Origin of the sequence: Virgibacillus sp. LDC1, from assembly GCF_025792345.1 — a bacterium.
Lineage (GTDB): Bacteria > Bacillota > Bacilli > Paenibacillales > Paenibacillaceae > Paenibacillus_AQ > Paenibacillus_AQ lautus.
Genome location: NZ_JAOXLZ010000001.1, coordinates 1,211,102 through 1,672,474, shown reverse-complemented (window position 1 = coordinate 1,672,474; position 461,373 = coordinate 1,211,102). Strand labels below are relative to the sequence as shown.

Genomic DNA, 461,373 nt, shown 5'->3' with positions numbered 1-461,373 from the left:
ACGTTCCAACCACGCCAATGCGCACCCTGTGCAGTCCCCTCCTGATTTTACTTCAGATTTGCCGACCATTTCTCAGCACGAGCCTGCAGATCATCCAGAAACTTCTGAATATCCGGTGCATTTCCGGATGCAGCCTGGCTTATGAATCCGTTTATGGCTGGAGCGATATCGCTCATATAGAACGGATTGGCTTCATCCATAAGCTCCGAGTGGCCAACATCTGCGATTTCGAGTGCTTTTTTCACAAACTTGTCTTCCGGCGTTACGAAATCAGCGTTTTTAAGTGTCGGGGTACTGGAGAAGTTCTCATACATATATTTTTGCGTCATGTAGCTGGTTAAGAACTTTAATACTTCCCATGATGCATCCACATCTTTAGCATTCTTTGCCATGATGAACGGGTCAACCGCCACCCAGCCTTCGCCCTTAGGCCCCATGTTCAGCACAGGTTCAAAACGGTCCAGCAGTTCTTTGTTCTGCTTCGACCGGTATTCACTCATCGTTGAGCCGCCGGTGGAATCAAGGGCGATGGCGATATTGTTCTTCTCCAGACCGAAATTCTCAGCTCCTTGGGCATTTACGAAACCTGCCGGCGGCAGTTGTGCGGCTTCTTTCAGCCATTCCAGCACTTTGACCATTTCCGGAGAATTCAGGTGCCATTTGATGTTCTTGATATCCTTCAGCGATCCTTCCGCTCCTTTGGCGCCATAAGCAAGGGTTAACGCCACAAAGGTGGATCCGTTTAACGAGTTGCCGCTCCAATACAGTCCGAAATTGTCTTCACCGGTTTTCGGGTTTTTGCCGGTCATTTGTTTGGCTTTCTCCAGAATTTCATCCGGTCCCGGCTGTGCCGAGAGTGTTTCCACGCCCCAGTCTTCAAAGAGCTTCTTATCATAAATCGTCATCCGGCGGCCAAGAACGGCAGGAATGCCAAACTGCTTGCTTCCGTCGGGCGACTTGGTGCTGTAGGAGTTGTTCATAATGCCTTCCAGATAAATGCTCGGGTCAAACGAGGTATCCTTTTCGATCAAGTCGTCCAGGTCACGCAGCAGCCCTTCCTGGTACCATTGTGATGCGAAGGCTCCACCGGTATACAAGACATCCGCATCGCCGGAGAGCAGCATGGCCGTTTGTTTGGCTTTTACGTTCTCCCAAGGGATTTGATAAACCTCCAGTTTGATGTTGGGATACATTTTTTTGAACGTTTTATCCAAATATTCGTTGAGTCCGACGGTCGGGTTGCCTGTCAGCGCATCAATTCCATTATCCAGCTGCCAGCCTGCCAGTGCAACGCGGACCGTTCCTTCCATATCCGATACCTTTTCAATCGTAACGCCGCCTGTCACATCTTTTCCCGAACTGCCTGAACAAGCGGCCAATGTAAACACCAGCACGAATGACAGAATAAGCAGCACCGCTTTTTTCATCACATCAACACCCCCGCATAAATTTAACTTCAATTCTGAATTACTGCTTGATACCGGACAGCGCAATGCTTTCGATAATATAACGCTGCAGGAACATATACACGACGATAACCGGAATGAGGCTCGTAGTCGTTGCTGCCATAATGATGGATGGCTGCTGGTTAATTCCGTTGTTATACGTAAACATGGCCAATCCAATCTGGATCGTGTACTTGGCAGCCGATTTCAAGATCAGCAGCGGCCACAGCATATCGTTCCATACGCCTAAGAACAGCAGAATGACCATGGTAGCGATAATGGGCGTACACAGCGGCAGATAAACCCGGCTGAATACGGTGATTTCCTTGGCGCCATCCAGAACCGCAGCTTCCCTTAAACTGCTGGGTAATTGATCAAAGAAGGCTTTGGCTAAAAATGTACCGAACGCATAGTTCATCGCCGGCAAATAAAAAGCCAGATAGTTGTCGACCAGTCCGAGTTTACTGAACAGCAAATACTGCGGAATCATCGTCATTTCGAATGGAATCATCATTGTGCTTAGCGCTAGTAGCAGGACAAAGTTTGCTCCTTTGAAGCGGAGCTTGGATAAGGCATAACCCGATAAGAGTGCGGACAACGAGCTGATGATAATGACCCCTGCGCTTACAAGCGTGGAGTTGCCGATATATCGAAACATATTAATGTTGGTGAATGCTGCTTCATATGTTCGGATCGAAGGCTCCTCCGGCCATATTTTCGGCGGGAATGAAATATTTAATCGTGCAGCCCAATCGAAGCTCGTGACCAGCATCCATAAAAATGGCACAATCATGATGAATGATCCTACCAACAGAACCAGCGTTAGGATCAGCTGTTGAAGTGTGATTCGTTTACGGCGCACAGGCTCCTTGGGCAAGGCTGAACTGCTCATAGTTACCCTCCTGTCTTCTGGAATAAGGCTCCCCTACGGACCCGGAAATGGATAATGGCATTAGTCCAAACTGTCTTTGCGGCGGTTGAGCAGCATGAGGAACACGGTTAGGATGAGTATGATGACGAATAACAGATAAGATACGGCCGTGGCCAGCCCCATCTGTGATGAGAGGAACGCGTTTCGGTAAATATACAGCACCACGGTCATCAAGCTTCCACCAGGATTACCTGCGGTTCCACCGATTAACCATACATCCGTAAAGCGTTTCATTCCGCCGATGGTTCCCATGATAAGCATGAACACGAAGATCGGACGCAAGTATGGAATCGTAATATACCACCATTTCCGATAGGTGCCGGCCCCATCCACTTCGGCTGCCTCATAGAGATCCCGCGGGACGCTTTGCAAACCGGCCAGAAAAATAATGGTGTTATACCCAAGGGCGCCCCACAAGCTCATAAGCACGATACTGTAACGCGCCACTTCCGGGTTCGTGAACCAGCCGACAGGATCGATGCCAAACAAACCAATCACAAAGTTGATCAGCCCTTCCTTGGAAGGAAAAAACAAGAAGGAGAACAACAGGCTTGTAGCAACGCCGGATACAACATTGGGCAGAAAATATACCGCTTTGAAAAAATTGCGTCCCAGATGCCATTTCAGATTATTAATCAGGCTCGCCAAAACAAACGATAGTGCGATTCCAAGCAGTACAGACCAAATCCCCATGACAAACGTATTTGAAAGCGCTTGCCAAAATAAGGAATCTTCTAATGCGTAACGGTAGTTGCTCAGGCCCACCCAGGTGCCGGATAAATTGAGCCCGGATGTCTGATGAAAACTCATAAACAGTGCGGCGAACATGGGATAAATGGCAAATACGATGACTCCGATGATCAGAGGGGCGCTGAATAGATAACCCATCCAGTCATTACGCGTAAATCTGAACTTTCGTTTAGACCATTTTCCATGTTCCGCAGTCCATTTCCCTTCTGGGGTGGATGACAAACCGATCCTCCTCCTTTCGTTAATAGCCGGATCCCTTCCGGTAATCGGACAAGACGTTCATGTCCATTCTGTAAATGGTTATGTGGACGAATCCGGATTATGTGTTATTCTTTTTTTCACAGACATGAATGGAAGAACAACACCTTCAGTGATTCCTTTATCGGCAGTGTATGCAGCTGCCCGCATCCGGGTGTATGCCTAGTTTTGAACCCTATATCGACGCACAAATAAAAGCACAGCCTATTTAAGGCTGTGCTTTATATATGCAAAGGGGCTTATACTTCGATAATGATGGGCAGAATCATCGGCCTTCTCTTGGTCTCGCTGTATATGAATTTGCCGACATGATCTTTCAAGGTCTGCTTGATCAGATTCCATTGGGTAGACCCGGTTTCCGTTAAATCCTTCATTGAAGACGTGACGATATCGTGGATTTGACCCATGAATTCCTCCGAGTCTTTCACGAAGATGAAACCTCTGGATATGAGCTCGGGCTTGGCCACCATCTGCTTTTCCGTTTTGCTGAGCGTGGTTACGATAATGAGCATCCCGTCGGAGGACAGCTGTCTACGGTCCCGCAAAACGATATTGCCTACGTTTCCGATCATCAATCCGTCCACCAGGCTGTTGCCTGAAGGGATTTTGGGACCTAAGGATGCCATGCCCTGCTGGATTTGTATCGTGTCGCCATTCTGGATGATGAACACATTTTCATTAGGGATCCCCACGGAATCCGCCAGCTGCCGGTGCTGATACAGCATTCGGAATTCACCATGAACAGGAATCAAATAGTCCGGTTTCATCAAGGTGAGCATTAATTTCAATTCTTCTTGGCTGCCATGACCGGATACGTGCATCCCTGAAGCTGAGCCGGACCCATAGATGACCTGGGCACCCAGCACATACAAATTATCGATCACATGAGCAAGGTTCCTTTCATTTCCCGGTATAGCTCCTGCAGCAATGATGACGGTATCGCCAGGTAAAATCTCGATATGGGGATGCTTGGAGTTGGCTAATCGCGATAATGCTGCCATGGGCTCGCCTTGACTCCCCGTGCATAGCACAGCGATTTTGTCTGATGGATAGCGCTCGCTGTCGCCTGCATCAATCAGTAAGTCATCGGGGATGTTTAAATAGCCATGTTCCTTGGAAACGGTAACGACATTGACCATGCTGCGGCCGAGCAGAATTAGTTTTCGTCCTGTTTCAGCGGCGGCATCGATGATCTGCTGAACACGGTTCACGTTGGAAGCAAACGTTGAGATGAATACCTGCTGTTTGGCCTGCGCAAATGCTTCCAGGATGTGTCCGCCAACGAGACGTTCCGAAGGTGTAAATCCCGGTCTCTCGGCGTTTGTGCTTTCGGACAATAACACCTTAACCCCCTGCTTGCCGATTTCAGCCATTCGATGCAGATCCGGATAAGGCCCCTTCACAGGAGACATGTCAAATTTAAAATCCCCTGTGTGGACAACATTGCCTTCCGGGGTCTGAAAAACGATGCCCACGCAGTCCGGGATGCTGTGGCTGGTCGAAAAGAAAGAGGCATGGATGGCACCCGCTTGAATGGTGGAATTTACATCGATCGTGTGAAGCTCGGATTCACGCAGAATGCGATGCTCTTTCAGCTTGATTTTAATCAGCTCCATCGTGAGCTTCGTCCCATATACAGGGATCGGGAGCTGCTTCAGTAAATAAGGTATCCCTCCGATATGGTCCTCATGTCCATGGGTGACGATAAGAGCTCTGACTTTATCCGCATGGTCCAGCAAATAGGTAAAGTCAGGCACAATCAAATCGATGCCGGGCAGGTTTTCGTCAGGAAATTTGGAGCCGCAATCAATGACCACGATATCTTGATCGTACTGAATGAAGTACATGTTTTTTCCAATTTCATTAACGCCGCCCAGAGCTGCGACCAGCAGTTTATGTTCAGCTATATTCATAACGATGACGCCTCCTTCTCTCTATCCACGAGTCCAATTCTTAGATGCTGTCGGTTCTCCTATATTATTGAAATTGTCACAAAACTTATGCACCCAGGTAAACAATGGCTCATGCAGCGTATGTGGTACGGAATACAGCAAAAAACCCGCCATCCGAGGCGGGCTATCCTTGTAATCTCGATATGCTGGTATGAATCCGGGTTTTAGGTTAAAAACCGAGCAGATTTTTAACCGTAAGGAATACGACGGGGATCAACAGCGCCGGCGTGAGATTCATGGTTTTGAAGTTCCGTATGCCCAAAATGTTTAAGCCTGAAGCAAATATTAAAATGGCGCCAATAATGGATATTTCGGTTAACAGCTCCGTCGTGATCAAGCCAGAGGCTGCGCCGGCTATAACGTACAATAACCCTTGCCAACAAAATGTGGCCACGGCAGATAAAACGATGCCAATGCCAAAGGTTGAAGCCAGTACAATTGACGTCACGCCATCCAGGATGGCATTGGTGAACAGATAGGTATGATTATTGTTCAAAGCGCTCTCGATCGGTCCGATAATAGACAGTGTTCCTATACAGAACAACAGAATGGCCGTTGATAATCCTTCAGCCAAATTTCCCTTGGTAAACCTCGAAACCGCTTTTTTAAATCCCTGCTCCAGATTCAGCTTCTCCCCGATAAGACCACCTATGGCGAGACTTACGATGAATAAGACGGGATAATGACTATCGGGCATATACTTCACGATCGAATGCACACCGAGTGCCATAACGGCCAAACCCATCGCCTGCATCAGGATGTCCTGATAGGTCTCGCTCATTCCCTTTTTAAATACATTTCCAATCGTGCTGCCTACAACAATGGTTGTTACGTTTACAATGGTTCCTATCACAGTCGTTCTCTCCTACTAATATGTTTTGATACAAAGAATAAACCCTCCAGCAGCTGGAGGGTCAATCGTTTATTTAGCGAGCATTTGAATTTCGGTTACGAATTGTGAGGGATCACCGGTAAGCCCATAATCAATGTACGTGATCTCAAGCGCATCCTCAATCAGGCTGTATCCTTTTTCCTCGATATAATCCAGGAGCTTTCTGTAATAAGGCGCTGCATCTTCGTGTGTCCCTCCAAACCGAATCGTGATGTAGGTGCCTTCCGGCCATCTCTTCTCTTCGACTTCGGAGCTGCTGCGCGCACTTTCCTGCTCGACAATCACAAAAATAGAATCGTATTCATCAAATTTGCTTTGCATTAAACGATCGATCGAGATCGATAATCCTACTTTGCCAAGGAAAATGGTGGACTTCATCTTCGTGCTGTTCTCCAATAATCGGATCGGCATATCCAGATTGTCGCTTTTATGTATGTTCTGTTTCAGCAACACCATCACTCTCTCGGGAAGCTCTACTTCCCGAATTTTGTAGAGTTCTTCCTTATTCGAGGCATCTTCAATCTGATCGATTCGGCTTTTAATCTTCGCCTGGATTCTTTGATATTCCTCAATTTTCTCCTCAGTTCTGCGCTGCTGCTCCTTGAGCAGGGTTAATATATGTTCAATCTCCCGATCATCCAGAAAAAGCTTAATGTCTTTTAAAGGAATGCCAAGCGCTTTGAGATACAGAATGGTGTTCAGCTGCTCGAATTGATCGACCGCATAATAACGGTAACTGGTCAGATGATCCACGGATGCCGGTTTAAATAAATCAATATCGTCGTAATACCGGAGGGTGCGAATATCGATCTGAAAAAGCTTGGATATTTCACCGATCGTAAACATATCATCTCTCCTCTCCTTAATAGCCTATACGCTTCGTTCAATTTGCACAATAAAATGATGGGATATGTCAACAAAATTACAATCCAATGTTTATCAGCTAGATTACGATCATCCTTCATTATACTGCGTGTGAATAAAACAAAAAGACCGCCGAACCATCGGCAGTCTTCTGAATCGTGCGCGAGCCGCGACTTACGGATGCTTCCCCTGTTTGTTAGGGGCTTTAACCGGCTTGTCGTCAACGCTAACAAAGATCGGATTGGAGTAAAACCACAGGTCGCTGTAGTTCCGTTTATTAATTTCCGCAAACCGCTGCTCGTTGTCTTCGATGTCCGTTTTTAGATCCATCAGTGGATCGCCATTGCTGGTTTCTCCAGTAACATTCACGCTAAGGTTAGTCCCTCTTAATCGGAAATATTGATCCTTCGTTGCTGTTGTCCGATACGTAATCACATTATATCCATCCCGATCGGTTTTCCAATCCTTGCTCGTAAACCGTTTAACCACTTTGGTCGAATCGTTGGTGCTTTTGCTGTAAGCGGCCGTACCTGGTTTCGCTTTACCGGTTACGTCGCCTGAGATCAAATCGACATGATCTACGGATACAGAATCACCGTTGTTGTTTTGGTCCGGGCTTTTGAATCGGATCGTTATTTCGATGGGGTTCCCTTTTTTCACTTGCAGGTTACTTCCCATCTCGGCCTGCTTGTTCCCATGACGAACGCGAAAATCCAGCGCGTTAATTAAATCGCCGTAAACGGAGAATGATTTACCCGAACGCATACCGTCCAATACGCTTTGCATATTTTTTCCGTTCACCCAAGTGTAGTTCTTCGCATATTGTCCCGGCCAATATCCACTGGAGTATAAACGGTTTTCACTGATCTCAAAATGAGAATCCGAGTTCGCAAAGTTCCAAAATTCGCGCCCTTCGCCAAGCAGCGCATCCCAGACGCCGCCAACCTTGGCAATCATGAAATCAGCACCGCCGTAGGTTCTGTTTTCCGGTGTGGCTAAATTTAGTCCGCCACGATCCGGTTCCATCTGATTCCCGGGCATGCCTTCCATTCCAAATACGACATCCGGCGCAATATTGTTGAAATCCCGTATATCCGCGATGGTGTACACGGTTTTTCTAGAAGGATGGTTGAGCAATGCATAACTGCTGTTCCCGTAGTTTTTCTGGAGCCAAGCCAGCGCTGTTCGGGCATCTTCGGGTGTAGTATAGGCCCGGCTGTCATGTTTGTTCCATTCGGCAACATCTTTGGGATCGAACATCGCTTCCTCGCGATCGGTGAACAGATACTCGAACTGACGAACTGCCTTCAGGCTCGATTCTGAACCGAAATTGCCTGCTATAATGCCGACTCCCACATGTTCATATGTAGGCATGTCCCACTCAACACCAGAAAAGATCATTTTGTTCTTGTATTTCCCTGCTTTCTGAAGCTGCTGGATCTTGGGGATTTGGTACTGAGCCATTCCCTTAGAGAACGGAATAGCTCCGCCGGCCAGAGGATTTCCCTCGTCGTCCCGTTTAGAAACTCTAAGATGGTCGGAGACCGCGATCCAATCCAAGTGATACTTTTCGAATCCGTTGTCCAGCAATTCCTGCAGCGATTGACTGGCATCATCGGATTGATACGTATGCGCGTGATACTCACCCGTCATCCATTTGCCGTTTCCTTCCGGCTTAAACCTCGCCCCGTCTTCCTTGGCATGAACAATCATGCCTTGCGAAAGAATGGCCAAGCTGAGCGCCAAAACCATGATGGTTTTCTTCTTTAGCTGCATTTCATGGCACCTCCGAGTTGTTATCATTCATCAAACTTCTCAAGTGTAAGCCCTCATGATTAAGAGAATGTCATCGTAAATCGTTGAATTTGTAAGAATGGAGCTCCCCTACCTATGTCCGATAGAAAAAGCAACCGGCTTTGAAACTCGAAATACGCAAGTTTTTCGGTTAATAGGTTACATATCATATATTATGTAAACTAAATTAATGAAATGACTACAACCTGAACTCGCTGTAGTCATTTTCAGAAATATCTTATAAGATTATATATCTTTGGATAAGGTTCGACGAACCAACTTGACCTGTCCGTTCATCCCTGAAGGCAAAGCAGACTTTCCATACAAATTCTCCAGCGTATTGGCTGCACGGATGGTAAAGTGATTGTTCCCTTGTTCAACATATGACGTGATGTTCCAGTGATAAGGCGGCCACAACCGGATCCCTGCCTCCATATCATTCACGTATAAACAAGCCGTCTCTCTGATATCTTCTGCTTCCAGCCATAATTCCTCATCTGGAGCCAAGTTAAGTTGAGTTAGATCCACTTGCTGTGAGTACTCTCCCGCTCCCGCATAATAAGGATAGCCGGCAGATGACCAACAACCAAACACATGTTCGTAACCCGCATTTAGCCTCATCTGATCCTCTATAACAAAGGTTCCGATCAAAAATGCAGGGAATGAAATCGCCGGCATCGGCTCCAGCAATGAAACCGTCAGAATCTCAAGTTGGTTCTCGCCTGCTAACAAATGAGGGGTGACATCCACACTGGCATAGTGTTGATCCTGCCAATTTGAGGGCTGCAGCGCATTCTGCCTTACGCCATTCACGAAGATTTCAAGATTGCGCCTACGCTGCAGAAAGCCGATATGGGATGGTATTTTCTGCTCCACATCGTCCAGAATTAACTCGATCTTCGGTGATGGGTTGATATTGGATTGATCGGGAAGCCCCCTATCGCTCGGTGATTGCAATCGTTCGATCAATTTCTGCGTCATGGTAAACGTTGTACGATACGTGTTCACTTGCCCAGGCATCGTTGCGTTCATTCTGGACTTTCGGTCATTCAGCGTGACCTGCCATTGGTCCAGTAATAAAACGTTGGGTTCAAGTGTCTGAAAACGCCACATATCTTCAAGAACGATTACATCCTTGGATTTTCGATCCGAATCGAACATCTGTTCTTTTTCGCCGATTGGGCTTTCCTCCGGTACAAGCGAGAGAACTCGCAGCTCTCCGGGAGCATAGGTAAGAACGGAATCGCTGGTTAACCGGCGTATATTCCCGCTTTCCAAGTCCCATTCTTCAATACGGTGCTTCGCCTCTCTTGCATCAAGCTTCAAGGAAACAGGCTTCTCCGACCAGTTCATCAGCCACACAAATACTTGATTATCGAACACACGTTCTACACTGATCAAATCCTCATGTTGACCTTCGATCAACTTCCATCGTAAAACAGGAGATTTCCTTAATAACCCGCCTAAACGTTCACACAACGAATCCAATGAATCGCGATCCTCCAGGGAATAAAACAGACTATAACCCTTGCCAATGGATCGTAACGCATCATGCTGCGGAGTCGAACCAAATAGCTCATGCACATGCTTCGCCAGTTCTGGATCATGATGCAAGGACTCGCTATGCCGCGGGATCGCTCCTACAGCCACGAGAGTACCGCCTTGCTTCACATAAGAAACGAGCTGTGCGGCAATGTCCTTCGACATGACCTCAATCTCCGGCATAGTCAAAACCGAATATACGTTCCCACCCTCGCTAAATCGAACCCCTTCCCCATCCATAAGGGTGGCTTCGCGAAGCTGACATTCATCTACATAGTCGTAATCAATGGATCTGCGAAGCAAACGATCCGACAGGAGCGAGAACATAGCATCGGAAGAGGGATGTCTATTCGATTGACCGGATACGAACATATTTTCGTATACCGTCTGAATAGGTGACAGCAGAAGAACCTCCGGTGTACGTTTACCGCACGCGCCGAGCAGACTCAGTCGCCCGATATAATCGGCAAAAGCACGATAATGCGGCCAATGCGGCGCGTGTTTGAATTCCGTCGGCGGAAAATCGGTCTTCCGATACCCGGCAAACGAATAATAGAACGCATGCGGGATAAACAGATTAACGCCCAGGAATGCCATGAAATTCGCATCCAGTCGCCGTTGACGCATGGAATAGCCGTGACCACTTGCCCCAAACGATTCGCAGATTACCCGTTCCTTGCTGTTCAGCAGCGCGACAGAAGCTGCCGTCTTCACGGACACAATCCGATGGGGATTCTCCTTCGTACCGATTCCGGGCGTTAGATAATCCACGCCTGCGTAGTGAAACTGCTGCAGTACCCGGGTCTGATTGCCTTGCGATCTGGCCTGTCCCCAAACCGGCTCTTCAAGCGTATGTCCGATGTACAGGAGTCCATGCTCTTCACACCATGTACGAATCGCCTGATGATAACCCTCAACATACCAGCGCGTTATCGTATCATAATATTGCTGTTTCGTTGATCGGCTGCCATCAGCCATGTTGTATAACAATGCGCCTAACCGCGGGATGAGATCATACCCATTCTCTTGGCGATACCGCTGTGCCATGCCCTGTGTCCAAGCAAACACCATGCCGGGCAGGGTAGCGGTCACATCGTGAACGGTCGTACGGATCGCTTCCACGCCGAAGAAACCATCGTGAATCATGAGTCCGGGTTCGTCGGTGAAAACACCTTGAATCGTTGCGCCAAAGTATTTCTGTAAGGACTGAAACGGATCATAGGACATTCGGATAAAAGCCTGGACGGCTTCCGGATTCAACGTATCCAAGTAGTACCCTTGGGCAAACGTGATGCCTTCCGCGATCTCACAGGACCAGCAGGCCAGCACGATATAAGAATCCTCCGTTGTCGGCGTCCAATCTCCTCCCCATGCATGCGTGAGATCCTCGGGATCATCACAGAGCAGCCATTCCCCGTCCTGCTCCACAGCGCGATAAGCCAGAATGGCTATAAGCTCATTATGATCATAGCGTGCAAAGTCCAGCTTCAAGCCTTGCTGCTGTCCGTCGTGCGTATATCTTTTCTCTTCGACCCTTAAGTATCGCATGCGATATTCCGGATGCCGACGGGTCAGCTTGCCGCCCAGCGTTCCGCTTGGCCAATTGTCCTCATCGTACAGCCAGACGACCATGCTGCGCTTCTCGCACTCCAGGGTACAGAACTCCAACGCTTCCATAAATGCCGGTGACAGGTACGAGGTTTGCATCCCATGACGAGCATGCAGAACAACACCGCCGACACCCGCTTCATACATCGATTGTATCTGGCTTTCCAGCTCCGGCTTCGTGAGCTCATGATTCAGGAACCAGAACGGCTGCGGGCGATACGTGGCATCCGGATTCTCGAATTGCACCTTCAGCTGCGTTAGCTCCTGCTTTAGATCCTTATGGGCTACTTCGTCCTGAACATTAACGTTATTCACACTGCATCACCTGTCTTTTCACGAATTTAATCCAGACCGGGACATCAGCAATTGGATGAAAAACCCACCGACAACGGAGCGGTTCTGGAAATTCATTTGCTTGCCGCTCATCGTGTCATACCAATCGGTCACCGGAACGCGAGCAGAGGTTTCATTCATGAAATCCCATAAGGGCGCAATCATGGCTTCGAATTGGGATTGCGTAGCACTCATAGAGGCACACCATACCAGCCAATCCGCTTTTGTATACGTATCGCGGCTATCCAGCGGAAGACCGTATCGATTCTGTTTATGTTTATAATATTCCAGCTCTTGGGCTGCAACTTCTTTTGGAAACAGGTTTAATCCCAGCAGGCGATCCCATACCAGATTATATTTCATGCTCCAGGAATCGTTGGCACTGTCGAACGTAAGCTTATAATGGTCTCCTGCATCGGCCATGGATATCCATTCATTCGCCATGTTTCGAGCGGCTGCAAGATAAGTGGCTCCTTCCTGCAAGCCCAGTTGGTCGCACATGTACGAATACGCGGCAATGCCCAAGATCGCTTTAATGGACAAATTCGCATTATGCGCCAAATGTCCGGCGAAATCATCCGTGCACAGCTGATTATCCGGATCGAGCCCATGCTGCAGTAAATACCCCGCCCATGCGGTAAGAGGTTCCCAGTGTTCCCGGGCAAAATCCGTATCTCCTTCATACTTGCATACCGCGGCAGCCATCAAGAGCATATTCCCGCATTCCTCAATCGGCATCTGGTACTCCAGTTTATTCTCGCCATACACCTGACCGTTGGCTTTGGGGTACGTTCCCACGTCATGAGGCGCAAAATCGAACGGCCAATCAGGGCTTGTGGCATATTTATAAATCGGACGCATCATGCCCTTGACCAGTTCAGGATTGTATCTTAAGAACAATGGAATCGACGGGTAACTGACATCGACCGTAGCGATGCATCCGTTACTGAAATTCTCCTTGGAAAAAAACAACACGCGTCCCGCTTCATCGGCAACCAATTTATGCGCGGCAATTGCCTGTCGATAGGTCAACGCCAAGATATCCCGGTATTTTTCGCCGCCTGCGGCAAGACTCTCGGCCATGAGTTGACGATTGAAGCTCTCACATTGCTGCATGATGTCTTCATATTGGTCGGCAGATTGTAACAGCATGTCATGGAACGTCGTTCCGTTTCGCTTCCAGTAAGCATCCAGCGGCTGGTTAAAATACTCGATAGCATGAATATCGTCATAAGCAAGCATCAGATACTCGGATACCCATTCTTCCCGGACCGGACCCAATTCGATTTCAGCGGCCATAACGGGAACGTTATCGGATACCGGTCGCGGCTTCTGATGATCATCTTCCGACGGTAATTGACCGGTTCGTACATATGATTCACGGCTTGTCACAGCATGAATCACCGTCTGGACACGTTCCGTACGGGGGACCGCCAAAACCATGTACCCCCAATCGATCCTCGTATCGTCTCCGGCAAGCTGTAGAATGGGCTGTTCCACAGTGCCCATCGACATCATATTCAAGCGTCCATCGATTAGGCGATGCTCCCAGGTCACTTGCTGATCCGGTGTATGCACGCACCACTCGCCTGTGACATCGAAATAGATCTTAACATCATGGGCACGCCCATCCATCGAACGAACCTGTACCGTTACATACGTGACGGGCCGGGATAACAGATCAAGATGATCCAGCAACAAAGGCGTGGTGAACTCAACCTGAAGCTCAATGCCTTCCCCCTGAAACGTATAACGGGTGGTTAGTGGCTCAACTGTCAGATCGATTTGCTCAAGCGCTTCAGGCTCAAGTCGTTCTGACGCATCCTGCGTGATAACTTTTCCCATGAATCTTCGCGGGGCGCCATCAATGTTGGCTAGTCCCGTCATGCCCTGAATCTTGTTCGTCCAATGCCGGGTATGATCATCGTAGAGATGATCTGCAGCGGACCACACGCTAAAATATGGATCCACGGTGACCAGGGGTACGGATGGAGGTCTGAATTTCGTTGTCATCTGACTTCAACTCCTTTATTCTTCTTTATTCTGGATAATGCCTTTCATATCCTTGCGATTTGGAAACAAAAGTGAGAAGAGCGCAAAAGGCTTCGCCCCCTTGATTGCCAAGGTGCTGCGAAGCCTTTCGTATTACCGGGCTCCCTTGATGATGGACGTCATCAGTTCGGCATCTGAACGGTTACCACGTCTTTCCCCTTCAGATTTTCGTTCGTGAACTGCATCGCCTTATCGTATCCGGTCTTGCGGAGCTGTTCGCGCAGTTCGTTGATAATGCTCATGGCGGCTTCATCCGATTTGGCAAAAACCGCTTCCTTCCAGGCATCGCCCATCCGATCCATCGATGGCTTCAGCATTTCCCATTCCGGCGCTTTCGTGATGACATCGCCCGGGTTATAGGCGGTAATCACGTGAATGCCGTTCGGTCGGAGGATTTTGCGTGCGTTCTCCATGGCGTCCAGCCGTTCCTGTTCAGCCCAGATGTCTCCGCCAGCAACCGAATTGATCCGGTCAAGACCCGTCAGCGACTCCAGGCCAATGCTGATGCCTTCGTTCTTGCGCAGCTTCATGTTGGTGTCCGTGCTGAATTTGTCAAACCATTCTTGATTGGCAACCGGCTTGCCGTCTTTCATGTCCCAGTGAACGCCCTGCACTCCGTATCTTGCCAGCATGAACCCTTCGTCCGAGGCCATGAAATCCAGTAATTTCAGCGCTGCGTCGACGCAAGCGCCTTTACAGTTCTTCGTGATCGCCGTGACGTTGTTGCCCTGAATTCCGAGATCAACAGGCCTGTCCGGCTCGACGTCAGCGCGCTCCAATGGGCCGAGAGGAATGTAGTCGCTGCCCGGATGCGAGGAGACATACTCCTTGGAAGCATCCAGAATGGCCGGATAATGCGCGGCAAGGATAGCGATGCGGCCCTGATTGATTTTTTCCTTGGCGATCGGGTCCGTCTGGGTGAAGGTTTCCGGATCCAGCAGCCCTTCTTCAACCAGCTTCCGGTAGAACAGCGTGTACTCTTCATAACCCTTCGTGAAGAAGTTATGTTCAACCGTGCCGTCACCTTTATCTACATAACTTGCACCCGGGTAGAACATAGTGTTGCCGATGCCAACGGCCCAGCCGTTACTGAAACCGCCCAGCGGAAAGACCGGCTGGCCGTTCTCTTGCAGATTGGCATCTTTGATTTTTTTGAGGAAGTTATAGAAATCGTCCTTCGTGACAACGGATTGCGGATCGACGCCGACTTTCTCGGCAATGTCTTTGCGCACATAGAAGCCATAGAGCCAATCCATACCGTCTTCGTTCGTGGCCGGCTGATTTTGCAGCAGCAAATATTTTTTGCCGTCGTAAGCATCAATCGCTTTCTCATATAATGCCGGCGGCACATTTTCTTCCGCAATGGATTTGGACAGGTTCGGATAATCCTTCAGCTTGTCCGATATGTCCACCAATTGTCCCTCGTTGGCAGCCTTAATGATGCCATCCAGTTCCCCGCCCCAGGCAGGTCCGGTATAGATATCCGGCAAATCCTGCGTGGCGAAGATCTGGTTGACCTTCTCCGTCTCGCTGCCCTTGGTATATTCCCACTCCAGGGTAACGCCCGTCTTCTCTTTGATGACTTCCTCCACCGGTGTCATGGCATCGGAACCGTTTGAGCCATTCCAATTGTGTAATATTTTGAGTTTGTATGAATTCTCTCCTTCTGCCCCTTCTCCGTTATCTCCGTTCCCTGATGAATTCGTGCAGCTGATCAGCAAACCTCCAACCATGATGGACACGAGCAATGCGGATACGCCTTTCGACCAAACCCTCTTCAAACTAATCGCCTCCTGGAATATGGATATCAATGATCTTGGTAAAGCTTTGGACAAATTCCGGGTCAGGATGACCTAACCTTTAACCGAACCGATCATAACCCCCTTTACGAAATATCGCTGCAGGAACGGATAAATGCACAAGATCGGGAAGACCGTAATGACAAGCAAGGCCATCCGGAGCGATTCCGGAGTTGCGCCAGCACCGCTGGTTCCGCCAACCGTCTGCCCTCCCTGCTGCGCGGCCCGCTGCATGGAATTGGACAGTGCTTCAGCTTCCGTCAGCATTTCTTGCAACAGGGTCTGCACAGGTATCAAATCTTTGTTGGATACGTAGTACGCCCCCGAGAACCAATCATTCCAATGGGCCACTCCGATGAACAGGGAGATGGTGGCCAGCACCGGTCCCGAAAGCGGAAGTATGATCCGCACGAAGATTTGAAAATCGCCGTACCCGTCAATGCGGGCGGACTCTTCCAGCTCTTCAGGTATGCCTTGCAGAAAGGTCCGGATAATGACGATGTGCATGAAATTGAACAGCATCGGCAGAACATACACCCAGAAGCTGTTGATAAGATGCAGTTTTTGCAGCGTGATGAAGAACGGGATGAACCCGGCACTGAAAATCGTCGGCAAAAAGATGTAAAAGGTGAAAAAAGTGCGGCCTGGCAATGTTTTTTTGGAAAGCGCATAGGCCATGAGCGTACACAGCACAACATGAAGGAATGTACCCAGCACGGTGCGCATGAGCGTAATTTGGTACGCCTTCCAGATGCGGGCATTATCGAATACCTGGGCGTAGTTCTCCAGCGTGAATTTACGGGGCAAAAAATAGATCGCCCCCATCATGGAATCCTTCCCGTCATTAAGGGAATACGCCAAAATATAAATAAACGGATAGATCATGGAAAATCCAATGATGGCAAGAACGGTGTAATTGAACACCGAGAATAATGACCATTTACGTTTCATAACGTCACCTCCTTAGAACAGGGATACATCACTGACTTTGCGGGCGATTCGATTAACGGTCAGAACCAGAATGAGCCCGATGATGCTTTGGAACAGTCCGACCGCAGCGGCGTAACTGAGACGCCCTTCCCGGATACCGGAATTGATGGCATGCACGTCCAGCACGCTGCCCATACTGGCAGTCGCAGGACCATTCAGGAGAAGGAGCTGTTCATACCCGGCGCTCATCAGATTCCCCACGGCGAGAATGAACAATATGATGGCCACATTGCGGATACCTGGAAGTGTCACATGCCACATCTGCTTAAAACGTCCTGCGCCATCCATCTTGGCAGCTTCATAGAGCTGCTGATCGATACCCGCAATGGCGGCCATAAAGATAATGGAATTCCAGCCGATGTTCTTCCATATGTCCGACCCGACAATCATCTGGTAGAACCAGGTAGGGTTGTTCAGGAACTGGATCGATTCGGCTCCGAATGACCCCAGCAAGTCATTGACCGGACCCCCGTATGGAGTCAGTAAACGCTGCATGAGAGTAACAACCACGATCCACGATACAAAATAAGGTAAATAAGAAAGAGTCTGAATCGTCTTCTTGAATTTCATTTTCCGAACTTCATTTAACAGGAGCGCAAGCACGATCGGCATCGGAAATCCGATCAGCAGCTTCATGAGACTGATGATGACCGTGTTGCGAATGATGTCACCAGACTGATAGTAATTGAAGAATTGTTCAAAGTATTTAAATCCTGCCCAGGGACTCCCGGTGAATCCGCCAACGAAGGTATAGTCCCGGAAAGCAACTTGAATTCCGTATAAGGGCACGTAAGAGAATAGAAAAAACCAGACGATGCCTGGCAGCATGAACAAGTAAAAGAGCTTGTGCTGCCAGATTCGTTTCATGAATCGGTTGTTGGTTAATCGTGACTTGCTCACATTCCCACCTCTCCTTTCAGTGGGGCGGATGGACCGCCCCGGGTATATTAACGGAATCTCAAACGCAGCGTGATGATTTCAAACGGCGTGAAGGAAAGCGCAATGGTATTGGATATTTTGTCAATCGGCAGCGCAGTAAGGATGTTTTCCATCAGATCCGTAGTCCAGGCTTCGGCCGCTTCAAATCCGAAATGAAGTGCCGTGTTGGCATGTGTTCCCGATGTTTCGTACAGTCGAACCACGATGTCGTCGCCATCCTCGGCTTTCTTGACGGATTCCACCATAATGTTCGGATGATCCGGCCGCAGAAATGCTTGGGATGAAGGAAGCTTTCCTTCCTCTTGATCAGGCTTGGAAGGCAGGGTCATCGTACGAAGCGGGATGTTCAGCTCATTGCCTCTTCGGTAGATTTCGGCTTGGACATGGTTCCCTTGATGCGGATATAACGAATAGGTGAATCGGTGCTCCGCGCGGTCTGCTTCCGGATCCGGATAAGAGCTGCTGCGGAGCAAATGCAGATCCAGCACGTTATGGATCGCCCGATGGCCGTATTTGCAATCATTGAGCAGCGCGACACCATAATCCGGCTCCGATAAGTCAACCCATTGATGAGCGCAAATCTCGTCTTTCGCAAAATCCCACATCGTATTGCGGTGGGTCGGCCTGCTCAAGCTGCCGAACTGAATTTCGCAGTGAACCTGATCCGTGCGTATATTGACCGGGAACGAGGTTCTTAGCATCCTGCCGTTCTCTCTCCAATCAACGACCGTCTCGAAATCGATGCGCCGGCTGCCCTCCGTTAGCACAACGCTCTGAGTCAGCGTGGATTCCCCATAAGCGTAGTCGAAGACCAGCCCGATTCGCGGGCCTTCCCGCAGCTCCTGAATATGAAGGAGATTTAACGGCTTACCTGGATTCGCCGAATAATCATGACGGAAATCCCAGGCATCCCCGTCGTCATGATACACGCGCAGATCATTACCCGAGCGGCCTTGCTGAATGACTTCGCGTGCTTCCGCCTTATCCAGGATCGATACAATGCCTCCATTTTGATCAAATGTAACGATCAATTTGTCATTCTCCAGACTTCGTTCCGAGGCTGTAACGTCTATTTCCGTCTCCGGTGTTTCCAGAAGCATTTCGATCCCTGACGCTACTTCATCTTCGACTCCAGGGCCAGGATCGGCGACATCTGATATGACGGCGTAGCCCATCGATGGAACCAACACGTTATGCCATCGTCCATTTGAGCGCAGCCACTCCCGGCGTTCCCAAGGCAGCGAATTGAACACGACAGTTCCAGGAGAAGCCTCGGCATCGTGTGAAATGTGGTCTGCCAGATATCGGTAGGTTTCAGTAATCATGGCTTCCGTTTGTGAAAGGAGCTTTTCATACCGCTCTAACGACTCATCGTACACCCGCTTAATTGAGGATCCCGGAAGAATATCGTGGAATTGATACAGCAGGACTTCCTTCCAGATCGTCTCCAGCGTTTCGGATGGGTATGTCTTGCCTAACCGGGCAGCCAGCACGGAAGCAAACTCCAGCTCGCGCAGCGCTTTCTCCATCTTTCGGTTGTACCGTTTGCTTCGGGCCTGGCTGGTCAGGGTGCCTTGATGCTTCTCCAGATAAAGCTCACCGCGCCAGGTCTGGAATGACTCGCGTTCTTCATTCAATCGTTCAAAGAACTTCCATGAGGGCTCCTGCCTGACGGGGGACAGGCCGAGCAGGTTCTTCTCGCGTGTAAGCCGCTCCAAATGCTCTTCGCCCGGACCGCCTCCGCCGTCGCCAATGCCAAAGAGCATCAGGGCATGGCCGGATACACTTTTATCTAAATATTCCCGCTCCGCTTTGGCGATGGAACGCGGGGCTGCCGGGCTGTTGTACGTATCTTCAGGCGGCATATGCGTTAATACGGCGGAACCGTCAATCCCTTCCCATAGAAAGGAATGGTGAGGGTGTCGATTATACTCGCTCCAGGAGAGCTTCTGGGTCATCATATAATCCACGCCCGACTTCTTGAGCAGCTGCGGCAGGCTTGCGGAGTAACCGAATACGTCCGGCATCCAGAGCGATTTCATCTCCAAACCGAATTCCTGCTGAAAATATCGCTTGCCGTACAGGATCTGGCGTACCAGGGATTCACCGCCCGGCACATTGGTATCCGATTCCACCCACATGGCCCCCTGCGGTTCCCATCTGCCTTCACGTACCCGCTCCTTGATCTGTTCATATAGCGCGGGATAATGCAACTTCATCCAGTCGTATAGCTGGGGCTGGCTTGCGCCGAATACATACTCCGGATAGCGTTCCATCATGCGAAGTGCGGTCGAGAACGTTCGGGCACCTTTCCGGATCGTTTCGCGGATGGGCCACAACCAGGCTAAATCAATATGTGCATGACCCACCGCGCTGATCGTTAAGACCGGATCGCCCCCCTGCAAGCGTAATTGTTTATCCAATTGCCTCTTCGCTTGATTGATCGGTTCCGGCGAGAAATCCGTAAGCTGCAATGATACGTCATACAGCGCCTGATAGATTCTCTCTTTGCGTGCGGTTCCGGCAGGAAGCTGCTCCGCAGCTTCCAAGAGCACTTCGACATCGTAATAGAGACCTCGAATGTCTTCCCGGCAGATCGCAATGACAGCCTCTTTCAAGGTTCCTCCCCGATATTTGCCGAAGAGATCGTTATTGCCTGCATCTGCCCATACTTCAATGTCAGATCCGTTCATGTACATATCATGAAGCCGGACAACACGTTTGCCGGGGAGTCCTAATGAAAAATCGAATTCCGAATTCACGGTAGTCAATCCCTGAACCGGCGATCCTTCCCGGTCTACCAGACACAACTCGCCGTTGATGTCGAGTAAGAGGACGACGTTTTCCTTACGGCAATTAGCCGGAAGACTCCCGGTAAAACGGAACCAGGCACAGTCCCACAGTCTGCCCCATCGTTCTCCATGGACAAGCGTCATTGGCGTGCCTGTCATTCGATCCATGTACGATACGGGCTCGGGCGTAACCCATGCCGTCACTTCCAACTCGGCAACGGGCTCATATATAGCTTCCCGGAGATGCTTTAACATTTGTTTTAACGGTTCCAGCCTTATCGGTTCGTATGGCATGATGATTTGCTCCTCTCTATGGCATCAATCGGTTGCAGGCTCAGGTATGAATTGCGCTGTCCAATCAACCTGGATCTCTGCCAGGTTCGCGCCGCCATGTTCGTACTGCAGCAGGACGGTTAGCGACTGCGGATCCCATGCCCATCCGGCAGGTACGGCTTGATCCTGAATGATGTACTGGACAGATATCGGCTCTGTTGGGCAGTATAATCTCGCGCTTGCCTGCAGATTGGACGGCCCTCTCGCAATGAATCGGAAACCTGATTCCGTCTGGACAAGATTCTCGATCCGGGAGGAAGCGGCAATAACGGATACCTTGCCGTCCGAAGGGCGTCCGGCCTCAACATCATAGAGCAGTGCTTGTTTCCCTGGACTTAACATAACCTGAGGCAGAACGGATAGCTTTGGATCGAACAAGTCCACAACCGGGCCTGCGATGTTCAACGGCTCATCGGTGATCGATTCCTCAAGAACCGAAACGATAAGATAAGGACCTCGTTTGAGCTTGAAATAATGTTTGGGAATCACCGTTCGTTCTGTGCCTTGAAGTGCCTCCAGCGTGGCTTGGACAGCGTGCCGCAGCCGGTCTGCCCCGGCTTTGGATAGGGCAAGTTCAGTCGGATGTTGATCCAACCAGCACACGACGCCTTTTCCTGCCCGATGGATCCCTTCCGCTTTCTCCTTCAGACCAAGCTGCTCAAACAGATGCTCTCGCGGTGAGTTGTACTTCGAGCCAAACGGTTGATCCTTATGATCATGGTTCCACCATGAACGAATGCCATGATACGGGTCGCTGTCATCGCCCGCATAGATCAGCGCCCCGCCTTCGTGCACCCACTGGGCAAGCGCATTATGAATGTCCGGATACTCCGGTTTGAAGAATTCATAGCTCAGAACCAGCACTCGGTATGGAGCCAAATACCCGGGATACCGCCTTACATTATCCAGCTGAAGCGGACGAACGGGTATTCCATGCTTCAGCAGCGGCAGCGACAGACCGTAAAAAGGGGAAAAATCAAGAAGCTCCGTGTCCCCTTCCGCCTGAAATCCTTCAGGGTCGGTACCGTCGTATTTGCCGGCATCGGGCGCTTCCGGTTCCGGCTTCATCCGTTGAAACATAGCGGAGTCGGCAATAAGAACGCCAACTTGGATTTCATCTTCCGCCGATACGATCACTTCCTGGCCCATGTTGCCCAGCGTATGCATGACCTGGAGCAGCGTCGTTGCATAGTCCGACGGGATGGACTCCTTACCCGAGCCGTCATCGGATGGATAAGTTCCTTTAAAGATTCTTCGCGGCCAGGGTGAAACTTCGTAATGGGCAACCCCGGGATGCAGCAGTGAGGCGACAACGGTCTTTAAGTAGTTCTGTTTGTAATCCGCCCAAGTGTGGTTCGGGTTATCTTCGATCGGATCATGCAAGAACCACATGCGTCTGTCAGTTCCGCGAACCAGCTCCTGCATCACACCATATTCAAGGTAAGCGGTTTCAAACGTTCGTTCCTTGCGTTCCCCTTCATACACGTTTGGCGTCCTTGATGTACCCGTCCAGATCTGTGCAATGTATCCGTCAATGGATGGAAGCTCAACGAGTCCGGATTGCGGGCTGACGATTCGCCACTGCGTATAATTGATCAGACTATGGGTCGGAACGTAAAAGCGAAGGACTCGGCCGTAACGAGTTAGTGCGTAATCCTTCATTTCTGCACATAACCGGTCCAGCACGCGCGTGTATAAATGCGCTTTCAATTTGGAAGCTCGGTATTGTGCGTCAGGTGAAGTGTGCGGTGGAATCCATGGCTCTTTGTAAAACAGCAGCCATTCCCGCTTAAACGCTTCCGAATAACCGCCATTCACCCAGAATTCCGGCTCCTCCAGATGGATGGCCTCGACGCCCGCATCAACCGCGATCCGTATTCGATCCGCTAGATAGCGGCCAAAGGAAATCGTTGGCACCATGTAAGGAATAACCGGTCGTTTGCCATGCAGGATCATCTCCCCGTGACGATCGGTCTGAGCTTCATCCCAATGGGATAAGCCGTCAACCTCCCCGTCCAGATAGTTGTTGTATGTCCCCCATGCGACGCCTGTCATCAGATGGACGATATATCCCTTTTCCTTCCATTGCTGAATGCGCTCCGGCATCGATTCGTCAATTCCGTAGACCATCACAAAGTCAGTCTGAAGATCATAGTCGGGATGATACGGAGCCGATTCCTGAAACCCGGTTCGCTCTTCTCTGCGATCTTTTGGCACGTTCTCAACCTCCCTGCTCAGGTTAGATGTACTTGTGCTTCTAGGTAATCCATCATTTTCTAGAATATAATATATAATATTAATATATTCAATATGTTTTGTAGAGAGAATTAAAAAAAGCCCTCTCCGTTAGTTAACGGAAAGGGCTCTTCCTTAGCGTAATGATTAAGTTTGTGGAACATGACCCGAAGTTTGGCGGATCACAAGCTCAGGCTCAATCAGCAATTTGCTGTAGCTCTTCACTTCTCCATGACCTCGTAAAACTTCGAGCAGTTTGCCGGCAGCCTGATATCCCATATCCCATTCAAACTGCTTGACATGGGTAAATATGCTGAATTCCTCCACGATGGAAGTCGGATCGTCGAAGCTGACGATCGAAACGTCTTCCGGCACGTTAAGCCCCGCTTGCTTAGCCATCTGATAGATTTGTACGCCCAATCTCCCGTTCAGCGAAATATAGGCGGTAACCATACGATTTCGGATATACCGGTACAGTGGATGAGCTTCGGCATCCTTTAGCACGCTCAGCGGTTTGAAATCCGTAATCATATGCGCCGGATTGATTAATGCGCCTTTGTCCTTTAATGCATCAATATATCCTTCGATCCGCTCCTGAACGGTGACGGTTTGAAGGGGAGAATCGGAGCATATGGCGATGTTCCGGTGTCCCAGCTCCCATAGATGTTCAACGGCGAGTCTCGTGCCGCGCCTTCCATCGGCGGCAATATAATGCGTCTCGACCCCAGGCAAATACCGGTCAATCAGCACAAAAGGAAACCCGGACAGCTTCATACCCAGTATTTCCTCGTTGTAGTTCTCCTCGTCGACCGGGAAAATTAACAGGCCTTCGGCTCCGAGTGCCTTCAGCTCTTTGATGGCGTCCTTTTCTTTTTCCAGCTTGCCGTCAGTCAACATGATCATGCTCCGATAACCTTCGTCATTCAGTGCCTCTTGGATGCCCTCGATAAGTCTGATCGCGAAATAATCATGGATGGTGGGCATAATCACGCCAATCATGCCCGTGGCCCGTTTCCCGTCTCTTCCCTTAAGCGGCGTCGTCGATGCCTGGCCCGCAGGTAAGAAGCTGGCCTCCTCTGCTACAAAACTGCCTTTGCCCGGGACGCGGGCAATTAATTTCTCATTCGCTAATCCGGTCAGGGCGTTGGCAACCGTTATTTTACTGACATGAAACTGATCCATCAGCTCCTTCTCTGTCGGAATACGATCACCTGGCTTCATATTTTCTGTTGCTATGACGTGTCGGATATAGTCCTGGATTTGCTGATACAACGGAATTCGATCGTTTACACTCATTCTAATCACATCACCAATTCATTCATAATATTTGAAATATATAATATATCCTTACACATACAAGCGCAATAAACAAGCATGAGTCGATCAACAGCCCATGACGACAAACCCTTGCTATACCTGTGTTTAAATTGCCTAATTTTCAAGAATTATAGGAGGTTTTGTCGAACCACTTGTAAATCTATATTTGAATATATTTAATATGTGTTGATAAGCGTGTTGACCTGCTAATGGGCCGCAAAAGGAGGATAGAGGTTTACGGATGAACACACGCTTCAATTTCTGACCATAGACCATAACAAGGAGTGAATTCGCCATGGCTCGTAGATTCACGATTCTCTGTTTAGCCATCCTATGTGCTTTTTCATTAACGACCGGCGCAGCTTACGCTTCCGAAACGGATCCACAGTCAGCGCAAACTGACGGCTCCAATCATCGTGAACTGCCAAGTTTCAAGAAGCCTAAGCATTTGGACGCCGCAGATATTTATGATGCGCCAGGTGACATTAAATTGTTGTTAGGGACCTTGCAGGGAATCGTTAACAGGGAACAGCCCCGGATCTATTTGATTGAATCCCAGGAAGAAGGGAAAATGACCTGGCTTAACGATATAAACGTGCCTTACACGCTTCATGAAGATTATTGGGACGTGTTCTCCGCTTATCGCAGCGAGGCAAAAGGCATGATTGTATATGATCCGGAAGTTCCTGACACGATTAATGTCGCCACCACGCTCGCAGGTTTGAAGAAGGCGGTCGTTGCCAGCCCTGAGCTGGCCGATAAATTGTCCAAAGCTCCATACGACTTGAAGATTCTGGACGATCTTCGCGGCAAATTCGATAGCCGGCTTGAAGCATACACCTGGCAATATGAGCATCTGTGGAAGCAGACAACTCATCAGATGCTGATCGGGCTGGATCCGGATACAGCGATTCGTATTCCTTCCGGACTGCCTGAATCGTTCGTGACAATTGCAGAAGAGAAGCAGCAGGTGCGGGATGCAAGCAACCGTGATACTTATAACCTCGACCTCTCCTCCCTCTTGGGAGAATCATCGGTTTATCTGCGCTTTGATGATGCTTTCACCCAGGATGGTTGGGGACCCGCGGTACATGAAGTGACGGTTAAGGCAGACGGCAAAGAGATAGCGACCTTCGTCGCAGGAACCCCTGAAGAAGAGACTTATCTCTATGATCGGCAAAACTCCAAGTTTAGTGAAGGCTCAGGCGGGCACCGCTTTGCCGATAACGGCAGTTATTTTGTATATGAATTCACCCCTCCTGCGGGAACTGAGAAACTGACCGCTGAAGTCGATATGTGGAACCAGTACAAGGTTTCGGCGGGGAATATCCGCCCTCCTTCTGCCGAGCAGCAGGAACCCTATGGCTATTTACGAGATTACGCCGTTGCCAATAAAGCAATGGTATTCTGGCTCGATTCTAATGTGCCTGAGCAAAAAGCGCTCTTCGAGAAAATCATGTCCGATGTGGAGCCGGGTACTCCTTACCTTGGCTGGTTCAGCAATGATGTGGAGGGCGAGTTCAGCTCGGTCGAGATTGCTTCCCGTTATGGCGTCTATGTTCTGGCGGCCGATTGGTTCAGCAATCTGACCGTTTTCTCCGGAACCAAGCCGAAGTTCAAGCTCGCGAAAACACCTCCACAACCGGCACTTGAGAACAAAATCTACGTGACCTATACCTTTACGGAAGGAGACAATTTTCAATATAACCAGCATCGCATGCGCGTCATGTGGGATGACCCGGCGCGGGGCAAAGTTCCGATCAACTGGACCTCCAGCCCGCTGCTCTATGAAGGTGCTCCCGCGATTTTGAATTATTATCTCAACTCGGCTACAGAGAACGATTTGCTGATTGCCGGGCCGTCTGGTGCCGGATATTTTTACCCTAGTCCTTGGCCGGATGCAAGCTTCCAGCAGTTTTTACGGCAAACCGAGAAATATCTGAAAAAGACGGGAATGACGATCCCTTATGTTCTGAACCGAGTCGATAGCGAGAATGTGCCGTTATCTCCGTTTAAAGCAAAAGCATATGAGGAGGAATATAACGTACCCGGTTTATTTATTAGTTATGAAGACAAATACGGGGTTGAAATCGTTGGCGACAGCCTGCCCGTATCCACGATCCGCGGGATCAGCACCGTTCAAGACGGATTGCAGGTGCTCAATGAAGCCAAAGCGAATTGGGACGGTAAGTCACCGTTGTTTGTCTCACTCGGTATGCTCGCATGGAGCATGACCCCTTCCGATGCGCTGGCCCTGACCGAACAGCTCGGGGCAGATTTCAAAGTCGTTCGCGCCGATCATTATTTCTCTCTGATCCGTGAAAGCTACAACTTGCCGCCAATTAAGAAATGATGATTCCTGTTAAACAAGTGACAGATGTATAGGGGCATCGCAGGTCCGATTAGGATTGGACCTGCGATGCTTTTATGATGTAATAGATATCCTGCCCTCCCCCTTGTTTGCGGCCTTTAGAGAAAATATTTAATGTCATTAAATAAAATTAGTTAACGACATTAATTGACCACGCAATCACTATTCATTGATGGTGTTTAATGCCGTTAATTAATTTAGTTAATATCATTAATTAACATCGTTCAACCCTCCTCTCCCCCATCAATCGACCCGATTTACGATGTCAAATTAATCTGCAGCCAGATGATTTCCCCTGATTATTTCTTGGGTAATCGCAAAAACCACATCCATTCGACAGATGCTCGAACTAGTTATGAACTTGAAGGACTCTCTGCTGTACTTCCTTCTCTTATACATAAAATGCGGCAAATGGTGAATACTCACTATATCGATTAGCATGTATTCCCTTGTATGGAGATTAGTATAATGCCCACTAGCAAAAAGATATCATTGATTGAGGTCTACTTCATCATGCTGTTGTCATTGGGTATCACCAATCATGTTATCCTGATTCCGCTTATTCTGCAGTACGCGGGCCGTGACGCATGGATGGGTACCCTGCTGACGATGATCCTGCATATTGGCTGGGTCTACATTTTGTTCTTTATCATGAAACGAACGCAGCAGCAATCGATATTCACCTGGTTCAAGGATTGTTTTGGTTCGGTCGTCGGTTGGATATTTGTGAGTATCATGACGCTCTACTTTTTTTGGATGTCCATGGTCATTTTAAGAGAAACAGCGACTTGGATTCGGGTCACCTATCTGCCGCAAACGCCCAAAACGGTCGTCTCGCTGGCCATTATTCTGTTATGCGTTTATGTGGCGAATAACGGCATTCGCTCAATAGCCATTATATCCGGAATCTTACTTCCCATCGTGTGGGTATTGGGCCATTTTGTAGCTGTGTCGAATCTTCAATATAAGGACTATTCCTTGTTGACCCCCCTATTCGTAGAAGGTTACACCCCGATGCTCAAGAGCATGATGGTAGCCGGCGGCGGTTTTATGGAGATGATTGTGCTGATCTTTCTTCAGCATCATATGAAACGAAAGATGAACTACCTCTCCATTGTTATATTATCCGTCCTTCTCGGCGGGCTCACGCTTGGACCGTTGATGGGAGCGATCGCCACATTCGGTCCTGTTCCTGCGATGGAATCCCGCTATCCCGCTTACGAACAGTGGATGCTGGTCACGATTACGAAATATATAACGCATGTCGATTTTCTGGCTCTATACCAATGGATTTCAGGGACATTAATCCGTATCTCTCTTTTCCTGTTTATTATGGCGGATGGCATATCCTTTAAAAAATCCAAGCGGCGCTTTTGGTATTTGTTAGGGCTCGGGGTGGCATTGTCTGCCTTCTCTTTAATTCCGGTAATCGATAGACAAATCGAGTTATTCGTTCTGGGCAAATATTCACTTGCATTCCTTGGCTTCCTATCTGGGCTGACACTGTTCATTGCGATCGTAGTCACATTTAGACCTAAAACAAAAGGGGGCGGGTAGACGATGACACATCACAGACCTCGAAATCGAATGTTCCGTCGAAATTCAAAACAAGTACGGGGTGCTGTTGACCGTCAGCCCACTTTCGACACATTGGATGAACATACCCTGCGTTCCATGTTTGCCTCTTCCGCAGACGTTGTCATCAAATCCTTCCCGGCAAAGAATGTTAGTGCGATTCCTGCTTTGCTGATCTACAGTGAAGGTATGGTTGATGCCATGGTGATGACTCAATACGTGCTGCCGGATCTGGAAGAAAAGCTGGAGCACTTCAAAGATTGGGAACCACTTGCCAGAGAACTGGATAAATCGATGGAATGGAGTGAAGTTAACAAGCATGCCGATGTTGTAAAGCTTCTCTTTGAAGGGCGATTGATACTATTTTTTTCAACCGAAAAATGCTTTTATTCCATCGATATCGCCGCGCGTCCCAATAGACAGCCTGAGGAATCCAATACCGAGGTGGCCATCAAAGGCGCAAGAGACGCTTTTACGGAGGATATCATCACGAACGTGGCACTTGTCAGAAAAAGACTGCGCACCGCCACGCTCCATAATGAACAAATGGTTATCGGCGAACGCAGTCAGACCCGAGTTTCGCTGCTGTACATTTCCGATATCATACGCCCGGAAGTAGTCAACGAGGCTAAAGAGCGATTAAAAGGCATCCAAGTCGATGCTCTCGTAACCAGCGGTCAACTGGAAGAAGCCCTTTCCGATTCTACTCTCTCCCTGTTTCCGCTGATGGACTACATTGGCAGACCGGATTTTGTAGTGGAGTGCTTGCTTCGAGGACGTTTCGTTATTCTTGTGGATGGTTCGCCAATGGCATTAATAGCCCCATGCAATTTGATGGAATTGTTAAAAACGCCAGAAGATTCCTATTTTCCTTATTACTTTGTAATCTTTGAGCGACTTCTCAGGCTGCTGGGTCTCTTTCTCGCCATTATGCTGCCGGGATTTTGGGTAGCGCTGACAAGCTATAACATGGATCAGCTCCCCTTTCTGCTTCTAGCGACCGTTACCGTTTCCCGGTTCGGGCTTCCGCTGTCCGGGCCGATGGAGATCCTGTTGATGCTGGGTATGTTCGAACTTTTCAGAGAGGCTGGCATCAGGCTGCCCAAAGCAGTCGGTCAAACCATCGCAGTGTTAGGCGGTCTGATTATCGGTGATGCCGCCATCCGCGCGGGCCTTACATCACCAACCATGCTGGTTGTATCTGCAACGACAGCGGTCGCAACTTTTACTTTGGTTAATCAGACGCTAAGTGGGACGGTCAGCATTATCCGAGTCTATGTGTTAATCTGGTCCTCCTTGCTGGGGATGCTTGGATTCTTCATTGGAGTACTAAGCCTCATTGCATATCTCTCTGTGTTGGAATCCTTCGGTCTTCCGTATTTAGCTCCTTTGTCACCATTAACCATCAAAGATCTGATGAATTCCCTCTTGAAAAAACCTTGGGCTTTCAACAAAAAACGACCGCAAATGTATCAAACGATAGATGACACATCTGAAGAAAGGGAACCTACATGAGATGACAATTTGCGTCAGAATCCTAAAATTAATGTGGTTAATGGTCATTCTCAATATGTTAACAGGCTGCTGGGACATCAAGGAAATACAAGACATCAATTACATCACGGCCATCGGAATCGATCAAGAAGGGGATCACTTTGTTGTTTACACTCAGATGATGGATTTTACATCCGTTGCCAAAAGCGAATCCGGTAAGGCGGAAAAGCCCCCCCAAATATGGACTTCCAAAACAAAGGGCAGGACCTTGGACATGGCGATCAATGCCATCTATGATTCTTCCCAGGAACGAACGGTCTGGAGCCATATTTCCTGTATACTCATTAGTGAGAACGTATTGAAATCGAATGTCCTGACCAAATTGGATACCATCGGCCGTTATCAGGAGGTTCGAATGACCCCGTGGGTATTTGGCACAAAGGATTCGATCGAACAACTATTGAATATCCCAGCGTTTTTCAACCTTTCCCCGTTAAACACATTAGCCCATGAACCTGTTGAGGAATATAAACAGAGATCCTATATTGAACCCATTCGATATTTCGATTTCATGGCGCTGATGACAGAACCAGGCTGGACGATGCTGCTTCCAAATCTCACGATTGATAAAAAGACATGGAGCCTAAACCAAAAAGAAAATCCGAAGTTGGTGGTTAACGGAGTATTTCCTATAGCCAAAGGGGAATCGAAAGGCTTATTCACCAATGACAAGCTCACCGGTTTGCGCTGGCTAGAAGCCGATACGAAACGTTCACACATCCTGATTACAAATAAGAGTGGCAAATTAGCTGGAAACTTGGTTTTATCGAACCCCAAAATCCGCAGGAAACTAAAGATTGTCAACGGCATGCCTAAATACCACGTCAGCGTCAAATTAACTGGAAACGTGGTGGAAGCGCTCGATGATATGAACAAGACGGATATGGAACTACAGGCAGCTAAGGAAGTACGAAAGGAAATTCTAGCTACGTTTAGAAATGGGGTAACTTCAAAAACGGACCTCTTCGGTTTTGAGCATGTATTGTTCAGGAAGGACCCCCAGCTTTGGAAAAAAATCAATCAGTCCTCTGCCCAACCGATTGAAGCAGACGCTCTGGAAACCGTTCACGTCGAAGTACATCTGGAGCACGCTGGCATGAAATTGCTCCCCCATCAAAATGGTCCAATGACACCTACGACCAAAAACGAAGCAGATTCCTGACTCTTGCCATAAAAAGAAGCCATAACAAAGGCAGCCTGTTCTAATGGTCAAGAACGGCTGCCTTTGTATTGAAGCGGAATCTTCATGTGCCATATATGAAAAAGATAAATAAACGTTTTTTGGATCGGTTTGTCCCAACACGCTTTGTTATACGATAACTTCCACGTCTTCATCCTCGAACAAGTCATCGTATGCAACGTAGAGGCCTATAGCTGAGGCAATTAACACTAAGATAGCTGCAATAAACGCCAATTGTTTAATCGTAGCTTTATGCGAGGTTGTTTGCTGTCTTCGTTTTCTTTGCGTTCGTTGGCCCATGCCACATACCTCCCGCTTCCATGCCATTACAATAAAATATGATTCGGACATGAAAATGTTGTTAGGCAAAGCACGTTTGTATATTTTTCATGATATCGGACCCCAACACCTTCTATTGATGCTCTTGTTTTATACCGATTTCTCAACGTGTCTAAAGCAGCGAAGCTTGCTGAAAAATACTCTGATATCCTCAATGAGCGAATCCGGGTCTGCCATGGCAACCATATGACTACCACTCTCTCGATTTGACCAGTGCACAATGTTGTTTTTGGCCTCAGCAATACGCCGGAAGACAGAACCTCCCCCGTGTGAAACCCCTGTCGGTACTTTCATTTGATTTGCTGGCATCCCGGCTGCCCCCTCATAATAAGTCCAGGACGAGGAAGCCGCTGTCTGCGTGAACCAATATAATGTTGCGTTAGTGAGCAGCAAATCTTTATGGATCGGTTCTTGAGGAAGCTCTTCTGAGTTGTTGGGCCATCCGTCAAATTCTTTAAACCGCTCGACAAGGTAAGCAAGTCCAGCTACCGGTGAGTCAAGAAGCCCATAACTGAGTGTCTGCGGCCGATTGGACAGATAAGGTGCATAACCGCTTCCTCCTGCAAAAAGCTCGGCAAGACGGGTGAATTCGGCCATTTCCTCCTCACTGAGCCCATCCAATTCATTCGGGTCTCCCATCGGGATACCCAGCCCTCCTGTAATATGAACACCAATCGTATGCTCAGCATCAAGGATAGCCAACTCGGGGGAAACTAAAGCGCCCGCATCGTTGCCATGTGCTCCATAAGTTTCATAACCGAGTCTGCGCATCAGCTCAGCCCAAACACGGACTACGCGTTTGATGCTCCATGGTCTCTCATCTGCCGGCTCCGGAAAAGTGGAAAAGGCGAACCCTGGAAGTGAAGGTGCCACGATATGAAACGCCATGCTTGGATCTCCACCGTATGCTCTTGGATTGGATAGTGGTCCAATCATATTTATGAATTCAACAATGGAATTTGGCCAACTATGCGTCATGATCAACGGAAGGGCATTAGGCTCGGGAGATCGTACATGTAGAAAGTGAATCTGCTGACCCTCAATGTCCGTTATAAATTGCGGAAATGCATTAAGCTGCTGCTCATACTCACGCCAGTCATATTCATTCTGCCAGTATTCCGCCAGCTCTTTAAGATACGCGACAGGAATCCCCCGATTCCATCCACCTCCAGGTAATTGAGAAGGCCACCGGGTCTGAGCTAAACGAGCTCGCAGCTCGTCAATGTTCCGTTGAGGGATGTTCATATTGAAGGGTCGGATCGAGTTGTTATCTTGGTACTTGGTTTCGTGATGATCGTTAGACATGGGATAACCTCGCTTTCGAATTTTTTCTTCATTATAGAAGTGAAACACTGACGACAATATGTCAGTATTTCGTGGAAAAAGATTCCCTATATTATGAGGATGCCTCATCATTCCGAAATCAAAAAAGAACCCGTGATATACACGGGCTCTGGGAGACCATAAACGCTTTATCGATTGACCATCTAAGGGCTGTTAAAATGAAGCACCATACCTGTTTTATCATCGGATTTTTTAAATCTTGCATAGGTTAGGCATTCAGGGTCAGCCTCTTCGATCTCTAGCAATTCATGTGCATACTGCTCAACACCGATTTCGAGTATACGCTGCGCGGTATAGTCCCAATAGGATCGATCACTGGGCACATCCTTGGAAGGCCAGAATAAACCATCCGATAACAAGATCACGTGCTTCAATCGTGACCTGTTGATCTTTCCGTATTCGAGAAAATGGGCGGCGCGGGCTTCCCCGTTCAATACGCCATAGCCTCCATTCGTGTTACTCTGAAAGCGATTCTCCCTGATGATATCCATAACCGTCCCATGGAGGTCTTTTTGATTGGACAATCCCTTATTCACGCCTTCCTCCCATTTCTCGATGGCTGGAGATTCTAAATGAGCGACTTGTCTCCAGGTCAACGGGCGAACCTCTCCATCTTGGTATACGGCAAGGATCATGCAGTCGCCTGTCTGTACAAATTCCACGCGATCCTCTTGAATTCGTACAAGAGCAAGAGCAGTACCCCAAAGCCCATCTTTTTCCTCCAGGTTGATATTGGCTTGCACCATAAGCTCTCTTAGCTTTTGGTTCGCTGCCGCAGCATGCTCCGTAAGCTGTTCGACCCGGTCCAGTGATTCGAAGTAGTTTTTCACGGCTTGAGCAGCGATGTAACCTCCGGTTTCCTTCTTGGCGCTAAGGTATGGGACGATGGATGAAACCCCATCTAACACGCCATACACGGCAGCTCGCTCGTTTACGACTAGTGCATCTTCATTTAAGAAATGGATTCCCCTATGCGTGAATTGCTCAACGGTTACCATAACCATCCTCCTGTTAATTCCGATTTTGTGTACTAGTTATGCTACTTACCCCTTGCAGCCCGCCAAAAGACAAGACAAGCTACAAGTATTGCAAGTAGAAAGCTGCTGATGGCCGGAACGACAAGGTGTAATACCAACGTCATCCCATCACCATCAACAACTGTCAACATGGCCATGAGCATAACCAGAATATAAATCACCACAAATACGCCCCAAAAAGGTAAAACCGGATACGAATGCTCTCTTCGCGTTGATGCTACATACAAATGGCGATGAATCCACCATACGATCAGAATCAGCCCCAACAGACTGCTGCCGTGCTGACATAATTTATACACCTGTATTTGTACGGAGTCGATATGTATCCATTGGGTAAGTATAGGAATCTGATTCACGATCCAGGCACCTTTGTGCGTAAACTGATCCCACAGCAGGTGCGTGCCAACGCCCACCAATCCCAAGAGGGTTACGGTAAGCCAACCTTTAAGTGAGGTCGGGAGCTTCCCTTCCCGATCCCAGCGGTAGGGGAACCATGAAGGCAAATATACGAATAGAACGGGTCGTACCACGGTCTCGAATAAAACGTACAGGAGCAAGATCATGGGAAGATTAAACAGCAAGATACCAGGACCCTCATGGCTCCATATACCAGCTGCCCGAAATCGGACAAAATATTCAAAATCCGGTGCCATGCAGCCGATAATGAGGGCTGACACCGGCAGCGATTTCTTCTTCCACCAAGGCATCGTGATGACGGGGTGAGCGAATGTAAACGGCATAAGATCTCCTAACTGCTGTGTGAATGATGAAAATAGCTAATTTTTTACTATTCTAACAGATTCACTCTCGTTAGGGATCAATAAAATTTCACCTTTATAAAAAGGGACAGGCATCCGCCTATCCCTAGTCTACTTTATAGTATTACAGCAGTTCGCGTGCGAGCAAGCGGTAAACCTCCAGTCGCTTTTCCTGCGTATGCGGAATGCTGCATATCATGGCTTCCTGAAACCCGTAGTGGGCTTGCTCTTCCTGCAAGCGTGCCGCGATATCTTGAACCGCTCCCACAAGATGAATCTTGCGGCCTTCCTGGATAGCCATCCGGTCGATTTCTGTTAAGGACACATTCTGAGCTTCTTCGGGCGTCAGCACCTGCGTAATCCGACCCTTGCTCATCATCAAACGGAAAATATCCTGCGGCAGCGCTTCATACTCGGCTTCTTCCTTCGTTTCGGCCGTAGTCACCATATAGGATACGTTAATCTCCGGCTTTTCCATGAATATGGATGGCTGGTAATTATCGCGGTAATGATCCAAGATCTCATTGCTCATCGCTCCGTTAAAGAATTGCGCAAAGGAGTAGCCGACCCCCATCTGAGCCGCTTTTAACGCACTGTTGCCACTTGAGCCGAGCAGCCATACTTCCGGCAGCGCAACGCCGGTTGGAGCAGCAGCGTTTGGGGCATACAGCTCATCTCCCGGGACCTCATCACGAAGGAGCTGCATCGTAACGGCGAGTTTGTCATACATGTTATGAAGCATCAGCTGCCGCCCTTCCGACAAAGCGTACATGGCACTTGTATCGCCGCCGGGCGCTCGTCCTACACCGAAATCAATCCTTCCCGGAGTAAAAGCGCTTAGCGTCTTAAACACTTCCGCGAGTTTAAGGGGAGAATAATGCATCATCATGACGCCGCCGGTACCGATGCGAATCCGGTCGGTTTTGGCTGCAAGCCGGGCTGCCGTCACTTCGGGTGCGGAGCTGGCAAACGTATTTCCTCCATGATGCTCGGCCATCCACATTCGGCTGTATCCCAATTCATCTGCCAGGATAGCCAGTTCTTCCGCTTTTTTCAAGGCGCCTTCCGCCGTGTTCCCGCTTGTTACGGGTGCCTGATCCAATACGCTTAATCTCATGCGATTTCATCCCTTCCTCGGTTAAATGACCATTTTGTTATTGATCCATTCCTCTAAAGCCGCAACCTTGTCTTTAAAGCGTTCACCGCACATTTCCTCTGACAGTGAAGCGATGGTCTCCCGCTTTAATACGGCCTTCCAGGAAGACTCCGCTTCCTCCATTAAATCGGATAACAGACAGCAGCTTTCTTCTTTCTCCAAGTCCAGCAAATCTACTAGAATTCCGTTGGATGAATAGAGAGATTGCTGCCCTTCCACTGCGAGGTATACGTCGTATACTCGGATATCCTCCGGTTTCTTCTTTAATCTAAAACCGCCCTTGATTCCGGGCACAGACGTGATGATGTCTGCTGTTACCAGCTTTCTTAACAGTTTCTGAAAATAGGTTACCGATGTCCCCAGCTGCTGGCTAATCGCTTCCCCAGGCAGCACCGCCTTGTCCGGCAGCATATTCAATAGAACCAGGGCATACACCGACTGTTCCACGCCTGTTTTCATATGCATAAGCAGCACCTCAATTTACGAAAATATCGGTTCATTATCTTAACAACACATCCATACATCTATTCGCGATTAAAGCGGATAAACATTATCCACGTTATATCTTATATGAATTCGAAGCGAAAGTAAAATCAAAGCCGACCTGATGCAGATGAAGAATGAAACCCATCCATAACCCACGCACCATGTTATTAGTTAATATGATGAAATAAATGCCTCGAAGTCGAAGTATAATAAATAAAAAAGTCGCGCTAGGCGCGACTTTTCTGCTATTCTGTTATTCCATATCTGTTTCAATATGATAATATTATTTCTCTTACGAAACCACCTAGGCTTCGTCCCATAACCGCTTCAGATTGTCCAAGCCCAACCGGGTTCCTTCCCTGCACTCCTCCATGCCCTCAAATTCCAGCGTAATATCTCCGTCATAACCGGACTGCTTAATGAGTCGGAGAATTCGTCGCACATCAAGATCCCCTTGGCCGAAGATGGAGCCTCGAAGGTAATTGCCATGGGAGGTTCGGAACCACTTTCCCCCGCCCGGATCCTGATCATATGGACGATAATAGAAGTCTTTCACATGAATGAGCGAGGCAAACGGCAAGTTGCGTTTCACGCCGACCAGCGGCTGCTCGTCAACGCATAGAAAGTTGCCGATATCCAGGGTCGTTTTGAAGTTCGGGCGATCGACAGCCTGCAGCACGCGCTGTACCCGGTCGCTCGCCTGTACACTCACGCCGTGGTTCTCGATCGTGGTCGTAATACCGTAACGGCCAGCGTAATCTGCAATATGGCGACATCCTTCCACGATCATATCCAGGTGGGTTTCCACATAATCAATTCCCATCTTCTCCGGCGGCAGTGTGAACGCCGTTACGTCATGCCTCATATGCTTCATTCCCAGCTGGTTGACCGTATCCACGTGGCGCTTGATCCTCTCTACCTCCGCATCGAAGTCATCCCGGCTCTCCTGGACGAAATTAGCGGGCATGGAGTAGTTGGATAACGCGATGCCGACTTCCGCCGCCCGCTCACGCACCGCATCGGCAAGCCCGGGATTGTCCTCCAGCGTAAATCCGTAGGGTACAATCTCCATGTGCTGGCCGCCGTTCTCCGCGATCCAATCCACCACATCCAGCACCGTCATTTCTCCTGCGCGAATAGCCGGCAGCAAGCTGTAGGTGCTCACACCAACCTTCATCCTGCAATCCCTCCTTTATTTGCTTCTTCCATCATAAGCTTCCTGGTAGATTTCCAGGTAACGGGCTACATTCATCGCCTCCAGCTGCTTCACGTAGCTATCCCAGTCCTTATCCAGATCGGCATCGCCGATCACGAAGCGGGCCATCATTTCATCCACGTAATCGTTGATCGTCTTGGACAGATCCGCTACCTCGGACGCCTGCTCGTTGGTTAGAAATAACGGCGGCACGGTGCTGACATCGGTTGGTTTGTAAGGTTCGTATTTATTTTTCGTTTCGTTGTACAATACGACTTCCAGGTCGTCGTCTCCCTTGGCAACAGCGCTCAGGCGGAAATCATTTGTACGCAAACTCGGGCCGGTTTGAATCCAGGCAATATTTTGGACCGTACCGTATGACTTCAACTCAGACCAGACCGCAGGCTCCCCGTTAATGCCGATCTCTCCGTCCTTCGCTTCCCGCCATTCCTGGTCCGGGCGGCCATACACACTTCGCAGCGTATGCTCCCGCTCGTACAGCCCATCCGCCCACCTCAGGGCGAGCTCAGGATGCTTGGCCTTCTTCGTGATGACAAATGCACCCGGGTTCATTCCGGTGGAATCGAGAGCCGCATAGCGAACCCCATTCGGTCCCTTGAGCGGCGGCACGGTCTTATATTCCAACCATCTTCCGCTTTCGCCGAGGAGTTGGGTAAATATACCCTGATGGCCGCCGGTTGAAGCACCAAGAAGCACGGTATCGGGATTCTCCCCGATCTGGATCAGCTGATTGTCATCCTGCGTGAACGACTCCGGAGCGAGCAGCCCTTCAGCATACAGCTTATTCATATACCGCAATCCTTCCCTCCACTCCGGTTTGTTGAAGGCAACGTCAAGCTTGTCGTCTTTTATGAATATATGCTTGTAACTTGAGCCATAAACCGGATTATAGATGAAAGAGTTCAACAAGAACGCATCGATGGAGGAGCTCCAGGATTTCGGTGAAATCGACAGCGGAATTTCATCCTGGATTCCATTGCCGTTCGGGTCTTGTTCTTTGAAAGCCTTCAGCACCTCGTACAGCTCATCGGTGGTTTCGGGCATTTTGAGATTGAGTTTCTTCAGCCAAGGCTCATAAATCCACATTTTCTGGCTCATGGAGCAATGATAACATTCATTCACTTCCGGAAGCGCATAGATATTGCCGTCCAGCGCCGTAATCGTGGATTGGATCTCCGGGTTCTCCTGGAACAACTTCTTCGTGTTCGGGCCCTGCTTCTCAATCAAATCATTTAATGGAAGAAAGGCGCCCTGCGAGCCGTAAATCATCTGCTGCGCCGGCGATATGTTCAAGCCCATGATGACATCGGGATAATCCTCGCTGGCAAGAACGAGATTCAGCTTCTCCTGCATGCTCTGCTCCGGAACGACCTCCCATTCGATATGCACATTCGTTTTTTCTTCGTACCATTTGGTGAATTCATTCGTTTCGAAATTCTCGACCAGTGGATTTCCCCGCACCATTACCTTCAAGGTGGTTTTCTCTTGAACCAGCGGATAGGTTCCCGGTTCGGATAATGCGATAGGCTCGGTGCCGGCTTTCTGCTCCTCATCCGTGCCCTTCGGGCTCTGTGAACCCGTACAGCCTGCAAGAAGGATACTAAATGCGGTGAAAGCACTCATGATAACCCGTGTTCTTTTTCTCATTACGTCCCGCCCTCCTGAAATGATGGATGTATTATCCCTTTAACGAACCGATCATGACCCCTTTGACAAAAAACTTCTGCAAGAATGGATAAACAATCAACAGCGGCACTGAAGTGACCACGATCAGCGAATATTTCAGCAGCTCCCGCAGCCCTTGCCGGGCCGCAGCGGTTTTGGCGTCGCCGAGCATTTCGATATTGACCTCGTTCTGCACCAGAATATCGCGGAGCACCAGCTGCAGCGGGTACAAATCCGCGCTCTTCAAATAGATCATGGCGTTGAAATATTGGTTCCAGTGTCCAACGGCATAGAATAGGGCAATGACGGCCAGAATCGGACCCGAAAGCGGCAGCACGATGCGCCACAGAAACCGGAAATCCGTACAGCCGTCCAGCTGCGAAGCCTCCAGCAATTCCGGGGGGATTGTCGTCTGGAAGTAGGTCCGCATGATGATGACGTTCCACACCGATAGCGCCCCGGGAATCAGCATCGACCATACCGTGTCAATCATGCCGAGATCCTTCACCAGCAGGTAGGTCGGAATGAGCCCCCCATTGAACAGCATCGTGAACACGAACAGCAGCATGAACACGCTGCGGCCCCGAAAATCCTTGCGCGACAACGGGTATGCCGCCAAAACAGACAGAATGAGATTGATCGAGGTGCCTGCCAGCGTATAGAACAGCGTGTTCATGAAGCCTTTGGCGACCATCGTATTTTTGAACACCGCACGGTAACCCTCGAGCGTCGGGTCGACTGGCCACAGCCATACCTTTCCCGACAAAACCGCGCTGCTGGAACTGAATGAGGCGCTGACTACATAAATCAGCGGATATAACACAACGATTAGGAAAACGGATAATATGATGTAGTTGACCACCGTAAAAACGCGGTCCGAGCCGGATTCCTTCATGGCAGGTGATTGCATACATGTCCTCCCTTCCTTACCAAAGACTTTCCTGCTTCAGCTTTTTGGCCGTCTGATTCACGATCAGCAGCAGAACGAAACCGATAATCGCTTTAAACAACCCAATTGCCGTGGCATATGAGAAGTTCATCGCTTGAGATACCAATCCAACCTTGTACACGTACGTGTCGATGACCTCGGATGATCGCAAATTCAGCGCATTCTGCATTAACAGGATTTTCTCGAAGCCGGTCTCCAGCATTTGACCCGTATTCAAAATGAGCAGAATGATGGCGATGGGCATAATGCCCGGGAGGTCAATATGGCGCATCCGCTGCATCTTCGTGGCTCCATCCATGACAGCTGCTTCATGGAGAGCCGGATCAATGCCTGAAAGCGTTGCCAAAAAAATGATGCAGGAAAACCCGACATTCTGCCAAATATGGGACCACACATAGATCGACTGAAACCAGGAAGCCTCCGCCATGAAATGAAACGGACCTATGCCGATCCAGCCGAGCATCGTATTGATGAGTCCCGTTCTTGGATCCATAAACTGCAGCATCAAGCCCACCAGTACGACCAGAGAGATGAAATAAGGCGCGTATGTAACCATCTGGACGGTATTCTTGAATCGCCGGTTCCTTACATAATTCAGTCCAAGCGCAAGCATAATGGGAAACGGAAAACTGGCTATCAGCGTGTACAAGCTGATGGAGAATGTGTTCTTCAGCAGTCGCCAGAATTCATGCGATTGAAAGAAGCGTTCGAACTGGGCAAAGCCTACCCATGGACTTCCGTTGATTCCCTTCGTGACGTTGAACTCTTTAAACGCAATCTGCGCGCCGTACATCGGTACATACTTAAATATGATGATGTACAACAACGGGAGCAAAAAAAAAGCGTACAGTTGCCAGCTACGGATGATACTCTTCCAGCCACTCAGCAGTTACCACTCCAATCGTTAATGAATTCGTCCCAATCCGGTCCGTGATTGGAGTATATACAGCCGGATTGATCGGCGTAAATCTTCATGTTTCCGGTCGCTATTCAGAATTTTAGAATGGGCTGTTATTCACCAATCCGGCATTACGCATTTCTTTAGATTAAGCATGTTCTCCGGCCCGGTGAAGGCGTCTATACTCGGTAGCGCTAATGCCATTTACCCGTTTAAACGCCCGACTGAAGGTGTTGAGCGACAGATAACCACAAGCTGCAGCGATGTAACTTACCGGCTTGTCGCTCGCCGCCAACTCCCGCTTTGCCTCATCCATTCGGAGCTTCTCGAGATACTCCGAGAAATTCAAACCCGTCTGCTCCTTGAAGAAGTAAGATACGTAAGCTTCGGAGGTGCGGGTTTCCCGGGCGAGCGTGGATAAACTCAGATCGCTCTCTCCATAGTGGTTCTCGATATGGGTAAGCAGCCGGTTCGTTAAATGATCATTGTGGCTCTTCTTCCTCTCCTCGTTCTTCAGGCAGAGCCGAGTGAATGCGGTGTAGAGAATATTCATAGCTTCGGCAGGCGGCATGACCGGATTTAACGCTCGGATGACGGCGTCCATTTCCTCCGTTCTGCCGCTTCCATCATTTCCTGTCTGTTCGCAGCATTTCATCAAGGTACCGCTAAGCTCCTGGGCAAGGAGCTTCTCCACGGCCATCGGCAATTGCCGCTCCGATCTATTCTTCTCCTTGATCTGCAGCAGAAGCTGCTGCGTCTCATCCAGATTGCCTGCCTTCACAAGCTGTATCAGCCTCATCTCTTCATCGGCCGGGTAATAATAGGAGAAGGCCGGCATTTCCATTTCAGCATGATATAAGATGGGAATCTTCTCGCTCCATCCTGCGTGATGAAGCACAAACCTGGCCTCCCCGTAGGAACGGTACAGCTCAGCAACGCTGGACTGGCATTCTCCTACAGCCAGATACAAACCCGTATCTGAGATTCCGCTCAAATGCTCATAAATTACCTGTACATTCGCTCGCATCTGTGTCGTAAAATCCGCGTTGTCTGCTGCTGTTCCCGACAGGATCAGGACCAATTGGTTTTCACCAAAATCATGCAGCAACACCCTCTCCCCGCATAACGCTTGAATCCGGTCACGGATGTTGATTTTTACAATATCGAGTTCCATCAGCATCTCTTCCATAAACGGCTCCTGGTATCCCCGAATATGAAGAAGAGCTACCGCATGGTGAGATCCCCGAAGTTGGACTTGTGCGTGCTCCATGGCAGCATCTATCTCCTGCATCGATGTGAAGCTTCCTTTCAGAAGCCTGTCAACCACGACATTTCGCAGCATCGGAATCTGTTCTTCTAACCGTTCCTTCAGCGTATCATGGCTTTCAATCAGCTCGGATACGGAATGTCCAATATAGTCAACGGCGTTACGAGAGACAGCATACCTTACATCCCGACGCGAAGAGGGTAGAAGCTGGAGGATCTTAAGGAATGGCCTGCTGCTTCGATAAGCGAAATAGCCGGCCATGCCAAGCCCCAACAGAAGAGCCGTGATAAAAATCGTCAATGTCAGCTGTTTGATATAATTTACCTTTTGGAGCACCACGGATTTCGGTTGAGCGGATACATAGCTCCAGCCATTGTATTTGGACGTGGATTGCGTCACCAGCATTTCCTGACCGCTCCTTCGGATATGGGAGTAGCCCCCTTGTTTGGGAAGCGCTTTCAAAATGTCCGGTTCTTTCAAACCAATAGAACTGATAAGGTTGCCGTTCTGATCCGCGATGTAGGCAAAGCCCTCTTGTTCCGGATCGACTTTGCGAAGCATGTCCTGGATCTGCCTGTTGTTAATCAGAATCGTGACCACCCCGCTGCTGCTTTTATTCCCGAAGGATTGCATATAACTCACGACCGAGTAAGGTTTACCTTCATAAACAACCGAATGCCCCGGCGCATACGTTTTATAATGGTACTGCCCAAACAGAGCTTGCTTCCACTCGCTTAATGATTGACCTTCATAGCGCAGCAGCGAACGATAATACTGATCTGCCGTATACACCTTGCGGGGAGAGATGATCATACTGCTGTTCTTGTACGCGATGTAATAATCCACGATGAAATGATTAAACAATTTGTAGTTAAACAAACTCTTTTCTAAATCCCATAGACGGTACGGACCTGTCCCGGCAAATGGTTCTTTCTCGAATTGAAAGGATTGAATCTTCGATTCGCTCGACATCTGCCTTGCAATGTTTTCGATTTCGGCAAATCTCTGATCGAGCGCTTCCTGAATTTGCTGCAGTGCCGCGGAGGTGCTCCTCACCGTCTCGTTTTCAATCAGATTCGAGGTTTTCCCATATGCAAACCAACCAACCAATAGCGAGCCTACCAGAATGACGGCATATGGTATAAAAAATCGAAACAACAGCCCAGCCTTCTCCCCCGAAACGGATTTCACCGGCATATTCCCCCTTTCTTCCTTTCAGATATGATCCAATATAACAAAGAACTGTGCGCATAGTCAGTAGACCAAAAGGCACTGATTTCTCCCTCCAGAATCGTAACGCAAACAGACCTGCTGGTGCAGGTCTCTGATACGCCCATTCGGTTTAATCGTTATTTCATCGTTGCGTCATATCCCTATGCCCGGCACCTGAACAAAGGAAAAAGGGCATCCCGCCGCTGCTTTGATCACAGTGGCAGGATGCCCCTCTAGCTACTCCCCATGAACCCAAAATTCGATGATGCTGTTCCAGGTATTGAGCTCATTCCCTTGTCCGACATAACGAATGTATTTCGCCTGAACCGGCGTAAAGGCAAAGGTTTCGAATGCTGCCTGTTTCTTGCTGGAAACGCTGCTGAGCACCTTCTGGTAGTTGACTCCGTCGGTTGAAACTTCAAGATCAAAAGCATTCGTTCGCGTATGCCCGTTGTAGAACAGGATGCTGACTTGATCCACCAGCGTCGGCCGCTCCAGCTCCAGCTGCAAATATTGCCCTTTGCCATCCGCGGACCACCTGGAATCCGGATCGCGGTCCAGCGTGTGAATCGGCAGGTTGCCGTCGTCAGCGCTTGCAGTAACCTTGGATACAGCGGCCAAAGGCCCGTCCGGCTCCGCCATCGGTTCTTTGACTTCGAATCTTTCGCGTGCTTCAACGGTCACTCCCTGAAACACGCACCTTGCAATGATGTCGACAATGCCTGCTTTCGTTGCATGGAATGTATTCCCTTCCGTATATCCGATTGTCTCGTCGCTTGATGTATACGTTACAGGAATGTTCAAATCCGAGATTTGGACCACTTCACCGTTATCTAACGTTAGATAGGATGCCAGTTCCCCGCTCCGACCGGCACTGATTGCATTTCCGGCGACTCTCCACCCTGGAACGGTTTTATTCGGTGTAATCGAGATATTCTCCGGCAAGACCGGCGTCGCCGCTACATTAAAATTCACCTTTACTTTCCGGGTATGCCCGCGATACGTTATGATAATCTCGCCTGTGCCGTCAGCTCCGCGCGGCTGCCTAATGCTGATTTTAGCATCCTTGGAAAAAGGCGTTGCAGCGATGACCGGAGGCTCCGATGTTCCATATGGCAGCGTATGGGCATACTCCGTTCTTAAAAACTGCATGCCTGCTATAGGCTCGCCATCAATCAGCAGGGATTGCAAGCCCAGGTTGATCTGATCCATTCGGTTCTTTGTCTGGTCTTGATATAAGCTCTGTGGTGACAGTCGCGTTCCTTCACCGATTCCCTCCGCCATATCAAACGGCTGGGTATTCGCATCCGGAATGGAGCCGACAATATGGACGTTCACGCCGGTGACGCTGCCTTTCGTTCCGATCACGTAGCCGTTGCCGAATTGTTCCGATTCCACGATGACTCCGGGTTTGCTGCGATGTGCTGCCTGTCCGGTTGTATTCCAGAATACACTCTCCGTGGTAACGACACCGTGGCGGTTCGTCTCCGATGAACCGTAGTCTCGCGTAATCGCCGATATCGCATCGCCGTTAACGACCAGATTATCAATGAGATTCGCCATGCTGAGATACATGTGGAAATCGGTCAGCAGCGAAGGATTTTCGGAGTACGCACCCTGCAGCACATTCCCGTTCGCGGAGAAGTTGGCATACGTGAAGCTGTGTCTGGCTCCAACCGCTTTGCTGTTTTTGATGAGATTATCATTGCCGATGAATTGATATAAATAACCGTTCCCGTTCGCTCCCCGGTATTGCGGGTACTGCATCGTCACATTATCGACGGTGACATTTTTGGTTCGGTCCAGTATGATCCCTTTGGACAGAATATGATAGTCTTCATTGCCAGACGGCTTATAGGTGTTAACATTCCGGATCCAGCTGTTGGCCGCAGCCACGACATTAATTGCTTTGGCATTATCGCTTTCATATCCGGCCGTTCCGATGACCTTGAAATCATCCTCGCCAAGCCCCGGCTTGGAATTCTGAACGTTGGCCAACGAGAAATCCTCCAAACCGATTTCAGCGATCGGATCTTCCGTCTGGCTAATGGTGATATTGTCTCGAAGTTTCATCGGATACCGGGTTGGAATATCCAAGGTAAGCGTCTTGTTCTCAGGATCCACGGCAACGATTTGCCTGTAGAATAACGGCTCTACCTTACCAAGACGGGAAGACCATTTGTTCTGCATGCCGAGTTCGCTCAAGAAGCCCGGGGTCGTTTCGAATGTGATCACCACGTAATCGTTCACCGCGAACCCGCTGGTATCCTCAACGGGCAAGAGCGCGGTTGGATCGGTAAGGGATTTCCGAAGCTTCGTGGAAATCCCGGTTTTCTTCCAATCTCCGCTGCTGACCCGGATGATATCCTTATTCTTCATGTTTTCCTGCGCATTATAGATATGGGTCTTGTTCATGCCGTCGCCTTTCAGGACAACATGGCTTGCCGATATGTTCAAGGAATAATCCCTGCCGGGCTGTGGAGCGACTTGATAGGTGCCTTTTGGAAGATACACTACGCCTCCACCAAGTGCTGATGCGTCATCGATCGCTTTTTGAATAGCCGCCGTCGCATCGCTGCCGCCGGACGAATCCGCATGATACGGCGCTTTTGTCACATCGATCCGCTTATTCTTTTTCGTTCTCGGAATCTCTTCTTCCCCGCGCCGATAACCGGCATAGGAGAAATCGTGCAAAAATCTTCCCTGCTCATCACGATATCCCGGATACCAGTTCTTAGGATAGAGTCGGCTTCTGCCATCCTTGTTCAATGACATACCCTCACTTGCGCTCCCTTGCGATGGTTGTTGATCCTTCACCGATGCCTGAACCTCATTCGTTGCCGGTACGGATATTCCAACAGCTAAAGTCAGCGCCAACACTAGGAAGGGCCATTTTCTTTTCATTGCCTCATTCTCCTCCTTGATTACGATTTATTCGGATGTGAACGGTTACAACAAGCTGTGTTTTGCACCTCCCATCGCTGCTCGGCAAGATTCACGGCAAAGCCATGTCGGCATTTCACCTTGATTGTAGGGCATGAACGAATGGAGTCCTATGATCAAAAACTACATTTCGATGCCCATTTCCTCCACTGACGGACTTTACCTGACAGAAACGGCCTGATTATAGCGATCTAAAGCCTGCTGCTGGATCTGTAGGGCGCGATCGATTTGGAGCGACTTCATCTGCTCCACGTACATATCAAAGGACTCGACCGGTTCGGTGCCAAAAATAATCTTAAGCGACATCTCATCGACAACCTTGTTCACTTCCTGCATGATGACCGACATCTCCGTGTTTTCCTTCTCCGTTTTGGGCAGCGTTGGCAAGCTATGCAGCGCCGCATCCGTGCTGGACCATAATCGAACCGCCTCCTTCTGCTCCGGCAAATTATAGTACTGTTCCATGTACCGCGTATCTTGCACAAACGGGCCGAAGTAGCTGGCTCTGGTATACATTGCGAGAGCTTGGGCAGGTGCCAGCTTGTCAGGATTCTTCAGGATGGTGTCGGTATACGTGGGATAGCCGTCCTTCATCACATAACTGACTCCCTCGATGCCGAAATTAAACAGCAAATGACCCTCCGGCCCATAACCATAATCCAGCATGCGAGCCGCCTCCTCGACGTGCTGGCTGTTGCTGGAGATTGCGACTCCGCCGCTGGAGCCTATGGCTGGGGCGAGCTGGCCGAATTTCGGTCGGTCACCTTTATTCAGGACAGGATAAGGCGCCGCAACGAGCTCCGCCGATGGATCGTTTCCTTGCAGAATAGGCAGCCAGGTGCCGATGCCTGCGCCTGCATTCCAAATGCTTGCACCGCTGCGGCCGATGATCATGCTCATATCCTGCGTTTCGGAATCGACCGCAGCCCAATTTTTATCGATGAGGCCTTCGGCATACCAATCGCGGAACAACGTTAAAAATTCCTTGTATTCCGGCTCTTGGGCTCCGAATTTAATCTTGCCGTCCTCCTGGTAAAACCCCTTCTTAATGCCATAAGCTCCAATAAAGCCGCCGCCTTCGATGCCGAACAGCGGATTCGGTACGCCCAGGAAGGTCAGCGGTGCTTCAGCACCCTTCCGTTCCTTGAAAGCGGTCAAGACATTATGCCATTCGTCGATCGTCGTTGGCACTTCCAGTCCAAGCTCGTCCAGCCAATCCTTACGGATGATCGGACCTTGGTAGGTACGCAGCTTGTCGTCTCCTTGAATGAACGGAAAAGCGTAATAACTCCCGTTGGCCGTCCGGATCTGCATGTCGATATCCGGATGCTCGTTCAGGTACTGCTTCAGATGGGGCGCGTATTGATCGATAATGTCGTTCAGCCGCAAAATATAGCCGTCATTGATCGCTTTCTCCGGTCCGCCCGGATAGTTGATCCATTCGTATTCGATCATGTCCGGCAGCTCTCCGGAGGTAAGCAGGACATTGATCGCTTCCTTTGCTTGGTTGGTCGGCGGCTGGATGAATTGAAGCTTGACCCCTGTTCTGTGCTGCCACTCCTGAAAGAAAGGCACTTCGTAGAAGCTGGACTTGACGCTTGCGGCATTGCCGTTCAGCTCAGCCCAGTACGTTAAAGTCAGCTGTTCGTCCGAAGCAGGAGTGTGGGGCCCTTGCTGTTTAGAAGGAGACGATCGGTCACTGGTCTTAACGGCCGAATCGGTCCCAGGGTGTTCGCAAGCTGTCAACAGGCAGGTGAGCGCAATGAAGACAACCATCAACGCCATCCGCGTGCATTCGCTCTGCAGCTTCATACGCATGCCTACTCCCTTCATCAATAGATTTCTTTGTATTTGCCGGGCGTAATGCCCTCGTATTTCTTGAATACCCGAATAAAAGTCGCCGCATCGTTATAACCGACCAATCGGGATATTTCGTTGATCGATTCCTGCTTGTGCCGGATCATTTCTTTGGCTTGTTGGATTCGATATTTATGAATGCAGTCGAGCAGGCCTTCGCCTGTTTGATTCTTAAAGAGCTTGGACAAATAACTGCCCTTCAGTTCAAAATGCTCGCCGATCGCATTGACGTTCAAATTCGCATCATGATAATTGTGCTCAATGTATGACGTAACCTGCGCGACGAGATGGCGGATGGCGTCCTCCCGCTCTTGGGATACGTTGTTTACGCGCTTCTCGGCGGCGTAAGCGCAAACTTCCTCAAGCAGAGTCTGCAAGGCTGTCTGCATCTCCTGAATGGTATCACATGCTATGATGTCGTCCATTCGCTGCGAATAGTTGGCCAATGTGCTGTTCTCGCTGTCGCCCAGCTCATTCATGGCCTTGATCATCGTGCCGACGAGATTAAATATTAGACATCTTGCCAACGTGAGCGACATCATCGGCTTATCGAAATTTCGCTGCGTGATCTCTTGCATGTAGGCGCTGGCCTGACCGATGTCACCGGCCTTAATGAAGTTAATTAACTGCTGCTCCACCTGAAGCGGATAATCGTACCCGAACGAATCTTCTTCCAATGCATCGCTTCGGACTTCTTCATAGGTAATGATGCCTTTCTTGCCGAGCACCATTTTATATTCCATCGCGTCGACGGCTTCTTGATAGGCCTCTGCAATACCGATCCACGACGAATGTATTCCGCTGATGGAGACCGTCAACTCCATGTCATACCGGTCCAGAAAGCGCTGGGCTTCCGCCGCAATGGTATGCAAATCGTGATGCTTGTCGGAAGAATCCGCTTTCAAATTCACGAGGCAAACCATCATATCGTCTACTTCGGCTACGTACCCCGCATGGCCCTGCTGAAGGGATAACTCCTCCACAACGTTGGAGATGATGAGGTGGATCAATTTGTTTCTTTCATTAATATCAATGCCCGGCAGCTTCGCATACAGATTCTCCTCGTTTTCGATCACGAACAGAATGACGGCGAATTCACTGGAATAAAGCGGCATTTGGAAGGAGCGGAAGGCTTCTTCGTAAGGAACCAGCGTGTCCTGCTTTCCTTTTAACAGCCGGTTGATCATATTGGACCGAAGCACATGCTGATGCTTCTGCAGCTGCTGGGCAATTTCGTTCTTCTCCGATCTCGTGTTCATGATGACCTTCTGAATAAACCGAAGCTCGTTGCGTTCAGCGGGCAAGCTCTGCGTGCCTTTGTCCTTCAACGATTCCACGAGCTGCTGGATCGGCGAGTAATTCCGACGCATGAAGAACCAGGTCAGCACGCCGGCGCCGATCAGGCTTACCAATATGCTGATATAGGTGAAATTCCGGACATAGACGGCTTTTTCCCAATACAATCCGCTGGGGATGATTAAGGCATACTTCAAATCCGACACCGAGGAGTCCATGTAGAACAGCTCCGATTCGCCGGCCCTCGATTGATCCAGCATAACCCGGCTTCCGTCCATGAAGGGCTTCAGCTCCTCCGATCCTGGTCGATTGCTCATTAGAATCTCGTTGTGCTGATTCAGGATCATCAGCGTCCCGCCGCTAAAACCCGATATGCTCTCGATCGCTTCCTGAAACCTGCCGGTATCCGCCATAACCACGACCGTACCGGTCTCCTGTCCATTCAGATCGTTCGGCAGTTGAGTAACGTAAGCGATGGATGATTCGGCCGGAGCCGCATTCAGATGCGGCAGAAGCATGAATTGATTCGTACCCGCGCCTAGGATCCGTTCCCTCCATGCGTCATAAGCTAGCGCTCCCGTATTATGTATCGTATGGAATGCCGTTTTCATATCCCGGATATTGCCGGAACGTAGAACGGAGTTGTCTTTTTTCCACACCACATAGAATTCGTCGATGGATGCGTAAGACGTTTTATATAAGCGGAACTCCTTGACCAATTGGTAAGCGGTATAGGGCGCTTCCTTAGCCGGTTGATTGGAATACATCAGCGTTTGGAGTGTCGGGCTCCACGTCATCTCCATGTTGAGCCGCTTCATGAGATCGATCTGCGTATCGATGGTGTAGCGCATCTGCTTCAGCAAGGAATCGTTTGCCCGGTGAATTTCGCTCTTCAGCGTATCGTTTGCCTGCGCGTAAATGACCAGGCTGATCAGAATCGGCACAAACAGAACGGCACTGTACGATACGAGCCAGGTCACGATAATGCTCTCCCGTTTCTGCCATAAATATTGAATGTTCAGCAATAGCTCATCACCCATATCCTCGTAAATTGTCTATGTGTAGATCAGGAGTTTATTATACGGCAAGAGCTTGCATTGGCATATAGATAAAAAGTTCAATTCGATTGACAAAAAGACGATCCGATAATTCGATGCGCCCACAGCCACAGCACAAATAGCCCGGATAGACAGCTTTCGTCTATCGGGCTTCCTATGCTCAGCAGCAGGAATCATTCCATCCCGGCACCATTTCATTATTAGAAAATACGATGCTGCCAGCCGTTTATTTTCGCTATGGCCTCCACGTAAAAATAGTCTCCGTAAATGAGGGACACGTTCACGTTTTGCCCTGCCGGTTTGTGGCCGGTGCCTTCGAGTAGAATGCCTTCATGCTCTGGTTCGTTCCAGGTTCCGTAATGTTCGTGCAGCGACGATAAGATGCGTCTTGCGGCCGCGCTATACCCCCCGCCTTCCGGTTCATGCAGCGCGTCGGCAAGTTCCAGCAGCCCCGAGGCGGCGATTGAACCAGCCGAACTGTCCCGAGGAATGTCCTCTGCTCCTTCTCGCTCTGCCCGAAAATCCCAAGAAGGCACATGATGGTCGGGCAGGCTGGCAATGAAGAAGTTGGCTACGCGCTGCGCGGCTCCCAGATATGCCGGGTTTCCCGTATATCTATACGTATTCGTTAAACCGTATAGGGCCCATGCCGCCCCCCGACTCCAAGCGGAATCCGGCGCTGCTCCCTGTCCGCCCATAGCTTCTGCCCGTTCACCGGTCACCGGGTCAAACCGGATGATATGATGGACGGATCCGTCTTCCCTTATGAACTGTTTCATCACCATGTCTGCATGGGCTCTTGCGATATGGGCGAATCGGGGATCGCCGCTTTCCTCCGATGCCCAGAACAGCAAGGACAGGTTCATCATGGTATCGATGATCGACCAGCCGTGCTTATCACCATTCCACGCCCGAATGAAGCTGCCTTGGGCATTGAACCGGCCCGCTAGAAAATTGGCTGCGAACAAAGCGCGCCGGGCTGCATCCGCATCTCCCGTCAGCTTGTATTTGATTGCTGCGGTCGGCAGGAATTGAAAGCCTACATCATGGTCGAAATAGTGATTCTCAAGGAATCGCTCCGACAGTCGTTCATCCCAATCCCAAGCTGCATTCTTGTATCTCTCATCACCGGTCATATCATAGACGATCCATAGAATTCCCGGCCAAAAGCCCGATGTCCACCAATCGAGCCTCATGTCGTCATACCTACCGTCCGCGCCGGCAACGTGCGGAGATTTGTCCCCGATTGCCTCCAGCATCCGATCCGTTTTGCTCTTGATTTGGTTCCAAACCTCTTGCTTGTTCTCAATCATGCTGTTCATTAAAGCCAGACCTCCTTACCCTTTATGCGATTGCTATGATTCATGGGATTAACCTTTCAACGATCCAACCATGACGCCTTTAACGAAATAACGCTGCAAGAATGGATAAATGCACAGGATCGGTATCGTAGCCACCATAATGGTTGCATACTTAATGGTTTCTCCAATCTGGAACCGATCCCCCGCCGATGCGCCGGCCGACATGCTCTCCGTGGAATTGGCAATCAGGATTTCGCGCAGCACCAATTGCAGCGGAAACAACTCGCGGCTCTTGATAAACACCGACGCGTAGAACCAGCCATTCCACTTATCTACCGCATAATACAGAATCATTACAGCAATGACAGGCATGGATAACGGAATAATGATCCGGAACAGAATCGTGAAGTGATTGGCTCCGTCAATCTTGGCCGACTCCTCCAAGCTGTCCGGGATGCCCATAAAGGACGTTCGCATGATGATCAGATTGAACGTGCTGATGGCGAATGGCAGAATCGTTGACCACAAGGAATCCAGCAGGCCGACTCCTTTTACGATTAAATACAACGGAATCAGCCCGCCGCCGAAAAACATCGTGAATACGATAAAGAACATGAACACTTTGTTCCACATCACGTTTTTGCGGGACAGCACATATGCTCCCAGCGCCGTCATGAAGAGGTTGACGATCACGCCGAACACCACAATGAATAACGTGTTCCGAAAGCCGATGCCGATACCGGGATTCGCAAGGACGCTCTTGTAGGCATCCAGACTGAAGCCGACCGGCTTCCATAACAAACCCTTGTTGGCCAACAGCTGCGACGAATCGCTGAATGACGCAAACAATACGTAGAGCAGCGGATACAACGTGGCAATGACGAGCAGTACCAGAAATGTATAATTAATGACATTAAATATCCGGTCAAACCAACCGCTTTCCTTCTTCAAAAATACCACCTCACCATAAGCTGTTTTGACTCACCCTGCGGCTGATGTAATTCGCCGAAATCAGGAGCACCAGATTGATAACGGAGTTGAACAAACCGACCGCGGAGCTGTAACTCCAACCGAATTCCAGCAATCCCTTCCGGTACACGAAGGAAGAGATGACATCGGCCGTTTCGTACGTGACCGGATTATAGAGGAGAATGATTTTCTCAAACCCGACGTTCAGCATATTGCCCATGCGCAGAATGAACATGATGGTAATGACGGGCAACAGCCCCGGAAGCGTAATGTAAAACATCTGCTTGATACGGCTCGCTCCATCCATGCGAGCGGCTTCATACTGCTCCAAGTCGATGCTCATCAACGCGGCGATATAGATGATGGATTCCCAACCGATTCGCTGCCATATTTCGGACAGGACGTAGATGGGCCTGAACAGCTCCGGCTTTTGCAGCATGGCTTGACCGTCATATCCCAGCAACATGAACAGTCGGTTGATTAATCCGTCGGCGTTCGTGAAGTCCGTAATAATGCCGCAGATTACGACCAGTGATATGAAATAAGGCATATAGGTTATCGTCTGGACGACCCGTTTGAACTTCTTCTTGCGCACTTCATTGATCAACAGCGCCAGAATGATCGGTGCCGGAAATTCAAAGATCAGCGTATACAAGCTGATGAGAATGGTGTTCTTTAAAACGCGTAGGAAATAATAGCTGTTGAAGAATTCCTCAAAGTGCTTGAGTCCGACCCAATCGCTTTCCAGAATGCCCTTCATCGGAGAATAGTCTTTGAAGGCAATGATCGCGCCGTACATCGGACCGTAATGGAAAATAAGGTAATAGCCGATGACGGGAATCATCATGATGTACAAATACTTGTTCATCACGAAGTCCCGGATGAACCGGCTCTTGAAGGACAGACGATCGTTCATGATGTAGGGTTTCACCTCGTTTCAAATGGGGAGGGCAGGAGCGCCCTCCCCTTGTATTGTTTACCGGTTGTTGTAACGCTCCAGCGCTGCGGCCTGAATCTCGATGGCACGATCGAGATTCAGCGACTTCATTTTGGCCACATAGCCTTCGAATTCATCCACCGATTCGTTCCCCAGAATGATCTTGATGGTCATCTCATCCACAAGCGTGTTGATGTCGTTCATAATCGTTGCGTATTCAGAACTCTCTTCCGGCGTTGGTGTAATCGGAGGCAGGCTGTATTTGGCTGCATCCGTATTCTTCCACACTTCAATCGCGTCCCGCTGGGTTTGCAAGGCAAAGAACTGCTCCGCGTAACGCTTGTCCTGGACGAACGGTCCGTTATAGCTGCTGCGGGCATACAGCGATATCGCCTGCGCCGGAGCCAGTTTATCCGGGTTCTTCATTAACAGATCCGTGAATTTCGGATAGTCGCCTTCCAGATTGTAGCTGACGCCCTCCTCACCGAAGTTGAAGAACATATGCCCTTCCTCACTGTAGCCGTAATCCAGCATGCGAACGGCAAGCTCCGGATCCTCCGCCGCAGTCGTGATGGCGACCGTCCCCTCCGAGGCATAGCCTTGGTTGCGTTGGCCGAATTTCGGCACGTCGCCCTTATTCAGCACCGGGTACGGGGCTGCTACTAGGACCGCATCCGGATCGTTTGCCTCTACCAGCGGCTGCCACTTCCCGATACCTCCCCCGGCGTTCCCGACGGTAGCCCCGGTAGCGCCGGACGCCATGTTTCCATCAACGGCTTTGGTATCAGCTGTTGCGATGTTTTTATCAATGAGTCCTTCCTTGTACCAATCCTGGAACAGTTTCAAATACTCTTTGAACCCGGCCTCCGAAGGGCCGAATTTGATCTGCCCGTCTTCCTGGTAGAAACCGCGATTCACGCCGAACGCTCCAATAAAAGCGCCATTCCCGGAATCGTTGAAAAATCTTGGCTTGCTCACTACCGAGAACGGAGCGGCTGCCCCTTTCTTCTCTTTGAACGCCCGTAAGGTTGTCGTCCACTCATCTATCGTTTCCGGAACCGGAAGTCCCAGCTCGTCAAGCCAATCCTTACGGATGATCGGTCCCTGGAAGACGCGAAGGTACTCATCCCCGCGGATGAACGGGAATACATAGTAGCTGCCGCTGTCGGTTTTGACCATTTTGTCGATATCCGGATTCTCCTCCAGGTACTTTTTCAAGTTGGGCGCATATTGGTCGATCAAATCGTTCAGCTTGAGGATGTAACCGTCATTAATTGCTTTTTCCGGCCCCCCCGGAAAGTCTCCTATGAAGTTGTACTCAATCATGTCCGGCAAATCCCCGGAAGCGAGCATGACGTTCAGGGATTCCCGGACCTGACCCGTAGGCGGAGCTGTGAATTCCAGCGGAACCCCGGTTTTCTCCTGCCATTTTTGAAAAAACGGAATTTCGCTGTGCGAATTTTTGACTCCGATCAGATTGCCGTTAATCTCGCCCCAATACGTAAGCTTCTTATCTGTTTGGATCGGATAAGTCGTTGCTCCCGCTTCGGTTGTACTGCTGGGGTCCGTACCTCCCTCCCCCGTATTCGTTTCGCCCGTTTTGCCTCCTCCTGACGAACAAGCCATGAGTATCGTGCCTAATAACAAGATGATCAAACTCGTGGACAGTGCTTTTCTTCTCATTGACCTAACCCTCCAACGTTTCGAATGTTTGTGTCTATCCCAGATTAATGGAGGGTCCGCCGGGGCGATATTCGCAAAACATACAACGGCATGTTGATTTCATCTTAAGCAAATGACGATTTATACAATTCGATTGGCATATTGCAAAAAGTCTTGAGCTAAAAAACTCAATGATTCATTAACAGGAGACATGAAGGAACTGGAGACTGGCGTCATTTCAACCGTAAATTGGTTATCCTTTTCGCCATCCCTTATACTGGATATGAAACTATCATTTTCGAGAGGAGACCATACCGATGAATGTGAACGAATCTCTGAAAAATGCGTTGTTTACCCAAGAATTTACCCATAACCCTTATCCTGTGTACGAGAAATTGAGGCAAAGCGATCCCATACTGAATCTGCAATTTCCGGATGGACGTTTCGGATGGCTGATCAGCAGTTACGCTGAAGCCGTTGAAGCACTGAAGGATGGCCGGTTCAGCAAAGACATCGCGAAAGCAATGGGTGGGGAACAGGCCAGCGTGTTCAGCACCAACATGCTGTTCTCCGATCCGCCGGATCACAAACGGCTTCGAGGATTGGTCCAGAAAGGCTTCACGCCGCAGAGGATCTCGGATATGCGAAGCCATATTCAAGAGATCGCGGACGGCCTGCTGGATGCTGTCTCCTCCAAAGACACCATGAATCTCATTGACGAGTACGCGTTCAAACTTCCCATTATTGTAATAAGTGAAATCCTTGGCGTTCCTACCGAGGATCAGGACAAGTTCCGGGTATGGTCCAATTCCATCATCGGCGCTTCCAACCAGGAAATGAACGAGCAAGTAAGTCAGCATATGAACGAGTTTATCGCTTATTTGAAGGACTGGTTTGCCAAGGTTCGCAAAAATCCCGGCGATGATATGATTAGTCAATTGGTCATTGCCGAGAATCAAGGTGAGCGCTTATCGGAACAAGAGCTGTATGGCGTCGTTACCTTAATGATTATTGCCATCCATGAAACAACGGTGAACCTCATCGGAAATGGCGTGCTTGCGCTACTGGAGCATCCGGAGCAGCGCCGGCTTCTGCAGGCGCAGCCCGAACTCATTCATGGCGCTATTGAAGAAATGCTGCGCTACAACGGCCCCGTTGAATTCAGCACCTCCCGCTGGGCGGCGGAGGATATGGATTTTCATGGCGTTCACATGAAGAAAGGCGACTTGGTTGTCATTGCTTTGAATTCCGCAAATCGGGATGCCTCCCAATTTGCCGACCCGGATATCTTTGATATCACCCGGGAGAAGAGTCAGCATTTAGCCTTTGGCAAAGGGATTCATCTCTGTCTGGGAGCCCCCCTCGCCAGACTGGAGGGTGAAATCGCAATCAACACGCTGCTCCGCCGCTACCCCCATTTTGAGCTTCAACGGGACATCGATGAGCTTGAATGGAGACCAGGTATGATTGTCCGCGGTGTAAAGGAGATTCCGATATCGCTTCATGGCTAATGCTCAACATGATGAATTTTGCTGCTACCATGAAAAAGGCGAATCCCGTTAGGGATTCGCCTTTTGACTATGTTATTTATTAAGACAAACAAAGTGTATTGAATAGGGCCTTTTAGAACATAAGTCTACCGGACAGCTTCGTCAAAGGTGCGTTCAATGAGGTCCGCTTCAGCTGAAACCGCGAATAAAAGGAATCTGTCCTTGGCTTTTAATACATGGTTTTTTACCAATTTATATTCATCCGGACGATAGTCCCTGAATTTTGCCTCCTGTTCTTTGATTCTTTCGTTTAGTTTGGCTATGGCAGCGTCCGCATCCGCCGCATCGCTGAATTGCATGACTGTCCATTCCTCTGCTTTCACATTCGACGAGGACGTATACAGTACAAAATCTTCAACTTGTTCGGCAGGGATACGGTATAACTTCTGGAGTTTTGCCAGATCCCCTTCCTTCATATGATCGAACGCTATTGTTTCCTGAATGCGCCGACCGACTTCGGTCGCAGACCAATTCCCGGTTCTGTCATTCATGTTTGAGCATCCGGTAAATATGCCGGCCATGGATAACATGATGCAGCAGCAGATGATGAACCATGGCATACGGCCTAGTTTAAGCAATTCAACCATATTTCTCACCTTCTCTATTTTCTTATTCTGCCAGTTTCTTAACGAACGGATCTTCAAAAAAAGTTACAGCATTATACAGCAGCAGCATGTCCTGAATTCGGTGCCGTTTCACCAATGATGTCAGCTCTTCATCATAATATCTAAGGTCTACGACATAGATTTCGCCATAGTGAGGTGTTAGAAACGGAATCATGCTGTTGGCATAGGAATCTTTGACCACAAGCAGCTTCTTGTTTACCTGATGCTCGGTCGTTATTTTGATTAAAGAATGATTTCCGCCGAGAAAAAGCGCGTATTTGTCTTTCTTATTGAGATGACTCAGCTCATAAAAAGATTCTGCGGTTGTATGTTCATCAACATACTCGATGCGGTACTTCTCCTCTTTCTTCAGTTCATAAATTTCGATCGAGTCCGGACTGGAATGTCTATAGCCGCTCTTCGAATACAGAGAACCGTAGAAATCCTCCGTCACCGTTCGCACGTTGAAATCCGCTTTTTGTTTTGGCGTCCATCCCATCGCTTGGCTTAACTCCTGGTAGGCATAAAATGCACCTTTAGTTGTCCAATGATGATCGGTTCGATAATAAATGTATTCTTCCTGTTTAGCGAAGAGTGCCGGATACACATCAATCATCGTGATTGCAGGTGAAATCCTTGTGCTTAATTGGTCTATATGCGCTAACTCATCGTCATTATCGACAAAGTCCGGCAATTGATTGGAAAGCACGCTCACAGCGGTGGGTATAAGCATGGCATATTTACGAAGTTGAGGCGTATCCTCTGCAAACGCAAGAAGGGCAGCCGCCTTCTCTTCAAGCTCTTCGTTCGTTGGGGGATTAAATTTTTGGATCAGGTAGCCCTGTTTACCCAAATAGATCCCGTTGCTCTCCTTCTTGCCAATCCCCCGTTCAATCCCGGACTTCCATTCAATCCATCTATCCCGCAGAACAAATTGGTCAGAAACATATCGCTCATATTGAGATGTGAAATGGCCTGTCATCATATGCTGGAACGTTAAGGTTGGCCGCTGCTCCAGCACCCGATTCTCCGACTCCGAGAAAGATCTTACCGGTGACCACATTTGCAGAGCCAGGATTGCTCCCAGAAATAACATAAAGGCGATAGCCATTATGCCGTAATAGAATGGGTCATGCTTACTCAGAAAGATCACCTCCCTTCAAAACCGGAAGTACAGGAAGGGGTTATAGGTTTCATTGACTAAGAAGGCGGTCGACATGAAGAACATCACAATATAAAGGCCGCATACAACGATGGCCCCTCCCATCCCCGACTTTTGCCTGAATAATAATAAAGCCTTCTTGGGATACGGTGTTGCGCACAGGGACAAAACAAGCAACATTACAACATTCGTAGACAGATCATACAGGGTGTCGGCATTGTAGAACCCTTGTCCTCCAAAACCGAACATCACGCCCCAATATGCAGCCGCTGCTGATATTTGCTCAAACTCAAACAGTACCCATCCGATAATCACGGCGAAAAGTGTATATATATGACCAATGAAGCTTGGCAGCCTGCTGAGCCATCCGAGAACGAACCATTTCTCCATCCAGATCAAGAAGCCGAAATATAACCCCCACAAGATGAAGTTCCAGCTCGCTCCATGCCAAAAGCCGGTTAAAAACCAGACAAACAGTAAGTTTCGAGTCTGATTCCGTATACCAGCCCGATTACCGCCAAGCGGAATATAAACATATTCCCGGAACCAGGTGCCCAGGGAAATATGCCACCTCCGCCAAAATTCCGTAATGCTCACAGACATGTAGGGATAATTGAAGTTTTTCAGAAAATCGAAGCCTAGCATTTTACCAAGTCCGCGCGCCATATCGGAATATCCGCTAAAATCGAAATATATTTGGAAGGTGAATGCGATAATGCCGAGCCAGGCGGAAGCGATCGTCAACTCTCCTGCAGGCACAGCCTTCACGCTGGTCCAAAGTAGTCCGATATTATTGGCAAGCAGCACCTTTTTGGCCAGCCCTCTAAGGAAGAGCTCCGCCCCTTCGCCGAAGCGGGCCAGTGTTACCGTACGACAGGCTAGTTGCTTGGCAATATCACCATATTTAACGATAGGACCCGCTACAAGCTGAGGAAACATCGTGACGTAAGCACCGAAGGATATAAGGTTTTTCTGCACAGGTACTTTGTCACGATAGATATCGATCACATAAGACATCGTTTGAAACGTGTAGAAAGAGATTCCTATCGGAAGCGGAAGCTCTGAAGCCTCGAGCTGGAAACCAAACAGCAGGTTCAGGTTGTCGACCAGGAATCCAATATATTTAAAGAAACCAAGAACGCCTAGGTTTACGAAAATAGAGCCGATAAAAATCGTGCGGGCTAATCCTTTTCGTCCCCTGAAGTGATGAATGAGCAGCCCATTCGCATAATCGAAGACGGTGGAAAAGACCATGATCCCGATATACAATGGCTCACCCCAGGCGTAAAACACCAAGCTCGCAAGAAGCAGGACGGCATTACGAATTCGGCGTGGAGCCATATAATAGAGGACAAGGGTAACCGGCAGAAAGACGAACAGGAAGGTTAGACTGCTAAAGACCAAATCCCCTCACCTCCCGGACAACCAGCAATACATGCCGCCATTAAGTTAACTGATCCTTGAGAAAATCCAGCAAAAGCGTATAGAATTGAGCTTTAAAATGGATCCCGTCCGTATCGTGCAGTCCCTGCGTGTTATTGAATATCGGAGACAGATCGACGAATCCTACCTGTTCGCTAAGAGCAAGCTCTTGCAGTTCTTGATTGTAATCCCCAATTTGTTTATAACGAGGCTCCTTCTTCTCCGCCTCCGGCGTAACCGGGGTTACGGACAGCAGGGTAATCGAGGCATTAGGAAGTTCATCCTTGATGCTGCGGATTAATTTCGCATAATGGGACAACGAATAGGGTATGGGCTCATCCGTCGGCCATAGAATGTCATCCGACCCCAATTGAATAAACACCCGCTTCGGATTTCTGCTTGCGATGTCTTTGACATCCTTCATGGCCATCGAGATTTCGGCTGTTTTCCCGGCACCCGCTATGACATTGGCTTCATCCAATACATCATGAAACGAGAGTCCTTCCGTTATAGAATCTCCAAGAAATACACTGTCTTGGAAGATGGATTGATAGGATTCCTCCTCCATCACTTGTTTTTGATTGCCGCAAGCCATCAACGTTAGGCTGATTATTCCCGTAACTAGAATGGCCATCATCATCTTTCGCATTGCAATACTCCTCTCAGGTTGTGTAAATCTTCTACACGTCAGAGTTTAATGCGGCTCGATAAAGATTAAATGCAGATTATATTGATATCGTTTAAAAATGGGTGCGCGACATCGACTTCATGATGGACGGTCACAGGTATGGCATGAACATCAAAAAACACAGAACCGAAGTTCTGCGCCCTTTACGTGAACATTATGTTTTAAATGCATTTCATGTGAAAAACACGCCATCGCGGCATCAACCTGTAGTTAATTAAAAAGGGTTAAAATAACGATACCCAGCTTCCTCGAATGTTTCCTCAAGGGCATCCCTCAAATTTATATCCCGAACGAACGACGGTTACGATATGAACAGCGCTGGAACCTAATTTCGTGCGCAGATTTCGAATATGACTATTAATCGTCCGTTCATCCCCGATATAATCATAACCCCAGATTCTAGTTATCAATTGCTCTCTCGTAATAATAACGCCTGTATTCTTCATTAAATACGCAAGTATCTCAAATTCCGTATAGGTTAAATGAATGTTTACCCCTTGTGCCGTAACCGTACGGGAAGGAAAATCCACCTTGATTCCGCCGCTTGTCAGCGTATTTCCTTGATTTCCTTGATTTTGCTTACGCTCCAATAGCCGTTTTACCCTTGCCAACAATATGGGAGGGCTGTATGGCTTGGTTACATAATCATCCGCTCCTAACTCAAAACCGAGTAATGTATCGTCTTCATCGACACGGGCGGTCAGCATAATGATCGGGACGTTCGATATTTTGCGAATACGCTGACAGACGGACCAGCCGTCCAGTTCAGGCAGCATGATATCGAGAATAATCAAATTTACTTCATGCTCTTCAAATAATGTCATTGCTCTTTTCCCGTCAACAGCTTCCAGAACTTCAAACCCTTCATGAAGCAAATAGTCTTTCATGACTTCTCTTAGAATGTGTTCATCTTCAACGATAAGAATTGTTTTCTGCACCGTTCGATCTCCCGTTCATAAAATAGATGATTCTGATCTTAATAGAATACCATGAGCAGATGCAGATAAGATGCAGATATCTCATGAGTAATCTCTAAGAACACCCTATATGGTTACATATTAATTATTATGTAAACTAAATCTCATAATTGACATTTCTCCTTTAGTTCAAATGCAGGAGTGAATAATAGTTAATTCCACCCTTTTTATCCAAACGGCATCACTGTATTCTAATTAAAAGCCATTTTCAAGGAGGACTTATGTAATGAGACGTATTGGTATCATCGGCTGCGGTACCGCCGGAATCCAGCTTGCCTATTCTCTGAAAAATGATTTTGATGTCACGTTGCATCATTATGAAGAGCCGCAGAACATCCTTGATGGGAGAATTCGATCCACACAGGTTCATTTTCATCCCACACTGGAACGCGAACGGCGTTTTAGCATGCCTGACGAGGATAACGCGCCTCACATCCGCACGATTCACTTTCAGTTAGGTCAACAAAAACTGTTCACGGGCAATCTTTCCGGAATCGCAGCATCCATGGACCAGCGCTTACGCTTCGCCGAATCGATGAATGATTTAGCTGCTCAGGGCGTGAAGTTAATTCACGGGCGTTTGAAGCCGGAAGATCTTCTGGACCTGATTCCATCCTACAATCTCATCATCGACGCAACGGGAAAGACCGGGCCGCTGGCACCATTTCCTGTAGAAACGGGACTCACTCCTTACCAAGCGCCTCAACGGAAATGCATTGTTGGTTATTTTACCGGAGTACGACCCGTGGAGCCTGAGGGTATTTCCATTACGGTTCTTCCGGGGAACGGTGAAATGTTCGAGATTCCCGCTATGACCGATTCAGGGCGTGCCACCATCTTATTCATTGAAGCTGTGCCTGAAGGTATGTTGGATGTTTTTAAAGGGATTAAGAACACTTCCGAATTTGTAGCACGTATGGCGAATGTAATTGAAGAGCACTTTCATCCTATATATGAACGAATCGAATTGGATCAATTTGCACTCATCGATGAGAACGCCTTTCTACAAACCGCGATTACGCCTGTCATTCACAGGCCATATGCAATAATGGACGGAACGCTGATACTTGGGTGCGGTGATAGCGTCTTTCTCAGTGACCCGATAACAGGCCAAGGCTGTAATACCGCTTCTTATGCCGCTGAACAGTTATATGAAACCCTCATAACACATAAGGAATCGACTTGGGATGAAGCTGTTGGTATAGACTACTGGAACCGTACCAAGCAATATATTACTGCTGTTACGGAATGGACCAACGCGATGACGGAGCCGCTTCCTGAGCCTATCGCTGGACTGCTGATGCAAGCTGCCTCCGATCAAATGACGGCGGACGGAATTGCCGCCTGGTTCGAAAATCCCATCAAAGCTTATGAAGCATTTCATAAACATCCAATAAACCAACCGTTTCCCCGTTAATCGGGGAAACGGTTGGTACTGTTCATGGGACACAGCCGTGTCAAGCAGCCGAACTGACGTTCATTGTGGATGACAGCCTATCTGCATCCTCCTTTTTAACTTTACCCCGCCTCAGAAACACCGTAACGTTCATGGAATCGCCGCAATCGAGGAGGTTCCCACCCGTTTGCACTTCCGGCAAATTTCATGAAGAATTGGCATAAGTACCCATCTAATCGAGGTGACATCGATAAGAACATACCGCTCTACCTCTTCTGGTTATTGATATGGTAAAAATGGGTAAACTTAGATAGTAGCACCCTTTTAAACCGATACACCTCGAATTTTTATAAACTGGAAGAGGATGAACCGAATGAAATCAACAACAGCCAAAGGAAACCAATTACAGCGCATAAGATACTCCGCGCGTAATGTATGGGCCGGAATCTTATTCGGATTAGGTCTGGTCGGCTTTATCGATGAGGTTGTGTTCCACCAGCTGCTGCACTGGCATCATTTCTACGATAAGTCTACAACCGAGATTGGACTTGTATCTGATGGATTATTTCATGCGTTCAGCTGGTTTGCTACCATCGGGTCCTCATTCATGCTTGCCGATCTGCATCGCCGGAATGCATTCTGGCTTAAACGGTGGATTGGAGGCATTCTGTTTGGAGGCGGCGCCTTCCAGCTGTATGACGGCATCATTCAGCATAAATGGATGCGGCTGCACCAGATTCGGTATAACGTCGATATCCGTCCCTACGATTGGGTCTGGAACCTGATTGCAGCGGCCATGATCATAGTTGGTATGATACTCATCGTGCGAACTCAAAATCGTGACCGTTCCAGGGAGGCCTGATCCTATGATGAGTAACCATTCGCTTGATCATGGGGCTGGAATGTCCGTGGCCTCTGCTTCATGGACCTTCTGGGAATGGATCATGGGTGGCTTAATCTTTGCGTTTCTCATTCTTCTATATATCATTGCTGCTGCGGTCTCCAATCGCAACTACCGAATGTGGCCGATCCATCGTTATGTTTGCTGGGTTGCGGGTATGCTTTGCATGGTTTTGCCGCTGATCGGTCCGCTAGCGCGACTCGCCCCTGCGAACTTCACGATCCATATGCTCGGACATCTGCTGCTCGGTATGCTGGGACCGCTGCTGATTGCATTCTCCGCGCCGATGACGCTGCTGCTCAGGTCTACACCCGTTCCAATCGCCAGACAAATCACTCGTTTGCTGAAGAGCAAACCGGCCCAAATCATTGTTCATCCGGCGGTAGCGACCTTGTTGAATATCGGTGGATTATGGATCCTGTACACAACCGGCTTATTCATGGCCATGCATAATAACCTTTTGCTGCATATCGTCGTGCATGTTCATGTTTTTGCAGCCGGGTATTTATTTACAGTATCATTGATTTACGTGGATGTGGCTCCGCACCGTCGCAGCTTTCAGGCTCGTGCGATCATCCTGATGATCGCCATTGCCGGACATGGAATACTCTCCAAATACCTATATGCCCATCCACCCGATGGCGTATCTTCGGAACAGGCCCAGCTCGGCGGAATGCTGATGTATTACGGTGGCGACGCGGTTGATCTTATTCTAGTGTTTTGGTTGTGTATGCAATGGTATAGGTCAGCGAGCCCGCGACCTGCTGCATCCATCCAACCCTTGGATTAATCACCATTAACCGGATTGTGCTTGTTGTCACTCGTCTCCTCCGGCAGCATGTTGGAGATGCTCGGTACGTTACGTGGCTTATATTCAATGAGTTCAGAAGAGTATATCGCAACGGTCATTCTTCCCCCATTACCGAATGCCCGGATGAGGATAGGCTGATTATAGGCGTTCTCAAAAACAAAATCAGGTCCTCCCCAGCTCACCGTAGCATCGCGCCCGGGCAGCACATACGGGACGTTCCGGCTGTGAGAGTAGCGCTTTACAATCTGTAAGCCTGCACGGTCAATGGCATTATACAGTGTGGAGGAGACCTGACAAATCCCTCCTCCGACTCCCTCTGATAATTCGCCCCTGACGATAACGCCGGCACGCTTGTAACCTCTGTCCACTGTTCTCATGCCAACCACCTGATTAAACGAGAAGGTTTCTCCGGGGAATACAACTGCACTGTCTATCGCCTGAGCAGCTAACGCGATATTGTGGGAACGATTTTTGTTGTTGGAATTAAAATAGGTGACATAGTAACCTATCGGTTTAACCCGAATGGAGGCCAGAAGCTCGGTATCCACCTTCGGATAAATCGGATACCTCGGTGCTTCGACGGAAGCACCCCCAGTGCCGTACCAATATGAATAATATTGTTCCAGCAGCTTGCGTCGATCCAGTCTATGACCATTCTGCCCCGGAATGATTTGGCCACTGCTGCCAATCCGGGCGTTCCGGGCTTCCAGATAGGTTTTCCGATCAAGCGCATCCACCCATTGATCGTATTTATCCATATCCAGCAGCGGGAAAACATCAAGCGCATGTTCGCTTCGGTTCACGCTTGCCATGACTTTGCCTTCTTGCGTTATCATTAAATTGTTGTTTTCCGGTTCATCCCCTTGCATGAGCATAAACAATAGACCAAGGACTGACATCCATTTCAAGCTGGTTCACCTGCTTTATCTTTGTGTTTTTCTCTATTTTTCGCGTTTTTGTACATATCCAGTTTCGTTCACTCTCTGGTATTATGATTGCATTACAGGTAATTCATTCAGATTGTTTTATAAACAAAAGAACCCGCACCATGAATGTGCGGGTTCTCTATATGTCATGACTTTCATTTACAAGGAGACAGGAGTCTCTTTCCTATGACTAAAGGGCAAAACAAGGAACAGAAACGAGCTTACGGCCAGCAATTCTGCAATCCCGATGACCGTTCCCATGGGGGCCGCGGTTGTTCCGTCTCCCAGGCCCACGAGTGGACTTGCGGCTGCACCTAATAACAATGGCAGTAATCCAAGAAGTGCAGACGCACTGCCTGATGTGTGGGCTGCTTGCTTCTGCATCGCCAGGGATGTAGTCGTTGCACTGACCATGCCGACAGCAGAAACAATCAGGAACAACATGGGTGCAATCAGCAGCAATCCGCCGCCGAGCCATGTGATCGCGAACAGCGACGTGCCGCCAAAGGCCGCAATGACCAGACCCGTTGTCAACAATTTGGTTTCCCCTGTGCGGGAAGCTAATCTGCCCGTAATTTGAGAGAACAGGACAATACCGACCCCATTTACGGCAAAGAACAGGCTGTACATTTGAGGGGATACGCCAAAGATATCCTGCAATACAAATGGTGACCCTGAGATATAAGCAAACATCGCGGCTGATACGAACGCTTGGGAAAGCGCATAGCCGACAAATACGCGGTCCCGAACCAGCGTACCGAAGGTACGGAAGGTTTGCTTGATCCCGCCGTTGGCCCTTTTCTCCCGATTGAGCGTTTCCGGAAGACCAAACCATACAGCGAGCAGCATAAGCAATCCAATCAGGAAGAGGACGACAAAAACTCCGCGCCAAGAGACGAAATTAAGGATAAACGCTCCGAATACGGGAGCGATAATGGGTGCTAAACCATTGATCAGCATCAGCAAGGTAAAAAATTTGGTCAGCTCCGAACCGGTGTATAAATCCCGGACGACAGCCCTGGATATGACGATACCGGCTGCTCCGCTTGCTCCCTGTACAAGCCGAAGCACAACCAGAACCCATATCGTTGGGGCAAACGCACACAGCAAGGAGGTAATCGAATACATAATCAAGGATATGATGAGCGGTGCTTTTCTCCCCCGGATATCGCTGAGCGGGCCTGCCACAAGCTGTCCCAGAGCAAGACCAAGCAAAAACGCCGTCAGGCTTAATTGGGCCAACGATGCTGGCGACCCCAAACTCTCGGAGAGTTTAGGCAGTGCAGGTAAATACATATCAACGGAAAGCGGCCCGAAAGCCGAAAGAGATCCGAGAATCAAGGCAAACTGAAGCCTCTTCCTGCGAGTTAGAACCATGGCTGAACCGGCTTCATTCGTGGTCATCGACATACGTTTTGTTACTTCCTTTCCTGCAACACATTGATGCATAAGTATAAAATTTCAGCAAACCTTCTTAGGTTGCTAAATAACTATCCTATCATAGGATATATTACGATAGATTGCCATCCATTTTTTCTAAGCCAGTGGAATCCGCAAGGTAAATGTTGTGCCAATACCCAGCTCGCTTTGCACTGTTATTCTGCCGCCATGATCCTCTACAATTTTTTGACACAGGGATAACCCAAGGCCGGTCCCTTCTTCTTTGGTTGTATAGAACGGATCAAAAATCTTGGCCAAATTTTCATCGGCAATGCCTTTACCGGTATCCTCAACTTCGACGACAGCCATTCGTTCTTCCGCCCTGAGCGAGATTCGGACGGAGCCGGTGTGCTCCATCGCTTGAAAGGAATTACGAATCAGGTTGATTAGCACCTGGATGATCTTATCACGGTCCATGACGATCTGGATCGGTTCATCGCTTATGTCCAGCATAAATAAATGTCCATGCGAGGCTGCTTCGGATTCACACAATGAATAGACTCGAGTCATGCAGTCCGTAAGTGATTCTACCCTCATATTGCTGGCATGGGGCTTGGAGAAGTGCAAAAATTCTGCCGTCAGCTCCCCTACCCGCGTAATCTCCCCCATAATGACTTCATACCAGGGCTGAATGTTATAACTTTGATTTTTGGAGAGTTGAATAAACCCTTTAATGGAGGTAAGAGGATTCCGAATCTCATGGGCCATCCCGGCAGCCAATTCCCCCACCATTTTCATCTTTTCCGTTCGGATCATTTCCTCCTGGCTTCTCATCCAGGAATTGCGCCGCATTTGAAAGATCCGGTCCTCTGCCGTGCTGATCATCTCTTGATAATTTATAGCTTCATGCGGGTAACAAGTGATGCTATAGGTCACCTGTACACCGATATGTTCAAAATGGAACATGCTGCTGTCGATGTTGACGTGCTCGGGTAGCAGTATAGCAAAGCGGTCTCCCGCATAACGGGAAGCTGCCAGCATATCGTTCAGGAACAGTTTGCGCACGGCCCGTGAGAAACTGATCAGAATCTCATTGGCTGTTGAGATATCCTTGGCATTTAACGATTTGAAGTTGTTGATGTCCAGTAACACCAACTGAAAGGGCTTGTTCACCTCAATGAGATGCTGAACTTTATGCAAATATCCATCATAATTCAGAAGTCCCGTCAAGGGATCGTGATAGGTCAGGTAATCGTTTTGCTTATATAATTTCTTCTTCTCCGATTCGAGAAAGTTAACAAAATGAAAGGAAATGACGACGACAAAGGATGCTAAGCAATCAAACACGGAAACCAGAATATGGTATTTTGTAAAAGGTACATACGTCAGACGAATGATGGAATATTGAAGGACCATAAGAAGGCACAGCGGCATTGTTTCTATGAAACGCTCTTTTTTATGAATGAGATTGATGATTAGTATGTAATACAGCAAGATACACCAATTCAATTGGCTGACATAATGAAACGCCCCGAGAAAGAGAAATTGTATACTGCGAAGCCATTCGTACTTTCGATCGAAAAAAACGGATGCATACAGTAACGATGCCGTGACCAGCATCAAAGGGATTGACGTTTGATATCCAAGATAAACTGACGACACCATGATAAAAACCGATATCATTGGTACAAATAGGAGCTTGAGTACTGTAAACGACAAAGCGAATCACTCCTAAATCACTATTACTGGCGCAAAATGTAGAACGGAGGCAAGTTTCACCAAATATGGTACACCATATGCATGCTTCTGAACAGCAGGAAAACACGACTTTCAAAATAGCAAACGTGAATCTCTATCTGAAAATCTTGTGTATTCCTGCTAACCAGCTCGAATTCCAGCTACATTTCTTCGTACCGAATCGATATGAACTGATGAGTTGTCGGATGAAACGAAACGGTTACGTATACACCGAATTCACGAGCCCCTTTCTTCAGCCATAGCTTAAATTTCTCCTCCGCCATTTCACTGGATATCGTGGTTCTTCCCATATAGAGGTAGTCGACGACATCCATATTGTATTTACGCTTCGTTTCCGTCACCGCGAGAGTTCCCCATGTGGCGGAAGCAGGGTCTTTACTGTTCACGGCATGGATCAGGGACTCTGCAATTTCCGTCAATTCCTGCTGCCTGATTTTTGATGAAGTGCGATTTGCAGCAGTTAGAAGGTATTGCCAGTTTCCCTTTTCGAGTACGAACAGCTGAAGCGTATTGATCGGTCCCTTGTAGAACTTTGCGGTTGTATGATCTGCCAGCTCCGATTCTTGAAAGGATAGATGGTTCAGCTGCTGTTTATTTTCCAGGGGATATAACTCGATTTTGTAGTCATGTTCAGGTTTATATCGGTTTTGGTAATGAACCTCCAAATGCTCGTCCAATCCGCCCTTCATGTCATAACAGCGGCCATACTGATGCGTGAAAGCTACGGGCGGCAACTGCGGCGGTAAGAAGATGGCTGTACCGAAATGTTTCTCACAGGTCCTCACAGCCTCCTCCACAAGCTCACCGCGAGATTCAAAGATAGCCTGCTGAAACTGATTTTTCGAAGACTCTTTTATTCCTTGATCATCGCCAGGACTTATCCCAAGCGATAAAACAACGGCTAATAAGATGCTGCCCAGCATAGTAAACCTCCTCTTTACACCTCTAGATAAATCTGGCGCTTGTCTCTCATGCCTAAGATTCCCGCTTATGTTCATCCTAATTCGACATGGGATTCGTTGGATAAATTGAGGGAAAAGTACACACACTGTGACAGACTATGCAGGAATCCGAGGTGAAAAGGCGTGAGGATGAAACAGAAGTTAAAATCCATGTTTCTGGTTAGCCATGAACATTCTGAAGAAGGCCATACTCACGAAAATCAACAGGACCCTAACCCCCAAGAAGAAGTTGCACTAACGCTGCAGCATATCATGGATCAATTTGATAATGCCGCCGATTTTGTCCATAAAACCTATCATAAGGAACGTTTGCATGTACTGTATTTCAGCCATTTGGTCAATGAGGATCGGCTGGAGCGTGACCTGCTCCCTCCATTATTGAAATCTGAGATGCCGTTGGAGCTGTTAACAGAGCAATCCCAATTTAAACAAGTAACGGAAACCAAAAAATGCGTGGAAGGCATTCTTAGCGGTATGGCGGCTATCTTTTACGAAGAAAATGCATACCTGATCGATGTTATTTTCCCGGTATCACGTACGGTTGCCGAATCCGAAACGGAGTCCATCATTATTGGTCCGCACGAGGCGTTTACGGAACAAGCTTATACCAATCTTTCGTTGATCCGGAAGCGAGTGCAGAGTTCTCATCTCAAAGTCATTAAATTGTCCGTTGGTGAAGTGACCAAATCTGATGTCTATGTTCTTTACATCCAAGACATCGCCAATGAGATCTATGTAAAAGAAGTGATAAAGCGAATTAAGGATATCGAAATCGATGCTATCCATGATGCGAACATGCTGATTCAGTGCATTGATGATGATCCGTATTCGATCTTTACACAATTTCTGACCACCGAGCGGCCGGATACGATCGCATCCAAGCTGGTATCGGGTCGTATCGTCGGGATTATGGACGGGAGCCCCACCGCCTTCAGCGCCCCGGTCAACTTTTTTGAATTTTTCTCGTCTTCCGACGATTATTACCAAAGGTGGAGCATAGGCACGGCAACCTTGTTCCTGAGGTTTGCAGCGCTCATGATCACGGTGACGTTGACGGCCCTTTACGTCTCGGTAACCTCCTTCCACTATGAGATGATTCCGGAGAATCTAATCCTGACACTGACAGAGTCCAGAAGTAAAGTGCCCTTCCCCCCGATTTTTGAAGCGCTCCTGATGGAGACTACCATTGAGCTGCTGCGGGAAGCCGGTGCCAGACTACCTACCAAAATTGGACAGACCATCGGCATCGTAGGCGGTATCGTGATAGGTCAGGCTGCCGTGCAAGCGGGATTAACCAGTAACATACTGATCATTGCTGTTGCCTCTTCTGCTATCGCTTCCTTTGTTATACCCAATTATGTCATGAGCGCATCCTTTCGCCTCTTCCGTTTTGGGCTTATTGTAATGGCTGGATTATGGGGGAATATGGGGTTGGCTCTTGGCTTGGCCTATATCGTCATTCACTTAAGTGGTTTGACGAGTGTCGGCTCCTCCTATTTGTCACCCATTGCTCCTTTTGAGCCCTATGACTGGAAAGATGTATTCTTGAGACTGCCTTTTTCCACTTTGGCCAAGCGGCCAACCCAAGTCAAAGCAAGAAATAAAGTGAAGTTAAAAATGAAGAGGTGAGGACAATTGAAAGAAAAACTATCCCAATTCCATACCGCGATCCTCATCTACATGATTCAAACGGGTGTCTATGTATTCAGCATTACCCAGGTAGAAGCCCATTATTTCGGAACAAATGGTTGGCTAATCACCATCCCGGTGTCCCTTATGGTCTGTCTGAATATCTACATGATGTATTGGGTGTATCGGCTGGGCCAAGGACAGTCCATTTTCGAAATATTAGAAAAAAGTATTCCCAAGTTCATTCTGGTCCCCTTCTATCTGGCGATTAGTACGGTATGGGCACTTATTGGCTGTCTCGTTGCCAAGGAGTATGTACTGATCTTTCAGATGTTCGCGTTCCCAACAACCAACCCCATGGTGTTCAAGATTGCGATCGATGTTCTTGCATTTATACTGCTGACCAAAGGGCTCTATAACATTTCCAAGGCTTCGACCGTTTTCTTCTGGACCACCATCTGGATGAGCTTGCTTATGCTATATTACGTTGGGGAATTCAAAATCGAGAGATTATCCCCCTATATTTTTAAAGACGGTTACAGCATGACCGAGGGTCTTTTTCAAATTTATTTGGCGTACTTGGGTTATGAGCTGTGCTTACTTTTGTTTCCCTATACCGATAAGAAGACCAAACTGTTCAGAGCGGTATTTTATGGAAATTTAATTCGTACGGTATCCTATACGCTCTTGGGTTTTGTTTCGTTTGGCGTAATTGGCTCGGATATGCTTAAAGTCATGTTATTCCCGTTACTGGACTTGCTGGCTTATATCAAGCTTCCATTCGTTGAGCGAATCGAGAATCTTTTCTACGGCTTTTTCTTGTTTACCACCCTCATTACCCTGGTCCTTTACTTCTGGGCGGCTGGCGAAAGCACCCAAAGAGTTTTTCCAAAGGTCAAAATCCATGTCCACTATTTTTTTATCATTCTGGCAGCTTTGCTCATTTCCTACATTCCAACGGTATTGAACACAATCCGGGAGTGGCTTTTGTTTCTGGGTTATATCCAGATTGGATTCGCCTACATAATGCCGTTGATATTAATACTTCTGCTGTTATGGCAGCGGCGCAAAAAGGCAGCGTGATGTGATATGTTAAAAAAATGTACGTGCTTACTCCTACTGCTGTGTATCATCCCTGTATCCGGCTGCGGGGATCAACGCATTTTGGAAGATCTAGGATTCATCCAAACGACAAGCTATGATTTGCTCCCGAATGGCGAGTTAAGCTTCTCAGTCTCGATACCCCAAGCCGATCCAGAGACATCCGCTAAGCGTGAAGTGCTGACGGCAACAGCCAAGAGCAGCAAGGAAGCGAGAATGATCATGTCCAGACAAACGGGGATGCTGCTGGTGAGTGGACAATTGCGTAATGTGCTGTTTGGTACTTCGTTGGCGGAAAGCGGATTGCACGGTCATCTGGATACCTTGTTTCGGGATCCCTCCATCTCTTCGCAGGTAAAAATCAGCGTGGTTGAAGGCAGTGCAGGTGAATTGCTCATTGACGATTACAAACAGCACCCGCGAACCGGCAGATATATCGATATGCTGCTTGAGAAGGAAGCACTCGGGCAGACTATTCCCAAGGTCACGTTATTTAATTTCGCCAGGGATTTTTTTGATCAGGGCGTAGACCCTGTTGCACCGATTCTTAAGAAGCATGAGAACAATTACATTACAACGGATGGTATCGCCTTATTTAGAGATGATCGTTATGTTACGAAGATTGAACCTCAGGACGCATTGGTCTTCGCTTTTCTGAAAGACAAATTCCGAGAAGGCCAAATTAATATTGATCTGACGGAGATTAACGGCAAGCAGGAAAACGTCATGTTCAGTTCATTGATCAGCACGCGAAAAGTCAAGATCACCCGCGGAGTACAAGGCGTTGAGAAGGTTACGTTTCATGTCAAGGTTACCGGCTCTGTTCTGGAATACATCGGTGATGCCAGGTTAAACAACGAGCGGGAACGGCGTGAGCTGGAGCAGCGAATCAGTCAATATATTTCAAAAAAAAGCGATGCCATGATTGCGTTGATGAAAAAACATCAGGTGGATAATCTCGGAATCGGCAGTCATGTTCGAAATCGGGTTGGCTATGAACAATGGAAAAAAATGAACTGGCGGCAGGAGCTTCAAAAGATTCCGGTGGAATGCACGTTTGATGTGCATATTAAAGATTACGGGAAGTTTCGATAAATAGTAAAAGGCCCTTACTAAGGTCTTTTTCGTATTTTTAGGTCAGCCAGAGATTTCTGGTTGGCCTTTTTGTGCCTAACAAAATCCTCTATCACGCTTGGAGATCATCAGAAAACGAAGTGAATTCAATGTTATATAATATGACATTAATGTTGACTATTTTTTTGTATAGTGCTACATTTATCCAAAATAAATGTCTTATCGCTTCAAACAGTCTCTATTCACCTCATTTAATGTTATGTATTGTAACGCAAATAATGCAAAAGGAGTGGCTAGGATGCACCTCACTTACCAAGAAAGAGACAAATTATTGCTTTTTCTCGCGTCGGAATTAGCGCAGAAACGTTTAGCACGCGGGTTGAAATTGAACTATCCGGAAGCGGCGGCACTCATTTCAGGTTTTGTTGTTGAAGGAGCTCGTGATGGTAAGTCTGTAGCCGAATTAATGGAGGAAGCGCGTCATGTGCTGTCAGCCGATCAAGTGATGGACGGGGTGGCCCACTTGCTTAGAGAAGTTCAGGTCGAAGCCACCTTTGTGGACGGTACCAAGCTGGTCAGCGTTCATGACCCGATTCAAGGCGCTAACGTTTCATCCGGCATTATTGCAGGCGAATACGACCTGCGAGATGCGCCGATCGAGCTGGTACCCGGCCGCCCTCGCATTACGCGCGAAGTTACGAACAGCGGAGACCGCCCGATCCAGGTAGGTTCGCACTTCCATTTTTACGAATGCAATCCGGCCCTGCAATTCGATCGAAACGGCACGCAAGGTTATCGACTCGATATCGCTTCCGGATTATCGACCAGGTTCGAACCCGGGGAAACCTTGGAGGTCACTCTTGTTCAAATTGGCGGCAGCCAGGAGATTCACGGTTTTGCAGGTTTAACGAACGGAAAAACCAATGGGGTGGTGAGCTTATGACAACAATCGATCGTGCTACCTATGCCAGCATGTACGGGCCTACGACAGGGGATCAGGTTAGACTCGCCGACACCTCCCTCTGGCTTGAGATTGAGAAGGATTATACCGTCTATGGAGATGAATGCGTGTTTGGCGGCGGTAAAGTGATACGTGACGGCATGGGCCAGCATCCTCTCGCGACCCGCGCGGAAGGCGTCCTGGATCTGGTCATTACGAATGCCATCATTATCGATACTTGGGGGATTGTTAAAGCGGATATCGGGATCAAGGACGGGTTCATCAGCGGTATCGGAAAAGCGGGGAATCCACTCATGATGGATGGCGTCACCGACGGGATGATTATCGGTGTAGGCACGGAAGTCATCTCCGGCGAGAACTTGATCGTAACAGCCGGCGGCGTGGATTCGCATGTGCACTTTATCAGTCCACAGCAAGTCGAAATCGCGCTTCAAAGCGGTGTCACTACATTTGTTGGTGGAGGTACCGGGCCTGCTACGGGAACACTGGCAACCAATTGTACTTCTGGGGTATGGAACCTGCAGCGAATGCTGCAAGCAACGGATGCCCTTCCCATTAATATGGTTTTTCTGGGCCGCGGGAATAGCAGTCGTCCGGAAGCGCTGGCCGAACAAGTCCATGCCGGTGCGGCTGGACTCAAAATCCACGAAGACTGGGGCAGCACGCCCTACGTAATCGACAAGTGCCTGAACGTCGCCGAGGAACTGGATGTGCAGGTTAACATCCATACCGATACGTTGAATGAAGCGGGTTTTGTTGAAGACAGCTTGCGCTCCTTTAACGGCCGGGCGATTCATACCTACCATACCGAAGGTGCAGGAGGCGGTCACGCCCCGGATCTGCTGCGAGTAGCTTCCATGCCGAATGTCCTCCCCTCCTCGACCAGTCCGACCATGCCCTATACGGTGAATACGATTGACGAACATCTGGATATGCTGATGATTTGCCATCATCTCGATCCGCGTATTCCCGAGGATGTTGCCTTCGCCTCCTCCCGGATTCGGGCAGAGACGATCGGAGCTGAGGATATTCTGCATGATATAGGAGCGATTAGCATGACCAGCTCCGATTCGCAAGCGATGGGCCGTGTTGGCGAAGTCGCTATCCGCACATGGCAAACGGCGGACAAAATGAAACAACAGCGCGGCCCGCTAGGATCGGATACGAAATCGGACAATTTCCGAATCAAGCGCTATATTGCCAAATACACCATTAACCCTGCCAAGACCCACGGCATATCCGATTACGTCGGCTCCATCGAAGTCGGAAAAATGGCCGATCTCGTACTCTGGAAACCCGCCTTCTTCGGAGCCAAGCCGGAGATCGTGCTGAAGAGCGGCATGATTGTCCATGCCGTCATGGGCGACCCCAACGCGTCGATCGCCACACCGCAGCCTTATATGTATCGGCCGATGTTCGGCAGTTATGGCGGAGCCCAGGCTGCGCTAAGCGCTACTTTCGTATCCCAATCCTCCCTTCAGTTGGGTACGCTTGATCCACTGGGATTGCGGAAGCAGCTCCTGCCTGTCCGGAACTGCCGAACTGTGAGAAAAACGGATCTTATTCACAATGGAGAGACGCCGGAAATTATGGTGGATCCGGTGACCTATGCGGTAAGCGTTAACGGCGAAAGGCTGACAAGCGCCCCATCTTCCCACCTGCCGTTATCGCAGCGTTATTTCCTGGTTTGACGACCTGGTTTGTAAGTCCTATCAAATGAAGCGAATGAAGACATCTCTGTCAAAGCCAAAAACATAAAAACCATGAGCTGCCTGGTATGCAGCCCATGGTTTTACTTCGAAATGGCTTTAGTTCTCAATCAGAAGCTTCTTAGCAGCGCATGCGAGCATGCCGTCTGAAGGTCCCTCCAGCAGCGATTGATTTCGGCGTCTTCCATCGCAGCCGATAAACCCAGCAGCGGGAACACCTGCTGGCCGCAGGATAACGCGGTTTGGGCTGCTGTTATGCTTCGGGCGGTTACCTCTGCTTCTGTTGCATTTGATAATTCACCGTTACGCAGCAGCTCCTCCCATGAGCCTTCCACCGACTCATAAAAATCCGAAACAGATTGCTCCAACGCAGCTTTACGCTCCTCCAGCTTGCCGACCACATGAGAAGAGCCTCCCCTCTGTGTCGCAAGTGATTCTGCAGCCTCAAGGAAATGCTCAGCGATGCCGGCGGCGACTCCGGCAAAAGATACTTGAGCAAACGGAAGGAAGGGATATTGATAGATCGTTTCGTTCTCATACCCTTGGGTTTCCGTAAGTGAGAACGTCATCTCAAACGGCACGAAAGCATTCACAGCGGAAATCGTATGACTGGCCGTTGCCCGCAGCCCAAAGGCATTCCAATCCTCCAGAATCTCGATTTGACCAGGATTCAGGATAAAGGATCGAATTAGGGACTGATTCTGATCTGCAGTCAGTTCGCCAGTCGCGTCTTGTACCGTGAAACCCGGTTCAATTACTGCATTGGCTGTAAAGGTCGTAGCATAGGTAGAACCGCTGCAATACTTCCAGCTGCCGTTCACAATAAATCCGCCGTCCACTTGTCTTGCCGTACCTGTCGGCATCCCGCTGCCCGCAATCACCGCTTCTCGGTGTGCGAATACGCGGCGGCTCACCTCCCGGCTCATCAGTGAAGCGAAGAATCCTCCACCTGCCCCAATCGTAACCAACCATCCCAGGTTACCGTCGATCCTCGCACTCTCCTGAAAAATGCGCGCAGCCTCCGGCAGCGAGGTCATTCGTCCCTCAAGCTCATCGGGCACAAACAAGTGAAACAATCGATGATCATATATCGTTGCCAGCACTTCGGGTGTTACTTGTCTATGCTTGTCCATCCCAAGCGCTTGTTCTCTTATGGTTTGAATCTGATGTGCTGTAAATAGCATAACTCCACCGCTTTCCACTATCATTTCTCTGTCTAAATAATATAACGATTCCGACCTTGTACGAATGTCCTTAATCTATTCTTTCGGAGCCGTTTCATCGATCTGGATTAACACCTTCTCCAGGGAACCCATGAAGGACACGCGTTGTTCTTGATGATGTTGATACACGACCAACAGGCTGTCGATTTGAGATTGCAAGCTGCTCTTTAAGGCTTCCGGCTTGGAGGATACAGATAATCCCAGATCATCTGCATCCAGCTGCCGGATTTCTTCCATCAGAGCTCTCTCTGCATGGTTGATCTCCACCATCTCAAGCAGCAGTGACTTCAGCTTCACGACCTTCGCCAGGCGCTGTTCATTACTCCACTGCTCCTCGGGGGTCGAAACATCCACAAGCGATACGCTGTAGTGTCGCATGGCATCCAGCTCGCCAGAGTAGGTTAAAGCTCCTTTCTGTATCAGGTGGCGAACCCGATACTCGATAAAGGAGTCGGATACGGTTAAAATACCCATTCCGATCACCTCGCCAATGATGCGGGCTGATTTCTTGAAGAACCCGTGTCTAGCCTCAAGACGATAAGCGGCTTGCAGTATATCTGCATCATAGTAAGATTCAGGAACAGTGTACAACCGCTCGCCTTGAAGGACGCGCAGGAACCCATCGTCGTTTACGAGACGCTGCCAATCCGCACGATAGCCAGCCTGATCCTGCGGCGACAATGGAACATGCTCGGCTGTGTCCAGCACGTTTTGAAGTTTATCCATAGCTAACTCAAACGTACCTCGATACGAAATGTTCGGGTTTTGCTTGTGAAGAAAACTTGTCGCATTCACCAACCTAACATCGAGATGGCCCGGAATCAGTGATAACAGTCTGCGCAGACCAAGTTGTTCCGAGGCGGAATCCCCTGCCCAAACCAAGCACGGCACCTCCCTCAGCTGCTCGGGCCAAGTAAGCCAAGCGAAGGCTGCTTGCAGCATCCCTAACTTCCTGTCATCCGCATGCCCAATGCTATACCGCTCCATAAACCATTCATTTCGGATGGCAAACGAACGGGAGAAATCCTCATCTTTCGGAAGCGGCCCAACCATGAGATCATCGCCCAATGTAACTACGATTTCTCCTGGTTTCGATCGCAGCATCATCTTTAACGACCCTGCGGTTGAATCGTCGAAGGCAATATGGACACGCGAAACATTCCCGCGATGCATCGGGGATTCGTGCAGGTAGGCTTCATTCCCCATCGCCCACTCTTTATCGAATAACTGGAGAAAGAGTTCGAGACTCTGATGCTTGCCTTCTGCCAGCAGTCTTGCTGATTCCGTATTCATCTTGTCCTTCAGCTTCAGAAGCTTTTCATAGAAATGGTTCATGGCTGTGCTTTTGCCCTTTCGATATTCCTCTCGTGTCATATGCTCCCGAAGGGGAATGAATGGATCATACATGCTTTGCCCCTTCCATCCGGAATAAGCAAATGTTCGGGCAATCCCAATAGCGCCTATCGCATCCAGACGATCTGCATCCTGTACAATTTGGCCTTCCAATGAACGCATTGTACTTCCTGTTCCGCCCGAAAATGACATCGTACTGATAATCTCCAACACGTTCTCCTGGTCGGAAGCTTCCACACCGGCTTGTTGCAACCAATGCTGAACCCGTTCGTAACCCGCTTCCTTCGATTCATTCAGCTTCTCGTCGGCTACATCATGGAGCCAAGCTGACAATTCACATATGTATGCATTCGCACCTTCAAGATATGCCAGGATCCGCGCGATTCGGGTGACACGCTGAACATGCCACCAATCGTGACCGCTTGAATCCTGTTCGAGAACAGAACGCGCAAATTGTTGTGCTTGCTGAATGATTTGACTATATGTCGATTTCATCTGAATCATTATCCCCCATCCCTGGCTGTCGAACTCTAAACTCTATTATTCCCGATTTACCAGAACGTCGCAACAAAGAGTCGGTTTCAGGCAATAGTTTGTATCCCGCGCGTGCATATGGGCATATGATAAACAGATTGTGCTATCCATTCGTTTAAATCCGTATACAAGCCGTTTCCATAAGGATCGAGAAAGGAACGATAACGACCATGCTCGTGTTTATTCTTCCAGGTTTAAATCCGCATCTAAGCGAGTATACATTATCCACGGTTAAGCGATTTATTTCTAATGCGCGTCCTATCGTGGTTCAAATCGAAGAACAATCTGCAGCTATAATGAATGAAGCCCTATCCCGGGAAATGGATCCGTGGTTTATGACACTCTATGCCGGAGATGCTGTACAACCTCATGCCGAGAAAGAAATCGAACGGTGGCTGCAAACCTGCACTGACCGCTCACCTGGCTTTAGTGTGAATCCCGTTACGATCATAGATCAACCGGCCGCTAGTTACAGACCTGTTCCATCCTTCCGTTTTCCCCGCGGTCCCCTGTTATGGCGCACGAAGATTGTAATGAAGGAACAGACACCGGGTTTTACGACGAGGGATCTGCTGCCATTCCAAAAATACGTGTTGATCGATAAACAACTCCAGTTATCAACCCGATATGAGTGGACGGAAATGGTTTCCGATGGAATCTTATATCCTCATCGCATCGCCCCTGCCTGGATGAAAGAACCGGAAGAATGGAACGCAGTATCACCAATTCTTCAAGCTGCAGCCCAAGGACATACACCAACATTAAGAGCCGCCACTCCTCCAAAGGTGACGATTGCTCTGTGCACCTATAATGATGGCGAATATCTTCCTTGGGCTGTCCGATCCGTATTGGCACAGACCTGTGGGGCTTGGGAGCTTGTCATTCTGGATGACGGTTCATCCGATGAAGAGACGACAGCTTATTTGCAGAGACTGCCTGTGGATCCCCGAATGAAGTTGGTCCGTTTGGAGGAAAATTCAGGGAAGTCCCGAGCACTGAATCAAATTCTGAATATGGCGACAGCCCCCTGGTTATTGGAGCTTGATGCCGATGATTGGCTGCCCCCCCATGCACTGGAAATTCTCTTACGGGAAGCAGAGAGTGTGCAGAACGCTGCCGTCATCTATGGTGACCATATGGAATGGCTTGAACGCTCAAATAAAGAACTGGTATATCAAGGAGTTAAGGCTGCGCCTTTTCCCCTGTCTTCCCTATTGCTGCTGAACGATGCCCCGGCTGTTGCCCCGCGCATGTTCAATGTCTCTATAATCAAGCAGCAGAAAGGCTGGGACCATAATACCCTCTATGAAGGAAGACTGTATGAAGATATTGGGCTTTTATTCAAGCTATCCAAAACCAGCAAGCTTCACCATGTCCCGGAGGCGCTTTACCACCGAAGACTAAGAAAAGCCAGCATGACCCATCGCTATCCCCACCGCTATCTGGCATGGAAGAGCTCTTTAATAGACAAGTTAAATGAATCGGAATTGGCAAATCACTCAGAGGGGCAGAATGCGCACATATGAGATCGTATCATTAAATACGGTGACCACTTGTGAGGTAGGGATATAATTCGAGCTCACAACCTCCACCGTAATTAATCCGTTTGCCGAGGAACGCAACTGCCCCTGCAGAAATTGATTGGTCTGAATAACCTCTACCGTCCTGCCCACGAATGTAGCCAGAATTTCTGAAAAATCCATTCTGTTCTCCCTCCTCTCTTTTATCTAAGCGATAGACAACAGACTGCGGAACGGAATGATGTCTATGCTGCCGTTCGGCTCGGCAATCTGTATATAATCCTCACCGATGGCTATGAGCGTTCCGAATACGGAACCTGCCGTGGTTACAATAGTAATCCGAGTATTCAGCCTTCCTCTTAATAAAGCAAGGACACCGCTGCTTTGTCCTACTTCTAAACCATTCACCTGCTCCTGCAGCGCATTGATGCGTGCACTCACCTGCTCCTGCTGCGCGATGATGCGTGCATTCAACTGAGCAATCTGTAATCGGATCTGTACAATGCTGCGTATGAGTTTGCGACGTAGAATCAGGATTTTCCTCCACACCGAATGAGAAGGTTTCGCCTGCTTTTTCTTTCTTCGGCCAGTGATTTCCTTGCACTCACAATCATGACCAAGGTTCCAATATCTCCTCACAAGAGCTTCCTCCCTTTTTGTAGTTCATTGGTACCTTATGTTAGCGTCGGGACAGTGGTAACTCGGAATGTACAAAGATAAGAAAATGGCCTAAAGCTATAGGCTTCAGCTGTCCATGGCTCGAGGAATGCTTCCTGATCATTAAAGGATTTTCCGCTGCACCTGGTGTTCTACCCATACAGATGTTTGGGATGATACATATTTTGTTAAATAGACCATTGCACCAGTGAGGAGGCTAATCTTGAATAAAATCAAGCAGCACCGCCGACGCAAGTCTACAACCCATCGAGCCGCATCACGTCGCGGGAAACATCGCCGCCTGAACCTGAAGTACAACCGCAAGAAGCCAACGGCTTCCCCGCTCGCTCCCGCGGTCTCATTCCCAACGACGTACTCGCGGTCCGTACAACACATGGAGCCTGTCTCTGTTCAGTCAGCCACAGCGGCGGCTACGCTGACTGCCGAGAAGATCGGGCCAAAGACCAAGGCCCTATACGATGTTATACGTTTTCCCGTTATCGATTGGCAGTTTCGATGGCAGCGGCCCCAACAACTGTCTGAGCAGTTTGCGCAGCAGGGGCACCGGGTGTTCTATGTAACTCCGGAGATGATTAGCATAGGTAAAGAAGATACATCCAGAGAAGAAATCAGTCGCCAGGTAAAGGTCAAAAATATTGATCGGAATATATGGCTTGTCACCTTATGCGCGAATCGACCGTTAAATCTATACCAAGATGAAATGGATCGTTGGGATATTCAGTATTTAAAATGGTCGGTTGAATATGTTCGGGATAAATTCGGACTATCCCAACTGGTCTCGATTGTGGATCTCCCGTTCTGGACTCCGCTTGTTACCGCGATGGATCAGCATCATATCGTCTACGACTGCATGGACCATCATGGCGGCTTCTCAACGAACGACAAATCCATGCTCCTGCTGGAAGAACAGCTGCTTCGGGAAGCAGAGCTTGTGGTGACAACCTCTCAGCATCTGTATGATTGGGCCGCCCATTACAATCCGGCCACTGTACTTATCCGCAATGCAGTAGATTCCGATTACTTCTCGAAGCCTCCGGATGAGGTTCTGCCCGAACTTGAATCCATCCATCAGCCCATCATCGGTTACTACGGGGCTATCTCGGACTGGTTTGATATTCAACTGGTGGAATCACTGGCCCGAAGCCGGCCGGAATGGACGTTTGTCCTCATTGGACACACCTTTGGCTGCGACACCTCGGGGATCGAGGAGCTGAGTAACGTATTATTGCTGGGAGAAAAACCGTATCATGAACTTCCGGCGTACCTGCATCGGTTCCAGGTTGCTTTAATTCCGTTCAAGAAGAACGAACTGACGTTAGCGACCAATCCCGTCAAGCTGTATGAATATTTGGCAGCCGGTAAACCCGTCATTTCTACGGAACTTCCTGAAGTAAGGACGGTTGCAGGTAACATCGTCACGATTGCCGATACGGAAGTGCAATTTGAAGAGGCGATTGAAGCAGCTCTGCTTGAGTCCGAGAACAGCGCAATTGAACAGCGGCGGCAATTTGCCGAATGCAACAATTGGTCTCAACGTTATGAAGCACTTCATGATTATATTGTGCAGCATCTATATCCCAAGGTCAGTGTTATCCTGGTTGTTCATAATAACTGGTCCTATACGCAGCAATGTCTTCAACGACTCCTCCAACCGGGTCACTATCCTAACCTGGAGATTATCGTTGTTGACAATGCCTCGAAGGATCAGACATCCTCCTATCTCGAGAGCCTGCGTCATCCGTTGATCCAGGTGATAACCTCGTCTACGAATCTTGGTTTTGCCGCCGGCAACACCCTGGGGTGTGAGCACGCCAACGGAGAATTTATCGTCCTGTTAAATAACGATACACTTGTTCCCGACGGAAGCTGGATCTCTCGTCTGCTCAGACCTTTTCAAGAGGATGCCAAGCTTGCTATGACAGGTCCGATGTCCAATCATGTGGGAAATGATCAAGCGCTGGATCATTTTATAGGGGATGCTGTTCAAGGTGCCCATCCACGTTGGCTTACCGAATTCTACGAACGTTATCGGCGAAAATACCGATATACGGATCTGCTTGGATTTTTCTGCGTAGCCATCAGGCGGAGTGTGTGGGAACATGTGGGTGCACTGGATCCCGCTTTCGGCCTTGGAATGTTTGAGGACGATGATTATTGCGAGCGCGTCAGGAATGCCGGGTACCGCCTGGCCATCGTTGAAGATGCCTTTGTATATCATCACGGCAGCGTTACGATCAATAAGCTGAATAATAATGTCTATAACGAGTTATGGAACAAGAACAAAGCTTATTATGAACAAAAGTGGAACAAACCGTGGAGAATGCCAAAAGGGCCGAATAGTATTTTTCATTTAGTGGATCGACCGGCCGAAATCGCCTCCAGAGTCAACCAAACCGGGAAGAAAGTAGTCCTGGTGCTCGGACTTACCGTATGGGAAACCAATTCCAGGCGCTGGCAGCAGATCGTGAAGGGATTATGCGAGAACGAGGACCTCTTGGTGATCGTGTATACCCATCTATTTCACAGCAATCAAATCGTGGGAACTCGAAAAATAGGACCCCAGCTGTATTTTACAAACCGGATCGATTTGTTCTCTGAGGTCAGGTTTGATCTAGTCATTTATTGCGGCTCTACGGATATCCACCCCCAGGTCCATTCCGTTCAATACTGGGCTGATTCCTTAAGCTATCATGAACAACAGCTCAATTCCCTGCATACTAAAGTATCGAAGCTGCAAGTATTGGAACCGATCGGTGTGTCTCAAGCGGTTAGCCATCTGTGCTTGTCTGTTCATGAGGTAATAGAAGGATAAGTTAAAAAACAGCCCCTTCATGATAACTGAATGTGACGTTCAGATCATGGAGGGGTTGTTGTTGTATAGATTTATTCGGTTGATTCCTGGTCTTTCCGCCGACTCAAATAGTTCATGACCACTTCAGGATGATGACCCTCATAAGGCCGTGTGACGATATCATATTGTTCGGGTTTGAAGTTCCAATCCGGCTGTCCGAGATTCATCTGCACATTGACATCGCCTCTTCGGTTATCGTTGAACTTGATTTTGCTGCCGAGTGCATAGTGGTAATGATACACGTTCACATCGCTTCGCCCGCGGGGTATGCTCCATATACTCTTGCCTTCTGCCGCCTCCAGCGTGCAGTGATGCTTCTCGTCACGATAGCGTATTCCTTGTTTGCCCCGCCACATTCTGGTGATGTCGTTTGACCAGCGTTCATCACCGGGACTGTTCACCCGGATCGTCCATGGATCCCCCCAGAAATTAACGAAGGGAAACTGATAGATATCCACATCGGATCGGTTCATGAGTTCCGGCAACACTTCAGCAAAACGATCCTCCATCATTTCATCGATATCCAGATTCATGATCCAGTCTCCTTGAGCCTGGTCAATCAGAAAGTTACGTACCACGGACTCGTTCCAATCCTCGGTGTATGGCAATCCGCTCTGCTGGACATGAAACAGTCGGATCGCATACCGATTCTGGAGACGTTCAATCTCTTCGATGGTTCCATCTGTACTGCCGCCATCGGCAATGATGATTTCATCCGCGAAGCGGCTTACGCTTTCTACATACAGGGGAATGAAGGTGATTTCATTTAATACCGGTACAATAACTGACAGCTTCATAGCGATTTGCTCCTCCTTATTGAGAAGATTGTTCGAGTATCAATTTTCGCATCGCATTAACATCGCCTCTTGCTAGGCTATACCGCTGATACAGCGCGTAATTGGAATCGTAATTGGGATTCCCATCAGGTCCTACGAATGGATGCCAAAAATGAACCATTTCCCCTTCCAGGCGGATATGGCTGCCGACCAAGGTATCCAGCGCATAGGCAAAAGCCTCATCTTCCCCGCCCCAACCGACAAATCGTTCATCATATCCTCCTACCGCTTCATATGCTTCGCGGCCAAGCACATTAAATCCGCCAACAAATGCGGTCGCCTGCTCCGCGGCTGTTTCAGTTTTAACGGTCAATGGCCATATGTTTTCTTGCTGCAGCAGCAAATGCGATTTTTCTTTGGATAAACGAAGGATCCGGCTGAAGGGAATGACCCACTGCCCGCTATTTACGTAAGTCAAGGACTCCTTCAATAAAGCCGGATCGTATACAATATCGCTATCTGCAATGACAATAATGTCTTTGTTAGCCTGTTGATAGGCACGATTGATGGCTTTGGATCTGCTAAAGAGCTCTCCGGAATCCGTTATTTCGCCTACGCATACTTCGACTTCCGGCATAACCTGCGCGTAGTAGCCCAATACCCATTCAAAAGCTGAATCCCTGGGTCCGTTACCATCCGATTGATACGGAATCAGCACGGATACTCGATCTAACACAGGCTCCCCTCCTTCATAGCCATACTACCTATCCAATTGGAATAATACGCTTAACCAGCGGCCAATCCCCTGCTCTATCGTCCAGAATGACTCAATGTAATGTCTGCACTGCGCTCCAATGTCATTCAGCTTGCGCTTTTGTCCTATCCATGAATGGATCAAGTTCATAAAATCTTCCGGATTGTCGCTGTCCAGGATCAAGCCATGCGCTTCCGGGTGAGCCGCTGCCTTGACGTTGCCCACATGGGTCCCTAGTACAGGTACCCCGCATGCATAAGCCTCCAGCGCTGTTGCTCCGCTTCCCTCATTCGCCGATGTGATCAGAAGAAGATCCAGCTGATGATAAAAGTTAGGCATATCTTCATAAGAATACGCCCCGGACGTTTCCATAAATGTAATCCTTTCATCATGACGGAAGTGGTCTCGGATTTGCTTATATAATGTAGTGTAATTTTTAGATCGTTTAGCAGGATCACCGGCCCAACCGATCACAAGCGGGCTGCTGCTCCTGCGTAATCGGGTTGATGGTTGAAAGATTCGATGATCTACAAAATGACCGATATATTCCACGTTCGCCTCCGGCGCAACCTTTCGCAGAGCTTGATTAAGCTTTTCGTTCATCGCGCCAATAACCCCGATTCTAGGGATGACAAGCCTGAGAAACTCCGGGTCGGGGACAAGTTCATCTAGTTGCCATTCCCGAAGAGTCTCATAATTCTGACTGAAGTAATAATAGGAGACAGCGGCTGAAGCATCGATTCGAATATGCTTGAATATGCAGTAAGCTGCGATCCCCAGGCACAACGAACCTATTCGTTCATAGGCCTGATTGATATCATCGCTGCTGTGCTGTTCCAGAAACCGATCCAATTCTCCGATGGACATCAGGTCCAGAGCGGGATGATGCTGTTGAATGACCTTTGCATGCTTTCCTAAGATCCACCACTCCACATCATAGATCAGCAGATGCCTTCCCATAGTTCGAACACTCCTTTATGCTCATATTGGATTATATTCGTTCCCAGGTCTCCAAGTTTGTCACCGCGGCATAAATGATGAATTTGTCCATAATTCACGAAAAAAAAGAGCCCCCCATACAGATAAGTTCTGTATTGGCATGGCTCTTCGTACGGATTGTAGTTCATGGAGGATCGAGATCGACTTATGCTCTTTTATCCACGATATGTTTGTTCTCCTTAAGCTCATTTACATCCTTTCGAAGCATTCTCATCTCTTGAAGCATGGCATCCATTCTAATGATGATTTTGGATGAATTGATCGCGTAACGAATGACAATGATGGCAACGACGATACTTAACACGGTCATGAAAATCCCAACAAACTCCATAAAGTATGAAACCTCCATTAATTATACTGAATAAATCCCTTTAGCAAACCTTGCATCATCGCAAAGACCAGCTCGGAGTCCTGAAGCTCATTCTCCTTAATTCGGTGCAGGCATTCCGTTACGCTCATTCTTACTACGTCGATGTGCTCGTATCCCTCGAGCTGCTGATCCGCTTGACTGATTACCTCATCCGTATAATAAACATGGGCAATCTCATTGCATCTCCAGGACGCCGGATACAGCTTGCCCAGATAATGAAGCTTGCCGCAGGTGCAGCCCGTTTCCTCCATCATCTCACGGCGTGCTGCCGATTCCAGGTCCTCCTTCTCGCCTACGCCACCGCCGGGTAACTGAATGACGTAGTCATCCACCGCGGCGCGATATTGACGGATCAGCAGCAGTTGATCGCCATGCTTAGCCAGAACAACAACGGACACATGATTTTCTTTCGTATAATACACTTTACCTGACGCTTCCTCGTAAATCGAAATTCCGTTATGACGGATCAACAATTGGGTATTATCCATGCAGGCAGAAGCTCCTTAACAATAAGATAGATTTACACTTCGAATTCATCTTTGAGGATGGAGAATAAATAGGAATCATGGTAAGCCCCTTTAAACCACAGGTGCTGACGAAGATGCCCTTCCTGCTTCATTCCGATATGGCGCATAACCGCAGCTGACCCGATGTTTCCAGGCCGGCAGGTGGCGTAAATCCGATGAACTCCCAGCTCCTTAAAACCAAAACGGCACATGACGCTAGCCGCTTCCGTAGCATAACCCTGTCGCCAATAGGCGGAATTCAAGCAGTACCCAAGCTCTGCGTTTGTCTTGGATCGGTGAAGACCCACACCGCCGATTAAATGGCCGCTATCTTTCAGTACGATCGCCAGTTCATAGCTGTCACGGGGGCTCTGCTCTTTCATTTGTTGGATTTCCTTTAAATATTCTAAAGTTTCCTCTTCCGTATTCGGTCCCCACATCGTATACTCGGTCACCAATGGGTCAGAGGCGTAAGCATGAATACTAGCAAAATCCTTCTCCTGAAAATCCCGGATCACCAGTCTTGTTGACTCCATCTGCATATGTACTCACTCCTTGAAATTAACCTTCATCACAACACGGCATTTTTTCCTGATTATACCACACCCTGGATTTTGGAAGACAAAAGAAGCCTGGGCATCTCATCGCCCAAGCTTCATGGCAACCCTTATATTAGGATACACCGTCCAGTTTCTCTTCGCTGCCGTGCGTATGAAATTTATGAAAATAACGGGAGAGCACGCCATGTCTCGGAGAGATCATGAAGCTGAGAATAAATACAATTCCGGTAGCAAATGCCATAGAGCCCGAGATGGAGGTGTCCAGCCATAACGCGACATAGTAACCCATGAATGCAGAAATGACGCCAAATGCTCCGCTTAATACCAGCATGATGGAGAGTTTATCCGTCCAGAGATAAGCCGCCGCCGCAGGGGTTATAAGCATAGCCACCACCATGATCGCTCCCACGGCATCAAACGATGCAACCGTCGTGATGGAGACCAGCGACATAAATACATAGTGCATGAGTACGACAGGAATGCCGATACTGGCTGCAAGGGCCGGATCAAAGGACGTAATCTTCCATTCCTTGTAAAATGCCAGTATCACGAGGACCACAACGATGAGTACGGCTGCAAGCATGAAGGTAGCTTTTGGCACCTCCCCTAAAAGAGGAACGTGCATCACATCCCAAGGCACAAACGTTATCTCTCCCATAAGGGCATGCTTGGTATCCAGATGCGCATTGCCAACCTGGGTTGCAATCAGGATAACGCCAATCGCAAACAAGGTGGTAAAGACAACACCAATCGATGCATCCTGCTGAACGCCCCGGGAATGAAACCATTGAACGAGGACCGCTGTCAGCAATCCGGCAATAATCGCACCGATCAGCATATGAGGTCCGCTTAGTTCTCTGGTGACGATAAAAGCCGTTACGATCCCTAGCAGCACAGTATGACTGATCGCATCGGCCATCATCGCCATTCTGCGCAATATCAGGAACACGCCGACGATGCCGCAAGACAATCCGACGAGAGAAGCCGTGAGCAATATCCATCCTGTATAGGTCATTGATTGCCACCCCTTTCGGATAGCCGGGGACTAAGAACGGCTTGATTGCCTGCGTCCAGATGTTCTTTTTTCTGGGACCGGAGCTGCAGTGCCTGAATCAGCAGGCCTTTCTCGGCTCCGAAAACCAGGGAGATCGTGAACAATACGGAAGAAGCCACAACGATGAACGGCCCTGTAGGCCACCCTTTTCCTATCGTGCTGACCAGCGTCCCGACAAACCCGGCGCCCCCTCCAAATATGGCTGACAGAATGACCATCATTTTGAAGGATTGAGTCCAATATCTTGCGCTGACAGCTGGAATGATCAGCATGGCCGCCATCAGAATAACGCCGACAGCCTGTATGCCGATGACGATGACGAGAACGAGCACCCCCATATAGAAAGTATTCATCAGACGGCTATTCAACCCTAATCCCCGAGCAAAATCGGGATCAAACAGAAACAGCTTCCATTCCTTAAAGCCAATCGAGACGACCAGAATAACTAAAGCTGCCAGGATGAGCATCGTAAAAACATCCTTACGAACCATGGACGCAGCCTGACCGAAAATAAAGTTATCCAGCCCGCTCTGATTTCCGCCCGCTGTACGGTTCACAATCGTAAGCAGCATAATGCCCAATCCGAAAAATACAGAAAGGATCATGCCCATGGCCGTATCTTCCTTAATGCGGCTGGAGGTGCGGATCCACTGGATCATCCAGGCTCCGATTAAAGCACTTGCAGCAGCTCCGAGTATCATCACCAGCAGATTCTTGCTTCCGGTCAATGCAAATGCAACCACGACACCGGGAAGAGCCGCATGAGACAACGCGTCACTCATCAAACTTTGCCGTTTCCAATAGGCGAGACAGCCGATCATGCCGGCTGCCATGCCCAGGATTAACGTGCTCAATAGCACCCATTGCGTGTTTGGTGATAGTAATGAATTCAGCATGCGTTACGCCTCCTTCATCCAGCGAAGCGAACCGCCGTAGGCGCGGTATACATGTTCCTTCGTGAATACGTCTTCTGTCTTCCCATGCGCAATGACCGTACGGTTCAGGAGCAGCACATGGTCGAAATAATCCTCAACCGTCTGGAGATCATGATGGACCACCATTACGGTTTTACCGGCCATTTTCAGATCCTTCAGCGTGGTCATAATCGCCCGCTCGGTTGCAGCATCCACACCGGCTAACGGCTCATCCATGAAATAGAGGTCGGCATCCTGGACAAGCGCCCTTGCGAGGAATACGCGCTGCTGCTGTCCACCGGAGAGCTGGCTGATCTGCCGGTCGGCAAAGTCCGCCATGCCCATTTGATCCAGCGATGCCATCGCTTTTTCCTTATGGCTCTTATTCGGTCGCTTCAGCCAGCCTACCCGGCCGTATAAACCCATCATGACAACATCCAGTGCATCGGTCGGGAAATCCCAATCCACGGATCCGCGCTGCGGCACATAACCGACACGAGTTTTGGTTTTGCTTAAGCTTGATCCAAAAAATGAGACATTACCGGACAGCTTGGGGTGAAGCTCCAGCATGACCTTTAACAGCGTTGATTTACCGGCGCCGTTCGGCCCGACAATACTGGTTAAAGAGCCTTGTTCCACATTAAAAGAGACATGGTGGAGCACTTTATTTTTACGATAGGATGCATTGAGGTCTTGAACTTGAAGTACAGACATTTTATTCACCACTTCCTGTTAATGCATGATAGATGGTTTCAACATTATGACGATACATTCCGATATAAGTTCCTTCCGTTGTTCCCGCTTCGCCCATAGCATCGGAGAAAAGCTCTCCTCCAAGCTTTAAATTCAGCCCTTTCTTGGCAGCACCTTCAATAACGGCATTAATCGATGCTGGATTGACACTGCTCTCAACGAATACAGCAGGCACCTTGTGCTGCAGGAGAATATCGATCGTTCCGTTGATATCCGAGAGGCCGATTTCATCCTCCGTACTCAGGCCTTGCAGTCCAACTACCTCCAGACCATGCAAGCGGCCGAAATATCCAAAGGCATCATGAGCGGTTACCATGACCCGTTGCTCTTGCGGAATCTGACTCAACTTATCATTGGCCTCCGCTTTCAATTCATCCAACTGGGCAAAATACTTCTGCTTGTTCTCTTCAAAATAGTCGGCATCATCCGGGGCCAGGGACTTCAGCTTCTCTACAGCCGAATCCAAAGACACTTTCCACAAATCGATGTCAAACCATACATGGGGATCGATGGCCTGCGTATCATCCTGCAGCAATTGATCCTTCGGGATGGCATCCGCAATCGCCAGTACAGGTTTGTTCTTACCGATCTGTTCGAATATTTCCGTCATGTTGCCTTCGAGATGAAGCCCGCTATAAAAAATAACATCACCGCTATCCAATTTCTTGATATCGCCTTGGGTTGCATTATATAAATGCGGATCGACGCCGGGCCCCATCAAGCTCAGTACCTCGACCCGATCTCCCCCGATAACGGAGAGGGGTTCCGCAATCTGTCCAATGGTTGTAACTACGCGGATTTTCTTATTTCCCTGTTCACCCGCTGCTCCTTCCTGTTTCACTTCTCCCGAAGCGCACGCGGATAACACCAGCAGCAAACTCAGAATGGCGGCTGCCCCTATTAATATCCTGTTTCTACTAGTCCTCTTGTTCTCCATCTTCTTCTCCTCCACTCCACATCAATAATGAGTTTACTCAATCCTTAGACAATCCGGGAAAATCTCAAGCCCCGTCCTGCCACGAACCAATTATTTTGCTCTAATGCAACTTTAATTCCTATGTACAAAAAATAATCCATCTTTAGGTATTTGTCAATGTAATTTTGTGAATTCGAACATCCAATTCTGATGGAGCTCTCCATTACCCCTTGATTTTATTGATAATATACGTACATGAAGGGCTCGTTTTTCATCAAGGCAAAATATTTAGTTATATATAAAATATTTTAATGATTTGATTTTTGTTATCTTAAACACACAAAAAGACGACTTCTCTATAAGAGAAATCGTCTTTTCTTTTGTTAATATTCCCGGTATCGCTAAAACTCTACACCACGCACTTTAGAATATACCTTTTCCACTTGTTATCCAAAAAATCGGATGTGCGCAAATTTGGTTTTCATTCGATCGAGTTTCTTCTTGGCTGAGCTGCGATGATCTGGCAATAACTTCACATTTGCCCATGCTGCGATACTCTCTACCACTTCATCAATCGATAGGTGATCCGTGTCGATATGATGCTGGAACACTTCATTCGAGAATCCGCTAATGCACCGGTCAATTTGTTGTGCGGCCCATGAGTTCGGGCCTTCCCCTCTGCTGCGCAGTCGTCTCAGGAGTACTTCCTTGGAAGCACACAACGTAAAATGATGTACCACCACGCCATCACGTCTCAAATTACCAACGATTTGATCAAAATATTCCGCGTTCGTAATGGTCATCGGCGCAATGATCAATTGATCGGATTCCTGGTTCAAATACTTAAACATGGAGTAATTAAACTCCCTCCACATTGGATAATGCTGAAAGTCATCGCGTTTCGCATCCCTCGGCACATTATCGCGAATGAAGTAACCTGCATTCTCCGGATCGTACACGTACGAGTTCGGGATTCTTCGCTGAAGCTCATGCGCAGCCTGGGTCTTCCCTGAACCAAATGCGCCGTTTACCCATATAATCATAGATGAATCCCCCTTCTTAACAGGGCAAGCTTTTATAAAGCCCTTTAATGATACGGTCCTCATATCCGAGGGATTAATGGAAATTTACCGATTCCTTTGCCTTGGTTAGCACGGGATACGATTTATTTTCAATTAATTTTTCCTTAGAAAGTCCGGTATTCGAGTCAACGTTTTTCCGTGATCACGGACAAAACCGTATGGTTCATACAGACCATGGGCATCCCGCGTAGACAATATGCCGAATACATTTCGGTAATCCTCGTGGGTAGTAATCGTTTCGATTAATTTCTTCCCCACTCCAAGCCCCCGATAAGCTTCATCCACATACACATCGCACAGCCAATAAACCGTTGCGCCATCCGTCACCACGCGAGCAAAGCCGATCTGTCGGTTGTTGTAATATGCGCCGAAGCACGTAGAGCCTTCTAGCGATTTTTTGATTTTCTGGTCCGAGCGCTCGTTAGCCCAGTAGCTTTCCCGCAAAAATTGTACAATGGCGTCCAAATCCAAGAGGGAAGGATCGCTGCTAATAAGGACCTGCATTATATCGATGTTCGTCATCGCACCTACCTAGTTCTTTTTCCCGGAGCCGAATGCAATCACGTAGCCGTCCGGATCTTGAATCGCAAAATCCTTCCACACGCCCCAGTCCGCTTCCATAAATACAGGTTCCTGTGCCACTTCGGCCCCCCTGGAGGTCAGTTCCTCATACAATGCATCTAAATCGTGATGTGTATCCACGTAAGCATAGGTATCCCATCTCGTCACTTGGTCCTTGCCTACTGGATTCGGCGTGACATCTGAGCGGGATTCCGCCTGAATCAGTTTGAATCCGAGCGCAAAATCATCCCTGACCGCCCAAACGTCATTCACTTCACAACCCAGCACTTCTTCATAGAACTGTTTGGAACGTGTTAGATCGGATACCAATCGAACTTGGACTGAGAATTGAATCTTGTTCATAAGATCATCTCCGACTAGTTTTATTCCATATTACAACCGTCCAATTCGCTTAACAAGAGCTTTTCGTGAGCTTATTCTCAAGGCGATTTGTTCCCGTAATATTTTTGCAAAATCGGCGCGACTTTGTTCACGACATACCCACTGCCTCCCCGTCCTTCAACATGCTCTACCATCATCGCGAGCAGGAGCTTGGACTCCGTCGTGTCAAACGCAACGAACCATCCGTTCTCCTGTCCTTTTTCGGCTTTGCTGATTTTGAGTTCGGCGGTTCCCGTCTTGCCAGCAAGCTCAATGCCCGAAATATCAGCACCGTGTCCGCTGCCTTTTGGATCCTGAACCACATCTACGAGCATACTCTTGATGATCTCGGCAGTATGCGAATCCAACACCTCTTTCGTCTCACTAGGACGGATCTCCTGCTCAGATGAATCCAGCACAGGCTGAATCAGTTTCCCGCCATTCATAAAGGGGGTATAGGCTAGTGCCAAATGCAGAGGACTCATGAGCACTTCCCCTTGACCATATCCGGAATCCGCGAGTTGAATTTCGCTTTTTATCCCCTCATTAGCTAGGCTTGCTTTCGGGAAAGGGAATTGAAGCGGCAGTCCCTCTTCGAAGCCGAACTTTACAGCTTCCTTCAAAAAAGGATCCGCACCAATCTCCAATGCTTCCTGCGCCAGATAGATGTTATCTGAATACACAAGAGCATCTCTTAGATTCAGGACAGGAACTTCCTTCACGCGTGTCACGTAATAATTTCCCCAGCTCGGATCTTTGGACCAACGCAAGCCGTGGATCTCCCTTACTTTTCCGGGGGTAGTGACCCCAAGCTTCAGACCAATCGCAGCCGTGATCGGTTTGAATACCGAGCCCGGAGCATACAGCTTAGTAAAACGATTCAATAGCGGCTTATCCGGATTATGGTTCCACTCATCCCACTGCTCGGTCGATAATCCAACAATGAAAGCATTAGGATCATAGGACGGGCTGTTAACCAATGCCAAAATTTCTCCGGTCTTAGGGTTGATGGCCGCTGCGGTACCTGCATCCTCACGAAATGAAGCAAATATGGATTGTTGTAGTTCAGCATCAATGGTTAGCTGAATATCCTGACCATCTACGGCTTCCTTCTCGGCTACGATATCTTTGACCTTACCCGAGGAATCCACGATTGATATCCGTTTACCGTCCCGGCCGCGCAGCACCTCATTATATACTTGCTCGGATCCTGATTTACCGATAAGTTCATTCGTTCCATACTGCGCTTCGGGCGCATTGGTCAAATCCTCCTTCGTCACTTGTCGGATGTAGCCTGTTAGATGTGCTGCTGCAGCACCGTAAGGGTAGACTCGAGCACGTTCATTCTTCTTTACTACGCCTGCCAAATCACTGTAATCCATTCTGCTCTGCTGCGCATTCAGGTTTAGGATGGGTACGAACAGATCATCCTTCACCCACGCCGCATCAAGCTTTCGCTTTATAATCTCGGTCGATACTCCCAATCGCTCAGCCAACTCAAGCAAGATCTGTTCTCTATCGTCACCGAGCTTACCCGGAACGATACCGATGACCTCCATGGTGCCATTAATGGCCAATCCGTGACCGTTTCGATCCAAAATCTCCCCCCTGCTGGATGGCAACGTCTGCACGTTCACTTTATCCCCGTCATCCATAGCTGGCAAAATCAAGGATGGATGCCACACTATTCGCCAAGACAGGCTCTTCCCCTCGGTTTCATCGTCCTCTTTTGAAAGCTCAAACGAACCTTTTGCCTGCACCCGGCCTGCCGATGTTTCCAATTGGATATGGTATGGATAGAATACTCGCTCATCCGTTGTTTCTTCAGTTACTTTAGCCGTAAAGTCAGGCGTTATGGTGAGGTCTGCAGCTCCAATCCCTTCATAAATAGTCTGAAATCGTGTTATAAATTCCTCCTTTGTCATCTCCTGTCTGGATTTGTGTGACAGCAGATCGTACATCGATTCATAGCTGCCTTCCTCCCACCATTCAACATACCGTTTTGCGATCTCTTCCGGATCCGGTTCTTGGTTGCGGTCACAGCCCGTATGTATTAGCACCAAACTCAGGCACAAGAAGACCCATACCCACTTCAAATGCATCGATTCCACTCCTCAAACCCCATATCATTAGACGTCATTACATCGTTCTCCTAACCATAAAAAGTATCATGATCAGGACACAATCCATCCCAATCAGCATCAACAACTTGGCATGCTGTCTCCGATGAATCGTTATCCCGGTTTCAATGAGCGAAACGGCAAGCAAGCTCCACCTCCACAATGAGACCTCCATAAGCGGAATAAGGAGAACAACCCAGAAAAAAACAATATCTAACCAAAGCATGCTGTATTGTAGAGTATACTTATAGCGTATCGTTGTGAGAATGCATGTTTTCCGGCTCTGTACCCGTACAGATCGATTGGAGGTATAACGAGATATGAAATACACCGACATTATAAAGTCAATAGAATGCCAAATATTGAATGGATTATTGAAACCAGGCAGCAAGCTGCCATCCATCCGTGCTTTGACAGAATCCTATTCTTGCAGCAAAAATACAGCCATACGGGCTTATGCTGAATTGGAAAAGAGACATATCATCTACGCTGTTCCCAAGAGTGGTTACTACATCGTTGAGGGCAGTGTACGCACAAACCGCCAGAACCCCGCGGACCAAGTGATCGATTTCCGATCTGCGGGACCTGACAAAGCGGTCATGCCCTACCGAGACTTTCAGCATTGCATGAACCAAGCGATTGAAATATATAAGGAAGAGTTGTTCACCTATTCCCAGATTCCGGGTTTGAAGTCACTTCGTGTTGAGTTAGCCCGACATTTACTCGATTTGCAGGTCTTCACGATTCCTGAGAGGATCTATGTTGTATCCGGTTCGCAGCAAGCGCTGCATCTGCTTGTCTCCCTCCCTTTTCCTAACGGAAAGAACAATATTTGCGTGGAGCAGCCCACGCATTTTAGCATGATGGACTCCCTCAAGATCCATCATGCTGTGACATACGGGATTGAGGTTACGAACGACGGAATCGACTTTGGACAGCTCGAAGACATTTTTAAAACTCGCGATATCAAGTTTTTCTATACGGTCTCAAGGTTCCATAACCCTACAGGCTACAGCTATTCCAATGAGGAGAAGAAGAGGATTGTAGAGCTGGCGCAGAAGTATGATGTTTATATCATCGAGGATGACTATATGGGAGATTTGGATCGGGATTCAAAACATGATCCGATGTTTGCCTACGATCCGTCCGGCAGGGTGATCTACACGAAGAGCTTTTCCAAAGTCATGCTCCCGGGACTAAGGCTGGGCTTGGCCGTGATCCCCGAAGAGATGAGTGAAATGTTCCAGCGGGCGAAGCACGCTGCAGACATACATAGCCCCGTGCTCATGCAAGGCGCACTCGAAATTTATCTGAAGAACGGGATGTTCCGTGCACATATTCAGAGGATGCGGCAGACCTATAGTCAGAAAGGAGCTCTGCTCCAGCAGGCTTACCAAACTCACCTGCCGCCCTTCTTATCCTTTACGGGTTCGCCATCCGGGTTTTATTCCACGATTCAGCTGCCGGTGCCATTGAAAGCATATCAGTTGGTTAGCCATCTGGAGAACGAGAACGTATATGTTCAGGATGCCAGCAGCATGTTCTTGCCTGAGTTTTAGAACGAATCCATGATACGGCTGAGCGTATCTCAAGTGAAGGAGGAACTAATCGAAGTCGGTGTTCAGAAAATTGCGGAAGGAGCCGCGGAATTGTTGAAAAGGCGTAGCGAGGTGAGGTTCATCTAGTCGGACCAGGTCGGAGGCGACCGGACCGACCGATGAAATAGGTTTAAGCGATGGGCGTTCCATTCGGCAGATCGACATCCGGTTTCAGAAGCACAACGTCTCCTGGCTCCGGTACCCCGCCGAGCACAAGCACTTCGGATTGATAGCCAGCTATGCGTCTCGGTGGAAAATTGACGATAGCTACCACTTGATTCCCTACGAGGGTGTTCGCATCATATCGATTCGTAATCTGGGCACTTGTGCGTTTGATCCCGAGCGGGCCGAAATCAATCTTCATTTTGATAGCCGGAACGCGTGCTTCCGGGAAAGGCTCTGCCTCCACGATCGTCCCGATCCGAATATCCAGCTTGGTCAAATCATCGATGGTTGCCATGACTATATCTCCTTACAGCTAGGTTATGTAGCAATTAATGATGCTTCACAACACAAATTTTATGTTTCATCTTATCACCTGCGTTTCCGGGAATTCAAGTGACAGATTGGTTTAGCGTGTTCTATACCGCTGGGGATCAGCTCGAGAACCAAATGGAGGTAAAGCATTCGACGCCTTCTATATTGACTCATTCTCCATAAGCTTCTTCCAATTCTGATGCTGCCTATATACCTTCTCCCATATCAGGTCCCGTTCGAATGTGGAATAGTTGACGAGCGGCTCATTAAATATGTCCGCCAGGTTCTCAAACCATTCCGACTTCGATGAAATCTCTACCTTATCCAGGGCGTTGCCGCTCCACTTTCTCCATATGCAGCCTTTGAGTTCATTCATACCCAACTCGTGCCGTTGCCTGACAATGAACAGATCCATCCATGGAGATTCCGGTGATCGGCTATAAAATGCATGATTTGATTTAAACATATCCAGGCTGTTCACCACATCAGGAGCATAATCTACGCCTACAAAAGAATAATGGGGATCATGAATCAGCCTCCAGCCACGATCCGTTATGCGAGACGGCTCAAGCACATATTGAAAAGGTCCCTGTAGGTATTCTCCGAATTTCAATGGGATCGGCTCCCAGGGCATATCGCCCAGACCGACATCTACGAGCCACCTCTCTTCTTCCCCATGTTGATCATTCAATAGACATACGGTTATCCCGAGATGGAAGCCGTTAATCCGAGGTTCTTGTCCTAAGGGCTGGACTCCTGCCTGATGCCAATATGCCTTATAACCTAAGCCTCGAAGAAGCGCGGTAAAGGCTCCATTTAGATGAAAACAATAACCGCTTCGATGCTGGATCATAAGTTGTACCGATTCTTGTATATCGATGGATGTCGGTTTCCCAGCAAAAATATCCAAGGTCTGCCAAGGTATTCGCGCCACGTGTGCTTTATGCAGCTCGAACAAATATTCCTTCGACGGAGCCTGAATATCCGAGATGCCTAAACGGTCTAAATATGCCCTTACCTCACTTTGGCTGATCATAAGTGTACACTCCTACTTTTTTGCTTTATCATAAACAATAAACTGACCCTTATGAAATGGTCAGTTTCAACGTTTTATAAAAGACAGGTTAAACATTAACCGTGTTCAGCCCATGTTCCAAGCCTTTTGCAGAAGCCGTATTCCTGATTCCATTTCAACTGCGTTCAAGCCTGCAAATCCCATGTATAACCTCGGGTACTGGTTAGCATCTTGCTGGTGGTTCATCCACATTTTTCGCAGGTCATATACGACAACCCCGACCTTCGCCGCCTCCTGGATCAATTCTTCCGAGGACACATCTTTTTTAACGATCAGCTGAATGTGGAGTCCTGAATTCTGACCCGTAATTTCAACAAACCCGCCAAGATAAGCTTCGATCAACCCGATGAACTGATGATGTCTCTTCCTGTACAGATTACGCACTTTACGAATATGACGGTACCAGTGCCCCTGTTCAAAAAACGCAGTCATTGCCCACTGTTCCACGCGTGAAGGGGCAAAGAACACTTCCTGACGCATGTGGGATATTTGATTCAGCAGCGCCGGCGGCAGAACGAGATAGTTCATTCGCAATGTCGGAGTCAATACTTTCGAGAACGTGCCGGCATATATGACCCGACCGTTGTTATCCAATCCTTGCAAGGAAGGAATGGGTTTCCCCTGGTATCGAAACTCGCCGTCATAATCATCCTCGATAATGTATGCGTTTTTGGCATGGGCCCATTCCAGTAATCGCTCCCGCTCCGGATATGGCATAATGCTTCCCGTCGGGAATTGGTGAGAGGGTGTGACATATACAAGCTGGGCATGGCTGCGCTCCAGCTGGTCAAGCGAGATTCCTTTATCATTAAGCGTTATCGGAAGTAAATGGCAGCCATTCAGCTGAAATTGATCTCGTACCAAGCTGTAACCCGGTTCCTCAACAGCGATATGTTTAATCCCTTGCAGCACTCTGGAAAGTAGCCCCATGCTATAAGCCGTTCCGGCACCTATCACAATTTGCTCAGGTGTTGAATTAACCCCTCTGGAATTCCGCAAGTATTCGGAAACCATGGTGCGAAGCCCGTATTCACCCTGCGGATCTCCATACATTCCAATGTCACTCACATGCTGTTCCAGCGCTTCCTTCAACATTTTATTCCAGGTTCGCAGCGGAAAAGACGCTTGATCTAATCGAGTGGGATTAAAGTCAATAAAACCTGGATTCAAGCGCCCATAGGAATGCATGACAGACATCGTGGTTATAGGGGGAATCTGCTGTTGATGGTGATGTGATAGTTCCTGATATGGGTTCATGACATATAGCCCTGACCTCGGCTTGCTGGTCACATACCCTTCTGACGTTAACATTTGATAAGCTGTTTCTATCGGCGTTTTGCTTATATTGAGTTGAAGCTGGAGAGAACGAACGGAAGGCAATCGTTGTCCGTCGGGAATGGTGCCATTACGGATACCCTCACGAATTTGAAGATATAACTGCTGGTATAACGGGAACTCGCTTTGCTCGGGTAAAAGAATATCAAACAATTTGGACCACCTCAGGCATTCTTTATAGCTAAATAGGAGATACTTTTACTAGATTATACAATAAATCAGGTCCACGTTATGCGCATCCCTAGTCACGAAATATTTCTTTCGATAATACCACTTTTATAACATCTGACTTTCATAAACAGATAAAAACTGACCATTTCGGTACGGTCAGTTTTATTTTACGCTAACGATACCTTGGATGTATATCCATATGAATCTGTTACGAAAGGACGTATGATCCCATGACTCATCCCATCCGTCTCCATCACAAAATCGGCCAGGGTTTAACGCCTCACCAATTTATGGAGAATATGAAGATTCGAGAAATGAAATTGAGTTGCATCCCAAACACCAAGGAATTATGTCGACAAGTCTATGATCGCTTCCAATGGGAGAACGAAGAGGCTGAGCGATTCTTCACTTCTGAGCTGCACATATTCAAGCAACTGCACTGCCTTATTCTCTGTACGGATTGGTGTCCGGATGTCATATGGAATGTTCCTGTACTATTTAGAATATTGGAATATAGCCGTATTCCGACCGAAGTGCTCATCATGGAAGATCATATGGAGACAATGGATCTTTTTCTCACGGATGGCGGACGCGCACAGCCGATTGCAGTCTTCCTCCATGCAAGCACCGGAGAAGTATTCGGAACTTGGGGCGCTCGACCGGCATACATCCAAAACGTCATGGACGAGTTCAAAAGGAACCACCCCGATAAACAAGCTGCAGGATATCAAGAACAACTGGACCAAACGTACAAAAAAATCGGCGAGCTCTACCATGACGGTAATGAATATCAGAGAGTCATAATTCAGGAAATAAGGCAACTGTTTACTTCTATTACTGTATGAAATAAATCACACTCCCGCTGCTTAAATCTTCCTGAATATGTTATCATTACTTTCGAAGATGCCTGAGGGAGTCACTGTTCGAGCAGCGGCTTATGAGGGTAAGTAAAATAGAAGTATAACCATTCACCAAATTTCATTAACTCAGTACAAGGAGAGAAACACTTATGACAAAAAATGAAGTTCAGCGTCCGTCCCGCGTGGTGGTAATTGGTACAGGAGCTGTAGGAGCAACGACTGCGTACACCTTATTTTTACGTGAGAGAGTATCTGAACTGGTATTAATCGATGCGAACCATGACAAAGCTCTTGGCGAAGCCTTGGATATGAATCATGGCCTCCCTTTTGCCGGAGGCGTGAAGCTTTGGGCTGGAGATTACAGCGATTGCAAGGATGCAGACATCATTGTCATTGCCGCAGGCTCCAACCAAAGACCTGGCGAGACGCGAATTGACTTATTGAAGCGAAATACGGCGATATTTGACGAAATTATCCAGAACATCGTGAAATACAATGATCACGGCATCATTCTCGTGGCCACGAATCCGGTTGATATTCTGTCTTACGTCACCTTGAAGAAGAGCGGCTTCCCGGTCAATCGCGTAATCGGTTCCGGTACCTTGCTGGATAGCGCCCGTTTCCGGTATTTGATCGGACAAAACAAAGGCATTAATCCGCGCAGCATTCACGCCCATATCGTCGGAGAACACGGCGATTCCGAGCTGCCGCTTTGGAGCATTGCCAACATCGCAGGGATCGGGATCGATCTGACAGACGGCGAAAAAGAGGATATTTTCGACCGCACCAAGAATGCGGCTTATGAAATCATTAACGCCAAGGGCTCCACTTCCTATGCGATCGCATTGGCGCTTGATCGGATCATCGTCTCCATTTTGCAAAACGAAGGTTCCGTTCTCAATGTATCCACCCTGCTCACGGACTACCACGGTGTGTCCGATGTGTACTTAGGCGTACCATGTGTGGTTGATCGTACAGGGGTTCGTGAAATTCTGAATCTCGAGTTTAATGATGAGGAACTAACCCAATTCCATGCATCCGCCAACAAACTGAAAGAGCAGATTTCCAAAATTTACGAATAAAACAAGGCAAGGCTTTCCGGATGAGCGATCCGGGAAGCCTTATTCTTTTGGATGACGCGCGAAGAAGGGCGTATCAGTTGGCGGTATAAATAGAAATTGCACTGTAAAGCAGAAGCAATCCCATCGATATATTAAACAGGCGCTCATACCGGGACAACAGATGCTGGAACAGCGAGCCGAACAACGCCCAGGTCATATTGGCACAAATGCCGACGATCGTGAGCAAGAACGAGTATGATAACAACTGCGCATGGGATGTAGAGATCGGCATTACGAAGGTCGATATGGCTGTAATCCCGTATAAAATAACCTTCGGATTCATGAACTGAAAGATGAACCCGAAGGAAAAGGTATTGAATCCACGCATCTTATCATCTGCACGATGCGGCTTGCTCTGCATGATTTTAATGGCCAGATAGATCAGGTACAGGCATCCGATGATATTCATAACAAACCTGATCCTCGGGATGAATGGGGATAATACCAGATTGAAATAGCTGGACAACAGCATAATGACCAAGCATCCAGCCGCTACACCTCCGATAAAGCGCAGCGTTTTTTTAAATCCATGACTCCGTGCATAAGTCATCGAAATGATGTTGTTGGGGCCGGGCGTAAATGAAGCGACAATCGCATAGGTCAACAGCGGAACGAGCAACACGCTCCCCCTCCTTTCTTGTATGTTATAATGAATAAAATTGTACGTTATAGCGTTCATCCGTCATAATTATACATTATGTATGTCATAACGCACAATATGTGCAATATGGAGGTCGATGATACATTGAAGCCCATCAATCTAATATTGGCGAATAACTTGAAGCTGCTAAGGGAGCAAAGGAAGCTAAGCCTGGATAAAGTCGCGGAGATGACTGGAATCAGCAAGACGATGCTGGGACAGATCGAACGCGGAGAATCGAGCCCCTCCATAACAACCGTATGGAAAATCGCGAACGGATTAAAGCTTTCTTTTACGTCATTGATCAATGAGCCTCATTCCGAAACGGTCGTGGTATCTCAGGAAGAGATCCAAGCGCTGGTGGAGGATAACGGAAAAATTCGGATTTATCCTTATTTCCCCTATGAGGACGGACGACGCTTCGAGATGTATTCATTAGAAATGGAGCATGGCGGTTATTTAAGTGCAGAGGCTCACATCGAGGGGACGGAAGAGTTTATTACTGTTTTCGAGGGAGAGCTTACCATTCGTGTCGATAACGAGGAATATACGGTGACTCCAGGTAAATCCATTCGGTTTAAGGCCGATAAACCTCATGTTTACCATAACTCCGGCGCCTCCATAAACAGGTTAAGCATGGTGATCCATTATTCCAAATAACCAGGAGATTTGAAAAAGCAGCAGCCCCCTCCATAAGAGGGAACTGCTGCTTCGTATATTGCTCCACGTTCAACGACGCAGTGAATTCGTACTAACCACCCCGTAACGGGACAACAGCTTGCGCCCGAGCAGACCCACGACACGGTCCGTTATGAACCCCATCAATCCCAGACAAATCAATCCCACAAAAATCCAATCTGTGCGGAAGAACAAACGTGAATTCCAGATCAGATACCCCACGCCTTCATTGGATGCAATCATTTCTGCCCCGATAATCGCCATGAACGAGGTTCCCATGGCCAGCCGAATGCCAGTGAACATAAAAGGAACCGTTGCCGGAATGATGACATGCTGCACAATCTGCCACTCGGATGCCCCCATGCTGCGGGCGGAGCGAATCTTATCCTCTTCTACGGATAGAACGCCCGTCAATGTATTTAATACCACAATGAAGAAGGTTGCATACAGAATAAGCATCACTTTCGATGTTTCCCCGATGCCGAACCAGACCAGAAACAAGGTGATGAAGGCAATCGGCGGGATGAACCGGATGAAATTGAGGAAAGGTTCGGCGAAAGCGCGGATCGGCCCGACCTTTCCGATGATAAGTCCGGCCGGTATCGCAATCAGACTGCCAAGGGTCCAGCCGAGCAGCACCCGGTATGAACTGATCCCGATATACTGAATCAAGGTGCCGTCCGTCAACAATTCATATCCGCCCTTGGCGGTATAGATAGGACCCGGCAGTATTTCAGGCCCATACGCAAGGGAAAGCAACTGCCAGACGCCAAGGCCGGCAATCCACAGCAGGATATGAAGCGACCATTTCTTCATTTTCTCGCTCATGGGTCTCCTCCCTACTCGTCAAAGTGCGATTGGATTTGGTTATACAGCGCATGAAAAGCCGGATCTGTTAAATCTCTCGGGTAAGCGAGAGGCACCTCGTAGATATCCGTTATTTTCGAGGATGGTCCCGCTGACATGATGCCGATGCGTCCTCCCAGCAGAAGGGCTTCCTGAATATCGTGCGTCACGAAGATGACGGTTTTGTCGGTGTCCTGCCATATGCGCACCAACTCCCTTTGCATGGTCCGCCTTGTCATCGCATCCAATGCGCCGAACGGTTCATCCATGAGCAATATCGCGGGATCATTGGACAATACCCTTGCCAGCTGTACCCGTTGTTTCATACCGCCTGACAGTTCGCGTGGATATTTGCTTTCATGCCCCGCAAGACCCACTAGTGAAATAAACTGGTTGGATATGTCCTTTCGCTTCGCGGCAGGTATGCGTTTCATGCGAAGTCCAAATTCCACATTTTCTCTTACGGTCAGCCATGGGAACAGGGAGGAATCCGCTTGCTGGAAGACAACGGCGCGATCCTGGCCCGGACGGTCCACCTCCTTCTCGCCTACTCTCACCTGCCCCGATGTCTTGGATACAAAGCCGGCGATCAGACTAAGCAGCGTCGACTTACCGCACCCGCTTGGACCCAGAAGAACAAAGAACTCACCGCCTTTTACCGCCAGATTGACGTCTTGGATAATATAGTGCAAGTCACCTGCCGAGGGTTGCTGTGTGTAGCTTTTATTCAACTGTTCAATATGGATTTCATTCTGCCTTGACGCTGCTCTCATCGTCTTCATCTCCTCACTTCATTCAATGACTCGATCCGGGAATGCTTCTCTCACCAAATCCAGATTCAATTTCTCATTCAGTTCGAAATCCTTCTCGATGATACCGTTATCCACCATATATTTCTTCTGTCCCTGTAATCCTTCGTAGGCTTTATCCGTAAAACCTATGTTCCATGGATTCTTCGGCAGATCCTTTAGGGTCGCTTCTCTCGGCTGCTTGACTTCTTCATACATTAGGTCCGCCGTTTCCTCCGGATGCGCCTGGGCATAGGCTGACGCTTCATCCAGCGCTTTCAGAAGCGCTACGAAACCTTTCTTGTTGCTGTTGATCAACTCATTCGAAGCGATCAATCCAGTACCCAGCCTTACCGGTGTCTTGGACATATCCGAAAGTTCTTTGGCTTCGGTAAGCGTTCCGAACTTCTCGTTCAGCACTGCCCCATATACCCAGGCGGCGTCAATATCGCCTTTTTTGAGGGCCACAAACGCCTCGTCGAAACCTCCCTGTCCGATCAGTTCCACATCCGACAACGCAACTCCGTTTTCGTCCAAATATACATCCCATAGATAAGGGATGAAAGTGCCTCTTGAGAAACTTAACTTTTTACCCTTGAGATCAGCAGCGCTCCCGATTTCTTTACGGACGAACAGCTTCCATTCGCTTGCACTTACATCCGTTGCTGTACCGGATGAAGCGAAAATGGAGTAATCGCCTTTGCTGACAGCGTTCAGGAGTGGGAAGTCCGCTCCGAATGCAACGTCTGCCTGTTTAATGAATAAGGAGTTCACGCCTTCAGCCGGCGTAGCGAAGTTTACCAATTCGGCATCAATTCCGTGTTTGTCAAAGAACCCTTTGCTTTTAGCCACACGAAACACGGTATTGGTGGAAATATCCGCGATTTTCAGTTTGAGCCGATTCCCCTGCTGCTCGCCCGAAGCATTTCCGCACCCGCTTAGCATACTCATGGTGAGAATTAGTGACAGAAACCGAAAACTCCATTGCTTCAAAAATTGGTTTCTACTCATTGCGATCCCTTCCTTTTTGCACAAGTTCATCCGTTCTGGCCACGCAAAGCGCTCCCTCTCCATACGAGATCGTGCCTTCTACTTCCACGCTCGTAACGGCACCTCTTTGTGCGGCCCCCGGCAGGCGGAAATCGGCAACATCAAGCGGAGCAATCTCCGTCTCAACAGGCAACTCAAGCTGAGGTACCCATTCATACGGAACCCGGTATGCGCGATAGACCATATTGGAGTTGCGGGTGTTTTTATAAGGCGAAATATATTCCCACACCAGCTCGAGTTCTCGTGTCACTTCGAATATTCGCCCGTCAGCCCCCTCGGTGATCAAGGTGTTGCCATTAGGGAGCCGCTGAGCCGAGCTGATATATGGACTGTAAAAACGGTATGAGTCAAGCGGAGCCTGGAATCCGGCTTCGGTCGGCGTATATTGCCATTCAATCTCTAAAGTAACGGGGTTGATTTCCAGGATGCGCGAATGGTCACGCCGGGCTATTTTCAGGCCGTCTCCCGCTTCCGGATTCGGCTTTCCGTAACCGCCCCAGCCACCGTTATCAAAGATGAGAATGTTGCCTTCGCCCGGAAGGCCCTGTGGAATGAGATGAGCATGATGCTGACCGATAATCCAGCCGATATGCTTTGTTTCCTCCGTGGAATAATCGGGGCCAAGCTTCCAGACGATATTCCCGTTTTTTTTATCAATGATGGCAATAATATTCGTTTCCCTAGCATCCCAGATTATATTATCGGGATGGAAGCGTTCGTCCCCCGCATCATAGAATCGGTTAGGCCCGAGCACCGATGCCGAATTAATGTGCATCCAATCGCCCGCATGAGCGCCAAAGCCGCGCGTATTCGGATCGCGGGATAATGCGTGCTTCGCATCCTCATCAAATCCGAGTTCATCAAAGTGATCGCTGACGGCCCACTCCCACACGACATTCCCTTCCCAATCCACTTCGATCATCGTGTCGTCCAATAGCTCAATGTCGGATATCTCGGGACGTTTCACATTTTTGTGGGCCAGAATGAGCGTATGGCCCGAATCCACTTTCGGATCTTGCCCTGGAACATAATAACCGACGGGATTGCCTTCCCGCTGATAGTCATGATGCTGGCGTGCCATCCACTGCGGCGGATGCCCCGGATCCTCTATGTATTCATAACGGTCAAATTTCCAGACGATATTACCGTCCCAGTCGACCTGCACCAGATTGGTCTCATCCTGAAACCCGTATTTCGGATCGCGCTCTGACGTGCTGCCAAGCACGTAACCACCCGGAAACAGCTTGTTGGGAAAACCTCGAAGTCCTTTCCACAAATGAACCTCTTTCCCATTCATGTCAATGAGGAGAGCCCCTGTATCCGCTGCATGATAAATCGTGTAACCGCTCCAAGCCTTCTTTGGGTTATATACCGTTGTACCTGTTGGATAAATCGTCGGATGTCCCATGTCACAACTTCCTTTCAAATTTGAATTTAGTAAGAAATAAATGCATTCGAACGTTTCAAGGAGCCGCGATGACCTTGAACATTTCCTTCGTTGGGTTGGGTGGATAATGCGCACTGTCGCTGCACGGAATCCGAGAAACCTTCAAGATGTTCATGGAGCCGTTTAAAATAATGAATCTGTTCCCTGAGCTCCTCGTGCGAGAATGCGCCGAAGATCAGCTCAATCATGTACCCGCCAACATTTTCGTTACGCTGCAGCATCTGTCTTCCTGCTTCTGTAATGTCTAAGGCAATCGCTCTCCGGTCTGTCTTGCTTCGCCTTCTGATCGCGAATCCGGAAGTCTCCAGCTTGTCGCATATCGCCGTTACCGCTCCAGATGTGAAATCGAGCTGTTCCGCCAGCTCGCCAAGCCTTTGCTCGCCATTCCGGAATATCGTGTTGAGAATCAACAAGCCTGGCAGTGAGATGCCTTCTACCGAGATTTTGTCACGCTCTTTGACAAACCTGCGTACTACTTTACGAAAATGCCAATCAGCCTCCTCCAATAAATCCCAATCCTTCTCTTCCATGTCGCTCCTCTCTCGGGTCATAAACCTCCATATGCAGTCCTTATCTCCCGCAGCTAACTCTTGAAATACAGAAAGACCCCCATCTACCCCTTTTGTCGTACTAACGACAAAACGAGTAAACAGGAGCCTTTGGTGGACCAATCGGCTGACCGTATCGTTCAATGCTAAGATAATGAATGATCATTTAATGATCATTGAAGGGAAATGCCTGTGGCTAGATTAAACCAATTAATACCACCTGTCAAGTAGGATTTATTCTACATGGTTCGAAAGAAATGAATAGTTAACTATATGAACGACAACCGCGCACCAATTTGACGGATATGGTTGACGTCAGCGAACAAGATAAAATAATTGTAGAACGTTTCCCCAATTTGGACAGGGCGTGGGTATCTTACGATCAAGGCGGACTGCTTATTCATCTCCGCTGGTTGGTCGGCTGACGGAAAAATGAAACACGCTTCTTGATTTTGTATCTTCACAGGAACAATTCTTGGTGATGAGCCGTAAGGCATCAATGGGTGAAAGGCTTCAGAGTGGCACACTTCGGTAATACCTTCACTCGATGAAATGGCAGATACCTGAAAAAAACCGTCGGCCCCCTCGTATCTCTCTTCACTGACCCGACGCCAGCTTGCGGGATATGGAAAGGATACCCGGTACACAAAGCTGGTGAAGATGTTTTCCGAAATCCTTCTGGCTCTGTGAGACCACTGCAAAGCTGTAATCCGGCCGCCACTGACAACGTTCATCGGCACCTGATCCCTGAGATCCACAATCCAGAGCTGACTTGCGCTTTCTACACCTGCGCATCCCGATAAATACGCGATTTTCATACCGTCCGGGGACCACCCTACGGGAGTGGCAAAACAGTCGGATACCGCTATCGTTCGTTGATTCTGACCGGTGCGGCTGTCGATCTGGATAAGAGAATAATAATTAGGCTCTTCATAAGCGGTTGCGCTGTAGGCGATGCTCTGGGAGTCCGGGGACCATGACGGAAAATAGTTTTTGGCGAGCGGTCCGCCTTCCAGCGTATAGATGGTACCCGTTGCCAAATCCACAGTTGAAATTATGGAGATGCTTGCACCAGGGAATGTATACAGTGCGAAGGTTCCGTCCGGGGATATCCGAACGTCGTGGAGCGGTCCGTTCGTATTTTGTGTGATTTGTCTCCGGTTCGTGCCATCGGTTCGCATGCGGAAGATCTGCGTGATGCCGCTGGCATCGGGAGCCGCAAAAAGAAGCTCCGTACCCGAAGGGAACCATTGGACATCACTAGCTCCTGGCTCTGAGAAGGTATAGCTCCGATGCGTGATCGTATCATAAACGACGATTCGGTCGTTTTTAACATACACCAGAGACCGGTTGTCAGGAGACCAGTCCAACAGCGTGAAGGGGGCGATTTGGTCAATCCTGGCTACAGTACGCGTGGCGATACTCAGCAAGTAGACCACATTTCCAATTCCGATAAATGCGATCCTCCTGCTGTCGGGCGACCAATAGGGAACGGAAAATTCCGCGCCAAGTCCCCGAGTAAGTTGAACATGAAGTCCGTCCTGCGGTCGGTACAGCCAAATGTCGAACGGTCCGCCGCGATTCGATGTGTAGGCAATCCACCCTTGATCGAGAACATGAGAAACTGCTTGCAAGGCCAACATCCTCTCTTGAATCATCTGATACTCCAGATATATTCAGTGGATGGCGGTTAGGCGACCGTCCCGGATGGATTTATGACGCTTCTTCATTTCCATTTGTCTTCTCCTCTGGAAAAGATAACGCTCCACCAGAAACATGATGGCCGATTCATGCCGAAGAGGCGTATCGAGCATCGCGACCCTGAACCAGGGGTAACGATGCTCCATAAGTTCACCTCAAACTACGATTGGTGTAATCAGTTCAAAGGTTCCCATCGGTTGACGTTCAAGAAATTCAATCATAAAGATTTCTCATCAATCCTTATGCATAAAATTCGATTGCAGGGTTACCTGAGAACATGGTATTGGAATATTCGCCGGCCTTGTATTCTGAGATGACTTTTGTCCAAAAAGCTTGGGCTGACAGATTTTTTTCCAACCAAGCGATACTCCAATTGCCCTTAAACATTTCGAACACTTTGAAAGCTGCCTCTTTACCAATTGACTGCTTTCGGTATTTTTTCAAGATGAAAAATTCCGCCATGGAATAGTTTGGAGTTGCATCACTTGCTGTTTTGATTTCTCTCACCAAAACAAATCCGGCCAGCTTCCCCGATTGTATAACAAGGTAAGGATACCGCCCCTCTTCCGTCCAGTAATGGTCTAAATACTTATAATCGTACAGGCCAAATTCGTTAACGTCATTCTCACGCTCATCTTCATATGGACTCATATCGTATTGATAGAGTTCCATCAGGTTACGTAATATTATTTTCTGCTCATATGAAACCCTTAGAAGTTCCACCTACCCACCACCATTCCTCCGTATGCATGTAAAAATATTCAATATGGTTATGGATCAATCCTGCCTATATTTGAGAATACCGCAGCCAAAAAAACGTTCCCTCATCGGTTAATCATCCGCGTTTTTCTAGTATTGCCCAACATCATAAAGGTTGGTAGAATATAACAGTTATACTATCGCACATACATAAGGAGAGGAACACAATGACAGTTCAACCACAAGCAGCTAAGGATTCCATGATCGAATGGCTGGCAAATGAACAAGAGCTCGGCCATAAGCCCAGCAAAATCGAATTAGCGGGAGAATTTGATCTCCACGACATGCATTATTATATTTTCAAATATAAGAAGACCCTGTTTGGCAAATGGCTGGTCGGCGTTTGCGGCGGTTATGAAAATCCGTCAGACACCGAGCATTGTGGACATGTGTTCAGTGAGATGCAGCCCTATCATCCTTCCACCGCGGAACAGGAAGCTGTAGCCATGGTTAACATGATTCGTGAGTATTGGATGAAGCAGGCTGCACAATATGAGACAGGGGAAGCTTCAGAGGATAACACGTTGGATTCCAATGAATCATCCGGGATATTTAATGGCTTCGTTCTGTTGAACTCCCCGGAATGCGACCTGGAACAGATCAAAGCAAATCTTCTGCACGATTGGAATATTTCCTCTTCCCCGGAGGATGGCAGCTCCGGAGAGGAAAAAGAAGGAATTCTGGTCTTTGAGTCAGACGGCTGCATGATCGCGGTCAGCTTCGTTGATGCTCCGGTACCGGATGGCGAGGCTGAGCATTACGCGCAAGGCAACTACCTGTGGCCAGAGGCTGTGGAGGTAACCAAAACCCATGTCAGCCAGCTTATTCTGGCGGTGTTTTCGCGTGCTGCCTCCCCGCTTGATAGCGGCAGGGTGTACACCAAGCTGGCGGCGAGCTGTTTGAAGCTGCCTAATGCCGTCGGCCTCTATTCATCCGGCACGGTATTTCAGCCTGAGCTCTATGTGGAAATGGCTGAAACCATGAAGTCCGACGATCTATTTCCGCTGTTAAATCTGGTATACTTCGGGCTAGTTCGCACGGAATCCGGAGTCAATGGATATACATATGGGCTCAGAGCCTTTGGTAAAGACGAGATCGAAGTGCTGGACAGCCAGGTGGCACCTGTCGAGCTTCGTGAATTCCTTATGGATATTTCTTTATATATCGTTGAACAGAACGTCACACTAAGAGACGGGGAAACCATTGGCTTTTCGGCGGAGCAGAAGCTGCCGATTATGCGTTCCGAGGGTGTCTATCTGGATGGTGACACGCTTAAAATCAAGTTCTGATTCCATGTGATCTTCTCCAATAAAAAGGCTCCCCAAGTCATTCAATTAACTTGGAGAGCTTTTCACACTCCACAGCCCGTAAGCTTACCGTAACATTCCATGTTGCTTACGGTTGCCGCAAACGGCTTCACATAAAAAAGCCCCCCTGTCAGAAGGGAGGCTTCTTTCGCGGTTATGAGAATAGCATTACGCCTGGATAAACAGGCTGAATTCCTGGCCGTTTTTGACCGGCTCCTGTGCCATGGTGTAGCCGTGTTTAACGACTTCCTCCGGCACGTTCCGAAAAGCGGAAGGACAGTCCGAAATGACCTGAAGCGTTTGTCCTTTTTTCATATCACGGAGTGTTTCGAGTGTGTAGATGACCGGGTAAGGACAAGATTCCCCTCGGAGATCCAGTGTGAAATCAACGGACATGGGTTGCATCCCCTTTCTTGAATCCTACGCCGAAGCGGTAGTTTTTTTGCCAGTATGCGGCGACAGCGAATCCGCCACCGAGTACGAGCAGCGTAACAATCAATGCAGCCGCCGGACCCATGACGGTGATCAGGTTAATAGGCGAGCCGCTCTTCACGAGAAGGTTAAATACCCCCATATGATCCCATGCATATGCCAAAGCGGTTGCGCCTATAATGTTGCCGATAAACACGGGTAAAAAGACAACTTGTCCCTCCATCAGCCGGTACATCATGCCGGTTTCGCAACCGCCGGCCATGACAATACCCAGGCCGAAGAGCAATCCGCCGATAAAGGTGCTAGGGGCGGCAATTTTTGTAATCGGGTCCAGACCGTATACAAGAATTACGATAAGCGTAGCGACGGAGCTGACTGCCATGCCGACGGCAATCGCTTTTGTCATCGTGGCCCGGCCGCTGATCCACAGATCGCGGAAAGCGGAAGTAAAGCAGATCTGCCCCCGTTCGATCAGGATGCCGAATGCCGCTCCGAAAAGGGCGGCTGTCCCCAGCATCGTGCGGCCAGTTACATAGAAGTATACGATCAGCGCGATGTACGCAAGACCTAACACAGCCCCTAGTAGAGGTTGCCGGTTCTTACCCGTTTTAACGGACGGCACGGTACCGCCCATTTTGAGTACGGGCTTCCCTTTCCACCATCTTGTGTTAACCAGCCGAGCACCCAAAAACGTACCCGCACCGGTAGCAACGATAAAGATCCAGGAATGAAGGGAGAATTGAGGCACGCCGGTAAAAAAGGCTGCCAGATTGCAGCCCAGAGCCAGCCGGGCTCCAAAGCCCGCGATGATTCCGCCGACAAATCCCTGAACGTACCGCCGTTTCTGTCTCGGCATTCGGATCTTGAAATTGCTGCTCAGCAGAATCGTAATGAGGGCTCCGATAAACATGCCCCATACGATCCACCCGTCGGTCCGCGTCCATGTCGTTCCGTCCATATGGACGAGTTCGAAATACGCCCAATCCGATATATCCACCCCGATGAATTCCAGAATATGCCCTCCGAGGCGAGTAAACTCACCGGTTACCGCCCATACCGTATGGGTGATTCCGAAGTAGACCGCGCTGAGAATACCGGCCAGGGCCATAACGAGATAAGGACTCCAGTAGCTTCCGAACCATGTTGAATATAACTTTTTCACTTGCTCAATAACTCCTCTTCCGCTAAAATCACGATTCTAATCTATGGTAAAACCCACAAATTCCATTTTACTATAAAAACTTCAATGCGGGGATGAAATTTGTTCATGATCTTACATCGTAATAACAAAAAAAGCCGCGATGATTCGCGACTTCCTATGCGTGTATGTTCATGTTTTCCGAGCTCATTCATGTTCAAAGCGGCGGGTTTTCTACTCCCATTTGTATCCATCCTTCCTTTGAAGGACCATATACCGCAGGGATATTCAATCCCGCTTGACGCATCAGGACGGTAACCTGTCCTCGATGATGAGCGATGTGCTTAATCAATCCCATAAAAATGGTAGCATTGGATTCCTGACGTCCAAAGGCATTTTGAAATTGTTTTAAAGTCTCATCCGTCCATTGTTGTTCAAGAGCTGTTTCTACATCAGAACTTATTCTTCTAAAAGTCTCGGCGATTTGGTTCGCGGAGGGTACTTCAGCAGAATCTTGTACCTGATCGACGACAAGCCCGAATTCAGTCAAGTATTCGGGGGTATTCGTTACGAAATGCCATGCAATTCTTCCCAGATTCCTGCCTTCTGGGTATACTTGCTGCAGTAATGATTCATCCGTTAAACTGTCTAACACCCTTTGTGTTAATTCTGCTTCTCTTTTCCATTCTGTAATAAAATCTGAAACGGTTATATACATGATTGGTTCATCCCTTCTTAAGAAACTCGTTCAATATTTGATGGTAATCGTTAATTCTACATCTTCCCTCCCCATTGAAATTGGATGTAAGAAATTCATCCTTAACTCCATCCTATCTGCTAATAGTGACAAGGATTGTCATAGTTATATTTTTTAAACCTCCAAGCCCGATACACGGCCTTCCGCCCCTATGCCCTCATTGCATTTGCTCGGGATTATCGTCATGATTACCTTGACCGACATGAATTCAGGGGCGATTCGCAAAAAACTCGTTTAACCGAAGCCATGAATAAGTTTGGAAGTATCCTCCATACTAGTGAAGAACCACACAATACAACCAAGGAGGAACCATGATGCTCGACAATCTGGAAAGCGACTATGACTGCGCGAAAGCCAGCGACGATCTCCATCGGCTCAAACAGGAGCTTGCCGCTCTGCGGGAACAGGGTGCTGAAGACAAGGAAACACAGGAACAACTCAACCGACTGGAGAATCAAATCTCCTTCATTATGAACAAATGCGATATTAACCATTAACGTTCAATCCAATCTCTCTTCGAGATCTGCAATGATCTCGCCATGAACTCCCTCCATGATTTAAAAAACCCGTATCCGTGAAGGATACGAGTTTTTTTTAGTTTCCATTGGTTAACCTCCGCGGTTATATAGGTTCGCAACAAACACATACGCAGACGGACTGTATAATAGTTAAGTAACCGGGTTGTCCTCCCCTATGGAATCGTTCTCGAAAAAAATAAATAAAGAAACCGAACCTTTTTTTGATAGAGAGACAATATAGTGTGTAAGCTTACCCAGGAGGGCCCTCTGAATGCAAAGTGAATATATGTACCAATTGCTCAAACAAATGAAGGATGGTGATCAACAGGCGTTTCATACGATGTACGATGCCACCTATCAGGACGTCTACCGGACCGTTTCCTTTCTGGTGGATCATCAGCAGGATCGGGAAGATGTCATGAATGAGATTTATATGCAAATGTGGACATCGCTTGCCAATTACGATACGAATCGACCTTTCCGTTTCTGGCTGCACGGCTTGGTCATCCGTCAAGTGCAGAGATTTCGGGTCAAGCGCTGGCGGAGATTCCGAATTTTTGAACGCATCCGTGCCTTCTCACGGGAAGAGTCGCATTGGGATCAACCTTCTGTGTTGATGGACGGCTCGAATCAAATGATATCGCAGGCCATCCAGAAACTGACTGATAAACAGCGAATGGTGATTATCCTCCGCTTTTTTCACGACTATACGTTGGAGGAAATCGCGACCGTACTCGACATCCCGCTGGGCACAGTCAAGTCCAGATATCATGCAGGCATCCAGGCGCTTCGAAAAAACATATGGAATCTCCCCCCGGAAAGGATGGAAAAAATCAATGACTATTGAACGCAATATCCGTGAACATCTGCGCAAAGAAGCAGAGACGTTGGATTGCCCGCCGGCAATTTCCAACCGAATAGCACGATCCTATTCACAATATGTGCAACAAAAAAGGAGCGGGAAACCTATGAAAAAACGATTAATAGCTGGAATTGTTGCGACTGCGATTTTGATTCCAACCGCAGCATTTGCTGCCCCTACGCTGATTGAAATGCTGACTAGAACCCCGATGACTGCTGAACAAGTCAAGACGGATGAGGTTGGCAAAGCAACTCTTGAGAAGCTGTATCGTGCTTTTCCTGAAACCAAATCGTTTGAGATTATCGAGGCAAGCAACGTCCAAGGTGTCCAAACAAGCATCATCCTCCAGGAAAAAGGGGGAATCGGCAAAAAAATCACCCTTCATACAAACAGTACGACGGGTGAGATTGAACACGTGATTCAAGAGAATTGGGAGCCTAAGGAGAAGCCAATCACGGCTTTAACCGATCGGGAGATCAAAGCGAAGGTTGATGATCTCTTGGATAAAATGTATGGCAACATCGAAGCGTATGAGTTTGCTTCGGAGCAATTGGAGAACCCGGATCAGAAAACGTTGATGTTGAATTACACCCATAAGGGATCAAAAACACCGTTCTACCAGGTTATGGTGCAGAGTAATTCAATCAGTGTTTCTCTCATTGGAGGAGAGACTGCTTCTTCAAACGGTAAAGTGGAAGGTTTCTTCACTACAAATGGTAAGCCCGATTATTTTGCAGACGCCTTTTTAAATGATGATAAACTCTTTTCTTTACTTAATATGAATCCAACCGAATTAAAACAAGAATTAACAAAAGGTAAATCTGTAGTGGAGATTGCAGCAACTAAACATGTCTCGAAGCAGCAAGTTGTGGATGTCATTGCAGAAACACAGGTTGATTTGCAAATCCAAGCTGAAGCTGATGGCGAAGTTCCTAACAACAACCTTTCAAAAGAACAAATGTTAAAAGCTATCGAACCAAAAGTATTGCAAGTCATTGAATACAAAACAGTAACGCCATCGAAGAAATAACTTTTTGATCCAACAAAAAGCCGGATTCCTTAAAGAAGGAAAACCCGGCTTTTTAATATGAATCCGTTCACTTCGTATATTTTCGTTAAAGGGCTGGCCCCCCTTATACTTCTTTCATAAACTCTCTAAATTTTTCAGCGATTTCTTTGAATTTGGTATGATGCAGATAATGTTCTCCTTCAAGTGGAATTACTTTTCCATGGTCAGAATCCTTGACTTGACCTTCATGCAACGGAATCCAGGTTGGAAAGTCTGGATTATCCGCTTGTACAAAGAGTAGAAGTGGAAGGTCTTTAGGGAATGTTAAGCCTTGAGCCTCTTTAAAATTGGAAGAAATATGGTCCATCTCACTTAACATCGTGGAACTATTCGAGTTTTTATTCGACAGCATTTTCATCTGCTCTACGGTGTGATCATCAAATGCGAGGTCAGCATAGGGATCGCCACCAAATTTGACCGCCAATCTTTGGAGACCTGATTTTTTAAGAAATGCAAACGTTTTTAGCGGGAATTTAACATCCATACCCGGTTGTGTTGGAACACTGCTATCGATGCCGACAAATGCAGTGACCTCGCTCGGATATTTGTTCACATAATCAATGCCGTAAATGCCTGCAATCGAGTGGCCCATGAGCATATATCGGTTAATGTTAAGTTGCTGTAGCGCTTCATGAACTTCACTTACGATATTCTCTATGGTTCGTTCTTTTTCAGTTCCATCACTTAATCCATAACCTAAAGGCTCAACCGCCACAACTTTGTAATATGGAGATAGCTCATCAATGAGCAGCTTAAAATCAAGCGCTGGTGCAGCTGTTCCATAACCTGGAAGAAGCACGATCGTTTCCTTACCTTCGCCTTGAATGAACACATTCATATTTTTCCCGTCTACAGACACGTGCTGGCCGTAAGGCTCTATTCGTTTCGCCTCGGAATGACTGCTGATCACATTGGTGATATAAACAATACCTAGAAAAAGAACAATGGCGATAACGATTGCTCCTATGATTTTAAGTAAAACACTTCGTACTTTCTTTGATTTCGTCCCATTCCTCGTCGTCATTTTCTCTGTTTGTGTCACGCTCATCTTCTCCTGTCCTGATCTGTCTATTAGGCTTCCTCCATGCGCCGCTAATGGAATCTTAACCAATGAAGATGTACTCCCCGTGACGTCAATATGAACGGAGTATGAACTGGCATAAAAAACTACGGTCTCACATGCAAGGAAGTTTGCACATGAGCCGTAGCTGTGAGAATACGAAGTAGACAATTGGAATTTTACTATGAATCTATTGAATCTGACGGCATTGTCAATGGCAATGTGACAATGACGGCTATAAAAAATCTGCTATGGGTTAAGGAGCGTCGCTGCATCGCGTAACAAATATTCCGCAGCTTCGGCGGAGATATGATTCCCTTTTTGTGCATGGACTTCTGAAATGAAACTGCTTAGGTTTTGTTTTTGCAATTTTTTCAGCAGACTGTTAGCAATTCCTTTGTTGTTAATTATGCCCTTGTCTGCAAAACGTTGAACCAGTTCCTCAAGAGCAGCATAACTTGTTTTTACTTGAAAATCTACGGATTGCGTCGATGAATTCCCTGCTGCATCCATAGCTTTTACCGTAAACGTATGTGTACCCAGCTCAAGTTTGTATAAAGGAATATCCATTAGATCCGTTAGTGCTTTTCCATCCAACATGACTTCGGTTTTTGCTTGGTCGACGCCTGACAGCGTGTCTGCCACTTCAAATTCGGGTTGAAACACACCCGTGTTGAATTCAGATGTTACCACTTGATTTATCGTAATCTCCGGAGCTGTCCAATCCACCGTAATATGGCTGGAGGCCTCAAAATCACCGTCGTCCGTCGTGGCCGTGATGACTGCCCTTCCTTCCCCTACGGCAGTTACGATTCCATGATTGTCTACCGTTGCCACCTGGACTTGATTCGTGCTCCATGTCATATTCTTATTGGTTGCATGATCAGGCATAACCGTTGCATGGAGCTCTACGCTGCGGCCGGAAGAGGTATTAAACACAAGCTCTGGTCTATCAATCATAATTCCAGTAACGGGTACGTTATCAGAGATATGCTCAACGATGAGTTCATTTAACGCAATGTTCCCCCAGATCCGATTCCCGTCATGAACCTTTAATCGAAGTTTATAGGCGTTTACCGTTGGAAAAGAAACGCTCTGGTGTTCTTTGGTGCTGTCGTTAAGCTCCCATTCAACCGATGCGTCGGATAATGCCGTCACCCACCGGCTTCCGTCGTAATACTCTACATCAAAATTTGTAATGCCTTGGCCGATTCCGAAAAATGTGACCAATGTAACCTTGTTGACCGGAACCTTATGATTGCCGTAATCAAGGGTAATATAACCAGGAAAACTCACATCTCCACTACTTCCCCATGCAGAGTTCAAATTGTTGTCGATGATATTAGTAATGGTGCCTGCTCCTGTAGCAAAGGTTGTGGTTACCATATCTTTGGACAGTTCAGGATTGTTATACAATTCAAGTTCGTTCAGTGCGATTCGCCCCGATTGGCCGGCTCCGTCATGGACCTTCAATCTGATTTGAGAGAATCGAGTCAGTGGAAATTCCACGGATTTGATCTCATCCGCGCCCGTGTTCAGATCCCAAGTGAGATTGATGTTCGTGCGTAAGGGAATCCATGCCGAACCATTGCTGTATTCAAGATCAAAGTTCGTAATCCCCCTTTCTTTTCCGTATCTAGTATTTAACTTCAATTGGTTGGCCATAAGCGTTTGACTGCCAAAATCGAGCGTGATATCGTTCGGAAATGCTGGCGCAGCATCGGTTTCCCATGCCGTGTCATAATCATTATCAATAATGTTTTCGACCGGTCCTGTTGATGACGTTTGAAATGTCGTACTTGCAACAGCCTGCGTAGCTAGATTGTCAACAGGTGTGCTGGCTGGCCGTTTCGGAACGATGACGATCGGATCTGGCATATTCCCGGCTGGTGGCACACCGCCCTCGTATTCGTGGGCACCGATATCGGGAGCACCATTATATAACGGGTTGCCGAAATAATCCCTTCCTCCGTTATCTTTTATGCGAATGCCTGCCCCTAGGAGTGGTGAATCCGCTTGCAATTGGTACCCATTCACTGTATCCATGCCATTGCCGCCGCTTCCGGGATCAACGAATCTCGGATCTTCGGTTATCTTATGGGCATCAGCCTGCACCAATGTGTTTCCTCCGTAATATGCATTATAGTCAAACGTTTGACCTGTCAAGTCCCATCCCTTATCACCGACGCTGTAGTACACATTATTATAATTATGAATGTTGCGCGGAGCACCCGAAGCCTTGGTGAAGTAATCGCTCATGACCGGGTTGCCTGATGATTTTCCGACGTAAATCGTATTATTGTAGTTATAGACATGATCGATGGATCCGCTGTATCGGAATATACTTTTCCTGTCGTTTTGGCTTATGTTGTATCTGACGATGGTATTGATTGTGTAGTACGTGTCGTTTACGAACAGCATGAAGCCGCCAGCGTTATCATGACTGTAATTGTACTGAACCAACGAACCGATGTTTCCTGCATCCACGTCGAAGCCATGCCCGTCTTCCGCGCCGTTCACACTGGCAAACGATTCGTTGAATTGAACGAGATTATTGTCCGCATACGCCCACCAAATGGAAGCATTGGTTGCCAGATACGTAGCTTGTTGGACGGTGTTGCGCTCGACCACCGCTCCATCGGTGACATTCCACGCGATCCCGCCTGTTGCAGCCCTGATGACGGTATTATTGGATATTTTCACGTGGGTAGACGGCGTCCATGGCCCGTATGGTTTAGGTACCCATGGCCATAAATCACCCATTCCATACCGCAAGATACAGTTGGAACCAATATAAATGCCATAGGCATCCACATCTGTCAGTATATTTCCGTCAATGAGAATATCGTTAAATGCGCTGGGTGTAGTCGAGCCAACCGAATCAAAAATGATGCCCCCGGAGCGTGTGGTATATGATCCATCAACATCATGGATGTTCATGTTTTTGATATGGATGTGATTCAATAGACCAGCTTCCTCATTCAAGATATAAACACCCCGTCTTTGGCCCCGCGGATTCTCCCAATCTCGATCAAAAGGCAGCGGCGAGCTGTTTGTCACCTCCAGATTGTTGATTTCCCAGTACTCCTGGTTTTTCAAAAAAACGGCTTCCAGTTCGGACGTAATCCCTGCGATTAATGGTTTGCTACCGGAACCGTACATATCGATAATGATCGGATGTTCGCTTGAACCTGAACCTTTAGGACACAGCCTGCCGTTCCAGCTCTCCCCAGCTTTAAACAAGATTTTGTCGCCTGGGGCAAAGGTAGTTGCGTTAACTTTATCTAACGATCTCCATGCAGCGTCTTGACTTGTGCCGTTATTCCCGTCATCTCCCCCTGTGCTGTCCACATAATAAGTGGTTCCGGCTGCTGAAGCAGTCGACGGTGAAACGGTAACCCAATTGCAAACGAAAGATAAAATCGAAACCATACAGATAAGCTTTTTGAAAAACGATTGGCGCAATCAACTTCATTCCTTTCATTTTTATTTATGTAAATGCCAAATTGGCGGTTACATTTGGAATTTTCTGTACAGCTCCTCATTCAATGCAACCTGCGCATCGGTTACCCGCTCACGTATGTATTCCTCGTATTTGTTATCGATATAGTCCTTTAACACCTGTTCTCGAATTTCGTCAAATGCCAGATACTTGGAACCCTTCTGACCTTTCTCCATGCATTGGATTAGATAGAAGTGGCCGTTCTCTTCAACAATTTCGCTAACCTCTCCTGGACGAAGGTTGGCTGAAGCTTGAGCTACCGGACTTCTGGCGTTGTGCCTGTAGCTGTCCAAGTTATATAACTGCTCCGTAACCTGGTCACCTTGATTGATGTCCTTGGCTGCTTGCTCAAATGAAATCCCGGATGAAATTTTCTCCCTGGCAATCTCCATCTTTTTTTTCTCCCGCGTCTTAAGAAGTGGATCGACATTCCGACTTGCATCAAGAAAAGATAACGATAATTGTCGTACCTTCACCGTTGCGGGGGCATCGTAAAGCCGGCCCTTATTCGCCTCGTAAAACGTAATCAGCTGTTGTTCATTCGGCTTCCAGTCATGTTCCATCAGCTGGTTTTTGACCGATAAGGTTGTATTTCCCATCACATATTCAAAATAAGTTTCCTCCGTATATTGAGCGGGTCCGAAAACAACCTGATGATTCTTGATTGCCTTTTGCCTTCTCTCGTTTTCAAGGTTGAAGTTGTGTACAAAACCGTCGTAACTGATATCGGAGAGCACTCCCTGCTCTTTGGCAAGGATCTGCCGCATTTTAAGATGGATGCTATCTTCGAGCGCCTTCTTTTTGATCAACTCAAGCGGAGTTTCATCTCCGTATGTTGTGGACCAAAAATCGGTCGACTGTGCTGAATCATATTTTTCATGGAAATACTTGATAATTCCAGCTCGATTGGCACGAATTGCTCTTTGAAATTCGCTTATATGAATCTCTACACCGTCAACTGTCGCGATATAGGTGTCTTCATGATGTGTTTGTGTAAATTCAGGCTTTGCGATAAAAATGATAATCGCGATGATCAAGATTAAGAATCCGACTATGTTCAGCCATTTCAGTCTGCAAAATTTATGTACCATCAAACCCATCAGCACCTTCGTCATTAGGATTTTTTAATGAACACGATCCTACCTAGACCACTGCAAATTTATGTATAATTCATTATAATTTCCATAAGAAAGCGCTATCAATTTCTCCTTTTTTACATTCCTTTCACTTTCTTTACTTGTTCCCACGCATAAAAAAAAGCGACAGAGGATTCATTCCTCTGCCGCCTTCTCTTTCGTACTTTCCGTTTTCTTAATCGCAGCCATGCGGCTCACAACCGGATCATGACACCATTTCCGCTTGTCCGATGACCATGAAGTTGAAGCCCGACATCCATTCCATTATCCGCTTCTGCTCTCGTTCTTGAATTTCATGATGGACCAGACAACCAATAACAGCAGAACGGACAGACATACACTGATGCTGACCCGATTCTGTCCATCTATGAGGAAAAGAACCGTGATTACCGAAAGGCAAAGCGCAGTAATCCCAGTCACATAAGGGAAACCCCACACCTTGAAGCTGGGCTGCATCGGATATGCTTTGCGAAGCTTCAGCTGCGAGAAACAAATGCAGATCCATACCAGCACCACAACGAAGCCCGGAACCGCCATCAAGATCCGAAACAACTGGTCTTGCGCGATCAGTCCCAGCAGGGAGCCCGCCAAAAGAATGATCGCGCAAAGTTTCAGCGTATTAAGCGGAATGCCTTTGCTCGTGGTCTTGGCCAGGCTCCGGGGAGCCTCCCCTGCGGCTGCCATGGAATAAATCATGCGCGTCGCACCATAGATGCCGGAGTTGGCTGCCGACAGCACGGCCGTTACCAATATGAAATTCATAATATGGGCCGTGCCCTGCAATCCCGTAGCGGATAACACCTGAACGAAAGGACTTGCCTCTCCTCCCAGTTGGTTCCACGGAATCAATCCGCATATGATCAGGATGGGCAGTGTAAAGAACAAAATCACCCTTAAAATAAAGTTGCGCACGACTTTAGGCAGGATTTTCTCCGCATTTTCGGTTTCGGTTAATGTGAGACCGATCAGCTCTGAACCTCCATACGAAAAGGTAACGACAAGCAGAGCCGAGAATATGGCGAACCACCCATTTGGCAAAAATCCGCCGTGAGCGGTGAAATTTTGAAGATACGGGGTGTCCGAACTTGGAATAATGCCAAACATAAGAAAGCTTCCCAATACAATAAAACTAATTATCATGGCGATTTTGATCCCGGCAAGCCAGAATTCCACTTCGCCAAAACTTCCAACACTCATCATATTGATTAAAATAATGAGCGCCGCGCTTGCAAGGCTCAGCAGCCACAGCGGAACCTCCGGAAACCAGTATTGCAGAAAGCTGCCTGCCGCAATCACTTCAATTACGCATACTGACAGCCACATGAAACAATACATCCAGCCCATGACAAAAGAAACCCGTTTTCCAAAGGCTTCCCGAACAAAATCTTTCATATTGCGGCCCGGATATACCGTTGCCATTTCCGTCATGGCTCCCATAACGACCAGAAGAAGCAGTCCTGCAAAGATATAAGAGAAAATAACGCCCGGACCGGCGAGACTGATCGTCTCCGCACTTCCCTTAAATATGCCGGTGCCGATTACACCGCCCATCGCCATAAAGCTGATATGCCTTGGCCTCAATTTCTTCTGTAATGAAACTTCATCTTGTTTTGCCATTCACATATCCTCCTGATGACTTTCAAATTAACCTATTGATAAGTATAACCTTTTCGGCTAAGGAAACAACTTAAGAAATTCGCAATCAAATAAGGAAGCAGGTATAGCTCTAATCCCCCTTATTCTTAAACAAACGGTAAATAGGTTGTTATCGGGAGCGGACAATAAAGAGCCCGGGTGGTCCCAGGCTCTTTATTCCTTCGTTATGATTACCACTTAGCCCATGCTATCAATGCGGAAGAGCACTTCATCGTAAAATCATCATCGCATTACATTCACTGCTTCCCCGTCGAGACGATTCGGACATTGCTGATTTTGGACATGTTGCCGGAAATATCGTACGCAACGATAAAATATTGATACGTTGTATTTGGCGTCAAGCCGCTATCCTTATAATCCGTCGTGTTCGACGTTCCAATAACGCTATTATTCCGATAAACCTTATACTTCGCAATTCCCGTATTATCAATAGATGGAATCCATTTCAGTTCCACGGATGAATCGGATACGGCTACCGCTTCTTCGATGGTTGGCTGCATCGGCGCTTCGGTGTCCGCGATGGTCGGTGACCACCAGTTACCCGAAACGACAATCATGCTTAGAAGACGCAGCGTATTCCCAAAGTAGACGTCATCGTTCGTGGAGATGGAGGCATTGTGGTCCCATAATCGGTTAAGCCACGCTTGATTGGCCGGATTTATCATGGCGCTAACCATCATCGGCGCAGAAAATGATGTATCCGTATAATCCACGAGTGCTTTGGACCCGTCCAGCTTGTATCCTCCATATATTTTGCTTGGATCATCCCCGGTCGCTTGGCGAATCCAAGACGTCATTTTATTGAGCTGCTCCTTGGCACGAGTTTCCCCAGTCATAAGAGCATCCGTGCCGATCCGCCAAGGAATACGCGAAGAGTTATAGCTGAAGTCTCCGTCTGTTTCAGACTCGAGGAATTCCGGATCTGCCGGTGCATAGCTGCCGTTTTTCTTCTCCACAAAGTCGGGCAGCAGCCCCGCATTCGGACTGTACTTTTTGTATACTTCTTCGCTAATGGAATAGGTTTTGTCGATGACCCGGTCCCAATTGGCGTCTCCGCTCGCGTTTTTAAAGTCTTTCACATGCTGAAGCATAAAATCGGAAGGACGCGTAGCACTGCCATATTTAGCATCGTTGTCGCTCACCCAATCCGCAAGCTTCAACGTCCACTCAGCGTGATTGACATCGCTCTTCATGATCGCGTCGATTACTTTTTTGGCTTCGGCCAAGTAATTGATCTCACCATCGCTTCCCCACTGGCGATCCGCAAGGAGCAAAGCGTATGCGATATCCATATCACCATCCGTGGCCGAATCAACACCGCCGACATTCACGACGGCCTGACCTGTATCGCCCTGCTTCCAAGCCATAAGGTCCGGGTTGATCTTGCTCGGATGTGCTCTGAAATAACGATATAACCCGTCAAAATAAGCCTTGGCCTTAGGATCATGGCCCGCCATATGTGCGGTGATCAGCATCCCGTATCCGTGCGCTTCCGAAACGGTCATCGGTTGATACTTGACTTTAAGCTCCTCGTCATATTCTTCTTGGAACCAGTCCCCGTCGGCATACCAGACGTAGTACTGATCCGGCTCCGAAGATTGAAGATACGGCTTCTTTTTCAAGTATTTCTGCTTCCATTCATCATACAGCCGGGCAACGGTCGCATCCAGCTGCGCTTGTTGCAGATGATTGGGCTTGATCGAGCCGGCGGTGTAAGCCGTATGCTGCGGGAACGGCTTGTAAGGCCCGGTGCCTTGCGAAGAAGGCATCGTTTTCAAGCGGATTTCTGCAGACGGCAGCGATTCGACTCCTCCCGCGGAGACGGCCGTCACCTTGTACCGATATTCCGTGTCGGGCGTCAGCCCGGTATCGATATACGTTATTTCCTTGGTTGTTCCAACATGACGATCGTTGCGGTAAATATGATACCGATCCGGTGCCTTGCCGGAAGGCGCTCTCCAGGTCAGGTCAATTTGGAAAGGAGACACGCCTTTGCCCGCCAAACCATCCACAGCAGATGGAGGCTCATTCCCCTCGGCATGATCCGACGTGCTTACCGTGACTGGACTGGAATTGTCTCTTCTGCCAACAGATTTGATCACCAGATTATATTGGATATCCGGATTTAATTTGTCGATGACGGCACTGTACTGCGACGTTCCCGACTTCACGGGCACATAGAGGCTCCAATGCTTGCTGATCTTGTCATCCTTTTCGTAAATACGGAATCCTCTTACCTGCTCTTTGCTGGAAGAAGGTGTCTTCCAGGTCAACGTAGCCTTGGCACCTTGGAGTTTAACCTGAGCTCCCTCCACCGGATCCGGTTTGGTGTCAGTTCGTTTGATGCCGTAATGATCGTATACCTTCAGCCCATTTTTTCCGTATCCGCTCTTTCCTTCATCTTCAATAGCGGCCGTATAGGCATCGAATTTCAGAATTTGATCCGAAACCGACACATCCGTAAACATTTTTTTCTTCGGCTGGCTGTTAATTGCCGCGAAGTAATCGTTATACGGTTCGTTCTTGTAATAGAATTTGTTTCCAAATGCATTGGACATCAGATACACCGTTCCTTGAGGATTGACGACGTTGCCAGCTTCGTCTTTTTCCAGTTTTTTCGGATCGATGACCTTGTCCCCATACATTTGGAAGGAACGCATGTACATATGATCGTGAGCCTCGAACACCATATCGATGCCAAGCTCGTCAAAAACAGGAATCAGATTTTTTCTGTAAAATTCAACGCGATCTCCTTCCCATTGAGCCGAATTATCGCCGGCTGCATAAGGCGCTTTGTGAAGCGTGACGAACTTCCATTTCTTGTCGGTCTTCGCCACCGTGTTCCGCATCCAATCAATCTGGTTCCAAAACTGTTCGTGCTGATCATCATCCCAGTCGACGGAGCCGTCTTCGTTCAACTTGCCGTCAAACTGCGAGTTGTAGACCATGTAAAGCGCATCGCCGTATTCAAAAGAATAAACCGAGCCGTCATGTGTTGCATCCACCACTTTCCGTGGCAGATTGAAATGGTTGTAAAAGTTGTTATTCGGCGTCGTGGCATCCCCGTCCCAATCCGACACTTCGTGTCCGCCCAGTACGGGTACAAATGGCACTTTCATCAGATGCTCCTGCGCGAGCCCAAGCATCCACTGCCACTGCTCTTCCAAGTCGCCATTATCGACCAGATCGCCGGCATTGATCAGAAATTTGGGGTTGCCAATATGTTCGTAGGCTTTCTTAAAGGTATCTGCCCATGGTTCAAAGCCTGATTTGCTCGAGGCCTGAGAGTCGGCTCCCACGATAAAGCGATAAGGCTGCGGTGTCGCCGTATCAGTTTTAAACGATCCAACGGAGCTCCATATCGAACCATCGCCTACCCGGAATACATAATCGGTTCCCGGCTTTAATCCATTCGCGCTTGCTTTATGGCTGAAAAACGTTTTCTTCTTTCCGATTGTTCTGTCACTCTTGGTCATATAAGTCGAAATTTCTTCCGAAGATCCGGTGAATTCAAGAACCCCCTCTTTCGGAAACAGGTTTCCGGTTCCCGTTGATTCGGCAACCTGGACTTTGGTTCCGGCCGGCGTATCCGTGTACCAAGCGAAAGCCATGCTCGTCCTTGGATCGCCGTTCAAGGTCATGTTAATGAGTTTCGGCGAAGAGACGGTTCCTACAGTCGTAAAACTCCACTCGATATTTCGAATCAGGGGGGAGCCGTCTTTTCCTTGGACCGCGGTTTGGGGAATGGTAACCCTGTAGCTTTTCCCTTGACCTAAACCTCCATGCCCCATGCGTAAGGTCGTTTGGTTTATAACTTCGACGGCAAGACTTGGAACAGCCTGATTCTGGCCATCCCGTACCGTGATGTCCTGTTTGGCCGTTAACGTGATCGGTTTGTTGAACTTCACCTCAATCGGCGTCGTCACGGATACCTTTTCCGCACCTTGTTCCGGAACATAAGATAAGTCGATGGTAGGCTGTTCAGGCGTTGTTCCGGATATCGGTTCCCCGGTTACGCGAATGTTCCGAATCTTACTGGAACCTCCCGATCCTATGCCTTTCGGATTATCTTTGGGGTTGGCTGGCTTATTGGAGTTAACCACCCAACGGATATACAGCATTTGCTTATCGTCTGCATTCGGCAGGGGGATGTTACGGAGTATGCAGGATTGATTCGGACAATTGTAACTTGATACAATATTCATCTGAACAGTGCCTCCCGGTACGTCCGTCCATACCGTTCGGTCGGTGCTTACCTGTACTTTGAAATCGTTAGGAGCGGAACCCGAAGAGCTTTGCTCCGAGGATAGTTTGACATTCTTGTAGGCTGAAGTAGAAACCATGGCCAACCAATATTTCTTGCCCTGGCCATTGTCCCAGCCCTGATAGCTGATGTCTTGGGCTTTGCTGTCGTAGTATTCGAAATATCCTCCGACCTGTTGGAGGATGGAGGAAGACATGTTTTGTCCTCCGGTTGCAGGATGGATGCCTCCTTCTCCCTTGTTCTTGAAGACCCATTCAGCGATTAAGGCCTCGGCCGCTTTCCCCGGTCCATCGGAGGCTAGCTCGGGCTTGGACGTCACGGAGTCGGCATAGGAATTTGCCGGCAATGTCCAGGGGATCAACAATAATGCTAAAAACAATAAGACCATCCGCTGTGGATTCCTTCCTCTTTTCTTCTTGATTCGCATGCTTTGCAACCCCTTTCCCGTTCAACATGAACGGCTTGGCTTGAGGATTCAATTCAATCCCACCTTCTTGAATATATCCCATGTTTTCTCTGGATTCTCGCGGGATCTTATCTAAAAATGGCCATTTTCAACATATATTGCTGTTATTTTGATTAACAATTCAAACGGCTTCGGGTACAATGAGGACATCATGACCTAGCTGGATTCCGTGAGAGGTGATATGACATCAACTTTTTTTGCTCCGATCCCTTTTATATCAGTCGAGAGAGCAAATCCCGGTCAAGCATTCCTTCACTCCACTATCACGACGCTTATGAAATTTTGTATATTGTCTCGGGCGAACTGCATTATTGTATTGGAAGCCAGCCGTTTCAGCTCGTGGGCGGTTCCATGCTGCTCATTCGCAAGAATGACGGGCACCGTCTGATCAATCCTAACGGGGCCCCATTTGAAAGAGTAACGCTGCTCTTTCAAGAGGAATTTTTAGGCGGGTTATTAACCGAGGATTCGTCTTTTCATCCCCTCTCCCCATTCCAGGCAGGTTCCGGTTCCGTCCGGTTAAAAGGCCAGGAGCAGGGGTATGTCGAAGGGATTTTTGCGAAGATGGCCGCCGAATCGGCAAACGGATTCCCAGAGTCGAATTTCTATCTCAAAATCCTGCTGTCCGAGCTTTTGGTGTTCATCCACCGCATACTAAACAGTGGTCGTCAATACATAACTGTCTCAACCAACCAGGTTCATCAGCGCATCTCCCATATTGCCCACTTTATCAATCACCACTACAATCAGCGCCTGACATTAGAGGAACTCACCAGCCGATTCCATGTAAGTCCCTCCCATCTTAGTCGAACCTTCAAGGAATCAACGGGATTTACCCTGATCGAGTATGTGAATAACGTAAGGATCAAGCAAGCATGTCATTTGTTGAAAGAATCCAATTTGCAGGTTTCCGATATCGCCGAAAGCGTCGGCTTCGAGAATTCTACCCATTTCGGCCGCACGTTTAAAAGCATAATCGGTCTCTCTCCTCTGAAATTTCGTAAAAATCATCAGACGAATATACGGCCGTAAAGCAACAAAGAGCCTGAATTCCTTCTAGGGAATTCGGCTCTTTGTCCTATAACTCTTCCTCACCGCTTTGACCATTCACATGATGAGGCAGCAAATGAGACAACCTACACGCACTTTTAGTTTACATAATATTTATTACGTAACTATCAGTTTCCGGGGTACAATTCATGGATTTTGGATACCAGATCTACTGAATTGGTATGGAACGCTTCGTTTGAATCCGTCCAGGCCGATTTCAGAAAGTAAGAGGCATGAAACCGCCATCCCTGATGATCCGGATTAAAATCCAGTTGAACCTCGCGCCCCGGCCTTCCGCGGTACACCCTAGAACCCGGCTTGCGCCAACTGCCAATTCGGGTGATCCTGTCCGGATTCTGGCCCGTAATATATGTAAAGCGGTCGTTATATGGAATGTCCTTCAAATAAAACTTTGGGCATCCCACAGCAAATACATGGATTCCTCGAAAGTCAAAATTCTCCTCCAAATATAGCCCAACCTTATAAGCAATAACGCCTCCGGCGCTGTGACCGATCAGGATCAGTTGATCAGCATCTGCTGCATGCTTGCGGAGGATCTGCCCTGCGTTCACTACCCGACGAGAGTACTCTCGAACCACGTCATAACCGACTTGAGTAAGCTGCCGGGCTAGTAAACGGATTAATGCGGAACCCGCTATGCCGTTTGCCATCCCATACGGAAAAATCACCACTATTTTGGCATCGGGATATCGAAGGGCGATTTCGCTTGCAGCGTCTTCAAAATTATTCCGATAGGTGAGGATGCCGGCAAAAAAGCAAACCACCGTTCGGCACTTTATTGAACATGTGCTATAGGAGGATACGAACGCCTCTGTCATGACTTCACAGTCCACCTCCAAAAAAGTGTTCCATTCTTACGTTGTAATCATATGAAGAAACCCCCATGATAACAACGCAATTCCTATCTGCATTGTAGCATGAGGGTCCTCATATTTCATTTTTAGTTCACCTTATTTTTTTGCAGCCAGCCATTGGGACAGCACATTAATTTCGTCTTCCGTCAGCTTGCCTTGGAATGCCGGCATTCCATTGCGTCCATTCGTAATAATACCCGCAATTTCTCCAGCATCATACTTGGACCCTACGTTTTGCAGGCTTGGGAAATTCCCGCCCCCGGCCAAGTCTGTTGCGTGGCAAGCCATGCAGTTGGCATTGTAGAGCGACGTTGCTTCAGCATTGCCGGCATCTCCGCCGGTTGCTCCTTCTTGTGGGGCCTGTCCCCCGTTTTCAGCAGGAGCAGGCTCGGATGTATTGCCGCCGCCGCATGCTACCGCTGCAAAAGCAAAAGTTGTCAAAAGCATAACAAACAGTAACCCTTTTTTGAACATGTCTGAAACTGCCTCCTTTTGTAAAATGCAGGCTACACTAATAGCCCGCCCTTTTTGCTGTACTCCAGAATTCCATCCACGGTGCGATAAGCAAGAGCTCCGACCGTTCCGGTCGGATTATAGCCGCTATTATGCGGGAAAGCGGATGCGCCTACTACAAACAAGTTTTCCATATCCCACATTTGCATGTAATTGTTGACAGCCGAATTGCCAGGGTTCTCTCCCATAATCACCCCGCCGGTATTATGAGTCGATTGGTATGTCGTAATTTCGTAAGGTCCCAGTTCCTTCAGTTTCATTATGTTCTGGCCTCCCATCTCCTGCACGATCTCCGCGCAGCGATCGGACAGATACCTGGCCAACTGGCGGTCCTGCTCTTCGAAATCAAACGTGATTCGAATCAACGGGTCTCCGAATGCGTCCTTATAGGTGGGATCCAAATCCAGATAGTGATGCCGAAATGGCATAGAAGAACCTTGAGAGCCCACGGACAGCACGCTGTTTGCATACTTTAAGGAATTCGCCTTAAACTCTTTTCCCCAACGCGGTGATTCCTCCGGAACCGGATTGTTTTGGATTGGCCTTTGTCCGGTTACCGTATGGGCAATGTTCCCTCCATGAATGAACTTCAAGTCCGAGTGATCAAAATTGTCGCCGTTAAAATCGTCCAAGCTCATTCCCAGGCTTCCCGCACCGGCAAATAAATTGAATTTATCCTCAAAAAATCCGGCGGCGTTCCCTTTGATAACCTGATAGGCATAGTTTTTGCCAATCACACCCGTCCCGCTGGACGAGTCGTATGGTTTGCCGATTTTCGAGAGGAGCATCAAACGGGTATTGTTAAATACATATCCCGTAGATACTACGATATCCGCCGGCTGTTCGATTTCCTCTCCGGTCGTTAGGTCCGTATACATGACACCCGTTGCCTTACCGCCCTTATGTAGAATTCTTCTAACATAAGAATGGGTACGGATTTCGAATTTTCCGGTTTTTTTCGCAACAGGAATCACGGTAACGACAGGGTCCGCTTTCGCTCCGTATTCGCAGCCAAAGCGCTCGCAGTATCCGCAATACTGGCAGGCCGCTCTGGAAATGCCATCCGGGTTCGTGTAACTTTCCGACAGATTGGCTGAAGGCACCGTATAGGGGTTGAGCTTCAGATTTTTCGCCGCTTCTGCAAACATCTTCATAGATGGCGTGTGGAGCATAGGCGGGGTCGGGTAAGGATTCGAACGTTTCCCTGCCATGGGATTTTCCTCGCCGGAGATACCGGTCGTTTTCTCAAACTTATCAAAAAACGGCTCGAGCTGATCGTAGGTGATACCCCAGTCCTGGATTGTCATTTCCGGCGGTATTTTATCTTTCCCATATCGTTCTTCCGTCATGCTCCGGATTTTAAAATCGTAGGGCAGGAAACGGAACGTTTGCCCGTTCCAATGGACGCCGGCCCCTCCGAGCCCCTCCCCTAACAGGAACGAACCATACTGCCTCATCGGAAGCGCACGTATTTTTTCGGTGCTCCGAAAAGTAATCGTTTCTTTGGAGAGGTCCTGCATCAAATCGTACCGAAGCGCGTAACGGAGCTCATCATGAGCCATGTAATAGTCTTCCGTTACCCTTTCTTTCCCTCTTTCTAATCCGACAACGGATAATCCCTTCTTGGTCAATTCCGAAGCGATAATCCCGCCAGCCCAGCCGACGCCGATAATGACAACATCCGTTTTCGGTAATTTTTTGGCCATATCTGTACTCCTTTCGCTATATATGAGCGGTTATAGGTGATCCTTTAAGCTCTTCGGCGGGATCACGGTGAAATCTTTATCAATGATGTTGGTATAAGCCATTTGGTTACCCGGATATTGACGCATGACCCAGCCCTGCATGTTTTTATTGCCGCCGTACAGCGGATCACTGTATACCCCTTCCAATGTGCTGCTGCGCAGCAGGTTAAAGAACCCGCTGGCAGAGATCGTTGTCAATTTGACCTCATCGTTCTGAAAGGCAGTTAACACGGCATCCTGTTCCTCTGGCGCCAGGCTCGGGAAATCTTTTTGATACTTTTTTTGGCTGTAGTTCTGAATCTCGCGGAGACCAATGTAGAATATCTCTCGTCGTCTTAATCGACCCTGATAGCCTTGCGTTTTCTCTCCAACATAGAAAGGGGGCTGCATATAATCTCTTGCATTGAAGCCCCAATCACCGGCCAACTGATGGTCGATGAAGAATGCCGCACCCAGCTCTTTGGCGCCCGGACCATTCTCATCCGCAGGAAAAATGCGCTCTACGGCTGCTTCCGTGATCCTGTATTGTTCCTGGTTAAAAAACATTAAGGCTTGGTTGTAGTTGTTTTCATTCTGCTCAGGCGCCGGCGCTGCAGGCGGGGTTTCCCGCTTCGGCAGCAGATAACCGAGCACACCGCCCAGCACGACCCCTCCCACGGCATAACCGGAGTTTCTCAGAAACTTCCGCCGTGACATGGTCTGCGAGCTGCCAGGCTTCGATGGTTTGGTTTGTTGTTCGTCTTGTTCGCTCAAACTCTCTGCACCCCTACTCTTCTTCATTTTTGAATAATGGGTATTGTCCCCATCAAAATTTCATTCATACATTATTCTCCATCCGGGCATGATAAAATTACTAACCGATATGGAGGCGAATGCTCATGAATCAATTGTGGAGCAGGTGGAAAGGCCCGATTTTGGGCTCGGCACTGCTTCTTTCTTTAACAGCCTGCTTAAATCAAACCGACGACAATCAACAAAATGCACAATCCATGGAGCAGCGTAATGCCGATGCCGTGCACTTGCACAGTACCGATGTCATCCCAAGCTATCATGGGCCGAAAACCGAAACGACCAATGTCCATGGCAATACCACAAGCGGTATGGGTATGTCCGTGTACAGCATGATCGGTTCATCCAGCCTGCATGAGGGCGGTGTCTCTTCCCATGTACAGTCAAGACTTGCAGGTCTAGGCATTGATGGGGTGAAAGCTTTTGTCCTTAATGACACGATTGTTCTGGCACGCGCAGAATCACAGGTTTCGTCCAACCACTATGACAACATGCAGCAAAAGGTGTTAAGTCAGACAGAAGGAATGTCAGGCAAAGGCGAGCCGGATGAAGGCGTAAGCGGGGCAAAGATTGCGGACAACGATAATATGTCGCAAGCCAAAGAGCAAGTGAAGAGCATGTTTAATGAAGAAGTGCAAATTCTAACGGTAACGAATCCGCAAGCTCCTGCGCTGATCGACCGAATTGCCTCGAAGCTGCATGATGCACCGCGCGACGAGTCGATAGCCAGAGATATTTCAGAACTGCTTCGGATGGCTTCGGATACAAAATAGGGTAAAGGAGTTGATCATATGCCTTTAGGAAACATCGGCGTGACGGGGCTGATCCTCATTTTGTTGATCGCCTTAATTATTTTCGGTCCTTCGAAGCTGCCTGAACTGGGCCGTGCCTTCGGTCGAACACTGAGTGAGTTCAAAAACTCAACACGTGAACTGGTATCAAGCGAAGATATCCAAGATGGAGATAAATTGAAATGACCCCGCACGAGCAGGGACACGAACAGGAGCAGCATATAATAGAGCACATAACAGAGCTCCGCAAGCGGATTCTCATCACACTGGGCACCTTTTTGGTAGCCCTTTGTGCCGCTTTTCTATATGTCGAACCGCTGTATGAAATGCTGACTCGCGACGTGGAGGGTCAGCTTCAAGTGCTGGGACCGACGGACGTGATTTGGGTATACTTCATGATTGCAGGGGTTATAGCTCTTGCGGTGACGATGCCTGTTGCCGGATTTCAGGTATGGCGATTCGTTGTACCCGGCTTGAGTACCATTGAGCGGCGTGCTTCACTGGCGTATATCCCCGCAATCGGTGCCCTTTTTCTATTGGGCTTGGCCTTTGGCTACTTTGTCATTTATCCCATGGTCCTGTCCTTCCTGGATTCGCTGTCGCACCATTTCATAACAGCATATACCGCCGAGAGATACTTCCGTTTTATGGTGCACATGACCGTACCGTTCGGTGTGCTGTTCGAAATGCCCGTTGTCATCATGTTCTTGACCTCGATTGGCATTCTGAACCCGCTCCGCTTAGCTAAAATGCGGAAAATCGCCTATTTACTGCTGACGATAGCAGCCGTTACCATTACACCGCCGGATATCGTGTCGGACATCCTCGTTATTGTGCCCCTGTTCCTTCTATATGAGATTAGCGTTGGATTGTCTCGCATTGTATATCACAAAAGGCAGACCAAGCTGGAATTGATAGGCGAATAAAACCCGGTTCACATCAGGGACGCTGCTTACGGATACTAAAAAAGCTTGGAGATCTGTTTTAGATCCCAAGCTTTAACTATGTGCAGACCTATTTAAATAAACGTTAGAAAATCGTAGGCACCATTCCCCCATCCATCCGGATTGGAGAACCTTTAAACGCGGATGCGTACGGACTGCTTAGGAATGCAGCCAGCCTACCTATTTCGATAGGCTTGATAAATCGCTGTATTTCGGATTGAGGCAGATTCGTAACCATAAATTCTTTTTCTTTTTCAGCAAAAGTCATATCTTTATCAGGGTACATCCCTTCAATGATTCCGTACACATTCTCAGAGAGGGTGGGTCCTGGCATGATCGTATTGACCGTTACTTCCGTTCCAATGGTTAATTTGGACAAACTCTTTGACAAGGATAACAGCATTGATTTTGTCATGCAGTACTGAGGCATTTGTCCGGATGGCATAACGGCTTCTTCGCTTGCTATAAAAATAATGCGCCCATCATCACGCTTCAACATCTGAGGCAAGTAAAATTTAGTTAGTCCATTAGCAGCAAGAACATTCGTACGGAAATATTTCTCCCATACCTCATCATCCACATCCTCATACTGCATAATCTCATAAATCCCCATGTTGTTAACTAAAATATCCACTGTGGGATATTTTTCAAACAGTGCTTCTCTTTGCTTCGAATCCACGATATCGGCGGTAGCATTTTGAGGAGAAGTCGCCGGGAACTTGGACTTGATGTCATTCACGGTTTGCTCGACCTCTTCATGATTTCGTCCATTAATGAGTACATGAACACCTTCTTTAGCTAGTTCAAAGGCAATGGCCTTACCTATTCCTTTTGATGACCCAGTTACTAGAGCCGTTTTATTGTTTAATCCCATATCCATAAAATAATCAATTCTCCTTTGCGATCCGGATAGTGACTATATTACTTTGTCAGGAATGAAGAGTAACTAGCATATAACGCCAAAATACTTGTACAACACGCCAATTGTGAATACCAAGGAACCTGCAACCTCTCTACAGACTTCGTCTACGTTGTAACGCTATGCTTCCATTGTCAGCATTCCGTGCCGTTGTTCTGATAGCGAACCGGTACTGAAATGTTCAGTTCGCCAATTCGATGGAGTATCTCCTTCCCAAAGACGGAAGGCACGGTAGAACGAGTTCTGATCCTCATATCCGATCAAAAAGGCAACTTCTTTGATATCGAGCGAAGGGTCTGCCAAGTACTCGATGGCCTGTTCATGTCTAGCTTGTGTCAACAGTTGCTTGAAGCTCGTGTTTTCATCCGTTAGCCTGCGCTGTAAGGTGCGATCGCTCACATTGAGCTCCTTCGCCACAGACTGAATGTCAGGGCGTCCTGCTGTGAGACAGCGTTTGATGATCCACTTGACCGTCTCGGTAATGGAGCGATTACTCTGAAGTTCATCAAGCGATCGGTCCAGTGCGGGAGTCAGAATCTCCAGCAATTCTTCGTTGTACGAGAGAAAAGGTCGGTCCAGATCTCTTCGAAAGATCGTCAACCGGTTACGTTTTGCGCCCGTCCGGATCCGACAGCCAAAATAAGCTTCAAGCGCCTGTACATCGCCCATGGGCTCCGAAAATTCGACCAACTGCGCGGTCAAAGGTTGACCTGTGCCCCGGCGTCCAAGCTCCAAAAGACATGCCAGTGTGATACCAACAAGCAGCGATGGACCGGGCTGCTCGCCTAGATTCAGCCATTCCAGGTCGATGGTACAGCGTTCGCCATCCTCGTTGATAAGCAAGCCTTCGGGCGGACATAGTTGTTTATACCGAGCCATCCGGTTTAGAGCATCGCGGTAGTCACGAGCGTGGTAAGGCGCTAAGACGGTCGGTGGGTACTTCGCCGTTTCAAAGACCGTCGCAAGTTCGATGATGGCTTGGGCAGTGTCCCCAATGAGATCGGAATAAGCCTCCCAAATCGCGAAATATTGGGCGGTAGTAACTATAGATTCCGTAATGATGGTAAGCGGTAATTGTGCTTGTCGAGCTACTTCATGGGCGGCAATCCCTAATTGATGTAATCCTTCCCAAAATCCCGGCGGGATTTTAATTTGGTCAGAGGTGTAAGACTTCATATATAGGGCTCCTTTAGCTACTATGAATTGTAATTGTTAATATGAGACGTTATTATACATCAAAACCATGAATATTGCTGACAATATTGATCGTTGTGCCTTTTTTCATCTGTTTGACAAATGAAGTTTATTTTTTTACATTAGAGTTAGTTGTTTGAATAACTTACTTTATAGGAAGGTGAAACGTTCATGGCGAAACCAAATGTAATTAGCAAACAAGAGCTTCTCGAGGCTGCCCAAAAGTGTGTTTCAGAAAAAGGTATGGATAAATTAACTTTGAAAGCAGTGGCCGATCAGGCTAATGTCAGCCAGGGAACGGTCTATTATCATTTTCGAACGAAAGAGCAATTAATAATCGAACTTGTTGAGAGTCTATGTAATGCTTCATGGGTTTCGCTGGAGCAAAACAATCGATCAATTGAAGAAGCCATACAAGAAGCCAAGGAAAGATGCGATTATCATTCTGTTTATCACCGATTATTTTTTTCGTCATTAGCTGCAAGCTTTCAGATCCAAGAGAATCGCAGCCGAATGGGCGCCATGATTCAAGAAGAAAACAAATACCTGACTCAAATTCTTACTGCTCGGTGGGGTGAATCACCAATAGAGGAAATGTCCATGGAGCACTGGGGCATTTTAATGAACGCATTAATGGATGGGCTAGCCGTGCAAGCTTTGCTTAATGAAGAATTTCCAAAAGACGAAATCTTTCATGCATTACAACTGTTTTTTGACTTCATGTCCAGCGAGGTGAAGAAATGAACAGCATTCCTATAAACAGGCAGCGTCATGGATTTTTTCTGGCATGGGGTTTTGTCCTTTGGCTGGCAGCGACAGTTATCTTTCATTTCTGGGGTGATTGGTTGATTGATGTCAGGCATCCCATGAGAACCGCCGTCAGCTTTCTAATCGCGATCCCCTTGATTTATGGATGTATCGCTCCTTTGTTCTCCTATCTGGATATTCCGAATTCAGATCGCCCTCGTCTTTCCGTCTACATCGCTTTGCCTGGCATGCTGCTGGACATTCTGTCGCTACTCTTCCACTCTGTCGTATTCCCGGTTATTTCAGAGCAGAGCATCCACGTTCTGGCTGCCTGGCTATTCTGGGCATACAGCTTGATATTTCTGGTAGGGCTGAGACCTATAAGGATGGCTCCTCGGCGCCATTCATGAAGGAAATGAACTTCTTCAGAGAAGCGATACGATAGTCGGCTCGATCTCTAGCGGATCCGTCACAGTTTCATATCGCCCCGCTACGTTACCGTTACGGTCGATCAAAAATTTTGTGAAATTCCACTTGATTTCGTCACCGGCGTATATATCCGGGTATTTATCCAGCAGGAAATCCTGCATCCAGCGCCCGCTCGAGGTTTGTGTGTCGAAGCCTTGAAAAGGCGCTCGATGCGTAAGATATGGAAACAACGGGTGAGCCGACGGTCCGCGAACCTCGACTTTTTCAAACAAAGGAAATGTCACTCCATATTGCCCCTCGCAATATTGTTGAATCTCCGCGTTGCTCCCAGGCTCTTTTTCATTGAATTGGTTGCACGGAAAACCGAGTACTTCAAAGCCCTGTTCACGGTGAAACTCATAAAGCTGCTCAAGATCAGCAAATTGACGGGAATAGCCGCATCTGCTGGCAGTATTAACGATAAGAAGAACCTTGTCGCGGTAGGTTGATAATTCTACGGGTTGGCCGAGAATGGACTTGGCTTGAAATTGATAAATGGACATCGGTCACACTCCTTCTTGCTTTTTATACAAAGATCATAGAATCAAGGCGGTTATAGGTCCAATATATAGTTTGAATAACGCTTATAGATATACACAATAAATCAATGCGCTAGGTGCTCAAACCAACCGAATATTAAACCAGAATTAGGGAACGATTAGATCGTATGAATCATTGTTAAAGCGAGCTGATCACATGCCATTGTTCAAAAAATCAAAGCAAACAAAATCCAAACCAGATCGATCTCAACAAAATCATCAAACGAATCAAATACCGTCCCCCTCTCCCCTCTCTGATCGCTTGGACCAGAATTTGCATAAGCTCAGGGAGCAGACCGGTAACAGCCGAGATATCATTATTCGTACGTTACAACATAGTTTCGGTAGCGACCATACCATTGCGGTCATTTATATCGATGGGCTGGTTGATACGCTTACGATTAATAACTCGATCATGCAATCTTTAACACCAAAAGACTACTATGAAAAGCTGCATACATCCGACCCAACTGAGATCCTCTCTATGATCAAAAACCGATTCTTATCCATCGGCAGCATTAGCGATTTGAATGATCTGGGTCAACTCATCTCCGCCGTGCTTGAAGGCAATACCGTCATTCTCATAGACGGATCATGCCACGGCATTATGGCAAGCTCTACAGGAGGCGAAGAGCGGGGCGTAGAGGAGCCCCAATCTCAAACCGTGGTTCGCGGCCCAAAGGAAGGGTTCACGGAAAATATCCGCACCAATACGGCTTTAATCCGTCGGAAGATTAAAAGCCCGAATCTCTGGATTGTAGATCGAAAGATTGGCCGGGTCACCCAAACGCATGTTTCCGTCATGTATTTGCATGGTATCGCCAATGATAAGGTGGTACAAGAAATACTGAATCGATTAGACCGAATTGATACCGACAGTATTCTGGAGAGCGGCTATATCGAAGAATTCATTCAAGACAATACGTTCACCCCCTTTCCTACCATTACCAACACGGAGCGCCCCGATGCGATCGCCGGTGCGATTCTGGAAGGGAAAGTGGCCATATTGGTTGATGGAACTCCCTTTGCGCTGCTTGCCCCCATCACCCTATTTAAGCTTTTTCAATCGAGTGAGGATTACTATCAAAAATTCGATATCGCCACCTTTTTGCGTCTCTTACGCATCATTTCCTTTGTTGTATCGATGCTTCTTCCTTCGCTTTATATTGCTATCTCAACGTTTCATCAAGAAATGCTGCCAACAACTTTGCTGATTAGCCTTGCGGCCCAGCGGGAAGGCATCCCCTTTCCGGCCGTTGTCGAAGCGCTGGCTATGGAAATTACATTCGAAGTATTAAGGGAAGCCGGCGTTCGAATGCCGAGAGCTATGGGTTCTGCGATATCCATTGTAGGCGCTTTGGTGCTGGGGCAGGCGGCAGTCCAGGCCGGTTTAGTATCTGCTGCCATGGTGATCATTGTTGCATTCACGGCCATTGCCAGCTTTGTGGCCCCGTCCGTGAGCATATCGAACTCGGCCAGATTGCTTCGTTTTGGTTTTATGATACTGGCGGCGACATTAGGGCTGTTTGGCATTATGGCTGGATTAATCGCGATGTTAATTCATTTATGCGGTTTACGTTCATTCGGCTTGCCCTACCTTGCCCCGTTCGCTCCATTTATCCCGTCAGACCAAAAAGACGTGTTGGTTCGTGTTCCATGGTGGGCCATGCTGGCAAGACCGACCTTAATCAGTCAGAATAACCGGAAACGTCAAAAAATGAGTCCGCGACCATCGCCTACCGAAGACAGGAAGTAGTCAACAACCGGAAAACTAGGAGGTGAAGAATTAGATGAACCGTAAACTTAATCTCCTGATTCTCACCTTGATCCTCCCGTTATTGCTAAACGGTTGCTGGGATAGCCGGGAGCTTAACTCGCTCAGCATTGTATCTGCGACATCCATTGACCGAAGCAATGACGAATGGGTTATTTCTTTCCAAGTCGTCATCCCGCAGTCCATTGCTACCCAGACAGGCGGTGGAGCCGGCGGCAGCCAATCTCCGATCACCATCTTTTCGACGAGGGGAAAGACGATTCGTGAAGCCATGCAGAATGCCAATTTAGAAGCACCTCGAACGCTCTTTTTTGCCCATAACTCCATTTTGATATTGAATGAGCAGGTCGCGCGTAAGGAAGGAGTACGGCAAATTCTTGATTTTTTCCTCCGGCCCTTGGAAAGCAGGGAAACGATGTCTGTTCTCCTGACCAAGGGCAAAGCCTCAAATCTATTAGAAGTACTAATTCCATTAGAGAAAATAACGGGAAACGCGATTCAACGAGTCATTACGCAAGGTCAAGAGAATCTGTCCCAGGTTAAAAATATTAAATTGATCGATTTTGCATCGATGATCGCAAATCCTTACCGAAGTGCCGTCGTTCCAGAGCTAAAGGTTTCCGGCGATCAAGAGGAACAATCCACCCTGGATGCCCTCAAGTCAACCCGGAATAAAGCGGTAATCAAACTTGGGGATCTGGGGGTCTTTCGAGGGGACAAGCTGGTTGGATGGATGAAGCGGGAAGAAAGCAGAGGGGTTGCTTGGCTGTCGAACAGCGTCAAGAACTTGATCATTGTTTTTCCTTGCAGTGATCGAGATAATACTCAACTATCGAGCTACCGGGTAGTCCATTCATCGACCCAGGTGGAGCCAGTCATGGTAAACGGATCTATAAATATGAGGGTACACATTGAAACGAAAGGTGCCCTTGATGAAACCAGCTGTACGATGGATTTAACAAAGCCGAATGTCATAACGAAACTTGAGGAGACGATTACCGAACAAATCAAGGACGAGATAGGGACAGCCTGGAAGAGGATGCAGGAATTGAATAGCGATCCGGCAGGCTTCATGGATATGATTCATAGAAGGTACCCTTCAGTCAGCAGACGATTATCAATGTCCGAACGACCACTTCAGGAACTGGAACTCAACCTGAACATCAAAGTGACCATTGAGCACACGAATATGATCAATAAACCATTCTCGAATTTGATTGAACCGAAGAATTAACCGGCGTTCGATCCCATGAATAGGAGGTTCAACATGGAGAAAATCGGTAAATACCAAATCATTGCCATGACCATCTTGTTTATGATTGGCAGTTCCCCGTTGTATGAACTGGGGATCGAAGCTAAGCAAGATGCATGGCTTGTCATGTTGGCTGGAATGATCGCGGGATCATTGTTGCTATATGTCTATTTATTTATTCAGAACAGAAATTCGGATCTTAGTCTCCCCCGAATATTGAATCAACACTTGGGTAAGTATCTAGGCTCATTCATTACTGTAGCCTACATGGTTTATTTTTCGTATGAATCCATGAGGAATACCCGGGAGTTCTCGGACATTATCAATATCTCCTTTCTCCCTAGTACGCCGCTGTACATCCTTATTCTTTTGATGATCGTGCTGTCCGGCTACGCGGTATCAAAAGGCATTGAGGTTTTCTTTCGTGTCGTCGAATTCATGCTTCCTTTCACTCTAATAGGCTATATCCTCATCATCATCATGTTCATCGGCTCGAACATCATTCATCTTGAGCGTCTTATGCCCATATTAGAGAGTGGCATTCTGCCGGTGTTGCGTGCTTCCTTACCAGAGGTGATTAGCTTTCCCTTTGGACAAATCGTGGTATTTCTCATGTTTTGGAGTCATCTCGACGACAAGAAAACGCTGTCCAAAGCATCTGTTTCTGCTTATATTTTCGTCGGCATCTTTTTATTGCTATTCAACATTCTAAACCTTGCTATTCTGGACCCTTCGATTACAAGTATTTCGACTTTTCCGCTGCTTCGTTCTGTCCGTCTCATCCAAATCGCCAATTTCCTTGAACGTTTGGATCCTTTGATTATCATGCTGATTTATATTGGAATTTTCGTTAAAATGACGGCATTCTACCTTGGAGCCGTGCTTGGTCTTTCGAGTTTAATCAAAGTGAGCCATAAAAAATTAACAGTGATCGTGGGTGCCTTCATTTATACCATTTCGTTTCTTTCCCCCAACTTTATATATCATATCTGGATCGGATTTAATCAAAATTTGAAATATCATTTTCCTATTTTTCAGATCTGGATACCGCTGATTCTAGCGTTGATTATTCTAGTCAAAGGATCTCGTTTATCCAAGCCCGGGTGATTAGCATTGTCCACAACGACACTTTCATGCAAACCAAAAAGCCGCGTTGTCGCGGCTTTTTAGCGTGTAACAAATCGTGTGTACTAAAGAACATCCACAACACCCATCTGCTCAGATGCTGCTGCAGGTAACCATCCTTCAAGCAGTGCTCCTCCTTCCGGATGATTGCCTGCAGCAAGTTCGCCTCCGTGCTGCCTAACAATTCTTCGTGAAATGGTTAAGCCTAATCCGCTGCCACCGGTTGAACGACTTCTGGATGCTTCCCCCCGATATAGAGGTTCGAATACGCGCTCAAGTTCTTCCGGAGAGAAACCCGGCCCGGTATCGCGTATCGTAAACTTAACCTTATTGCCATCTTTGTTACACTGGACTTGGATTTCACCACCCGCTGGCGTGTGTCTGACGGCATTATCCAAAAGATTGTTCATGGCACGTTCTAATAAATGCATATCTCCATTGATAGTGCAGCCATCTGTTACATGGTATGAGATCGAGATGCCTTTTTGCCGAGCCAGCGGACTTAGACTGTCCCTTGAATTCCGAATTACCTGGTTAAAATCAACCGTTTTATGGTTCAGTTCCGATTCCGACTCCACATACTCCATTTTTGTAAAGGTGAAAAGGTCCTCTACCAAACGATCCAATTGTGCCGATTTATCCTTGCAAACCGCCACATAGTGGGCCATTTTCTCCGGGGATTGTGCGATCCCTTGCTCGAGTCCATCCAAATAGCCACGCAAAGCGAACAACGGTGTCCGTAAATCATGCGCAACAGCAGCAATGACGAATCGGCGTTCCTCCTCCAATTCGGCCTGTTTCCGATAGGACTGCTCCAGTCCCTTCACCATAACATCGAATCCGTCGCGGACTTCAGCAATTTCGGTGACCCTGGACATGGGTAACCGAACCTCCCAATCCCCTGTTGCAATTTGTCTAGCTGCGATTCCCATCTTCTCGAGTGGTTTAAGAACGAATCTTCTCATTTCCATTCCGACAACAAAGATCGCAAGCAAGAGCCCGATAAAAGCCGACATGACTTGAACTTGATTGGTTTGAGGCAAATACAGAATAATCCTTCCCAGCAATTGGCCGTCCTCTATGACAGAGAACCGCTCGGTCGATAACGTAGTTCCTCGTCGTTCCGGATTGGAACGATAAATTTCCTGATCTGCTGCGGATTGAATGAGAACATCCATCTTCGCTTCGCGCAGCGCTGTATACAATTGGTTTTGCCAGTTCGGATCCGACCATTGGTCTGTGTCCGTTTCAATTCGCTGAGTTATTTCCGATATATTTCGTTGCAGCGTTTCGTTTTGCAGCCGACCTTTTTCGAAGCTGAGCGTCTTGGTTTCCATAAAGTGTGCGGCAACAAAGAAGATCCAAGGCAATAAGAGGATAAAGAAGAAGCAAAGCATTGTAAACGTACGAATGCGGAGTGACCTCATGTTACCCTCCCTCAAAGCGATACCCTACTCCCCATACGTTGACCAGGAATATCGGTTGGTTCGGATCGGCTTCGATTTTCTCGCGAAGCCGGCTGAGATGGACCCGAATCGTATGCCTGTCCCCCACCCCATCCCAAAATTTCGCAAGTAATTGTTCATAGGAGAAAACATGTCTCGGGTGTTCGGCAAATAATCGAAGCAACTCATATTCCTTGGGTGTGAGCACGACGTTATTTCCATCCACTAGTACTTCTCTTGTGGACAGGTTTAACTTGATGCGGCCGTATTTCAAGACCCTACTATCCATTGGCTGCGGGGAAGCGGAACGCCGCAATACGGCTTTCACTCTGGCAACGATCTCTCCCGGCGAAGCCGTTTTGACAATGTAATCATCGCCTCCGAGAGTCAGGCCGCGAATTTTATCCACATCATCGCTGCGAGCACTCAAAAAGAGGATAGGAACATTGCTCTCCCCACGAATCCGGCGGCAAAACTCAAATCCATTTTGTCCCGGCATCATGATGTCAAGAACAATACAATGAATGGAATTTTGCTTGAATATGTCCCACGCTTGAGCGGTATCGCAAGCAGTCATTACTTGAAAGTTGTCATTCTCCAGAAAATCCCTTAATAGCTCAACGATACTTTGGTCATCGTCTACAACCAGTATCGTCTTTGATCCTATCATGTTTATCCCACCTTTGCTTTCCTAGTTTATCATTTTTTTAGCAAGAACCAACGCAAGCTTATGTATTGTGATGGTTTGTTTATACTTTTGTGACCTTTCTACATCTTCGTTTGAGATATTCGTTTGTTATGCTTCTACTTGCGCACACGGACAGCCCATATTTCGGGTGATTGTCGGGCGCAGTCATCGATAAAGGAGGTTTACATATGGGTTTGGAAAATAACGCTTTCTCGTTCTTCCCTTTCGGCGCTTTGTTTTGTCTCACGCTGTTTGCTTTCCTGGCGGTTCGAGTATACGCGATTCGTCAACGTTACAAAAGCGATCATCAAAAGGATGACATCGCTATGATTCTAAAGAGTCGAATGGCCAAAGGTGAAATTGATGAGAAGGAATATCGCTTGCTGAAAGATCTTCTGATCAAATAGAGACTAGGAGGAATTATGGAATGCTAATCGTTCAAATCGTGTTGTTTGACGGCTTCGACCTTCTGGATGCAATAGCACCTTACGAGGTCTTTTGCGCCGCAGCCATGAATGCTGAAAACGCGTTAAGCGTAGAACTGGTCACCGCCGAAGGTCCAAGATCCGTGCCTAGCGGCATCAACGGGTTGAAGATTGAAGCGAGTGGCAGACTGAACCCGGAACGTGCGGGCATCATTCTCGTACCTGGCGCATCCGGCGATGTCGTAGATGATGGGCCCGATTCGATTCCGGCTATTCTAAGCCGGGCCATGAGTACGGGATTGACCGATATGATCAAGCAGGCGCTCCAGCACAAAGACATCATCGTCGCTACGGTCTGCGGCGGTTCCCTGGTGCTTGCCATGGGAGGCCTCTTGGAAGGCAGGCCGGCGGTAACCAATCACCTGGGCATGGATCTACTTGGTGCAACCGGTGCAATTCCCGTCTCGGCTCGCGTCGTGGACGACGGCAATCTGGTTACCGGCGGCGGCGTGACTTCAGGACTCGATGTTGCGCTATATCTGGTGGAGCGTGAACTTGGGCCTCGTATCGCTCACGCGGTAGAGCAGTTGTTTGAATATGAACGAAGAGGAACGGTTTGGAAGGATAAAGGGATTGCGCCTAGCGTTCACAAACCATTGACGAGTGAGGAACCAAGCACCGCGGTGAACAAAACATCGATGACAACCACGCCCTCCCTGCATAGCAATAGCACACAGACATCGGTCTTCGACGGGGATTGGGATACCACCCTCGCTACGCCTGTCGGGAAGCTGGAGGTCAAGCTCTCCATTGCGACAAGACATGAGATGATCCATGGCACCGCAACGCAAGGAGATGAAACCATCGAGTTTATAAACCCCGTGCTACTGGATAACAAGCTGACCTGGTCGCTGCGAATCACGAAACCCATGCGCTTGAATCTCAAATTTGAAGTTGTCGTCGATGGAGATCACATGATCGGTATGGCCAAAGCCGGCCTCCTGCCTGCATCCAAATTAACAGGAAAACGGGTTTTCTAATCCTACGAAAAACCGTGGCCTACACGCGGTCTGGCTTCCAAGAATGTACATCGATCGAGTTTTTTCAGGAATGGAATGAATGTATCAAATATGGCGCTTCGGGAGTTGGGAACGGATGAAGAAACGGAAATCGTTATACCTACTGCTGGCCTGTGTCAGCATTCTATTTATACTATACGCCTTGGTTAAAAACTACTGGATCGATCCCGGTGCTGCGGGGTTTTTAAGCCATAAAACCGGGCTGAAGCGCGAGCTTAATCTCCCGGTTTGGTTAAATGTCATGTACGTTCATGTTGCATTCGCATGTATGGCCATGGCATCGGGGCTGATTAACTTTTCGAATCGGATTTTTGAAAAAAGCCTCAGGGCCCATCGCATAAACGGCTATATATATATCGTGTCCGTACTGCTAGTTGTGCTGACTTCCGGCTATATGGCCCCCTACGCCACCGGCGGAAAAATAAGCAGCATGGGATTCAATCTGCTGAATATGATCTGGCTGTTTATCACCATTACGGCGCTCGTCCAGATCAAGAGGAAACGGATCATTCGTCATCGCAACTGGATGATTCGTAGTTACGCCTTTTGCTTCACGAACCTGTTGATTCATCTCATTACTTCCCTTTTTCATCAGGGGTTTGGGTACGTTTACGCTACCAGCTACACCATCGGCGTTTACGGTGCTATTGCGCTGCTGCTAGTTATTCCTGAAATAATCATCAGAACGAATCGAAAGGAATTGATGTAAGGATGAAAAAAATACTTAGCTTACTCATGTCGTTCACACTCATTCTAAGTCTGTTAGCCCCCGCAGCAAGCGCGGAAAGCACTAAGAAGCAAGATCCATTCAAGGACAAAAGTGTACATGTACAAATCGTATTATTCGATGGGTTTGATCTGCTGGACGCATTAGCGCCATATGAAGTATTTGCTGCCGCTGGCATGTATACTGATGGAAAAGTCACGGTAGAATTGGTATCTGCAGAAGGTAAACGTTCGGTCCCGAGCGGGCTGAATGGGCCTACCCTCGAAGCGCAAGCCGTATTAGACCCTAACCGTTCCGGAATTATAGTGGTTCCTGGAGCGTCGGGAAAGCCGGCGGGGAATTCCCGAGATGCTATTCCCAACATTTTAAGGCAGGCTAAGGATACTGGTTTAACAAGTATGATGAAACAAGCGATGAATAATAAAGAAGTCACGGTGGCTACCGTGTGCGGAGGTTCATTGCTGCTGGCTATGGATGGCTTGTTGAAAGACAGATATGCAGTCACCAATCAGATCGGCATGGGGGCGCTAGGAGCTCTCGGTGCAGTTCCGGTTGAAGCAAGAATCGTAGAAGATGGTCCGCGCTTGGTGACTGGCGGAGGTGTTACTTCCGGACTTGATGTGGCCTTGTATTTGGTTGAGCGCGAAGTCGGGCCGCAGATTGCGAATGCCATTGAACAGTTATTCGAATACGAGCGTAGAGGTACAGTATGGCAGGCAAAAGGCATAACGCCGATTAGCTTTGAGACGAGCCAGGAAACATCTAAAAAAGCACCCCCGGCTGCACCGGAGAAAAAAGCCGACAAGTGAGGAGCCGAGGCAATCGGGGGGCGTGAAACCGTCTCTCTCCCATCTTCCGTTTATTGGACAATAACAGTCGCAATGAATAAAAGTCGTTTCACTTACTCGTTGAGAAAAATCGCGTGAATTCATCAAAAAAGCCGCATTTTGTGCGGCTTTTTTAAGTGCAATCTTTAGTCACTCTACCAAGCAAAGCGCCTATTTTTTATTTGTAGTTCTGCCGGATGAGTCCCTTTATCCTCTCGCTAAAAATGTAAGAATCAAACCAGCCAGTTCTTCTGCGTGCGTCAGCGTGATCATATGGTCAGCCCCCTCGACTACCTCGAAACGGACGTCTTGAGCTCGCTTGAACTGTTCCGCAATTCGCTGCATATCCTCCCATTCGACCGTCCCCTGAATAAACAGCGTGTTTGCAACAAGCTCCTCCAACCGCTCGATCGCTGGCGGCATCGGCCATACCACCTCGAAGCTCTTCCACTCACTAAACACTCTGGTCATATACAACGTATGCATCTCGCGCAGAAAGTCCCTTTCAGAGCTGGACATCGTCACACGATAATTCGGCCCGCTTAACGATTGTTCTACCAGACGGTTGACATCGGGGGCACAAGCATTAACTTGGGCCATCCAATCGATGAATGGCTGGGAGTGCTCGAATCCGGTTAGTGATGGTGCGATTAATACCAACTGGTCGACTCTAGAAGGGTAAGTCAAGGCAAAATCCGTAACTGTCTGCCCTCCCATGGAATGACCGACAAGCGAAACGCGGTCAATTTCCAGATGATCAAGCAATGACCGTAGGTCTTCAACCAAGCTGGTTGGCTTTTGCGGCGCAGGAGATTTTCCCGTTCCGCGACCATCATATGTGATGACTTGATGATTCCGGGCTAACTGCGGGGCAACATACTTCCATTCTCTTGAATCTACACCTGGGCTGTGTATCAACACAACGGGTGTCCCACTGCCTTGAATCTGATAAGCTAAATCCATTTGAAAACCCCTCTCTCCTGTGGATGATGATCCAGATTATGATTCTAATATAATTTAAGACTGAACATTCGGTCAATAGAAAAACGCGTGAAATCCAAGTGCCTTTCCTTACATGGGGTAAGAACTGTCCAAATCAAAACAAAAAGCCGCCCATGGCGGCTTCTTAAACATGCGATAAACCTAGCGAGAATTGATGAGGAAAACCCGGTAAACCCTTGAACGTTAAAACACCATCACTGACCAAACTCCAGATTCTGTAGATGATAAAGGAATAGCTTATACGCTGCTGTGAGCTCTCCAGTATTTTAGTCACGACGTCTCCAGCCTTAACAAAATTACCGGGATTGAGTTTATCTTGCAGCTCCATGACCGATTTGACGATAACCTCGTCCAGTTTATCCTCTTGGCAGCCTATGATTTTTCCCTCTTCCCAGAGTCGAAGCACATCATCCTGTCCAGCCAACTCCAACCATTCTGACTCATAACGCTTCCTCAGATCAGAATTAAGAGAGATTCCCTCACCATAATTTCTGACGATTTCGATGTATTTATCTCGTTCGACCAATGCCTGCGATACTGGAGCATTACCCTGCGCCGTTTCTGTGAGTATTTGTGTCACATTGACCATATGGACTGGACTCGTCCGCTCCCTCAGCAGATACATTGCAAATCGAAGTCCCGTTTGATCATGGGCATTATCCCCGCACCATATCACAACGGTCTTGCTCTCCGGTATATTCTTCAGCGTATCGATCATACGCTCGATTTGGTGTTCCTGGTTTATACTGTCTGAATAATATGAGTCCCTGTCATGTTCCATCAACCACATTTGCCTTCGGAGCTGCCCTTCCTTTGTGCTTAATTCCGTGATGGGACCAACTGAAAACCAATCATTAAATGCTACTACCCGAGATTCCTCCCGTTTACCAACTTTACTGAGCGCAACTTTTAATGAACCGGCTTCAGAGAGACTGAACACAATATGGACGTGAGTTTGAAGTTTCTCTTCTTGCAGTCTCTGGTAGCTAACGGTATCTATGTGCATTTCCATCAGATGATACAATCTTTGACCGAACATTCTATCTTCGTGCTCACCATGCGTAGAATCGTGTATCGCTGTATTCACCAACTGACGAAGTAAAAGCCAATGCTCTCTTTCTCCAAACCCGCTTAATTTCTCAAAAAGTTTATCGATTACAATCCCTCCCAAACTTTCAGCTTGATGAGAAGTTACCTTAATTTCATGTGCACATGTATTATAGACTTAATGTATCCACATTCGGAATACAAGAAGTTCATCACTTCTTGTTCTCAGCACAGCTGCCACGTTTGGATGCCGCGTCCAATACCGACTGGATCGTTTGCTCCTCCAAGTATCGATTCAATTGCCGTTCGGCACCGTCCATCACCTGTTTGACCAGGCATACGCACTCACGGGGATGGTCCTCTTGTTTCTCGGCAGCCTTCTCTTCGGTCAGCAAACGGTGCTGCCGCGAATTCATATTTGAGCATTCAAAGAGCTGCTGCCTTCCTTCGATCACCTGTATCACTTCAAGGAATGTAATCTGCTCGGCCGTCTTTGCAAGCTCGTAGCCTCCGTTCACTCCCGGCACTGCCCGCACGATTCCATCCTGCCTCAGCTTGGACATGATTTTGGACAAATAGCTTTCCGAAACGCCCAGCGTCGCAGATAACTCCTTGATTCCGATGTTCTGGTCACGCTCCGAATGAGCCAAATGGATTAAGGCGTGGAGAGCATAATCAACGCTTTTGGAAAACTGTATGGCGGTTTCCTCCTTTAATTTCGAATTACATAGACCTATGATATCCATTATATTAACTCGGATTCGTTTTTGCAATGAACCCAGGTTATAGGGTGGGTCTTGGTTACATTTACCTTCTGATTCTTTGAAAAGATTTGTCCGCAAAAAAAGCCGCCAACATGGCGACTTCGCAAGCAAACTCATATGATAGCCTTACGGTCAACGGGGCATGCAACCGCCGAAATTTGATGGACTATTTCAGCGTGTTGTTATTCCGAGGATCATATAATCCCGATGTGTCCTTGAACCATTCGAAGATATGGGATACACAAACCTTGAGGACCGCATAACCGGGAACGGCTAACAGAATGCCAACCACACCGAACAGATTACCGGCCGTCAGAATGACGAAGATAATCGTAATGGGGTGAATCTTAAGCGTTTTGCCCATGATTTGCGGTGAGATGAACTTCCCTTCGATTAACTGCACGATCGTCCATACCGCCACCATCTTCAGCAGCATCATCGGAGAAGTGACCAAAGCCACAATGAGCGCAGGCGTAATCGCAATTGCGGGTCCCAGATAGGGCACCACGCTGGTGAACGATGCAATAATCGCAAGAATCAACGCGTAATCCAGACCGATGATCATGTAACCGATATAGAGCAGAATCCCAATGCAGAAGCTCACAATAATCTGCCCGCGGATAAACGAGCTGATCTGATGATTGATATCCTGAAGCACATGCAAAATTCCGGAACGACTCTTCGTCGGCAGGAAAGACAATATTTTCAGAGGTAGCTTTTTGCCGTCTTTCAGCATATAAAACAGCACAAAGGGTACGGTCACAATCGACAGCACAACCTCCGTAAAAGCACCCAGAAACCCGCCCACTCTGCTCCATGTATGGTTCAGAATTTCCGTTGCCTTCTGCGTGACGGTTGTCCACCACTCTTGGGAGTTAATGTTCATGGTTTCTTGAATCTGATTATACAACTCGCTGCCCGTTAGATCTTCAAACTGCTGTCTAGCCTTTTCGCTATATGTCGGAAAATTATCAATCAGCCCCATAATCTGGTTGCGCAGCACCGGAATGACCGCGAGCACCACGATCGTTAGAATACCGGCAATAACCAGATACAGGATCAGGATGGACCATCCGCGCTTGATCTTCCATTTTTCCATTACATCTACCAGAGGGTTCAGCAAATAATAGAGAATTCCTGATAAAATGATCGGCAACACGATCGTCTTGATTAACACGGCGAGCGGATGCAGCACAAACGAAATCTTGCTTAGAACCAACACATTGAGTCCAACCAGCAACAGAACAAGCAAAAGAAGCACAAACTTATTGTTCAGAAAAAAGCGCTTGAACCGATCCGGCCAAATACGGGGTTGCTCCATACATGTCCTCCCTTACTTATGTATACATATTCAAGATGTAAAGCTGAGCATTGATTCACGACAATGAAAAAATCCGACAAAATGACGTGATCTTCATTCTTTTAACTATAATGTTTGACCGGGGCACATGTCCAGTTTACCAAGAACGAACTAGGAGGCAAGTTCAGGTATTCACTGACATAAATACGGAAACAAGCCCGCATGTCACAAGGACACGCAGGCGGAAGCTGTTCAGTATGAACTTACAAGTACCGGGAAATGATGCGCACCAATTTCGCTGGCAGTTCATTCAGGTTGGTCATATCCAAAAACCTCTCGGCACCATAGATCTGACTAATGACATCCTTGTCTTGACCGATGGCGGCCGCCAAAAATTTGACTCCTTTTCTTTCGTATTCGGATAGCGTCTGCTGCATGTCCTGAATAGCCAGATTTCCTGTATAGTCTTCCATGGCTTTTGGCTGCCCGTCGCTGATGCTGATCAACAGCTTGGTTTGCTTCGGTGAAGCTGCTAACCGTTCCGCCATAATTCTTAAAGCCATACCATCCCGATTATTACTTCTGGCACGGATCCCCATCAACCTGAACCGATCCCGAACATCCGGTTGATCATAATCGGCATATGCGAAGATGGACATTTGTTCCAAACGGGAAACATCCGCAGTATCCCCGTAAATTAAAACAGGAATATGGCAAATTTGGCAGAATTCATAGACAGCAATGACCGCCCGCTTGGCCGCCTCTAATCTACCGAAAGCAGCCATCGATGCGGATTCATCCACCCTCAAACCGACCACAAGACCAGGGGATTCCGTCGGAGGACGTTTCTTGGCAAAATACTTGAAATCGCGATAGGCCACGCTGTCAGCCTGAGATTAAGAACCATAGTAATGGTTTTTGGCATATTCCGCGGTGATCTCATGCTCCAATAGCGGCAGCGTCTTTCTGGCGATTTCCCGAACGATGGGCATAAGGCCCTTACTCAGACTCGAATATTCCTCCTGCTGATTCGGTTCGTATTCAGGACGGTGAACGATCAGCTTAACAGTCTGATGAATCGAGTCGGACACGATGGCTCTGGAGACTTGATTCAGTTTTTTGCGGAAGTCCCGCTCCCTCTGCTTCTCCTCCTCCGACATGGGTGCGGGATTGGCCTGATGATATTGCGGTGATCCGTCCTCCCCTGAATCCGTACTCTCCATATCCGCTGACTCATCCGCGAGGATGGTTGTGCTGTTTTCGCTTTCAGCGGACTTTTTTAACCGGAGCCCTTCTTCCTCGGCTTCCCCATCAGAAGTGGAGTCCGGGTCTATATCGCTGCCCCATGTCGTGATCTCCACTGCATCTGCATTCCGCTTTTTATTATTTTCAATCGGGACTTCCTCCAACGTATCCAATAAGCCTTCGCCTACCAGCGCTTCTTCCAGCAGTTTGATCTCTTCCGAATCGGTAGTTATCTTGTAGATCACTTTATGGTAAAGTGCCTCCCTCGCAGGCGCACCTTGAGCAACGGCATCCACCCAATAGAAGTAGGAGCGCATGCCAGCCACGCCTTTAATGGCATTAGCCCGGGCCGTTTTATCCAATAGAATAATGACGCTTGCCAGCACGTCCAGCATTTCTTCGTTCCGATAACCGGTTTTGGCCATTGCCCGCTCCATCATGATCTCTTTGGTCGGCAGGTCCATCTTCTCCGTATGCTGCACTCGGTCGCGCAATGCCTCGTTAAGCAGCCTGGATCCCGCATAACTGCGGTTTGCCGTGATCACGGCTATGAAATCCGGATGCCGGTGCACGATCTCCGTTGGGAGATTAAGACTGCCGCCCGGCTCCAATGCGGAATTTAATGCCATCAATACGCCAGCATCCCGAATCACGTTCGGTTCCTGTATTTCCAGCAGATATCCCTTTTGAAAAGCTCTGACGATCTCGGAAGCGTAAAATCGATACTCTACAGCTCCATCCTGAGCGTTATTCGCAGCCAGCTTCAATAATTGCTTCATCTTGGCGGCAGCCATCTCTTGTGGAATCTCCAGCGCCTCCATTAAAATCTCCGTCGAGCTTCGAAAGCCATCGCTTTCGTATAATGCTTTCAAGGCCGCTTGGTCGGTGGTTTCCAGCTGCTTCATTCGATCCGATGAAATAACCGGTAAAATGGCGCCAAGAATATCCGATTTATCCATATCGGCAAAACAAGTTACTTTGGTATAGGGTAACCTGAAGTTTGCAGACAGCGCCTTGGCGAGCTGTGTTTTTCCGGAGCCGGCATCTCCCTCCAATAGAATATTGGCGATTTTCATCTCGCCGCGATGCCAATTACGCTTAATTTCATTCGTGATTCGGCGTTCTTCCTCGCTTACTTTATGCGTTAATGGTTTTTTCCAGACAAGGCTCTTTTCTTCGTCAGTCCATTCTCTCCCAGGAGACAGCACGCAAGATTCATTGTCATTCTGGTCGTTCATGACCGCTCACCTCCAAACTCTCGTTAACTCTGAACACGGGAAAACGCTCTTAACTCCCCGTTCGACGGGTTTCTCATCGTGCATAACCCAATTCCTCTAACATTCTCGTTAAAGTGCGCAGACGTTCTCCAATCATCTCACCGTTATCGCTCAATGACTCGTTGAACAGCTTGATATCCTCATGAATCTCTTCGTTATCCGTACAAACAGCCACCGTCATGGCGTTCCCCTGCAATCCGATCCGGTCGATCACAGGATGTTGTGGATCATATAAATGTTCATATCTATAGGCTTCGCTAAAATGGGTCAGGGCACTGCAAATGAGAATGGACAAATCTAGAATTCGATGGATGGGGATCTCATCCGAAGATCCAATCCCTTGTCCCTCGGCAGTTCTCCATACTTTGGCGGCAATATGCGCCTTGCCATCCTCATTCTGCCCGCTCAATCCCAAAGATAGGGCTCTTACATCTGTCTTATATGCGAAACGTCCATCCACTTTCCCATAGTTATCCGACATCATCACGGGTTTATGATTTGTAGAAGCAGGGTTTTCCATGGTCTCTCCTCATTTCTAAATATTTATAAACGTATTTACGTTTTGTCTATATATATAATAGACATCTTCGCTATTATTGTAAATACCAACTTCCATGCTTCAAGCCAGAACAAACGAAAGGCTGCCGCTCTATTCCCGCGGCAGCCTTGGTACAGCTGAGGTATCCCATGATCTTCTTATTCTAGATGAAACGCTGCTTCAAGCTCGCGAATCCGGTCGTCATCGATGTGGATAACATTGCCGAGCGTTCTTGCCGACAGAATGGACTTGGCGCTGTACTCGGCAACTTCCAATCGGTCAAACGCGTTGAGCAGGCTCTGACCGGTAACAATTACACAATTATTATTTACAATGGCAATCGGCGTATCGGCTTTAAACAGCGAAGCGGTACGCTCAGGTTCATTGTAAACCGCATGAAAAGGAAGCTTTGGCATTCCGCGAAGCAAGATATAACTCTCCGGAATCGTTCTTGAATCGAATGCGGTATCGGTTACGGCAAATGCCATGATGTTGGGAGGATGCGCGATAATGACCGAATGGACATGCGGCTGCATTTGGTAGATCGCTTCATGGAGAAAGACAGACTTGCTCGGCTGTTTGCCAGCCTCGACTTTACCGTTCTCAATACGGACAAGGTCACCCGGTTCCAGATCGTTGCGGTCTTTGCCGTAGGGTGTGATGACAAAATCATTTCCAAACAATCGATGGGAAAAGGTGCCCTGCGTGCTTGTGAACAAACCTTGTTTATACGCACGCCGCATGAGTGCGCACATCTCTCGGCGGATTTCTTTTTCCTCCGACGTGCAGGTGTCGTAGATATACGTATCCAGCTGCAGCGTGCTTTTGTTGCGGACGGTATCGTAATCCTCATCGGTCAGCAGGACGGGATTTCCGAGTCGACGCGCCTCGATCTCCAGCCGCGCACAGAAGTCCAGGGTTTCAAACCGGTTAAACGCTTGAGAAAGGTCCCCAGCTCCAACCACAACGCCATGGTTCTCCAGCATAACCGTGTCGATCCCGCGCTTGAAAACAGCCGCAATGTTCTCCCCGAGCTGCTCGCTTCCAGGCAGGGCGTAAGGCGCGATCCCGATCTCGCCACAAATTTGCCGTTCGTTCGGAAGCAGCCTGGTATCCGGAATGCGCCGGACGATACTGAACGAAACCAGTGCGGGCGGATGGGCGTGAATGATCGCTTTCAAGTCCGGACGGGCTTGATAGATAAGCCTGTGAAACGGAAACTCGCTGGACGGCTTGTGAATGCCCAGGACCGTGCCGTTCTCCTTCACGCATACCATATCCATCCGGGTTAAAGAGCCTTTGTCCACCCCGGCCGGCGTGATCCAAATATCTCCGTTCTGGTCCCTGATAGACAGATTGCCCCCGGACGTGGTCGTCATGCCATGGTTGTAAATACGATTGATAAATTGAAGGAGCTGATCTGCCGGATGCAAAAAATTCTGATTCATCCCTGCCACCGCCTTATCCGAATGTTTTTGTTTAGTTTTGTTTGTTTTTATTATACTGTTTTTTCTATTGATATTCGAGAATAATTGTGGCAAAAACATAACAATAGCCGAATATAAGGATGATGCTAATCTTGAACCAAAAAAAGAAAAAACAGGGATGATATCATCCCTGCTATCCCGGTTGTGACATAGTTTATCTTCAACTTTACGACCTAGGTACCGCCTTCCAGATCTCCTTCAAGCTCCAAATAACGATCCCGCAACACACCCAATTCATCCTCCGATGCGTTCCAATAGTTCCGTTGATGGCTCTCCAGCAGAGTTTCCAGCATATGGTGATATGCCGAACGGTTATTGTCCCGCATTTGCTTGCTGCGCTGTTCGTCCGCAACATATTCCTTGTGAACCGATGAGAAAATCCAGGAGTCCACCTGGTTCGTTGTTGCTGCCAGACCGAGCAAATTTTCCGTCCGGTCGGCTATGTTCTGTACACCGTGATATTCATGCTTCAGCAATCCGTCCATCCACTTGGGATTGAGCAAGCGGGTTCGAACGCCTCGCTGTATCGATTTGCGCACTTCCTCCGTTAATGCCTGCTCGCGCGTGGTATCGGTGATATACATTTCCGCTCGACTGCCCTTGACGATCTCAACCGATTTCGCCAGCCCTCCGAAAAATTCGTAATAATGGTCCAAATCCGTAATTTCGTGTTCATGATTGCTCCGGATTTGCGAAACGATATCCACGGCAGCCAAGTTGGACTGATACAGCTCAAGCATTTCCTTGCCTCTGTGGTTGGAACTGTACACATGCTTCAGGCTGCTCATAAATGCCGTCCCAAGCTGGCTTTCCTCTTCCCACTGTTTGGTCTCGATCAGCTTGGTTACAGACGTTCCGTATTCCCCTTCGGCAGGACCGTAAATACGGGCGCATGCCAAGTCCCAAGCCTCGTCGTGCCCGGCGCCGGCATTGCGCAGCTGTCGGTACAGTAACTCCGAGTGCTGTTTGAACCCATTTTGATCCAGCGGCTCCTCCAGCTCGGATACTTCTCTAAAAATGCGATGAAGCGTTGACAGCTGGTCCGGAAACATATCGCGGAAAAATCCACAGATATGCACGACTACATTGATTCGCGGTCGGTTCAGCTCGGAAAGTGGAATGATTTCATATCCCATATGCATGGAATGTCCCCGTTCCTTGATCCTGACGCCGAGATAAGCCAGAATCTGGCCTAGCGTCTCCCCTTGGGTTCGCGAAGTTTCCAGCCCCCACATCACGAGTGCCGTCGTTTTAGGATATGTCTGATGGGCTTTATAGTACAGCTTCAGGGTATTCTCGGCGGTTTTCGAACCGCTTGCAGCCGCCGTCCGGCTTGGAATGGATCTCGGATCAAACTGAACCAGATTGTTCCCGGACGGCAAGACCTCCGGATTGCGAATGCTATCGCCGGCTAGACTAACCGGTAAATATGCCCCATCCAGTGCCCGCAGCAGGTTCTTAAGCTCCATATCCGCTTTGGTGGAATGATAAGCCGTTAAGCCAGTATTCCAAATGTCCTTCCAGCGTGCCATCATTTCATCCGGCAGCGGCGGTGGCTCTGGGATCATTTCATTTTGAATGAAGGATAACACGGCATTTTCCACACTCGCATCCAGTTGTTGCAGTCTTTCAATGTCCCTGTTTTCCAGCAGGTCATCATAATCCCATGCCATGGAAGCTGCAAATACTCTTTGCAGTGAACCAAGCGTTCCCTGATCATGGCTCACAACCATTTTCATATGCCCTGCCGCTTGTTCATGGTCGTAGCCCTCACCGACAACATGCAGGCCGTTCGGGATCATGGATCTTCGAATCCGATACAGCTCGATTTCGAGCTCTTCCAGATCAGCCGTTTCCATCGAAAGCGATGCAGCTTGGTCCTGTATCCTCTTCTTTACGTCGGGAAGACGCATTGGATTCAGCCGTTCCGTTTCCCGGTACTCATGCAGCATCGCTTCAAGCCCGGCATATTCGCCATATAATCCACTTGTCGCGAAGGGCGGGGATTGATAGCCGATCAAGGCCGCATGCGATCTTCGCTTCGCAATCATTGCCTCGGACGGATTGCCAACATAATACGCATAAAAATGCGGAAGATCTTGAATTAGGGCATCCGGCAAACAATCACCGGACATTCCGCTCTCTTTCCCCTCTAGAAACTCAATGGTACCGTGGGTTCCCACATGCAGGATGGCATCCGCCTTGAATTCGTCCCGAATGTATTGATAAAAGGCTAAATACTGATGGTGCGGAAGGAGGCTCTTATCATGGTAAGCAGCCTCGGGATGCTCGTGAACGCCCCGGCTGGGCTGAACCCCGATAAACAGGTTTCCGGTGAGCAAACCAGGGATTTTGAATGCGCCATCCTCCGTTGTCATGATATTGCCCGGCGCCTCACCCCACTGCGAAATAAGCGCGTTCCTTCGATTGGCAAACACCTTATTATTCTGCTCATAGGCCTTATTGTCGAACTTAGGAAGCTCAACGGACCAACGCTCGTCCGTCCAGACTCCGGAATTGACTGCTCCCTCCCGAATGAAGCGCTCCCTTAATTCAGCTCCGGTAAAAACCTCTGTCGTGTATCCGTGATCTTTCATCGCTGTCGCGATTCGGGATATGGATTCGAACGTATCCAGAAACGATGCCTGAAATAAATGCCCCTCCCCGGGAGGATAGTTATAGCCGATGATGGCAATACGCTTTTCGGATGGCTGCTTGGTTCGAAGGTCCAGATATCGCTTAACCCGGCTGATCAATCGCTGCGCTCGTTCCTCTATGACCTGCAGTTCCTTCGTATGCAGCTGCATTTCCTCATCGTATTCACGGCCGGATAATGCGGCAACCGGAAGCATGTCGATGCTCCCGTCAAGTTCGGGCAGCATCATTTGGACCAAAAATTCGGAAGGCGATAAACCCTGCAGCGAGCCTTCCCATTCTTCCCGTTCCCTTCGTGTTAAGAAGAACGGATGGAACATCGGCGCTTCAACATCCTTTAATAAGGATAGGATCTCATTGCTCTTCCCTCCGGTTGGTCCCGCGCCAAGCCGGAACGGAACAAAATTTACGATCAGATCGATCTTCCCGCCCTCGGCGCCTCCTTGCATCAGTAAATTTCGCAGCCGTTGGGGATCGACGCGTACCAAGGAAGTGAGTGCGATGGGTAGGACGTTCGCAAATTTTCGAAGGTCCTGTATGATTCCGCCAACGATTTCCCCGGTATGGAGCGGATAGCTGTACCCCATAAAAAGTACGGCTACCGTCGGCACATTGTTCCGAACGGGTGCGAAGGTCTGATACGCCTTCAAAGATTCATACGATCGCTTCAAGAAGGGGTCGTAAATACCTAACGTCTCTAGAACAAAGGGCCGTTCCACCGGTGGCCAATCCGTTACCTTGCCAATGGTTGTAGCGATGCAGCCAAGCATATGCTCCAAATTGTCGATACCTGAATGTCTCCAGTATTCGAGTAAGGTTTGGTAATGCTCAAGATCTTGTCTTTTATCAACCTGAACGAAAGAAGCCGACGGATCCCCCCGATGACCGCTGCCGGCAATATCTTCATAACGCAGCGAGCCCAATCGGAACAAATCTTGAATCCCATCCGCATTTCCTCCTAGAATCACCTGCTCGGCCTCAAGACCTGCACAAAGATCATGAATGCGGGAAAGGGTTAGAGCTGGCGTGCCGTGCGGATCATGAATAATGAACTCCGCTTCTTCTACCTTTGCTTTCAGCCGTTTCCATTCTTCTTCCGATAACGTTCCTTCTATATTAAACACGGATAACGATAGACGACTGCGAAGAGATGCGTCCCATTTCTTATATAGCTGCGACAAATCCCTCATCGCTGCATGCGATGTCGTCAAAACAGCGATCTTCACTCCTGTCGCCTCCCCTCTATATTTAACGCGATTTCGGTTCATTTCATGGTGGCGCGGACGGCCCTTGCAATCCCTTTGTCATCTACGTGGTCAAGGAATCTGTATTCCGCACCTAAAGCATCAGCCAGTTCTCTCGAACGTCCCAATTTGACAAATCCCTGCTCTGTATCAAGCACCAGACAGCGAATCCCGGCGGCGTGGATCAGCTTTGCTGCCTCCAGACATTCGTTCCAAATATCAGCATACGCGGTTAATCCGATGGAGCTTTCATTGGCTCGGCCATCCGTTACGATAATCATGATCGGCAGCGTATCGTTATTTCTGCGTTTCTCCGTATGGAGCACCTTGTACGCATGGACAAGCCCGTCTGCCAGAGGCGTCTTTCCACCTGTGGGAATTTCCCGAAGTTGTTTGGACGCGGCTTCGATGCTGCGCGTTACCGGGAGAATGAGCTCGGCTCCGTTGTTTCTGAAGGCGATCATGCCAATTCGATCTCTCTTCTCATAAGCATCCTGCAGCAGAGACAGAATAGCACCTTTGACGGCGGTCATTCGCTTTCGAGCCGCCATGGAGCCGCTGGCGTCAACAACGAACAGTAAGGTTGCCCCAACCCGATTCTCCCTTTTCTTTTGACGCAAATCATCAAACTCAATGGCAAACGCCACTCCCTTTCTTTTGGTTCGGATCGTCTGATAGGGAGCCGCCGCGCGGATCGTGGCATCAAAAGCCACGTCGGTTCGCAGGTTCCTGCTCGGATACATATACCCCATAGCTCTGCCTTTCTTCTGGTTGGCACGGGATTTATTTCGTTTACCCGATCCCTCATGATCGATCTTACGCATCCCTTCGAGCTGCAACGGCTTAATTTTATACGTTTCGTCAGGCAGCAGGACCCGTTCCTCCAAACAATCTGATACGCGCTGTCGATCATCCGCTTGCTGATCTGTCGATCGGCTATTTGCGTCGTGGCTGGCAGAAGAATCGTTGCCGGGATTATGGGGATTCCATTTTTGCTCAGGACTTTTCTGCGGAGGCATGTGAGAAGAGCGAGCATGATCCTCAAGCGATTGCTCCGGCTGCTTATTGTTACCTTGGTCCGGCGAGCCGCCGCTAGAAGCACGGGGTTTCTCCATTGCATGTCTCATTCTGTGGGGAAGCACAAATTCTGCTATCTCCCGGATGTCGGCCGAAGTGACCTCGGTACGACCATCCCATGCGGCGGCAGCCTTTGCCCCTTCAATGAGACTAAGTTCAGCTCGGGAGCTGCTGATGCCAGCTTCTCTAGCGATGGAGGCTGACAATTGAATCATGTCAGCGCACACCTGGACCTGGGTAAGAGATTGTGCGGAGGCTTCGACGCGAAGACGCAGCGTTTCATCTTGTGGCCGATATCGGTTCTGGAACGCCGATGGATCACGCTCAAACTGAAGACTTCGGCGAATAATTTCTGCTCTAGATATGGGATCGCGGATATCGTCCAACGTAACGCTATAACCAAAATGGTCCAGTAGGGGAGGCGATACGCTGCTTTCATTGGGGTCCATAGCTGCAAGCAGCATGAAACCGCTTCTCCGAACCGCGGATACCCCTTCTCTTTGCAGATTAATCCAGCCCGTAGACAGCGCGCTGACAATCTCCTTCAAAATCGCTTCAGGTATTAGATTCATATGATCCGCAAGCAGAAGCTGTCCATCGGCATCTTCCAGCAATCCTGAAGCAAGCACCAGCTTTCCGCTTTTCATGGCGGCTGCCATATCCAAAGCGCCGAGCAACCGGTCCGGCGTAACGTTGACAGGTATGGATATCATTCGGCGCGGCCTGACCAAAGAAGAGGCCGCGTGCAGCAGAGCGCTTTTACCCGACCCGGGATGGCCATTAATGAGAATGCCTCCGATCGCTGGATTGACAAGAAATAGCAGTACCGCTCGTTTGGCCCTCTCTTGGCCCAAAATCGCACTGAATGGGTAAACTGGAGCGGCGCTCTTCAACTCTTCCGTTATCATGACGGTACCCATTCAACTGATGTCAGCATCGCCTGTAATCGCTGTTCAATGCCGCCGGTATCTTCAAACGGCTGCCGTCTCATGCGATGAGGCAAAACCAAGTACGCCGCTTCTTGCATATGCTCCTTGCTTACAGTCCCCTTCCCTTGCCAGGCAGCCAGAGTAACCGCTGTTTTGATAAGGGTGATGTCGGAACGGTGTCCTTCCACCTCCAGTGCAATGCCGATTTTCGCTGCCAGCTCGAGCACATCGTCCGAGATCGGGATATGGTCCAGACGGTCCCGGGCTTGTAGGATCTGGTTCAACACCCGCTTCTGCTCCGGCTCATATCGCGCAGCAAATGCAGCAGGGTCACGTTCATATTCCAATCGTCTGCGGATTACAAGCGCGCGCTCTTGAACGTCCCTTTCCCCGCCGATCTCCACCGACAGCGCAAAACGGTCCAATAGCTGCGGACGCAGGTCCCCTTCTTCGGGATTCATCGTCCCTACCAAAAGGAACCGTGACGGATGAGAATAGGAGATGCCTTCTCGCTCAACGGTATTAACCCCCATGGCAGCTGCATCCAAAAGCACATCCACAATATGATCATCGAGCAGATTAATCTCATCGACGTATAAAATATGGCCGTGGGCCGCAGCCAGCAATCCGGGTTCAAATTTCTTTTCTCCCTGCTTGATCGCATGCTCGATGTCTAAAGCACCGACTACCCGGTCTTCCGTCGCACTCACCGGCAAATTGACAACGTTCAGATCAGGCACAAGCCCCGATAAGGCACGTACTGTGGTTGATTTCGCCGTTCCTTTCTCCCCTCGAATCAGAACGCCCCCGAGCTTCGGATTCACGACATTCAGAACGAGAGCCAGCTTCATTCTGGATTGGCCGACAATGGCTGTAAAGGGATATTGCTGATCTATATGTTCCATTGCGTTCGCCTCCTTATTTCTTGATTAATCCGGTAATCCGGCAAATGGGCTTGTCACGAGCCGGGTCGGTTTCCACGGAAGCTTCAACACCGAACACCCTGCCCAGCAGATCCGGCGTCAAGACCTCGGATGGTGAGCCATAGCCTTCCACCTTTCCTGATTTCATCGCCAGGATATAGTCCGAGTAGATCGAAGCGTGATTCATATCATGCAGAACCATGATGACGGTCATCTTTAATTGTTGATTCAATCCCCGTACCAGCTCCAAAATCTCTAATTGATGGGCAATGTCCAAATAAGTGGTCGGCTCGTCCAGAAGCAGCACGCCGGGCTGCTGAGCCAGAGCCATGGCAATCCACGCCCTCTGTCTTTCCCCGCCAGACAGCGTATGCAGAAGTCGATCCTCATAAGGCGTAAGAGCGGTTGCCTTCAATGCCCAATCCGTGATCTCACGGTCCCTGGCGCTAACATGATTCCAGTAAGGCTGGTGCGGCGTTCTTCCGTATCCGACCAATTCCTTCACGGTGATTTCAATGGGCTCTTGCGATTGGGCCATATAGGACAGCTGCCTGGCCACATCCTTCCCGTTCAACTCGGATAACGCCTTGCTATCAAGCAGAACCTGCCCTCCTGCGGGCTTCAGCTGGCGCGCAAGTGCTTTAAGCAATGTGCTCTTTCCGCACCCGTTCGGCCCGATAATGCTGTATACGGATCCCGCCTCAAAGGAGATGTCCAGATGTTGAATGATAAACTTATCCTGATATTTCAGCGAAAGATCGCGAGTTTCCAAACGTGTCATGCTTTCCTCCTCCTTAACAGATAAAGGAAAAAGGGTGCGCCTAACACCCCCATGATGATTCCAACCGGAAGCTCAATCGGCGTGAACATCATTCTTGCCAGCGTGTCGCAGAACGTCAGGACGGCAGCGCCTAGCAAAGCAGAGGACGGGATGAGAATCCGGTAATCTCCGCCAACAAGCAGCTTGGCGATGTGTGGAATGATCAGCCCAACGAATCCAAGCAAGCCCGCGATGCTGACGGCGCTGGCTGCGAGCAGCGTGGCTATTGCGGTTATCAATAAACGGGACAGCTCTACCCGCGTCCCCAAATTCCGTGCGTTGACGTCACCCAGCATCATAATATTCATCTGCTTGGAGAAGATCATCGCCAGGAGAAGGCCGATAAGCGAGTATGGCAGTATGGTCGAGAGATCCGGCCAGCTTTTGGCGGCAAGCCCGCCGACCATGAAGATCAGGGCACCATGCACCCGATCGCTGTAAAAGGTAAGCATCGCCGAAATCCCGGATCCAAGAAAGGCTGAGACAGCCACCCCGGACAGAACGATTCGCAGAGGGCTTACGCCATCCTTCCATGACAAGAGATAGATAATGAACGCGGCGAGAGTCGCTCCAAGAAATGCTGCGGGCGTCAGTAAGTAATCATACTGTGGTACAACAACAAGCAGGAAAATCCCGAATAATCCGGCTCCGCTGGAGACCCCGATAATATGGGGGTCAGCCAGAGGATTGCGCATGACGCCTTGCAATAGCGCCCCGGAGACCGCCAGGTTCGCGCCTACAAGCATCGCAACAAGCGTCCGCGGAAGCCGGATGTTCCAGATAATATCCCGATTCATCCCAGGCAGTTCATGATGCAGGATACCCGTGATAATGTCCCGAAGCGGAATCATGACGGCCCCTGTAGCTATACTGATCAAGCACGCCGAAACTGCGGCGATCGTGAAAATAATGATCAGGGATACATGACGGACCCTTTTATTCACCATCACCGAAAATCTCCGGATACACCAGCTTGGCTAAATACGCCAAAGACTCATCATAGTGAAGCCCCGGATTGGTAAGAAACAGATCGGATGGTACGACAATGACGTGCTGCTTCTTGACGGCTCCGATGGAGGCCCATGCCGGATTGTTCTCAAGCTCCTCTTTAATCTTCTTCTCGCCAACGGTCTTTTGTCCGTGGATAATCAAAAAGATATAATCCGGATTCTGCTTCACAAGCGTCTCCATACTGTAGGGCGTCGTGGTTGGACTGTTAGGCGACGATTCCAGATTCTCGGCAGCGTTGGTCAGACCCAACATCTTTGCAATTTCGAGACCCGATGTGCCATTCTTCTGAATCGAAATTCCACCCGGCGTGACATTCAGATTGATAAAGGTACGATCCTCATCCGGCAATTTTGCCAGTATTTCGTTTACCTGCACATCCAGGGCTTCAAGCTTTTCCGGGAGCTGCTCTTCCGTACCCGCTATCTTCGCCATCCATTCGGCTTTGGACTTCATATCCTCATAGCTGGACAGACTCATCAAGGCTACAGGAATCCCGCTGCTCTCGAGCGATTGTACAAGCTCTTTATGAAACCGTACCTGCCCGATAACCAGATCAGGTCTGAGCGCTACAACTTGTTCCAGGTTGATCTGGCTGACGCTGCCAACGGACGATATCGCTTCAGCCTGTTCAGGAATCGAAACGCCGGTAGCCTCCATCCGTCCTACTGCCTCTCCGCCGACCTCGTATAATAGATCAAGGAATTCGGGCGATAGCACGACGATGCGCTCAGGCTGCTGCTGAAGCGTAATAGTGCGATCCGTCGCATCCTGGAATGTTATGTAATCTTCCTGAACTGCGGAAGTATCGGTATCGGACGGTACCGATATTGATGCATTGTCACTTTGCTTGGTTTCCGGACTGCTGGAAGTCTCATTCCCCCCACAAGCTGACATGATGAATGTGAAGAATAAGAGAAATGAACTGACAGCTACGACATAAGCTGTTTTCTTGCGTTGGTTGAATCTGAAGTACATGGATTTACTTCCCCTCCCGATGATAAGTTTGTCTCTAAGCTACCAATCTTGCGTTTGGTCTTCAGAGGTAATATTATTCGTAATTTTTACGATTAACAAAATATACTCTATCCCGATTATACGTTTATGTCAATCATTTTCAGAAAATCGTAATCATTCTTATTAGTTCAGGTCATGAACTGATATCGAGAAGAAAAACGTCTATCGACGTACATTCTAAGTAGACAGACCGCGTTTAGCTGAAGCTTTTCTTGCGAGTTAAGGATGGTTACGCCCCCGAAGTTATACTTTCTTATCTCATAAAAAAAGCCGCCAAAATGGCGACTTCGCAAGTGTGTTTAATTTGTGCGGCCAGCAGCGCCACGGCGCTTCAGGCTCGACATTATTTAATAAATTCAACCATAGGATAGTCTGCAGACGGGGAGTCCAGCAGTGGCTGTGGAGCACCCTTTAAATGAAAATCGAAAAAGGCAGCGACATAATCTCGATGGGCAGCGATCGTCTGCTGTGGGTCAGCTGTTCCGATAAACTGCTGGACAACTCGCGGCGAAAGACTTAGCTTCTCTTGAAGCTGTGGGAGAAGCGACTGATAATCTGTAAACGTATAATGTGCTCCCTCGGGTATGCTTAAATCGAGCTTCCACCCGGTCGAATGCTGCCAGAACGATTGACGGTCCATCGCGGTAAGATGGGAATCGACCTCGCCCTCCTTATTGTAGCCTGAATTCATGAGCATGAACGGGCGATCCAATCCGTGCTGCGCCACCGGCAGCGGGTTATCGGGCATGTGGCCCATCGTTCCATCCATATCGATGCCTGCGTCAACCCGGTCATCCTCATACATCACCTGAGCAGAGGTAGCCCCGCCGGCGGAATGTCCGAATATTCCGATCTTTGACAGGTTCCATGTTGTTTGAAGTCCAGCGGGTAAAGGTTGATCGCCTGGATGACGGCCTTCCTTAATGAGTTCAAGTTGGTCCAACACATATTGGATATCATCCACTCTTACCTCTAGCATCTTCAGTATCACTTCTGCGCTGAAAGACGGTAATAACTCGGTTGCCACACGTCCATCAGGAAATTGGACCGCAGAGGCTTCATACGTATGATCGACGGCAACAACCACATAACCTCTGCTGGCCAAATCTTCGACTACAGCCGTCCCGAAGTTTCTTGGAACAGATCCTCCAGGTGTGTAGATGAGGATAGGCCACCCCTCCCTGTTGTTCACTGGAGGTGCATTCACCCAAGAATGTGTCCCGATACCGGATAGATCGACCCTCCCCGGATCCACTCCGATCGTTGAAATCGTGTTTTCATCGTAATACTTTGCTGCCCCGGGCTGCATGTACAAAGCCTTCTGCTCGCTTTTCCCCGAAGCAGGGTACCATATGCTGACCATCAGCTCCCTGTCTCTATCCTGTTTCCATGGGTCCACCCGGTTGTCATCCTTGAAGTGCATCTCCATCGTCCCCACAGAATATTCTCCAGTAGGTTTCGGAAGCTGTAACTGGATTTTCTCTGCCTGCCCCCTCTCATCCTGCGATGTCGGGGTTTCCGTGCTTAAGAATATGCCAATCAGAACCAGTAGACAGACCATGATTGCAATAGCCGCAATTCTTACCACGGGGGCCGCTTTTCCATGGACGATCCTGCTGATGGAGTTGACCGTGAGCACATAATAAACCGAATAGATCAGGACAAACACAGCGACGCAGATCAGGATGGGCAGCATGAGACTGGCGCCTGCCATATTGCTGAATAACCTTTTCAACAATTGCAGGATGACCATGTAGTGAGCAAGCCCGATCGCGAGCGGCAAAGCAAAAATGAAAGCGTTCTGTTTGATAATGGCCATGCTGATTTCTTTTCCGCTTACGCCGATTTTTTTAAGAATATCGAACCGAGGTTTGTCTGCCGCCGCTTCGGTCAATTGCTTGAAATAGATCATGCTTCCTGTCGCCATGACAAAAACGAGCCCGAGAAATCCCAATATAAACACATTAAAGGCCGCTTCTTCGATTCCTAGCCGGTATTCGGAATAAAAAGAAGACAAGTTCGATTCCGGTGTCTTCAGCGCCGCGAGCGCATCGGCCGTGTGCTTCGTCGTCTTCTGTTCCTGCACGGAATAACCGACATAGCGGGTCGGCGAAACTTGCGCCTCGATGTTGTCGTACGTGCCGTTACTTACAACAATCATCACATCCGGATAACTCCAATGGATGATTCGTTCTTCGGTCATCCCCGCAAAAGCAAGGGTTATCCGTTGATCAGGCAATTCGATGTCGATCGTTTCGCCTTCATAATCCGACCATTCATAGTCCGTATACATGGGCCGGATCGCAACAGCTTCATCCTGTTCGATCGAATCCATTTTCGGGAGACGCAGTGCCTTGGCCACCTGGTTGTATTGATCGATTGAAACCACTTTGAGCGGGGTATTATCTGCTTCGATCATTCTCTCCGGAAAGATCTCGGGATCGGAAGCCTCCCCTTTCGTCTCCAGCACCGGAATCGTCATTTGCGCTATAATCGGATGCGCTTCATCCCCGCGTATGACATCGTCTACCTTCTGATTAAAGGCATGGTCCTGGGCAATATACATGTAGCTAAACGGTGCTGTGAGCTTCGATGTTTTGTCAAAAGTGAAATACGCACCTAATCCGACGCTGAAGGCGCACAAAGCCGCAGCGGATAACAGGGAAATGACGCTTAACAAACGAGCGTTTCCTTTAATCCGGTACACCAAATTAGAGGTGATGACCAGATTCATGCCTTTATAGTAACTTCGTTTTCTCTTCTTGGCGGTTCTTAACAAGACAATGACCAAGGAGGAAAAGAGCAGAATCGTTCCAGCTACAATACCGACGGTCATCACGCTCAGATTGACTAGGATTTCTTCGGTGACGGAAAAATCGCGGAAGGCGAATCCGTATCCCGCAGCCAGACAGAGGACTGCACCCACCGCCGAGAGAAATGACGCTTTCGGTTCCTGCTCCCCTTCCTGCTCCGCGCGAAACAATTCGATGAGTTTAAAGCTGTAGATCAATCGATAGCCTTGGATCGATGTCGCCAAAATAATCACCATGAACACGATGAGCGTATGAACCAGCGCGCGAAGGGAGAAAGCCATGCCTACCTGTACCGGCGTCCCCAGCAGCTTGATTAATATCATGGCAAACAGCTTGGACAACAAAGTGCCGATCATGATTCCTATGATTAAAACCGTCACCCCAATGATCAGGTTTTCATAAAACAGCATTTTTCCGATCTTTTTTTTGGGCAAACCAAGTAACGCGTACAAGCCTACTTCCTTTTTACGCTGTCTCGAAAAAAAACGGTTGGAGTATAGGATAAAGACGGCAACAAACACAATCAATAGGATGGACGCTATCATGAAGACGGATTGCATGCTCTGCGACGATTCGATTGAACTCGCAATTTCTTGGCTGTATTGCAAAGAAAGAAAAGTATAATAGATGATGACGCTGAACAGGATGGAAATGAAATAGATCGAGTAGTTTTTGAAGTTCCCTTTCATGTTCTTTTTCACGATGTCAAACAAGGTCACTTGCATTCCCCCCCAGAGCGGTCAATACATCCAATATTTTTTTGAAAAAGTGTTTGCGGGATGTTTCGCCTTTCGTCAGTTCCGTGAAAATGCGACCGTCCTTAATAAACAGCACGCGCTTGCAATAGCTTGCCGCAAACGTGTCATGAGTGACCATCAGAATCGTTGCCTGATCATATTCATTCAGATCCTTCAGGCTCTCCAGCAGGTCGGTCGCCGATTTCGAGTCCAGAGCGCCGGTCGGCTCATCGGCCAGCAGCAGGCTGGGACCGGATATCATGGCGCGTGAAGCCGCCGTCCGCTGTTTTTGACCTCCGGAAATCTGATACGGGTATTTGTCCAGAATCGGGGTGATGCCGAATTTCTCCGCGATCTCCCCCACCCTCTGCTCCAGTTCTTTGACATCCATCCTGGCCAGCGCCAAGGGCAGCAAGATGTTCTCCTTCACCGTTAAAGTGTCCAGCAAATTGTAATCTTGAAAAATGAATCCCAGTTTATCCCGGCGAAAAGCGGATAGTTGTTCCTCATCCATCTTCAGCACGTCGACCCCGTCAATGACAACGTCTCCGGAGGTAGGCTGATCGATCGTCGCAATCACGTGGAGCAACGTCGATTTGCCTGCGCCCGACGGCCCCATGATCCCCACGAACTCTCCCTCCTGCACGGTCAAATCGATATCATCCAAGGCGGTATAGACATTTCCTTTCACGCCATAAACCTTTCGTACCTGAGCCGCGTTCACTACCATTTTCATGTTGATCTATCCTTCCTGGTTATCAATATGAAACAATATCAGCACGATTTCGAAATCATGATTGCTTATCCTAATCTTAATACAGGTCACCTTTACTTTAGCTTACAACTTCCCCCTCTACCTTACATTCCTGTCACATTAGACAAAGGAAGCAGCCCCGGAAACTTGCTTGTCTGCCGCGGGAAGATCGTATACAATGTGTTTAATTTGCCGCTAGTAACGCCCGGGAGGATCGTTTATGAAAATTATGATCGTAGAGGATGACCCGACCATTCGCGGGATGATCCAGTTAGCATTGTCTAAATGGAGCCTGGAAACGGTCATCGTCGAAAACTTTGACCATGTTGCACAGTGCTTTATTCATGACCAGCCCCATCTTGTGATCATGGATATCAACTTGCCATCGTATGATGGATTTTACTGGTGTCAAAAAATTAGGGAAATCTCCAATGTACCGGTGCTCTTTCTCTCGTCCCGCGATTCGCCCATGGATGTTGTCATGTCGGTGAATATGGGCGGGGACGATTATATTCAGAAGCCGTTCCATATGGATGTGTTGACCGCTAAAGTCAATGCGCTGCTGCGCCGAACGTATTCCTATTCGGACCTGCTTTCCAATGTGTTCGAGCATGAGGGGGTCTTGTTCCTTCCGGACAAAGGGATGCTCACTTATGAAACCGAACAAGCGGAGCTTACCAAAACCGAAGTCAGTATATTGAAGATTCTGATGCAGCAGAAAGGAACCGTTGTAGACCGCAAGAAAATCATGCGTCATCTTTGGCAGGATGAAAGCTTCGTGGACGAAAACACGTTAACCGTCAACATCGTCCGCTTGCGCAAAAAACTGGCCGGCATCGGCAAGGAAAACTGGATTGTGACCAAGAAAGGGCAAGGTTATATGATCCCATGAGTTTCATTCAATACATAAAGGACAAACGTTATTTTTTGTTGCTGTACGCGGGGATGATGGGCTTTATTTCAATGATCCTTGCCCTGTCGGTCACCCCGGGTCAAGTCGCAGGCAGCATTCTGTATATTCAAATCGTTTGTTTTGCCTTCACCACAGCCTACTTACTGATTGGCTATGCTTACCGCAGATCCTATTACCGCAAGCTGCAGGAACTGATCGATCTTGACCGCGAAGATTGGCCTGTCGCTGCCCCTGAACCGCAAAATTCGCAGCAACGGCTGTACCTTGAGCTTTTTGCCAAATTGCGCCGTCAACATGAACGAGACCTCAGGAAACTCAATGAAGAGAAAATAGATCACCAGGAATTTATCATGTCCTGGATTCATGAGGTAAAGCTGCCGATTGCAGCAAGTCGTCTGCTCATGGAAAACAGCACGGGGGAAACGGCAGATTCCCTTGCCGATAAGCTAGAGGATGAACTGGATAAAATAGAAAATTACGTGGAGCAGGCACTGTACTATTCTCGAATCGATTCGTTCTCCAAGGATTATTTCATCACGGAAGAACCGTTAGACTCGATCATTAAAACCTGCGCGAAAAAATTCGCCAAAACCTTCATCAATAAACAGATTCGGATACAGATGGAGGACTTTCGGCAAACCATCCATACCGACCGCAAATGGCTCGGATTCATCCTGGATCAAATCGTTGCAAATGCGTTGAAATATACGGACGAAGGCGGGAACATTACATTCACGGTCGAAGAAGACCGTAAAGAAAAACGCTTGAACATTGTAGATACCGGGATCGGGGTCCAGCCGGAGGATCTTCATCGCGTCTTTGAGAAAGGATTTACCGGTTCTATCGGAAGAAGCCATCCCAAATCGACCGGCATGGGACTATACCTTGCAAATCAATTGGCGCATAAGCTGGGTCATAATTTGTCTATCCAGTCGGAGGCAGGAACGTATACAAAGGTCACAATCCATTTTCCTAAAACGGATACGTATCACAGCTTGCTGTAACCGTTTAAACCTGCACATGAATGTATATCAATAAACCAAAAAAAGTCGCCCTAAATGGCGACTTTTTTACCTTTTATAATCGGATGCCCACATCACTAAGCAGTATGGTTCCCCGCTCGTTCAGGTTGAACTCCATACGGATCTTGTTTAACTGCTCCGGATTGAAATCCGGATTCATTTTGTAGAAATCGCCTAGCTGAAAATCATAGCTTTGAAATACGGGTTCCGAGGTATTCCCTGCTTTAGAAAATGGCCATTTCAGCAGTTTACCTTCAATGACAGGCGGCAGTTTGGATATATAGCTAAGGGGAAGACTTGCCTGATGGCCCTTCTTGTCTTCGACGGTAATCGTAAAATCGATAAACTCTTTCGGGTTGCCGTTTTCCTCTTTCCTGCGGGCATCCGCAAGCGAAAATACGATGGAGCTTTCCTTCCCTGTTTTTGCCCCCTGATCCGGCAGAGTAACGGTATAGGATGCCGGTTCAGTCGATCCGTTTGAATTCCAGCCTAAGCGAACCGCACTGTAAGCCGCTTCACCCATCTTGACCTTCACCTTTTCCTCCCTCCATTGCCGGAGGTTCTCGCCCATCAGGCTGCCGCCGGGAATCGTGGTGCTCTGTAAATCAATATCTTCTTGATAATCCGCGAGTAAGATCGTTTGCGAATCGTAATAATTGCCGATGTACAGGGTATCGGGGAGCCATTCTTTGGCATAACCCAAATCTCTGAACACCTCGCGATATTGCCGCTGGTCCTTCAGCGTGGCATCCAGAAAAGAAGATATGAACACTTTTGCAATCGTTTCCTGTTCATCCCGCGGCATAATTTGACGCAGGTTAAACAGTTGGTTCCCCAAGCCTGCCACATCCCCTCTGCCCCAGCCTCCGTTAAATTGGCCGTGGTTAGCTCCATAAATATAGACCAGCGATTTCATGTAATTTGTGCCCTTAGTATAACGAATCCGGTGATATTGCTTCGCGCTGTCCAGGCTGTTGACATCCATATCATGAGCTCCATGCAAAGCCAGATAATTCACGTCCTGCAGCGGCAGCGGTTTGCCTTGAGGTTTATACTGCCCGTCCGTACCCGCAATGGAAATGAGCGAGCGGATCGAGAAGTTATAGTCAAACTTGACATGGCCGTGATCTGGGTGATTGCCGAGTTTGTTGAATGCAGCCGCAATCGCGATCGCTTCCCCGCCTCTGGAATGCCCGATGAGGGCGATTCGTTCCATATCGACCTTTTGATAAAACGGGTGGTCCGGTTCACTGTTCCAGCCTTTCCAGGTTTTCAAATGCTCCAGCAGCAGCAAGCCTCTTGCCGGATTTTCATTCTGCGGCGGGCTGATCAGGAAAAGATCTTCATAAGGGGAAACATTAAGAAAATTTTCATCCACGGAGACGAAAATATACCCTTTGCTCGCCATCAGTTTGCCCAAGTATTCATAACCCGGATCGGAGTAATCGTTCATTAAGTGGTTTCCATGTACAATCAGGACAAGCGGAAAGATGCCTTCCCCTTCGGGATACCACACTTTACCGTTTAACGGCATGGCATCCGGTCCGAATCCAAGCGATTTCGTTCGCACAGAAGACCATTTGGCGACAAACTCGGAGGCATCCACCGTTTTGGTAGCCAGGGATCCGCTTTGGTTAAACTCTTTCCTGTAGTTGTCGGGGCTTCCGTATAACAGGCTCTTGACGGAATACTCGCCTTCTTCGGCAGGGTTTTTCATCGAGGCGCCATCATATCGGGTTGAAGTCTTCAGCTGTTTCAAGGTCACGTCCGGAGCGGCTTCATCCCCGGCCCGAATCAACCAGAAGCTGCCGGCTCCGATCACGACAGTGATCAGGGACAAACAGGCCACGGCGCCGATTATCCTAGTTTTTGATGCCTGCTTGTAGCTTCCTGTTGCAAATTTATAAACCAATGCACCAAACAAAGAAAAAACAACGGCAATCAACACGATAAAAACGACCGATACTTCCAGCGGCCCAATGAAACAGAATAAAAGCATGATCAGGGAGTACAGCAACACCCAAATATAACGGCTTGGCAGTTTCTTGACTCCGTGCAGCAATAATGCAGCCAGGCCGCTTATAAGCGCTGCCGCTAAGACAAACAGGAATGTACCCACGATGAATTTACCGAAACCATGCCCCGTCAATAGATAATTGGCCTGTATCAGAATCAGGGTAAAGGCGATGGCCCCAAGCCCCAGTGACGCACCCTTCCATCCAGGGGATAACGGCCCCCGGCGCTTCCGGTTTGCAAAGATTCCTCGAAAAAAGGTACCGCCCTTCTCAAATTCTTTCTCTTTTTGTGCTTCCAATCTCTCCAGTCCTCCTGTATCCCCATATCGTTATTGGTTCTACTTCTGATTATATCGGAGAATTCGTTCTCTACACTTTCCTGAACCTTTCAGTAATCTTACAAATGATCAGGCAGAAAAAGAACGAAGTTCGTATGCCCGTTCGTGGTCAGCGTGATGTTACCCCCATGTTTTTCTATCACTTGTTTGGCAATGGCAAGACCTAGACCCGTACCCCCATCGCTTTTACGGGCTTGGTCTCCGCGGACAAAGGCATCGAAGACCTTTGCCTTCATGGCATCCGGAATTCCGATGCCATCGTCTGAAACGTGAATTTCGACTCCATTTCCCCTCGTTGCCAATTTCAATCCAACGGTTGTGCCAGGCGGGTTGTATTGGATGGCATTGGATAGAATATTGGAAACCGCCCGGTATAACCAGGTCGCGTTGAAGGGGACGATGATTACACGATCGGGAATATCATACTGGAATAGAAACTTTTTTTCTTCGAAAACCTCGTAATACTCGGCTGCGATTTCCCTCATAAATTCCGTAAGGTCGGATGCCTCAACGGCAAAAGGATAGTCGGGACTATCCAGCTTGGACAGTTCCAAGATGCCGTCAATCAACTCCGACATCAGACTGGCTTTGTCGGAGATCATACGCAGGATTTGCCGCCTTCTCTCCTCCGAATCAACGAGCCCCACTTCCATCGCTTCGATATAACCCTTAATGGTGGTCATCGGTGTCTTCAGGTCATGGGAAATGTCGATCAGCATGCGCTGCTTGCTCTCCGCAAGCTCCCGATTTTCCTTCTCCATCCGTTCAAGGCGTTCCGCCATATCATTAAAATCTTCCTGGATTTGCGCCAGTTCGTAACTCGCTCGAAAATTTAATCTTTGGTGGTAGTGCCCACGAGCGATGTTTCGGATGCCGTCCGTAATCGATCGAAGCGGGGTTGTGAGCCGGGAAGCCGTCCATCTTCCGAATGCGTACACGGTGATCGCAAACAAAGCGAGAAACAGAAGCAGGGTTTGAAGAGCCATTCTATAAAACACCAACTCGTGCTGATCGCTAGGGACGTCAAGCACGGCGGTAGGAGTGCCAAGGGCGGTATCCTCTGCCTTGATCTGTCCGGATATATCCATAAAATAATTCAAGATTTGCGCATTTAATATATACAGAGAAGCCGCAGCGATGAGTGCTATGGTAACAAAAAAATAAATATATTGGCGAATCAGCGAACGCTGCAGGCGATTAGGGGATTTCATGGCTGCAACTCATCTTTCTTCGCAAATCGGTAACCGAGTCCGCGAATGGTCTTGATATAGACAGGCTTCCTCGGACAAACTTCGATTTTATCGCGCAGCCTGCTGATTTGTACCATGACGGCGTTATCGTCAGCCAGATAATGCTCGTCCCAGGCTTGTTCGAAAATTTGCTTTTTCGTAAATACGCGCCCCGGTTCCCCCATAAACAATTTTAACAATTTGTACTCAATAGCGCTGAGTGAAATCGGTGTTCCCTTGATGTACAACATGCATTCGCGGTGATTCAGCAGCAAGTCCCCGACGCAGGTTTCGGATAACGGCAGAGCTTCCGAAGGCTCGTTAAACTCATAGAAACGTCGTAACTGGGCCTGAATTCTCGCCATCACTTCAAGTGGACTGAACGGCTTGGACACATAATCGTCTGCCCCCAGCTTGAGCCCGGTTATTTTATCAAGTTCCTGATTTTTGGCCGAAATGAGAATGACCGGGATTTTGTAATCCTGCCGCATCATGCGGAGCAGCTGGATTCCGTCGATGAACGGCATCATGATATCGAGGAGTGCGAGATCCACATGCTTGCTTTGTAGATGCTCCAGGGCTGCTTTCCCGTCGAAAGCCTCCAAAGTCCTATATCCTTCTGCCTCCAGATAAAGTTTAAGCATATCTATAATATCCGGATCATCATCGACAACAAGTATGGTTTTAGGCATAAAAAGCATCCTCCTTCAAGTAGTATATGGTTCTCCTTGGGAGGCTAATTTCCTTTTTTGCGTTGTTTCCGTCAGCATCGTTAAGCGTTAATAACCTCCTGCCTGGATCGTCGGAGGTCATTCTATGATTCATTTTATTGGCGTCCAATAAAACCAAACAAGAGAAGCTGGTTAAGTTCAGCCATCTTATTGGTATAATTCCCGGATTTTGCCCAGGAAGCTTGAAGTGTCCCGACAACACTTAATAATTCCAAAAGAGTCTCCAGAGAAACAGAGGAATGAATCGCCCCTTCCTTCTTCCCCAGCTCAATAAGTTCCCGAATAAGCTCCATTCTGATTTTATTGGTGTTTTCACTATATAAGCTCGCCAGAACCTGATCCTCAACTGCACCCGGTGTACCCAGCAATTGATAGTCTTGGTCAGCACAGATCTCCAGCACTTGGGACAGCTTGTCTTTAAACTCGATATTTTGTTTCAACAGCTCCTTGGCCATATGGATGGTATTTTGCATCAGAACGTTCGCACATTCTTTGACCACCCCTTCTTTGCTGCCGAAATAGTTATACAGCGATACAGACGATACACCGGATTCTTCGGCAATGTCCTTGATACTGACATGGACGAAGCCTTTTTCTTTAAAAAGCTTTAACGCGGCATGAATGATCGCATCCTTCTTTTGCTGCGTTCTGATTTCGAATTTATTCATCCGTTTTCACTCACTTCCCGTATTCGTCGCTACAAGTAGTTTACCATAAAAAGAGTGGTTTTTAAATTTTGGGATCGATATTTAAAAACTTCTTGACAGTCCGGCCGATGTCCATATAGAATCAAGCTGTAATTTTTAAATATCACGACGATTATTTAAAAACTATATTAATAACAAAAATAAGTGTTTGAGAACACGGTTTGATCAAATCGTATAACTCGAATGGAGGAACTACTATGAAAATATTGATTTATGGCGCTGGGGTTCTTGGCAGTTATTTAGCCCACGAGCTGGTGCGTGGAGGTCACAACGTCTCGATGCTGGCCAGAGGACAACGAGCGGATGAGTTGGAAAAGAGCGGCAATGTCATTCGGCATTATTTTCAGTTCCAAACAACGGTTCATAATGTAAGGGTGATCCGGGAACTACAGCCTGACGATGTTTATGATCTTATTTTTGTTGTGATGAAATATCCGGATTTCGAAGCGGTACTGCCTGCACTTGCAGCGAACCATAGCAGCTACATCGTTATAATGGGCAACAATGCGAGTCCTGGGGAAATGAAGGAGTATTTGCAAACCCATAGCCCGGTAGCGAAAAAGGTTGCTTTCGCTTTTCAGACGATCGCTGGCTGGAGAGAGAATGGCCGGGTCATTAGCGTACGCGGACCAAGAACCAAAATCAATATCGGCGGTTTAGGTGAGGAGCTGTCTTGGCGTTCGGTGATCGATCAGGCTTTGGTTAACACCAAATATAAGTGGACCTACCAGAACAATATGAATGAATGGCTGAAAAGTCATTTTGTCATGATCTTGGCATTGAATTCCATTGCTTCTACCTATCACGGGGATTTGCGCAAAGCCGCAAAAGACAAGCAGCTGCTGAATCTTGTCATCCATGCTGTTGATGAGGGACATCAAGTATTGGAGAAAAACGGGTTTACAATTACGCCTGCCGCTCAAAAGGAATTCGCCCGTAAAAAAAGAAAGCTGTTCTACATCCTGTTGAAGATGATGCTGTCGAACCCCATTGGCAGAATCCTGTTAAGTGATAAGGCGGTGTCAGCAAACGAGGTGACTGCTTTACAGCAAGCTTTTGATCAATTGAAAATTCGCGCGAACATGGCGACACCCCATTGGGATGAGCTCCAACATTATTCCGCGCCTGTTCAGAGATCATAATGAAAGAATTGATGTTCATAAAAAATCTCTGCTCAACCCACGAGCAGAGATTTTATGAACCTTCCGGCGGGCCTTGACTGATGCTTCAATCACAGACATCCACCGCCAGCCTTGAACATACCTAAACAGCTAAGCATCCCCTTCACTCTCCCTTGCATGGTTTTGGTTCGAAGCAGCCAAGCTTCCTCTTCGCTCGTACGCAACAACAACCATAATCATGCTTAATACAGCGCAAATCATATACATGACGGAGTATGAATAATAATCGGCGATCGGTCCCATCACAACCCCGCCCATGGATACCCCAAGGTCAGCCATTGCAATAAACAGTCCGATCAACACATTGCGGTTTGATGGGGGAAGTACAAAGGACAAATAAGTAGTTAACGCCGGGTATAGGAGCGCCTGCGCAATGCCCATAAGAATCGCGCCGGTATATAGAAGAACCGCTCCCTGTTCTGAGGAAAGGCTAATGCATACTGCAGCGAGGGTGAGCAGAAGCATGGTACCCATGATAAAAAACGAATGCCATTTGCCATCCGACGGGATTCTTTTTCTTAGAAGAAACCGGGAAGCGACAACGACAGCAGCCTGGAGCATCAAATAAATGCCGGCACTGCCGCTGCGTAACTGCGAGCCGTATAAAGGCATAAACGTTGTTACGGCTCCAAATACGATCGATGCCGACAACATTAAGACACTGCATTTGAACAGAAACGGGTTCTTTACGATTTGTCCGAAGGAATGAAACATGCCTGAACGGTTTGCCGATTGCTCCGCTGGAATCGTTTCTTTATCCATCTTGACGCTATATCCGAATACACCGGTACAAATGGCAATAGCTACGAAGATGATGGTGAATGAATCCATGCCTCCGGTCTGCCAGAGGCCTAATGCGACAACGGGACCAATGACGCCGGGAATATAGGAAAACAAGGAATAGAACGAGATTCCTTGCGAACGTTCCTTCTCGGGCAGCGCATCGATGATGCCGATCTGGAGTGCCATCGAAAAAAAAGCCGTTGATACCCCTTGCAGTATTCGAGCAATCAGATATCCTCCTAATCCCGTACATGTGTACAGAATTAAGGCAGCGCCATTGACCAAAAGGATCAGGCGCAGCACCTTGACCGGACCATGCTTTTGAATCAAATGTCCGGCCCAGGGCCGAAAGAACATCGTCGTAAACATGTAAGCTCCCATGACGAGACCGATGGTAGAGCTGCTGGCTCCCCAAGCGGCTCCTTGCAGCGGAATTAATACATTGAGTAACGCATTCGCACTGAAATAAAGCAGTGCCAGCATATATAAACGCAAAAATGGCCAAGACATTGCTCCACTCACTATTTCTCTCCTCCTGCTAGCGACTGATCCTTAAAACGTAATCAAATGCTCCATTAATTTTTTGGCATAGTCCGACTGGACGTGCTTTAATTGCTCCATTCGAACCGTTTCCTCGACCCTGCCGCTTTTGAAAATCAGAACCCTGTCGCACAGATAAGCAGCAGCTTGTATATCATGCGTGATGAAGATGTAACTCATCTTATAAATGTCTTTAAGCTCCTTCAATAATCGAAGGACTTGTATCTGGACGGACACGTCCAAAGAGCTGATCGCCTCGTCGAGTACGATGCACTTGGGTTCTGTGGCAATTGCCCTGGCAATGCAGACTCGCTGGGCCTCACCACCGGACAGCTCATGAGCATATTTCGTTTTATAGGAAGCGTCCAACCCGACCTGATTCAGCAGCAGATCGATTTTGGCCCTATGGTCATTATTCAATGACCCCTGCGCCGTTAAAGGCTCCATGATCGCTTCTTCCACAGTAAAGAACGGGTTGATAGACGAAGTATAATCCTGAAATACGGCACTTATATTGCCAAAACGCACATGGCGATTCATGACATGTTTCCCTTCCAATAAGACGTGTCCAAGGTCCGGTTTTTCTATTCCCAAGATCAGTCGTCCAAGGGTTGATTTACCGCTTCCGCTTTCACCGATGATGCCGAGGCATTCCCCGCTTCCGCATTCAAAGCTTACATCCTCCAAAATGCGTTGCCTTTTCCCCGAAAACAAGCCGCCTACCCGGTAGGATTTATGGACGTTCTCAACTTTCAGCACGTTATAATCCCCCGTTCATGATCTTATTGAAATGGCTGCTGAGTTCTAGGCGCGTAGAAACCAAGTATTGCGTGTAAGGATGCCGGGGTTCCGTAAATACCGATTCAATACTTCCGCTTTCTACAATAACACCGCTTCTCATAACCAAGACTTCATCGGCGATTTTCTTCACGACACCCAAGTCATGCGAAACAAAGATCATGGAGCCTCCCATTCTTTCGCGAAGCTGGATGAATTGTTCCACGACCTCGTATTGCGAGATTGTATCCAGTGCGGTCGTCGGTTCGTCAGCGATTACGATATCGGGTTCCAGCACCAGCGTGAGCGCGATCATCAAACGCTGCAGCATGCCGCCTGATAGCTGGTGAGGATACTTATTCATGATCTCCATAGGATGGGGAAGCATGACGCTTTCCATGGCTTTTTTCATGTTGGTTTCAGCCTCGCCCCTGCTCCAACCGAAATGCGCCTTCAACGTTTCTTGGAAATGAACGCCGACGACGCTGGACGGATCGAATGCTCCCATGCCGTTCTGCATGATCATGCCAATCTGCTTTCCCCTTCTTTTCCTCATGTCCCTTTCTGAAAGCTGATTCAAATGTTCTCCCTTGAAGATAATCTCCCCGGATTGTCGAATCCAGGGTTTATGCAGCCTTATGATCGATCGGCACGTCAGGGATTTTCCGCTCCCGCTTTCCCCCACAATCGCCAGGCAGGTTCCCGCCTTCAATTGAAAGGAGCTGTCATGGATAATCTCTTTTCCCTCGTTCGAATCCCATACCCTCAGATGATTAACCTCTAGCATATTCATAAGTCGGTTTCTCCACCTCTGTTGTTCGCGGCTGTTTACCGGAGTTCATCCGTTTGGGATCAAGCACGACTTGAAGCCCATCCGCCAGAAAATTAAAAGCCGATACGGCAATCACGATAGCCAAGCCGGGTGCTAACATGAGCTCCGGGCGTGAGAACATCACTTCTCTCGCTTCATTCAGCATCATCCCCCATTCGGCGTTGGGAGCCTTGATGCCCAGCCCTAAGAATGATAATCCGGAGATCTGCAGAATCATGGAACACATTGAACCGCTTGCAATGACGGCAATATCCGAAAATGTCACGGGAACGATATGCTTCAGAATGATCCTTCGATTGCTGATCCCGGCTGCTTTTGAAAATTTCACATAATCCATTTCCGCGTACTGCAGGACCGACGTTCGGATAACGCGGGCAAACCACGCCCATTTCATCGCGACAAAGGCAATCAGGATGTTCTCAAGGCCTGCTCCCAGAATGCCGACAACCGCCAACGTCATGACATAGCCGGGAAATGAAAGCATGATATCGCAAATTCGCATCAGGATTGCGTCTGTTTTTCCTCTGAAGTAACCTGCGATGAAACCAACGATCCCTCCAACTCCTACCGACGCCAACAAAGCTGCCAGAACCCATAAAATACTGGGACGTATGCCATAAATCAGCCGGGATAAGATGCATCTTCCCAGATGATCGTTACCGAACCAATGCGACCAGGAAGACCCGGCATAACGCAGCTTCATATCGACTTGATTCGGATCGTGCGGCGCAAATACAGGGGCGAACAGGCCGACGATTACGATGGCGGCAATGATGACCAATGACAGGCTGGCCAGCTTGTCTCTGCTTAGACTTTTAAGTACGTTCATCAGATTTCCTTCCTTAGTTTCGGATTCAATGCAGCATTGATCATGTCAGACAAGGTGTTAAATAGTACAAAGGCTACCGCCAAAATAAGAACATACGCCTGGATGACCGGAAAGTCCCTGCTCAGAATGGATTTAACGCTCAGCCGCCCAAGTCCCGGCCATGCAAATACATTTTCGATAACGACGGTACTGCCCAGAATAATGGGGATGGCCATGCAAAATATGGATACGGCAACTTGAAGCGAATTTCTCAGGATGCGCAGGGTAATCTTCTTTTCGGGCAAACCGCAGGCTCTCCCGTATACAACATAGTCTTCATGTAAGTTATTCAGCATCGAACTTCTTACGCTTCGGAAATATATCCCGACATAACTCACCGATATGACCGTCACGGGAAGGATATAGCTTCGATAGGAATCCATGCCACTGGTGGGCAGCAAGTCCAATCGGACGGAAAAATACCAGATCATGATCGATGCCAGCCAATAGGAAGGCATCGCCGTCAGAAAGAAGGAAACGCCTCTCACCGATCGATCCCATATTTTGCCTTGGTTTAATGCACAGACAACCCCCAAGATAATGGACATGACGATAATAATGATAGACGAAACCATAGTCAGCTTTAAGGTATTGAGAAATGCCGGGCTGATCATGGACCAAACCGTCTGTCCCGTCACGTAGGATTCTCCAAAGTTCAATCGAAGGCAGGCCATCACCCAATCGGCATACTGCTTTAAGAACGGCTGATTCAGCCCAAGCTCTTCACGCGTCTGTGCGATCAGCTCTTCCGTGATTTCCGGAACCTCCTGGGCGCGGAGCACCACTTCGGCAGGATCCATGGGGGACAGATTGATCAACAGAAAGGCCAAAAACGAAATGATGAGCAAAATCGGAACTGACAGCAACAACCGTTTAACGATATAACTTCCCATAATGACTCCTTATCCAATATTGAGTTCGCGACCTATTCAAAATGCATTAACTCAAAGGGCAGCTCAAACTGGGTTTGTTTGAATGCAATGCCTTTTAAATCCTTGGGTGCCAAAACCGTGACGCTTCCGCTTGAAATCGGGATAAACACCGCTTCATCGTGAACCATTGTTATGATGTCAGCGTATAACGACTTGCGGGTCTCCTCGTCCTTGGATACCATAACCTCCTGAATATGCTCATAAAGATGATCCGCTTCCGCGATCCCTTTGGTTGTATGTAGATAAGAAGCCTCGGAAGTGAAGGCAGAGATGGTGCTCTGAGGGTCATACGCCAATCCCCAGGTTTGATTAAACAACAGCTCATAATCCCCCGTGGATCTTCGATTCGCGATGGAACTCGACTCTTCGCCGATGATATCCAGCTTGATTCCGATCCCATTTACCGCATTTTGGATGAATTCCGCCTGTGTTTTTTGCGAAGATGAATTACTGTCATAGTATAAATTCATGGCCAGCTTCTTCCCGGCTTTGATCCTGGTCTCGCCATCGCTGCCCTTCTCCCATCCGGCCTGCTCCAGAAGTTGCTCAGCCCTTCCCGGGTCATATTCGCGTTCCTTCAATTGGACATCCGCATAGTTCACGTTGGACGAGAACAGTTGATTCGCTTCCGCCTCGCTCCCCTCGAATATGTCCTTGCTGATCGTTTCGCGATCGATCGCATGCCAGATCGCTTCACGCACGGCGGTTTCGCTTACCGGACTATCCGATTGGCTGCTGTTGGCCACAATCATTTTCGTATTCATGGCTTCGCTGCGAACCAGCTGGTATGCTCCGGATTCAACCAGGCGATTCATCGCTTGCACATCGATGCTGTCAGCCCCCCGATCATCAGTAAACACAAAATTCACCTCCCCTTTCTGCATAGCCAAAAATGTCGTCTCCCCTGCAGGCAGTACCTTGGCCGTAATTTTTTTGATTTTTGGCGGACCTCCCCAATACTCCTCGTTGGCGGTAAAGGTAGCGTACTCATCGATTTTATGTTCCGTAAACTGGTAAGGACCCGTACCATGGTGTCCGTTAACGCCATCCTTCGTTTCCCCTTGAATGAAATCCTTGGGTGAGAGGAATACATACGGCCGCGTCATGGACAGTTCGACCAGTGCAGGGTAATAGGCTTCGCTTAAAACCAATTGGACGGTGTATGCATCTACTACCTTCACGCTCTTGATTTTGGTCGACAGCTTAATCCAGGCGTGTTTTTCGGCGTTATGCTGTACGGCGTCGAAATTCAGTTTGACAGCCTCGGCATTGAACGGTTCCCCGTCATGAAACTTCACGTCTTTCCTCAAATGAAAGGTATAGGTTTTCCCATCTTCCGAAATGTCCCAGGACTCCGCCAGCAAAGGCTTGATCCCTTCTTTTGTGTTCTCCACCAGCGATTCATATACCATACCCTGAGCCGGCATGGATCCGGTGTATAAATGAGGATTCATATCTTGAATATCTTTTGCTGTTGCATAGATGAGTTCATTCTGGATTGCCGATTCGGCCTTACTTCCCTGATTCGCCTCGCCGCACCCTGCCAGAAGCGCGATCGAGATCATCAACAACAACCATAGCTTGACACTTTTTCTGTTCACGGTTTTCCTCCTGCTACCCACTTGTTTATTGTTTCGTTCATCTGTTTGATAATTCCGTGCATATCAGCTCCAGATCATGCCCGAAGCTCTGAACCGTGAATGCATTGGATAACAACCGGTCCTTGTGAGCAAGTGATACATTTACGATTTTGTCTTCATACGTTTTTATGAAATGATCAATCGTCGGACAATCCACCTTTAAGAATCTGGCTATCCCTTGTATGATCTTGATCCGATAATAATCCTCCTTGGGCATTCTCGGGATATCCAAGCAGCCTTCCTGATTGATAAACAAACTCCTGATCGGAACTGCCGAAAAATCAAAGTACTTTCCATCTGGATCCGGCTGAGAAAAAGGATCAATTAACAATGAGGCGTAACGTATATACAATAAATACTCCTGATGAATCGTTTGTAATTGATCAAAGCGATCGATATCCTGGCGCGATAAGCTCTCGATTCTCACCGGATAGTTGTCATCCGTCATGAACTTTAGCAAATTGATGCCCGTCATCCCTAATTGGTCTAAGATGTTCATCATCTCTTTCCACTGGGATAACATATTGCGGATCAGATCTTGCGTAATCGGGCCTTCAGGGAAAAGCTTGTAGACGTACTTGCGCGAACCCGACTCATCAAAAATGGCGTTTAATGAGAAGTCATTCATGAACAAAGCAGGATGAACATATAACGAAATGTTTCTCGCCTCTGCTTCCAGCGGCGTCTTCATGACTTCCAGAGCAATATCCAATTGCTCATAGAGACCGCAGAGACTGTCAACTAGACCGGAGCGCCCCCGTGTCGAGCCGATATAAACCTTTTTCTTGACCCCCGCGGTGATGACATGATTAGAAACTCGGCCCCCCATCCACCTTGTGTCTCCATAATATGTAGAAAAACTAATGACTTCCGCATTCGGATTCAAGCTTCGAATATAACCGGATATTAAGCTGTTGGAACCGAAAGTCGGTGATATCAGTACGAAACATTTGATCTTACGCAGAACGTTATGGTGAATCTGTCGCATGACTTCCATATAAGCGTCGGTGGTCACCGCCAAAAATAAAGTGTCCCATTCGCCTTCAATGGTTTCAAACCCCCGAAACACATCGTCAATGCGACACTCGCCTTCCATGGAACGATGCTTTTCATTTTGGATGCTTGCGAGAACCCTTTGATCATTTGCCGCAAGCGAGTCGAAGAATTCAGCAGACCGGACCGATTCCCGTCCGGCAATCCCCAGGCGACAATGGAATCCCTTTTTAAGAGTTACTGCCAGCTGCAAGGCTGCAGGGCCTGTTCCCAACAACAAGACATGCTTCATCTCTCTCATTAGACACCTCACTTCGGTTACCGTTAGCTAAGCTATGATTTTTTTATATAAAGCAATGTCAAATATATCGTCTCGGCGTAGTACGTTATCCACTAATTCCCATTTACGATCATCCGTCTCTTTCATTGGATAATTGAATAAAGACTTCAATCGGTTTCCATATCTCATGGCGACAACAACCTGTTCATTCGTCAATGGATATAACTGTTCCAACAACGCGTACTTATCAGCCACCGTCGAGCTAAAAATGATGTGGGTGATCTCTTTCAAATCATCAAGGAATTCAACCGATGTCTTTTCCAAACGGATCTTCAACCCCGGACCCAATTTCTCTACAACCTTCTCACCAAGCTCAATTGCCTCAACATCAATGTCGATCCCGACCACCGGAGCTCCTGTACGCTTTGCGATCAATAGCGCCGTCATCGGGAAAGAGCCAGAGCCAACCAGCAATACTCTCGATTTAGAAGTGATCAGGAAACTTCCAAACTCTTTCTCGATGCAATCCTCGATATTTTTGAAATAATCGGTGATCTCCGTATCTCCCTTTTGCAATTTGAGCGCACGATATTTCTCCAGGATCGCGACGCAGCGCGCCGAATTTTTTCTTAGTCCATCGATCAGATCGCTTATTCGGCCGATCCCCTGTTGCTCCAGTTCATCCCATACTTTGATGTTCGTTTCGTCTGTTATAAACCCCGAGTATTGGTCAATTAGACGTTCCAGCTCGGTTCGGTGACGATGAGAATAATCGAATCGGTCAGCGAAGTACTCAAACCTAGTTAAGTAATCACGTAAGGATTGCTCAAACGTTGCTAATTTCATGAATATCCTCTCCCACAGACAGGTTAAAATCCATATCAATAAACGCTGTGCCTTGTGCTACGATTCCAACGGAACCTTCGATTTCCAGATGGGTCAGTCGGTCCTGGTCATACAGTGCCTTTACAAGCATCGTCCCGCCGGGTTGATGGATATGAGCTTCGATATTGCGCCTATTCTTCCAGGCTAAGTAAGCGCCTATGGAAGCCGTACCGGAGCCACACCCTCTTTCCCACACCGCACTATTCAACTTCGGGACGTATATAAGCGGTGTTAGCTGACTTGAGCTGGCGTTGTATAGCAAAATCCCAAGCATGCTTGTATCTAGAAAGGGTCCAATGCGCTTGGCCAAGGATAACATTTGGTTCTTCATATTTGAATCGATGTGTTCCACTTCAATCACGAAATGAATAAAATCACTGTACCGGACGGCAAACGCGTTAACAGGGGCCCCCCCTTCCTGAAGAACCGTTTGATCCATTTTCACCGGGAGCGGCATGTTGACCCGGCAGCGATAATCCTCCCTGTTTTTTGTTATGCGGCATGCCACTAATTGCTCGGATCCTGAAACCTCTAATCGAAACTCGGTTGTTTCATGACGATCCATCTCCTGCAGCTCAGCCAGGTATGCCGCCAAGGCCATGCAGGCGTTACCGCAAAATTCACCTCCCGCCATTTGCAGTAACACGTCAGCTTCCTGGTTCATGGATGGCTCAATGAAACCAACTTGTTCAGCATAAACGTTGTCATATGACATAATTTTAGAAGCAATGCGTTTATGTTCATCGGACGGAAGCATGGTGTTAATTAGAATCGTCATATTTTGCGTCGGATTACATTTCACAAAATTGATCTTCTGCTTCATCACGTAACACGGGCTCCCCTCTACGCCGAATTATGGTAGTTGGCTTGACCAATGTTTAATCGTAATTATTACGATTAAAACTGAAAAGAATATAGCATGGCATTTTGTAATCGTCAACAATTATTTCCATGGATTTGAATTTAGATTGCATTAGCATCGTTCCGGTAAGACTTGATATCGTAATTGATTTCCCCTTTTGACATAACAAAAAAACCACTGAATTCCGTATCGAATTAGCGGTTTAGATAGTTATATGGTGTTTTTTTGTTCCGGGTCTCTTCACGTCGTATCGTGATTTTTTCGCAATGCTTCAATCATCGCTTTCACTATCGGAAGGTTTCGAAATTTGATAGGATAAGCCAGATACAGCTCGTTGCTTACCTTGAACGAAGGATAGATGATCTTTACCTGATGATTGTGTAATGATTTTTCCAGCATATAAGTGGGGAGGACACTTATTCCCGAACCGTGTTCTATGGCGGCTAATATGGAATGCAGGTCCGGCAGAACGTGCATGATTTGCATATGCGGCCTTTTCTTGAAGTGTTCCCTCCATAATCTGCGTATGATCGGTAAATCACTGCCATAGCTGATCCAATCTTGCGCGCACAGCCAGGCTTCGAACTGGTCGGGATCTTCGAAGTCGATTTCTTTAAAGGTATAAGGTGCAACCAGCACAAACTCTTCTTGAACATAATGGATATATTCAATGCCGGAGGCAGATATTTTTTGGGACGTTATGATTATGTCGACCTTTTCTTCCAATAATAACTCCAAAATATGTGAGGCAACGCCAAAATGAGCAATCATTCGAAACGGCAACTCTCCCAAACGGGGAGCAAGATTCTCCCGAAAGTATTCGTGGGCTGTCCCAATTCGGACGACGGGAGCTGTTGCAGAAGTGTTCATCTTGAATGTTTGCGTTGCTTCTTCCAAGGCTTCGATCAGCGGAACCACTTGAGTATAAAGTTCTTTTCCTTTCTCGGTCGGAACCATCTTTCTTGAGGTTCTCGTAAACAATGTTTCGCCCAGCTCGGCTTCCAATGCGGCAAGATGCTGGCTCATTGCGGGTTGAGTCATTAACCGAGTTTTGGCGGCTTCCGATACGGATCTATGTTTATAGATACTGATAAAACTTCGGTACCATTCAAAATCCACCATTATTCTTACCCCTTTGCATATAGATACAATCGTGAATGCCCCTAATATCAGCGCAATGACGGTCCATGCTGTGCTTTTCGATACCGGCTTGTTTTCTGTAATGAATGATTTCCTACTCATTTTATACAAAAGAAAAGCATGAAGGCCACTACTTTATACAAGCAGCAGCCTCCATGCTTCTTAGCCGAGTTTATCAATAACAGCTTTGGTCACTGCCAGGGTAGACTGAGGATTCTGGCCTGTAATCAAATTCCCGTCAACTTCATGATGTTTAGTCCAGTTTGGCGCAGCCACAAAAACGGCTCCCAGTTCCCGAAGTTTACTTTCAAGTAGAAAAGGAAGAATTTCGCTTAGTCCGGTTTCCGCCTCTTCTCTATCTGTGAAAGCATTCACCCGTTTCCCAGCAACTAGGGGCTGTCCATCCGATAATGTGACTCCTGTCAATCCCGCAGGACCATGACACACTGCAGCGACTATTTTTCCAGCTTCATAAAAGTCACGGACTAATTGATGAAGCATTTGTTCATCCGGCAGGTCATACATCGTTCCATGACCACCCGGCAGGAAAACAGCATCGAAATCATTTGCAAAAACATCACGGATGCGAACCGTGTTTTCAAGGTGTACTACTGCTTCCCATATATCCTTCGAAGTATCCTCATTCACGCTGTTCGGATCGATTGGACTTTGTCCGCCGAGAGGACTTGCCACTGCAACCTGATAGCCATTGTTAACAAACTCAATATAAGCTTCAGCGAACTCTGATAACCAGATGCCCGTTTTTCTTCCGTCTTGTATATCTGAATGATTGGTAACTACAATCAGTATGCTTTTCTCCATTTTTCTTCCTCCCTTATTTTGTTGGCTGTTTACAGAGATTATTCTACAATCCGTTTTTCAATAAGACAAATTAGATTATTACGGTGTTTCCATAAATATATTTATATATAGTCTACCAACCCATTGTTGAGGCCACTTCAGTGCAAGAAAAAACTCCCCCAACCTCACGGCGAAAGAGTTGCATCTGAGAAAAGTTATGTACCTGTATCAACGAATAGCCAATGGACTATTCTGAACGACTCTCAGCCATTCACGTGAGATCAATCGATGCCCGGCTGTCGTGGGATGAATGCCGTCCCATATCCAATACTCGGCTCCTGCTCTTTTTGCTGCATGATCAAACGCTTCTTGCAGAGGGACAAACAGCGTTTCATACTCTTGAGCCAATTGCTGGACAATTTGGCTATATTCATTCAACCGTTGACGCCATTTGTCCCAATTTTGCACAGTTGCGCCCGTTTCCAGCACGAATGGCTCACATAAAACCAACCCCGTGTGTGGTAGCACTTCTTTCGTTTCCTCCAGTATGTTCCGATAGGCTTTCTCGAACCTGTCGGTAGCACCGCTTGGCGAGCCTTCGATGATCCGACCTGCGTCGTTAACTCCAACCAGCATACTGATCAGGTCAGGTTGCAGACTAATCGCATCTTCATTCCAACGCGCGTACAAATCCGAGACACGATTGCCGCTGATCCCTCGATTTATGAACTTTGGCTGGTTTTCCGCTAGTTCAAATCCCAGCTCTGCGGCAATCAGATACACATAGCCATGTCCATGGATATGATTAAGGTCGTTGTCGCGCCCCCAATTCCCGTCCGTTATGGAGTCTCCTTGAAACAATACGGTTTTGCTCGTCTTTGTCATCCTCTTCACTGCACCTTTCTTCAAATAGCTTCCTGGGAGCTATACGGAGCTCGGTTTTCGTTGCATGTTATTACTTTCAAAACTCCCCCTTGTCTGATGATATCCCAAACAACGAAGCGAAAATACCCTATCGATTGGCTTAAAAAGCATATCAACATTAGATAATGAACGGATCATCATAGGATTGCGTTAATTGCTCATGTCCTTTGGTCAAAAAGAAGATATCGTGTATTTGAACAAACATACAGAAAGGAAGATTGTTATGCGCAGCCTGTTACAAGCGAAAGGCGTGACCAAACTCTATAATCCCGCGCAGAGACCTGCCTTGAACGGGATTTCTTTTGAAGTTCATGAGGGGGAGTTCATCGGTATCATGGGGGCTTCCGGCTCAGGAAAAACTACGCTGCTTAATGTATTGTCCACCATCGACACGCCAACCGGAGGACAAATCACCATTAACGACATGGATATTAGCGACCTGGACGATACTCGTTCTGCCGATTTCCGAAATGAGCATCTAGGGTTTATATTTCAGGAATACTTCTTGCTGGACAGTCTAACGGTAATGGAAAACATTGCTGTTCCACTTGCTTTGAAAGGGCTCCCCCCTTCTGAAATCGATCGCTCCATACGAGCTTTGGCCGAGCGCTTCGGCATATCCCAGCAGCTAGGGAAATATCCGAGTGAACTATCCGGCGGACAGAGACAAAGAGTTGCGGCAGCAAGAGCCATCGTCAAGAAACCGGCGATCTTATTCGCGGACGAACCGACTGGAGCGCTGGATTCCAGCTCGGCAACCGAACTGCTGCGTACCTTAAGCGAAGCTAACGAGGAATTGGGCACAACGATTATGATGGTTACTCACGATGCTTACGCGGCAAGCTTTGCCAAGCGAATCCTGATATTTAAGGACGGACGGATATTCAATGAGCTTAACCGCATGGATCGAGACCGGCGCAGCTTTTATGAGACCATTCTGGAACAGATCGCGCTGTTGGACGAATCCCGCTGAAGAGGTGCAATGATGAAATTAACAACCATAGCTTTTAAAAATGTAAGAAAGAATCTGTCGTTCTACTCTCTATACCTGTTCTCGGTCGCTTTTATTTTGACGGTGTTTTTCACCTTCGTGTCGTTCTCGATGAATGACATCATGATGGATAAAATTTCGGAAGACGGCCGCGTAGAAACAATGACTCGGACCATCTCCGTCTTTTTAATGGCTTTTGTATTATTCTATATGTCCTATTCCAATACATTCTTTATGAAACGCAGAATGAAGGAGCTGGGCATTTATGCACTGCTGGGATATCGAAAGTCCGCAATGCTCAAATTACTGACCTTCGAGAACATCCTTATCAGCCTAGGAGCACTTCTCATCGGTATTCTATTAGGTGGTTTTGCCCACAAAGGAATCGTAGGCGGCATCTCTATGCTGCTCGATTTGAGGATCAACTCCGCCATCATTCCGTTATTCAACGGAAAGGCCGTGCTTTACAGTCTCGTATTTGTTTTTGCGGTTGTCCTCGCGCTTAGCTTTTCGAATTGGAGACTACTTCGTAAAACGACGCTGTTAAGTCTTGTCCGGCTTGAACAAGCGGTTGAAAAACCGATCAAGATCCGTCTTGCGGCAGCCGTATTGGGTCTCTTGCTCATCATTGCAGGTGATTGGGTGGCCATTGATGCGGTACGTGGAAAAGAATCGCTATGGAAATCTATTGGCGTGAGTCCCATGGGGCTACTCATGGTGATGCTGATTACTGCTGGAACTTCATTGTTTATTTACTCTTTTGTGCCGTATCTCATGCGCAAGCTGGAACAACGTAAAAAACTGCTGTACAAAGAAATTGCTATTGTCACGATACCCAAGTTTATTTACCGTATCCGTACCAACGCCAAAACCTTAATTATGCTCTCTTTGCTCATTGCCGGCACTTTGGGGGTATTCGGTTCTACGGCATTGACCATGTATTATCCCGTGGCGGCCGTAACCCGAATCATTCCATCCGCTATAGAATTCCCGGTTGAGAAGCCGGAACAGGCTGACCAGGCTATTCAAGCATTACATGAGGCAATAGGCTCCGAACAGTATAAAGCCCTTCAAACAACTCTTATAAAAGTCCGATCCCAATCGGACAATGTGCCCACCGAATACGCTCTGGGCAAAGAGCCGGGATTTGAATTGATTGCTTTGTCCGACTATAACCGGCTGCTGGCTCAGCAAGGCAAGAAAATAGGCCTCAAGCAACTGGAAAACAACAATGGCATTTTGGTAAAATACCGTTCCGATCCGGAAAAGAAGGATGTCAGCCAAACCTATCGGCTCTCCCTTCCGGACAACCAGTCACTTGATGTCACGATCCGGGACACAACGCTGGCCAACCCGGTCGGTTTTAACATCAGCGTAGGCACCCTGGTCATCTCCAATGAATTGTATCATCGGTTAGCAGATCTCAAACTCCCCGAGTTTTCAGTCATGAGCATAGATGGTCCGGACTTAAGGCAAAGCAAGACGGCTTATGAGGCACTGCAGCCCATATTGAAGGACAACCCTTATTTCGCCAGCGCCTATGCCCGAACTTATGAAATAATGTACGCTAACAGCTCCACCTTTTTATTGCTCGGTTTTCTGACGGTGCTCTTTTTCATTGCGGCTGGCAGCATCCTGTATTTTCATAACATCTCTGCTGTCACTTATGAGCAGAAGGATTATGAAATTCTCAGCAAAATGGGTTACAGTAAGAGGAAGATCCAGAAAATGATACGGAGGCAGATTCAAGTCATGTATGCCATCCCGTTCGGGATCGGTTTTGTCCATAGCATTTGCGGGTTGGTCTGCTATAAATCGCTGCTCATCGACGATGTCCTTGGCCAAAGCCATCAAATTATCGTACCGGTCGCAATGGCCTTGGCCATTGCCGGAGTTATATTCTGCCTTTATTATTTCATTACCAAGAGAGCTTGTTACCGGGCCGCGTTTCCCCGTTAATTCAATTCGCTGTAAGGTTAATCGTTGAAGGAGGCGAGCCAGATAAAAAACAGCTACCTGTACAGACAAATGATACTCATCGTGAATGAGCTGCTGATTATCTTTTACCTCGCTTACGGACATTTGTCCGGACTTCGGAGTGTTACCGCCGTTGCAGACGTCATCCTGCTGGTCCTAATGACTTTAATCGCCGCGGACGCCATATACATCAGCAACATAAATTTGAAAAATAGCGGTGTATTGACCCGGTTTACATGGTTGTTAATCTTATCGGGCTGGTACACATTGTGGAGCATCGATTCGGGAGAAGAGCAGTTAACCAAACTGCTCTCTTTCTCGGGTTCGGTACTTTTATATGTCTCCTACCGGTTTGTATTCGCTTTTTTCTTTCAAGATTCGGCTTACATGTATCAAAAGCAGACGAACCTCTTATTAAAAGCGACATGCGTCTTAACGCTGCTGGCAGGCATGGTACAGGATTCATGGTTTCATTTACTTTTTTTGGTTCAGCTATTGCTTAGCTTTGGAGCAGGCGTCTTCCTGTGTTATGTGCATCGAAAACGAATCCTGTTTGTACTCCGCAGCGAATGGAAGCAGTTTGGCGCTTCGGCCTTGGCGGCAGCTGCGATATTTGTCGGCTATGTGCTGTGCTTTGGAACACAACCGGAATATGTCGAGGGACTTGGAGTCTACCCGTTTCTTATCCTGCCCTTGTTCAGCATCCACCGAATTGCATTTACATATGCCGGGGACCTGCCTGTCATGCTGTTTCGAGGGAAAACGGCGCTGGCCCTTTTGTTCGGGACGGTGGGTTGGTTTAGCTCGATTGCCCTGCTGCTGCGGCTTCAGCCAAGCGAATATTTTGTCATCGCTCACGGCCTGCTCGTATGCATACAAGTATATGCTCTATTGTTGTATCTTCACGCTAAGAAACGGTCAGACGGGGCCAGGGAAAATTCGTTGGGGAGTATGGACAGCTATTATGCAAGGTCTCTGCATCAAATCGAGCGGGAGGAATCGATCAAAAGAGATTTTTCGCATTATCTGCATGACGACATCCTTCAGGACTTGCTGTCTGTTCGGAATATGATGAACAAATCGGACCGGCCGGATGTCCGCAGCTTGATCATGGAAGCGCTGGACCGTCTGAACCTGTCGATCCGGCACCAGATGCAGGAATACCATCCCACCCTGCTCAATACTTTGACTTTTAAGGAAAATCTGAGAAATCTTTTGAGCATGGTCCAGCAGACGTATCCAACGAGAAGATTTAACATTTCATTTGATTGCGACGATACTTTTTTCTTGGTTGAGCCTTACAACTATATCGTGTATCGAGTGCTTAAAGAGCTTACCACCAATGCCTTAAAACACTCGAAAGGAACCGCTCTCGACATCAGGCTCTCTCTGGATACGGGCTATGTGGAGTTAATGGTACAAGATAACGGCATAGGCTTAAAGCCATCTGATCCTAACAGGACGGGAACGCCGAAAGGTCTGCAGTCGATTCGGGAACAGCTCGCTCTGATCAACGGTTCAGTCACCCTGGAATCGGCACCTGGAGGAGGCCTGTCTGTTAAGGTATGCTTTCCCATGAAAGGAGAAGGATCTTATGCACATTATTTTGATCGATGATCATGCCCTGTTCGCCAAAAGCCTGGAAATCGCTTTGGAAGGCACTCCAGAAATCGAGCGATTTCAATCCGTGTCGGACGTTGCCCAAGCGGTTCCCGTCATCAAGAGGGAGCGGCCGGACATTATATTAATGGACATCCATTTAAACTCCTCCGGCAGTGAGGACGGAATTCTGCTTGCCAAAAAAATTCTGCATGAAGTTCCGGAAGCCATTATCGTCATGCTGACCGGCTACGATCTGCCGGTGTACCGGTATGAGGCGCAAAAAATAGGGGCCAAAGGTTTTCTGAATAAACACATGGACCCCGATGAGGTTGTTCATGCCCTGCTGGATATCCAGAACGGGCTGCTTCATTTCCCCGCTTCCATCGAATATATCGAGACGCTTACGGACAGCGAGAAACAGATTCTTCAGCTGATATGCGACGGTTATAAACGCAAGGACATCGCTGGCATACTCCATATCAGTGAGCGTACGGTCTCCAATCATTTGCAGCATACATTCGAAAAGCTGGAAGTCTCCTCCTCGCTGGAAGCCGTTTCGAAAGGAATTCAGCTGGGTTACATTCAGCCCATTTTCAGGACACACTAAAGCGGGTCAGGGATTATGACGCGTATAATACGGGTAACCGTGTTGTGACATGTATTGTTACAGCATACCTAACAAAAAGCAGAAATACATCATCGATGTATTTCTGCTTTTCTGCTTTATTGGCGCCTGTATATAAAGTTAAAGTATAAGAGGAGTTTCTGATTTTCTATTGCTTGTTTTCTTTGGCATACAGGCTTTCTTCAGCAACCTGCGCTAGCTCCTCTGCTTTGATACTAATCTCATGGATCGTTGCCGAGAATTCCTGGATCGTCCTTGACTGGGTATCGGTTAGGGTATGGATATCGGAAAAAGCATGATTCAACCGCTGCAAAAATTCCTGAATGTTCTTCGTAATGCCATTAATCTGATCCACGTTCTCTTTGGAGCTTGTCGCTAACTTCCGAATCTCATCGGCAACAACCGAGAAGCCCCTTCCGACTTCCCCCGCTCTTGCCGCTTCGATCGAAGCATTAAGACCTAGCATGCTGCTCTGATCCGAAATCTCCTTAACAACGCTGGAGATCTTCCCAATCTGCTGCGCGCTGGAGCTGACGTCCGTCATTTGGTTCGTTACGTCGGTTACACGTTCGGTCAGGTGAGCAATCGATTGGCTGATATCTTCAATGGACGCGGTGGTCTGTTCGACAATTGCGGAAAAACTCTCGGCCATCTCAAACAGCGCATTCGCTTTTTCAAGACTTGTCCCCATGCCGACACCGCCGATAACCCTGCCCTGTTCGTCGTGCAGCGGGATCGCGCGTGCAGCTAGCGGAAATCCGAACAGTTCTTTCGGAACGACAGCCGATAAAGGTGTATTGTTTCGAATCGCATTGGTGACAATATCGCCCTCAACCAGCGGGTCTCCCGGGCTAACATTCAGCGAGAAGGTTTTGCCCGGAATATTAATGATCAGCTTCTCCGTATCATAAATGCCGATCGTGATGTCATCATTCGTTAGACTTTTCAGCAATGGAGCTACCTTTACAAAAGCACGGATCAGCTCATGCTGTGTTTGCTCTTCAGTCACATTATTCATGCCTATCTCCCCCAACCCTTAATACGGGAATTTCCTTTGTCCGTAATGAACCGATATCCATTTCATGGTCGTAAATTCATCCAGGCTCCATTGCCCATTCAGACGACCCAACCCCGACTGCTTCTCTCCGCCAAATGCTACAATCGGCTCGTCGTTAATCGTGACATCATTGACATGGATCATGCCTGTATGGACCTTCTTTGCCATTTCAACCCCACGTTCAAGATTGGAGGTGTGAATAGCCCCGCTGAGCCCAAAACGCGTGTCGTTGGCGATTGCGATTCCTTCCTCTTCCGTTTCGAACGGAATGATACAAACAACCGGGCCGAACAATTCCTCTTGTGCTACCTCCATATCCGGTTTCACATTGACGAGGACGGTAGGCTCCACCATTCTGCCGGTGATATTCCCTCGCACCAGTGGAACTGCGCCTTGCTCGATGCCCTTCTCAATCAGCTTCTGCAGTGTCTCTGCCTGCCGATTGTTGATGACGGGTCCGATAATAGTCTGCGGATCGCTCGGATCACCTGTTGTCAAGGTAGAAACCTTCGCTTTGTATTGATCTAAAAACTCCTGATAGATCGATTTCTGTACAAGAATCCGATTGGCCGACATACAGATCTGGCCTTGATGCGTGAATCTGCTGAACGTTGCCGCTTGTACCGCGTAATCGATATCAGCATCTTCCAGGATAATGAACGCGCTGTTCCCGCCGAGCTCCAGCAGCGGCTTTTTAAAGTGCTTGACGGCCAGCTGGCCAATATGGCTTCCGACCTTGGTAGAACCCGTGAACGAAATGATTCTCGGAATCGGATGCTCGACGAATGCATCGCCAATCTCCTTGATATCTGTTACCACAACATTCAACAGGCCCTTCGGTATACCCGCTTCTTCGAAAATCTTGCCGATCAGGGTTCCGCCCGTAATCGGCGAATCCTCATGCGGCTTCAGCACGACGCCGTTGCCGGCACCCAGTGCAGGGGCGACGGACTTCATGGACAAGAAGAAAGGGAAGTTAAACGGACTGATAACCCCAACCACGCCAGCCGGAATCCGATACAGGCGGTTCTCCTTGCCATCCTCTGTGGAAGGTAAAATCTTTCCCTCCATTCTAAGGGGGAACGTAGCCGCTTCCTTAATCATATTTTTCACAAGACCGATCTCGAATGCCGCCTTCAGACGCGTTCCGCCCAGCTCCTGAACAATAATGGACGAAATCTCTTCCTCATGCGATTCAATATATTTAACAGCATTTTCAAGGATATCGCGTTTATGGTAAGGATTAACCTTGTCCCATTCCAGCTTAGCTTGATAGGCAGCTTGATAGGCATCATCGATGTCTGTAACGCTCGCGATTTGAAATGCGGTAATGACCTCATCATTATATGGATTAATGTCCGGCAGCGTTTTACCGCTCTTGCCGTCTCGCCATTGCCCGCCTATGAATTGCTTTCCTAATTTCGAATAATCCATATGAACCCTCCCGTGTCGAATAATTCCAACTAATCTATATAATTATCGACTAAATACAGGTAATTGTTAAGTGAATTTTCTTTGATCTCTTCTCCCTATCAGAGCATGGCAATGAAATACCCCTTCCTCACCTAGTGAAGAAGGGGTATTAATCAAAGCTATACCGCTTGGCGCAACCGCTCAAACAATATGTTGTTTTCCAGATGGATATGCTCGAAGGTATCCTTTTCCAGCATAGCTAACCGTTGAAAGACCAGCCGATACGTTCCGCAGGCATCAGCCGGAAGCTCGAAATCGGATGTTACGTCCCGCAGCTCCTGCAGCAAGCTGCCGGCATGAGCATGTTCATGTTCCAGTTCGGACACATGCGGCTTAAGCTCTGCTGCCGCTTGGTGGCTGGGGTCTGCTACAAACTTCAAAATGAGCGGGAATACAAGCTCGTCCTCGTCCTTCGTATGCTCCAACAGCTCCTTTTTCAATTCCGAGAAGAGCTCCTGCACTCGAAGAAGCTCGGGGTGATGCTCTCCATGCACACGGGCCAATTTCGTGACATATGGCGTTAATGCCGGTAATTCATCACGCAGGAAGGCATGATGTTTTTGTTGGATGTGATCAATCAATTCGGATTCCTTCAGTGAAGCAGGACGGCTTTCCTGGTAATTGGCAAACTTGCTCTCCACGGACCAAACTTCCTCCAGGACGGCGGCTGGATCCAAAGAACGCTGCTTGGCCGCCTCTTCCAAAGGCACCTGGCCACCGCAACAGAAATCGATGCGGAGGGATCGAAATAAATCCGCGGTTTGCGGGATGGATGTTACGATATCGGATATTTGGCTCTGAAGCGTGAATGAACTCATATTCAAACCTCCCTAGACTAAATACGTGTTTGTGAACTTTTTCACTCTTACAACTCAAGTATAAGAAACTCCCATCCCCGCATATGTGATTGCAGTCATACTGAAATGTAACACTATGTGAACGATAGTATCGAAAGGATTACGGGAATCCGATAAGAAATCGTCGGGGAGGGCCCAATGCCACAAGCTCCTGCGAAATCGCAAGAGCTTGTTAAGCTACAGCCATATATCAGGCCGTGCATTCCCTTATTCTGCAGAGTCAGTAACCGCACCTTTAGATGCTGAGGACACTAATCGTGCATATTTGTATAATACGCCCGTGGAAACCTTGAGTGGAGGCTGGTGCCATGCTTGTGCCCTTGCAGCCAATTCGGAATCCGGTACGTCGAACGTCATTTCTTGCGTTTCGCTGTCGATGGTGATCATGTCTCCATTCCTCAGCAGCGCGATCGGCCCTCCTACCTGTGCTTCAGGCGACACGTGACCGACGACGAACCCATGCGAGCCGCCAGAGAACCTCCCGTCCGTTATCAGCGCAACCTCCCCGCCGAGACCCTTTCCTACAATGAGGGCCGTTACCGACAGCATCTCCGGCATACCCGGTCCGCCCTTAGGACCGCAATAACGAATGACTAACACGTCGCCCTTGCGTATTTCATCTCTCAGGATCGCTTCGGTTGCCTCCTCCTCGCTGTCATACACCTTGGCCGGTCCGACAAAACGCAGCTTTTTCAGACCCGACATTTTGGCAACCGCACCTTCAGGTGCAAGATTACCTCTTAACACAACCAATGGCCCATTCGGCTTCAGCGGCTTATCGATGGGGCGAATGATTTCCTGGCTGCCCCGTAACGGCGCTGCTTCCGCCAGATTCTCCGCCAATGTTTTACCAGTGACCGTCAGACAATCGCCATGCAAAAGTCCCTCGGCGAGCAATAATTTCATGACACCCGGTATGCCGCCGACTTCGTTTAAGTCCTGCATGGCATGTCGTCCGCTGGGCTTCAGATCTGCGAGGTGGGGAACACGCAAACGGATTCGCTCGAAATCGTCTAACGTCAAATCAACGCCTACCGAATGAGCAATGGCAAGCAAATGCAGGAACGCGTTGGTTGAACCGCCCAAAGCCATGACGACCGTTATCGCATTCTCAAATGCCTTTATAGTCATAATGTCTTTGGGATAGATTTCATGCTCCAGCAGCGATATGACCTGCCTTCCAGCCGCAGCGCATTCCGCTGCTTTGTCAGGTGAAATAGCCGGCGTGGAGGAGGAACCGGGCAGGCTCATCCCCATGGCTTCTGCCGCCGCGGCCATCGTATTGGCTGTATACATGCCCCCGCAAGAGCCCGGTCCCGGGCAGACGCTGCATTCCACCTTATGGAGCTGATCGTCCGTCATTTTTCCGTCATGATATTGCCCGACCGCTTCGAAAGCCGTGACGATATCCACGTTCTTACCTTCGAGCTTCCCGGGTTGTATCGTGCCGCCGTAAACGTAAACCGCAGGAAGATTCATCCGTCCGATCGCCATCAGGCAGGCGGGCGTATTCTTGTCGCAACCGCCGATCGCCACAAGACCATCGAAACGTTCGGCCCCCGTTACAATCTCAATCGAATCCGCGATGGCTTCACGGCTGGGCAGGGAGAACAGCATGCCGCCATGTCCCATTGAAATGCCATCCGAAACCGTGATCGTGTTGAAAATAAGCGGAGCGCCGCCATGGTTGCGGACCCCTTGCTTGGCCTCTAAGGCTAACTTGTCTATATGCATATTGCACGGAGTCACCTCGCTCCAAGTGCTGGCTACGCCAATCATCGGTTTCTTGAAATCCTCATCCGTAAAACCAACAGCCCGCAGCATCGCTCTATTCGGTACCCGATTGACACCCTCGCTGATTACCTTACTGCGAATGCGTAAATCTTTTTTGTCTGACATTCTTCCCTCTCCCTTCTATTTAAAGCAACTCATGGAGTTCCTGCATCGGACGCATAAAATTTTGTTTCATCATGGCCTGTGCCCGATCACTGTCTTTCTGCTCGAAAGCGCTGATAATCGATGCATGCTCATCGACAGAAGCCTGTGCAGCCGCGATCGGCTGTTTTAAGAACACGTACTTAAACCGCCGGATATGCATCTGTAGAGAAGCACTATATGCAGCGACATAAGGATTATCTGAGAGCTCTACGATGAAGTTATGAAACTGTTCATCCATCTCCATGGCTTGATAAGCTTGCCCGCTCTTCATGGCATTTTCAAAATCCAGATTCATCGCCCGCAATTGCTGAATCTGCTCCGGAACAATAAGGGTAGCGGTCACTTCGGCAGCTAATGCTTGAAGAGCAGCCATGGTCGAATACATCTTAAAGATATCTTCCCTCTCAATGGCCGTAACTTTTGTTTCTTTCCCAGGGTGCGTGGACACGAGTCCTTGTACTTCGAGCAATTGAAAAGCTTCCCGGATAGGCGTCCGGCTTACGCCAAGGGATTCCGCCAATTCGGCGTCGAGCAATTTCTCGCCGGGCTGCAGCGTGCCATCGATAATCCATCGTTGAATTTGGGAGAAGGCTCTTTCCTTTGCAGTCATCCGAACTGGAGAGACAAAATTCTTAGGTACTGGCATCGCTTATCATCCTTACTATTCATGTTTGTTATATGCAATATATCGCATTCATATATTAAATACAACACATTTCAGACTGCTTCCATTGATAAAAATAACAACCGGAGGAAATACTTAAGCAAAATATCCAAATGCTGTGAGCCCGTTGAATCAGGAGAGGTGTTGGTACAATGTCATTTTCCACATGGGCGGGTTCGAACCAACCCAACAATAGCGATCATATTTCTGTCAATCCAAATGGGAAGAACTCAGAGGATATGGACATATCGGTGAACCTGGAAGAAACCATATCCGAAATCAAGCAAGTCCTGGGTGATAGTGACGATTTTATGGTATATGGCTTCCATGTGTTCGGCCAGCATCCGGCTGTATTGTTATATTTCTCCGATATGACGGATCATGCCGTTATCAATAACACGATATTGAAGCCTCTCAAATATGGGCCGCGCCATATCGATGTTCATAACCTCCCGCATGATGCGTTAATGAAAACCATAATGAAAGATACGCTTTATCATAGCGAGGGTTATACGGAAAGAAAAATATCCGTTCTTACCGACAACCTGCTAAGGGGGCAATCCGTCGTAGCCATTGAAGGGCTGGACGAGGCGATTATCATTGACACACGGCAGACCACGCAGCGCGCTATTGAGCAGCCGGCGACGGAACAGGTCATCCGCGGGGCCAGAGAGGGATTTATAGAGTCCCTGGGGACTAATATTTCTCTACTCCGCTATCGGCTGCAAACGCCGGATTTTCGAGTGAAATCCATGGAGATCGGAACGAAGACCAAATCCAAAGTTGCCCTGTGTTACATGGACGGCATAACCAATCCCGGAATCATAAAAGAAGTACAAAAGCGGCTGGATGCCATTGAAATCGACGCTGTTCTGGATTCAGGTTATTTGGAGCAATTCATCGAAGACAACCATTGGTCTCCCTTTCCACAAATCCAGTATACCGAGCGCCCCGACAAAGTCGTGGCGAATTTGCTGGAAGGAAGAGTCGCCGTTTTAGTGGACGGCTCCCCTCTGGCCTTAATCGCGCCTACGGTGTTTAGCCAGTTCTATCAGACCGTTGAAGATTATACCGAACGCTTCGTCCTGATGAGTGCGATCCGAATGTCCCGTCTGGTTGCTCTAGTATTTTCATTGGTTTTTCCCTCGCTGTATGTGGCGATTATTTCGTTTAATCCGGAGCTGATCCCCACAGAATTTGCGGTCGCCGTTGCTGGCGGGCGTGCGGGCGTACCCTTTCCAGCCGTGATCGAAGTGCTTGTCATTGAAATCTCGATGGAGGTTTTAAGGGAAGCAACCATACGCTTGCCGCAACAGGTAGGCGGGGCATTATCCATTGTCGGCGTGCTTGTCATCGGGCAAGCCGCTGTAGCGGCCGGATTCGCAAGCCCGATAACCGTCGTTATTATCGCTTTAACGACTATTGGCTCTTTTGCAACGCCGGCCTACAATGCGGCTCTGGCTCTTCGCCTGCTTCGTTTTCCGCTGATCATTTTAGCCGGTATCTTCGGTCTATATGGCGTCATGGTCGGAATCATTTTGATCACCAATCATTTATTGTCACTTAAATCGTTCGGGGTCCCGTACTTAAGCCCCTTTGTGCCTGGCAACTTTCAAGGCATGCGGGATCTCCTTACCCGTGGGCCGTTGTGGAAGATGAAGAACCGGCCTTCCTTCCTTCATCCGATTAGCAGGACAAGGCTGGGTGATCAAATGAAGGAACAGGTGGATCATTCTTCGTCCCATATTATGGATCCCGTCCATCCTAACGACGAGAAAGGGCGTTAACCATGAATGAACAGCGCCAAATCACTGTCTTGCAGGCTTCTGCCGTTACGATCAGCACCATCGTTGGCGTAGGCGTTCTTGCACTTCCCTTGGCTGCGGTGAAGGCCGCGGATGCAGGAGCTCCGTTAGTCACTTTTTTGGGAATGCTGCTAGCGTTTGTCGGACTATTTTTCATGACCCGGCTTGGCATGCGGTTCCCGAATGACTCTTACATCGAGTATAGCGAGGTCATCATTGGCAAATGGCTCGGGAGAATCGGAAGCCTCATATCGATTGTTTTCTTTGCTGTCTTATGCTCTCTTGTTGCAAGAGAATTCGGAGAGGTCGTTGTCACAGCCGTTTTGAAAAATACGCCACTCGAGGTGACTGTACTGGTCATGCTGCTCCTGGCTGCTTTTTCTTCACGCCGAAATATCATGACCTTTGCTTACGTTCACTTATTTTACAGCCCCTTTATCCTAATTCCTGCTCTGTTGATCGTCGCCCTGTCGTTAAAAAACGCGGACATCGTCAATGTTCTGCCTGTGTTGGGGAATGAAATTCGAGGAATACCAGCAGGCATTATTACGTTGTCCACCATGTTCCAGGGATACTTTATTATGATGATGGTCATCCCTGCCATGTGCAAACCGGAAAGAGCGATGCGGTCCAGCATATGGGCGATGCTGATTACCGGGGTGCTGTATATATTAATCGTCACGGCAACGGTTAGCGTGTTTGGAGCAGAAGAGACAAAGAAGCTGCTGTGGCCGACGCTGGAGCTGGCAAAAGCAACTTCATTACCTGCCAATATACTGGAACGCTTGGATGCAGTCTTTCTAGCCGTCTGGGTAACGGCTGTCTTTACATCCTTGTTCTCTTGCTACTACTTTACGATTTACTCGATAAGCAAGTTATTCCGATTAGCGGATCATGGGATGCTGTCCTTTTTCATCCTCCCCATTCTGTTCGTTCTGGCCATGCTGCCCCAAAGCTTGATTCAATTGAATGAAGTGAACAGCTTGATCGCCAAATACGGTCTGCTGATAACGATCGTATATCCTGGAGTGCTGCTTATCATCGCCATGCTGCGTAAAAAAAGAGGTGCGTCCAAATGATCGGAAATCTATACAGCGGTTATTTGGATGTCGCCATCTTGATCTGCGTGTTATCCGGCATGTTCAATCTGTTCATCGATAAATATAAGTATGAACAGTCGAACATGGCCAAGGAAAAACAGGTATCTCGTATACTGGGCTGGATCCATATCGTGATCGGAACGGTATTGTTTCTAAGTGTCATACTTGTCAAAGTCCTAGTGTGAGTGAGCATGTTACAAAGTTTAGGAGGATTTCAATGAGGAAAAGAATAAGCGTTAACCTAAACGTAAAATTCATGATCGTCCTTCTTCTATCCTGCTCACTCCTAACAAGCTGCTGGGATCGGATGGAGATTGAAGAGCGTGCTGTCGTTCTGGGAATATCGATCGATACGGCGGATAAGGATGCTGAGTCAGGCGAGGATGAAATATCTCATCTTCGCGGGAAGTACCCGGCACCTAAACAGGAATTAATCCAACTATCCGTGCAAATTGCTCTTCCCGGCAGAATACCGCTCGGGCCAGGTGAAGGCGGCGGTTCGGGACAAAGTGAGCAAGAAACCGTGTGGGTGCTTGATGTTGTAGGACACACGGTCGACGACGCCATGATGAATTTACAGCAGCAAATATCCGGAAAATTGTTTTTTGGTCATCTGCGCGTCATTGTCGTATCGGAAGAGTTTGCCAGAAAAGGATTACAGAATTTGAACGACTATCTTCACCGTAACGCGGAAGTTCGCCGTATGGCCTGGTTGATGGTGTCGAAAGGGAAGGCAAAAAATCATATGCAGGCAGCACCTAAATTGGAGCGTGTCCCTGCGCTGTATCTAGCGTCCACATTGGACGATGCCGTAAAACAAGGCAAATTTCCGAGTAACTACATTGGGACGTTCTGGAGCAATTCTTCAAAGAAAGGTCAGGAAGGATTTCTGCCTTATATCAAAATTATGAAGGGAGATAACGTGGAAATCAGCGGAATGGCTTTTTTTAAAGGCGCCAAATTGGTTGGCGTGACAAAACCGTTTGAAATTGCCGGATACCTGGTCATCAAAGGAATTAGTCCCGCAGGATACCGCGGAATCATTCATTTAGGAGACGATTCTCAGGTAGTAACGATCCATGCTACGAACCGGGAGTCGGATATCAAGGTCGAAATTAAGAACGGTATTCCCCATTTTACGATCACGGCGCTTACGGAGATTAATGTCGAAGAAAAAAACACGGATACCATCCCGATCAATCACTCGAAAATTCTGGAGGAAATTGCACGCGAGAACGAGCATTCCGTTAAACAATTATTAATCGGATTAGTCCAAAAGACGCAAAAAAAAGAATCCGATATATTCGGATTCGGCGAATTGGTACGTGCCAGAAAACCATCCTATTGGAATAGCCATGTTAAATCCGCGGAACAATGGAGTGAAATCTATAAAAACGTAACCTTTGAATTCCGTGTAACGTCCAAAGTTCGAAGAATCGGGATGAAGGCAGAATGATGGTGCCGTTTGTCATAAGAATACCGAAATTTAAGGAGTGGGTAATCATCCGCCGAGCAGACTCACCTTCACTTCGTCCAGGCTTCAGGGCCTACATCATGGACGGTAAGCGGAGGATTGGACCGCTGCTTGCCTGGCGCATATTCGTCTGCCCCCACGTCAGGTATATAGCGGATCTGACCATCCATGTCGTCCGCTGCAGCGTATGGAGTCAGGGCAGCGTCCACGGCTGGGCTATAGACGGATAAACGGATGAGACCGTCCCTGCTGCGCACCAAATGGAGCTCTTGTTTGGTCATCTCCCTGTCCACAATAGGATTGTTAGAAACCGGTGCGTTCCCAGAGAGCATATTTCCCTTGTACACAGCCCGTTCCTGATCGGGTGCTTGGATCACCGCATCGGTTTCATGAAACATCGTACCTGCATGGCTAAATATCAGATTGTTGTAAATCTTAGTCCCTACAGGCTGATAGGTTCTGCCGCCCAGATTGAAAGTCGTCGTTTGATTGCCGACATTCACGATGGTATTATTGTAGATCTGGACGTTATACTGCCGCCAATGTCCGCGCAAAAGTTCCGTTCTTTGTTCGGCCGGCAGATCGCCAAGCCGTGCAGTTTGCTCTTGGTTTCCACCCCAACGAACGATTGGATTCGTACTGCCTTCCGGTCCGCCGTCATGTGTTCCTCCATCAAGACGAATCACTTTGTCCGTAAGACCTTCCATATAATTGTTATAGATTTTGTGATCGTTGCCATATATCCGGAACCCGCTGCTGCCCGGTGTCACTCCATCGCCAATCAGATGGTTGCCGTAGAAGCTGTTGCGGTTTCCATGTCGTGACACAATCCCGCCGTATGAATGACGAATCGTGTTGTACCGAATGATATTGTCACTGCTCTTCACCGATATCACTTCATCTTCACCGTTAAACCCGTCAAACAAATTGTACTGAACCGTAATATAACCAGAGGAGAGCGAGGTACTGGAAAGCCCGAGCCTGATGGCTTCCAACCCGTTGGTTACCCGGGGACCAATGCCGTGAAAATAGTTATACTCCATGACGTCGTATTGCGATATATGCTGTCCGCTATGCCCTTCCCCATCATAAATCAGGACTGCGCCAAAGCCCTTCTTCGGTCCAATATCATTATAAGCGATCCGGTTATGGCTGCTCGTTCCTTCGACACGGATGTAATGTCTGTGCGTGCCATTATCCGTAATCAGATTCGGATCTTCATATGGCGTTAATCCCTCATATATTTCTCCGTTCGGGTCATACCGATCTTCACTGTACCGACAGCTGTTCTCCACATTGAGCAGGCACCAAACATATCGGTTTTGAGCTTTAAATCGATAGGGCTGACCTGTTTCATCCAAGGCAAAAGTGTTGCCCAAAATGGAGATTCGGCTGGAGCTTTCCAGCTGAATCCCTGGATGAACTCCTGTAAGCGCCCGATGTGCCAAGCCACGGTCATTCAAGGTCTGCTTTCCATTCTCATCACCGATCCCGTTCCGGAACGTGAGTCCGCTCACTTCAATATAACTTGAATTTTCAATGTGCATATAACTATTCCCACTAATGATTGCCTTGCCGGGCTTCCCGGTAATCCGAATCGGATAGACCGCAGAGCCGTGTTTATCCTTCACAACAAACGGACCGTTCTGCTCATAGGTCCCATCCTTCAGTTCAATCAGCGTACCGGCCACAGCCTGATCCAGTGCCTGCTGCAATTGTTCCGCCGTACTGACCGAAACTCGCTTCATCTCCGGGAGCTTCACGTCTTCCTCCTTCTCTTCGCCAGCGTTTGGAGGAAGCGGTGGTTGTGGCTCTTCCGGAGGCTCACCCGGCACTTTCCCTGCGTAAAGCTCTACTTCCATGATGCTGTTCCAGTTTCCTGAGCTTCCGCTGGCGTTATTGCCATATCCGATCAACCGCAAATATCTGGCCTTCGCCGGACTCTGTAATACATAGGTTTGCATGATGCTGTCTTCCGGTTTCAGCTGCCGGCTGAACAGTCGTTCGAAAACAACCGTGCTGGATTGGAAATCTTCAGTGTTCGAACCTAATATCTCAAAGCTGGACTGACGCTCTCTAGCATTCAGAAAGGCAATGTTCACATAAGTGACGGTTTGTTCCGTGCCTAGATCAAACTGCAGCCATTGACCTTGACCGGAAGCGGACCAGCGGCTTTGCTGGCTCTCCGTGTCCTCGCCCCATACCCCATCCAGTACATTCCCCGGTACGTAATTCGTGCCTGGCTGGTAGCTGCTTGCCGTTACCGTGCTCTCAATCCGCTTCATGCTGCTGCTCCCTCCTGCATCGCTCGAAGCCCCCTGGGCTTCTGAAGGCGACATCACCAGTGTTCCGATCAAAAGGATCATGGCCAGCCCCATACTTATCAATCTGTGATACCGTTGGTTTAATGCGTTTAATAACGTTTGCATATCCGTTCACCTCTCCTCGAATATTAACGTCCCATAACCAATCAGAATACGCGATGGGTCCAGCCCCGAAGCTTCGCGAGAGCCTCGATGTAATAATAATCCCCATAAATAAGCGACACATTGATATTGGTATCCGCCGGCTTATGGCCGGTTCCGCCAAACAGGATCCCCTCATGCTCAGGAGCCTGGAATGCAGCATACTCCGTCGACAAAGCCAGGACGATGCGCTCAGCGGCTTTCCGGTAGACAGCCCCAACCTCCGGAGTTGTCAAGGCCGCAAGCTCCAACAACCCGGAAGCGGCAATGGCCGCAGCGGAGGTGTCACGAGGCTCGGTATCGGGATTCGGTACCCGGAAGTCCCATGGCGGTACCCCGTAACTCTGTAAGGAAGCTATAAAATGATGAGCTACCCGCTTCGCGGCATACAAAAAATCCTTATTCATCGTGAAACGGTAAGCGTTAGCCATCCCGTACAGCGCCCACGCATTCCCTCTCGACCAGCAGGAATCCGGGGCATAGCCCTGCCATCCCTTATATTCCAGCAATTCCCCGCTTTCCGGATCAAACACAGCAACATGACAGGTGGATCCATCGGCACGGATCATATGCTGCAAAGCCATATTCGCATGGGCATTCGCAACGTGGCGGAATCTCGGGTCTTCTCCTTCTTCGGCAGCCCAGTACAAGAGGGACAGGTTCATGAGGCAATCGATAATAGCCCAGCCCGGGAGATCCTTGTTCCATGCCCTGATGTACTGTCCAGCCAAGTTAAATCGTCCGGCCAGAAAGTTAGCCGCCGCAAGCCCTCGCCTTCTGCCTTCTTCATCGCCGGTTAACTTGTATTTCAATACGGCTGTCGGCAAATACTGAAACCCGACATCATGATGGAAGCGACTCTCTTCGAGCGTCAATCGTTCCATCCGTATATCCCACTCCCAAGCCGCTTCCAGGTACTTCGCCTCTCCAGTCATATCGTAAAAAATCCACAGCATGCCCGGCCAAAACCCGGAAATCCAGTTGTCCAGGGTTAGGCCGTCGTACTCCCCGTCCTTGGCCGCATGCGGAGCAAGTTCAGGCTTTCTAGCCAACATCCGGTCCACCTTCAACCGCGCACCGTTCCACCACATATCCAGGTCGAGTTCATGTTGAATCTTTAAGTTACTCATCATATCCTCCTGTCGTTATCCTTTAATGGCTCCAATAAGAGCACCTTTCACGAAATACTTCTGTAAAAACGGATAGACCAGCAGAATCGGCACCGTTGCTACGATAATGGTCGCATGCTTCAGCGTTTCGCCGATGACGGCGACCTCCCCTCCGCTCGCTCCGCTTGCCATGGAGCTTGCATCATTCAGAAGCAGCAGCTCTCGCAGGACGAGCTGAAGAGGATACAGGGAGCGATCCTGTAAATAGATCATGGCCTGGAACCATGAGTTCCAGTGGCTGACACCGTAATACAGCAGCATGACGGCGATAACCGGCATGCACAGCGGCATCATGATCCGGAATAGGATGACGAATTCATTGGCTCCATCGATCTTGGCCGATTCCTCCAGACTATCAGGCACCGCTTCAAAAGCCGTTCTCATGATAATCAGATTAAATGCGGATATGGCCTGCGGGATAATTAAGGACCACAGCGTATTGGTGAGCTCCAGACCTTTTACTGTAAAATACAGCGGAATCAAACCGCCGCTGAAGAACATGGTGAATACGATAAACAGCATCAGCTGCTTTCGGTAGCGCAGTCCCTTACGGGAGAGAGCATACGCCCCGAACGCCGTCAATGTGATATTGAGCACCAAGCCGCCAGAAACGATAAGGAACGTATTCAGGTATCCTTGAATAATCATCGGATTATCAAACACCAGCCGGTAAGCATTAAACGTCATATCCAGCGGCTTCCACAGAATCCCCGAATGCTGCATGTAACGGGTAGGATCACTCAAAGAAGCAAACAGCACGTAAATCAATGGGTATAACGTACATAACGTGATTACGGTCAACAAGACGTAATTAAAAACATCAAACAGCTTTTCACCGACCGACCTGTTCCCAGCTCTCCATTCCATTCCTTTCACCTCCTACCACAAGCTGGTTTTGTTCATTCTGCGGCTCAGCCAGTTTGAGCCGATGACAAGCGTGAAATTGATGGCCGAATTGAACAGCCCTACTGCCGAGCTGAAGCTGTAATTGAATTCCTGCAGCCCGACCCGGTACACATAGGAGCTTATGACATCAGCGGTATCGTAGATTGACGGGTTATAGAGCAGGATGATTTTCTCGCTGCCAACGTTCATCAGCCTGCCGATCTCAAGAATGAACAGGATGATAATCGTAGGCATGATCCCAGGCAACGTCACGTTCAACATCTGTCTCCACCGATTGGCTCCATCGATCTTCGCGGCCTCGTATTGTTCCTGGTCGATACCGGCCAGGGCTGCAAGGTAGATGATGGTCCCCCAACCGATGTTCTGCCAAATTCCGGAGGTGACAAAGAGGGTCCGGAAATATTCAGATTCCAGCAGAAGGGAGACCCGTTCCCATCCGAAAAAAGCCAACATATCGTTAATTAAACCGTCACTCATCGTGAATTCCTTAATAATGCCGCAAACAACGACCAGCGAAATAAAATGCGGCATATACGTTATGGTTTGAACCGTGCGTTTAAATACGGTCTTTCTCACCTCGTTCAGCAGAAGTGCCAATATAATGGGCGCAGGGAAGCCAAAGAGCAGTTCATAAAAGCTGATTAACAGCGTGTTTTTGACAACCCGCCAGAAGTAAATGCCGTTAAAAAACGATTCGAAGTGCTCCCAGCCGGCCCATGGACTTCCCATGATGCCAAGGCGTGGTGAGAACTCCTTAAAGGCGATGGACGCCCCGTACATAGGGAAATAATGAAATACCGCGAAGTATAGAAGTACCGGAATTAACATGATGTACAGGAAACGATTTTTACTAATGTCCTTCAGCAAGCCCCAATTTCGAGGATTCAGTCCTGCTGAGTTCGAAGGAATTGACGTGCGTGTCGGAGGCGGAAGTTTCGCCATGCCGTTCTCACTCCTCTTGTGCTGTCTATTGAAGTATCTGTCTATTGAAGTATCAAATTATTGGGGGAATGCCGCTCCATTCCCCTCGCCTAAGATTTCGTTATCGGCTGTTGTATCGATCCAGAGCGCTTTGGTAGATTTCAACCGCGCGCTCGATCCCCAGCTTCTTGATTTGCTCCACATACTTGTCGTAACTCTCCATTGGCTCCTTGCCGACAATGAACTTGACAAACATTTCCTCTTTATAGTTGCTGACTTCGGTTAGAATCTTGCCAAGCTCCTTGCTTTCTTCAGCGGTTGGCGTCAGGAAGCCAGGCAGTATATGCTTCTCGGCATCCGTCTTCGCCCACACTTTCACGGCCTCATCCTGTTCAGGGAACGTATTCCAGTTCCGACGTTCATCCGCTTCGTAGGGACCATTCGGCTTGGAATACTGCGATACCATCTGCTGCAGATTGTATTTTTCATTGTTTTTAATCAAATCGGTATACACCGGTGCACCGTTCTCCATCACGTAGCTCTCTCCTTCAATGCCGAAGTTGAAGAGCATCGCGCCTTCATCGCTGTAAGCATAATCAAGCCAGCGTACGATCAGTTCCGGATTTTTCGCAGCGGTTGTGATGGCTTTGCTTGGTCCCGGATTGTACTTGAAATCCCGTTGTCCAATAAAAGGAACTTCGTCTTTAAGGAGCGTTGGATATGGAGCACCCACGAGCTTGAATTTCGGATCCTGCTCCTTCATGGCATCCATCCATTTTCCCATGCCGCCGCTGAGGAGATTTACCGTTGCTCCCGTCTGCCCGGTCAGAATCTTGTTATCCAACGCTTTGGTATCGGTGAGCGCAAAATCCTTGTCAAACAATCCCTCCGCAAACCACTTGCGGAATAAGGCCAGAAAATCTTTATACTGCGGATCTATGGGTCCATACTTCACCTTTCCTTCATCGTCCACATAGAAGGAGTTTGATGTGCGGTAAGCTCCGATGAAAGCATCGCGGATCTCAAAGTTTCCTCCAGTGTAAGTTACGCTGAGCGGTGCTTTGGCACCCTTCTCGTCGCGAAAGGCGATTAACGTCTTCTCCCACTCCTCTATAGTCGTTGGAACTGGGAGACCAAGTTCATCCAACCAATCCTGACGGATCATGGGGCCACGGAAGACCAGCCCGGACGGATTGCGAATCATGGGAAATACATAATATTTGCCGCTGTCTGTCTTGACCATTTGGTCAAGCGTCGGATCCGCTTCGAGTTTCTTCTTCAGGTTCGGCGCGTATTGATCAATCAGGTCATTGAGCTCCAGAATGACGCCGTCCTGAATGGCTTTTTCCGGTCCGCCCGGATAAGATCCCGCACTTCGTCCGGTCCAGTCGTATTCAATGACATCCGGAAGCTCATCGGACGCGATCATCAGATTAAATTGTTCAGCCGTCTGCTGATCATTCGGATGAATATACTCCACCTGAACACCTGTTTTGTCGGCAAGCGCTTTCCCAAACGGCGTATCTGCAAGGTTGGAGTAGAAGGTTACCGCATTCATGTTCAAGATTTCCCATGACGTGATCGATTCGGTTGTATTTAGCGGATACGATGAACCGATTGCAGTGGATGTACCCTTCCCGGCCTCGTTCGGCTTAGCGTCCGGCGTGTTATCCTTACTTCCTGACGAACATCCCGCAAGCACCAGACTTGTTAACAATATGGCGGTCAGTCCTGACTTTACATTTCGCAACAAGCTGTCTTTGACCAGCAAACGTTGAACCATCATCATTCCCCCGATTGTAAGATTAGGTGTTGGATAAAGCCTGCATGCTGCCCTATCCGATGTCATTGTTCAATAAAACCCGTGTTCCTTACCATAGACAAAATCTAAAATCGCAGGCAATTCCTTAAAAATCGATGGTTTTTTATGAAAAATCCGGTTTATAGTGCGGCTTTCTGATATTTTCCCGGGGTCACGCCTTCGAATTTTTTAAAGATTCGCAAAAACGTGCTGACATCCGCATAACCGACCCGGCTGGCGATTTCATTGACGGTAAGCTTTTGCAGAACAAGCAGTTCTTTCGCCTTAGACAGACGGAGGTGGTTAATGGTATCCAGCAAGGCTTCTCCTGTAAATTCCTTGTACAATCTCGATACGTAAGAGGGGGTCATTTGAAACGCGTCGCCAATCATTGAAATATTCAATTTCGGGTCATACAGATGCTCTTGGACATACTGCCGGACATCTTCGATTAAATAACGGTGGTGATTTCGTTTCTCGGTCAGGATCCATTCACATACTTGCGCAAGCAACTGTTTCATCCGTTCCTTCATCTCCGGAACATGATCGCACTCGAGCAATAGATCCGCATCGATGAAATTTTCTTCATATGTTCGCTTGCTGCCCGCTCTCACTTCCTCAAGCGTATTCAGCATCGTGCTTGCCAGGTTGTACATTAGGCATTTGGCGAGTGGAACCGAAACCGGTTGCTTGGAAAAGTTGGCTTGGAATATTTCATCCAAAGTGGCTTCCGCTTTGTCGTAGTTCCCGCTCTTCACCAAGCCAATAAACTGCTGCTGGACACTCAAAGGATAATAAAATTGACGGGTTTGGGTGCTCCTGTCCATAAGAGTGTCCGTATATGGGATGAACTGTCCGCTCCCCATCACAATCCGGTATTCAAGCGCGGCCTGCGCCTCTTGATAAGAAAGAGCGATCTCGTGCAAATTCGAATGAACCTGGCCGACAGCCATCGTAAGCTCTGCTTCGATATGCTTTCGCATGAAATCTTGAACCTGAGCCAGTATTCGATTCAATACGCTTTGCTCCTGCTCCTCTGATATACTCGCTTTGAAATTAACGACACAAGCAAGCGCATCGTTCATTTCTGTCGTGAACACAAGCGCTTCATCGGCAGCCGTATCCTCAAGCACGTTTGTTAGTATGAAATAAAGCATTTGCTGCTTCTGATCCGGAAGTCCGCGAATGCCAAACTGCTCAAATTTGCCATAATGATCGATCGATATCAGCAGGACAACCGATCGGTCGGATTGAAACTGTATATCGTGAGCAGGCAGCGTTGTATGGAGAGACTGATCATGATCGGCATACCCCTTTAACAGACGCCGCAATAAATGCGCTCGGATTGTGTTGCGATGTTTGTGAAGCGCCGTTTGCATATCTTCCTTTTCATGAAAATATTGCTGAATCGTCCCCTGCAGGAACGAATATTCATTGGCTCCTCCGTCAAACCTCAGACCGAATTGCTTGGATAAACTTTGCAGCATCACTTGAACCGGCATATAGTTTCTGCGTAAGAACAATACCGTAACAATACCTCCGATAAACAAGCTCAGGGCGATGCTGATCCATGTCAGATGGCGTAAATCTTTCATTTTCTCATTGAATAATGCCGCTGGCAGCACGGATACATATTTCCATCCGGTTACTTGGGACGTGATATAGGAAACCGCGAACTGCCCCGCGTCCGAATCCATATAGATCATTCCGCTGTCTCCATGAAGCTGCTCATAACTCAGTCGAGCAGGTACGGCCGGATCCTGTCGTGATGCGGCGATATACCGGCTATCCGCATCTATAATGAACATGCTGGCATCTTTTTGCCGGGGAACGCTCTCGATTAGTTTCGAATCCTTGATTAAGAACAGAACCACAGCCGGGGGCTGGGCCGGTGAATTAAATACGAGAGAATGAGCAAATACGACCACCGGGAAGCTCTGAAGGCCATCTTTAAACTCCATAGACTTGTAAACGTTTACATATCTTTGCTCGAACAATCCCATCCACTTCTCATAGGAGGTTTCGCCATTCTGCCTCAGCTTCTGATAGAGCCCCCTGCCGCTTGTATGACCATACGTTGAAATCACCGTATCACTGTTCAAATACATCACGTAAATATCCTCAATCGAATCGTTTGCATTTTTATAGGTTCGCAGGATTTCCGAAATGTTGAACACATCGTAATACTGAGGATCACGAAGCGGTAACTCCACGCTGGAAAAAGCCGAAATTCCCTTGTTCAGCGCGATTTCCAAGCTTAAACGCTCCAAACTCTTCAGCTTGCTGTCGATGGACATCTCCATCTGCTGAAGAAGCAATTCGTTTGCCCGATTGGTCTCGCTCTTCACTTGATGGTATGAGAATGAATACAGCACAAAGCTGATCAGAATCGGCACCATTAATACGGTGACATAAGAGAACAGCCATGCCACAATGACGCTGCGGTTATATTTACGAAGGATGTTGAACATGTGATTTTTCTCCTCCTTATTGCCTCCTGTGATAACAAGAGCAGCCTTCATAGGGATAAGGCTGCTCTTAAGACGAATACGGTTGCAGGGGTATGACTGATTACGGTTTAATGCGGAATCCCATACAATCTCCACGGTTTGCGACTGCCAAACAGATTGCATTTGCCCTTCTCAGCAGGAACAGGCGAGATGTGGAATCGAGTGGATCCGCTCCAATTGGCCCTGTAAATATAGGCTTCCTCACCAGGCTTCAAAGCTAGATCGATCACCCCATCTGCCTGGATAACACACTCCTTGGATATTCCCCCGATGTCAATAACCAGGCCGTCGTCCGGAGATGTGACCATATCCGTTACGATCCGGCAGGGCTCTCCGGCAAGACTGCAAATATGTATCCAAGCGGTGCGCCCCTCCTCCCGAACAGCGCTAACAAGGAAGCCTCCTTCTGTCCGCAGATGATGGAATACCGACTCCGGCCACTCTTTAGGGACTGCAGGAAAAACATAGATCCGCTCCCGTCTGCTCTGAAGAAGCATGTCATGGATCGATTCCGCCCCGGCCAGCGGCGTTTCGATAACCGGTCCCGCTTCTTTGTACATCGTGTTCGGCTTAATGAGATGCATTAAACTCCGCAAATACGCGAGGGCTTCATCTCCTAAACCTAACTTGGCTGCGATGGAGGCGGCTCCGGTGAAGCTAAATCCGCGCAAATCTCCTTCATGACCGATCCAATGCCGGAGCGAGCGAAGAATCAGCGCCTTCTCCTCTTCGGTATCGCCGACGATATGCAGCGGAAAGGCCGCCAGCAAATGGCTGAAATGGCGGTGTCCGAATTCCATACGCTGTCCCTCGCCGATCATATATCCGGATGAATCCACCGGAAAAGGTACCAATCGCTCTAGGACTTCACGCCAGCGTCCGTGCAGCGGATCATGAACACCAAGCTGATCCGCCATGCGGATTAAGGTTTCACATCCCCAGCGCAGCAGCGCTAAATCATAATGAGAATCAGCTGTCATCACCTGCTTGAAAGACCCGTATTCCGGTGAGACTGTGGGAGGTAAATGAAGGTGGCCGTCCTGTCCTTCCTCAAGAAGGTGCAAATATAAACCTATACTGCGCCGCAGAAGAGGATATACCAAGCTTCGCAGCATTTGATCATCCATGGCATAACGGTAATGACGCCAGCAGTTATGCATCACCCAAGTTAAATTCCCCACCTCATCCGTGACCGGACTGTCCAGATCATAGCTTGAGCTTCGACCGAGTCCTGCGGAGTCCGCACGGTAAGCTTCGGGAACATTACGGATCAGCTGGTTCTGCTGCCCCTGCAAGGAACGAATCAGCGACATGCCCAGATGGAGGCGATTCGCCGTATAGATCGGAGAGTAGCTCATCTGAACGTTCATATTGAACCATAATCCAGGCCAGGGCGTAGATGTGAGCCACGGCCCCTGATTATCGATAGGGAAGGAGTCCGCCCGGGTCGCAGACGCCAGCTTATACATCTGTATCCAGTAAAAGCTTTCCAGCTGCGTATCCGGTATGGAAATAAAGCTTTCCGGATAGTAATGATGCCACCACCTGCGATGGGCATGTATCCAGGCTTCCCATCCTGAAGCTGAGTTCGGCACTGCCCGAAGCTCCCGCACCGCCTGATCACGAACGGTATCGTCCATGCCATTCATCACCGTTAAGATACAGATTTGCCGATGCCAGCTTCCCGGCGCCTGTTCCGTCTGGTCAGGACGGCGAGTTAGCCAGGCCGTCGTGCAGCCTTCCCCGCTTCCATATTCCTGAACGCCGATCGATACCTCACCGGATTCCAGATGCTGAACGGTGGTTTCAGGAATATATTGGTTGAGATTGATCCCGTCCGCGTTCTTCAAAATAGGATCAACCTCCGAATAGGCGTACCACTTCAGCTTCGCATCGCGTTCGCCTTCATCTGCATCCAGCTCCAAGACAAGTACGGGAGCTAATGCGTGAACAAACGCGCGAATTCTGACTTCTCCCTTAGTTGTCGGTATAATCGCCCGGAGCTCCGCGTTCCATAATTCCAACCGCATTTCGTAGGGCTGATAAATCCATCCCTCCAGCTCCAATGCAAGCTCGCCAATCGGTACGCGTACCGGGAAAGCCTGTTCACCCGGACGTGATGCGGTGATATCGGAACGTCCAAGCACAAAGCGCAGCACGTTCCGTTTATCCCGATGTTCTTCACTATAGATCATCGCTCCGAGCATGCCGTTTCCAAGAAAAGCCCCTTCATCCCAGCTGATCGGACGCGTCGTCCACAACATATCGTGTCTGGACATAAACATCGGCCAGTCGATGGCATTCTCTATGCGGGTAGTCACGATACCCCTCCTATTACAATGAAATGTTGTTTCTTATGTGCGCCTGCTTGAATTCCGATGGTGTCATCTGCGTATATTTTTTGAACACGTCGGTAAAATAGCGCCGTTCCTCATAACCAAGCGACTCCGCAATCTCCTGGATTTGCCGATCCTCCAAGAGCAGCTTCTTGGCCACCTCCATCCGTTCTTGAGTGACAAATTGACTGAATGCCATTCCCGTCACTTTCTTGAACAAACCGGCAAAATAACTTGGGCTCAAGTGAACTACCTTCGCGCAAACACTTAGGCTGAGGTCCTGATCCAGATTGGATTTCACATAATGAATGGCTTCCTGGATGATCTGTGCAGCGGCGGAGCGATTCTGATTCTCGATGCGTTCGCAGCCCAGCGTCACGATGCTATGCAGAATCTTCTTCATGTCGGTTAAGGACCTCTCCGAGCTGACCCGCCCTTCCCGAACGATCATGTTCAAATCGGACAGTTCATTCATCGGTACCTTATCTTGAATCGCCCTTAGCATCATGTAGGCAAGCTCATAGTACAGGCTGATGAAGTATTCCGGCTTGGGAAGCGGCGACCTGTCCGTAAACTCATTCAGGATATGATCGAGCGTGAGTGAGGCTTGGTTGACGTTTCCGGATTGCAAGGCATATACCATTTCCTGCTCTGCGGTCCGTATGCTTCGCGGCAAGGAGATTTCCGTATTAGCTATATCCTCATATGAGATCACCGCGTTGCCTCCGGTATAGAAATGGTATGACAGGGCATGCAAAGCTTGATCATACGATGAGTGCAGCTCATGGATATACGTTACGGGTCTGCCAATTCCTATGGATATCGTTAATGAAGTATATAATCTGACATGCTGACAGCACGCCTCCGCTATAGCTGCCGCTGAAGCTGATAACGGTGTATTCAGCACCGCTACTAGGCGGTTAGCCGAATCCCGGAATACCATCCCCTTTGTATACAAAGCGATGGTCTCCTCCGTAATATTCTTTAATGCAAACCGGGCGAGCTCTATTTCATTCATCGGTGACTCTCGATGCTTGTCAGTAAATCCGTCGATTTCAAGAATCATGACGAGCAGGTCCCTAGACTCCAAATCCGGCTTTACATAGTCCCACCGTTGCTCCGCCTCCTGTTCGTTCACCTTATGATGTAACAGTAACGTGAACAATTCCTGACGCAGGAAAGGCATACTCTCCTGAACGCGCTGCTCCAATTCAGCGATATGATCCTCTTGGTCTCGTATCGCTTCAATTTCTTTTTTGGCCTTTACAACAATCTCCTCAATATGAGCCAGTGAAAAGGGCTTCGTTATGAAGTTAAACGCCCCAAGCTGAACCGCTTGCTTGGCATATTCGAAATCGCTGAAACCTGTCATCAATATGACTTTGCTGCGGGGCAGCATTTCTTTGACGCGTCGGGTCAATTCCAGACCATCGAGCTTCGGCATTCGAATATCGGTCACGATGATATCTGGTCTGCACGAGGTGATCAACTTGAGTCCATCTTCTCCATTGATTGCCGTTCCGCTTACGGTTATCCCATGACGTTCCCAGTTGATTTGCTTGGATACGCCATCGACGACACTCTGTATGTCATCAATAAAGCAAATCGTTGTCGTTATTGTGCTCATCTGCTTGGGTCAACTCCCTTCAAGTCGTGGGTAACGAGGGATGATAATTGAAACTCGGGTACATACATTAGGTTCGCTTTCCATGTACAAATCAGCCATGCTTCCATACTGAAGCTGTAATCGCAATCGGACATTATTTAACGCATAACCCGATGTAGCCGAGGATGCCGGTTGTCGAAGTAGTGGATCGGCTGGATTCTTTTCGTTCAGCCCCATGCCGTTATCTTCCACGTTGAAATACAGATAGGTGCTATCCTGTTTCACCTGAATTCGAATGAACCCACCTTCATTACGATCGTTAAAGCCGTGCAGGATTGAATTTTCAACCAGCGGCTGCAGCATGATTTTTAAGATCGGGTGCTGCATATCCACTATAGGATCAACCTCGATGGTGTAGGTAAACAGCGTTTCATAGCATTTCTGCTGAATGTTTAAATACTGCTCTACGTGGAGCAGCTCATGTTCAAGCGTCGTCATCTCATTGCCGCGATTGAGGCCGAGCTGAAACAGCTGTGATAAGGACAGCACCATTTCCTGCACATCCTCCAATTGATTCAACTGGCACTTCCAGTAAACCGTGTTCAGCGTGTTATATAGAAAATGAGGATCAATTTGAGCTTGCAGGGCTTTCATCTCGGACTGTCGTTTATCCTTCTCAGCCTGCTTCACAACGTCAAACATTTCATTAAGCTCTTCCAGCATCCGGTTAAAGCGATAACCGACCTGCGTAATCTCATCATTGAATTCGCTTTCATAACGAACGTTAAGATCGTTCATCTCCACCCGTTTCATTAGCGATTGCAGGTGGCTTAACGGTCTTATGAGCAATCGGGTCAGCATATTCGCAAAAGCAAACGACACGAGCAAGCATCCCGTGATCACCCCGAGAATGGTTAACTTAATGCTGTCCATCTGCTTCATCAATTCTGATTTGGGCAGAAAGCTGAACAGCGTCCACTCCTTCACTCCACCCACCTTGGTAAAGTTAACCAGGTACTCATAACCTTGGTCCGAATACTCAAAGCTTCCCTGCTCAGCTGTTAAGGCCTCCCTGTATTTAGGCTCAAGTTTCAGCGTATCCGCGATGATGGAATCGTTTAACAACACATCGCTTCCATCGGATGAGGCCAGGAGATGGAATTGTTTGCGATTTTTATCCTCCGAGGCAATTAATGATCGAATCGAGTCGATTTTGACATTCGCTACAACGAAAATATCTTCGATGTAATGAGAGGGAATGCCCTCCATCACAAAGGAAATGACGTTCTCCCTGCTGGAAAAGAAACGGTCCTCATGACCGGCCACCCATAATTTGCGCTTCTCGCTTTTGATATGCGTATACAGCTCCGAGTCATAAAACGAATGGGAGAAGTTACGCTGCTGACTTGTTTGATAATAGTCACCCTCGGGCGTGGCGATCAGAATGGAATCGATAATGGGTTCATACAGCTTGGTCTGTACAAAAGTCGATTGCAGTCCGGACAGATGGGTATAGTAATTCTCGACCTCGGAGTAGCTGCTGTCCATCCCTAACGCTCTTCGGTAAGCCGTATTGACCATCATCGAGTAAACCGCTTGCGTGACATGATTCAGCTTCTCATCCATCACCTTCGATGTTTTAAGAATCGTTTCCTGACTAAGCTGGTACGCGTTGTCCTTCACAACTTCCTCCGCGATCATGTAGCTTAACGCGCCTGCGGTTGTAACCGCAAAAATGACAATGAGCATAAACGCGATCCAGATTCGGCGTCTGAACGATAGTCGGTAGAGCATAGATCAACATCCTCCGTCTCTAAGTTTCGGCTGTGGCAGCAGTTGTCCGTTTTTAATGATCAATCACTTTGCCATGAGACGTCCTGAGGATGCAGCGGATCAAATGACGGAATAGCTTGTATATTCACTCTGCCGGCGGCCCGTTCCTGATCTAATGCTGCATTGTAACGCTCGTTCAGATCCTCAACCAATCGCTCCAGATCTCCGCCGATCATGATGTACTTTACAAATTCGTCCTCCCACTCCCTTCCCTTTGGTTTGAATCCTTGAGGCGATGCAGGCCATATCCCGTCATAATCACCTGGGAAAAAGCTGGAGATGCCTTCGATGTCGGGTTTCCTGGCTTTCGCGGCTATCGCATCCACCGATAAAATGCCCAGTCCGGCCTCCTGATACCCGATCAGCACTTCATCGCTGTACATATAACGGAGAAACTTCCAAGCTTCTTCCTTGTGCTTCGACTGACTGCTAATGGATAACCACCTCGTCGCTCCAACTCCCTGGTTGATCACTCCTTTATAGGTTCCGTCAATTGATGGGGGAAGAGCAGCTCCCCATTGGATCTTGGCCGGAAACTGAAACTTATAAATGCTGGGTTCCGATGAATAAGACAAATACATCCCGATCTTCCCGTCGGCAAACTGTGCCCGTAGCGGATCGATGTCCAGGGATTCCGATCCCGGCAGCGTACTGCCGTTCTCCATCATGGTCCGGAATGCGCTAATAATCGGTATAAAGCCTGTAAAATCATAGTTGCCTGTCGAAAAGTCATAACCATCGCCGCTGATTCCGCTTATTTCCGCAATCGGAACGGCTGAGCGGCCGAGAGCGCTGGCAGGAATCTTATAGGGTAGCGCAAAACCGTAGACGCCATCCGCCTTTCCAATTTCGGTGATCCGGCTCGCGGCTTCCACCAACTCGTCAAGCGATTTCGGAGGTGAGGTTATGCCGGCCCGCTTAAACAGATCCACATTATAAATAAGCCGCAAGGTTGATCCGCTGTTAGGAAGACTGTATATGAATGGATCAAACACGTTATATCCTTCGATGAAGGCTTGCTTTCCGAACCTGTTTCTGATCTCGGGCGTTAAATATTCGTTTAATGGCTCCACATAGCCTTTTCGGGTCATTTCAGCAAGATCGATCGGGGTGAAAATATCAGGTGATAGCTCACTGGCAAATGACAAATCAAGCGATTGGGAAAAATCATCTGCCATTACCGTCATCTCAACCTCAATATGATCGGCGTTCTCTTGGTTATAACGATGAATAACCTCTTTGATATAGTTCGCGTCATGACGCCCCGTTGACCAGAATCTCAGCTTTGTCTTTTCTGCGGCACCAGCCATATCCGATGCCGTTGAGTACGAAAATATACGATCAGAGCCCTGCCCTTTGCCACCCTGCATGCACCCTGTTACGGTTATGCTCAAGCACATCAATGCAACCAGCGGTAATCTCCACGTGATCATGCACACACCCTCCTTGTGCTTGTATCGTAGCATAACCTATTTTGTGGATATAGACAGAACGGTAAAAAAACTGTAAAGGGAAGACTATCGATTCATCTCCCATACGAAAAAGGCTACCTCAAGGCAAATGCCTGGCGGTAGCCTTCTCATGATTCTTATGTCATGCTTACGTCTAGCTTGAACCTAATTTTAAGCCCACCTCAAGGTCCTAACGCTGAAATGACACATCGGCTGCGATGGGCAGATGATCCGAAGCTTCCGTATGGATCACGCGCTGATTCGAATGCTGAACAGTTGGTGAGGTCAGAATGTAATCGATCGTTGCCGACGGATTAATTACAGGAAACGTATAGGCATCGTCTATTCCCTGAAAGCTGTTCACGAATAAACCGCTGTCGAGCAGCAGCTGAAACTCTGAACTGTCAGGTTCCGCGTTAAAATCGCCCATCAGCAGCACCGGTCCCTCAGAGACAGAAGCCGCCAGGTCAATGATTTCCTGCGCCTGTGCCGTTCTGCTGGTGACATCCAGTCCAAGATGCGTATTGTACACATCGACGTGAATCCCCTTCAGATTGACGACAGCGTGCAGTACACCGCGCTGCTCCTTCCCGAAGCTGCTTAACAAAACATTCTCGGATCGAAGGATCGGGTACTTGCTAACAATGGCAGTTCCGTACTGACGGTTGTTCGTCTGACCCTCCTCCGGCTCCAAATCAAGATTGGCACCATAAGCATAGTGATATCCGAGCAAACCCGCCAGTTCCTTCGCTTGGTCTTGAAAGTCGCTTCGCTCCCCGTAGTACCGGTCCACTTCTTGAAGGCCGACAATTTCTGCGCCGGAATCACGGATGACATCGGCGATTCTTTGCAGGCTTAGCTGCTCATCCAATCCAACACCGTGATGGATATTGTAAGACATTACGGTCGTGCTTACTTCTTTGCCTTGTCCTTTTCCAGCCGCCATCACCCCCGTTGTAAACACGGGAACAAACAACAAGCAAGCGATAAACGAGATCAAGCTTTTTTTCATGGACGACTCTCCCTTTCATTGTTGAATGCCGAACGATGCTAACTTTTCTGTTGCTACAGCTCTCAGAGGCTGACCCGCGTGGAAGTTAATTAAATATGCTATCCGGAACGTAATACACTTTTTGCGTATCTTTTTTGTTTACCGGGTCCGTCACAATCGTAAAATAAACGTTGCTGTTCTTTGTCTGCACTCCCTCGATTTCATGGTTTCCCACATTCGTGATTTTCACGAGGGTTTTGAATGTCCCTGCGTTTGTCATCATGGCAATCTGCGGGATGTCACCTTCCGCTCCGCCTGATGTATATATTTTCGTCTGACCCAGCATATCGGCCCCCTGGAAGGATCCGTTCGGCCTTACGATCCCAGTGCCCGACTGCGTAAAGCTGCCAACCGCTGCGTTCACCGCTGCTGCGCTGTCCATCCGCACCTGTTCATTGCTGTCAAGAAGCTTATTGAGTGCGACTGTGTCATAAATGGACCAAGTTACCGTCCCCTCTTTTGTTTGTACGCGGAACACCGTATGCGTACTGTTGCCGCCGCCATCCACACGGTAGGTCTCGCCTAGCCTTGCCCCCGTTTTATTGGCGTAATTCATATAGGTAAACCGATGCAAATCCGTATAATCCACAGTTTTGCCGGCCGAATATTGTAGTCTTGCTACCTGCAGCGACCAGTAATAGTCCGTCGAAGGATCTGCCTTTGAACTGAAATAAAAGTAATTGACGCCGTTGTAGGTATACATATCCAGCGTTTGGCAGTGACCGGTATTCGTGACGGTCATTTCATCTACATAGGTAGCGTCTTTCCCGTTAATGAGCAATCTTGAAAGATAGCAAGTTCCCTTAGAGCGCTGTGTTACATACAGATACTTATCCGCAATGTAAGCTTTTTGAACCGCCACGTTGTGATTAAGTCCCTTCAGATTGTAGGCGAGCGTTGCTGAAGCGTTCACCGTTTTCTCAGGTGTTGCCGCGAATGCCGGCAATCCGGACAAACAAAACACGAGCGCTGCAAGTATTGCGGACGCGAGAATTTTTAAATGCCTTTTCATATGGTTCAACCCTTGAACGTCAACCATCAATACACCTCCATTAATAGTAGGAATCAAATTGGACTGCCGCCGAAAGCGTACTAAAAACATGGTTCAAGCGGGCATTTTACTGTCATGGCTATAGGATACATTCCTCCTCTCTTGTTACAGAAACATCGCTTCATTCAACTCAAGTTTCTGCTTCTCTACAGAAAGTGGGGGATCCACTATTGAGTTTATCATTTACCTCAAGAATTTCCCGTGTATAAAATACTTAAAGTTAGATGAATCGCCTGGTCCTTTAGCCCTTTTTTTTACGTTGGAGCGCAGAATATGTCGGAAGAGATTTGTATCGAATGTTCATCCGAAACAGTCATACGAAAAACAAAAAAACCGCGAATTAACGCGGCTCCTTGGTCTCAAGCAGTTTTGGGATGAAGAACAAAGGATATAACATGAGGTACAGGTTAGGCGCCCACCACATGATGTCGAAATCGGACTTCATGATCCAAAAAACGATCGCCTGCAGTCCGGAACAAAATGTCAGGATAAGCGATATTAAGGCAAAACTTCTCCACTTTACATTCATGTGTTTATGTAAGTAAAGACTGTACATTCCGGTGATGGAAATGAGTATATCCAGCGGGAAGAACGACCAATTCCAAACCACTAACAGCTCATTGGTATAATCCTGATATAAATATTCCTTGGGAATTAACGCAAGTGCGGTGACGACCCAATACAAAATAAATCCGATATCCGTAAATAAAAACAAACCTTTTAATGTTTTACTCAATTCATATCCTCTCCTCTTGTTCAACCTTCCTTCTTGATAATACCGGATAAAAGGATCTCTCCCATATCACGCAGACCCTCATGAAGCGTAATGCTGCTCTTATTCTCAGACGAGTCCTCAATTAATCGATAAAGACCTCCTACATACAAATCAATAAATATTTTGGTATTAAAGGGGCGTAACCATCCTTGATTGATTCCTTCATGAAATAGTTCCGTGATGCTGTCCCATTGTTTGTTTAGAAATTGATCCAGCGTCTTCCATTGATCAGGATAATAACGCTGGAGCTCGGTTATGAGGTTCAATCCGATAAACTGAAAATCAGTCGGGATGAGGATGAGGCATCGCTTAAGTTTATCGAGTGTCGTCAGGTCAGGATTACCCATGATCTCCTTTTCTTTTTCTTGAAGTTCGACAATGGCATCATGAAGAATCGTTGCAATAAGCACATCCTTCGAAGAGAAGTATCCGTACAGCGTCTTCGTGCTCATACCCAGCCGTTTGGCAAGATCACCCATCGTAAATCGTAATCCTCTTCTCCTGATTTCAATGCTTGCCGCCTCAACAATTCGGTCTCTCAATAGGTACACTTCCTTGTCCGGAAAATAATAAAACGATGATATTTTCCTCAATTTCTAAAATCATATCCCAATTCCTTCCTCATGTCAACGAAAGCGCTCATTGTACGACAAAAAGAGACAGCCATAAATGCTGCCTTCAAATGATCGATGCTCCGTGCTAATGTTATAAGAATATCCTTCTGTTTTCAGCTATGTTTTAGGACTTTAACCTTAATTCAACAACGCCGGTTTCCCAATCCGAATGAGCTCCCGCAACGATGTTGACTCTGCAAGGGACCACTTCGAATTCCATGTTTCGATTCCAAATAGCCAACTCCTCGAAGCCGAGCTCAAACGTGACGGTGGTTACATCACCGGGCTCCAGCGCTACCTTTTTGAATCCCTTCAATTCTCGCAGGCGGCGGGTGATCCCGGATTGATCGGCTTGTATGTAGAGCTGTACCACTTCGTCCCCCTTCATCTTTCCGGCGTTCTTCACTTCCACGCACACCTCGACACGACTTCCGGATCGAAGCTCCTCAAGCGTCATTTCTCTCTGCGAGATGGTCGGAGAACCGTAATCGAACGTGCTGTAACTCAAGCCGAATCCGAACGGATATAACGGCTTGGACGGCATATCGACATAAGGGCGAGGGCGCCCTGCATTTTTCTGATTATAATAAACCGGCAATTGACCTACGGAGCGCGGGATCGAGACGGGCAGCTTGCCGCTCGGGTTCACCTGGCCGAACAGAATTTCTCCGATGGCATGGCCGCCTTCGCTGCCGGGATACCAGGCGCACAGCAAAGCATCGCTGAGTTCAGCCACCTCGTCGATAGCCAGCGGACGTCCCTGAATGAGTACCGTAATCACTGGTTTTCCGAGCGCGTGAATTTCCCGAACCAATTGCTCTTGTATGCCGCCTAATCGGAGATCGGCTAGATCGACGCCTTCACCGCAATCCATTTCCGTCGGATCTCCTTCAGCTACGATGGCTGCACCATTACTATCAAACGTATCTCCGAATTGACGGGCGCTGCTGCCTCCGAGTACGAGCACGACCGCGTCCGCGGAACGGGCGGCTTCGATCGCTTCTGGCAAGCCCTGCGTGGACATGCCTCGGACGCTGCATCCGGGAGCGAAAACGATGTCCGTACCTTCGGGGGCAGCCATCCGAATGCCTTGAAGCGCCGTGACTCCGCTGCCCTCGCGCTGAACGCTGGTGTAGTCTCCAAGCTGGTTGTAGAGCCTGTCCGCGTTAGGGCCGATAACCGCCAGTCGTTTGATGCTGCCGCCATTCAGCGGCAGTACGTCTTTATCGTTCTTAAGCAGTACAACCGCTTCTCTCGCGACGGTTGCATTCAAGTCTTTAGCGGCTGCATTGTTGACGGTTATAGCTGCCAAGCGTTCGTCAACGTATGGGTGCTCGAACAGTCCCAATCGGAATTTAAGCCGAAGTACTCGAGCCACCGCGCGGTCAATGCTCACCATATCGGCCTTCCCTTGTTTCACCGCTTGTTCAAGCGTTGTGAAGGACTTGTCCCACAAACTAAGATCAACCCCGGATGACAGGGCTAGACCCGCCGCGGATTCATAGTCTCCCGTAATGGACACCAACCGGTCGATGGCCGTTCCATCCGCCATGACGATTCCTTCAAATCCCCATTCATCTCTCAGAATGCCGGTTAACAGCTTAACATTGGCATGACACGGAATGCCGTCGAGCTCATTATAGGCCGCCATGACACCAGCCGCTCCTGCCTTGATCCCCGCCTCCGCGGCAGGCAAATGAATTTCGCGAAGCTCCCGCTCGCCAACGGGAACAGGTCCTGCATTGCGACCGCCCTGCCCCGCTCCCTGAGCGCAGAGATGCTTGAGGACGGCAGCCGCTCTGTCCGGTTTTTCCCATTCTTCCGGGTTTCTTCCCTGCATGCCAAACACAACCGCTTCCGTCATTCGTGCAGCCAGGTAAGGGTCTTCTCCGTAACACTCCTCGGAGCGTCCCCACCGCGGATCCTGCAGGATGTCCAATACCGAGACTAACCCTAAATGCGCGCCTCGGCTGCGGATCTCGGAGGCTACCTGGGAGTAGGCTTGTTCAATTAATTCGGGATTCCAGGTGGAACCGATGGCCGTATTGACGGGCAGAAGCGTTCCGTCAAGCGCTTGATGGCCATGGGGACATTCCTCCGAGAGCAGGACGGGAATGCCCAGCCGGCTGTGTTCGATCACATAGCGTTGGATCGCATTCGCTACCTTCGCATTGTCCTGCGTAGGAATCCCGTTCTCATAGGTCACCCCGGACCAGGGATCCGCCCGGAACAGTCCATACAGCGCCCCCATGCCGGCCCCCCACTCGACATGAACCTTGAATAAGTCGGTCAGTTCAAACTCCGGTTCAGTTCCTTCGCTTCGACGATAAGCCATCCAGCCGTACAAGTGCTGATTCAGCTGTCCGACCTTCTCCCTCAGCGTCATTCTGGATAACAAATCCTCTACACGCTCGTCTACCGGTAGCGCAGCATTCCGATATTTCTCCATATTCCCATACTCCTTCCATCCTGGTCGTCATACTTCTGATCATTCTTTGATATTCAAGACCCGATATTTCTTGGGCGTCATGCCCGTGTACAGTTTGAAGACGGATACAAAATACTTGTATTCTTTATAGCCGACGCGGTCCGCAATCTCAAACACCTTGTCCTGCGTCGTCAGCAGCAGCTTTCTGGCCTCGTTGATGCGCAATTCGTTCATGTATTCGCTGAAGCTTTTTCCCGTGCTTTGTTTGAAAATATTGCTGAAGTAGCTCGGCGTAATTTTCAAATACGCCGCCACTTCCGACGCTTTCAGGTCGCTCAGATAATGATCCGCCATATACTTCTTGGCCTTCTCAATGATCCAGAACGATCTGTCGATGCCAACCTTGTCGATCAACTGCAGCAGGTCAAACACTTCCGTGGATATCGCCTGCCGGATCGCATCGGGATGATTGAACACCTCCAGGTCGATCGTTCGCTCCAGACCATGCTCCAGCTGGGTCAGGCCGCTTTGACGAAGTCGCTGCCGCAGCATGATGGATAGTTCATCACACACTTTGACCATATCCGTCAACAGGTAGCGCTGATCCAGGAATAATCGGAACATGCCGTCGATAAGCTCTTCCAGCATATCGGCATCCTGCTTGAATAATGCCACGGACAGTTTCGAGACCATCTCGGCACTGTCGAAATCGTGCATGGCCCGGCCGTTATCCACCTCAGTCTTATATTCGCGATCCAGCAAGGAGCGCTTCTCCAAGGCATAATATGGCAGTAACGCGCGCACCTCCGCACATATGGCTGCCGTTTGGTCCAGGGAAACATAGGTATCCGATACCGCGCCATACAAGCGATGCTCTTCTGGCCAATCATCCAGCATCGTTTGCAGAATTTCATCCCACTGCCGCTTCGAGCGCGGTTGATCCGTCATCAGCAGGGTCATCAGCAAATTTTTATGCACAAACACGGATACTTGACGGATACCGCTCTTTTCCAGGCTTTCGCGAACCGTCTGGAGCCACAAACGCTGCAGCATCGTAAAATCCTGTTCCGTCTGGGAAGCCGCAAGGATCGAGAACTTCTCCAGCTGCGTGGCTATGAGTTTATACTCGGCACTGTTTAACAGATATGGAGGTATCGACTTGGCTAATGAAGTTTCATAATGCGCGGCCATCTCGGAAAGCCAAAGCTCCGCATCCTTCGTTGGACTGTTGACACGGGTATCCTTGCTGCGAATGTCTTCCACGATTCCGGTCACTGCCGCCACCAATTCGTCAATATCGACGGGCTTCAGCAAGTAATCGGTTACATCAAGCTTGATGGCTTGGCGCGCATATTCGAATTCCTCATAACCGCTGATCATGATGACCCGAACCTCAGGGTGGCAGCGCTTCAGCTCTTTAGCAAGCTGAAGCCCGTCCATTCCCTCCATCCGGATGTCCGTAAGAACCAGATCAATCCCGTGCTCTTTCACCACCTGCAAAGCTTCATGGCCGTCATAAGCCTCCGCGACGACTTCGACTCCATAATCCGCCCAGTCAATGGTATAGTGTAGGCCTTGACAGATCACGGGTTCATCGTCAACGATCAGCATTTTTACTGTCTTCACGTGTTGCATCGTACGATTCACCACCGTAGGTTTCAGAATATGGGAGCTTGAGGCGAATCAAGGTTCCTTGAGGTGAAGCCTCAAGCACTTCCAGTCCGTAGCGTTCTCCGAAATATAGATATAGACGTTCATGAATGTTGCTGAGCGCACCTCGTTTGTGACCGGCTTGAACCCCGTTTCGAAGGGATTCCCGAACTTCCTCTAAAGTAAGATCGTCCATTCCGCGGCCGTTATCCTGCACGTCGATCCAAATCTCATCCTCCCGCTTATACGCGATGACCGATATTCTCGCTGCCGGCTCGCGCCGATCTATGCCATGTTTAAGAAAATTCTCAACCAAAGGCTGAATGGTAGCCTTCAACGTAAGCGAATTCGCCAGATCATATTCCATATACAGCGCGTATTTCAGTTTTTGACCCAGCCGCCTCTGCTGCAAATACAAGTAGGAGCGCACGAACTCCATTTCTTTAGCGAGACTGGTCTCGTAATGGCCATTGTTCAGACTGGAACGCAGGAATCGGGACAAAATTTCGATGAGCTGGCTGGACTCGCTGGCCTTCTCCAGCCTGGCCGTCCAGCGGATCATATCCAGCGTATTATAGAGAAAATGCGGGTCCATCTGCTCCTGCAGCAAACGCAGCTCGGATTCGCGCTCCCGCAGTTCCAGCTTGTATTTATGCTCGATCAGTTCCTGAATCGTGGATACCATATCGTTAAACCTGCGATTCAGTTCGGAAATCTCGTCCTTGGAACGAATAGGTACCCTCGCGGAGAAATCGCCGAGTTTTACGCGATTGGTCTCAATCTTCAAGCGCAGAATCGGCCTGATGATCGTATAGTGGAAGCCGATCAAGGCCGATAAACCCAATAGGAGAATGCCGACAAGAATGACTTGCATCAGAATTCTTACGCCGCGTATATCCTGATCAAGCGCAGCCTTGGGCACCATGGAAACGATATTCCAGTCGGTGTTTTCCATCCGTTGATGAAAGGTCAAATACGCTTCCCCGTCGTGGCGGTAAGTGGAAGTGCCCATCGTCCCTGCGGTCACGATATCCGTAATCGCTTTCCCGTCGCCGATATTCAAGGATAGCAATTCTTTGGAGGGGAGTACGATTTGACCTTCCGAATCTACAATAAACACCATGCCCTCGTCCCGTGTCAACCCCCGCTGCAGCTGTTTAAGTATACTCGCTTCATCCATGCGGATCACAAGCCGGGCAAGCGGCAGCGTGATCTCGTCATAGGAATTCAGCACACGGAACAATGAGACGAGATTTACTTCTCCATACCAGCCGCTGGTTGAAGGATAGCCGTTGCTCCATACGATCCCGCCTTTATGCTCGTCCGCAAGGCGGTTCCATGACTCTTCGTTGCCGTGAATCGGCTCGCCCATCTCTATGGAATTGCCGTTAAAGCCGGTGATGGATATCGATTTGATATAGTTTTTGGACATCAACTGAAACGTCAGAAATCCTTCGAGATTTTGCTTCAACTGCTCTGCTCTTCCGCTCTCGGGCGGTGGGTTCAGCCGCAAATATTGGCGCATGTCATTGCTGAGGATCAAATAATCGGCAATATCCTCAATCATGGTCGTTTGCTCTTCCAGCTGGTTCGTTACGATCTCCAGGCTACGCTGGCTTGATTGGATAAATTGGCTGCGCAGTACTTCGTTCAGCTTGTCTTGGGCCAGGACGCCGACCCCAAGCGTAGGCAGAATGACAAAAAAGAGGAAAATGACCAGAGCCTTCTGTTTCAGACCATAATTCCCGATCCAGCCAAAGCCGCTACGCATGTCCATTCCCTCTTTCGATGTCTTCATGATGTTGAACAGTAACCGGATTAGCCTTTGACTGCGCCTGCCGTCATGCCGTTAACGAGCTGTTTTTGCAGGAGCAGGTAAAATATAATGATCGGTATAAGCGCGATCGTCAGTGCAGCCATTTGCAGCGTCAGGCTGGCCGTTTCAATGCCGACAAAGTTGGCGAGCCCCAGCGGCAATGTTTTCAGCGACGACGAACTGATCAAGACGAGTGCGAACAAGTACTCGTTCCAATTATAGATAAAGTTCAAAATCACGACGGTTGAAATCGCTGGACGCGTAATCGGCAAAATGATCGACCAGAAAATCTTGAACACACCCGCACCGTCCATGACGCCCGACTCTTCCAAATCCTTCGGGAACCCTCTCATAAAGCCTTCCAGAATAAAGATCGTCAACGACAGATGGAAGGCCGTGTAAGGTAGAATCAACGATAAGTGGGTATCCAGCAAATGCAGATTCCGCATGATCAAGAAGATCGGAATCAAGGTCGCATGGATCGGAACGACCATGCCCAGCAGAAATATCGCGTAAGTCGCACCGCGCAGCTTAAAATTGAACCGGGCTAAAAAGTACGCCGCAAGCGATCCGAGCAGGACCGTCACGATCAATGACACGACCGTTACAATAATGCTGTTAAGGAAGTAGGTATCCATATTCGCCACTTCCCACGCCTTTGCGTAATTGGAGAATTGCAGTTCAGTCGGTATGGAGAACGGGTTCGCCGCATACTCCTGCTCGGTTTTGAACGAATCTACGATCATCCAAAAGAAAGGGATTATATTAATAATAGCGAATATCCCCAAAAAAGTGTATGCCGATAAATGGAACCATTTCGTTTGTCTGTACATCTCCTCCCTCTCCCTTCTATTCTTTTTCTCTTGCCAATCGATTTACGATCGTGATGACGATGAGGCTAAACAGCAGAATCAATACGGATACCGCGCTGCCGTAGCCGAATCTCATATTCATAAACGAGTTGTTATACATATAGACGGTCATAACCTCCGTCGCATGGGCAGGTCCTCCGCCCGTCATGATCTGGATCAGATCGAACACGCGGAACGAATTGCTGATGCTGTAGACAACGGAGACGAGCAATGTTCCCCGGATCATCGGAATGGTAATCCGCATGATCCGGCTTAGTCCGGTCGCCCCATCCAGGGCAGCCGCCTCATTGACTTCATCGGGGATGTTCTGCAAAGCTGCCAAAAGAATAATCATATACAGTCCGCAGTTTTGCCATATATAAGCGATGCTGATAGAAATCATGGACCAGAACGGATCGCCCAGCCAATTCTGCTGCCAGCTCTCAAGCCCCAAAACGCCGAGCAGGTTATTCAGCATCCCGTATTCCGTGTTGTAGACCATGCCCCAGATCAGGGATACCATAACCGATGAAATGACGACCGGCAGGAATCCGATAGTCCGGAAGAAACTGGAGCCCTTGAGCCCTCGATTCAGCAGCAGGGCCAGCAGCAGGCCAAGCGGGATCTGACCCGCTATCCCGGTAAACATGATAATGACGTTGTTCTTAACGGACAACCAAAAGATATCGTCCTTGAAAATATCTACGAAATTGTCCAGCCCGATAAAACGCATGGGCGTGATTCCGTCCCAGTTCATTAATGAATAATAAACCGATAAGCCGATGGGAAATATGGCAATACATATATAGATAATGAGTGCTGGCGCCAAGCCCAAGAAAATAGCCCATTTCGTATGCTTAAGCGTATGCATTGGCGTAACTCCTTTCTTTCTGCCTTTAATAAGAAAAACCCGCTGCCGGGTTTTTCTTTGTGCCATCATAAAGTTGACCTAGGGAAATTTATCGCTTATTTCATGCTGTCGAAAGCTTCCTGCACCTCTTGGGCGAGCTCCTCCGGCGTACCTCTGCCGATGGTTAGAGCCTGCAATCCGTTCTGCATGACGTCGGTAACTTGCGTCGGAATGACACTGTCGAACACCGGCGCCGTTCCCTTGTTTGTCAGCTCCAGCATTTCCTTGAGATACGGGCTCGCATCTTCAGGGATTTCCACGTTGGCCGGTACGACAACGCCTTTACTGATCAGATCTTTGTATAAGTCCTCATTAACAAAAAACTTGATAAATTCCTCGGCCGCCGCTTTCTTTTCATCGCTCAATCCTTTTTTAATGGAGATCCCGTACTGAACGACGCCCGCGCTTTTCACCGGATCACCGGATCCGCCAGGGACGCTCGGAAGGAGCGCAATGCCGAATTTGTCCCCTTCCTCGTTGTTGATGCGGATTCTTCCGTCAACGGTAGAAGAAGAGATATGCATCGCTGCTTTGCCTTGAATGAAGTAATCCTGACCCTGCACGGAATCCATGTTGTTCGCATCCGTATTGAAAGCCTCCAGCTTGGCGAGTTCGTCAATGACGGCAATCGCTTTCACATATTCGGGATCGGTAAATTTGGCTTCCTTGTTCAGGATTTTCTGCAAGAAATCACTGCCTACGTAACGGTCCCCGATAATCGATAAGAAGGACGATTGCAGCGGCCATTTCTCTTTATTGCCCAAGGATATCGGCGTAATGCCGGCTTCCTTCAGCTTTTTCACCGCATCGATGAACTCTTCGTAAGTAGCCGGAAATTGGTCGTAACCCACCTTTGCGAACATCTCTTTGTTGTAATAAATAATATCTACGAAGGTTTGTTTGGTTGGCACGGCAAATTGACTGTTGTTCTGGTTAAACCCGGCTAATGCGTCCTCCGGCAAAATATCCTTCCAGTTGTCCATCAGGCCATCCAGCGGCATCAGCAGATCCCCGGCTACCAGAGGAGCCAGATCGGCACCGGGCCATACGACATTGATATCCGACAGGTTATTGGCGGCAGCCAGCGTTCGCAGTTTCGTTTTATACTCGGTTGCCGCTACCCCGTCCTGCTTGATGATAATGTCGGGATGCTGTTTTTCAAATTCGGCGATCCGCTCCTTGTACACCTCGTTATCCACGTTCGGTGAAGTCCATGGATGCATGATGTTCAAAGTAACCTTTTCCGGTTCGGCAGCATCTTTCTCTCCGGAACCGCAGGCCACCGTTGACATGAGCAGCAGTGCAGCTGTTCCAGTGAGCAGCATCGATCTAAGCTTCTTAGACGTTTTCATGTTCGTATACCCCTCTCTATATATGTTACATATAATGTTCTTATATTTGACAATATAAGATATGTTAATTATACAATCGGGCTGCAGATCCCAATATCCATTAAAAAAACGATTTCATCTGATTTTTTTAAGTCATTTTGAATAGATAGGATTTATATCATGCACAATTTTGTTGATATACGTCAATATTAATGACATTAACTTTACAAATTTCCAAATTAATGGTATCGCTTACATGTTAGGTTCTATAGAAAGCGTGGCGGAGAAACCAATTTTAACTCTGCCACGCCCTCACCCTGCGTTATTGCGGTTCGTTCAAAATATAATCTACCAACTCATCCAAAGGAACCGTTGCGAGCGCGATCGCCGTATCCGTCACACCATAATAAATATAGAGAAGCCCGTCCTTGACTACATTGCCTGTCGGAAAAACGACGTTCGGAATCTGATAGCCGAACTTCTCATAATACGTCTCCGGCTCCATAATGAACCGGCGGGTTCTGGCGATGATTTTTTCCGGATTTTCCAGATCCAGCAGCAAGGCCCCAACGCGATACACCGTATCTTGGTCTACGCCGTGGTAAAGGACCAGCCAGCCCTTGTCCGTTCGTATCGGAGGCGTCGAGCCACCGATTTTTTTGTACTCCCAGTCGTTGTTTTCGGCTTTTGCCAGCAGCTTGGGCTCATCCCAATGCACCAAATCATCGGAGTAGCTGATCCACATCGCTGCTTTTTCGGTACCGTACTCCTCCCCTACATATTCTTCCGGTCTGCGAAGCAGCACATACTTGCCGTTGATTTTCTCCGGGAACAGAATATTGTCGCGATCATTAATATCTAGCGGCGTCGTATCACAAAGGTATTCCCAGTGAATGAGATCCTTGGAGGTCAATATCCCGGAGCGCGTCAGCCAATGGCCTTCCTCTTCGCCCCAGCCGTCCGGATATTCGGGAATCGAGCGTTCAGGGATGCCGGCTCCCGTCGGGTAATAGTTCATGGCGCACGGACGCAATGCATAGTTCAAATAAAAGGTATCGTCGATTTTGACGATTCGCGGGTCCTGGATGCTGCCGTAAGGAAATCCCAGCTGGTCCGGTGTTACGACGGGCTCGTCCAGCACATGGGTGAAATGCACGCCGTCCGAGCTCTCCAGGAGACCCAAGTAGTTTTTGCAGGGAGTCAGGGATCCCGCCGTCCGTTCAATCATATAAAATTTTCCGTTATCGATAATGACGGCCGGATTGAATACCGTCACCTTTCTCCAGTCGTAGAGTCCAGGCACTACGATCGGATTTTCCGGATGCCGGGTAATTTTCATGGATAAGCCTCCTATGATCGTTATGTAAGTGTTATCAATTTCTTCACTTCATTATAAGAGGCTTGGCCCTTTCATAATATCCTGCAAACTTTCAATATTATCCGAATTATTGTTATCAGTGATGTCCTGGCTGTTAAATAACATAAAAAAGCGGTTCAATATTGAACCGCTTCGATCTTCGGCCATTTGGCCGAAAGGTATATGGAATGATCCTTAGTAGTGCGTTATTCAGTAAAAGCGCCCCATGTGTCTTTTTAATTGCTCTTTTCTACCAGTCTAGTATTAACTATGAACCAGTGTTTTCAAGCTTAAACCTAACGTTTCCGAAGTTGAATCTTGAATTTCTTCAAAAAGAGCCGGATTCTTCGCAAGTGACATGCCGTAAGAAGGAATCATTTCTTTTATTTTCGGCTCCCACTCTTTCATCTGTTGCGGGAAGCATTTCTCTAATACCTCTAGCATAACGTGAACGGCCGTCGAAGCGCCAGGGGAAGCACCGAGCAAGGCAGCGACCGATCCATCCGCAGCACTGACCACTTCCGTACCAAATTGAAGCGTTCCTTTACCGTTAGGAGTATCCTTAATCACTTGTACGCGTTGGCCCGCTACAACGATTTCCCAATCCTCGCTTTTGGCGTTCGGAATAAACTCGCGTAATTCTTCCATGCGCTTTTCATTCGATAACACCACTTGCTGGATCAAGTATCTGGTCAATGCCATCTCTTTTACCCCGGCAGCCAGCATGGTGAAAAGATTATTCGGTTTGACGGAGCTTATCAAATCAAAATTCGACCCCGTTTTTAAGAACTTAGGCGAAAAGCCGGCAAACGGACCAAAGAGCAATGCTTTTTGATTGTCAATATATCTTGTGTCCAAGTGCGGAACGGACATTGGAGGAGCGCCAACCTTGGCTTTTCCGTATACTTTGGCATGATGCTGCGCTACTACTTCCGGGTTCTTACATACCATGAATAGTCCGCTTACAGGGAATCCTCCAATATGCTTTGACTCGGGTATACCGGTTTTTTGCAACAAATGCAGACTTCCGCCCCCGCCGCCGATAAAGATGAACTTGGCCGTATGATAGTCGGTTTTACCGTGCTCGATATCATGCACTTTCACTTTCCACGAACCATCTTGTGTACGTTTAATATCCTTGACGCTATGTCTGTAGTTGATCTCGACGTCTTTGCTTTTCAAGTGCTCAAACAGCATGCGCGTTAAAGCGCCAAAGTTAATGTCCGTCCCGGAGTCAATTTTGGTTGCCGCTAACGGCTCATTTGATGTACGCCCTTCCATAATAAGCGGAATCCATTCCTTCAGCTGATCCGGATCCTCGGAATATTCCATCCCTTGAAAGAGCGGATTGTTTGACAGCGCTTCAAAACGTTTTTTCAAAAAAGCCACGTCTTTTTCGCCTTGCACTAAACTCATATGAGGAATAGGCATGATAAAGTCCTGCGGATTGCGAATCAGATTGCTGCTTACCAGATAAGACCAGAACTGTCTTGAAACCTGAAACTGTTCGTTAATATTGATCGCTTTGCTAATGTCTATAGATCCGTCTGGTTTTTCGGATGTATAGTTAAGCTCGCACAGTGCGGAATGGCCGGTCCCCGCATTATTCCATTCGTTGGAGCTTTCTTCCCCCGCGCTTGCGAGTTTCTCAAACACTTTGATCTCCCATTCAGGCACTAACTCTTTCAGTAGGGCTCCCAATGTCGCGCTCATAACTCCGGCACCAATTAAGATTACATCTGTTTTTTTCTCCATGTTGCTCATTATAAACCTTCCTTATCCCATATATTTGAAAAAAGGGTAGGCGTCCCTGCTAAAATTGTCATTAAAAAGCAAGGCGTCCCCTGAAAACACACCTTTTCTGTGTCAATTATCACCATATTATAGTCTATTATAAATATTGATAGATTAAAATATCTACTATTATCTAATCATTATAAACCATTTAAACTTGTTAACAAAGTGAGAAGATCCTCCACAAAACCTAAACGCCCAATAAACATAGCATTAACTTCGTTTCATACGGGGGATGAAGTCCATTTTTACCGTTACTCGTGTTGTTCTTCACCGGGATTAGACATGTGCTAACCACTTCATCACAAAAAAAGCCGCAAGATTCGCGACTTCTTCTGATGCTGTTCTTGTCCTCCGACACTTTATCATCTAGCTACTTCCCGCTGCCCAGGAGCAGATTCGTCTGGATCTCCAATTGCTTCTCAAGCGAGATGAGATCGCCTGCCGAAAATTGATTGATATCCAATGTGTAGATACGATTGTTTTTGTAAGCCGGAAGTGACTTCCAGATGGCGCTCTCCAAAATTTCCTGGGCACGATCCCCGCCTCCGTCCGCATCGTAGACCGTCACGAACATATAATCTGCGGCCATCTCCGGCAGCGATTCCAGGGAAATGTCCAGACCGGCTCCTCCGTTTACGATCTGCTCCTTCACGGCTTCTGGCGGCTGATAACCAAGGCCCGAATAGAGGTTGCGGGTACCGCGCCCAAAGCTCTCTCCCACAACCCAGAAGTTTTTCGCCCAAATCTCATAGACGCCAACCGTTTCTCCTTCCTTCACGACTCCGTTCAGCTTCGCTTTGGCCTCTGCAAGCTTCTCCTCATAATGACGAATCGCTTCCTCCGCTTCCTCCGATTTCCCGAGGAATTCTCCGAAATCCCGCAGCTCCGCATACAGATCCTTTGCTCCCCAGGGAATAACGATCGTAGGAGCGATTTTGGCGAATTGCTCATAGTTTTTATCCGACGGTCTAATGATGAGATCCGGGTCAAGAGAAACGATTTTCTCAAGCGCCGCCTGATCGTCGCCGATATCCTCGATGCCACCGGTCAGGTCCTGCAAAAAATATTGATTCAGGCTGGCCGTTCCGGCGCCGATTGGTTTAACTCCCAAGGTCAGCAGATGGCCGAGATATTGCGTCGCGACAATGCGCTTCGGATCCTTCGGAATCTCGATCTCCCCCATGACCGTTTCATATTTACGTGTTGCCCCTGTTTGCGGGGCGCCATTGTTTTCGACAATTTCGCTTTGCTGCTGCGTGTCTCCGCAGGCTCCCAGCACAATGACCATACTTCCGATCAGAGACAACATCAATCCTCTAAGCAACCACATCTTTGAACCCTCCATCTTATTGATAATGATTATCATTATTATCATACCGACAAGGATGGAATGCGTCTATTGCGTTCCGTATGCGGTTCTATGGACATTTGTTAGAAGTTTCGTGAGAATGGACAATTGCTGCTCCAAAGCAAGCGGATCATTATATTTAAACAACTCCAGATCGAGAAAAAACACGTTCCCGTTCCGAACGGCAGGCAGACTCCTCCATTCTTTGCCGTTCATGACACGTTCTGCATAAGCTGCACCGCCACCAGCCTCCCAGATGGTTACGAACATATAATCTGCGGCATACGCTGCCAGCATGTCCGGCGTTAGCTCCAAGCCGATTCCGTCACCTAACACGTGTTCTTCAAGCGGCTCCGGTGGCCGAAACGAGAACGTCTGGTATAAAATGCGCAGGCCTCTGCCATACGCGATATTAACTGCCCATAGCCGATCTGCCCAAAACTCGAATACGGCTGCCGTAGCACGTGAACCGATCCTTTCGGCTACTTGAACGGCAGCTTGTTCCTCCTTCGCTCGAAAGCCATCAATCCAGTTCTTCGCTTCAAGTTCGCGATTGAGTGCTCTGCCTAATCGAAGCAGTTCGTCGAAGGTGTCTTCCCGCCCCCAAGGAAGTGAAATGGTTGGAGCAAGCTGGGATAAGGGCTCGTTGTTCGGTTCGGACGTGATGATCAGATCGGGTTGCAATGATGAGATCGCCTGGAGCGACCGTGCGTCTCCTATATCCGCAACATTCCCCAGTTTTCCGCTATAGGGGCGAGCCCGCAGCAGATTGGTCGAAGCTGCCGCGGGCGTAAGTCCAAGCACCAGCAAATGGCCCAGGTATTGCAGGGCCACAATGCGTTTCGGACGCTGGATATAATCGCGCGGAGAGTGACCGAAATGCTGCTTGAACTTCCGGCTTAAATACAAGCCATCTTGATAACCGACTTCCCGCGCGATGCGGTCAAGGTTGCGATCGTCGCCGCTGAGCAATTCCTCTCTGGCTTTCTCAAGGCGGATCCGCGTCAGATACTCAGCAAAACCAGATCCCGTTGCTCTTTTGAACGATACGGAGAAATGTTCCGGAGTAAGTCCTACCCGCTTCGCCATGTGCTTACGCGTAATCGACTCGGCAAAATGCTTCTCCATATAATCCACCGCAAGTCTCATCCGCTCCAGCCAATCCTCTTCCCGCTCCTCATCCTCCGTTGACTGCAGCACCGTACTCAACAGTTGTTTGAATATCGCGTCTATACGAAGGTTTGCAGCAACTCTTCCGCTGACGCCGGGAACTTGCTTGTATTGGTATAGTTCTTGGACCAGAGCAAGAGCTTCCGGAGTAGCGGCAACCGGAAGCTTACCGACGTCCATCAGTGCGGAGATTCGCTTGCCGTAGACGACACGGCTTGTTGTCCGCTCCTCGAACTCCCATACGTCGTATTGTAATTCATAGACCTCGAGCGGAACCGAGGAGATTGGCGTCCGGCGAATGTCCGCCATCGTTCCCGGTGGACAATAACAGATCGATCTCGCTTTCACTCGGTGCCTCACGCCATTCAAATACAAATCACCGGAACCTTTACTTACCATTAACATGGTATGCGTCTTCATGAATCCGCCGGCAGCCTCTTCGGTATGACCAAGCTTCATATAGCGTACTCCCAACAGCGAATAATGTGTTTCTTCCATGCTGACGGCCACCCCTTCAGACTGTAGCTATTGTTTTATCCTATTATAATTAGAATGATAATCATTCTCAATATCAATCCAGCCGCCGAGGCTATGTATGGCTCCATCTTTGAGAAAAATAAAAAAGCGCCATGTCCCTAAGGACGTGGCGCTTTGATTATTAGTGAGGGGCCATTTTGCCAGGCATTTGCTGCTGCATCGGTGCGCTGGCGTAACTATTTTGCATATACTGCATATCTTGCTGAGGCAGCTGCGGCACTTGGTAGTAGCCATGCTTATTTTGATATAGCGAAATCTCATATGCCATTTCAATGCAGTTAGGCAAGGAATCGGCTAGCACGCGGCGCACTACCGGATTCGTAGATTCCATGGCAGCATTGGTTTTCATCGTAGCACCCGATTTCACTGCATTTAACATGCTGAGTGCAATCGTTTCATCGTTGATCTCGGCCGTGGATTGCATCGGTTTTTTCGGTTGGCCTGGTTTCATGCCGTAAATAAAGTCATTACCCTGCTTCATTTTATAGCTCTGCGTAGGCTTTGACGGATCTTGTCCGGATTTAAAACACTCTAACGTGATGTTATATTCATCTGCCATAAATTGTTTCTGGCGCTGCAAGATATCCCGTAGCTCCGGATCCTGTACATGCCCGCTCAGCATGGTATACGTGTTCATGGTGTTGATGGCCCCTGCCAATACTTCGTGGACATCAAACATTTCATGGCCGCCATGGTTCAATTGTTGTGGAATCATACCGGTTTCCATGTTTTGGTGATTTTGTTGTTCGAATTGCATTCTCGTACCTCCTAATATGGTTTGCCTAGATTTCAATCAAGTAATGATTTAACGGGGTGGTAGCTGCAGACGGCTTCTTTTTGCAGTTCAGGTTTATTGTTAATTAAACAAGCCAAAAGTATTCAGGGTATTTTCATTGATGATGTTTTGCCATCTTTTGTCGGATCCATATCGTAAAGAGCAGCATCAACGGCAGCGCTACTTGGAAGATGGGTGTTACATAAGTAACGACGACCTTGATCCCAAGCCATAAATGATGTGGGTAATTAGGGGACAGAAAAGAAAGCATATATAAGCAAACACCTAATAAAACGGTACATATCTTATAGGGTATTCCCGTAAGTTTCTTGAGTCCGACTACAGCTCCCATATAAAATGCCGTCATTTTCGCACCCAACCCTAGAAATAGGACAAGAACGAATAAAACATCGATACGCTCAAAGACATCTGCAATTTCGATGAGCTGCACCACTTGCAGCAGCGGAAGCGTACTACTGGCTGCCAGTGTCGGCCCTAAGACCAAAATATTGACTTGATTGATCATCACTAAACATATCACCGTAATGATATATGTGATCATCACGCCTTTCCGCAGCTTACCCTTCTTTTTAACCAAAGGAAAAAACACAAGGAACAGGAGCGTTTGTCCGAACGGAAATGACACCAGCTCCGGTATGGCCGCAAAGAGTACTGGTTTGAAACCATGCTCTAGAACCGGCAGCATCATCTCCGTTTTAATAAGTCCTGTCGAAATCAGCAGAGAATATATAATGATATAACTCAAAACAACGATGGGCAGCAGGCCAGCGTTGACCAAAAAGACAACACGCGGACCATACATCACCGTACTTGCTATAACGATAATGGCGACCAGCATGATAAATGCAAGCGGCGTTCGGTTTAACAACGTCAACACCGTAAGTTCGCCTAAATCCCTTAGATTACGGGAGGCTTCATAAGTAAAATAAGCGGCAAAGGCAAAGCTTGCTACATAACCGATAAATTTACCGAAATATCGTTTACACAAATCATACAAATCGAGTTCGGGATCTGTCCGATGGATCATCAGATACATACTGAGCAGGAGCAGTCCAACGCAGGCGGCTAGGGCCATAGCTAACCAAGCATCCCTCTTGGCTTCAGCTCCCAAGAAAAACAAGGTTGTGCTTCCAACCTCAAAAAGAGCCAGATAACACACTAATTCGGTAACTCGAATGGACTGTTTCATAAGCAGCTGTCCCTTTCTGTGCCCTTACCATCGAAAGTGCTAAGGCTTACTAAGAGCTCCCGTCTATCGAAAAGACGACAGTGACATGCCGGTTTGGCTGATCGTTGCATCTACCTCTAGCACTAGTTGGATGGATTGCATCTCCTCTTCTTCCCAACGGTCCTTCACCTTCTGCCAATCCTTCGGATATCTGCGATGGATCTTATCAGCAAAATGCGGCAAATCGACTTTAAGTCTTTTGGCGGCTTCCCATCCCTGTTCCATGTAATCCCTGATGACTTTCTCGATTTCCTTCTGTGCCGCATGCAGTGTAGGTAAGCTGGATAAGTTGCTGCGACAATGAGACTCCGATATTGTACCTTTGACTTTAACGGAAACCCGCATCTGATAACCGTTAGCCGTTCTGTGAGGTGTCACTTTGGTTTTTGCAGACGCCGATTGAAATGATATTTGTTCTCTTTCTGTATTGGATTCTGGACAAGGAATGGATAACGTACTAATGCTCACTTTATCGGTTAACCAGGATATTCCGAAGCTTTCATTCCGTGTTAACGTTCCGATCCTCCGGTCTTTTTCAAATACGGATAATCCCGTAATTCTGAGCTTCCCGCGGGTTGAGGTTTTATGTAGTTGATCAACGGACTCCACTTTAGCCTCCGGCCCACCCACTAATTCAATCTGGGGAACACCGGCTGCTTGCGACTCCGAATCCAAACTAAAAGCTAGCTGATACATTTTAGTGGATGGGTAATTCCCGTTAAATTCATCCGTTTTCTCCAAAATATTGGCGATGGCTGCGCCTGGTAAGCGTTCTGTCGGTACAAGTTGCTTTATCAGCTCGCTAGCCTGCCCATTCGTTACCAGCACATTAACCGTCTCACGCATATAGGTGTTTCTCCAATAGAAATCAATGATTTCGCTGATCCCCCTTTCCGCTGTCTGCTGACCAAGCACAAGGATATCCGTATGCGGAAAATATAGACGCCTGGCTGATTCCGTATAACTGACATCAATCGCTTCCCGAAGCGTTGGACCTGTTGAGGAAAATACATGGATCGGAGAGTTCGAACCGCCAGCTTTGCCAGCACCACCAGCACCGGATGAAATCGCAGACGGGTTAATTAACTGATAAGAAACGATCCACTCATCCCCTGACCGGTCTATGCCGATGGCTGAGATGAGACCGATCTCGTTTAACTCGGTTTGATTCCAGCAGCCAGTCATTGAAAATGTCATGACCAGTAAAAGTGTTAAATGAGCGAAAGTGCGCATATTTCACCTCTTGTTACTTGAAGTCACTTAATCCGATCCTCTGTTGTAGCCTTAAAACGTTGTTTCTCTTTCTGTCTAACAAGGTTTCGTTGACTGATCTCCTTAGGTCTGGTCTTAAGCAATGGCCATGGCAGACGGACAATCAGATCCTTCATTTCAGAGAAGCGGAACGGTGTAAAAGGCGATAGATACGGAACGCCGAACGAAGTCAGGGAAACCAAATGAACATAAATAGGCACGATGCCTGCCAATATACCGAACAATCCAAGCGTCCCTGCCAGCAGCATCAAGGCAAAACGAATTAAGCGAATAGCTGCAGCCATGCTAAAGGCTGGGATCGCGAAATTCGCAATAGCTGTAAAGGAAACTACGATCACCATCGCACCGGACACAAGTCCCGCCTGTACTGCAGCCTGTCCCAAAACGAGCGCCCCCACAATCGATATGGCCGGTCCGATGACCCTTGGCATCCGAACCCCCGCTTCGCGAATGATCTCAAACGTTAATTCCATCATGAAGGCTTCAATCAGCGCCGGAAGCGGAGTGCCTTCCCTTTGTGCTGCCAAACTAATCAGAAGTGGAGTCGGAATCATTTCCTGATTAAACGTCGAGAAGGCAATATACAGGGAGGGGAGCAGCAAGGATACCACAAATGAAACAAAACGAATGGCCCGCAAAAATGTGCTCAAATCATATCGTTGATAGTAGTCTTCACTGGAATGGAGGAACTTAAAAAAAGTAACAGGGGCTATCAGTACAAAAGGTGAACCATCAATCAAAATAGCAACTTGACCTTCCAGCAAGCTTCCAGCCACTGCATCAGGTCGTTCTGTGTTAATCATCGTTGGAAAAGGTGTCACTGAAGCGTCTTGAATAAATTCTTCGATATATCCGCTTTCCAGAATGCTATCCGTTTCAATGGAATGTAGCCGTGACATAATCTCCGATACCACATTCGGATCCGCAATACCATCAATATAAGCTGTCGTCACTTTGGTATTGGTATATTTGCCGATCACCATGGTTTGAACCCGTAAATCCGGCGTTCGAAGCCTTCTTCGGATGAGCGATAGATTGGTCGAAATATCTTCGGTAAACCCATCCTTAGGACCTCGGATCACCGTCTGGGAACTCGGCTCAACAATCGATCGCTTTTCCAGACCCGCGATCGAAGCTGAGTAAGCGACTTGCGAACCATCGATTAGAATAACGGCTTTACCTTCTAACACGGCAGGAATTAAGGCATTAACGGTTTGTAACTGACTGACTTGTCCTGCTGGCAATACTTTTTTCAGTAACGAATCCATACCTGTGGTTTCAGTGACATCCACTGTAGCGGTCAACCATGCATCCATGATGCTGTTAAGCTGATCCGGATCAACGAGTCCCTCTATATAGCACAGCGCAATTTCCGGTATACCGTCACGGCCCGGCACCTTTCTGACCATAAAATCAGAACTATTCCCCATTCTCTGACTCATGATTTGCATGGTGTCTTGAAGAGAAGGGGGTATCTGATGTGGTGAAGCTGTTGTTTTTTTTGTTCTGTTCTTTGGGCTGCTTCGTTTCAGCGCTTTTATCAGTAATCGACTTAACATTGTCAGTCACTCCCCATTGATCCTATAGCTATTATGGGGACTTACAATTTAATTATTCCAATAATGGTTAATCTGCTCAATGCATCACCCAGATACATACTCCGTACGACACATGAACATTTTAACCATAGAGGAGGCATGTGCTATGGATTCACCTGGGTGTGCAGAACCGAACGATTCCACATCGTCGGATCAAAAGAGCAATAAAGGCAGCTTAAAGTGGTGGCAGCTTTCACTGCTTGGCATCGGTTGTACGATTGGTACGGGGTATTTCCTAGGTTCCGGCATAGGTATTAAACTGACGGGACCTTCCATGGTTTTATCATTCCTTATCGCTGCCATAGGAACCTATATCGTCTTTCATTTTTTGGCCAAAATGACGACGGCGGATCCTCAAGAGGGATCCTTTTGTTATTATGCGGGAAAAGCGTTTGGGCGGTGGGCACGTTTCGGAAGCGCATGGAATTACTGGAGCACGAAAATTCTAATCATGGGCAGTCAGCTGACGGCTCTGTCCATCCTGACCAAGTTCTGGTTCCCTGATATTCCGCTATGGATATTTGCAGCCATCTATGCCGTATTATCGATTGCCGTCGTTCTGCTTGGTACAAAAGGCTTCGATAAGGTGGAAAATGTATTGGCCGTCATCAAAACCGCGGCGATTCTCATGTTCATCCTTCTTTCTACTGCTGCGCTTATGGGCTGGATTCGCGGGGGGAGCGATGGCAGACCGGGTTTTCCCGACTCGATTGGACAAGTGTTCCCCGGCGGATTTCCCGCATTCTGGTCCTCGCTCTTATATGCTTTCTATGCCTATGGGGGTGTCGAAACTATCGGTTTGATGTCCATGCAGCTCAAAAACAAGAAGGATGCTCCCAAGTCGGGAAAAGTCATGCTCATTGGACTGACCGTGATTTACATGATATCCATCGGGCTTGCTGTCTTCATTGTTTCCTACAAACTCTTGAGCGAGAAAGAAAGCCCATTCGTAACAGCTCTATCCAGCTATCCGCTGACTTTCTTTCCCCATGTATTCAATGGAGCGATCATTATGGCCGGATTCTCGACGATGAGCGCCTCCTTGTTTGCCGTGGTGAATTTGCTTGTGACGATGGCCAAGGACGGCGATGCACCGATTATCTTTACGAAGAAACTGGAAAAGTTCCGGAAGCTGCCACTCCCTTCTCTGGTGCTTGCTGCGGTCGGACTGTCCGCTTCAATCGTCACGGCACTCCTATTGCCCGGAAAAATATACGAATATATAACAACCGCGGCCGGCATCCTGCAGATGTATAATTGGTCGTTCATTATCATTTCGGCTTACAAAATTCTAAAAGTCAGAATGTGGGATATAATTCTGGGTGGAATCGGCATCATTCTCCTGCTGGGTGCCGTAACCGGAACCATCATGGAGAAGAGCATTCGGCCCGGTTTTTTCGTCAGTTTAATCTTGGCTGCGCTAGTGGCTATCGTGACGCTGATCATGGTTAAGATATGGAATAAGATGCAGACCAACACCATCAGCAATAAATAAAGAAAGGATATCTTCTTAGGAAGATACCCTTTCTTTATTGCTACTTATAGGAGCGGGATGTTCCCCTCTTCGCATTCTTTTAGTGTTTTCTCATTCCATACGGAAACCTGCACTTCGCCGATGTGGGCTTTTCTCAGAAGGAACATGCACAGCCTCGATTGTCCGATACCTCCCCCGATGGTTGGCGGCAGCACTCCTCTTACGATGGCTTGGTGAAAGTCAAGACGCAAACGTTCCATATTGCTGCTTGCTTGGAGTTGTTGACACAGCGATCGAGCATCAACCCGGATTCCCATGGATGATATTTCCACCGCGCAATTCAATACCGGATACCACAAAACAATATCGCCGTTTAAGGTCCAGTCATCATAATCCGGCGAGCGGCCGTCATGCACCTGGCCGGACTTCATCCTTCCGCCAATTTGCATAATAAATACGGCACCATGCATCCTGGCAATTTCATTCTCCCTTTCCTTCGGCGTTAAACCAGGAAAACGATCTTCCAGCTCCTGCGTCGTAATGAATAGAATTCGCTCCGGGAGGATCGGCTCCAGGCAGGGATGGAGTTCATAGAGGTGCTTTTCCGTGGACCTGATCACATCATATATCCTTACAACTTCGTGTTCTAAGGTGCCGAGGGTACGCATGTCGTCGCATATCACTTTTTCCCAATCCCATTGATCGACGTAGATCGAATGCAGATTATCCATGTTTTCATCCCGTCTGACCGCTTTCATATCGGTGTATAAACCTTCTCCGCTCTTAAAGCCGTATTGGGCAAGGGCCGACCGTTTCCACTTCGCAAGGGATTGCACAATTTCGACTCTGCCTTCCTTCATATCCATCACATCAAAAGATACGGTCCGTTCCGTACCGTTCAAATTGTCGTTAATGCCTGTGCCTTCCTTTACCATAACGGGTGAGGAGACTTCGATTAAGCGGAGTGCCTTCTCAAGCCCGGTCTTAAAATACGATTTGGTTTTTTGTATGGCGACGGCCGTTTCCAACCTGTTTAGCCTGGATTGGTAACGCTCAGGAATCACGATAGATCTCAGCAAGTAGACTTCTCCCCTTCACAACATATTGAAATGTAAACTTCTGCCTATTTGACTGAGAACAGTTTATGTTTACCTTCCAATACTGTCGCTTTGTCCAATGTATATTGAACATAATTGGGCAGATAACCACTCGGTTATCCTGTTACAGCAAGAATGCCCTGAATACCAAAGTACACGCCGAAACCGATCAGTGATATACCCGATATGACCGATATGACAGTCAGCATATTCTCATTCAGGAAGCGACGAAGTCCCGTCGTTAAACCGGCAACGCATAGATCCCATAGGGTCAAGCCCAAAAAGATCATGCTGCTATACAACAGCAAATGGCTCGTCCCGAACGTGGAGGCGGTCTTCGCCAGGATGGAGCCATAGATCCCCAGCCAAAACAAAATCGATAACGGACTCGTAATGGACATGAAAAATCCGAGCAAAAAACAGCTGAACAACGAATCCTTTTTTCTCGCTGCCGAACTGATTTTCAATTTATTCACTTTCATAATGCTTTCAACCCCGCTGTAAATCAGAACGAATCCGCCAAAGAGCCACAAAAAGATCTGAACGATCGGAATATTGAGAAATTGAACGAGACCTAAATAAATGAACAACATAAAAGCTGCATCTGCCAGCATGGATCCGGCTCCGACTACCCAGGCATGCCAAAAGCCGTTCTTGATGCCTTTATCAAGCCTGGCCGAGTTCACGGGCCCGATGGGAGCGGCCAAAGTTAATCCCAGAATAATGTAGCTGATCAATAAATTCACATTCAATCGCATTCACTCCCGCCCACAAATCCAAAGCTTGTACATTTTATGTGAAAAAAGCGGTTGGTTATGACTTCTAATTTCCCTCAACCCATAAAAAAAACCGCCTATGGCGGGTATTACCCCCAAGGGAATTCATATCGCCAATTCAGAAAAATTAAACAACCGTTCCCCGGTGAAATCCCGAGAAACGGTTGCTGCTTAAAGCTGTCTTTTTAGTTCAGTCTACTTTTTAACAGGGTATGACTACATGAATTGGCTTTTTAATACGATCAGTAGTCCGTTCATTATTTGTTGATCCGTTGGCCTGCATATGCTTGCACATTTAGCGGAGCTGTCAGGTATTTTGGAGCTTTGGCTACAAACCCCTGAAAATGGCTACTTGCATTGTGGAGCCCCAGAGCTTCCTGGTCTTTCCACTGTTCAACCATGAGATACGTATGATCCTGCTCCGTATCTTTGAGCAGCTTATAAGATTCGTTTCCTTGTTCTGCAAGGGAAGCCTCAATAAGTTCTGTTACGGATTCCAGAAATTCTGCCTCTAGTTCACTGTTTACTTTCATTTCTGCATGAATAATAATCATCGCTATGACCTCACTTCCACTCTGCAATGCGATCAATAGGAAGACGAGTCGTCAAACGCGCTTCTTTGGCAGCTTTACCTACAGAGATGAGCATTACCGGCACGTAACGTTCTTTCTCCATACCAAATGCTTCTGCAATTCGGGATTTGTCGTATCCACCAATTGGGTTGGTGTCATATCCACGGGCACGAGCAGCAAGCATAAGCTGCATGGAAACCAAGCCGCTATCGATCAGGATCATTTCACGGAAAGCCTGTGCCGGAATACGTCCGAACAGATCGGTATAGTTTGCCATCATCTGATCTTTAATCTCTTGTGGCAGATAACCGCGTTCCACAGCAGTACCCATAATTTCATCTGCATTGTCGAATGCGTTCATATCCCCAAATACAGCAATGACTGCGGAAGAAGTTGAAACTTGTGTTTTGTTGCCTGGTGCAAGCTCTTCAAGCGTTGCTTTTCCTTCTGGGCTATCAACGACAAGAAATCTCCAAGGCTGAAGATTAACGGATGACGGTGCCAAAGTCGCTTCTTCCAAAATTTCAGTCATTTCCTCACGGCTGATTTTGACCGATGGGTCGTATACCCGCACAGAGCGACGGGATGTAATAATTTCTTTATAATTATTGTTAAGGGAAGTTACAGTCATGATATTCTCTCCTTTAATCTCTATAAGTTAATTGGTCTTACCTGGTTCTTTCATCTGTTGAATCTGGCTGTTCAGCTTCTGGAGAGCTTGAACTAACACAAGTCGTTCGGATTCAGTGAGATCTGCCTGCAGCTTCTCCATAAATTGATCTTTCTCCGCCTTAAACGCTGCTACTTTACTTTTGCCCGCTTCGGTTAGTTGAACTAACGTTATCCGGTTGTCATTCTCACATCTGGTGCGCAGAAGTATGCCTTCCGCTTCCAACTGCTGAACATGACGGGTCACCGCAGCTGGATCAATAGACACTGCCTTCTGCAGATCCGACTGGCTAATTTCGCCACCCGTTAGTTTGCAGAGGAGTTCCAGCCGATTAGGACTAACTCCAGCACATCGTTCAAACCGAGTCGCAATATGCTTATTCAGATGCATTAGCAAGTACAGCAGGTCTTCTGTATGACATGTAGAAATGTTAGAGACCTCCTTCAATTCATTGATCCATCAATGTTTGATGGGTCAATGATATACCTTTGATTTCTGAAAATCAAGTCTTTGCATAAAAAAACCGAATGATTTCCGTGAATGGAAACGATCCGGTCTATTAATAAGGTGCGATTATGCCGCTATTCGATTTGCATGAACATTCATGCAAATTGCGTTTAATCAAACGTCACATTCCTTTGAAACTCGTTGCATTGAAAATGGCCCGCTTCGGCGTTCATGATAGGCTCACCGTTGATACGCAAATTCCGGAAATGAACGCCTGTCACCCTTCGATTCGCGTCGTATCCGGCAATCGCTCGCTCCCTTGTGTCGACCATACCGATCTGGTATTTCTCGCGTTAAGCCTCCTATCGCATGCACATGTCGCGATCCTTATGCGCTTGTCTGATTTAGCCATAATCTGCACTGCGTTCATCGGGAAGCAGCTTCTTTTAAACAAAAATCCCTACCTCTAATATAAAATCGACCGTTTCTCCTTAACGGGAAACGGTCGACTCCCAAAATGCTCTTCGGTATAGCCGCAAATACTTATGCCGAAGGATCGGTCCTCGCTTCGTCTTCACTCACAACGATATCACATAAGGTTCGCAGCCCTGTCGTATAACCTAATCGCCCTTGCGTATGATCCCAATAGTAGTAATCCCCGTGCATCCATATCAAATCATACGCTTCGCCCAGGGCTGCATTGCGAACGACAAAAGGTCGAACGTTGTTTTGGCTCGAGTTTTCGGTGACTTGATTTATTGTAGCGATCGTCCCGTCATCCGCGATGACGCAATGATGAATTTCGAAGACCTCACCGTGTTTACCCTGTACAGGGAATGACATATACACGGTGGAAGGGTCGTTATGATCCAATGTCATGCCTCCGGAATAGCAATGTTCTCTTTGATCATTTTGGTGGAACCAACGTCCGCCATCCGCTAAGGGAGTAATTCGCCACTCGGTGCCTGACCACTTGGCGTAACAATAGTGGTGGCGATTCTTCTCCTCATGGATCCTAACAAACAAAATCACCGGGTATCCCTCTTTATCCACGGCAATATCCCAGTTCCAGTTGCGTATGCCCGGCTGGCGATCCACCAAATGGGCCGGATCCGTTTCTTTGTTATCCAGCTTTAGAGGCCCACGGTTCAGATCTGCGAGCTGATGTCCATCAGCGCCGTGCAGCCTCAGGGTATTCACGTCCAAATACGAATAGTATAACGAATTCGGAATCATATTGTCCGGATGCGTATAGGTATACGTCATCATAATTTTGTCTTTTCCGTTCGTTTCGTACTTGGCATACGGCCTTTTTCCGGTTTCTTGTTCATGGCTCCTGGAATCCACGATCTGCTTCGGCTCCATGTCGCATGAGACGTCGCCATCTGGATCCGGCAGCGTGTACCTAGCGACAGTCGGGTGCCAATTCATGCCCCGCCACAGCAGATAGAAATAACCGGGCTGATCCGTCATCACGAAGGGAGAAGGATAGGTGGTATTCCCATATCCCGTGGTATCGATGATTTTTTCGGGCCCTAACGTCTCAAGATCGTCAGGACGGGTGGTTACGCGATAATAGAAATACGGGGTTGTCGAGTGCTCGGAATAAAAAATCATCACCCGGCCGTCAGGCAGTGCCAAAAACGTTGGATTGTTATGGTCATCCTGCTGAAAACCCGTTCGCACCTGTACCTGCTTGCGTTCTTGGGTTATATGATCATATTGAACCGCCTGGATGTTACCCGCAACATCGATATATCCGATATACGTCTTGACGCTGCCTGTCGCGGCATTGACATATCGCATCGCCCTCGGATCGGCAAACCAGCACCAGGCACCGTCATCGGTAAGGGTTGAAGGGATGCGTTCAATGCGTTCAGCATTAAGGTTACTATTGGAATTCGTCATCTGAGAGACCTCCTCGCTTCCTTGTCGGATCACTTGATTGTTTCATGATGATCCACTATCATTTCATCCCAGCCAATGCATCCAGCTGATTCTGCAGCTCCTCCATGAAGCTCGGAAATCCAGCTTCGTTCATCCGCCGCCTCGCAAGCGCCAAATCCGCTTCGATGTCTTCGGACATGCCGACGGACAGCGGTACGATGTAATGCGATCTGACTGCCTCCATGGCTGCAAGCTCCTCCGTTATCGCCCCCGTATCGAAACGGAATGCCGCCAGCGGGCTCTCACCATTCGCATCGGCCCGTTTCGCGCCTTCCGAATGCAAATGCTCGACGATGGCCTGCCATTCTCCCGGATATATTGAGACCACCGCCATCGATCCAGCTTTGTTTAACTCCATGGATTTGCCGATGTTAGAGGACCCTGGTTCCGCTATTTCTTTGTTTTACCTATTTCACAGTAATATGCGGACAAGAGATCCGCTATTGCAGGATTTAGCGTGGAATCATTCGCGATTATGGTGCAATAACGGATCCTGTGTCCGCAAGATCACCATAACGAGCTCATTTCGGCGAAATAGCGAACCCTCTGTCCTCATGTTTACAATATGGGGCAATTCAAGCACGAAGCGGAGCTTCTGCCTTCATGATCCCAATATGAGGCAAATTCCAGCACGAAGCGAACCCTCTGTTCTCATGTTTACAATATGAGGCAATTCAAGCACGAAGCGAATCCTCTGTCCTTATGTTTACAATATGAGGCAATTCAAGCACGAAGCGAATCCTCTGTCCTCATGTTTTCAATATGAGGCAAATTCCAGCATGAAGCGTATCCTCTGTCCTCATGTTTTCAATATGAGGAAATAATGCCACTCATCTCGGAATTGGTCTGCAATATTCGGGTATAATCAATAATCCGCTCAAATGACGATAGCTGTTCCCACACCTGCATAGCTTCGGCACTTTTGAGAAAACCTCGTTGATCTGCTCGTTAATCATGATCATCAACGAAATATCTTCAAGATGGGTGAACTTGGCCGACCGCAACGACTGCCTGAAGAATTTCTTGTATGCCCAGCCGCCTCCATTCGATCGCCTCAACGAGGCCCTCCCTTGTGTAAACGTCGTCGTCGGCAATCAGCACTTTCACCGAATGGCTCCCTCCCCTCCCCTGTATTCATAAGTTCCGCAGATTCGTAAAGACAACGCTTTCAACTTATCGGATGGCTCTATGCTTCCATGCCTTCTTGTCCGTATTTTATATCATCGCCTCTCTCTTTAGCTACTATATAAACGGCACCGATTCCATCTTTTTTGCCAAGACCAGTAGGATTAAGATAAAAAAAGCTGCCATTCAGCAGCTAATCTTTGACTTATTTAATGTAGGCAGCCTGTTGATATTAAAAAAATCGGCTGAAATGAAATGGATGACTTGCCGCTCTAAGCTGCCAGCCATACTCATGTCTATGTTTTTACAACGCATGCTACGCTAGTGGACACGATTACTTCCGACGAGCGGCCTCCGCCAACTCGGAGAGCCACTGTGCCCTCTCCCCTTCGGCTTTGGCGGCTATCTTCTTCAGCTTGTCGGTTCCGCCCCAGATCAAATATACGATATGCTCCACCCGGTAATACGGGAGGTCGCGAACTTGATCGAGCAGCAGCCTGACGTTTAGACCGTGTTCCATGTCCGATTGGACCTTCAGTTTCATCGAATCGGTGCAGTGCAGCATGCACTTTACCAAGGTTGGAACGGTTTCCACGCTAACACCATGCCGCTCAGTAAAAGATACCGTGAAGTGGTTTTGAACGGATTGATGTTCGTCATCGACTTTGCCCATGTATTCTTCGACCAACGGGAAATACGTTTGATCCTTCAATCCGAGGCCAAAGACAGCGTAACTTCCCGGCATGCAATTGTTTTCCCCTTCCGTATCCGCATACCATTCAAACGGCTCCATCGCTGCTTTGGCATACTCCTCCAAGTAAGGATACAAATCCGGGTATTCCACGGCGTTGGCGAAGAACCGATGCGTTCCCGACTTGGCCAATCCTTTGATCGGCAGCCACTGTTTGACCGAGGATTTCAGTTTGATTTGATAGCTTTTCGGGAATCCCAGGTTAAAGAGGCGTGTCAAAAACCGGAGCGCGCGAGCGTAACTCTCCCCTGTTTCCTGTTTAATGGCTATGGAGACCTCGGCAAACACATCGTTTGCCGTACATTCCACCATCTCATCACGCAAGGAGATGTCTTCCTTCACGAAAGTCCCGCTTCCTTCCTTGGCCAATCGTTTGGCCCGTACGCTCCCCAGTTCCTTGGCACAATCCAACATGGCCAATCCTGTGCTTCTGCTATAGGAGGGCTCGTATTTCAGAATTAGGATGGCGGCATAGATCAGCAGTTCGATTGGACCCTGCTCGGTATTTTCCAAATGAATGTCGATTTTTTTCTTGTATTCCAGTTGCCATTGCGTCCCGATATTATCGAAATAACGCGGAAGCCAACGCTGCTCGGCCCAATTCCGCAAAGCCGTGATTAGAAAAGAACGATGCTCTGCGAGATGTTGGTTCCCTTTGTTCAATTGCTGAACCCGCTCAAAAACGGCAATGATCCATGCGGGATCCGCGTCAGGAAACAGTCCCTCGTCCAGGATGTGCCTAGACAGGAAAAACGTCTCCAACGGTTTCGTCGGATAGGTTCCCGCTTCTAGCTTATTGGCAATATAGATTGAGATTCGTTCCTGTAATTGCTTCTTCTTTGTCTCATCTACGTATGTAAGAATACAAAGGTTCAGGTCGCCTTCCCGTACTCGAAACTTGCCGTTAAACGTAAACTGATAATCGATGAACGAGCTCGGAACCTCGTCCAATTTATCCTGCATATAAGAGGATAGCTCAGGAACAATGTGCTCTCGCACATGTTCTTCAGTCAACGGCTCACCAGGCATGCCCTTGTCTACCGGCATCGATAAGTCCAGCTCATGATCCGTCATGCTCACCCTGCCCTTGTCATATTCAAGCAGCGCATAGTCGTGAATCCCGATCTGCAGCGGAGTACGCTTCACGATTTTGTCCGCGTTTTTATCGCTGATATAGTCCATCCATTTGTCGATCTCCTGTTTCATTTCGTTCAAAAGTGTATCCAGTGTCTGATCCATGTTCCACTATACTCCTTTATATCATTCCGTATTGTCCCTCATCCACCCTTACACTTTCCATGATCATGACTTAAACCTCTATTCGCCGCCCCTTCATGGATTTGACCCCATACAAATCTTGGAATCTATTGCTTCATCTATGATACTATAAAACCGTCTCAATTAAAGATCATTTCTAAGAGCATACATGCGATTCTGGAATAAGGAGGTTGTTCATTGAGCGCAAAAACAATGGATCGAAAGATGGGATAAGGAACAAACCGCCGAAGTGAATCAGGCTTTGGCTGCCGTTACAGTCAAACAAAATAAGCATAAAAAAGAACGGAGTTTCCCTTCCTCTCCCTTTGGCGTGACAGATGCAGGGCAAGAGGATTTCAGCAGAGTCACCTTGAGTGAAATTATCCAGTAGTTGCATTAGATGCAAAAGCCGCCATTTCTCGGCTTCTTTACTATCGCTGAAACATCCTCGTGCTTGATGCTACGTTGATCCATGATCTGGTCGAAACCGTACTTACCCATCAGGTTAAGCTGATGACCAGCCTATCAATCCACGCCAATTCGCCTTGAACCTGGGAGATCGAATACCGCAGAACCTCGTCCCGGAACAACGCATCTCCGCCTTCATCCAGTCTTCTCTCGATATCTGACAGCAGTTCTACCAAGTCCTTCTTCCTCCTATGTAAAATCCGAATCCGGTCCTCCTTAGAAATACGATCGAACAGGGACACTCTTACCATGAATTCGATTTGATGTTTTGCATCTTTTTCGGTGAATTCGTTAATGAGGTTTGCGATTTTTTCCCTCCCTGCTTCTGTAATTTCATAAACATACTGATTCGGTCTGCCTTCCTGCTCATTTCGATGTTTCCGAACAAATCCCTCATCCGTAAATTTTCGCAATGTTGGGTATAACATGTTGTGATTGACGTCCATCAAATAACCGAGATCTTTCTGGATTTCTTTTTTTATTTCATACCCGTGTTTCGGGGATTTTTCGATTTGGATCAAAATAAGAAGTTCAAGATACATGATCGTTCAGGCCTTTCGTCAACAGATTTGGCAATATTGCTGAAATGCAGCACACCTCTAGCGTATATGTTCTACTAAAATCCGACAAGGAAGAATATAAACGGAACTTTGGACATGGGCCATTGGAAACTATGACCATTTACGATGTTATGTTAAATTAACATATGTTATATTAAACTAGCATTGGAGGGAATGTAATGAATCATGATATCATCTCCTTAGAGGAAATCACGCAATTCCATTCACCGACCGAAGAATTCAATCCTTATGATTGGTACAAGCACAAATTACAGCATGAGCCCATCGTTTATAACCAGGCGACCAATACATGGAACGTCTTCCGCTACGATGATGTAAAGAGGGTTCTAAAGGACCATGAATATTTCTCTAGTGCAAGAACCCGAACAACGATTAGCGTCGGCGCCGACAATGCTGAAGGCCAGAAGATGAGTAAAATCAACCTTCAATCCGATCCGCCGGAGCACCAAAAAAGCAGAGCATTGATTTCTGCAGCTTTTACCCCTCGCAGTTTAAAACTCTGGGAGCCGCGCATTCAAGAGATAGCGGAGCAGCTTCTGAACGAAATGGGAGACGCCGATGTCATTGATATCGTTCAAAATTACGCGAGTGCGCTGCCGACCATCGTCATAGCGGATCTGCTCGGCGTCCCTTCGGAAGACCGCTTGTTGTTTAAGGAATGGGTCAACCATTTATTCCTCCCCTTGCCTAAAAACCATTCGGAAGATGTACAGGAACTGAAACGTCAAGCAGCCAAGGAATATTACAATTATCTCTACCCTCATATCGTCCAAAAAAGAGCAAATCTATCTGACGATATCATCTCCGACCTCATTCAAGCCGAGGTGGATGGGGATCGATTATCGGATGACGAGATCGTCAGAACGACGATGTTCATACTCGGTGCGGGTATTGAAACGACGACCCATCTGCTTGCCAACACGTTCTATTCCTTCTTATATGACAACAACCAAATTTATGGAGAAATTCGAGCCGACCGCGAGCTTCTTCCTAATGCCGTAGAGGAAATGCTCCGATATCGGTTTAACATTGCCAAAATGGACCGGACCGTAAAACAGGATAACGATATACTCGGCGTGGATTTAAAGCAGGGCGATGTCGTCGTCGCATGGATGAGCGCTGCCAATATGGATGAAGAGGTATTCGAGGATCCCTTCACCTTGAATATCCACCGCGCCAATAATAAAAAGCATTTAACTTTTGGTAACGGTGCACACTTCTGCCTGGGAGCTCCGCTAGCACGACTTGAGGCAAACATTGCGATAAGCAGATTTATGGATTACTTCCCGCGTATTGAGCCCATTGCCGATTTTAAACTGGAGGATAACCTGAGTCCGTCTGCGGCAGGACAAATGTTGACGCAGCTTCCAATCCGTGTTCATCGGTAATGCTGACCTATGTCCATTCATGATGTACGATCAAAAAAAGCCCTGCACAGCAAGGGCTCATGGTATCAAGAGACCCTGTCTATTTCTAAAGGCACAGGGTCTCTCACTTTTTATGCACTCATTCTTTCACTTTGTTCCTCTTAGGTTCATACCAATAACCCGGACGCCCGTTGATTAAACGCATGAGCGCTTCAAGAAAGAAATAATCCCCCCATATAACAAAATCGTCCGGCGCGATCCCTCCCCTGACAAAATACGAACCATGCCGCAAAAAACCTTCTTCATCCGGATTACCGTCCGTAAAATAACCGTTAACCATCGAGACCATCGAACGCCGAACGGCATTTATGAAAAATTCTCTGCGGGGATCATCGCCTGGGAGCTGATCCGCGATTTCCAGCATCCCGCATGCCGCAATGGCAGAGGCAGAGCTGTCCCTCGGCGTTAGCGCCGATGCCGGGACGTCGAAATCCCAATAGGCGACCTGATCATCCGGAAGGTGGTCGATGTAGTAACACGCCATTCGAATGGCCGTGTCCAAATATTGCGGATCTTTGAAATAACGGCAGGCTAATGCAAATCCGTAAATTCCCCAGGCCTGACCCCGAGACCATGTGGAACCGTCCTGAAATCCTTGAAACGTTCCGCCTCGCACGGAATCGCCTGATTCCGGGTCAAAATAAAAAGTATGATAGGAAGAGCCGTCTCCGCGCACCAGGAATTTCAAGCTTTTGTCAGCGTGAATGCGTGCGACATCGGCATATGCAGCATTTCCAGTCTGTTCGGTGGCCCAGCATAACAAGGGCAGATTCATCAGGCAGTCGATGATGATCCTTCCGCCGTTTTGAGGATCATGTTCAGGACCCCATGCCTGGATAAGCTGAAGCGAGGGCCTCCATCGTCTCATGAGCGCATCTGCGGCTTGCAGTGCCGTGTTCTTGGCAGCCTCGTCTCGTTCCACGAACCATTCCGCCAAAGCGGATAATGAATACAAAAAGCCGATATCATGATGCTCCAGCTTTTGGTTTTGCGTTAATCTCTCTTGAAACGAACGCACGGATCGGATAGCTGCCTCACGAAAGCAGGGATCCTTGCCGTACTCGTAACTTAGCCACAGAATGCCAGGCCAAAATCCCTCCGTCCAATCCGTATGATTCACCAGCTGATACTTGCCGTCCCCGTTTCCGACATGCGGAAACCGATGTTCAAACCGGGCGATATTCGCTTTGGTTGTGTGTAAGGTTCGTTCGATGACAGCGTTCCAGTCCATAATGCCCTCCCATATCCATTTTGTTTCATCTGTTCTGGCTCCATCCCGATACCGATACCGTCTATAGTTCGACTATTTCGGTTCGACTTCATCCAGGGTCATGCGGTATTCCAGATCCTTCATGTACGTCCCGTCCGCGTGCAGAAAGGTCATGCCGAAGGCAATATCCCCGCCGGTTCCGCAGACGATCGCGATCAGCCGGTTAAGTCCGCCCTTCAAGACAAGCTCGCGCTCCGGTTCACGCACATGCTCACCGTTCAGGTAAATGGCATACGGCACATTGGCATGAACTCGCAAACGTCCCGTGCGGACTGGCTTAGCACCTCCAGGTACCTGCACAAAACAGCTCATAAACCATGGCTCATCTCCGGTGCAGGCAATCCGCATCATTCCATCCTCGGGCTGCCGCTCTTTTTTCTGCATCCAGCCGTATAGGCCTTCACCCAAATTGTTCAACGAAAATTCGGGATCGGTATAGTAGGTCTTCATCGCCTCGTAATCGACATGAGACGGGCAAGGCAGTACCATAACCGCTTCCACGGCCCACGCCCCGTCGTCTTTCTCGCTCTCCAGCAAGCCGTCATCAAAGACGGCACCCTGATTGGCGAGCAAACGGGTATAGAGTCTCAGTGCTTTTTCATTGGTGGGGTCTAGCAGAAGCTGGGAGCACAGGATGGAGCCTGCCCCCGTCCTCTCTTGGATCAGAAACGCTCCGGAGGAACGGGCTTTCCTGCGGTTCAGTTCGACCAGTGCGAGACGGCTGTATTCGGATGTGTAACCATTCGCAAAATAATCCTTCCAAGCGGTTCCCTCGATGCTTACGCACAAAGCGTCCGTGCCCTGCACCTCAAGCCGGTTACTGGCCAGCGGCCGGTTGGTGACATCACGCGGCGAAAGGAACACTTTATCATAGCCGAACAGGTCAACCGGGCTGAAGCCGCGTACGACCTCGTTGATGTAATCCGCCGCTAAATGGTACGTCTCGTGCGGCTCCGCGCGCACCGGCCGATCCAACAAGCGGGCTAGCGTGTCCTGCTGACTGCTGTCCGCCGGCAGGACAAGCACATGCCCGCCGGCTTCGGCATAACGCCGGACGGCCTCGGCTGCGCCAGGAGCCGCAAGCAGGCTTGCTTCGGCTACCAACAGGCCGAATGAATGCGCGGACGATACGGGAAGGTCGACCCATCCATTTTCGTCGTGAGTCGCGTCTTTATTGATCAACGCATCGGCATCCAGCACCGTGCAGCGCAGCCGAAGCCGGTCGAGGAACGCAGCCGCTTCCCCGCCGGGACGGACCAGCGCACCCACCGGCCGCCCAGTCGCACCGCGAGCTATCTCAGTACGACCGGTGTAAGCCAGCAGGTTGCGCAGCAGCAGGCAGGCTTGCGGAGCGCACCGAAGATTAGCCATCAGCTCCAGCTGATTGGCCACAAACATGCCGCTTCCGCTTCGGTACTCCAAGAGCGGTGTCCATAGATCCCCACCATCGCCGAAGTCGCCGGCGCTGCATTCCAGCAGCAGGGTGAAATCGCCTTGGAGCGGCTTTTCGAATGCGGCGTGAATGATCGGCAGCGGGCCCTCTTCGCGAAGCTTTTCGTGCCAGAACATCAGATCCGGGTCGCTTAAACCCTTCAGCACCGGATGTTGGTAATCGCCGGCATGGGCCCGAAGAAACGGCCTTCGCGACAGCCTCAGCCGGCCGCCGAGCGACAATCCTGTCTGCTCCAGCAGCAGCAGGCGACCGCCGCGTGCGACGAAGCCTTTTAGCAGCGCCTCCAACCCGCCATCCGGGTCCTCCAACTTGCTCCCGATGATCAGCAACTGATCGCATGACAAGAGAGCAAGCCCTTCCCGGGCTACCCGCTTGCAGCCGGGAACAAGATTTCGAATCTTGAAGTAATCTTCATCCGATCCCCAATAAGCCGCCGGACGATCAACATCGACCGGCTCGTGAAGCAGGGTTCCCGACACAAGCCGGTATTCCTTCCGCAGCTCATGCATAAGCCGATCGCCGTGGAACAGCTCTGCCGTCAATACTATCGTTCCTTCCGTCTCAACGGAGAGCGGTGCCCACGACATCTCGATGGTTTTCTGCTCGGCCGGCTCCTGACGGAAAGCGAAACAGCGTTCATGAACGACCGTTTCCCCTTGCCTAATCACGCACTCAATCCGAACATCCTGAGCGGACAACGTGTCGTTGAAGACGTCAAAGCTACGTGTAATGGTTGCGTCGTCGTAGAAACAGCGGTTGTATTCGGCTGCAAACATCGTGACCGGCTTAAACGCCTCCCCCATGATGGCAAATGCCGGATTAGGCACGTACGTCGGATGTTCCGGCAGCAGGCCGTTATTGATCGTTAGCGAATAGGCCGGTATCACCTTGGGCTTTACCCCCGGCAAGCCTGGTCCGGACGATGGAACAGCGACGTCGTTCTCCGGCATTGACCGCATGAAATAATGAGCAAAATTGAACGTAGCTATGCCCGAGACGCCTTGCCGCCGCGCATACTCCACGAATAGGCGTTCCTTTTGCGCCAGCCCGGCCGTGCTTTCGTCCGTACTCCGATATGCCTGCAGCCCCGCATACATGCTGGCGTTTTGCGGGCATATGTACCACCAGCCACCGTGTTCACCGAAGGTCAATGGGACCGAACGGTCCCATTGCGCGATGGTGCCGTCAATATTGTAATGGCGGCTTTCCACCTCCGTATGGGCTTTGGACACCAGTCGGTTGTCGCCTTCGGCGACGATCGGACGCGTGGCGTCCAGTTCCCGGATCGCCTCCATGAGGCCTGGAATATGCAGCTTATAGCCGTCCCGGCCGTCCACCCAGCGCATTTCGTTCTGCAGGCTCCACATGATGACGGAAGGATGATTCTTATCTCGCTTCACGAGCCGCTGTACATGCAAGCGGCAGTTGTCCAAGTAATCGGGATGGTCGGCGAGCATGGATTTGCCCGATCCGTATATCGCCGTTTCGTCGATGATCAGCATGCCCTCTTCGTTGGCGATTCGCACATAATCCTCCGGATAAGGCTCAGCATGCAGCCGGATGCTGTTGATTCCGACGGAGCGGCACATCCGGTACCAGTTGCGGATGTACGCTTCGGTCTGCTGCAGTCCGCCTTGAAAATGCCACGAATCGCCGCGCAATCGGATCGGAATGCCATTCAACATGAATTGCGGACCTTCGCGCCAAAATTCACGGAAACCAAACATTTCCTCGCGCCGGTCCAGCACCTTCTCTCCTTCTACAAGTTCAAGCTCCGCCATATACAAATACGGCGTATCCGGATCCCATAACATGGCATCGCTCCACTCCAGATCAAAGGAAGCGCGGTAGACCGCCCCGCCGCGTTTGTTTTCGCACAGCCTAACCTTCACCGCAGCCGCTGGATCGATGCGCTGTGCCGTCTGCTCTGCCTGGAGGACAGGCACGGCCCGCCCTCCGTCTCCGAATCGCAGTCCGCCTCCTTCCCCCTCCTGTGCACAGAATCCCTCCGTTTCACTTCCAAGCCTACGGCTTTGCAATGACTTCTTCTCATCAGCCGCATACCGGCTGCTGCTACTGCTTATCGAGTCTGCAACTTCCCTCGTATCTGACTTTTCTTCCTCTTGCCTTAGCACGCCAATCTCCCGTATGTTCAACCTGACGTGAAGGGGACCGTGCTCCCCACCTATTTCCGCCGTCCCAGCGGTGACGGCCAGTTCAAGCCGCCCTCTCCGAACGGATGTGCGGATGGTTACGTCCTCTATAGACAGGACCGGATGGCTTTCCAGGTAAACGTCCTGCCATATTCCACGGGCAACATTGCCGAACCAGGAGCCCATCAGCCCGGTCACCTTCACCATGCCGTTTGCCAACGTTACTTTATCGAAGCTGCCGCATACGACATGGAGATGATGCTCGTGCCCCCGCTCGACCCAAGGCGTGATATCGAGATGCAGCGGCAGGTAGCCGTCTTCCCATACGGCGACTTCTTCCCCGTCGAGAAATAGGACGGCCTTTTGCATGATGCCGTCCATTCGCAGCACAATCCGCTCCCCGGACATGGATTCGGGAATTTGAAAACTTCTATGCAACACGCCCGCTTCCGCGCGGTCCCATTCTTTCGGGTAGCCGTAGAGATCCATCGGGGCATACCCATGCTCGCAAATTTCGCCAAACGTTCTGCCGTTCGCCTGCACATAGGACCGTCTCCAGCTGGAAGGAACCTGGATTTGCTGCGGCTCGTAGACGATCTCCTCCGGAAGCTGCCGGCACTGCGGCTGCCCATAGAGCGGCATGAAGTCCCAGTCCCCGTTAAGGCATAACCTGTTACCCATGGTGTGCTCCCTTCCTTTCGAAGAAGGAGCGTGCATCCAGTACAAGCTCCAACTCCCGCCAGATCTCCTGACCGGAGGGAGCTTCCTCCCACTTCATAAAATGCGGATCCATCACCGCCGCCCAATCGTTCGGCCGTAGAGTCGTTTTCAGCTTTCCTTCATAAGGGGCTGGCTCGAGAGTGGCTGGAAGCTCTGAGTAAAAAAAGAGCAAATTCTCATGCAAACCGATGATGCCAAATTTATCTCCGTCGCCCGGCCGTTCTTCCTGGTACTGGTAATGATAGTACACGTAGCTTGACACCTCTTCGGGCTTTAGCCGGGCAATCCTTCCATACGGTACACTGTGAACATTTCCCCGTACCCAATGCTGCTCGGAAACGGGTGCTTGATAATGGAAAATGTCGGCCATCGACGTCCACCTGCGTCCCGGATCCCCTCCTGGCCAAACGGCCAGCCATGCCTCAGCTTGCGGCAGCAGACTTTCCGGAAGGACCTTCTCCCCATGGCATTCATAATAAAGAAACAACTGGCTTCCGTCTGCAAACAAGCTTAATCGGGACACGCATTTTTGTTCCATCGCCGCATGGACCTCTTGTGAAATACTTTTGCCCCGTAACAGCATAAGGATATCTTCCTCGATTCCCTCTGCCCTATATAGGCATCGTTGCATGATGAACCTCCTCGTGAATTTTGAAGCTGTGGAGATCAAAATTCGTATCCTTTTTATTTGACGATTGTAAAAGGCGCTCCCCCCATATACCGGGAGGAAGCGCCTTCATTACCTTAAGGCACCACCGTGAACCGGATGTTGTCAAACAGCATGTAGTCGAATCCGCTCACGTAGAAGCCAACTTTGCCGGATGGCCGATGATTCGGATCGGTGCCGGCAAGCTTCGGCTCGCCGTCCAAATAAATAGAGACGTCCCCATCCTTTACGCTGATCTTGACTGCATATTCCGTTTCCGGCTGCAGGTCTCGATTCGGCAAGACGGACTCGGCGATCTTCTGCCAGGCCGTGTCGTAGAGAATCCAGGCGGATGTCCCATCCACGCGGGTCCGATAGCCGATCCGGGTGGAGCCGCTTGCATCCTGCCGATCAAAGACGTACATCGTGCCGTCGTCCGGCATGACGGCCGGGGTCTTCAGCGTGAACTCCAGCTCATACGATTCGAAGACTCGGTCCAGCAGGCCTGTTGCCCCGTTCAAAATTTTGTAGCGGCGATTACCGTCCGGATCGGCCGCGATGCTGCGATTCGGGTCTACCGGCCAGCCGTTGCCCCCCGATTCGAAGTCGGTCTCGTGCATGATGTTCGAAACGGTCACGGCGATATCCGCTTTGATGAGCGGGTTGACCACGGACACGGCTGTGATTACGGTCTGGCCTTCATAAACGGCGTTAACAACGCCCGTATCGCTCACCTCAGCCACCGCCGGATCGGCGGATTGCCAAGTAACGCCGGTATCCGGGGTATCCGCGGGGTCGAACGTCAGCTGCAGCTGATGCTCCTCGCCGGCGGTAAGCCGCACTCCGCGCTCCGACGGAATGATCCCGGCCAGCTCCGTGCTCAGTGCCTTGAACCGGATGTCGTCAAACAGCATGTAGCTGACGTTGTTGACGTAGAATCCGACCTTCCCCGCCGCGTTATGTCCGGGATCGGCGGCCTTCAGGCGGAATTGGCCGTCCACGTACACGCTGATATCGCCTCCTTTGACCCGCATCTTGATCTCGTATTCCGTATTCGGCTGCAGGTCGTGTCCGGGGAGTTTCTCTTCATGCAGTACGGTCCAGGCTGCGTTATATAGCAGCCAGGAGGAGGAGCCGTCCGGACGGGTTTTGTATCCGACGCGGGTCGAGCCGCTGCCCGCCTGTCGATCGAACACGTACAGCGTTGCGTTTTCCCCGATCGACTCAGGCGTCTTCAGTTTGAAGCTCAGCTCATAATCGGTGAAGGTTTTGTTGCTGAGTGCGGTAGCGCCGTTCAGTATTTTATACCAGCGGTTGTTGCCTTCTTTGACGATGCTGCGGTTCGCATCCTGCGGCCAGCCGTTAGCACCTGACTCGAAATCGGTGAAATCCATGATCCCGTCTCCGGCTTCGACCGTGACCCCCACCATTGCTGTGAGCTGCGGATTCTCCGCCGACGCCACCGTGATGACCGTTTGACCCACCGCCTGGCCCGTGACGATGCCGTTAAGGTCAACCGTGGCGATGCCGGGATCGGCCGACGTGAAGACCAGCTGCGGGTTATCGGCGTTCCACGGGAGAACCGCCGTCCGCAGCTTCACGGTTTTCCACCGGTCCACCGTGATTTCGTTGTCGTAGACCACCACGCTTTGCACTGGGTAGCTGTCCGGGCTGTTGGTCGTGCCCGCTTTCCCGTTGATGCCAATCTCGTGAAATGGGATATCAGGGAAGCCGGGGATGGCCTGAAATACTTCCGCATCCGGACGCAGCGACAGATCGCCTCCTGCCAAATCGACGAACCCGGGATCCTCGTCGGTTACCCAGTTATCGGCGTATTGGACAAGATTGAATTTGTCGTACGCCCCCTGCTCGTTCGTTGTCGTGCTGCGTGGAACCGTCGGATTGTAGACGACGTTGCCGTGAAACGTATTCGTATCCGGATAATAACGATTTTCCGTGAAAAAGTTCGCCAGCTCCGGATATTTGGCCAGGTACGGCGTGCCGACGAAGTCGTTGTTGGCCTCGAACAGCGCCTCCCACTTCGGCATGTAATTCAGCGGAACTTGATCGTCCGGCTCATCGCCGAGAAACAAATCCGCGTAGTCATATGGAACCTTGCTGTCCACGAAGATATTGTTGCGGGACAAAATATGCGCGCCTCCGTTGTTTTTGATTGCCGAATTCCCCATACGATAGAAGATATTCTCATCGATCTGAAGCCCCATCGTGAAATTATCAGGATAGACCCCTTCTACGCCGGGTTTGCTTTCTCCGATGTTGTGGAAGTAATTGCGACGGATGACGGTGCCCCGCTGCTGGGGCGTTTCGCCTGCATTCATGTAGATGGCGCCGAGATCCGAGAAGGTTTTGCATACGTCGTAAATATCGTTGTACTCCACAAGATGATCGTTGCCGAATATCAGCACGCCGGGATGGGGAGCATCGTGGAGCTCGTTATGCGACATGCGGTTGCCCACTCCGGACAGGAGGACGCCCGGGTTGTACGCCTTATGATAATAGGCAAAATCATGAATGTGCGAGTTCTCCACCGCGTTGTTGCCCGGCGAAAGTGTTGTCTTGTCGCCTCCGGTAAGCGTGACGGCGGTTCCCCCGATATGGTGGATGTGGGTAAACTCGATCTTATGGTCCGTTCCCGGAACGCCGGTAAAATCGTTGTAATGGAACCGGCTCGGAGTGTTGACCAGCACGCCGCTATTGGTGAAATTGCGTATTTCGCTATGGAGGACGCGCATATGGCTGCCGCCCATGAAGACGACCGCCGAATCGCGCCCGTTCTCCAGGATCAGCTCCGAGAAATCGATATAAGATGCGTCCAGCGCATTGATCATCGGCGTCTTCAGCATCGTCACTTCAATGGATGGATTCGCGGTCATGAATTCGGCATTCGGCAGAAAATAGAGCTTTCCGGCCTGGCGGTCGATGTAATACTCGCCGGGCATATCGATCTCCTCCAGCAGGTTTTGAGCGAAATGGAAATCCGGGTACCAGTTCTTGAAAATGCCGCTCATTTCTCCATACCGGAGCGTAATGCTCTTGGCCTGGGTGTCGATGGAAGCGATCTTGTTATAGGACCATTCCCAGCTGTAGCCGAAAATACCATCCAGCCAGATGTCGTCCGCCTGCGTCCAGTATTGCGGTCTGTCATACGTGTACGTAAAGGTCCCGCCTCTCGTATGAACCTCCCCGTTTGGATCTTTCCGCGTTGGTCCCGGATCGAGAATTTCGTCCATTTGTACGGTTCCCTCGTTCGGCCAGCGGGCCAGCGTCATCCCTTGCCCGCCCACGTACAACTCCATCGGCGGTACCTTGCTTAAATCGTTGGCCAAATAATAACCATGCCGGCTCATCTCGCCGTAATCGGTAATGCCGAGGGCGGCCAGATCGGCGACCAGCACTTCGTTTCTTGCCTCTTCGCTGATCATACGGTTCAGTACGGCAGAATCGGTTACCGGAACGAATGCGGATTTCTCCAACTGCTTAGAACCCGACAAAATAACCGTTTCACCTGGATAGGCCGTATAGGTGACCGGCTTACCCGATTCCCCTGAATCCTGCAAACCCAGCTCGAAGCTGGTTGCCCGCTCATACCGGCCTTCGCGAAGATAGACCGTGACGCCGCCGCGAGGCAGTCCTTTCTTCGCTTTCAACGCCCGAATGGCGTCACGCGCTTTTTCCAACGTTCGAAACGGTTTCTTGATCGTCCCTTTGTTCGAGTCATTTCCGTCTATTGCCACGTAATAAGCCGTCCCGTGCGGATTTCCATAAGCCGACGCCGTCTCGGCGGCCGGTAGAAATGGATACAGCGCGAACAACAGACTTGCCGCCAGTGCCGCAAGCACAAGCTTCTTCATAAATCGCTCCCCTTCCTCCAGCGTGGAATCCGGTCAGCTTTGCCTACGCCGTGCGCAGTGTCGGCAAAGCACACCCAGGCAGCAGGTTTCTCCCGTTTCGTCTCCATCCGTCTACAAGCCTACGGGCCGATTATTTCAAGCCCTTCTCTTTTAGGAATTGCTCGAACTGACGCGTCACCTCCTCGACGTATTTATCTTCGCCCGCCTCCTTCAGCTTGCCGTAAAGAACCGGCCAGGTTTCCTCAAAATCAAGCGTTCCGGTCACGAGTCCCCGTTTGTACTCGCCCCATACGGCGTTCAGGTTGGCGATTTCCGTGCTGACTGGCTCGGAATTGAACTTGAATGCGCCGACCGGATTGATTTCGGAGCTCGTATTGATTTTTTTCGTTTCCTCCCAGATATTTTCCGGTTGCCCTTCCTTCAGGTAGGAATTGAACACGCTGCCGAACACCCAATCCATGTTCGGACGATACCTGGAATCCGGCATCGCTTTGATATAATCGCCGCTCAGTTTCTCGTAATGCACTCCCTCTAAACCGTTGATCAACAAATTGTAGAGCTCCTTGTCGGTGTTGATCAGATTGAGCAGCATCAGGGCCCGTTCCGGATTCGGGGAAGTTCGGCTGATCGACTGGTTGGTTGTGGCTGAATAGCCGTTGGAGAACCAATCGCTGAGCGGAATGATGATGACATCGTTGCCGCCGTTCTTCGGCTTGACCTCCGCCTCGACCCCCGGCTTCAGCGTGACGTCGAACTCGACCGCGATCTGGCCTTTGGATTGGTAGTCGGTCATTTTTTCCGTAGCCGCGTCCTTGTGAATGTACCCGGCTTTATACCATTTGCTGGCCAGTCTGAAATTGTCCAGCTCCTCTTCGGGATAGCGATGAAGCGTATAAGACGGGTCATCGGTCTTGATGTAGAAGTGATCGTCAAGCCCCGGAACGACCCAGTATTGATCGTCATGCGCCTGCGGATTGACAAACGAGCCGCCGAATAGTCCGATCGGGATAATCCCAGGCTCGTTCTGCTTGATTTGCTCAAGGAACGGCTCGATATCCGCTATCGTTTTGATCGTGGTAGGATCCAAGCCGTATTTGTCGGCAAACCGCTTCTGTACGATGAAGCCGTATCTCGAACCATTGATCTGCTGGTTCGGAATGCCGTAAATTTCCCCGTCCACCGAGAGACCGTCCCACATTACCTGAGGGACATCCGCCTTCAACTGAGGCGCGTGCTCATCCAAGAGCCCGTTCAGCGGTTGAATCGCTCCCTTTCGTACCAGCTCTTCCGGTTTCAGCATATAACCGGTCCAGAGAATGTCGAATTTCTCGCCTGCTGCCAGTACGGTATTCATCTTCTGCACGTAATCCCCGATTGCAACCGGCATCAGTTTTACGGTGGCGTTCAGCTTCTCTTTCACGATTTTGTTGATTTCCTCTTCGACCTTCTTCTGGTCGAGCTGCAGCTGCAGCAGCGGGTAATACCAAGTCAGCTCGACGGGATCAAGCGCGTCCGTGCCGCCTGTATCCGGTGACGATCCTTGCGTGTCCGGCGTTCCACTATCCGTCGCGCCGTTGCCGCCGCAGCCGGCAAGCGCGGACATCACGATGAAGATGATCGCCAAGAGCCCTAGCAGTCTTTTTTTCATAACATGACCTCCTGAGTGTTTAATTGGTTTTGTATGTTAACCCTTGAGGGAGCCAACCGTAAGCCCTTTCACGAAAAACCGCTGGAAGAACGGAAAGATGATCAGCATCGGTCCACCAGCCAGCACCGCGATCGCCATTCTTGCCGAGTTGTTCGGAAAGCTGGATAAATCGATGCCCAGCTGCTGCGCAAATTCCGAATTGGAAGTAATGAACTCGATGCTGCCAAGGGTCCGCACGAGCAGCAGCTGCAAGGGGACCTTGTTCGGATCGTCGATGTACAGCATGGCATTGAACCATTCGTTCCAGTACGTGAACGAGATCAGCAACCCAAGCGTAGCCAAGGCTGGCGTTGACAGCGGTAATATGATCCTGAAAAATATCCGCAGCTCCCTCGCCCCGTCGATTTTGGCGGATTCCACGATTTCTAACGGAATTTTGGACATGAATCCTTTCATGACCATAATGTTGAACGGCGAGAGCAGCACTGGCAAGATCAGTGCCAGCAAGCTGTCTTTCAAATGCAGGTACTGTGTGATGAGAATATAGGAAGGAACGAGCCCTCCGCTAAACAGCATCGTGAAAAATACGTAGAAAGTCGTTGCCCGGTTGTAGCGGTAATCCGGCCTTGAGATGACGTACGCGGTCATGGCGGTGAGCAGCAGGCCTGCCAGCGCTCCGATGGCGGTCACCGTAATCGTAACCCCGTAAGCCCGCAGCAGAATGTCGGGTGCATCCAGAAGATAGCGATACGCCTCCAGACTGAATGATTCGGGCAGAAACTGATACCCGTTGTCGGTTAGCGACGCTTCATCCGTCAACGACACGGCGACGACGAGCAGAAATGGCAGGACAACCGCCAGCGAGAGCAGGATGAACAGCAGATGGATCAACAGTTTGGGTAGTTCGAACTTCTTAGGCATCGGATGTCCTCCTTCTTACCACAGGGAATGCTCGGGATTGATTTTGCGAACGATCCCGTTCGCCACCAGCACCAGTACGAAGCCGACAACCGACTGATAAAAGCCCGTAGCCGCCGACATGCTGACGTTGCCGATCTCACGGAGCGCACGGTATACGTACGTGTCGATAATATCCGTGGACCCGTACAGGAAGCCGGAGTTGTTCGGAATGAAATAATGCAGCCCGAAATCGCCGCGGAACATGTTGCCGATGGACAATATCAGCAAAATAATGACCAGCGGAGCCAGCAGCGGAACCGTAATTTTCATCGCCATCTGCCATTTCGTCGCTCCGTCGATCCGCGCTGCCTCGTAATACTCGCTGTTAATGCCGAGTATGCCAGCGAAATAGATAAGTGTATTGAATCCGACCGCCTTCCATAAATGAACAAGAATGAGGATGGCTGGCCAAGTCTCAGCCGTCTGGTACCAGCTGACCGGCTCCATGCCGAACATCTGTAAGGTTCGATTAATGAAACCGTCGGAATGGTTCAGGAAGGCATAGGCCACGTATCCGACCAGCACCCAGGATAAAAAATGGGGCAAGAACAGCGCGGTCTGATAAAATTTGCTCCATTTCGCCCTGAGTTCGTTCATCAGAATGGCCAGCAGCAGCGCTGCAGCGGTGGTAACTACAATGTAAGCAGCATTGTACAGCACCGTATTGCGCGTGATCCGCCAAGCCGTGTCGGTCGAGAACAAGTAACGGAAGTTTTCCAGACCTACCCATTCGCTGCCGAATATGCCGAGATCGTAGCGGTAATGCTTGAAGGCAATGATCAATCCTACTAATGGGATATAGGCAAAAATCAGCTTGTACAGAATCCCGGGCAGCGATAGCAGAAACAGCTCCCGGTTGTTGCGGAAATGGCGAAGTTCTCTGCGAAGCGCCGATTTTTTTGGGCGTGCGTCGGCAGGTCCAGGATTCGGTTCCGATTCGGGTCCCGAACGGTTAGCCGGGTCTGCATCAATAGAACCCGATAGTGTTACCTTCTTCAACATAGCGAAAGCCCCTTCCTTTTCTTATGCACTCCTCGCCTGCATCCCAGGCTTTGCATGATTAACGATAGCTCAAACCCGGGGCTCTGCGTTACTGTACAATTTCAGGATTGCTGTACGGGCGGGCTGTAAGGATTACGGAATGCTGTACAGCCGGCTGTATAGAAACAGGATTGCTGTACCTGGATCAATCGGAACCAGCGCAACTCATAAAAGCCACCGAATCACCCACTACATAACCGCGGCATACCAAAGACCCGCAAACGGTAAATTTCATCTGCGGGTCTTATGAAACATTTCTAATTTTAGGTACTTCGGTCGATGGCTGATTTCAGACGGTACTCTTTCGGCGTCGCTCCGTAGCGGCGCTTGAACAGCCGATAGAAATAGCTTTCATTGCCGAAGCCCACCTTCTCCATGATTTCGGCCACGGTCAAATGCTGCTGCTCCAGATACTGCTGGGCTCGGGCAAGTCGAGTCGCATTGATCTGGTCGACCACCGTTGTCCCTTCCTGGGCTTTGAACACTTGGCCCAAATAGACGGCGCTCATCTTCAGCATTTCGGCGATCTTCTGGACGTTCAGGTCCGGATCGGCGTAATGCTTCTCGATCATTTCTTTGACCGTGTCCACAAGCAGCCGGTTTTTGTCCTCCCTTCCGCTCCTGCGCTGCTCGAATACATCGCCCACGACGTCCAGGAGCACGCCCTCGATCTCATCCAGCGTCTCTTTTTCGAGAATGCGCCGATTGATAGCCTGCAGATTAACCGATACCGGATTCAGATTATTGTTATTCATCTCGCCCAGCGTATGGCTCAGTGTCATGGTCAAATGCAGCAGCGCCGAGAACATGTTATCGAAGCTGAACTCGCCCAGGAGTCCTCTCCAGCTTCGAATCGCTTGCTCTGTCTCCTCCGAGTCTCCGCTTTTCAACCCCTCCGTCAGCCGGCGCTCCAGCTCTTTCGGAATGGCGAACGACTCGTTCCCCTCGTTACGGCGGATCATGTCAGGCTGGATCACGGCCCCCTTGCCGAAAATCATGCGATAGTTGGAATGACGCATCGCCAGGTTGTAATGTTTCGTTAGCCTGCGGTAATCTTCGAACGCATCGCTAAGCGTTACGGTGAACGTAACCCCATAAAAGCGGAGTATGGTCTCCTGAAGCTCCCGGAACCGTTCATCCAGCATCTCGAGGTAACCGGGATTGCCGCTGGCGATAAAGACAAGATGGCCGCTCTTCATGTCCGCGGCTTCGCACGAACCGCCACGTTGCAGCAGCTCTTGGCCGATGTTTGCGATAGCAAAATAATACAGGGCCTCCGTCTGGGAATCCGGCTGCAGGAGAAGACTCTGCAGATCGTCAAGCTGTACAACCGCAAGCCGGAGCGGCGATGGATGCGTTATATCAATCGCATACTGCTCCTTAATCCGTAGAAATGCATCTTCGTCCATACTATCGCTGAGGCTGATCAGGCTCCGCAAATGATAAACCTTGGCGATATTCCATTGCGTCGCCCGTTCCTGCTCCAAGCCTTTGAGTTTGCCTATCATCTCCGTCACATTCTCCACGATGAGGGACAACTCATCTTTTGCCCTGCTATCACCGCGCCCGTCATGGGGAACCAGCATAAGCAGACGGCCTACCGGTTTATACAGCCTCAGCGAGATTAATACGGACAAGAGCAAGGCCAGCAGGGCAACGGACAGCGTCACGGCCATTTCGGTCCATCTCATCTGGCGTACGCTGCCCAGCACGTCATCGTAATCCTGCAGGCTGATGATCTGCCAGTTGTTCAAGCCTTTGTTCAAATAGGTTACCTTATATTCCTTCTCTCCTTGTTTATGGATGAAAGAGTCCGGTGCATTGTCCGTCGAGCCCATTCGTCCAAGTAAATCCTTCTTGATGTCCAGCCCGGGCGGCAGCTTGCGCTCGCCTGCCATTAGCACCTGTCCATCGCCGTCGGTGACGAACAGGACGTCGTTTTCCCGTTCGGCCACTAGATTAAGCGCTTTCACATTGTCGAGCATCCAGCCTGGCTTCACTGTCAAAATGAGGGCGTTCCGGTTAACGGAACCGAGGGTCGGCCCGTCATAAATGAAAAAAGCGAATACGTCGATGCCCTCATTCTCCCCGTCGAGATCGAGCGGGATGAGCTGCAGCTTCGGCAGATCGGCTCGGGAAGCCATATAATCTTCAAGCGCGCCGTACAGGGCCCGCGTGTCCATATCATGGCTCAGCGACGAGAAAAAACGGTTCTGCTTGCCGTTGTAAAAAACGGCGGCGTGCAAGTACGGCGAAGCGGCTACCGTCCGGTTCAAACGTTCGATTTTCAGAATGCTCTGCTTATAATCCGCCCCGGACTTCAGCGCGATCAGCTCTTCGTCATTGTACAACGACACCGCCAAATCCTTCACGATCCCGTTCATGTTCTCGATATTGTAGTTGATTTGGGTGAGCAGCTTGCGATCGGCTTCGTGTTGGAGGCTCAGGACTTTATCACGGGCAGCGGCGTTCAGGAAGAGGGAGGCGATGGCGAGCATGGCGACGACGAGCATAAAGCTCAGGATAATCCGCTGCAAATATTTGCGAGAGCGGAGGGTTTGCAGCAACTTCATGGGACCACTCTCCTGCAAGGTTAGGTGGCTTTACTATAATCCTGCGGGTTTTTCGTTGTCAATCGGCATTTTCCAAAAAATAGCCGTTCCTTCCCCCGCTTCTTCCTTCATCTGCCGCAGCATCTGCCGATACGCGCCGGGCGTCATGCCAAGCTTGGCGGTAAACAAGCGCGTCAAGTAATTCGAATCGCGGATTCCCACCCTTTCAGCGATCTCCGAAATGCCAAGCACCGTGCCGCCGAGGAGTTTTTTGGCTTCCTCCAAGCGCAGATGAAGTACGTATTGGAGCGGCGTTTTGCCGATATGCTTCTTCATGCATCTGGCGATATAACTCGCCTGGAAATGCAGCTTCTCCTCCAATGCGGCCCGTTCAAACGGCTCCCTCCAGTGTTCGTTTAAATAAGCGGCGGCGGCTTGTGCCAGTCGGATGGAAGGCTCCGGTTCGGTCATCCGCGCGCAGTCGGCCTGCAGTGCGGCGAACAGCTCGGCCAGCAATAAATGGAGCTTGAGCGCATTCTCCCCGTTCAGCCGGTTGTGGATATCATTCAACCCGCGCAGCATCGGCTCTACGGTCTGCACCTCGACGGAGGCGAACTTCGGCATGTACATGCGCTGCTGCGTGGACGGTTCGACATCCTCGACCGTGCCTTTGGACAGCAGGGCCGACCAAGGAATATCCTCCTGCGAGATGTATGAAGCTGGATGTCCATGGATGAAATGCACCCAATAAATCTCCGTATGCTCCACGCAGGCCCGATGCCCGAAATGCCGCAGTCCCGCTTCCAGCACGAGCAGCTTTCCGGCACAGACCTCATATTCGGTCTGTTCTTCCGTCATATAAAGCGTTCCCTTGGTTACCAGAAGCAGGTCGTAGACGCCGAAGGTGCGGGCGAAATGCCGGTCTCCGGGCTTCCAGACGGCATGTCCCGCCGTTACGAATTGCGGCAGCGGCGGAATGGCGAATTCTAAGCACAGCACAGCGGTTCTCTCCTTTTCGCAAGTCCATTTTGTGCTAATCAAAGTCTATATTATCACTGGTTACCCGCTTATTAAAGAGGTACATTGAACAAAAGAAACCGTTCTCATCAGGCGGCAAAGGAGGCTGTTCACACATGCGATTTCGTCAGGTTCATCTCGACTTTCACACATCCGAGGCCATTCCGGGCATCGGAAGCCAGTTTTCAAAAAAACAGTTTCAGAACATGCTGCGTGCCGGGCATGTCGACTCCATTACCGTTTTCTCCAAATGTCATCACGGCTGGGCTTACCACCCGAGCGAAGCCAACGAAACGCACCCGCATCTTTCGTTCGATCTGCTAGGCGAAATGATTGCAGCCGCCCACGAAATCGACGTCAAAACGCCTGTGTACTTGTCCGCCGGCCTTGACGAGAAGCTGGCGCGTCGCCATCCCGAATGGCTGATTCGAGATGCGGAAGATCGTACGCGATGGGCCAAAGATTTCATGACGCCCGGGTACCATGAGTTTTGCTTCAACACGCCTTACCTGGACCTCTTGCTGGCTCAAATCCGCGAGGTTGTTTCCCGCTATGATGCGGACGGCATTTTCCTTGATATCGTCGGCATCCGAAAATGTCATTGCCAGCATTGTGTGGCAGCGCTGCGATCAGCCGGCCAAGATCCTCGGGATGAAACGGCCGTTGCCGCCTTGGGCGAGGCTACCTACCTGAACTATGCTCGCCGCGTACGGGAAACGGTGGACGAGATTAAGCCCGGTCTGCCGGTCTTTCATAACAGCGGGCATCAACGTCGCGGCCGCCGCGACCTCGCCCATGTCAACAGCCATTTGGAGCTGGAATCCCTGCCAACCGGGGGCTGGGGCTACGATCATTTTCCGCTCTCAGCGCGCTACGCGCAGACGCTGGGCATGGATTTTCTCGGCATGACGGGCAAATTCCACACCTCTTGGGGTGAATTCGGCGGGTATAAGCATCCGAACGCGCTGCGATTCGAAACGGCGCTCAGCCTCGCGCACGGCGCCAAGTGCTCGATCGGCGACCAGCTTCACCCATCAGGTCTGATGGATGAAGCCACCTACGCCTTGATCGGCACCGCCTTCGCGGAGGTGGAAGCAAAGGAGCCATGGTGCAGCGAAACGACGTCCGTAGCGGACATTGCCGTCTTGTCGCTGGAGGCTGCTTGGGAGGCTTGTCCGGAAGCGCGGAAATCAGAAGACCGGAACAATCTGGCGGATGCCGGAGCGGTGCGCATCCTGACCGAAGGGCATTACTTGTACGACATCGTGGATGCCGATGCGGATTTCGGTCGTTACAAGGTGCTGATATTGCCGGACGAAGTGCCAGTATGGCCGGCATTGGGAGAAGCCATCCGCGCATTTACCGCAAGCGGCGGCAAGGTTCTGGCCACGGGCCGCTCGGGTTTGGATCCAGCCGGCAACGTGTTTGCGCTCGATCTTGGACTGAACTGGAAAGGCGCCAGCCCTTACCACCCGTCGTATTTCCGACCGGACTTTACTCCAGGCTCCCTTCTGCCCGCTTCGTTTGTCATGTACGGCGAGGGACAGCAGGTTGAATTGAATGGCGGCCAAGCGCTTGGCAGTCGGGAAAATCCGTATTTCAACCGGGACGTATTCACGTTCTGCTCACATCAGCACACGCCAAGCGCTGGAGAAGACGACGGCCCGGGCATGATTGAAAGCACAAACGGTATCTACATCGCTTGGAATGTGTTCGGCGACTATGCGGACAACGGCCATCTCATTCTGAAAGAGATGGTATTGCACGCGATTGACCGGCTCCTGCCGCAGCCTACTCTGCACTGCGATTTGCCTGCACGGGGCATAGCGACGCTGCAGTATCAGACTGTGGAAAATCGCTATGTTCATCATCTCCTGTATGCTTCCCCCGTAATGAAGGGCCGCGTGGAGGTCATCGAGGACATCGTTCCGCTGCAGAATATATCCGCCAGCTTGCGTCTCCCATCTGCCGCTTCGATCAAGCGGGTCTACCTGGCCCCCTCGATGGAGGATCTTCCCTATCAGATTCGTAACCAAGGCGAACTCAGCTATACGGTTCCCTATTTGGATAATCACCAGATGGTTGTGCTGGAGTTGGCGTAGATATCCTGCTTGCTACATCGGAGCGATGGCAACAACTCTGCCTATAGAAATCGCCGCAGTCCCTGGACTGCGGCATTTTCATATTTTATCATTTAGAGCTCGGTTCGCATGAGCATACGCCTCGACCAAATCATTCATGAGGACATAAAGCATGACAGGGAACTCGCCCTGCTCATCCTTGGTGGAGGTATCGAAATAATACACCTCATCCTCGTGATCGTGACCATAGCCTCACGGTTTATTCGTTCAACCATTCACGGTTATGCGGTTCTTATCCCATCTCTGCACCTTAAGCTGCAATCTGAGCGCATTAGCAACAACAAGCACGGAGCTTGCGGCCATGCCGATGCAAGCGATGCGCGGGTCCAAATAACCGCATGCGGCCAATGGCACGGTTATGGCGTTATACAGCAGAGCAAAGAGCAAATTCTGATGAACATTCCGCATCGTTTGGCGGCTCCATGTATAAGCATCGATAATGTTGAAGAGTTTGTTTCCGATCAGCACGATGTCGCCGGCCTGTTTAGCCGCATCCGCTCCACCGCCCATCGCCATGCCGACATCTGCCGCGGCTAGCGCAGCCGCATCGTTTATGCCATCGCCAATCATGGCAACGGATCGTCCTTGATGTTGAAGCTCGCGAATGAACGCCAGCTTGTCTTCAGGAAGCATGCCCGCACGCATCTGATCGATCCCTGCCGCGGCAGCCACCGCCACGGCAGCCTGTTCCTCATCACCGGTTACCATCCACACATCGGCTCTGCGCTTTAACTCCTGTACCGTCTTCTTAGCATCTTTTCTTAGCTTGTCAATCAACACAAGCGATCCGATGCACTTCCCGTTCACGGCGACAAAAAGTCTGGTATAGCCAGGTTGATCTGGAGGACTCCCTAGTTGTATGCCCTGCTCCAGCAGCCATCTCCGGTTCCCCACGCATACGTGCTCTCCTTTGACATGGCCTTCCATCCCTTTCCCAACCTTCTCTTGGAATTTCTGTGCTTCCAATAGCGGGGAATGTTTGTCTTGGGCGGCTCGTACAATGGCTTGTGCTAACGGGTGATTGGACCGTGAAGCCAGCGCAGCCGACATGGATAGCGCGTAGGCACCGTTGCTGCCTTCCGCAGTGTGAATCGCTGTGAGCTGAGGTCTTCCTTCCGTCAACGTGCCTGTCTTATCCAGCAATACAACATCGGTTCGCCGCAAGCTCTCCAGGGACCGGCCGTCTTTGAATAGAACGCCTCTTTGGGCGGACGATCCGGTTGCGATCAGGATGGATACCGGCGTAGCTAAACCAAGCGCACAGGGACAGGCGATCAGTAAAACAGAGAGCGCATGGCGCATGGCCGTTTCGGATGCATCGGGAGCATGGAAAAACCAGAGCCATCCCGCATAGGTAAGCGCAGCACAACCGATCATCATGGGAACAAAAATTGCCGCTACACGGTCAACGGTTCGCTGAATGGCCGGTTTCTCCTGTTGTGCGGATTCGATTAGCCCGATCATTTGAGATAGGCGGGTTTCGTCATGATGCTTATCAACCACGATGTCCAAACTTCCGACCAGACAACGCGTTCCGGCGTAGACTCGATCCCTCATGCCCTTGGCCACCGCTGTGCTCTCACCTGTCAGCATAGATTCATCGGCATCCGCCGATCCCGACTGAACAAAACCGTCAATGGAGATCCATTCCCCATTGTTCACCCGGATGCGGTCCCCGATCTGCAATTGATCCGCAGAAATCCATTCTTCCCCATGACTGCGTATGACTCGAACCCGTTTAACCTGAAGCTCATATAAGGCACTAAGTTGTTTCAACGCTCTGCCTTTGGCCATCGTCTCAAGCCATTTGCCCAGCAGAACCGCTGTCATCACCATCGCAATCGTATCGAAGTAAAGCATGGGATGCGTTAGGCTCTGCCTGGATTCAAACATGACATAGTGGCTGTAGAAATAAGCCACCGAGGTACTTAACGCAACGAGGGTATCCATGTTTGCCGTACGATGGATCATAGCCTGGTAAGCTCCATAATAGAAAGGATATCCCACACCAAACTGAAGCAAGGTAGCGAGCACCCATTGAAATACAGGTTCCATCAGTAAATTCGGCGTCCATTGTGCAGGCCAATCGGCAACATGCGCCAACATTGCCCATATGAGCGGCATGGATAAACAAGCGGCGATGATGAACCGGATGCGATAAGCCCCCGTCTCCGATTCGATCCCTGCCTGCGGATGCGACAGCCTGTCGGTCGTTCCATAGCCAAGTTTTTCGATTTTCTCCGTGATCTTGTCTAATCCAATCTGCGTCGGTTCATACTGGATCGTGGCTTGAGACAAGGCAAGACTGACACGGGCAGATTGAATGCCTTCCACTTTACGAAGAACTTTTTCGATCCGGGCTGCACAAGCCGTGCAAGTCATGCCCGTCACATGGATTTGATGCAGCTTCACAACGGTTCCTCCCCACCCTCTGCATATTTCTGTTTTCGCTTGTCCATACATTGTATGAAAACACATGTAACATCAGAATGGTTAAGAAGGGCCACTGATAGCGATTTTTGCCTGAAACAGTGTGCAGTAACGATAAAAGCCGCCAATTTGGCGGCTTCATATGCGCAGATATTCTTGTTCTTTTGACATCATCAATTAGTTGTGCGCAAGATAAGAGATTAAGATAGCGGGTACATATTTAGTCGAGGATCGCCGGGATTATGCTTTCTTTAATCAGTGTCCATCGATCCCGAGGATTGACGGTAAAGGCCGATGCAATGGCTACGACCAAGTCTTTTTCCGGAATGCAGCAAATGATATTGCCGCCGTCGCCTACTGCCGAGTATGCAGACACCCCGTCCTCATCGCGCAGCCACCATAAATATCCATAATGGTTGGAATTCATCGCCGTTGATTGGTCCACCCATGCCTCCGATATAATCGGTTGATTGTCCCATATGCCGCGGTTCAGATAAAGAAAGCCAAAACGAGCCATATCTCGAGGACTTAACGTAAGCCCCCACCCTCCAGTAGAGTTGCCGGCCGGGTCTTTGACCCATCCCCTGACGTCTTTCCCGAATAAATCATCAAATCCGAATGAGCTCATGTCATAATCCGGAATTTCGTTCATGCCGATCGGCTTAAACAAGTGTTCGTTTGCAAACGCGCGGGCACTTTTTCCGGTGCTGCGAGTTAGGATAGCTGAAAGAAGATGCACCCCTGCGGTGGAATACTTAAATGCTCCCAGGCTTCCACCGATGCCCAGCATATCCAGCGTATATTGTACCCAATCCGATTGCATGCACAGTTTGTCCAGGGGTTCGTGCCAGTCCTCAAATGGATAAGGAGCCGTCATCGTGAGAAGATGGCGTATCGTAATGTCTCGTTTTTGACGAGCGGCAGCCTCTTGTTCATATTCGGGAAAAAAATCCAGCACGCTCTGATCTGCATGTTGAATATAGCCTGCATCGATAGCAATGCCTATAAGTGCGGATATGATGCTTTTCGTAACCGATGCAACGTGGTGCCTATCCTCGGGACCATATCCATGATCATATTTTTCATAAACGATGGCTCCGTTTCTAACTACAACGATACCATTAATATTGGGATATTCGGTATTGATCCATGAGTCCAGCCCTGAAAGCTTGTCAGCATCCATTCCCAAGGTCGCGGGGGCTAGGGTTTGCCACGCTGTTGTTGGCCAGCAGCTTCTTTTCATTATAAATACCTCGCAGAATTTGTTATTCAAGCCATATGGTATATGTAAATATTTTATTTTTTTGTCACGGGAAAATATACTTCAGTAACCATTTCCTCGGCAGCCAAGGCTTGATAGGGGTCGGTTACATAGACTTCGTAGGGTGATTGTGTCAATGCATATCCTTCATTTTCTACCCATTCCCTCAGCTTGGCATATACCGATGTTAAATTAGAATAAGCCCCCTTTAATACAGACCTCGCACAAAGGCCCCCACACCAATCTCTCGTTCCCTTTACAGCCTCCTTGATCGGGAGGGCAAACTCTGTGTCATTGCCTGCGGGATTGAATTCCGGGCTGTGATATATCGTCATGGGCGTTCCAACCAAGGTGAGTTTCTCCCTGGCAATCTTCTCGTATAATCTGCTGTAATACCTGCCATACCCTAAAGCATAGTCATCACTGCTCATCATCTGACGCATATAAAGGAGGTTCATGGGCCCCGTTTCAACAAGCTGTACTTCGATATCATCCAGGTAAGACATCAAATGTATGCCCTGCTCCAGATTCAAGATATCCTGGTTCATTTGTTTCAGGGTATATTCATACGTGTTTAACTTCTCCTGAATTTCCCGACGTTTGCGATGAAGGGCGAAGCGAAGCTTCTCTTCGGATGGATCCGCTTCCTCGTCCAGAAGCTCTTTGATTTCTTCCAGCGAAAAATGATAGGACTTCAAACGGTTGATATAGAGCATTTTCTTTAATTGACTGATGGAATAATATCGATAACCGTTTTCCGGATTGATCTGATCCGGATGAATTAATCCGATTTCATCGTAATATCGAAGCGTCTTTGTAGATACTTCGCATATTTTGGAGAATTCTCCAATCGACAGCAAAGGTTCACCTCATCTCTGGTTTTGGATCTTGGTTCAAGATCACTATACACCTTCCCCCAAGGGAAAAGTCCACAGCAAATGATGAGAAGGGGACTTGAATCACTCAGCCACCCCTACTATATATGAGGAATACCTTCCGGAATTGTACCGGTGTTAAGCCAATGGTCCACTACCCGATTAAACAGTGTCGGATCGGCAAGCGGTATGCCATGCCCAACTCCGGGAAAGACAATCCCGTCAGCGCGTTCGCTCATCTGCACGAGATCCTCAGCCGATTTCTTGACACTGCCTCTCTCCTTCTCCCCAACCGTAACCAATAGCTTCGTTGTTGATTCTTGAATCCTTGGAGAAATGGAATAGGACATATTCTCCTTCAGCACCGAAACCAGCATCTCCCGCTTCATATGCAGAGTTTCCGCGTAATACTGTTCAAAATCAACCTCGTTCACGTACAGCGTGCTTGCCTGCCATCTGGAGAACCATCTGTATTTTGTCAACGGGAAGCTTATTCGAACCGAAGGTTCAATCAGTTTAAGCGCTGCCGGCATCGGCCTCAGCAATGCGCTGTTTACGATTGCGTAATCAATAAGGCTTGGTCGTTGACCTATCATCTCCACGAGAATTTGCGCCCCTAGTGAAAATCCGAAAACAACAACCTCCCGTCCGTCAGCCTTAGTCGAAATGACCTCGTTAAGATGCTCCGCGGTGCGGCTTATGGAAAAAGGCGAATTGCCGGGGCTGCGCCCATGTCCAGGCAAGTCGGGTATCAGGCAGAAGTTGTCTTCAAAAAAGGCAATCTGCTTGTTCCACATCCAGCCGCTCACACCTCCCCCATGCAAAAAAACGATCATGCTTGCTGCCTTTTTGTTTCCGCACTCCTTGATGTATAGATTCAGAATGTCCATCCCCAGTCTCATGAATAATTTATACTATTATAAATTATATAGTATATAGATCGATATTTTATTGTTTATATTAAATTTTTATTGTACTTCAACATGATTTTTAGTATAAATTTAGACGGTTGGCTTCACATTTATTCATCCCCCCTGGACCAAAGTCCAGGCCCGGTTCCCGTCGAAAAGCCAGTTAAAACTCATTCTGCGGACGGTTCTTCCTTCTCCCTCCATCGTCTACCATGAAATGGAAATCAAATGCGATGAACAAGGAGAGGAACCCATGAAGCTAAATAAACAAAGTAAGTCTAGAACCATTCGTGTACTGGCAGCCTCCGTGCTGTCCGCTAGCCTGCTGGCTTTCCCTGCCGATATCTTTGCCGATACGGCGAAACCGTCCACAGGTACAACCGCAACACAGCTTACGGGAACACCGATACTGAGCTCCAAAGAAGTCAAGGCGTTCACCGATGCTTATTTTGCCAAACCCCATGTTTCGGACATGCTGGCGGGTGCGCTTGTTGTGATCGTAAAAGATGACAAGGTGCTGCTGAATACGGGCTACGGTTATGCCGACGTTGAATCCAAGAAAAAGATTGATCCCGATCGAACCTTGTTCCGCATGGCCTCGATATCCAAATCGATAACCGCGACGGCGGTCATGCAACTGGTAGAGGACGGAAAAATCGACCTGAAGCAAGATATCACCGAATATATACCGGATGTTAAGATCACCAACAACACCGGGACGCCCATCACCGTTGAGCATTTATTGACTCATACGACAGGCTTCGACTTTACGGACAACTACTCGGTTCCACCGCTTATCGTTCAGAAGGGGGAGGTGCCGCTCGCTGACTTTATCCGGTATAATGCGCCAGCTGTGGTTCGCACGCCTGGAGAGGTTTATCGGTATGATAATCTTGCCTCCTCCATGCAGGGCTACATTGTCGAGCAGGTATCGGGGGAGCCGTTTGAAGATTATGTAAGGAAGAATATTTTCATCCCATTAAACATGGAGCACGCTGCATTTCGGATGAATGAGGATATCATCGCGAACCTTGCCACAGGCTATAATGTCGAACGTCAACCGTTTAAAGCATACCAAAACATACCTACCATCGCACCGGAAGGCGGCATGTTCGCGAGCGGTACCGATATGGCCAATTTCATTACTGCCCATCTAAACAATGGCCAATTTGGATCTTCCCGCATCATGAAGGAAGAGACCCTGCGTTTGATGCATCAGACGCATTATGATGCAGCTGGTATTCCGTTGATGTCATACGGTTTCGAGTCGTTTATGCACAGCAGCCACAATGGCAAAACCGTGATTGGTAAGGGCGGCGATTTGGATGGCTACCATTCCTGGCTTTGGCTCCTTCCGGACCAGAATGTCGGAGGCCTGATCGTTGTTAACAGCGACACGAGTACATCGATCCGAACCGAATTTTTCACCGCATTCATGGATCATTTTTATCCAAAAAAGCAGGTTCAGCAGAAAGACTTCCCGCTTAATCAGGAGCAGCTCAAGAAATTCGAGGGCACGTTCAGAAGCTTAAGAACACCGATTATCGCCACGCAGGTGATAGCGGGTCAAGGCGAGCTGCAGGTTACCGATGCCATGGGCGAGCATAAACTCACGCCGGTGGGTCCGCTGCGATTCGTGGATGAGAACGGTACGCCGGCCGCCTTCAAGGAAGATGATAACGGCAATGTGGCATATATGTATTACACGGCGATAGACAGCATGTCCGAGAAGCTCGATGAGCCTGCTGCATATAACGACGTCCCGGAAGGGAGTCCTTATGCCAAGGATATCTACTTTGTTCAGTCCCTCAAGGCTTTTGACGAGAATGAGCAATCCAGCTTCCGACCGAATGAACCGATCACGCGGGCAGAGTTTGTCAGTGCGATCAGCCGACTGGCCGGGATGAAGCCTAGCGAAGGCCCGAGTTCATTTAAGGATATGCAAGGGCACCCACTCGCTGGTTATGTGCAGAATGTTACGGACATGGGGGGCGTCACCGGCACTCCGACCCAGAACTTTGAACCCGATCAGCCAATCACGCGCCAAGAGGCTGCTGCTATCATATGGCGTGTGGCACACAACGCGCTTGGCGCCAAGGCGGTTCCGGCTAAACTCAGCTCAAAACCGGCTGCCTGGGCAGATGAAGCGGTACAGTTCATGGTCGGCTCCGGGATGCATGGACCCGAGGTGACAAAAGACGCAAACGGCGCCGCCGATTACCGGCCATCCGACAAACTTCTGCGCAAAGAAGCTGCTGCCATCTATGCGAGGCTGATTCAACAGGCTTTTGGGTTTTAATTTAGTCCAGTCTTACTCGTTGAATCGCTTCCAATCGATAGAAATTAACCTTAGATTTAGCCCCCTACTGACTTCGAACATAACTAAGAAGGGGGATGTCCCAAAAGATCTTAGATTTGGCGGGATGCCACCTTTTTCCTGTTAGGAGACGCTCCGTGTACGAATCGTTCCTCCCATCGCTGTTGCTTGTCCGGAATCGTTTCGTCCTCTCCGCTGCGTTGTGCGAAAACATACGTTAGACATACGAAAAGAAACCGTTTCTTGGTAAAATAGAAGTGTGACCCACCATTTACGAAAGGTACGGTTTCTTTCTACGTTCAATATACCATGAACCATCCTCATCTCTAATGCACTTGGAGACGATATTCGTCCGCATCATTTTGTTCGCGTCGTTCATGAAGCGGTTAATCGCTTCGAGGGCGAATGAAAGAAGATCACATGGTACAGGATTTATTCCAGCTTGAAGTTTCCAGAGCCTGTGCGAACCTTTAGCAGGACCTCGCCGCTGCCCAGCGTTCCCTTCAGTCTTCCTCTGTCTTCGTCCTTAACCTCATAACGCATTCCGTCCAACTGAATATTCCCCTCACCGGAACTTCCTTGGAAATCGACTTCCAGCGATGTAGGCTCTTCATCCAGATCAATGCTCACGTTGCCGCTGCCGGTTCGCAGGTCGGCATCATGAATCAATCGTTCCATATCCACGCGTATATTGCCGGATCCCGTCTTTCCTTGTAAAGCCGATTCTCCATCCTTCAGCTCGACATTGCCGCTGCCGTTTTGAAAGTCCAGCTGCGTGGCATGATAGCGGTCTGCTGAAATTTGGCCGGACCCTGATACCAACGAAACCGATTCGGCTTCAATCTCCTCGGCCTCGATATTGCCGCTGCCGGTCTTCACCGTCAGCTCGCCAGCGTTTACATGCTGAACAGTTACATTGCCGCTGCCTGCCTTGACCGTTACCTCGTCCCCCCGTATACTCCCGATCTCGATTTCGCCGCTTCCACTTTCAATATTGGCCGCTGCCCATTGCTTTTCCGGTAACTCCACAGATAATTCGATATCCATAATATTTATGCCCAGATCGATACCGTGATCCTCATCCACTCCAAGCACCAGCGAATCTCCGTTCGGCTCGACCTTCAATTTCACTTGGTCCGCATATTTCGAACTTACCTTTCCATTCAGTCGAACCTTGATCTCGTCTGCATTTCCTTTTGTGACCATAATGTCAGTGCTTCCAGTCTGGAGGATCATATCCTGGAAATCATCAGCGGCCAATGTTGTCTCTTCGTTAATCTTCTTGGTGTCAAAGGAAAAGCCGAAATGGACATCCGAAAAAATGTTCCTCGGGTTCATCGTAAAGATCAACAGCAGAACGCCGGCTGCCACGATCAAATATCCCGTTCTCTTCTTCATAACGTGTTCCTCATTCCTTCCATCGTCCCTTTATGAGCTTTCTTTATTTTCCAATTCCTAAGTCCTGTTCAGTATAGCATCCCTTAGAGGAATGAGCATTGGGCCCGCGAATGAGATTGAAACCCCGACCTAAGTCTAGTAAAGCTCGATACTTCACAGCCGATTGGCGACCAATTCGTTAGAACTGAAGTCCTCGTATGGAAGCCGGCTCATCGGGAATAAACCGCAGACTATCCTTGAAAATAAAAAAAGCCGCAAATATCGCGACTTTTTCTTCAATAAAAAGACACCTATCCCAATGCCACATCAAGAATCATCATCAATACAAAACCGAACATCAAACTCATGGAAGCCAAATCCTTGTTGCCTTTTTCTTGCGAGCTTGGAATGACCTCTTCGGCTACAACGAAAATCATGGCACCGGCCGCAAAGCTCAATGCGTAAGGCAGCATGGGTTCTATAAAGGCGACAGCTACCGCGCCGATTACCGCGGCAACGGGTTCCACCATACCCGAGAATTGTCCATAGAAAAAGCTTTTTCTTTGAGACATTCCGTCACCTCGCAGGGGCATGGAAACCGCAACGCCCTCCGGGAAGTTTTGAATGCCGATGCCCAGAGCCAGCGTCAAAGCGCCCACAAGCGATGCTTCAGTCCCTCCGTTGGCAAGCGCGCCAAATGCAATCCCGACCGCTAATCCTTCCGGAATGTTGTGGAGGGTAATTGCGAGTACCAGCAGCGTACTCCGTTTTCTGACTTTTGGATTATACCCTTCCGCTCCTCCAATCGGAGAATTGGGATGAAGATGGGGTAATACCTTATCGATTCCCCATATAAAGATGCCGCCTAATAAAAATCCGAACGCAGCCGGAAACCAGTTCCCGATCGCATTGCCTTCCGACATCTCAATGGCTGGAGCCAATAAGGACCAGTAACTGGCCGCAATCATGACACCGCCAGCAAAACCCAACATACTATCCAGCAGGCGCTGGTTCAATGTTTTTGTAAAAAAAACAAGAGCCGCCCCTAACGCCGTCATTCCCCAAGTAAATAAGGTGGCTAGTAATGCTTGGATAATGGGATTGAAATTCATAAAAAAATCTACCATTAAACAAGGACTCCTTTTATAAATAATATGATACAAATAATATCACCTAATATAGGCCTTACATACGTGTAACGATTATCTAGAGAGTAATCTAAAGTTTATGTACCCGCGAGAGTTCATTCTAATAACAGTCAGTGCAAATTATTATATATCATAATATGCCATCATGGTTGTTATTTATTATTCTGTAACTCAGGAATTTATAGACGCTGTTTTCCTCCACAGCACTCACCTTTTGGTAAGTACCTGTACTAAAAGTGCATACTTACATCATGGCTGCGATCCCTTTATACTCAAGAAAATAAATCATGCTCAGGGAGGACAAATCTTTGAAAACTCTTGTTATCGTTACACATCCAAGCCTGGAAAACTCGGTTATAAATAAGCGCTGGGTCGAAGAACTCCAAAAATATCCGGAGCGGTATACGGTTCACGAATTGCATCGGGTTTATCCAGACGGAAACTTGGATGTACAAAAAGAACAGCAGCTCATTGAATCGCATAGCAATCTTATTTTACAGTTTCCAATCTATTGGTTTAATTGCCCGCCGCTCCTCAAAACATGGCTTGACGAGGTTTTGGCTTACGGGTGGGCTTACGGTTCAAATGGAGGGGATAAGTTAAAGAAACGCAAGGTTGGATTAGCAGTATCGGCCGGCATAAAAAAAGAAGATTATCGGGAAGACGGAAGGTATCGCTACACGCTTGCACAGATACTAACCCCTTTTGAAACGACCTTCCGCTACTGCGACGCAGATTATCGTTCGTTCTTTGCTTTTTACGGGCAAGAGGCTGCTCCTGGCGGGAACACGCCTGACATGGACCTATCGCCTCCTGAAAACGCATTGAATATCAGTGCACGAGATTATTTGAAGTTCATAGACAACCTGTGATGAATGAACGGAATAGAGCCGTTAAAAAAAGAAGTATTTCCTTGTTCAGGAAATACTTCTTTGGATATAACCAATCTTCATGCTTCCCGCTGCACAGCTTCCAGAGCCGGCAAACTGTTCTTCTCTCCCCACTCGCACATCATATGTAACACAGGAATGAGGGACAGTCCGCGTTCCGATAAGGTGTATTCGACTTTTGGAGGGACTTGGGGAAATTCCGTACGAACGATTAGCTCATCCGCCTCCAGCTCCTTTAACATGATGCTTAGCGTTTTAAAGGATATGGAACCAATGCTTCGCTTCAGCTCATTATGCCGCATCACCTTATTTTCAGACAGCCAATACAAGATGATCATTTTATATTTGCCGCCGATCAAGGATAACGTATAACCAAAGCCGGTGTCTTGGGGTTTCACGCCAGTCGGAACACAGGTCTCAGTCTCACGCATAAGTCACACTCTCCTTCTAATCTGTTCCATTTATCATGTACTGATCATCTTAACATAAAAACAGCACGGGATCGCAAGGAGATCGTAGTCTTAGGGTGCGATTTCCGCTGGCATGATGATTATCCGGCCCAGACGTCTTTTACATATTGTCCCGAGGCCTCCAGTCCGGATAACCAGGCAGCAGCCTCTTCCGCATTCACGCCATGTCGGTCCCGATAGGAACGGATCAGCGTTTGTTCCACCTCAGGCGCCATCCGGGAGCCGTCGCCGCAAATGTACATTTGCGCTCCTCCCTCAAGCAGCGACAACAATAAAGCTCCGTCTTGTTTCATTAAATGCTGGACATAGCATTTGTCTACACCGTCAATCCTCGAAAAGGCCGTATGCAGGGTGACCAGCCCTTCTCGCTCCGCCTGCTCAAACTCCTCGCGGTATAGATAGTCCTGCTCCGGATTCCGGCAGCCGAAATACAGATGCGCGGCACCCAGCTCTTGACCAGCCTCCCGAAGCGCTTGTCTTGCCTGGATGAACCCCCTGAACGGAGCCACGCCCGTACCCGGTCCGATCATGATCATGGGCGTCGCCGGGTCCTCCGGCAGCGCAAAGCCCGACTCAGGGGAGCGTATAAACATCAAGATCTCCGCTCCTGTTTCCATTTGGGCCAAATAGTTGGAAGCTACGCCCCGATATTCTCCCTTGCCGCTCCAAGCACTACCCCGCACGACACTGACCGTGATGCTTGCCGTATTCCGGCTAACTTTCGGTGAGCTGGATATTGAATAATATCTCGGCTTCAATGGAGGCAGGAGCTCAAGAAACCGCTCAAACGGCAGCTCGCAGGCTTCATATCGCTCCAGCAGGTCAAGCATGGTGATCCGTTTGGCCCGCACTTCGGCCTGATAGCTCGCTTCCGCAAGCAGTTCCTGAAGCTCCTTGGCATGCGGCGGGCATACCGTACAAGCGGCCATTTCCCGAATCTGCGCTCTTGTAGCCGGATCCTGCAGCTCCACGCTGCGGGAGAGCAGGTCGTCCAGGCGGACAGGAATGCCTGTGGGCAAATGTGCACCGCTTCTTCCTTCAGCAGACAAAATAAGGTGTGCATCCGCGTCCAGTTTGAATCTTCGGAGAACACGCTGAACCAGTAACATCGGATTGACCGGAAGCACCCCTAGATGATCTCCTTCCCGGTATTCCGTTCCCGGAGGCAGCGAGATTTCGATATGCTGCGTGATCCTTCCGCTGTCGTCATGCTGTAGATTGCGGCTGTGGACAATACGCCCCGTCACGGCGTGGTAGGTTTCCGCCAGCGGAACGGCGGCCGCACCCTGCACGAACTGGACGGACAAAGCACTGCGTTTCGGCTCATTTACGGACATAAGAGGTAGTCCTAGCGATTGCATCAGATCCGGCCATAAATGCTCCGTCCATTCATCGACTTCCCGCTCAAAATCGCCGCTTGCATCACTTTCGCCGCGCTGGAGTAAACGCTGTCCCCCTTTGACGGCTAGCTGCTCGTCGATGAAGCGGGGAATGCGCTGATACGTGCTTGCCCAGTTGTGATCTCCGCAGCCGAATACCGCGTAACGGACGCCTTCGATTTCGGATTCATCCGCCGTTTCCAGCCATTCCATAAAAGTTTTGGCATTGGATGGCGGTTGCCCGTTGTACGAGGCAGAAACAATAACTACGACCCCTTCCTTCGGAAGCTTTCCGGCAAAGTCGTCCAGTGCGCCGACCTGGCTGTCGAACCCTTGGTGCTTCGCAGCATCCGCCACCTCTCTGGCAATTCCCTCTGCCGTGCCCAGATTGGAACCGTACAACGCGAGCAGCGGTGTATGATGGGCATGTGCCGCAGAGGTTTCGGACGTGACGTACTCCCGCTTCTCCGACTCGGGTGACACCGTCTTACCTCCTCCTGGAACCAAAAGTGCAGTCCCGTCTTGACGGCTTCGAACTTGAATATGGAACCTTTCCGGCTTCAGTGTGAGTGTTTCCTTCACCTTCAGCTCATAAGGCTGGTTCTCGATCAGTTCAAAATATTTGAGCACTAACCCAAGCACCAAGGTTGCTTCCTGCAGCGCAAACTGCTGCCCGATGCAAGCCCGTTGTCCGTTACCAAACGGTTTGTAGGCGTCATGCGGCACCTTGCTCGGATCCTCGAAGCGTTCGGGTCTGAACGCTTCCACGTCGTCTCCCCACACACGCGAGTCTCTATGGAGTCCTGGGATCAAGACCGTTACGCTATCCCCCTTCTTGATCGGATAGGTTCCGCCGATCGCCGTATCTTCCTTCGCATATAACGAGAAAGCAGGAGCCGTTGGCCATAAGCGCAGCGACTCGTTGAGTACCATGCGGACGTATTTCAGTTCCCTCACCTGGTTATAGGTCGGAACGGGATCTTTCAGGACGCGGTCCACTTCGCTTATCGCCTTATGCAAGGTATCCGGATTTTTCATCAAAAAATAAATGGCAAAGGACAGTAAGCCGCTAGTCGTCTCATGCCCCGCGATAAGAAACGTGATGATCTGGTAACGGATGTTCTCATGATCGAGGCGCTCGCCTGTATCAGGATCGACGCCTTCCAGCATATGCGCGAGCAAATCCCCCTCTTCACCGCCATGCGTCTTGCGATCTTGGATGAGTTCATCCACAAGGGAGAACATGAACTGAATATCCTCCTGAAACTGCCGCTTCTTTTTAATCATAAACATGTCTTGGATGCCCAGACGATGAAGCTGGTTCATGCCCTCATCAAGCGCCCGCACCATGCTATCGATAAATGGATGGTTGTCTTCGCGGTAGAAGCTGTTAAACCGGAAATTAAATCCGCACAAGCCGATGGTATCCAGCGTCAGGCGCGTCATGTCAGCAGGAACGTCCACGGTTTCGTCGGGATTGAGCCGAGCCCATTTCTGGATGAGCTGCATGGCAATATCGACCATTTTTGTATGATAGCCTTGCATTGCGCGCTGGCTGAAGCTGGAGAGCAGAATGTTGTGGGCTTTTTTCCAGTTGGGCTCCTGCGTTGCGCTCGTAAACAGTCCATCCCCCGCAAACGGACGAACATTCTGAAGCGGTGCCCAGATTCGTTTATCAAAACGCTTCTCGTCACAAGCGTCCTTGACATATTCATGTCCCGAGACGTACAGCTCCTTGCGTCCGCCAGGATATTGAAATTGAAAGATCGGTCCGAGCTCCGAGGCCACCTTCACAAGGGATTGGACCGGAGCGGCGGAATCCAGCAGCGGCAGATTGCCGAGCGGACCGTAGGTTTTAGGTTGAGGCACTAACTTGGTTTGTGTCATGCTATCTCCCTCCATTATTCCTTTAATCTCTTTGTATTCGCCCCTATACTGGGCGGGATGAATCTCGACAGAACCAAATGACCAAAATCGTAATGTGGTCATTTTAAAATAAAAAAGGAGGATTCGACGCTGCATCGTTCGTTTTCACTTACAATGGCTGCCTGATCCTGCCTTTACCCTATCATGATCTGGATATCCCGCACATCTGTCGGAGGTCCGTAATATCCATTAGGTCCGCTGATATTCGATTATTACTTTTCAACCAGGATATGATCCGTTATTGAAACTTTAGGACTATGAATGAAGAATGTTGTTTGAACCGAAATGGCCATAACCTACATGCAAGCTGACATTCACGGATCTACGCTGAGTGGATCCTAGCCGTAATCCTCATTTTACGCGCTTTAGAGATACGATATGATTAATGCCTATTTTTCCTGCTTTCTTCGGGGGAATCGTGGTCCGTTTGTATTCCTTAAACCCCATCTTTTCGTAGAGTCTCATCGCTGGTATATTCGTATCGGCTACCTCTTCTATTAAAAACTCACGGTATGGAGAAGCTTCAAGTATATGGCCTATGATCAGCGAGCCTACCCCCTGTCCTCGATATTCCGCGGCCGTCCCTACAAACTCAATCGAACACTTTACCGGAGACGGATTCGCAAGTGGCGTTTCAAATTCCTTTTTCAAAAACATGTGCGCAAGGCTGCCCTTATATAATCCCAAATGCTCCCGCAGCTCTTTTTTGTTGAGTTTCACGGATAAAGAGGTGCCGTCAGAACATGCAGCCATCCCAGCCACTTTCTCGCCGGCAACGGCAACATAAAATTGATCCAGGTTAAACATGTGCGCAAAGGCTCTGGCGATTTGCTCCTTATCTTTAGAGAAATATCCAAGCCATTGCGAGAATCCTTCTGCAAAAATACGGGACATTTGAACCCTTGCATCCATTCCTAATTGATCGGCTTTCCTAACTGTAAACATAGTCAATCTTCCTCCTTGAAAAGGAATAATGTGAGTACGCGCGGGGATGGCATCACAAAGTTGTTCTTCAAAATCACTTTCATATCAGCCAGGCCCTGCAATGCCGAATAAAACAACACGGCCATTTGATGAGCATCTCCGGAACGGAAATCGCCTGACTCCTGTCCCTTCTTAATAAGTTCGGCGGTAGAACGCAACAGCCGACCATTTACCTCTAAAACCTCAGCTTGTTTCCGATTGGTTCCATCACCGGAGAAAAACAACTGATTCATGAGTATCAGCAAATTGGCAAGCTCTTCCCCATCTTGCATATCGCGATATATTTCGTCAACGAACTGCGCCAAGAGTTGTTTCGGTGAATCAGCGTTCTCGAAGGTTTGGATGATTTGGATCAAGCCGTCAAGCGCAAATTCAACAAGTTCATTAAACAAGCTTTCTTTTGTTTTGTAATGCCGGTATAAAAGCCCAATGCTAATACCGGCTGCATCTGCTATGTCCTGCACATTCGTGGAGCCGAACCCTTTTTGAACAAAAAGCCGCATCCCGGCAGATTGTATTTTTTGTTTGGTTGCGTTACGCATTTCTTCGTATTGTTCCTTTGTACGTGGCAAGCTGCTTCTCCTTTTTATGAGTGAGTTTTTACTCATTATAAAATATTGTGATTGTATCAACAAGCCAACAATGAATGTTTTTTTGTAAAAAAATAGGCCGACCAAAACTGCTTGGTCGACCTATTTCGGCTGAATATATATTCTGAATGGAGTCGTGCACGAACCGGATGATATATCCGTTTTCCTCCTCCGAAATGGTTTAGACTACCGTTACATTCCGTAAATCGGCCTTGCTGCCTTTCAGCAGGGCATAGGTCAGTTTATCCATGGTCGCACCGTCGAAGATTGCTTTCTTTGCATTGGTTTTGAATAAGACATTGTGAAACACGGCATTTCGGAAGGAGGTCTTCGCCAAGCCTGTATAATTAAAATTGGTGCCCGTAAAGGTTTGGTTATCAAAACTCACGCCGGATACATCCGATTTGCTGAAATCCGTTTGATCGAAAATGCAGCCGTTGAAGCTTGCGCTCGTCAAGTCGGCCATCGTGAGTTTGGCGTGCGAAAGGTTTGCACCATCAAATATGACGTTCCGAAGATCGCTGCACTTGAAAGAGCTGTGGGTCAAATCCGCGTTGCTAAAGTCCGACCCGCGCAGGTTGCTGTAATTGAATTTCCCATCATGAACGGTTACCTGCTGAAAATCGGAATTCACCAAATTGGTTTTCGATAAATCCATCCCTATCTTCCGTTGAAGTTCCCGGGTTTTAACCGTGATGCTCTCGATAATTTCCGACACGTCTCCGATGGAATTGATCGTCAGCCGGTATGCTTCCGCTTCCCCATAACCTTGAGCCTTCAAATCAACCCATTTCTCGCTCAGATCAAGGAACAATTCCTCTTTCAAATCCTTGACTTCGTTCAAATCCTCATACGGCGAAAAGATGCCGTCCAAATACTTTCTTAATTGATCCTGCATGGCATGTTAACCGCCTTTCTTTTTAAAGTAAATGATCCAAAATGCGTTTAGCGGATTCCCAGTTTTCCTTGTTCAATTCATACGTTTCCCGTCCTCTAGCGGTTACCTTGTAATACTTCCTTCTTCCTCCTTGGGTCTCATCCCCCCAGTAGGAAGTTATATTCCCGTCATGTTCGAGTCGCTTCAAACTTGAATACATGGTGGCTTCCTTAAGCTCGTACTCGCCTCCGGAATTGGCATGTATTAATTTCGATATTTCATAACCATACTTATCGCCGCTCTGGAGCAGCTTCAAAATAATCGTATCCGTATGTCCCCTGAGTAGGTCCGAGGAGATTTTATTTACCACGGCGATCACCTCCACGTATAAAATGTACATCACATTACTATGACTGTCAAGGTATATCGCCAGTTGTATTATTCAATTGATTATTATACTCAATTTTGAATCGGTTATCAGCAGAAACTTTTTCAGTAAATGTTCACATAATGTTCACTTACGAGGAGCTTTTCCCCATCTCTATAATGACAAAGGTAACTAGAAAGGATGAGGAAATTGCCAACAACGAAGAAAGAGAATTTTTATTTTGGTATGATGATGTGTGTGGGGATGGTCATCATGATGACGACTTACAATTTGATTACTAACGGATTAATCGGACGAATATCACTGGTAGCCCTGCTCATGCAATTCGTTCTGGGCTTTATGATTGCCTTCATGCTGGAGTTGTTTGTTGTCGGACCCGCCGTCAAAAAAATCGTGTTTTCATTAACGCGCAACAATTCCAGTAAAATCATCATGATCGTGGCGATGGCATTTTTTATGGTGATAGGAATGGTGACCTTTATGTCCATATACGGACTGGCGTCCTCCTACTATGCAAACGGCCTAGGAGGAGAATCGCTGCTTGGAAGCTACTTCTCCATTTTCATTAAAAATTTTGTGTTTGCTTTGCCGCTTCAGCTCCTCATTGTAGGCCCGACCGTTCGATTCCTGTTTGGCAAGCTGAAAGCAAGCCGCATGAACGAATCCTTCACGACCGTTTAGAGTACGGAAGCTTCACCATAACAAATAAGCCGCGACTTATCGCGGCTTATTTATATTCAAGTATGCATCTGCACATACATCCACATCCATACGTGTCCACACATACGGAAACTTGCTATGACTGATTCATGGTTCCGATCAGCTGGACGGCCATGCTTGGGCTTCATCCATAGCTTTACGAACATCATAATCCCGGATGTCGATATCCAGCGGCATTCGAAGCGCCAACTTTGCAAGTTGGCTCCCGATAAATGGACCCATCGTCAGTCCGGACGCACCCAACCCGTTTGCCGTAATAAGGCCTTCCCAGCCAGGGACATCACCGATAACCGGAAGAAAACCGGGTGTAAACGGACGAAACCCGACTCGCGCTTCCTGAAACGTGCTGTCAGCTAGTCCAGGCGCCAAGGCCAATCCTTTATTCAGGATTTCCTGCATGCCGCCGGCTGTCACTCTCGTATCGTAGCCTTTGACATCATTTTCGTGAGTCGCTCCGATCACAATCTTCTGGTTATCAAAAGAGAGCAAATATTGATCCGAAGGCGGCATGACGACAGGCCAGCTGCCTGTATCTTCTTGCTCAGCCGCCTCTACATGCATGATTTGGGCTTTTTGAAAACGAACCTGAAAGTGAATGCCTAATGGCTGAAGCAGTTGGTTAGCCCATGCACCGGCACAAACAATAACCTCATCAGCCGCGAAGCTATTGGCTCCGACAGTTGCTCCGGTTACACGATTTCCTTGATATAACAATGCGGCATCCCCGTTTATAAGCTTGGCCCCGTTCCTCTGTGCGGACCGGATCAGCGCATCGCGCAGCGCACGACCATCAATACGGGCGGCACCGCTAATATGAACGGAATGATAACCTTCACCTAGCAAAGGAAAACGTTCATGGGTTTCTTCCTCATTCAGCCGGGTAATCTCACCAATTTCCGGAGCATCTGTTTTCCTAATTTGAGCCCGTTCCTCCATCTTGCGGATTTTATCCAAATCGTCATGAATGCTAAGAGCACCGACTTGTGCGTAGCCTGTTTCTGTCTCGCCTTCGCTGATGAGTTCTTTCACTAACTCAGGGTAAAAACGTGCGCCGGCCTTGGCTAGTTGGTACCACGCCTGATTCCGCCTTTGCGACAGCCAGGGGCAGATAATGCCTGCTGCGGCATCCGTAGCCTGTCCTTTATCTTTGCGGTCTATCATGAGGACTTCCGCTCCCATTTTTGCCAACTGATAAGCAGTCGATGCCCCTAGTATTCCTGATCCAATGACAATCACTTTCTTCATTGCATGACATCCCTTTCCTTAAATCACTGTATCCATTATAGCGAATACAGGAAAAAAGTATAACGTCCACCATCTAAGGGTTTGGAACGGTGGCTAAAGCATGTCAGCAGGAACATTTCTTCTATACAAAAAAGCCGCCATATAGGCGACTTTACATCCATACCATCTATAGTTGATCGTATGGCTCGGTTACTCTTATTTTTCCATGACAGCAAAATAGTTTTCTTCATAATCCGCAAAGTTGAAAACTCTGCCGGAAGGCATAGTTACCACTTCACCGACCGTGATATTGTGGCTGGTTAAATGGCTGTGCAGCGCCTCGAAATTTTCCGTGAAAAACATTAAAGAAGGTGTGCCCAAATGTAATCCTGGCGACATTTTGGCTACGAGTTCCTTATCATGCAGAATGATGCTTGTTTCTGCTTCCTTCGTAGGAGCGATTTCAATCCATCTCATTTCACCGTTGTTCTCTTCAGCTATGACTTGAAATCCTACCATTTCAGTCCAAAACTTCACAGCTTGATCCTGATCATTCACATACACCATAATTTGACCAATTTTGCTAATCATCGATTGTTACACTCCCTCGCATAAGTAAGATAAATGTCATAACCAGCTTGCTTCTATGATTCCTTTTCTCTTCAGATCATAACATGCCAGATGCATTTATATTTCTTATTCATTGCGATTTTTGACTTCACGATCTCCTCGCTGTGCTCTCTTGACTTCATGTTCCAATTCTCGCACGATATTCATCTCCTTTTGAGGGCCCTCTATAAGATTAGATGGACGAGTATATCGAAATGTTATTTTTTCGATAAAAAACTTGATGGGTACCCGTTTGACACATCAAACGTTCATCGTTACTATTATAAATGACTTATTGGTTTTATAGAAAACTAATTAGTTCATTATTGCAAATTTTCAAAGAAAGTAGGTTCACCATCATGTCAGATCCATCTGCAATTGTTCGTAACACCCCGGAAGAAAGAGCTTTTACAATCAAGGACATTATGGCGCCATTACTTGCCGTCATCATCGGCACCTTCATGGTCCTGTTGGACAGCACCGTCGTAAATGTCGCTGTACCTACGCTTGTTCAATATTTTGATAGTCCCCTGCATACCATTCAATGGTCGATAGCCGCATACACTCTTGCATTGTCAGCGGTTATCCCTCTCGCGGGTTGGCTGTCGGATAAATTTCAGCCTAAACGGGTATTTCTCATATCGATCGGATTGTTTACGATAGGATCCGTGTTATGTGCTTTTGCCCAGTCAGCCGAGCAGCTCATCGCCTTCCGGGTTATTCAGGGAATGGGGGGCGGCATGGTATCGCCGATCGGAATGGCCATGGTGTACCGTTTGGCGCCTCCGGATAAAAGAGGTTCTATTATAGGAATGTTTGGAATACCATTACTGCTTGCCCCAGCGCTCGGTCCCGTATTATCCGGATGGTTGATTGAGTTTGTCAGCTGGCAATGGATTTTTCTGATCAATCTCCCCATTGGCATGATCGGATTATTCGTGGGAATCAAACATCTGCCTTCCTTTCCAGGAAAGGAGGCTCCGTCCCTGGACATGGTTGGCATGATACTTGGACCCGTGGCTTTTGCCATGATTACTTATGGAGTCAGTGAGGGAGGGGTAAGCTGGACTTCCACCAGAACGTTGTCCGGAATCATCATCGGCGGAATCGCGCTGCTTCTCTTCATTTGGTCCTGCTTACGGCAAAAACAACCGTTGCTCGAACTGCGTGCGTTCAAATCGGTTGATTTCACACGCGGTATCATCATCTCCTGGATCATGCAGGCCGCCATGTTCGGCTCCGTGCTTTTGTTCCCGCTGCTGCTGCAGCAGATTAGAGGTTTCACTCCGCTGACGACCGGGCTAATCCTGCTGCCACAGGCAGTCGGTTCCATGATCTTTATGCCTATGGCAGGCAAGCTGTTTGATAAAGTGGGAGCACGTCCCCCGCTTGTGGCCGGAATGACACTGATGAGCATTGCATTGTTCACGATGTCCTTTGTTCGAATCGATACCCCTTTATTCCTTATCATGATCGTGCTGTTTCTAATGGGCTCCGGCATGGGGTTATCGATGATGTCCCTGAATACGCATGTATTAAATGCAACGCCTAAGCACCTTGTAAGCCGGGTTACTCCACTTACAAGTGCGTCGCAGCAGGTGATCGCTTCTTTTGCCGTCGCCGGGTTCACTGGATATTTATCTTCCCGGATGACATCAAACCTGCCGAGTAACCCTGTTGGAACCAACCCGCTGGAATCCCATGCAGCCTCCTTCGCGGACACCTTTTTCCTGGCTGCCTGCATCGCATGTATGGGACTGGTTCTCAGCTTATTTCTTAGAAAACCAAAACAAATTACCGATGAATCTTCGTTCGATTAAAAGGCAGATATCGAATCAACCACAATAACCGTTAAACATAGGAGGAACTTACTTGAGATTCGGAGAAATGGTTATCATACTATTCATTATCGCTCTGGCTATAGCAACGATTTGGGGACCCCGATCGAAGAAAAACCGGTTGATCTACTCGTTAATCGCGTTATATATCGTTACGGTTGTGCAGATCATCGTGGAGGATTGCCGATGGCAAATGATTCCTTGTTATGCGGCTTCCGTTATCCTGACAATTTGCATCATTTTTAGAAAACATGAAAAACAACAACGCAGTAAGAGCAAGAATAGGTGGATAGCCTGGTTGTGGACCACGGTGTTGTTCTTTTACGCATCGGTCATGGTCGCATTGCCGCTCTTGCTCCCCGTATTCGCATTTAATCAACCTCAAGGGCCCTATTCTGTGGGAACAGCGGTATACCACTTTGTTGACTATGAACGGCCCGATGAGTACTCTGCCGATCCGACGGATCACCGCGAGCTGATGGCACAGATATGGTATCCTTCCGAACCCGACTCGGGTGAAGAAGCCGAACCCTATATCCGTGACGTAGCAGCCATTACGCAAGGTCTTGAACAGGCATTGTCCTTCCCTGCTTGGACGTTAAGCCATCTGGGCCTTGTGGAGACCCATGCCTACAGCAATACCCCGCTGTCTTCCATTGAGGGGAAATATCCGATCTTGATCTTTTCACATGGCATGACGGGTTTCCGCAACCAGAATACCTTCCAGATCGAAGAACTGGTCAGCCATGGATACATCGTGGTCGGAATCGACCATGCCTATGATGCCGCTGCCACGGTTTACCCGGACGGCCGGGAGATTTTGATCAACCAGCACACTCTTTCAGGTTTTACAGCGCTTGATGAGCACATGACACTATGGACTCAGGATGTATCCTTTATTTTGAATCAGCTTGAACAAATGAATGAACAGGATGAACAGGACCGTTTTACCGGCCGGCTTGATCTGGAGCGAATCGGCATGTTCGGGCATTCTTACGGTGGAGTCACCGCTGCCCAGATGCTGCTGAAGAATTCTCGTATCAAGGCTGCGATCAATATGGATGGAACCTTATATGGAGACCCGATGCCCGGCACGGGGCTAAACAAGCCATATTTACAGATGAATGGTGAGAAGAGTATCGATAAGTCGATATTCGATAACTCGCTGGATCAAGCCATGGCACAAAGCGGCCAAACACGGGAGTATTACGAAGATTTTTGGGAGGAAACGGTAAGGCGTCGCATGAATGCTCTGCAGGGAGGCGGATACACGATGACGATTCCGCATACTTCCCATATGAGTTATACGGATTTTCATCTATTCTCTCCGCTGCTGCCTAACCCGGGAGAGGATCCAAGGTCGGTTCATCGCATCATAAACGAGGTAAGCGTTGCTTTCTTTGACCAGCATCTCAAGGGAATACGGAATAACGCCATGGATGAACTGTCGAAGAAATATCCGGATATTATGCTCGTTCAAGAATAAGGTGCCTTTTTTGTGCCTGTGGATTAGCTCTGCAAAAAACGATATGATAATGATCGAATCCGTTTTTTTGTACATCGTTAAGGGGGCCACGCTATGAGCTTGTTAAAAGAAAAAATATTGCAATCGGCTATTCGTTCCTTTGCCGAAAAAGGATATCAAGCGACTTCGATTCAAGATATTGCGGATGATTGCAGCATCGCTAAAGGCTCAATCTATAAATACTATGGTTCCAAAGAAGAGCTGTACATCCGTATTCTGGAGAAACGACAGCAAGATATGATTGATGCCGTAGAGAAGATCCGCAAAAAAGGCTTATCCCGCAGGGAAACATTTATTGAGGAGATCGCTTACCAATTCGATTTTTTCATCGAGCATGGATATTATATTTCGCGTGATCACAACGAGCTCCCACCGGCGAACAGTGACAAGATCGGCACCGTCATTCATCAGCTCCAATTGAATATGTTTCGTTATTACCAGAATATTTTGCTCCGTCATTACGGGGATTCCATAGAGGAATGGAAATGGGATGCTACGGCCGTCTTTAACGGATTGATCCGAGAGTTTACCTTTCATGTATTGTTTGGATTCAAACCGCTCATTCAAAAGGAATTGGCTGTTTTCATCGCTGAGCGAATGGATGATCTCGTGCTGGGATTGGAACAACGTGCTCCCCGTCCCCTACTCACCGACGAACTTATGAAGGAATATTCGATGATTGATTTAGAAGCACTTACCTATACGCAGGAAATACGAAGAACGGCGTTGATGGATACAATCGAGTCGATTATCCCGGATATGTCCATAACGAACTCCAGAAAAAAAGACTTGTCTGAGGTAACGGCGATGCTGCGGGAAGAGTTCACTGCCGAACGTCCACGTTCCTTTTTGATCCAAGCGCTGCTAAAGGATCTGTCTTCGGAGAATGAGCTGACTTTCTACACCAATCAACTGCAGCAGTTGGTTCGAGAAAGTCATTGAGAGGATAACCAAGGAAGCCCTGTCTGTCTATTCACATTGAATCTGTACCTTCGAATCATTCAAAGAAAAGAAGCTGCATGTTTTGCGGCTTCTTTTCTTTAGGTGCGTATGATGTCACTTGTATTCGACCTTCGCTTGATCCCCATTTCAATGTATCTCCCCGCATTCTGCTTGTTCTAACTCCAGTTCCCTGCACGTCCCCATAAGCATAATGCTTGTAATTGCAAATAAAATCATCATCACATTCCTCATCCTACATCCCCTTCTTATATGTTCAATTAACTCCAGTCTAAACCATAATGAAAGATTCTCTTATCGATTAACCTTTCTACAAGCTTACATTGTTGTAAGACACGCTGATCAAAACAGACGGTTCCCTATTTATGAATGTCCATACGGCTTGAAAACAGGCTGAATACGATAATTATAGATGTACATGAGAGAGTGGTGACGTTGTGAAGCTGGTGGATGTAAAAGGCGCCTACGATGTGATCATTAGCTTGGGCAGCTGGTGCGGGCCATCAGTCAATTTACGGCAACGTCAACGAAGACGCTTTTCTTTCCCGCTTGATTGGATGATATCGAGCTCGATTTCGGATGTTACCCCGGTTATTGAGCTGCACTAATTGGATTGGGGGATCGACGGCGTTTGCACCCTCCAGGCCCCATCGACCGTCCAAATGATGAGTCCATTTGGAATCAAGCGATGGAAGAACTGTATTTGACCGGCTACTGGAAGGTCTAGGTATACTGTAAGAACGTCCAGTTGACATGACAATGAAATGTAAAAAAGCTGCCGCTAATCAGCGGACAGCTTTTTTTTGAAATATCCTCTTAAGGAACATTGCCTAGCTAATACATACTCCCGTTCCTTCTCGGGATAACGGTCTTGTTGTTCCTTAAATTTCTTGATTGCCATCAAGCTCAACGATCTTTGTGGCCACATTGTCGCAAAATGCACGATCATGCTCCACGAACAGAATGGTCGGTGCAAACTCGAGCAACAGCTCTTCAATTTGCATACGAGAGATAACATCGATAAAATTAAGCGGTTCATCCCAAACGTACAAATGAGCATGCTCACTAAGGCTTTTAGCGATCAGCACCTTCTTCTTCTGTCCCCCGCTATAAGTCGAAATATCCTTTTCAAATTGAAGTCTGGAGAAATCGAGCTTTCGCAGTATGGATTTAAACAGGCTTTCATCAATCCCGCTGCTTATGGCATAATCCGTCAAACTGCCTTGAAGGTGGGACGTGTCCTGAGATACATAGGATATCTTAAGCTGGCTATCCCTGCTGAAATGACCCGTGTATTGCATCTCTTCTCCGCATATCAGCTTAAGGATACTGGATTTACCTGAACCGTTTTTACCCGAAAGGGCAATCCGGTCCCCTTTTTCAATCGTAAAACTCAGGTTTTCACACACCGTCTTAGGGCCATATGAAACAGAGACACGCTCCAGCTCGACCAGCTGTTTTTTATGATAATCGAGTTGGAACATCTGCAGACTCTCGGAACTCTCGATATTTTTAAGCAGCTTCGATTTTTCCTCAATGGCGGACTGCTGTCGCTGCTCCAAGTTTTTGGAGCGTTTCATCATTTTAGCTGCCTTATGGCCGATATAACCTTTATCTACTTTGGAGCCTGAATTTCTGGTGCCGTTTTTGGATTTTTCCACTTCGTGCGACCAATTCCCCGTTCTTCTGGCAGAATCGGTTAAACGTTTAATATCTTTCCTGAGTTTCTCATCACTGGCAAGCTCAAATTGATCCTGTCGCTGTTTATTTTCCCACCATGCGGAAAAATTGCCTTTTTGGATCTCGATATTGGTTTTATTGATGGACAGGATGTGGTCTACACAGTGATCCAAGAATGATCTATCGTGAGATACCAGAATAAATCCGCTTTTCTTGCTGAGATAGTCGCTGACCAATTTTCTCGCATGCATGTCCAGGTGATTGGTTGGTTCGTCAATCAAGAGGAAGCGGTTTTCCTTGATAAACAACGCAGCCAGCATTACTTTGGTCTGTTCTCCGTTGGATAATGACGAAAAAGGCCGGTACAGTACATCTTCCGAAACCTTTAACAAGTTAAGCTCGCGCACAATTTGCCAATGAACATACTCCGGATAGATCTCCTCGATGATATCCAGAGTGAGATATTCCTTGTTCTCGACATGGTAAGGGAAATATTCGAAGCTCACGGAGGCCGAAATATTCCCGCTGTACTCGTACTTGCCTAGCAGCAGATTGAGAAACGTGGTTTTTCCCCTGCCGTTTCTTCCGGTAAATCCTAATTTCCAATCGGTATCGATTTGAAAGCTCACCTGTTCGAATATTGGATCATAGCTGCTATCATAAGCAAACGAAAGGTTAGAAACATTGATTAATGACATTTTCATCTTTCCTCTACGGTAAAATTTCAGAACGAAAAAAAGCGCAGAAACACCAGAAATCCGGTGCGTTCTTCGCTACGTTAACCAACTATACCATAAAGAAACAAGCGAAGATCAAGCCATCGCTAAATTGCCTGCGTATAAGTATAGAAGGATAAAGTTCCGGTATCTGATTGGTTATGGTGTGAACCTTGTCTTATGCTTCCCAGTATCGACAGGTTCACATAAACATCTACAACCTCTAATTCAGTCATCGCTTTATCCCTCCTTGAACTGATCCCGTTATCGTGTGAATATTAAAAAACTTAACATGAATGCCGCCTGTTGGTCAACCTGTACGTGCAAGCGGCCGCTCGCCTACGTTTCCGTAAAAAATACGACTTAACGATCTTGCGCATTCCACTAGTAGCTGATAGGATATTTCAGTGGTAGATTAATGGCCGCCCTACATTTTGGATTGAAAAGGTGACGTATTATGAATTTGTTAAAAGAATTTAAAACCTTTGCGCTTAAAGGTAACGTGCTGGATTTAGCCATTGGGGTTATCATTGGTGCTGCTTTTGGCAAAATCGTATCCTCATTGGTGAGTGATATCATTATGCCGGTGATTGGATTGATTCTTGGCGGGGTGGATCTATCCGGACTAGAGGCGACAATCGGGGATGCAACCCTGACGTATGGAGTATTTCTTCAAACGGTCGTAGACTTCCTGATTGTCTCCTTCTCGATCTTCATGTTCATCCGTACACTGAACCGCTTTAAACGTAAGGAAGAAACGAAGGCGGAAGAACCGCCGACTCCATCAAAGGAAGAACTGTTGTTGACAGAAATTCGCGATTTGCTGAAACAACAAAATAAGGCTTCCGAAAAATAATATGCATCCGATCTGGAGAGTGTGTTTTCGATACGAGAACACGCTCTCTTTTTTTCTCCTTCTTCCAGTTCTCTCCCATAGGAATACAAACGCCCGCCATATCCTCCCACTCATGTTTGATTGACAGATCATGCCAAATAGAATTATAATCCTTACTAAACCTAGTAATATAGTATAGATTTTCATTGAGAGACAGATCACCCCCACCGTATGGGGCTGTCCATAAAGGGAGATGTGGTATATGCCGAGTGTTCAAACGTTCAAAGCAACTGCCCATTTGCAAGAAGGGGTCAAGGTTGTTACTAATGTAAGGCAGTTCGAGTTAGTCATCGATGAGCCGAAAAGCCTTGGAGGTACGGATACCGGAATGAACCCCGTTGAAGCTCTGCTCGCGTCCCTGGGGGCATGCCAATCGATCGTGGCCCGTGTATATGCGCCAAAATTCGATGTGATCCTTGAAGATTTCAGAGTTGAGGTAGAAGGCGACCTGGACCTGGACGGATTCTTTAACCGCTCGGACGTACGCCCAGGATACTCCGATATTCGGTACACCTTCTACATCAAAACCCCTTCGCCCGCCGAGAAGGTTGAGCAGTTCGTTGAATTCCTGGAGCGTAAATGCCCAGTGGGCGACACGATAGCTGCGCCGGTACATTTGAAGCTAAATCGCATCGTCATCGAGAACGAAGTGACAAATTCTTAATGCATCTACATATATGGGCTGCCAGGTTGCACAAAGCAACTTAGCAGCCCTTCTTTTTCATCGTCATCTATACGATGGATTGTCCCATGGATCATTGGATTATTTGTTGTGAACAGCATAAAGGAAACGGCAATAACCGATCTCAGCCGCATTTTTCATCAGTTCTAGATTGAGCCAGGCTGCCAATTCATGAAAAGGCTTATCAATGAAAGGCCATAACGTTCGTTCCGTAGAAAGGAACGCTTCGTCCGTCAAAGCCGACATTTCCCGTTTCCACTCGCTGCTCAATTCATTTATTCTATCCCTGGTCTCTTGGATGTTACCCTTAGAATGGATCTCTTCACGGGCCAATGTCCCACTGCCGAACGAATGATTCAGCACCATAGACCACCAGTATGTGATATGCCATGTCAGCCATGATATATTCGGCGGGCCCATTTCATACTCCTCGGATTCCGGCCATTCTGCCAGCCAGATTTCAGATTCACGGTAAACGTGGAGCCCCTTTGAAGCAGGTCGCCAATGAAACTCCTCGTCTTGAAGCCCCGCGAGATGCAAGTCGAGCAGCTGCCAAGCGATTTGGAACTGGAAATCAAGAGTACTTCGAATGATTCCGGTCGGATTAGGTGAAAATTGTCCATCTTGCATTCCACCCCTCCATTCTGTGCAAATTTATAAACATTGTTTGTTTTTGTCTATTTTATTATAAACATAATAAAATAATGTTTGTTTAATGTCAACATATATCCGTAGAATAACTAATACAAAAAAGCCGCAATTATTATGCGGCTATTATCTCGTGCCTATGCCCGATTCGGATAACCGGGTAGCTTTTACGATATAGGAAGCCAATCCTGGAATCATCCTGGCGATGCCTGGATAGAAGCGATTGGTTTTGGCGAAAGCGAGGTTCTGAATTCTCCTTGCCCTTCTGAGAAGCTCCGTAAACGTACGATTGGCTTCAAGTGTATATTGTTTTCGCCATTGAACGAAGTTTATTTCTCCCTTTAAATATTTGTCTGTCCAGCCAGAGCATAGCAATGATGATCGCAGAGCAACCGACATCCCGTCCCCGCACAGCGGCGGAAGCATCAGCATCGCATCGCCGATGTGAGGATATTCCGACCATGGATGCGGTGTATGGGATAAACGAAGCGGAGCAATGGATACCTGCGTTCCCGATACAGGCTCTCCTTCAGCCATCCGTTCGGCCAACCTTCTGTTCGTGCGTGAAGCGGCCCGGAGAATGTCAGGCACCGATTTGCCGCTGCCCTGCACGGAGTTCAAGGACAGCAACGCGGCCACATTGACCGTTCCATTTTCAATCGGCGAAATCCCGACATAACCCCCATCGCAAAAATACAGTTCAACACGGGCCGGTATCGTAATGCCGCTAAAATGCGATTTTACGCCGACATAGACGGTGTCATCCCGATATTCCTCGGCAGGGGCCACGCTACGCGGCTTTTTTGTACCATATGCACCAATGACGACCCTTGCCTCATATCGAACGCGCTCGTTCCCTTGCCTCGCATCGACTTCATACCGATGATCACCCAGCTTCTGAATACCGGTCACGGTTGTTCCCGTGACAATTTCCGCACCCGCGTTCACTGCATTCTCATGAAGAAGGCGATCCAGCTCATAGCGGCTGATGCCGGTTGCCTGTCCCGGTAACGGAGCGTTAATCTCACCGCCGTGTGACATCACGATTTTGGCATAATCCATGGAACTAGGCTTAACCTCTTCACCCATTAGATGGACGCCTAGATAATCCAGCATCTCTTGGGTCTCTGGCGACATGAATTCACCACAGGTTTTATGGCGCGGAAATGATTGCCGATCCAGCAATATCGTACGATGCCCTTGCTTTGCAAGCTGTAGTGCACAGCTGGTGCCGGCTACTCCCGCTCCGATGATTATGACATCCGCTTGCTTTGACATATATGAACACCTGCCTTATAGCTTTACATGAAGAACATTGGCTTCCGAAACGAGTAGATGACTAGGGTGTCCGATCTTTCGGGATAACAACGGAATAACGGAATAGTGGCTTCCATTCATAGGTCATGGTGTCGAGATTAAGCTGCTTTTTCAACTCTCTCCAATCTCTCCCTTTAAACCCCTTTGCAACCGATAACGGACCATCATGGCGAATATAGCGATTGCGGGAAATGATGCGCGTCGTAATCCAGACAGCCGTGTAGGGTACCGGATGCCGATGAATATCATTGATTACGACCCCGTGAATAGAGGCTCGCAGCATATGTGTCACCATCTCCACCAGCTGATCGCCCTGGAAATGATGGATGAACTGGGAACCGGTCACGATATCAGCCGATGCACCGGGGACATCTTTAACGTCGGCGCGCCGAACTCGAACTCTCGGTTCGTTTTGAAACAGTTGTCTAGCCTCATCGCATGCCTCTTCCGTCATATCGACCAAGGTAATATTCAGCTTGATGCCCCTTTGATCCGACCATTGCAGCAGCTTCTGGTTCACATCGCCTGAACCGGCCCCTACGTCCATGATGCTAAGGGTGCTCGGGCTGCCCATCGATTTCCAAAGCTTCTCCACGCCGTTCAGGGTAGGTCCCGGCGCCGCGAAGATCCGATTCAGCCGCCTTAAGTGCTTCAGCGCTTCAATTAACTCTTCCCCTCCCATGGAGAAGTCATCCATCAGCTCATCTTCCTGCGCCCGGATGGACAAGGTTCTAAAGAAGGACATGGTCCTGCTCCTTAACCGATGACGCATAAGCCTTTACGTAGGTAAAACGCATGAGCTCCGCTGTCAGGCCTGGCCCGAAGGCCATAGCTACCCCTTCCGTGGAAGCTTTGTCCAGCTCTAGCATCTCCTTACGCATCGCACTCAGCACAAACATAATGGTCACGGAGGAGAGATTCCCTGCCGTTCTTAAGATGTCCCTGCTGTATTTGGTTTGTTCATCGGTCAAGCGCATGACTTCCTGCACGGAATCCACGATGCCCCGTCCACCGGGATGGATGGCCCACAATTCCGGAAGCTTATCGTCCTTCAGCAGAATACGCAGTTCTTCCTCCAGGTGAATACCGAGCAGCTTCGGAATACGCGGCGATAAAAAAAGATCAAAGCCTGTATTGCCTACCTCCCACGTCATATCCTCCGTTGAATCCGGGAGCAAGACCGAATAACCCGGGCCGAGCTCCAAATAATGCCGATGATTCGTTTCCGGAAGACCGATAACACAGGATGAGGCCCCATCCCCGAAAAACGAGGCTGCAAACAGCGCTTCCCTCTCCTTGACCGGCTGAAAATGAAGGGTACAAAGCTCCACGCACACAATCAAAACTTGCGATGCCGGCGCTCCCCTTACAACATCCCTTGCCATTTGAATCGCCTTAAGACCCGCAGCACATCCCTGAAATATCAACGGCAGACGATTGACCCGTGGAGAAAGCCCCAACTGACGGACCAGCAGTACATCCATACCCGGCTGGTATTGACCCGTGCAGCTGACCGTAATGAGATGCGTGATTCGATCCGGTGACATACCGGCATCTTTCAACGCCTTCTCGGCTGCTGCTACGCCAAGCGGAAGGGCCTCCCGCTTGTATGTATCCATTCGTTCCTCGGTTGTCGGGATATCTGACTCGTCATGGGAAGGCAGATAGCGGCATTCTTCCAATGGACCAAGGTAGTTGGATTCGCAAGTATAACGAGTTTCGACACCGCAGGATCTAAATACTCTTCGAGCAAAGCGGGCCAAATCGGGTTTATCCTGCAGCGTAGAGGCAATTAAATCCGCAATATCCGACTGTGCCACTGAATGTGCCGGCAATGCCGTACCCATCCCGAGAATCGCAGCATCGGACATACCGTTTGTATGTTTCATGCTAACCTCCTGTTTCGTCTTGGAATTATACTTGATTACCCTTCCCTGAGCATTTTGAATTCGTTCAAAGATATACTTCTTGCAATTAGGATATCCCGAGCATAGCAAATTATATCCAATTCAAACCAAACGCTTCATACGCATGTCCGCAATCGCAAAAAAAACCACGTTTCCCGTGGTTTCCTGAGCTCATTATTAAGGATGTGACCGATTCATCCATCAACGGAACGTTGTTAAAGTACAACCACTCATAGCCTTTCCCCATGGAACGGCAGAGTAATAACATACTCCTTTCGATCACCTATACTCCTTCTTTATTGCCAAGTTCAGCTTCGTCAAACGGACTTCCCGGAATTTCTGTTTCGGTAAGAAGCACCCATTGGTTTACTTCATCGTAACCGGATACCTCAGCAATGACCCGATAACAAGGATACATCCATTCAGCAGGGGCACCTGCTTTCAGATTGGACGTGTCCGCCAAGCCTACGGCCCCCGGCTCCAGCAGGTTAATCAACGTGCCTTGCGGAAAAAAGGCCTCGATGAAGCCTTCCACTTTAGCGCCGACTGGAAATAAACGTTGGGTCCGATGCCAGTCCATCTGGCCAGCTTGCAGCTGTTCCATCCAAAGCTCTTCGAATGCCGCTTGACTGATCTCTGTATAATAGGGTTCCTCCGGATCAAGAGGGTGCTCCGCCAGCATGAAATGATAGGAATCGTGCTTCCGGTTGGATGTAATGCAGCTGCCATCCTCATCAAGAACGATCTGCCTATAAGCCGTGCCGTTGTTGTCTATTTCAAAATACCAGGTTCCCATCCCCGGCTCCTGAATATCTTTTAGATATCTCATAGTCGTCAACTCCTATCAGTTAAAACAAGCATTCAAAAAAAACGGTCATATTCCGGCCGATCTATTTGTTCTTCTATCAAGCACTGGGTTTATTTTACCATACCCAGCCACTTGGCGTTGTGCCTTAGAGACCTGCATCGAGCGGTGCCTATTCCTTGTCGTTAAAATACAAAAACAAGCCCGATTGAAGCTGCAATCGGGCTTGCGTTCTACACATTATTTCCCGGACATCGTGCTTACTTGCGTGTTGAACTGCTGCTCAAATTCCTTTATTGAGATGACCTTCCCATCCACTCTCGACTGCTCAGCGGCAAACGCCATGAGATGACTTTGAACGGAACGACTTGCCGAAGTCAGCCCTTGATCGCTTCCCCCTGTCTGTACCAGCCTCAGAAAATCCTTGATCAGACCCATATCACCGCCGCCGTGGCCGACATGCCCGCCCCTATCCTCAAATGTTATCCGCTCGATCTTGCCGCTGCCGAAATGAATGATCTCTATTTCGTTTTTCTCCATGGCTCCGCGGATTTCCCCACGGGTTCCCATCAGCTTGATCGTGCGGCTGACATCTCGCGTAAACGCACTCATCGTAAATGCCGCCGTCACGGTATTGGCAAATTCCAGATTAACGACCTGATGGTCCACCACGTCATTATCGCAATGGTATACGCAGCGGCCATATGGTCCCTCCAGCAACGCCTTGTAACGGGCATCATAACTCATATCATCGCTGATCGCCGACGTTGGCCAATTCGTATCCTCTGTCAAATATAGATCAGGCGCATAATAGAGGCACTGGTCCGAGACCGGGCATCCGTCCAAACACCGTTTGGGCGCGCCTTCCGGTGCTTGCGCAGCCGTAAAATGGCTCAGCGAACCGAAAGAGGATACCCGGAGACAATCGGCATCGGCAAGCCAGAGCAAAATATCGAGATCATGACAGGACTTGGCGAGAATCATCGGACTGGAATCTTCCTTACGACGCCAATTTCCCCGCACAAAACTGTGCGCCTGATGCCAATAGCCCACGTTCTCGTTATGCTGGATCGACATCAATTGGCCAATGGTCTCACGCTCCAGCAGTTCCTTTAAAGTCGTGAAAAACGGCGTATACCGCAGCACGTGACAGATGGAAAACACCAGGCCGGCCTGCGAAGCCATCTCGCCCATCCGGATGCACTCTTCGGGATCCGGTGACATCGGCTTCTCCAGCAGCACATGGTAACCGGACTCTAGCGCCCGGATTGTCGGCTCGAAATGCTGCTTATCCTGGGTGCATATCAATACCGCGTCCGCGAGTTTGGGCCCTGCAAAGAAATCATCCCAATTCTCGAAGCACGCCGCGTCTTCAAGACCATGCCTAGCTTGAAACTGTTCCCTCCGCTGCCGATTCGGTTCCGCGACGGCAACCACCTCCAGCTCATGGGGATGCAGCAGGGCATATTCCATATAATTGATGCCTCGCAGTCCTGCTCCGATGAGGGCAACCTTAACCTTATTCATCCGATTCTTCTCCTTTTTATGCAAGCACTTATTCTTTGACGCTTCCGACCGTCATCCCTTTGACAAAATACTTCTGCAGGAACGGATACACAATCATGATCGGCAGCGCGCCCATGAATATTTGGGCAGTCCGGAGCGTTTTCTCGCTCAAATTCTCCATTGCTTTGATCTGTTCGATCGATATCGAAGTCATTTGGGAATTGATCGACATGATGAGCGTGGACAAATAGGTTTGCAGCGGATATTTATCCGGTGAATTCAAGTATAGAATTCCGTCGAACCAAGCATTCCAGTGTCCCACGATGGTAAACAGGCCGATCGTCGCTATGGACGGAAGCGAAACCGGTAGGTAGATACGCCATAATATTCTCCAGTGTCCGGCACCGTCAATCGTTGCCGCCTCCTCCAGCTCCTTCGGAATCGTTCGGAAGAAGTTCAGCATCAGAACCATGTTCCATACATTGAGTGCCCCAGGCAGAATCAGAGCCCAAACGGAGTCAATCAAGCCTGTATTCTTCACGATCATGTAGGTTGGAATCAAGCCCCCGCCGAAAAACATCGTAATGGCAAAAAACCACACGTACGGTGTTCGAAACTTAAATTGATGATTGGATTTCGATAAGGGATACGCGGTGATGAATACCAAAAACATATTCACTGCCGTCCCGAGCACGACCCGCGTTAGCGAAACTCGAAATGATCGAAAAAACTCGACCTTTTCGCCCAAGTACCGATAAGCATCCAGGTTAAAGCCGACTGGCCAGAGCCTCACTTCCCCCGCCATCGCCGCTGTATTCGAGCTTAACGAAATCGAGAGCAAATGAATGAACGGAATGATACCGAGCAAGGTGATTGCGGTTAGAACCAGCGTATTCACGATTACAAACAGCCTTCTGCTGATCGTTGGTTTGTGCATTTTCCTACCTCCACTCCAGCCTAAAAGATCCGATAGTTGTTATATTTATAAGCCGCATAGTACGTCACAGCCACGAGAGCCAGCGAGATGACCGATTTAAAGAAGCCGACTGCGGCGGCAGGTCCGAATTGCTGACTGAACATTCCGAGCCTATAAACGAAGGTATCGATAATATCCGCCCCTTCATAAACCGTCGGGTTGTACATGATCAGAATCTGTTCGAAACCGGCGTTGAGAATTCCGCCAAGACTTAATACACCCAGCAGGATGAGAATCGGTGCCATGCCTGGGAGCGTAATATGAATCATCTGCTTCCATCTTCCCGCTCCATCTACTTCAGCAGCTTCATACAGCGTGGCATGGATTCCTGTTATGGCAGCGAGCATAACAATCATGTTATAGCCCATCCCTTTCCATACGTCCGAACCGATGATGATCCCACGGAACCAGTGGTTATCCAGCATAAACATGATCGGTTCCATATCCAGTGCGCCCACCAAGCCGTTCACCGGACCATTTAAGGAGAACAATTCAATGATGACGCCGCCAAGCACCGTCCAGGACAGAAAGAACGGCAGGAAAATGGCGGATTGGATAAAACGCGAGAACCATCTTCGGGTGACTTCATTGAGAAGCAGTGCCAGGATTAGAGGCACCAGTAAAAACAAAATCATTTTAAATACGGAAATGACAATGGTGTTCCACAATACCTGCTTGAAATCAGGCAGTTCAAATACATAGCGAAAATTATCAAAGCCAACGAATTCCGAGTGGAAGAACCCGGCAAGCGGCTCAAATTGTTGAAAAGCCATGACAAGACCGGCCATAGGTCCATAAGCATAAATCAATGTGACGATAACTCCAGGCAGCAACATCAAATGCAGCAGATATTCTTTTTTTAGCGTTCTCACAGATGAACCTCCCCGTCCATTTAAAACGGGAGGAATTTGCCAACTTCATCAAGGCTCATCCTCCCGTTCTATCATTCAAAGATTATTTGGCACTCTGCTGGCCGTACCAATCGTTGACCTCTTGCGTAATCTGATCGCCGCCAAGCGACTTCCAGCTCTGAACGAATTTATCGAATTCATCCAGTGAAGCCCCCATGACAATCTTGGTGAAGGTTTCCTGCATCAGTTTATCGAGCTGGGATCCCTTTTCCACCTGCGTTGCCGTAGGAAGGCCGTAGAATTCATTGTTCACGTAAGCCTGACTCTCTTTGATTTGCCGCGTCATTCCCCAGCCGCCGTCTTTCGCCGCCCGACTGAAATACTGGCCCCAATTCACGCCTTTCGAGGCATCTGCGGTATTTCCTGCAAGGTAATCCTTTGTTGCTTTGAAGACGTCCGCCACATTTTTGTAGTTCTCGTCATCCAGCGTAATTTCGGATTGGTTCGCGTCAAGCGCTTTGTTAACCTCCGTATAGATCGTATCGATTTGGGCCGGATTATAAATCCGTGGGTTAAACCAATTGTATACATATCCTTTTTCCGCTTTATTCTGATCCATGTACTTCTTGTTGCCCATCTCGATGTAGAAGTTGATCATCTTAATGGCGGCTTCCGGATTCTTCATTTTTTTGTTCACGACCACGAGCTTATTGCTGCGAATCTTGGGTACCATCGACTTCCCGGGTCCATCCAGTCCAGGAATCTGAAGGGCAATCCATTCTGCCTTAGGATCTTTATCGACATTGAGATTCAATGGCCAGTTCGGATACCACCATTCGCCGTAGGAAATACCAACCTTGCCTGCGGTAATATCTTCAACAGACTTGTTCTCATCCTTCAAGGCAAATTCTTTATCCAGAATCCCCTCCTTGTACCAGGACTGCAGCTTGCCCAGCGCGGTCTTTACTTCCGGTTGAATGAGACCAGGTATAAGCTTGCCGCTGTCGTCCTTGATCCAGGCCGACTGGTTGTCCCCGATGGACGGGTAAGCACCAAACCCATTGAAGAAGCCCCTCAGGTCAAAGCCCCAGAAGAACAGATTCTTCTGCATCGCGATACCGTATGTGTCACTTTTACCGTTTTGGTCCGGATCCTGCTGCACAAAGGCCTTTGCAACCTGTTCCAGCTCATCCATGGTTTGCGGCGGCTGCAAATTCAGGTTGTCGAGCCAGTCCTTGCGGATCCAGAGCAGCTGAGTGGACAGGAACGGATCCTCAAATCCGGGAATCGCAAGCAGCTTTCCTTCCGACGTAAACGTCTTCATCGCAAAGCCGCCGTCAGACTCCATGTATTTTTTCAGTGCCGGCGAAGCGTAGTCGTTGTAAGCTTGGGTTAGATCGGCAAGCATACCCTGCTTCTTCAGCTTCTCGAAGTTCTTCTGGTCCAGTTCCATAATATCCGGCAGGTCCGCCGAAGCCATGGCTAACGAAAACTTCTGTTCGAACTGGCTGGATGGCACCGTCCATTTGTACTGAACCTCAATGTTCAGCATGTCTTTGAGATCTTTGAAGTAAGCATTCTGTTCAGGTGTAATCCCTTGAGGCGTCCGCGGGTCTTCCGGCGGATTGTAGCCGAGCACTTGCGTGACCGTTACCGTTTCAGGATATTTGCCGAGAGGTTCGGGCGGTGCAGTACTGGTTTTTGCATCCTCGGTAGAGGTTTTGGCCGGCGTCCCCTCAGATTCTTTTACCTGATTCGAACATGCAGCCATTACCGAAAGCGTCATCGTGCTAATCAACATCATTTTCGCTAGCTTGATCCATCTCATGATTGCTTTCCCCCTTTATCTGACGTAATCTGGATATCTGTGTTGCTTAGGTATCATTATAGTTTTTATTGGAAAGCGCTATCAATTTTAAGATTTTTACTTCTCTTTCACTTTTTTTACTTATTGGGAATTTCGATATTCCTGTGGGGAAACACCCATCTTTTTCTTAAAAAATGTCGTGAAATAGGAAGGAGATTCGAATCCGAGCCGCGTGGCAATCTCCTGCAACTTCATATTCGTATGCTGCATCAGGTGAAGCGCCCCCTCCAGCTTCTTCGCCTGGATATACTCCAGCAGGTTGTGCCCTGTCAGCTGCTTGTAGTAGCGCGAAAGATAAGATGGGTTAAAATGGACTTCCTCCGCGATGGCGGTCAAGGAAACATCCCCGGATAAATGCTCCAAGATATATTTATGGATCCGGTCGATCACGTCGAATTTCATATCATCCTGCTTGAACCGGTCGTAATCTTGGTTCGGATCCTCAAGCTCTTTAGCCTTTTCAATGTCCACAATGACCATATTTTGACCAAGCGCAGCCCTGCTCTGCAGCATGGATCCTAAAACATCAAGCTGCTGTCCCGAGGTATCCCACTTATGAAGCAGATTGCCTGATATTCCGAAAGAAACATGAACACCGAGCAGTTCTTCGCATTCATTTTGGACCAGCTCCAGGATGCCTCTCATATAGGACATAACCCCGTGCCAATGAAGCTCACTCTCCGGCTCATCACCGCGAAAACGGTTCCGAAGCTCCGCATCCGGCTGCAGCAGCCATACCTGTAAGGCATCGTCCAGAACAGCATGCTCACATGCAAATGAGGCAGGCAAATCGTTAATAAACGTCATCTGAACAGCTTGCGCCACATCCTTGGTTTTTGACTCCGCCGCTCCATTGATCCTTCCGATGATAAAAAATGCCGGCTGATCTACATCAATGCGGAACTCCACCTCTTCATAGCGGGGCTCGGACAGCAGGGAATGGACGGCTTCTCCTTTCAATACCTGTCGTATCAGCTCCCGTTTCAGCAAAGGCTCGGCGATTTGAAAATGCACCCTTGCCTTTTCTGCCTGAATTCTGCGACGGTTTTCCTCATCAAGCTTAGATGAAGCCTCTTGGACAGCTTGAAAAATCGGATCGATTCCTTCGGTTTTCAGGATGTAGTTATCCACGTTTTTGCGCAGTGCTTCATGCACATAATCAAATTCACTGTAACCGGTCAGGAAAATAATTCGGCAATGCGGCCAATAGTATGTAATTTCATCAATCAGTTGAAGCCCGTTCTTATGGGGCATTCGTATATCGCTGACCAGGATGTCCAGCTTCACTCTCATGGCAATCTCCAGCGCTTCCTTGGCGGAATAAGCTTTACATACATCCAGTTCCAATTGTGCATGCTCCTGAAAAAGCTGAACCAAGCCGTTAACGATGACGGGCTCGTCGTCCACGATCAACAGTCTGTACATGATGATGCCTCCTCTATCCCATCGATGATAATGATCAGGTCTACCTTTAAGCCGCCATAGTCGCTGCGCGAGATGAACAATCCGCTTCCGGGTCCATATTTAAGCTGGAGCCGGTTGTTCACGTTGATCAAACCTGTTTTTTCAATATGCTTTGAATCCATGGCAAGCTTGTCCCGCAAACACTGCAGCATCTCATTCGTTAACAGCTTCCCGTTATCCTCTACCGTGACACGCAATTGGCCTTCCCGGTAATCGCTGCTGATGTACACTTCCCCCTCCTCCATGCCGTCTTCGAACGCGTGTTCAAACGCATTCTCTACGATAGGCTGTATGATGAGTCTCGGAACGGTTATGAACGGCGGGATGTCCGAAATTTCCTTATGCTCGTATGTGATCCGGTTCGAGAAGCGGATGCCTTGAATGTCGCAGTAATCCAGCGCATGCTTATATTCCGTATAGAAAGGAACCTCGTCGGAGCCGCTTCTCGTGATGTATTGATAGTAGCTTCCGAGCTTTTGAGAGAGCTCCGCCGCACTGTCCGAGTCTCCAACCTTGCACATCATATAAATATTGAAAAAGCTGTTATATAGAAAATGTGGATTGATCTGGGACTGCAGCTGCTTCAGCTGCGAGTGCTGCAGTGCTATTTTTTGCTCATAGTTTTCCTCAATCGAATGTTTGAGCTTAAACGCCATCCTGTTGAACCCGTTAAATACGTAATGAAACTCGTCTTTGCTTCTGGACTCGATCATGATGTTCAAATTATCGGTTTCGATCATATGAAAGGCTTTGACAAGCTTGGACAGAGGCCGGTGGATCATCAGATTGACCGAGAACGAATAGAGCACCATGACGGTTACCGCTAGAATAAACAACGTATAAAACCATGTAATGAATTGGCTTAAAGGCCGCGTAATTTCATTTTGGTTCACATACATAACCAGGGACAGATGCAGCGCGCTAACTTCATTCTGGATAATAAAATAGTCTACGCCATCCAGTTTCCCCGTCGCCGGCACACTTTGCTCCGGGCTGGGATTGTCCAAGATATGGCTCAAAATCTCGGATGACTCATCGGCCCGCGGAGCCGTCGTTAATATGGTCCCCCCTTCTTTACTCCCGAGTAATACTTCGGATTCCGGATACAGCTTGGCGATTTCGCTTAAAGCCCCCAGCAGCTTAGTTCGTGAAATTTCGATATAGGACCAGATACCGCCGTTGTTTTCGGTTTCAATCAGGAAAATCCGCTCACCGCTTCGATAAAAAGAAGGCTTGGGCAACACCGCCATCATGGAAGATATCCGTTCCATTTCCTTATTGGGCGTATTGGTCACGCCCGTTGTGGTCGAGATCGTTTTCCCGATATCCTTCACGTAAACGCCGGCGCTAACGATGTACTCGCTGGAGACCATAAGGGTGGCAAGCCGATCCCTGACCTGATCGATAAGCTCTACCTCTTCATAATTCTCAAGCATGCTGCCTCGAAAGCTCAGCTTCTGCAGATCCTTGTCATTTAACAGCTGCAGCTGTAAATTCCGGATAAAATACATCTCTTTATCCAGCTGCTTGGAATAGAAAGACGCGCCTGCTGTCGCGGAGTTCAAGAGAGACTCCTTCGTCACGGACATCCCCTTATAATTCAACCAAATATTCATAGAGATGAGAGGAAGTAATAATAGAATAAAAACGATGACGATTTTCTGATACACAAACCATTTCGATGCTTTGCCCGGAGCTTGAAGTTTCATGCTTTCCCCCCATTTGGTATCAACCGATCTATTATCATCTAGTATAGGGGGGCCGGCTGACATTACAACGAATTATTTTTACATATTCGTTGTGAACCATGACAGGCATGGGTTCCAGGCATAGAAAAAAAGCCCCGCAAGGGGCTTTTAAGCTATTTTAGAATTCAGTATAGGCATCGGTACTATGATGTGGTCATTTCGAACCGATGATTTCATATTTTGGCTTCACGTTGTTGAAATCCGGATTGGTTCCGCTTACCATTAGGCCCATTCCCCAATCGAAGTGAACATCCGCCGTAGGCACGTCCGCAGCGTCACGATATTGGAACAGGATGTTTCTTCGCGTACGATCGCTCCGGTTCACGTCCGAGCCATGAATGGTCAGGTAATTAAAGAAGAGTACATCGCCCGCCTTGGCTGGACACGGGGTTCCCGAAGATAATGGATACTCCTTGTGGTTCAAATAGTAAGCGCCGATATGCGGCAAAACGCCTTGTTTATGGGATCCCGGCACAACACATAGGCAGCCGTTCTCCATATCGGCATCATCGAGATGAACGCTGGCGGCTAACATGGTATGATCGCGATGCGGGAAATACGGATAATCTTGATGCATGGGAAAAGCGGCCCCGTTAGCAGGAGGCTTCACCAGCATTTTCGAGTGATGCAGCTGCACGTTGGGTCCGATGATTCCGTTCAACGCTTCTGTCATTCGAGGATGGATCGCGGCTCGCATGAAAGCGGCATCATGGTAGTGCACGTCGTGAAAGCCTTTCAGAACCAGCTTCTTAAGCTGCTCAGGCGGCAGGAAGTCGCCTTGCCATGCATGGTTTTGATCCGATTTAGCGCGTGCCGCCCTCTGGATAATCCCTTCAACTGCCGCTCTCATATCCTCTACTTCCTGTTGATTATAAACGCCTCGGACCAGCAGGTACCCATTGTCTTTGTAAAATTGCACATCCTTTTCGTCCATCATCACCATGCACCCTCTCAATATGTTATGGTTTATCTAAGTTCATTATAGTAAGGGCGAGCGAAATCGTATTTGCACGGGAATGACGACGTTTTGCAAAATTACGCCAAAGGAGCTGCAAATGACTTGTACCATTGGAGCAAAAGCGAGGAACGCCTTAATCGTTATGCTGGACGGCTTGAAGGCGAAAGCCTCTCGTTCCTTGTCCATTATTGGGGGACCGTCCAGCATTTGACGGCCAATTCCATACATCGGCATTCATTCTATGAGATTTGTTATGTGGACGGCGGAAAAGGCATATATACGGACGGTGATCAGATGTATCCCTTATATGAAGGGGTAGCTTTCTGTACAATCCCAGGCCGGTTGCATCAGATCAAAGACGTAGACGGTCTGAATCTGTTATTCGTCGCGTTTGAACCAATGGAGAGACCGTCTGCCCAAGAAGTAACGGTGAAATACAGCGAGGCTCTTCAGCGATGTGCCGTTTGGACCGAGCACGCCAGCGATTCGCCTGCCATTCAAATATGGAAATCCATGCTGCTGCGCTCGGAATCCGACACATCGCTGCCTGCATCGCTTTTGCCGAAGCTAGCACATGTACTCCTGCAATCCTTTCCTGGCCTGTTCGGGGCTTCCGGCAGTTTCGAAAGCGCTCTACTCTTATCCTCCGCGTTACAACTCGTTCAAAAGGCAAAGTTGTACATAAGAGACAACCTCGGCGGGCCTGTGTCACTACCCGAAGTGGCGGCTTACCTGAATGTGTCCGAGCGGCAATTATCCCGATTGTTTGCGGAGAGCATTCATGAATCCTATTCCTCCATGGTTCGCACCGAACGAATCCGGGCAGCCGAGCTAATGCTCCAGCACACCCGTGATCCCATCAAGGTGATCGCAGAGCGAACCGGGTTCTCATCCGTTCATTACTTCACGAGGCTGTTCACGAAGTTCAAAGGCATCCCCCCCGCCGCTTATCGAGCGAGATGGGCCTTAGAGGCGGATCGCCAGGAATGATCTCTCCGAGAGATAAGCGCAAATCGGCAACGAAACAGCCCAACCATGTGTATTTTATAGATGTTAGTATATAGATCCTGCTGATTTCTCAAGTATATTCCATGCATATGACTGCCTTGCGCAGCTCCCTTGAGTAGAAAAGATACAACGCATCAGCCCCGTAAGCCTGAAAGTAATATCCCGTTAACCGACCTGTATATGTAAAAGTCTCTCCCTCCGGTGTACGGGGCACGTGCAGCAGATTGGTCTGTTCAGACCTGAGCCAATCTTCCAGTGATTCGCCCTCTTCCAGCATGAATGACGAGCAGACCGTTCATCCGGATACCATACGAGCTCGGAGATCGACGCCGTAATATTGAATTCATATTTCATCTCTTGCCGCCTCCTTGCTTACTGCAAATTCAAATCATCCTTTTAGCATTCGTTATAACATCTTCTGTCGTTTATATAGATGCTCAACATACGGGATATTCTACCATATATCATTCCTGAGTTTGAATTTCAGACGCTTACCCACGGTAACTTGGCGTGTTATAATTTGTTTAATAGGCTGGAGGGAATGAAATTAATGCTGGAACTGGAAGCAGCTTTAACTAGATTCATAGAACAACAGGACTTATATAATCGGGATTTCGGGCTCTTCACCGATCATGAATTACGGCAGCGGTCCGAGGTCCAGCTGCCGCCCGTGGATGACCGTATCACGCTGTCTCCTGAACTGACTTATCTATATAGCCATTATGAGATGATTGACGCTATGGCCGAAGGAACCCACAAAATGAAGAACGCGGCGGTTGAGATCGGTGAATCGGCTGTCATCTACTTTGTGTCTCCTGAGCATCTGGTCCGGCAGCAAATGGGCTATCGCTGGATTTACGTCGGCGGTGAAACGGCAGAATCAAGCCTTTGGCCGACTCATCACGTCGTCATTGCCAATGTAAACGATGATCCGCTGATCGTTGACGTCCAAGCGAGTGGTTCACCCGTATATGCCGCATTCGAAGGCGGCGAGCCGAAGCTGATTGCGACTTCGCTTGCGGATTGCTTTGACGCGCTGTCCATTCTCATCGAAGGAGCTCGGCTTTTCCAAGGGGAAATCAGCGACGAAGAAACCTTTGAAACGAAACCGGAATATATCTCCCATGTGATGCCAACACTGACTGATCTTTTGGGAAGCGAGCAAATGGAGGCGCTTCTGGAATATTTATCGCTTCAATAAATGGAAGGGCTGCGGATAACATAAACAAAGGACACACCTCTAAGAGAATGTGTCCTTTATCCATTGATCAACTGGGAATCTGGATATCTGATCCTTACCGTTCAGGACCATACACCTCAAATTCCCAAATCGAATATCCGTATATCGTGGCCCGAATCGTGCCGTACATCCGAACATACCGTGCTTCCACTTCGTCAAAAGTAATCGTCTCAAGACCACCCTTGCCTGTCGTGGTGCTGTATACATCTCTCCAATTAGCCTCATCGCTCGGATCGTCGGCTATCTGTATTCGGTAGCTCTTCCCGTAAGCAGCCTCCCAAAAGAGCCTGACTTCGTCTATCGTTTTGGTTTCTCCGAGATCGACATAGATCCAACCGGGATCCACTCCCCGCTTCGAACCGAAGCGAGTTGTTAAACTTCCGTCGTTCACGTACGGCGCGGTGTCTTCCAGTCCGTCATTGGATGAAGCCACAGCTGGACGGTGCAGCGCCAAATTGGTTCTTGGTGGAGGTTCCTCGTTCTGAACGGGCCTGATCGTGACATCGCCGTAATGTTCTTTGCTCAGGAAGTTCATCTCGTGAAGCGTAGTCGCCGGTACGCTTGCTCCAGGCATATAGACATTCTCAAACATCAGATCCGTAATCTCGGCACCTTCCACACCCTTGATCTTCGCAAAACTTTCACCCGCGTCGCGTACTGTAATATCCTTCACTTTAACGTCTCTGACTGGTCCCACGCCGTTATTGCTTCCATTCACTGTGAACAGGGTCATCCAGGCGCTATTGTCTTCGTTCTTGCCGCTGATATCTTCAATGTCCATCGATTCGAATCTTACGTCACTCACCGTGCCGGTACCGTATTTATGATGAATGGCAAACCCCACTGCGGCTTTGTATACGACTCCGTTTCTGAACACGATATTGGATTGATCCTGCATGATGCCTTGGCCGATCTTATAACCGTAGCATAACGTCCACGCGATCGTATCCTCGAATAACACATTGCGGACGGGTTCCGGATTACCTGGCCAAGGCACTTTACCCGAAGCGATATCGGTATCCTCTTTCCAAGCTTTCGTGGAGAACGGATCATCCAGCGAAATACCGATCGTATGTTGTACGACAACGTCTTGGGATTCGCAAATATCGATCCCGTCATTCTCTCCCATCCCCAAACTGTTGAACAGCTTCAGATTTCTGAAGGCCAGATCATTCGAGCGGACCGCGACAACCGCCCAGCCCGATGATTCCCGAATGATAATGCCATCCATCACAAAATGGGACGTATCAATCGGAACGACCAGATTATTGATCATTCCCTTGCCGTTGGATCCTTTGTCGTCGTGCAGGGCCTGCCCATTGCCATCGATTGTGCCCCGACCATATATCCGGATATTCTCGGATTGAAATGCGGTTGAGATCCACCATGTAGCCGGTCGTCCCATCGAATCCTTGAACCAATGCTCCGTGTAATCGTCTGTTCTTCCCGTGCCGACCAAGGTGGCTCCCGGTTCCATGTAGACCGCCGTATTGCTTTTTAATACCAAATTGCCGATTTCATAGGTTCCCGCCGGTATGTAAACAATGCCCTGCGCACCGTCTCCTTGCGTGGTGCCGTACTGACTGGCATCGTCAATGGCCTGCTGGATGGCCCGCGTTCTTATGGAAACTTCGGTTGTTGATGAACCCGAGGATACAACATCATACGGAGCGGATATTACATTGAAGATTCCCTCACCGGTTGAGGCAGGTGCATCTGATTCAAGCGGATCCGCAGCGATGACCATACGCGTCTTGCGGTTATTCATCATGACGATTAAGTATTCGTCCGAACGGGTCGTGAAGGTGATGGTTCTTCCCTCAATCTTGTCTGCTTGAATGCCGAGTTTCTTCGGACTTATCGAATACTCATGCACCTTATCTGTGTTGAGAATGGTTAATTCATAAGTGACAGGACCGTCGGACATGGAAAAATGCGCATAGTCATAATCGCTGAATCCCTTCACCACCGGGACGGGTACTCCGTTCGCTTTAAGTGTGTAATTGACGGAGCTTGCATATCGTTCCGAAGGCTCGTAGGTTACGATTGAGGCTGGTGCCATTGGAGTAAATGCATCCCCTCCCTCTGATGCTTCCACTTGAAGATTCGCAGATGGTGACAGCAAGGCAGCAGCAAGCGTAAATCCAAGTGCGGCACGAAACCATTTGCTTACGAATGTCATCACATGTTTCCTCCTTTTCGTTCGATTATTTGAAAGCCGTTTCAATATTGTCTGAATCAGCATTCCGCCACTTCATTATAGACTGCATGCAAAGGGAAAATAATGAGGGTAATTCCACAAAAAGGGCAGATTCTATATACGAATTTGTTCCAGGGTGTTTCCTCTTCAGATTCATATCCCGGAAACCAATCTTGGAACATGTGACAATCCGAACCGAACGAAAGCATATCGGTTTTGATAGATCGGGGTGTCTGGATCGAGTTCCTTATCCGTCCAACCGGGTTTATCCTTAAAGCTGTCGGGGCCTACCTTAAGCGGCTCCCCTTTCACATGGTGGTGCGGACCGAGCAAGTTTCTGCAGCTCCCAATCAACTCAAGCTCAATCAGGTTCTCTCCGGTTTGGAGATATCCTGAAATATCCGCCTCATACGGCTCCCATAAGAAGGAGCGAATTTCTTTCCCATTGATGCTTAGTCGCGTAACAATTGCATTCGGCCTAGAGCCAAACTGCCATAACCAGCTAGCTCGATTATCCGGTCGAATCGAAATCGTCTGCACAAGCCGAATGCTTCCTGCAAAGAACGGCAAGCCCTGACGGACCAGATCATCCGCCAGCGAGCATTCTTGCTGAGGTTCGGATAGCTTGAACGGACCATCCGTATAGAGGACGCCATCTCCCCCATCAACGAACGCAGATTCTGATGTTACCGCAAAATCCCCGATGATATAAACGCTCTCGAGCTCCGTATCAAACGTAAGCTTATTCGCTTCAGCTTCAAATTGATCGGCACGCTCCATTGCCGCATACGTTTCGGGCGCGTTCCAAAAATCCAGGGCAAGCCTGATGGTATTACGACCGCGCTGAAGGCAGCCTCTAATATCGATCTTCTTGAAAGCAACGTCTCTCCACCAGCCACAGCTATGAGAAGCTACTTCGTTTCCGTTCACCCGGATAATCGTTTTCTCCGGATTCTCCATGACAAGATACAATTCCCGTTCAATGACTGGATCGAAAGTTACGGCAACCTCGAATTCCAATTCGATACGCACGGGCGCTCCGATCTTGAGCAGTACTTCCTGAATAAAAATAAGGGGCAGAGGTTCAGACCACTCGCCATTCTCCACCCGATACCTGCACGTATCCAGCGTTAAGCTGTTATCATCGATATAATCGACACTCCACCGCTCATCCAAGTGTTGAATATGAGTTTCGGCATTTCCGCATTCGAGTTCAGTTACCGTATCGGAATCGTTCAGAGCCTCATCATCCGGCACAACTCGGATCACATAGGATTGCGCTGGGTGCAGCGTCAAGTTCAGCCGAATGCCGTCCGCCATTACTTTATGGTTCAACGGTTCGAGCCCGCCGCTCTCCAAATGAATAAGAAAGGGCCTACCCTTTCGATAAATAGTTACCTCCGTATCCGGATATAGCTCTTCTCCCGAATTCACCAGATAATAGAGATAAGAGTCGTCCAGCTTAAGGGTCTGAATGTTAAGCATATCCGATGCAATGGGATTCCACTGCCCGTCATTTACAGAGATCGAAGGGGAAACGATGCCGGACATCATTTTCGCCAAAGATAACCGGTTCCAGGCGGGTTTCAATGCAGCTCCTATTAAATTAATAATATCTTTGCTCTGTTCTCCATTGATCAGGTACGGATAAGGCTCGAAAGCGATCAACGTTCCTCCCTGAAGAATAAATTGATGGAGCAGATTCACGGTTACTTTATTTAAGGTAACACAAGGAGGTATGACAACAATCCGATAGTCGGCCTCTCCTACAATGAATCGTCCACCCGCTACCTTACCATGACGTTCCATGATTCCCTCGCTGCCGTAATCATGCTCGATAAACGATTGGCACAGCCAGCGGGACAACTGGGCAAACGATTGATGATAAGGTTCAATCCGGCTGGAGTCTGAGCCCGCTTGCTCCACCCAAGCGGTCCGGATGGGATGCAGCAGCAGTACATCGGCCTGCCGTGTGCCCTCCACAAGCAGCATGGACAAACGGGCAAAGTAATCGTTAAAGTGGTGATAGTGCTCCCACCAAGGCTGTTGATAGAACAACGATGGCGGATAATCCCGTTTCCGCAGCCCTCTAAGCGAATAGGCCTGCAAATGCTGACACATGAGATTCATCCCGTGAACGAATTGCCATTCCCCGATCCGCTTTAAATCCTGAAAGCTGATATTCCAGCCGGTGCAGCCATAACTCTCGGTGATGGCTTGTTTTTTGCCGAGCTGACGTACAACGGAGCTGACTTGCTTGGGAACAAGCGGCTCTTCGCTGACCGAACGGCCGAGCCAGTCGCAGCCGGGGATTTGCAGATACTCATAGAAGAGCAGCGGATCGCCTACCGAAGTCGCTTGGCTCATTAGCGTTTGCTCGTCCACGACATGTCCGGCCGAGGACCACCCCCGCTCCCCGCACCACGCTCCGATCTGCATGGCATAGGCTTCAGTGAATAATGCGGTAACGCAAGACCAATAATCATACCTTATCTTGCGGCAGTCATTCGTTTCCAAGAAGAGTCCAGGTAGTGCTTCAATCAGGGAATATCCATAATGGGTTTCAAAAGCTTCTTCCAGCTCCAGCGACCACGGAAGATCGCCCCGGCCAAACTGCGGTTCATCCGTGAATATCCCCTTTAGAACCGAACCGTATTTATTGCCGAACTTCGTCCAGTAAGCTTCGTAGATGGTTGTAATGAACGCCTTTACAGCCTGTTTGCTTAGCGTGTCGATATAGTACGGATTGATCTCGTAATATACACGAAAGTCAGGACTGCGAGGATCATCCGGAGTGAGTAACCGCAGCTCTTCACCGCTCTGAACATAATAGGCTATCGTCACTTCATTTCCGTCCTTAAACGGAGCCCATTCATAAGCCAGCCGCTTCTGCTGATAAGCAGGGCCAAGTGCAGGCACCTTTCCGTCACCGAAACCGCTGGGCCAGCCGTTTTCGTCGTACAGCCATGCCTCCAGCCCGAGCTCCTCACTTTTCTCGATGCAGACCTGTATGGCCTCCATCCACTCCTCACCCATATAAGGTACGGTAAGTCCTCCCCTGGCATGTATGAAAAAACCGCCGATACCGGCCTTGTGCATCTCTTCGATCTGCCGTAAGAGTTCATTCTTATTCAGATCGTCATTCCAGGACCAAAATGGCACCGTTCGATAACGAGCAGGAGGATGCTGCAGAAGATTCCAAATCGTCATTTTCTTATCCTCACCTCGCACTAGTCATTCAGACATAATGTAATCAAATCATCGATATGTGCCGTGGCCAAACATTCCACCGCGTCCGCTGAACCGTAAAAAATTTTAACCTCGCCATCATCTTCAAGTATCATGCCGCCAGGAAAGATCACGTCGTTCCGGAAGCCCCCTTCGGTCTCGTAACTAACCTCAGGTGCCAGTAAGGGCTCCTTATACAAACCGATGATTTTTTTGGGATTATCCAGATCCAGCATCATCAATCCGGCGGTATAGCGTTTTTTCCAGGAAGATTCCCACCCGTTCTTGCCCCTTTCGGGGTCAAGATCCACCGCATGAAATGTTGTTAGCCAACCATGCTTTGTCTTGATCGGAGGAGCAGCGGGGCCAATCTTGTCATTGGCAAATGCGACGTCCTCGACAGCCAGCAGTAAATCGGAATTTCCCCAATACTTCAAGTCCGGCGATTCCGATATCCACATATCAAACCGATCGACTCCTCCTCGGCTGTACACCGTGAAGGGCCGCTCCAGCCGCACATAGTTGCCGCCAATCTTCTCGGGAAACAGCACCATGTTGCGCAAATCCGGTGTCGACAAACTCAATATTTCAAAATTCTCAAAATCGTCCGTAACCGCGACGCCTCCGCGAATGCCATGCTGCGTGTCCACGGCAAAACACATGTAACAGCGACCGTCGATAACGGTGAGCCGAGGGTCATACGCCCGAATGATCTCTTGGTCATGCAGCTTGAAGCACGGCTTTGGCTGCACCTCCCAATGAACCCCGTCATTGCTGAAGGCGACGCCAAGGTCGGTGGTATGATGGGGCTCGAGCGTCTGGCGTTCTGCACTGCCGTAGTCGTTACGAAACACCATCACGTATTTTCCGTTGAATTTGGTCACGCCTGCATTGAATACAAGCGCAGTCGGGTATGGAACGCGGGCCGCATCCAGAATCGGGTTACCCGGATGACGCCGAATCACGGAACTAGAGATGAGATTTCCAATATGAACTGAATTCATAGCATGAGCCTCCTGGTTGTGGATAAGATGCCGCTAGCCCTTTAAAGAGCCGGCGGTCATTTGCATAAAGGATTTGTTGGCAAATATATAAGCGATAAGGATCGGGAGAATGGACAGGCACGCCCCGGCCATCATGAAGTGGGTCTGTGAAGCGGCTGCGACACCGTACTTCAGATTGGCAAGGCCGACGGTCAACGTCTGCAGCTCCGGTTTGCTGAGCGTAAACACAAACGGGAGCAGATACTCGTTCCATGCACCGCGGAAAGCAAACAGTGCACACACGCCAAGCCCGGGCGTAAGCAAGGGAATGATGATTCTCCAGAACGTTCTGCCCGGCGAGCACCCGTCGATACGCGCGGCTTCGTCCAACTCCCTGGGAATCCCGCTCATAAAGCTGAGCAGGATGAAGAATGCTGAAGCATGAGCACTGATTAAAATTAGGATTACGCCCCACAGCGAGTTATGCAGATGAAGCTGAACCATGAGGTCGAATTGAGGGCGCAGCACCACGGCGCCGATGGCGACAAACATCGTAAATGCCTGCAGGCCGACGTATAGCTTTTTACCGATAAAGTCCATTCGGTTCACGACGTACGCCGCCATGGAAGCCACCCATAACGTTCCGATGGTCGCGGCCCCGGCAACGAACAGGCTGTTCAGCGTGTAGGTTGAGAAATTCGCTTGTTCCCAGGCTTCGATATAGTTGGAGAACTGCCAATCGGCCGGCAGAAACGTGGCCCCAGCCGTAAGCTCGGCATTGGTTTTAAAAGAACCGAGCAAGGTGATCACGACGGGAAACAGCGTCAGAAATGCGACGATTAACAGAAACGCCCACAGTATAGTATTCCATGCGATTCTCATGAACGTTTCCCCCTTATTCGTTATGACTCATGCGTTTCGAGCCATAGAAGTAAAGTATCGTAATGACGCCGACGATCACGGCCGTAACAAATGCTACCGCACTGCCATAGCCGAACTCCTGGATTTGCGTGGATGCCGTGGAGCCAGCCGGCGGGAAGAACAACTTATATACGTATAGGAACATGACATTGGTTTTTCCGATCGGACCGCCATCGGTCATCACCATGATGCTCTCATAGCCTTTTAGCGCATTGATGATGGCCAACATGATGATCATTTGCATCACGGGCCCCAGCATCGGAACGGTAATGTACCGAAATTGCTGAAATTTGTTTGCCCCATCCAGCGCCGAGCTTTCGTAGACATCTTCGGGGATGTTTTGCAGCCCCGCCAGAAACAAAAGCATGTAATTGCCAATTGCTCCCCACACGGCTACAAGAATAACGGTCAGCATGGCATAATCCACGCCCAGCCAATCGATGGCATTCCCGATGATTTGATATTTCAGCAGGAACTGATTGAGAATGCCATTATAAGAATTAAAGATCGTAAAAAACACGACCGCCATCACAGCGGTGCTTATGATTGTCGGCATAAAGAATATCGCTCTCAGCAAATTTCTGCCTTTGATCCTCCAATTCAGAATAACGGCCAAGATCAGGGCGAGCGGTATCGACAGCAGGAGTTTGCCTCCGGCATAGATGAACGTGTTGGCTACGGATTCCCAGAATTGATGATCACTCATGACTCGTTCGAAATTGGCCAATCCTACGAATCGTTCGGCGCCATATCCTTTATAATCGTAAAACATATACCTCATCGCCCACATGATCGGGTAAATGCCAAGAACCATGGTCAGAATAAAGCTCGGCAACAGAAAGCTGTATGAAAAAGCAACACTCTTCGCTTTATTCATATCCTCTCAACTCCTTGCGGTCTCTTTAGAATGTAAGAAAGGATGGAGCATGCCCCATCCCCCATGAATCTGTCTATTTAGCGTATTGTCCGGCAAGATCCAACGGATTAAAATCTGCCATCGGCTCCGCCTTCACTTCCCCGCTCGCAATGGCAGCGTCCAACGCGGCATTATAGCGGGTATTCAAGTCGTTGATGATGGAATCCAGATCGCCTCCGCTTAGGATGTATTTGAAGAAGGCGTCATCCGATTTCATGCCTTGTACCGGCACGGTCGGATAGACCGGCCAGACACCGTCGTACTTGTTGGGCAGGAATCCGTCGATCCCTTTCACTTCGGGCTTCGCCGCAACCGCGCTGACCGAAGGAACCATCGATATGCCGAATCCCTTCTCTTGGTACTGTTGTAGGATCGACTCATCGTACATATACGTTAGGAATTTCCATGCCGCTTCCTTGTGTTCCGACTCCGAGCTAATGGCCAACCACTGCCCGCCAAGGAAGCCGGAAGCGCCATTGAATTGACCGTCTATGGAAGGAACGGGTGCCGCTGCCCAGTCGATTTTTGCCGGGAATTGCGATTGGTAGACACCAGCCTCAGCGGAAAAGGATAAGTACATGCCGATTTTCCCTTCGGCGAATTGAGCACGCAATGGATCGATATCAAGCGATTCGACACCCGGCAGCATGCTTCCGTCGTCCTTGATTTGCTTGAAGGCTTCCATGATCGGCTTAAAGCCGCTGAAATCGTAACGGGCCGTCTTAAAATCATATCCAAACCCGCCGTAACCGCTCACCTCTGCGATTACTCGCGCGGAACGCCCCAATGCACTGGAAGGATTTTTGAAATTCTGGGCGAATCCATAGGCTCCGCTTGCCTTCCCCACTTCGGTTATTTTCTTGGCTGTCTCGACCAGCTCATCCAAGGTGGTTGGCGGCTGCTCAATACCCGCTTTGGCAAAGAGCTCTTTATTATAGATCAATCGCATCGTTGTGCCGTAGTTTGGCAGGCTGTAGCGTTTTCCCTCAAAACGGTTCAGATCCTCCATCACCGGAAACTTTTCTTTCATTTCGTCCGTCAGGAACTCGTCGATCGGTGCCAGAAATCCTTTTTTATAGAACGTCTGTATGGTGTTTTCTTTCACGCGGATAACATCCGGCGGCTCTGAAGTCTGAAAGGACATGTCGAGCGCTTGATCGAAATCATCACCCTTGATGACCAGCTCCACCTCGATATTGTCCTGGTTCGTTTCGTTGAATGTCGCGATGGTCTCTTTGACAAATTCAGAATCATGGCGATCTCCGGTCCAATAAGTGATCTTTGTCTTGGCATCGGTTTTGGAATCCGCTCCTTGATCCGTGGATTTCGGGCTACCGCAAGCTGCGAGACTTCCCGAAAGCACCAAACACATCGCGGATATAAGGAATTTCTTGCTTAACTTCATCCATGTTACCTCCCTTTTTTTATCTACGGAATCTCGTTCTTTCTCTCTCATTATAAGGGCCGCCTCTCACTCGCATAATGCGGGTAACCACACATCGAGGGCAGGTTTCCCCATGAATCCGTCCCTTCACAAAACAAGCCCTGCATCCAATAAACACGGAAACAAGGCTTTATCGAAATATGATGATTGACTCGCAGTTAGTCCAGGTCCATCGGTGTGCTGACCTTCCCCGTACTATACAGCTTGAACTCGGATGGGGTCATATTGGTATGTTTCTTGAAGATTTCGCTAAAATAGCGCCGATGCTCATACCCAAGCTCCTGAGCGATCTCCTGTACCTGATAATCATCGATCAGCATTTCTTTGGCTTTTTCCATTCGCTGATGAATCACGAATTGTTGAAAGGAGATATTCAGCACTTTTTTGAACAGATTCGAGAAATACCCTGGACTGATATTAAACTGCTTCGCGCAAACATCCAGCGTTAAGTTTGTATGTAGATGCGCACATATATAATCCTTCGCCTGGTAGATCAATTTCGTTGATTCGTCCGAGCGCTCCTGCTCGACCCAAGAACAAGCTTCAAGGCATATCCCTTTTACCGTATCCCGCATGATCGGGAACGAAACAAGGGTGGAACTCTTTACCGCGTTCCATTGTTCCTCAAGCCTCTTTACTCGTTCGTGAGGGAATAACTCCGACATGACCCTGCATATCTTGGATGACAGCTCATAACATAAATTTTCGACTTGCTGCGGCTTGGGCAGCGGGTCACGCTGCAATATATCATTAAAAATTTGCTCCAGAATCAGCCGACATTTTTCCCTATGCCCGGAGCGTAAAGCAAACAGAAATTCTTGTTCGGTTGAAGCCGTATAATTCAGCAGGGTTTTCTCCTCAACCGAGGAACCGATATATCTGTTCACGCCATTGCCGTCCGTATAGAAATGATATTCCATTGCATTCAGGGCCTGCTGATACGAATCGGGTAACTCATCAATCGAAGTGACGCACATGCCAATCCCGATGGAGATGGTTGAATGCGTAAATTGGTAAATGTTCAGCCGGCACGCTTCCGATATTTGCTCCGCCCTCCCCATATCCTCGCAATTGATCAGGCAGACAAAACGGTTCAATGCCTCGCTAAAGACGACGCCACGAGTAAAAGTCCCTATCGTTTCTTCCAGAATATTTCGGAGACTGAACCGGATCAGCTCCACTTCGCGCGCAGGCTGCTCTTTATATTTGTCCATGAAACGGTCCAGTTCCACGATGAAGAGATTGAAATACCGCGGCTCAAGCTTAATTCCGAGTGTTTGCCATTTCTGATAGGCCGCTGCAGCATTCGTACGGTGATGGATCAACAAAGATAAATATTCCTGCTGCAAAACCGGCATGCTTGTTATCATATTCTGCTTCAATTCCATGAGCTTGCTCTGTTCCTGCCGTTCTTCTTCGTAAGCTGCCTTTGCCTTTAACACCACCTGTACGATTTCATCCATGGAGAACGGTTTCTTGACAAAATCAAATGCGCCTAGGCGAATGGCTTGCCTCGTAAACGAAAAATCGGTGTATGCGCTGAGAATGACAATCTTCGTGGAAGGAGAACTTTCGAGAATTTCTTGCGTCATGGCCAAGCCATCCTTTTTGGGCATCCGGATGTCCGTAAGGACAATGTCAGGTTTCATCTCCTTAACCAGGCGAATCCCTTCCTCGCCATCCAGCGCCGTACCAACGACCTCAATATGATGTTCCTTCCATGGCGGCTTTCGGGCGATCATGTCGACCACGCTTCGAATATCATCGATGATGCATAACTTAATCACGGGTGATTCATTCATCATGATTCACTGTCTCCTTCTCTAATCGGCATCCATATTTCCGTTCTTGATCCTTTGCCAGGAAGGCTGGTCAGTTCGATTCCGGCTTCATCGCCATAGAAGAGACTGAGCCGGTTCACGATATTATTCAAGGCATAACCCTTCTTGGAGACCGGCGGCTGCAGCATCCCCTTCCTTACCTTAGCCGCATCCATGCCGATCCCGTTATCCTCTATAATCAGGTGCAGCCGTTCGTCTTGCCTGTAAACCCGCACATGGATACAACCTCCAGCGCTTATATCCTTAAAACCGTGTTGAATGCTGTTTTCCACGATTGGCTGCAATAGAATTTTGGGCAAAAGGCTATTTAATAACGAGTCGTCAGTCACGGTAACTTCAAACTCAAACAGACCTTCATAACATTTTTGCTGCAGGAGACAATACTGCTCCACATGCAGCAGCTCATCCTCCAGCGTGTTCCAATCCTTGCCTCCGCTCAGCCCTAACTGGAACATCTGGGACAAGGACAGAATCATCTCATTGACCTCATCGTTCTCGCCTAATACCGATTTGCAGTATATCGTATTGAGGGTGTTGTATAAAAAGTGTGGCTCCATCTGCGCGGTCAAAGCCCGCATCTCCGCCTTGCGTTTCCCGGATTCGCTCAGCCGTACATCATCGATGAGGCGGTTGATTTCATCCAGCATTCGGTTGAATTGATAACCCACCTGTGCAACTTCGTCAGTAGACCGGCTGGCAAAGCGGACATTCAGGCGGTTGTCCTCGACCTCCCGCATGAGCCGTTGCAGTTTATATAACGGATTTAGCAGGATTCCAGTCAAGTTGGTAGATAGAAGCCAGGTTAGAAGCAGAAAGAACAGCATGATATAAAAGGTGGTTCGCTTGACGCCGTTCATTTGTTCGAGCAATTTATCCTTCTGCTGAATGCCGAACAGGCTCCAGTCCTTGACCACGGCGGATCGGGTGTAATTCACCAGGTAATCGGTTTCGTCAAAATGATGAAAGAATGAACCTTGGTTACCTTCTGAAACATTGTACAAGAACGGTTTATCTTTCATAAGATTGTGGTTGGACGACCATGCCGTCCGAATCACTTCCTCGCCTTTCGAATCGATGACAAAATAGTCGCTGTCATCGTTCGATGAATGCTGGTTGACCGTGCCGATCAATCCGCTTTCGTTCACGTTCACCACGATGAATACGTTGGTATTCGAAACGTTCTCCTGCGTTCCCTTGGTAACAAAGGAAAGCGTGCGGCTGTCCCCGGTAAAAAACTTGTCGGTGTGCCCCTTAACCCAAATCCCCCCATAGCTCTCTTTCACATCGTAATACATGCCGGATTCATAAAAGGACTGCGTCTGGGAACGACGCTGCGATACCGGATAGAAATCTCCGATAGGTGTGGCAATGAGAATGCTTTCGATTAGAGGTTCGTTAAAGGAAACTTGCGAAAACACATACTGAAGCTCGGACAAATGCACGTAATAATTCGAGATGTCGTTGCTCTGCACATCCAGCATCATTTCCTTGAAGGCGTAACTGAACATCAGGGAACGAACCGAATTGGAGATGCCGGCCAGCTTATCGTCCAGAATCTGAGTCGTTTTGTTCACGGTCTCTTGTCTGGATTCAAATGCGTTCTTCTGTAGCTCCTTGGAGGCGATCCAATAGGTAGTCATTCCTACCGCTCCGATTGCAAGCGTTATCATAATAGCGAAGGACAAGCGAACTCTTTGTTTAAACGAAATGCCGTAAATCCATCGGCTGAACTTTCCGGTTACACGCTCTAACCTCCGTCGTCTCATCAATGCTCGATCAACCTCTCCTGTAATTACATGAAGACTTGCCATGATTAAACGAATCTATTGCGGATCATTTTACAATAAAATATCAATTTAGCAATAGCATATTTATTCCCTCTCCCTGTTAATTTCGCAGATCGATCCATTTCACGATATGGAAGGTAGCGATAGTAAGCTTTCTTATTGGTGCCGTGACGGGTTTGTGCTACCATTTAGAAAAAGAAGTAAGGATTCAAGAACCCGAGCCGCTCCAGTGTTTACCGGATTCGGATGCATTGCTGAACAATCCGGACGCGGAGCTTACGATTTATCTGGATACGTTAAAATTAGATGAGTTTGCACCGCTGGAATTTACGATTACCCAGGGTTATAACGAGAACTCCAGAAGCCTGGATGCAAGGCTGTATTATTTTGAACACCAGGAGGTGAATGATAACCAGGGACGTATCGAGTATAGAGGGAATGGCGTATTTTACGTATATTGGATTGGATCGATGGACGTCAACTATTATGACGGCAGTAAGCCGGATACCCGGCTCGAGCTGGAAGGCGAGTTTACGATGGAGAAATACGAGGATTGGATATAAAGAGATACATACATAAGCTGCAGTAGAACCTCCGACCTCGTAGAGCCAACATTCATGGTGTGCTGGCACTGCGAGGTTTTATCTGCATCATGACTACATAGGTTCTTGAGTCTTATACGCCGAACTGTTTTAAATGATGGTCCAGATGCTTGTATAATCCTACCCCCCATTGCTCCGGGGTCATTTTACCGAAGAATGGATGGGGATGCGTGGTACATTTGTTGGGTCCGTTGTTTTGGAACGCTATAATTTTTTCTTTTAATTGTTCTTTTTCCGTTTCAAATTCTCTTGGATCCGCAATCAAAATGTCCGGAATGGTAGACATATTGCGGGGTAACGACTTTTCGTTATAAAACATGGGCTTCGCGAATTTTCCTACCAATATACCTAACCAACCTCTTGGAGGATTCGTGATGCCCATGGCTATGTCTTGGAACGCGGAGCAGTGAGACAGCATTTGGGCAACATCCATTTTCCCCCATAACGGCTGTGCTTGAGAGCTTAATGTGTCGATTCGGTTTAATATTCGGGTCATATCCAAATGATTGTACATATTATTCATGATTTCTCTCCCCATAATGAAGTTCATGGCTAAACACCTGATTACATTATAGCTGACCCATCTTCGTGACATTTCTTCTTGATTGCTTTCTTGATTTAATATTTTAATAAAAGAATTAATAGCATTAAACCTGTGAAGCAAAGTAAAACTGCAGCCAATACATGAACAAAGTGGGATACTAGTTCCCTACATCCATCTCATAAAAAATCCTTTTGAAACCTTCACCTGTCTTTCTTGTGCCCAGGTCTCCAGCTGCCTAATTCCCTCCGCCTGGTCCTCCGCTAACTGAAAACAAAACTTCAAGGGAACTATTGCACGCCCTTTCGGCTTGATCCCGATCACTGGTTTCCTGTCATGATTGATCAGTAAACATTTCACAGCTTCAGTGTTAATAACTGTACCGTTTATGACGATTCCTTCTTGAGCCATTTCCATCACGCCTGGTTTCATTAGATAGGTTCGATATACGGAGATGATGAAAACGGCCGAACAAAAAACTGACCATATGATACTGAAATAATAAAAGACATCCTTTTCCCCGTGGTGTCTCATGATATTTCCAAGAAGAATAGCGATCAAAATCAACATCGAAATCATCAGTCTGACCCCTGACGGAGCAGAAACTCGAAACATCCTCTTCTTATTCATCTTATCTCCTATCCTGAAATCATGATGGTTCTGTTGTTCATCCTTATGATAGGTTCATTATACTTGAACTAACAAAATGTGGTAACCGTATGTACAAAAAAACAATAAAAAAGCCCCGATATAAGCGGCAGCTCATGTCTATGTATTCACTTCGTCTCATATAAAAAGCAATCAGGAATTACATGATCAACACCTCATTCTCTATAAATTATCGATAATTATTCAATCTTACTGTTGTATTCCCCGACAGCCAAACGATTCGGTTCGATCGGTTTGCTTAGCCAATGCTCATCGGTTTGTACGTGATTCTTGCGCACGAACTTGGCAACGCTGCGTTTAAAATCGTCATAAGCGAATGAGGAAGCCAGCCGAACCACATAACCTTCCTGTTCCCCTCCGCAGTTTGACTGCTTCGTATAACATGCCTTGGCGGCTGCCTCGTCCCAAACTCCCCGGTACAAGTCAGGAACTGTTACTAGCCCCAGACGCTCCGCCCAAGCCTCCGTCTCATCCCACGACAAGCATACATTATCCTTATTCCACACCGAAAACAGCATGTAATAGTCAGGCAGCGCTCCATACGAGAGCGAATGCTTGGCATATACGTTTTCCCCGCAGAGACGATAACCTTCCGGAATTAAATACTTGATGCTACCATACAGTGTCTTCACATAATGACGGGAAGAATGATCCTTGCTGTCCAGGGACCTGGCATGGATGAAATCGGGGTACATCGTGGTGTTCTCCCCGTCCATTTTCTCGGTAATGACAACTTCCCGCCCCGTAAAATGGTCGGTATTCCGTAAAATCTTATCGTCATCCGTATAACCTCTGGACCATGGCAAATGCATCGTTTTGGGATATTTCATTTTCATCGTTGTTCACCTCCTTATTTGCCGTAGGTATCGGCTTCCGCGAAGAAATACAGCTCAGCCAGCAAATCTTCGCCTAACAAATGATAGATTTTGGATGCACCGGCATCCCCTCCATGCAAAATTTCCATATGAAAGCTCACTAGTTGAACGACGTGCTGAATAAATGCATGTTCATAACCGAGATCCTTCAATGTATGGCAGGATATGCTTGCCGATACATGCTCGTGCCCATAATAGGAATAGTACCCTCTTGCCTGCTTCCATACTTTGCAGAACGGCTTGCCCGCGTCATGGAACAGCGCAGCTAATTGCATAGCCAGCAGATGCTCGCCTTCATAGAAAGCATTTATATATTCCAGCACGGCAAACGTGTGCTCCGACAACGTCTTGGAATGATGCGGATTCTCCTGATCATATCCCAGCATCATGTTGAAATAAGGAGATTGGGACAAGTAGCCGAATAACTCATCATGACCCGGTTTGCTTGTTAGCAGCACTTCCAGTTCTTCTCTTGTAAGCTGAGTTTCGCCCTGCTCGTGAACAAGATGCAAATCACTGAATCCTTCTCCGATGACAGGAAATTCAAGATTCTTGGCATACTTCGTCATGATCTTCTCATCGAGCCGGCGTTTTCGTCGTTTAACTCTTTCCAGAGCCACTTCATAAGGGGCTGTGCAAATATGGCATTCCACCGATCTATCGCCAAATCGCTTCAGGAACTTCTGTCTCCGCTCCCGGCTGACATTGGTGGCATCAAATACGACATTTCGCCTTGACGCAAGCGCCTGTTCGATCGCGGCGAACGCTTCGTCAAATACCAGATACGTGTTTTTCTGTTTGGATTCGCTGCCGAACAATCTTTCACGGATCGAGTCCGTCGCAACGATGACGGCACGCTCGCTTTTGCATAGTTGTTTGGCATGATAGCTTTTTCCGCTGCCGGGTATCCCCACCAGCATATGAATCGTACACATGCTGTTCACCTCCTTTCATGTCTTGGTTCGCTTGGTGTCATGTTTCGCTTATCGGACTCCTTACCTCTAAATAATGTACCATCCTTGCAGCGTGTTTAAGTAAGTAGAAAATTTTTATACTCAACTTTTACATGCCTATAAAAAGGCTGATTGTTCGCAGGTAAAGAGTCTACCCGGCAATCAGCCTTCATATCAATCTACTCCGTGACTTTCCCTTTTGGAGGAGGAGCGGTTGTATCACGCTCCACCAGCTTGACGGGGATCAATGTCCGGTCCGGTGTCTGTTTCCCTCTCTCCAGCCAGTTTACAACATGTTCGGCCGCTTGGCGTCCAATCTCATAAAAATTCTGCTCAACGGTAGTCAGCGGGATCATGACATGCTCTGTGACAGGGTTATTATCAAAGCCTATGATCGATATATCCTCCGGAATGCGGATCCCTCGTTCCAAACAGCGGTTCAGCAAGTTGGCGGCGATCAGATCATTCTCCGTCTGAACAGCCGTTACCCCTTCCGCCTGATAAGAGTCGAGCAGCTCATTATAAAATTGCTCAAAGCCAACCTTCTCCCGATAATCCTTCATATTCAGCCTGATATAACGGCTATCGACGGGAAGCCCGTGGTCCTTCAGCGCTTGGCAGTATCCGAAATAGCGGTTGCGCACCGATGAGGTGGATTCAATGCTGACCGCTGTCAGAAACGCAATCTTTCGATGACCGAGCTCAATCAGCCTGGATACGGCTTGATAGGAACCGCCCAAATTGTCGGAAACCACCGCCCCTAACGGCAGGCTGTCAAAATATTTATCGATGGTCACGATCGGATAATCTTCAAGGCAAAGTCGATGCAAAATGTCATAGTTCGTCTGATCGTTCCGCGGATACAATATGATGGCCGCAATGCCCTTTCGGGTCAGCATTTCCAGTAGATCGCGTTCTTTCTGGGAATCATAATCGCTTTGGTGAATGCTCAAATAGTAGCCGTTCGCGTTGAGCCAATCCGAAGCTCCGCGAATATATCCCATCGTACCGCGGTCGTCTTCGGAAGGCAGGATAAGCGATATCATTTTTTCCGTTCCAACCGACCGCTGCTCCTGTCCACGTTGCCGGGGTTTGACAAAGCTGCCGCTTCCCTTGATGCGATAGATAAACCCGTCCCGCTCCAGTTCCTCGAGCGCTCTTCTTGTTGTAATACGGCTCACGCCAAAGGCGGAGCTCAGCTCGGCCTCCGTTGGAAGCTGGGCTTCAGGAGGATAGTGGCCTGATGAAATTTGCGATTTCAGCTCGTCCATAATCACGCGGTACAGCGGTGGTTTATTGTCTTTGGTCAACTTGGTTCTCATCCCATCTTTATCTATTTTCCAGTGTTCATCTTGTCGTACTAAAATTATAGCGTTTGCATCATTGGCATGTAAACCGCTCCTATCCTTCGTTCTTTGCGCCATTTCGGTTACTTTACATTGGAATAACGTTCATACTGCGCCCGTTTGATATCCAGGTATCTCTGGGCTCCCATTTTATCCAGGGTCTTGACGTAGTTATCCCAGTCCGTGTCCAAGCTGGCTTTCCCCGTCACAAACTTCACCCGCATCTCCTCAATGTATTTATTAATGTCGGTCAGGATCGCGCTCGTTTGATTGGCTTCGTCATCCGTGGGAACGAAATCCGGCCAAAGCTCTTTAGGCGCCAGCTGATCCAGTTCAGCCGGATCCGCCTTAATCTCGTCGGCTACCGTCGTCCCGCGCGCCGCCATCCGCAAATCGTCGTCAGGCTCAACATACGGATAATAAGCACCATACACATTATCGACATATTGGAAAGCACCCAACTGCACGCCACCCTTGTAGTTTAAAATCTCGTCCTTGTATTTCGGTTTCCCGTCAACCAAATCGTAGGTTTCGCCCTCAAGTCCAAAGGTGGCGAAGTTAATCCCTTCCTCCCCATAGAAATAATCAATCCACTTGATGGTTTCAACCGGATATTTGTTTTTGTTCGTGATGACGAATCCAAAGATTCCTTTCGCCGGCGGTCCCAGCACCCCTGCGACTTTATCCCCATTAGGCCCCTCGAGGGCATGAATGCCCACATAGTTCTCCGCCGCATCCTTACCGATATATCCCGGCCCTTCCCAAACAAACGAACCGACCAGATTGTTGGAACCGTCCGTAGACCACTTCGCATAATCGTAGCCCGTCGTGAAATTCTGCTGGGCCAGCGACCCGTCCTTATACAGATCGCTCATGTAGCGGAGCAGCTCTCTGTACTTTGGATCATTAAACGTCGTCTTGACCTGTCCGTCCGCATCCTTGTATAGATATTGGCCGAATGCCTTGGCACCGCCTTCTCCCATACCAAAGCTGCCGGCCAGGAAGCTCTCCAGGAAAGTCCAATAGGAAGACTCGAGCACCCAGCCCAGACGCGAGCTGTCCTTCTCCCGCACCTTTTTCAGCGCCTGGCGAAACTCCTCGGTCGTCTTCGGAACCTCAAGTCCCGCTTCATCGAGCCAACCCTTGTGGATATACAAACGAACGGAATTAAACGCTTTCGAGAAATCAACGTACGGCAGGGCATAAATATGTCCGTCCGACATCGTGATGGCTCCCCTGATGTCCGGATTGTCCTTCAGCAGCTTGTTCAAATTCGGCGCATGCTGCTCAATCAGGTCTTCAAGCGGAACAAACAAACCCTGTTTGCCGTATTTCATCAGCTCGTCGGTGCCAAAGGCAATGCGATAGAATGCATCCGGCAGGTCGTTGGAGCCGAGCATGACATTTTTCCTTTCGGTCACGGCGGAGCCCGCCAGCTCCTCAAATTCGACTTCAATACCGGACATTTCTTCGTATTTTTGCCACATCCATAATTGATCGGCCGGAGGATGCACATCGGTATATCCGCGCTTAACGATCCTTAACTTGATGCTGCCGGGATCTCCGTCCGTTCCGGCTGGTTCCGGCTCTGCCTTCCCTCCCGAACCGCTGCAGGCGGAAAGCGTAAGCGAGAACGTCATCGTTAAGGCAAGCAGAACCTTCATTCCTTTTCTCATTTCCGTATCCCCTCTTTCCATGAGTTATGAGTTCCAAGCGGTAATGACCGCTCCCTTTATCGGTTTTACCCTTTGATAGCTCCCACCATGATGCCTTTCTCAAAGAAACGCGACAGCAGCGGATACAGCAGGAGCAGCGGCAGCGCGGATAATACGACGATCGCATATTTCAGGCCTTCCTTGACCATCATCTGATCCGCATATTCGGCACCGACCGATATTCCGGCCATTTCCTTGAAGTCGTTCTGAACCAGTATTTCTCTTAAAATCAGCTGCAACGGAAATTTATTTCGATCCGTCAAATAAATCATGGCGTCAAAATAAGAGTTCCAGTGGCCGACCCCGTAGAACAGGATCATGACAGCAATGATCGGCATAGACAAAGGCAGGACGATTCGGTACAGCATATGAAAATCGTTGCAGCCATCGACATAGGCGCTCTCTTCAAGTTCCACCGGAATCCGGGTCTGGAAGTAGGTTCGCATGATAATCATGTTGTAGGCGCTGATCGCACCAGGGAGTACCAAGGCCCACATCGTATTCAGTAAACCAAGCTCCTTGTTTACCAAATAAAGAGGGATCAACCCACCGCCGAAAAACATGGTAAAAGCAAACAGAAGCGTAAACAGTCCCTTGCCGTAAAAGCGCTTTCTGGACAGCGGATAAGCGCCAAATACCGTCATCATAATATTGATCGCAGTCCCTATGAATGCGTAGAGGAGTGTATTGGCATACCCTCTCCAGATCTCGCTGTTCTCGAACACCTTGGCATAGCTGTCCAGGTTGAAACCTGCCGGGAACAGCAGCAGCGGCTTGTCCCATATTTGGCGCGGATCGGAAAATGAAGCAAACAAGACAAAGAGAAGCGGGTACAAAATAATGATGATCACGAGGACGGACAGCACTAAAATGATGATATCGGCCAGCTTTTCTCCAGGCGTTCGTTTGACGTTCAGCAGCACGGCTTACATTCCCTCCTTAATCCTGCACGGACGAGTCTTTACCATAGGCTGGTCTCCCCCGCCTTGCGTGCAACCGCATTGACGATGATCAGGATAATAAAATTGATTACATTGTTGAACAGGCCCACGGCCGCGGAAAAGCTGTACTGGGTGTTAAGCAGCCCGCTCTTGTACATGTAAGTGGAGATCACCTCGGAGGTTTCCAGGTTCATCGGGTTTTGCATCAACAGGATTTTCTCGAAGCCGACACTCATGATGCCGCCGGCGCTCAAAATGGACAGGATTACGATGGTCGGAACGATACCGGGAATCGTAATATGCCATATTCGCCGAAATTTGCTGGCCCCGTCCATATAAGCCGCCTCGTACAGGTCAGGCGAGATGCCCGATATGGCAGCGCTGTAGATGAGCGAAGACCAGCCAACTCCTTGCCATACACCCGACCAGACGTACAGATGCCAGAATTTCGATGGCTCTGCCAGATAATCGACCGGTTCCCTCCCCAAGGAAACAAGGATGGAGTTGAAGACGCCATTCGTCGGTGAGATGAAGAAGAACAGAATACCGACCGCGACCACAACCGAAATGAAATGTGGGGCGTAGGAGATGCTTTGGGCGAATGAGCGGAATTTACGATTTCGAATCTCGTTGAACAAAAGCGCAAGCAAGATTGGAGCGGGAATGCCAACCAGCAGTCCGTATAAACTGATCCCGATGGTATTCTTCAGAATCGTCCAAAAATAATAAGCGTCAAAAAGCCGCTCGAAGTGCTCGAACCCGACCCATGGACTGTTCCAAATGCCAAGCCCGGGCATAAAATCCTTGAACGCGATCTGGACGCCGTACATCGGCCAATAATGCCAGATCAAAAAATATAGCACCGCCGGCGAGATAATGATGTACAACCCGATATTTCGCTTAAGCTGCCTTTTTACATGCGTCCATTTGTTGGACTTTGGAGCGGGCTGTGGGGAAGCCGAGTTTAATCGGGTGTCCATGCTTTGTCATGACCTCCTTTTTCTCGATCAAATTGCGTCAGCAATATTAGCCATGTTGGGGCACTAATATCGGCTTGCTTGGTAATGCACCACCTCCTTCCCGACAACTTGTATTAACATTTTTTATACACCTGATTATTTGTTATAACACATTCTAGTTAGGTTTTATTTTCCAGTCAATATGACATCGAAAAATTGCTACTTTAGATGTATAAACCGCACATTTGTTATGACAAATTTCGACGGTACCCCATTTCCATATCATAACGGAAGAAAAAACATCGTTTCATGCTTGTTAGATGAAGAAACTTGTCTTTATGGAATACAAAAAACAGCCGCGCGATTTCACGCGGCTGTTTCTAAAATATGGACGAAGATATAGAAGCAAAGTATCGTGTTTACGAAGGACTAGAGCTTTCGCCTGCTTACAGGTGACCTGCCAGTTTGGCAAGCACTTCTGCTTGTTCACCCGTCAATACTTTGCCTGATTGTGCGCTGACTTCATGGGAAAAGGCGTTCAGCATGCCTTCCTTGGCAGAGGAGTCTCCTCTATTCTCGGCCTCTTTGGCATGGAGGAGTTTCGTTGACAGAGATTGTGCGAGTCCCGGGTGACTTGCGGCAAAATGCTCTGCAAGCGCGGACAAGCTATCATAAGTCACGGACACCTCGAAACTAAAGACCGCTTCCGTTTGATTTCCCGCCAGATCGATTGCCGTTACGGAAATATCATGGGATCCCGGCTCGAAGGAATAGGCAGGACGTTCAATCAGTGGACGAAGACATGGATTCTCAGCTAACCCGGACAAGCTATCGTCGGCGCTGCATGAGACGTATACGGAATCGGTAACCGTGTACTGTCGTTCCCCCGTGAATTCTACTACCGGAACCGTCTTGTCAATCTGCACCTTCATCGTCCCCGGAACCTCAGGCACGCCTGAGAAGTTGGTGGCGGAATAGGTGACCGTCGTAACGCCTTCCTTCGTGATTTCAAGCTGAGCCGTACTCCCTTTTACTGTGGTTTTCTCGATCGGTTGTGCCCCTTCCGCGTAATATTCGATCGAATAGGCACGGTCGGCAGAGATGGACAACGACACATCGGAATTCACCCAGCCGTTCTCGTTGGGAGAAGGCGATGGGTTTACCGTTGAGACTGGCGGCACACTGTCTTTTACCGTTACATAGAAATCGTCATAATATGCGGCTGCCACATTGTATCTGGAGGTTACCGCGATCAGTTTAGCGTAGGCTGCATTGGCCGGCGCCTTGCCTCTGAGCGTCACTTTCTGCCACTGGGCCAATCGCGATTCATCCAAATGGGTTTCCAAGGTGGAGATGGTCGCGTTATTGCTATCAAAGAATCGGAACATAAAGCCCGGCTGACCGGATTCAATATAAAGATTCATGCCCGCCGTATATTCCTCTCCCGGGATAACGGGAATCGGATCACTCTGAACGGCAACGGATGCCGTTCTCAGCGTGTCCGTAATCTTCAGGCTGTTCGTTCCTGTGAAACTGCGTTCTGTACTGAGATCATAGCGGTAACCGTTACCGGGAGCGAATAGCGGGCTCCATCCCTTTAAAGCCTCTTCGAAGCCCGGATTGGTAACAGGAACAGCCGTATGCGGCGGTTCTTCCACGACTTCTCCGTCAACTTCCATCCGATACAGAATCGTGTTGGTTTGCATATCTGTGAAATACAGGTTCCCGTCAGCATGCAAATCGAATCTGGAGGTATCGGCCAATGTCCGATGTTCCAGCGTTTCAGGGTCTATGACCGTCAATTTGTTGTTAAACAGCACATAGAGCAACCCATCCTCAGACCAACGCAGCGGGTGATGCGCCCATTGGCTGAAGTTTAAGCTTGGATACACCTTTTTGCTTTTTACTAATTCATAGGTATCGGGATCAATTGCAAAAATGTATTCATAGGATGCCCCCCAGATCAAACCGTCCGGACCTGCGGAAAGATCGCCGATGAATATCGGTTTATCCAATCCGGGAACCCTGAGCGGGAATTCGGTGATTTTTTGCTGCTTCTCCTCATCCCATACAAAGATTTTCGCTTCCGCCTCGGTCGGCTCGGAGCCGAGTCCGCCCCGAATCGTCGTGGAGCCGAACACCTTGCCATCATAAACCGTGGTGCTGAGCACGCTCTGATTCTGGACGACATTGCGGTGAACGTTTATTTCACCGGTAGCGGTGTCATATACGGTCAGGGAGCCGCCCAAGGTTCCGTAACCGGAAATCGTTGAAATGTACAATTTGCCTTTTGAACTGGAGATATCCACCAGCCTCTCCTGATCATTGCCCAGCACGGCCAATCTCTTCGGATTGTTCATTCCAGGTTCTGTCGATAAATCGAACTCGTACAGTCCGCCCTCCGGATACACGCCCATATACACCTTATTGCCCACGGCATGAACACTATCGGCTTGACCGATGCTGAACGGCGTCGCCGTTTTATCCGTCAGATCAACGAGCGAAGAACGCGCCTGCGAGCCAGTGGTGATCAACTCTGTATCGGATACGCTTTTCAATCGGTTTACAACGCCGGGCAGACCCGGAATGACCGGCGGCATCAGGTGTACCTGTTTGGTGTCGATGTTCATGATCGTAACACCGCCGTCATATCGGACGGTAACCAGATTTTTGCCCGGGTATTCCGGATTGTTCGGAAATTCCACCCAATCTACTCCCCGAAATCCGCTGTTGTACTCCATTCCGGTCAACTCGACCTCATGCGTGGCAAGATCAAACGTTTTCAGCTTCTTGTCGGACATATAATACAGTTTTCCGTCAAGCGAGTCCGTTGCGTGCAGTCCCGTTACGTTCTCCAGCACAACATCCAGCCAGCTTTCCGTCTGCGTATCGTAGATAAACGCCTCTCCAGGAATGCCGCTTCCGTCCGTATATCTGGCAAACAAATAACGGTTATCAATCGTGCTCAAGTCATATACGGTGTCTTCCTTAACCGGCAAGGAAGCAACGATATTCGTTTTCTCACCTGTCGTTAAATTCACGCGTACGATCTGCTTATGTGCGGTACCCGCATAGATATTGCCGCCCTGGTAAGCAATGGAGCGCACATATTCCTGATCAAGCAATCCGATGACGCGGCCATAATCTTTTGTCTGCTTTGTAGCCGGGTCGTACTGGTACACTTTGCCGCCGGGATAGGTTCCGACATACACACGGCCCTGTTCATCCGTAGTGATGCTGTTCGGGACCGACTGTCCGTCAAACTGCGCCACCTGCACAGGGACATGAGTAACCGGAGAGTAACTCCACAGCCTTGCTCCGCCGCCGTCAGCCGCAAGGAACAATGTTCCGTCCGGTGCCGTGGTATGTGCCCAGGAGCTTTCGGAAGGTCCGATCGGAATGCTCCGCAGCAGTTTATAATCCTCCAGATCAATGACGTTAAGATGACCCGGCTTCCCTTTACTGGTCGCGTAAAGCACGTTGCGGCCCTCTTCCTTGCCGGTGGTACCGTTGAACACGGCCACCGTATAGTTGTTAGGGACCAGAATTTCTTCCGGTGTCCCATACGTTTTTTGAGCCAGCCTGCTCTCCCCGGAAGCAGCTGCGACACCACCGCCTCCCGAGCATGCCAATATAAAACAAATTGCAAACATCAAGACTTGGTACTTGCCACCCTTTCTAATTCTCATAAATAACCTCCTTAGATTCAATCGTTGTCTTCCCGAAAGATCGCTCCACATGCAGACGGATATCGAACGGGCGTTCAGTCTCTGTTTTTATATACGGAGCCTCCTTTTTTGATGGATTGATAAGCCCCTTGTAAGTAGAAAATAGAACATGGACGGGGGCCATCTGGCCCGTATATTAGGCAAATACCAAGATGGTGTCAATCGATATTTATCATGCTTCATTACATTTGTCCTGTTAGGGGTCCATGTGGATTTTGCAAAAGAAGTAGAATAATCGCAAAGTCTTCATCGCATTTTCAAGCTTTAAACCCAATAGGAAAATATCAAAACGCAGCGGGTTAACGACAAAGAAAGCCGCAATTTAAGCGGCCCGGCGTAAAGTAAAGATTGGTATCACTCGCGGCATCATTCCCACTTTAGGGAGCTCTTTATGAATTTCCTCAATTTGCGTGCATAATGAATTTCCTGAATAACTTGATTGCTTCATATAAAATACTGCGAGGGGATAAAAAAATAAAAGACTGCCTCTCAGCAGTCCGACTTGGTACTTTTGAAGATTACTTAGGTACGGCAGCAACTCTTTCTTTCCTTGTTCGTCCGCCACGATTTGTGATAAATACACCGGATAAAATGAGAATCAAGCAGATAATCAGGCTCCATCCAATCGGTTCATCCAGCAGTGTATATCCCCAGATCATCGCCGTTGCAGGAACAAGATAGGTGACGGATGTGGCGAACTCGGGGCTCCCTTTCTTAATACCTTCTTTCTATATTAGGGGCATCCTTACAAGTTAACATCTCATCAGGGAAGTTGTACAAAGCGATTCTAAACGGAGCTCTTGCATGCAGCTTCTCTTGGAATGATTCATTCATAGTACTTAAGCCAAGCATTCATGTAGGCTTGCACGCCTGGCGGTACTGCCTTGGTGAAACCCCGTACTGTTTGCGAAACTGATCGGCAAAATGATTGTAACTGTTAAACCCGACATCCTGCGCGGCTTCGTTCGCCGTGCGGCCGGAATGGGTCATCAGTAAGGCGGCATGGCGAACCCTCATTTGATTCAGATGCTCCAAGATAGTGTACCCCGTTTCTTGCTTGAACAAATGGGCGAGCCTGGACCCCGATATTCCGATCTCTCGCGATATGGCGTCAATTCGAATATCTTCTTTTAACGAACGGGACAACAGACCGAGGGTCTGCTCGACTCTGGGATCGAGTCTTTTGTGCGTGCGCTGTGCAAGCAGAAGCAAAATCTCACGCAGGGCGTTCTGACACAGTGCCTCCCACAGCTCTAACCGGTCGAGCGAATCTTGCAGCACATTCCGAAATGCTAGCTCGACACGTCTTCGGACATGTTCATCGGGCAGGGCTTCAACCAGGAACTCCTCGTTTCGCAGCAGCCTGTTTTCAGGAAGCCCGGGATAATGGATCCACAGGAAGTTCCAGCGTTTCCCCTGCACAGTCCCGTATTCGTGAGCGATGTTGGCTTGCAGCAGGCCGAGCTCCCCGGGCCCACAGCGTTTCTCCCCGGCAGGCGTCCGGAAATAGCCCTCTCCATGCAGCGTGTAGACAAGCAGCCAATCCTGCATCCCGTGAGGACGACGCAGCCGATAAGCATCGTCTTGATCGAAATGGTCGCCGAATATGGTGCCGGTACTTTCTAAGGATATGCATTCCTGTCCGTCAGGCGTTCGCACAAACCTCTCCTCCTCTGTACCTCGAATAGCAGAATCCCGGTAATTATAAGCAGATATCATACTTCCTCTCAAGTTAAGCAGACCTTATTCTATTGTCAACAGGAAAAAACAATAATCTTACGGGAGGAATTCGTATGCGAGAGAAGTTAAAGGTATTGACGGAAGAGCAGCTGCAGAAGTTCGAAACAGAGGGGTATTTAATTGTAAAAGGGCTCTTCCGCCAAGAAGAGCTGTCGGAAATCGAAGCGACGTTTGAGGAGATCAGCCAAACGACCGTTCCCGGCCACTTTGAACCGGTGTTGGATGATGAAACTGCCGAACCGCTGAAGCGTTATCCCCGTGTGATGCATCCGCACCGCTTTAATGCAACCGCGAAGAAATACATGCTGCACAAGCCTGTCATGGAGGTGCTGGCCGATTTATATGGCGAACCGGCGCTTGCGGCTCAGAGCATGTTCTATTACAAACCTCCGGGTTCCCGCGGTCAAGCACTGCACCAGGACAACTTCTACCTGCAGGTCGAGCCTGGCAACTGTATCGCGGCATGGGCTGCAATCGATGCGGCTGATGAACAGAACGGCGGTTTACTGGTCGTTCCAAAAACAAGTGATTATGCCCTGGTGTGCCCGGAAGAAGCTGATTCAAACGAGTCGTTTACTACTCATTTCGTGAAGCCGCCCAAGGATAGACAGGTCCTCCCCGCGATCATGGACAAAGGCGATGTGCTGTTCTTTAACGGCAACCTGATCCACGGCTCCTACCGCAACAAATCCAATCGGTTCCGCCGCGCCTTCATCTGCCACTACGCCAACGCTTCGGCTACCAAGATCGGTGCATTCTATCGGCCGCTGTTCCGGGAAGACGGGACGGAGATCAATCTGGACATCAATCCGAATGGAGGTCCGTGCGGCGTCGAATTTGAAACGCCTTATCCCCATTGATTTCATTGACCAGCGCACATCATGATGGCGCTGGTCGCGCGTTTATAATCCTAGTCTTCCCACACATTTTGCAGCGGAAGACCGAGCTCCGTTCTGGCCGCATCCACAACCATCTGAATAAAAGCGGTTTTCTCCCTTGTGTATGCTTCCATGGAGTTTGCGTTCCGGGCAGCCTTCCTTTTTATTTCACCATACTGCTCGACAAGCTCCGGATGGCTGCGCAAATAATCTCGCAATAAAATTTCATTTCTCGTATGGAATAATTCGTCATGCTTCATAAGGTGGACATTGTGTGTCCACCTTCCTTCCGTATGCTTGGCGAATAAATATCTTCCTTGCATTCCGGTTTGAATATGCGAATAGCTTACGGGATCGAACCGTGATTCGTAATAGGCGATCGGCTGCAGCTGCGTTACGCCGACAAAGATATCGATCACCGGCTTGGATGCCTGCCCGGGAATCGCGGTACTCCCCACATGCTCAATTGCTGCCGCTTCGGTACCAAGGCTCGATATCAGCGCTTCTTTTTCGGCTTGAAAAGCCTCAGGCCAGCTTTGATCATACACTACAATGGTGATGGCATTCTCCATCACGCTCACCTCACTCTGATTTTATTAACCCAATTGGTTTATGAAAATGTGTAATGGCTCTTAGATGTACCCAAGAAGGATAATAGGCATTCGAAAGCATCTTGAGCCGGGGACTTTGCATCATCATTTCCTGTTGCAGGATATGAATCAGCTCATCGTTATCGTAACGGTATGCAACAAAACCACGGATAAACGTTTCAAGCGCCTCGACCGGTTCTTCCAAGTTAAAGGACAGATCCGCAAAATGATCATTAAGCGGTTCGAACAAAACATAGAGCAGCTTGTCCTTTCCTCCGAAATGGTAGGATACAAGCGCTAATGCGACACCTGCTTCGTCACAAATTTGCCTGACGATGGTGCCTTCAAACCCTACATGTATTTGCTATTCCAATTATCCGATAATAATCCTAAATTTTGAACGTTCGTTTTGAACAATTGTTCAAGCAGCTGCAAATTCATTGTACTCCTTGTTTTTTACATGCCAAATCCGTATGCAGCTCATACTATCTCGTTCTTCTAGCCTTTATCCATAGAGTGATTCGCCTGGTTCTTCCGATCATTTTAGGGAGCATTATCAATGCGACGATACAAGAAATGATCAAATACACGGTCTGGACTCCCCTCTCTTCCGACAGCATCTGCTCAACACTCGTACCGATCAGCAGGACAGACTGCTTCGTATCGTCCCCCGGTAAGTTGAAGGCTTCCAGCTGGCCTTTGTTAGCCCGGCCAATTACCGTCACCCAATCTCCGGGGGAGACAGCATAATAACCGTAAGCCGTGCCTTTGGGGCTTTCCATCAACAGCGGACGCGATGAATTTCCTTGGTAAATCAGGGATAATTGTTTTGGTTCAACCGTCGCGAAATTCAGCGGAAGCCAGTCCTTGTAGAACCTGAACCGTTCCGCCTGAACCGTTACTCCGTTTAACTCTGAACCTCCCCATAATCGGTGGCTTCCGTTATCATCCAGCTTGTATTCGCAACCACCTTTGCCGCATTCCCAGCGGAACGACTCTTTCTGAAGCAGAGCGTAACGATCCTGAAGCTTGCCTTCATCCGTGTATACCGCTTCTCCTCCTGCCTGACCTTCGAGCCGTACATAGCCTGTCGTTTCGGATGTCAATTGATGGACCGGCTGAGCTTTGAATATAATGGCCGTGAGCCGGGCGGAATCCCAATACATTAGAAATGATCCGAGCAGGATGATCCATCCGACCGATTCCACAATCCGAAACCAGAACCGATCGAAGCGGGTGTCTTCGGATCGTTTGCGGTGTTTTCTCGCATTCCGCTTATATGTATGTATACCTGTTCTACTGGGTTTATTTTTACGTTGCTTGACCACGGGTTTATCTCCTCTCCCTGTTAACAATGTCAGAGATGACAATGTATCATATACGACTGCAAGGTACGTGGGGTTTCAGTCGGCATCAATCTTGATAGGATGTGAGATATCCACTCGGCTACCTTGTTTGTGTTGTGCATATATTGTGTTGACACCGTGTATACAAATTGAATACAATAGATGTATTATGTTAAGGAGGCTTTACGCCAATGGATACCAATCTGCACATCCGTCTATCCAAAGACCTCAAGGAGAGCTTTCAAGAGATTGCAAAGGACAATAACACAGACCCTTCTTCTCTTGTTCGTGATTGGATCGGCAATTATGTAGCTGAGCATCGAGGAACAGATGAAGATACAGCTGCTGAGTTATACTTGGCTGGTTACCAATTACAGCAAGCATTTGGAGGAAGAGAACATGTCAGCAAGGAATTCGCGAAACAATTGCAGGAGCATTCCTTGACGAACCAGAAGGAGTTCACACAATTAATCTTGACTACCTATATGGATCTGAATCTAACAATTCCTTCGTGTTTATCCAAGACCTATAAAGGTTACGCTTATTCTCAAATGTTTTTGTTGGGCTTGATCGGTGATAAACCTAAGGATTTGGCATAGGAGACAATAAACTTCCTGTAATGCAGCCTGAGCGATTTCATAACATGACAGCGCATCATGAAAAGCCAGCCTGGAAAGGCTGGCTTTTCTCCTGTTACAGCTTACTCCATACGTCTTAAGATACCCGCAAATTCATCTCCATCCATCTCACAATACCTTGAATTTTAACTGATCCACAATCATCCAAGTCCCGGAGCGTTTGATGCCTTTAATCGTATGTGTGCCTTCCTTAAGCCCGTTCAGACGATAGACACTTTGGATTGTCTGGCGGCTGTCATGGTGAGCATTTATCGTCTTCATAAATTTGCCGTCCACGTACAGGTCAATCTTTCCTTGATCCGGTCCTTTCGGTGTCAGCAGCTCCACTCCCGTGCCTTGGAACGTATACTCAAAATAATCGCCATTTTGCCCAGTAGCATGCACGTCATTCAGGTAGTCGCCACGGAATTGGAACTCAAACACATTCGTTCCGGTTGGCGCTTTCGCCAGGTAAGATTTCTTAATCCTTACTTTATCTCCTGATACGCTATAATCTTTGCCTTCCTTCAAGACAGTGGAGCCGTGACGGATCGCAAGCAGATTGGTGTCGTCAATGTGAAGGCTGATCTCGATATCCTTCTGTTTGCCGCCACTCTTGTTAAAGACGGCCGAATCCGGCCCGATCAAATCGGCAACCCGATATTTTAAACGGTCGAGCAGCATGTAGTAGCCGGATTTTTTAACCACTTTCACCGTATGCTCTCCGTCCGGCAGGCCTGCAATATGATAAACGCTCTGCTGGACCCTCTTCTCTGCAGCATATGTGCTTATCGTCTGTTGGAATTCACCGTCAACATAGATATCCATATCGCCTTGAGCGTTATCTTTCTCAGTGATAATCTCGATGCCGGTTCCCTTAAACTTGAATTCATAATAATCGCCGTTCTTCTCGGTAAAATGTACGTCGTCCTTGTAATCGCCCAACCCCCGGTTTCTATTGTGCTGCCATGCGCCCACATACTTCACAGCAGGATCGTCATCGTTAACGGTCGCATAGCGTCCTCTGGATGTATCGATGACAACCACAGAAAGCTCCTGCGGCTTGCCCGAGCTAAATCCTAGTTCAAGCTTCGCTGTCCCCAGCGGCAGTTGTTCAAGAAACGGCGTCAGGATGGTAACCTCATTTCCGGAGACTATATAATCTGTACCCGCCTCCAGTTCCGAAGATTCATGAATGATACTAGCCAATTGATTGCCGTTAAGTTCCATCGTGGTTGTAACGACATTCTGTGCATCAGCATTCTTATCGAAGCTGCCCAGGTTAGGCATTATGGTGCTGTTCGGCGGTGTTGTATCCCGTATTTCAATAACCAAGGTTTGCGGTGCACCCCCACTGAAGGAGAACTTCAGATAGGATTGACCAACCGGCTGTGCTGCAAGATAGGTTTTGCTCAACACGATTTGATTGTCTTTTACCGAATAGTCCGTGCCTGAGTCCAGATCGTTGCCTCGCTGGGATACACCGGTAAGCGTGTTTCCGTTCCAAACCACTTCGACCGCGATATCCTGCTGGGTTGCCTCATTTTTATCGAACGACACTTCCATCATGTCCAGCAGACTGTTTTGGGCCGCGCTATCCTCCACAGTCAATGCAAGTGTTTGCGAAGCTTCTCCGCTGAATGAGAACAGAAGCTCGGACATGCCGATTGGTTGTGCTTCCAAATAAGACTTTTTCAAAAGCACCTGTTGATCGGATACCGTATATTCCTTGTCTTTTACAAGCTCTATTTGACCATTCGTGATCCTACTCAACGTATATCCGTATGTGTCAGCCGTGACGGATATGTCACCCTGAGCTGAACCCGCCTTATCGTAACGAACGGCAGACGGCGTAATCAGATCGGGCACCAGAATACGGATTTGGTCCAGCAGCATGAACGTGCCGGATTTTTTTACCGCTTTAACCGTGTGCGTCCCGTTCTCCAGGCCGGACAGATGGTAAACCGTTTGCTGGGCTAACCGACCGGCATTCGAAGTATCCACCGTTTGAACAAAAGTTTCGTCTACGTAGATATCCATTTCGCCTTGTGAAGGATCCAGTTCCGTTACAAGCTCAACGCCCGTGCCCTGGAACGTATATTCGAACTGTTCTCCATCCTTCTCGGCAAAATGAACGTCGTCGCGGTAATCCCCTAGCCCCCGATTATAGCTGCGGTTCCAGGCTCCCGTATACTTAATGTTGGGATCGTCATCGTTGAGCGAAATAACGCCGCCTGACGAAGTATCTCTTACCGCTATGGTTATACGTTGTGCCTTACCGTTCGTAAACGTGAAACCGAGTTCGGACATTCCCACAGGCAGAGAAGCCAAATACGCCTTCTTCAGCAGCATTTGATTGCCTGAAACCGTATAGTCCGTACCAGACTCGAGCATTGTGTTGCCGTTCGTGACGGCACTCAGCGTATTCCCGTTCCACGCAATGGCCAGATGGGAATCGGTCCGATTCGAAGCTAACCGTTCATTTCGGTCGAAGCTGATAACAGGTGGATATACCCTGCTATCCTGTACAGTCGTATCCTGGATCGTAAGTACGAGCTGCTGCGCTGCGCCAGCGGGGAACGTGAATGTCAGATTAGTTGTACCTACCGGAAGCTTCGCTAAATATGCTTTATGGATGCTGACGCTGTTACCGTTCACAGTATAGTCTGTAAGAGGCACCAGATCATGGCCGCCGTTGGATATTCGACTAATCTCATGGTTGTCGTTCCAATCAACGGTTACTTCTACATCCTTTTGTTCAGATGCCATCTTATCGAAGCTTGCCATTGACGGATAGATTGTACTTCCATTCACTTTGGCGTCAACCACGTCAATCACGAGATTTTGCATATCCGCCGCCAATTCCAAACCGCGGTTACGTGACCAATTCCCGCTGTATCTCATGCCGGTATCATCATCATTCACAGCAACCCAGCCATCTTGCGCCGAAACGCGGAACAAGCGGGAGCCATGCGAAGGCAATTCGACACGATATCCATCCTGAAAAATGCCGAGCTCAGTGTGGCTCCACAGGTCGCGTACGGATGCAGCGCCTTCTAAACCAATGGCCTTCCAGTCAACGGCAATCTCAGCGCTCTTGTCTCCAAGGTTGAACAGTCCAACGGTATAACTGCCGTCGCCGTTGTTGGCGTACCATACCTGCTGGTTGGATTCCGTGGATATGGGATGCGCCGGACGGCCAGCCTGATTGACAGCTATCACTTCTTCGTTGGTTAACAGCTCAATGCCATAATCGTCCAGCTTCGTCATATCATCTCCAATGTAGAGCGGTGCGGAGGATATCGCCCAAAAGGTCATTGCCGATTGGCGTTCATCCTTTGTCAACCCATCCATTTCGCCATTGCCCACATTCAAGGAATCGAAATCGTTCCAGCCTTCGGGTCCGGCATGCCGCCACCACTGCTCCGCTTTCGGAAACAGACGGGCTATGCTGGGCCAGGTCGTAAGCGCTTCCGATCCGCAATAGCATTCGATATCCCAATCCACGCGCCAGCCGTCGGCATACTCTTTCCAATAGTCTACGTAATTGATATCCAATGCCCAAGATAATTCGAGCCAAATATTGTGGCGTTTGAGTGCTTGCGACCAAGCTTTTACATCGTCGCGGGCATCCATCGACAAGTCGGATATACCGGAGCCCGGCGTTACACTGTCAAACTTAATAAAATTGACTCCCCATTCGCCGAGTTGATCCGCTATGGAGTCGATATATTTTTGCGCGCAGGGATTCGAGAAATCGATCTTGTATCCGAGCCCCCAATAATCCGACTTTTGCAGTGGTTGAGCCGCAATCTCCTGCATTCGGCAGGTCGTGCCGTAAATCTGAAGATTATCCTCATACGCTTGCGGGGATAGTCCCGGAATAAGATACAGTCCAAACTTCTGGCCGTTGGCATGGACATAATCGATCACGTCCTGAAGTCCGTCCGGATATAGCGTCGTACTCGGAACGGGTCTGCCGTACTCATCCATGCTGCCGTTCCATCCCGCGTCAACATTAATGTAATTGTATCCATACGGCTGCAGCTTCTCATGCATCGCATCCGACTGCGCTTTAATATGATCGGCCGTGATCCAACTGCCGGTATGGTACACTTGCAGGCTGTAACTGCTCCACCCCATATAAGGCTTGCTTGCAAGGTCGTTACCCGCCGCATGTACGAGGGACGTTTGGAGTGGAACAAAATGAGTCTGAGCTGCCACTAGCAGGACAGCCAGCAGCATCAAGACCAGACTTTTCTTTTTCTTCATCACATCTTCTCCTTTTCGCGTATAATAGGCCTCGCTTTCCGAATTCATTAGCAGCATTCACCATTCATTCGGACTAAAGCTGATTAGTTATTACTTAAGTAATCGCCTCCTCCTTTCATCATTGCCGCTGATGTTTGTTAGCGCTTTCCCATTTGATCATAGAAGATCGATGGACTTCCAGATAGGTGCACTTCAAGAAATACCATCCCGATTTCCTCCACATGGAAGGTACCTTTTCCGGGTCACCGTCCTTTTTCCCCGAATTGATTGCAATATAAAAAACCGTCTATAACTAGACGGCTGCCATTCAACGGGTTCGTTATCCTGCACCTATCCCTAAAATAGTTTCAGACGGAATCCGAGTGCTTTTTGGTTTTTTTGGACCGGATTTTCTGCAACCCATGCATGCAGAACAACAGCAGCGGGAATATAAATCCGATCGTAATTGTATAGGGTATCCAAGTCTTTGTATCCCATTCTACCTTGAATGGAACATTCGGATATATGAAGACGGAAACCGCAGCCAAAATCCAGCCTAACGGCACGACCAGCGGCTGATAATTTTTGATATTAAATATCTGGCTCACGCCGATCGCAATGGCGTAAAAGTACAAAGAGATTCGGAAAAATAAAGTGATAAACCACATCACCGCCATGACTGCTTCAATACGCTGAAGAAAATTACCGATATTGATTTTTTTGGCCAGCATATAACTTGGGTACATATTTCGTGCAGTCATGTCCGGACCCAAGACCAAAATCGCTAAACCAATAATCGCAAAAAGCACCCCCGCTCCGATTAGGCTTCCGATATATACGGCTTTGTATGCCTCCGCCGGGCGGTTCACGGCCCCCGGGTAGATGATCATCAACACGATGTGCGGCAAAAACGCAGTACTAACGAAAGAGATTGCGGCAGGGAAGATAGGCTTGGCACCCGATTCGAAAATGGGAAGTGCATTCTCCCATTTAATCTCCGACAATAATAAAATGCTCATGGACAGAAACAGAAGAAGAAACCATGGAAACAGTATCTCCGCAGATCTGGCCAGCACTTCGAGCCCCAAACGCACCCCCAGGACAACAAGGGCCCCGTAGAGGAAAATGATCGCCTGAATCGGGGTTTCGGGCAGCATTTGGATGGTCATGAAGTCGCTAATTTCGTGTAACACCCAAGCGGGGCCACTTAGGAGTAATGTAGTTAATAACAGAAAGTTTACCGTTTTGCCGATCCATTTCCCTAAAAGCTTCTCGGACAATTGCATCAAATTCGTTTCCGGATACTTTTTGGACAATTGCAGCTGCAGCGCCAAGATAATGAATCCGAGACCGATCCCGACCAAAGCGGCAATCCATGCATCTTGCTTAGCAATGTTAGCCGTACCCGAAGGAACGATAAGGATAGCGCTTCCGATCGTATACATGGCGGTTAAAATGCTGACCTGGCGCAATGAAATTTTGACTACGGGCATCTTGTCCGCTCCTTTTCTTATTGGATCAAACCGATGGCCGAGAGCCAATCACTGAGCGGCTTGAATACGATCGTTAACAAAACCAGAGGGGTTGGAATATCGTTCATGATGGTTTGGGCCACGCTAATTCCAATGCCCATGATCATGAATACAGTAAACCCCCAGATTTCCCTGTATTCTTTTTCCCGGAGCATCCTCGGCAGCTCCAGCCAGGTTAGGATGGTGGCTGAAACGGCAATAATCGCGATATTCAACATCAATTCTCCTCATTCCTTTAGATCATTTAGAAAAGAATCATTGGTTGTCCCAGTTCGCCGGATTTTGTAATCCACTCGAATATGGGTCTCGAGGTTCGGAAAATATCGGTCGTTCCACTCGTCCTTCATTTCTTTCCATGCCTTCGGATGCGAACGCCGAAGTGCCTCCCCGAAGCCGAATATGTCAACTTTATACTCCGTTTGCACTTTGTTGATAACAGACTCCAAGCTTTGGGTTATTTTTTCTTCCATGTCGGCTTCGAGATCCCTCACGGTCGCAGGTTGCGACAGATCCAAGCCGCTGCACTCCACAGAGCCAATGTTTCCCTCCATACGAATCTTGATATCCATTTCGGGTCGGGCTTGAACGATTCTTCCCTTCAACTTGGCATCGGTCCTTAGCGTCTCCAAGATAACCTTCCCGTCATTCCGGCAGGGAACAAAAGCTACAGAGCTTTTCACGTGCCCCCTTATGAGTCGATAACCTCTGCTGTCCTTCTCGTTTAACCAGCCAATCAGTTTGTCAAATTTGAAAACGGCAAGCCCCGAATATTTCAATTGGCTTGGTGTTTCAATATTTTCTACGTTTTTCTTCGTTTTTCCGAGATCCCGATTCCCTGTGATCACGAGTCCTGTGAGCACGGGGTGTATTCCGCTGCTGGTGATGTCGTTTATTATTTGATCCAGCGTTACAGCCATGCTGGGTGACCATACCTTTTCTGAGATTTGCAAGGAATCGTAGAGTTTATTCGCAGGGACCGTTTCCATAGACGTCATGATTTTCAAGGTTTCCTCCGCCGTTGCCCCTTTGGTAATGACCAGGTAGAAATCGGGTCTGAATTCGTGATCTCTAGACAATAGGTCAAGAACTTTGCCTATCCCTTCCCTTCCCATCGCCTCATCCATCAGAAACATCCGTAAATGGGAAAAATAAATTTTTCGCGGGCTGATCTGGGTGATCCTACGCGCCGCTTCAAATATGGTATCTCCTTCAGCTGTAAACAGTGTAGCCGGCGCTTGGGGACTTCCGCTTCGTTTGGCGGTAAGCTGCCCGGGAATGGCGACTTGGACCGATAAACGGTAGCGGCCGTCCACCCAATCAACCCCTGCGGCTACCGCTATGGCCAGTTCGTTCAATTCTCTCCGGTTCCAGCAACCGCTTAAAAGAAGAGTGATGACGATATGTAGAAGAATCAACGCCACTATCCGTTTCATCCATTTCACTCGCTTTCCCGCTGGTCTGCATTTACTCCCGCGATTTTTGGGGAGGTGTGCTTGTTCTGCGCTTTTCGTTGTTCTGATTGATCAGTCGGGGACGGTTCATCAGCATCCAATGGGGCAGCCGCAATATCGTATCTTTTTGCCCATCCGGAATTAACGGTGCGAAAGGCGACATATACGGGATTCCGAACGAGCGGAGACTGCACAAATGCAGAATAAGAGCGATGATCCCGACAAGGATGCCGAACAGGCCAAAGGATCCGGCAAGCGCCATTAACGGAAACCGGAGCATCCGAAAAGCAATGGACATATTAAACGATGGAACGACAAAGCTGGAAATGGCCGTTATGGCAACCACGATGACCATGGCGGGAGAAATGATCCCCGCTTCGACGGCGGCTTGCCCAATGACCAATGTTCCTACGATGGAAATAGCGTATCCGATATTTTTGGGAAGCCGCACGCCTGCTTCCCGCAGAATCTCGAAGGTAACCTCCATGAGGACGGCCTCGACAAAAGCGGGAAACGGGATTTGCTCACGTTGTCCAGCCAGCCCGAACAGGAGCCGGGTCGGTAGCATTTCGTGATGAAAGGTGGTTATGGCGATATAGAGGGAAGGTCCAAGCAACGAAACGAATATGCTCAGGTAGCGCAGCATCCGCAGGAATGAACTGATATCCGCGCGCTGATAGTAATCTTCCGCAGCATGCAAGAAAGAAACAAATAGGGCCGGAACGATCAGAACAAATGGGGTGCCATCCACGATGATTGCAATCTTGCCTTCCAGCAGCTCGGCAGCAACCACATCGGGACGTTCGGTATTGTACACTGTGGGAAATGGAGTCAGGGTCTTATCCTGGACCAGTTCCTCGATATATCCGCTCTCCAAAATGCTGTCTACATCGATTCGTCCAAGCCGGGTTCGGACTTCCTCGACGATTTTTTCGTTTGCAATGCCATCGATGTACATCATGGCGACATCCGTTTGCGTAACTCGACCGATTTGCTTTGTTTCCATCCACAGATGGGGATCCTTGATCTTTCGACGAATCAAGGCCGTATTCGTTCGCAGCGACTCCGTAAAGGATTCGCGCGGACCGCGGACGACATTTTCCGCCGACGTTTCCATGACCCCGCGGTCCTTCCATCCCCGTGTACCTGCCGCGATGCCTCGATCCAATCCATCTACCAGAAAAATGGTGTCTCCCGACAATAAGGAATGGAACAACTTTTTATAATCATAAATGGAGTGAATCTCATGATTGATAAATGAAATGTTTTCTAATATCTTTTGCCCATCGAAAGGCTTCGGATGTTCCGTATCTTCCCTCACCAGGGATTTAGCAGTATCAGCTACGACCATCATGATGGATTCCGAAATGATCTTTTGATCAGCCAAGCCGTCCGTATAGAGGATAGCGATATAGTGTATCTCCTCTTCATCCAGCGGAATTTCCCTGATCACGATATCGGTACTGTTACCGAGGGCTGCTCTGATATGCTTTAGATTGCTTTTTATGTCCGGGCTTAAAGCATCGGGATCTGATGTCGATGTATTAGCCGGTGAGGTATCTTTAGCGTTGTTTTTGATGGAATGGCCGGTTCTTCTTCGATACCGCATAGGAACATCCTTTCTCTCACAGATGCTATTCCCACATTATTACCGAAGAAAACAAGCTGTAAACTTACATTGGATCGCTTTCATAACAAATACAAATATCCCCCATAGTCACAATGTAGAGTTCACTGGGATCATGATCTCTTTCTGCCATGAGGGGACAATCGTATATCTTTAAAATTTAACTATTTCATTTCTTTAGCAGCTCTATAGCCTGACGATCCTTAATCGGAATCCAGTATTGTTTGACCCCTATCGTAAGCGGTTGCGGGTACTCAAGCGCGTCCTCCCCAAAATTATAGGTCGTATTGTCTTCTATGGTATCGTTTTTAACCGACGTCAGGAGTCCGCTGTGACTGCTGCTTTCTGGCGATAACCTGTTATGTTTCTCCCCCGAGGCATCGGTGAAGCTGTCCTCCAGCCACATCCCGAAGCTTTCTGCTGCTTGAGCTTCTTCGAGAATGCGCTGAAAATATACTTCTCCTGCGCCAGCTTCCTGATCGGACGGGAGCATTCGCAGACGCTCGTCCGGTGCATCGATGATTTGTTTCTTCTTCAGATCAACGACGATGTTCATCTCGTCCTTTTTCACGGCCGCGATGCCAAACGTCTTGAATGAGGTCGTATCCAATTGATCCAGCTGGCTGTTCTTGTAAACCAGCGTAACTTTGGTGTCATCCTTTGAGATCGATTGAGGATAATATAACTTCTCGGTATGCTCCCCGCTTTTTCCGATTAGAACCGGATTAAGCAATTTAAAAATCTGTTTCTCATTGGCTTGGTCATATTCCAAATCCACATAGGTGTTCAGAGGCGTAAACAGCAACTGGCGAACGTTAATCCGCTGTCCGTCTACCTTCAATGTACGATCCGGGTAATAAGCTCGTTCATTGTCTTCAAACATATTGGGTTCGAGTTCCAGAGAGAAATCCATGCTGGTTAAGTACTTCTTACTGCTAGAGTTCAAGGCTCGATCCGATGTATCGGATAAGGTAATATGAATGCTTGCCTTATTCGTGTAAGGATCCGTTGGCAAAAGATTCGTGGAATAAGCATAATAGGAGTTCTGCCCTGGGGGAATCTGTCCGCTCCCGCTCATATTGGCTATCATGGCTCCAACTGACGGGGTTTCGTAACCTCCATAATCAAGCGTGAAATCCCGTACGATGATCTCTTTGTCACTTTGATTAAGCACATTAAAGAGAACAAAGGACTTCCGGCCGTCGGATACAGATCCCAGAATCTCGACGCGATATCCTTTTTCCTCCATGGCCTGGTTAATTGGTTGTATGAGACCTCGTTCAAGCGCGCTCCTCAGCGAGGCATCCTTAATCCGTTCAGCCGGGAACGATTCCAGATTATGGACGCTGCCGATACTGGACGTCAGGACAAGACGGTCCTGTTTCCCCGTAAATGGAGATCCGTTCACCGTGAGCATGAGGAGAGCTGCGGCAGTCATTGCTGCCATGGCTCCCAATCCGTAAGAATACATGCGCCGTATTTCGCGTTTCCTCCCCCGTTCCATTCCCCCCCGCACTGCAGTAGAAAGCTTTGACTCCGGGAGGGAATTGGCTTTCTCATTCAATATGGTTGAATCTTTCATAAGTACGCGCTGTTCTTTGTCCAGCATGGTATTATCGCCTCCCTATCCTTACACGTAGTTCCGAAGCTGCTTCAGCCCTTCACGCAGCCAGGTTTTAATCGTGCCTTCCGGTTTTTTGAGCACTTTTGCAATTTCTGCCGTGGTCATATCCTGGTAATACTTCAGCATCACGACGTGCTGATAATTTGTCTTCATCCGATCCAGTGCCTGCTCAAGATCGATCCGATCATTGCTTTGCATTTCCTGCGCAGCCTCTTCCCTCAATGCCTCGACCGGAAAAACGCGTTTTTTACGCCGGAGCTCGTCCATGCAGCAGTTGATCGTGATACGGATCAGCCAAGGGGAAAACGCCTGTTCATTCTTCAGCTTTTTGCGCTTCATCCAAGCTTTGCAGGACGCTTCCTGCACGATTTCCAGCGCATCGGCCTCGTTTCTCATATAACTGAATGCTATGGAGTATAATTTCCGTTGTTCGCTTGACAAATGGTTGAAAAAAGTTTCTTCTTCCATCTCCTTCGAATCCGAGACCTTGACTTCCTTCATCGTATTCTCCACCCCACCGTCCCCCTTTCTTATGTCTTTGGGTAATGGGAAATTAGCCGCCATATCATCTACTCATAAAGTAAGACGCGGCTCACCTGAAAATCGATTGATTTTTCGTTAAATTGTTTCGCGGACAAACGAAAAAAACGACATCCAGAAAGTCGGTTGACCCGGACATCATTCTTTTATTCGTCATCAAACTTAGATGCAGGGTACTGCGGCCCCCACGACGCTCTAGTATACTCAAGGCGGTGAAAATGGCCGCTAGCACACTTCCGCGAAGGGATAACGTTCCTCTGAAGAATGTGATCACCATGAATATGAAATACGTATTTGGGCTTCATGCGCAGAACTCAGCCTGAATGAATCGGCACAAACATTGCGATTGGTTCAACACCAATCGATTCATTCCTAAATTATACCAGATAACTTGAGATCATATCTTTTCTGGCAACGAAAAAGAAGGCAACCCTGTGGAATCCAGGCTTACCTTCTCCTATGAATGAAGCGATTCGTATGGCTAAGAAGAAGAGAAATTCTTGTTCTCCATAACGATTACGGACTCCGTTCCGGACCTCGCGGCTGCGGTTTGTTTGGTATGTAGAACCAGTTCACGGATGCTGCTGCAGCATTGCTTCGCGCCTGCGACCAATAAAGGATCGCCGACAAAACTCCATTTCAATCTTTTGGTCAAAAATCCCCCGATCGTCATGACCAATGGAACGGTAGGTGAAGTGTTGGAATACACGATGGGCTCCGTGTTCTGATATTTGTCTTGAAGGATCAGACTCAGGTTTTTTAAACCTGGAATGACAACCTTGGATGAGCCCCGTCCAAGTGTGTACACCGGATTCCCGTTCTCATCCAGCCCGTGAAAAACAAGTTTGCCCATGTCGGAAGTATTGAGTTTATTGAAGTAGTCCACCGCCAGAATCTCTTCGGTTGTAAGCTGCCGATTCGTGGGTAATTTATTTAGATGATACGCTGCTGCCAGCGAGGTTGTGTGCGTTCCACCGTAATCATTATAAATAAATATCATTTCATATACCCTGCCTTCGCTATGTCATGAGCTTATTATTCCCGTAAATCTATATCTCATTCCACCGAAATACATAACCCGTTTGCTAGATTCAGCATGTTTCGAATAAAAAAAGCCCTGATTCTCAGGGCTTTTGCATAATTAAATCATCCTATGAATATAAAACTTAGTCCAGGTAAACGGCTTTGCCGAGTTTTGCGGATTCGTATAGAGCTTCCAAAATGCGAGATACAACATATGCCTGTTCCGGGGTAACGACAGGATCTTTATCCTGATCGATTGCCTCGATCCATCTTCTCATCTCAACATCCGGTGCCTGCTCCTTCTTACCGTCATAGAACGCCACTCCGCCGGAATTCAATTCGATTTCGTTTGTGTACAGACGACTGAATTTCTCGCCGTTGATGCGAAGACCGTTCTTCATGTCGGCTCCGCCTTCCGAACCGCTCAGCGTACATTTGGCTTCATCGATATCCAGCGTATTCAGCGCCCAGCTGGATTCCAGCATAATGGTCGCGCCATTCTCCATGACAATCATGCCGAACGCGGAATCCTCGACGGTGAATTTTTCAGGATCCCATGGTCCCCAAGCGTTTGCCGCGTTCTCCTTGCGGGACAATTCATGGTATGTGGTACCGAGGACAATCTTCGGTTTGTAATTATCCATCATCCAGAGGGTCAAATCGAGAGCATGCGTACCGATATCGATAAGCGGCCCGCCGCCTTGTTTTTCCTCATCCAAAAATACGCCCCAAGTCGGAACAGCTCTTCTTCTTACAGCATGAGCTTTGGCAAAATAAATATTTCCGAGTTCACCAGCTTCACATACTTGTTTCAGATAAAGACTATCTTCACGGAATCGGTTATTGTATCCAATCGTCAATTTCTTGCCTGTGCGCTTCGCGGTTTCCATCATCCGCTTGGCATCCGCAGCCGTTTTGGCCATCGGTTTCTCGCACATGACATGTTTACCTGCTTCAAGCGAAGCAATGGAAATCTCGGCATGCGAGTCATTAGGCGTCAGAACATGAATGATATCGATGCTTTGATCCTGCAGCAGCTCTTTATAGTCGCCGTACACTTTTGCTTCCTCGATACCGTACTTGCTAGCAGCCGCTTCCGCCCGGTCAAGGACGATATCACAGAATGCCACGAGCTCCACGTTGTTTAATCTGCTTAAGCTCGGCAGGTGCTTCCCGTTTGCGATACCGCCGCAGCCGATAATTCCAATACGATAAACTTTTGACATGAATCATCACCATCACTTTTCATTATTTTTTAATAACATCAATTATAAAGTCCTGCCTATCCATGACGTCTTAAAGAGCAGGCGGGCTTTTATGTATGTAATTCTGCCACAACGTCTCTTCGGTCTCCGGATAAGAACTTAGCGGCCATGACATCCACATATAAGGTATCACATCTCACTCATTTTTTTAGTCCAACTATGCGACAAATCATATATAAAATTACGACATCATCATGATGATAACGTCACCGGCAAATGGTCTCTTGCCACTCATTCTAAGTAGTTTACATAATATAATTTATGGAAAATTGAATTCTACCATGTCTACTTACAAAGCCGGCGCTGAACCCCCGTCAATATTAATGGAAGTTCCAGTAACATAGGAGGCAGCATCAGATGCCAAAAAAACGATGACTTTTGCCGCTTCTTCCGTGTTTCCAATACGTCCTAGCGGAATATTGTGCCGCTTGTCCCTTGCGTACTGTTCCCATGTCAGTTCGGGTTCTTCCCGTTTCCATCGCTCTTCAAGCTGTGCGCTGCGGATCATTCCGATACATACGGTGTTTACTCTGATATGGTCAGGTGCCAGATCGCGACTCATGGCCTTGGTCATGGCCTGCCCCGCCGCTCGGCTGACGCTGCTGGGCATGGACGCAGCAGGCGGCGTCTTGGCCCAGGATGTGGTAACATTAATAATCACACCTCCGCCGGACTCCCGCATAGGAGGGACGGCTGCACGTGCAAATCGAATCGCACCAAATAGCTTGAGATCCAGATCAGATGCCCATTGTTCGTCATCGATCAGCTCAAACGGCTTCGCAGCAGCGGTTCCGGCATTGTTCACCAGAATATCGAGCTGTCCATAATGCTGCACGGTATCGGTTACCGCTTTCATGCAGTCCTCCGGTTTCGTCACATCCGCAGTTATGGTTAGCGTTTCGATATCCGCTGCTTGCCGGATATGGTCTGCCGCAGTGGCTAACTGCTCCTCGTCTCGTGCACAAATAGCAACCTTGGCACCTTCGAGCGCAAACGTCACCGCGGCTTCAAGGCCTATGCCCCTGCTTCCTCCGGTGATTAACACAACCTTTCCTGTCAGTCCCAAGTCCATGTTCTATCGGCTCCTTTACCTTGATTTATCGGACAATTACTCCTAGATAGCTTCAACATCGAGGAGGAGTTTTCCTCTTTCATTCCTTGGATTCTCCAGCTCTATTCCCCTGTTAGCCTCATCCACGGCAGCCTGTCAAGACAGCAAAAAAGCCGCGATGAAATCGCGGCTAAATAATTACTTCTATTGATCTCCAAGCTCATGATTGGATTCTCTTCTTGCAAAATCAACGAATTGAAACTTATCCAATCGATGTCTCGATTCCGTATATTGAAAAAGCGTGGTGTCTTCCAAATGTACGTATCCCCGGACGACGACAACATGCGTATCATTTCCGATATCCATATAGGCTTGGTCCATGGCCGTGGCACGCTCAACAGAGATTATTTTTTTCGAGTAGCTGATTTTTAGATGGAGTGTATGCTCCAGGTATTCATAAATGGAATCGCCGGTAATTTCCTTCGTTAACCCAGAAACGATGTCGGCAAGCAAGTAATCGATATCGAGAATGATACGCTCCCCTTCGATTTCCCTGGCACGGATCACCTTCCATACGAGCTGGTCCGGACGGGTATGCAGCTCCTTCGCAATGCTCTCCCCTGCAGGGACGCGTTCTGTTGCGTAAACAAGCGTTCGGCTCTTTCTTCCTAACCGTTTGGCAAGCTCTTTATAACTGACGAGCCCCGTTACCGGGAAGTTCATTCTTCCTGTATCCAGCACAAAGGAACCTTTACCTTTTACTTTATGGATGTAACCATTTTGAGCCAGCAGATTAAGTCCCTTGCGCACCGTTTCCCTTGTAATTTGATAGGTTGCCGCAAGCTCGTTTTCCGAAGGAAGCTTGCTCCCGGGTTGGAGAGCGCCGGTTTCAATCTGATCGGCATAATCTTTGTATAGCGTCCAATAAATGTTGTTTGTCATCCCATTATCACCATCAGCTATTGTACCATGTTCCAGCGACGATTACATGTAACAGAGGAAGCGTCAGATTCCATTACCAAGAGACACTTGCAGTACTCGGGTTTCCCCCGGGATCGCTTCACCTTCAAACTCGTGAACCTCTTGAATGTCTTGTCCATCTGGAATAATAATCGGCGTAATGACGGGCAATCCGGCTCGTTCAATACGTTCGATATCAAATTCAAGCAGAAGCTGTCCTTGGGTTACTTCGGCCCCAGTTTCCACATGCGCGGTAAATCCCTCACCTTTTAAAGAGACGGTGTTAATACCCACATGAATGAGAACCTGTACCCCGTTTTTATCGGTTAAAATAATCGCATGTTTACTTTTCTTGATCAGATGCGCGACTTGTCCGTCAAACGGAGCATACACTTTCCCTTCGGACGGGATGATGGCGATGCCCTGGCCCATCTGTTTGTCCGCAAAGGCAGGATCCGGTACCTCAGACAAAGAAACCACAGTCCCTTTAATCGGCGCCATGATATCGACTGCAGCCTTTTGGGGAGCTTCCGTCGTTGGGTTATGCTCCGTTAACGATGACGCTGATTGACGGTTGTCGTTCGTTTCAGCCATTACCGCTTGATCTCTAGTGACGGTGTCGGCCGCATTCTCTTTCACAGGACGTCGAAGCTGCTTGGACAACTGGTAACGCCCGAACAACAATGTGCCTGTGAACGGAATGACCAGTACAATCGCCATGCCAATGAAGAAGACGCCCCACTGGTTAGGGAAGATCGACAGGAATCCCGGGATTCCGCCCACGCCGATCGACGAAGCCAGAACGTTGTTCATGGCCAGCAGCACCCCGGCAATCCCGGATCCGATCATACCGAAGATAAACGGATATTTATGACGAACATTGACCCCGAAGATGGCAGGCTCCGTTACCCCCAAGAAGGCGGAGATGGAAGATGTAACGGCAAGTCCTTTGGCCTTCTGTTCCTTCATAATGAACATCATGGCCAGCGCTGCGGCGCCTTGAGCAATATTAGACAATGCCAGCATCGGCCACAAGAACGTTCCGCCTTCACTGCCGATGAGCTGAATGTCCACCGCAAGGAAGGTATGATGCATCCCCGTAATAACAAGGAGTGCATACAGTCCGCCGTAGATCAGTCCGCCGAGAGCGGCAAAGGAATCAAATATGCTGACAAGACCTGAAGTGAGGACGTTGCCGATGGCAAACGTGATCGGCCCCACCAGAACGAACGCAAGGAATCCGGTCACCAACAGGGCAACGGGCGCCACGACAAGCAGCTTGATGGAGTCATGGACGCGTTTGTTCAGGAGCTTCTCGATTTTGGCCAAAATATAAGCGGAGACGAGCACAGGCAGCACCTGGCCTTGATAACCGATTTTCTCCACTTCAAAGCCGAACAGGTTCCAGATCGGAACCGTGCCCTCCAGCTTGGCATCGGCATATTGATAAGCGCTGAGCAGATCCGGATTTACCAGGATCAAGCCCAGTACGATTCCAAGCAGCGGATTGCCTCCGAACTGGCGTACCGCCGACCAGCCGATCAGGACAGGTAGAAAAGTAAAGGCGGTGCTGGCAATCAGATTGATGATCGAGGCTACGTCCGCCCACTCGGGATGGACCTGAATTAACGATTGTCCTTCATAGAATATGCCCGGTCCCGTAAGCAGATTGTTAATCCCTAACAATAAACCTGCCATGACGATTGCCGGCAGAATCGGTATGAAAATATCCGCAAGCGTTTTGATTGCTCGCTGCAGCGGATTTTGCTTCTTGCTTGCAATGTTCTTCACTTCGTCCTTCGATACTCTGGCACCGCCGGTAATCTCCATCATTTCATTGTATACCTGGTCTACAAGACCGGGTCCGATCACGACCTGGAACTGACCCTGAGAAGAGAACTGCCCTTTCACCAGGTCGTTCTCATCAAGTGCCCGGGAATCCACCTTGCTGTCGTCCACCAAGGCAAATCTTAATCGGGTTACGCAATGCGTAGCGGCTTCGATATTGTCTTTTCCGCCGACTGCCTCGACAATGCGCTCCACGTTTTTACGATCAATGGCCATAGCTCTACGCTCCTGACATTTATGAATTTAGTTATTGTGAATAAGCCACATATAGGAAGCATACGGTCGAAGTGCAACTGTTGGCATGAGCTTGGGTTCTTCCGTTGTGTTGCCAATTACCAGTTGAACCGATCGGCTTTCGGTCAGATTGTCTTTCATCTTCTCGGGCAGCTCGAACGATACATCTCGGTCGCTGAAATTGGAAATGACAACAAGCGTCTGCTCCTTGTTTGTTCTGGCATAGGCATAAATTTCGGGATGGCCTTCATCCAGACGAACATATTCACCGTCCGTAATCACCGGAATGTTCTTTCGCATTTCTATCAGCTTCCGGTAATGATGATATATTGATTGCGGATTTTCCACCTCGGATTGCGCATTGATGATCGGATACCGCTCATCGATCTTGATCCAAGGCGTCCCCGTTGTAAAGCCGGCTTGATCGCCGTCATTCCACGGCATAGGCAATCTGGAATTATCACGTGAGCGTACCTTGACGATGTGGGCAGCCTCCTCCGGCGTTTTACCCTGCTCCTGGAGAATGGTGTACATGTTTAAGGATTCAACATCCCGAAACTCGGATATATCATTCCATTTCGGATCAGGCATGCCGATCTCTTCGCCTTGATACACATATGGCGTGCCTTGTAACCCGTGAAGTGTCGTGGCCAGCATCTTTGCACTTTCCGTACGGTATTCACCATCATTGGTGAACCGGGTCAGTGCGCGTGGCTGATCATGGTTGTTCCAGAACAGGGCATTCCAGCCGCCCCCCTTCTGCATGCCGATTTGCCAATCGGAGAGCACGCTTTTCAACTCCTCGAAATCATACGGCTTAAGCTCCCATTTTTGCCCGTTGGGATAGTCTACCTTCAAGTGGTGGAAGTTGAACGTCATGGAGAATTCATTCTCCTTTGGGTTCGAGTAACGAACGCAATGCTCCAAGGTTGTGGAGGACATCTCGCCCACCGTGACAAGATTGTAAGGCTTGAATACTTTTTTGTTCAATTCCTTGATGTATTCGTGCACTCGGGGGCCGTCCGTATAAAACCTGCGTCCGTCACCGGGCGCTACGGAACCGTCATCATTGGGATAAGCGGGATCTTTCGATATTAGATTGATGACATCCATCCGGAATCCGCTTACGCCCTTGTCCGCCCAAAAGGTGAGGATATCCACAACCTCCGCACGGACCTTCTCGTTCTCCCAATTGAGGTCTGCCTGCGTTTTGTCAAACAATGTCAGGTAATATTGCCCTGTCCCCTCATCATACTGCCAAGCCGGTCCTCCAAACTTGGATTGCCAATTATTCGGTGGGCCGCCGTCTTCTGCGGGATCCCGCCAGATGTAATAGTCTCGATATGGGCTGTTGCGAGAAGAAATTGCATCCTTAAACCACCGATGCTCGGTCGAAGAATGATTCACGACCATGTCGATCATCAGATGCATGCCTCTTTTTTTCAACTCGGCAACAAGCTCGTCGAAATCGTCCATCGTCCCATATACAGGATCTATGCTGCAATAATCCGCAACGTCGTAACCGTTATCATTTTGCGGAGAAACATACACCGGCTGGAGCCACACAATGTCGATGCCAAGTCCTTTTATATAATCAAGCTTCTCCATGAGCCCGCGTATATCGCCGGTGCCTTGGCCGGTCGTGTCGTTGAAGCTCTTCGGATATACTTGATAAACCGTCGAAGTTCTCCACCAATCGGGAGACTGGATTCCTGAGTTTTGCATGTGACTGGGTCCTCCTCGTCATCTTGTATATACAGGTTGCACATAGGAAAATCATATACATGTATATACAGGTTGTCAACCGTTTAACAATTAATACCCACTTCTTAGACGTTTCGACTACAAAACTAACAAATAAATTGGAATTTTCTTCTGATTCCACGTAAAAAAGACTCCTTGAAGGAGTCTTTTTTTTAACTTCAAATTGTACGGACACAATCGAAAAGGTATGCATTATGCCGATCAAGTCTTAGATTCCCCAGCCGATTCCCTCACCAGCCTATAGGTTATCCCCTGTTCTGCTGCAAATGAATATACATCTTTACCAGAGAGCTGTACGGGAATCCGGGCTTCGCCTTGGTAAACCGCAATCAAATCTCCATGACCTACGTCTACGCTGCACATATTGTCACACCGGGACATGATCTCTGCCTCCGTCAGTTTTCCATCCTTCCAGCGAATGTTGACTTCATAGCCACCTCTTGCCCGCAGTCCACGTACCTCGCCTTCCGGCCATGCATCCGGCAGTGCCGGCAGCAGCATGAGTTCGGAGCGATGCGACTGCAGCAGCATTTCCGCAATTCCCGCTGTAGCCGCGAAATTGCCGTCGATCTGAAAAGGTGGATGCGCTCCTAATAAACTTGCATATACGCCTCCGTGCTCATAACGCTCCGATTCGCCGTCCTTCACTAATCTCAGCATATGATTTAACAGTTGCAGCGCTCGGTTGCCGTCCCCGAATCGGCTCCATAGCGCAACTCGCCAGCCCAGGCTCCAACCCGTGCTTTCATCCCCGCGACGCTCCAAGGAAGTTCGGGCTGCTGCAAACAGATCAGGGCTTTCTTCCGCAGATAGCTGTCGTCCAGGATAAACCCCGACCAGGTGGGACGTATGCCGATGAAATACGTCCTCATCCTCGAAGTCATGGGACCATTCCTGCAGCTGACCGTATCGACCGACCTGCAGTGGCAGCAATCGTTCTCGTTTGTTAATCAATTCCTCTCGGAAATCCTCATCCGCGCCGAGAATGTTGGCCGCCTCCATGCAATTGGTGAACAGCTCCCAAATGAGGGAAATATCCATGGTCGCCCCTTCGCTGATCGCAGCTGTCCCATCCGACGTGCGGAATTTATGCTCCGGTGAGGTCGACGGAGATGTCACGAGATGACCTTCGTTATTTTCTATAAGCCAGTCCAAAGCAAATAAGGAAGCTTCCTTCATGATAGGATAAGCAACTGCGCGCAAATAGGCTTCATCACCACTAAATGCGTAATGCTCCCATAAGTGCTGCGTCAGCCAGATTCCCCCCATTGGCCAAAGCGCCCATGAAGGATCCCCGTCCCCGTAATTGCCGACCGGAGCGGTATGGGCCCAAATATCCGTATTGTGATGAACGGTCCAGCCTCGAGTACCGTAATGAACGGCGGCGGTGTCCGATCCGTTCACCGACAAACTTCTGATGAGCTCCAGCAGAGGTTGATGGCATTCTGCCAAATTGCATATCTCCGCGGGCCAATAGTTCATTTCCGCATTGATGTTCAAGGTCCAATTGCTGCTCCACGGCGGCCGGGTTGATGCATTCCATATTCCCTGGAGATTGGCGGCTTGCGTTCCGGGTCTGGAGCTTGAGATCAGGAGATAGCGGCCATAGTGGAACAACAGCTCGACCAGGCCTGGATCCCTGGCACCGAATTGCTCGATTCTCCTCTCCGTGTCCATATCACCGGAAGCTAGTGACTCGCCTAATCGGAGGCTTACGCGATCATATAGGCTGCGATAATCGTTGATGTGCCGCTCGCGCAGCTCTGTCCAAGCGTGGCTTCTTACACCTACCATACAAGCCGCAGCTTTAGCAGCGGCTGCAGCCGACGGATGGTCTCCGCCATCGCGGTGACCGGGAATTTGATCGAATCCGTTGAAGCTGGTTGCCGCTGTAAAGTAGATGACGGCTTCGCTGGCATCCAGTACATGGATGCCAGCGGCGTCCACTGTAACGCGGCCATCGGTTTCAGCCACTGCCAGCCGACCTTCGAAAGCCATGGCGGCGGTATGTTCAGGATCGCCGTAACGTATAGGACGATCAGACGACACGTAGCTGGGCTCGACGCGTTCCGGTGCAAATCCCGACATGGAGTACATATTTTCTTCGGTCTTTACGGTATAGCGCAGCGGACTTTCCAGATGTGCATGGAAGTTCAGCGCGCCAGGGGTGCTTGAGGTTAACCGCAATGCAATCATCTGATCCGGGCTGGATGCGAAGCATTCTCTCGTGTAGGACACCTCTCCGATAAGGTATTCCGTTCGTTGAACGGCTTTAGCGATATCCAGCGTTCTTCGGTAAGAATGAAACACGCCTCCATGATCAAACCTGAGGCATAGGTCTCCAAACGGGAGATAAGATTCCGTATAGGGCCCCATCATCTTGCGCCCTAGCTGGTCAGCCTCCGAATAACGCCCCTGGCGTATCAGCTCTCGGATCGCCGGCAGCGCATCCCGGGCTGACGGGTTGTTCCAATCCCTGGGATAACCGGACCAAAGCGTATCCTCGTTCAAGCTAATCGTTTCACGTTCCACGCCGCCGTAAATCATAGCTCCAAGACGTCCGTTGCCGATCGGCAGCGCTTCGGTCCAGACTGACGCCGGCTTAACATACTTCAATTTCATATTTTCTCCCACTCGCTATCCCTCCTTTAATTCAAATCGTCATACTCCAAGTCGTTACACAAAATATCCGCTCCAATGCAGGCTTCCAGCTTGACGCGTTCTTCCAAAGGGACATTCCCTTCACGGTCGTATTTCTCCTGCATCCGAATCACGTTATTTTTAAATATCAGTCCCTCCGTGCTTCTTGCCATTAACCAATCTTCTCCGGTCGTTTCAAAGCGGTTGCCTGTAATCCGGACATTGCGATGAACCGATGCATGGTGATGTTTATTCTCAGGCGCAATCCGAATCACGGAATGCCCGGGGCCGCCGCAATTCACAAACCGGTTATCCAAAATGTTCATATCCGTTACAGCGCCGGATTCGTACCAGGATGAGGCGTCCGCTGCGACCAGGATCGCGCTCATCTGCATATTCATAAAGGTATTATCCCGGATCATGATCCGCCGCGGTGTCGTGGTTAGAATGCCCCGCGTGGGAATTCGGACGAACGCATTGCCGACAATATCGACCTCCGGCGTCCAAGTCACATTTTCAAGCACGTCCCGCACTCCGACGACCGCAGGAACCGCCTTCTCCAACGTAAGCAGCATTTCGCGTGGCGACTTCATACCGACAGCAGCCACACGTCCGAAAGCGTAGGTGTTCAGCGTATCCGCATCCACGAATGCGACCTCATCACCTGGCAGAAAGGCCAAAAATCCGTAGGTCTGCGGATGCATAAACCTTACAAGCAGTTGATTGGTGGCCGGTCGATCAACGATCCGAAGGTAGGTGCCGTGAACATTGATTGCATCATCATGCGCCCCTGCAAACCGGCTATTCCGGATCGAGACCTTCCCCCTGCAGCCCGACAGATGGATGAAATCGGCAAACCCCGCCACCGTGCGGCCGGTCTCCGGACGCGGCGTCAGATCCAAACGTTCAAAGATCAGATTTTCGCTGAACTGTCCAACTACGCCCAATCCATGCATGAAATGTATGCCCACGTTGCTTAGCGTCACCCGGGAGCTTCCGGTGATCAACATGCCAACCTGGTCCCGAATGCCGTCGCGCATTTGCACGATCGTACCGGGAGCCAGATGCGGGGAAGCATGGTTTCCAAAATGAAACCGAAGCCGACGAGGAGATATCTCCTCTGTATGTAACACCCGTTCCAGCCAATTATCCACGCGCCAGGTAGCACTCAAATCTGCACTGCATAACTGCATCGGCCCTTCACGAAAACGCCAGCCTTCCCCAACCCATTCGAATTTACCACCTACGCAATCATAGCAAGAATCCGGGTGAACGGTCGTCTCAAGGTAAGCATCACCGCACCTATCCACCGTCATTTCGGTCACGGTCGGCGCGGCGTAATCCCAGTGCAGATTGCGGATTTCAATATCCGTACAGCCATCAAGCACAAGCATCGTCTGCTTCCCGTGAAAAATAAACAAGGCGCCGTTCCCTTCGAGTGTCATATGGTGAAGATCCTTAAGCCATATCCCGATCGTTTTGGTCACATCCGGATTCTCTTCCTCGCTGGTGGTATTCGATATATGGTACGCTTCCCGAACGGCGGATTGAGGATAAAAATGATAGCACCCCGGCGGTACGTCCAGAATGACCGCGCCCTCCATTGCTCTGACGGCTTCAATCGCGCATTTCATCGCAGATTGCACATCCGGGTTATTGGGGTCCTCGTAATCCCGTAACGAAAGGACGATCGGAGTTGTTTTATCTTGATTACCAGGAAAATGCAATAACAACACCTCCATCACGAATAGCAGCTCTTTTCAAGCTTGGTATAACAATCGCAGGAGTCCAGTCGATTCCGCCTAATTCGCAAGCAGCTTCAGCACGCGCATGCCCGTACCCTGGCTTCGCTTATCCTTGAGTCCAGTGTTTCGAACCATGATCGAGATCGGCCCGCGCAGATGATGTCTCGGAAAGTGTACGCTGACTGGCCGATAGGCGTTCAAGCACCACTCGTCGAAGGGATTGACCCGTACGAAGGACTGTCCGTTGATCGAGTACTCAAAGATTCCGGTGTCGGGTCCGCATAGCAGCAGCAGTCCGCCGCTTTGTCCTTCCACAGTAAACGTAAACGAAGCGTTTGGATGATCAGAGTACCTATGCTCTGTCGCATAACGCCAATTCATGAGCTTTGAACCTTGCGGCAGCTTCCCGATATGATAATCCCCGGAATAATCGGCAAGCTCATAGGAGAGCATGTCGGCATATTCGTAATTCCCCGTCATCAGCGGTTCTTCGGGCAAAGATTCGCAGTGACCGAGCATCAAAGAATCAACCTCGGTCGACAGCAGATCATTCAAACCTCTTCGCAAAAAACCGGCGTAGATCTCATGCCCGTCATCATTCGGATGATACCCATCAGGTGCAAGCGATGCCCACACGGCCTCACCATTCTGCAGCATGCGATAAATCCCGGCAGCAAAATCGACAGAAGGGATGCCGTAATACTCGGCCACTTCTTCGTGAACGGCAATGGGATACGGCCGGATACAGGTCAGATTTCGATCCGCCCCGGTATAAATAAAGCATATATCGGTGCGGGGGGACAGACGCCGGCATTGGCGGACAATTCCCTCCATTCCTCTGATGGATTCCTCCCGATTGCTGCCGTCATTTACGCTGAATTCCACGAATAGCAAATCAATGTTCTCAACGCGCAGCATATGCTCGCGAAGGCGGTGAGCTCCGAGCGTCGAATCCGTCCCCCCGACCCCTGCGTTAATGGAGCGAATCCGCGATTTTCCGAAGCGGTCTCTTAAATAATGAGCCGTTAAGGCGCGCCAGCTGGTCTTATCCGCCGCTGAGGCACCGGCTCCCTCCGTAATGGATCCGCCCAAAAAGGCAACCGTAACCGGGGCTTCCCCTGCAAGCTTGGCCTTCACATTAGGCAGCCCTCGGCGATGAACGATGAACGCGGCACGATCCGTACCTTTGTTATAATCGGACATATGATAGCCTCCCCTCGTATAATGCCTATTTCTTTTCGCTAGTCACCCGTAAAACAGAGAAAATGCGGAGTGGCCGATCTCTTTAGACCGGCACCCGCATATGGATATTCGTATGGCTCCATAGTCAGCCGCAGCTGCGAGTTGCCCTTCTATTATTTATTTGGCGGATTGATCGTAAGCCGTCTGCAGAATTTCAAGATAACGATCCAGTTTCAGATCCTGCAATCCCTTGACGTAAGCGTCCCAATCCTTGTTCAGATCCTTATTGCCGGTAATAAATTGCAGCTGGTTCTGCTCAATATAGTTTTTAAGGTTCGTTTGAAGCATGCTGGCTTCGTCGATGACGCTCGGATCGATCCAGATCGACCAGATCGGAAAGATTTCCTTCGGCTCATGTCCTTGATACAGCAGCGACGCATTGTACAATCTGCGCTCATAGCCATCGGATGCAAAAATGTCGGTTCCCTGCACCCAAGTATCGCGGTACTCCTTCGGCATATAGAAATGGCCCATTCCGCTCCAACCCGCATTGTGCGGTGCTTCGCCTTCCTTCATCGGAATGGTCTTGACCATCGGGGTCACGCCCTCGCCGAGCGCTTGATCGCCGGGCTCGGGATCCGTCCAATCGATCCCTTTCATGCCGGTTGCGGCATTGGTTTGGCCTTCCGGCGTAAACATGTAGTCCACCATCTTGATCAATGCAATGCGGGCTTCTTCACTGGCTTTGTTCGTGATCACGAATTTTGCGCCCGGTGATACGCCCCCCGCATCATGGGTTGCGTATGAAATTCCGTTCGGCCCGCTTAACGGCGGAAGCGGATTGTAATGCGCCGAGCGGGTGTTGCCCGGATCGATGTTTACGAAGATGGCCGGATGCATGCCGGCACCGGCGCCGAGAATTTCCGCATCCGCGTTCTCTCCGATTTTCTTGAACGCCTCCGCATTTTGGGTGAATGCGCCCGGATCGATCAATCCCTCGTCATACAACGATTTGATATAGGCGAGCCCTTCCTTCCATTCCGGCGTGATCGCCGCGGACTCGACCTTGCCGCCATTCATCGTCAAGTAGTTCCGGTCATCGTCGTAAACGAAGCTGTTCATCAAATAAGGGATGATCCGGACGCCGAAATCCTCCGTTGAACCGCTGAGGGGCACCTCATCCGCTTTCCCGTTGCCGTTCGGGTCCTGCGTTTTGAATGCCTGCAGCAAGCTTCTGAATTCCTCCGTCGTTGTCGGTTCCTCGAGATTCAGCTTCTTCAGCCATTCGGTATTGATCCACATTTTGTTGGGATAGGAGCAGTGAAAACATTCCGTGTATGCGCCTAGCCCATAGATATTCCCATCCGGGGCCGTAACAAGCGCCTTCATTTCCGGCGTAGCTTCCATGGCCGCTTTAATGTTCGGTCCATGCTGTTCAATTAGATCGTTCAGGGGAATGAGCACTCCCTGTTGACCGTATTTGAGCACATCCGCTTGAGAGAATTCATCGATATAGTGCGTCAACAGGTAAGCATCCGGATAATCGCCGCTGGCCAGAGAGATCTGACGTTTCTCCTTGGCGCCGTCGGAGGGATTGATCTGCCATTTGAATTTGATGTTGAACTGTTCCTCCATATGCTTGGTGAATTTGTTGGCCGGAATATCGATGCCTGATTCCTGTACGGCAAAAACGCTGATTTCCACGGGTTTCGAGCTGTCCGTGCTGCCGGACGAGCTTCCGCCCTGCGGGCTGCTCGGGCTTTCTGTATTTTTGCCCGAGCAGCCTGACATCACGATGCTGCTCGCCAATAGCAGCATAAACAAACTTAATAGGCCTCTTTTCAAATTGGATCGCTCCCTTTTTCATTAAAGTGAACACGTAAACGTCTAGCTTCGCACGTAATGAGAGCATCACCTCCCTTCCATCATAAGATCAAATCGCTTTGCGGAATTCAGCCGTCCCCTCGAAAGCGATCAGCCCTTCACAGAACCCACGAGCATCCCCTGCACAAAATAGCGCTGAACAAACGGATATATGACCAGCACAGGCAGGGTGGCAACCACGATCAGCGCATATTTCAGAAGCTCGGCCAGCTGCTGCCTCTCGACCATAGCTAAAGCATCCATCGTTCCCGAACTGTTATTCTGGATGATGATGCTTCGAAGAATCAGCTGAAGCGGGAACAGGTCAGCGCTTTTCAAGTAAATCAACGCATCGAAGTATGCATTCCACTGGCCAACCGCATACATGAGCACAAGCACGGCCATAATCGGCTTCGACAGCGGCAGGACGATGCTCCAGATAAAACGTATATCGCTGCAGCCGTCCATCTCGCTGGCCTCCTGCAATTCGTCCGGAATGGAAGACTGAAAAAAAGATCGGGCGATAATCACCTGCCACACCCAAATGGCATTGGGAATGAGCAGCGCCCAGCGGGTATCGATCAGATGAAGCTCCCGCACGACCATGTAGGTTGGAATCAGTCCTCCGCTGAATATCATCGTAAATGTAATGATCATCATCAACGCGTTACGTCCGAAAAATGACCTGCGCGACAGCGGGTAAGCAATCATAATGGTCAACAAGACACTGATGATCGTGCCGGCGGTCGTGTAGAAAATGGAATTGGCGTATCCGGTCATAATCTCGGGCGTTTTAAAGAGGACCCGAAAGCCTTCGAACGAAATATCGACCGGCCACAACCATACCCTGCCCGAAGTAACGGCCGCCGGGCTGCTGATGGAGCTGCTGATGATGTAAATCAGCGGATACAAAACCGCAATAACGACCAGAAAGAGAACGACGTATACCGTTGTCAGGAAGATGCGGTCGCCAGCGGACTCCTTGATTTTTCTCGTACCTGTTTGTTGAACTGCCATGCCCTAGCTCCTTCCTTACCAAATGCTGTTATTAGTTATTCGTTTAGCCAATCCGTTCACGGTCAGCAGCAGAATAAGGTTGATCACGGAATTGAACAGGCCGACCGCGGTTGCAAAGCTGTAGTTCGCATTCAGCAGTCCGATCCGATAGACATAGGTTGCAATGATCTCCGAGTTCACCTGATTCAGCGGATTTTGCAGCAGATAGACCTTCTCGAATCCGAGTGCCATCACGTTACCGACATTCAGAATCAAAATGATGACGATGGTCGGCACAATGCCCGGCAGATCCACATGGCGGATCTTTTGGAAGCGCGAGGCGCCGTCCACCTTTGCCGCTTCATACAGGGTCGGGTCAATGCCGGCCAATGCCGCCAAATAGATCACCGCGCTATAACCTGCCGTCTGCCAAATATCGGACCATACGTAGATGGAACGAAACATCCCCGGATCGCCGAGAAAGTTCACGGACTCCAGTCCGAAAAAATTCAAAGCCACGTTGGCAAAGCCCAGCCGCGGAGCCAGAAACAGCATGATGATCGACACCATGACCACCGTGGAAATAAAATACGGCGCAAAGGACACCAGCTGGACGAACTTTTTGAATCGACCGCCCCGGATCTCGTTGATCATTAACGCCAGCACGATCGGAATCGGAAATCCGGCTAAGATGAGATAACCGCTGAGAATAATCGTGTTTTTGACGAGCGTCCAGAATAACGGATTCTCGAAGAACAGTTCGAAGTGCTTGAAGCCTACCCAGGGACTGCCCCATATTCCCTTGATGACGTTGTAGTCCTTGAAGGCAAGAACGGCATTCAGCATCGGATAGTACTTAAAGATCAGGAAAAACAGCAGCGGCGGAATCACGAGCAGGTACATCTGCCAATGCTTCCTCAAACTCTTTCGTGCAACATGCCAATAGCCTGTGCTGGTGCCGGTATGGATAACAGGCTCCGGCTCGATTACCAATGGCTTCTCCAGAATAATCCCCCCTAATGTAATGACAACGGATGTGTCGGCATTGAAATGACAGCGTTTTCTTTATGTGTCGATCATAGGGGAGAATTCCGGTCCTTGAACAGGTACACTTCGGTTGTTTGGCGTACAAATAACCGCTTTTCCGCAGGGCATCCTGTCTCGTCAGGGGCCAAATCCCGCGTATTCGCGTTTCTTTAGCCCAAACAGCCGCATCGTCCTAAGTGACAATGCGGCTTGTCAGGATCAACCTATACTACACGACATCGTGAGACTGACGGTAAGCGCTCGGTGATATGCCGATGAGACGCTTGAATGCCCTGCGAAACGAATGGGAGCTGTTGTAGCCCACCTGAGCCGCTATTTCATCGACCGTGAGGTTGGTCTCCGCAAGCAGTATGGCCGCCCGATCCATCCGCACCTTGATCAGATGATCGGAATAATTGACCCCGGTTACTTCCTTAAACAATTGGGAGATGTATTTCTCCGGCCGTTCCACGTGCTCGGCCACGCGGTATAAGGTGAGATCCGGATGTGCGTACGTCGCTTCCGTATATTCATAAATCTGCTTGATCAGTTTGGCATGGGAGTCCTTCTTTTTATTGGCAATATATCTGCACAGCTCTCCCATGATCGCATGGATTTCGTTATGAATGGATTCCAGCGGCCCGGTTAACCCGATATCGATGATGCGCTTTTTTATGCTTTCAAACCATTCCGACTCCGCAAAAATTTTCTGATCCATTAATTTAAGGAACGTTCCTTTGATTTCACCTACCAGCTGATGCTTCATCTCGACCGATAACTCGCGCTGTTGGAGATTATGATCCATGATCAGATTGACGATCTTCTCGGCTTCTTCCAGCTCTCCTGCCCGTACCGTGCTGATCAAGCGCTGCTCGGTGTCCAGTGGGTAGTAATATGTTGTGTTGACGATTCTGGCTTCGCGGTACCACATCGTCTCTTTTTGATTCAAGTAGACGGCATATTCTAGGGCTTGCTTGGCCTGGTCAAAGGACTGCCCCGCCTCTGAGACCGAGTCGAACGGATCGCCAAAACCGGCTTGGAGGAACATTTTATATTCATGCAGAACCTGATTCGTCAGCGTTTCGATCAACCTCGTAATTCGAAGCTCTTCATCCGGCCCAGGCTCTCTTTCTTCGTCGGTAAAGAACAAAACCACCATTTTGTCCGAGCCCAGATCCGTCATGGGCAGCGACCCGGCGATTTCGGAAAAGGCCTGCTTCATGAGAAGCCGGGCGGCGTTAAGCTCATTAAGGATCTCCACGCTATCCATGCCGGCATATCCTTTGATCTGCAGGATGCCGACATAGCCTTTTCCGTTATGCAAGGCAATATCAGCTTGCTGGGCAGCGGAAGCAATTTCGTCCCTCGATTGAAACTCGCCGGCAATCAGCCGTCTCAGGAAAGCATCCCGGACAAACGGAAGCTGACGCGTCAGCTCGTTTTCCAGTTGTTTGTTTTTGCTGATCATATTGGCAATATTCCCGCTCAAAAAGTCGAATTCATTGCGCTCCGTCAGCTCATCCCTGCCGAACTGCTCTTTCATGATGCTAATCATGCGATGGATCGGCACGCTGTTCCGATGAGCCCAATACAACCCGAACAGCAGCCCCACGATCATGGCGCCCCCGGTAATGAACCAGGACGCTTGTTTAATTTGATCGGCATTCTCCATTAAGGCGCTGCGGGGGATGCCGGCCTGATAGACCCAGCCGCTCTTATCCGAGCGTGTGGTGATCACAAGGTCATTCTTATAGAACTGGCTGGCTTTGCTCTGATCGAATGCCGGATCGTTTATGATTTGGCTCACATCGGATTTCATGTTTCCTTGAAGGGCAAGCGTATTCCCTTTCCCGTCGTGGATATGGACCCAGCCGCCGTAATTGTCGGTTAACCCCGAGAACAACCCGGCAATCGTCTGTTCATCAATCACGACCACGACATTGGCCGGGGACGAATCGTTGAAGCTGTCCAACGGGAGCGACTGCATGTACGTGATTACCGAAGTTTCGTTGTTCCTATCCGAGAAGGAAGAAAGCGGTTTGATTTCACTGCGATGGGCTTTCTCCAGGATCTGTTGTTTCCATTCCTCAAACGTGAGACCGTCATAATGAAAAAACTCGTAATAATGCTCCGGCCGATAAGAGGAGCCCGACGTTACAATCAAGTCGTAATTCGCCAAATAGATGTAGTAATGCTGAAGAAAATCGTTGGTTTGACCGAAGGTCAGCACATTGCGCATCGTTCTCCATATGCCGTAAACATCCCTTTGGGCAAGATGATCGTTGAGCAGCACGTTAAGGTCTGGATTGATCGCCAGCTGCCGCGTCATCCCTTCCACTTCCGCCATCCGGTGTTCCAGCAGCTCCTGGCTTTTCTCGAGCTGAATCATGCTATTCTCAATCGAAACGGATTGCGTTACGGAGATGGAGGTTAAGTAGGATATGTATCCTCCGATAGTGGGAATGAGCAGAATGGCAATATAGGAGATGAGAAAGCTGCGAAATACCTTCGAATGCTTAAGAATAAATATCCCCCCCCTTGTGTGATAGCGTTTTCAAAAAATATCGACTCAAATTCTCCCGCCAGCTAATAAATCTGATCATAATGGATGTTGGCGGCGCATGGGTAGGTACTTCTGCGTATAGAAAGGTACATTTTTCCGCCTCGATACGTGCATGCAGCTAAATGACAGAAAGTAACTCCATATTAGGGTAATCGGTGAGCTTGGTAAATATCCGATTGTTAAGGATCATGATGCTTTATGACAATAACGGAAAATAACCATGCTTTTGAATATTTTGATCATAGTCCGCAAAAAAAAAATACAAAGAGGACAAGCTTTACGCTCGTCCTCTCGATCATGTACAGCCATGTCCATGCTGTAAAATATTAATTTAAAGTCAGGGCCGCATCGGTTTCTCCTGCCCACTCGCCTACCGGTTTGATGGTATACGTCATTCCCGACTTCAGTTTACTCTCCTGTGTCAGATCAAACACGCCTACGGCTCCCTTGCGGCTTGAATATTTGTAGGTTGCTATGTGCTTGTTGCCGTCTGCTCCAGTCAATTCAACGCTCCGGCCGGAGAAGAGCTCGTCCCCAGGATCCTCGGACAGGGTAATGGCAATGGAGCTGTCGCTGATTGCCTCGGCTCCGATGATTTCCAGCGGAGCAAACGCTCCTGCTACGAATGTCGGGTTGGCCATCTGTGCCCAATCCGAGGTAACGGTATAAGTAACACCCGGCGTCAGCGTCTGGCCTTCCGGCAAACGGAATTTCGGTTCTTGTTTGCCATCCGTGGACTGGGTAAAAGGTACGTATTTGGCCACGATAGGTTGTCCGCCTGCAGGCGTAATCGTGACTTCCCTGGCTTGGCCAGAGGATATGATCTGATAGACTATTCCATCGGCGCTGTTGTTCTCATCCAGCACGAATGCATTGGCTCCGCGACCTCCGCTATAGGCGGAAATAACGTAGCCGTAGTCAACGACGCCATTCTCTTTAAGTGCCTCCAACTCAAACGTATCCTGAGCGACTTGTCTAGCCTCTGTCATGTCCAACTTCGCGCTATTGCCTGCAAATGTGCCTGCTGTTTTCCCTTTATAGGTAAGCGTATACGATGTACCTGGTTTTTGAACGGAGGTTGGGACGATGTAAGTGGAAATCGAGCCTGTCTTCAAGCGCGGCATGTTGGTGAGTTCCAGCCCGTCGTTAAATTTAAAATCTTCTTTGGCTTTGGCAAACGCCTCATTCTCTGCCGTCAAGGGAGCATCGAAGGTGACGATCAGGGTTATGGCATTCAATGCACGAATACTCGTGATTTTAGCTTTTTCCGACGGAATTGCCTCATGGGCAACGCTTATCAAGTAGGCCGCTTGACCGCGAGTCGTATGGCCTTCCTCGGAGTAAAAACGTTTCGCCCAATCATCCACGGACTTCGCGTCTCGTTTCAGAGCCTTGGACACCATTTGTACAAGCTCAGCGTGGGTAACCATTCCCCGTGGATCAAAACGTCCTTCCGGTGCCTGCATGATATCCTGCGCTACCAGCTCAGCCGCGTACCGTTCATACCACGCGTTTGGATTCACATCCGTAAAGCTTGTCTTTGCATCCCCTTTGCCTTCAAGTCCAAATGCAAGAACAAGCATTTTCGCCAGCTCTGCCCGCGTGATAGGACTGGTTATCCCCATCGTGCCATCCTGGTATCCCTGCATCACGCGAAGCTGGGACAGCTCTTGAGTGGCTTGCTCTATATCTTGTGCAGCCAGTGGGACCTCCGCAGCCTCAGCCTGCAGAACATGAAACGGAAGCGAAGCGGTCGTTCCCAGGGCAGCCGCCACCATCATGGCCGCCAGTTTATTAGAATATGTTTTCATTTGTAAACCCTCCCTATTTCGATGAGTATGAACGTGGATCGTCATATCTCCATGATAGAAGAGAGTCCTAAACTCCCAAGAAAGCAGGGATTAAGCGTTTCGAAAACTTTTATTAACAAATTCTAAATTGTTTAGACCGAAAAGCGGTAGCCAGCCCCCCATACGGTTTCAATATACTGCGGATTGGATGGATCCACCTCCATCTTTTCGCGCAACTTACGGACATGGACGGTTACGGTTGCGATATCCCCGCTGGAATCCATGCCCCAAATCCGTTCAAACAGTTCCGTCTTGTTAAACACCCGGTTCGGATGGCTTGCCAGAAATTCAAGCAAATTAAACTCCCGGGTCGTAAACGTGACTTCCTCATTTCGGATGAACACTCTTCGCGCCGATTTATCGATGACCAAGCCGCGAATATGAATTTCTGAACTTGGACTTTGGCTTTGTTTGCCCATAAGCCTTACATATCTCATCAGATGGGCCTTGGCTCTTGCAACTAATTCGCTCGGGCTGAATGGCTTGGTAATGTAATCGTCGGCACCGAGATTAAAGGCACGGATTTTATCGATCTCCTCATTCTTGGCGGATACGATCAGAATGGGAACCTCCTTGTTCTTTCGGATATGACTGCATAGTTCAAAGCCATTCATACCGGGCAGCTGGAGATCGACAATGATAAGGCTGTAGTCCTCGTTAAGGGCAAGCTTCAATCCCTCATTGCCTGTATGGCATAGATCTACGAGAAAACCGTTCAGTTCAAAATAATCCCGCTCCAATTGAGCGATCGTTGTCTCGTCTTCAATGATGAGAATGCGTGTTGTCATGGGTTATTACAGCACCTCCTTTGTAATCGCTCGTTTGAGGGTAAAGTACAGGCTGGTGCCGACGCCGGGCTCGCTTTCCGCCCAGATCGCACCTCCGTGTCCCTCGATGATCTGGCTGGCAATTGCAAGCCCCAGGCCGCTGCCGCCCGTAGAAGAATTGCGGGATTGCTCCGCACGGTAAAACCTTTCGAATATATAAGGGATTGCTTCCGGCTCGATGCCCACGCCATTATCCCGTATTTCAACCGTTACCCATTCCGGAGAAAGCTGAGTGGAAACGTAGATGGTTTTGTGCAACTTGTCCATAAAATTTTGAGCATTCCCGATAATGTTGAGCACCGTTCGTTTTAATTTTTCCAGATCGGCAATGACCTCGACAGGCTGACCGGTGCGTTCCTTCCACGCCAGCCGTATTCCCTTTTCCTCCAAAACATAGCGCTGCTCATCGATGCAATCGTCTATAAAACCGATGATATCGACATGCTCAAACATGAACGGAACCTGCTTTAAATCTAGCTTGGAATAAAGAAACAGCTCATCCACAAGTTTATCCAGATCGATGGTTTTGGTGTAAATGATGTTCACATATTTATCCATCTTCTCCGGTGTATCCGCAACGCCGTCGCGTATGCCTTCGATATACCCTTTAATATTTGTTATGGGTGTTCGCAGATCATGAGAGATATTGGAGATCAGCTCTTTCCGGTTCTCTTCATCCTGGAGCCGGAGCTGAATCGATTCAAGCAGGCGTTTCCTCATATTCTCAAACGTCTCGTTTAACTGGCCGATTTCGTCCTTGGAATGCAAATCCAGAGAAAACTGGAGATTTCCCTCCTTGATGTGTTCCGCCGAATGGCGGAGCAAATCAAGCGGTTTGACTACGCTCCGCGTGATCCAGCGATATAACAATACATTTGCAACGACAACGATGCCAACGAGACTCAAGACAAGAATAGGCAGCAGCTTGCGCGTGACTTCGCCGAAAGGACTTCGCTCTCGAATAACAAACACACTCCCTCTGGCACCATCCGAATACCGGAAATCATATTTGGCATAAGCATAAAACCGCTCACCGATGTTGAGGGTATTGCGAATCTGATTGTTGTTCAGGTCATATGATGGCAGATTCGCTTCCAGTTCAGGCTGGTTCATCGTATGGGACTCAAAGATCTGGTCGTTTTCTCTGCGGACATACAGGCCCGCTCGTACGGTTCTCAGCTTAAAATCGTATTCCGTCAGCAGCTCTTTGTTCTGCAGCTCATCCGGCTCGTTCTTGGCAAGATATTTTAATTCGAGGAAAATAGACTCCTCTTGTTCCGTGAGCGGGTTAATCTGGTAGTGCACTTTATAAAAATCCCGAATACCGTGAATATCGCCGGTAGCCGCAACGGTAAACAAACTGGCAGTCAAGACAAAGACCAGCAAGCTGATGACCAGCATACCGGTATAGGACAGCAGCAACTTAATCCGGATGGACATGAAATTCGCCTAAAAAGAACCGGAAACGATGTTTCCCTGAAACATCGTCGCCACGCGTTTGGATCTTCTCGCAACGGCTTCAGCCGAACAAGAAGCTTCTAGAAATACGATGCTGGCAACGTCTCCGACCTGCGGCCATACCTGTTCCCCTTCATGATTAAGCGGTGTAATGCCACCGGTAATATATTGGAGCGTTTGCGCTAAAGCGCGTTCATCCACCCATCTGGATATTTCGGCCAGTCGGCCGGCGCGCTCCAGCACATCCCCATTTCCGAATGGCGACCATACATCAAAGATGTTGTCGCATCCGACGGCTACTTCTACACCGCGCCCGTGCAGTAAGCCAACCGGCGGAAACTTGCGGCCAATGGGCACACTCGTAATAATGGCGACCCCCGCATCAGCGAGCAAGTCCCCCATCTCTTGTGCTTGGGATGGTGGAATATCACCCAGTCCGAAGGCATGGCTTATCGCCACCTTGCCTTGCAGACCTGCATCAATGGTTAACTGAGCTAATCGCTTCATGGTGAAGATCCCTAGATGATCGGCATCGTGCAGATGCAGGTCAATGCCCGCATGGGCTTCGACTGCGAGCTCCACCATTTCCTGCAAGGATGCCTCGATATCGCCATCCACCGTCGCCGGGTCAACCCCGCCAACCAAGCTTGCTCCGCTGCGAAGTGCTTGTCTTACCCATTCCCTTGACTTCGAGCGCAGCAAACCATGCTGAGGAAAAGCAACGATCTCATAGGATAACTTTCCTTCAAATGTGCGTAATGCCTGTTGAACCGCTTCTAAATGGTCTAATCCCACTTCCGGATAGATATCCACATGCGTACGCACATGCGTCACGCCGAACTCCAGGTAAACATCAAGAAGCCTTTCTGCACGGTCTTGCGTCAAGTTATCCAGCGAAGGAAGCGTCGCTTTCTCGATAGCCAAACGCTCGAAAATACTGGAAACCGGCGTAACGGCACGCCACTTGTCACCGAGCAGCGTTTTATCCAAATGGCAGTGCTTTTCGATAAAGGATGGCAGAAGCAATAAACCCTTCACGTCGTGTTGCGGCCACTCGTCTGTTATAGTTGTGTCCGAAGCTACGATTTTCGCGATTTTCCCATCATCTATGAATATATGGCGAATCTCCGTCTTTGTTCCCGTAATAACGCCCTCTTGTACTTCATAACCACTCTCTAATCGGGCATTTGTTAACCAAAATGCTGAACTCATATCCATCATTCCTCTCTCCCCTAGCCAGACATACGATTATGCTATCACAGGAAAAATGATATGGATAATATTAAAAAAATAGGATTCACTTATGTTTTACATATACATAAAAAAGAAAAGCCACCCGCTAGGATGACTCTTCTGGTTATGCTTGATAATCTCCATATGTAAATCTCCTATTATTGAATCATGGGCTTTATTCTTAATTCATGGACCTTTGGTCCAGCCATACCTGAAACTGTTCCAGCGTCCTTACGTTTTCTTCCAGAACCGCTGTATAAATATCGAAACTTCGCACCTTCTTGCCATATTCATCACGGCTTGCCCAACTATGTTTGATTCTCAAAATAGCTTCCCGGCGTTCCTCGGTCAGCCGTTCAGGCATCGTTATGATATGTTTCAAGTCGGGCTGTCTTTCCGGTTCATCCACGAACCAAATGTCCATTTTCCACTCCTTCCCCTGCTGAGACTTATACTTTAGGCCAATGTACAAGCCATCCGGATAAGCGGGATCCGTATTATAATCGCCGGTATCGTTGATGAACTTCAGCTCCCGTACACCAGCTTGCAGCATGAGCTCCATTGCGATCTGTGCAATTAATTGCTGATTCAGCCGAGAGCATATTACCGTCATGTCCAGGTCTCTCCATACCATCAATCCGAGGGCTGAACTGCCGACTCGCACCGGTTCGCCTGCTTGACTTAATAACTCGTAAAGTCGAAGTTCCTCTGCCACCTCAGAAGCCTCGTCCTGGAGAGCTTTTTGTTGCAGCAGAAGCTTGCTTTCCGCCATTTGGTGTTCACCTCTAATCTTAAGTCGTATACCTCATATGGTATCACCCGATCAGCGTCCATACCAAGGGATTGAATGCATAAATGAACTTTCATGGGTACTGTCAGATCCGTTATCGAACTATACAGAATAAAATATGCGTTCACCCGACAAATAAGGCTTACAGTAATCGGCGCACAGCTTCGGCATCCGTTCACGCATCCATGCATGCACGGATTCATTCTCCATCTGAAAGACGTAGTATCCGATAATGGCCAGCAGCATGAAGCCTTCTAACAGAACAAGCTCATCTTGTCCCGCATGATCATTCCCATAATACCCTTTCAGGAATAAATCCCGAAGCTCCGAAGGAACCATCATCACACCCATAGCAACATCCGTGTAATAATACCCGGGTCCGAAAAAACCAAAATCGATAAAGCTCAGCTCTCCATTCCGGGTCCTGATGATATTCCCCAAGCTTAAATCACCATGGATGAGACCCCAGGCTTCTTCATTGCGCCTGTCCTTAAGCCGCGCGTTAACTAACGATATCGTTTCTTCAATGACGGAAACATCGGAGAAAGTAAACAATTCTTTTGTTAACCCTTGCTTGATAACCCCGATCATGTATTGATTGTAAGCAATCCCCTGACTCGGACGCTTATCCAAGCCCTCCTGCACGTACTGACCATAGAATTGGTGCAGCTCTGAAATACTGGCCCCCAGCTTCTCGACCATGACCGGATCGCTTAGGTCATCCTTCTGCAGGTCTCTTCCTTCCAACCAGGTAAGCATGGAGCTGTTCCAACGCTTCCCTTCGTGTTCGATGATCGTAATCAGTTTGCCTTCCCGATTACGCAGCGGCCTTTGGACAAGCAGTTGATCCCGGCCTGACAAGTGCTCCAGCATTTGGAGTTCACCCATCAAACCGTCATAGGTATGCTGCTGACCTGCCATGCCGTCTTTTACCGGTTGATGAATGCGCAGCAGATATGTACTTCCGTCATGGTCTTCCACCTTATAGGTTCGATTTTCATTATGCCGAATAAACGTAATCTCGGGTTCCCGGATGCCGTATTCGTTCAAAATTTCTTGCAGCTGTTCATTTTGCATGTGAAACTTCTCCTTCTATGTATAAAATGGACCGCATCATCCTTCAAGGAACGTATGGTCAAAATACGCCTTGAAATCAGGATATAGAAATACCAGTGACTTTTGAAGCTCAGCCCGATCCGTTTGTTCTTCATCCAGATCAAAACATATTTCATGTTCAATCTCATAGATAGCCCCGAAGCCATCGCCCGCGTCTTCGTTTACATCGATACACCATATTTTTCCGTATTCGGAATCCCATGTGAAAGGAAGATATCCCAGCCGGCATAACAAGGAATTGTACATGTCCCTGACGTTATCCAGCGGCTCGTCCACAGCTTGTTCTGGTATGATGTCAAAGTAATGATGGTACGTGGAGATGAATGCTTTATACCACTCGGGAAAAGTCAATCCATACTCTTGTTCCATCGCCCCAATATGAACTTCGCTTATAGTGGAAGGCACCAACTTCCATATGGACCACTCCTCACCCGTATCGACGGCCTTCATCTCTGCGGGAACGTCCGGGCGCATCCACCTGCAGAATCCCTCCTCCGTAACTTGACTGTATTTGGCGTAATAGGTCTCAAACCCTTGTTTGATATAATTGCGTATTTCCATCTAAAATGTCTCCTTATGTAGAAATTGGTCTCTATTTCATATCACTATTATCTATTTTGGGTTATTATTAGATTCGATCTATTCTATTTTGTTTACAATTCAGAAACAAGTCAGAGATTCTATCGATATAACTCTCTTATATACTCAGAGATAGCTAACGAGGAGGGACTTCAAATGCACAAAAAAATCGTCAAATCCATCATACCCACGGTCATCATAGGTTCCGTTGTCACAAGCCTAGCCTTATCTAGTGTTCTCAGCAGCACAAGTATTGGCAAGGTGGAAGCTGCCGCTGCATCTTCTTCCAGCTTATCATTTACTAAGTTTTTGGAAAACAACGCACCTCACCGGACTTTAAAGACCGTTCATGGTATAAATACGGTCACCAATCTATCTAGTACCGTTGTACTCGTCAACAAGCAAAGAAATCTACCATCGAGTTATGTTCCGCAAGACTTGGTTGTACCCCATATTCCGTTCAGCTTCTCGGGACCCAGTCCTAAAAAACAGATGAAAAAGGTAGCGGCATCTGCGCTGGAAAAATTGTTTGCGGCAGCCAAGAAAGACGGGATTGACCTCAAAGCCGTGTCGGGCTACCGGTCCTATGCCACCCAAAAAGCCATATTCGAACGCAACGCCCGTAATAAGGGCGAGGCTGTCGCTAACAAAACAAGTGCGCGTCCGGGACAAAGCGAGCATCAGACCGGGCTCAGCATGGATATATCCAGTGCTTCCGTAGGGTATGCTTTGGAGCAAAGCTTCGGAAATACCAAGGAGGGCAAATGGCTGAAAGCCAATGCACCGAAATACGGATTTATCATTCGTTACGGAAAAGGCAAGGAGAAATTAACCGGCTATTCTTATGAGCCTTGGCATGTTCGTTACGTTGGCGTCTATATAGCGGGAGAAATCACGAGACAAAACCTGACGCTTGAGCAGTATCTGGGCCAATCCCAATAATCGCACAATCAAGAAACGGACCATAATGGGTCCGTTTTTTTTGCCTGCATTTCTTGGCTTATGCTTCTAAGGTACATTCGCATATTTTACTTCGTATCCGGCGGACAACGTACTCCATATAGACTAAGCACGTACATTAACAGCAGTAGACAGGTTCGTTAGCTATGATTTTCGCAAATGGGGTGAACAACGTGCCTATTAAATCGGGAAAGCAGTATATCGAACGGATTGACCGACAGAATATCAACATTTGGTATAAAGGAGAGCCTATCCAGGGACCTTTATCCGATCATCCTGCATTCCAAGGTCTTATACAAACCCAGGCTGATCTATACGATATGCAATGTGAAGCAAGTTATATCGAACAGATGACGTACCCCTCACCCGATACGGGCGAACGCGTAGGCTTGTCTTTTCTCCCGCCAAAGAACGCTGAGGATTTGCAGAAACGCAGACTCATGATGGAGTTATGGGCGAACAGGCATCACGGATTTCTAGGGCGCTCTCCCGATTATATGAACACCGCGATCATGTCCTTATATACCGCAGCCGATATTCTGGAGGAACATCACCCGAAATATGCGGAAAATCTCAGGAACTATTATAAGTACTGTCGTGATCATGACATTACATTATCTCACGCCTTCATCCAGCCCTATGCTTGTAAGATGTCCGGTCAGCAAGATGCTGCTGAAGACTCTATCGCGGCTAAAGTCATAGAGATTAACGATGAAGGAATGATCATAAGCGGGGCCTTCATGATGGCAACACAAGGCGCAACATGCGAAGAAATGCTGGTATTCCCGACACCGTCCACAACGTTGTCCCAGGATGTGAATCCTTCTGCATTTGCATTCGCGGTTCCCAACGATTTACCGGGGATGACTTTTATATGCCGCGAAAGCTACGGTGCCACTTCTTCCTATGATTATCCTCTCAGCGCCAGATACGAAGAGATGGACACGCTTGTCATCTTCGACCGCGTGCTGGTCCCTCATGATCGAATATTTTACTATGGGGACGAGACTTACGCCGGGCGTTTATTCGGCGAGAGTCACTTTCATACGCATATCGCCCACCAAATGGCCATCCGATATATCGTTAAAACCGAATTCATGCTCGGTTTGCTGGAATCCTTGGCAGATGAACAGAACGTAGGGCTCGAGCCCCATATGGTCTCGAATGTTGCGAAAATGATTACATTTCTGGAGACCTTCAAAGCATTAAGATTGGCGTCCGAGCAGGGGGCCAGCCAGGATCCATTCGGATATTTTGTTCCTGCCGCCGGTCCTCTTCTCGCATCCAGCATCCTCTTCCCCAAATTCTATCCCGAGATGGTAGAGATGATTCAGCTGCTAGGCTCCAGCGGCCTGATTATGATCCCTTCCGAATTGGATTTTCAATCGGATTCCGGACCTTACCTTAACCAATATTTAAAAGGATCCACTACGGAGGCTTGGGATCGAATCGCATTGTTCAGGCTTGCTTGGGAGCTTGGTGCGAGCTCGTTCGGTGGTCGGCAAACCCAGTTTGAACGATTTTTCTTCGGAAATGCGCAGACGGCAGCTTATCGCATGTATAACCATTTTGCACAGCATGGGCAGCTACGAAGCAGGATTAACGATTTTATTACCAAGAACCATCCTTCATCATAACTTGATCGACGGATGATCGTGCATATATAAAAAAGATGCGAGTTATAAACTCACATCTTTCCGTGTTGTTTTTCATGATGGGCACATATAGCTCACGAATGAGAATGCAGTCTCAATCTGAACCGATACTTCATATCGTCTTCGAACCACATCATAAAGTTTGTACCCCAAATGTTATTGTGCAGATTGAAATGGAATCCACCGGTCAATGAAGCATAGGAGTTGTCGAATTGCAGCAAACGCGGTTCCCCCGGGCACACAAGCGGCGCGTCCAAGGTTTCAATAACCACCGTTCCGTCTGCCCCCTCATAATATAGGCCGGAATTGACACCATGCATGTTCCGGTTACCGTCCTTCACGACGAATAACGGAGATATACGCTGGCCCAGCTTATCCATCATCCATGCGTTGGGATTATCCACAAGGGGGGCAAACGAGAACCAGCTTGCTTCCGGAAGACGGCAGGCTGGTTTGCCCTTCCAGCTCAGACTTACCTCTATGACGGGCTCATTCGCAAGGAACGTATAGATTACGTTCAATCGGCGGGGAGCCCCATAGTGATTGCTGAGAATCTCCGGCAGCTTCATTTCCGCCGTTACGATATCATAATCGGCGTTCCTCTCCAGGTGCAACGTCCGCAATGACGCGGTATATCGCCGATGCTCCGGCCGCGGCTTGACATACTCGATTCCCGGCTTGCCGAAATCGTTGTCTGCCCAGCCATGATGGATATCCAGATTGGTCATGTATTCATTGAAGAAACGGTCGTAGTTTTCTTTGCTGAAGGTTTCATACCTATAAGTGCCCAGTCTCTGATGGTCATCCGCCCACGCCTTCCCGGATCGATCCATTAATCGGTTTATCGAGCCGTCGGCGGCGAAACTCACCTGAAACTGACCTAATTCGTACAGCTCGTTTGTTTCGATCGGTTGTTTGTACTCCATCGGCTCCGATCCCGGAAGGGGATGATGCTGGCTCATCCGATCCAGCTCCCTTCTCGCTTCAGCTGCCAACGACTTCGGCAGCGATTGAACGGCCTCCTCAAGATAATCCCGCTGCTCCTGCCAAGAGCTCTCGTAGTGGCTGTACGACCTGGTATCAATCGCCTGCTGGCATAGGTAGTCATATTTTCTCAATGTATTGTCTTCAACGATATCCCGTGCTCTTGCAGCGGCTAAATCCGTGGCGGAATAATGAACAAAATCGGCGAGATAGACGGAATTGTTCAGCCCCCAGGTATGCTCGGGAATCAGCATCAGACGGTTGCAAAATCGATCGTACGCATCACTGTTCTTGTCCAATTGACCGGATTCGATCCAGCGATCCCGGAGGCGAAGCAATTCTCGGTAGCGGGAAATTTTCCAAGGATCCGAGGCAATGCCGTGTATCCACGAATCCCCGATTTCTTCGCTCACGACAGGCAATCGGCCCTTCACGATTTGAAGCCGCCGGGCAAATGCATCCAGTGTCGAGGCCATGATTTCCGCCCCTGGATAGTCCCGCTCCAACTGTTCAAATAAAACACGGATCTCCTCCATAGAAGATGGACCATGATTATCATGAGTATGGGCAAAATACAAGGCATCTTCCAGCCCTTCCATGTGAAACGGCTTGCCGTAACTATCCGCATAATGAACGATGATCTCCGAGCCGTCGGAAGCCCGCCATACAAACATCTCCGGCACCTTGGGATTTTTGGACACCATGTTAACGCCCAAATGCAAATATTGTATGCCGTGTTTAACCAGCAAAGGTACCATGGCAAGGGTATGGCCCGGAACGTCCGTCATTTTAGCGGCAACCGTGGTTTTTCCATACTTTTGGTCCAAGCCGCCCGAAATGGAGATTCCAAATTCGAATAGCCGGGCATCCATGATCTCCGTATGCGTCGTAAACGGCAGCCCATGCCAAACGATGCGTCCCTCCCCAATGGCATGTTCCATACGCGCTCGCATGTCAGGAGAAGCCGTTCGCAGAAATTCATCGATTAACCATGAGCCGGTCGTCCATACGAATTTTACGTTCCCCTCTTCATTTGCCAGCTGTTCGGACAGTTCCAGAGCCTGGGGTATGAAATGCTCCATATAACGCTCGATTACGTTCTTTCCCAAATCGGTAAACCCGATGTCCAGATGGGTCTTGAATACGACATGAACTTTTTTGATTGATGTTGCCATCCATGACTTCCCCTTTCAACAATAAACGGCTAACGCCGAACTTTGAGCCCCATTTTACTAGAGCAGATCGCACAAGTCTTTGCATGAAAGGGTCATGCTTTTGCAAAAAAAGGACACCTGCCATGAATCGCGCCGGAGCTTTAGGCATTCCAAAAAGCCCCTCTCATTTCGGCTGGGAATGGGAAGGGCTTCGGAAGGCAAATTCGGATATCAGAAAGTGCTCGCCTTCGTTGTGTCCGGACACCATCTGGCCGGTCGATAATATCGAATCAGGACATCTATCGCTTCGGGTGTCCGCAGATGGGTAAGCGTTTCGAAGGCATACGCCCTTACATAACGATCCTTGCTGTGAAGCGCTTGCTCAAGCGAATGGATAATAAGGGGAACATCAGGAGCCTTGGCGGTACGAAGCAACGACAAGGCCGCAGTGTATCCCATTTTATTTAGGATATAGCTCTGCTGGCTGAAGTCCGTGTCATCGGTTTCCACGGTTCCACTTCCCTCTTGCAGAAGCGACTGTTCCAATACGTTTGCCAAGGCCTGACACACATCGCCTGCCTCGCTCCCCATCATGCCCAGCGCTTCGACTGCATTTCGACGAACCCAATCGCTCGGGTCCTGCAAACACGCGATCAATGCCGATGAAACCTCATGCGTCGAAGGTACCATCGCTCCCAACGCGAAAGCAGCAAGCGCCCTGCGCTTCTCGTTTGCGTGTTTCAGCAGTGCAAGCAGTCCTGGAACGGCACCAGCGCCGGCACCTTGCAGTCCGTAAGCCGCTCTCTCTGCGATTTGCGTTGCTCCTTCGGAAATGAGGCGTATCAATTCATCGATGCCGGCGGAGCCTAGTTGGCCAAGCGCATAACCGGCATTCAAAGCTACCGGCTCCCTATCATTCAACATTCTGGCCAGTTCAGGAGCCAACGAAGCAGCCTTTTCTCCTAGCAATCCAGCTTGATCCGCGGCCCTTGCGCGAACGGTCTCGTCCTCAGACTTTAGATCTTCTGCCAATTGCTCTATTTGAGCTTTGCCTCCCGTTGCAGTGGGAATCCCCTGACCCAGTTCGCCGCGCATCCAATTCCATACATCTCTCCATAGATTCAAATGCACGTAAGGTGTTCCGCCCGTAAGGCTCATCTCCTTCTCTTGATGATTCCAGCTCGGCGATTCCGGCGCATGTAATCGAACGAATTGAAACTTTAACATGTAACGATCCATGTCGGAGACATTAAGCGAAGCTTTATGCCATAAATCAAAATGAACCAGAACCATCGTTCCGGCTTTGCCGGTCGGCAGCAGCGTCTCGCCTTGATCGCCTACAAACTTTTCGTAATATGCGGTACCGGGCATGATGGCGGTCGGTCCCATTTCCTCAGTGATATCCTGCATGTAATAAAAAATCATCGCCCACCAAGGCCGGTGGCTGCGCATGCTGGACCAGTAACCGTCTTTGTGCCACTGCCCGCCTCCCGGCAGCGGATCGCCCGGCTGATTGTAATGGCAATGCCGATGCGGATGCATATAGTAATCCGGTCCGAGTACACTCGTCAAAGCCCCTTTAACGACCGGCGTTTCGAAGAACTGCTGAATCTCGGGCACACGGGGCAGGATGTTATTGCCGGGATTTCCTTCCTCGTGCAATACAACATTTATTTTATCCCTGACGGCAGCATGAAGCTGATCCGGCAATTCGTTGTGAAGCACCACATACCCCTTCGTAATAAATTGAATGATTTGTTCATCCGTCAACAGGCATTCACAATCCAACATCTTAATTCCCTCCTCATGCATGAAATGAATTCAGTGTTAGTATAGCAATGGTGACGATCGCTGTATTTACATAAACGTCAGGCTTTTGTACAATCGTCATGCGAATATTTATAGAATCTTATCTTATAAGGATGTGGAAATAAATACGTGGATTTTGCCGTCTTCCATCCCTATGTGTTTTATGCGACACGGTATCCCTTTTCCAAAGGTCAAAGCAATAACAACCGGCACTGCTATTCGTCATCGCTTTATCTAATTACCGAGGGTAAGGGCATTCTTCGCACCAGAGGCCACACATACCATACCGACCCGGGTTCCCTAGTCTATATACCGGCAGGACAGCCGCATGATTGGATAGCGGACAGCCAGGATCCCATGGTACATGTCTGCTGTTATTTCGACTGGTCCTATGTGGACCGCCGGGCTATGGCGGATCATCCCAGCGTGATCTGTTATGACATTGCCCAGCTGATTCCTTCCTATGTAGGCCCTTCTTTTCCCTATGCCATACCCGAGCTTATGAGGGTTGAGAAGATCAACGTATGGAGCGACCTCTTTGAAAAATTCTACACCGGGAACCAATTCGAGAATGAGCATACCTACATGCGCAGCGTAAGGACACAAAGCCGGTTCCTGCAATTCATCGAGTATTTTCTTGCATTCGCATTGCAGGATGAAGCCATTCCCGATCATAGAATGAACAAACTACTGGAGCGACTGGATCAGGATATCCTGCACGGCAAGCTGCGTCCATTGGAGTCGTATTACGAGGAACTTCGGATCAGCAGAGGTTATTTTTTCGAATTGTTCAGAAGATCGACAGGCTTGCCGCCAACCCAATACATTAACCAGTTCCGCATCAATCGGGCCAAGGAGGATCTGCGCAATATGGACCTCAGCATCACGGAGATCGCCGAGAAGCACGGCTTCTCTTCTATCCATTATTTTTCGAAGCTGTTCCGGCAACTTAACGGCTTATCTCCGCTAGATTATAGGAAAGATCGAGAGGATATCGATTGACCAGCAGAGGTTCACCCTAATCCGGCAGGATATTCCCTCTATTCGTCTAATCCATTCAAAAAGCATATAATGTACGATAACAAGGGATCGCACTTGCTCTAAACATACTAGAGGGACCAAAAGGAGAGATTTGGAATCGATATGCGTTTTTTTTCATACCTAAGCTCCTTTATAAACAATTGGCGGGATTACCCGGCTGAAGAAAATACGATACTGGGGAATCGTTACACCGTTCAACAGAGGATTGGGGAAGGCAGTTACGGCATCCTGTATAAATGCATGGATCAACAGAGCGGCGATGTGGTGGCGGTCAAACAGTCACGACCCAGCAAAGGCGATTATGCCAGACAATTGCTGGATCGGGAGGCAGCGGTATTAAGATCCCTTCAGCATCCGCAAATTCCGGCATATCGGGATTTTTTCACGAACAACCGCGATCGTTATCTGGTCATGTCTTACATGAACGGTGATACGCTTGAAGATTTGATATTTGAACAAAACATGAAATACGAAGAAGACGAATGCATCGAGATCACACAGCAGCTTCTGAAGCTGGTCCGATACCTACACGAGCAAGGCTATGTTCATCTTGATCTGCGGATTCCTAACGTACTGTTTAAGGATGACAGGATCAACCTTATTGATTTTGGCCTGGCGAGAAGGATCGGTGAACCCCCTCCGCTTCAAGTACCTGTACGGAAAAAGTTCAAGCGAGGCAGCTCGGCGTCCTCTGTTCAATTTAAGGATTCGAAGGAAAGCGAGGATCTTCGGGACATTGGTCACTTTATGTTGTTCATGCTCTACTCCACCTACGAACCGGATCACAATCGGGTCGCAGCCGTGGAGCGAAGCTGGCAGGAAGAATTGCATCTCTCGACGGGACTGCAGCATATGATCAAACGCTTGCTGCAATTGAGTGAACCTTACTCAAGCTCTTTGGAGTTCATGCACGAGCTGCAGTCGCTCGCTGAAACAAGAAGCCACCCCTCGGATAAGAAGGGCAGCCTTTAATTTGATTATGGGGTTTCATTTATGTTACGATCCGATTAAATTATATGGAATGATTACGAACAAGAAAGGAGGATGTTTTCACATGTTAAGAAAAATCATGAACAAGCTTCTCCACTCTACTTCCCATAGTCATGGCCGTAAGCGTTACAGCAGTTCCGCGAAGAATTATGGAAGAAAATACAGCAGCAGTCATGGCTATTCGCGTCGTAAAGGTTCCTCGTCTGATTACAAGCACAGGCATGGCAACCAAGGTCATGGCTATTATAAGAACAGAAGAGGCAGCTCGAGCTAATCATTAAACATCATCATGGAGTACTTCACTTCATCCCTCAACTTTTTTGAGGGATTTCTTTATGGCTTCATACAGTAAGGAGTCTACGCTGCCGGGCATCTCATCTGATCGTGAAGTTAACCCCGTAATAGGATAATATTAATTTACTTGCGACTCTCCGGGAAGAGTTATTCTCCCATGAAGTGCTGTACAACGGCAGCGCGCCTCTCTTACGCACCTCTATTGCCCATCCGGCAACAACGGCAGCCGCATAACCTCTTCCGCGTAATTCCTCTAACGTCTCAAGCCCGGCTTCGTGTGCTCCTTCCGTAATCCGAACGCTCCGGCAAACCGATACCACCCTGTTTTCATGAATGAGCGCAACGCAAGGCTGGCCGTAATCGATTTCCGTGATCAGCCATTCAAAACCGGTGAGCGAATAGTCGTTCATATTTTCTCGAGTGATCCATACCGTCTGTTTGGCCGGTGTTGTTTTGTCAGGTATCCGGTAACAGGGTCCGCTCGTATAGTGCTCAGTACGAAGGAGATTCATATAAGCGGCAACATGTTTAGGCTTCGTCGGAACCTCATCGTTTACGATCGGCTCATCTTCAACCAGCGCCTTCAATTGGGCGGCAATTCTTTCGGGAACATCATGACGAAACCGGCAGATCGCGGAACCGTCTATCGTGCGACCCAGGAAAAATCTGGGGGCAAGCTCCTCCCCCGGCCAAGGCTCGTTGATGGTGCGAATTCGCATATCGCGGTCATGCGTAAACATCGCCCGGACATGCATTTCCATCAGCGCCGTAGCCGTTGGCTCTTTATCTATCCAATGGTTCATGCTTATATCCCCTCCCTTAGAAATGAATCCTCGAAGTTGGCTGCATATCACTTTCCATCGTAACAGATAAATCCAAGAATAGGCTGGGTATGAATCGCTTTAATAAAAAAGACCCTGTCTCCCCCTATCCGGGAGGCAAGGTCAACATTGAGATTAGGTTTAATGGGTAACCGTTATATCTTCCTTCCCAGCGAGTTCCGCTGCAATCGCGGGATCAACGCATAGGCAAACGTGAAGAGCGGGCTTAACCATAAGAAAGCTGCATACGGTGCATACTCAATGACCGGTACGCCAAGCGTAGCTGCGAAGAAGGCACCGCTAACCCCCCAAGGAATCAATGGGTTAACAAGCGTACCGCAATCCTCCAATGTACGGGACAACGTCTTCGACGGAATATCTCTGCGGGTGTATTCTTCCTTGAACATCTGACCAGGCAAAAGGATCGATAAATATTGCTCGCCCGTCATGCCGTTGACCGCAATCGAGGATGCCCCCGTCATCAGGACAATGCTGCTCTTCCGCTTCAGCGGTTGCATGACTTTGCGGAAGAAGGCTTCAATGACGCCGCAATGCTGAAGCAGCCCTCCTAAGGCTAAAGCAATCAAGATCAGCGATACGGACCCCATCATCGATTGTAATCCGCCGCGGTTGACGATGGAAGCAACGGTTTCGTTGGCGATTGTGCTCTTGTAGCCGCTCTGCATGACGCTGAACCAGACATCGATCGCCGTCTGCTGCTGAACGAAGGCCGTTACGATGAGTCCGGTGACAATGCCGACAATAAGCGTCGGGAGAATTGGAATCCGTTTGATGGAACAGGCAATAACCGCAAGCGGAGATATCAACGTTAGCCAATGAATTTGAAATCCGCCATTCAGAGCAGCTTTGATTTGATTTATCGATGATAAATCAAGGGTATTCGTGGTTGGTGCAAGCAGGAAAAAGAGCGTTGTCACGATTAGGGCCGGCACCGTGGTGTAGATCATGTTGCCTATATGGGTGAATAAGGATATGCCCGCGACCGCAGGAGCAAAATTCGTTGTGTCGGAAAGCGGCGACATTTTATCACCGAAACAAGCGCCGCAGATTACCGCTCCTGCTGCCAGTGTCGGAGAAATCCCTGTCGTTACGGCGATTCCCATGAAGGCAACGCCAACCGTACTGACAGTCGTGAAGGAGCTTCCGGTAAACATCGAAACCACGATCGTCACATATAACGCACTCACGGCAAAATAATGAGGTTCAATATAATCCATTCCATAGTATAAAATGGTCGGGACGGTACCGCTCATCATCCATACCGCAATCAGAATACCGATGAGTGAAAGGATGAGAATTGGCATAATCGCCGTTTGGATGCCTTGAATGATCGCGGATTCGAGCTGCTTCCAGGAAAATCCGAACAACCGCAGCAAGGTGGCGATGCCCACGGTCGTTGCCAGGAGCGGAATATGCGGCTCTGCCTTAAAAAGAAAGATGGAGACAAACAGTACTGCCAGTATAAACGCGATAAGAATGATGCTTTTTGAGAAACTGAGATGTCGTTCCATGGTGCTAAGACTCCTTATACATGGTCGTGGCGGGAGATCCTTCCCGTCCGTTTGATTATGAATGATTCACTTTTTCGCTTTTATGCTTTTCGGCTTCTTTGCTTCTGTGCAATGAAGCACAAAGTAACACTATAAACGATAAGTACAAACTTCGTCAATGTACGAACCATGAACAAGACCACAAAAAGGCGACTGCACCCGAGCAGTCGCCTTTGTCTAACAAGTATATTTATTATTTCGCTTGAATGTAACCTTCGGCTTTCAGTAATTCGGCGATTAGAACAGCTCCCCCTGCCGCGCCACGCAGCGTATTATGCGAGAGTCCTACGAACTTGTAATCGTAGAGGGAGTCCTCGCGCAATCTGCCCACCGATACGCCCATGCCGCGCTCGATGTCACGGTCCAGCTTCGTCTGCGGCCGATTCTCTTCTTCGAAATACGTTATGAACTGTTTAGGCGCACTCGGTAGATTCAGTTCTTGCGGTCTACCTTTAAACTGCTGCCAGCGGTCCAGGATTTCATCCTTCGAAGGTTTGTTCTCGAACGATGCAAATACGGTGGCTAAGTGGCCGTCAGTTACGGGAACGCGAATGCATTGCGTCGTAATCAATGGCGATTGGGCTTTCACGATCTCACCGTTCACAACGCTGCCCCAGATGCGCAGCGGCTCCTGTTCGCTCTTCTCTTCCTCCCCGCCGATATACGGGATCACATTGTCCAGCATATCCGGCCAATCGGTGAAGTTCTTACCGGCACCCGAAATCGCCTGATAGGTGGAGGCAACGACATGGGTAGGTTTGTAATCAAGCAAGGCGTGAAGCGCCGGTACATAACTCTGAATGGAGCAATTCGGCTTTACCGCAATGAATCCGGTTGTCGTTCCCAGACGTTTGCGCTGTGCGGCAATCACGTCAATATGCCCCGGATTAATTTCCGGAATGACCATCGGAACGTCAGGCGTCCAGCGATGAGCGGAGTTATTGGAAATGACGGGCGTGCCCGTTTTGGCGTAGGCTTCTTCCAATGCCTGAATCTCATTCTTCTTCATATCCACCGCGCAAAATACAAAATCAACCTCTGCTGCTACTTGTTCCACTTGCGAAGCATCCTGCACAACAATGCCCTTCACCTGCTCGGGAATTGGCGTCGCAAGTTTCCAACGGCCCTGAACGGATTCTTCATACGTTTTGCCGGCTGAATTTCTGCTGGCTGAAATGGAAGTGACTTCGAACCATGGATGACCATCCAGCAATTGCATAAAACGTTGACCGACCATACCCGTTCCACCGACAATACCGACTTTAAGCTTTTCTGACATTCGTTACTCATATCCTTTCAATAGTGGCGTCATGTTCCCCATACATCGACTCTGATCTACCGTACGGACAATAGCATGCAGTAAATATGCTTCTTCTAGATAACTATTCAATCCGGCGCGATCCGTGTAGGATTCCTACCCAGAAGCTTCGTATTTCTTTTGATTTAAGAATCACGCTATCGACTTACTTTCTCAGAAGACAGACCGCATACAGCTGAAATTTTTCTAGCCGCATAAGGACGGCAAGCCTCTGAAGTTTATACACTCTTATCTCTTAACAAAAAAATCCCACCCCCAAGACCATAAGTCTTAGGGACGAGATTGTTATACTCGCGGTACCACCCCAAATTTGCCAATATGTCACCATATTCGCCTCATCGAGTACGGCATTACACGGTAATGCAGATACTCTAGCTCTGTAACAGGAGCTCCTGGCACACCATCCTCCTCACAATGAGGGTTCCATGTGCTGCTCTGAGTCTTTTTTCAATAAAGAACGCTTTGCCCCTTTTCAGCTGCCGGAGCTCTCTGTACAAGAATTCGTTTATTTACTCGTCTCTTCATCGCATTTGTTATGATTATTATATATAAAACCATTTCGGTGGTAAACCTTATTTATAAAATTTTCGGAAAACTCGGCTGATTTCATGAGCTGCTATCCTATCAACGCCTTACGGAACCAGTTTATGGCTGAAGTCGCCGTGCCTCGAGTTCCATTTCCCGATGTATCGCCATTTCCATTCTCGTTCTTAATCATATGTATGGATTCAACAACGGGTGATCGTATGCCAAAACATGTTGGATCCGGCCAGTCACGGAATCATCTTCATACTCGTTGCTCCATGGGAACAATTGCGCGTAGAGATCGGAGAACAGTTACAGTTCATCATTCCTCGCAGCAAAACGGAGGGGGTGAAGATCAGCACTCAGCTTCACATCCAGCTTAATCATGCAGCACCTGCAGCCTGTGAACGATCAACGACTCTGCCTCTAACATCTCACCCTGATGTAAATCCAGCTGCATCCTATCCATCATATCTGAAATAACCCACCTTGACATCGTTAAAAATCAACCATAAAAACAAATCGAGCAAGTCCATTACTGGACTGCTCGATTGGATCATTTACTGCATGTAACCGATTTCCCCATTGACAATCGTCATTCTGATCTTTGCCTTCAGTAGTTCATCCGGATCCATATCATCCTCCAAACAACGATCCACAACGGTAAAATCAGCATATTTCCCTAATTCAATCGTTCCCCGCTGCCCTGCTTCTCCCGCCGCCTTGGCGCCGCCAAGCGTAAACAATTCGATCGCTTCGGTTAAGCTCAGCTTCTCCTCCGGCATAAATCCATCGTGAGTCTCTTCCGGCTTCCGTCTCGTGATTGCAGCATGAATCCCGAGCAGTGGATTCAGCGGCTCGATAGGAGCATCGCTGCCGCCGGAACAAGGCAGCCCGGAGCGCAGCCACTTTTTCCATGCATACAAATAGCTTGTCCGATCAGGACCTACACGCTCCAGCACCCATGGGAAATCGCTGGCTATAAATCGGGGCTGCAGGTCAACGGCCAAATTCTGCTTACTCATTCGCTTAACCGTATCCGGGTGTACAATTTGGGCATGGATAAAGCGGTCCGGAAGTTTCGCTGCCTTCCTTAATGGTAAAAATTCAAGCACATCCGTCATCATCTCTGCCGCGCCGTCCCCAATCGCATGAAAAGCAACGGGAAAGCCCATTTTGCGCGCGCTGCCAACAATCTCCCTTAACTCCTCTGGAGTATGCATAGCCAGCCCCCGGGTATGAGGCGCATCATGGTAGGGTTCCTTCAGCAGTGCCGTTCTTCCGCCAACGGCCCCGTCCGCGAATAATTTAACGGCTCCGATACGGTCCCATTCGTTGCCGCTGCCTGCCTGGAGGCCAAGCTCCTTCATTTCATCAAGATAATCATGAAACATCAGCTGATGGGTACGGAAGTACAGTCCCTCCTCCCTCAGCTCTCTATGAATCCGCAACATGGCTTCAGCACTTCCCAGTAGACGGAGATCCTCCGTATGAGCTGCCGTAAGGCCTAAACGAAGCGCATCACGGCATGCCTCAAGCATCGCTAATTTCAGCCTGAAGGGTTCAGGCTCCGGCTGAACCCTGGCAAAAGGTATCGATGCATTCTCGTAGATGCAGCCGTTTAAACGCCCATCGGCATCCCGGCCGAAAGCGCCGGAATCCGGGTCTGGCGTATCCGCTGTAATACCCGCTCTTCGGAATGCTTCCGAATTACCGAGGAAAGCATGGAAACAGGTCCTTGTTAGATAGACCGGATGTTCCGTTGTCATGTCGTCGAGTTCCTGCATGTTCGGAATCCGCTGGTCTGGAAAGTTATGTTCATTCCAGTTCAACCCCATGATCCACTCGCCAGGCTGCGTAACCGCGACCCTCGCCCGCAGCATAGCCAGCATCTCTTCCTTCGAAGTCGCCTTGGTGAAGTCAAGCATGCCAAGCTTCAGTCCATGCATACCGAGATGCATATGCGCATCGACCAGGCCAGGTAATACACAGGCGCCATCCCAATCCACCGTTCGATAATGCCGATCCGCCAGCTGAAGGCGCAGCTCGGCTGAGCTTCCAATAGCACGAATGATTCCGTCTTCCACATATATAGAATCCGCCAATGAAGCAGCATGTGGTGAAAAAAGATTACCGTTCGTAAAAAGGATAGGTTGCACGTTTTTATTTCCTCCGAATTTTTCCCATTATTATACCAGACAGACATGCAGCTCGTCAGCCGGAGCAGCCCTAAGTCAACCTTCACCCAAACCAAACAAGCAGCCCCTCACGGAGCTGCTTGTACAAGTTTAGTTAATTTTGGTGAACAACCACTTCTGCGCATCCGTACCATTGTCCGTCCACTGTTGGACAGCAGCCCCATCTGCTGTGGAAGCACTGGCTACATCGACTGCCAGTCCGCTTACTTTGGACACAAGTTTGTAATACCCTCCGCCAACCTCAACGATCCTCCAACGCTGCGCATTCGATCCATTATCGTCCCATTGCTGCAGCTGAACGCCAGTGGAAGTGGACGAATTCGGTACATCGAGGACTTTTCCGCTATGCACGGCTGTGAGCTTGTAGTATCCGTCTCCGGTGCTTTCTACTCTGAACCTTTGATTATTGGCGACGTAGTTGGTCCACTGCTGTATCTTGGCTCCGCTTGCCGTGGAGACATCCACAACATCCATCACTTTCCCGCTCGCCTTGGAAGCAATCGTGTAAATCCCATCACTAATAACGTTCGATGCACCCGTGTCCTGATACACACGTACATAATCCACCAGCATCTGCGATGGGAACGGCGTGGAATTGTTCGGACTTCCCGGCCAATTTCCGCCTACTGCCAAATTCAGTAGTAAAAAGAACGGGCGCTGGAATTCCTCGGTATTGCCGGTTCCGTTCTCAATATAGAATTCATTGAACTGCTGACCGTCCACGAACCAACGGATATATTTGGAGTCCCACTCGATGCTATAGACATGGAACTGGGAGAAATCCAAATTGCCGGACACTCGTCCAAATTCGGCATGCCCTCCTGCATCCCAGTGCACGGTACCATTCACGTAAGGGTTATGGTTTACCCGTTCCATAATGTCAATTTCTCCGCTTTTCGGCCAGCCAACCGAGCTGATGTTGCTTCCGAGCATCCAAAACGCCGGCCAGAGGCCCTGACCCGATGGCAGCTTGATCCGAGCCTCCACTTTCCCGTAAGTAAAACTCTTCAAGTCTTGGGTTTTGATCCGGGCAGAAGTGTAATTCATGCCGCCATAGGATTCCTTCTGTGCCGTGATGACAAGATTTCCGCCAGTAACCTGCACATTCTGTGCCCGGTCGGTATAATATTGCAGCTCATTGTTTCCCCATCCACCGCTGCCGGTACCGATCTCCGGAGTCCAATTGGCTCTGTTGAGCGAGGTTCCATTGAACTCGTCACTCCATACCAAATTCCAGTTCGGTGCGGCATTGCTTTTGTTGACAGGCAATAGAACGACCAGAAGACTGAACAGTAGAACTACACATATTCCTTTTCTTAGCATCATGTTCCCTCCTAATTTTCATCGGATTTAGGCTTCATGGACACTTTGTGTATTTGCATAGCTGTTCATTGCGCGAACCGTCTACTGAAACTTCGAATCACCCCTCTTTCTGTTCTCTATTGTTTGCCGTACAACCAATCTATGATGGTAGATTCACTTGTTGTTCAAGAATATAACATATGAAATAATGCGCTTACATTTCCATTATAGAACCATTATATACCACGATCAACCTTAATTTATATTTTTTTACATTTAAAATCTGTAATTTATGCATCCCTATCCTATCAAAAAAAGCCGGCTGCAAGCATTTCCAAAATCGTAGATCCATTCAATTGACAGGTCCGACGGTTGGACATCAAAGTTCCATCTGACGGAACAAGAATAACCTGAACTCTCGCAGGGAGATTCAGGTTATTTGGGCCATATGATTTCATCCAGACTTATTCACGACATATCATGAGTTTGTTTCCATCGGGATCCTTCACGACGAACCAATGATTATGTTCAATCTCCGTCACGAGTTCCACTCCGAGCTTTTGCATGTATGCTAAAGATCCTTCCAGGTCCTCTGTCAGCAGCATGAACGCAGGAGTATCGATAGAGGGTGCTCCCCCCGGCTGATCTCCTCCCCATTTCGGCATGGTATCGAGGATCACTCCCGTTCCTTCCATCGGTAAAGGGCATAGATGACCATTCATAACCTGGCAATCATCTTCCACTATTCCGAGTACACGGCAGTACCAGCTGCGCGATCTTTCGATATCCCGAACCGGAATGAATATGCTGCCCACTTTGTTCTTAATCGGGCTAGCCAGAGCATGGTTGTGACGATCCTGCATTTGTTCGTTCATTGTTTTGCCTCCATGTATCATTTTTAACACGCGGGGTGTCATAAACGGACGATACCCTTCCGGCTGCACTCTTTCGATAGGCAATCGGCTCATGAACTCCCTCCATTCTTATGACTATGACATGATTTGAACAGGAACATAACACTTCACTTTGATGATCCCGTCATCCGCCTCTTCCTTAGGTAAGTAACTCGCGTACCAAGAGCGCGCTGGATCTGGCCTATACTCGGTTGACATATCGAGCCACCGATCCACTCTTTCAAGTACACCCGTCATTGTGCCATAAGCACCTGACTCCAGACAGGCATACCGTCCACCTTCCAGCTCAACTTGTAGATCTACTTCTTCACGGGAAGGAAGGAACTCCTTAGGAGGAGCGATATAAACCTCGTAGGTAGAGCTTTCGTCCAGCAGTCCACCGTCACAGTGCATGAACACGCGAATTCGCGAATCATCAATCAATCCATTTCGGCATAACCAGGAAATGGAATCTTCATCCGCTTGTTTCACGCAGTCTACACCCGTCCTTCGAAAACGCATCACCTTCAGCGAAGACAGCTCCACGATTTCGATACGCTTCACCAGCTTGCTTCGTTCCACCGGAAGATAAAGCTTCATGCGAACGATTTGATCCCGGTTCAGAACATATTCTTCAATGAATTCATGCTTTCCTTGCTCAAACACGCTGCGGGGCAGCCATTCGGAGAACAAACGGTTCCAGGTGTTTTGAATACTGTCTTCCGCCACCGATGGCGTTCGAGCCACCGCATATAGACCGCCGTTATGAGTTATGGAATATAGTTCGCGATGCTTTAAATTCTCGACCTGGTTCATCAGGTCAACAGCGAGCAGCTGATAACCGAATGGCTTGGTTTCATCTTCCATGTCCACGTTCCAACCGAAGAGCCTCAGCCCATTGAGGTCGACGCGGTGTGAAGACAATCGTTCGCGAAAATGATCGATCGCAGCAACTTCTATGCCATTCTCAAATTCGGAAACAAACAGATGGCCGATCCCTTGCTGAGAATTCAGACGGATAACCCTTACTTCAGGAAATCGTTCTGATAACTGCCGCTCTTCTAAATAGCATACATGTTCATTCAGATTCATCCGTTCGAAACTATAAACCAGCTGAGATCTCCGCTATTGTCCTGGTGTCAGTCCCGTGTGCCTCTTGAAGGTTTTAATGAATGTCGGGTAGGACTCAAATCCGCAGCGGTATCCGATATCGATTGTTGGCAAATCGGTATCCCGCAAGCAGATGGCGGCTTCGTTGATTCTGCGTTTACGTATGTACTCCTTAATGGGGTGTCCCGTCAGGCTATGAAACAATCGGTATAAATTGGGCAATGACATGGCCGCCACGCCGGCAATTTCCTCGAGTGTCAGCGATTCGGTAAGACGATGTTCGATGTAATCAATGGCGCGTTGAACGATTTCACTGCTCTGCATTTCAAATACTTTTGCCCCCTATCTATGTGGATTGGTCATGAGGTCATCATATCAAATTCCAAGCCGGAAGAACTGTACTTTTTTATCAAAAAATGAGAAGCGTTGCTATGACAACCGTTAGCGTAGCAAGTTTCCAAACCGGTCGCCGGTTCGAGGCTAACCCGTTAGTTAAGCACCGATTTCTAGGTTGAGCCGGAAATCCTTCAGCTAATCTCTTGTTATTCACAAGCCGATGTTTTATATTGACATAAGAGTAGGTCAAAAATAAAAGAGGTGAACGGACGAGGTGACTCCACGCACGAAGGAACAAAACGAAGAAATCCGGCTGCGGCGTCTGGTGCAAATCCGGAAAGCCGCTGCCGATGTGTTTTTGAATAAAGGGCCTTTACTGGAAATCCGCGATGTGGCCGTGCAGGCTGGACTCGGCTATGGCACGGTATACCATTATTACAGCAATAAGGGCGATTTGCTCCACGATCTGCTATGGGATGCGTTGGATCGGGCCGGGGAATGGCTGGAGGCCCCGCTGGAGGCAGCGATAGAAGCTCCGCTGGAGATCCCGCGAGCTTCGGCTTCGGGGGAGGCGCCGGCGGGCGGGCATTTCGGCTTGTCGGCTGCGGTAGACACCGGGAACCCGGCTGCCGCGGATTCCCGAGGCGGAAGCCGTGAAACGGCCGCTGCCGCAGAGCTTGCCCCCGTCGCCGCCGCCGGCGTCCGGCTGCTGCAGCTTTGGGCGGAGGACCACGCCCTGTACCTGCTGTTTAAGCTGGCCGGTGAGGGCTTTGCCTCGCTGCCTGAAGCGCGCTCGGTCCCGCTCTCGGCCGCCTTTCGCCGGGAGGTGCTCGCGCCGCTTGCCGCGCTGCTGGAAACCGGCCGTGCGGCGGACGGGGCTGCCGCTTCTGGCGGAAACGCGGCGGAGCCGCCGCTGCTACTGCGAGTGGAAATGCTGCTGGCCGCCTTGGTCGGCTGCGCCTCGCTTTCGCTCCGCCGCGGAAAGCTGCATGAGGAGGCCAGGGATATCGCCCGGTTTTTAAAATTATAGAATGGAGCGAATATACAAAGATGATCATTTTAAAATCACCTAGAGAAATCGAAGAGATGAAGCCGGCGAGCCAAATTGTTGCGGACTGCTACCGCGAGGTGACCAAACTGATCGAGCCTGGGATCACCACCCGGGAAATCAATGACTTTGTAGCCAGACACATCACCAAGCTGGGCGGCAAGCAGTTTACGAAAGGGTACAACGGTTTCCCCGCCGAAACCTGCACTTCGGTCAACGATGTGGTGGCCCACGGCATTCCTTCGAACCGGGCGCTGATGGATGGCGACTTGTTGAAGCTCGACATCGTCGTGGAATACGGCGGATGGTTCGGCGATTCGTGCTGGTGCTATGCGGTAGGCAATATCCGGCCGGAGGCGCAGAAAATCATGAAGGTGGCAAAGGAATGCTTGGATCTGGGGATCGCCCGGGCAATCCCCGGAGGCCGGCTCGGCGACATAACGTCGGCGATTCAACAGCATGCGGAAGCGAACGGGTTCTCGGTCGTACGCGATCTGCTAGCGCACGGGATCGGGCGGAGCCTGCACGAGGAGCCGAACTACGAGCATGTCGGCGTAGCCGGCAAAGGCATTCGGTTAAAGGAAGGCATGGTGTTTACGATTGAACCGATGATTAACGAAGGTACGTTCCGTATCACGATTGACGACGATCAGTGGACGGCGAGAACGGCCGACGGCAAGCTGTCGGCGCAATATGAGCATACGATCGCCATCACGCCGGACGGACCGCTGATTTTAACGGCCCAGTAGAATCGAGGCGAACCGACGGGAATGCGTCATTTTAGGAATAAGTCGCCAATCCGGCCTGCTAACCCTTCTTTACTTCGTTTTTCATTTGTCGAATGATCCTTAATGGGTTGCTTCCCAGTTCGTTGATTCCGTAGCAAAAAGGCATTCCGGGTGGGATGCCTTTTTGCTCCTCCATTCAAACTGCTTGTGAAGAAAGCTTGTGAGTAATGGCAGCAACAATTCCGGATTTGGCATATGGTCTTGACCCTATATCTTTTGGGAATACGCGGTATTTCTTCTGGATTGCTGCTTTCACAAACCATCCTTGTAACACGCATGGCCTTAACGAATGCCGGAACAAAAAAAGTGCTGGCATTCACGCCAACACTTCCACCCGGGATATTTTCTCTACATTCAACAATTTAGTTATAGCAATTTAACGTTCTCGATTTACCATGTAATTTAATAAATGCTTGAGAAACGCCGTATTGCGCGGCACCTCCTGGAGCGCCTCCATGGCAAGGCAATAATGCTCCCACATTTCCCGACTGGCGCCTTCCTGACCCAAAATGCTCACAAAGGTCGATGTGTTGTTCTCCACATCCTGCCCGCCGGGTTTCCCGAGCTGCTCCAAATCCCCCTGCACATCAAGCAAATCATCCTGGATCTGAAAGGCAATGCCCGCATGGTAAGCGAATTTCTTCAGTGTCGCAATTTCGGTCTCCTTCACCTGAGCAAGGATGGCTGGCATAACGAGAGATGCCTCGAACGCAATGCCCGTCTTGTAATAACAGACCGTATTCAACTCCTCCAAGGACAATGCCTTTCCTTTTGAATTCAAATCCATCGCCTGGCCCGCACACATGTCACCCGCTCGCTGGGACGAATATTGAATCAGGTTCAGCACTGTTTTCGGATCAAACCCTTCTAGGGACGATTGTTCCTCGATGGCCTTCTGAATCAGGAACAGGCCGGTGATTTCCGCCGTCGCGCTATCATGAACCCGATGCAACGTCGGTCGTCCTCGACGCGTAGAGGCGTTATCCTGGGACGGCAAATCATCGAAAATCAAGGAAGCGGTGTGCATGTATTCAAGCGATCTCAGCAGCGGCACGATGGCGGAAGCTTGCAGTCCGTATTCGTTCACGCCCATGACCCAAGTCAAGATGGGTCTTAGACGCTTGCCATCCCCTTCGAGCGTATAATTGGCGGCGTCAATGAGCGACTCTTTCATTGGTGGAATGCCAGGGGACTTCGCGATTTGCAAGCTGTTGTTGATCTCATTCCGAACGGTTTTGAAGGTATCGATAAAAAAATCCTTTTCCTTCCGCTCGTTTCGGAGTACCGAAATCATCTGGTCCCGCAGCAATTTATCGAAGAAATCCACCTGATCGGCTTTGCGAACCATTTGCTGGATAAGCCGATTAAACTCCGGGATTCCGGATGCAAAAACACCCATGATTTCATTATATTTTTCTGCCCCGACACGTGCTTTGCAGCGCTTCAGGCCATTAATGGCCCGGTCCAGCATCACCTCTCGCGTCTTGGCGTCCGAATGATACACGTCATGAATCAGATGAGAGATGACCGCCCAGTACAGTTCAAACGGATTGATAAGATCCGTACGCTGACCGCGATATTTTAAATAGTACGTGTACGGTGTTACCGCCCCGTCCTCCATATCCTGAAACATATCGGCAAAATCATCGGCCAACTGGTTGTAGATACCGTAGAAGAACGTCCGGTCCTCAAAGCCTTCGTCGGCCGATGCGCTGATGACGGAGCGGACGATCAATCGGGAGGACGATGATTTCAGGATGATCGGCAAATATAATTCCTCGTTGCTGTAATTGGGATTTGCGAGATCCTTAATGCGGTCAATGTGCTGAGATTGAAAAAACACATTAGACTGCTCGAAAAAAGCATGCTGCGTTTCCGGGCGTTGGTGCCCCTGAATATACTCAAATGCCTCCCGAAGCTCCGTATGAACGAAATGAACGAGATCCATGTTCTTACCGCTCCACTGACCAAGCTCTGGTACCGTTCCAGTGAGTAGCGCCTGACGTATCATCTGGGAGTACTGTTCCTTCTCTTGAGCGTTCAAGACGCCTGAATCGAGCAGATCGTCTATAAAAGGATAGGTCAACCCGTAAGAATAACCCAATCGGATGGCATCATCAAGGCGAGCCGAACGCTCTGCTGGCGGAGTCTCAGCCCCCATATCTTCAATGACATGCAGGACAACGCCAACAATAATTTTGATCAATTTGCGCTGGGCTTGCTCCGCATCCATCTCCTCCGGAATATGGGTCGCCACATGCTTCAGTTTGTTAATGACCCAAATCACGGCATTTTCTATGCCTTCCTTCTGGGCCCAGCGGTACAGCCCGGCCAAACTCATATAATCCGGCGTGTCCCCTCCATTCGCACTGGTGGAGCGAAGGAGAAGTTTTTTGGTATCGGCAACAACGCGCCGAATTCTGGCCTTCGTGTCAGACGAGTCCAGAGCCATACCCAGATCTCTCATATAAATATAGGAAATGCTTCGATCCAAGTAATCTTCCAATCCACCGGTATAATGGAGCCATCCGATATATCTATGATAATCCCGGGTATCCGGTTTCTTTTTACTCGGCGATAAAAAAGACAGCCATGAAGGACGATGAATATGCTTCCTTTTCCACATTAGAATGTCTTCTGTCAGGATCGGCACATAACTCTTTTCCTTGACCTGTACATAAAGTGATGCAAAATACTGAGCTGCCTTCTGCTCAGCCCGCCGATATCCCGTATCGGCATAATCTGTATACGCCACATTCATATGATGGAATCCCTCAACTTCTTTAAGTGTTTAACATGTACCCATGTTTATAACCTATATACGTAGAAGTTTCAATCGGGTTACATTTCAGTTTCAGCGTTGAAACGAATCGATAGCCTGTATCCAGATGTCCATAGCCTCCGTCACTTCGATCAACTGCTCTTCTGGGGTTAAGGAAGCTTCATTGTCTCCCTTCTGGAAACCGTAAGAACCGAATTGTCCGTGATTGCCGCCCGCAATATCCACGTATGTCGTATCGTCCGGCAGATTCTCTCTTGCAGCTTCCCATTTTGTTCGATCAAGAACACCATCCTGCGTACCGGTCATCTGAAGCGCGGACATTTTCAATGCGTTTAGCTTGCCTCCATCATCCGCATATGAGGCCATAAAATATACACCGTCAATAACATCCGCATGTTCAGATGCATATCTGGCAGCAAAAACCCCGCCTAAGGAATGCCCACCAATGACATAACGGTTGCCGGGATGCTCCGATATAAACGCATCCGCCTTATTCTGTCCGAACACGGCGAGATTCAAAGGCATGGATGCAACATACACACGGTGCCCCTTCTCAGCCATTCTCTTGGCAAAAGGCGCATAACTTTCGGGCTCCACCAAACCACCCGGATAAAATATAATGTCAGGCTGGATAACCTCCCTGCCCGCTGGCTCGAAACGATAACCGTCTTTAAGTTGTTCGATGGTTATTTTGGTATCATGTTGAAACACCGCTTGCGCTTCATCCAGCGGTTCATAGGTGAGGGAGTCCAGCAGGACCCCAGCCGCTATAATCACCATGACTAAAATGCATAGGGTCCATATGCAGAATCTGCGCCACCTCTTGCTCTTCGGTCTATGGTTTGGCCTCATTTCCATCACGTTCCCTTCCATCTAGGTATGTCAACCACTTAATTATACCGCAGGGTTAATTAAATGCCTATGAATCCGTTCAGAGATATTCTTATCTTCATTAAAACAAAAGAAGACTGCCGATTGGATCAGCAGCCTCGATAACCCGTGTATTATGAACCTGATCGTACAAACCGGAACCAGCCAAAATCAAACTGGCTTCCCGGCAGGAAGATGAACGTCACCTTCTGTTTGCCAGTCACATGCTCCAGATCGAATACTCGCTCTTCGTATCCATCAGACTGCGTAAATTCAACAAGCTGATTGCTTTCCCCTTCCGAATGGGCAAACCGGATATGAATCGTGTTCTTATCTATGGCTGAACGGCCGTATACCGCCAGTTTCGATGTACCTGCTTCTGAAAAATCCATAGAGTCAAACTCAAGGGAAACATTATTTCCTATACCTTCAACAACCTTGTCATCCATAATCTTAAAAGTATCTCCATAGATCCGATCGCTATCTGCGGCAAAATTCTGCTCGAACGCTCGATTCCCCGCTTGAAAATAAAACCCTTTGATATGCACCTTCTGACGAAGGACAAAGCATATTGACGTGATGCCGCGCAGCTTCTTGGACAACCGGTAGGTTTCTTCCTGATACACGTTCCACTTGGACTCTTTCTGATACATACAATCGGCCAGCAAAGAGCTGCCCTCCTCACCGGGCATGCCTTCCCAGATTTGCAGCGAGTACGCTTCGCTTGATAGTGCAAATATCGGAATGGTTATCGTATCGGAACCATGGGGACCAAAATCGATGTCCCGAAACCCGACTTGCGTCTCGCCGTCTCTGCTCGTAGCTACGCCTCTTTCGTTCCCGTTTCCAACCTCACCTTGACTGTAGTCATACAGTCCTGCAGAAATGAAGGAGTATGGGTCTTTGTACGCTGCACCCAAACCGTCGACTTGAAATTCAAGCTGAGAAATAAGCTTGGTTTTATCCGTCCCGTTCCGACTCGTACACCTCAAACGAAACTCACCGTCGCCAAGAGCAGTCACGATGGCTTTATGCCCATCGGCTTCCACACTGGCGATGTTGGATTCGATGCCGGCATCATTCACGACAGCCCATTCGACCTCTTGATATGAGGTTTTTGGCGGATGTAAAATGGCATGCACCACCATTTGCCGATTGGACGGATGAAAGGTTTGACCTCCTTCGCTGATCAGTTCCATCTTGCGAAGCGGAAGCTCCAGCATACTCCCCGTCAGGCACGGCCCCTCTTCGTTATTCATGCTTGCCGATATGCCCTTCCTCACTTCATCCCGTGCAGGGACGGATGTCAAATGTAGAACTCGGCTCTCCATACCAATCGAAGACACTTCGATTCGGATTTGGCCTGGCTCCAATGTTGCTCCGATGATCGCCATCAGTTTACCGCTGAACAACCTTCTGCTCCGGCCTTTGTACGGATCATAATCCGTGCTGTCCCCATTATCGAGTCCAAGCAATCGCCCGGCACCCGTGACATGGACCTCCACCCGGTTATTCGCGTTCTCGACGGCATGGCCGTCCTTATCTTCCATCGCGATTTCAACAAAGATAAGGTCTGTTCCGTCGGCAGTTAATTCTTCTTTATCCGGGCGCAAAACAATTCGCTTGGCATCACCAAATGAGGATCGTATATCCGTAGCCACGATACGGCCTGCTTCGTCATAAGCGATCGCTTTCAATTCGCCTTTCACGTAAGGAATCTTCCACCAACCCACCAGCTCTCTTCCGTGTGCATGGTCAATATCATGCTTACCCATGGTTTCCCCATTAAGCTGCAGTTCGACGCTGGGCGCATTGGAACAAATGCGAACATCGATCCATTGACCATCGTTGAAATCCCAATATGGCAGCAGATGCACCATAGGTTTCACTTGGTAATCCGTCCAGGCCGCTTGATAGATATAATAAGAATCCTTCTTAAAGGTGGCCGTATCCACCTGTCCGAAATAAGAGTTTTTGGTATGATACGGCGTAGGCTCTCCAATATAATCGAATCCGGTCCATATAAACTGTCCCAGCGAGAAAGGCATATCCCGCTCAGCCAGTATGCAGGCCTCCGCCGATTTGGCCCCCCAACTTGTCGAGCTGTTTCCAAGGGAGGAACACTGCTCGTCATCATCGGCCAGAATGGATTTTTCAAACGGAAAATGATAAATGCCTCTGCTTTGTACAACCGACGCGGTCTCGCTGCCATAGATGATCCAATCCGGATGTTCCCGGTGATGCTTCTCGTAATATTTCTCGGCATAGTTATAACCTGCCACCTTTACGATGTCGGCACATTGTTGAGCGTTCTCCCAAGGCATATAATTGGACCCGATGGTAACGCTTGCATTTTGCTTGGGATCGTATCGTCGGACCTCTGCCATCAGCATTCTTGTTATATCCTGCCCCCTCTCATCCGCATGGGTATCATATATTTCATTACCGATACTCCACATCATGAGGGACGGATGGTTCCGGTCCCGCTTGACCCAGCTCTTCACATCGCGCCGAACCCAATCCGGGAAGAACCTTGCATAATCATAAGAGGTTTTCGGTCGTTCCCACATATCAAAGGCTTCCGATACGATCAGCAGTCCCATCTCATCCGCAAGATCCATCAATTCCTTTGCAGGCATATTGTGAGCGGTGCGGATCGCGTTAGCTCCCATGTCTTTCAAAATGGCCAATCTTCTGGCTAGGGCGGTTTTGTTGAAGGCTGCTCCCAAGGCTCCGAGATCATGATGCTCGCAAACGCCGTTCAATTTCAGTTTACTGCCGTTCAAGAGGAAGCCCTGATTGGGATCAAGCTGAATGTGGCGGAATCCCACGTTGTGCGATACCGATTCTACCATTTCATCGTGCGAGTCTGCCGGTCGATCTGTTCCAGTCACCTTCATTTCGGTAACCAACTGATACAAATGAGGCTCATCCGGGCTCCAGAGCAATGGACGCTCTACGGCTAAAGTTTGCGTATTCGTTATGCTGCCAGTGCGGATTGCGTTGACGCGATCTGACACCTCTGCGATCCTCTGACCATCCTTCATGATCACGTGGCTGATAAGCACATCATTTACGATGTTCACTTCCGTGTCGACTTCGACCAACCATCCGTTTTCCTGATATTTTGTCGATATGTAAATACCGTCCGTTGCGATATGGTTCGCTACCCTTGTCTTTAACCACACATTACGATAGATGCCCGCACCCGAATACCAACGGCTGTTCGGACTTTGATGCACCACCTTCACAACGATGACATTCTCCCCTTCTACCAGGACATCCGTTATTTCGTGTTCAAAGGAGGAATAGCCATACTTCCATTCACCCACGTAATGACCATTGACATAGACCGAAGAATCCATATACACGCCGTCAAAACACAGCAGAACCTGACCGCCTTCGTTATTCCACGACCATAGCTTCCGATACCAGCCTATGCTGTTTTCATATAAATTCTCCGTGTTATAAATAAGCCAATCATGGGGAATATCCACGGGTTTGAATTTTAGATTCGCCGAATCCGTAAGGTCAAGACTGCTTTTTGCAAATGTCCATCCATCATTAAATAATGTTTTTTTGTTCATGGGTGGTATCACCTTCTTCATTTATTTAATCATTCCATGTTGGCAGCATATTGAAGCCTGTCTATCCTACTATATCAGGATGCTTGATCATTTGATCCCGCTTTTACAAAAGTACTAAAGTTTTCAAAGGATATTCTTTAATTGCCATATTTCTTTTCTGCCCATACAAAAAAGGAGCCCTTTGGCGGCAGCATGCCTCAGAGCTCCTTTACTTGTTATGATGGATATATGAAAAAGAGATCAAGAAAACTTGATCTCCTCGAATAGCGCCGAGTGTTAGTGCAAGTACCCTGTCTCCACTTCGTCCAAGACTTTTCTTGCTTGTTCAATCCACATATCATCCACCGATGCGTCAGGGTCGATCGGAGCCTGGAATTGATCAAAGAGAGCTCCCATTAAACGAGGTACCGCATGCTTGTCGGTTCCCGTATTGTATATATGTCTGAACACGAATGGACGGCCAAGCTTTATCGTAGCATGACAACCGCCGCATTCGCCGTCCAAGCTGCCTTTGGTGACCAGAAAAGGGATCCGAAGCCACACCATCCGCTCCTGGTCCAACCGCCGGTCCAGATAGCCATGCTTGTAATCCCAATTGCCGGCTAACGTAAAATCATGTTTACATAGATAGGTATCAATATTCACAAAACGGTCTTCAATATTCTCCAATCTCGATTCCAAATTAATCATGTGCGCCCGCCTTATCTTTTTAGTCCTAGCATGGGCTTGAATTCCAAGCAATATACGGATCTCATTTTAAGATTTCAACATGACAAATCGTTTCCATATATGCGGAGTCTCGCGGTCCAAATCTGACGAGCCGCTCCTCTCCCTTAAATTACTAGTCGCTATGATGTAAGCTTTCAAATCTCCTCCATAACCCATAAATTTAATGAAGTTTTTTATTAAAATAGTGACACTAGGCCATATCGAAGTCAAAAACACAACTTTTTTCCTAAGCAGTTAGCCTTAATCTTGTTCAAATTCATATAATTTAGTTCATTTAGTTAAACATTTCCAAATATAGAGTAGTTCCTTTTAAACCGATCATTCGTTCGATGTAATCCTTGCTCCCTGTCCCGTGAGAACAAGGGCTCATCTTTTTTTGAGGTATCAATGCTATAATAACCCCGTTTACTAAATAGAGAATACGTGGAGTTCTCGCAGAGAAACGGAGGAAAAACATGAAAGTAAAAAGTTACCCGATGCTTGCCGGCCTCTTGGCTGTCATGCTTCTGGTGGGGCTTCATACCCCGGCTTATGGAGAAAATGCTACAAAAAAAGCAACTTGGATCTGGCAGACGAATCTGATTCAGGATGGCGGCGAAGAAGTGCTTCGTTTTTCCAGAGAAGAGGGAATTAATCTAATCTACTTACAGATTGATCGTCAACTGCCGTCCGAAATTTACGAGGCATTTATACAGCGTGCGCATGAGAATCAAATCGCGGTGCATGCTTTAGGAGGAGATCCAAGATGGGCCCTCACCGAACATCGGGAGGATATGCTCGGACTCGCTGATTGGGTGATCAACTATAACGGCAAGGTTTCGGCTGGTGCCAGATTTGACGGAATCCATCTTGATATAGAGCCGTACGTGCTTCCCCACTGGGAGGATGAGAAGGACAAGATCATCAGCACCTGGGAACAAAATCTTAAGGTATTCCTGAATCAAGTATCCGGGAACGACCTGGAGCTCGGAATCGACATCCCCTTCTGGTTTGATCCATACACCTTGGGTAGTGGAACCAGTCTGAATGAATGGCTGATCGGTACATTTGATCATGTTACCGTGATGGCCTACCGGAACGAGGTAGAATCCGAGCATGGGATTCTGGACCTGACGCGAGATGAGCTTGAGCTTGCCAACAGGCTTGGTAAGCAGATTCTTATTGGGGTTAATACGAAGGAAATGCCGGGTGAGTCTCACACCAGCTTTTATGGACATGGTAAGGAAAGAATGAACGAGAAATTGGAGCATCTGTCCAGTGCGCTCAGTTCATATGCATCCTTTGCCGGAATCGCTATCCACGATATTCGCAACTGGCAAAACATGTCTGATGATGAGAGCGTACCGCCAGACGATAAGGAACCTACTTCCCCATCACCGGTCCCCGATCCGGATCCTGAACCGGGAGAAGGCGGTCGCGTGCCCGATGCGGATCCGGTTACACGGGACCCTATCGTAAGAGGCACCTATATATGGGAAGCCCATGAGGTGATTCAAAACAGTCAGGAAATACTTGATTTTGCGAAAGAGAAAAACTTGAACTGGCTGTATGTAAGGCTGGACCTGGAGCAGCCTTACAGTTCGTACTCATCGTTTGTTAAACAAGCGGCTGCAGCCGGAATTGAGGTTCATGCCATGGGTGGCCATCCGATATGGGCACTTGAGGAGAACCGGCCCAGAATGCTGCGATTGGTCAATTACGTGAAGAACTACAACCGCGCAGTGGAAGGCAATGAGCGTTTTCATGGCATTCATCTGGACATTGAACCTTATGTGCTGCCTGCATGGAGGGAAAATTCGCAGCAGGTTATTTCCGAATGGACCGCGAATCTGGATGTCTTTGTTACGGAATTGAAAAAAGATTCCAACCTGGAAGCAAGCATGGATATGGCCGTGTGGCTGGACAAATATAAAGTTACCGGCCAAGATATGTCGCTCAGCAAGTGGATGATCAACCGCATGGACCATGTTTCTCTCATGGCCTTCCGGGATACAGCGGAAGGATCGAACGGGATTGTCGGGGTCGCTAAGGAAGAGATTGCATTTGCCGATGAGCTGGGCAAGCCGATCAAGATTTCTGTAGAGATCAAAGCCAGCCATGAAGGCAATCATATTTCCTTCTATGAAGAAGGAGCAGGTTACATGGAGGAAGAGCTTGCCAAGCTGCCTGATTTATTGAAGGATTCACCTTCCTTTACCGGTAGCGTGGTGCATGCTTATGCTTATTGGAAGAATGCTAAACCGTGAATACCGTAAGTTGAGGTGAGAATAACCCCGCTGCTCTATTTGAGCAGCGGGGTTATTCTATATGTTCCCGCAGACTCGTCCCCTTTTGTCCATTTCCAGAATCCTACCTTCATCCCCTTCAAGTTTAAAAGACTACCTGTCGCATGCACGACCCTACAATCGCGGAATATCGCGCGATCAAGGCAAATCCATTAGAGCAATGCCAGTCCTCGATACATATAAATAGAGTATATCTATCTACTAATTATGAATGGTAGGTATCTTTACAAAAAATGAATAAGTGACGGCGAGGAGTGATATTCGTGATCGTGCTCATTGTTATTTTGTTAGCAGGCTGGGGACTTTACTCTCTACTAACGCCTCCTAAACAGATTCCAATTGAATCTATTAAGGATGAGGCTGCAAGAGAGCAAGTTGCTTTTATTAGTGTCGTGATCCCCGACAATAAGGATACGTAACCATTGCAAACGATCAATGATAGAAGGGAGTGAGACACTCCATGCTCAGTCCAGCAGTGATCACACTAACCATTGCAGCCTTTATAATCGCCATGGTTCTAATCATATGGCGTCCGAATGGATTAAATGAAGCCATACCGGCTTCCGTTGGTGCTGCAATCGTTGTATTAAGTGGGAGCGTATCGTTGCCGGACCTCCTAACGATCGGGTCAACCTTAAGCAGCGCTGCCATTACGATTATAGCCACCATTGTCATGGCCATCATACTCGAGAGTTTCGGGTTTTTCAATTGGGCTGCCGAGGGCTTGGCGGCCAGAGCAAGAGGGTCGGGAATTCGGCTGTTCTGGTATGTCAATTTATTATGTTTTCTAATGACGCTATTCTTTAACAATGATGGAAGCATACTCATTACAACGCCGATCCTCCTTATTCTACTCAAGCGACTCGGACTCAAAAACCATGAAAAAATCCCTTATCTACTCTCAGGCGCACTCATAGCCACTGCATCAAGCGCACCTATAGGCGTCAGCAATATCGTAAATTTAATCGCTTTAGAAATTGTGGACATGGATCTTTACATGCACACCATGATGATGTTCGTTCCGGCGACCCTCGGGCTTTTGCTGCTCGTATTTCTGTTATTCCTTTGCTTTAAACATCAGCTGCCGCGTAGGCTTCATGTGAAGAAACATTTGGGCGAAGGTAAACATCCGCTAAGCAGTTCCCTGAAATCTCCAGCAGATGTTCACAAACGCAATTTGTTTATGCGTAATGTTCTCCTGTTTGTTTTTACTGTTCGAATTGCTTTATTCGTTGCTTCCTATCTAGGAATACCTATCGAAATTGTTGCCATCCTAGGCTCAACCATTCTATTGTCCTGGAGATGGGCCGTTCTGAAAATCCCCCCAAACGATTTATTGAAAAAAACACCCTGGCATATTCTTGTCTTTGCCTTCGCGATGTATGTGCTCATCTATGGACTTCATAACATCGGTTTAACGCAGCTTTTGATCCAATTCTTCGAACCTATCGTTGCAACAGATCTACTAAACGCCAGCTTGTTAATGGGTGGCCTTCTCTCTTTATTATCGATCCTCTTTAACAATCACCCTGCCCTGATGGTAGGCACCATCACGCTAACCAATATGAACCTTGATCCGCTAACTCTCAAGATTGCTTACCTCGCAAGTGTAATCGGCAGTGATATTGGAGCGCTGCTTCTCCCGATGGGTACTCTCGCTTCCCTTATATGGATTCATATTCTGAAACAGCACCATGTCAAAATCAAATGGAAGGATTATATCAAGGTCACGATATTGACCATCCCTCCTACCCTTATATTTACGCTGGTGATTCTGGCCTTTTGGGTTCAATGGCTATACTGATGCTGATGCGGCAACTCGAGGAGAGCATTGAAAATGATGTGGCGCGCCGTTCATCGTTCTTTAAGAACGATGAAGAATACGCACATCATTCATTGCTCTCTCTTTTACGTCCAATTCGTTCCGCTGACTATGTACATATCATGATTTCGAACGAATATCAGCATTCCATGTGTGTTCGTACAGACCTTTCCACCACTCTATGAATAATGTGTTACTAGAAAGGAGTTGGTAGAATATGAAGCAGCCTCCCATCGTTATCAGCATACTTGGGAGTTCCGGCGGAGTGGCTAAAGCAATCCTCTCGCTTTTGGAGAAAAGCCTTGGCGATATCCATGACCCCATTCATATCTTTATGAAGCACAGCAAGATTCATCTGATCGACCTGAAGCAGGAAGAAGCGGCACATTATCGAACATTCATGCCGAATTTGCTCAAGCATGCGACACTGCACCAATTCGATTTGAACCATTTGGAACAGTTTCGCCAGCATTTGCGCTCGACCGGCACCACGCATGTAATCGATGTATCATGGGCGGATACGGTCGATATGCTTACATGCTGCCAAGAAACCGGCGTACACTATATAAATACCGCGCTTGAAAATCCGAAAGTGGATGAGAATGAGAGTCTTGCAGGATATACGCTCTTGGAAAGGTACCGAATTTTCCAGGAAGGCCGAAATCAACCCACACGATCTGCCGCCATCATCGGCACCGGTATGAATCCGGGTGTCGTCCAGTGGATGGCCATCAAGTTAATGAACGAAACACCTGGCGAGAAACCGCTGGCCTGTTATATCGTTGAACATGACACTTCACTATACAAAGACCCTTCCCTTGTTAAAGAGCGCACGATTTACTCCACTTGGTCGCCAGAATGTTTTCTCGATGAAGCCATTCTCAACTATCCAATGTTTATGAAGCATCGGTTTCCGTTCACCATGCATCTTCCGGTATACGAGCTTGAATTCAAGGTCACGTTGGGAAAGAAACAATTCTATGGATCATTAATGCCTCATGAGGAAGTATTGACCCTCGGCAAACTCTTCGATATGGAGACAGGTTTTATCTACCGCGTAAGCGACCATACCATTCATTTAATCCGTTCCCAGCTTGAAGATATTGACGAAATATGGGAATGGGATCAGCAGGTGCTTGATCCGGTGAATGGTGAAGTCGGAGGAGAAGATTTAGTGGGGGTTCTGCTTGTTTATCCAGACAAAGAGCGGTATATGTATAATGTTCTGAGCAGCGATGACATTTTCCCTCAATATCATATCAACGCCACCTATTTTCAGGTCGCCTGCGGCCTATATGGCGCATTATGCACACTCCTCAAAGATGAAATTGCAAATGGGGTTTATTTCGTGGATGAATTACTCCTTCAGACCGAAAGTCGATACGGTGACTATCTGTCCTATTATATGAAAGATTTTGTGAGCGGCGAGAATCCGAGCACGGATGGACAACTGCTCGATCGCATGAAACGATACCCTCCTCCCTCTTAAGGAGAGCTTCATTGATTAAATAATGACTTCATTAATATGAGTACCGACTCATATGGCATTTCTCAGAGCTTGTTAAATAGCAACCCCACCGCCAGATGAACTGTCAGTGGGAAGTCTGAAACTTTCTAAAAATTTAGCGTATCAGCTTTAGGGCAGATGGATCGATTTAATGTGATCCATATGCAGGTAAATGTCGTCTCCGCCGGCGAGAACCAATTGAATGATTTTATCATTGACGGATTTCAGCAATCCTTTTTTGTGGGGATGTTCGCCGAGATCGAATATGACGAGCTGCCCCTCAAGCTTTTTTAATTGCTGGTCCAAGGTGCGGGACAGTGCAACACCGGAAGGCTGTACTGGAAAATGTTCTTGGCTGAGACTGTAAGGGGTCATGTTGGGCGGATACGGTATCAGATATTTGACGTGGTTAACCGGAATATAAACCGCCTGATGCATCGGTGAGTGATACACAAAGAAATCGTTCATAATGCCCGTCACATAACCATGCAATGAATGTGAGCCTCCCAAGTATATTTCCGTAAAAACGCCCCTGGAATTCATCAACATTTTGCGATATGAAATATTGGTGAGATCAATCTTAGAATCAGGACCGCTATCCATTGCAGGGTTTTCCCATTCTTCATATAAACGTAAATGCTGTAAATGATGGATTGGAGTATATATATATTTTGAATTGGAATATAACACCAGAACGTCGCTTCCCATATCAATGAATTCTCCATGAAGCAGCGTCTTGCAGCCCGAAAGCTCCAACTCAACACGTTTGCCTATCATTGAACGTAATGGTTCCATCTCTTCCCTCCTTACAAAAAAACTTCGCTGCGTAACGGATGGCTTCCACATCATATAACTAGATCTTAAGCATTACGAATCACCATCACCTAACGCCTGCGCCTGCATATATTGTTGATATCGAACGACAACGTGCATGCTTATAACTGCAATAGTCGAACTGGATAAACATTCCCCTGAAGGAAGCATTGGATGCCTTCGGCAGCCAATGCTCATTCAGAGGCAAGACATGAATAATGCACGCACAATGATATCGGTAAGGGGCTGAATCGGGGGAATATTCATGCAACTCACCTTATAAAAGAGGAGAACGCAATGATTCATGTGAGGTGTTTCGCTGCGGAGGACTAACATTGGTTACGTTTAAATTCCTATTGCTTCCTATATAAAATGAGTGAGCAGAAGATGGCTGGAATTGGATGTTATTACACCGTTTGTAATGGAACGATAAGTTACTCGCCGCCATTTCTCCGTTTTCCGCTGCGATTCCGGTTGCCGGAGCGGTTATTGGAACGGTTGCCGCTGCGATTGCGCTTGCCGGAACGGTTCCTGGATTGGTTGCCGCCTGTCCAATTCATCCAGTCTCCGCCAGTCTGGTTGCCTCTCGTTTGGTTACCTCTTGTTTGGTTACCTCTTGTTTGGTTACCGCCTGTACGGTTTCCTCCTGATTGGTTGCCCCCCGTACGGTTTCCTCCTTGGTTGCCTCCCGATTGGTTACTGCCTGAGCGGTTGCCTTGCGATTGAGATTGGTTGGATTGGTTGCCTTGAGAGTTGCTATTTTGATTCTGATTTTGATTTTGATTGCCGCCGGATTGGTTATTCCCTCCGCCACGAACAACCGTGATCGATTTAATATGGCTAACAGGGATGTGAACGACCTCTTGACCTTTTACGGTTAAGATCAGATAGTTCTGGTTCACGTCAACGATGATACCCTCCAGTTTTTCTGGTCCGCCGCGATTAATTTTAACAAGGCGATACCGAAGGGCTTGCATGACTCCTACGAAGTTGTATGCCGTGATCGGATTTACGATGCTTTCTCTCGCTCCACCGGATTTACCTGTATCCGTAATGCTCTTGACATGATCGTCTTTAACATAAACGAAACCGCCATCAGCAACTGCAACCAGGTAGTCTGACTGAGCATCGAGCAGAAGACCTTCGATTGAATCCGGTCCGCCGCGGTTGATCTTCACGTTTCTTCCTACCAAATTCCCGAAACCAAACCTGTTATAAGCCATGTTCATGCTCCTTTCGAGGATTCATATTTCGACAGATCATGAATGGTATATTTCAGGTGTCATCTTGACCGCATTGGATACCCCTCAATTGTCCATCAGGTCTATCGGTAATATATTCATATGTTTCCCGTAATAGAAAGGAACTGGTTTAATATAATCGAATCATATAAAATCAACGATAGTCTACCAGTTTGAAGGAGGTAGCTTCATGCCCTTGCCTGTGTATCGCGTAACTATCAAAGACAAGGATTATGAACAGTTAAAAAGCAATATTTGGTCAAATCATTTTGTGCCTGCACAGCTGGTTAGCGGTGGAAAAAGAATACCCATACGTATTCGCTATCGCGGAGGGCATACACGTGAATACCCGAAAAAATCCTATGAAATTAAAACCTCAAAATATACCTACCACTTCAATGCCGAATATGATGACCCTTCCATGATTCGAAACGCCCTCTCCTTTCAATTTTTCAATTCCATCCACGTGCCAAGCCCGTCGACCCGCCACTGCGTGCTGCATCTGAATCATGAGAATCTGGGGGTATACCTTAATATTGAGGCAGTCAAGACTCCCTTTTTTCGTAAGCGGGGAATTCCCGTGCGCAGCATTATTTATGCCGTTAACGACAATGCCGATTTTACGGATAAGCGTTCATCCGGTAAATCCTCCTTCTCGGGTTATAACCTGATCAAAGGTTCCGAACGCGATCGTGTGAAGCTATCCAACTTCGTACAGCAGATTCATCTAAAAGTAGGTGCCGAATTGCAGCAGTATCTCCGTAAGCACCTGGACATCGAAAATTATTTGCGGTGGTTATGCGGCGCAGTATTAACCGGGAATTATGATGGCTTTAATCAGAATTACACCTTGTTTGAGCATGGAAAAACTCGAACTTACCGCATGATCCCGTGGGACTACGAGGGAACCTGGGGAAGGAATTGCTATGGAAAATTAGTAGATTCCGATCTTGTGAAAATTCAAGGTTATAATAAGCTGACCGAGAAAATATTATCCTTCCGTCCGCACAGGCAGAGGTATAAAGCTCTCCTGTCAGGGTTTCTTGAGTCGGTATTCACCGTGAGGCGCCAACTGCCGATCGTATACAAAATGCACAATGCGATTGCGGACCATATCTATAAGGACCCTAATCATAAGTGGAGCGACAAGGTGTTTGACTCCGAACCGGATACGATACGTAAATATATTGATCAGCGAAGACAGGACATCATGAATCAATTGGGCAGTTTGGATTAAACGTCAAAAAAACAAGGCTGCCTTCATGATGATATTATCCCCTCCATGTAGACGATTGTGCGCATTCTTCGCACTGCCTACTAAAGGGTTAATATCATTTTTCGGCGGCCTTGCAGTGATCTTATCGTTCAGGATCCTGCTCCTTTCATGATTTTAGGCCACTATCCGTGGTATGCAGAATAGATGTGAAACACGCGATCGCCGACCCGAAGAAACCAGCTTCTTCCTGGCAGCTCAATCGACTGCTTGCCTTCAAAGTCTAGTGGATTACCTTCCTGCTCATACTCCGCTTTGGTGCGGTAATTATATTCTACAGGAGTCACGGCCTCATCCAGCGTAACGTGGAAATCGTAGTTGAAATCACTGCCATACGAAGAGTACCAAGGGAAGCTCCAGCCCTTGCGGTCTTTGTATGCCTCGATCTTTGCCAGTGGTGCACGGGAGATGTATACAAAAGAGGTGTCACGGTCATGCATCAACTTCAGGTGGTCATCCGAAATCTCGGCAGCACCGGCTGAGCAGCCTGGGCAGCCCTGTTCCCAGTCCGGGTCAAACATGAAGTGCCCGACGATGAGTTGACTTCGACCGTCAAATAAGTCCAGCAGTCTTGCCTTGCCGTCCGGACCTTCGAAGACGTAATCCTTGTCCATCTCAACCATGGGCAGGTTTCTTCGTTCAACCAGCATCGCATCTGGTTCATGGGTAACTTCGTTCTCTTTCGCTAACAATGCCTTACGAGCCACGAGCCACTCGTCCCGTGACACGATTTTGGGAGATTCCTCTCCAGTCTCTTTGGCCATCAGTTCCTTACGATCGAATAGCCACGCATCCGGGGATAGGACTTTTGGAAGCTGCAAATGATTTTCTCCATTTTTCATAATGAAATTCTCCCTTCATGTATTTTCTTAAGTTTATCTCTAATAGCAGCTAAAAATTTCTTCTCAATTGCTCAAAAATCAAGAATTATAGCCTTGCCCTTTCAGCAAAACCTTCTTTTCGATATATAAAAATAAAGAAGCCTGATTTCAGGCTTCTTTTCGGATCGCGCGTTATGTGTTTGTTTCATAGATTCCATTCTGGTTTTACGAGGCCCGCTGTCTTTTTTTAAACAGATTCTCGCCCCGAAGCCACATATGATATAAATACTCAAAGCTTCCTGCAAGTACCGCGATTAACAGGACCTCCGAGAAATTAAGGTTCCAGTTCGCAACGCTGCCAATGATCCACAGCATAACAAATACTAAGCCGGCATCCGCGATCGTAGCCATCATATTGCTGGTGCGGGGCAGAATATATAAATCCCCCACCAAATAAGCAACGATACCAATTCCTAATGCCGTCGATATAGCCCCTGTGAACGAAGCATCGGTAAGCCCAACAAGCAGTGCCGTAATCAAAACTCCATGCACCAATAACTTAACAAGCAGTTTCATAAACTATACACTCCTTTTAACGGTAGTGTAACCTGCTTGCATCATTATTACTCTTAACCAAGATCCCTAACCGTCGGAAAACCATCATGGATATCGGACGCTCTAAGTACGCCCCAGTTTGATTTCCATAACCGTGCCTTGGTCAACCGTGCTATGCACCTGAATATGTCCTCCATGCGCGATCACAATGTCATGCGTAATGGCCATGCCAAGACCTGACCCCTTATGGAGTTCCCCCGTATGGGTCCCACGGTAATAGCGATCGAAGATCCTTCCGAGCTCCTCCTGCTTAATGCCTTTTCCATTGTCTTGCACACGAATCCCGATCTGCTCTTCCTTCTTCTCGACCTCGACCTTGATCGAAATATCCTCGCGGTTATGAACAATCGCATTATAGATCAGATTGCTTATTGCTCTGCGTATCAGAATATCGTCAACCTCGATTTTAATGACCTCATGACTGCTCTTAAAATCAATATCCCGGTTGGCGTACCTGGGGTCATTGAGGGTATCGATCACGACATTGCGTACCAGGCTTACGATGTTTACATTTTTCATATTTAACGTCAGCTCTTTATTCCTCAAGCGGGTGGACAGATTCAAGTCTTCGATCACGTCACTCAAATACTTAGACTTTCCTTCGATGATCCCGGCGTAATCCCGTATTTCGTCCATGGAGAACTGATATTCCGTGTCCTTTATCATCTCCGCATATCCTTGAATCGAAGCTAGAGGCGTTTTGATATCATGCGAGATATTGCCGATCCACTCTTCCTTCATCGCATCCAATTTCTTTCTTTCCATCTCGCTTGATTTCAGCTCTTGGGACAAAAGATTGATATTGGCGAAAACGTCCTTATATATCCCCTTAGGCTGATGATAGATGGTATAATCACGCCCAGCCAAACGCTTAATGCTGTCGATTAAGATAAACATGGGTTTGGTCAGCCGCTTGCTGAATATATAAGCGATACATAAGGCGATGAATCCGTCAACAATGATAATGGACACACTAAAAACCTTAAACGTCTGCGCGAAGTTCCGTGAATCGATGGTGAACACTTGCCGCTCCAGGTATGGGGTCGTAAATCCAACCAAGTAACTGTAACGATGTTCGAAACCTGTCTTTTCGCCAATAAAGACGGTGGAAAGGACTTCCTTCTCGACATACTTATATATCTGTACAATATCGATGGGGGCGTACTTGGTTTTGGCCTCTTCCGGAGCAAGATAACGGTAGATTTCCTCACCATCCTCATCCAGAATTTGAACCCACGCCTGATTCTTCTCCAGAATCTCCTTGCCCTTCTCGCTTATGGTAGCTCCCGTTTCCGATATTACGATATATTCCTGAAAGGATCGGGATATCGACTCTGCTGAGGTTTGCCTATTTAGGAGTGGGAGATCCTCATTTACCGCTTGTAGAATGAATAAGCCGATAATCACCACGATGTTCATAATAATAACGATGACGACGATAAGAACCACGGAGACCAGATACCTGCCGGTCAGCTTCCACTTCATCCCCTATTCATCCTCTACAACAAGCTTATACCCAAGGCCTTTTACCGTGAGCAGATAGCGGGGATTGGAAGGGTCCTCTTCTATTTTCTCCCGCAGCCTCCTGATGTGAACCATCACGGTATTATCAAAACCGAAGAATTCCTCACCCCATACCTGATCATATAAACTTTCCTTGCTAATGATCTGGCCCGGATGTTTAAGCAGCAGCGTAAGCAGCCCCAGCTCTTTCGGTTTTAGTGGAATGACTTTGCCGTTCTTCTTCAGCTCTACCTTCTCTTCATCTAATTCAAAGGGGCCTTTCTTCATCACGCGATTCGGTTTGTCCGCAAGCTCCGTAATATCCGGTCTCCGAAACCGGGCTTTGATCCGGTAAGCCACTTCCTTCGGACTAAATGGCTTGGTAATGTAGTCATCGCCGCCGATGGCGAAGCCCAGGATTTTATCAATTTCTTCTGTCTTCGCGGATAAGAAGAATATCGGAACATTCGAGACGCTGCGAATTTTCTTGCATACTTCGTATCCTTCTCCGTCCGGGAGCATGATATCCAGAATAACAAGATCAGGCTGCCATTTCTGGAATTCAACCCATGCTGCTTCCGCTGTTCCCGCAGTATACACCTGGTCGATGCCTTCCTTGATCAGCACGGTTTGAAGAAGCCTGACAATATCCGCCTCATCATCAACGACAAGTACCTTTTGATCAAACGCCAAATTCGTTCACCCCCTGCTATAACCAACATTTTTCCCACCTGCCAAGCTGCTATTCAACAGCGTTTGGAGAGTCGAGAAGGGAACTTCAAGCTTACTCCTCCGCAAAAAACTTCGACAGCGGATTCTCCACTTTTTTATCTAACACCACCTTGCCCTTCTTGTCCAACACATAATACTGATAATAAGCGCTCGTGAATCCGATGGATTCCTGCATGTTCGCCATGTAGGTCTCCAAGACCTCGTCTGTTACATGATCACCATTCCAAAAATAGTGAAGCATTAAGCGATTTTGATTGAATGGATGCTTGATCGCATATGCCCCGGAAGCACTCGGTTGATTCATGGTATCCTTCCAGGCAAAGCCCATTTTGTTCGCCCGCTCGATAATACCGGATTTCAGCGCCTGCACCACCCCGTTTGATTTACCGTTGCCGATCACGATCAGATTGCTTGTCCCCAGTTCCTTCTTCAATTTCTTTTTTAATACCTGGCGATCCCGAATAACATCATATTTCACTCCGCTGATATCCAGAAGCATCGTGAGCTGGTTCACCATGGCTTCTTGCTGCTTGCGTGTTTGAGTGCTTACTTGATCGCTCAGAACGATCGATAACGGCTCTCCTTGAAGGGCCTTCTCCATGATGCGGCTCATCGTTTCGTAGGGCAAGCCTGGAATTTGGGTTAAGGCTGATTGATACAGCAATTGAAACTGATCATGCAAATATGCGGTTTTTTCTTCGTCCGACAGTTGGTATTCAGGCTTAAGAACAAAACCCGGTTGATATAGAGCCGTGGCCATTTCGTTTCGCGCCTCTTTTCCGAGCACGTCTTCAATCGTTTGGAGAAGTCCCTCAATTGTGGCATTTTTATATACATAGCGTTTGAAATATTCCCTCATCAAGTGGTCAAACTTCTCCTCGCCAACGGACCGGTACAATTGGTATATCGCTTGGCGACCTTTTTCGTAATAAACCGGACTAGCCAAGTCCCCCACCTCGTCATTGGTCGATGCAATAGCAAGTTCCACCTTGGAATCGTCAAATTGAATGGATTTAAAACCATTCAGCTTATCCCCCAATTTCTCGGCAAAATACACCTTGGAAAAATCGGCAAAACCTTCGTCTAGGAACGATTCCTTCTCCGAATCGTTCCCGATCAGAGCGTGGAACCACTGATGCGCGATTTCATGAATGAATACCGTGTCCTGCGCGGGATCGGCTTTGCTGTGAACCTGTCCCATCTGGATGACCCGCGAATATTCGATAGCCACGCCTTCCACGTAAGACTCGACGATTCGGAATTCCGGATAAGGATAAGCGCCGTATTTATCACCAAAAAATTCGATCGCTTTAAATGCCTGATCGATATACCGATCCATGACCTGTTTCTTTCCGGGTTCGTTATCAAAATAAAAATATTCGATCGTCAAGCCGTCGCGGGTAGCGCTGTTTACTTTGAAATTGGGACTGGCAAAGAATACGAATTCCCTTGTATTGTTGGCAACAGTGGAAACAACCTTGCGGCCAGGTTCCACGTTATTCCGTGTCGTTATCGTGCCTGGCATCGCCACCTGATAAGCGTCGGGAACGTTGAACTCTACTTCATAATCTGCAGAAGTATAATAATCGCTTTCGAATGATGGACTGTAAGGGGTCGTATTCCATTGATGCTTCTCTTCATCATAGACCGACAAAACCGGAAACCAGTGAGCGCCATTTACAATATCTTGATAATACGACAACCGCTGCGAACCATACGGAATGTTCAGAGAGAAGTCCATATGTACCGTTATCGATGCGCCCGGTTGTATGGGCTCCTTCAATCGAATCGTCAAAGCCTGATCTTCATTATGGAAAACAAGTGATTGGCCGTTTGCGTTCACTTCCTGAATATCAATACCTCCAAGAAAATCTTCCGGCTTCTTATCCGGATGGTTCTTGCTGATTTCTTCGTTTGATCGTTTAAACATGGACGTCTGTGTCGATTTTGAACGGTTCGCATCCGCATAGGTGTGGAATACCAGCTGATTCAACGTATCCTGACTGATGTTTCGATAGGTAACCATGCTGCTTCCCTGTATGGTCATGTCCTTCTCGTTCAGTCTCGCCTGAATGTGATATTGAATCGGTGCATGCGCTTCGTCGCTCTCTGAAATTTGTGAAATTGCAGTAGGGGAAATAGCTTTTGCCGCTGCACTACCCGCGCTAATGAGCGGGCATGCAGTCAATGTCAATGCAAGTGAGCCGATGATAACCTTTTTCGATAGAATCGTCGTTCTTTCTTTTACATGAGTCACGTTATTCTCTCCTTCTGATATCGTCCTTATTTTCCTAACGTTTCGAGCTTTACTTTGGCTTGTTCCGGAAGCTTGTCTGCCTGTACCTCTTGATAGGAGCTGACACCCTTTTCTTTGACGTATAAACGCAGGTACGCTTCCTTGCGCAGTTCTTTGTTCGCCGTAAAGGTCAACGTCTTCGCCTTCCCTTCTTTATTGAATCCCTCCAAGGTGTACTCATAGTAGATGTACTTCTCCCCGTTATCTGCTTTGTCTTCCACTTTGGTTCCATCTTGAATTTGCACATAATATGAATCGGTCCCGAAGCGGTTAATGTTCACATTTTGAATAAATACAACAAAACCAATGAGGATGGCGACAAGAATGCCGCCGAAGATCGCCGTTTTTTTCATGACTCTACTCCTTTATGATAGGTTAATTTGTTTTGGTTACAATTTTATAGTAGGACCTAACGGTCACAATGTAATAGATCAAATAAACACAGGTATAGACGCCCATACAGATCACAACTGGAATCACAAGATTCATATGCAGAAGTTTGGACAAAGCTGAAAGCGCGACAGCGCAGTGGGCAATGCCGGCAACGAGCGGCAAAGCAAAGATGAACAGGACTTGCTGGGCTATGCTCTTTTTAACCTCACGCCGATTTACGCCGATTTTGTTTAAAATCTGATATCTTGCCTTGTCCGAATTGGCTTCGGTTAATTGCTTGAAATAGATGATGCTGCCGGTCGCCGTGAGAAACACAAGCCCCAGGAATCCTCCCATAAAAATCAACAGGCCTGACGATTCCATTCCTCTTGCATAATCCTGATAATAGCTGGCGAATGCCGCGCCTTCCGGCAAGACGCCTTCAATATCCTCCGTCAGCTGCTTCGCTTTGTCTTGATTCGATAGGCCATATGCCTCCAGCATGAAGGTGTTTGTCTGCTTCTCCAATTGCGTAAACAGCTCATCGCTTACCACCATAGTAGAATAGACCGTTCCCATATTCAGCACGCTGTATTTCTTCAATTCCTTAAAGGTAATTTGCTGCTCCTGCTTGTTTTGTTTGAGAGTGACTGTAGAACCCACATACGCCGGTGATATTCCTTCGAAATAGGCCGGGTCCATGGCAACTACCTCTTCTCTCCTTAAAGTAATGGTGTCTTTGCGGCCCTGCGCCTTCGCCAGCTCGTTGAAATCATGCTGGGATATAATGCTGAATGTTTGAATGTCATGCAAGAATGCCTCGCTAAGACCTCTAACATCAGCATCCACTTCCAAGACAGGGACGGACACATGATATAACAGCTCGTGATGCGGAGTAGAGTCTATCAACTCGTCGACTCGCTTCGTCATGCTGCTATCCCTATCGCGGGAGATCCACATCATGCTGTTCGGATTCGCTTGCTGTGCGCTGCTTGCATTGCTGTAATAGAAGCTGTACGCCGTCCCAACAGCAGTCAGTGTTGTGGCGCTAAGCACCGCAATGATCGTCAGCGTCCGCGCGTTTCCTTTGATGCGATATAGAAGCTGGGAGACGCCGATCATGTTCATCCCGTTCCAGAATCGGTTCTTGTTATTTCTGGATAATTTCAACAACGTAACGGTCAGGGTACTGAACAGCAGATACGTTCCAATAATCACCGTCATCAGGATAACGAGTGGCGTTAGCATGAATCCCATCGCCGCCCAGGCCTTGGATTGCAGCAGGTTCTGCAGAGCAAGCCAGTATCCGGTGCCTATGAATGCCAGAGACAATAAGGCGGTGATCCATGAAGCCTTCGGTTCCCTTTCTCCCTCCTGATCCGCATGAAACAACTCAATCAATTTGAAACGGTAGATCAATCGGTAACCTTGCAGTGACGTAATAAGCGTAATGATCATGAACACGATGGTGGTGTTGATGATGGCCGCAGGCGATATCGAAAAATTCGACACTGCGTCATAACCCATGACCTTCATTAATAGGGATACAAAGAAACGCGTCAGCACCGAGCCGAGAGCAATCCCTGCCAGTAGAGCTAGCACACCCATCAGAAAATTTTCATAAAATAACATCCGGCCGATTTGTTTCTTCCGAACACCGAGCAGCGAATATAATCCGACTTCTTTCTTGCGCTTGCGGGTAAAGAAGGAATTGGAGTACCAAATGAATATAGCCACGAATATGATCAGCACGACGGCCGCAGCGCTAAAGGCCGAACTGATTTTTGTCGACCCTTCCGTTGCGGACTGGATCGCAGTATCATATTTTAGTGAAACAAAAGTGAAATAAATGACGATACTAAAGATCATCGAAGCAAAGTACAAAAAGTAATTCGTGAAATTTTTGCGGATGTTTTTTCTGGCAATGCTAAACAGTGTCATCATGCTCACCCCCAAGTGCAGCCAGTACCTCCAGGATCTGATCAAAAAACACCTTGCGCAGTTGGTCTTCTCTATGAAGCTCCTGGTAGAGCTGTCCGTCTTTTATAAAAATGACGCGTTTGCAGTAGCTTGCGGCATAAGCATCGTGAGTGACCATCATGATCGTGGAGCGATGGAACTCATTCAGTTTCTTTAAACTTTGCAGCAAGCTTGTTGCCGACTTGGAATCCAGAGCCCCCGTCGGTTCATCCGCTAATATGAGGCTTGGATTGGCAACGATAGCGCGTGAGGCTGCGGTACGCTGCTTCTGACCACCTGAGATGTGATAAGGATATTTATCCAAGATATCGCGAATGCCGAACGTATCGGCGATCTCGTTAACCCGTTTCTCGATTTCTGCCGCAGGCACCCTGGACAACGCCAGGGGAAGCAAAATATTTTCTTTGACAGTGAGCGTGTCCAGCAGGTTGTAGTCCTGAAATATAAATCCGAGCTGGTTCCGGCGAAAATCGGACAGCTGCTCCTCGTCCATCGACACGATATGTTGTCCGGCAATCGTAATATCGCCTGCCGATGGTGTATCGATCGTCGAGAAAATATTCAGCAGCGTGGATTTGCCTGCCCCGGAAGGTCCCATAATGCCAACAAATTCGCCTTCCTGAATTTCAAGATTGATATCTTGCAATGCCGTATATTGATTCCCTTGAATGCCGAATGTTTTTTCTACATGTTTTGCTTGTAATATAGTTGTCATATTGCGTTCTCCTTCAAGTCGTCGTTAGTTGAGCACAGATGTAATTATAGAAGGCGAACCTTACACGATTTTTATACGAACCTTACATAAAGCTTAACAAACTAGTGGAAAACACTTACACGAACCTGCTTGCCCAGAACAAAACATAAAACCCGCAGCATGGACATGGCCATGGCGGGCTAAAGCGTCCTATTATAAAAGTCTTCATAATCCTTGTTCGAGATTCTGAATGGTGGAAGGGGCTTAAGAAATGATGTCACCCGAAATCGAAACCATTAGGCAGCAGCTCCCCGGCTGGCTGGAAGGCAGCTTGCCCTGTGTCGGCAGAGGCAAAGTCGCCTCCTACATCCCCGAGCTATCCAAAGCTCCCCATGCTGCTTTGGGCATCACCCTTTTGAACACCCAGGGCGAATCCGCTACCGCCGGGGACTGCGGGCTGCGCTTTACGATGCAGAGCATCTCCAAAGTGTTTACGCTAATATTGGCGCTGATGGATAATGGAGAGGATGCCGTCTTCAGTAAGGTTGGCATGGAGCCGACCGGAGACAACTTTAATTCCATGCTGAAGCTGGAGTTAGTAAGGCCCGGCATTCCCTTCAATCCGATGATTAACGCAGGCGCGATTACCGTTTCTTCCTTAATTCGCGGAGGCAGCCCGAACGAGAAATCCGACCGAATTCTTCAGTTCCTTAAAGAGCTCTCAGGCAACGCTGGTTTGGAGTATGACTTGGGGGTTTACCGCTCAGAATCGGAAACCGGGAATCTGAATCGTTCCATATCCTTCTTTTTGAAGGAAAACGGGGTTCTAAGCGGCGATGTTGAAGAGGTGTTAGAAGTATATTTTCGACACTGCTCGATCCATGTGGATTGTGCCGATCTAGCCAGAATGGCCTTGGTGCTAGCCTGCAACGGTTCGGATCCGCTAACCGGCAAAGCGCTCATACCTCGAAGATATGTTCAAATCGCCAAGACATTCATGACGACATGCGGCATGTACAACGCATCAGGAGAATTCGCCATTCATGTAGGATTACCCGCCAAGAGCGGCGTTTCAGGGGGCATTTTAACTTTTGTGCCGGGACGTTATGGAATCGGTGTGTTAGGCCCAGCACTGAATGACAAGGGCAACAGCTATGCCGGCGTACATTTGCTGCAAACCATATCCCGGGAAATGGACTGGAGTATCTTCTAATTACAATAATCCCCCTGGAGCAGTTACAGCCTCAGGGGGATTGAATCCGCCGTATATGTTCTGAATATAGCGCTTTGTTTGATAAGAGGGTAAGAAGGGAATGCTCCTAACCGTTTCGAATGGGGCCGGTTATCCTATTTTCTGAAGAACAGTCGCCCAATCCGGTCCGCAAATTCCTGCATATTCACACTGGATGGGTCAAGACGGTAATATCCGTTCTTCACGGCCTCCAATACCCAGAGCGGTAACTTCTTGCCCTCAAGCAGCGGATATACGTTGTCGTATGCCCACACGAGATGCTCCCATCGCTTGTCGTTTCCATCCTGAATATACTCTGATACATCGAGTACCTTGCCTCTGCCTTCCTGCAGCAGTACATTCTTCAAATGAATATCCCGCGGGTTTAAGCCCTTGCTCCGCACAAAGGAGCGTGCAGCCTCGACATCATCGATGACCTGCCTTGGAACGGATACACCATAGAGCAAACAATCGTACAACGTTAATCCGGATTCATGGCTGATCGCCACATAACGCTCACCTGCTCCATAAAATGCAGGAAAATAGGGGCTTCCCACCAATTCTTGATAGACCTTAATCTCCGCTTCCTTCTTAGGCAGCGCCTCCGCAGCATACAGTTTAAACGCATAGGCCGGCAATGGTTCGTATACGAATACCGCAGCATCCGTACCGATTCCGATGCAGCGCAGGTCATCCGATTCGCCTTCAATCGTTACAGGGTCGTTTTCACCGTTCTTGATAACTTCCATGCAAGCCAGTGCAGTTTCTGCCTGCTTCCAATGTTCGTGATTCATGGGCCACCTCTTTTGGTGTTACTGGACTTAAATCAGTATGATATTACCACACTCACGCCATAAGAAAAACGTCTATCGACGAACTTTCACAGATGACAGACCGCAATTAGATGAAGTTTTTCTTGCGAGATATGGATGATAAGCCTCGGATGTTTATACTTTCTTATCTCTTAAAAAAATATTTGCCGGCGATGGCTGATCCTAAACACAAAAAAACCGCGAAAGCTTCTCGCGGTTTCATTTGCTGCCTGATCGTTATTCCGGTTTCACGAAATATCCGATACCAGCGGCATACTCAATCATTTTTTCAAATAACGGCTTGTCCGGTAAAGCGCATTTCACGCCTGTGTGCTTGAGGAATTCCGATGTTTGCGGACAAGTATACCGGTAGATGGAATTCTTCGCACCGTCGCCTTCGAACTGTGCCATCGCCAGCTCAAGGCCTTCCTTATCCTTCGGCTGCTGCGGGTCCAATAACCATGCCTCGTATTCCTTCCAGTCCATCACCGAAATGTCATATCCATGGGCTTTAAAATGCCCCACCATGTCCTCATAAGGAATGGCAACCGGGTTACAGATATGGAACACTCGCCCGACCGTTTCTTGCTGAAGCAGAAGAGCGGTAATGGCTTCCCCGGCATAGTTAATCGGCGTAATATCCACTTCCCATCTCACGCCAGGTGCTTTCTTCAACAGCAGCATCGCTTTTAGCATGCGGTAAAAAGCGTTGTTGTCGATGTTTTTCTGGAAAATTCCATTCTCCGAGTTACAGGACAAATTCCCCACGCGATAAACCGCTGCCGGGATGCCTCTATCAGCACCGGCTTTAATGACCAGCTTCTCTGCCTCCAGTTTGCTGTTCGTGTAGACATTCTCGATGGACGACTCTTCATATCCCGTTCCGGCAACGATGGCATCCCATTGACCGCCCAGTGCCAAATCTTCAGGGATCCCTAGCGTAGATATAAAGTGGAAGCGGATATGCGGTCTTCTCTGAGCCAATGCTAACAGGCGGTCCGTACTCTCGACATTGACTCTCGCAAAATAGTCGGAATCGCCAAAATGCTTCACTTCAGCTCCGCAATGAATGATGGAATCGATGCGCGCTTCAATCATTGCACGGTCTTGGTCTCCGAGCCCGAGGAACTCCTGCTCCAAGTCACCCTGTATCGCAATCACCCTTTTATCCATTCGAGACTTGACATCTTCGCCAAAGTATCCGGTCATGATCTGCTCAAGGCGAGCATAAGGCTCCATCAGCTTCGATGGTCGAACCAGGCAGTACACGGTAGCAGTCGATTGTTTCAGTAGTTCATACAACAGATGTGATCCCAGATATCCTGTGGCGCCTGTCAGCAAAATATGCTGCTGGGTATAGGTGGGTTGTGCCGAACCATGATGGATAGGGAAAGAGATCGGATACTCAGCCAAATCCTGAATCGGAAGATCCCTATCCTCTGTTTGATCGGATGGTTTCGTTTGCTGCCCCAATTCCTCTACTCGCTCCGCTAATTTTGCAATCGTCGGATACACAAAGAAATCATTGATCTTCAACTGTGGATAAAGCGGCTTAAGGAGCACCAGAATCTCCAGAATTTTCAGAGAATAGCCGCCAATATCGAAGAAATCGTCATGGATGCCGATTTTGGTTTGGCCGAGTGCTTTTTCCCAGGCTGCAGCAATATCCCGCTGAATATCGTTAACCGGTGCCTCATAGTGGGAGTCATCCTCTTCCATCTCCATCGACAACTCGTATAATGCCAGCTTCTTACGATCAATCTTGCCGGTCGGGGATAGCGGCATTTCTTCGACGAAACACATGTATTTAGGAACCATGTAACTAGGCACCTTCTGACTTAAAAATTGCACCAAATCCTTAGCGGAAGCCGCCTGTCCATCATGGGTTGTATAGAATGCCGCTAACATCTTGGTTCCGTCCTCGTCCATTCTCGGAATGACCGCGATGTCCTTTACGCGTTCATGCTTCGCCAGATTATCTTCGATCTCCCCTATCTCGATCCGGAAGCCTCTAATCTTCACCTGTGAATCTTTACGTCCCCGGTATTCCACTTGTCCGTTCGGCAGCAGGCGAACCAAGTCTCCGGAACGGTAGTATTGTTTTCCAGATTCCGGTGTTATCGGATCCAGTATGAAGGCTTCTTTGGTTTTCTCAGGCTGATTCAGATACCCTTTGGCTACGCCAACCGAGCAGATTAGCAGCTCTCCGGTTACGCAAGTTGGACATAACTCATTATGTTCATTCACAATATACAATTCATAGTTGGCAAAAGGCGTCCCGATATACACGGTGGCCAGATCGTCAGGAACCGGATAATCCACGACATGCCCTGTTGCTACAACCGTCGTTTCCGTTGGGCCGTATAGATTCACGATTGGAATCTGCAGCTTCTTCTGGAACATACGAACGGTTTCTCCAGCCAGTGCTTCCCCACCGACCACGATCGTTTTGATATTACGGTATTTGTAAGTATCTTCCATAGGCAAATAGGCTGCCAATTGATTAAAAAACACCGTAGGCAAAATCGCGACACGCGTTGCATTGGTTTCTACCACGGCCTCCGTAAAGGCGTCTATGGAGAAACGCTGCTCATCGGAGAGAAGATGCAGCTGCGAACCGCAAGCCAGCGATCCGAATATATCGTAAACGGAAGCATCAAAGCTGAATGTGGAATACTGAAGAATGATATCCTGTTCACTCATCTGTAATTTCTCTTGATTGGCCAGTGCCAAATTCACGACGCCTTGATGGGCGATTAAGGCACCTTTCGGTTTGCCCGTAGAACCGGAGGTATAGATAATGTATGCCAAATCATCGCCTTCAACGCAGACGCCACAGGCTTCGGCCGAGTATGAAAGGAATTGTTCATCAAGACAGAAGTACGCTGGCTTCGGTTGAAAACCAGCCAGGAGTCCATCCAGCTTTGCCGTGAAATCCTGATGCGTAAGAATAATCGCTGACTCGGTATCCTCGATAATATAGGCATTTCGTTCATCTGGATGTGATGGATCCAGCGGGATATAGGCTCCGCCGGCCTTGAGCACACCGAGCATACTGATAATTGTATCCAGGCCCCTCTTCATAAATATCGAGACGAATTGGCCTTTACGCAGCCCCTTGTCTATAAGCATATGTGCAATTTGGTTTGACAACCGGTCAAGCTGTTCGTACGTTACTTGCTCATGACCCGACGATAGTGCAATTCGTTCCGGAAATTTCTTCACAATGGAAGCAAGCATCGACACAATGGTAGGATCCTCCGGGAGCCCCTTCTTTGTGTCATTGAGAATCGTGTACGCGTTCCGGTCCTCTTCTGTCAGCATAGGCAAACGGCTAACCGGCATGTCTCCATGCTCAAGAGCCGCGCATGCTAGCTGCTCAAAATGCCTGCTGAATTTTTCGATCGTTTCTTCTTTATATAAAGGCTGTGCATAGGATACGTAGAGTGTCCACTCATCCTTTCTTTCCTCCTGAACCATCCAGTTCAGCCAGCTGGAACTATAGGCATAACCGTTCCCATTATTGCCATAGACCGTTTGGAGAGTGAGCGGTTGACCAGTGAATCCTTCTATATCCTCAAGCGAAAAGCTGCTTCCTTCAATCTGCTCCATTTTGACGGAAACCTGCTCATAAATCTGTGCGAATGAATCGTCACCGCTTAAGTTAACTCTAAGCGGAAGGAGATTGCCCTTCTCATTGTTTACGCCGATCAGCAAATCGGTATCGTGAGTCATTCGGTACAGAAATACCACATAGCTTGTGAGCATCCACGCCTTCAAGTCATATGAATCGCGGAACCGCTTGATCTTACCGGTTTCGATACGAAGGTTAATCGCCATGCGATCAAGCTCTTGCTGCTGAAGATGCGCTGGACCATCGGTGTACAGATAGAATCCCGGTAAAGGTAGCTGCAGTTCATTCAACCAATATTCTTTGCCTTGTTCGATCATCAATGTTGTATTCAAAGGTTTCAGCTCCATCTTTTTTCTCTACTGTTTCTGTTCTCGAAAGCATTACGCACTACACTTGCAATTTGTTAACAAGGGCCTCCAACTCAGCGGAAACCTGGTTGATCTGTTCTGCAGACTCGAAGATTTTGGCGAAGGAAGCCTGCTGTTCCTGGGCACTGATCCGGATCTCACCCGACACGGACGAGTTTCTCTCCGCAAGCTCTGCCAGTTGTTTAATAGCCGCGGTAATCTGTTCGGTTTCGGCAACCATTTGCTGTGTAGCCGCAGACACCTCTTGAATTTGACTGGTCACCGTATCGGTTGCCACCAGCATGCCTTTAAACAGCTCACCGGTTTCTTTGACAACCTCAATCCCCTTGGCGACATTGTGTTCTCCTTCGCTGATCGCTTCTACCGCAGATGCCGTTTCATCCTGAATGTATCGAACCAATTCGATAATTTGGTCCGCCGATTTTCTTGATTCCTCTGAAAGTTTCTTAACTTCGCTGGCGACGACAGCAAAACCACGGCCCTCTTCGCCCGCTCTTGCCGCCTCGATACCGGCATTGAGTGACAACAGATTCGTCTGAGAGGAAATTTCGGTAATAACCTGCACGATTTGACCGATCTCATGTGAGCGATTCTGCAGCTTCTCGATGATATTCACCGAGTTTTTAACCGAATGATCGATCGAATTCATCTGCTCGATAACCTGCTCCACATTGTGATTACCACGTTCCGACTGCTCCTTCATCTGAATGGATATCTCGGAAAGATCCGATGTATTGCCGGCAATCGTGGATACGCCGGATGAGATTTCCTCAAGCGAAACCACGCTTTCGGTAATGGACGTGCTCTGTAAAGCAACTCGTTCCGACATTTCCTCCATGTTTTTAGTAATAGCAGAAGAGTTATTGTTATTGACTTCCACTGCCGAGAAGAGGAATTTAGACTGCTCTGCGGACTGCTCCGATACCGTTTTGATCGTTGTAACTAGTTCATTAATATGATTGACGGTTGCATTGAACTTGGCATTAACCTGCCCCAGCTCATCTTCGCCGGTTTTTAATTGGACGGTGAAGTCACCTTTGCTCAGCTTGTCAAGCGCCCCCATTAATGCTTGAATGGGTGCGAATGTCCGTCTAATCGTGAAGTATTGCAGTGCTAATACAATCAGCAAAGTAATCAGCAGCGCAAAAACCGTATTGGTGATCAATTCCTGTTTCCCGGAAGCGATTAAGCTTGCATCCACGTCGATCCCCATGTAAGCAAAAACTTCGCCGCTGGCATCCTGGAAAGGATGCAGCACGGTGATCCAGGTACCATAATTGTCTGTATAACCTTTGGTGTAGACGGTTTTTTTCGTTTTCAGCATTTCTCTCACGGCATCGGCATGGATCTTCGGTTGTTCGTATAAGTCCCCGAGATTCAAGTCTTCTTCGGCAAACATATCGAGCACTGCCGTTGGCATGGCAATAATCGAGGTCTTGTTGCCACCCTCGAGCTCCGGTCCAAAAATATAGCCTTGTGCAATGTTGGGATGACTTAGGGATAAGTCATCAAACGTTTTGGTTAGTTTCTTTTGGATATCCGCATTGCGGTCAGTCTCGCCTTTCACCGCTTGAGCATCTTCCAGCGATACGGACTTAACCAAGGTATCCATAATTTTCCCCGAATCGGATTGCAGCTGCTTCGTCAGTACGCTGTCCTGGATATAATAGCTTGAACCAATCACAATGGCACCCGTAATAATGATATACAGGCTCGTCCATAACATGTTTTTTGTAACAATACTCAGATTTTTAAAACGCGTTCCTCTTGATAACGTTTTTCGCTCACTCACTTGGTGTCTCTCCTTTGATATCTCTTATGTATCTTCCATTTAAAATAGGGATTTCTTTAGCGAACCTGTCGCATCACCTACTTTCCTGGAAACATTGAATATTTCCGGAATTTTTCATGAATACATTACATTTTTCAAAAATGTTCGTCTTGAATGAACCGCCTTCCCCCTCCATCATTCTTCTGACATAGGTTCATTCCACATAAAGTTCTTGTTATGTGAAATTTCAGTTCAATAGATCCATATTCACGTTATGATTCCATAAACCTTGCATCTTTTGTACTATTAATAAATCGGCATTCTCCCTTATATTTTTAATACTTTAGTAATATTTGAATGCAAAATAATCCTGGCTTTCGACAATTATTTGAATTTTCATTGAAATTTCATCAACTGGATCGCTGGATCCACATCACTCGGAAACGCAAAGAAAGGCGACATTCCGATTAGTCAGATGACTTTGGAATATCGCCTTATGGCTTCATTGCATGAAGAGGAAGCCTATTTAAAGAAATTCATTATATTGTTTAATTTCCGCTCTAACTCCCCGAACTGTACAAATCGATCTTCCCTCAGATACTCTTTGCCCTCAACGAATAGCAGAAGCGAGGGGGCGGTGAATATCAAATATCTTGAGGCGATCTCCCCTACCGCTTCGGCCTGAATATGTCCCAGTGAGATACTCGGGAACCGCGTTAACCGTTCTCGAAGTTTCGGTAATATCGCGTGGCATACACTGCAATCTGCCCTGGATACATATAAAAAACTGAAGGTGTGATCTTGAATAAATCGTTCGATCGCCTCGATCGATGTCAGTTGTTCCAGTTCTTTCATAATGATCACCTTGCTTTCAGGAGACATGCAGGTTAATTGTTCAGTCCAGAACCGCTGTGATGTGCGCAGACGTAACCGCCCAATGTGAAGCCGTCCAGTACTTCGATTGGTCCTTCACATAAATAATTTGCGGCGATTCATGCTTTACGTTCAAATCCTCGGCGATTTTATTGGAAATCGGACGGGATTCGATGACTTTTACCAATGTATAATCCACATTGCCGTTTGGCGCCTTTTTCAAATAAGATTCATACTCTGCCAAAGCATTGGAGCTAACCGGGCATGTCGTGCTATGCTTCAGAATGACTTGACCGCGTTCGGAAGATTTTTTTAGAATATGATCCCATTCTTCTAGTGTTGTGATTTCATTCCATTGCATATGATTTTCTCCCCTTAGATGTGATTTATCGCATTGCATTCATTATACAACCAATAGCTATTATACACATAGATTCCGCTATTTCATATTTATAGATTAACACTCTTCATCCGACACTCGAATTGTATTACGCCCGGAGTGTTTAGCTTCGTATAATGCACGATCCGCAAGTTTCAATAATCTCTTAAGCTCTGCATCCCACTTTACTTCTTCTGCATCCACTTCAATCGTGCTGTTATAGAAGCTTGCCCCTATCGATGCGATGCCAAAGCTGGCTGTAATGAACAGGGGTCCTTGCGGCGTAGCCATCGGTTGTGTTCTTAATTCTGCACGAATACGCTGTGCCGCGGCTTCTGCTTCTGTCGTCGTCCGACCCGGCATGGCAATGACGAACTCTTCGCCGCCATAACGCGCGAACAGATCCTCTGACCGCAGAGACTGTCGCGATAACTCGACAATGTGCAGTAAAGCCTGATCGCCCATATCGTGGCCGTAGACGTCATTAATTCGTTTAAAGTGATCGATATCGAACAGCAGGATGGCCATAGGTTCACGAGAGCGAACAGCCTGGCTTAAAAGTGTGCAACTGAGCTTCATGAAGTGCGCACGGTTATAGATGCGTGTCAAGCCATCATAGTAGGCTCCCTGCCGCAATTCCTCCTGAAGACGTGTCCTTTCGGTTACGTCAATGAGGACAATCAATCGTCCAACCTCCCGTCCCCCCTGATTGCGCACAACGGAAGACCTGATCTGATAGTTGAACGATTGGTCCCCTAATTGCCACCGGATTTCCTGGATGTCTGACTCTTCAGCATCCCGTCCTTCCCGTTGCTCCATCCCGAAGATGGGCTCGGTCGTATGAAGATGCCACAATTCAAGCAGCGGCCCTCCAATGGCGGAAGGGCTCAGTTCCGGCATCATGACTGTCGCAGCCGGATTAAAGTCAACCAAACGGTTGTCCAGATCCAATACGAGGACCCCCTCCCGCATGCTCGAAAAGAGATTATCCCTCGCAATCGGCGCCACATGAAACAAACCCTTGGATGTCAGCGCCCAGAGATAAAGGGCCGAAGTCAACGTCATGATGACGGGAATCGGGTCCATCCCATCTGGCGTAAGTCCGCCAAGATAAAGAAAATCGCCTATAAGGGGCAGAACAAGACCGATCAGCATCGTATTCAGTTGAAACCGGTAGGACGGCATCTTATGCCAGCTCCGCAGCAGTAGAATAACGCCTCCGATCATGCAAGCGAAGGTATAGGCGCCCTGAATGATGTACCATGGGCCGGCAACCACGTCTACTTTCAGACTGGAAATGCCTGAGTGGAGTCCGATGTCGCGATAGTATAAATGATGCATTTCGTTTGTCATGACGAGGAGCATGGTTACGACTGGAATAGCAAACATCCCAATCAGCAGAGGACGTCTCAGATATCGTTCCATACCAAGATAGGACAGAATGATCAGCAGATTAAGGGGGGGCAGAAATGGCATGCCCAAATATTCAAACTTGATCCAAAATTGAATCTCATGAAGCGAATTGCTGGACAATTCCAGTGCAGCGCCGAAAGTATAGATCGATGCCAGCATACTGAAGACGAAGAAGGGTTTGACCATAGCAAGTTTCGAACGCCCCGACAGCGCGTAAAGACCCATGATGATGTTCAATACGCCTGCCGTGACAATTAGCGTAATCATAGCGGAGTAAGGTGTTCCCATGTTGTAGGCTCCAAGTCTGCATGTGGTTAACCGGTCATCTCAACCGATCGAATCTTTAAACCGATGTTACCACAGTGCCCCTATCGGAACAATGTTCTATCTGTTGGAAGCTTCATCCTCCCAATAGGAAAACGGTTCGTTCCCGTATCAGTACCGTGCCTCGATTGCAGTCATGCGTGAATATCATGTCTTAGCCTGGACCGGCAGGTTTGTTATCCCCTACTCTTCCGAGCATTTAATGCCGAAATGAAAGCAAAAAGAACCGCGATGTTCGCAGTTCCCCTATTTGCGGATGTTAGTTGGTTTGGTTGGAGTTGGTTCAATCCCGTACTATTCTTCCATGTCTCCTTATGCATAACGTTTTACAGCGCCATTTGTTGATGGAATCTATTATATTATTTTGATTTCCGTGCCTTCACGATCAAGAAATGAGGATTTGTCATTAATCGCTCATACCATTTTGCCATCCAGGCCCCCGCCTCTGGCTTGTCCTTATGCTCTATGCTCGGCTGCGGCTCAACAATCTCTTCTATGCTGAAACAGGAGGAAGTCACGTTGATGATTTCTTGCATCGGCCTTCTATAAAAAACAACCTCGACGGGCCCGGATTCCGGTTTGTTCCAAACTTCCCTCAATAGCGCTCGGGCAAAGTAGTCCTGCCGTTCAACCAGTTTATAATCCATAAAGGGATGATGAACGGAGAAGATCAAGCTGCCTCCGGGTTTCAGCACCCGCTGGAATTCGCGAAAGGTTGGCATCCACTCCTCAATATAATGAAGCGTCAATGAACTTACGATGTAATCAAAAGCTTCATCTGCAAATGGCAGGGGCTCGGTCAGATTGCATTCAACGATGGTCGCTTCACTGCCCACTCGCCTTTTGCAGGCTTCAATCATCGACGGACTCAGATCGATCGCCGTCACCCGAGCCCCGCGTTTAATTAATTGCTCCGTGTACCACCCAGCGGCGCATCCGGCGTCAAGCACGGACATCTGCTCCATCTCTTGTGGCAGCATCCGGAGCATGGCCGGCCTCTCGTAAAAGGCATTGTGCCCGCTCTGCGAATCCACATGCCGTTCGTAGTCTCCAGCCAGCTTGTCGTATGCCTTCAAAACCTTCTCCTTCATGGCTTCATAACCTCCATATGTACCTGCTGAATTCCTACCCATTGCTGCGCCTTATAATCGCACTAACTCGTTTGATTACGATCAGCTTGAGTACAGGGAACAATACGTGCGCTCGAAATTCTTGGCCAGCAGATCTTCTTTTCGAATGAAAAATTGCAGTTCTCCCGCATCCCACCAGCAAAAACCGACATCGTCGTCCGAATCAACAGCCAGCAGAAGCACCGTATCCTGAATTTCCTGCTGCGCGCGTTCCGCGCTGCCGCCGCAATGCTTGGTAATCTGCTGCATGGCTGCATCCATAGAGTAATTGTACTCCGAACCGGTTAAGAGCATTAATGCAGCCTCAAACTCACAATCGCCGTGCTGGGTCGAAGGATAGCCAAAGATGGTCCCGAGGTCGCCGGAATTTAGACCCGTCAATTGAAAGCACAGGTCCTCATATGATTCAAAATCGTGCTCCTCATCCTCGATAACCTCATCATCCACATAAGCATAATTAGGAGGCTCAAGCGTGGCTCTGGCTTCCATACGATAGCCGGTAAACACCTCATCTAACGCGGTTTCCTCGGGCGCGCGGCGGCGAACCGCTGCCGAACTCTGACCCTCGGGAAGATAGAGCACACGGTGCTCAAGGTTATAGGCGGGTTCATCCACGCCAACGAAGAAATACAGCATTCCGCTTGTCGGGAGCGAGCTAGTGGCGTCCTGAGCTGCCACATCCTTCAACTGCAGCTGTGCCAGAAACGTCATTGGTGTTCCCTCCGAATTGAGCGGCCACTCCACCTCTTGGGGAAGATCCGGGTCACCGCCAAACCGAGAGTTGTTTGACTCGGCATAGTCCTCCAGCTTCTTTTTGGATAATCGTACGCCTTGCCGCGTATGCTCGATTAAATAGTCTGCGGCATGTTCGAATTGATGCTCCTTGATGATATTCTGCATTTTGCTCAAATTTTGTTCGGTTAGCTTCATCTTCCGGTTCCTCAACTTTCATGAATTTTATTCTGTCATGATTACGAAATTGCCCTAGTCTGAAGTCCCCTGTTATTCTTCCTTAAAGAGATCTTCAATGATCGACTTGTCATAGCCATTGGTGATCCTGTAACTCCAAGTATATTTCTTATGTATGCCTCTATTCGGAGAGATTCGGATGATATCCGGTTCCGTATAATGTATTTGAAAGGGCTTGTATTCGACATTAATCCAGATCCAGTACTCCGTCCCCCTTGGGTAATTGTCGGTCCTCCATAACTTCGCGTCGGAGAAGCTATTCATGATGCGCTCGATGGTTGCCGGATCGTTAATTTTTAGTCGCTCCTCATCGTACGAACTGCCCCTCTTCTCAATGGTTATATGATCTATCTTCTGTATGTCATGGATCTGATCGCCCATCAACTCCTTGTAGGTCGTTCTGGATTGAACCAATGAAAAGAGCGCTCCCGACAATATGATCAACGCCACGATTGCAAAAAAAATCCGCCATGACCTGTCACTCATCGCGATACCGCCTTGAAACCCTCTAGGTTACAGGTTATCTCATTCACTTATTTCATATCCCCCTCCACTTATGCATGTTAATGGCACGGCACTCTCATCATATAAACCCCATTAGCCAAGGTTTGGTTGCGGGATAATTTAACATCTATTGGTTTGATCTGTCAATCCTCTCTTTGAAAGAATACCGAATCTCTAACTTGACATGATTGTCCTCTGGAATCCATGAAAAAGCGGCAGACCGAACGCCTATCGTTCAATCTGCCGCATCGCGGAGAATCGCTATGGGTGGTGGAAGATACCTCAGCCCTTTTACTTGAGTTCGATTATAAATGGCTGTTGATCCGAGGGTTCGATCGCAACAGGCCCCTGCTGTTTGGAATAATTTTTGCGGCCATTCACGAGCAGCCGGCGATGGTCCGGACTCCAATACATCTTAGAAGGGATAACCCCATGATAGATGGGTTCTGCGCTCAGTATATTCTTTCCTTGAAGCTTACCTGCATAAATGGTATCTTCCCCATTCTGGGAATAGGCGACATACTTGCGATCCAGCGAGAACTCGAAGCTATCCACGTTCTCCAACAGAATGGACAGCTCGTGATTTCTGCGGTCATACACATAGAGGGTTCCCTCCGTTCCTAAGAATACAAATTGGTCATTGTTTAACCATGCGGCCTGGTCTGTGCCGATTTCATGCTCATACTGAACATCAATCCCGTTTTCGTTGACGGCTCCCAAAGCTATTCGACGACGGTGACCGTATTCATCCAGAATGATTAGCGCCATCTTCCCGTCATCGGAGACCATTACCTTCATGGGGAGACTTTCCGTTTCAAGACCTTTTAGCCTATAAACTCGTGCCGCTTCCGTTTCCGTGTCATAAATCCCGATGCTCGACTGCCTTTTGTCTGATTCCATGACAATATAACTTACGAATCGGCTGTTGTCGGACCAAGCCGGTTCCTCAAACCCTAGCTGCTGATTGGCATCTGTCGTCGCCACAAGGCTTTCCTCCTCCCCACTCGGATACGCAATCAATTGCAGTACAACGCCCTCATCCGTTTTGGCAATTCCCGAAACAAATTTTCCATTGGGCGACATTTGATAGGAAAGCTTATTCATTTGTACCTCAAACAAATGGTCAGCGCGATCGTATGGGGGTGAAAAACGCTCCAAGATCAATTTCGCCTCGTCTGCTGCCCCGGTTTCATATAAAAGACCGATCACCGACTCCGATGATGACCAGCCGAGCAATACACCTTCACCCCTGGATTCTGGCATTCGATAAATCGTCTTCACTTGGAATGGCCGGCTTCCCTCAACCACGGCTTGATCCGTTTCCGTGCCGGGGATGATGACGGTCTCTGATTGCAGTCCGCTTGCACAGCCGGTCAGTAAAATCAAGGCAAGAGCATAGCATAAATTAAACCGTTTATATCGATATCTCATTGGACAGCCCCCGCCTTTACATAAGGAATCTCCACATAGACGACAGTATGATACTTCTCGCTGACGATACGGATGGTTCCGTCGTGATCATCGACGATGGACTTAACGATACTGAGTCCCAAACCGACGCTGCCCTCTTCCTTCTGCTTCAGGCTCACCGAGTAGAATGGCTGAAAGACGTTTGCAAGCTGGTCCGCCGGGATGGGTTCTCCGGGATTATCGAAGGTATAACGGACGCTGCCGTCTGCACGCTCAGCCTTGACGGTAATTTCCGATTGGGCGGCACTATATTTGATGGCATTATCCAGAAGATTGATAAAGAGCTGGCGCAGCCGGTTAGGCTGGCCAAGCACGAAGGCTCCCTCTTCCGCCTCGCAAACGATGCTCTTTTTATACCGCTTGGCCCGAAATGACATCGAGTCGCATACATCGCGCAGAATAGCCCCTGAATCTACAAGCTCCATATCCTTATCGCCAGCGTTATGCTGCGACACCTCCAGCAGTTTCAGCACCATGCTATGCAGCCGTCGGCTCTCTTCAACGATGTGATTCATACCTTTATCGAAGAACTCCCGATCGTTATCCCCTTTTTCCCGAATGATTTCGGCATAACCAAGTATGGACGTCAGCGGTGTTTTAAGTTCATGAGTCACATTGTCAAAAAAACGCTTCTCCTGCTCGTTAAGGTCCTTCAGACGATCCCGATCACGCTCGATCATGGAAATCTGGCTTCCGATCCGGTCAATCATGTCATTGAAGTTCAGGGCCAGTTCGCCAATCTCATCTCTGCGCCGGAACGGGATTCGAACATCGAGATTCCCGTTCTTCACTTCCGTGGATGCACGGGTGAGCTTTACTAATGGAACGGTGATATGCCTGGATAGCATATACGAGAACAGGAACGCTGCCCCGAATATGGCAAGCGCGATGTAGAAAATAATGTCCATGATGCGCCCGCTTTGATCATAGAGCAGGGTAAAGTCTTTGGTAAATCTTAAGATGCCGACCTTGACACCATCGATGATAACCGGGTATGAGTATAGAACGGTCCCGCTGTTCCGGCCATAAGTGATGGTATAAGCTGTTTTACCCTCGATGGCTTGCCGCAGATCCTCGTCGGATGACCCGGAGAACTCTTGCTCATCCGATGAGAATAATAACTTGCCGTCTACGGTGTACGCACTAACATCGCTTGACGTAGCATGCTTCAAATCATTCACCATCTCTTCGGCCATCTGTCCGAAATAAAGCTTATTGTTCGTGAAGTGGTTGATAAGAAATGCTTGCCTTACATATACGTTGCTGTTGTTTTTGAGCCCCACCAGATCCGACGTTACGATCTTCTGATTGCTTGTCCGAATGATCTCCTTGACAGTTTGATTGAGTACGAGGAACGACAGACTGAAGATCACAAAAAAACCAACAATAAACTTGGCTCTGATGGTCCGGATCATCTCTTATTCCGCCTGCTTCTCGAATTTATAGCCGATGCCGAATACGGTTGTGATCAAATCGCCGGCATCCAGTTTTTTGCGGAGCCTTTGAATATGCGTATCCACGGTCCGGGTATCCCCCATGAAGTCATAACCCCAGACTAAATCCAGCAGTTCCGAGCGGGTATAGATCTTCCCCCGATGGCCGTACATGGTCATGAGCAGGTCGAATTCCTTCGGCGTAAGGTCAACCGGTCTTCCGTCTTTCTTGACCAGTCGCTCTTCCATTACGATTTCGATGCCCCTAAAGCGGATCACGGCTTCCGGCGTTCCTTCCCTATCCCCTTGGTTTGCCTGATCCAGTCGTCGGAGGATCGTGCGAATTCGGGCGACAACCTCCCGTAGATCGAAGGGCTTCGTAATATAGTCATCGGCACCAAATTCAAGCCCGAGGACTTTATCTGTAATGTCGGACTTTGCCGTGATCATGAATATGGGGATGTTATAGTCCGTTGTTACTCTTTTGCATATATCGAGTCCGCTCTGATCGGGCAGCATCCAATCCAGCAGGAGCAGATCGGGATGAAATGACTCAAGCTCCCTTAAGCCAGCTGCTCCGCTGGCCGCAATACGAGTTTCGAAACCCTCCATATGGAGACCATAGGCAAGCAAATCGGCAATCGGTCCCTCATCTTCGATAATGAGAATTTTAGTTTTTTTCATGAAGTCTCCATTCTTTTTCCATAACGCCTATTTGATGAATCGATTTTAGCATATACGGTTTGCAAATGATAAGTCTAATCCGTTACAGGCTTATTAAGACTGCGATTCGGGCAAATGCAGCAGATCCGGGACCGTGACGAACGAGTAGCCTTGATCTTTCAGATCCGGTATGAACAGTTGGAGTGCCTCCAGCGTGTTGGCAAGATGGTTCTTACCATTTGCGGTATGCTGAAGAATGATGCCTCCTGGCTTCAACTGCTCGTCAATGGTCCTGATGATCTCCTGCGCGGGCGCCCCCGACCAATCCATCGTATCCACGGACCAATTCACGATCGCTAAATCCATATTTTGTATAGCTTCCACTTTGTCCTCATCCAAAGCGCCATAAGGCGGCCTAAACAAGGATGGACGATAGCCGATAATGTCGTTCAGTTCATCCTGCGTATTCTTCACCTGATTTAGCGCTTCCTCCATCGATATTTCGGTAAAGTTTGGATGTGACCAGGAATGATTTCCTATCGCGTGCCCCTCCTCTGCAATCCGCCGCACAGTCTCAGGATGGGCCTCAGCCCGGTTTCCCAGAATAAAAAAGGTAGCTTTAATATCGTTTTCTTTCAGGATATCAAGAATTTTAGGCGTAACCATGGCATCCGGTCCATCATCGAATGTAAGTGCGACCTGTTTACCGTCCTGTGCTGATCCATTAAAATACACCTTTTTCTCCCCGCTTTGAGAAGTGCCCAATGATTTTTCTTCATCTGAACCATCCTTCGCTTGCTGCTCAAGGGAAAGTTCCTGCGCTCCCGCAAAATAGTCCTTGAGCCCATCAACAATGGCTTCTGCCGCCAGCTCTTGTCCTTCATTACTTAACAGGAATCGCTCATCCTCGGCATTGGTAAGATACCCGACTTCGATAAGCACTGCCGGCATTATCGGCGTTGAAAGCACTTTTAATTGCTCTTCCTTTATACCGCGATCACGAAGGTCGATCGCCCTCACCAAATGCTTCTGCAGGGTTTCGGCCAAAGGAATGCTATCCGCGTGCCGGTATAGGGTTTCAGTACCCGATGTCATAGGATCGGTATAAGTGTTGCCATGAATGGACACCATGGCATCCGCATTCCAATCATTCGCGATCGCTGCCCGTTCATCCAATTCAATGAAACGGTCATCCGTTCGTGTCAATAGAGGCTCAAACATAGGATCCTCCTCAAGGAGGGCAGCAACCCGTCCGGCGAGGGACAGGTTGAACGCCTTCTCATATGCGCCGCTGACTCCTGTAGCTCCAGGATCCTTTCCCCCGTGGCCTGGATCGATGACGATCCGAAATATCTCTTGATGATGGGGCACGGCAGGAAGCGTCTTAAAGGAATCCGCAAGTTTGGCCGATGATGCCGGTACCAGCTCCATAGTAGATGCACCTGTGTTTACTACCATTTTGAAGCCGACAATAGACATGATGGCAATCAGTAGAATATAGAATAGGATGACAAATTTTTTGCGTTTCTTGTAATATTTCATGGCTCCTCCTTCTGGGTGATCGTGCTAGATACGATTCCATAAGAAGAATATAATCGCCGGATGTGACAACGATTTTACCAAGTTGTCAACAACTTGTGTCCGATACTGTACTATGGATACAAACAAG

General features: G+C 48.5%; 365 protein-coding genes, 1 pseudogene and 1 other annotated feature. Of the genes and pseudogenes, 78 read left to right on the top strand and 288 right to left on the bottom strand.

The window, feature by feature from the left end; all coding sequences use genetic code 11:
- Nucleotides 1-47: 47 nt before the first annotated feature.
- The 15 genes from OHJ21_RS07535 to OHJ21_RS07465 form a co-directional block, all read right to left on the bottom strand.
- Nucleotides 48-1,427, bottom strand: a complete 1,380-nt coding sequence (locus tag OHJ21_RS07535) for an extracellular solute-binding protein (RefSeq protein ID WP_100537073.1) — start codon at nucleotides 1,425-1,427, stop codon at nucleotides 48-50.
- A gap of 40 nt (nucleotides 1,428-1,467) precedes the next feature.
- Complete coding sequence (locus tag OHJ21_RS07530) at nucleotides 1,468-2,337, bottom strand: carbohydrate ABC transporter permease (RefSeq protein ID WP_071220686.1); 870 nt, start codon at nucleotides 2,335-2,337, stop codon at nucleotides 1,468-1,470.
- 60 nt (nucleotides 2,338-2,397) lie between these two features.
- Nucleotides 2,398-3,348: a carbohydrate ABC transporter permease gene (locus OHJ21_RS07525; RefSeq protein WP_394055955.1), complete on the bottom strand. Its 951-nt coding sequence runs from the start codon at nucleotides 3,346-3,348 to the stop codon at nucleotides 2,398-2,400.
- Nucleotides 3,349-3,623: 275 nt separating this feature from the next.
- Nucleotides 3,624-5,297: a ribonuclease J gene (locus OHJ21_RS07520; RefSeq protein WP_486019700.1), complete on the bottom strand. Its 1,674-nt coding sequence runs from the start codon at nucleotides 5,295-5,297 to the stop codon at nucleotides 3,624-3,626.
- Between the two features lie 208 nt (nucleotides 5,298-5,505).
- Nucleotides 5,506-6,189, bottom strand: coding sequence for a DUF554 domain-containing protein (locus tag OHJ21_RS07515; protein ID WP_100537070.1), 684 nt, complete (start codon nucleotides 6,187-6,189; stop codon nucleotides 5,506-5,508).
- A 69-nt stretch (nucleotides 6,190-6,258) separates the two neighbouring features.
- A complete protein-coding gene (locus OHJ21_RS07510; protein WP_326120595.1) occupies nucleotides 6,259-7,074 on the bottom strand; it encodes a MerR family transcriptional regulator in 816 nt (271 codons plus the stop codon).
- Between the two features lie 192 nt (nucleotides 7,075-7,266).
- A complete protein-coding gene (locus OHJ21_RS07505) occupies nucleotides 7,267-8,868 on the bottom strand; it encodes a CehA/McbA family metallohydrolase domain-containing protein (RefSeq protein WP_486019699.1) in 1,602 nt (533 codons plus the stop codon).
- Nucleotides 8,869-9,132: 264 nt separating this feature from the next.
- Nucleotides 9,133-12,351, bottom strand: coding sequence for a glycosyl hydrolase (locus OHJ21_RS07500; RefSeq protein WP_100537067.1), 3,219 nt, complete (start codon nucleotides 12,349-12,351; stop codon nucleotides 9,133-9,135).
- A gap of 18 nt (nucleotides 12,352-12,369) precedes the next feature.
- Entirely contained in the window at nucleotides 12,370-14,382 is a 2,013-nt protein-coding gene (locus tag OHJ21_RS07495; protein WP_100537066.1) for a glutaminase family protein, read from the bottom strand.
- Nucleotides 14,383-14,543: 161 nt separating this feature from the next.
- Nucleotides 14,544-16,202 (bottom strand): type 2 periplasmic-binding domain-containing protein, encoded by a 1,659-nt coding sequence (locus OHJ21_RS07490; RefSeq protein WP_486019698.1) that lies wholly within the window; start codon nucleotides 16,200-16,202, stop codon nucleotides 14,544-14,546.
- Between the two features lie 72 nt (nucleotides 16,203-16,274).
- Complete coding sequence (locus OHJ21_RS07485) at nucleotides 16,275-17,171, bottom strand: carbohydrate ABC transporter permease (protein WP_100537064.1); 897 nt, start codon at nucleotides 17,169-17,171, stop codon at nucleotides 16,275-16,277.
- A gap of 12 nt (nucleotides 17,172-17,183) precedes the next feature.
- Nucleotides 17,184-18,110, bottom strand: coding sequence for an ABC transporter permease (locus tag OHJ21_RS07480; RefSeq protein WP_100537063.1), 927 nt, complete (start codon nucleotides 18,108-18,110; stop codon nucleotides 17,184-17,186).
- A 47-nt stretch (nucleotides 18,111-18,157) separates the two neighbouring features.
- Complete coding sequence (locus tag OHJ21_RS07475; RefSeq protein WP_326114915.1) at nucleotides 18,158-21,235, bottom strand: alpha-mannosidase; 3,078 nt, start codon at nucleotides 21,233-21,235, stop codon at nucleotides 18,158-18,160.
- Between the two features lie 24 nt (nucleotides 21,236-21,259).
- Nucleotides 21,260-23,491 carry a hypothetical protein gene (locus OHJ21_RS07470; RefSeq protein WP_486019697.1) on the bottom strand — a complete coding sequence of 744 codons (2,232 nt, stop codon included), beginning with the start codon at nucleotides 23,489-23,491 and terminating at the stop codon, nucleotides 21,260-21,262.
- A gap of 165 nt (nucleotides 23,492-23,656) precedes the next feature.
- A complete protein-coding gene (locus OHJ21_RS07465; protein ID WP_326114918.1) occupies nucleotides 23,657-24,805 on the bottom strand; it encodes a GntR family transcriptional regulator in 1,149 nt (382 codons plus the stop codon).
- Nucleotides 24,806-25,121: 316 nt separating this feature from the next.
- Here OHJ21_RS07465 and OHJ21_RS07460 point away from each other — a divergent pair, with 316 nt between their 5' ends.
- The 4 genes from OHJ21_RS07460 to OHJ21_RS07445 all read left to right on the top strand — a co-directional run bounded on the left by OHJ21_RS07460 (nucleotide 25,122) and on the right by OHJ21_RS07445 (nucleotide 31,488).
- A complete protein-coding gene (locus OHJ21_RS07460) occupies nucleotides 25,122-27,179 on the top strand; it encodes a GxGYxYP domain-containing protein (protein ID WP_486019696.1) in 2,058 nt (685 codons plus the stop codon).
- A gap of 486 nt (nucleotides 27,180-27,665) precedes the next feature.
- Nucleotides 27,666-28,754, top strand: a complete 1,089-nt coding sequence (locus tag OHJ21_RS07455) for a GerAB/ArcD/ProY family transporter (RefSeq protein ID WP_326114921.1) — start codon at nucleotides 27,666-27,668, stop codon at nucleotides 28,752-28,754.
- A 3-nt stretch (nucleotides 28,755-28,757) separates the two neighbouring features.
- Nucleotides 28,758-30,287 (top strand): spore germination protein, encoded by a 1,530-nt coding sequence (locus tag OHJ21_RS07450; RefSeq protein WP_100537057.1) that lies wholly within the window; start codon nucleotides 28,758-28,760, stop codon nucleotides 30,285-30,287.
- Nucleotides 30,256-31,488: a Ger(x)C family spore germination protein gene (locus OHJ21_RS07445; protein WP_486019695.1), complete on the top strand. Its 1,233-nt coding sequence runs from the start codon at nucleotides 30,256-30,258 to the stop codon at nucleotides 31,486-31,488. The genes OHJ21_RS07450 and OHJ21_RS07445 overlap by 32 nt, the downstream gene beginning before the upstream one ends.
- 147 nt (nucleotides 31,489-31,635) lie before the next feature.
- On the opposite strand, the gene OHJ21_RS07440 is transcribed toward OHJ21_RS07445, so the two are convergent.
- The 18 genes from OHJ21_RS07440 to OHJ21_RS07355 form a co-directional block, all read right to left on the bottom strand.
- On the bottom strand, nucleotides 31,636-31,806 hold the full coding sequence (locus OHJ21_RS07440) for a hypothetical protein (protein WP_165789629.1): 171 nt from the start codon (nucleotides 31,804-31,806) through the stop codon (nucleotides 31,636-31,638).
- A 129-nt stretch (nucleotides 31,807-31,935) separates the two neighbouring features.
- Nucleotides 31,936-33,150 carry an epoxide hydrolase family protein gene (locus tag OHJ21_RS07435; RefSeq protein WP_486019694.1) on the bottom strand — a complete coding sequence of 405 codons (1,215 nt, stop codon included), beginning with the start codon at nucleotides 33,148-33,150 and terminating at the stop codon, nucleotides 31,936-31,938.
- A 182-nt stretch (nucleotides 33,151-33,332) separates the two neighbouring features.
- Nucleotides 33,333-34,187, bottom strand: a complete 855-nt coding sequence (locus OHJ21_RS07430) for a protein phosphatase 2C domain-containing protein (protein ID WP_486019693.1) — start codon at nucleotides 34,185-34,187, stop codon at nucleotides 33,333-33,335.
- A 41-nt stretch (nucleotides 34,188-34,228) separates the two neighbouring features.
- A complete protein-coding gene (locus OHJ21_RS07425) occupies nucleotides 34,229-34,966 on the bottom strand; it encodes a DUF4184 family protein (RefSeq protein WP_486019692.1) in 738 nt (245 codons plus the stop codon).
- 142 nt (nucleotides 34,967-35,108) lie between these two features.
- The gene (locus OHJ21_RS07420) at nucleotides 35,109-36,101 is read right to left on the bottom strand and encodes an LLM class flavin-dependent oxidoreductase (protein ID WP_326120610.1); all 993 of its coding nucleotides are present in this window, start codon (nucleotides 36,099-36,101) and stop codon (nucleotides 35,109-35,111) included.
- Nucleotides 36,102-36,122: 21 nt separating this feature from the next.
- Entirely contained in the window at nucleotides 36,123-36,605 is a 483-nt protein-coding gene (locus OHJ21_RS07415) for an Rrf2 family transcriptional regulator (protein ID WP_100537052.1), read from the bottom strand.
- Nucleotides 36,606-36,930: 325 nt separating this feature from the next.
- Nucleotides 36,931-37,803, bottom strand: coding sequence for a sugar phosphate isomerase/epimerase family protein (locus OHJ21_RS07410; RefSeq protein WP_326114933.1), 873 nt, complete (start codon nucleotides 37,801-37,803; stop codon nucleotides 36,931-36,933).
- A gap of 15 nt (nucleotides 37,804-37,818) precedes the next feature.
- A complete protein-coding gene (locus OHJ21_RS07405) occupies nucleotides 37,819-39,489 on the bottom strand; it encodes an ABC transporter substrate-binding protein (RefSeq protein WP_326114934.1) in 1,671 nt (556 codons plus the stop codon).
- Between the two features lie 31 nt (nucleotides 39,490-39,520).
- Entirely contained in the window at nucleotides 39,521-40,417 is an 897-nt protein-coding gene (locus OHJ21_RS07400; protein WP_100537049.1) for a carbohydrate ABC transporter permease, read from the bottom strand.
- A 16-nt stretch (nucleotides 40,418-40,433) separates the two neighbouring features.
- Nucleotides 40,434-41,291 (bottom strand): ABC transporter permease, encoded by an 858-nt coding sequence (locus OHJ21_RS07395; RefSeq protein ID WP_246059302.1) that lies wholly within the window; start codon nucleotides 41,289-41,291, stop codon nucleotides 40,434-40,436.
- Between the two features lie 211 nt (nucleotides 41,292-41,502).
- A complete protein-coding gene (locus tag OHJ21_RS07390; RefSeq protein WP_486019691.1) occupies nucleotides 41,503-43,818 on the bottom strand; it encodes a helix-turn-helix domain-containing protein in 2,316 nt (771 codons plus the stop codon).
- A gap of 252 nt (nucleotides 43,819-44,070) precedes the next feature.
- A complete protein-coding gene (locus OHJ21_RS07385) occupies nucleotides 44,071-46,737 on the bottom strand; it encodes a discoidin domain-containing protein (protein WP_486019690.1) in 2,667 nt (888 codons plus the stop codon).
- Between the two features lie 198 nt (nucleotides 46,738-46,935).
- Nucleotides 46,936-48,588, bottom strand: a complete 1,653-nt coding sequence (locus tag OHJ21_RS07380; RefSeq protein ID WP_486019689.1) for an extracellular solute-binding protein — start codon at nucleotides 48,586-48,588, stop codon at nucleotides 46,936-46,938.
- A 20-nt stretch (nucleotides 48,589-48,608) separates the two neighbouring features.
- A complete protein-coding gene (locus tag OHJ21_RS07375; protein WP_486019687.1) occupies nucleotides 48,609-50,954 on the bottom strand; it encodes a helix-turn-helix domain-containing protein in 2,346 nt (781 codons plus the stop codon).
- Between the two features lie 233 nt (nucleotides 50,955-51,187).
- Nucleotides 51,188-52,309, bottom strand: coding sequence for a glycoside hydrolase family 88 protein (locus tag OHJ21_RS07370; protein WP_486019686.1), 1,122 nt, complete (start codon nucleotides 52,307-52,309; stop codon nucleotides 51,188-51,190).
- Nucleotides 52,310-52,357: 48 nt separating this feature from the next.
- Nucleotides 52,358-53,239 carry a carbohydrate ABC transporter permease gene (locus OHJ21_RS07365; protein WP_326114944.1) on the bottom strand — a complete coding sequence of 294 codons (882 nt, stop codon included), beginning with the start codon at nucleotides 53,237-53,239 and terminating at the stop codon, nucleotides 52,358-52,360.
- A gap of 10 nt (nucleotides 53,240-53,249) precedes the next feature.
- Complete coding sequence (locus OHJ21_RS07360; protein WP_326114946.1) at nucleotides 53,250-54,173, bottom strand: ABC transporter permease; 924 nt, start codon at nucleotides 54,171-54,173, stop codon at nucleotides 53,250-53,252.
- A gap of 60 nt (nucleotides 54,174-54,233) precedes the next feature.
- A complete protein-coding gene (locus OHJ21_RS07355) occupies nucleotides 54,234-55,877 on the bottom strand; it encodes an extracellular solute-binding protein (RefSeq protein ID WP_394055981.1) in 1,644 nt (547 codons plus the stop codon).
- A gap of 296 nt (nucleotides 55,878-56,173) precedes the next feature.
- Between OHJ21_RS07355 and OHJ21_RS07350 the strand changes: the two genes are divergently transcribed.
- The gene (locus OHJ21_RS07350) at nucleotides 56,174-57,367 is read left to right on the top strand and encodes a cytochrome P450 family protein (protein ID WP_486019685.1); all 1,194 of its coding nucleotides are present in this window, start codon (nucleotides 56,174-56,176) and stop codon (nucleotides 57,365-57,367) included.
- Nucleotides 57,368-57,492: 125 nt separating this feature from the next.
- Here OHJ21_RS07350 and OHJ21_RS07345 read toward each other — a convergent pair whose 3' ends face one another.
- The 5 genes from OHJ21_RS07345 to OHJ21_RS07325 all read right to left on the bottom strand — a co-directional run bounded on the left by OHJ21_RS07345 (nucleotide 57,493) and on the right by OHJ21_RS07325 (nucleotide 62,221).
- Nucleotides 57,493-57,897 (bottom strand): DUF4358 domain-containing protein, encoded by a 405-nt coding sequence (locus OHJ21_RS07345; RefSeq protein ID WP_486019684.1) that lies wholly within the window; start codon nucleotides 57,895-57,897, stop codon nucleotides 57,493-57,495.
- 118 nt (nucleotides 57,898-58,015) lie between these two features.
- Nucleotides 58,016-59,107 (bottom strand): DHHW family protein, encoded by a 1,092-nt coding sequence (locus tag OHJ21_RS07340; protein WP_486019683.1) that lies wholly within the window; start codon nucleotides 59,105-59,107, stop codon nucleotides 58,016-58,018.
- Nucleotides 59,108-59,170: 63 nt separating this feature from the next.
- Entirely contained in the window at nucleotides 59,171-60,577 is a 1,407-nt protein-coding gene (locus OHJ21_RS07335) for an MBOAT family O-acyltransferase (protein WP_486019682.1), read from the bottom strand.
- A gap of 40 nt (nucleotides 60,578-60,617) precedes the next feature.
- Complete coding sequence (locus tag OHJ21_RS07330; protein WP_207797456.1) at nucleotides 60,618-61,244, bottom strand: GDSL-type esterase/lipase family protein; 627 nt, start codon at nucleotides 61,242-61,244, stop codon at nucleotides 60,618-60,620.
- A 299-nt stretch (nucleotides 61,245-61,543) separates the two neighbouring features.
- Nucleotides 61,544-62,221 (bottom strand): response regulator transcription factor, encoded by a 678-nt coding sequence (locus OHJ21_RS07325; protein ID WP_326114953.1) that lies wholly within the window; start codon nucleotides 62,219-62,221, stop codon nucleotides 61,544-61,546.
- Nucleotides 62,222-62,486: 265 nt separating this feature from the next.
- Here OHJ21_RS07325 and OHJ21_RS07320 point away from each other — a divergent pair, with 265 nt between their 5' ends.
- The 3 genes from OHJ21_RS07320 (at nucleotide 62,487) to OHJ21_RS07310 (ending at nucleotide 65,347) form a co-directional block, all read left to right on the top strand.
- Entirely contained in the window at nucleotides 62,487-63,677 is a 1,191-nt protein-coding gene (locus OHJ21_RS07320) for a styrene monooxygenase/indole monooxygenase family protein (RefSeq protein WP_486019681.1), read from the top strand.
- A 352-nt stretch (nucleotides 63,678-64,029) separates the two neighbouring features.
- Entirely contained in the window at nucleotides 64,030-64,518 is a 489-nt protein-coding gene (locus OHJ21_RS07315; protein ID WP_486019680.1) for a DUF2243 domain-containing protein, read from the top strand.
- Nucleotides 64,519-64,525: 7 nt separating this feature from the next.
- Nucleotides 64,526-65,347: a cytochrome c oxidase assembly protein gene (locus tag OHJ21_RS07310; RefSeq protein ID WP_486021006.1), complete on the top strand. Its 822-nt coding sequence runs from the start codon at nucleotides 64,526-64,528 to the stop codon at nucleotides 65,345-65,347.
- Here OHJ21_RS07310 and OHJ21_RS07305 read toward each other — a convergent pair.
- From OHJ21_RS07305 to OHJ21_RS07290, 4 genes are all read right to left on the bottom strand, one after another.
- Entirely contained in the window at nucleotides 65,344-66,276 is a 933-nt protein-coding gene (locus OHJ21_RS07305; RefSeq protein WP_326114958.1) for a VanW family protein, read from the bottom strand. The genes OHJ21_RS07310 and OHJ21_RS07305 overlap by 4 nt on opposite strands.
- Nucleotides 66,277-66,453: 177 nt before the next feature.
- Nucleotides 66,454-67,704: a multidrug effflux MFS transporter gene (locus tag OHJ21_RS07300; protein WP_100537032.1), complete on the bottom strand. Its 1,251-nt coding sequence runs from the start codon at nucleotides 67,702-67,704 to the stop codon at nucleotides 66,454-66,456.
- Nucleotides 67,705-67,830: 126 nt separating this feature from the next.
- On the bottom strand, nucleotides 67,831-69,393 hold the full coding sequence (locus tag OHJ21_RS07295) for an ATP-binding protein (RefSeq protein WP_486019679.1): 1,563 nt from the start codon (nucleotides 69,391-69,393) through the stop codon (nucleotides 67,831-67,833).
- A gap of 179 nt (nucleotides 69,394-69,572) precedes the next feature.
- Nucleotides 69,573-70,355 carry a DUF3889 domain-containing protein gene (locus OHJ21_RS07290; protein ID WP_486019678.1) on the bottom strand — a complete coding sequence of 261 codons (783 nt, stop codon included), beginning with the start codon at nucleotides 70,353-70,355 and terminating at the stop codon, nucleotides 69,573-69,575.
- A 162-nt stretch (nucleotides 70,356-70,517) separates the two neighbouring features.
- On the opposite strand from OHJ21_RS07290, the gene OHJ21_RS07285 reads away from it, so the two are divergent.
- The 5 genes from OHJ21_RS07285 to ureC all read left to right on the top strand — a co-directional run bounded on the left by OHJ21_RS07285 (nucleotide 70,518) and on the right by ureC (nucleotide 76,850).
- A complete protein-coding gene (locus OHJ21_RS07285) occupies nucleotides 70,518-72,023 on the top strand; it encodes a spore germination protein (RefSeq protein WP_486019677.1) in 1,506 nt (501 codons plus the stop codon).
- Between the two features lie 6 nt (nucleotides 72,024-72,029).
- Nucleotides 72,030-73,106 (top strand): GerAB/ArcD/ProY family transporter, encoded by a 1,077-nt coding sequence (locus OHJ21_RS07280; RefSeq protein WP_486019676.1) that lies wholly within the window; start codon nucleotides 72,030-72,032, stop codon nucleotides 73,104-73,106.
- A 6-nt stretch (nucleotides 73,107-73,112) separates the two neighbouring features.
- On the top strand, nucleotides 73,113-74,219 hold the full coding sequence (locus tag OHJ21_RS07275) for a Ger(x)C family spore germination protein (RefSeq protein WP_486019675.1): 1,107 nt from the start codon (nucleotides 73,113-73,115) through the stop codon (nucleotides 74,217-74,219).
- Nucleotides 74,220-74,496: 277 nt separating this feature from the next.
- The gene (gene ureA, locus OHJ21_RS07270; RefSeq protein ID WP_100537026.1) at nucleotides 74,497-75,141 is read left to right on the top strand and encodes an urease subunit gamma; all 645 of its coding nucleotides are present in this window, start codon (nucleotides 74,497-74,499) and stop codon (nucleotides 75,139-75,141) included.
- Nucleotides 75,138-76,850, top strand: a complete 1,713-nt coding sequence (gene ureC / locus OHJ21_RS07265; protein ID WP_486019674.1) for an urease subunit alpha — start codon at nucleotides 75,138-75,140, stop codon at nucleotides 76,848-76,850. Before ureA ends, ureC begins: the two co-directional genes overlap by 4 nt.
- 128 nt (nucleotides 76,851-76,978) lie before the next feature.
- Here the strand turns inward: ureC and OHJ21_RS07260 are convergent, their stop codons facing one another.
- Nucleotides 76,979-78,052, bottom strand: a complete 1,074-nt coding sequence (locus OHJ21_RS07260) for an acyl-CoA dehydrogenase family protein (protein ID WP_486019673.1) — start codon at nucleotides 78,050-78,052, stop codon at nucleotides 76,979-76,981.
- A 75-nt stretch (nucleotides 78,053-78,127) separates the two neighbouring features.
- Complete coding sequence (locus OHJ21_RS07255; protein WP_486019672.1) at nucleotides 78,128-79,939, bottom strand: DUF3658 domain-containing protein; 1,812 nt, start codon at nucleotides 79,937-79,939, stop codon at nucleotides 78,128-78,130.
- Nucleotides 79,940-80,148: 209 nt separating this feature from the next.
- On the opposite strand from OHJ21_RS07255, the gene OHJ21_RS07250 reads away from it, so the two are divergent.
- Nucleotides 80,149-81,504: a glycosyltransferase family 2 protein gene (locus tag OHJ21_RS07250; RefSeq protein WP_486019671.1), complete on the top strand. Its 1,356-nt coding sequence runs from the start codon at nucleotides 80,149-80,151 to the stop codon at nucleotides 81,502-81,504.
- Here OHJ21_RS07250 and OHJ21_RS07245 read toward each other — a convergent pair.
- Both OHJ21_RS07245 and OHJ21_RS07240 read right to left on the bottom strand, forming a co-directional pair.
- Complete coding sequence (locus OHJ21_RS07245; protein WP_100537022.1) at nucleotides 81,478-81,681, bottom strand: hypothetical protein; 204 nt, start codon at nucleotides 81,679-81,681, stop codon at nucleotides 81,478-81,480. The genes OHJ21_RS07250 and OHJ21_RS07245 overlap by 27 nt on opposite strands.
- 24 nt (nucleotides 81,682-81,705) lie before the next feature.
- A complete protein-coding gene (locus OHJ21_RS07240) occupies nucleotides 81,706-82,137 on the bottom strand; it encodes a hypothetical protein (RefSeq protein ID WP_243390669.1) in 432 nt (143 codons plus the stop codon).
- 241 nt (nucleotides 82,138-82,378) lie between these two features.
- Here OHJ21_RS07240 and OHJ21_RS07235 point away from each other — a divergent pair, with 241 nt between their 5' ends.
- Nucleotides 82,379-84,988, top strand: a complete 2,610-nt coding sequence (locus tag OHJ21_RS07235) for a glycosyltransferase (RefSeq protein WP_486019670.1) — start codon at nucleotides 82,379-82,381, stop codon at nucleotides 84,986-84,988.
- A 71-nt stretch (nucleotides 84,989-85,059) separates the two neighbouring features.
- On the opposite strand, the gene OHJ21_RS07230 is transcribed toward OHJ21_RS07235, so the two are convergent.
- From OHJ21_RS07230 to OHJ21_RS07165, 14 genes are all read right to left on the bottom strand, one after another.
- Nucleotides 85,060-85,824: a glycosyltransferase gene (locus OHJ21_RS07230; RefSeq protein ID WP_326114973.1), complete on the bottom strand. Its 765-nt coding sequence runs from the start codon at nucleotides 85,822-85,824 to the stop codon at nucleotides 85,060-85,062.
- 16 nt (nucleotides 85,825-85,840) lie between these two features.
- Complete coding sequence (locus tag OHJ21_RS07225) at nucleotides 85,841-86,539, bottom strand: galactosyltransferase-related protein (RefSeq protein ID WP_326120636.1); 699 nt, start codon at nucleotides 86,537-86,539, stop codon at nucleotides 85,841-85,843.
- Between the two features lie 24 nt (nucleotides 86,540-86,563).
- Nucleotides 86,564-87,517 (bottom strand): glycosyltransferase family 4 protein, encoded by a 954-nt coding sequence (locus OHJ21_RS07220; protein WP_100537018.1) that lies wholly within the window; start codon nucleotides 87,515-87,517, stop codon nucleotides 86,564-86,566.
- A gap of 184 nt (nucleotides 87,518-87,701) precedes the next feature.
- Entirely contained in the window at nucleotides 87,702-87,887 is a 186-nt protein-coding gene (locus OHJ21_RS07215; RefSeq protein WP_100537017.1) for a hypothetical protein, read from the bottom strand.
- A gap of 17 nt (nucleotides 87,888-87,904) precedes the next feature.
- A complete protein-coding gene (locus tag OHJ21_RS07210; RefSeq protein WP_326120637.1) occupies nucleotides 87,905-88,414 on the bottom strand; it encodes an NUDIX hydrolase in 510 nt (169 codons plus the stop codon).
- Between the two features lie 32 nt (nucleotides 88,415-88,446).
- Nucleotides 88,447-88,974: a GNAT family N-acetyltransferase gene (locus OHJ21_RS07205; protein ID WP_100537015.1), complete on the bottom strand. Its 528-nt coding sequence runs from the start codon at nucleotides 88,972-88,974 to the stop codon at nucleotides 88,447-88,449.
- A 130-nt stretch (nucleotides 88,975-89,104) separates the two neighbouring features.
- On the bottom strand, nucleotides 89,105-90,007 hold the full coding sequence (locus tag OHJ21_RS07200; protein ID WP_326120638.1) for a metal ABC transporter permease: 903 nt from the start codon (nucleotides 90,005-90,007) through the stop codon (nucleotides 89,105-89,107).
- Nucleotides 90,004-90,942, bottom strand: a complete 939-nt coding sequence (locus OHJ21_RS07195) for a metal ABC transporter permease (RefSeq protein WP_326114981.1) — start codon at nucleotides 90,940-90,942, stop codon at nucleotides 90,004-90,006. Before OHJ21_RS07195 ends, OHJ21_RS07200 begins: the two co-directional genes overlap by 4 nt.
- 3 nt (nucleotides 90,943-90,945) lie before the next feature.
- Nucleotides 90,946-91,674, bottom strand: coding sequence for a metal ABC transporter ATP-binding protein (locus OHJ21_RS07190; RefSeq protein WP_326114982.1), 729 nt, complete (start codon nucleotides 91,672-91,674; stop codon nucleotides 90,946-90,948).
- Between the two features lies 1 nt (nucleotide 91,675).
- Complete coding sequence (locus OHJ21_RS07185; protein WP_486019669.1) at nucleotides 91,676-92,650, bottom strand: metal ABC transporter solute-binding protein, Zn/Mn family; 975 nt, start codon at nucleotides 92,648-92,650, stop codon at nucleotides 91,676-91,678.
- Between the two features lie 425 nt (nucleotides 92,651-93,075).
- Nucleotides 93,076-93,672, bottom strand: a complete 597-nt coding sequence (locus tag OHJ21_RS07180; protein ID WP_326120640.1) for an AAA family ATPase — start codon at nucleotides 93,670-93,672, stop codon at nucleotides 93,076-93,078.
- A gap of 132 nt (nucleotides 93,673-93,804) precedes the next feature.
- Nucleotides 93,805-94,233 (bottom strand): GNAT family N-acetyltransferase, encoded by a 429-nt coding sequence (locus tag OHJ21_RS07175; protein WP_486019668.1) that lies wholly within the window; start codon nucleotides 94,231-94,233, stop codon nucleotides 93,805-93,807.
- Nucleotides 94,234-94,242: 9 nt separating this feature from the next.
- Entirely contained in the window at nucleotides 94,243-94,635 is a 393-nt protein-coding gene (locus OHJ21_RS07170; protein WP_326114985.1) for a VOC family protein, read from the bottom strand.
- A 77-nt stretch (nucleotides 94,636-94,712) separates the two neighbouring features.
- Nucleotides 94,713-96,755, bottom strand: coding sequence for a penicillin-binding transpeptidase domain-containing protein (locus OHJ21_RS07165; protein ID WP_486019667.1), 2,043 nt, complete (start codon nucleotides 96,753-96,755; stop codon nucleotides 94,713-94,715).
- A gap of 338 nt (nucleotides 96,756-97,093) precedes the next feature.
- On the opposite strand from OHJ21_RS07165, the gene OHJ21_RS07160 reads away from it, so the two are divergent.
- Entirely contained in the window at nucleotides 97,094-98,332 is a 1,239-nt protein-coding gene (locus tag OHJ21_RS07160; protein ID WP_486019666.1) for an aminotransferase-like domain-containing protein, read from the top strand.
- Between the two features lie 169 nt (nucleotides 98,333-98,501).
- Here OHJ21_RS07160 and csaA read toward each other — a convergent pair whose 3' ends face one another.
- The 3 genes from csaA to pdxR form a co-directional block, all read right to left on the bottom strand.
- Nucleotides 98,502-98,831, bottom strand: a complete 330-nt coding sequence (csaA, locus tag OHJ21_RS07155) for a chaperone CsaA (protein ID WP_100537005.1) — start codon at nucleotides 98,829-98,831, stop codon at nucleotides 98,502-98,504.
- Between the two features lie 177 nt (nucleotides 98,832-99,008).
- Nucleotides 99,009-99,884 (bottom strand): arylamine N-acetyltransferase family protein, encoded by an 876-nt coding sequence (locus OHJ21_RS07150; protein ID WP_486019665.1) that lies wholly within the window; start codon nucleotides 99,882-99,884, stop codon nucleotides 99,009-99,011.
- Between the two features lie 105 nt (nucleotides 99,885-99,989).
- Complete coding sequence (gene pdxR, locus OHJ21_RS07145; RefSeq protein WP_394056026.1) at nucleotides 99,990-101,411, bottom strand: MocR-like pyridoxine biosynthesis transcription factor PdxR; 1,422 nt, start codon at nucleotides 101,409-101,411, stop codon at nucleotides 99,990-99,992.
- Between the two features lie 308 nt (nucleotides 101,412-101,719).
- Here pdxR and OHJ21_RS07140 point away from each other — a divergent pair, with 308 nt between their 5' ends.
- Nucleotides 101,720-102,274 (top strand): thioredoxin family protein, encoded by a 555-nt coding sequence (locus OHJ21_RS07140; protein ID WP_486019664.1) that lies wholly within the window; start codon nucleotides 101,720-101,722, stop codon nucleotides 102,272-102,274.
- 164 nt (nucleotides 102,275-102,438) lie between these two features.
- The gene (locus tag OHJ21_RS07135) at nucleotides 102,439-103,371 is read left to right on the top strand and encodes an L-lactate dehydrogenase (protein WP_127590143.1); all 933 of its coding nucleotides are present in this window, start codon (nucleotides 102,439-102,441) and stop codon (nucleotides 103,369-103,371) included.
- A gap of 73 nt (nucleotides 103,372-103,444) precedes the next feature.
- Here OHJ21_RS07135 and OHJ21_RS07130 read toward each other — a convergent pair whose 3' ends face one another.
- Nucleotides 103,445-104,032, bottom strand: coding sequence for a LysE family transporter (locus OHJ21_RS07130; RefSeq protein WP_486019663.1), 588 nt, complete (start codon nucleotides 104,030-104,032; stop codon nucleotides 103,445-103,447).
- Between the two features lie 123 nt (nucleotides 104,033-104,155).
- On the opposite strand from OHJ21_RS07130, the gene OHJ21_RS07125 reads away from it, so the two are divergent.
- On the top strand, nucleotides 104,156-104,710 hold the full coding sequence (locus OHJ21_RS07125) for a helix-turn-helix domain-containing protein (protein WP_486019662.1): 555 nt from the start codon (nucleotides 104,156-104,158) through the stop codon (nucleotides 104,708-104,710).
- Nucleotides 104,711-104,779: 69 nt separating this feature from the next.
- Here OHJ21_RS07125 and OHJ21_RS07120 read toward each other — a convergent pair whose 3' ends face one another.
- The 8 genes from OHJ21_RS07120 to OHJ21_RS07085 all read right to left on the bottom strand — a co-directional run bounded on the left by OHJ21_RS07120 (nucleotide 104,780) and on the right by OHJ21_RS07085 (nucleotide 111,780).
- A complete protein-coding gene (locus tag OHJ21_RS07120; protein ID WP_100536999.1) occupies nucleotides 104,780-105,556 on the bottom strand; it encodes an ABC transporter permease in 777 nt (258 codons plus the stop codon).
- A gap of 11 nt (nucleotides 105,557-105,567) precedes the next feature.
- Nucleotides 105,568-106,347, bottom strand: a complete 780-nt coding sequence (locus tag OHJ21_RS07115; protein WP_100536998.1) for an ABC transporter ATP-binding protein — start codon at nucleotides 106,345-106,347, stop codon at nucleotides 105,568-105,570.
- An 18-nt stretch (nucleotides 106,348-106,365) separates the two neighbouring features.
- On the bottom strand, nucleotides 106,366-107,313 hold the full coding sequence (locus tag OHJ21_RS07110) for an ABC transporter substrate-binding protein (RefSeq protein WP_486019661.1): 948 nt from the start codon (nucleotides 107,311-107,313) through the stop codon (nucleotides 106,366-106,368).
- Between the two features lie 52 nt (nucleotides 107,314-107,365).
- On the bottom strand, nucleotides 107,366-108,820 hold the full coding sequence (locus OHJ21_RS07105; RefSeq protein ID WP_486019660.1) for an aryl-sulfate sulfotransferase: 1,455 nt from the start codon (nucleotides 108,818-108,820) through the stop codon (nucleotides 107,366-107,368).
- 26 nt (nucleotides 108,821-108,846) lie between these two features.
- Nucleotides 108,847-109,389: a MarR family winged helix-turn-helix transcriptional regulator gene (locus OHJ21_RS07100; protein WP_326120651.1), complete on the bottom strand. Its 543-nt coding sequence runs from the start codon at nucleotides 109,387-109,389 to the stop codon at nucleotides 108,847-108,849.
- Between the two features lie 287 nt (nucleotides 109,390-109,676).
- Nucleotides 109,677-111,050, bottom strand: a complete 1,374-nt coding sequence (locus OHJ21_RS07095) for a hypothetical protein (RefSeq protein ID WP_486021005.1) — start codon at nucleotides 111,048-111,050, stop codon at nucleotides 109,677-109,679.
- A 33-nt stretch (nucleotides 111,051-111,083) separates the two neighbouring features.
- The gene (locus tag OHJ21_RS07090; RefSeq protein ID WP_326120652.1) at nucleotides 111,084-111,254 is read right to left on the bottom strand and encodes a hypothetical protein; all 171 of its coding nucleotides are present in this window, start codon (nucleotides 111,252-111,254) and stop codon (nucleotides 111,084-111,086) included.
- A gap of 94 nt (nucleotides 111,255-111,348) precedes the next feature.
- Nucleotides 111,349-111,780: a GNAT family N-acetyltransferase gene (locus tag OHJ21_RS07085; protein WP_486019659.1), complete on the bottom strand. Its 432-nt coding sequence runs from the start codon at nucleotides 111,778-111,780 to the stop codon at nucleotides 111,349-111,351.
- Nucleotides 111,781-112,034: 254 nt separating this feature from the next.
- On the opposite strand from OHJ21_RS07085, the gene OHJ21_RS07080 reads away from it, so the two are divergent.
- A complete protein-coding gene (locus OHJ21_RS07080; RefSeq protein WP_486019658.1) occupies nucleotides 112,035-113,156 on the top strand; it encodes a DUF4261 domain-containing protein in 1,122 nt (373 codons plus the stop codon).
- Between the two features lie 186 nt (nucleotides 113,157-113,342).
- On the opposite strand, the gene yedF is transcribed toward OHJ21_RS07080, so the two are convergent.
- The 3 genes from yedF to OHJ21_RS07065 all read right to left on the bottom strand — a co-directional run bounded on the left by yedF (nucleotide 113,343) and on the right by OHJ21_RS07065 (nucleotide 115,462).
- Nucleotides 113,343-113,570 carry a sulfurtransferase-like selenium metabolism protein YedF gene (yedF, locus tag OHJ21_RS07075; RefSeq protein ID WP_015735163.1) on the bottom strand — a complete coding sequence of 76 codons (228 nt, stop codon included), beginning with the start codon at nucleotides 113,568-113,570 and terminating at the stop codon, nucleotides 113,343-113,345.
- Nucleotides 113,560-114,714, bottom strand: coding sequence for a selenium metabolism membrane protein YedE/FdhT (gene yedE / locus OHJ21_RS07070; protein WP_394057424.1), 1,155 nt, complete (start codon nucleotides 114,712-114,714; stop codon nucleotides 113,560-113,562). Before yedE ends, yedF begins: the two co-directional genes overlap by 11 nt.
- A 247-nt stretch (nucleotides 114,715-114,961) precedes the next feature.
- Nucleotides 114,962-115,462, bottom strand: a complete 501-nt coding sequence (locus OHJ21_RS07065) for a DinB family protein (RefSeq protein WP_326115010.1) — start codon at nucleotides 115,460-115,462, stop codon at nucleotides 114,962-114,964.
- Nucleotides 115,463-115,815: 353 nt separating this feature from the next.
- On the opposite strand from OHJ21_RS07065, the gene OHJ21_RS07060 reads away from it, so the two are divergent.
- The 3 genes from OHJ21_RS07060 (at nucleotide 115,816) to OHJ21_RS07050 (ending at nucleotide 117,911) form a co-directional block, all read left to right on the top strand.
- Nucleotides 115,816-115,998, top strand: coding sequence for a DUF2524 domain-containing protein (locus OHJ21_RS07060; RefSeq protein ID WP_486019657.1), 183 nt, complete (start codon nucleotides 115,816-115,818; stop codon nucleotides 115,996-115,998).
- Nucleotides 115,999-116,290: 292 nt separating this feature from the next.
- On the top strand, nucleotides 116,291-116,866 hold the full coding sequence (locus OHJ21_RS07055; RefSeq protein ID WP_326120656.1) for a sigma-70 family RNA polymerase sigma factor: 576 nt from the start codon (nucleotides 116,291-116,293) through the stop codon (nucleotides 116,864-116,866).
- Nucleotides 116,856-117,911: a hypothetical protein gene (locus tag OHJ21_RS07050; protein ID WP_486019656.1), complete on the top strand. Its 1,056-nt coding sequence runs from the start codon at nucleotides 116,856-116,858 to the stop codon at nucleotides 117,909-117,911. Before OHJ21_RS07055 ends, OHJ21_RS07050 begins: the two co-directional genes overlap by 11 nt.
- A gap of 103 nt (nucleotides 117,912-118,014) precedes the next feature.
- On the opposite strand, the gene OHJ21_RS07045 is transcribed toward OHJ21_RS07050, so the two are convergent.
- From OHJ21_RS07045 to OHJ21_RS07025, 5 genes are all read right to left on the bottom strand, one after another.
- Nucleotides 118,015-118,998 carry an alpha/beta hydrolase gene (locus OHJ21_RS07045; protein WP_481856494.1) on the bottom strand — a complete coding sequence of 328 codons (984 nt, stop codon included), beginning with the start codon at nucleotides 118,996-118,998 and terminating at the stop codon, nucleotides 118,015-118,017.
- Between the two features lie 261 nt (nucleotides 118,999-119,259).
- Nucleotides 119,260-122,442 (bottom strand): discoidin domain-containing protein, encoded by a 3,183-nt coding sequence (locus OHJ21_RS07040; protein ID WP_486019655.1) that lies wholly within the window; start codon nucleotides 122,440-122,442, stop codon nucleotides 119,260-119,262.
- Between the two features lie 81 nt (nucleotides 122,443-122,523).
- Nucleotides 122,524-123,627, bottom strand: a complete 1,104-nt coding sequence (locus OHJ21_RS07035) for a peptidylprolyl isomerase (protein ID WP_486019654.1) — start codon at nucleotides 123,625-123,627, stop codon at nucleotides 122,524-122,526.
- A gap of 285 nt (nucleotides 123,628-123,912) precedes the next feature.
- On the bottom strand, nucleotides 123,913-125,265 hold the full coding sequence (locus OHJ21_RS07030) for an amino acid permease (protein ID WP_100536985.1): 1,353 nt from the start codon (nucleotides 125,263-125,265) through the stop codon (nucleotides 123,913-123,915).
- Nucleotides 125,266-125,540: 275 nt separating this feature from the next.
- On the bottom strand, nucleotides 125,541-129,995 hold the full coding sequence (locus OHJ21_RS07025) for a glycosyl hydrolase family 8 (protein ID WP_486019653.1): 4,455 nt from the start codon (nucleotides 129,993-129,995) through the stop codon (nucleotides 125,541-125,543).
- A 225-nt stretch (nucleotides 129,996-130,220) separates the two neighbouring features.
- Here OHJ21_RS07025 and OHJ21_RS07020 point away from each other — a divergent pair, with 225 nt between their 5' ends.
- Nucleotides 130,221-131,066 carry a helix-turn-helix domain-containing protein gene (locus tag OHJ21_RS07020; RefSeq protein WP_486021004.1) on the top strand — a complete coding sequence of 282 codons (846 nt, stop codon included), beginning with the start codon at nucleotides 130,221-130,223 and terminating at the stop codon, nucleotides 131,064-131,066.
- A gap of 146 nt (nucleotides 131,067-131,212) precedes the next feature.
- On the opposite strand, the gene OHJ21_RS07015 is transcribed toward OHJ21_RS07020, so the two are convergent.
- The 4 genes from OHJ21_RS07015 to OHJ21_RS07000 all read right to left on the bottom strand — a co-directional run bounded on the left by OHJ21_RS07015 (nucleotide 131,213) and on the right by OHJ21_RS07000 (nucleotide 134,970).
- The gene (locus tag OHJ21_RS07015) at nucleotides 131,213-131,923 is read right to left on the bottom strand and encodes an alpha/beta hydrolase family protein (RefSeq protein ID WP_100536983.1); all 711 of its coding nucleotides are present in this window, start codon (nucleotides 131,921-131,923) and stop codon (nucleotides 131,213-131,215) included.
- A gap of 132 nt (nucleotides 131,924-132,055) precedes the next feature.
- Nucleotides 132,056-132,433, bottom strand: coding sequence for a c-type cytochrome (locus OHJ21_RS07010; RefSeq protein ID WP_100536982.1), 378 nt, complete (start codon nucleotides 132,431-132,433; stop codon nucleotides 132,056-132,058).
- Nucleotides 132,434-132,465: 32 nt separating this feature from the next.
- Nucleotides 132,466-134,178 (bottom strand): GMC family oxidoreductase, encoded by a 1,713-nt coding sequence (locus tag OHJ21_RS07005; protein ID WP_100536981.1) that lies wholly within the window; start codon nucleotides 134,176-134,178, stop codon nucleotides 132,466-132,468.
- Nucleotides 134,179-134,208: 30 nt separating this feature from the next.
- Nucleotides 134,209-134,970 (bottom strand): gluconate 2-dehydrogenase subunit 3 family protein, encoded by a 762-nt coding sequence (locus tag OHJ21_RS07000; protein WP_100536980.1) that lies wholly within the window; start codon nucleotides 134,968-134,970, stop codon nucleotides 134,209-134,211.
- Nucleotides 134,971-135,095: 125 nt separating this feature from the next.
- Here OHJ21_RS07000 and OHJ21_RS06995 point away from each other — a divergent pair, with 125 nt between their 5' ends.
- Genes OHJ21_RS06995 through tatC form a run of 3 tightly spaced genes read left to right on the top strand, consistent with a single transcriptional unit; the run spans nucleotide 135,096 to nucleotide 136,723 of the window.
- Complete coding sequence (locus OHJ21_RS06995; RefSeq protein ID WP_100536979.1) at nucleotides 135,096-135,779, top strand: hypothetical protein; 684 nt, start codon at nucleotides 135,096-135,098, stop codon at nucleotides 135,777-135,779.
- A gap of 18 nt (nucleotides 135,780-135,797) precedes the next feature.
- Nucleotides 135,798-135,983 (top strand): twin-arginine translocase TatA/TatE family subunit, encoded by a 186-nt coding sequence (tatA, locus tag OHJ21_RS06990; protein ID WP_100536978.1) that lies wholly within the window; start codon nucleotides 135,798-135,800, stop codon nucleotides 135,981-135,983.
- Nucleotides 135,980-136,723: a twin-arginine translocase subunit TatC gene (gene tatC / locus OHJ21_RS06985; protein WP_100536977.1), complete on the top strand. Its 744-nt coding sequence runs from the start codon at nucleotides 135,980-135,982 to the stop codon at nucleotides 136,721-136,723. Before tatA ends, tatC begins: the two co-directional genes overlap by 4 nt.
- Nucleotides 136,724-136,826: 103 nt before the next feature.
- Here tatC and OHJ21_RS06980 read toward each other — a convergent pair whose 3' ends face one another.
- Both OHJ21_RS06980 and OHJ21_RS06975 read right to left on the bottom strand, forming a co-directional pair.
- Nucleotides 136,827-137,621 carry an SDR family NAD(P)-dependent oxidoreductase gene (locus tag OHJ21_RS06980; protein WP_486019652.1) on the bottom strand — a complete coding sequence of 265 codons (795 nt, stop codon included), beginning with the start codon at nucleotides 137,619-137,621 and terminating at the stop codon, nucleotides 136,827-136,829.
- Between the two features lie 159 nt (nucleotides 137,622-137,780).
- Nucleotides 137,781-138,836: a helix-turn-helix transcriptional regulator gene (locus tag OHJ21_RS06975; protein ID WP_486019651.1), complete on the bottom strand. Its 1,056-nt coding sequence runs from the start codon at nucleotides 138,834-138,836 to the stop codon at nucleotides 137,781-137,783.
- Nucleotides 138,837-139,025: 189 nt separating this feature from the next.
- Between OHJ21_RS06975 and OHJ21_RS06970 the strand changes: the two genes are divergently transcribed.
- A complete protein-coding gene (locus OHJ21_RS06970) occupies nucleotides 139,026-139,598 on the top strand; it encodes a TetR/AcrR family transcriptional regulator (RefSeq protein ID WP_100536974.1) in 573 nt (190 codons plus the stop codon).
- Nucleotides 139,595-140,011, top strand: coding sequence for a DUF5367 family protein (locus tag OHJ21_RS06965; protein ID WP_100536973.1), 417 nt, complete (start codon nucleotides 139,595-139,597; stop codon nucleotides 140,009-140,011). Before OHJ21_RS06970 ends, OHJ21_RS06965 begins: the two co-directional genes overlap by 4 nt.
- Before the next feature lie 15 nt (nucleotides 140,012-140,026).
- On the opposite strand, the gene OHJ21_RS06960 is transcribed toward OHJ21_RS06965, so the two are convergent.
- A complete protein-coding gene (locus tag OHJ21_RS06960) occupies nucleotides 140,027-140,572 on the bottom strand; it encodes a glutathione peroxidase (RefSeq protein ID WP_486019650.1) in 546 nt (181 codons plus the stop codon).
- A 193-nt stretch (nucleotides 140,573-140,765) separates the two neighbouring features.
- Here OHJ21_RS06960 and OHJ21_RS06955 point away from each other — a divergent pair, with 193 nt between their 5' ends.
- The 3 genes from OHJ21_RS06955 to OHJ21_RS06945 are packed head-to-tail and all read left to right on the top strand — an operon-like array spanning nucleotide 140,766 to nucleotide 144,741.
- Nucleotides 140,766-142,364 (top strand): spore germination protein, encoded by a 1,599-nt coding sequence (locus OHJ21_RS06955; RefSeq protein ID WP_486019649.1) that lies wholly within the window; start codon nucleotides 140,766-140,768, stop codon nucleotides 142,362-142,364.
- A gap of 34 nt (nucleotides 142,365-142,398) precedes the next feature.
- Nucleotides 142,399-143,616, top strand: coding sequence for a Ger(x)C family spore germination protein (locus tag OHJ21_RS06950; protein WP_486019648.1), 1,218 nt, complete (start codon nucleotides 142,399-142,401; stop codon nucleotides 143,614-143,616).
- 33 nt (nucleotides 143,617-143,649) lie between these two features.
- A complete protein-coding gene (locus OHJ21_RS06945) occupies nucleotides 143,650-144,741 on the top strand; it encodes a GerAB/ArcD/ProY family transporter (protein WP_486019647.1) in 1,092 nt (363 codons plus the stop codon).
- 83 nt (nucleotides 144,742-144,824) lie between these two features.
- Here OHJ21_RS06945 and OHJ21_RS06940 read toward each other — a convergent pair whose 3' ends face one another.
- Together OHJ21_RS06940 and OHJ21_RS06935 are read right to left on the bottom strand one after the other, a co-directional pair.
- Nucleotides 144,825-146,186: a sensor histidine kinase gene (locus OHJ21_RS06940; RefSeq protein WP_486019646.1), complete on the bottom strand. Its 1,362-nt coding sequence runs from the start codon at nucleotides 146,184-146,186 to the stop codon at nucleotides 144,825-144,827.
- Nucleotide 146,187: 1 nt separating this feature from the next.
- Nucleotides 146,188-146,874 carry a response regulator transcription factor gene (locus OHJ21_RS06935; RefSeq protein ID WP_486019645.1) on the bottom strand — a complete coding sequence of 229 codons (687 nt, stop codon included), beginning with the start codon at nucleotides 146,872-146,874 and terminating at the stop codon, nucleotides 146,188-146,190.
- A gap of 206 nt (nucleotides 146,875-147,080) precedes the next feature.
- Between OHJ21_RS06935 and OHJ21_RS06930 the strand changes: the two genes are divergently transcribed.
- From OHJ21_RS06930 to OHJ21_RS06915, 4 genes are all read left to right on the top strand, one after another.
- A complete protein-coding gene (locus OHJ21_RS06930) occupies nucleotides 147,081-147,299 on the top strand; it encodes an SHOCT domain-containing protein (RefSeq protein WP_100536967.1) in 219 nt (72 codons plus the stop codon).
- Nucleotides 147,300-147,319: 20 nt separating this feature from the next.
- Nucleotides 147,320-148,357: a DJ-1/PfpI family protein gene (locus tag OHJ21_RS06925; RefSeq protein ID WP_486019644.1), complete on the top strand. Its 1,038-nt coding sequence runs from the start codon at nucleotides 147,320-147,322 to the stop codon at nucleotides 148,355-148,357.
- A 115-nt stretch (nucleotides 148,358-148,472) separates the two neighbouring features.
- Nucleotides 148,473-149,105, top strand: coding sequence for a DUF2306 domain-containing protein (locus OHJ21_RS06920; protein WP_486019643.1), 633 nt, complete (start codon nucleotides 148,473-148,475; stop codon nucleotides 149,103-149,105).
- A 2-nt stretch (nucleotides 149,106-149,107) separates the two neighbouring features.
- The gene (locus OHJ21_RS06915; protein ID WP_486019642.1) at nucleotides 149,108-149,932 is read left to right on the top strand and encodes a DJ-1/PfpI family protein; all 825 of its coding nucleotides are present in this window, start codon (nucleotides 149,108-149,110) and stop codon (nucleotides 149,930-149,932) included.
- A 225-nt stretch (nucleotides 149,933-150,157) separates the two neighbouring features.
- On the opposite strand, the gene OHJ21_RS06910 is transcribed toward OHJ21_RS06915, so the two are convergent.
- The 16 genes from OHJ21_RS06910 to OHJ21_RS06835 all read right to left on the bottom strand — a co-directional run bounded on the left by OHJ21_RS06910 (nucleotide 150,158) and on the right by OHJ21_RS06835 (nucleotide 172,569).
- Nucleotides 150,158-150,913, bottom strand: coding sequence for an alpha/beta fold hydrolase (locus OHJ21_RS06910; protein WP_486019641.1), 756 nt, complete (start codon nucleotides 150,911-150,913; stop codon nucleotides 150,158-150,160).
- 163 nt (nucleotides 150,914-151,076) lie between these two features.
- Nucleotides 151,077-152,039, bottom strand: a complete 963-nt coding sequence (locus OHJ21_RS06905; RefSeq protein WP_486019640.1) for a DUF1835 domain-containing protein — start codon at nucleotides 152,037-152,039, stop codon at nucleotides 151,077-151,079.
- 172 nt (nucleotides 152,040-152,211) lie between these two features.
- Nucleotides 152,212-152,697, bottom strand: coding sequence for an RrF2 family transcriptional regulator (locus OHJ21_RS06900; protein ID WP_100539353.1), 486 nt, complete (start codon nucleotides 152,695-152,697; stop codon nucleotides 152,212-152,214).
- Between the two features lie 232 nt (nucleotides 152,698-152,929).
- Complete coding sequence (locus OHJ21_RS06895; RefSeq protein ID WP_100536962.1) at nucleotides 152,930-154,084, bottom strand: AI-2E family transporter; 1,155 nt, start codon at nucleotides 154,082-154,084, stop codon at nucleotides 152,930-152,932.
- Nucleotides 154,085-154,326: 242 nt separating this feature from the next.
- Entirely contained in the window at nucleotides 154,327-154,944 is a 618-nt protein-coding gene (locus OHJ21_RS06890) for a vWA domain-containing protein (protein WP_486019639.1), read from the bottom strand.
- Between the two features lie 15 nt (nucleotides 154,945-154,959).
- Entirely contained in the window at nucleotides 154,960-156,546 is a 1,587-nt protein-coding gene (locus tag OHJ21_RS06885; RefSeq protein ID WP_486019638.1) for an AAA family ATPase, read from the bottom strand.
- A gap of 73 nt (nucleotides 156,547-156,619) precedes the next feature.
- On the bottom strand, nucleotides 156,620-157,105 hold the full coding sequence (locus OHJ21_RS06880; RefSeq protein WP_100536960.1) for a DUF6530 family protein: 486 nt from the start codon (nucleotides 157,103-157,105) through the stop codon (nucleotides 156,620-156,622).
- Between the two features lie 176 nt (nucleotides 157,106-157,281).
- On the bottom strand, nucleotides 157,282-158,571 hold the full coding sequence (locus tag OHJ21_RS06875) for a class II aldolase/adducin family protein (protein ID WP_486019637.1): 1,290 nt from the start codon (nucleotides 158,569-158,571) through the stop codon (nucleotides 157,282-157,284).
- A 212-nt stretch (nucleotides 158,572-158,783) separates the two neighbouring features.
- Nucleotides 158,784-162,491, bottom strand: coding sequence for a cobaltochelatase subunit CobN (locus OHJ21_RS06870; protein WP_486019636.1), 3,708 nt, complete (start codon nucleotides 162,489-162,491; stop codon nucleotides 158,784-158,786).
- Nucleotides 162,492-162,529: 38 nt separating this feature from the next.
- The gene (locus OHJ21_RS06865) at nucleotides 162,530-164,494 is read right to left on the bottom strand and encodes a VWA domain-containing protein (RefSeq protein ID WP_486019635.1); all 1,965 of its coding nucleotides are present in this window, start codon (nucleotides 164,492-164,494) and stop codon (nucleotides 162,530-162,532) included.
- Nucleotides 164,491-165,420 carry a magnesium chelatase ATPase subunit I gene (locus tag OHJ21_RS06860; RefSeq protein ID WP_326115046.1) on the bottom strand — a complete coding sequence of 310 codons (930 nt, stop codon included), beginning with the start codon at nucleotides 165,418-165,420 and terminating at the stop codon, nucleotides 164,491-164,493. The genes OHJ21_RS06865 and OHJ21_RS06860 overlap by 4 nt, the downstream gene beginning before the upstream one ends.
- A 13-nt stretch (nucleotides 165,421-165,433) precedes the next feature.
- The gene (locus tag OHJ21_RS06855; RefSeq protein WP_486019634.1) at nucleotides 165,434-166,219 is read right to left on the bottom strand and encodes an ABC transporter ATP-binding protein; all 786 of its coding nucleotides are present in this window, start codon (nucleotides 166,217-166,219) and stop codon (nucleotides 165,434-165,436) included.
- Nucleotides 166,216-167,205, bottom strand: coding sequence for a FecCD family ABC transporter permease (locus tag OHJ21_RS06850; RefSeq protein WP_100536954.1), 990 nt, complete (start codon nucleotides 167,203-167,205; stop codon nucleotides 166,216-166,218). The genes OHJ21_RS06855 and OHJ21_RS06850 overlap by 4 nt, the downstream gene beginning before the upstream one ends.
- A complete protein-coding gene (locus tag OHJ21_RS06845; protein WP_486019633.1) occupies nucleotides 167,195-168,244 on the bottom strand; it encodes an ABC transporter substrate-binding protein in 1,050 nt (349 codons plus the stop codon). The genes OHJ21_RS06850 and OHJ21_RS06845 overlap by 11 nt, the downstream gene beginning before the upstream one ends.
- A gap of 382 nt (nucleotides 168,245-168,626) precedes the next feature.
- Entirely contained in the window at nucleotides 168,627-171,797 is a 3,171-nt protein-coding gene (locus OHJ21_RS06840) for an FtsX-like permease family protein (protein WP_486019632.1), read from the bottom strand.
- Between the two features lie 4 nt (nucleotides 171,798-171,801).
- The gene (locus OHJ21_RS06835; protein WP_486019631.1) at nucleotides 171,802-172,569 is read right to left on the bottom strand and encodes an ABC transporter ATP-binding protein; all 768 of its coding nucleotides are present in this window, start codon (nucleotides 172,567-172,569) and stop codon (nucleotides 171,802-171,804) included.
- A gap of 238 nt (nucleotides 172,570-172,807) precedes the next feature.
- Between OHJ21_RS06835 and OHJ21_RS06830 the strand changes: the two genes are divergently transcribed.
- Together OHJ21_RS06830 and OHJ21_RS06825 are read left to right on the top strand one after the other, a co-directional pair.
- Nucleotides 172,808-173,479: a winged helix-turn-helix domain-containing protein gene (locus OHJ21_RS06830; RefSeq protein ID WP_486019630.1), complete on the top strand. Its 672-nt coding sequence runs from the start codon at nucleotides 172,808-172,810 to the stop codon at nucleotides 173,477-173,479.
- A complete protein-coding gene (locus OHJ21_RS06825) occupies nucleotides 173,476-174,504 on the top strand; it encodes a sensor histidine kinase (RefSeq protein ID WP_394056114.1) in 1,029 nt (342 codons plus the stop codon). Before OHJ21_RS06830 ends, OHJ21_RS06825 begins: the two co-directional genes overlap by 4 nt.
- Nucleotides 174,505-174,577: 73 nt before the next feature.
- Here OHJ21_RS06825 and bahA read toward each other — a convergent pair whose 3' ends face one another.
- The 4 genes from bahA to OHJ21_RS06805 all read right to left on the bottom strand — a co-directional run bounded on the left by bahA (nucleotide 174,578) and on the right by OHJ21_RS06805 (nucleotide 179,503).
- The gene (gene bahA, locus OHJ21_RS06820; protein WP_486019629.1) at nucleotides 174,578-176,836 is read right to left on the bottom strand and encodes a bacitracin amidohydrolase BahA; all 2,259 of its coding nucleotides are present in this window, start codon (nucleotides 176,834-176,836) and stop codon (nucleotides 174,578-174,580) included.
- Between the two features lie 98 nt (nucleotides 176,837-176,934).
- Nucleotides 176,935-178,086 carry a HAMP domain-containing sensor histidine kinase gene (locus tag OHJ21_RS06815; RefSeq protein ID WP_486019628.1) on the bottom strand — a complete coding sequence of 384 codons (1,152 nt, stop codon included), beginning with the start codon at nucleotides 178,084-178,086 and terminating at the stop codon, nucleotides 176,935-176,937.
- Nucleotides 178,083-178,796: a response regulator transcription factor gene (locus OHJ21_RS06810; RefSeq protein ID WP_326115054.1), complete on the bottom strand. Its 714-nt coding sequence runs from the start codon at nucleotides 178,794-178,796 to the stop codon at nucleotides 178,083-178,085. The genes OHJ21_RS06815 and OHJ21_RS06810 overlap by 4 nt, the downstream gene beginning before the upstream one ends.
- 134 nt (nucleotides 178,797-178,930) lie before the next feature.
- Nucleotides 178,931-179,503, bottom strand: a complete 573-nt coding sequence (locus OHJ21_RS06805) for a TetR/AcrR family transcriptional regulator (protein WP_100536945.1) — start codon at nucleotides 179,501-179,503, stop codon at nucleotides 178,931-178,933.
- Nucleotides 179,504-179,739: 236 nt separating this feature from the next.
- On the opposite strand from OHJ21_RS06805, the gene OHJ21_RS06800 reads away from it, so the two are divergent.
- Nucleotides 179,740-180,684, top strand: a complete 945-nt coding sequence (locus tag OHJ21_RS06800; RefSeq protein ID WP_486019627.1) for a ketopantoate reductase family protein — start codon at nucleotides 179,740-179,742, stop codon at nucleotides 180,682-180,684.
- Nucleotides 180,685-180,813: 129 nt separating this feature from the next.
- On the opposite strand, the gene cntE is transcribed toward OHJ21_RS06800, so the two are convergent.
- From cntE to OHJ21_RS06740, 12 genes are all read right to left on the bottom strand, one after another.
- A complete protein-coding gene (gene cntE, locus OHJ21_RS06795) occupies nucleotides 180,814-182,028 on the bottom strand; it encodes a staphylopine family metallophore export MFS transporter CntE (protein ID WP_486019626.1) in 1,215 nt (404 codons plus the stop codon).
- Nucleotides 182,029-182,058: 30 nt separating this feature from the next.
- Nucleotides 182,059-182,805: an ABC transporter ATP-binding protein gene (locus OHJ21_RS06790; protein ID WP_100536942.1), complete on the bottom strand. Its 747-nt coding sequence runs from the start codon at nucleotides 182,803-182,805 to the stop codon at nucleotides 182,059-182,061.
- Between the two features lies 1 nt (nucleotide 182,806).
- Entirely contained in the window at nucleotides 182,807-183,616 is an 810-nt protein-coding gene (gene cntD, locus OHJ21_RS06785; protein ID WP_486019625.1) for a staphylopine uptake ABC transporter ATP-binding protein CntD, read from the bottom strand.
- The gene (cntC, locus tag OHJ21_RS06780; protein WP_100536940.1) at nucleotides 183,597-184,484 is read right to left on the bottom strand and encodes a staphylopine uptake ABC transporter permease subunit CntC; all 888 of its coding nucleotides are present in this window, start codon (nucleotides 184,482-184,484) and stop codon (nucleotides 183,597-183,599) included. Before cntC ends, cntD begins: the two co-directional genes overlap by 20 nt.
- Complete coding sequence (opp1B, locus tag OHJ21_RS06775) at nucleotides 184,484-185,416, bottom strand: nickel/cobalt ABC transporter permease (protein WP_486019624.1); 933 nt, start codon at nucleotides 185,414-185,416, stop codon at nucleotides 184,484-184,486. The genes cntC and opp1B overlap by 1 nt, the downstream gene beginning before the upstream one ends.
- A gap of 32 nt (nucleotides 185,417-185,448) precedes the next feature.
- Nucleotides 185,449-187,056, bottom strand: coding sequence for a staphylopine-dependent metal ABC transporter substrate-binding lipoprotein (gene cntA / locus OHJ21_RS06770; protein WP_486019623.1), 1,608 nt, complete (start codon nucleotides 187,054-187,056; stop codon nucleotides 185,449-185,451).
- 37 nt (nucleotides 187,057-187,093) lie between these two features.
- Complete coding sequence (locus OHJ21_RS06765; RefSeq protein WP_486019622.1) at nucleotides 187,094-188,389, bottom strand: opine metallophore biosynthesis dehydrogenase; 1,296 nt, start codon at nucleotides 188,387-188,389, stop codon at nucleotides 187,094-187,096.
- A 27-nt stretch (nucleotides 188,390-188,416) separates the two neighbouring features.
- Nucleotides 188,417-189,214 carry an SAM-dependent methyltransferase gene (locus OHJ21_RS06760; RefSeq protein ID WP_486019621.1) on the bottom strand — a complete coding sequence of 266 codons (798 nt, stop codon included), beginning with the start codon at nucleotides 189,212-189,214 and terminating at the stop codon, nucleotides 188,417-188,419.
- On the bottom strand, nucleotides 189,195-190,076 hold the full coding sequence (locus OHJ21_RS06755) for a histidine racemase CntK family protein (protein ID WP_486021003.1): 882 nt from the start codon (nucleotides 190,074-190,076) through the stop codon (nucleotides 189,195-189,197). The genes OHJ21_RS06760 and OHJ21_RS06755 overlap by 20 nt, the downstream gene beginning before the upstream one ends.
- A 279-nt stretch (nucleotides 190,077-190,355) precedes the next feature.
- Nucleotides 190,356-191,237, bottom strand: a complete 882-nt coding sequence (locus tag OHJ21_RS06750; protein WP_486019620.1) for a LysR family transcriptional regulator — start codon at nucleotides 191,235-191,237, stop codon at nucleotides 190,356-190,358.
- A 180-nt stretch (nucleotides 191,238-191,417) separates the two neighbouring features.
- Nucleotides 191,418-192,077 (bottom strand): type 1 glutamine amidotransferase domain-containing protein, encoded by a 660-nt coding sequence (locus OHJ21_RS06745; protein ID WP_486019619.1) that lies wholly within the window; start codon nucleotides 192,075-192,077, stop codon nucleotides 191,418-191,420.
- A 207-nt stretch (nucleotides 192,078-192,284) separates the two neighbouring features.
- Nucleotides 192,285-192,941: an SGNH/GDSL hydrolase family protein gene (locus OHJ21_RS06740; RefSeq protein ID WP_100539352.1), complete on the bottom strand. Its 657-nt coding sequence runs from the start codon at nucleotides 192,939-192,941 to the stop codon at nucleotides 192,285-192,287.
- A gap of 262 nt (nucleotides 192,942-193,203) precedes the next feature.
- Here OHJ21_RS06740 and OHJ21_RS06735 point away from each other — a divergent pair, with 262 nt between their 5' ends.
- The 4 genes from OHJ21_RS06735 to OHJ21_RS06720 all read left to right on the top strand — a co-directional run bounded on the left by OHJ21_RS06735 (nucleotide 193,204) and on the right by OHJ21_RS06720 (nucleotide 198,157).
- The gene (locus OHJ21_RS06735; RefSeq protein ID WP_486019618.1) at nucleotides 193,204-193,953 is read left to right on the top strand and encodes an ABC transporter ATP-binding protein; all 750 of its coding nucleotides are present in this window, start codon (nucleotides 193,204-193,206) and stop codon (nucleotides 193,951-193,953) included.
- A gap of 12 nt (nucleotides 193,954-193,965) precedes the next feature.
- A complete protein-coding gene (locus tag OHJ21_RS06730; protein WP_486019617.1) occupies nucleotides 193,966-195,930 on the top strand; it encodes an ABC transporter permease in 1,965 nt (654 codons plus the stop codon).
- 69 nt (nucleotides 195,931-195,999) lie between these two features.
- Nucleotides 196,000-197,565 (top strand): sensor histidine kinase, encoded by a 1,566-nt coding sequence (locus OHJ21_RS06725; protein ID WP_486019616.1) that lies wholly within the window; start codon nucleotides 196,000-196,002, stop codon nucleotides 197,563-197,565.
- Nucleotides 197,543-198,157, top strand: a complete 615-nt coding sequence (locus OHJ21_RS06720) for a response regulator transcription factor (RefSeq protein ID WP_486019615.1) — start codon at nucleotides 197,543-197,545, stop codon at nucleotides 198,155-198,157. The genes OHJ21_RS06725 and OHJ21_RS06720 overlap by 23 nt, the downstream gene beginning before the upstream one ends.
- 166 nt (nucleotides 198,158-198,323) lie before the next feature.
- On the opposite strand, the gene OHJ21_RS06715 is transcribed toward OHJ21_RS06720, so the two are convergent.
- The 5 genes from OHJ21_RS06715 to OHJ21_RS06695 all read right to left on the bottom strand — a co-directional run bounded on the left by OHJ21_RS06715 (nucleotide 198,324) and on the right by OHJ21_RS06695 (nucleotide 204,146).
- Nucleotides 198,324-199,193: a methyl-accepting chemotaxis protein gene (locus OHJ21_RS06715; RefSeq protein WP_326115074.1), complete on the bottom strand. Its 870-nt coding sequence runs from the start codon at nucleotides 199,191-199,193 to the stop codon at nucleotides 198,324-198,326.
- An 18-nt stretch (nucleotides 199,194-199,211) separates the two neighbouring features.
- Complete coding sequence (yfmT, locus tag OHJ21_RS06710; protein ID WP_486019614.1) at nucleotides 199,212-200,666, bottom strand: benzaldehyde dehydrogenase; 1,455 nt, start codon at nucleotides 200,664-200,666, stop codon at nucleotides 199,212-199,214.
- 158 nt (nucleotides 200,667-200,824) lie between these two features.
- On the bottom strand, nucleotides 200,825-201,523 hold the full coding sequence (gene ric, locus OHJ21_RS06705; protein WP_486019613.1) for an iron-sulfur cluster repair di-iron protein: 699 nt from the start codon (nucleotides 201,521-201,523) through the stop codon (nucleotides 200,825-200,827).
- 246 nt (nucleotides 201,524-201,769) lie between these two features.
- Entirely contained in the window at nucleotides 201,770-203,461 is a 1,692-nt protein-coding gene (gene ilvD, locus OHJ21_RS06700) for a dihydroxy-acid dehydratase (protein ID WP_486019612.1), read from the bottom strand.
- 19 nt (nucleotides 203,462-203,480) lie between these two features.
- Entirely contained in the window at nucleotides 203,481-204,146 is a 666-nt protein-coding gene (locus OHJ21_RS06695; protein WP_394056148.1) for a GntR family transcriptional regulator, read from the bottom strand.
- A gap of 170 nt (nucleotides 204,147-204,316) precedes the next feature.
- Here OHJ21_RS06695 and OHJ21_RS06690 point away from each other — a divergent pair, with 170 nt between their 5' ends.
- Genes OHJ21_RS06690 through OHJ21_RS06675 form a run of 4 tightly spaced genes read left to right on the top strand, consistent with a single transcriptional unit; the run spans nucleotide 204,317 to nucleotide 208,525 of the window.
- On the top strand, nucleotides 204,317-205,951 hold the full coding sequence (locus OHJ21_RS06690) for a spore germination protein (protein ID WP_486019611.1): 1,635 nt from the start codon (nucleotides 204,317-204,319) through the stop codon (nucleotides 205,949-205,951).
- A gap of 2 nt (nucleotides 205,952-205,953) precedes the next feature.
- Nucleotides 205,954-207,048: a GerAB/ArcD/ProY family transporter gene (locus tag OHJ21_RS06685; RefSeq protein WP_486019610.1), complete on the top strand. Its 1,095-nt coding sequence runs from the start codon at nucleotides 205,954-205,956 to the stop codon at nucleotides 207,046-207,048.
- Nucleotides 207,045-207,254 carry a CLC_0170 family protein gene (locus OHJ21_RS06680; RefSeq protein ID WP_486019609.1) on the top strand — a complete coding sequence of 70 codons (210 nt, stop codon included), beginning with the start codon at nucleotides 207,045-207,047 and terminating at the stop codon, nucleotides 207,252-207,254. The genes OHJ21_RS06685 and OHJ21_RS06680 overlap by 4 nt, the downstream gene beginning before the upstream one ends.
- A gap of 32 nt (nucleotides 207,255-207,286) precedes the next feature.
- Nucleotides 207,287-208,525, top strand: coding sequence for a Ger(x)C family spore germination protein (locus OHJ21_RS06675; RefSeq protein WP_486019608.1), 1,239 nt, complete (start codon nucleotides 207,287-207,289; stop codon nucleotides 208,523-208,525).
- A gap of 68 nt (nucleotides 208,526-208,593) precedes the next feature.
- On the opposite strand, the gene OHJ21_RS06670 is transcribed toward OHJ21_RS06675, so the two are convergent.
- The 28 genes from OHJ21_RS06670 to OHJ21_RS06535 form a co-directional block, all read right to left on the bottom strand.
- Complete coding sequence (locus OHJ21_RS06670) at nucleotides 208,594-210,972, bottom strand: chondroitinase-B domain-containing protein (RefSeq protein ID WP_486019607.1); 2,379 nt, start codon at nucleotides 210,970-210,972, stop codon at nucleotides 208,594-208,596.
- Between the two features lie 41 nt (nucleotides 210,973-211,013).
- The gene (locus OHJ21_RS06665; RefSeq protein WP_486019606.1) at nucleotides 211,014-212,138 is read right to left on the bottom strand and encodes a glycoside hydrolase family 88 protein; all 1,125 of its coding nucleotides are present in this window, start codon (nucleotides 212,136-212,138) and stop codon (nucleotides 211,014-211,016) included.
- A 15-nt stretch (nucleotides 212,139-212,153) separates the two neighbouring features.
- Entirely contained in the window at nucleotides 212,154-213,044 is an 891-nt protein-coding gene (locus OHJ21_RS06660; protein WP_486019605.1) for a carbohydrate ABC transporter permease, read from the bottom strand.
- A 12-nt stretch (nucleotides 213,045-213,056) separates the two neighbouring features.
- A complete protein-coding gene (locus OHJ21_RS06655; protein ID WP_394056162.1) occupies nucleotides 213,057-214,025 on the bottom strand; it encodes an ABC transporter permease in 969 nt (322 codons plus the stop codon).
- A gap of 100 nt (nucleotides 214,026-214,125) precedes the next feature.
- Complete coding sequence (locus OHJ21_RS06650; RefSeq protein WP_486019604.1) at nucleotides 214,126-215,787, bottom strand: extracellular solute-binding protein; 1,662 nt, start codon at nucleotides 215,785-215,787, stop codon at nucleotides 214,126-214,128.
- Nucleotides 215,788-215,945: 158 nt separating this feature from the next.
- Nucleotides 215,946-218,276 (bottom strand): helix-turn-helix domain-containing protein, encoded by a 2,331-nt coding sequence (locus OHJ21_RS06645; RefSeq protein ID WP_486019603.1) that lies wholly within the window; start codon nucleotides 218,274-218,276, stop codon nucleotides 215,946-215,948.
- Nucleotides 218,277-218,383: 107 nt separating this feature from the next.
- Nucleotides 218,384-220,636: a glycosyl hydrolase family 95 catalytic domain-containing protein gene (locus OHJ21_RS06640; protein ID WP_486019602.1), complete on the bottom strand. Its 2,253-nt coding sequence runs from the start codon at nucleotides 220,634-220,636 to the stop codon at nucleotides 218,384-218,386.
- Between the two features lie 13 nt (nucleotides 220,637-220,649).
- On the bottom strand, nucleotides 220,650-222,278 hold the full coding sequence (locus OHJ21_RS06635; RefSeq protein ID WP_486019601.1) for a response regulator: 1,629 nt from the start codon (nucleotides 222,276-222,278) through the stop codon (nucleotides 220,650-220,652).
- A gap of 9 nt (nucleotides 222,279-222,287) precedes the next feature.
- The gene (locus OHJ21_RS06630; RefSeq protein WP_486019600.1) at nucleotides 222,288-224,051 is read right to left on the bottom strand and encodes a cache domain-containing sensor histidine kinase; all 1,764 of its coding nucleotides are present in this window, start codon (nucleotides 224,049-224,051) and stop codon (nucleotides 222,288-222,290) included.
- 59 nt (nucleotides 224,052-224,110) lie between these two features.
- Nucleotides 224,111-225,523, bottom strand: coding sequence for an ABC transporter substrate-binding protein (locus OHJ21_RS06625; protein WP_486019599.1), 1,413 nt, complete (start codon nucleotides 225,521-225,523; stop codon nucleotides 224,111-224,113).
- Nucleotides 225,524-225,731: 208 nt separating this feature from the next.
- Entirely contained in the window at nucleotides 225,732-226,553 is an 822-nt protein-coding gene (locus tag OHJ21_RS06620; protein ID WP_486019598.1) for an endonuclease/exonuclease/phosphatase family protein, read from the bottom strand.
- A gap of 85 nt (nucleotides 226,554-226,638) precedes the next feature.
- Nucleotides 226,639-227,631 carry a helveticin J family class III bacteriocin gene (locus tag OHJ21_RS06615; protein ID WP_100536912.1) on the bottom strand — a complete coding sequence of 331 codons (993 nt, stop codon included), beginning with the start codon at nucleotides 227,629-227,631 and terminating at the stop codon, nucleotides 226,639-226,641.
- A 352-nt stretch (nucleotides 227,632-227,983) separates the two neighbouring features.
- A complete protein-coding gene (locus OHJ21_RS06610) occupies nucleotides 227,984-228,379 on the bottom strand; it encodes a YvaD family protein (RefSeq protein WP_100536911.1) in 396 nt (131 codons plus the stop codon).
- 20 nt (nucleotides 228,380-228,399) lie between these two features.
- Complete coding sequence (locus OHJ21_RS06605; protein WP_486019597.1) at nucleotides 228,400-228,960, bottom strand: TetR/AcrR family transcriptional regulator; 561 nt, start codon at nucleotides 228,958-228,960, stop codon at nucleotides 228,400-228,402.
- A 196-nt stretch (nucleotides 228,961-229,156) separates the two neighbouring features.
- Nucleotides 229,157-231,481 carry a glycoside hydrolase family 3 N-terminal domain-containing protein gene (locus OHJ21_RS06600; RefSeq protein WP_486019596.1) on the bottom strand — a complete coding sequence of 775 codons (2,325 nt, stop codon included), beginning with the start codon at nucleotides 231,479-231,481 and terminating at the stop codon, nucleotides 229,157-229,159.
- Nucleotides 231,482-231,520: 39 nt separating this feature from the next.
- Complete coding sequence (locus tag OHJ21_RS06595; RefSeq protein WP_486019595.1) at nucleotides 231,521-233,095, bottom strand: response regulator; 1,575 nt, start codon at nucleotides 233,093-233,095, stop codon at nucleotides 231,521-231,523.
- Nucleotides 233,058-234,908 (bottom strand): sensor histidine kinase, encoded by a 1,851-nt coding sequence (locus OHJ21_RS06590; protein WP_326115120.1) that lies wholly within the window; start codon nucleotides 234,906-234,908, stop codon nucleotides 233,058-233,060. Before OHJ21_RS06590 ends, OHJ21_RS06595 begins: the two co-directional genes overlap by 38 nt.
- A gap of 20 nt (nucleotides 234,909-234,928) precedes the next feature.
- Nucleotides 234,929-235,759, bottom strand: coding sequence for a carbohydrate ABC transporter permease (locus OHJ21_RS06585; protein ID WP_100536906.1), 831 nt, complete (start codon nucleotides 235,757-235,759; stop codon nucleotides 234,929-234,931).
- 16 nt (nucleotides 235,760-235,775) lie between these two features.
- Nucleotides 235,776-236,648, bottom strand: coding sequence for a carbohydrate ABC transporter permease (locus OHJ21_RS06580; protein WP_326115122.1), 873 nt, complete (start codon nucleotides 236,646-236,648; stop codon nucleotides 235,776-235,778).
- Between the two features lie 95 nt (nucleotides 236,649-236,743).
- A complete protein-coding gene (locus tag OHJ21_RS06575) occupies nucleotides 236,744-238,039 on the bottom strand; it encodes an extracellular solute-binding protein (RefSeq protein WP_486019594.1) in 1,296 nt (431 codons plus the stop codon).
- A gap of 301 nt (nucleotides 238,040-238,340) precedes the next feature.
- Nucleotides 238,341-239,357, bottom strand: coding sequence for a glycoside hydrolase family 130 protein (locus OHJ21_RS06570; protein WP_486019593.1), 1,017 nt, complete (start codon nucleotides 239,355-239,357; stop codon nucleotides 238,341-238,343).
- A 282-nt stretch (nucleotides 239,358-239,639) separates the two neighbouring features.
- A complete protein-coding gene (locus tag OHJ21_RS06565; RefSeq protein ID WP_486019592.1) occupies nucleotides 239,640-241,139 on the bottom strand; it encodes a malate:quinone oxidoreductase in 1,500 nt (499 codons plus the stop codon).
- Nucleotides 241,140-241,542: 403 nt separating this feature from the next.
- Nucleotides 241,543-242,502, bottom strand: a complete 960-nt coding sequence (locus OHJ21_RS06560; RefSeq protein ID WP_486019591.1) for an ABC transporter substrate-binding protein — start codon at nucleotides 242,500-242,502, stop codon at nucleotides 241,543-241,545.
- 66 nt (nucleotides 242,503-242,568) lie between these two features.
- Nucleotides 242,569-244,188, bottom strand: a complete 1,620-nt coding sequence (locus tag OHJ21_RS06555; protein WP_486019590.1) for a helix-turn-helix domain-containing protein — start codon at nucleotides 244,186-244,188, stop codon at nucleotides 242,569-242,571.
- 160 nt (nucleotides 244,189-244,348) lie between these two features.
- Entirely contained in the window at nucleotides 244,349-244,984 is a 636-nt protein-coding gene (locus OHJ21_RS06550) for a spore coat protein (RefSeq protein WP_486019589.1), read from the bottom strand.
- 133 nt (nucleotides 244,985-245,117) lie between these two features.
- Entirely contained in the window at nucleotides 245,118-246,212 is a 1,095-nt protein-coding gene (locus OHJ21_RS06545; protein WP_486019588.1) for a GerAB/ArcD/ProY family transporter, read from the bottom strand.
- 63 nt (nucleotides 246,213-246,275) lie between these two features.
- Nucleotides 246,276-247,484, bottom strand: coding sequence for a Ger(x)C family spore germination protein (locus OHJ21_RS06540; protein ID WP_486019587.1), 1,209 nt, complete (start codon nucleotides 247,482-247,484; stop codon nucleotides 246,276-246,278).
- A gap of 23 nt (nucleotides 247,485-247,507) precedes the next feature.
- A complete protein-coding gene (locus OHJ21_RS06535; protein ID WP_486019586.1) occupies nucleotides 247,508-249,082 on the bottom strand; it encodes a spore germination protein in 1,575 nt (524 codons plus the stop codon).
- A gap of 145 nt (nucleotides 249,083-249,227) precedes the next feature.
- Between OHJ21_RS06535 and OHJ21_RS06530 the strand changes: the two genes are divergently transcribed.
- Nucleotides 249,228-250,616, top strand: a complete 1,389-nt coding sequence (locus OHJ21_RS06530) for an amino acid permease (RefSeq protein WP_486019585.1) — start codon at nucleotides 249,228-249,230, stop codon at nucleotides 250,614-250,616.
- A 44-nt stretch (nucleotides 250,617-250,660) separates the two neighbouring features.
- Here the strand turns inward: OHJ21_RS06530 and asnA are convergent, their stop codons facing one another.
- The 11 genes from asnA to OHJ21_RS06475 form a co-directional block, all read right to left on the bottom strand.
- The gene (gene asnA, locus OHJ21_RS06525; RefSeq protein ID WP_486021002.1) at nucleotides 250,661-251,656 is read right to left on the bottom strand and encodes an aspartate--ammonia ligase; all 996 of its coding nucleotides are present in this window, start codon (nucleotides 251,654-251,656) and stop codon (nucleotides 250,661-250,663) included.
- Nucleotides 251,657-251,808: 152 nt separating this feature from the next.
- Nucleotides 251,809-252,444, bottom strand: a complete 636-nt coding sequence (locus tag OHJ21_RS06520; protein ID WP_100536887.1) for a LysE family transporter — start codon at nucleotides 252,442-252,444, stop codon at nucleotides 251,809-251,811.
- Nucleotides 252,445-252,725: 281 nt separating this feature from the next.
- Nucleotides 252,726-253,022, bottom strand: a complete 297-nt coding sequence (locus tag OHJ21_RS06515) for a putative quinol monooxygenase (protein ID WP_486019584.1) — start codon at nucleotides 253,020-253,022, stop codon at nucleotides 252,726-252,728.
- 10 nt (nucleotides 253,023-253,032) lie between these two features.
- Nucleotides 253,033-253,671: a nitroreductase family protein gene (locus OHJ21_RS06510; RefSeq protein ID WP_100536885.1), complete on the bottom strand. Its 639-nt coding sequence runs from the start codon at nucleotides 253,669-253,671 to the stop codon at nucleotides 253,033-253,035.
- A gap of 27 nt (nucleotides 253,672-253,698) precedes the next feature.
- The gene (locus tag OHJ21_RS06505) at nucleotides 253,699-254,100 is read right to left on the bottom strand and encodes a MarR family winged helix-turn-helix transcriptional regulator (protein WP_243390655.1); all 402 of its coding nucleotides are present in this window, start codon (nucleotides 254,098-254,100) and stop codon (nucleotides 253,699-253,701) included.
- A 227-nt stretch (nucleotides 254,101-254,327) separates the two neighbouring features.
- The gene (locus tag OHJ21_RS06500; protein WP_486019583.1) at nucleotides 254,328-254,489 is read right to left on the bottom strand and encodes a hypothetical protein; all 162 of its coding nucleotides are present in this window, start codon (nucleotides 254,487-254,489) and stop codon (nucleotides 254,328-254,330) included.
- A 211-nt stretch (nucleotides 254,490-254,700) separates the two neighbouring features.
- Nucleotides 254,701-256,065, bottom strand: coding sequence for a BNR repeat-containing protein (locus OHJ21_RS06495; protein WP_486019582.1), 1,365 nt, complete (start codon nucleotides 256,063-256,065; stop codon nucleotides 254,701-254,703).
- 58 nt (nucleotides 256,066-256,123) lie between these two features.
- The gene (locus tag OHJ21_RS06490; RefSeq protein WP_486019581.1) at nucleotides 256,124-256,462 is read right to left on the bottom strand and encodes a DUF3502 domain-containing protein; all 339 of its coding nucleotides are present in this window, start codon (nucleotides 256,460-256,462) and stop codon (nucleotides 256,124-256,126) included.
- A 617-nt stretch (nucleotides 256,463-257,079) separates the two neighbouring features.
- On the bottom strand, nucleotides 257,080-257,211 hold the full coding sequence (locus OHJ21_RS06485; protein WP_486019580.1) for a hypothetical protein: 132 nt from the start codon (nucleotides 257,209-257,211) through the stop codon (nucleotides 257,080-257,082).
- A gap of 352 nt (nucleotides 257,212-257,563) precedes the next feature.
- Complete coding sequence (locus OHJ21_RS06480; protein ID WP_486019579.1) at nucleotides 257,564-259,219, bottom strand: DUF6138 family protein; 1,656 nt, start codon at nucleotides 259,217-259,219, stop codon at nucleotides 257,564-257,566.
- Between the two features lie 518 nt (nucleotides 259,220-259,737).
- On the bottom strand, nucleotides 259,738-260,247 hold the full coding sequence (locus OHJ21_RS06475; RefSeq protein ID WP_100536878.1) for a PadR family transcriptional regulator: 510 nt from the start codon (nucleotides 260,245-260,247) through the stop codon (nucleotides 259,738-259,740).
- Between the two features lie 197 nt (nucleotides 260,248-260,444).
- Here OHJ21_RS06475 and OHJ21_RS06470 point away from each other — a divergent pair, with 197 nt between their 5' ends.
- Entirely contained in the window at nucleotides 260,445-261,674 is a 1,230-nt protein-coding gene (locus OHJ21_RS06470) for a cytochrome P450 (protein WP_100536877.1), read from the top strand.
- Nucleotides 261,675-261,792: 118 nt separating this feature from the next.
- On the opposite strand, the gene OHJ21_RS06465 is transcribed toward OHJ21_RS06470, so the two are convergent.
- The 9 genes from OHJ21_RS06465 to OHJ21_RS06425 form a co-directional block, all read right to left on the bottom strand.
- Nucleotides 261,793-262,944: a glycoside hydrolase family 88 protein gene (locus OHJ21_RS06465; protein WP_100536876.1), complete on the bottom strand. Its 1,152-nt coding sequence runs from the start codon at nucleotides 262,942-262,944 to the stop codon at nucleotides 261,793-261,795.
- Between the two features lie 72 nt (nucleotides 262,945-263,016).
- On the bottom strand, nucleotides 263,017-267,270 hold the full coding sequence (locus OHJ21_RS06460; RefSeq protein WP_326115152.1) for a glycoside hydrolase family 2 protein: 4,254 nt from the start codon (nucleotides 267,268-267,270) through the stop codon (nucleotides 263,017-263,019).
- Entirely contained in the window at nucleotides 267,263-267,940 is a 678-nt protein-coding gene (locus tag OHJ21_RS06455; RefSeq protein WP_100536874.1) for a hypothetical protein, read from the bottom strand. Before OHJ21_RS06455 ends, OHJ21_RS06460 begins: the two co-directional genes overlap by 8 nt.
- A 113-nt stretch (nucleotides 267,941-268,053) precedes the next feature.
- Nucleotides 268,054-271,827: an Ig-like domain-containing protein gene (locus tag OHJ21_RS06450; RefSeq protein WP_486019578.1), complete on the bottom strand. Its 3,774-nt coding sequence runs from the start codon at nucleotides 271,825-271,827 to the stop codon at nucleotides 268,054-268,056.
- A gap of 130 nt (nucleotides 271,828-271,957) precedes the next feature.
- Complete coding sequence (locus OHJ21_RS06445; protein ID WP_100536872.1) at nucleotides 271,958-273,475, bottom strand: ABC transporter substrate-binding protein; 1,518 nt, start codon at nucleotides 273,473-273,475, stop codon at nucleotides 271,958-271,960.
- Nucleotides 273,476-273,511: 36 nt separating this feature from the next.
- Nucleotides 273,512-274,396, bottom strand: a complete 885-nt coding sequence (locus OHJ21_RS06440; RefSeq protein WP_100536871.1) for a carbohydrate ABC transporter permease — start codon at nucleotides 274,394-274,396, stop codon at nucleotides 273,512-273,514.
- Between the two features lie 15 nt (nucleotides 274,397-274,411).
- A complete protein-coding gene (locus tag OHJ21_RS06435) occupies nucleotides 274,412-275,437 on the bottom strand; it encodes an ABC transporter permease (RefSeq protein ID WP_486019577.1) in 1,026 nt (341 codons plus the stop codon).
- Nucleotides 275,438-275,739: 302 nt separating this feature from the next.
- Nucleotides 275,740-278,049 (bottom strand): helix-turn-helix transcriptional regulator, encoded by a 2,310-nt coding sequence (locus tag OHJ21_RS06430; RefSeq protein ID WP_486019576.1) that lies wholly within the window; start codon nucleotides 278,047-278,049, stop codon nucleotides 275,740-275,742.
- Nucleotides 278,050-278,082: 33 nt separating this feature from the next.
- Nucleotides 278,083-279,027, bottom strand: coding sequence for a helix-turn-helix transcriptional regulator (locus OHJ21_RS06425; RefSeq protein WP_486019575.1), 945 nt, complete (start codon nucleotides 279,025-279,027; stop codon nucleotides 278,083-278,085).
- Between the two features lie 134 nt (nucleotides 279,028-279,161).
- On the opposite strand from OHJ21_RS06425, the gene OHJ21_RS06420 reads away from it, so the two are divergent.
- A complete protein-coding gene (locus OHJ21_RS06420; RefSeq protein ID WP_486019574.1) occupies nucleotides 279,162-281,147 on the top strand; it encodes a beta-galactosidase trimerization domain-containing protein in 1,986 nt (661 codons plus the stop codon).
- Nucleotides 281,148-281,393: 246 nt separating this feature from the next.
- Here the strand turns inward: OHJ21_RS06420 and OHJ21_RS06415 are convergent, their stop codons facing one another.
- From OHJ21_RS06415 to OHJ21_RS06400, 4 genes are all read right to left on the bottom strand, one after another.
- Nucleotides 281,394-283,598 carry a heavy metal translocating P-type ATPase gene (locus tag OHJ21_RS06415; RefSeq protein ID WP_486019573.1) on the bottom strand — a complete coding sequence of 735 codons (2,205 nt, stop codon included), beginning with the start codon at nucleotides 283,596-283,598 and terminating at the stop codon, nucleotides 281,394-281,396.
- 238 nt (nucleotides 283,599-283,836) lie between these two features.
- Nucleotides 283,837-284,859 (bottom strand): serine hydrolase domain-containing protein, encoded by a 1,023-nt coding sequence (locus tag OHJ21_RS06410; RefSeq protein WP_394056229.1) that lies wholly within the window; start codon nucleotides 284,857-284,859, stop codon nucleotides 283,837-283,839.
- Between the two features lie 53 nt (nucleotides 284,860-284,912).
- Complete coding sequence (locus tag OHJ21_RS06405; protein WP_486019572.1) at nucleotides 284,913-285,737, bottom strand: MerR family transcriptional regulator; 825 nt, start codon at nucleotides 285,735-285,737, stop codon at nucleotides 284,913-284,915.
- Nucleotides 285,738-285,853: 116 nt separating this feature from the next.
- On the bottom strand, nucleotides 285,854-286,642 hold the full coding sequence (locus OHJ21_RS06400; RefSeq protein WP_486019571.1) for an alpha/beta fold hydrolase: 789 nt from the start codon (nucleotides 286,640-286,642) through the stop codon (nucleotides 285,854-285,856).
- A gap of 274 nt (nucleotides 286,643-286,916) precedes the next feature.
- Between OHJ21_RS06400 and OHJ21_RS06395 the strand changes: the two genes are divergently transcribed.
- Nucleotides 286,917-288,962 carry a serine hydrolase domain-containing protein gene (locus OHJ21_RS06395; RefSeq protein ID WP_486019570.1) on the top strand — a complete coding sequence of 682 codons (2,046 nt, stop codon included), beginning with the start codon at nucleotides 286,917-286,919 and terminating at the stop codon, nucleotides 288,960-288,962.
- Between the two features lie 450 nt (nucleotides 288,963-289,412).
- On the opposite strand, the gene OHJ21_RS06390 is transcribed toward OHJ21_RS06395, so the two are convergent.
- Nucleotides 289,413-290,378 carry a DUF4097 family beta strand repeat-containing protein gene (locus OHJ21_RS06390; RefSeq protein WP_326115172.1) on the bottom strand — a complete coding sequence of 322 codons (966 nt, stop codon included), beginning with the start codon at nucleotides 290,376-290,378 and terminating at the stop codon, nucleotides 289,413-289,415.
- 290 nt (nucleotides 290,379-290,668) lie between these two features.
- Nucleotides 290,669-291,484: a ZIP family metal transporter gene (locus tag OHJ21_RS06385; RefSeq protein ID WP_100536861.1), complete on the bottom strand. Its 816-nt coding sequence runs from the start codon at nucleotides 291,482-291,484 to the stop codon at nucleotides 290,669-290,671.
- Nucleotides 291,485-291,813: 329 nt separating this feature from the next.
- Here OHJ21_RS06385 and OHJ21_RS06380 point away from each other — a divergent pair, with 329 nt between their 5' ends.
- Complete coding sequence (locus tag OHJ21_RS06380) at nucleotides 291,814-292,377, top strand: NAD(P)H-dependent oxidoreductase (protein ID WP_486019569.1); 564 nt, start codon at nucleotides 291,814-291,816, stop codon at nucleotides 292,375-292,377.
- 77 nt (nucleotides 292,378-292,454) lie between these two features.
- On the opposite strand, the gene OHJ21_RS06375 is transcribed toward OHJ21_RS06380, so the two are convergent.
- From OHJ21_RS06375 to OHJ21_RS06350, 6 genes are all read right to left on the bottom strand, one after another.
- Entirely contained in the window at nucleotides 292,455-292,826 is a 372-nt protein-coding gene (locus tag OHJ21_RS06375; protein WP_326115175.1) for a winged helix-turn-helix transcriptional regulator, read from the bottom strand.
- A 119-nt stretch (nucleotides 292,827-292,945) separates the two neighbouring features.
- Nucleotides 292,946-296,131, bottom strand: a complete 3,186-nt coding sequence (locus tag OHJ21_RS06370; RefSeq protein WP_486019568.1) for a bifunctional cytochrome P450/NADPH--P450 reductase — start codon at nucleotides 296,129-296,131, stop codon at nucleotides 292,946-292,948.
- A 390-nt stretch (nucleotides 296,132-296,521) separates the two neighbouring features.
- On the bottom strand, nucleotides 296,522-297,115 hold the full coding sequence (locus OHJ21_RS06365) for a GNAT family N-acetyltransferase (RefSeq protein WP_326115178.1): 594 nt from the start codon (nucleotides 297,113-297,115) through the stop codon (nucleotides 296,522-296,524).
- Nucleotides 297,116-297,117: 2 nt separating this feature from the next.
- Nucleotides 297,118-297,726, bottom strand: coding sequence for a TetR/AcrR family transcriptional regulator (locus tag OHJ21_RS06360; RefSeq protein WP_100536856.1), 609 nt, complete (start codon nucleotides 297,724-297,726; stop codon nucleotides 297,118-297,120).
- A gap of 199 nt (nucleotides 297,727-297,925) precedes the next feature.
- Nucleotides 297,926-298,642 (bottom strand): pentapeptide repeat-containing protein, encoded by a 717-nt coding sequence (locus OHJ21_RS06355; protein ID WP_100536855.1) that lies wholly within the window; start codon nucleotides 298,640-298,642, stop codon nucleotides 297,926-297,928.
- A 22-nt stretch (nucleotides 298,643-298,664) separates the two neighbouring features.
- A complete protein-coding gene (locus OHJ21_RS06350; protein ID WP_394057435.1) occupies nucleotides 298,665-299,021 on the bottom strand; it encodes a PadR family transcriptional regulator in 357 nt (118 codons plus the stop codon).
- 177 nt (nucleotides 299,022-299,198) lie between these two features.
- Between OHJ21_RS06350 and OHJ21_RS06345 the strand changes: the two genes are divergently transcribed.
- Nucleotides 299,199-299,690, top strand: a complete 492-nt coding sequence (locus OHJ21_RS06345; protein WP_394056242.1) for a DUF2798 domain-containing protein — start codon at nucleotides 299,199-299,201, stop codon at nucleotides 299,688-299,690.
- Between the two features lie 138 nt (nucleotides 299,691-299,828).
- Here OHJ21_RS06345 and OHJ21_RS06340 read toward each other — a convergent pair whose 3' ends face one another.
- Both OHJ21_RS06340 and OHJ21_RS06335 read right to left on the bottom strand, forming a co-directional pair.
- A complete protein-coding gene (locus tag OHJ21_RS06340) occupies nucleotides 299,829-300,974 on the bottom strand; it encodes an NAD(P)/FAD-dependent oxidoreductase (RefSeq protein WP_486019567.1) in 1,146 nt (381 codons plus the stop codon).
- A gap of 195 nt (nucleotides 300,975-301,169) precedes the next feature.
- Complete coding sequence (locus OHJ21_RS06335; RefSeq protein ID WP_100536851.1) at nucleotides 301,170-301,544, bottom strand: VOC family protein; 375 nt, start codon at nucleotides 301,542-301,544, stop codon at nucleotides 301,170-301,172.
- Nucleotides 301,545-301,921: 377 nt separating this feature from the next.
- Between OHJ21_RS06335 and OHJ21_RS06330 the strand changes: the two genes are divergently transcribed.
- The 4 genes from OHJ21_RS06330 (at nucleotide 301,922) to OHJ21_RS06315 (ending at nucleotide 306,493) form a co-directional block, all read left to right on the top strand.
- A complete protein-coding gene (locus OHJ21_RS06330; protein ID WP_486019566.1) occupies nucleotides 301,922-303,382 on the top strand; it encodes an MDR family MFS transporter in 1,461 nt (486 codons plus the stop codon).
- Between the two features lie 52 nt (nucleotides 303,383-303,434).
- The gene (locus OHJ21_RS06325; RefSeq protein WP_486019565.1) at nucleotides 303,435-304,886 is read left to right on the top strand and encodes an alpha/beta hydrolase family protein; all 1,452 of its coding nucleotides are present in this window, start codon (nucleotides 303,435-303,437) and stop codon (nucleotides 304,884-304,886) included.
- A 93-nt stretch (nucleotides 304,887-304,979) separates the two neighbouring features.
- Entirely contained in the window at nucleotides 304,980-305,867 is an 888-nt protein-coding gene (locus OHJ21_RS06320) for a TetR/AcrR family transcriptional regulator (protein WP_486019564.1), read from the top strand.
- A 455-nt stretch (nucleotides 305,868-306,322) separates the two neighbouring features.
- On the top strand, nucleotides 306,323-306,493 hold the full coding sequence (locus OHJ21_RS06315) for a DUF1796 family putative cysteine peptidase (protein ID WP_486019563.1): 171 nt from the start codon (nucleotides 306,323-306,325) through the stop codon (nucleotides 306,491-306,493).
- 273 nt (nucleotides 306,494-306,766) lie between these two features.
- Here OHJ21_RS06315 and OHJ21_RS06310 read toward each other — a convergent pair whose 3' ends face one another.
- Nucleotides 306,767-308,263, bottom strand: coding sequence for an Lsa family ABC-F type ribosomal protection protein (locus OHJ21_RS06310; protein WP_486019562.1), 1,497 nt, complete (start codon nucleotides 308,261-308,263; stop codon nucleotides 306,767-306,769).
- A gap of 475 nt (nucleotides 308,264-308,738) precedes the next feature.
- Between OHJ21_RS06310 and mscL the strand changes: the two genes are divergently transcribed.
- Both mscL and OHJ21_RS06300 read left to right on the top strand, forming a co-directional pair.
- On the top strand, nucleotides 308,739-309,137 hold the full coding sequence (gene mscL / locus OHJ21_RS06305) for a large conductance mechanosensitive channel protein MscL (protein ID WP_486019561.1): 399 nt from the start codon (nucleotides 308,739-308,741) through the stop codon (nucleotides 309,135-309,137).
- Nucleotides 309,138-309,378: 241 nt separating this feature from the next.
- Nucleotides 309,379-309,840 carry an OsmC family protein gene (locus OHJ21_RS06300; protein WP_486019560.1) on the top strand — a complete coding sequence of 154 codons (462 nt, stop codon included), beginning with the start codon at nucleotides 309,379-309,381 and terminating at the stop codon, nucleotides 309,838-309,840.
- A 99-nt stretch (nucleotides 309,841-309,939) separates the two neighbouring features.
- Here the strand turns inward: OHJ21_RS06300 and OHJ21_RS06295 are convergent, their stop codons facing one another.
- The 12 genes from OHJ21_RS06295 to OHJ21_RS06240 all read right to left on the bottom strand — a co-directional run bounded on the left by OHJ21_RS06295 (nucleotide 309,940) and on the right by OHJ21_RS06240 (nucleotide 323,884).
- Complete coding sequence (locus tag OHJ21_RS06295; protein ID WP_486019559.1) at nucleotides 309,940-310,488, bottom strand: DinB family protein; 549 nt, start codon at nucleotides 310,486-310,488, stop codon at nucleotides 309,940-309,942.
- A gap of 144 nt (nucleotides 310,489-310,632) precedes the next feature.
- A complete protein-coding gene (locus tag OHJ21_RS06290; RefSeq protein ID WP_486019558.1) occupies nucleotides 310,633-311,784 on the bottom strand; it encodes an NAD(P)/FAD-dependent oxidoreductase in 1,152 nt (383 codons plus the stop codon).
- A 61-nt stretch (nucleotides 311,785-311,845) separates the two neighbouring features.
- Nucleotides 311,846-312,568, bottom strand: coding sequence for a methyltransferase domain-containing protein (locus OHJ21_RS06285; RefSeq protein WP_486019557.1), 723 nt, complete (start codon nucleotides 312,566-312,568; stop codon nucleotides 311,846-311,848).
- Nucleotides 312,555-313,712, bottom strand: coding sequence for a type III polyketide synthase (locus OHJ21_RS06280; RefSeq protein ID WP_486019556.1), 1,158 nt, complete (start codon nucleotides 313,710-313,712; stop codon nucleotides 312,555-312,557). Before OHJ21_RS06280 ends, OHJ21_RS06285 begins: the two co-directional genes overlap by 14 nt.
- A gap of 301 nt (nucleotides 313,713-314,013) precedes the next feature.
- Complete coding sequence (locus OHJ21_RS06275; protein WP_486019555.1) at nucleotides 314,014-314,559, bottom strand: hypothetical protein; 546 nt, start codon at nucleotides 314,557-314,559, stop codon at nucleotides 314,014-314,016.
- A gap of 216 nt (nucleotides 314,560-314,775) precedes the next feature.
- The gene (locus OHJ21_RS06270) at nucleotides 314,776-316,062 is read right to left on the bottom strand and encodes a Gfo/Idh/MocA family protein (protein WP_100536835.1); all 1,287 of its coding nucleotides are present in this window, start codon (nucleotides 316,060-316,062) and stop codon (nucleotides 314,776-314,778) included.
- 28 nt (nucleotides 316,063-316,090) lie between these two features.
- The gene (locus OHJ21_RS06265) at nucleotides 316,091-316,978 is read right to left on the bottom strand and encodes a carbohydrate ABC transporter permease (protein ID WP_100536834.1); all 888 of its coding nucleotides are present in this window, start codon (nucleotides 316,976-316,978) and stop codon (nucleotides 316,091-316,093) included.
- A 20-nt stretch (nucleotides 316,979-316,998) separates the two neighbouring features.
- Nucleotides 316,999-317,889 (bottom strand): ABC transporter permease, encoded by an 891-nt coding sequence (locus tag OHJ21_RS06260; RefSeq protein WP_127590294.1) that lies wholly within the window; start codon nucleotides 317,887-317,889, stop codon nucleotides 316,999-317,001.
- Between the two features lie 82 nt (nucleotides 317,890-317,971).
- The gene (locus OHJ21_RS06255) at nucleotides 317,972-319,696 is read right to left on the bottom strand and encodes an extracellular solute-binding protein (protein WP_486019554.1); all 1,725 of its coding nucleotides are present in this window, start codon (nucleotides 319,694-319,696) and stop codon (nucleotides 317,972-317,974) included.
- A gap of 120 nt (nucleotides 319,697-319,816) precedes the next feature.
- Entirely contained in the window at nucleotides 319,817-321,160 is a 1,344-nt protein-coding gene (locus tag OHJ21_RS06250) for a response regulator (protein ID WP_486019553.1), read from the bottom strand.
- A complete protein-coding gene (locus tag OHJ21_RS06245) occupies nucleotides 321,145-322,908 on the bottom strand; it encodes a histidine kinase (RefSeq protein WP_486019552.1) in 1,764 nt (587 codons plus the stop codon). Before OHJ21_RS06245 ends, OHJ21_RS06250 begins: the two co-directional genes overlap by 16 nt.
- A gap of 193 nt (nucleotides 322,909-323,101) precedes the next feature.
- A complete protein-coding gene (locus tag OHJ21_RS06240) occupies nucleotides 323,102-323,884 on the bottom strand; it encodes a phytanoyl-CoA dioxygenase family protein (RefSeq protein ID WP_100536829.1) in 783 nt (260 codons plus the stop codon).
- Nucleotides 323,885-323,974: 90 nt separating this feature from the next.
- Here OHJ21_RS06240 and OHJ21_RS06235 point away from each other — a divergent pair, with 90 nt between their 5' ends.
- Nucleotides 323,975-324,895: a helix-turn-helix domain-containing protein gene (locus tag OHJ21_RS06235; protein WP_486019551.1), complete on the top strand. Its 921-nt coding sequence runs from the start codon at nucleotides 323,975-323,977 to the stop codon at nucleotides 324,893-324,895.
- 88 nt (nucleotides 324,896-324,983) lie between these two features.
- Here the strand turns inward: OHJ21_RS06235 and OHJ21_RS06230 are convergent.
- Nucleotides 324,984-325,193: pseudogene (locus OHJ21_RS06230) on the bottom strand (siderophore biosynthesis protein); the annotation flags it as partial.
- A 261-nt stretch (nucleotides 325,194-325,454) separates the two neighbouring features.
- On the opposite strand from OHJ21_RS06230, the gene OHJ21_RS06225 reads away from it, so the two are divergent.
- Complete coding sequence (locus tag OHJ21_RS06225; RefSeq protein WP_486019550.1) at nucleotides 325,455-326,114, top strand: hypothetical protein; 660 nt, start codon at nucleotides 325,455-325,457, stop codon at nucleotides 326,112-326,114.
- A 94-nt stretch (nucleotides 326,115-326,208) separates the two neighbouring features.
- On the opposite strand, the gene OHJ21_RS06220 is transcribed toward OHJ21_RS06225, so the two are convergent.
- The 8 genes from OHJ21_RS06220 to OHJ21_RS06185 form a co-directional block, all read right to left on the bottom strand.
- The gene (locus OHJ21_RS06220; protein WP_486019549.1) at nucleotides 326,209-328,335 is read right to left on the bottom strand and encodes a galactose-binding domain-containing protein; all 2,127 of its coding nucleotides are present in this window, start codon (nucleotides 328,333-328,335) and stop codon (nucleotides 326,209-326,211) included.
- Between the two features lie 171 nt (nucleotides 328,336-328,506).
- Nucleotides 328,507-331,563 (bottom strand): glycosyl hydrolase, encoded by a 3,057-nt coding sequence (locus OHJ21_RS06215; RefSeq protein WP_486019548.1) that lies wholly within the window; start codon nucleotides 331,561-331,563, stop codon nucleotides 328,507-328,509.
- Nucleotides 331,564-331,583: 20 nt separating this feature from the next.
- Nucleotides 331,584-332,585 (bottom strand): glycoside hydrolase family 130 protein, encoded by a 1,002-nt coding sequence (locus tag OHJ21_RS06210; RefSeq protein ID WP_486019547.1) that lies wholly within the window; start codon nucleotides 332,583-332,585, stop codon nucleotides 331,584-331,586.
- 33 nt (nucleotides 332,586-332,618) lie between these two features.
- Nucleotides 332,619-333,446, bottom strand: a complete 828-nt coding sequence (locus tag OHJ21_RS06205; RefSeq protein ID WP_486019546.1) for a carbohydrate ABC transporter permease — start codon at nucleotides 333,444-333,446, stop codon at nucleotides 332,619-332,621.
- A 13-nt stretch (nucleotides 333,447-333,459) separates the two neighbouring features.
- On the bottom strand, nucleotides 333,460-334,362 hold the full coding sequence (locus OHJ21_RS06200) for a carbohydrate ABC transporter permease (protein ID WP_326119388.1): 903 nt from the start codon (nucleotides 334,360-334,362) through the stop codon (nucleotides 333,460-333,462).
- Between the two features lie 73 nt (nucleotides 334,363-334,435).
- Nucleotides 334,436-335,806: an ABC transporter substrate-binding protein gene (locus OHJ21_RS06195; RefSeq protein ID WP_326115219.1), complete on the bottom strand. Its 1,371-nt coding sequence runs from the start codon at nucleotides 335,804-335,806 to the stop codon at nucleotides 334,436-334,438.
- A gap of 197 nt (nucleotides 335,807-336,003) precedes the next feature.
- Nucleotides 336,004-337,650 carry a response regulator gene (locus OHJ21_RS06190; protein ID WP_486019545.1) on the bottom strand — a complete coding sequence of 549 codons (1,647 nt, stop codon included), beginning with the start codon at nucleotides 337,648-337,650 and terminating at the stop codon, nucleotides 336,004-336,006.
- Nucleotides 337,647-339,452 (bottom strand): sensor histidine kinase, encoded by a 1,806-nt coding sequence (locus OHJ21_RS06185; RefSeq protein ID WP_486019544.1) that lies wholly within the window; start codon nucleotides 339,450-339,452, stop codon nucleotides 337,647-337,649. Before OHJ21_RS06185 ends, OHJ21_RS06190 begins: the two co-directional genes overlap by 4 nt.
- Nucleotides 339,453-339,640: 188 nt before the next feature.
- Between OHJ21_RS06185 and OHJ21_RS06180 the strand changes: the two genes are divergently transcribed.
- Nucleotides 339,641-340,036 (top strand): hypothetical protein, encoded by a 396-nt coding sequence (locus OHJ21_RS06180; RefSeq protein ID WP_486019543.1) that lies wholly within the window; start codon nucleotides 339,641-339,643, stop codon nucleotides 340,034-340,036.
- 112 nt (nucleotides 340,037-340,148) lie between these two features.
- Here the strand turns inward: OHJ21_RS06180 and OHJ21_RS06175 are convergent, their stop codons facing one another.
- From OHJ21_RS06175 to OHJ21_RS06120, 12 genes are all read right to left on the bottom strand, one after another.
- The gene (locus OHJ21_RS06175) at nucleotides 340,149-340,598 is read right to left on the bottom strand and encodes a DUF1569 domain-containing protein (protein ID WP_486019542.1); all 450 of its coding nucleotides are present in this window, start codon (nucleotides 340,596-340,598) and stop codon (nucleotides 340,149-340,151) included.
- Between the two features lie 186 nt (nucleotides 340,599-340,784).
- The gene (locus OHJ21_RS06170) at nucleotides 340,785-341,195 is read right to left on the bottom strand and encodes a hypothetical protein (protein WP_486019541.1); all 411 of its coding nucleotides are present in this window, start codon (nucleotides 341,193-341,195) and stop codon (nucleotides 340,785-340,787) included.
- Between the two features lie 269 nt (nucleotides 341,196-341,464).
- Entirely contained in the window at nucleotides 341,465-342,121 is a 657-nt protein-coding gene (locus OHJ21_RS06165; RefSeq protein ID WP_486019540.1) for an RNA ligase family protein, read from the bottom strand.
- Between the two features lie 14 nt (nucleotides 342,122-342,135).
- Nucleotides 342,136-343,095, bottom strand: coding sequence for an AAA family ATPase (locus OHJ21_RS06160; RefSeq protein ID WP_486019539.1), 960 nt, complete (start codon nucleotides 343,093-343,095; stop codon nucleotides 342,136-342,138).
- Nucleotides 343,096-343,292: 197 nt separating this feature from the next.
- Complete coding sequence (locus tag OHJ21_RS06155; protein ID WP_243390649.1) at nucleotides 343,293-344,435, bottom strand: GntR family transcriptional regulator; 1,143 nt, start codon at nucleotides 344,433-344,435, stop codon at nucleotides 343,293-343,295.
- 107 nt (nucleotides 344,436-344,542) lie between these two features.
- On the bottom strand, nucleotides 344,543-346,135 hold the full coding sequence (locus OHJ21_RS06150) for an ABC transporter substrate-binding protein (protein ID WP_486019538.1): 1,593 nt from the start codon (nucleotides 346,133-346,135) through the stop codon (nucleotides 344,543-344,545).
- Between the two features lie 65 nt (nucleotides 346,136-346,200).
- A complete protein-coding gene (locus OHJ21_RS06145; RefSeq protein WP_100536813.1) occupies nucleotides 346,201-347,097 on the bottom strand; it encodes a carbohydrate ABC transporter permease in 897 nt (298 codons plus the stop codon).
- A gap of 38 nt (nucleotides 347,098-347,135) precedes the next feature.
- Nucleotides 347,136-348,095, bottom strand: a complete 960-nt coding sequence (locus tag OHJ21_RS06140) for an ABC transporter permease (protein ID WP_127590308.1) — start codon at nucleotides 348,093-348,095, stop codon at nucleotides 347,136-347,138.
- A gap of 425 nt (nucleotides 348,096-348,520) precedes the next feature.
- On the bottom strand, nucleotides 348,521-351,763 hold the full coding sequence (locus tag OHJ21_RS06135) for an NHL repeat-containing protein (RefSeq protein WP_486019537.1): 3,243 nt from the start codon (nucleotides 351,761-351,763) through the stop codon (nucleotides 348,521-348,523).
- Between the two features lie 361 nt (nucleotides 351,764-352,124).
- Nucleotides 352,125-352,385 carry a hypothetical protein gene (locus OHJ21_RS06130; RefSeq protein WP_486019536.1) on the bottom strand — a complete coding sequence of 87 codons (261 nt, stop codon included), beginning with the start codon at nucleotides 352,383-352,385 and terminating at the stop codon, nucleotides 352,125-352,127.
- The gene (locus OHJ21_RS06125; protein ID WP_243390853.1) at nucleotides 352,321-352,521 is read right to left on the bottom strand and encodes a DMT family transporter; all 201 of its coding nucleotides are present in this window, start codon (nucleotides 352,519-352,521) and stop codon (nucleotides 352,321-352,323) included. The genes OHJ21_RS06130 and OHJ21_RS06125 overlap by 65 nt, the downstream gene beginning before the upstream one ends.
- A gap of 133 nt (nucleotides 352,522-352,654) precedes the next feature.
- Nucleotides 352,655-353,461: a helix-turn-helix domain-containing protein gene (locus OHJ21_RS06120; protein ID WP_486019535.1), complete on the bottom strand. Its 807-nt coding sequence runs from the start codon at nucleotides 353,459-353,461 to the stop codon at nucleotides 352,655-352,657.
- Between the two features lie 134 nt (nucleotides 353,462-353,595).
- Between OHJ21_RS06120 and OHJ21_RS06115 the strand changes: the two genes are divergently transcribed.
- A complete protein-coding gene (locus tag OHJ21_RS06115) occupies nucleotides 353,596-354,402 on the top strand; it encodes a phytanoyl-CoA dioxygenase family protein (protein WP_100536809.1) in 807 nt (268 codons plus the stop codon).
- A 50-nt stretch (nucleotides 354,403-354,452) separates the two neighbouring features.
- Here the strand turns inward: OHJ21_RS06115 and OHJ21_RS06110 are convergent, their stop codons facing one another.
- The gene (locus OHJ21_RS06110) at nucleotides 354,453-354,992 is read right to left on the bottom strand and encodes a GrpB family protein (RefSeq protein ID WP_486019534.1); all 540 of its coding nucleotides are present in this window, start codon (nucleotides 354,990-354,992) and stop codon (nucleotides 354,453-354,455) included.
- Nucleotides 354,993-355,134: 142 nt separating this feature from the next.
- On the opposite strand from OHJ21_RS06110, the gene OHJ21_RS06105 reads away from it, so the two are divergent.
- The gene (locus OHJ21_RS06105) at nucleotides 355,135-355,311 is read left to right on the top strand and encodes a hypothetical protein (RefSeq protein ID WP_486019533.1); all 177 of its coding nucleotides are present in this window, start codon (nucleotides 355,135-355,137) and stop codon (nucleotides 355,309-355,311) included.
- A 184-nt stretch (nucleotides 355,312-355,495) separates the two neighbouring features.
- Here the strand turns inward: OHJ21_RS06105 and OHJ21_RS06100 are convergent, their stop codons facing one another.
- On the bottom strand, nucleotides 355,496-356,338 hold the full coding sequence (locus OHJ21_RS06100; protein ID WP_486019532.1) for a hypothetical protein: 843 nt from the start codon (nucleotides 356,336-356,338) through the stop codon (nucleotides 355,496-355,498).
- Nucleotides 356,339-356,547: 209 nt separating this feature from the next.
- Here OHJ21_RS06100 and OHJ21_RS06095 point away from each other — a divergent pair, with 209 nt between their 5' ends.
- Entirely contained in the window at nucleotides 356,548-356,955 is a 408-nt protein-coding gene (locus tag OHJ21_RS06095; RefSeq protein ID WP_486019531.1) for a hypothetical protein, read from the top strand.
- Between the two features lie 147 nt (nucleotides 356,956-357,102).
- Here the strand turns inward: OHJ21_RS06095 and OHJ21_RS06090 are convergent, their stop codons facing one another.
- The 27 genes from OHJ21_RS06090 to OHJ21_RS05960 form a co-directional block, all read right to left on the bottom strand.
- Complete coding sequence (locus OHJ21_RS06090) at nucleotides 357,103-361,245, bottom strand: X2-like carbohydrate binding domain-containing protein (protein WP_486019530.1); 4,143 nt, start codon at nucleotides 361,243-361,245, stop codon at nucleotides 357,103-357,105.
- A 347-nt stretch (nucleotides 361,246-361,592) separates the two neighbouring features.
- Nucleotides 361,593-362,717 carry a GerAB/ArcD/ProY family transporter gene (locus OHJ21_RS06085; protein ID WP_326115238.1) on the bottom strand — a complete coding sequence of 375 codons (1,125 nt, stop codon included), beginning with the start codon at nucleotides 362,715-362,717 and terminating at the stop codon, nucleotides 361,593-361,595.
- Between the two features lie 17 nt (nucleotides 362,718-362,734).
- Nucleotides 362,735-362,974 carry a hypothetical protein gene (locus OHJ21_RS06080; protein ID WP_100536803.1) on the bottom strand — a complete coding sequence of 80 codons (240 nt, stop codon included), beginning with the start codon at nucleotides 362,972-362,974 and terminating at the stop codon, nucleotides 362,735-362,737.
- A gap of 9 nt (nucleotides 362,975-362,983) precedes the next feature.
- A complete protein-coding gene (locus OHJ21_RS06075; protein WP_486019529.1) occupies nucleotides 362,984-364,189 on the bottom strand; it encodes a Ger(x)C family spore germination protein in 1,206 nt (401 codons plus the stop codon).
- Nucleotides 364,190-364,220: 31 nt separating this feature from the next.
- Complete coding sequence (locus OHJ21_RS06070) at nucleotides 364,221-365,816, bottom strand: spore germination protein (protein WP_394056320.1); 1,596 nt, start codon at nucleotides 365,814-365,816, stop codon at nucleotides 364,221-364,223.
- 187 nt (nucleotides 365,817-366,003) lie between these two features.
- Entirely contained in the window at nucleotides 366,004-367,443 is a 1,440-nt protein-coding gene (locus OHJ21_RS06065) for a hypothetical protein (RefSeq protein WP_486019528.1), read from the bottom strand.
- A 21-nt stretch (nucleotides 367,444-367,464) separates the two neighbouring features.
- Entirely contained in the window at nucleotides 367,465-367,971 is a 507-nt protein-coding gene (locus tag OHJ21_RS06060) for a sigma-70 family RNA polymerase sigma factor (RefSeq protein WP_486019527.1), read from the bottom strand.
- 508 nt (nucleotides 367,972-368,479) lie between these two features.
- Nucleotides 368,480-368,998, bottom strand: coding sequence for a DUF3189 family protein (locus tag OHJ21_RS06055; RefSeq protein ID WP_486019526.1), 519 nt, complete (start codon nucleotides 368,996-368,998; stop codon nucleotides 368,480-368,482).
- Between the two features lie 166 nt (nucleotides 368,999-369,164).
- Nucleotides 369,165-370,247, bottom strand: coding sequence for a Gfo/Idh/MocA family protein (locus OHJ21_RS06050; RefSeq protein ID WP_326115245.1), 1,083 nt, complete (start codon nucleotides 370,245-370,247; stop codon nucleotides 369,165-369,167).
- Nucleotides 370,248-370,575: 328 nt separating this feature from the next.
- Nucleotides 370,576-371,358 carry an SDR family NAD(P)-dependent oxidoreductase gene (locus OHJ21_RS06045; protein WP_394056326.1) on the bottom strand — a complete coding sequence of 261 codons (783 nt, stop codon included), beginning with the start codon at nucleotides 371,356-371,358 and terminating at the stop codon, nucleotides 370,576-370,578.
- A 183-nt stretch (nucleotides 371,359-371,541) separates the two neighbouring features.
- Nucleotides 371,542-372,279 (bottom strand): trehalose operon repressor, encoded by a 738-nt coding sequence (treR, locus tag OHJ21_RS06040; protein WP_100536797.1) that lies wholly within the window; start codon nucleotides 372,277-372,279, stop codon nucleotides 371,542-371,544.
- A gap of 63 nt (nucleotides 372,280-372,342) precedes the next feature.
- The gene (gene treP / locus OHJ21_RS06035; RefSeq protein WP_486019525.1) at nucleotides 372,343-374,361 is read right to left on the bottom strand and encodes a PTS system trehalose-specific EIIBC component; all 2,019 of its coding nucleotides are present in this window, start codon (nucleotides 374,359-374,361) and stop codon (nucleotides 372,343-372,345) included.
- Nucleotides 374,362-374,388: 27 nt separating this feature from the next.
- A complete protein-coding gene (gene treC, locus OHJ21_RS06030) occupies nucleotides 374,389-376,104 on the bottom strand; it encodes an alpha,alpha-phosphotrehalase (protein WP_100536795.1) in 1,716 nt (571 codons plus the stop codon).
- A gap of 240 nt (nucleotides 376,105-376,344) precedes the next feature.
- Nucleotides 376,345-378,765 (bottom strand): glycoside hydrolase family 95 protein, encoded by a 2,421-nt coding sequence (locus OHJ21_RS06025; protein WP_486021001.1) that lies wholly within the window; start codon nucleotides 378,763-378,765, stop codon nucleotides 376,345-376,347.
- Nucleotides 378,766-378,791: 26 nt separating this feature from the next.
- Nucleotides 378,792-380,510 (bottom strand): alpha-1,3-galactosidase-related protein, encoded by a 1,719-nt coding sequence (locus OHJ21_RS06020; protein ID WP_486019524.1) that lies wholly within the window; start codon nucleotides 380,508-380,510, stop codon nucleotides 378,792-378,794.
- Nucleotides 380,511-380,585: 75 nt separating this feature from the next.
- Nucleotides 380,586-381,731, bottom strand: coding sequence for an SGNH/GDSL hydrolase family protein (locus tag OHJ21_RS06015; RefSeq protein WP_486019523.1), 1,146 nt, complete (start codon nucleotides 381,729-381,731; stop codon nucleotides 380,586-380,588).
- Nucleotides 381,732-381,887: 156 nt separating this feature from the next.
- Nucleotides 381,888-383,555 carry an extracellular solute-binding protein gene (locus OHJ21_RS06010; RefSeq protein ID WP_486019522.1) on the bottom strand — a complete coding sequence of 556 codons (1,668 nt, stop codon included), beginning with the start codon at nucleotides 383,553-383,555 and terminating at the stop codon, nucleotides 381,888-381,890.
- Between the two features lie 129 nt (nucleotides 383,556-383,684).
- Nucleotides 383,685-384,590, bottom strand: coding sequence for a carbohydrate ABC transporter permease (locus OHJ21_RS06005; protein ID WP_326119775.1), 906 nt, complete (start codon nucleotides 384,588-384,590; stop codon nucleotides 383,685-383,687).
- Nucleotides 384,591-384,605: 15 nt separating this feature from the next.
- Complete coding sequence (locus tag OHJ21_RS06000; protein WP_326119776.1) at nucleotides 384,606-385,562, bottom strand: ABC transporter permease; 957 nt, start codon at nucleotides 385,560-385,562, stop codon at nucleotides 384,606-384,608.
- Nucleotides 385,563-385,824: 262 nt separating this feature from the next.
- Entirely contained in the window at nucleotides 385,825-387,984 is a 2,160-nt protein-coding gene (locus OHJ21_RS05995; RefSeq protein WP_486019521.1) for a helix-turn-helix domain-containing protein, read from the bottom strand.
- 500 nt (nucleotides 387,985-388,484) lie between these two features.
- Nucleotides 388,485-389,969: an S-layer homology domain-containing protein gene (locus OHJ21_RS05990; RefSeq protein WP_486019520.1), complete on the bottom strand. Its 1,485-nt coding sequence runs from the start codon at nucleotides 389,967-389,969 to the stop codon at nucleotides 388,485-388,487.
- Nucleotides 389,970-390,100: 131 nt separating this feature from the next.
- The gene (locus tag OHJ21_RS05985) at nucleotides 390,101-390,796 is read right to left on the bottom strand and encodes a response regulator transcription factor (RefSeq protein WP_100536790.1); all 696 of its coding nucleotides are present in this window, start codon (nucleotides 390,794-390,796) and stop codon (nucleotides 390,101-390,103) included.
- A 6-nt stretch (nucleotides 390,797-390,802) separates the two neighbouring features.
- Nucleotides 390,803-392,275 (bottom strand): sensor histidine kinase, encoded by a 1,473-nt coding sequence (locus OHJ21_RS05980; RefSeq protein WP_486019519.1) that lies wholly within the window; start codon nucleotides 392,273-392,275, stop codon nucleotides 390,803-390,805.
- A gap of 9 nt (nucleotides 392,276-392,284) precedes the next feature.
- Nucleotides 392,285-393,505: an amidohydrolase gene (locus OHJ21_RS05975; protein ID WP_486019518.1), complete on the bottom strand. Its 1,221-nt coding sequence runs from the start codon at nucleotides 393,503-393,505 to the stop codon at nucleotides 392,285-392,287.
- Nucleotides 393,506-393,707: 202 nt separating this feature from the next.
- Nucleotides 393,708-394,298, bottom strand: coding sequence for a hypothetical protein (locus OHJ21_RS05970; protein ID WP_486019517.1), 591 nt, complete (start codon nucleotides 394,296-394,298; stop codon nucleotides 393,708-393,710).
- 120 nt (nucleotides 394,299-394,418) lie between these two features.
- The gene (locus OHJ21_RS05965) at nucleotides 394,419-395,393 is read right to left on the bottom strand and encodes a phosphotransferase enzyme family protein (protein WP_486019516.1); all 975 of its coding nucleotides are present in this window, start codon (nucleotides 395,391-395,393) and stop codon (nucleotides 394,419-394,421) included.
- Between the two features lie 36 nt (nucleotides 395,394-395,429).
- Nucleotides 395,430-395,993 carry an SMI1/KNR4 family protein gene (locus tag OHJ21_RS05960; protein ID WP_326115264.1) on the bottom strand — a complete coding sequence of 188 codons (564 nt, stop codon included), beginning with the start codon at nucleotides 395,991-395,993 and terminating at the stop codon, nucleotides 395,430-395,432.
- Nucleotides 395,994-396,167: 174 nt separating this feature from the next.
- Here OHJ21_RS05960 and OHJ21_RS05955 point away from each other — a divergent pair, with 174 nt between their 5' ends.
- Together OHJ21_RS05955 and OHJ21_RS05950 are read left to right on the top strand one after the other, a co-directional pair.
- A complete protein-coding gene (locus tag OHJ21_RS05955) occupies nucleotides 396,168-396,953 on the top strand; it encodes a M15 family metallopeptidase (protein WP_486019515.1) in 786 nt (261 codons plus the stop codon).
- A 191-nt stretch (nucleotides 396,954-397,144) separates the two neighbouring features.
- Nucleotides 397,145-398,608: a 4-hydroxyphenylacetate 3-hydroxylase family protein gene (locus OHJ21_RS05950; protein WP_486019514.1), complete on the top strand. Its 1,464-nt coding sequence runs from the start codon at nucleotides 397,145-397,147 to the stop codon at nucleotides 398,606-398,608.
- A 92-nt stretch (nucleotides 398,609-398,700) separates the two neighbouring features.
- Here OHJ21_RS05950 and OHJ21_RS05945 read toward each other — a convergent pair whose 3' ends face one another.
- Both OHJ21_RS05945 and OHJ21_RS05940 read right to left on the bottom strand, forming a co-directional pair.
- The gene (locus OHJ21_RS05945; RefSeq protein WP_486019513.1) at nucleotides 398,701-400,785 is read right to left on the bottom strand and encodes a DUF5054 domain-containing protein; all 2,085 of its coding nucleotides are present in this window, start codon (nucleotides 400,783-400,785) and stop codon (nucleotides 398,701-398,703) included.
- Nucleotides 400,786-400,995: 210 nt separating this feature from the next.
- A complete protein-coding gene (locus OHJ21_RS05940) occupies nucleotides 400,996-402,555 on the bottom strand; it encodes a HEAT repeat domain-containing protein (protein WP_486019512.1) in 1,560 nt (519 codons plus the stop codon).
- Nucleotides 402,556-402,702: 147 nt separating this feature from the next.
- Between OHJ21_RS05940 and OHJ21_RS05935 the strand changes: the two genes are divergently transcribed.
- The 3 genes from OHJ21_RS05935 (at nucleotide 402,703) to OHJ21_RS05925 (ending at nucleotide 404,878) form a co-directional block, all read left to right on the top strand.
- Nucleotides 402,703-403,575 carry a helix-turn-helix domain-containing protein gene (locus tag OHJ21_RS05935; RefSeq protein WP_486019511.1) on the top strand — a complete coding sequence of 291 codons (873 nt, stop codon included), beginning with the start codon at nucleotides 402,703-402,705 and terminating at the stop codon, nucleotides 403,573-403,575.
- A 141-nt stretch (nucleotides 403,576-403,716) separates the two neighbouring features.
- Nucleotides 403,717-404,586, top strand: a complete 870-nt coding sequence (locus OHJ21_RS05930) for a serine/threonine protein kinase (RefSeq protein ID WP_100536781.1) — start codon at nucleotides 403,717-403,719, stop codon at nucleotides 404,584-404,586.
- An 82-nt stretch (nucleotides 404,587-404,668) separates the two neighbouring features.
- Nucleotides 404,669-404,878 carry a hypothetical protein gene (locus OHJ21_RS05925; protein ID WP_100539335.1) on the top strand — a complete coding sequence of 70 codons (210 nt, stop codon included), beginning with the start codon at nucleotides 404,669-404,671 and terminating at the stop codon, nucleotides 404,876-404,878.
- Nucleotides 404,879-404,978: 100 nt separating this feature from the next.
- On the opposite strand, the gene aac(2')-IIb is transcribed toward OHJ21_RS05925, so the two are convergent.
- From aac(2')-IIb to OHJ21_RS05885, 8 genes are all read right to left on the bottom strand, one after another.
- Complete coding sequence (gene aac(2')-IIb / locus OHJ21_RS05920) at nucleotides 404,979-405,701, bottom strand: kasugamycin N-acetyltransferase AAC(2')-IIb (protein WP_486019510.1); 723 nt, start codon at nucleotides 405,699-405,701, stop codon at nucleotides 404,979-404,981.
- 173 nt (nucleotides 405,702-405,874) lie between these two features.
- Complete coding sequence (gene nhaC / locus OHJ21_RS05915; protein ID WP_486019509.1) at nucleotides 405,875-407,251, bottom strand: Na+/H+ antiporter NhaC; 1,377 nt, start codon at nucleotides 407,249-407,251, stop codon at nucleotides 405,875-405,877.
- 232 nt (nucleotides 407,252-407,483) lie between these two features.
- Nucleotides 407,484-408,569: an aspartate-semialdehyde dehydrogenase gene (asd, locus tag OHJ21_RS05910; RefSeq protein ID WP_100536778.1), complete on the bottom strand. Its 1,086-nt coding sequence runs from the start codon at nucleotides 408,567-408,569 to the stop codon at nucleotides 407,484-407,486.
- 308 nt (nucleotides 408,570-408,877) lie between these two features.
- Nucleotides 408,878-409,142 (bottom strand) — a binding site (T-box leader).
- Nucleotides 409,143-409,693: 551 nt separating this feature from the next.
- Complete coding sequence (locus OHJ21_RS05905) at nucleotides 409,694-411,292, bottom strand: amidohydrolase (RefSeq protein WP_486019508.1); 1,599 nt, start codon at nucleotides 411,290-411,292, stop codon at nucleotides 409,694-409,696.
- A 129-nt stretch (nucleotides 411,293-411,421) separates the two neighbouring features.
- Nucleotides 411,422-412,657 (bottom strand): RICIN domain-containing protein, encoded by a 1,236-nt coding sequence (locus OHJ21_RS05900; protein ID WP_394056363.1) that lies wholly within the window; start codon nucleotides 412,655-412,657, stop codon nucleotides 411,422-411,424.
- A 440-nt stretch (nucleotides 412,658-413,097) separates the two neighbouring features.
- Nucleotides 413,098-413,508 carry a VOC family protein gene (locus OHJ21_RS05895; RefSeq protein WP_394057440.1) on the bottom strand — a complete coding sequence of 137 codons (411 nt, stop codon included), beginning with the start codon at nucleotides 413,506-413,508 and terminating at the stop codon, nucleotides 413,098-413,100.
- Nucleotides 413,509-413,622: 114 nt separating this feature from the next.
- Nucleotides 413,623-414,618, bottom strand: a complete 996-nt coding sequence (locus OHJ21_RS05890) for a GyrI-like domain-containing protein (protein ID WP_394056365.1) — start codon at nucleotides 414,616-414,618, stop codon at nucleotides 413,623-413,625.
- Nucleotides 414,619-414,651: 33 nt separating this feature from the next.
- Nucleotides 414,652-414,960, bottom strand: a complete 309-nt coding sequence (locus OHJ21_RS05885; protein WP_394056367.1) for a helix-turn-helix domain-containing protein — start codon at nucleotides 414,958-414,960, stop codon at nucleotides 414,652-414,654.
- A 286-nt stretch (nucleotides 414,961-415,246) separates the two neighbouring features.
- Here OHJ21_RS05885 and OHJ21_RS05880 point away from each other — a divergent pair, with 286 nt between their 5' ends.
- Both OHJ21_RS05880 and map read left to right on the top strand, forming a co-directional pair.
- Nucleotides 415,247-416,002 (top strand): TetR/AcrR family transcriptional regulator, encoded by a 756-nt coding sequence (locus tag OHJ21_RS05880; RefSeq protein ID WP_486019507.1) that lies wholly within the window; start codon nucleotides 415,247-415,249, stop codon nucleotides 416,000-416,002.
- Nucleotides 416,003-416,022: 20 nt separating this feature from the next.
- Entirely contained in the window at nucleotides 416,023-416,769 is a 747-nt protein-coding gene (gene map, locus OHJ21_RS05875; RefSeq protein WP_394056370.1) for a type I methionyl aminopeptidase, read from the top strand.
- A 415-nt stretch (nucleotides 416,770-417,184) separates the two neighbouring features.
- On the opposite strand, the gene OHJ21_RS05870 is transcribed toward map, so the two are convergent.
- From OHJ21_RS05870 to OHJ21_RS05855, 4 genes are all read right to left on the bottom strand, one after another.
- Nucleotides 417,185-419,569: a polyprenyl synthetase family protein gene (locus tag OHJ21_RS05870; protein WP_394056372.1), complete on the bottom strand. Its 2,385-nt coding sequence runs from the start codon at nucleotides 419,567-419,569 to the stop codon at nucleotides 417,185-417,187.
- 93 nt (nucleotides 419,570-419,662) lie between these two features.
- Nucleotides 419,663-420,370 carry an alpha/beta hydrolase gene (locus tag OHJ21_RS05865; RefSeq protein ID WP_394056374.1) on the bottom strand — a complete coding sequence of 236 codons (708 nt, stop codon included), beginning with the start codon at nucleotides 420,368-420,370 and terminating at the stop codon, nucleotides 419,663-419,665.
- Nucleotides 420,371-420,594: 224 nt separating this feature from the next.
- Nucleotides 420,595-424,047 carry a glycoside hydrolase family 2 TIM barrel-domain containing protein gene (locus tag OHJ21_RS05860; protein ID WP_486019506.1) on the bottom strand — a complete coding sequence of 1,151 codons (3,453 nt, stop codon included), beginning with the start codon at nucleotides 424,045-424,047 and terminating at the stop codon, nucleotides 420,595-420,597.
- A gap of 276 nt (nucleotides 424,048-424,323) precedes the next feature.
- Nucleotides 424,324-424,737, bottom strand: a complete 414-nt coding sequence (locus OHJ21_RS05855) for a YugN-like family protein (protein ID WP_100536768.1) — start codon at nucleotides 424,735-424,737, stop codon at nucleotides 424,324-424,326.
- A 494-nt stretch (nucleotides 424,738-425,231) separates the two neighbouring features.
- Between OHJ21_RS05855 and OHJ21_RS05850 the strand changes: the two genes are divergently transcribed.
- The 4 genes from OHJ21_RS05850 (at nucleotide 425,232) to OHJ21_RS05835 (ending at nucleotide 430,372) form a co-directional block, all read left to right on the top strand.
- A complete protein-coding gene (locus tag OHJ21_RS05850) occupies nucleotides 425,232-427,022 on the top strand; it encodes a hypothetical protein (RefSeq protein ID WP_486019505.1) in 1,791 nt (596 codons plus the stop codon).
- A gap of 302 nt (nucleotides 427,023-427,324) precedes the next feature.
- On the top strand, nucleotides 427,325-427,480 hold the full coding sequence (locus OHJ21_RS05845) for a hypothetical protein (RefSeq protein WP_165789620.1): 156 nt from the start codon (nucleotides 427,325-427,327) through the stop codon (nucleotides 427,478-427,480).
- A gap of 41 nt (nucleotides 427,481-427,521) precedes the next feature.
- Nucleotides 427,522-428,865, top strand: coding sequence for an ArsB/NhaD family transporter (locus OHJ21_RS05840; RefSeq protein WP_486019504.1), 1,344 nt, complete (start codon nucleotides 427,522-427,524; stop codon nucleotides 428,863-428,865).
- A gap of 235 nt (nucleotides 428,866-429,100) precedes the next feature.
- The gene (locus tag OHJ21_RS05835; protein ID WP_486019503.1) at nucleotides 429,101-430,372 is read left to right on the top strand and encodes a saccharopine dehydrogenase NADP-binding domain-containing protein; all 1,272 of its coding nucleotides are present in this window, start codon (nucleotides 429,101-429,103) and stop codon (nucleotides 430,370-430,372) included.
- Between the two features lie 147 nt (nucleotides 430,373-430,519).
- Here OHJ21_RS05835 and OHJ21_RS05830 read toward each other — a convergent pair whose 3' ends face one another.
- Together OHJ21_RS05830 and OHJ21_RS05825 are read right to left on the bottom strand one after the other, a co-directional pair.
- Nucleotides 430,520-431,185, bottom strand: a complete 666-nt coding sequence (locus OHJ21_RS05830) for a DUF2642 domain-containing protein (RefSeq protein WP_100536764.1) — start codon at nucleotides 431,183-431,185, stop codon at nucleotides 430,520-430,522.
- Between the two features lie 452 nt (nucleotides 431,186-431,637).
- Nucleotides 431,638-432,426, bottom strand: coding sequence for a DUF6897 domain-containing protein (locus OHJ21_RS05825; protein ID WP_486019502.1), 789 nt, complete (start codon nucleotides 432,424-432,426; stop codon nucleotides 431,638-431,640).
- Between the two features lie 208 nt (nucleotides 432,427-432,634).
- Here OHJ21_RS05825 and OHJ21_RS05820 point away from each other — a divergent pair, with 208 nt between their 5' ends.
- Nucleotides 432,635-433,681, top strand: a complete 1,047-nt coding sequence (locus tag OHJ21_RS05820; protein WP_326117611.1) for a CotH kinase family protein — start codon at nucleotides 432,635-432,637, stop codon at nucleotides 433,679-433,681.
- Between the two features lie 161 nt (nucleotides 433,682-433,842).
- Here OHJ21_RS05820 and OHJ21_RS05815 read toward each other — a convergent pair whose 3' ends face one another.
- The 8 genes from OHJ21_RS05815 to OHJ21_RS05780 all read right to left on the bottom strand — a co-directional run bounded on the left by OHJ21_RS05815 (nucleotide 433,843) and on the right by OHJ21_RS05780 (nucleotide 442,751).
- Complete coding sequence (locus OHJ21_RS05815; RefSeq protein WP_243390643.1) at nucleotides 433,843-434,559, bottom strand: DUF899 domain-containing protein; 717 nt, start codon at nucleotides 434,557-434,559, stop codon at nucleotides 433,843-433,845.
- A 204-nt stretch (nucleotides 434,560-434,763) separates the two neighbouring features.
- Nucleotides 434,764-435,114, bottom strand: coding sequence for a DUF2512 family protein (locus tag OHJ21_RS05810; protein ID WP_486019501.1), 351 nt, complete (start codon nucleotides 435,112-435,114; stop codon nucleotides 434,764-434,766).
- 102 nt (nucleotides 435,115-435,216) lie between these two features.
- Nucleotides 435,217-436,638 (bottom strand): sensor histidine kinase, encoded by a 1,422-nt coding sequence (locus OHJ21_RS05805; RefSeq protein ID WP_486019500.1) that lies wholly within the window; start codon nucleotides 436,636-436,638, stop codon nucleotides 435,217-435,219.
- 3 nt (nucleotides 436,639-436,641) lie between these two features.
- The gene (locus OHJ21_RS05800; RefSeq protein WP_326117607.1) at nucleotides 436,642-437,349 is read right to left on the bottom strand and encodes a response regulator transcription factor; all 708 of its coding nucleotides are present in this window, start codon (nucleotides 437,347-437,349) and stop codon (nucleotides 436,642-436,644) included.
- Between the two features lie 91 nt (nucleotides 437,350-437,440).
- Complete coding sequence (locus OHJ21_RS05795) at nucleotides 437,441-439,645, bottom strand: M1 family metallopeptidase (protein ID WP_486019499.1); 2,205 nt, start codon at nucleotides 439,643-439,645, stop codon at nucleotides 437,441-437,443.
- Nucleotides 439,646-439,671: 26 nt separating this feature from the next.
- Entirely contained in the window at nucleotides 439,672-440,037 is a 366-nt protein-coding gene (locus OHJ21_RS05790) for a YxeA family protein (protein ID WP_326117605.1), read from the bottom strand.
- A gap of 22 nt (nucleotides 440,038-440,059) precedes the next feature.
- Nucleotides 440,060-441,997, bottom strand: a complete 1,938-nt coding sequence (locus OHJ21_RS05785; protein WP_486019498.1) for an ABC transporter permease — start codon at nucleotides 441,995-441,997, stop codon at nucleotides 440,060-440,062.
- The gene (locus tag OHJ21_RS05780) at nucleotides 441,984-442,751 is read right to left on the bottom strand and encodes an ABC transporter ATP-binding protein (RefSeq protein WP_100536755.1); all 768 of its coding nucleotides are present in this window, start codon (nucleotides 442,749-442,751) and stop codon (nucleotides 441,984-441,986) included. Before OHJ21_RS05780 ends, OHJ21_RS05785 begins: the two co-directional genes overlap by 14 nt.
- 250 nt (nucleotides 442,752-443,001) lie before the next feature.
- Here OHJ21_RS05780 and glsA point away from each other — a divergent pair, with 250 nt between their 5' ends.
- On the top strand, nucleotides 443,002-443,943 hold the full coding sequence (gene glsA / locus OHJ21_RS05775) for a glutaminase A (protein ID WP_394056396.1): 942 nt from the start codon (nucleotides 443,002-443,004) through the stop codon (nucleotides 443,941-443,943).
- A gap of 134 nt (nucleotides 443,944-444,077) precedes the next feature.
- On the opposite strand, the gene OHJ21_RS05770 is transcribed toward glsA, so the two are convergent.
- The 13 genes from OHJ21_RS05770 to OHJ21_RS05710 form a co-directional block, all read right to left on the bottom strand.
- On the bottom strand, nucleotides 444,078-444,755 hold the full coding sequence (locus OHJ21_RS05770; protein WP_326117604.1) for a protein kinase family protein: 678 nt from the start codon (nucleotides 444,753-444,755) through the stop codon (nucleotides 444,078-444,080).
- 255 nt (nucleotides 444,756-445,010) lie between these two features.
- Nucleotides 445,011-448,739 carry a non-ribosomal peptide synthetase family protein gene (locus OHJ21_RS05765; RefSeq protein ID WP_486019497.1) on the bottom strand — a complete coding sequence of 1,243 codons (3,729 nt, stop codon included), beginning with the start codon at nucleotides 448,737-448,739 and terminating at the stop codon, nucleotides 445,011-445,013.
- A 55-nt stretch (nucleotides 448,740-448,794) separates the two neighbouring features.
- The gene (locus OHJ21_RS05760; RefSeq protein ID WP_326112582.1) at nucleotides 448,795-450,501 is read right to left on the bottom strand and encodes a methyl-accepting chemotaxis protein; all 1,707 of its coding nucleotides are present in this window, start codon (nucleotides 450,499-450,501) and stop codon (nucleotides 448,795-448,797) included.
- Nucleotides 450,502-451,068: 567 nt separating this feature from the next.
- Nucleotides 451,069-451,401: a thioredoxin family protein gene (locus tag OHJ21_RS05755; RefSeq protein WP_486021000.1), complete on the bottom strand. Its 333-nt coding sequence runs from the start codon at nucleotides 451,399-451,401 to the stop codon at nucleotides 451,069-451,071.
- A 40-nt stretch (nucleotides 451,402-451,441) separates the two neighbouring features.
- Nucleotides 451,442-451,780, bottom strand: a complete 339-nt coding sequence (gene ytxJ, locus OHJ21_RS05750; protein WP_486019496.1) for a bacillithiol system redox-active protein YtxJ — start codon at nucleotides 451,778-451,780, stop codon at nucleotides 451,442-451,444.
- 96 nt (nucleotides 451,781-451,876) lie between these two features.
- Entirely contained in the window at nucleotides 451,877-453,499 is a 1,623-nt protein-coding gene (locus OHJ21_RS05745) for a histidine kinase N-terminal 7TM domain-containing diguanylate cyclase (RefSeq protein WP_486019495.1), read from the bottom strand.
- 395 nt (nucleotides 453,500-453,894) lie between these two features.
- Nucleotides 453,895-454,626, bottom strand: coding sequence for a class I SAM-dependent methyltransferase (locus OHJ21_RS05740; RefSeq protein ID WP_486019494.1), 732 nt, complete (start codon nucleotides 454,624-454,626; stop codon nucleotides 453,895-453,897).
- A gap of 81 nt (nucleotides 454,627-454,707) precedes the next feature.
- Nucleotides 454,708-455,565 (bottom strand): YwqG family protein, encoded by an 858-nt coding sequence (locus OHJ21_RS05735; RefSeq protein WP_486019493.1) that lies wholly within the window; start codon nucleotides 455,563-455,565, stop codon nucleotides 454,708-454,710.
- 102 nt (nucleotides 455,566-455,667) lie between these two features.
- Nucleotides 455,668-456,120, bottom strand: coding sequence for a hypothetical protein (locus tag OHJ21_RS05730; protein ID WP_486019492.1), 453 nt, complete (start codon nucleotides 456,118-456,120; stop codon nucleotides 455,668-455,670).
- Between the two features lie 309 nt (nucleotides 456,121-456,429).
- Nucleotides 456,430-457,569, bottom strand: a complete 1,140-nt coding sequence (locus tag OHJ21_RS05725) for a hypothetical protein (protein WP_486019491.1) — start codon at nucleotides 457,567-457,569, stop codon at nucleotides 456,430-456,432.
- Nucleotides 457,566-459,023 carry a sensor histidine kinase gene (locus OHJ21_RS05720; RefSeq protein WP_486019490.1) on the bottom strand — a complete coding sequence of 486 codons (1,458 nt, stop codon included), beginning with the start codon at nucleotides 459,021-459,023 and terminating at the stop codon, nucleotides 457,566-457,568. The genes OHJ21_RS05725 and OHJ21_RS05720 overlap by 4 nt, the downstream gene beginning before the upstream one ends.
- A 3-nt stretch (nucleotides 459,024-459,026) precedes the next feature.
- The gene (locus tag OHJ21_RS05715; RefSeq protein WP_100536742.1) at nucleotides 459,027-459,725 is read right to left on the bottom strand and encodes a response regulator transcription factor; all 699 of its coding nucleotides are present in this window, start codon (nucleotides 459,723-459,725) and stop codon (nucleotides 459,027-459,029) included.
- A 93-nt stretch (nucleotides 459,726-459,818) separates the two neighbouring features.
- The gene (locus OHJ21_RS05710; RefSeq protein ID WP_326117592.1) at nucleotides 459,819-461,246 is read right to left on the bottom strand and encodes an N-acetylmuramoyl-L-alanine amidase; all 1,428 of its coding nucleotides are present in this window, start codon (nucleotides 461,244-461,246) and stop codon (nucleotides 459,819-459,821) included.
- Nucleotides 461,247-461,373 lie beyond the last annotated feature (127 nt).

Excerpts from the sequence above, each read along its gene's own strand:
- asd (WP_100536778.1), bottom strand. The coding sequence starts at position 408,569 with ATGTCAGAAAAGCTTAAAGTCGGTATTGTCGGTGGAACGGGTATGGTC.
- mscL (WP_486019561.1), top strand. The coding sequence starts at position 308,739 with ATGAATTTGTTAAAAGAATTTAAAACCTTTGCGCTTAAAGGTAACGTG.
- OHJ21_RS06810 (WP_326115054.1), bottom strand. The coding sequence starts at position 178,796 with ATGCCTAAAACCATACTTGTTGTCGATGATGATCCGGATATTATAGAT.
- OHJ21_RS06440 (WP_100536871.1), bottom strand. The coding sequence starts at position 274,396 with ATGCCTAAGAAGTTCGAACTACCCAAACTGTTGATCCATCTGCTGTTC.
- nhaC (WP_486019509.1), bottom strand. The coding sequence starts at position 407,251 with ATGGAACGACATCTCAGTTTCTCAAAAAGCATCATTCTTATCGCGTTT.
- OHJ21_RS07420 (WP_326120610.1), bottom strand. The coding sequence starts at position 36,101 with ATGAGATTAAGCGTATTGGATCAGGCACCCGTAACAAGCGGGAACACG.
- OHJ21_RS06080 (WP_100536803.1), bottom strand. The coding sequence starts at position 362,974 with ATGTTGAATATCGCGATTATTGCCGTTTCAGCCACCATCCTAACCTGG.
- OHJ21_RS05990 (WP_486019520.1), bottom strand. The coding sequence starts at position 389,969 with ATGAAAACATATTCTAATAAACTGGCGGCCATGATGGTGGCGGCTGCC.
- OHJ21_RS06155 (WP_243390649.1), bottom strand. The coding sequence starts at position 344,435 with ATGAGAACCAAGTTGACCAAAGACAATAAACCACCGCTGTACCGCGTG.
- OHJ21_RS06760 (WP_486019621.1), bottom strand. The coding sequence starts at position 189,214 with ATGAAATTAGCAACGTTTGAGCAATCCTTACGTGATTACTTAACTAGG.
- OHJ21_RS05715 (WP_100536742.1), bottom strand. The coding sequence starts at position 459,725 with ATGAAAAAAACTAAAATTCTCATTATCGAAGATGAGGGACCGATTGCC.
- OHJ21_RS06255 (WP_486019554.1), bottom strand. The coding sequence starts at position 319,696 with ATGAGATGGATCAAGCTAGCGAAAATGATGTTGATTAGCACGATGACG.
- OHJ21_RS06500 (WP_486019583.1), bottom strand. The coding sequence starts at position 254,489 with ATGGTCGACACAAGGGAGCGAGCGATTGCCGGATACGACGCGAATCGA.
- OHJ21_RS06045 (WP_394056326.1), bottom strand. The coding sequence starts at position 371,358 with ATGGACTTGGGACTGACAGGAAAGGTTGTGTTAATCACCGGAGGAAGC.
- OHJ21_RS06160 (WP_486019539.1), bottom strand. The coding sequence starts at position 343,095 with ATGTGTACGATTCATATGCTGGTGGGGATACCCGGCAGCGGAAAAAGC.
- OHJ21_RS06205 (WP_486019546.1), bottom strand. The coding sequence starts at position 333,446 with ATGAGAATCGCATGGAATACTATACTGTGGGCGTTTCTGTTAATCGTC.
- cntC (WP_100536940.1), bottom strand. The coding sequence starts at position 184,484 with ATGAACGTACTTAAAAGTCTAAGCAGAGACAAGCTGGCCAGCCTGTCA.
- OHJ21_RS07050 (WP_486019656.1), top strand. The coding sequence starts at position 116,856 with ATGACTATTGAACGCAATATCCGTGAACATCTGCGCAAAGAAGCAGAG.
- OHJ21_RS06095 (WP_486019531.1), top strand. The coding sequence starts at position 356,548 with ATGGATACCAATCTGCACATCCGTCTATCCAAAGACCTCAAGGAGAGC.
- OHJ21_RS06265 (WP_100536834.1), bottom strand. The coding sequence starts at position 316,978 with ATGCACAAACCAACGATCAGCAGAAGGCTGTTTGTAATCGTGAATACG.
- OHJ21_RS06140 (WP_127590308.1), bottom strand. The coding sequence starts at position 348,095 with ATGGACACCCGATTAAACTCGGCTTCCCCACAGCCCGCTCCAAAGTCC.
- OHJ21_RS06935 (WP_486019645.1), bottom strand. The coding sequence starts at position 146,874 with ATGATAGGATCAAAGACGATACTGGTTGTAGACGATGACCAAAGTATC.
- OHJ21_RS05900 (WP_394056363.1), bottom strand. The coding sequence starts at position 412,657 with ATGATGCTAAGAAAAGGAATATGTGTAGTTCTACTGTTCAGTCTTCTG.
- OHJ21_RS06850 (WP_100536954.1), bottom strand. The coding sequence starts at position 167,205 with ATGGTGAATAAAAGGGTCCGTCATGTATCCCTGATCATTATTTTCACG.
- OHJ21_RS06390 (WP_326115172.1), bottom strand. The coding sequence starts at position 290,378 with ATGAAGAAGAGAACGGGATATTTGATCGTGGCAGCCGGCGTTCTGCTG.
- OHJ21_RS06885 (WP_486019638.1), bottom strand. The coding sequence starts at position 156,546 with ATGAACGACCAGAATGACAATGAATCTTGCGTGCTGTCTCCTGGGAGA.
- OHJ21_RS06970 (WP_100536974.1), top strand. The coding sequence starts at position 139,026 with ATGGCGAAACCAAATGTAATTAGCAAACAAGAGCTTCTCGAGGCTGCC.
- OHJ21_RS06980 (WP_486019652.1), bottom strand. The coding sequence starts at position 137,621 with ATGGATATGGGATTAAACAATAAAACGGCTCTAGTAACTGGGTCATCA.
- OHJ21_RS05855 (WP_100536768.1), bottom strand. The coding sequence starts at position 424,737 with ATGATTAATTTGGAATCGAGATTGGAGAATATTGAAGACCGTTTTGTG.
- OHJ21_RS06975 (WP_486019651.1), bottom strand. The coding sequence starts at position 138,836 with ATGAAGTCTTACACCTCTGACCAAATTAAAATCCCGCCGGGATTTTGG.
- OHJ21_RS07140 (WP_486019664.1), top strand. The coding sequence starts at position 101,720 with ATGGAGAATATGAAGATTCGAGAAATGAAATTGAGTTGCATCCCAAAC.
- OHJ21_RS07425 (WP_486019692.1), bottom strand. The coding sequence starts at position 34,966 with ATGCCGTTTACATTCGCTCACCCCGTCATCACGATGCCTTGGTGGAAG.
- OHJ21_RS06750 (WP_486019620.1), bottom strand. The coding sequence starts at position 191,237 with ATGGTGGATTTTGAATGGTACCGAAGTTTTATCAGTATCTATAAACAT.
- OHJ21_RS06195 (WP_326115219.1), bottom strand. The coding sequence starts at position 335,806 with ATGAAGTTAAGCAAGAAATTCCTTATATCCGCGATGTGTTTGGTGCTT.
- OHJ21_RS05720 (WP_486019490.1), bottom strand. The coding sequence starts at position 459,023 with ATGATCCGGACCATCAGAGCCAAGTTTATTGTTGGTTTTTTTGTGATC.
- OHJ21_RS06800 (WP_486019627.1), top strand. The coding sequence starts at position 179,740 with ATGAAAATATTGATTTATGGCGCTGGGGTTCTTGGCAGTTATTTAGCC.
- OHJ21_RS07110 (WP_486019661.1), bottom strand. The coding sequence starts at position 107,313 with ATGAGTATGCTAAGCGGGTGCGGAAATGCTTCGGGCGAGCAGCAGGGG.
- OHJ21_RS06395 (WP_486019570.1), top strand. The coding sequence starts at position 286,917 with ATGAAGCTAAATAAACAAAGTAAGTCTAGAACCATTCGTGTACTGGCA.
- OHJ21_RS06240 (WP_100536829.1), bottom strand. The coding sequence starts at position 323,884 with ATGATGGACGAAAAGGATGTGCAATTTTACAAAGACAATGGGTACCTG.
- OHJ21_RS06330 (WP_486019566.1), top strand. The coding sequence starts at position 301,922 with ATGTCAGATCCATCTGCAATTGTTCGTAACACCCCGGAAGAAAGAGCT.
- OHJ21_RS06090 (WP_486019530.1), bottom strand. The coding sequence starts at position 361,245 with ATGAAGAAAAAGAAAAGTCTGGTCTTGATGCTGCTGGCTGTCCTGCTA.
- OHJ21_RS06925 (WP_486019644.1), top strand. The coding sequence starts at position 147,320 with ATGCTAATCGTTCAAATCGTGTTGTTTGACGGCTTCGACCTTCTGGAT.
- OHJ21_RS07005 (WP_100536981.1), bottom strand. The coding sequence starts at position 134,178 with ATGGCCAAAAAATTACCGAAAACGGATGTTGTCATTATCGGCGTCGGC.
- OHJ21_RS07065 (WP_326115010.1), bottom strand. The coding sequence starts at position 115,462 with ATGTATATAACCGTTTCAGATTTTATTACAGAATGGAAAAGAGAAGCA.
- OHJ21_RS06420 (WP_486019574.1), top strand. The coding sequence starts at position 279,162 with ATGCGATTTCGTCAGGTTCATCTCGACTTTCACACATCCGAGGCCATT.
- OHJ21_RS07350 (WP_486019685.1), top strand. The coding sequence starts at position 56,174 with ATGAATGTGAACGAATCTCTGAAAAATGCGTTGTTTACCCAAGAATTT.
- OHJ21_RS07035 (WP_486019654.1), bottom strand. The coding sequence starts at position 123,627 with ATGACGAAGGTGCTGATGGGTTTGATGGTACATAAATTTTGCAGACTG.
- OHJ21_RS07115 (WP_100536998.1), bottom strand. The coding sequence starts at position 106,347 with ATGAGAGCAGCGTCAAGGCAGAATGAAATCCATATTGAACAGTTGAAT.
- OHJ21_RS06455 (WP_100536874.1), bottom strand. The coding sequence starts at position 267,940 with ATGCAACGATGCCTATATAGGGCAGAGGGAATCGAGGAAGATATCCTT.
- OHJ21_RS06215 (WP_486019548.1), bottom strand. The coding sequence starts at position 331,563 with ATGACGATTTGGAATCTTCTGCAGCATCCTCCTGCTCGTTATCGAACG.
- OHJ21_RS06765 (WP_486019622.1), bottom strand. The coding sequence starts at position 188,389 with ATGAGAGAGATGAAGCATGTCTTGTTGTTGGGAACAGGCCCTGCAGCC.
- OHJ21_RS07170 (WP_326114985.1), bottom strand. The coding sequence starts at position 94,635 with ATGAACAAGATTCAATTCTCAGTCCAAGTTCGATTGGTATCCGATCTA.
- OHJ21_RS07040 (WP_486019655.1), bottom strand. The coding sequence starts at position 122,442 with ATGGTTTCGATTTTATCTTTCGTTTGCAATTGGGTTACCGTTTCACCG.
- OHJ21_RS07060 (WP_486019657.1), top strand. The coding sequence starts at position 115,816 with ATGCTCGACAATCTGGAAAGCGACTATGACTGCGCGAAAGCCAGCGAC.
- OHJ21_RS07370 (WP_486019686.1), bottom strand. The coding sequence starts at position 52,309 with ATGAACAGCATGATTGAGAACAAGCAAGAGGTTTGGAACCAAATCAAG.
- OHJ21_RS06175 (WP_486019542.1), bottom strand. The coding sequence starts at position 340,598 with ATGAATAATATGTACAATCATTTGGATATGACCCGAATATTAAACCGA.
- OHJ21_RS05725 (WP_486019491.1), bottom strand. The coding sequence starts at position 457,569 with ATGAGATATCGATATAAACGGTTTAATTTATGCTATGCTCTTGCCTTG.
- OHJ21_RS06565 (WP_486019592.1), bottom strand. The coding sequence starts at position 241,139 with ATGAGCAACATGGAGAAAAAAACAGATGTAATCTTAATTGGTGCCGGA.
- OHJ21_RS06725 (WP_486019616.1), top strand. The coding sequence starts at position 196,000 with ATGATACTCATCGTGAATGAGCTGCTGATTATCTTTTACCTCGCTTAC.
- OHJ21_RS07345 (WP_486019684.1), bottom strand. The coding sequence starts at position 57,897 with ATGAATGACAGAACCGGGAATTGGTCTGCGACCGAAGTCGGTCGGCGC.
- OHJ21_RS05840 (WP_486019504.1), top strand. The coding sequence starts at position 427,522 with ATGCTCAGTCCAGCAGTGATCACACTAACCATTGCAGCCTTTATAATC.
- OHJ21_RS07440 (WP_165789629.1), bottom strand. The coding sequence starts at position 31,806 with ATGGGCCAACGAACGCAAAGAAAACGAAGACAGCAAACAACCTCGCAT.
- OHJ21_RS06435 (WP_486019577.1), bottom strand. The coding sequence starts at position 275,437 with ATGTTGAAGAAGGTAACACTATCGGGTTCTATTGATGCAGACCCGGCT.
- OHJ21_RS07315 (WP_486019680.1), top strand. The coding sequence starts at position 64,030 with ATGAAATCAACAACAGCCAAAGGAAACCAATTACAGCGCATAAGATAC.
- OHJ21_RS06070 (WP_394056320.1), bottom strand. The coding sequence starts at position 365,816 with ATGCGGTATCGAAGAAGAACCGGCCATTCCATCAAAAACAACGCTAAA.
- OHJ21_RS06675 (WP_486019608.1), top strand. The coding sequence starts at position 207,287 with ATGAGGAAAAGAATAAGCGTTAACCTAAACGTAAAATTCATGATCGTC.
- OHJ21_RS07320 (WP_486019681.1), top strand. The coding sequence starts at position 62,487 with ATGAGACGTATTGGTATCATCGGCTGCGGTACCGCCGGAATCCAGCTT.
- OHJ21_RS06955 (WP_486019649.1), top strand. The coding sequence starts at position 140,766 with ATGCCATTGTTCAAAAAATCAAAGCAAACAAAATCCAAACCAGATCGA.
- OHJ21_RS07355 (WP_394055981.1), bottom strand. The coding sequence starts at position 55,877 with ATGAGAAGAAAAGCACTGTCCACGAGTTTGATCATCTTGTTATTAGGC.
- yfmT (WP_486019614.1), bottom strand. The coding sequence starts at position 200,666 with ATGGATTATTCGAAATTAGGAAAGCAATTCATAGGCGGGCAATGGCGA.
- OHJ21_RS05970 (WP_486019517.1), bottom strand. The coding sequence starts at position 394,298 with ATGGCGGAAAGCAAGCTTCTGCTGCAACAAAAAGCTCTCCAGGACGAG.
- OHJ21_RS05830 (WP_100536764.1), bottom strand. The coding sequence starts at position 431,185 with ATGGAACCATTACGTTCAATGATAGGCAAACGTGTTGAGTTGGAGCTT.
- OHJ21_RS07015 (WP_100536983.1), bottom strand. The coding sequence starts at position 131,923 with ATGACAGAGGCGTTCGTATCCTCCTATAGCACATGTTCAATAAAGTGC.
- yedF (WP_015735163.1), bottom strand. The coding sequence starts at position 113,570 with ATGTCCGTTGATTTCACACTGGATCTCCGAGGGGAATCTTGTCCTTAC.
- OHJ21_RS06630 (WP_486019600.1), bottom strand. The coding sequence starts at position 224,051 with ATGCTCTACCGACTATCGTTCAGACGCCGAATCTGGATCGCGTTTATG.
- OHJ21_RS06855 (WP_486019634.1), bottom strand. The coding sequence starts at position 166,219 with ATGACACGTTTGGAAACTCGCGATCTTTCGCTGAAATATCAGGATAAG.
- OHJ21_RS07455 (WP_326114921.1), top strand. The coding sequence starts at position 27,666 with ATGCCCACTAGCAAAAAGATATCATTGATTGAGGTCTACTTCATCATG.
- OHJ21_RS07400 (WP_100537049.1), bottom strand. The coding sequence starts at position 40,417 with ATGCAATCACCTGCCATGAAGGAATCCGGCTCGGACCGCGTTTTTACG.
- OHJ21_RS06740 (WP_100539352.1), bottom strand. The coding sequence starts at position 192,941 with ATGACAAAGACGAGCAAAACCGTATTGTTTCAAGGAGACTCCATAACG.
- OHJ21_RS05890 (WP_394056365.1), bottom strand. The coding sequence starts at position 414,618 with ATGAATCTGAATGAACATGTATGCTATTTAGAAGAGCGGCAGTTATCA.
- OHJ21_RS05870 (WP_394056372.1), bottom strand. The coding sequence starts at position 419,569 with ATGAATGTGGCGTATACAGATTATGCCGATACGGGATATCGGCGGGCT.
- OHJ21_RS05980 (WP_486019519.1), bottom strand. The coding sequence starts at position 392,275 with ATGTCCATCCGGATTAAGTTGCTGCTGTCCTATACCGGTATGCTGGTC.
- OHJ21_RS06385 (WP_100536861.1), bottom strand. The coding sequence starts at position 291,484 with ATGGTAGATTTTTTTATGAATTTCAATCCCATTATCCAAGCATTACTA.
- map (WP_394056370.1), top strand. The coding sequence starts at position 416,023 with ATGATCATTTTAAAATCACCTAGAGAAATCGAAGAGATGAAGCCGGCG.
- OHJ21_RS07105 (WP_486019660.1), bottom strand. The coding sequence starts at position 108,820 with ATGGGACATCCGACGATTTATCCAACAGGTACAACGGTATATAACCCA.
- opp1B (WP_486019624.1), bottom strand. The coding sequence starts at position 185,416 with ATGGGAAGTTATATCGTTAAACGGTTGTTGCTGTCAGTTCCGATTTTG.
- OHJ21_RS07380 (WP_486019689.1), bottom strand. The coding sequence starts at position 48,588 with ATGAAGCTGCAGAGCGAATGCACGCGGATGGCGTTGATGGTTGTCTTC.
- OHJ21_RS06355 (WP_100536855.1), bottom strand. The coding sequence starts at position 298,642 with ATGCAGGATCAATTAAGAAAGTATTTGGACGGCATCTTTTCGCCGTAT.
- OHJ21_RS05865 (WP_394056374.1), bottom strand. The coding sequence starts at position 420,370 with ATGGTGATTATAGCGGCTGGGGTCCTGCTGGACTCCCTCACCTATGAA.
- OHJ21_RS05995 (WP_486019521.1), bottom strand. The coding sequence starts at position 387,984 with ATGATTCAGCTCGAGAAAAGCCAGGAGCTGCTGGAACACCGGATGGCG.
- OHJ21_RS06680 (WP_486019609.1), top strand. The coding sequence starts at position 207,045 with ATGATCGGAAATCTATACAGCGGTTATTTGGATGTCGCCATCTTGATC.
- OHJ21_RS06015 (WP_486019523.1), bottom strand. The coding sequence starts at position 381,731 with ATGTCCGATTATAACAAAGGTACGGATCGTGCCGCGTTCATCGTTCAT.
- OHJ21_RS07430 (WP_486019693.1), bottom strand. The coding sequence starts at position 34,187 with ATGGTAACCGTTGAGCAATTCACGCATAGGGGAATCCATTTCTTAAAT.
- OHJ21_RS07460 (WP_486019696.1), top strand. The coding sequence starts at position 25,122 with ATGGCTCGTAGATTCACGATTCTCTGTTTAGCCATCCTATGTGCTTTT.
- cntD (WP_486019625.1), bottom strand. The coding sequence starts at position 183,616 with ATGAATATGCTAGAGGTTAATCATCTGAGGGTATGGGATTCGAACGAG.
- OHJ21_RS07250 (WP_486019671.1), top strand. The coding sequence starts at position 80,149 with ATGCTCGTGTTTATTCTTCCAGGTTTAAATCCGCATCTAAGCGAGTAT.
- ureC (WP_486019674.1), top strand. The coding sequence starts at position 75,138 with ATGACAACAATCGATCGTGCTACCTATGCCAGCATGTACGGGCCTACG.
- OHJ21_RS06645 (WP_486019603.1), bottom strand. The coding sequence starts at position 218,276 with ATGTTCAACATCCTTCGTAAATATAACCGCAGCGTCATTGTGGCATGG.
- OHJ21_RS06910 (WP_486019641.1), bottom strand. The coding sequence starts at position 150,913 with ATGGATTTAGCTTATCAGATTCAAGGCAGTGGGACACCCGTTGTGTTG.
- OHJ21_RS06190 (WP_486019545.1), bottom strand. The coding sequence starts at position 337,650 with ATGATGAATGAATCACCCGTGATTAAGTTATGCATCATCGATGATATT.
- OHJ21_RS06170 (WP_486019541.1), bottom strand. The coding sequence starts at position 341,195 with ATGATTTCGATGTTGATTTTGATCGCTATTCTTCTTGGAAATATCATG.
- OHJ21_RS06830 (WP_486019630.1), top strand. The coding sequence starts at position 172,808 with ATGAAAATTATGATCGTAGAGGATGACCCGACCATTCGCGGGATGATC.
- OHJ21_RS07010 (WP_100536982.1), bottom strand. The coding sequence starts at position 132,433 with ATGTTCAAAAAAGGGTTACTGTTTGTTATGCTTTTGACAACTTTTGCT.
- OHJ21_RS06945 (WP_486019647.1), top strand. The coding sequence starts at position 143,650 with ATGGAGAAAATCGGTAAATACCAAATCATTGCCATGACCATCTTGTTT.
- OHJ21_RS05925 (WP_100539335.1), top strand. The coding sequence starts at position 404,669 with ATGTTAAGAAAAATCATGAACAAGCTTCTCCACTCTACTTCCCATAGT.
- OHJ21_RS06110 (WP_486019534.1), bottom strand. The coding sequence starts at position 354,992 with ATGGAGAATGCCATCACCATTGTAGTGTATGATCAAAGCTGGCCTGAG.
- OHJ21_RS07080 (WP_486019658.1), top strand. The coding sequence starts at position 112,035 with ATGACAGTTCAACCACAAGCAGCTAAGGATTCCATGATCGAATGGCTG.
- OHJ21_RS07100 (WP_326120651.1), bottom strand. The coding sequence starts at position 109,389 with ATGGAAGAGAAGGATTGGGATTTATTGGAGGAGGCTGATTGGCATTTT.
- OHJ21_RS06105 (WP_486019533.1), top strand. The coding sequence starts at position 355,135 with ATGAATCAGCTCATCGTTATCGTAACGGTATGCAACAAAACCACGGAT.
- OHJ21_RS06895 (WP_100536962.1), bottom strand. The coding sequence starts at position 154,084 with ATGGAGCAACCCCGTATTTGGCCGGATCGGTTCAAGCGCTTTTTTCTG.
- OHJ21_RS06365 (WP_326115178.1), bottom strand. The coding sequence starts at position 297,115 with ATGTTTACAGTTAGGAAAGCCGATCAATTAGGAATGGATGCAAGGGTT.
- OHJ21_RS07030 (WP_100536985.1), bottom strand. The coding sequence starts at position 125,265 with ATGGCAAAACAAGATGAAGTTTCATTACAGAAGAAATTGAGGCCAAGG.
- OHJ21_RS06340 (WP_486019567.1), bottom strand. The coding sequence starts at position 300,974 with ATGAAGAAAGTGATTGTCATTGGATCAGGAATACTAGGGGCATCGACT.
- OHJ21_RS07410 (WP_326114933.1), bottom strand. The coding sequence starts at position 37,803 with ATGAAGGTTGGTGTGAGCACCTACAGCTTGCTGCCGGCTATTCGCGCA.
- treR (WP_100536797.1), bottom strand. The coding sequence starts at position 372,279 with ATGACAAACAACATTTATTGGACGCTATACAAAGATTATGCCGATCAG.
- OHJ21_RS05940 (WP_486019512.1), bottom strand. The coding sequence starts at position 402,555 with ATGTTGGATTGTGAATGCCTGTTGACGGATGAACAAATCATTCAATTT.
- OHJ21_RS06735 (WP_486019618.1), top strand. The coding sequence starts at position 193,204 with ATGCGCAGCCTGTTACAAGCGAAAGGCGTGACCAAACTCTATAATCCC.
- OHJ21_RS07390 (WP_486019691.1), bottom strand. The coding sequence starts at position 43,818 with ATGCCGGTGAAATCCGTTTCGGGGGAGAAGGCTGGGCTGTTGTTTCGA.
- OHJ21_RS06480 (WP_486019579.1), bottom strand. The coding sequence starts at position 259,219 with ATGGATCAGACACTGGATACACTTTTGAACGAAATGAAACAGGAGATC.
- OHJ21_RS07520 (WP_486019700.1), bottom strand. The coding sequence starts at position 5,297 with ATGAATATAGCTGAACATAAACTGCTGGTCGCAGCTCTGGGCGGCGTT.
- OHJ21_RS06825 (WP_394056114.1), top strand. The coding sequence starts at position 173,476 with ATGAGTTTCATTCAATACATAAAGGACAAACGTTATTTTTTGTTGCTG.
- OHJ21_RS07045 (WP_481856494.1), bottom strand. The coding sequence starts at position 118,998 with ATGAGCGTGACACAAACAGAGAAAATGACGACGAGGAATGGGACGAAA.
- OHJ21_RS06115 (WP_100536809.1), top strand. The coding sequence starts at position 353,596 with ATGCGAGAGAAGTTAAAGGTATTGACGGAAGAGCAGCTGCAGAAGTTC.
- OHJ21_RS07290 (WP_486019678.1), bottom strand. The coding sequence starts at position 70,355 with ATGCTGGGCAGCATCTTATTAGCCGTTGTTTTATCGCTTGGGATAAGT.
- OHJ21_RS06940 (WP_486019646.1), bottom strand. The coding sequence starts at position 146,186 with ATGAGGTCACTCCGCATTCGTACGTTTACAATGCTTTGCTTCTTCTTT.
- OHJ21_RS07435 (WP_486019694.1), bottom strand. The coding sequence starts at position 33,150 with ATGTCTAACGATCATCACGAAACCAAGTACCAAGATAACAACTCGATC.
- OHJ21_RS06460 (WP_326115152.1), bottom strand. The coding sequence starts at position 267,270 with ATGGGTAACAGGTTATGCCTTAACGGGGACTGGGACTTCATGCCGCTC.
- OHJ21_RS06510 (WP_100536885.1), bottom strand. The coding sequence starts at position 253,671 with ATGACTGTAACTTCCCTTAACAATAATTATAAAGAAATTATTACATCC.
- OHJ21_RS06755 (WP_486021003.1), bottom strand. The coding sequence starts at position 190,076 with ATGAAGCAGAAGATCAATTTTGTGAAATGTAATCCGACGCAAAATATG.
- OHJ21_RS06050 (WP_326115245.1), bottom strand. The coding sequence starts at position 370,247 with ATGTCAAAAGTTTATCGTATTGGAATTATCGGCTGCGGCGGTATCGCA.
- OHJ21_RS05785 (WP_486019498.1), bottom strand. The coding sequence starts at position 441,997 with ATGACACTGTTTAGCATTGCCAGAAAAAACATCCGCAAAAATTTCACG.
- OHJ21_RS06555 (WP_486019590.1), bottom strand. The coding sequence starts at position 244,188 with ATGGAAGAAACACATTATTCGCTGTTGGGAGTACGCTATATGAAGCTT.
- OHJ21_RS06965 (WP_100536973.1), top strand. The coding sequence starts at position 139,595 with ATGAACAGCATTCCTATAAACAGGCAGCGTCATGGATTTTTTCTGGCA.
- OHJ21_RS06600 (WP_486019596.1), bottom strand. The coding sequence starts at position 231,481 with ATGGAGAAATATCGGAATGCTGCGCTACCGGTAGACGAGCGTGTAGAG.
- OHJ21_RS06430 (WP_486019576.1), bottom strand. The coding sequence starts at position 278,049 with ATGAAGTTGCTGCAAACCCTCCGCTCTCGCAAATATTTGCAGCGGATT.
- ric (WP_486019613.1), bottom strand. The coding sequence starts at position 201,523 with ATGAGTTCATTCACGCTTCAGAGCCAAATATCCGATATCGTAACATCC.
- OHJ21_RS06055 (WP_486019526.1), bottom strand. The coding sequence starts at position 368,998 with ATGATATTTATTTATAATGATTACGGTGGAACGCACACAACCTCGCTG.
- OHJ21_RS06860 (WP_326115046.1), bottom strand. The coding sequence starts at position 165,420 with ATGGAACATATAGATCAGCAATATCCCTTTACAGCCATTGTCGGCCAA.
- OHJ21_RS07120 (WP_100536999.1), bottom strand. The coding sequence starts at position 105,556 with ATGAGCGAGAAAATGAAGAAATGGTCGCTTCATATCCTGCTGTGGATT.
- OHJ21_RS05730 (WP_486019492.1), bottom strand. The coding sequence starts at position 456,120 with ATGAGTGACAGGTCATGGCGGATTTTTTTTGCAATCGTGGCGTTGATC.
- OHJ21_RS07160 (WP_486019666.1), top strand. The coding sequence starts at position 97,094 with ATGAAATACACCGACATTATAAAGTCAATAGAATGCCAAATATTGAAT.
- OHJ21_RS06270 (WP_100536835.1), bottom strand. The coding sequence starts at position 316,062 with ATGAATAAGGTTAAGGTTGCCCTCATCGGAGCAGGACTGCGAGGCATC.
- OHJ21_RS05770 (WP_326117604.1), bottom strand. The coding sequence starts at position 444,755 with ATGAATCACGAACATTGGAAGCAGGCAGAAACTGCACTGGCTTGCATG.
- OHJ21_RS06550 (WP_486019589.1), bottom strand. The coding sequence starts at position 244,984 with ATGCAATTCGAACAACAAAATCACCAAAACATGGAAACCGGTATGATT.
- glsA (WP_394056396.1), top strand. The coding sequence starts at position 443,002 with ATGATGTCACCCGAAATCGAAACCATTAGGCAGCAGCTCCCCGGCTGG.
- OHJ21_RS07215 (WP_100537017.1), bottom strand. The coding sequence starts at position 87,887 with ATGGAGTTTGTTGGGATTTTCATGACCGTGTTAAGTATCGTCGTTGCC.
- OHJ21_RS07405 (WP_326114934.1), bottom strand. The coding sequence starts at position 39,489 with ATGAGAAAAAGAACACGGGTTATCATGAGTGCTTTCACCGCATTTAGT.
- OHJ21_RS06290 (WP_486019558.1), bottom strand. The coding sequence starts at position 311,784 with ATGTCAAAGCAAGCGGATGTCATAATCATCGGAGCGGGAGTAGCCGGC.
- OHJ21_RS06005 (WP_326119775.1), bottom strand. The coding sequence starts at position 384,590 with ATGGCAGTTCAACAAACAGGTACGAGAAAAATCAAGGAGTCCGCTGGC.
- OHJ21_RS07195 (WP_326114981.1), bottom strand. The coding sequence starts at position 90,942 with ATGCTGAATTCATTACTATCACCAAACACGCAATGGGTGCTATTGAGC.
- OHJ21_RS06165 (WP_486019540.1), bottom strand. The coding sequence starts at position 342,121 with ATGAAAATGAAATATCCCAAAACGATGCATTTGCCATGGTCCAGAGGT.
- OHJ21_RS05955 (WP_486019515.1), top strand. The coding sequence starts at position 396,168 with ATGCACAAAAAAATCGTCAAATCCATCATACCCACGGTCATCATAGGT.
- OHJ21_RS06915 (WP_486019642.1), top strand. The coding sequence starts at position 149,108 with ATGAAAAAAATACTTAGCTTACTCATGTCGTTCACACTCATTCTAAGT.
- OHJ21_RS07025 (WP_486019653.1), bottom strand. The coding sequence starts at position 129,995 with ATGCGAATCAAGAAGAAAAGAGGAAGGAATCCACAGCGGATGGTCTTA.
- treC (WP_100536795.1), bottom strand. The coding sequence starts at position 376,104 with ATGCAAAACTCAGGAATCCAGTCTCCCGATTGGTGGAGAACTTCGACG.
- OHJ21_RS07255 (WP_486019672.1), bottom strand. The coding sequence starts at position 79,939 with ATGAAATCGACATATAGTCAAATCATTCAGCAAGCACAACAATTTGCG.
- OHJ21_RS06150 (WP_486019538.1), bottom strand. The coding sequence starts at position 346,135 with ATGAGAAAAGGAATGAAGGTTCTGCTTGCCTTAACGATGACGTTCTCG.
- OHJ21_RS06400 (WP_486019571.1), bottom strand. The coding sequence starts at position 286,642 with ATGGACATTCTGAATCTATACATCAAGGAGTGCGGAAACAAAAAGGCA.
- OHJ21_RS06350 (WP_394057435.1), bottom strand. The coding sequence starts at position 299,021 with ATGTACATTTTATACGTGGAGGTGATCGCCGTGGTAAATAAAATCTCC.
- OHJ21_RS06535 (WP_486019586.1), bottom strand. The coding sequence starts at position 249,082 with ATGTTAAGTCGATTACTGATAAAAGCGCTGAAACGAAGCAGCCCAAAG.
- OHJ21_RS06465 (WP_100536876.1), bottom strand. The coding sequence starts at position 262,944 with ATGGACTGGAACGCTGTCATCGAACGAACCTTACACACAACCAAAGCG.
- OHJ21_RS06085 (WP_326115238.1), bottom strand. The coding sequence starts at position 362,717 with ATGCCCGTAGTCAAAATTTCATTGCGCCAGGTCAGCATTTTAACCGCC.
- OHJ21_RS06375 (WP_326115175.1), bottom strand. The coding sequence starts at position 292,826 with ATGCGTGAGACTGAGACCTGTGTTCCGACTGGCGTGAAACCCCAAGAC.
- OHJ21_RS06805 (WP_100536945.1), bottom strand. The coding sequence starts at position 179,503 with ATGAATAAATTCGAAATCAGAACGCAGCAAAAGAAGGATGCGATCATT.
- OHJ21_RS06280 (WP_486019556.1), bottom strand. The coding sequence starts at position 313,712 with ATGAAACATACAAACGGTATGTCCGATGCTGCGATTCTCGGGATGGGT.
- OHJ21_RS05815 (WP_243390643.1), bottom strand. The coding sequence starts at position 434,559 with ATGAAAAATGGAGAAAATCATTTGCAGCTTCCAAAAGTCCTATCCCCG.
- OHJ21_RS06300 (WP_486019560.1), top strand. The coding sequence starts at position 309,379 with ATGCCGAGTGTTCAAACGTTCAAAGCAACTGCCCATTTGCAAGAAGGG.
- OHJ21_RS06715 (WP_326115074.1), bottom strand. The coding sequence starts at position 199,193 with ATGAATAATGTGACTGAAGAGCAAACACAGCATGAGCTGATCCGTGCT.
- OHJ21_RS07530 (WP_071220686.1), bottom strand. The coding sequence starts at position 2,337 with ATGAGCAGTTCAGCCTTGCCCAAGGAGCCTGTGCGCCGTAAACGAATC.
- OHJ21_RS05810 (WP_486019501.1), bottom strand. The coding sequence starts at position 435,114 with ATGAAACTGCTTGTTAAGTTATTGGTGCATGGAGTTTTGATTACGGCA.
- OHJ21_RS07475 (WP_326114915.1), bottom strand. The coding sequence starts at position 21,235 with ATGCCATACGAACCGATAAGGCTGGAACCGTTAAAACAAATGTTAAAG.
- OHJ21_RS05805 (WP_486019500.1), bottom strand. The coding sequence starts at position 436,638 with ATGAAGTGGAAGCTGACCGGCAGGTATCTGGTCTCCGTGGTTCTTATC.
- OHJ21_RS05790 (WP_326117605.1), bottom strand. The coding sequence starts at position 440,037 with ATGAAAAAAACGGCGATCTTCGGCGGCATTCTTGTCGCCATCCTCATT.
- OHJ21_RS05735 (WP_486019493.1), bottom strand. The coding sequence starts at position 455,565 with ATGCAGAATATCATCAAGGAGCATCAATTCGAACATGCCGCAGACTAT.
- OHJ21_RS07465 (WP_326114918.1), bottom strand. The coding sequence starts at position 24,805 with ATGAGTGTAAACGATCGAATTCCGTTGTATCAGCAAATCCAGGACTAT.
- ilvD (WP_486019612.1), bottom strand. The coding sequence starts at position 203,461 with ATGTCAGACAAAAAAGATTTACGCATTCGCAGTAAGGTAATCAGCGAG.
- OHJ21_RS05850 (WP_486019505.1), top strand. The coding sequence starts at position 425,232 with ATGAAAGTAAAAAGTTACCCGATGCTTGCCGGCCTCTTGGCTGTCATG.
- OHJ21_RS07360 (WP_326114946.1), bottom strand. The coding sequence starts at position 54,173 with ATGAACGATCGTCTGTCCTTCAAGAGCCGGTTCATCCGGGACTTCGTG.
- OHJ21_RS06220 (WP_486019549.1), bottom strand. The coding sequence starts at position 328,335 with ATGACATTCGTAAGCAAATGGTTTCGTGCCGCACTTGGATTTACGCTT.
- OHJ21_RS07135 (WP_127590143.1), top strand. The coding sequence starts at position 102,439 with ATGACAAAAAATGAAGTTCAGCGTCCGTCCCGCGTGGTGGTAATTGGT.
- OHJ21_RS06225 (WP_486019550.1), top strand. The coding sequence starts at position 325,455 with ATGAAATTAATGCTGGAACTGGAAGCAGCTTTAACTAGATTCATAGAA.
- OHJ21_RS05760 (WP_326112582.1), bottom strand. The coding sequence starts at position 450,501 with ATGTTATGGACGAGCCTGTATATCATTATTACGGGTGCCATTGTGATT.
- OHJ21_RS05755 (WP_486021000.1), bottom strand. The coding sequence starts at position 451,401 with ATGAAAGAACTGGAACAACTGACATCGATCGAGGCGATCGAACGATTT.
- OHJ21_RS06590 (WP_326115120.1), bottom strand. The coding sequence starts at position 234,908 with ATGAAGACATCGAAAGAGGGAATGGACATGCGTAGCGGCTTTGGCTGG.
- OHJ21_RS05740 (WP_486019494.1), bottom strand. The coding sequence starts at position 454,626 with ATGAAGGAGAAGGTTTTGAAGGCATACGACAAGCTGGCTGGAGACTAC.
- OHJ21_RS06530 (WP_486019585.1), top strand. The coding sequence starts at position 249,228 with ATGGATTCACCTGGGTGTGCAGAACCGAACGATTCCACATCGTCGGAT.
- OHJ21_RS07505 (WP_486019699.1), bottom strand. The coding sequence starts at position 8,868 with ATGCAGCTAAAGAAGAAAACCATCATGGTTTTGGCGCTCAGCTTGGCC.
- OHJ21_RS05985 (WP_100536790.1), bottom strand. The coding sequence starts at position 390,796 with ATGACAACACGCATTCTCATCATTGAAGACGAGACAACGATCGCTCAA.
- OHJ21_RS06920 (WP_486019643.1), top strand. The coding sequence starts at position 148,473 with ATGAAGAAACGGAAATCGTTATACCTACTGCTGGCCTGTGTCAGCATT.
- OHJ21_RS05960 (WP_326115264.1), bottom strand. The coding sequence starts at position 395,993 with ATGGAAATACGCAATTATATCAAACAAGGGTTTGAGACCTATTACGCC.
- OHJ21_RS06335 (WP_100536851.1), bottom strand. The coding sequence starts at position 301,544 with ATGATTAGCAAAATTGGTCAAATTATGGTGTATGTGAATGATCAGGAT.
- OHJ21_RS06185 (WP_486019544.1), bottom strand. The coding sequence starts at position 339,452 with ATGAGACGACGGAGGTTAGAGCGTGTAACCGGAAAGTTCAGCCGATGG.
- OHJ21_RS07385 (WP_486019690.1), bottom strand. The coding sequence starts at position 46,737 with ATGAAAAGAAAATGGCCCTTCCTAGTGTTGGCGCTGACTTTAGCTGTT.
- yedE (WP_394057424.1), bottom strand. The coding sequence starts at position 114,714 with ATGGCCCTGGCCGGTATTCTCAGCGCGGTCTACTTCGGAATCACCCAT.
- OHJ21_RS07205 (WP_100537015.1), bottom strand. The coding sequence starts at position 88,974 with ATGCAGATGGAGTCAACAAGACTGGTGATCCGGGATTTTCAGGAGAAG.
- OHJ21_RS06635 (WP_486019601.1), bottom strand. The coding sequence starts at position 222,278 with ATGAGCACAATAACGACAACGATTTGCTTTATTGATGACATACAGAGT.
- OHJ21_RS06620 (WP_486019598.1), bottom strand. The coding sequence starts at position 226,553 with ATGAAAAAAAGCTTGATCTCGTTTATCGCTTGCTTGTTGTTTGTTCCC.
- OHJ21_RS06370 (WP_486019568.1), bottom strand. The coding sequence starts at position 296,131 with ATGACACAAACCAAGTTAGTGCCTCAACCTAAAACCTACGGTCCGCTC.
- OHJ21_RS05945 (WP_486019513.1), bottom strand. The coding sequence starts at position 400,785 with ATGGCAACATCAATCAAAAAAGTTCATGTCGTATTCAAGACCCATCTG.
- OHJ21_RS06570 (WP_486019593.1), bottom strand. The coding sequence starts at position 239,357 with ATGAAAATTACCCGGCATCCGGAAAATCCGATCGTAGTGCCTGGACTC.
- OHJ21_RS06960 (WP_486019650.1), bottom strand. The coding sequence starts at position 140,572 with ATGTCCATTTATCAATTTCAAGCCAAGTCCATTCTCGGCCAACCCGTA.
- treP (WP_486019525.1), bottom strand. The coding sequence starts at position 374,361 with ATGGCCATTGATCGTAAAAACGTGGAGCGCATTGTCGAGGCAGTCGGC.
- OHJ21_RS07485 (WP_100537064.1), bottom strand. The coding sequence starts at position 17,171 with ATGAAACGTAAATGGTCATTATTCTCGGTGTTCAATTACACCGTTCTT.
- OHJ21_RS07495 (WP_100537066.1), bottom strand. The coding sequence starts at position 14,382 with ATGACAACGAAATTCAGACCTCCATCCGTACCCCTGGTCACCGTGGAT.
- OHJ21_RS07150 (WP_486019665.1), bottom strand. The coding sequence starts at position 99,884 with ATGATCAGCCAAAGTGAGGTAAGGGCATATTTAGACCGTTTAGGCATC.
- OHJ21_RS07175 (WP_486019668.1), bottom strand. The coding sequence starts at position 94,233 with ATGACGAACATCGATATAATGCAGGTCCTTATTAGCAGCGATCCTTCC.
- OHJ21_RS06320 (WP_486019564.1), top strand. The coding sequence starts at position 304,980 with ATGAGCTTGTTAAAAGAAAAAATATTGCAATCGGCTATTCGTTCCTTT.
- OHJ21_RS06135 (WP_486019537.1), bottom strand. The coding sequence starts at position 351,763 with ATGAGAATTAGAAAGGGTGGCAAGTACCAAGTCTTGATGTTTGCAATT.
- OHJ21_RS06930 (WP_100536967.1), top strand. The coding sequence starts at position 147,081 with ATGGGTTTGGAAAATAACGCTTTCTCGTTCTTCCCTTTCGGCGCTTTG.
- OHJ21_RS06685 (WP_486019610.1), top strand. The coding sequence starts at position 205,954 with ATGAATGAACAGCGCCAAATCACTGTCTTGCAGGCTTCTGCCGTTACG.
- tatC (WP_100536977.1), top strand. The coding sequence starts at position 135,980 with ATGACCCCGCACGAGCAGGGACACGAACAGGAGCAGCATATAATAGAG.
- OHJ21_RS05825 (WP_486019502.1), bottom strand. The coding sequence starts at position 432,426 with ATGGCTTATAACAGGTTTGGTTTCGGGAATTTGGTAGGAAGAAACGTG.
- OHJ21_RS06445 (WP_100536872.1), bottom strand. The coding sequence starts at position 273,475 with ATGAAAAAAAGACTGCTAGGGCTCTTGGCGATCATCTTCATCGTGATG.
- OHJ21_RS06720 (WP_486019615.1), top strand. The coding sequence starts at position 197,543 with ATGCACATTATTTTGATCGATGATCATGCCCTGTTCGCCAAAAGCCTG.
- OHJ21_RS05930 (WP_100536781.1), top strand. The coding sequence starts at position 403,717 with ATGCGTTTTTTTTCATACCTAAGCTCCTTTATAAACAATTGGCGGGAT.
- OHJ21_RS07415 (WP_100537052.1), bottom strand. The coding sequence starts at position 36,605 with ATGCATATGAAAACAGGCGTGGAACAGTCGGTGTATGCCCTGGTTCTA.
- OHJ21_RS06660 (WP_486019605.1), bottom strand. The coding sequence starts at position 213,044 with ATGGAATGGAGAGCTGGGAACAGGTCGGTCGGTGAAAAGCTGTTTGAT.
- OHJ21_RS07090 (WP_326120652.1), bottom strand. The coding sequence starts at position 111,254 with ATGGAGCATCGTTACCCCTGGTTCAGGGTCGCGATGCTCGATACGCCT.
- OHJ21_RS07450 (WP_100537057.1), top strand. The coding sequence starts at position 28,758 with ATGACACATCACAGACCTCGAAATCGAATGTTCCGTCGAAATTCAAAA.
- OHJ21_RS06745 (WP_486019619.1), bottom strand. The coding sequence starts at position 192,077 with ATGGAGAAAAGCATACTGATTGTAGTTACCAATCATTCAGATATACAA.
- OHJ21_RS06540 (WP_486019587.1), bottom strand. The coding sequence starts at position 247,484 with ATGCGCACTTTCGCTCATTTAACACTTTTACTGGTCATGACATTTTCA.
- OHJ21_RS07055 (WP_326120656.1), top strand. The coding sequence starts at position 116,291 with ATGCAAAGTGAATATATGTACCAATTGCTCAAACAAATGAAGGATGGT.
- OHJ21_RS06670 (WP_486019607.1), bottom strand. The coding sequence starts at position 210,972 with ATGCAAACGTTATTAAACGCATTAAACCAACGGTATCACAGATTGATA.
- OHJ21_RS05780 (WP_100536755.1), bottom strand. The coding sequence starts at position 442,751 with ATGACAACTATATTACAAGCAAAACATGTAGAAAAAACATTCGGCATT.
- OHJ21_RS06275 (WP_486019555.1), bottom strand. The coding sequence starts at position 314,559 with ATGAGATATCTAAAAGATATTCAGGAGCCGGGGATGGGAACCTGGTAT.
- OHJ21_RS05965 (WP_486019516.1), bottom strand. The coding sequence starts at position 395,393 with ATGCAAAATGAACAGCTGCAAGAAATTTTGAACGAATACGGCATCCGG.
- OHJ21_RS06575 (WP_486019594.1), bottom strand. The coding sequence starts at position 238,039 with ATGAAAACGTCTAAGAAGCTTAGATCGATGCTGCTCACTGGAACAGCT.
- OHJ21_RS06295 (WP_486019559.1), bottom strand. The coding sequence starts at position 310,488 with ATGCAAGATGGACAATTTTCACCTAATCCGACCGGAATCATTCGAAGT.
- OHJ21_RS06210 (WP_486019547.1), bottom strand. The coding sequence starts at position 332,585 with ATGAATTCAGTTCATATTGGAAATCTCATCTCTAGTTCCGTGATTCGG.
- OHJ21_RS06495 (WP_486019582.1), bottom strand. The coding sequence starts at position 256,065 with ATGACGAATTCCAATAGTAACCTTAATGCTGAACGCATTGAACGCATC.
- OHJ21_RS06690 (WP_486019611.1), top strand. The coding sequence starts at position 204,317 with ATGTCATTTTCCACATGGGCGGGTTCGAACCAACCCAACAATAGCGAT.
- OHJ21_RS07190 (WP_326114982.1), bottom strand. The coding sequence starts at position 91,674 with ATGTCTGTACTTCAAGTTCAAGACCTCAATGCATCCTATCGTAAAAAT.
- OHJ21_RS06505 (WP_243390655.1), bottom strand. The coding sequence starts at position 254,100 with ATGCATCTGAATAAGCATATTGCGACTCGGTTTGAACGATGTGCTGGA.
- OHJ21_RS07245 (WP_100537022.1), bottom strand. The coding sequence starts at position 81,681 with ATGGATTTTTCAGAAATTCTGGCTACATTCGTGGGCAGGACGGTAGAG.
- OHJ21_RS07510 (WP_326120595.1), bottom strand. The coding sequence starts at position 7,074 with ATGTTTACGATCGGTGAAATATCCAAGCTTTTTCAGATCGATATTCGC.
- OHJ21_RS07300 (WP_100537032.1), bottom strand. The coding sequence starts at position 67,704 with ATGTCGATGACCACGAATGAAGCCGGTTCAGCCATGGTTCTAACTCGC.
- OHJ21_RS06470 (WP_100536877.1), top strand. The coding sequence starts at position 260,445 with ATGAATCATGATATCATCTCCTTAGAGGAAATCACGCAATTCCATTCA.
- OHJ21_RS06665 (WP_486019606.1), bottom strand. The coding sequence starts at position 212,138 with ATGAGTAACTTAAAGATTCAACATGAACTCGACCTGGATATGTGGTGG.
- OHJ21_RS07260 (WP_486019673.1), bottom strand. The coding sequence starts at position 78,052 with ATGCTATTTACAGCACATCAGATTCAAACCATAAGAGAACAAGCGCTT.
- OHJ21_RS07445 (WP_486019695.1), top strand. The coding sequence starts at position 30,256 with ATGACACATCTGAAGAAAGGGAACCTACATGAGATGACAATTTGCGTC.
- OHJ21_RS06595 (WP_486019595.1), bottom strand. The coding sequence starts at position 233,095 with ATGCAACACGTGAAGACAGTAAAAATGCTGATCGTTGACGATGAACCC.
- OHJ21_RS06875 (WP_486019637.1), bottom strand. The coding sequence starts at position 158,571 with ATGAATCAGAATTTTTTGCATCCGGCAGATCAGCTCCTTCAATTTATC.
- OHJ21_RS06815 (WP_486019628.1), bottom strand. The coding sequence starts at position 178,086 with ATGAAATCCCCTAATCGCCTGCAGCGTTCGCTGATTCGCCAATATATT.
- ureA (WP_100537026.1), top strand. The coding sequence starts at position 74,497 with ATGCACCTCACTTACCAAGAAAGAGACAAATTATTGCTTTTTCTCGCG.
- OHJ21_RS07185 (WP_486019669.1), bottom strand. The coding sequence starts at position 92,650 with ATGGAGAACAAGAGGACTAGTAGAAACAGGATATTAATAGGGGCAGCC.
- OHJ21_RS06835 (WP_486019631.1), bottom strand. The coding sequence starts at position 172,569 with ATGAAAATGGTAGTGAACGCGGCTCAGGTACGAAAGGTTTATGGCGTG.
- OHJ21_RS06615 (WP_100536912.1), bottom strand. The coding sequence starts at position 227,631 with ATGGTTGACGTTCAAGGGTTGAACCATATGAAAAGGCATTTAAAAATT.
- OHJ21_RS06545 (WP_486019588.1), bottom strand. The coding sequence starts at position 246,212 with ATGAAACAGTCCATTCGAGTTACCGAATTAGTGTGTTATCTGGCTCTT.
- OHJ21_RS06075 (WP_486019529.1), bottom strand. The coding sequence starts at position 364,189 with ATGAAACGGATAGTGGCGTTGATTCTTCTACATATCGTCATCACTCTT.
- csaA (WP_100537005.1), bottom strand. The coding sequence starts at position 98,831 with ATGGCAACCATCGATGATTTGACCAAGCTGGATATTCGGATCGGGACG.
- OHJ21_RS06515 (WP_486019584.1), bottom strand. The coding sequence starts at position 253,022 with ATGATTATTATTCATGCAGAAATGAAAGTAAACAGTGAACTAGAGGCA.
- OHJ21_RS07095 (WP_486021005.1), bottom strand. The coding sequence starts at position 111,050 with ATGTTGGCCTTGCAAGCAGTTTCTCATGTTCTCGATCAAGGGTGGATT.
- OHJ21_RS07330 (WP_207797456.1), bottom strand. The coding sequence starts at position 61,244 with ATGCGAAAGATGATGATGGCCATTCTAGTTACGGGAATAATCAGCCTA.
- OHJ21_RS06625 (WP_486019599.1), bottom strand. The coding sequence starts at position 225,523 with ATGATCACGTGGAGATTACCGCTGGTTGCATTGATGTGCTTGAGCATA.
- OHJ21_RS07210 (WP_326120637.1), bottom strand. The coding sequence starts at position 88,414 with ATGGATAATACCCAATTGTTGATCCGTCATAACGGAATTTCGATTTAC.
- OHJ21_RS05860 (WP_486019506.1), bottom strand. The coding sequence starts at position 424,047 with ATGAACAAAAAAACATTATTTAATGATGGATGGACATTTGCAAAAAGC.
- tatA (WP_100536978.1), top strand. The coding sequence starts at position 135,798 with ATGCCTTTAGGAAACATCGGCGTGACGGGGCTGATCCTCATTTTGTTG.
- OHJ21_RS06650 (WP_486019604.1), bottom strand. The coding sequence starts at position 215,787 with ATGGTTCAACGTTTGCTGGTCAAAGACAGCTTGTTGCGAAATGTAAAG.
- OHJ21_RS07220 (WP_100537018.1), bottom strand. The coding sequence starts at position 87,517 with ATGGGAAGGCATCTGCTGATCTATGATGTGGAGTGGTGGATCTTAGGA.
- OHJ21_RS07180 (WP_326120640.1), bottom strand. The coding sequence starts at position 93,672 with ATGATTATATGGGTAAACGGCGCATTTGGTTCAGGGAAGACCCAGGCT.
- OHJ21_RS05745 (WP_486019495.1), bottom strand. The coding sequence starts at position 453,499 with ATGGGAACACCTTACTCCGCTATGATTACGCTAATTGTCACGGCAGGC.
- OHJ21_RS06200 (WP_326119388.1), bottom strand. The coding sequence starts at position 334,362 with ATGAATAAAGCGAAGAGTGTTGCTTTTTCATACAGCTTTCTGTTGCCG.
- OHJ21_RS07340 (WP_486019683.1), bottom strand. The coding sequence starts at position 59,107 with ATGTTATTTCTGGGAGCAATCCTGGCTCTGCAAATGTGGTCACCGGTA.
- OHJ21_RS07085 (WP_486019659.1), bottom strand. The coding sequence starts at position 111,780 with ATGGAACTCTATCAATACGATATGAGTCCATATGAAGATGAGCGTGAG.
- OHJ21_RS07275 (WP_486019675.1), top strand. The coding sequence starts at position 73,113 with ATGTTAAAAAAATGTACGTGCTTACTCCTACTGCTGTGTATCATCCCT.
- OHJ21_RS07200 (WP_326120638.1), bottom strand. The coding sequence starts at position 90,007 with ATGACCTATACAGGATGGATATTGCTCACGGCTTCTCTCGTCGGATTG.
- OHJ21_RS06655 (WP_394056162.1), bottom strand. The coding sequence starts at position 214,025 with ATGGCGAAACTTCCGCCTCCGACACGCACGTCAATTCCTTCGAACTCA.
- OHJ21_RS05820 (WP_326117611.1), top strand. The coding sequence starts at position 432,635 with ATGCCCTTGCCTGTGTATCGCGTAACTATCAAAGACAAGGATTATGAA.
- OHJ21_RS05710 (WP_326117592.1), bottom strand. The coding sequence starts at position 461,246 with ATGAAATATTACAAGAAACGCAAAAAATTTGTCATCCTATTCTATATT.
- OHJ21_RS05895 (WP_394057440.1), bottom strand. The coding sequence starts at position 413,508 with ATGAACGAACAAATGCAGGATCGTCACAACCATGCTCTGGCTAGCCCG.
- OHJ21_RS06560 (WP_486019591.1), bottom strand. The coding sequence starts at position 242,502 with ATGTGGTTGCTTAGAGGATTGATGTTGTCTCTGATCGGAAGTATGGTC.
- OHJ21_RS06450 (WP_486019578.1), bottom strand. The coding sequence starts at position 271,827 with ATGAAGAAGCTTGTGCTTGCGGCACTGGCGGCAAGTCTGTTGTTCGCG.
- OHJ21_RS06865 (WP_486019635.1), bottom strand. The coding sequence starts at position 164,494 with ATGATAACGGAAGAGTTGAAGAGCGCCGCTCCAGTTTACCCATTCAGT.
- OHJ21_RS06695 (WP_394056148.1), bottom strand. The coding sequence starts at position 204,146 with ATGCCAGTACCTAAGAATTTTGTCTCTCCAGTTCGGATGACTGCAAAG.
- OHJ21_RS05835 (WP_486019503.1), top strand. The coding sequence starts at position 429,101 with ATGAAGCAGCCTCCCATCGTTATCAGCATACTTGGGAGTTCCGGCGGA.
- OHJ21_RS06475 (WP_100536878.1), bottom strand. The coding sequence starts at position 260,247 with ATGTATCTTGAACTTCTTATTTTGATCCAAATCGAAAAATCCCCGAAA.
- OHJ21_RS06880 (WP_100536960.1), bottom strand. The coding sequence starts at position 157,105 with ATGGAAAACCCTGCTTCTACAAATCATAAACCCGTGATGATGTCGGAT.
- OHJ21_RS06845 (WP_486019633.1), bottom strand. The coding sequence starts at position 168,244 with ATGTACTTCAGATTCAACCAACGCAAGAAAACAGCTTATGTCGTAGCT.
- OHJ21_RS06585 (WP_100536906.1), bottom strand. The coding sequence starts at position 235,759 with ATGTACAGACAAACGAAATGGTTCCATTTATCGGCATACACTTTTTTG.
- OHJ21_RS06245 (WP_486019552.1), bottom strand. The coding sequence starts at position 322,908 with ATGAAACTTCAAGCTCCGGGCAAAGCATCGAAATGGTTTGTGTATCAG.
- OHJ21_RS07310 (WP_486021006.1), top strand. The coding sequence starts at position 64,526 with ATGAGTAACCATTCGCTTGATCATGGGGCTGGAATGTCCGTGGCCTCT.
- OHJ21_RS06025 (WP_486021001.1), bottom strand. The coding sequence starts at position 378,765 with ATGAAATTGAAGTATGTTAAGCCGGCGTCAGTCTGGACCGAAGCGCTG.
- OHJ21_RS07165 (WP_486019667.1), bottom strand. The coding sequence starts at position 96,755 with ATGCATTTGAAGTGGGTATGGGTCTTCTTGTGCCTGAGTTTGGTGCTA.
- OHJ21_RS06310 (WP_486019562.1), bottom strand. The coding sequence starts at position 308,263 with ATGTCATTAATCAATGTTTCTAACCTTTCGTTTGCTTATGATAGCAGC.
- OHJ21_RS06250 (WP_486019553.1), bottom strand. The coding sequence starts at position 321,160 with ATGTACAGACTGTTGATCGTGGACGACGAGCCCGTCATCGTTAACGGC.
- OHJ21_RS06950 (WP_486019648.1), top strand. The coding sequence starts at position 142,399 with ATGAACCGTAAACTTAATCTCCTGATTCTCACCTTGATCCTCCCGTTA.
- OHJ21_RS05885 (WP_394056367.1), bottom strand. The coding sequence starts at position 414,960 with ATGCAGAGCAGTGAAATCGTTCAACGCGCCATTGATTACATCGAACAT.
- OHJ21_RS06410 (WP_394056229.1), bottom strand. The coding sequence starts at position 284,859 with ATGAAAAGAAGCTGCTGGCCAACAACAGCGTGGCAAACCCTAGCCCCC.
- OHJ21_RS06580 (WP_326115122.1), bottom strand. The coding sequence starts at position 236,648 with ATGCATACGCTTAAGCATACGAAATGGGCTATTTTCTTGGGCTTGGCG.
- OHJ21_RS07230 (WP_326114973.1), bottom strand. The coding sequence starts at position 85,824 with ATGAAGCTGTCAGTTATTGTACCGGTATTAAATGAAATCACCTTCATT.
- OHJ21_RS06490 (WP_486019581.1), bottom strand. The coding sequence starts at position 256,462 with ATGGAGTTAAACAAAGCTGGATCGATGGCGGTGGTCTCAATATATCCG.
- OHJ21_RS06995 (WP_100536979.1), top strand. The coding sequence starts at position 135,096 with ATGAATCAATTGTGGAGCAGGTGGAAAGGCCCGATTTTGGGCTCGGCA.
- OHJ21_RS06065 (WP_486019528.1), bottom strand. The coding sequence starts at position 367,443 with ATGCTGGACAAAGAACAGCGCGTACTTATGAAAGATTCAACCATATTG.
- OHJ21_RS06285 (WP_486019557.1), bottom strand. The coding sequence starts at position 312,568 with ATGTCCTTCTTTAGAACCTTGTCCATCCGGGCGCAGGAAGATGAGCTG.
- OHJ21_RS06730 (WP_486019617.1), top strand. The coding sequence starts at position 193,966 with ATGAAATTAACAACCATAGCTTTTAAAAATGTAAGAAAGAATCTGTCG.
- ytxJ (WP_486019496.1), bottom strand. The coding sequence starts at position 451,780 with ATGCAATGGAATGAAATCACAACACTAGAAGAATGGGATCATATTCTA.
- OHJ21_RS05975 (WP_486019518.1), bottom strand. The coding sequence starts at position 393,505 with ATGAGTTCAGCATTTTGGTTAACAAATGCCCGATTAGAGAGTGGTTAT.
- OHJ21_RS07535 (WP_100537073.1), bottom strand. The coding sequence starts at position 1,427 with ATGAAAAAAGCGGTGCTGCTTATTCTGTCATTCGTGCTGGTGTTTACA.